Annotated in this window: 433 protein-coding genes, 3 tRNA genes, 1 other RNA gene, 8 pseudogenes, 2 riboswitches and 1 other annotated feature (1 of these 448 cut by a window edge); of the genes and pseudogenes, 235 read left to right on the forward strand and 210 right to left on the reverse strand. The window is 59.0% G+C overall.

Features of this window, described 5'->3' with window-relative positions; all coding sequences use genetic code 11:
- Window positions 1-104 precede the first annotated feature (104 nt).
- Window positions 105-1,388, forward strand: coding sequence for an SLC5/6 family protein (locus tag ATE40_RS07300; protein WP_025159921.1), 1,284 nt, complete (start codon window positions 105-107; stop codon window positions 1,386-1,388).
- A 148-nt stretch (window positions 1,389-1,536) separates the two neighbouring features.
- A complete protein-coding gene (locus ATE40_RS07305; RefSeq protein ID WP_025159920.1) occupies window positions 1,537-2,670 on the forward strand; it encodes an ABC transporter substrate-binding protein in 1,134 nt (377 codons plus the stop codon).
- Window positions 2,671-2,704: 34 nt separating this feature from the next.
- On the opposite strand, the gene ATE40_RS07310 is transcribed toward ATE40_RS07305, so the two are convergent.
- Both ATE40_RS07310 and ATE40_RS24595 read right to left on the reverse strand, forming a co-directional pair.
- Window positions 2,705-3,394, reverse strand: a complete 690-nt coding sequence (locus ATE40_RS07310; RefSeq protein WP_019454910.1) for a MarC family NAAT transporter — start codon at window positions 3,392-3,394, stop codon at window positions 2,705-2,707.
- Window positions 3,395-3,500: 106 nt separating this feature from the next.
- On the reverse strand, window positions 3,501-3,698 hold the full coding sequence (locus ATE40_RS24595; RefSeq protein WP_156785411.1) for a hypothetical protein: 198 nt from the start codon (window positions 3,696-3,698) through the stop codon (window positions 3,501-3,503).
- Window positions 3,699-3,945: 247 nt separating this feature from the next.
- Between ATE40_RS24595 and ATE40_RS07320 the strand changes: the two genes are divergently transcribed.
- Together ATE40_RS07320 and ATE40_RS07325 are read left to right on the forward strand one after the other, a co-directional pair.
- The gene (locus tag ATE40_RS07320) at window positions 3,946-4,569 is read left to right on the forward strand and encodes a hypothetical protein (RefSeq protein WP_063919306.1); all 624 of its coding nucleotides are present in this window, start codon (window positions 3,946-3,948) and stop codon (window positions 4,567-4,569) included.
- 349 nt (window positions 4,570-4,918) lie between these two features.
- Window positions 4,919-6,121, forward strand: coding sequence for a tyrosine-type recombinase/integrase (locus tag ATE40_RS07325; RefSeq protein ID WP_084799130.1), 1,203 nt, complete (start codon window positions 4,919-4,921; stop codon window positions 6,119-6,121).
- On the opposite strand, the gene ATE40_RS24075 is transcribed toward ATE40_RS07325, so the two are convergent.
- Window positions 6,085-6,333: a hypothetical protein gene (locus tag ATE40_RS24075; protein ID WP_071891971.1), complete on the reverse strand. Its 249-nt coding sequence runs from the start codon at window positions 6,331-6,333 to the stop codon at window positions 6,085-6,087. The two genes, ATE40_RS07325 and ATE40_RS24075, sit on opposite strands and share 37 nt — an antisense overlap.
- A 182-nt stretch (window positions 6,334-6,515) precedes the next feature.
- Window positions 6,516-6,815, reverse strand: a pseudogene (locus ATE40_RS24080) (MT-A70 family methyltransferase); the annotation flags it as partial.
- A gap of 191 nt (window positions 6,816-7,006) precedes the next feature.
- Between ATE40_RS24080 and ATE40_RS24600 the strand changes: the two are divergent.
- Window positions 7,007-7,759, forward strand: a complete 753-nt coding sequence (locus ATE40_RS24600; RefSeq protein ID WP_156785412.1) for a hypothetical protein — start codon at window positions 7,007-7,009, stop codon at window positions 7,757-7,759.
- Here ATE40_RS24600 and ATE40_RS07335 read toward each other — a convergent pair.
- The 11 genes from ATE40_RS07335 to ATE40_RS24085 all read right to left on the reverse strand — a co-directional run bounded on the left by ATE40_RS07335 (window position 7,737) and on the right by ATE40_RS24085 (window position 14,048).
- Window positions 7,737-7,973: a hypothetical protein gene (locus ATE40_RS07335; protein WP_063919308.1), complete on the reverse strand. Its 237-nt coding sequence runs from the start codon at window positions 7,971-7,973 to the stop codon at window positions 7,737-7,739. The two genes, ATE40_RS24600 and ATE40_RS07335, sit on opposite strands and share 23 nt — an antisense overlap.
- The gene (locus ATE40_RS07340) at window positions 7,973-8,197 is read right to left on the reverse strand and encodes a DUF7446 family protein (protein WP_063919309.1); all 225 of its coding nucleotides are present in this window, start codon (window positions 8,195-8,197) and stop codon (window positions 7,973-7,975) included. The genes ATE40_RS07335 and ATE40_RS07340 overlap by 1 nt, the downstream gene beginning before the upstream one ends.
- Window positions 8,194-8,622 carry an HNH endonuclease gene (locus tag ATE40_RS07345; RefSeq protein ID WP_063919310.1) on the reverse strand — a complete coding sequence of 143 codons (429 nt, stop codon included), beginning with the start codon at window positions 8,620-8,622 and terminating at the stop codon, window positions 8,194-8,196. Before ATE40_RS07345 ends, ATE40_RS07340 begins: the two co-directional genes overlap by 4 nt.
- Window positions 8,606-9,337 (reverse strand): ASCH domain-containing protein, encoded by a 732-nt coding sequence (locus ATE40_RS07350; RefSeq protein WP_063919311.1) that lies wholly within the window; start codon window positions 9,335-9,337, stop codon window positions 8,606-8,608. The genes ATE40_RS07345 and ATE40_RS07350 overlap by 17 nt, the downstream gene beginning before the upstream one ends.
- Window positions 9,338-9,745: 408 nt before the next feature.
- A complete protein-coding gene (locus ATE40_RS07355; RefSeq protein ID WP_063919312.1) occupies window positions 9,746-10,318 on the reverse strand; it encodes a hypothetical protein in 573 nt (190 codons plus the stop codon).
- Window positions 10,302-11,141 carry a ParB/RepB/Spo0J family partition protein gene (locus ATE40_RS07360; protein ID WP_063919313.1) on the reverse strand — a complete coding sequence of 280 codons (840 nt, stop codon included), beginning with the start codon at window positions 11,139-11,141 and terminating at the stop codon, window positions 10,302-10,304. The genes ATE40_RS07355 and ATE40_RS07360 overlap by 17 nt, the downstream gene beginning before the upstream one ends.
- 3 nt (window positions 11,142-11,144) lie before the next feature.
- Window positions 11,145-11,288, reverse strand: coding sequence for a hypothetical protein (locus ATE40_RS24605; RefSeq protein ID WP_154582428.1), 144 nt, complete (start codon window positions 11,286-11,288; stop codon window positions 11,145-11,147).
- A 625-nt stretch (window positions 11,289-11,913) separates the two neighbouring features.
- Window positions 11,914-12,459, reverse strand: a complete 546-nt coding sequence (locus ATE40_RS24610) for a hypothetical protein (protein ID WP_063919314.1) — start codon at window positions 12,457-12,459, stop codon at window positions 11,914-11,916.
- Between the two features lie 17 nt (window positions 12,460-12,476).
- Window positions 12,477-12,635, reverse strand: a complete 159-nt coding sequence (locus ATE40_RS07370) for a DUF1391 family protein (protein WP_064505240.1) — start codon at window positions 12,633-12,635, stop codon at window positions 12,477-12,479.
- Between the two features lie 40 nt (window positions 12,636-12,675).
- Window positions 12,676-12,876: a hypothetical protein gene (locus ATE40_RS07375; RefSeq protein ID WP_046687497.1), complete on the reverse strand. Its 201-nt coding sequence runs from the start codon at window positions 12,874-12,876 to the stop codon at window positions 12,676-12,678.
- 509 nt (window positions 12,877-13,385) lie between these two features.
- Window positions 13,386-14,048: a helix-turn-helix domain-containing protein gene (locus ATE40_RS24085; RefSeq protein WP_080377027.1), complete on the reverse strand. Its 663-nt coding sequence runs from the start codon at window positions 14,046-14,048 to the stop codon at window positions 13,386-13,388.
- A gap of 41 nt (window positions 14,049-14,089) precedes the next feature.
- Between ATE40_RS24085 and ATE40_RS07380 the strand changes: the two genes are divergently transcribed.
- The 11 genes from ATE40_RS07380 (at window position 14,090) to ATE40_RS07430 (ending at window position 20,081) form a co-directional block, all read left to right on the forward strand.
- A complete protein-coding gene (locus tag ATE40_RS07380; RefSeq protein ID WP_041033757.1) occupies window positions 14,090-14,302 on the forward strand; it encodes a transcriptional regulator in 213 nt (70 codons plus the stop codon).
- Window positions 14,303-14,327: 25 nt separating this feature from the next.
- Window positions 14,328-14,618, forward strand: a complete 291-nt coding sequence (locus ATE40_RS07385; RefSeq protein ID WP_041033759.1) for a CII family transcriptional regulator — start codon at window positions 14,328-14,330, stop codon at window positions 14,616-14,618.
- A 133-nt stretch (window positions 14,619-14,751) separates the two neighbouring features.
- A complete protein-coding gene (locus ATE40_RS07390) occupies window positions 14,752-14,934 on the forward strand; it encodes a DUF4222 domain-containing protein (protein WP_060452900.1) in 183 nt (60 codons plus the stop codon).
- The gene (locus tag ATE40_RS07395) at window positions 14,931-15,845 is read left to right on the forward strand and encodes a helix-turn-helix domain-containing protein (RefSeq protein ID WP_063919315.1); all 915 of its coding nucleotides are present in this window, start codon (window positions 14,931-14,933) and stop codon (window positions 15,843-15,845) included. The genes ATE40_RS07390 and ATE40_RS07395 overlap by 4 nt, the downstream gene beginning before the upstream one ends.
- Window positions 15,842-16,561 (forward strand): replication protein P, encoded by a 720-nt coding sequence (locus ATE40_RS07400; RefSeq protein ID WP_063919316.1) that lies wholly within the window; start codon window positions 15,842-15,844, stop codon window positions 16,559-16,561. The genes ATE40_RS07395 and ATE40_RS07400 overlap by 4 nt, the downstream gene beginning before the upstream one ends.
- Entirely contained in the window at window positions 16,558-17,532 is a 975-nt protein-coding gene (locus tag ATE40_RS07405) for a DUF968 domain-containing protein (RefSeq protein ID WP_063919317.1), read from the forward strand. The genes ATE40_RS07400 and ATE40_RS07405 overlap by 4 nt, the downstream gene beginning before the upstream one ends.
- Window positions 17,529-17,723 carry a hypothetical protein gene (locus ATE40_RS07410; protein WP_060431732.1) on the forward strand — a complete coding sequence of 65 codons (195 nt, stop codon included), beginning with the start codon at window positions 17,529-17,531 and terminating at the stop codon, window positions 17,721-17,723. Before ATE40_RS07405 ends, ATE40_RS07410 begins: the two co-directional genes overlap by 4 nt.
- A complete protein-coding gene (locus ATE40_RS07415) occupies window positions 17,720-18,544 on the forward strand; it encodes an antitermination protein Q (RefSeq protein ID WP_063919318.1) in 825 nt (274 codons plus the stop codon). The genes ATE40_RS07410 and ATE40_RS07415 overlap by 4 nt, the downstream gene beginning before the upstream one ends.
- Window positions 18,545-18,808: 264 nt before the next feature.
- Window positions 18,809-19,114: a phage holin family protein gene (locus ATE40_RS07420; protein ID WP_063919319.1), complete on the forward strand. Its 306-nt coding sequence runs from the start codon at window positions 18,809-18,811 to the stop codon at window positions 19,112-19,114.
- Window positions 19,111-19,551 (forward strand): lysozyme, encoded by a 441-nt coding sequence (locus tag ATE40_RS07425; RefSeq protein ID WP_063919320.1) that lies wholly within the window; start codon window positions 19,111-19,113, stop codon window positions 19,549-19,551. Before ATE40_RS07420 ends, ATE40_RS07425 begins: the two co-directional genes overlap by 4 nt.
- Window positions 19,548-20,081: a DUF2570 domain-containing protein gene (locus ATE40_RS07430; RefSeq protein ID WP_063919321.1), complete on the forward strand. Its 534-nt coding sequence runs from the start codon at window positions 19,548-19,550 to the stop codon at window positions 20,079-20,081. Before ATE40_RS07425 ends, ATE40_RS07430 begins: the two co-directional genes overlap by 4 nt.
- A 48-nt stretch (window positions 20,082-20,129) precedes the next feature.
- Here the strand turns inward: ATE40_RS07430 and ATE40_RS07435 are convergent, their stop codons facing one another.
- Window positions 20,130-20,537: a hypothetical protein gene (locus tag ATE40_RS07435; RefSeq protein WP_156785413.1), complete on the reverse strand. Its 408-nt coding sequence runs from the start codon at window positions 20,535-20,537 to the stop codon at window positions 20,130-20,132.
- Between the two features lie 142 nt (window positions 20,538-20,679).
- On the opposite strand from ATE40_RS07435, the gene ATE40_RS07440 reads away from it, so the two are divergent.
- The 29 genes from ATE40_RS07440 (at window position 20,680) to umuC (ending at window position 45,483) form a co-directional block, all read left to right on the forward strand.
- On the forward strand, window positions 20,680-21,330 hold the full coding sequence (locus tag ATE40_RS07440) for a putative metallopeptidase (protein WP_063919323.1): 651 nt from the start codon (window positions 20,680-20,682) through the stop codon (window positions 21,328-21,330).
- A 31-nt stretch (window positions 21,331-21,361) separates the two neighbouring features.
- Window positions 21,362-21,817, forward strand: a complete 456-nt coding sequence (locus ATE40_RS07445; protein ID WP_063919324.1) for a DUF2280 domain-containing protein — start codon at window positions 21,362-21,364, stop codon at window positions 21,815-21,817.
- Window positions 21,814-23,061, forward strand: a complete 1,248-nt coding sequence (locus ATE40_RS07450) for a PBSX family phage terminase large subunit (RefSeq protein ID WP_063919325.1) — start codon at window positions 21,814-21,816, stop codon at window positions 23,059-23,061. Before ATE40_RS07445 ends, ATE40_RS07450 begins: the two co-directional genes overlap by 4 nt.
- 21 nt (window positions 23,062-23,082) lie before the next feature.
- Window positions 23,083-24,411, forward strand: a complete 1,329-nt coding sequence (locus ATE40_RS07455) for an anti-CBASS protein Acb1 family protein (RefSeq protein ID WP_063919326.1) — start codon at window positions 23,083-23,085, stop codon at window positions 24,409-24,411.
- Window positions 24,395-25,321: a phage minor head protein gene (locus ATE40_RS07460; RefSeq protein ID WP_063919327.1), complete on the forward strand. Its 927-nt coding sequence runs from the start codon at window positions 24,395-24,397 to the stop codon at window positions 25,319-25,321. The genes ATE40_RS07455 and ATE40_RS07460 overlap by 17 nt, the downstream gene beginning before the upstream one ends.
- Window positions 25,322-25,324: 3 nt before the next feature.
- Complete coding sequence (locus tag ATE40_RS07465) at window positions 25,325-26,590, forward strand: hypothetical protein (RefSeq protein ID WP_063919328.1); 1,266 nt, start codon at window positions 25,325-25,327, stop codon at window positions 26,588-26,590.
- 11 nt (window positions 26,591-26,601) lie between these two features.
- Window positions 26,602-27,048 carry a gp53 minor capsid family protein gene (locus tag ATE40_RS07470; protein ID WP_063919329.1) on the forward strand — a complete coding sequence of 149 codons (447 nt, stop codon included), beginning with the start codon at window positions 26,602-26,604 and terminating at the stop codon, window positions 27,046-27,048.
- 17 nt (window positions 27,049-27,065) lie between these two features.
- A complete protein-coding gene (locus ATE40_RS07475; RefSeq protein ID WP_063919330.1) occupies window positions 27,066-28,142 on the forward strand; it encodes a major capsid protein in 1,077 nt (358 codons plus the stop codon).
- Between the two features lie 9 nt (window positions 28,143-28,151).
- Window positions 28,152-28,445 carry a hypothetical protein gene (locus ATE40_RS07480; protein WP_060429454.1) on the forward strand — a complete coding sequence of 98 codons (294 nt, stop codon included), beginning with the start codon at window positions 28,152-28,154 and terminating at the stop codon, window positions 28,443-28,445.
- A gap of 66 nt (window positions 28,446-28,511) precedes the next feature.
- Window positions 28,512-28,910, forward strand: a complete 399-nt coding sequence (locus ATE40_RS07485) for a DUF7370 family protein (protein WP_063919331.1) — start codon at window positions 28,512-28,514, stop codon at window positions 28,908-28,910.
- Between the two features lie 171 nt (window positions 28,911-29,081).
- Window positions 29,082-29,429: a hypothetical protein gene (locus ATE40_RS07490; protein ID WP_063919332.1), complete on the forward strand. Its 348-nt coding sequence runs from the start codon at window positions 29,082-29,084 to the stop codon at window positions 29,427-29,429.
- A 2-nt stretch (window positions 29,430-29,431) separates the two neighbouring features.
- Window positions 29,432-29,830, forward strand: a complete 399-nt coding sequence (locus ATE40_RS07495; protein ID WP_060660826.1) for an HK97 gp10 family phage protein — start codon at window positions 29,432-29,434, stop codon at window positions 29,828-29,830.
- Window positions 29,827-30,210 (forward strand): phage tail termination protein, encoded by a 384-nt coding sequence (locus ATE40_RS07500; protein ID WP_063919333.1) that lies wholly within the window; start codon window positions 29,827-29,829, stop codon window positions 30,208-30,210. Before ATE40_RS07495 ends, ATE40_RS07500 begins: the two co-directional genes overlap by 4 nt.
- Window positions 30,211-30,270: 60 nt before the next feature.
- Window positions 30,271-31,020: an Ig-like domain-containing protein gene (locus ATE40_RS07505; RefSeq protein WP_063919334.1), complete on the forward strand. Its 750-nt coding sequence runs from the start codon at window positions 30,271-30,273 to the stop codon at window positions 31,018-31,020.
- Window positions 31,021-31,071: 51 nt separating this feature from the next.
- Window positions 31,072-31,746 carry a DUF6246 family protein gene (locus ATE40_RS07510; protein ID WP_063919335.1) on the forward strand — a complete coding sequence of 225 codons (675 nt, stop codon included), beginning with the start codon at window positions 31,072-31,074 and terminating at the stop codon, window positions 31,744-31,746.
- An 87-nt stretch (window positions 31,747-31,833) separates the two neighbouring features.
- The gene (locus ATE40_RS24095; protein ID WP_071891976.1) at window positions 31,834-32,193 is read left to right on the forward strand and encodes a hypothetical protein; all 360 of its coding nucleotides are present in this window, start codon (window positions 31,834-31,836) and stop codon (window positions 32,191-32,193) included.
- Window positions 32,183-32,578 (forward strand): hypothetical protein, encoded by a 396-nt coding sequence (locus ATE40_RS07515; protein ID WP_244889068.1) that lies wholly within the window; start codon window positions 32,183-32,185, stop codon window positions 32,576-32,578. Before ATE40_RS24095 ends, ATE40_RS07515 begins: the two co-directional genes overlap by 11 nt.
- 96 nt (window positions 32,579-32,674) lie before the next feature.
- Window positions 32,675-32,869 (forward strand): DUF551 domain-containing protein, encoded by a 195-nt coding sequence (locus ATE40_RS25055; protein ID WP_177342837.1) that lies wholly within the window; start codon window positions 32,675-32,677, stop codon window positions 32,867-32,869.
- Window positions 32,870-32,981: 112 nt separating this feature from the next.
- Window positions 32,982-33,182, forward strand: coding sequence for a lipoprotein (locus ATE40_RS24615; RefSeq protein WP_156785414.1), 201 nt, complete (start codon window positions 32,982-32,984; stop codon window positions 33,180-33,182).
- A 113-nt stretch (window positions 33,183-33,295) separates the two neighbouring features.
- Entirely contained in the window at window positions 33,296-33,835 is a 540-nt protein-coding gene (locus ATE40_RS07520; protein ID WP_156785415.1) for a tetratricopeptide repeat protein, read from the forward strand.
- Between the two features lie 40 nt (window positions 33,836-33,875).
- Window positions 33,876-37,109, forward strand: coding sequence for a tape measure protein (locus tag ATE40_RS07525; RefSeq protein ID WP_244889069.1), 3,234 nt, complete (start codon window positions 33,876-33,878; stop codon window positions 37,107-37,109).
- Window positions 37,110-37,166: 57 nt separating this feature from the next.
- Window positions 37,167-37,634 (forward strand): hypothetical protein, encoded by a 468-nt coding sequence (locus ATE40_RS07530; RefSeq protein WP_063919339.1) that lies wholly within the window; start codon window positions 37,167-37,169, stop codon window positions 37,632-37,634.
- Window positions 37,635-38,105, forward strand: a complete 471-nt coding sequence (locus ATE40_RS07535; protein ID WP_060452314.1) for a DUF1833 family protein — start codon at window positions 37,635-37,637, stop codon at window positions 38,103-38,105.
- Window positions 38,098-38,517 (forward strand): NlpC/P60 family protein, encoded by a 420-nt coding sequence (locus tag ATE40_RS07540; RefSeq protein WP_244889070.1) that lies wholly within the window; start codon window positions 38,098-38,100, stop codon window positions 38,515-38,517. The genes ATE40_RS07535 and ATE40_RS07540 overlap by 8 nt, the downstream gene beginning before the upstream one ends.
- The gene (locus ATE40_RS07545) at window positions 38,477-40,969 is read left to right on the forward strand and encodes a host specificity factor TipJ family phage tail protein (RefSeq protein ID WP_063919340.1); all 2,493 of its coding nucleotides are present in this window, start codon (window positions 38,477-38,479) and stop codon (window positions 40,967-40,969) included. Before ATE40_RS07540 ends, ATE40_RS07545 begins: the two co-directional genes overlap by 41 nt.
- Window positions 40,970-42,853 (forward strand): hypothetical protein, encoded by a 1,884-nt coding sequence (locus ATE40_RS24620; protein ID WP_156785416.1) that lies wholly within the window; start codon window positions 40,970-40,972, stop codon window positions 42,851-42,853.
- 2 nt (window positions 42,854-42,855) lie between these two features.
- Window positions 42,856-43,647, forward strand: a complete 792-nt coding sequence (locus ATE40_RS24625; RefSeq protein ID WP_156785417.1) for a hypothetical protein — start codon at window positions 42,856-42,858, stop codon at window positions 43,645-43,647.
- Between the two features lie 145 nt (window positions 43,648-43,792).
- Complete coding sequence (gene umuD, locus ATE40_RS07550; protein ID WP_033637997.1) at window positions 43,793-44,215, forward strand: translesion error-prone DNA polymerase V autoproteolytic subunit; 423 nt, start codon at window positions 43,793-43,795, stop codon at window positions 44,213-44,215.
- Window positions 44,215-45,483: a translesion error-prone DNA polymerase V subunit UmuC gene (umuC, locus tag ATE40_RS07555; RefSeq protein WP_063919341.1), complete on the forward strand. Its 1,269-nt coding sequence runs from the start codon at window positions 44,215-44,217 to the stop codon at window positions 45,481-45,483. Before umuD ends, umuC begins: the two co-directional genes overlap by 1 nt.
- Here umuC and ATE40_RS07560 read toward each other — a convergent pair.
- Window positions 45,480-46,187: an SOS response-associated peptidase family protein gene (locus ATE40_RS07560; protein ID WP_063919342.1), complete on the reverse strand. Its 708-nt coding sequence runs from the start codon at window positions 46,185-46,187 to the stop codon at window positions 45,480-45,482. The two genes, umuC and ATE40_RS07560, sit on opposite strands and share 4 nt — an antisense overlap.
- A gap of 267 nt (window positions 46,188-46,454) precedes the next feature.
- Here ATE40_RS07560 and thrS point away from each other — a divergent pair, with 267 nt between their 5' ends.
- The 23 genes from thrS to ATE40_RS07670 all read left to right on the forward strand — a co-directional run bounded on the left by thrS (window position 46,455) and on the right by ATE40_RS07670 (window position 69,705).
- Window positions 46,455-48,383, forward strand: a complete 1,929-nt coding sequence (thrS, locus tag ATE40_RS07565) for a threonine--tRNA ligase (RefSeq protein ID WP_025159696.1) — start codon at window positions 46,455-46,457, stop codon at window positions 48,381-48,383.
- Between the two features lie 3 nt (window positions 48,384-48,386).
- On the forward strand, window positions 48,387-48,938 hold the full coding sequence (gene infC, locus ATE40_RS24105; RefSeq protein ID WP_048233542.1) for a translation initiation factor IF-3: 552 nt from the start codon (window positions 48,387-48,389) through the stop codon (window positions 48,936-48,938).
- Between the two features lie 98 nt (window positions 48,939-49,036).
- Window positions 49,037-49,234, forward strand: a complete 198-nt coding sequence (rpmI, locus tag ATE40_RS07575; RefSeq protein WP_004931418.1) for a 50S ribosomal protein L35 — start codon at window positions 49,037-49,039, stop codon at window positions 49,232-49,234.
- Between the two features lie 44 nt (window positions 49,235-49,278).
- On the forward strand, window positions 49,279-49,635 hold the full coding sequence (gene rplT / locus ATE40_RS07580; protein ID WP_004931417.1) for a 50S ribosomal protein L20: 357 nt from the start codon (window positions 49,279-49,281) through the stop codon (window positions 49,633-49,635).
- Window positions 49,636-49,748: 113 nt separating this feature from the next.
- Window positions 49,749-49,871: a sequence feature (Phe leader region), on the forward strand.
- Complete coding sequence (pheM, locus tag ATE40_RS24910; protein ID WP_139074214.1) at window positions 49,753-49,797, forward strand: pheST operon leader peptide PheM; 45 nt, start codon at window positions 49,753-49,755, stop codon at window positions 49,795-49,797. It overlaps the preceding feature by 45 nt.
- Window positions 49,872-50,057: 186 nt before the next feature.
- Window positions 50,058-51,041 (forward strand): phenylalanine--tRNA ligase subunit alpha, encoded by a 984-nt coding sequence (gene pheS / locus ATE40_RS07585; protein ID WP_025159697.1) that lies wholly within the window; start codon window positions 50,058-50,060, stop codon window positions 51,039-51,041.
- Between the two features lie 14 nt (window positions 51,042-51,055).
- Complete coding sequence (pheT, locus tag ATE40_RS07590) at window positions 51,056-53,443, forward strand: phenylalanine--tRNA ligase subunit beta (protein WP_019456029.1); 2,388 nt, start codon at window positions 51,056-51,058, stop codon at window positions 53,441-53,443.
- A gap of 4 nt (window positions 53,444-53,447) precedes the next feature.
- Window positions 53,448-53,744: an integration host factor subunit alpha gene (ihfA, locus tag ATE40_RS07595; protein ID WP_004931414.1), complete on the forward strand. Its 297-nt coding sequence runs from the start codon at window positions 53,448-53,450 to the stop codon at window positions 53,742-53,744.
- Between the two features lie 553 nt (window positions 53,745-54,297).
- The gene (locus ATE40_RS07600; protein ID WP_063919343.1) at window positions 54,298-54,714 is read left to right on the forward strand and encodes a DUF2502 domain-containing protein; all 417 of its coding nucleotides are present in this window, start codon (window positions 54,298-54,300) and stop codon (window positions 54,712-54,714) included.
- 179 nt (window positions 54,715-54,893) lie between these two features.
- Window positions 54,894-55,901 carry a vitamin B12 ABC transporter permease BtuC gene (btuC, locus tag ATE40_RS07605; RefSeq protein ID WP_063919344.1) on the forward strand — a complete coding sequence of 336 codons (1,008 nt, stop codon included), beginning with the start codon at window positions 54,894-54,896 and terminating at the stop codon, window positions 55,899-55,901.
- A gap of 43 nt (window positions 55,902-55,944) precedes the next feature.
- Window positions 55,945-56,496, forward strand: coding sequence for a glutathione peroxidase (locus ATE40_RS07610; RefSeq protein ID WP_063919345.1), 552 nt, complete (start codon window positions 55,945-55,947; stop codon window positions 56,494-56,496).
- Between the two features lie 5 nt (window positions 56,497-56,501).
- Window positions 56,502-57,257, forward strand: coding sequence for a vitamin B12 ABC transporter ATP-binding protein BtuD (gene btuD, locus ATE40_RS07615; RefSeq protein WP_019456025.1), 756 nt, complete (start codon window positions 56,502-56,504; stop codon window positions 57,255-57,257).
- A gap of 401 nt (window positions 57,258-57,658) precedes the next feature.
- Entirely contained in the window at window positions 57,659-58,813 is a 1,155-nt protein-coding gene (gene arnB / locus ATE40_RS07620; protein WP_063919346.1) for a UDP-4-amino-4-deoxy-L-arabinose aminotransferase, read from the forward strand.
- The gene (gene arnC, locus ATE40_RS07625) at window positions 58,800-59,780 is read left to right on the forward strand and encodes an undecaprenyl-phosphate 4-deoxy-4-formamido-L-arabinose transferase (protein ID WP_019456023.1); all 981 of its coding nucleotides are present in this window, start codon (window positions 58,800-58,802) and stop codon (window positions 59,778-59,780) included. Before arnB ends, arnC begins: the two co-directional genes overlap by 14 nt.
- Window positions 59,780-61,762 (forward strand): bifunctional UDP-4-amino-4-deoxy-L-arabinose formyltransferase/UDP-glucuronic acid oxidase ArnA, encoded by a 1,983-nt coding sequence (gene arnA / locus ATE40_RS07630; protein WP_063919614.1) that lies wholly within the window; start codon window positions 59,780-59,782, stop codon window positions 61,760-61,762. The genes arnC and arnA overlap by 1 nt, the downstream gene beginning before the upstream one ends.
- On the forward strand, window positions 61,759-62,664 hold the full coding sequence (gene arnD, locus ATE40_RS07635) for a 4-deoxy-4-formamido-L-arabinose-phosphoundecaprenol deformylase (protein ID WP_019456021.1): 906 nt from the start codon (window positions 61,759-61,761) through the stop codon (window positions 62,662-62,664). Before arnA ends, arnD begins: the two co-directional genes overlap by 4 nt.
- Window positions 62,661-64,325 carry a lipid IV(A) 4-amino-4-deoxy-L-arabinosyltransferase gene (arnT, locus tag ATE40_RS07640; protein WP_063919347.1) on the forward strand — a complete coding sequence of 555 codons (1,665 nt, stop codon included), beginning with the start codon at window positions 62,661-62,663 and terminating at the stop codon, window positions 64,323-64,325. The genes arnD and arnT overlap by 4 nt, the downstream gene beginning before the upstream one ends.
- Window positions 64,322-64,666 (forward strand): 4-amino-4-deoxy-L-arabinose-phosphoundecaprenol flippase subunit ArnE, encoded by a 345-nt coding sequence (gene arnE / locus ATE40_RS07645; RefSeq protein ID WP_025159699.1) that lies wholly within the window; start codon window positions 64,322-64,324, stop codon window positions 64,664-64,666. The genes arnT and arnE overlap by 4 nt, the downstream gene beginning before the upstream one ends.
- Window positions 64,663-65,055, forward strand: coding sequence for a 4-amino-4-deoxy-L-arabinose-phosphoundecaprenol flippase subunit ArnF (gene arnF / locus ATE40_RS07650; RefSeq protein WP_019456018.1), 393 nt, complete (start codon window positions 64,663-64,665; stop codon window positions 65,053-65,055). Before arnE ends, arnF begins: the two co-directional genes overlap by 4 nt.
- Window positions 65,056-65,228: 173 nt before the next feature.
- Window positions 65,229-65,693, forward strand: a complete 465-nt coding sequence (locus tag ATE40_RS07655) for an NlpC/P60 family protein (protein WP_016927954.1) — start codon at window positions 65,229-65,231, stop codon at window positions 65,691-65,693.
- A gap of 59 nt (window positions 65,694-65,752) precedes the next feature.
- On the forward strand, window positions 65,753-66,766 hold the full coding sequence (locus ATE40_RS07660) for a lipoate--protein ligase (RefSeq protein ID WP_063919348.1): 1,014 nt from the start codon (window positions 65,753-65,755) through the stop codon (window positions 66,764-66,766).
- A 514-nt stretch (window positions 66,767-67,280) separates the two neighbouring features.
- Window positions 67,281-68,012 carry an EAL domain-containing protein gene (locus ATE40_RS07665; RefSeq protein WP_063919349.1) on the forward strand — a complete coding sequence of 244 codons (732 nt, stop codon included), beginning with the start codon at window positions 67,281-67,283 and terminating at the stop codon, window positions 68,010-68,012.
- Window positions 68,013-68,262: 250 nt separating this feature from the next.
- Window positions 68,263-69,705 (forward strand): protein adenylyltransferase SelO, encoded by a 1,443-nt coding sequence (locus ATE40_RS07670; RefSeq protein ID WP_063919350.1) that lies wholly within the window; start codon window positions 68,263-68,265, stop codon window positions 69,703-69,705.
- 35 nt (window positions 69,706-69,740) lie between these two features.
- Here ATE40_RS07670 and ATE40_RS07675 read toward each other — a convergent pair whose 3' ends face one another.
- The 9 genes from ATE40_RS07675 to ppsR form a co-directional block, all read right to left on the reverse strand.
- Window positions 69,741-70,526 carry a heme ABC transporter ATP-binding protein gene (locus ATE40_RS07675; protein WP_019456014.1) on the reverse strand — a complete coding sequence of 262 codons (786 nt, stop codon included), beginning with the start codon at window positions 70,524-70,526 and terminating at the stop codon, window positions 69,741-69,743.
- Complete coding sequence (locus ATE40_RS07680; RefSeq protein WP_016927948.1) at window positions 70,519-71,523, reverse strand: FecCD family ABC transporter permease; 1,005 nt, start codon at window positions 71,521-71,523, stop codon at window positions 70,519-70,521. The genes ATE40_RS07675 and ATE40_RS07680 overlap by 8 nt, the downstream gene beginning before the upstream one ends.
- Window positions 71,523-72,353 carry a heme/hemin ABC transporter substrate-binding protein gene (locus ATE40_RS07685; RefSeq protein WP_063919351.1) on the reverse strand — a complete coding sequence of 277 codons (831 nt, stop codon included), beginning with the start codon at window positions 72,351-72,353 and terminating at the stop codon, window positions 71,523-71,525. The genes ATE40_RS07680 and ATE40_RS07685 overlap by 1 nt, the downstream gene beginning before the upstream one ends.
- Window positions 72,350-73,387: a hemin-degrading factor gene (locus ATE40_RS07690; protein ID WP_063919352.1), complete on the reverse strand. Its 1,038-nt coding sequence runs from the start codon at window positions 73,385-73,387 to the stop codon at window positions 72,350-72,352. The genes ATE40_RS07685 and ATE40_RS07690 overlap by 4 nt, the downstream gene beginning before the upstream one ends.
- 65 nt (window positions 73,388-73,452) lie before the next feature.
- Window positions 73,453-75,495, reverse strand: coding sequence for a TonB-dependent hemoglobin/transferrin/lactoferrin family receptor (locus ATE40_RS07695; RefSeq protein WP_063919353.1), 2,043 nt, complete (start codon window positions 75,493-75,495; stop codon window positions 73,453-73,455).
- Between the two features lie 94 nt (window positions 75,496-75,589).
- Window positions 75,590-75,772 (reverse strand): hemin uptake protein HemP, encoded by a 183-nt coding sequence (gene hemP / locus ATE40_RS07700; RefSeq protein WP_063919354.1) that lies wholly within the window; start codon window positions 75,770-75,772, stop codon window positions 75,590-75,592.
- A 171-nt stretch (window positions 75,773-75,943) separates the two neighbouring features.
- On the reverse strand, window positions 75,944-76,429 hold the full coding sequence (locus ATE40_RS07705; RefSeq protein WP_019456010.1) for a glutathione peroxidase: 486 nt from the start codon (window positions 76,427-76,429) through the stop codon (window positions 75,944-75,946).
- Between the two features lie 105 nt (window positions 76,430-76,534).
- Window positions 76,535-77,581: a 3-deoxy-7-phosphoheptulonate synthase gene (locus ATE40_RS07710; RefSeq protein WP_004931381.1), complete on the reverse strand. Its 1,047-nt coding sequence runs from the start codon at window positions 77,579-77,581 to the stop codon at window positions 76,535-76,537.
- 196 nt (window positions 77,582-77,777) lie between these two features.
- Entirely contained in the window at window positions 77,778-78,638 is an 861-nt protein-coding gene (ppsR, locus tag ATE40_RS07715) for a posphoenolpyruvate synthetase regulatory kinase/phosphorylase PpsR (RefSeq protein WP_049239973.1), read from the reverse strand.
- A gap of 458 nt (window positions 78,639-79,096) precedes the next feature.
- Here ppsR and ppsA point away from each other — a divergent pair, with 458 nt between their 5' ends.
- On the forward strand, window positions 79,097-81,475 hold the full coding sequence (gene ppsA / locus ATE40_RS07725) for a phosphoenolpyruvate synthase (RefSeq protein WP_063919355.1): 2,379 nt from the start codon (window positions 79,097-79,099) through the stop codon (window positions 81,473-81,475).
- Between the two features lie 109 nt (window positions 81,476-81,584).
- On the opposite strand, the gene rprA is transcribed toward ppsA, so the two are convergent.
- Window positions 81,585-81,694: antisense sRNA RprA (gene rprA, locus ATE40_RS07730), an RNA gene on the reverse strand.
- Window positions 81,695-81,951: 257 nt separating this feature from the next.
- Window positions 81,952-83,052, reverse strand: coding sequence for an AI-2E family transporter YdiK (gene ydiK / locus ATE40_RS07735; RefSeq protein ID WP_019456007.1), 1,101 nt, complete (start codon window positions 83,050-83,052; stop codon window positions 81,952-81,954).
- Between the two features lie 245 nt (window positions 83,053-83,297).
- Between ydiK and ydiJ the strand changes: the two genes are divergently transcribed.
- Window positions 83,298-86,354 (forward strand): D-2-hydroxyglutarate dehydrogenase YdiJ, encoded by a 3,057-nt coding sequence (gene ydiJ, locus ATE40_RS07740; RefSeq protein ID WP_063919356.1) that lies wholly within the window; start codon window positions 83,298-83,300, stop codon window positions 86,352-86,354.
- Complete coding sequence (gene menI / locus ATE40_RS07745; RefSeq protein WP_019456005.1) at window positions 86,351-86,767, forward strand: 1,4-dihydroxy-2-naphthoyl-CoA hydrolase; 417 nt, start codon at window positions 86,351-86,353, stop codon at window positions 86,765-86,767. Before ydiJ ends, menI begins: the two co-directional genes overlap by 4 nt.
- Before the next feature lie 45 nt (window positions 86,768-86,812).
- Here menI and ATE40_RS07750 read toward each other — a convergent pair whose 3' ends face one another.
- Window positions 86,813-87,217: a hypothetical protein gene (locus ATE40_RS07750; RefSeq protein WP_019456004.1), complete on the reverse strand. Its 405-nt coding sequence runs from the start codon at window positions 87,215-87,217 to the stop codon at window positions 86,813-86,815.
- A 527-nt stretch (window positions 87,218-87,744) separates the two neighbouring features.
- Here ATE40_RS07750 and sufA point away from each other — a divergent pair.
- The 7 genes from sufA to ATE40_RS07785 all read left to right on the forward strand — a co-directional run bounded on the left by sufA (window position 87,745) and on the right by ATE40_RS07785 (window position 94,666).
- Window positions 87,745-88,116 carry a Fe-S cluster assembly scaffold SufA gene (sufA, locus tag ATE40_RS07755; protein WP_019456003.1) on the forward strand — a complete coding sequence of 124 codons (372 nt, stop codon included), beginning with the start codon at window positions 87,745-87,747 and terminating at the stop codon, window positions 88,114-88,116.
- Window positions 88,117-88,130: 14 nt separating this feature from the next.
- A complete protein-coding gene (gene sufB, locus ATE40_RS07760) occupies window positions 88,131-89,627 on the forward strand; it encodes a Fe-S cluster assembly protein SufB (protein WP_025159702.1) in 1,497 nt (498 codons plus the stop codon).
- Between the two features lie 43 nt (window positions 89,628-89,670).
- Window positions 89,671-90,417 (forward strand): Fe-S cluster assembly ATPase SufC, encoded by a 747-nt coding sequence (gene sufC, locus ATE40_RS07765; protein WP_004931365.1) that lies wholly within the window; start codon window positions 89,671-89,673, stop codon window positions 90,415-90,417.
- A complete protein-coding gene (gene sufD, locus ATE40_RS07770; RefSeq protein ID WP_019456001.1) occupies window positions 90,392-91,678 on the forward strand; it encodes a Fe-S cluster assembly protein SufD in 1,287 nt (428 codons plus the stop codon). The genes sufC and sufD overlap by 26 nt, the downstream gene beginning before the upstream one ends.
- Window positions 91,675-92,901 (forward strand): cysteine desulfurase SufS, encoded by a 1,227-nt coding sequence (gene sufS, locus ATE40_RS07775; protein WP_063919357.1) that lies wholly within the window; start codon window positions 91,675-91,677, stop codon window positions 92,899-92,901. Before sufD ends, sufS begins: the two co-directional genes overlap by 4 nt.
- A gap of 36 nt (window positions 92,902-92,937) precedes the next feature.
- Window positions 92,938-93,354 (forward strand): cysteine desulfuration protein SufE, encoded by a 417-nt coding sequence (sufE, locus tag ATE40_RS07780; protein WP_019455999.1) that lies wholly within the window; start codon window positions 92,938-92,940, stop codon window positions 93,352-93,354.
- A gap of 298 nt (window positions 93,355-93,652) precedes the next feature.
- Entirely contained in the window at window positions 93,653-94,666 is a 1,014-nt protein-coding gene (locus ATE40_RS07785) for a L,D-transpeptidase family protein (protein WP_063919358.1), read from the forward strand.
- Window positions 94,667-94,807: 141 nt separating this feature from the next.
- Here the strand turns inward: ATE40_RS07785 and ATE40_RS07790 are convergent, their stop codons facing one another.
- The 7 genes from ATE40_RS07790 to ATE40_RS07820 form a co-directional block, all read right to left on the reverse strand.
- Window positions 94,808-95,044, reverse strand: a complete 237-nt coding sequence (locus ATE40_RS07790) for a major outer membrane lipoprotein (protein WP_004931354.1) — start codon at window positions 95,042-95,044, stop codon at window positions 94,808-94,810.
- A gap of 308 nt (window positions 95,045-95,352) precedes the next feature.
- Window positions 95,353-96,765: a pyruvate kinase PykF gene (pykF, locus tag ATE40_RS07795; RefSeq protein WP_063919359.1), complete on the reverse strand. Its 1,413-nt coding sequence runs from the start codon at window positions 96,763-96,765 to the stop codon at window positions 95,353-95,355.
- 393 nt (window positions 96,766-97,158) lie between these two features.
- Window positions 97,159-97,464, reverse strand: coding sequence for a cupin domain-containing protein (locus ATE40_RS07800; protein WP_019455996.1), 306 nt, complete (start codon window positions 97,462-97,464; stop codon window positions 97,159-97,161).
- 122 nt (window positions 97,465-97,586) lie between these two features.
- A tRNA-Val gene (locus ATE40_RS07805) sits at window positions 97,587-97,663 on the reverse strand.
- A gap of 20 nt (window positions 97,664-97,683) precedes the next feature.
- Window positions 97,684-97,760, reverse strand: a tRNA-Val gene (locus ATE40_RS07810).
- A gap of 20 nt (window positions 97,761-97,780) precedes the next feature.
- Window positions 97,781-97,857, reverse strand: a tRNA-Val gene (locus tag ATE40_RS07815).
- 182 nt (window positions 97,858-98,039) lie between these two features.
- Complete coding sequence (locus ATE40_RS07820) at window positions 98,040-99,416, reverse strand: MATE family efflux transporter (RefSeq protein ID WP_063919360.1); 1,377 nt, start codon at window positions 99,414-99,416, stop codon at window positions 98,040-98,042.
- 238 nt (window positions 99,417-99,654) lie between these two features.
- Here ATE40_RS07820 and ATE40_RS07825 point away from each other — a divergent pair, with 238 nt between their 5' ends.
- Both ATE40_RS07825 and ATE40_RS07830 read left to right on the forward strand, forming a co-directional pair.
- Window positions 99,655-100,305 (forward strand): riboflavin synthase, encoded by a 651-nt coding sequence (locus tag ATE40_RS07825; protein WP_016927930.1) that lies wholly within the window; start codon window positions 99,655-99,657, stop codon window positions 100,303-100,305.
- 54 nt (window positions 100,306-100,359) lie between these two features.
- The gene (locus tag ATE40_RS07830; protein ID WP_063919361.1) at window positions 100,360-100,653 is read left to right on the forward strand and encodes an I78 family peptidase inhibitor; all 294 of its coding nucleotides are present in this window, start codon (window positions 100,360-100,362) and stop codon (window positions 100,651-100,653) included.
- A 73-nt stretch (window positions 100,654-100,726) separates the two neighbouring features.
- Here ATE40_RS07830 and cfa read toward each other — a convergent pair whose 3' ends face one another.
- Together cfa and punC are read right to left on the reverse strand one after the other, a co-directional pair.
- The gene (cfa, locus tag ATE40_RS07835) at window positions 100,727-101,878 is read right to left on the reverse strand and encodes a cyclopropane fatty acyl phospholipid synthase (RefSeq protein WP_019455993.1); all 1,152 of its coding nucleotides are present in this window, start codon (window positions 101,876-101,878) and stop codon (window positions 100,727-100,729) included.
- A gap of 342 nt (window positions 101,879-102,220) precedes the next feature.
- Window positions 102,221-103,432, reverse strand: coding sequence for a purine nucleoside transporter PunC (gene punC / locus ATE40_RS07840; protein WP_063919362.1), 1,212 nt, complete (start codon window positions 103,430-103,432; stop codon window positions 102,221-102,223).
- A gap of 123 nt (window positions 103,433-103,555) precedes the next feature.
- On the opposite strand from punC, the gene punR reads away from it, so the two are divergent.
- On the forward strand, window positions 103,556-104,500 hold the full coding sequence (punR, locus tag ATE40_RS07845; RefSeq protein WP_019455991.1) for a DNA-binding transcriptional activator PunR: 945 nt from the start codon (window positions 103,556-103,558) through the stop codon (window positions 104,498-104,500).
- On the opposite strand, the gene purR is transcribed toward punR, so the two are convergent.
- The gene (gene purR / locus ATE40_RS07850) at window positions 104,497-105,522 is read right to left on the reverse strand and encodes an HTH-type transcriptional repressor PurR (RefSeq protein ID WP_063919363.1); all 1,026 of its coding nucleotides are present in this window, start codon (window positions 105,520-105,522) and stop codon (window positions 104,497-104,499) included. The genes punR and purR overlap by 4 nt on opposite strands.
- A gap of 324 nt (window positions 105,523-105,846) precedes the next feature.
- Between purR and cydH the strand changes: the two genes are divergently transcribed.
- Window positions 105,847-105,936, forward strand: coding sequence for a cytochrome bd-I oxidase subunit CydH (gene cydH, locus ATE40_RS24635; RefSeq protein WP_019455989.1), 90 nt, complete (start codon window positions 105,847-105,849; stop codon window positions 105,934-105,936).
- Window positions 105,937-105,998: 62 nt separating this feature from the next.
- Here the strand turns inward: cydH and sodB are convergent, their stop codons facing one another.
- Window positions 105,999-106,577: a superoxide dismutase [Fe] gene (gene sodB / locus ATE40_RS07855; protein WP_063919364.1), complete on the reverse strand. Its 579-nt coding sequence runs from the start codon at window positions 106,575-106,577 to the stop codon at window positions 105,999-106,001.
- Window positions 106,578-106,776: 199 nt separating this feature from the next.
- Window positions 106,777-107,595 (reverse strand): C40 family peptidase, encoded by an 819-nt coding sequence (locus tag ATE40_RS07860; protein WP_019455988.1) that lies wholly within the window; start codon window positions 107,593-107,595, stop codon window positions 106,777-106,779.
- 416 nt (window positions 107,596-108,011) lie between these two features.
- Here ATE40_RS07860 and ATE40_RS07865 point away from each other — a divergent pair, with 416 nt between their 5' ends.
- Entirely contained in the window at window positions 108,012-108,359 is a 348-nt protein-coding gene (locus ATE40_RS07865; protein WP_019455987.1) for a Grx4 family monothiol glutaredoxin, read from the forward strand.
- 68 nt (window positions 108,360-108,427) lie between these two features.
- Here ATE40_RS07865 and rnt read toward each other — a convergent pair whose 3' ends face one another.
- The 6 genes from rnt to ATE40_RS07895 form a co-directional block, all read right to left on the reverse strand.
- Window positions 108,428-109,111 carry a ribonuclease T gene (gene rnt / locus ATE40_RS07870; RefSeq protein ID WP_019455986.1) on the reverse strand — a complete coding sequence of 228 codons (684 nt, stop codon included), beginning with the start codon at window positions 109,109-109,111 and terminating at the stop codon, window positions 108,428-108,430.
- A gap of 78 nt (window positions 109,112-109,189) precedes the next feature.
- Window positions 109,190-109,597: a lactoylglutathione lyase gene (gene gloA, locus ATE40_RS07875; RefSeq protein WP_004931325.1), complete on the reverse strand. Its 408-nt coding sequence runs from the start codon at window positions 109,595-109,597 to the stop codon at window positions 109,190-109,192.
- A 337-nt stretch (window positions 109,598-109,934) separates the two neighbouring features.
- Window positions 109,935-111,038 carry an alkene reductase gene (nemA, locus tag ATE40_RS07880; RefSeq protein ID WP_019455985.1) on the reverse strand — a complete coding sequence of 368 codons (1,104 nt, stop codon included), beginning with the start codon at window positions 111,036-111,038 and terminating at the stop codon, window positions 109,935-109,937.
- Between the two features lie 91 nt (window positions 111,039-111,129).
- Window positions 111,130-111,750, reverse strand: coding sequence for a TetR/AcrR family transcriptional regulator (locus ATE40_RS07885; protein ID WP_019455984.1), 621 nt, complete (start codon window positions 111,748-111,750; stop codon window positions 111,130-111,132).
- 103 nt (window positions 111,751-111,853) lie between these two features.
- A complete protein-coding gene (gene eptA / locus ATE40_RS07890) occupies window positions 111,854-113,491 on the reverse strand; it encodes a phosphoethanolamine transferase EptA (protein ID WP_063919365.1) in 1,638 nt (545 codons plus the stop codon).
- A 138-nt stretch (window positions 113,492-113,629) separates the two neighbouring features.
- Window positions 113,630-114,271, reverse strand: a complete 642-nt coding sequence (locus tag ATE40_RS07895; protein WP_063919366.1) for an NAD(P)-dependent oxidoreductase — start codon at window positions 114,269-114,271, stop codon at window positions 113,630-113,632.
- 138 nt (window positions 114,272-114,409) lie between these two features.
- Here ATE40_RS07895 and ATE40_RS07900 point away from each other — a divergent pair, with 138 nt between their 5' ends.
- The 3 genes from ATE40_RS07900 (at window position 114,410) to ATE40_RS07910 (ending at window position 116,596) form a co-directional block, all read left to right on the forward strand.
- Window positions 114,410-115,339, forward strand: coding sequence for a LysR substrate-binding domain-containing protein (locus ATE40_RS07900; RefSeq protein WP_025159706.1), 930 nt, complete (start codon window positions 114,410-114,412; stop codon window positions 115,337-115,339).
- 21 nt (window positions 115,340-115,360) lie between these two features.
- Window positions 115,361-115,600: a DUF1289 domain-containing protein gene (locus tag ATE40_RS07905; protein ID WP_019455980.1), complete on the forward strand. Its 240-nt coding sequence runs from the start codon at window positions 115,361-115,363 to the stop codon at window positions 115,598-115,600.
- A 99-nt stretch (window positions 115,601-115,699) separates the two neighbouring features.
- Window positions 115,700-116,596, forward strand: coding sequence for an aldo/keto reductase (locus ATE40_RS07910; protein ID WP_063919367.1), 897 nt, complete (start codon window positions 115,700-115,702; stop codon window positions 116,594-116,596).
- 60 nt (window positions 116,597-116,656) lie between these two features.
- Here the strand turns inward: ATE40_RS07910 and ATE40_RS07915 are convergent, their stop codons facing one another.
- Entirely contained in the window at window positions 116,657-118,501 is a 1,845-nt protein-coding gene (locus tag ATE40_RS07915; protein WP_063919368.1) for a polyurethane esterase, read from the reverse strand.
- A 241-nt stretch (window positions 118,502-118,742) separates the two neighbouring features.
- Here ATE40_RS07915 and sodC point away from each other — a divergent pair, with 241 nt between their 5' ends.
- On the forward strand, window positions 118,743-119,264 hold the full coding sequence (gene sodC / locus ATE40_RS07920; RefSeq protein ID WP_019455977.1) for a superoxide dismutase family protein: 522 nt from the start codon (window positions 118,743-118,745) through the stop codon (window positions 119,262-119,264).
- Here the strand turns inward: sodC and ATE40_RS07925 are convergent, their stop codons facing one another.
- The 3 genes from ATE40_RS07925 to ATE40_RS07935 are packed head-to-tail and all read right to left on the reverse strand — an operon-like array spanning window position 119,265 to window position 122,402.
- Window positions 119,265-121,295, reverse strand: coding sequence for an FUSC family protein (locus tag ATE40_RS07925; RefSeq protein ID WP_019455976.1), 2,031 nt, complete (start codon window positions 121,293-121,295; stop codon window positions 119,265-119,267).
- Window positions 121,296-121,298: 3 nt separating this feature from the next.
- A complete protein-coding gene (locus ATE40_RS07930) occupies window positions 121,299-122,162 on the reverse strand; it encodes an efflux RND transporter periplasmic adaptor subunit (RefSeq protein ID WP_025159707.1) in 864 nt (287 codons plus the stop codon).
- A 3-nt stretch (window positions 122,163-122,165) separates the two neighbouring features.
- Window positions 122,166-122,402: a DUF1656 domain-containing protein gene (locus ATE40_RS07935; protein ID WP_025159708.1), complete on the reverse strand. Its 237-nt coding sequence runs from the start codon at window positions 122,400-122,402 to the stop codon at window positions 122,166-122,168.
- A 180-nt stretch (window positions 122,403-122,582) separates the two neighbouring features.
- On the opposite strand from ATE40_RS07935, the gene slyA reads away from it, so the two are divergent.
- On the forward strand, window positions 122,583-123,014 hold the full coding sequence (gene slyA / locus ATE40_RS07940) for a transcriptional regulator SlyA (protein ID WP_025159709.1): 432 nt from the start codon (window positions 122,583-122,585) through the stop codon (window positions 123,012-123,014).
- 94 nt (window positions 123,015-123,108) lie between these two features.
- Here slyA and ATE40_RS07945 read toward each other — a convergent pair whose 3' ends face one another.
- Window positions 123,109-123,573, reverse strand: a complete 465-nt coding sequence (locus ATE40_RS07945; RefSeq protein WP_025159710.1) for an outer membrane lipoprotein — start codon at window positions 123,571-123,573, stop codon at window positions 123,109-123,111.
- A gap of 351 nt (window positions 123,574-123,924) precedes the next feature.
- On the opposite strand from ATE40_RS07945, the gene anmK reads away from it, so the two are divergent.
- From anmK to tyrS, 4 genes are all read left to right on the forward strand, one after another.
- Complete coding sequence (gene anmK, locus ATE40_RS07950) at window positions 123,925-125,046, forward strand: anhydro-N-acetylmuramic acid kinase (protein ID WP_063919369.1); 1,122 nt, start codon at window positions 123,925-123,927, stop codon at window positions 125,044-125,046.
- Window positions 125,047-125,091: 45 nt separating this feature from the next.
- Entirely contained in the window at window positions 125,092-125,394 is a 303-nt protein-coding gene (locus tag ATE40_RS07955) for an MliC family protein (RefSeq protein WP_019455971.1), read from the forward strand.
- A gap of 89 nt (window positions 125,395-125,483) precedes the next feature.
- Window positions 125,484-126,137 carry a pyridoxamine 5'-phosphate oxidase gene (gene pdxH, locus ATE40_RS07960; RefSeq protein ID WP_063919370.1) on the forward strand — a complete coding sequence of 218 codons (654 nt, stop codon included), beginning with the start codon at window positions 125,484-125,486 and terminating at the stop codon, window positions 126,135-126,137.
- A 138-nt stretch (window positions 126,138-126,275) separates the two neighbouring features.
- Window positions 126,276-127,550: a tyrosine--tRNA ligase gene (tyrS, locus tag ATE40_RS07965; RefSeq protein WP_063919371.1), complete on the forward strand. Its 1,275-nt coding sequence runs from the start codon at window positions 126,276-126,278 to the stop codon at window positions 127,548-127,550.
- Window positions 127,551-127,598: 48 nt separating this feature from the next.
- Here the strand turns inward: tyrS and ATE40_RS07970 are convergent, their stop codons facing one another.
- Complete coding sequence (locus ATE40_RS07970; RefSeq protein ID WP_063919372.1) at window positions 127,599-130,652, reverse strand: hypothetical protein; 3,054 nt, start codon at window positions 130,650-130,652, stop codon at window positions 127,599-127,601.
- A 283-nt stretch (window positions 130,653-130,935) separates the two neighbouring features.
- Here ATE40_RS07970 and pdxY (ATE40_RS07975) point away from each other — a divergent pair, with 283 nt between their 5' ends.
- Window positions 130,936-131,796 carry a pyridoxal kinase PdxY gene (gene pdxY, locus ATE40_RS07975; protein WP_063919373.1) on the forward strand — a complete coding sequence of 287 codons (861 nt, stop codon included), beginning with the start codon at window positions 130,936-130,938 and terminating at the stop codon, window positions 131,794-131,796.
- Between the two features lie 39 nt (window positions 131,797-131,835).
- Here pdxY (ATE40_RS07975) and gstA read toward each other — a convergent pair whose 3' ends face one another.
- The 4 genes from gstA to ATE40_RS07995 all read right to left on the reverse strand — a co-directional run bounded on the left by gstA (window position 131,836) and on the right by ATE40_RS07995 (window position 134,830).
- A complete protein-coding gene (gene gstA, locus ATE40_RS07980; protein ID WP_004938367.1) occupies window positions 131,836-132,441 on the reverse strand; it encodes a glutathione transferase GstA in 606 nt (201 codons plus the stop codon).
- A 92-nt stretch (window positions 132,442-132,533) separates the two neighbouring features.
- Entirely contained in the window at window positions 132,534-133,418 is an 885-nt protein-coding gene (gene dapA / locus ATE40_RS07985; protein WP_004938372.1) for a 4-hydroxy-tetrahydrodipicolinate synthase, read from the reverse strand.
- Between the two features lie 357 nt (window positions 133,419-133,775).
- Complete coding sequence (locus tag ATE40_RS07990; RefSeq protein ID WP_019455965.1) at window positions 133,776-134,039, reverse strand: YjbD family protein; 264 nt, start codon at window positions 134,037-134,039, stop codon at window positions 133,776-133,778.
- Window positions 134,040-134,134: 95 nt separating this feature from the next.
- Window positions 134,135-134,830: an HD domain-containing protein gene (locus tag ATE40_RS07995; protein WP_084799133.1), complete on the reverse strand. Its 696-nt coding sequence runs from the start codon at window positions 134,828-134,830 to the stop codon at window positions 134,135-134,137.
- Window positions 134,831-135,031: 201 nt separating this feature from the next.
- Between ATE40_RS07995 and ATE40_RS08000 the strand changes: the two genes are divergently transcribed.
- Window positions 135,032-135,424, forward strand: coding sequence for a nuclear transport factor 2 family protein (locus ATE40_RS08000; RefSeq protein ID WP_063919374.1), 393 nt, complete (start codon window positions 135,032-135,034; stop codon window positions 135,422-135,424).
- On the opposite strand, the gene ATE40_RS08005 is transcribed toward ATE40_RS08000, so the two are convergent.
- Complete coding sequence (locus ATE40_RS08005) at window positions 135,421-135,690, reverse strand: hypothetical protein (protein ID WP_019455962.1); 270 nt, start codon at window positions 135,688-135,690, stop codon at window positions 135,421-135,423. The two genes, ATE40_RS08000 and ATE40_RS08005, sit on opposite strands and share 4 nt — an antisense overlap.
- A 275-nt stretch (window positions 135,691-135,965) precedes the next feature.
- On the opposite strand from ATE40_RS08005, the gene ATE40_RS08010 reads away from it, so the two are divergent.
- Window positions 135,966-136,346, forward strand: a complete 381-nt coding sequence (locus tag ATE40_RS08010; RefSeq protein WP_019455961.1) for a nuclear transport factor 2 family protein — start codon at window positions 135,966-135,968, stop codon at window positions 136,344-136,346.
- Between the two features lie 7 nt (window positions 136,347-136,353).
- Here the strand turns inward: ATE40_RS08010 and ATE40_RS08015 are convergent, their stop codons facing one another.
- Complete coding sequence (locus ATE40_RS08015; protein ID WP_063919375.1) at window positions 136,354-136,734, reverse strand: RidA family protein; 381 nt, start codon at window positions 136,732-136,734, stop codon at window positions 136,354-136,356.
- Between the two features lie 182 nt (window positions 136,735-136,916).
- Here ATE40_RS08015 and ATE40_RS08020 point away from each other — a divergent pair, with 182 nt between their 5' ends.
- Window positions 136,917-137,771, forward strand: coding sequence for an aminoglycoside phosphotransferase family protein (locus ATE40_RS08020; protein WP_019455959.1), 855 nt, complete (start codon window positions 136,917-136,919; stop codon window positions 137,769-137,771).
- Here the strand turns inward: ATE40_RS08020 and ATE40_RS08025 are convergent.
- The 3 genes from ATE40_RS08025 to ATE40_RS08035 all read right to left on the reverse strand — a co-directional run bounded on the left by ATE40_RS08025 (window position 137,736) and on the right by ATE40_RS08035 (window position 140,203).
- A complete protein-coding gene (locus tag ATE40_RS08025) occupies window positions 137,736-138,239 on the reverse strand; it encodes a cupin domain-containing protein (RefSeq protein WP_063919376.1) in 504 nt (167 codons plus the stop codon). The two genes, ATE40_RS08020 and ATE40_RS08025, sit on opposite strands and share 36 nt — an antisense overlap.
- Before the next feature lie 24 nt (window positions 138,240-138,263).
- Complete coding sequence (locus ATE40_RS08030; RefSeq protein WP_063919616.1) at window positions 138,264-138,929, reverse strand: O-methyltransferase; 666 nt, start codon at window positions 138,927-138,929, stop codon at window positions 138,264-138,266.
- Between the two features lie 86 nt (window positions 138,930-139,015).
- The gene (locus tag ATE40_RS08035) at window positions 139,016-140,203 is read right to left on the reverse strand and encodes a benzoate/H(+) symporter BenE family transporter (RefSeq protein ID WP_063919377.1); all 1,188 of its coding nucleotides are present in this window, start codon (window positions 140,201-140,203) and stop codon (window positions 139,016-139,018) included.
- Window positions 140,204-140,318: 115 nt separating this feature from the next.
- Between ATE40_RS08035 and ATE40_RS08040 the strand changes: the two genes are divergently transcribed.
- The gene (locus ATE40_RS08040; protein ID WP_019455955.1) at window positions 140,319-140,882 is read left to right on the forward strand and encodes a helix-turn-helix domain-containing protein; all 564 of its coding nucleotides are present in this window, start codon (window positions 140,319-140,321) and stop codon (window positions 140,880-140,882) included.
- Window positions 140,883-141,076: 194 nt separating this feature from the next.
- Complete coding sequence (locus ATE40_RS08045; protein ID WP_019455954.1) at window positions 141,077-143,170, forward strand: prolyl oligopeptidase family serine peptidase; 2,094 nt, start codon at window positions 141,077-141,079, stop codon at window positions 143,168-143,170.
- Between the two features lie 77 nt (window positions 143,171-143,247).
- Here the strand turns inward: ATE40_RS08045 and dtpA are convergent, their stop codons facing one another.
- From dtpA to rsxD, 5 genes are all read right to left on the reverse strand, one after another.
- Window positions 143,248-144,762 (reverse strand): dipeptide/tripeptide permease DtpA, encoded by a 1,515-nt coding sequence (dtpA, locus tag ATE40_RS08050; protein ID WP_063919378.1) that lies wholly within the window; start codon window positions 144,760-144,762, stop codon window positions 143,248-143,250.
- Between the two features lie 604 nt (window positions 144,763-145,366).
- The gene (gene nth / locus ATE40_RS08055; RefSeq protein WP_019455952.1) at window positions 145,367-146,008 is read right to left on the reverse strand and encodes an endonuclease III; all 642 of its coding nucleotides are present in this window, start codon (window positions 146,006-146,008) and stop codon (window positions 145,367-145,369) included.
- The gene (locus ATE40_RS08060) at window positions 146,008-146,706 is read right to left on the reverse strand and encodes an electron transport complex subunit E (RefSeq protein WP_019455951.1); all 699 of its coding nucleotides are present in this window, start codon (window positions 146,704-146,706) and stop codon (window positions 146,008-146,010) included. Before ATE40_RS08060 ends, nth begins: the two co-directional genes overlap by 1 nt.
- Window positions 146,703-147,332, reverse strand: a complete 630-nt coding sequence (rsxG, locus tag ATE40_RS08065) for an electron transport complex subunit RsxG (RefSeq protein ID WP_019455950.1) — start codon at window positions 147,330-147,332, stop codon at window positions 146,703-146,705. Before rsxG ends, ATE40_RS08060 begins: the two co-directional genes overlap by 4 nt.
- A 9-nt stretch (window positions 147,333-147,341) precedes the next feature.
- Window positions 147,342-148,427: an electron transport complex subunit RsxD gene (rsxD, locus tag ATE40_RS08070; protein ID WP_063919379.1), complete on the reverse strand. Its 1,086-nt coding sequence runs from the start codon at window positions 148,425-148,427 to the stop codon at window positions 147,342-147,344.
- A gap of 365 nt (window positions 148,428-148,792) precedes the next feature.
- Here rsxD and ATE40_RS08075 point away from each other — a divergent pair, with 365 nt between their 5' ends.
- Entirely contained in the window at window positions 148,793-149,686 is an 894-nt protein-coding gene (locus ATE40_RS08075) for a helix-turn-helix domain-containing protein (RefSeq protein ID WP_019455948.1), read from the forward strand.
- A 33-nt stretch (window positions 149,687-149,719) separates the two neighbouring features.
- Here the strand turns inward: ATE40_RS08075 and rsxC are convergent, their stop codons facing one another.
- The 4 genes from rsxC to ATE40_RS08095 form a co-directional block, all read right to left on the reverse strand.
- Window positions 149,720-152,149: an electron transport complex subunit RsxC gene (rsxC, locus tag ATE40_RS08080; protein WP_063919380.1), complete on the reverse strand. Its 2,430-nt coding sequence runs from the start codon at window positions 152,147-152,149 to the stop codon at window positions 149,720-149,722.
- Entirely contained in the window at window positions 152,142-152,714 is a 573-nt protein-coding gene (gene rsxB / locus ATE40_RS08085) for an electron transport complex subunit RsxB (RefSeq protein WP_004938428.1), read from the reverse strand. The genes rsxC and rsxB overlap by 8 nt, the downstream gene beginning before the upstream one ends.
- Window positions 152,714-153,295 (reverse strand): electron transport complex subunit RsxA, encoded by a 582-nt coding sequence (rsxA, locus tag ATE40_RS08090; RefSeq protein ID WP_004938443.1) that lies wholly within the window; start codon window positions 153,293-153,295, stop codon window positions 152,714-152,716. The genes rsxB and rsxA overlap by 1 nt, the downstream gene beginning before the upstream one ends.
- A gap of 135 nt (window positions 153,296-153,430) precedes the next feature.
- Window positions 153,431-153,871, reverse strand: coding sequence for a DUF2569 domain-containing protein (locus ATE40_RS08095; RefSeq protein WP_019455945.1), 441 nt, complete (start codon window positions 153,869-153,871; stop codon window positions 153,431-153,433).
- Between the two features lie 235 nt (window positions 153,872-154,106).
- Here ATE40_RS08095 and ATE40_RS08100 point away from each other — a divergent pair, with 235 nt between their 5' ends.
- The gene (locus ATE40_RS08100; RefSeq protein ID WP_019455944.1) at window positions 154,107-155,147 is read left to right on the forward strand and encodes an oxidoreductase; all 1,041 of its coding nucleotides are present in this window, start codon (window positions 154,107-154,109) and stop codon (window positions 155,145-155,147) included.
- A gap of 75 nt (window positions 155,148-155,222) precedes the next feature.
- A complete protein-coding gene (locus ATE40_RS08105; RefSeq protein WP_019455943.1) occupies window positions 155,223-156,227 on the forward strand; it encodes a bile acid:sodium symporter family protein in 1,005 nt (334 codons plus the stop codon).
- Between the two features lie 11 nt (window positions 156,228-156,238).
- On the opposite strand, the gene ATE40_RS08110 is transcribed toward ATE40_RS08105, so the two are convergent.
- The 3 genes from ATE40_RS08110 to ATE40_RS08120 all read right to left on the reverse strand — a co-directional run bounded on the left by ATE40_RS08110 (window position 156,239) and on the right by ATE40_RS08120 (window position 158,784).
- Entirely contained in the window at window positions 156,239-156,784 is a 546-nt protein-coding gene (locus ATE40_RS08110; protein WP_019455942.1) for an AAA family ATPase, read from the reverse strand.
- A gap of 110 nt (window positions 156,785-156,894) precedes the next feature.
- The gene (gene add / locus ATE40_RS08115) at window positions 156,895-157,893 is read right to left on the reverse strand and encodes an adenosine deaminase (RefSeq protein WP_063919381.1); all 999 of its coding nucleotides are present in this window, start codon (window positions 157,891-157,893) and stop codon (window positions 156,895-156,897) included.
- Window positions 157,894-158,028: 135 nt separating this feature from the next.
- Window positions 158,029-158,784, reverse strand: a complete 756-nt coding sequence (locus tag ATE40_RS08120) for a DeoR/GlpR family DNA-binding transcription regulator (protein WP_025159715.1) — start codon at window positions 158,782-158,784, stop codon at window positions 158,029-158,031.
- A gap of 97 nt (window positions 158,785-158,881) precedes the next feature.
- Here ATE40_RS08120 and ATE40_RS08125 point away from each other — a divergent pair, with 97 nt between their 5' ends.
- A complete protein-coding gene (locus tag ATE40_RS08125; protein ID WP_063919382.1) occupies window positions 158,882-159,478 on the forward strand; it encodes an NUDIX hydrolase in 597 nt (198 codons plus the stop codon).
- The gene (locus ATE40_RS08130) at window positions 159,475-159,843 is read left to right on the forward strand and encodes a hypothetical protein (protein ID WP_019455938.1); all 369 of its coding nucleotides are present in this window, start codon (window positions 159,475-159,477) and stop codon (window positions 159,841-159,843) included. The genes ATE40_RS08125 and ATE40_RS08130 overlap by 4 nt, the downstream gene beginning before the upstream one ends.
- 32 nt (window positions 159,844-159,875) lie before the next feature.
- On the opposite strand, the gene ATE40_RS08135 is transcribed toward ATE40_RS08130, so the two are convergent.
- The gene (locus ATE40_RS08135; RefSeq protein WP_063919383.1) at window positions 159,876-161,057 is read right to left on the reverse strand and encodes a MalY/PatB family protein; all 1,182 of its coding nucleotides are present in this window, start codon (window positions 161,055-161,057) and stop codon (window positions 159,876-159,878) included.
- A complete protein-coding gene (gene malX, locus ATE40_RS08140; protein WP_063919384.1) occupies window positions 161,050-162,669 on the reverse strand; it encodes a maltose/glucose-specific PTS transporter subunit IIBC in 1,620 nt (539 codons plus the stop codon). Before malX ends, ATE40_RS08135 begins: the two co-directional genes overlap by 8 nt.
- A gap of 223 nt (window positions 162,670-162,892) precedes the next feature.
- Between malX and ATE40_RS08145 the strand changes: the two genes are divergently transcribed.
- Window positions 162,893-163,924, forward strand: coding sequence for a Mal regulon transcriptional regulator MalI (locus ATE40_RS08145; RefSeq protein WP_063919385.1), 1,032 nt, complete (start codon window positions 162,893-162,895; stop codon window positions 163,922-163,924).
- On the opposite strand, the gene ATE40_RS08150 is transcribed toward ATE40_RS08145, so the two are convergent.
- Complete coding sequence (locus ATE40_RS08150) at window positions 163,921-164,802, reverse strand: LysR family transcriptional regulator (protein ID WP_025159716.1); 882 nt, start codon at window positions 164,800-164,802, stop codon at window positions 163,921-163,923. The two genes, ATE40_RS08145 and ATE40_RS08150, sit on opposite strands and share 4 nt — an antisense overlap.
- A gap of 205 nt (window positions 164,803-165,007) precedes the next feature.
- Between ATE40_RS08150 and blaSRT the strand changes: the two genes are divergently transcribed.
- Window positions 165,008-166,144 (forward strand): SRT/SST family class C beta-lactamase, encoded by a 1,137-nt coding sequence (gene blaSRT, locus ATE40_RS08155; RefSeq protein WP_063919386.1) that lies wholly within the window; start codon window positions 165,008-165,010, stop codon window positions 166,142-166,144.
- A gap of 29 nt (window positions 166,145-166,173) precedes the next feature.
- On the opposite strand, the gene ATE40_RS08160 is transcribed toward blaSRT, so the two are convergent.
- Window positions 166,174-167,079, reverse strand: coding sequence for a LysR family transcriptional regulator (locus tag ATE40_RS08160; protein ID WP_063919387.1), 906 nt, complete (start codon window positions 167,077-167,079; stop codon window positions 166,174-166,176).
- A gap of 101 nt (window positions 167,080-167,180) precedes the next feature.
- Between ATE40_RS08160 and ATE40_RS08165 the strand changes: the two genes are divergently transcribed.
- On the forward strand, window positions 167,181-168,332 hold the full coding sequence (locus tag ATE40_RS08165; protein WP_063919388.1) for a serine hydrolase domain-containing protein: 1,152 nt from the start codon (window positions 167,181-167,183) through the stop codon (window positions 168,330-168,332).
- A 45-nt stretch (window positions 168,333-168,377) separates the two neighbouring features.
- Here ATE40_RS08165 and ATE40_RS08170 read toward each other — a convergent pair whose 3' ends face one another.
- The 3 genes from ATE40_RS08170 to ATE40_RS24640 all read right to left on the reverse strand — a co-directional run bounded on the left by ATE40_RS08170 (window position 168,378) and on the right by ATE40_RS24640 (window position 171,533).
- Window positions 168,378-169,916 carry a YdgA family protein gene (locus ATE40_RS08170; protein ID WP_063919389.1) on the reverse strand — a complete coding sequence of 513 codons (1,539 nt, stop codon included), beginning with the start codon at window positions 169,914-169,916 and terminating at the stop codon, window positions 168,378-168,380.
- Window positions 169,917-170,057: 141 nt separating this feature from the next.
- The gene (manA, locus tag ATE40_RS08175) at window positions 170,058-171,236 is read right to left on the reverse strand and encodes a mannose-6-phosphate isomerase (protein ID WP_025159721.1); all 1,179 of its coding nucleotides are present in this window, start codon (window positions 171,234-171,236) and stop codon (window positions 170,058-170,060) included.
- A gap of 69 nt (window positions 171,237-171,305) precedes the next feature.
- A complete protein-coding gene (locus ATE40_RS24640; protein ID WP_154746156.1) occupies window positions 171,306-171,533 on the reverse strand; it encodes a hypothetical protein in 228 nt (75 codons plus the stop codon).
- A gap of 180 nt (window positions 171,534-171,713) precedes the next feature.
- On the opposite strand from ATE40_RS24640, the gene ATE40_RS08180 reads away from it, so the two are divergent.
- Window positions 171,714-172,046 carry a hypothetical protein gene (locus ATE40_RS08180; protein WP_019455931.1) on the forward strand — a complete coding sequence of 111 codons (333 nt, stop codon included), beginning with the start codon at window positions 171,714-171,716 and terminating at the stop codon, window positions 172,044-172,046.
- 229 nt (window positions 172,047-172,275) lie between these two features.
- Entirely contained in the window at window positions 172,276-173,673 is a 1,398-nt protein-coding gene (gene fumC / locus ATE40_RS08185; RefSeq protein ID WP_063919390.1) for a class II fumarate hydratase, read from the forward strand.
- A 48-nt stretch (window positions 173,674-173,721) separates the two neighbouring features.
- Here the strand turns inward: fumC and ATE40_RS08190 are convergent, their stop codons facing one another.
- Window positions 173,722-174,387, reverse strand: coding sequence for a peroxiredoxin-like family protein (locus ATE40_RS08190; protein WP_063919391.1), 666 nt, complete (start codon window positions 174,385-174,387; stop codon window positions 173,722-173,724).
- Between the two features lie 102 nt (window positions 174,388-174,489).
- Here ATE40_RS08190 and ATE40_RS08195 point away from each other — a divergent pair, with 102 nt between their 5' ends.
- The 3 genes from ATE40_RS08195 (at window position 174,490) to ATE40_RS08205 (ending at window position 176,530) form a co-directional block, all read left to right on the forward strand.
- Window positions 174,490-175,380 carry a LysR family transcriptional regulator gene (locus ATE40_RS08195; protein ID WP_063919392.1) on the forward strand — a complete coding sequence of 297 codons (891 nt, stop codon included), beginning with the start codon at window positions 174,490-174,492 and terminating at the stop codon, window positions 175,378-175,380.
- A 1-nt stretch (window position 175,381) separates the two neighbouring features.
- Window positions 175,382-176,071, forward strand: a complete 690-nt coding sequence (locus tag ATE40_RS08200; protein WP_063919393.1) for a helix-turn-helix transcriptional regulator — start codon at window positions 175,382-175,384, stop codon at window positions 176,069-176,071.
- Between the two features lie 90 nt (window positions 176,072-176,161).
- Entirely contained in the window at window positions 176,162-176,530 is a 369-nt protein-coding gene (locus ATE40_RS08205) for a VOC family protein (RefSeq protein ID WP_025159723.1), read from the forward strand.
- On the opposite strand, the gene tus is transcribed toward ATE40_RS08205, so the two are convergent.
- The gene (tus, locus tag ATE40_RS08210) at window positions 176,520-177,458 is read right to left on the reverse strand and encodes a DNA replication terminus site-binding protein (RefSeq protein WP_063919394.1); all 939 of its coding nucleotides are present in this window, start codon (window positions 177,456-177,458) and stop codon (window positions 176,520-176,522) included. The two genes, ATE40_RS08205 and tus, sit on opposite strands and share 11 nt — an antisense overlap.
- Before the next feature lie 331 nt (window positions 177,459-177,789).
- On the opposite strand from tus, the gene ATE40_RS08215 reads away from it, so the two are divergent.
- Together ATE40_RS08215 and ATE40_RS08220 are read left to right on the forward strand one after the other, a co-directional pair.
- Window positions 177,790-179,586 carry a glycoside hydrolase family 3 protein gene (locus ATE40_RS08215; RefSeq protein WP_063919395.1) on the forward strand — a complete coding sequence of 599 codons (1,797 nt, stop codon included), beginning with the start codon at window positions 177,790-177,792 and terminating at the stop codon, window positions 179,584-179,586.
- Between the two features lie 127 nt (window positions 179,587-179,713).
- Window positions 179,714-181,000 carry a glycoside hydrolase family 10-like protein gene (locus ATE40_RS08220; RefSeq protein ID WP_063919396.1) on the forward strand — a complete coding sequence of 429 codons (1,287 nt, stop codon included), beginning with the start codon at window positions 179,714-179,716 and terminating at the stop codon, window positions 180,998-181,000.
- A 50-nt stretch (window positions 181,001-181,050) separates the two neighbouring features.
- Here the strand turns inward: ATE40_RS08220 and ATE40_RS08225 are convergent, their stop codons facing one another.
- On the reverse strand, window positions 181,051-182,319 hold the full coding sequence (locus ATE40_RS08225) for an MFS transporter (RefSeq protein WP_029988790.1): 1,269 nt from the start codon (window positions 182,317-182,319) through the stop codon (window positions 181,051-181,053).
- Window positions 182,320-182,465: 146 nt separating this feature from the next.
- Here ATE40_RS08225 and ATE40_RS08230 point away from each other — a divergent pair, with 146 nt between their 5' ends.
- The 3 genes from ATE40_RS08230 (at window position 182,466) to bioD (ending at window position 185,545) form a co-directional block, all read left to right on the forward strand.
- Window positions 182,466-183,356 (forward strand): LysR family transcriptional regulator, encoded by an 891-nt coding sequence (locus tag ATE40_RS08230; RefSeq protein ID WP_063919397.1) that lies wholly within the window; start codon window positions 182,466-182,468, stop codon window positions 183,354-183,356.
- Between the two features lie 159 nt (window positions 183,357-183,515).
- A complete protein-coding gene (mlc, locus tag ATE40_RS08235) occupies window positions 183,516-184,733 on the forward strand; it encodes a sugar metabolism global transcriptional regulator Mlc (RefSeq protein ID WP_004938526.1) in 1,218 nt (405 codons plus the stop codon).
- Window positions 184,734-184,876: 143 nt separating this feature from the next.
- Window positions 184,877-185,545: a dethiobiotin synthase gene (gene bioD / locus ATE40_RS08240; protein WP_019455919.1), complete on the forward strand. Its 669-nt coding sequence runs from the start codon at window positions 184,877-184,879 to the stop codon at window positions 185,543-185,545.
- A 5-nt stretch (window positions 185,546-185,550) separates the two neighbouring features.
- On the opposite strand, the gene ATE40_RS08245 is transcribed toward bioD, so the two are convergent.
- Window positions 185,551-186,045 (reverse strand): DUF2938 domain-containing protein, encoded by a 495-nt coding sequence (locus tag ATE40_RS08245; RefSeq protein ID WP_063919398.1) that lies wholly within the window; start codon window positions 186,043-186,045, stop codon window positions 185,551-185,553.
- Between the two features lie 70 nt (window positions 186,046-186,115).
- Here ATE40_RS08245 and ATE40_RS08250 point away from each other — a divergent pair, with 70 nt between their 5' ends.
- Window positions 186,116-186,508: a helix-turn-helix domain-containing protein gene (locus ATE40_RS08250; RefSeq protein WP_049241177.1), complete on the forward strand. Its 393-nt coding sequence runs from the start codon at window positions 186,116-186,118 to the stop codon at window positions 186,506-186,508.
- Here ATE40_RS08250 and clcB read toward each other — a convergent pair.
- The 5 genes from clcB to ATE40_RS08275 form a co-directional block, all read right to left on the reverse strand.
- Complete coding sequence (gene clcB, locus ATE40_RS08255) at window positions 186,505-187,806, reverse strand: voltage-gated ClC-type chloride channel ClcB (RefSeq protein ID WP_063919399.1); 1,302 nt, start codon at window positions 187,804-187,806, stop codon at window positions 186,505-186,507. The genes ATE40_RS08250 and clcB overlap by 4 nt on opposite strands.
- A gap of 125 nt (window positions 187,807-187,931) precedes the next feature.
- Window positions 187,932-189,071, reverse strand: coding sequence for an osmoprotectant ABC transporter ATP-binding protein OsmV (osmV, locus tag ATE40_RS08260; RefSeq protein ID WP_019455915.1), 1,140 nt, complete (start codon window positions 189,069-189,071; stop codon window positions 187,932-187,934).
- Window positions 189,068-189,718, reverse strand: a complete 651-nt coding sequence (gene osmW, locus ATE40_RS08265) for an osmoprotectant ABC transporter permease OsmW (protein ID WP_063919400.1) — start codon at window positions 189,716-189,718, stop codon at window positions 189,068-189,070. Before osmW ends, osmV begins: the two co-directional genes overlap by 4 nt.
- Window positions 189,719-189,727: 9 nt before the next feature.
- Window positions 189,728-190,585 (reverse strand): glycine betaine ABC transporter substrate-binding protein, encoded by an 858-nt coding sequence (locus tag ATE40_RS08270; protein ID WP_230328935.1) that lies wholly within the window; start codon window positions 190,583-190,585, stop codon window positions 189,728-189,730.
- A 64-nt stretch (window positions 190,586-190,649) separates the two neighbouring features.
- Window positions 190,650-191,366 (reverse strand): ABC transporter permease, encoded by a 717-nt coding sequence (locus tag ATE40_RS08275; RefSeq protein WP_019455913.1) that lies wholly within the window; start codon window positions 191,364-191,366, stop codon window positions 190,650-190,652.
- Between the two features lie 504 nt (window positions 191,367-191,870).
- Here ATE40_RS08275 and ATE40_RS08280 point away from each other — a divergent pair.
- Complete coding sequence (locus ATE40_RS08280) at window positions 191,871-193,358, forward strand: MDR family MFS transporter (RefSeq protein ID WP_063919401.1); 1,488 nt, start codon at window positions 191,871-191,873, stop codon at window positions 193,356-193,358.
- A gap of 49 nt (window positions 193,359-193,407) precedes the next feature.
- Here ATE40_RS08280 and ATE40_RS08285 read toward each other — a convergent pair whose 3' ends face one another.
- Complete coding sequence (locus tag ATE40_RS08285; RefSeq protein WP_019455911.1) at window positions 193,408-193,707, reverse strand: DUF1161 domain-containing protein; 300 nt, start codon at window positions 193,705-193,707, stop codon at window positions 193,408-193,410.
- An 89-nt stretch (window positions 193,708-193,796) separates the two neighbouring features.
- On the reverse strand, window positions 193,797-194,165 hold the full coding sequence (locus ATE40_RS08290; protein WP_019455910.1) for a DUF1283 family protein: 369 nt from the start codon (window positions 194,163-194,165) through the stop codon (window positions 193,797-193,799).
- A gap of 148 nt (window positions 194,166-194,313) precedes the next feature.
- Between ATE40_RS08290 and ATE40_RS08295 the strand changes: the two genes are divergently transcribed.
- Window positions 194,314-194,640, forward strand: a complete 327-nt coding sequence (locus tag ATE40_RS08295; RefSeq protein WP_004938563.1) for a YnfA family protein — start codon at window positions 194,314-194,316, stop codon at window positions 194,638-194,640.
- Window positions 194,641-194,676: 36 nt separating this feature from the next.
- On the opposite strand, the gene ydfG is transcribed toward ATE40_RS08295, so the two are convergent.
- The 5 genes from ydfG to fecI form a co-directional block, all read right to left on the reverse strand.
- Complete coding sequence (gene ydfG / locus ATE40_RS08300) at window positions 194,677-195,426, reverse strand: bifunctional NADP-dependent 3-hydroxy acid dehydrogenase/3-hydroxypropionate dehydrogenase YdfG (protein WP_025159728.1); 750 nt, start codon at window positions 195,424-195,426, stop codon at window positions 194,677-194,679.
- A 109-nt stretch (window positions 195,427-195,535) separates the two neighbouring features.
- Window positions 195,536-196,057 carry a GNAT family N-acetyltransferase gene (locus ATE40_RS08305; RefSeq protein WP_019456504.1) on the reverse strand — a complete coding sequence of 174 codons (522 nt, stop codon included), beginning with the start codon at window positions 196,055-196,057 and terminating at the stop codon, window positions 195,536-195,538.
- Between the two features lie 199 nt (window positions 196,058-196,256).
- Window positions 196,257-198,608 carry a TonB-dependent Fe(3+) dicitrate receptor FecA gene (fecA, locus tag ATE40_RS08310; RefSeq protein WP_019456365.1) on the reverse strand — a complete coding sequence of 784 codons (2,352 nt, stop codon included), beginning with the start codon at window positions 198,606-198,608 and terminating at the stop codon, window positions 196,257-196,259.
- A 113-nt stretch (window positions 198,609-198,721) separates the two neighbouring features.
- Window positions 198,722-199,678, reverse strand: coding sequence for a ferric citrate uptake sigma factor regulator FecR (gene fecR / locus ATE40_RS08315; protein WP_063919402.1), 957 nt, complete (start codon window positions 199,676-199,678; stop codon window positions 198,722-198,724).
- Entirely contained in the window at window positions 199,675-200,199 is a 525-nt protein-coding gene (gene fecI / locus ATE40_RS08320; RefSeq protein ID WP_025159729.1) for a ferric citrate uptake sigma factor FecI, read from the reverse strand. Before fecI ends, fecR begins: the two co-directional genes overlap by 4 nt.
- A gap of 428 nt (window positions 200,200-200,627) precedes the next feature.
- Here fecI and guaD point away from each other — a divergent pair, with 428 nt between their 5' ends.
- Window positions 200,628-201,944, forward strand: coding sequence for a guanine deaminase (guaD, locus tag ATE40_RS08325; RefSeq protein WP_063919403.1), 1,317 nt, complete (start codon window positions 200,628-200,630; stop codon window positions 201,942-201,944).
- Here guaD and ATE40_RS08330 read toward each other — a convergent pair.
- Entirely contained in the window at window positions 201,929-203,092 is a 1,164-nt protein-coding gene (locus ATE40_RS08330) for an MFS transporter (protein ID WP_063919404.1), read from the reverse strand. The genes guaD and ATE40_RS08330 overlap by 16 nt on opposite strands.
- Window positions 203,093-203,195: 103 nt before the next feature.
- On the opposite strand from ATE40_RS08330, the gene ATE40_RS08335 reads away from it, so the two are divergent.
- Window positions 203,196-204,110, forward strand: coding sequence for a LysR family transcriptional regulator (locus ATE40_RS08335; RefSeq protein ID WP_063919617.1), 915 nt, complete (start codon window positions 203,196-203,198; stop codon window positions 204,108-204,110).
- Between the two features lie 106 nt (window positions 204,111-204,216).
- A complete protein-coding gene (gene dcp / locus ATE40_RS08340) occupies window positions 204,217-206,418 on the forward strand; it encodes a peptidyl-dipeptidase Dcp (RefSeq protein ID WP_025159730.1) in 2,202 nt (733 codons plus the stop codon).
- Window positions 206,419-206,506: 88 nt separating this feature from the next.
- On the opposite strand, the gene ATE40_RS08345 is transcribed toward dcp, so the two are convergent.
- Window positions 206,507-207,421, reverse strand: a complete 915-nt coding sequence (locus ATE40_RS08345) for a LysR substrate-binding domain-containing protein (RefSeq protein WP_063919405.1) — start codon at window positions 207,419-207,421, stop codon at window positions 206,507-206,509.
- 106 nt (window positions 207,422-207,527) lie between these two features.
- Between ATE40_RS08345 and ATE40_RS08350 the strand changes: the two genes are divergently transcribed.
- From ATE40_RS08350 to ATE40_RS08360, 3 genes are all read left to right on the forward strand, one after another.
- Window positions 207,528-208,274: a sulfite exporter TauE/SafE family protein gene (locus ATE40_RS08350; protein WP_063919406.1), complete on the forward strand. Its 747-nt coding sequence runs from the start codon at window positions 207,528-207,530 to the stop codon at window positions 208,272-208,274.
- Window positions 208,275-208,372: 98 nt separating this feature from the next.
- Window positions 208,373-209,431, forward strand: coding sequence for a P1 family peptidase (locus tag ATE40_RS08355; protein WP_063919407.1), 1,059 nt, complete (start codon window positions 208,373-208,375; stop codon window positions 209,429-209,431).
- A 16-nt stretch (window positions 209,432-209,447) separates the two neighbouring features.
- A complete protein-coding gene (locus ATE40_RS08360; protein ID WP_025159731.1) occupies window positions 209,448-210,272 on the forward strand; it encodes a M55 family metallopeptidase in 825 nt (274 codons plus the stop codon).
- Between the two features lie 12 nt (window positions 210,273-210,284).
- Here ATE40_RS08360 and ATE40_RS08365 read toward each other — a convergent pair whose 3' ends face one another.
- The gene (locus tag ATE40_RS08365; protein ID WP_019456353.1) at window positions 210,285-210,776 is read right to left on the reverse strand and encodes a DUF1003 domain-containing protein; all 492 of its coding nucleotides are present in this window, start codon (window positions 210,774-210,776) and stop codon (window positions 210,285-210,287) included.
- A 271-nt stretch (window positions 210,777-211,047) separates the two neighbouring features.
- Here ATE40_RS08365 and ATE40_RS08370 point away from each other — a divergent pair, with 271 nt between their 5' ends.
- From ATE40_RS08370 to ATE40_RS08380, 3 genes are read left to right on the forward strand one after another with little or no spacing between them, the layout of a single operon-like run.
- On the forward strand, window positions 211,048-213,270 hold the full coding sequence (locus tag ATE40_RS08370) for a xanthine dehydrogenase family protein molybdopterin-binding subunit (protein ID WP_063919408.1): 2,223 nt from the start codon (window positions 211,048-211,050) through the stop codon (window positions 213,268-213,270).
- Complete coding sequence (locus tag ATE40_RS08375) at window positions 213,270-213,728, forward strand: (2Fe-2S)-binding protein (RefSeq protein WP_063919409.1); 459 nt, start codon at window positions 213,270-213,272, stop codon at window positions 213,726-213,728. Before ATE40_RS08370 ends, ATE40_RS08375 begins: the two co-directional genes overlap by 1 nt.
- 11 nt (window positions 213,729-213,739) lie before the next feature.
- A complete protein-coding gene (locus tag ATE40_RS08380) occupies window positions 213,740-215,044 on the forward strand; it encodes a c-type cytochrome (protein WP_063919410.1) in 1,305 nt (434 codons plus the stop codon).
- Between the two features lie 98 nt (window positions 215,045-215,142).
- On the opposite strand, the gene ATE40_RS08385 is transcribed toward ATE40_RS08380, so the two are convergent.
- On the reverse strand, window positions 215,143-216,033 hold the full coding sequence (locus ATE40_RS08385; RefSeq protein ID WP_025159732.1) for a LysR family transcriptional regulator: 891 nt from the start codon (window positions 216,031-216,033) through the stop codon (window positions 215,143-215,145).
- 110 nt (window positions 216,034-216,143) lie between these two features.
- Here ATE40_RS08385 and ATE40_RS08390 point away from each other — a divergent pair, with 110 nt between their 5' ends.
- The 6 genes from ATE40_RS08390 (at window position 216,144) to ATE40_RS08415 (ending at window position 221,941) form a co-directional block, all read left to right on the forward strand.
- A complete protein-coding gene (locus ATE40_RS08390; protein WP_063919411.1) occupies window positions 216,144-216,887 on the forward strand; it encodes an SDR family oxidoreductase in 744 nt (247 codons plus the stop codon).
- 59 nt (window positions 216,888-216,946) lie between these two features.
- A complete protein-coding gene (locus ATE40_RS08395; RefSeq protein ID WP_063919412.1) occupies window positions 216,947-217,897 on the forward strand; it encodes an MBL fold metallo-hydrolase in 951 nt (316 codons plus the stop codon).
- 166 nt (window positions 217,898-218,063) lie between these two features.
- Entirely contained in the window at window positions 218,064-218,879 is an 816-nt protein-coding gene (locus ATE40_RS08400; protein ID WP_063919413.1) for an AraC family transcriptional regulator, read from the forward strand.
- A 67-nt stretch (window positions 218,880-218,946) separates the two neighbouring features.
- Window positions 218,947-219,579, forward strand: a complete 633-nt coding sequence (locus ATE40_RS08405) for a LysE family translocator (RefSeq protein WP_063919414.1) — start codon at window positions 218,947-218,949, stop codon at window positions 219,577-219,579.
- Between the two features lie 126 nt (window positions 219,580-219,705).
- Window positions 219,706-220,455: an SDR family NAD(P)-dependent oxidoreductase gene (locus tag ATE40_RS08410; RefSeq protein WP_063919415.1), complete on the forward strand. Its 750-nt coding sequence runs from the start codon at window positions 219,706-219,708 to the stop codon at window positions 220,453-220,455.
- 22 nt (window positions 220,456-220,477) lie between these two features.
- On the forward strand, window positions 220,478-221,941 hold the full coding sequence (locus ATE40_RS08415) for an aldehyde dehydrogenase family protein (protein WP_063919416.1): 1,464 nt from the start codon (window positions 220,478-220,480) through the stop codon (window positions 221,939-221,941).
- A gap of 39 nt (window positions 221,942-221,980) precedes the next feature.
- Here the strand turns inward: ATE40_RS08415 and ATE40_RS08420 are convergent, their stop codons facing one another.
- Entirely contained in the window at window positions 221,981-222,895 is a 915-nt protein-coding gene (locus tag ATE40_RS08420) for an AraC family transcriptional regulator (RefSeq protein ID WP_063919417.1), read from the reverse strand.
- An 85-nt stretch (window positions 222,896-222,980) separates the two neighbouring features.
- On the opposite strand from ATE40_RS08420, the gene ATE40_RS08425 reads away from it, so the two are divergent.
- From ATE40_RS08425 to ATE40_RS08435, 3 genes are all read left to right on the forward strand, one after another.
- Window positions 222,981-224,324, forward strand: coding sequence for an MFS transporter (locus ATE40_RS08425; RefSeq protein WP_154746170.1), 1,344 nt, complete (start codon window positions 222,981-222,983; stop codon window positions 224,322-224,324).
- Between the two features lie 487 nt (window positions 224,325-224,811).
- Window positions 224,812-225,867: an adenosine deaminase gene (gene add, locus ATE40_RS08430; RefSeq protein WP_063919419.1), complete on the forward strand. Its 1,056-nt coding sequence runs from the start codon at window positions 224,812-224,814 to the stop codon at window positions 225,865-225,867.
- Window positions 225,864-226,847 (forward strand): nucleoside hydrolase, encoded by a 984-nt coding sequence (locus ATE40_RS08435; protein ID WP_071891984.1) that lies wholly within the window; start codon window positions 225,864-225,866, stop codon window positions 226,845-226,847. The genes add (ATE40_RS08430) and ATE40_RS08435 overlap by 4 nt, the downstream gene beginning before the upstream one ends.
- A 23-nt stretch (window positions 226,848-226,870) precedes the next feature.
- Here the strand turns inward: ATE40_RS08435 and ATE40_RS08440 are convergent, their stop codons facing one another.
- Complete coding sequence (locus tag ATE40_RS08440) at window positions 226,871-227,782, reverse strand: LysR family transcriptional regulator (protein WP_004940760.1); 912 nt, start codon at window positions 227,780-227,782, stop codon at window positions 226,871-226,873.
- A gap of 150 nt (window positions 227,783-227,932) precedes the next feature.
- Here ATE40_RS08440 and ATE40_RS08445 point away from each other — a divergent pair, with 150 nt between their 5' ends.
- Complete coding sequence (locus ATE40_RS08445; protein WP_004940758.1) at window positions 227,933-228,853, forward strand: alpha/beta hydrolase; 921 nt, start codon at window positions 227,933-227,935, stop codon at window positions 228,851-228,853.
- Window positions 228,854-228,897: 44 nt separating this feature from the next.
- Here ATE40_RS08445 and ATE40_RS08450 read toward each other — a convergent pair whose 3' ends face one another.
- Window positions 228,898-230,067, reverse strand: coding sequence for a cupin domain-containing protein (locus ATE40_RS08450; protein ID WP_063919420.1), 1,170 nt, complete (start codon window positions 230,065-230,067; stop codon window positions 228,898-228,900).
- A gap of 292 nt (window positions 230,068-230,359) precedes the next feature.
- Window positions 230,360-231,271: a LysR family transcriptional regulator gene (locus ATE40_RS08455; RefSeq protein ID WP_063919421.1), complete on the reverse strand. Its 912-nt coding sequence runs from the start codon at window positions 231,269-231,271 to the stop codon at window positions 230,360-230,362.
- Between the two features lie 103 nt (window positions 231,272-231,374).
- Between ATE40_RS08455 and ATE40_RS08460 the strand changes: the two genes are divergently transcribed.
- A complete protein-coding gene (locus tag ATE40_RS08460) occupies window positions 231,375-231,941 on the forward strand; it encodes a chromate transporter (RefSeq protein WP_025159734.1) in 567 nt (188 codons plus the stop codon).
- Window positions 231,938-232,459, forward strand: coding sequence for a chromate transporter (locus tag ATE40_RS08465; RefSeq protein ID WP_019456334.1), 522 nt, complete (start codon window positions 231,938-231,940; stop codon window positions 232,457-232,459). Before ATE40_RS08460 ends, ATE40_RS08465 begins: the two co-directional genes overlap by 4 nt.
- Window positions 232,460-232,463: 4 nt before the next feature.
- Here ATE40_RS08465 and ATE40_RS08470 read toward each other — a convergent pair whose 3' ends face one another.
- Window positions 232,464-232,817, reverse strand: a complete 354-nt coding sequence (locus tag ATE40_RS08470) for a protease inhibitor Inh/omp19 family protein (RefSeq protein ID WP_063919422.1) — start codon at window positions 232,815-232,817, stop codon at window positions 232,464-232,466.
- Window positions 232,818-233,228: 411 nt separating this feature from the next.
- Between ATE40_RS08470 and ATE40_RS08475 the strand changes: the two genes are divergently transcribed.
- A complete protein-coding gene (locus ATE40_RS08475) occupies window positions 233,229-234,845 on the forward strand; it encodes a serralysin family metalloprotease (protein ID WP_063919423.1) in 1,617 nt (538 codons plus the stop codon).
- Window positions 234,846-234,888: 43 nt separating this feature from the next.
- Here ATE40_RS08475 and ATE40_RS08480 read toward each other — a convergent pair whose 3' ends face one another.
- Complete coding sequence (locus ATE40_RS08480) at window positions 234,889-235,536, reverse strand: dihydrofolate reductase family protein (protein ID WP_063919424.1); 648 nt, start codon at window positions 235,534-235,536, stop codon at window positions 234,889-234,891.
- A gap of 69 nt (window positions 235,537-235,605) precedes the next feature.
- Window positions 235,606-236,607, reverse strand: coding sequence for an alpha/beta fold hydrolase (locus ATE40_RS08485; protein ID WP_063919425.1), 1,002 nt, complete (start codon window positions 236,605-236,607; stop codon window positions 235,606-235,608).
- 232 nt (window positions 236,608-236,839) lie between these two features.
- On the opposite strand from ATE40_RS08485, the gene ATE40_RS08490 reads away from it, so the two are divergent.
- From ATE40_RS08490 to ATE40_RS25085, 5 genes and pseudogenes are all read left to right on the forward strand, one after another.
- Window positions 236,840-237,271, forward strand: a complete 432-nt coding sequence (locus ATE40_RS08490; protein WP_063919426.1) for a DcrB-related protein — start codon at window positions 236,840-236,842, stop codon at window positions 237,269-237,271.
- 31 nt (window positions 237,272-237,302) lie between these two features.
- Complete coding sequence (locus ATE40_RS08495; protein WP_244889071.1) at window positions 237,303-241,520, forward strand: TreTu family toxin; 4,218 nt, start codon at window positions 237,303-237,305, stop codon at window positions 241,518-241,520.
- Entirely contained in the window at window positions 241,505-241,771 is a 267-nt protein-coding gene (locus tag ATE40_RS24110; protein WP_071891985.1) for an immunity protein TriTu family protein, read from the forward strand. The genes ATE40_RS08495 and ATE40_RS24110 overlap by 16 nt, the downstream gene beginning before the upstream one ends.
- A gap of 86 nt (window positions 241,772-241,857) precedes the next feature.
- Window positions 241,858-242,166 (forward strand): annotated as a pseudogene (locus ATE40_RS08500) (RHS repeat-associated core domain-containing protein); the annotation flags it as partial.
- A gap of 139 nt (window positions 242,167-242,305) precedes the next feature.
- A pseudogene (locus ATE40_RS25085) lies at window positions 242,306-242,431 on the forward strand (replication initiation protein); the annotation flags it as partial.
- 329 nt (window positions 242,432-242,760) lie between these two features.
- Here the strand turns inward: ATE40_RS25085 and ATE40_RS25060 are convergent.
- Both ATE40_RS25060 and ATE40_RS24920 read right to left on the reverse strand, forming a co-directional pair.
- Window positions 242,761-242,865, reverse strand: a pseudogene (locus ATE40_RS25060) (transposase); the annotation flags it as partial.
- A 182-nt stretch (window positions 242,866-243,047) separates the two neighbouring features.
- Window positions 243,048-243,308 (reverse strand): annotated as a pseudogene (locus tag ATE40_RS24920) (RHS repeat-associated core domain-containing protein); the annotation flags it as partial.
- Between ATE40_RS24920 and ATE40_RS08515 the strand changes: the two are divergent.
- From ATE40_RS08515 to ATE40_RS08535, 6 genes are all read left to right on the forward strand, one after another.
- A protein-coding gene (locus tag ATE40_RS08515; RefSeq protein ID WP_156785452.1) for an IS3 family transposase occupies window positions 243,298-244,412 on the forward strand; the annotation gives its coding sequence in 2 pieces (ribosomal slippage) (window positions 243,298-243,562 and window positions 243,562-244,412; 1,116 coding nt in all). The pseudogene ATE40_RS24920 and the gene ATE40_RS08515 sit on opposite strands and share 11 nt — an antisense overlap.
- Before the next feature lie 329 nt (window positions 244,413-244,741).
- Entirely contained in the window at window positions 244,742-245,128 is a 387-nt protein-coding gene (locus ATE40_RS08520; protein ID WP_232094285.1) for a hypothetical protein, read from the forward strand.
- 203 nt (window positions 245,129-245,331) lie between these two features.
- The gene (locus ATE40_RS08525) at window positions 245,332-245,751 is read left to right on the forward strand and encodes a hypothetical protein (protein WP_063919619.1); all 420 of its coding nucleotides are present in this window, start codon (window positions 245,332-245,334) and stop codon (window positions 245,749-245,751) included.
- Window positions 245,752-245,763: 12 nt separating this feature from the next.
- Entirely contained in the window at window positions 245,764-246,165 is a 402-nt protein-coding gene (locus ATE40_RS08530) for a hypothetical protein (RefSeq protein ID WP_244889073.1), read from the forward strand.
- Between the two features lie 154 nt (window positions 246,166-246,319).
- Complete coding sequence (locus tag ATE40_RS24480; RefSeq protein ID WP_084799140.1) at window positions 246,320-247,075, forward strand: macro domain-containing protein; 756 nt, start codon at window positions 246,320-246,322, stop codon at window positions 247,073-247,075.
- A gap of 11 nt (window positions 247,076-247,086) precedes the next feature.
- Entirely contained in the window at window positions 247,087-247,617 is a 531-nt protein-coding gene (locus ATE40_RS08535; protein ID WP_063919431.1) for an imm11 family protein, read from the forward strand.
- 49 nt (window positions 247,618-247,666) lie between these two features.
- Here the strand turns inward: ATE40_RS08535 and ATE40_RS08540 are convergent, their stop codons facing one another.
- Together ATE40_RS08540 and ATE40_RS08545 are read right to left on the reverse strand one after the other, a co-directional pair.
- Complete coding sequence (locus tag ATE40_RS08540) at window positions 247,667-248,563, reverse strand: PhzF family phenazine biosynthesis protein (RefSeq protein ID WP_063919432.1); 897 nt, start codon at window positions 248,561-248,563, stop codon at window positions 247,667-247,669.
- A 54-nt stretch (window positions 248,564-248,617) separates the two neighbouring features.
- Window positions 248,618-249,535 carry a DMT family transporter gene (locus ATE40_RS08545; RefSeq protein WP_063919433.1) on the reverse strand — a complete coding sequence of 306 codons (918 nt, stop codon included), beginning with the start codon at window positions 249,533-249,535 and terminating at the stop codon, window positions 248,618-248,620.
- Between the two features lie 179 nt (window positions 249,536-249,714).
- On the opposite strand from ATE40_RS08545, the gene ATE40_RS08550 reads away from it, so the two are divergent.
- From ATE40_RS08550 to ATE40_RS08565, 4 genes are all read left to right on the forward strand, one after another.
- Window positions 249,715-250,584: a helix-turn-helix domain-containing protein gene (locus tag ATE40_RS08550; RefSeq protein WP_019456321.1), complete on the forward strand. Its 870-nt coding sequence runs from the start codon at window positions 249,715-249,717 to the stop codon at window positions 250,582-250,584.
- A 17-nt stretch (window positions 250,585-250,601) separates the two neighbouring features.
- Window positions 250,602-251,036, forward strand: coding sequence for a VOC family protein (locus tag ATE40_RS08555; RefSeq protein ID WP_063919434.1), 435 nt, complete (start codon window positions 250,602-250,604; stop codon window positions 251,034-251,036).
- 310 nt (window positions 251,037-251,346) lie between these two features.
- Complete coding sequence (locus ATE40_RS08560) at window positions 251,347-251,799, forward strand: MoaF-related domain-containing protein (protein ID WP_244889074.1); 453 nt, start codon at window positions 251,347-251,349, stop codon at window positions 251,797-251,799.
- A gap of 9 nt (window positions 251,800-251,808) precedes the next feature.
- Window positions 251,809-252,300, forward strand: coding sequence for a nuclear transport factor 2 family protein (locus ATE40_RS08565; protein ID WP_019456318.1), 492 nt, complete (start codon window positions 251,809-251,811; stop codon window positions 252,298-252,300).
- Between the two features lie 171 nt (window positions 252,301-252,471).
- Here ATE40_RS08565 and ATE40_RS08570 read toward each other — a convergent pair whose 3' ends face one another.
- Window positions 252,472-253,671 (reverse strand): multidrug efflux MFS transporter, encoded by a 1,200-nt coding sequence (locus ATE40_RS08570; RefSeq protein WP_004940721.1) that lies wholly within the window; start codon window positions 253,669-253,671, stop codon window positions 252,472-252,474.
- Window positions 253,672-253,926: 255 nt separating this feature from the next.
- Here ATE40_RS08570 and ATE40_RS08575 point away from each other — a divergent pair, with 255 nt between their 5' ends.
- From ATE40_RS08575 to ATE40_RS08585, 3 genes are all read left to right on the forward strand, one after another.
- The gene (locus ATE40_RS08575) at window positions 253,927-254,499 is read left to right on the forward strand and encodes a cysteine hydrolase family protein (protein WP_063919436.1); all 573 of its coding nucleotides are present in this window, start codon (window positions 253,927-253,929) and stop codon (window positions 254,497-254,499) included.
- Window positions 254,496-255,512 carry an FUSC family protein gene (locus tag ATE40_RS08580; protein ID WP_063919437.1) on the forward strand — a complete coding sequence of 339 codons (1,017 nt, stop codon included), beginning with the start codon at window positions 254,496-254,498 and terminating at the stop codon, window positions 255,510-255,512. Before ATE40_RS08575 ends, ATE40_RS08580 begins: the two co-directional genes overlap by 4 nt.
- 92 nt (window positions 255,513-255,604) lie before the next feature.
- A complete protein-coding gene (locus ATE40_RS08585) occupies window positions 255,605-256,054 on the forward strand; it encodes a MarR family winged helix-turn-helix transcriptional regulator (protein WP_019456317.1) in 450 nt (149 codons plus the stop codon).
- Between the two features lie 25 nt (window positions 256,055-256,079).
- Here the strand turns inward: ATE40_RS08585 and ATE40_RS08590 are convergent, their stop codons facing one another.
- Window positions 256,080-256,361, reverse strand: a complete 282-nt coding sequence (locus ATE40_RS08590) for a YjcB family protein (protein ID WP_063919438.1) — start codon at window positions 256,359-256,361, stop codon at window positions 256,080-256,082.
- Between the two features lie 295 nt (window positions 256,362-256,656).
- Between ATE40_RS08590 and mrdA the strand changes: the two genes are divergently transcribed.
- Window positions 256,657-258,582: a penicillin-binding protein 2 gene (gene mrdA / locus ATE40_RS08595; protein ID WP_063919439.1), complete on the forward strand. Its 1,926-nt coding sequence runs from the start codon at window positions 256,657-256,659 to the stop codon at window positions 258,580-258,582.
- A 107-nt stretch (window positions 258,583-258,689) separates the two neighbouring features.
- Window positions 258,690-260,408: a penicillin-binding transpeptidase domain-containing protein gene (locus tag ATE40_RS08600; protein WP_025159737.1), complete on the forward strand. Its 1,719-nt coding sequence runs from the start codon at window positions 258,690-258,692 to the stop codon at window positions 260,406-260,408.
- 8 nt (window positions 260,409-260,416) lie between these two features.
- Here ATE40_RS08600 and ATE40_RS08605 read toward each other — a convergent pair whose 3' ends face one another.
- Both ATE40_RS08605 and ATE40_RS08610 read right to left on the reverse strand, forming a co-directional pair.
- Complete coding sequence (locus tag ATE40_RS08605; protein ID WP_019456313.1) at window positions 260,417-260,812, reverse strand: SRPBCC family protein; 396 nt, start codon at window positions 260,810-260,812, stop codon at window positions 260,417-260,419.
- Between the two features lie 49 nt (window positions 260,813-260,861).
- Window positions 260,862-262,100, reverse strand: a complete 1,239-nt coding sequence (locus tag ATE40_RS08610) for a hypothetical protein (RefSeq protein ID WP_063919440.1) — start codon at window positions 262,098-262,100, stop codon at window positions 260,862-260,864.
- 337 nt (window positions 262,101-262,437) lie between these two features.
- On the opposite strand from ATE40_RS08610, the gene ATE40_RS08615 reads away from it, so the two are divergent.
- Window positions 262,438-264,060: a methyl-accepting chemotaxis protein gene (locus ATE40_RS08615; RefSeq protein ID WP_063919441.1), complete on the forward strand. Its 1,623-nt coding sequence runs from the start codon at window positions 262,438-262,440 to the stop codon at window positions 264,058-264,060.
- Between the two features lie 152 nt (window positions 264,061-264,212).
- Here the strand turns inward: ATE40_RS08615 and osmB are convergent, their stop codons facing one another.
- Window positions 264,213-264,425 (reverse strand): osmotically-inducible lipoprotein OsmB, encoded by a 213-nt coding sequence (osmB, locus tag ATE40_RS08620; protein WP_004940700.1) that lies wholly within the window; start codon window positions 264,423-264,425, stop codon window positions 264,213-264,215.
- A 231-nt stretch (window positions 264,426-264,656) separates the two neighbouring features.
- On the opposite strand from osmB, the gene ATE40_RS08625 reads away from it, so the two are divergent.
- The 3 genes from ATE40_RS08625 (at window position 264,657) to ATE40_RS08635 (ending at window position 265,983) form a co-directional block, all read left to right on the forward strand.
- Window positions 264,657-265,052, forward strand: a complete 396-nt coding sequence (locus ATE40_RS08625) for a DUF427 domain-containing protein (RefSeq protein WP_063919442.1) — start codon at window positions 264,657-264,659, stop codon at window positions 265,050-265,052.
- 131 nt (window positions 265,053-265,183) lie between these two features.
- On the forward strand, window positions 265,184-265,654 hold the full coding sequence (locus tag ATE40_RS08630) for an Rrf2 family transcriptional regulator (RefSeq protein ID WP_019456309.1): 471 nt from the start codon (window positions 265,184-265,186) through the stop codon (window positions 265,652-265,654).
- Between the two features lie 194 nt (window positions 265,655-265,848).
- Window positions 265,849-265,983 carry an AcrZ family multidrug efflux pump-associated protein gene (locus tag ATE40_RS08635; protein WP_019456308.1) on the forward strand — a complete coding sequence of 45 codons (135 nt, stop codon included), beginning with the start codon at window positions 265,849-265,851 and terminating at the stop codon, window positions 265,981-265,983.
- Window positions 265,984-266,240: 257 nt separating this feature from the next.
- Here the strand turns inward: ATE40_RS08635 and ATE40_RS24930 are convergent.
- Window positions 266,241-266,387: pseudogene (locus tag ATE40_RS24930) on the reverse strand (helix-turn-helix domain-containing protein); the annotation flags it as partial.
- 121 nt (window positions 266,388-266,508) lie between these two features.
- Here ATE40_RS24930 and ATE40_RS08640 point away from each other — a divergent pair.
- Window positions 266,509-267,666: a serine hydrolase domain-containing protein gene (locus ATE40_RS08640; RefSeq protein WP_063919443.1), complete on the forward strand. Its 1,158-nt coding sequence runs from the start codon at window positions 266,509-266,511 to the stop codon at window positions 267,664-267,666.
- Window positions 267,666-268,883 (forward strand): MFS transporter, encoded by a 1,218-nt coding sequence (locus ATE40_RS08645; protein WP_019456305.1) that lies wholly within the window; start codon window positions 267,666-267,668, stop codon window positions 268,881-268,883. The genes ATE40_RS08640 and ATE40_RS08645 overlap by 1 nt, the downstream gene beginning before the upstream one ends.
- Here the strand turns inward: ATE40_RS08645 and ATE40_RS08650 are convergent.
- Window positions 268,810-269,685: an alpha/beta hydrolase gene (locus ATE40_RS08650; protein ID WP_019456304.1), complete on the reverse strand. Its 876-nt coding sequence runs from the start codon at window positions 269,683-269,685 to the stop codon at window positions 268,810-268,812. The two genes, ATE40_RS08645 and ATE40_RS08650, sit on opposite strands and share 74 nt — an antisense overlap.
- A 147-nt stretch (window positions 269,686-269,832) precedes the next feature.
- On the opposite strand from ATE40_RS08650, the gene ATE40_RS08655 reads away from it, so the two are divergent.
- From ATE40_RS08655 to ATE40_RS08665, 3 genes are all read left to right on the forward strand, one after another.
- A complete protein-coding gene (locus ATE40_RS08655; RefSeq protein ID WP_019456303.1) occupies window positions 269,833-270,582 on the forward strand; it encodes a DeoR/GlpR family DNA-binding transcription regulator in 750 nt (249 codons plus the stop codon).
- 12 nt (window positions 270,583-270,594) lie between these two features.
- On the forward strand, window positions 270,595-271,662 hold the full coding sequence (locus ATE40_RS08660) for an oxidoreductase (RefSeq protein ID WP_063919444.1): 1,068 nt from the start codon (window positions 270,595-270,597) through the stop codon (window positions 271,660-271,662).
- Between the two features lie 114 nt (window positions 271,663-271,776).
- Window positions 271,777-273,171, forward strand: a complete 1,395-nt coding sequence (locus tag ATE40_RS08665; protein ID WP_063919445.1) for an MFS transporter — start codon at window positions 271,777-271,779, stop codon at window positions 273,169-273,171.
- Here the strand turns inward: ATE40_RS08665 and ATE40_RS08670 are convergent.
- The 6 genes from ATE40_RS08670 to ATE40_RS08695 form a co-directional block, all read right to left on the reverse strand.
- On the reverse strand, window positions 273,156-273,695 hold the full coding sequence (locus ATE40_RS08670) for a dihydrofolate reductase family protein (protein WP_019456300.1): 540 nt from the start codon (window positions 273,693-273,695) through the stop codon (window positions 273,156-273,158). The genes ATE40_RS08665 and ATE40_RS08670 overlap by 16 nt on opposite strands.
- Window positions 273,695-274,096 (reverse strand): VOC family protein, encoded by a 402-nt coding sequence (locus ATE40_RS08675; RefSeq protein WP_025159742.1) that lies wholly within the window; start codon window positions 274,094-274,096, stop codon window positions 273,695-273,697. The genes ATE40_RS08670 and ATE40_RS08675 overlap by 1 nt, the downstream gene beginning before the upstream one ends.
- A 142-nt stretch (window positions 274,097-274,238) precedes the next feature.
- Window positions 274,239-274,433: a ribbon-helix-helix protein, CopG family gene (locus ATE40_RS08680; RefSeq protein WP_019455315.1), complete on the reverse strand. Its 195-nt coding sequence runs from the start codon at window positions 274,431-274,433 to the stop codon at window positions 274,239-274,241.
- Window positions 274,434-274,513: 80 nt separating this feature from the next.
- Window positions 274,514-275,302 carry a spermidine synthase gene (locus ATE40_RS08685; RefSeq protein WP_063919446.1) on the reverse strand — a complete coding sequence of 263 codons (789 nt, stop codon included), beginning with the start codon at window positions 275,300-275,302 and terminating at the stop codon, window positions 274,514-274,516.
- A 30-nt stretch (window positions 275,303-275,332) separates the two neighbouring features.
- Window positions 275,333-275,788: a 3-hydroxyacyl-ACP dehydratase FabZ gene (fabZ, locus tag ATE40_RS08690; RefSeq protein ID WP_019455317.1), complete on the reverse strand. Its 456-nt coding sequence runs from the start codon at window positions 275,786-275,788 to the stop codon at window positions 275,333-275,335.
- 184 nt (window positions 275,789-275,972) lie between these two features.
- On the reverse strand, window positions 275,973-276,467 hold the full coding sequence (locus ATE40_RS08695; RefSeq protein ID WP_019455318.1) for a TIGR00645 family protein: 495 nt from the start codon (window positions 276,465-276,467) through the stop codon (window positions 275,973-275,975).
- Window positions 276,468-276,674: 207 nt separating this feature from the next.
- Here ATE40_RS08695 and ATE40_RS08700 point away from each other — a divergent pair, with 207 nt between their 5' ends.
- A complete protein-coding gene (locus ATE40_RS08700) occupies window positions 276,675-277,337 on the forward strand; it encodes a CPBP family intramembrane glutamic endopeptidase (RefSeq protein ID WP_019455319.1) in 663 nt (220 codons plus the stop codon).
- Between the two features lie 31 nt (window positions 277,338-277,368).
- Here ATE40_RS08700 and ATE40_RS08705 read toward each other — a convergent pair whose 3' ends face one another.
- Window positions 277,369-277,662 carry an Rdx family protein gene (locus tag ATE40_RS08705; protein ID WP_025159743.1) on the reverse strand — a complete coding sequence of 98 codons (294 nt, stop codon included), beginning with the start codon at window positions 277,660-277,662 and terminating at the stop codon, window positions 277,369-277,371.
- A gap of 141 nt (window positions 277,663-277,803) precedes the next feature.
- Entirely contained in the window at window positions 277,804-279,039 is a 1,236-nt protein-coding gene (locus tag ATE40_RS08710) for an NAD(P)/FAD-dependent oxidoreductase (protein ID WP_063919447.1), read from the reverse strand.
- A gap of 80 nt (window positions 279,040-279,119) precedes the next feature.
- Between ATE40_RS08710 and ATE40_RS08715 the strand changes: the two genes are divergently transcribed.
- The 3 genes from ATE40_RS08715 to adhP all read left to right on the forward strand — a co-directional run bounded on the left by ATE40_RS08715 (window position 279,120) and on the right by adhP (window position 282,535).
- The gene (locus ATE40_RS08715; protein ID WP_230328901.1) at window positions 279,120-280,016 is read left to right on the forward strand and encodes a sulfite exporter TauE/SafE family protein; all 897 of its coding nucleotides are present in this window, start codon (window positions 279,120-279,122) and stop codon (window positions 280,014-280,016) included.
- Entirely contained in the window at window positions 279,964-281,322 is a 1,359-nt protein-coding gene (blh, locus tag ATE40_RS08720; protein ID WP_244889091.1) for a bifunctional sulfur transferase/dioxygenase Blh, read from the forward strand. The genes ATE40_RS08715 and blh overlap by 53 nt, the downstream gene beginning before the upstream one ends.
- A 196-nt stretch (window positions 281,323-281,518) precedes the next feature.
- The gene (gene adhP / locus ATE40_RS08725; protein ID WP_004928541.1) at window positions 281,519-282,535 is read left to right on the forward strand and encodes an alcohol dehydrogenase AdhP; all 1,017 of its coding nucleotides are present in this window, start codon (window positions 281,519-281,521) and stop codon (window positions 282,533-282,535) included.
- A gap of 64 nt (window positions 282,536-282,599) precedes the next feature.
- On the opposite strand, the gene exaC is transcribed toward adhP, so the two are convergent.
- Complete coding sequence (gene exaC, locus ATE40_RS08730) at window positions 282,600-284,120, reverse strand: acetaldehyde dehydrogenase ExaC (protein WP_025159746.1); 1,521 nt, start codon at window positions 284,118-284,120, stop codon at window positions 282,600-282,602.
- A gap of 275 nt (window positions 284,121-284,395) precedes the next feature.
- Between exaC and ATE40_RS08735 the strand changes: the two genes are divergently transcribed.
- Window positions 284,396-286,180 (forward strand): sigma-54-dependent Fis family transcriptional regulator, encoded by a 1,785-nt coding sequence (locus tag ATE40_RS08735; protein ID WP_025159747.1) that lies wholly within the window; start codon window positions 284,396-284,398, stop codon window positions 286,178-286,180.
- 43 nt (window positions 286,181-286,223) lie between these two features.
- Here ATE40_RS08735 and ATE40_RS08740 read toward each other — a convergent pair whose 3' ends face one another.
- Together ATE40_RS08740 and ATE40_RS08745 are read right to left on the reverse strand one after the other, a co-directional pair.
- A complete protein-coding gene (locus ATE40_RS08740) occupies window positions 286,224-287,141 on the reverse strand; it encodes an ABC transporter substrate-binding protein (protein ID WP_156785419.1) in 918 nt (305 codons plus the stop codon).
- A 166-nt stretch (window positions 287,142-287,307) separates the two neighbouring features.
- Window positions 287,308-289,401 carry a putative bifunctional diguanylate cyclase/phosphodiesterase gene (locus ATE40_RS08745; protein WP_063919450.1) on the reverse strand — a complete coding sequence of 698 codons (2,094 nt, stop codon included), beginning with the start codon at window positions 289,399-289,401 and terminating at the stop codon, window positions 287,308-287,310.
- A gap of 908 nt (window positions 289,402-290,309) precedes the next feature.
- Between ATE40_RS08745 and ATE40_RS08755 the strand changes: the two genes are divergently transcribed.
- Entirely contained in the window at window positions 290,310-293,345 is a 3,036-nt protein-coding gene (locus tag ATE40_RS08755; protein WP_071891991.1) for an autotransporter domain-containing protein, read from the forward strand.
- Window positions 293,346-293,494: 149 nt separating this feature from the next.
- Here ATE40_RS08755 and pqqF read toward each other — a convergent pair whose 3' ends face one another.
- From pqqF to ATE40_RS08785, 7 genes are all read right to left on the reverse strand, one after another.
- Entirely contained in the window at window positions 293,495-295,813 is a 2,319-nt protein-coding gene (gene pqqF / locus ATE40_RS08760; RefSeq protein ID WP_063919452.1) for a pyrroloquinoline quinone biosynthesis protein PqqF, read from the reverse strand.
- A gap of 2 nt (window positions 295,814-295,815) precedes the next feature.
- Window positions 295,816-296,952 (reverse strand): pyrroloquinoline quinone biosynthesis protein PqqE, encoded by a 1,137-nt coding sequence (gene pqqE, locus ATE40_RS08765; protein WP_019455333.1) that lies wholly within the window; start codon window positions 296,950-296,952, stop codon window positions 295,816-295,818.
- Entirely contained in the window at window positions 296,945-297,223 is a 279-nt protein-coding gene (pqqD, locus tag ATE40_RS08770; RefSeq protein WP_019455334.1) for a pyrroloquinoline quinone biosynthesis peptide chaperone PqqD, read from the reverse strand. Before pqqD ends, pqqE begins: the two co-directional genes overlap by 8 nt.
- Window positions 297,223-297,978: a pyrroloquinoline-quinone synthase PqqC gene (pqqC, locus tag ATE40_RS08775; RefSeq protein ID WP_063919453.1), complete on the reverse strand. Its 756-nt coding sequence runs from the start codon at window positions 297,976-297,978 to the stop codon at window positions 297,223-297,225. Before pqqC ends, pqqD begins: the two co-directional genes overlap by 1 nt.
- 9 nt (window positions 297,979-297,987) lie before the next feature.
- Window positions 297,988-298,899 (reverse strand): pyrroloquinoline quinone biosynthesis protein PqqB, encoded by a 912-nt coding sequence (gene pqqB, locus ATE40_RS08780; protein ID WP_063919454.1) that lies wholly within the window; start codon window positions 298,897-298,899, stop codon window positions 297,988-297,990.
- A gap of 58 nt (window positions 298,900-298,957) precedes the next feature.
- Entirely contained in the window at window positions 298,958-299,035 is a 78-nt protein-coding gene (gene pqqA, locus ATE40_RS24140) for a pyrroloquinoline quinone precursor peptide PqqA (protein ID WP_004937827.1), read from the reverse strand.
- A 117-nt stretch (window positions 299,036-299,152) separates the two neighbouring features.
- Window positions 299,153-300,202, reverse strand: coding sequence for a dipeptidase (locus tag ATE40_RS08785; RefSeq protein WP_019455337.1), 1,050 nt, complete (start codon window positions 300,200-300,202; stop codon window positions 299,153-299,155).
- 263 nt (window positions 300,203-300,465) lie between these two features.
- Between ATE40_RS08785 and ATE40_RS24650 the strand changes: the two genes are divergently transcribed.
- A complete protein-coding gene (locus tag ATE40_RS24650; RefSeq protein ID WP_139285523.1) occupies window positions 300,466-300,933 on the forward strand; it encodes an SLATT domain-containing protein in 468 nt (155 codons plus the stop codon).
- A 27-nt stretch (window positions 300,934-300,960) separates the two neighbouring features.
- Here the strand turns inward: ATE40_RS24650 and ATE40_RS08790 are convergent, their stop codons facing one another.
- From ATE40_RS08790 to ATE40_RS08805, 4 genes are all read right to left on the reverse strand, one after another.
- Window positions 300,961-301,872 carry a LysR family transcriptional regulator gene (locus ATE40_RS08790; RefSeq protein ID WP_063919455.1) on the reverse strand — a complete coding sequence of 304 codons (912 nt, stop codon included), beginning with the start codon at window positions 301,870-301,872 and terminating at the stop codon, window positions 300,961-300,963.
- A 146-nt stretch (window positions 301,873-302,018) separates the two neighbouring features.
- Window positions 302,019-303,488, reverse strand: coding sequence for a pyridoxal phosphate-dependent decarboxylase family protein (locus ATE40_RS08795; RefSeq protein WP_063919621.1), 1,470 nt, complete (start codon window positions 303,486-303,488; stop codon window positions 302,019-302,021).
- Between the two features lie 18 nt (window positions 303,489-303,506).
- Window positions 303,507-304,889: a diaminobutyrate--2-oxoglutarate transaminase gene (locus tag ATE40_RS08800; protein ID WP_071891993.1), complete on the reverse strand. Its 1,383-nt coding sequence runs from the start codon at window positions 304,887-304,889 to the stop codon at window positions 303,507-303,509.
- Between the two features lie 505 nt (window positions 304,890-305,394).
- Window positions 305,395-306,615, reverse strand: a complete 1,221-nt coding sequence (locus ATE40_RS08805; protein ID WP_063919457.1) for an NADH:flavin oxidoreductase/NADH oxidase family protein — start codon at window positions 306,613-306,615, stop codon at window positions 305,395-305,397.
- Window positions 306,616-306,687: 72 nt separating this feature from the next.
- Between ATE40_RS08805 and ATE40_RS08810 the strand changes: the two genes are divergently transcribed.
- Window positions 306,688-307,095, forward strand: a complete 408-nt coding sequence (locus ATE40_RS08810; protein ID WP_063919458.1) for a MerR family transcriptional regulator — start codon at window positions 306,688-306,690, stop codon at window positions 307,093-307,095.
- On the opposite strand, the gene eno is transcribed toward ATE40_RS08810, so the two are convergent.
- The 3 genes from eno to ATE40_RS08825 are packed head-to-tail and all read right to left on the reverse strand — an operon-like array spanning window position 307,092 to window position 309,790.
- Window positions 307,092-308,375 carry a phosphopyruvate hydratase gene (gene eno / locus ATE40_RS08815; RefSeq protein ID WP_063919459.1) on the reverse strand — a complete coding sequence of 428 codons (1,284 nt, stop codon included), beginning with the start codon at window positions 308,373-308,375 and terminating at the stop codon, window positions 307,092-307,094. The two genes, ATE40_RS08810 and eno, sit on opposite strands and share 4 nt — an antisense overlap.
- Window positions 308,376-308,392: 17 nt before the next feature.
- Window positions 308,393-308,821, reverse strand: a complete 429-nt coding sequence (locus tag ATE40_RS08820) for an adenine nucleotide alpha hydrolase family protein (RefSeq protein WP_063919460.1) — start codon at window positions 308,819-308,821, stop codon at window positions 308,393-308,395.
- Between the two features lie 3 nt (window positions 308,822-308,824).
- Complete coding sequence (locus tag ATE40_RS08825) at window positions 308,825-309,790, reverse strand: DHHA2 domain-containing protein (protein ID WP_084799142.1); 966 nt, start codon at window positions 309,788-309,790, stop codon at window positions 308,825-308,827.
- A gap of 40 nt (window positions 309,791-309,830) precedes the next feature.
- Window positions 309,831-309,905: riboswitch (Fluoride riboswitch) on the reverse strand.
- A gap of 181 nt (window positions 309,906-310,086) precedes the next feature.
- On the opposite strand from ATE40_RS08825, the gene ATE40_RS08830 reads away from it, so the two are divergent.
- The 4 genes from ATE40_RS08830 (at window position 310,087) to ATE40_RS08845 (ending at window position 314,281) form a co-directional block, all read left to right on the forward strand.
- Window positions 310,087-311,967 carry a PAS domain S-box protein gene (locus tag ATE40_RS08830; RefSeq protein WP_063919623.1) on the forward strand — a complete coding sequence of 627 codons (1,881 nt, stop codon included), beginning with the start codon at window positions 310,087-310,089 and terminating at the stop codon, window positions 311,965-311,967.
- Window positions 311,968-312,038: 71 nt separating this feature from the next.
- Entirely contained in the window at window positions 312,039-312,887 is an 849-nt protein-coding gene (locus ATE40_RS08835; RefSeq protein ID WP_063919461.1) for an AraC family transcriptional regulator, read from the forward strand.
- A gap of 53 nt (window positions 312,888-312,940) precedes the next feature.
- Window positions 312,941-313,348, forward strand: coding sequence for a DUF2000 domain-containing protein (locus ATE40_RS08840; RefSeq protein ID WP_019455349.1), 408 nt, complete (start codon window positions 312,941-312,943; stop codon window positions 313,346-313,348).
- Window positions 313,349-313,576: 228 nt separating this feature from the next.
- The gene (locus ATE40_RS08845) at window positions 313,577-314,281 is read left to right on the forward strand and encodes a hypothetical protein (RefSeq protein WP_063919462.1); all 705 of its coding nucleotides are present in this window, start codon (window positions 313,577-313,579) and stop codon (window positions 314,279-314,281) included.
- Here the strand turns inward: ATE40_RS08845 and ATE40_RS08850 are convergent.
- Window positions 314,278-315,147, reverse strand: a complete 870-nt coding sequence (locus ATE40_RS08850) for a LysR substrate-binding domain-containing protein (RefSeq protein ID WP_063919463.1) — start codon at window positions 315,145-315,147, stop codon at window positions 314,278-314,280. The genes ATE40_RS08845 and ATE40_RS08850 overlap by 4 nt on opposite strands.
- A 180-nt stretch (window positions 315,148-315,327) precedes the next feature.
- On the opposite strand from ATE40_RS08850, the gene ATE40_RS08855 reads away from it, so the two are divergent.
- The 4 genes from ATE40_RS08855 (at window position 315,328) to ATE40_RS08870 (ending at window position 319,883) form a co-directional block, all read left to right on the forward strand.
- A complete protein-coding gene (locus ATE40_RS08855; protein ID WP_244889076.1) occupies window positions 315,328-316,512 on the forward strand; it encodes an MFS transporter in 1,185 nt (394 codons plus the stop codon).
- A 283-nt stretch (window positions 316,513-316,795) separates the two neighbouring features.
- Complete coding sequence (locus ATE40_RS08860; RefSeq protein WP_019455354.1) at window positions 316,796-317,113, forward strand: cupin domain-containing protein; 318 nt, start codon at window positions 316,796-316,798, stop codon at window positions 317,111-317,113.
- A gap of 357 nt (window positions 317,114-317,470) precedes the next feature.
- The gene (locus tag ATE40_RS08865; RefSeq protein WP_019455355.1) at window positions 317,471-318,262 is read left to right on the forward strand and encodes an AraC family transcriptional regulator; all 792 of its coding nucleotides are present in this window, start codon (window positions 317,471-317,473) and stop codon (window positions 318,260-318,262) included.
- Between the two features lie 157 nt (window positions 318,263-318,419).
- Entirely contained in the window at window positions 318,420-319,883 is a 1,464-nt protein-coding gene (locus ATE40_RS08870; RefSeq protein WP_230328904.1) for a phospholipase D family protein, read from the forward strand.
- Window positions 319,884-319,943: 60 nt separating this feature from the next.
- Here ATE40_RS08870 and ATE40_RS24150 read toward each other — a convergent pair whose 3' ends face one another.
- Complete coding sequence (locus ATE40_RS24150; protein WP_071532856.1) at window positions 319,944-320,357, reverse strand: energy transducer TonB; 414 nt, start codon at window positions 320,355-320,357, stop codon at window positions 319,944-319,946.
- Between the two features lie 316 nt (window positions 320,358-320,673).
- On the opposite strand from ATE40_RS24150, the gene ATE40_RS08875 reads away from it, so the two are divergent.
- Entirely contained in the window at window positions 320,674-321,759 is a 1,086-nt protein-coding gene (locus tag ATE40_RS08875) for an NAD(P)-dependent alcohol dehydrogenase (protein ID WP_063919465.1), read from the forward strand.
- 53 nt (window positions 321,760-321,812) lie between these two features.
- Here the strand turns inward: ATE40_RS08875 and ATE40_RS08880 are convergent, their stop codons facing one another.
- From ATE40_RS08880 to ATE40_RS08890, 3 genes are all read right to left on the reverse strand, one after another.
- Window positions 321,813-322,754, reverse strand: coding sequence for a sugar phosphate isomerase/epimerase family protein (locus ATE40_RS08880; protein ID WP_063919466.1), 942 nt, complete (start codon window positions 322,752-322,754; stop codon window positions 321,813-321,815).
- A gap of 10 nt (window positions 322,755-322,764) precedes the next feature.
- Complete coding sequence (locus ATE40_RS08885; RefSeq protein ID WP_063919467.1) at window positions 322,765-323,940, reverse strand: Gfo/Idh/MocA family protein; 1,176 nt, start codon at window positions 323,938-323,940, stop codon at window positions 322,765-322,767.
- A 67-nt stretch (window positions 323,941-324,007) separates the two neighbouring features.
- Window positions 324,008-324,931, reverse strand: coding sequence for a substrate-binding domain-containing protein (locus ATE40_RS08890; RefSeq protein WP_063919468.1), 924 nt, complete (start codon window positions 324,929-324,931; stop codon window positions 324,008-324,010).
- A gap of 317 nt (window positions 324,932-325,248) precedes the next feature.
- On the opposite strand from ATE40_RS08890, the gene ATE40_RS08895 reads away from it, so the two are divergent.
- Complete coding sequence (locus ATE40_RS08895) at window positions 325,249-326,253, forward strand: LacI family DNA-binding transcriptional regulator (protein ID WP_063919469.1); 1,005 nt, start codon at window positions 325,249-325,251, stop codon at window positions 326,251-326,253.
- Between the two features lie 27 nt (window positions 326,254-326,280).
- Here ATE40_RS08895 and ATE40_RS08900 read toward each other — a convergent pair whose 3' ends face one another.
- From ATE40_RS08900 to ATE40_RS08915, 4 genes are read right to left on the reverse strand one after another with little or no spacing between them, the layout of a single operon-like run.
- Window positions 326,281-327,144, reverse strand: coding sequence for a helix-turn-helix domain-containing protein (locus ATE40_RS08900; RefSeq protein WP_063919470.1), 864 nt, complete (start codon window positions 327,142-327,144; stop codon window positions 326,281-326,283).
- A 9-nt stretch (window positions 327,145-327,153) separates the two neighbouring features.
- Entirely contained in the window at window positions 327,154-328,173 is a 1,020-nt protein-coding gene (locus ATE40_RS08905) for an AraC family transcriptional regulator ligand-binding domain-containing protein (protein ID WP_211129810.1), read from the reverse strand.
- A gap of 34 nt (window positions 328,174-328,207) precedes the next feature.
- Window positions 328,208-328,891, reverse strand: coding sequence for a DsbA family oxidoreductase (locus ATE40_RS08910; protein ID WP_063919471.1), 684 nt, complete (start codon window positions 328,889-328,891; stop codon window positions 328,208-328,210).
- Window positions 328,892-328,940: 49 nt separating this feature from the next.
- Window positions 328,941-329,924: a zinc-binding dehydrogenase gene (locus ATE40_RS08915; RefSeq protein WP_063919472.1), complete on the reverse strand. Its 984-nt coding sequence runs from the start codon at window positions 329,922-329,924 to the stop codon at window positions 328,941-328,943.
- Between the two features lie 261 nt (window positions 329,925-330,185).
- Here ATE40_RS08915 and ATE40_RS08920 point away from each other — a divergent pair, with 261 nt between their 5' ends.
- Entirely contained in the window at window positions 330,186-330,566 is a 381-nt protein-coding gene (locus ATE40_RS08920; protein WP_063919473.1) for a nuclear transport factor 2 family protein, read from the forward strand.
- A gap of 38 nt (window positions 330,567-330,604) precedes the next feature.
- Here the strand turns inward: ATE40_RS08920 and ATE40_RS24655 are convergent, their stop codons facing one another.
- The gene (locus ATE40_RS24655; RefSeq protein WP_156785420.1) at window positions 330,605-330,766 is read right to left on the reverse strand and encodes a hypothetical protein; all 162 of its coding nucleotides are present in this window, start codon (window positions 330,764-330,766) and stop codon (window positions 330,605-330,607) included.
- Window positions 330,767-330,879: 113 nt separating this feature from the next.
- A pseudogene (locus ATE40_RS24155) lies at window positions 330,880-331,047 on the reverse strand (GrpB family protein); the annotation flags it as partial.
- Between the two features lie 353 nt (window positions 331,048-331,400).
- Between ATE40_RS24155 and ATE40_RS08925 the strand changes: the two are divergent.
- Complete coding sequence (locus tag ATE40_RS08925) at window positions 331,401-331,778, forward strand: VOC family protein (RefSeq protein ID WP_063919474.1); 378 nt, start codon at window positions 331,401-331,403, stop codon at window positions 331,776-331,778.
- Window positions 331,779-331,863: 85 nt separating this feature from the next.
- On the opposite strand, the gene ATE40_RS08930 is transcribed toward ATE40_RS08925, so the two are convergent.
- Window positions 331,864-332,322, reverse strand: coding sequence for a YbaK/EbsC family protein (locus ATE40_RS08930; RefSeq protein WP_063919475.1), 459 nt, complete (start codon window positions 332,320-332,322; stop codon window positions 331,864-331,866).
- Window positions 332,323-332,490: 168 nt separating this feature from the next.
- Here ATE40_RS08930 and ATE40_RS08935 point away from each other — a divergent pair, with 168 nt between their 5' ends.
- Both ATE40_RS08935 and ATE40_RS08940 read left to right on the forward strand, forming a co-directional pair.
- Complete coding sequence (locus tag ATE40_RS08935) at window positions 332,491-332,916, forward strand: DUF2231 domain-containing protein (protein ID WP_063919476.1); 426 nt, start codon at window positions 332,491-332,493, stop codon at window positions 332,914-332,916.
- Window positions 332,917-332,926: 10 nt separating this feature from the next.
- A complete protein-coding gene (locus ATE40_RS08940) occupies window positions 332,927-334,228 on the forward strand; it encodes a PQQ-dependent sugar dehydrogenase (protein WP_063919477.1) in 1,302 nt (433 codons plus the stop codon).
- 40 nt (window positions 334,229-334,268) lie between these two features.
- Here ATE40_RS08940 and ATE40_RS08945 read toward each other — a convergent pair whose 3' ends face one another.
- The gene (locus ATE40_RS08945; protein WP_019455368.1) at window positions 334,269-334,877 is read right to left on the reverse strand and encodes a class I SAM-dependent DNA methyltransferase; all 609 of its coding nucleotides are present in this window, start codon (window positions 334,875-334,877) and stop codon (window positions 334,269-334,271) included.
- A 229-nt stretch (window positions 334,878-335,106) separates the two neighbouring features.
- Between ATE40_RS08945 and ATE40_RS08950 the strand changes: the two genes are divergently transcribed.
- The 4 genes from ATE40_RS08950 to ATE40_RS08960 all read left to right on the forward strand — a co-directional run bounded on the left by ATE40_RS08950 (window position 335,107) and on the right by ATE40_RS08960 (window position 338,710).
- Complete coding sequence (locus tag ATE40_RS08950) at window positions 335,107-335,514, forward strand: DUF2946 domain-containing protein (protein ID WP_071532857.1); 408 nt, start codon at window positions 335,107-335,109, stop codon at window positions 335,512-335,514.
- Window positions 335,515-335,734: 220 nt separating this feature from the next.
- Window positions 335,735-337,801, forward strand: coding sequence for a TonB-dependent copper receptor (locus ATE40_RS08955; protein ID WP_063919478.1), 2,067 nt, complete (start codon window positions 335,735-335,737; stop codon window positions 337,799-337,801).
- 141 nt (window positions 337,802-337,942) lie between these two features.
- A complete protein-coding gene (locus ATE40_RS24875; RefSeq protein ID WP_019455371.1) occupies window positions 337,943-338,104 on the forward strand; it encodes a hypothetical protein in 162 nt (53 codons plus the stop codon).
- 126 nt (window positions 338,105-338,230) lie between these two features.
- Window positions 338,231-338,710 carry a GNAT family N-acetyltransferase gene (locus tag ATE40_RS08960; RefSeq protein WP_063919479.1) on the forward strand — a complete coding sequence of 160 codons (480 nt, stop codon included), beginning with the start codon at window positions 338,231-338,233 and terminating at the stop codon, window positions 338,708-338,710.
- 13 nt (window positions 338,711-338,723) lie between these two features.
- Here ATE40_RS08960 and ATE40_RS08965 read toward each other — a convergent pair whose 3' ends face one another.
- Window positions 338,724-339,617 (reverse strand): LysR family transcriptional regulator, encoded by an 894-nt coding sequence (locus ATE40_RS08965; protein WP_063919480.1) that lies wholly within the window; start codon window positions 339,615-339,617, stop codon window positions 338,724-338,726.
- An 84-nt stretch (window positions 339,618-339,701) separates the two neighbouring features.
- Here ATE40_RS08965 and ATE40_RS08970 point away from each other — a divergent pair, with 84 nt between their 5' ends.
- Window positions 339,702-340,478, forward strand: coding sequence for an NAD(P)H-dependent oxidoreductase (locus ATE40_RS08970; RefSeq protein ID WP_019455374.1), 777 nt, complete (start codon window positions 339,702-339,704; stop codon window positions 340,476-340,478).
- A 14-nt stretch (window positions 340,479-340,492) separates the two neighbouring features.
- Here the strand turns inward: ATE40_RS08970 and ATE40_RS08975 are convergent, their stop codons facing one another.
- Entirely contained in the window at window positions 340,493-341,143 is a 651-nt protein-coding gene (locus ATE40_RS08975) for a LysE family translocator (RefSeq protein WP_019455375.1), read from the reverse strand.
- A gap of 91 nt (window positions 341,144-341,234) precedes the next feature.
- Window positions 341,235-341,789, reverse strand: a complete 555-nt coding sequence (locus ATE40_RS08980) for an NAD(P)H-dependent oxidoreductase (RefSeq protein WP_019455376.1) — start codon at window positions 341,787-341,789, stop codon at window positions 341,235-341,237.
- 102 nt (window positions 341,790-341,891) lie between these two features.
- Between ATE40_RS08980 and ATE40_RS08985 the strand changes: the two genes are divergently transcribed.
- Window positions 341,892-342,251: a winged helix-turn-helix transcriptional regulator gene (locus ATE40_RS08985; RefSeq protein WP_019455377.1), complete on the forward strand. Its 360-nt coding sequence runs from the start codon at window positions 341,892-341,894 to the stop codon at window positions 342,249-342,251.
- Window positions 342,252-342,255: 4 nt separating this feature from the next.
- On the opposite strand, the gene entS is transcribed toward ATE40_RS08985, so the two are convergent.
- The 4 genes from entS to fes are packed head-to-tail and all read right to left on the reverse strand — an operon-like array spanning window position 342,256 to window position 353,735.
- Entirely contained in the window at window positions 342,256-343,539 is a 1,284-nt protein-coding gene (entS, locus tag ATE40_RS08990) for an enterobactin transporter EntS (protein WP_063919481.1), read from the reverse strand.
- A gap of 59 nt (window positions 343,540-343,598) precedes the next feature.
- Window positions 343,599-352,121 carry a non-ribosomal peptide synthetase gene (locus tag ATE40_RS08995; RefSeq protein ID WP_063919482.1) on the reverse strand — a complete coding sequence of 2,841 codons (8,523 nt, stop codon included), beginning with the start codon at window positions 352,119-352,121 and terminating at the stop codon, window positions 343,599-343,601.
- 51 nt (window positions 352,122-352,172) lie between these two features.
- Window positions 352,173-352,397 (reverse strand): MbtH family protein, encoded by a 225-nt coding sequence (locus ATE40_RS09000; RefSeq protein ID WP_019455380.1) that lies wholly within the window; start codon window positions 352,395-352,397, stop codon window positions 352,173-352,175.
- A gap of 30 nt (window positions 352,398-352,427) precedes the next feature.
- Window positions 352,428-353,735: an enterochelin esterase gene (gene fes, locus ATE40_RS09005; RefSeq protein ID WP_244889077.1), complete on the reverse strand. Its 1,308-nt coding sequence runs from the start codon at window positions 353,733-353,735 to the stop codon at window positions 352,428-352,430.
- Between the two features lie 202 nt (window positions 353,736-353,937).
- Here fes and ATE40_RS09010 point away from each other — a divergent pair, with 202 nt between their 5' ends.
- Entirely contained in the window at window positions 353,938-356,127 is a 2,190-nt protein-coding gene (locus tag ATE40_RS09010; RefSeq protein WP_019455382.1) for a TonB-dependent siderophore receptor, read from the forward strand.
- A 47-nt stretch (window positions 356,128-356,174) separates the two neighbouring features.
- Here ATE40_RS09010 and ATE40_RS09015 read toward each other — a convergent pair whose 3' ends face one another.
- Both ATE40_RS09015 and ATE40_RS09020 read right to left on the reverse strand, forming a co-directional pair.
- Window positions 356,175-356,795: a helix-turn-helix transcriptional regulator gene (locus ATE40_RS09015; protein WP_063919484.1), complete on the reverse strand. Its 621-nt coding sequence runs from the start codon at window positions 356,793-356,795 to the stop codon at window positions 356,175-356,177.
- 110 nt (window positions 356,796-356,905) lie between these two features.
- Window positions 356,906-358,363 (reverse strand): amino acid permease, encoded by a 1,458-nt coding sequence (locus ATE40_RS09020; protein WP_019455384.1) that lies wholly within the window; start codon window positions 358,361-358,363, stop codon window positions 356,906-356,908.
- Window positions 358,364-358,981: 618 nt separating this feature from the next.
- Here ATE40_RS09020 and ATE40_RS09025 point away from each other — a divergent pair.
- Complete coding sequence (locus ATE40_RS09025; RefSeq protein ID WP_019455385.1) at window positions 358,982-360,256, forward strand: Glu/Leu/Phe/Val family dehydrogenase; 1,275 nt, start codon at window positions 358,982-358,984, stop codon at window positions 360,254-360,256.
- Between the two features lie 39 nt (window positions 360,257-360,295).
- On the opposite strand, the gene ATE40_RS09030 is transcribed toward ATE40_RS09025, so the two are convergent.
- The gene (locus tag ATE40_RS09030; protein ID WP_063919485.1) at window positions 360,296-361,834 is read right to left on the reverse strand and encodes a long-chain-fatty-acid--CoA ligase; all 1,539 of its coding nucleotides are present in this window, start codon (window positions 361,832-361,834) and stop codon (window positions 360,296-360,298) included.
- Between the two features lie 137 nt (window positions 361,835-361,971).
- Between ATE40_RS09030 and ATE40_RS09035 the strand changes: the two genes are divergently transcribed.
- Window positions 361,972-362,541, forward strand: coding sequence for a DJ-1/PfpI family protein (locus ATE40_RS09035; protein ID WP_063919486.1), 570 nt, complete (start codon window positions 361,972-361,974; stop codon window positions 362,539-362,541).
- A 7-nt stretch (window positions 362,542-362,548) separates the two neighbouring features.
- On the opposite strand, the gene ATE40_RS09040 is transcribed toward ATE40_RS09035, so the two are convergent.
- The 5 genes from ATE40_RS09040 to ATE40_RS09060 all read right to left on the reverse strand — a co-directional run bounded on the left by ATE40_RS09040 (window position 362,549) and on the right by ATE40_RS09060 (window position 370,003).
- Window positions 362,549-362,902, reverse strand: a complete 354-nt coding sequence (locus ATE40_RS09040) for a DUF1493 family protein (RefSeq protein ID WP_019455388.1) — start codon at window positions 362,900-362,902, stop codon at window positions 362,549-362,551.
- Window positions 362,903-363,034: 132 nt separating this feature from the next.
- Window positions 363,035-364,477 carry an efflux transporter outer membrane subunit gene (locus ATE40_RS09045; RefSeq protein WP_063919487.1) on the reverse strand — a complete coding sequence of 481 codons (1,443 nt, stop codon included), beginning with the start codon at window positions 364,475-364,477 and terminating at the stop codon, window positions 363,035-363,037.
- Window position 364,478: 1 nt separating this feature from the next.
- Window positions 364,479-367,616 carry an efflux RND transporter permease subunit gene (locus ATE40_RS09050; RefSeq protein ID WP_019455390.1) on the reverse strand — a complete coding sequence of 1,046 codons (3,138 nt, stop codon included), beginning with the start codon at window positions 367,614-367,616 and terminating at the stop codon, window positions 364,479-364,481.
- A gap of 1 nt (window position 367,617) precedes the next feature.
- The gene (locus ATE40_RS09055) at window positions 367,618-368,760 is read right to left on the reverse strand and encodes an efflux RND transporter periplasmic adaptor subunit (RefSeq protein ID WP_063919488.1); all 1,143 of its coding nucleotides are present in this window, start codon (window positions 368,758-368,760) and stop codon (window positions 367,618-367,620) included.
- Window positions 368,761-368,884: 124 nt separating this feature from the next.
- A complete protein-coding gene (locus tag ATE40_RS09060) occupies window positions 368,885-370,003 on the reverse strand; it encodes an MFS transporter (RefSeq protein WP_084799147.1) in 1,119 nt (372 codons plus the stop codon).
- A 372-nt stretch (window positions 370,004-370,375) separates the two neighbouring features.
- On the opposite strand from ATE40_RS09060, the gene ATE40_RS09065 reads away from it, so the two are divergent.
- Window positions 370,376-371,425, forward strand: coding sequence for a DAPG hydrolase family protein (locus ATE40_RS09065; protein WP_019455393.1), 1,050 nt, complete (start codon window positions 370,376-370,378; stop codon window positions 371,423-371,425).
- An 88-nt stretch (window positions 371,426-371,513) separates the two neighbouring features.
- On the opposite strand, the gene ATE40_RS09070 is transcribed toward ATE40_RS09065, so the two are convergent.
- Both ATE40_RS09070 and ATE40_RS09075 read right to left on the reverse strand, forming a co-directional pair.
- Window positions 371,514-372,260, reverse strand: a complete 747-nt coding sequence (locus ATE40_RS09070; protein ID WP_063919490.1) for an IclR family transcriptional regulator — start codon at window positions 372,258-372,260, stop codon at window positions 371,514-371,516.
- Between the two features lie 121 nt (window positions 372,261-372,381).
- Window positions 372,382-373,512 carry an agmatine deiminase family protein gene (locus ATE40_RS09075; protein WP_063919491.1) on the reverse strand — a complete coding sequence of 377 codons (1,131 nt, stop codon included), beginning with the start codon at window positions 373,510-373,512 and terminating at the stop codon, window positions 372,382-372,384.
- Between the two features lie 143 nt (window positions 373,513-373,655).
- Here ATE40_RS09075 and ATE40_RS09080 point away from each other — a divergent pair, with 143 nt between their 5' ends.
- The 3 genes from ATE40_RS09080 (at window position 373,656) to ATE40_RS09090 (ending at window position 378,856) form a co-directional block, all read left to right on the forward strand.
- Complete coding sequence (locus tag ATE40_RS09080) at window positions 373,656-374,519, forward strand: LysR substrate-binding domain-containing protein (RefSeq protein WP_063919492.1); 864 nt, start codon at window positions 373,656-373,658, stop codon at window positions 374,517-374,519.
- 162 nt (window positions 374,520-374,681) lie between these two features.
- The gene (ggt, locus tag ATE40_RS09085; RefSeq protein ID WP_063919493.1) at window positions 374,682-376,355 is read left to right on the forward strand and encodes a gamma-glutamyltransferase; all 1,674 of its coding nucleotides are present in this window, start codon (window positions 374,682-374,684) and stop codon (window positions 376,353-376,355) included.
- A 206-nt stretch (window positions 376,356-376,561) separates the two neighbouring features.
- Complete coding sequence (locus tag ATE40_RS09090) at window positions 376,562-378,856, forward strand: FdhF/YdeP family oxidoreductase (RefSeq protein ID WP_063919494.1); 2,295 nt, start codon at window positions 376,562-376,564, stop codon at window positions 378,854-378,856.
- A gap of 69 nt (window positions 378,857-378,925) precedes the next feature.
- Here ATE40_RS09090 and ATE40_RS09095 read toward each other — a convergent pair whose 3' ends face one another.
- Window positions 378,926-380,851, reverse strand: a complete 1,926-nt coding sequence (locus ATE40_RS09095; RefSeq protein WP_063919495.1) for a DUF3857 domain-containing protein — start codon at window positions 380,849-380,851, stop codon at window positions 378,926-378,928.
- 123 nt (window positions 380,852-380,974) lie between these two features.
- On the reverse strand, window positions 380,975-381,529 hold the full coding sequence (locus ATE40_RS09100) for a helix-turn-helix domain-containing protein (protein ID WP_071891995.1): 555 nt from the start codon (window positions 381,527-381,529) through the stop codon (window positions 380,975-380,977).
- A 144-nt stretch (window positions 381,530-381,673) separates the two neighbouring features.
- On the opposite strand from ATE40_RS09100, the gene ATE40_RS09105 reads away from it, so the two are divergent.
- Together ATE40_RS09105 and ATE40_RS09110 are read left to right on the forward strand one after the other, a co-directional pair.
- Window positions 381,674-382,603 carry a DMT family transporter gene (locus ATE40_RS09105; RefSeq protein WP_063919497.1) on the forward strand — a complete coding sequence of 310 codons (930 nt, stop codon included), beginning with the start codon at window positions 381,674-381,676 and terminating at the stop codon, window positions 382,601-382,603.
- 133 nt (window positions 382,604-382,736) lie between these two features.
- A complete protein-coding gene (locus tag ATE40_RS09110; RefSeq protein ID WP_025159761.1) occupies window positions 382,737-383,309 on the forward strand; it encodes a hypothetical protein in 573 nt (190 codons plus the stop codon).
- 208 nt (window positions 383,310-383,517) lie between these two features.
- On the opposite strand, the gene ATE40_RS09115 is transcribed toward ATE40_RS09110, so the two are convergent.
- The 5 genes from ATE40_RS09115 to tetR all read right to left on the reverse strand — a co-directional run bounded on the left by ATE40_RS09115 (window position 383,518) and on the right by tetR (window position 389,067).
- Complete coding sequence (locus ATE40_RS09115; protein ID WP_063919498.1) at window positions 383,518-384,123, reverse strand: nitroreductase family protein; 606 nt, start codon at window positions 384,121-384,123, stop codon at window positions 383,518-383,520.
- 72 nt (window positions 384,124-384,195) lie between these two features.
- Entirely contained in the window at window positions 384,196-385,494 is a 1,299-nt protein-coding gene (locus ATE40_RS09120; RefSeq protein WP_063919499.1) for a c-type cytochrome, read from the reverse strand.
- 27 nt (window positions 385,495-385,521) lie between these two features.
- On the reverse strand, window positions 385,522-387,780 hold the full coding sequence (locus ATE40_RS09125) for a xanthine dehydrogenase family protein molybdopterin-binding subunit (RefSeq protein WP_063919500.1): 2,259 nt from the start codon (window positions 387,778-387,780) through the stop codon (window positions 385,522-385,524).
- Window positions 387,777-388,250: a (2Fe-2S)-binding protein gene (locus ATE40_RS09130; RefSeq protein WP_019455406.1), complete on the reverse strand. Its 474-nt coding sequence runs from the start codon at window positions 388,248-388,250 to the stop codon at window positions 387,777-387,779. The genes ATE40_RS09125 and ATE40_RS09130 overlap by 4 nt, the downstream gene beginning before the upstream one ends.
- 175 nt (window positions 388,251-388,425) lie before the next feature.
- Complete coding sequence (gene tetR, locus ATE40_RS09135; RefSeq protein ID WP_019455407.1) at window positions 388,426-389,067, reverse strand: tetracycline resistance transcriptional repressor TetR; 642 nt, start codon at window positions 389,065-389,067, stop codon at window positions 388,426-388,428.
- A 64-nt stretch (window positions 389,068-389,131) separates the two neighbouring features.
- Between tetR and tet(41) the strand changes: the two genes are divergently transcribed.
- The 3 genes from tet(41) (at window position 389,132) to ATE40_RS09150 (ending at window position 392,872) form a co-directional block, all read left to right on the forward strand.
- Window positions 389,132-390,313: a tetracycline efflux MFS transporter Tet(41) gene (gene tet(41), locus ATE40_RS09140; protein ID WP_063919501.1), complete on the forward strand. Its 1,182-nt coding sequence runs from the start codon at window positions 389,132-389,134 to the stop codon at window positions 390,311-390,313.
- A gap of 257 nt (window positions 390,314-390,570) precedes the next feature.
- Window positions 390,571-391,305, forward strand: coding sequence for a MurR/RpiR family transcriptional regulator (locus ATE40_RS09145; RefSeq protein WP_063919502.1), 735 nt, complete (start codon window positions 390,571-390,573; stop codon window positions 391,303-391,305).
- 130 nt (window positions 391,306-391,435) lie between these two features.
- A complete protein-coding gene (locus tag ATE40_RS09150) occupies window positions 391,436-392,872 on the forward strand; it encodes a 6-phospho-beta-glucosidase (RefSeq protein ID WP_025159763.1) in 1,437 nt (478 codons plus the stop codon).
- Between the two features lie 49 nt (window positions 392,873-392,921).
- Here ATE40_RS09150 and ATE40_RS09155 read toward each other — a convergent pair whose 3' ends face one another.
- From ATE40_RS09155 to ATE40_RS09175, 5 genes are all read right to left on the reverse strand, one after another.
- A complete protein-coding gene (locus ATE40_RS09155; protein WP_019455411.1) occupies window positions 392,922-394,259 on the reverse strand; it encodes a D-serine ammonia-lyase in 1,338 nt (445 codons plus the stop codon).
- Window positions 394,260-394,367: 108 nt separating this feature from the next.
- Entirely contained in the window at window positions 394,368-395,057 is a 690-nt protein-coding gene (locus ATE40_RS09160) for a VIT1/CCC1 transporter family protein (RefSeq protein ID WP_063919503.1), read from the reverse strand.
- 26 nt (window positions 395,058-395,083) lie between these two features.
- Window positions 395,084-395,557 carry a VOC family protein gene (locus ATE40_RS09165; RefSeq protein WP_019455413.1) on the reverse strand — a complete coding sequence of 158 codons (474 nt, stop codon included), beginning with the start codon at window positions 395,555-395,557 and terminating at the stop codon, window positions 395,084-395,086.
- 11 nt (window positions 395,558-395,568) lie between these two features.
- Window positions 395,569-395,919, reverse strand: a complete 351-nt coding sequence (locus ATE40_RS09170; protein ID WP_063919504.1) for a DUF1428 domain-containing protein — start codon at window positions 395,917-395,919, stop codon at window positions 395,569-395,571.
- A 103-nt stretch (window positions 395,920-396,022) separates the two neighbouring features.
- Window positions 396,023-397,465, reverse strand: a complete 1,443-nt coding sequence (locus ATE40_RS09175; protein WP_019455415.1) for a GGDEF domain-containing protein — start codon at window positions 397,463-397,465, stop codon at window positions 396,023-396,025.
- A gap of 385 nt (window positions 397,466-397,850) precedes the next feature.
- Between ATE40_RS09175 and ATE40_RS09180 the strand changes: the two genes are divergently transcribed.
- On the forward strand, window positions 397,851-399,989 hold the full coding sequence (locus ATE40_RS09180; protein WP_230328907.1) for a TonB-dependent siderophore receptor: 2,139 nt from the start codon (window positions 397,851-397,853) through the stop codon (window positions 399,987-399,989).
- Window positions 399,990-400,039: 50 nt separating this feature from the next.
- On the opposite strand, the gene ATE40_RS09185 is transcribed toward ATE40_RS09180, so the two are convergent.
- The 4 genes from ATE40_RS09185 to ATE40_RS09205 form a co-directional block, all read right to left on the reverse strand.
- Window positions 400,040-400,501 carry a GNAT family N-acetyltransferase gene (locus ATE40_RS09185; protein ID WP_063919627.1) on the reverse strand — a complete coding sequence of 154 codons (462 nt, stop codon included), beginning with the start codon at window positions 400,499-400,501 and terminating at the stop codon, window positions 400,040-400,042.
- 300 nt (window positions 400,502-400,801) lie between these two features.
- Window positions 400,802-402,073 (reverse strand): TcdA/TcdB catalytic glycosyltransferase domain-containing protein, encoded by a 1,272-nt coding sequence (locus ATE40_RS09190; protein WP_063919505.1) that lies wholly within the window; start codon window positions 402,071-402,073, stop codon window positions 400,802-400,804.
- Window positions 402,074-402,445: 372 nt separating this feature from the next.
- On the reverse strand, window positions 402,446-402,736 hold the full coding sequence (locus ATE40_RS09200) for a hypothetical protein (protein ID WP_154746232.1): 291 nt from the start codon (window positions 402,734-402,736) through the stop codon (window positions 402,446-402,448).
- 368 nt (window positions 402,737-403,104) lie between these two features.
- A complete protein-coding gene (locus ATE40_RS09205; protein ID WP_063919507.1) occupies window positions 403,105-403,926 on the reverse strand; it encodes an alpha/beta fold hydrolase in 822 nt (273 codons plus the stop codon).
- A gap of 128 nt (window positions 403,927-404,054) precedes the next feature.
- Here ATE40_RS09205 and ATE40_RS09210 point away from each other — a divergent pair, with 128 nt between their 5' ends.
- Window positions 404,055-404,222: a hypothetical protein gene (locus ATE40_RS09210; protein WP_230328910.1), complete on the forward strand. Its 168-nt coding sequence runs from the start codon at window positions 404,055-404,057 to the stop codon at window positions 404,220-404,222.
- A gap of 48 nt (window positions 404,223-404,270) precedes the next feature.
- On the opposite strand, the gene ATE40_RS09215 is transcribed toward ATE40_RS09210, so the two are convergent.
- A complete protein-coding gene (locus ATE40_RS09215; protein ID WP_025159764.1) occupies window positions 404,271-406,700 on the reverse strand; it encodes a DUF3772 domain-containing protein in 2,430 nt (809 codons plus the stop codon).
- Window positions 406,701-407,150: 450 nt separating this feature from the next.
- Between ATE40_RS09215 and ATE40_RS09220 the strand changes: the two genes are divergently transcribed.
- From ATE40_RS09220 to ATE40_RS09230, 3 genes are all read left to right on the forward strand, one after another.
- Complete coding sequence (locus ATE40_RS09220) at window positions 407,151-408,881, forward strand: ABC-F family ATP-binding cassette domain-containing protein (RefSeq protein WP_063919508.1); 1,731 nt, start codon at window positions 407,151-407,153, stop codon at window positions 408,879-408,881.
- A 45-nt stretch (window positions 408,882-408,926) separates the two neighbouring features.
- Window positions 408,927-409,367, forward strand: coding sequence for a GNAT family N-acetyltransferase (locus ATE40_RS09225; protein ID WP_063919509.1), 441 nt, complete (start codon window positions 408,927-408,929; stop codon window positions 409,365-409,367).
- A gap of 66 nt (window positions 409,368-409,433) precedes the next feature.
- Window positions 409,434-410,279, forward strand: a complete 846-nt coding sequence (locus ATE40_RS09230; protein ID WP_019455423.1) for an inositol monophosphatase family protein — start codon at window positions 409,434-409,436, stop codon at window positions 410,277-410,279.
- Here ATE40_RS09230 and ATE40_RS09235 read toward each other — a convergent pair.
- The 5 genes from ATE40_RS09235 to ATE40_RS09250 all read right to left on the reverse strand — a co-directional run bounded on the left by ATE40_RS09235 (window position 410,222) and on the right by ATE40_RS09250 (window position 415,168).
- Entirely contained in the window at window positions 410,222-411,598 is a 1,377-nt protein-coding gene (locus ATE40_RS09235) for a cation diffusion facilitator family transporter (protein WP_063919510.1), read from the reverse strand. The genes ATE40_RS09230 and ATE40_RS09235 overlap by 58 nt on opposite strands.
- Window positions 411,599-411,624: 26 nt before the next feature.
- Window positions 411,625-411,804, reverse strand: coding sequence for a hypothetical protein (locus tag ATE40_RS09240; protein WP_019455425.1), 180 nt, complete (start codon window positions 411,802-411,804; stop codon window positions 411,625-411,627).
- 107 nt (window positions 411,805-411,911) lie between these two features.
- Window positions 411,912-412,004 (reverse strand): protein MgtS, encoded by a 93-nt coding sequence (gene mgtS, locus ATE40_RS24660; protein WP_004938109.1) that lies wholly within the window; start codon window positions 412,002-412,004, stop codon window positions 411,912-411,914.
- A gap of 131 nt (window positions 412,005-412,135) precedes the next feature.
- Window positions 412,136-413,158 (reverse strand): magnesium transporter, encoded by a 1,023-nt coding sequence (locus ATE40_RS09245; RefSeq protein WP_019455426.1) that lies wholly within the window; start codon window positions 413,156-413,158, stop codon window positions 412,136-412,138.
- 75 nt (window positions 413,159-413,233) lie between these two features.
- A riboswitch (M-box (ykoK) riboswitch) is annotated at window positions 413,234-413,407 on the reverse strand.
- A 141-nt stretch (window positions 413,408-413,548) separates the two neighbouring features.
- Window positions 413,549-415,168 carry an ABC transporter substrate-binding protein gene (locus tag ATE40_RS09250; RefSeq protein WP_063919629.1) on the reverse strand — a complete coding sequence of 540 codons (1,620 nt, stop codon included), beginning with the start codon at window positions 415,166-415,168 and terminating at the stop codon, window positions 413,549-413,551.
- Between the two features lie 412 nt (window positions 415,169-415,580).
- Here ATE40_RS09250 and ATE40_RS09255 point away from each other — a divergent pair, with 412 nt between their 5' ends.
- The 4 genes and pseudogenes from ATE40_RS09255 (at window position 415,581) to ATE40_RS09270 (ending at window position 420,009) form a co-directional block, all read left to right on the forward strand.
- A complete protein-coding gene (locus tag ATE40_RS09255; RefSeq protein ID WP_063919511.1) occupies window positions 415,581-416,597 on the forward strand; it encodes an iron ABC transporter substrate-binding protein in 1,017 nt (338 codons plus the stop codon).
- 33 nt (window positions 416,598-416,630) lie between these two features.
- A complete protein-coding gene (locus ATE40_RS09260; protein WP_063919630.1) occupies window positions 416,631-418,214 on the forward strand; it encodes an ABC transporter permease in 1,584 nt (527 codons plus the stop codon).
- Window positions 418,211-419,248, forward strand: coding sequence for an ABC transporter ATP-binding protein (locus ATE40_RS09265; RefSeq protein ID WP_063919512.1), 1,038 nt, complete (start codon window positions 418,211-418,213; stop codon window positions 419,246-419,248). The genes ATE40_RS09260 and ATE40_RS09265 overlap by 4 nt, the downstream gene beginning before the upstream one ends.
- Window positions 419,249-419,463: 215 nt before the next feature.
- Window positions 419,464-420,009, forward strand: a pseudogene (locus ATE40_RS09270) (cysteine hydrolase family protein).
- 35 nt (window positions 420,010-420,044) lie between these two features.
- Here the strand turns inward: ATE40_RS09270 and ATE40_RS09275 are convergent.
- On the reverse strand, window positions 420,045-421,541 hold the full coding sequence (locus tag ATE40_RS09275) for an alpha/beta hydrolase (RefSeq protein WP_019455432.1): 1,497 nt from the start codon (window positions 421,539-421,541) through the stop codon (window positions 420,045-420,047).
- A 222-nt stretch (window positions 421,542-421,763) separates the two neighbouring features.
- Between ATE40_RS09275 and ATE40_RS09280 the strand changes: the two genes are divergently transcribed.
- On the forward strand, window positions 421,764-422,012 hold the full coding sequence (locus ATE40_RS09280) for a glycine zipper domain-containing protein (RefSeq protein ID WP_019455433.1): 249 nt from the start codon (window positions 421,764-421,766) through the stop codon (window positions 422,010-422,012).
- Between the two features lie 237 nt (window positions 422,013-422,249).
- Window positions 422,250-424,355: an elongation factor G gene (gene fusA / locus ATE40_RS09285; RefSeq protein ID WP_019455434.1), complete on the forward strand. Its 2,106-nt coding sequence runs from the start codon at window positions 422,250-422,252 to the stop codon at window positions 424,353-424,355.
- Window positions 424,356-424,382: 27 nt separating this feature from the next.
- Here fusA and ATE40_RS09290 read toward each other — a convergent pair whose 3' ends face one another.
- Both ATE40_RS09290 and ATE40_RS09295 read right to left on the reverse strand, forming a co-directional pair.
- The gene (locus ATE40_RS09290) at window positions 424,383-425,351 is read right to left on the reverse strand and encodes a DMT family transporter (protein WP_063919513.1); all 969 of its coding nucleotides are present in this window, start codon (window positions 425,349-425,351) and stop codon (window positions 424,383-424,385) included.
- Between the two features lie 98 nt (window positions 425,352-425,449).
- On the reverse strand, window positions 425,450-426,277 hold the full coding sequence (locus ATE40_RS09295; RefSeq protein WP_063919514.1) for an AraC family transcriptional regulator: 828 nt from the start codon (window positions 426,275-426,277) through the stop codon (window positions 425,450-425,452).
- Window positions 426,278-426,474: 197 nt separating this feature from the next.
- Here ATE40_RS09295 and ATE40_RS09300 point away from each other — a divergent pair, with 197 nt between their 5' ends.
- The gene (locus ATE40_RS09300) at window positions 426,475-427,908 is read left to right on the forward strand and encodes an NAD-dependent succinate-semialdehyde dehydrogenase (RefSeq protein WP_063919515.1); all 1,434 of its coding nucleotides are present in this window, start codon (window positions 426,475-426,477) and stop codon (window positions 427,906-427,908) included.
- 48 nt (window positions 427,909-427,956) lie between these two features.
- On the opposite strand, the gene ATE40_RS09305 is transcribed toward ATE40_RS09300, so the two are convergent.
- Genes ATE40_RS09305 through ATE40_RS09315 form a run of 3 tightly spaced genes read right to left on the reverse strand, consistent with a single transcriptional unit; the run spans window position 427,957 to window position 430,823 of the window.
- Window positions 427,957-428,859: an alpha/beta hydrolase gene (locus ATE40_RS09305; RefSeq protein ID WP_063919516.1), complete on the reverse strand. Its 903-nt coding sequence runs from the start codon at window positions 428,857-428,859 to the stop codon at window positions 427,957-427,959.
- On the reverse strand, window positions 428,849-429,742 hold the full coding sequence (locus tag ATE40_RS09310; RefSeq protein ID WP_019455439.1) for an alpha/beta fold hydrolase: 894 nt from the start codon (window positions 429,740-429,742) through the stop codon (window positions 428,849-428,851). Before ATE40_RS09310 ends, ATE40_RS09305 begins: the two co-directional genes overlap by 11 nt.
- Window positions 429,743-429,767: 25 nt before the next feature.
- Window positions 429,768-430,823, reverse strand: a complete 1,056-nt coding sequence (locus ATE40_RS09315) for a sugar phosphate isomerase/epimerase family protein (protein ID WP_063919517.1) — start codon at window positions 430,821-430,823, stop codon at window positions 429,768-429,770.
- 140 nt (window positions 430,824-430,963) lie between these two features.
- On the opposite strand from ATE40_RS09315, the gene ATE40_RS09320 reads away from it, so the two are divergent.
- The gene (locus tag ATE40_RS09320; protein ID WP_063919518.1) at window positions 430,964-431,557 is read left to right on the forward strand and encodes a TetR/AcrR family transcriptional regulator; all 594 of its coding nucleotides are present in this window, start codon (window positions 430,964-430,966) and stop codon (window positions 431,555-431,557) included.
- Between the two features lie 19 nt (window positions 431,558-431,576).
- Here the strand turns inward: ATE40_RS09320 and ATE40_RS09325 are convergent, their stop codons facing one another.
- The gene (locus ATE40_RS09325) at window positions 431,577-432,482 is read right to left on the reverse strand and encodes a LysR family transcriptional regulator (protein WP_063919519.1); all 906 of its coding nucleotides are present in this window, start codon (window positions 432,480-432,482) and stop codon (window positions 431,577-431,579) included.
- A 151-nt stretch (window positions 432,483-432,633) separates the two neighbouring features.
- On the opposite strand from ATE40_RS09325, the gene ATE40_RS09330 reads away from it, so the two are divergent.
- Complete coding sequence (locus ATE40_RS09330) at window positions 432,634-433,716, forward strand: alpha/beta fold hydrolase (RefSeq protein ID WP_156785421.1); 1,083 nt, start codon at window positions 432,634-432,636, stop codon at window positions 433,714-433,716.
- On the opposite strand, the gene ATE40_RS09335 is transcribed toward ATE40_RS09330, so the two are convergent.
- The 3 genes from ATE40_RS09335 to ATE40_RS09345 all read right to left on the reverse strand — a co-directional run bounded on the left by ATE40_RS09335 (window position 433,713) and on the right by ATE40_RS09345 (window position 436,920).
- Complete coding sequence (locus tag ATE40_RS09335; RefSeq protein ID WP_019455442.1) at window positions 433,713-434,015, reverse strand: cupin domain-containing protein; 303 nt, start codon at window positions 434,013-434,015, stop codon at window positions 433,713-433,715. The genes ATE40_RS09330 and ATE40_RS09335 overlap by 4 nt on opposite strands.
- 118 nt (window positions 434,016-434,133) lie before the next feature.
- Window positions 434,134-434,853 (reverse strand): glucosamine-6-phosphate deaminase, encoded by a 720-nt coding sequence (locus ATE40_RS09340; protein ID WP_063919521.1) that lies wholly within the window; start codon window positions 434,851-434,853, stop codon window positions 434,134-434,136.
- A gap of 186 nt (window positions 434,854-435,039) precedes the next feature.
- Window positions 435,040-436,920 (reverse strand): potassium transporter Kup, encoded by a 1,881-nt coding sequence (locus tag ATE40_RS09345; protein WP_019455444.1) that lies wholly within the window; start codon window positions 436,918-436,920, stop codon window positions 435,040-435,042.
- Between the two features lie 239 nt (window positions 436,921-437,159).
- On the opposite strand from ATE40_RS09345, the gene ATE40_RS09350 reads away from it, so the two are divergent.
- The 4 genes from ATE40_RS09350 to ATE40_RS09365 all read left to right on the forward strand — a co-directional run bounded on the left by ATE40_RS09350 (window position 437,160) and on the right by ATE40_RS09365 (window position 441,212).
- Window positions 437,160-438,899 (forward strand): ABC transporter permease, encoded by a 1,740-nt coding sequence (locus ATE40_RS09350; protein ID WP_063919522.1) that lies wholly within the window; start codon window positions 437,160-437,162, stop codon window positions 438,897-438,899.
- A gap of 12 nt (window positions 438,900-438,911) precedes the next feature.
- Complete coding sequence (locus tag ATE40_RS09355; protein WP_063919523.1) at window positions 438,912-440,231, forward strand: ABC transporter ATP-binding protein; 1,320 nt, start codon at window positions 438,912-438,914, stop codon at window positions 440,229-440,231.
- Between the two features lie 96 nt (window positions 440,232-440,327).
- Entirely contained in the window at window positions 440,328-440,675 is a 348-nt protein-coding gene (locus ATE40_RS09360; RefSeq protein ID WP_019455447.1) for an ArsR/SmtB family transcription factor, read from the forward strand.
- Between the two features lie 3 nt (window positions 440,676-440,678).
- Window positions 440,679-441,212 carry an SRPBCC family protein gene (locus ATE40_RS09365; protein ID WP_016927616.1) on the forward strand — a complete coding sequence of 178 codons (534 nt, stop codon included), beginning with the start codon at window positions 440,679-440,681 and terminating at the stop codon, window positions 441,210-441,212.
- Here the strand turns inward: ATE40_RS09365 and ATE40_RS09370 are convergent, their stop codons facing one another.
- Window positions 441,213-442,241: a transporter gene (locus ATE40_RS09370; protein ID WP_025159767.1), complete on the reverse strand. Its 1,029-nt coding sequence runs from the start codon at window positions 442,239-442,241 to the stop codon at window positions 441,213-441,215.
- 258 nt (window positions 442,242-442,499) lie between these two features.
- Between ATE40_RS09370 and ATE40_RS09375 the strand changes: the two genes are divergently transcribed.
- Window positions 442,500-443,252 (forward strand): hypothetical protein, encoded by a 753-nt coding sequence (locus ATE40_RS09375; protein WP_063919524.1) that lies wholly within the window; start codon window positions 442,500-442,502, stop codon window positions 443,250-443,252.
- Window positions 443,253-443,318: 66 nt separating this feature from the next.
- On the opposite strand, the gene ATE40_RS09380 is transcribed toward ATE40_RS09375, so the two are convergent.
- Together ATE40_RS09380 and ATE40_RS09385 are read right to left on the reverse strand one after the other, a co-directional pair.
- Window positions 443,319-444,749, reverse strand: a complete 1,431-nt coding sequence (locus ATE40_RS09380; RefSeq protein ID WP_063919525.1) for an SH3 domain-containing C40 family peptidase — start codon at window positions 444,747-444,749, stop codon at window positions 443,319-443,321.
- A gap of 151 nt (window positions 444,750-444,900) precedes the next feature.
- Window positions 444,901-445,488 carry a hypothetical protein gene (locus ATE40_RS09385; RefSeq protein ID WP_019455452.1) on the reverse strand — a complete coding sequence of 196 codons (588 nt, stop codon included), beginning with the start codon at window positions 445,486-445,488 and terminating at the stop codon, window positions 444,901-444,903.
- A gap of 170 nt (window positions 445,489-445,658) precedes the next feature.
- Here ATE40_RS09385 and nudI point away from each other — a divergent pair, with 170 nt between their 5' ends.
- From nudI to ATE40_RS09400, 3 genes are all read left to right on the forward strand, one after another.
- Window positions 445,659-446,084: a nucleoside triphosphatase NudI gene (gene nudI / locus ATE40_RS09390; RefSeq protein WP_063919526.1), complete on the forward strand. Its 426-nt coding sequence runs from the start codon at window positions 445,659-445,661 to the stop codon at window positions 446,082-446,084.
- Between the two features lie 103 nt (window positions 446,085-446,187).
- Window positions 446,188-447,018, forward strand: a complete 831-nt coding sequence (gene pbpG, locus ATE40_RS09395) for a D-alanyl-D-alanine endopeptidase (protein ID WP_063919527.1) — start codon at window positions 446,188-446,190, stop codon at window positions 447,016-447,018.
- 138 nt (window positions 447,019-447,156) lie between these two features.
- On the forward strand, window positions 447,157-448,143 hold the full coding sequence (locus ATE40_RS09400; protein WP_063919528.1) for an MsnO8 family LLM class oxidoreductase: 987 nt from the start codon (window positions 447,157-447,159) through the stop codon (window positions 448,141-448,143).
- Here ATE40_RS09400 and ATE40_RS09405 read toward each other — a convergent pair.
- Window positions 448,140-449,444: an aminotransferase class I/II-fold pyridoxal phosphate-dependent enzyme gene (locus ATE40_RS09405; protein ID WP_063919529.1), complete on the reverse strand. Its 1,305-nt coding sequence runs from the start codon at window positions 449,442-449,444 to the stop codon at window positions 448,140-448,142. The genes ATE40_RS09400 and ATE40_RS09405 overlap by 4 nt on opposite strands.
- Window positions 449,445-449,510: 66 nt before the next feature.
- Between ATE40_RS09405 and ATE40_RS09410 the strand changes: the two genes are divergently transcribed.
- The 3 genes in view from ATE40_RS09410 to pdxY (ATE40_RS09420) are tightly spaced (at most 3 nt apart) and all read left to right on the forward strand, a layout consistent with a single transcriptional unit that may run on beyond the window.
- On the forward strand, window positions 449,511-449,765 hold the full coding sequence (locus ATE40_RS09410) for a hypothetical protein (protein WP_063919530.1): 255 nt from the start codon (window positions 449,511-449,513) through the stop codon (window positions 449,763-449,765).
- A complete protein-coding gene (locus ATE40_RS09415; RefSeq protein WP_063919531.1) occupies window positions 449,762-450,472 on the forward strand; it encodes a glutamine amidotransferase in 711 nt (236 codons plus the stop codon). Before ATE40_RS09410 ends, ATE40_RS09415 begins: the two co-directional genes overlap by 4 nt.
- Window positions 450,473-450,475: 3 nt before the next feature.
- Window positions 450,476-451,119, forward strand: partial view of a pyridoxal kinase gene (pdxY, locus tag ATE40_RS09420; RefSeq protein ID WP_063919532.1) — the 5' portion only. It continues 196 nt past the right edge of the window; the window shows 644 of its 840 coding nt (coding positions 1-644); the start codon lies at window positions 450,476-450,478; its stop codon lies off the right edge, out of view.

Raw genomic sequence — 451,119 nt, forward strand, 5'->3', positions numbered from 1 at the left:
TATGAAATATCGCTTTAATTCACTGATTACTATTAAAAAATTCGCGGAGAAGGATATCCCGTTAGGCGCAATCGTTGGCGCCGCAGATTAAGGTAGACTGTCTCATGAGTACGATTTCTCCCGATTCAGGCACGCTGACGGCCGCTCAGCCTGCCAAATGGAACAAAACCGACACCGTCTGGATGTTCGGTCTCTATGCCACCGCGGTGGGTGCCGGCACGCTGTTCTTGCCGATCAACGCCGGCTTGAACGGCCCGCTGGTGTTGCTGTTGATGGCGTTGTTCGCTTTCCCGCTGACCTATTTGCCGCACCGCGCGCTCAGTCGCTTCGTGCTTTCCGGCTCCAGCCGCGACGGCAACATTCACGATGTGGTGGTGGAACACTTCGGCGTGCTGGCCGGCAAAATCATCATGGTGCTGTATCTGATGGCGTTCTTCCCGATCGTGCTGGTGTACAGCATTTCGATCACCAACGCGCTGGACAGCTTCCTGATCCACCAGTTCCACGTGGCGCCGCTGCCGCGCATCTGGCTCAGCCTGGCGGTGGTGGTGGTGCTCAATCTGGTGTTGCTGCGCGGCAAAGACAGCATCGTGGCGGCGATGGGCATGCTGGTGTTTCCGCTGCTGGTGTTCCTGATGGGCATTTCGCTCTATCTGATGCCGAGCTGGAATACCGCCAACTTCGTTCACGGCCTGGCCGCCACCCGCTTTGACACGCCGGGGCTGTGGCATTCGCTGTGGCTGGCGGTGCCAGTGATGGTGTTCTCCTTCAGCCATGCGCCGATCATCTCTTCCTTCGCCTCGACCCAGAAGAGCCTGTACGGCGACAAGGCGGAACGCCGCTGCGCACGCATCATGCGTTACAGCTATGTGCTGATCTGCGTCACCGTGCTGTTCTTCGTGTTCAGCTGCGTGCTGAGCCTGTCTCACGAAGACATGCTGCAGGCGAAGGAGCAGAACATCACCGTGCTGACTACGCTGGCCAACAAGTTCTCCAATCCGCTGATCGCCTATCTTGGCCCGGTGATGGCGATGTTGGCGATGGCCAAGTCCTATCTCGGCACTTCGCTGGGGGTGACGGAAGGGGCGACCAGCCTGATCGACGGCGTCACGCGCGCGGTCGGCAAGCCGCTCAGTTCGCGCCTGACGCACCGCATCTCCGCGGTATCGCTGTTCCTGCTCACCTGGGCGGCGACGGTGTGGAACCCCAGCGCGCTGCACATTATCGAAACCATCAGCGGCCCGCTGATTGCGGCGATCCTGTTCATCCTGCCGATGTACGCCGTGCGTGCGGTGCCGGCGATGCGCCAATACCGCGCGGCGAGCAACGTCTTCGTGCTGGTGATGGGCCTGATCGCGCTGTCGGCGCTGATCTACGGCCTGGTGTGATCCCTGGGCGCGCCACTTCCGGCGCGCCTCTTAACGACCCTCTACACATCCCTTTGCAATTAATCGCCGATTTGCCGGGCGTTATCTTTGATAATGCAAGCCATTCTCATTAGTATTTCCCGATTGCGTTCTTGACTAAGGAGTTTTCGTGCACCGTCGAATCACCTTGCCGGCGCTGGTTTGCGCCGCCTTGCTCGCCTCTCCGGCGATGGCCACCACTTATCCGCTGACGCTGACCGACACTTCCGGCCAGACGATCACCCTCCCGCAAGAGCCGAAACGCATCGTAGTGCAGGACGGGCGCGACATTCTCACGTTGGCGCTGCTCGATCGCGCCAACCCGTTCGGCCGGCTGGTGGCCTGGAATAACCTGCTGAAGAAAAGCGATGCGGCGACCTGGGATATCTTGCAGAGCAAATGGCCGGCGGCGAAAAACATCATCGATATGGGATTCAGCGATAAGGGCGAAGTGAACCTGGAGAGCGTGATCGCCAAGCGGCCCGATCTGATGATCGCCCAGCTGCGCTCCAAGCCTTCGCTGAGCCAGACCGGCGTGCTGGATCGGCTGAAGGCGCTGAACGTGCCGGTGCTGTTCATCGACACCATGCTCAAGCCGGTGGAAAACACGCCGAAAAGCGTGACGCTGCTGGGGGAAACCCTCAACCGCGAAAGCGAGGCCCGGCAATATACCGATTATTATCAGCAGCATTATCAGGCGATTCTGGCCAAGACGCAGGCGGTGGAACCCAAACCACAGGTGTTCTTCGAAGCCAAGGCCGGCCTGAACGGGCTGGAATCCTGCTGCTTCACCCATGCGCACGTCGGCTGGGGGGCGCTGGTTGAGGCGGTCGGCGCGCGCAACATCGGCTCCGCGCTGTTGCCGGGCGCGACCGGCGATGTCGCGCTGGAAAAAGTGATTGCCATGAAGCCGGACGCCTACATCGTTTCCGGCTCGCAGTGGGCCAGCAAGACCAACGCCGCGGTGCCGTTCGGCTACGGCGTGACGCAGCAGCAGGTGGATGAGGCTTTCAACCGCATGAAACAGCGCCCGGGCTTCTCTCAGGTGTCGGCGGTGAAGGCGGGGCGGTTCTACGGCATCTACCATAACTTCTACAACCACCCGTACAATATTGTCGGGCTGGAGTATCTGGCGAAGTTTATCTATCCGGCGCAGTTCCCGGATCTGGACCCGGCCAAGACCTACAGCGAGATCCTCAGTCGTTTTACCGAAGTGCCGGAAGGCAAGGGCATTTTGGGCGCGCAGGCGCCGGCGGGGAAATAACGGCAACGGGCGCGATCGCGCCCGTTTTTGATCCTTAGGCGGCGGCCGGCGTATAGGTGGAGATGATCTCCAACACGCCGTTGATGATGAACTGCACGCCCATACACACCAGCAGGAAGCCCATCAGGCGCGAGATCGCCTCGATGCCGCTTTTCCCCACCAACCGCATGATGGCGCCGGAGCTGAGCAGACAGGCCCACAGGATCACCGCGACCGTCAGGAAGATGGCGACCGGCGCCACGGCCAGCACCCAGGGTTCAAAACCCAGCGTGTTATCTTTGACGCTCGACGCCGAGCTGATGATCATCGCGATGGTGCCCGGCCCGGCGGTGCTCGGCATGGCCAACGGCACGAAGGCGATGTTGGCCGAGGTCTTATGGCGCAGCTCGTGCGACTTGCTCTCCACCTCCGGCGCCTCATCGGCGCTTTGTTGCGGGAACAACATGCGGAAACCGATGAAGGCGACGATCAGGCCGCCGGCGATGCGCAGGCCGGGGATCGAAATACCGAAGGTGTTCATCACCACCTGGCCGGCGTAAAACGCCACCGTCATGATGCAGAACACATAAACCGAGGCCATCAGCGACTGCTGATTGCGCTCCTCACGCGTCATATTGCCGGATAACCCGAGCAGCAACGCCACCGTGGTCAGTGGGTTGGCCAGCGGCAACAGCAGCACCAAACCCAGTCCGATGGCCTGGAATAACTGCAAAATACCCGTCATAAAATAACTCCCTGTGCAACGTTCAAGCCGCCAGGCGGCGGCCCATGAGCTCCACAGCCTAGCCTGCCGTACGGCCGGCGGCAATGGGGATAGCTCGTAACGTTAATTAACCGTCGGCGGGCGCTTCATCTTCACCGCTGCACTCGGCGGTGAGTTCTGGTTCATCCTCACACCCCAGCGGCGCTTCGTTGACCGCGATCGCCCGCGGCACCGAACGCGCGCCAAAATGCACCAGCCCATACAAGGTCGCCAATACCGCGCACACTACGCCGAGGACTGCGAGTAACCGGTTCATCTTCTGCATAAGTCTCGATTGGAACAGACTGGTTTCAGAATAGCGGCTGGCGGCGAAGATCGCCACGCGAAGCCGGTATGCCGCCAAACGCCGGCGACAAAGCGAGCGGTGCCTGGAAAATGCGCACATTTTTTGTGTTTTATGGCCTTTTTCGCCGCAGTTGGCCGGTAAAGGCCGACGTTTCGCATCAATTGCTACACCCTGCAGGCTCAGCTGCCTACCATAGGCGCGCTTTAAAACAAGAATGAGACTGACTATGCAAGACGAACTGAAACTTTTACTGGGGAAAATTGGCGCCTTCGCGCTTTCCGGCGCTTTTTTGGCGGCCTTGGTCGGCCTGGTGTTTATCGACGTGCACTGGCTGCATAATTTCGTGCATGAAACCTCGCTGACCGAAGTGGCGCAGGAGCTGTTGCTGCTCGCCATCGCCGGCGGTTTTTTCGCCGCGGGCAGACGGCAGGCTGAACGCCGCTCCGCCTGGATGCTGGTCGGCGGCTTCTTTCTCTGCATGCTGATCCGCGAGATGGATTTCGCCTTCGACGCGCTGTGGCACGGCGCCTGGGTGTGGTTTGCGCTGGCGGTCGCCTTGGCCTGTCTGTGGCATGCCGCAAGGCACGTCGCGGCGACGGTGCGTGGGCTGGCCTATTTCGCGACGCATCCCGGCTACGGCATGATGTGTGCCGGTCTGCTGTGCATTCTGGTGTTTTCACGCCTGTTCGGCATGGGTGCGCTGTGGCAAACGCTGATGCTGGACGGTTACAACCGGGTGGTGAAAAACATGGTGGAAGAAGGCTGCGAACTGTTGGGTTACGGCCTGTGCCTGTTGGCCACCTTCAGCTACCTGAAAAGCGTTTTTGTGTCGAATAAAGCGAAAATGTGAGGGCGGCGGCACTTTATTTATCCGGAACAATTTTAGTGATACTATTCGCTTAGCCGAATGCGGCTGAGAAGGTATGCGTTCCATTCTGTATACCCAGTGAGGTTTCAATCTGGCAATTGTGGGCGAGATCTGAAACCTGGCTGACCAAACCCAAAACCCAATTTTCGTACTGCATGTGATCTGTCGTGTAAGCAATGCTCGGCAGTTCACGTGATTCCATTCTGTTTCAAATCCTCCCATCAACTCACTGTGGCGCTTGAAAAAGCCCTTGGCTAGTGATTCAATCTGTTTCATGTGATTTCAATCCAAGCCACTAAAATTGTGTACATACCTGTGTACATAATTGGAGATGTACACAGTGCTCACCGATGCCAAACTCCGCAAGCTTAATGGAAAACCCATCCCAAAACTGATCGAGATGCCTGACGGCGGCGGCCTGTCTATCCGCATAACACCACTTGGGTTGATTGTCTTCCAGTACCGTTACCGGTACGCAGGTAAGGCGCGTCGCATGACACTTGGAAGTTACGACGAGATTTCGCTCAAAGAAGCGCGCGATATGGTTCAAGAAGCCAAACGCGTCCTGGCAGAAGGGAAAGACCCCATCACAGTGAAATCCATGACGCTAGCGGAAATTGCTGGCGCCCCCACAGTAAAAGACTGCCTGTCCCATTGGGTTGCCAGCGCACAGGCTCAGCGCCTTGTTAAACTGCAGTACTGGGAGAGAGCTTTCGCCAGGCACATCACGCCTTTTGTTGGCAGCATGATCGTTGATGAGATGCAGATATCTCACTGGCAGCCAGTTTTCAAAAGGATGCGGGATAGTGGCGCTGAAACGTTCGCAGGAATCATGCTTTCTAAGATAAAGCAGGTCTTCTCGTATTGCCTACGGACGGAAAAGATTCGCATAAACCCTTTGGCAGCACTACGCATTAGCGACGTAGGAAAACCGGTAGGGACTGGGAAGCGCTATTTTAGTGATGCTGAGATCGGTAGGTTCTGGCTAACCCTAGAGTCATCCAGGATTTACCATCAGAATAAAATATTCATCAAATTACTTCTTCTAACTGGGTGTCGTGGTGTTGAGTTGCGGAAAGCAAGGAAGGGGGAGTTTGACTTAAAAAATAGAACGTGGCGTGTTCCTGCAGAACATTCAAAAACACGCCAGCCGTTTGTGAGAGGGCTTTCTGAGGACGCTGTAAAGCTCATTGAGGAGGCAATGGAATTATTCCCTAACATCAACCAACTTTTCCCGCCAGCTATCGTGCAAGGCGATCGGCCAATGTCTGCCGGCGTCCTTTTAAACATGGCGGAGCAACTGCGAAATGAGATGGGGGTTTATGACTGGGCTATGCATGACTTGCGGCGCACGGCAAAAACGAAAATGAGCGAGTTAGGAATAGAGCCCCATGTATCAGAAAAAGTTCTGGGGCATAAACTTGGTGGTGAGATGGCCGTATACGACCAGCATTCATATCTGAAAGAGCAGCAAAATGCTCTGGATATCTGGGCTGATCATGTGGCGTCTTGCGTTTCATCAATGAGGCCTTGAGCGCGGAAAAAGCGTATCACGTCGCAATATCTATACTGCTCGCCGCCATGGATGGGATTGGTGCCAGGGGCGGGATTAGGGAACGGTGTGCCAGCCTTTTCCCACTGTTTTTTCCTGCGCCAAAAGGTGGTTCTTGATATACCGCCCAACTGCTGCTGTATACCTTCGCGGGTGATCAATACTGGCTGAATTGGCAGGTTGCTCTTAGTCATGGCTTATCTCTCTGTAAAGCGCCCATTAAGCATGCCGATCGTGTAGTTGAATCGCGGCAAAGAAATGCCGAGCAGTTCGACCTGAGCGAAATGCTTCATGATGATTGGACGGGATAGGGTGTCGAAAGGGGCTTTGGGGTTTTGCTTAATCGCGGCGTGGAGTTCGTCGTTACAGCGTTTCGTTACTGATCTGAGTGCGTTTTGCTGAACGCTGCCGGCAGCAATTGCAAGCTGTTTACTGGGCATTGATTCCCCCAATGATCCCAGCCTGGCGCATCACCACGGCTGAATAGTTCGATTCGTGACACGTCGCCGTATAGCAGCTCAAGGCGACGGCGGACTTCCCAGGGTTTCGCGCTGTGTTTGCCGAGACAGCTGAACACAACCTGTTTTACTGATGCGCTGGCGGGCTCAACGCCTTGGCCGCGAACGGCGAGCATTACGTCTTGGGGGTTGGCGCGAGTGTAGTTGCCGCCATTCAATATCCATTGATTAACTGCATTTTCTAAGTATGCTTTAGGATGAGTACGAATTGGTTTGGGAAAACCATGTTTGTTTTGATAATTGTACATTGTTTGTCTGGATGTGATGCCTAGCTTTCTCATGACATCTATTTCCGCTAATAATTTTATTTCCATAGACTTTACCACCTCTAACTTTTTGGATGTTAATTATGAATGTTGATATAAAAAGGGAGTTATCTTTAGTCACTATTGGCACCGCAGTTGCGTATCTTTCGGCTTATTTTTATCAGCTAGGGTTTTTCGCATACTTTAGCGTCCCGCCTGGTTTTGTGTCAGTGGATATTAATACATTGCTTTTTTCTGCAGTGTTAGTTGTATTTATTCTATACGTGATCCTTGGGCCGTCATTAATTTATTGTGATATTTTTGATGAAGAAGGAATTACAGAAAAACAAAGGGTGTGTAATTTAATTGCATTTTATCTGCTTTTTTCTGTGATTTACAGTGTTGCATTTTATGCGTTGCAAAGATTGAACTCTAATGCTAAAGAGTTTGGTGGTGCGATGATGATAATTAAATCCATAACGGCTTCGCTTATTTGGAACGCATTTTCATTAGTGTGTACATATTATATTGCAAAGGTTGTTTCTCTTGTGCTAATGCATCCCATGAGAAAATCACAATGCTTTTTCGCTATGAATATAAGTCCAGTCCTCCTTTTTATTGCTTATTTCGTTGGGGTTAATTATGCTAAGATTGATGTTGCTAAATATAGCTTTGGGAATGATGGTTACTTTGTTGTGACAGAAAATTCAAAAGGAATATTGGTGGCTAAGTGTGATGCTAATAATGGGGTGTCTTTTAAAAGACTAGAGTCATCTTTTTCTGATATAAAGACTAATACTAATTCCAAAGAGAAGGGTGAAGTTGTTAACTGTCTTAAAATTTGGAGAGATAAGTAGCTTCATTTGATTGTCCAACCCAATATTGAGCTACCTTTTCCAGGGCGGAGACGTACTCTTGCGAGTAGAGCATCTGTTGGCGGCGTGGATCGTGATATGGATTTGCAGCGTCGATAATGAACATGTACGCACAACGATGCTTGCTTAGGTCGCGCAGCTCTTCGGCGTCAGTCCACGCCACCGGCTTGCTTAGTTCGCTCAGCTTATTGTCCATCAATCAGCCTCCCGAATTTCAACGCTCAGCACCAGAAGTCGGCCATCTTTCAGCTCGTAGGTATGGCTGTCACCGGTATGGTAAAGATGCTCAGCAACAGACCGGCGAGCCATTTCAGTTACGTCCGATTTATTACCAACCCAGCGGCCCTTGTCGGTGTCCAGCGTGCCGTAAAAAATTGCGCCACTCAGCGGGCTGGCGCCCATCGTTTTCACCTTGCTCATAATGCTTTCTCCTGGGCCTCGGCCCGCTCAAACCAAAAAACAACCGGAACATCTTTCACTTCAACTAGGCCGAAGCGCTCAGCTGTGCGGAAGTTGACGCTATACGCTCGAGCTCTCTCCGCCTGGGCTGCTATCTGTTCGCGGAACGTCTCGAGGCTGTATGTCGTTTTGAACAGGTTGCACGGTGCGCAAGCCGGGTTTAGGTTCTCTATGCAGTCGCGGCTTTCATGACAGACCTTACCGGTTGCCTTCAGCTTGAATAATCCTTTAGCCGCTGCCGCCATGTCCTGCTCCGATTCACGCATCACTGGTTCGACGTGGTCGGCGTGCCAGCCTTTCTCTGGCAGTACGCAACCGCAGTAAGCGCACCGGCCACCGAACTTCTCCCTCAATTCTGCGCGCTGTGCCTTAGTCAGCTTTGCCACGCTCCACCTCCCTAGCGCTGTCACCCACACGACGAAACTCGATAACCCACACCCATGGATTGGCGCTCCAGCTTTCTGCGCCGTAGATGGATTGCCATAACTCACTGAATGCCACCTGGTGCATCATGTGTTCGTGACCAGGGGAAACACCGGCTTTCACACCCTCAGCCCTAGCATCCTCTTCGCTGATATCGTTCAGGCGCTCAACGCGCACGCCGGTAATTTCCAGCGTGATTCTGCTGGCCCAGCGCGGCATGTGGATTGATGGACGCCATGCGCCTTCGTATTGGGTGTCTCGATCAGGTATCGACCACAGTCCGTAGTTTCCCGGCTCTTGCCAGCACGAAGCCTTATAAATCCGCGCTGCTTGCTTCTCGTCCCCCTTAATCAGGTTCCCATCCCAATCGATAGGACATCCGTCTTCGTTGCCGAGAACGGCGAACGTCTCGCGCACCCACAGCCGATCGCCTACCTGTCCGAATGGGCAGCAATGCTCTTGAAAGAAAAGGTGGCAATCGGCAATAGGTGAATTGCCAGGCGTGAAGTCAGAAACATGAACCATGCTTTCTAACTTTTTCGCCGAAAACCAAAAGTCTCCAGGCCGTGTTTCTGATGGCTTCGGTTGAACCTTCATAACCCGCCGCGTCTGGGTCTTGCGGCCGTCGAGAATGGCGCGAACCATCTCGCCGTTGAAAATCACTGGGCGCTCTTTCATTTGGCCTCCCGCACTGACTTGTTACATTTCTTTCCGATGATTACGCCAAATGCTTTCCCCGCATAAGGCATCCTGATTTGCAGCAGCTCGCAGACATTCCAGATAGCAGCAAGAACCCAGCCATGCGGAGTGAACGTCCAGAACTTGCTGATAGGCCATATCCATTTATTCATGGTTTTTTCGGGCCTCCATGACATGGACAAGCAAGCCCTGGCACATAACCGTCATAACCAGGGGTCAGGTAGCGACGCTGGCCAGTGAATCGGTTTTCTACATATTCACGAGGCAATGGCAGGCCATAAGCTGGCTCATCGCAGAAGCCTGCTGGGCCTCCGCCGCTCCACATTGGGACAGAGCACTTGCCTACGCCTTCAGCATTCAATTCTTTGTGGTGCTTGCTTAATGCGCTCATTTGGCCTCCCGCAGCCCATTGGCGTATGCGATTGCGGCTTCAGCTGCAAACATCAGCTTCTTCTCAATGTTGGAACCAGGTGCTGTTTTTGAGTGCATTTCAGCGATGCGCTCTGCGAGTTCATTAACGCCTTCGATCTTTGCTTCGAGGCGGATAGCTGCAAGTGCTGCGTCAGTGGCTGGGGTTGCGCCTTCGTCTTCAATAATCTCCGCTACAACGTCATCGTGATAGGTATCAATGTCACTGCGATGGACATCAACGAAATGCCCCTCAACGGTAGATTCATGGCCGTGCAAATAGCCAAGATTGAACAGTTTTATGCTGCGTGACTTCAACGCCGCATTCTCCACTGCCAGCGCATTAACTCGATCAGTCTGCTCTTTGATGGTTTCAGCCATTGTCAGCTTTACCAGCAGCGTTTGGGCGTTGATCTGCCGGCTGCTGGCGAGTTCTGACAATAAGGCTTCATAATCGGAGAATTTAACGAATTCACCGTGCTCAGATTCGCGGGCAAACGGCGCAAAGCGCGCCGCGTGCATGACGTAATCAGGGTTATATCTCTGAACCATCTGGATTCTCCTTGCCGCTGGTGGAACGGTATTCATCGAGAATGGCGAGCACATCAAGCTGAGTGCCGGCGGGAAGGATGTAGGCGGTCTGGCCGTCGATTTCACGGACTTCGGCTTGTGCTAAGAGCGTGACGAGCTTGCGGGACTTTGGTGCGCTGAATTTTGGAGCGATAAAGGATTTTGTGACCTTTTTCTTGCCCGCGGCTTTGGCCTTTTCTACGTCGCCAGCCAGTACCTTGCCAGCTTGCTCGCCATGCTCTTTTACGCGCTCAACAGCGGCATCGACGGCAACAGCGCCATCTTTGACAAGCGTCTGAACATCGTGATTTGCCTGGGTGAGGGCAAGCAGCTTATCGACCGTGGCACGGCTTTTGCCGACTAGCGCGGCGATCTCATCTGGTGACAGGTTGAAGCCAGCGAGCTCTTTTACCACCCGCGATTGCTCGTAAGGGGTAAGTGCCAGTTGACTATTGCTGTTCATGATGCGCGCTATGCGCTCCACGTCGCTGCCAGTAAACGGCATGATTGCTACCCACTCAGCGGGCTTGCCAGCGTCACGACAACGCAGATAGGCGCGGTGCCGGCGGTGGCCCTCAACAATCCATACCCCGCCATCATCGCGTGGGCGCACTTCCAGAGGCGGGACGGGCTTGCCTTGAAACAGATGGTTAAACAGATCATCGTCGGCGGCCTGCGTGCGCTCATCGTCTACGCGTTTGTTGAATCCTTCTTGGACGTGAATGTCTTTCAGTCTGATTAATAGGCCGTTTTTCCCGCGTTTAATAATCTTATCGTCGATAAGCTTGTTGATTGAGTTAGACATTCATTAACTCCAGACCGCGCCGGCAGTCAGCAGGCACAGGGTAAAAATGAGAAGGTAGAAGAGGTGTTTGCCGTGGTGGCGCTTAGGGGCGAAATCGCCCCCGGTCAGGTCATACTTGTGCTGTATGCGGGCGTTGAGGCTTACCATGTTGGCCTCCGCTGCTGGGTGTGCAGGCGTCGCTGCAGTGTTCTGATGTTCTGGCGGACGACGTACACCGGCGCGCAGGTATCGGAGCAGACGAGGATTCGGACGGCCTTGTATCTGCCGTCTTCATAGCGCTGAATGCTCACGGCCTGTTTTGCTACGTCGCGCGTCTGGCCGCAGTGTTCACAGCGTTGTGTAGTGGTTTGCATAACATGTCCTCTCAATGAAATTCACATGGGTAAAGGCGCTGCCTGAGTTGATGCACGCGCTCGGTTTCCCTACGGTTCCAGCACACTGGAGCAGCGGGCAGCGCCTTTACTGATGTGAAAAAAAGAGCCCCGGCGAGCGGGGCAAAGGATGTGACAAGGGAAGTGGTACTGAGCAGGCTTGTGATTTCTCACGCACCTGGTGGCGCATCGAACCGGGGCTTTATACTGTGTAGGTTAAAAGAGGAACCGGAACGATACGCCACCAGATAAGTGAGACGCCGGCATTAACCGGCGACGTATACGCAGCCTGCTATGGTCACGGCCCACAGGAAAAGGCCAATAGCGACGCTGTATGTCAGCGCTTTCCATCCGTTTAAGCTCATGATTGCCTCAGTGCGCCCCGTAGGGCGCGGTGGGTGTTATTTGACTTTGCGGGTCGGCCATTGGTTGAACATGTTGCCCAGCTTCGACACGTTCACGATCATTTGCGTTTTCCAGCGCTCGCAGCCGTTCGGGCCGTCTACCGTCAGAATCGAATGCCCCCACACATGGGAACCGGTCAGCGTGGCTTCGGTTACATCGCCAACCTTTTCCGTTAGTTTGGCGATGAATGCCGTGTATTGCGCATTAGCATTTTCAGTCGCGGAACTGATAAACCGGGCCATACCGCCAAGGGAAAGAACTCGCGGCTCAGGCGCATTAGGGCGATAACTTCGATAGCCATCACTTGGCGCTTCCTCTGTCAGCAAGCGAACCAGTGTGTAACGGGCTTTCGCTTGCTTGAACCCAAGGCGGCTCTGGCGGCTGTCCGGGTAAGGGGCAGCCCGTTGCGCGTCCCAGTCCGCAGCCTCCATCCAACCGCAAACCCTTTCGATAACTGCGCGTGCCTCGCTCGCTGCGCGCTCCAAGGAGGCGGCGCGAAGTGGTTCAACCGCTGCGGATACTGGGTGCATTTCACTATCCATCGTGTAACCCTCTGCTGTTAGTCGGCCATCTGACGAGCAAACCAGCGTTGCGCGCCTGCTGCGGTTTTAAAATCCCGGCTCTTGGTGAACGTCATCGCGGTAAACGTGCCGTCGCCGTTTGGGAAAACACCGGTCTTCACTGTTTCGTTGTTGCCCATATCGTGAGTAGTGTTCATCGCTAATCCTCGGATTTACCCCGGCGAACCGGGGTTGCTGTTAGATACTGATCACGCCGGCATCAAATAGGCGCTTTAGCGAGTTGCTGATATCAGCTTTAAAACATTCAATTGCTTTCCGGCGCTCTTCGTTTTTGGAAGGACGAGAACGAGGGTTTGCTATTTGCTTTTCAAGCTGTGCGATTTCAGTTTTACGGTGAGCAATGACGTTTTTTGCGAACAAAATCTGCTGCTGGTTCATCGATTCAATCCTCAGTGGTTTTATGCCTGCCGCCCCACACTGGCAGCGGCAGGGTAAATCCACTCTTTCCCTAAAGAACGTCTCCGGTCGATCCCTCTCGGGGCCGGGGAGTGATTGCATCGCTCACCCCTGGGCGTCTTACCTGTGTGGCTTCCTGCCGGTGACGTTGTTGCTGTCGATGGAATTGATAATAGCCATGAGTATTGTCAATAGCAATACGTATTAAGATTGATTCAATAGCAATTGCTATAATCATCTGTTTTGAAAGTAAATTTAGTTGGTAAAAATTTGTGCTAAGAGGGGTGGATAAGGTCTGTTGTGTGATTTCTGGTAGGGATTAACGCTTTGCAAATTCTTGAGAAAGGATTAAAGTTTGAAAATAACTGTATATATAAACAGTATTTTTGAGTGTCATTTTTACACCCGGGGTTTCATATGATCGAGATGTTAGTGCGTCGTGCGGCGGGAGTGTACGAAAAAGAAACCCTGCCAGAGCAGGGTTTGGGGGATTACATTCTGAAGTCGCGTAGCAGTAGAACTACAACACCGATCAATGAATCCGGCGCTAGTTCAATCAATGGAACCCTAGCATCGTCAACGGATAAGTATCCATGTGACCCGCCATCAACAAAGCGATAAGCAGAAACCGAGTTATTCACTTTTGCCACTACTAAATCCCCGGATCCTGGCGTTGATGCCGAGTCAGCAATAACAATGGAACCGGCGGGAGCCTCAGCGCATCCGCTATTTCTTTTGAGAATGAAGGCTTTCCATGATGGTTCGGCTTTTCCTTTCGGCGAAATCACAAAGTCATCAGTAGCCCCGCTTTCATCCCATACAGGGATCTGGCTGTATTTTTCAATGCGAGTTGTCATAGGAGGTGATTCACCCTCCATTTCACCAACGCCATTAGCCAGCCAGTCAACATTCACACCAAGGGCATTAGCAATATCGACGAGCCGTCCCGAAGTTTTTGCTTTTCCTTTAGTTAATCGCCAGATGGTCGGCTGAGCAACGCCTGATGCCTCAGCAAGAGCTGCTTGAGTCATGTTGTTGCGTTTGGCCATCGCCATGTTAAGGCGTTCTGCAAGTGTCGTTTTCATGCCAGCAAATTTATAGCCACGCGTATTAAGCGTCAAATTCGCATTGCTATTGCAAGTGGTAATACGCATTGCTATTATCACCCTTTAATAATACGTTTAAGGATTAAGAGATGAACAAAGCTATTCAAAAAGCTGTAAGCATCGTCGGTAGCCAGCAGAAGCTCGCCTCATTGTGTGGTGTCGCCCAACCGACAGTTTGGCGCTGGCTGCATGGCGGCGGCATTGACGCCCTTTACGTTAAGCGCATCGAAAACGCTACTGGCGGAAAGGTTAAGGCCGTAGAGATTCGTCCAGACCTGTCGGATCTGATTACAACAAACTGATTTTTAACAAGGAAGATTATTACAGATGCAAACCGCAACAACACGCAACGAAGCCCAAGCGATTCAGAGCGACATCATGAGCCGCATTGCAGCTATCGGAGTGACAAGCCTGGCCGGTGCGATCGGCGTTGATAAATCGCAGGTGAGCCGCTGGCAGAGCAAAGGGGGGCTGGTGGAGAAAGCGAGCCTGCTGCTGGCCGCTACGGGCTTTAAGCGTTCGGAAACCATGCTGACGTTCAGGGGCGAGGAAACCGCAGAGCTGGCGCGCGGGTTAATGGCGATGCTGGAGCACATCCGGGAACCAAAGACGGAATAGGGGGCTTTATGGCCTGGGGCAAGAAGAAAGCCGAGCAGTTGCAGCTGGTCGGCAATCACTTTTCTAACTGGGAGTTCTGCAATGAACAGCCTGATTGTTATCGATATGTCGGTATCTCGTCAAGGGTTGAAAAATGTCCGGCTCGCAAAGCACTGAGCTCGATCGGTATTACACGGACTGGCGGGGCGTGCAGGTTCACGTCATCCGCTGGGATCGGGTTGAGCGCCAGGTCATTTTCACGCGAGAGGGTTATCCGCATGAGTGCATGCAGCCCCTTGAGAGGTTCAAAGAAAAATTTAAGCGGGTGGATGTATGAGCATGATCCTGATGGCAACGGCCATGAAAATTAAGGTGGGTAACCCGCTGCGTAAGCTAGTGCTCATCAAAATGGCTGACAACGCCAACGATGACGGCGAATGCTGGCCGTCATACCAACACATTGCCGATCATTGCGAGTGCAGTAAGAGCGCGGTAAAGGCACATATCACGGCATTGATAACTATGGGGTTGCTATCCAAAGAGAACCGCCTTGGGAGCAATAACGGGAAGGGCAACACATCAAATATTTACCAGTTGACCTTGGGTAACCCTGTGTCGTCAGAAAACACAGCCCCTATGGCAGGAAAAAGCATAGCCCCTGTGCCGTCAAAAAACACAGGTGTGTCAGGAGAAAGCACAGGTGTGGTGTCAGAAAGCACAGCCCCTGTGTCACCTGCTGGCCCCCCCTGTGGCAGCACGTGGCACCAGAACCTATCACTAGAACCTAAAGACAATAAATCTTCTTGTCAGGTCGCTCCGCAACCCGACGAATCAGACGAGGAGAAGTTTTTATCTCGGCATCCAGAAGCTGCCGTGTTCAGTGCCAAGAAAAAAATCTGGGGTAGCGCTGAAGACCTGAAGTGCGCGGAGTGGATCCGATCTCGCATCGTGAAGCTGTACGAGCAAGCCGCAGAAAGCGATGGGGAGGTTGCCAGACCGAAGGAGCCTAACTGGACTGACTGGGCAAACGAAATCCGCCTGATGTGCTCTCAGGACGGCCGCACGCACAAGCAGATCTGCGAGTTGTTCGCGAAGGCAAACCGGGATCCGTTCTGGTGTAAGAACATCCTGAGTCCGTCAAAGCTGCGTGAGAAGTGGGACGACCTGACATTGAAGCTTAGCGCCAACCCTACCGGATCTAATGGTGGACACTGGAACACGGCCGAAGCCTGGGGTAACACGCTATGAACAAATTCATGAGTGCTATTCAAAATCGCGATGGTGGAGCTCTGGCGCGGATGATGCCGGCGGAGCCACAGGCTCGGGTAGTCAATGGGAATGCGGAAAAATTGGTTGATCTGTTGTTCACCAACCTCATGCAAGTCTTTCCTGCGGCAAAGCAGACAGCGTTGAGCACCCCAGCAGAGGTTGCGGCGGCAAAGCGTCAATGGATCCTGGCATTCGCTGAGAACGGGATCACCTCGGTCGAACAACTGCAAGCTGGCATGCGCATGGCTCGTCAGCAAGAGAGCGACTTCTGGCCGAGTTGCGGGAAGTTCATTGGCTGGTGCAAGACGGGCGCGGCTTTGAATGCCGGCTTGCCATCGGTTGATGATGTTGAGGCGGAGTTCAAGCGCTACAGCGCTAATCGCGGTCACGTCCGCCCAGAAGATTTCAACTGGTCGGCTCCGGTCATGTACTGGATTGTGATCGACGTTCGTCACCAGATGCTCCAGCACAACCACACCGAAAGTGAGATCCGCAAATCAATTCAACAGCACCTCAACCGCTGGGCTAAACGACTGGCTAAAGGCGAGCGCGTCCCAACCCCCGCGCCACAAATCGCCTACAAGCAGCATATCCCAGCACCATCAGAGCTAATAGACAAAGACGGCAAATTTCAGCGCAAAGGTGAAGAGCTGCTGGCTCGCATTCGCGCCAAAAGACAGGGACAACCAACATGAGAGCAATAGTCAAAGCAGCGATACAGCGTGATCTGGGTATTGCCTTGATCCCGGTGGACGAAAAGCTGGCGTTACACATGACAGGCCGCGTGATGGTTTCCACGCTGCCCGACGAGTTCAAATCATCTCCTGAAGGCATACTGCCGGCGGTTGAGCATGAAATCGCCAATGACCCACGCCTGCAGGATTTCTTCAAACATGAGCGCGTGACGAATGCCTGTGGCGGCGTTAACTCGATTGAAGCCTGGGCGACGCAGTTCACGAAATGCCAGTACAGCAAGCACGATCGTCCGGCGACTATTTTGGACACTGAGCGCGTAGGGCATTCAGCCGTTCGTATCTGCCCGCAGTGCTACAAACAAAGCCTGGGTGTATCACCGAAGATTGAAAAAATCGCTGCACGCAACACGGCGCGCTGGGTGGTAGCAACGGCCAAACATCGCCTGAAGTCTGAGGGACAGCTGACAATCCCTGAGCTGATGCTGTGGGCCATGCTGTCCGGTTTATTCGATCTGATCCCCGATGACGTCGCGCGCACCGTCACCGACTTACCGGAGCCAAAGGTGATCAGTGGCATCCGCAAAGAATCCGACATGGATTGCCAGCCGGCGGTAAAAGAACTCATCGCTAAGCAGGCCCAGAAGTGTTTCAAAGTCGATCCTGAAGTCCCTGGCGCCTTTGTACTGCGTCCGAAGAAAACCCGTGCCGAAGACAGCAAATATACCCGCTGGGTTAAGACTCGGCCCTGCTGCGGTTGCGGAGGGCGCTCAGACGACCCTCACCACATCATCGGTCACGGGCAGGGCGGCATGGGAACCAAGGCCCACGACTTCTTCACTATCCCGCTGTGCCGTAAATGCCACGACGCATTGCACGAGGATGTAGCGGCCTGGGAAGCGGAACATGGAAGCCAGGTTGAACTGCTGTTTGAGTTCCTGGATTTCTCCTTCGGCATCGGGGCAATCGCATGAAAGAGGTGACAATAACACGCCAGCAGTACCGGAACGTCTGCGATGCGCTGCTGAACACAGCCAATCTGAACGAGCAGCTTTTGCTGCTCTCAACCGCCGACAAGCGTTCGGAAAGAGTTCACCGCCAAGCCAGCAAGCTATTACAAAAAATTCGCCAGCAACTTCAGGAAGCCGTGGGAGAAAAACAATGAGATTAGAGTCGATTCCGAAATACTTTGCACCGAAATCACCGACCTTTAGCGACTCACCGCGCGCGACGGCTTCGGACTCTTTGACCGGTACTGATGTGATGGCGGCGTTCGGGATGTGCCAGGCGCAGGCAGAGTTCGGTCTGGATTTGTTTTTGGCAAAACAGGGCATCAGCTCACCTGAGCGCGCGCTGGAGCGGTTGAAGGAATACGCGAAAAAAACCGCCGGCGCACACAAGGCCCTCCGTAAGCACAGTGAAGAGATTCAGCACAGAGCGATCGGCGTCATGGTGGCGTTCGCATTCCAGGATTACTCGCGCAGCGCGGCCAGCGTCAGAACATGCGAATGCTGCAAGGGGGAGGGGTTTATTGAGGCTGAGGTCTTTTCTAACAAGACGCATACCCCGTTTGCAGCTAAAGAGTTCGTAAGGGCATCAATCAAAATGGGAGTAGAGGGATTTAAACCATCTGAATATGACGTAAGGCGTGAGTTGAGAGAGCAGGTAAAATTAATTTGCCCAACCTGCAAGGGAAAGAAGGTGATCAGCAACGCCTGCAGATGCCACGGACGCGGTAAGGTGCTGGACATGAAACTGAGCGACAAGACAGGGATCCCGGTGATGAAGGACTGCGACAAGTGCAGCGGAAGAGGGTATGCGCGCCTGCCGGCTGAGCAGGTTAGAAAAGCACTCTCTCTTGAAGGACTGGAGATAGCAGAAACCACCTGGCGCCGGGATTACAAGCCATTCTATGAGCAGCTTGTCACGCAGTGTCACAAAGAGGAAAGCATTGCGGATGCTATGCTGGCGGCGGTCACGGTTTAACAGAATCAAGAAAAATAGCGTCACGTTAAAAGCAAAGTGTTGACAGTTTGGCGAAAATGGACTAGCTTTATCTCCATGATGTGATATTTCCGCTTGTCACATGACCAATCAATTAAGGCCCGCATCTGTGCGGGCTTTTTGCATTTCAGCCCCAGCCAACGGACGACACACACGGCACACCCTCTTACCGCCAAGCGTTTACGGCTGGTGGCTGATCCCTGTCCATAACCCGAAACCGGGAAAGAACCCCGGAAGGGGGAGGTTATGAAAATGCCCTGGAAGAACGAGCCCAACATCCTATCGATGCTGATTGCGTTTGGTATGACCCTGCTGGGCGCTATTGCCAGCTACTCATTCAAGGTTCTGAACGGAGAAGCGTTCAGCTGGCGCACTTTATTACTGCAGCTTTTCGTCTCTATCTTTGCTGGTTCGACAATGGTGCTGATTGCCCTGCATTACGGTTGGCCATCTGAGGTTATGGGTGGCGTAGCCGGTATGGCTGGTTGGTCTGGCGCGTCATTGATTAAGGCGCTGGAGCGTCGATTCCTGAATAAAGCGAGCGAGCAATGAATATCAGTAAAAGCGGCATTGAGCTGATCAAGAGCTTCGAAGGTCTGCGATTGAAAGCCTATCAGGATTCGGTGGGCGTCTGGACGATCGGTTACGGATGGACACAGCCAGTAGACGGTAAGAAAGTCGGCCCCGGAATGCAGATTGATCAGGCCACTGCCGATCGGTTGCTGAAATGCGGTGTTGTGCAGTATGAGCAGGGTGTTAATCAGCTCGTGAATGTGCGCATCACTCAGGGGCAGTTCGACGCGCTGGTGAGCTTTGCATACAACCTCGGCCTCCGCTCGCTGAGCACATCTACACTTCTGCAAAAACTGAACGATGGCGATAAGCAAGGTGCTGCAGATCAATTCGGGCGGTGGGTAAATGCTGGTGGTAAACGGCTAGATGGTCTGGTAGCACGCCGTGCAGCAGAGCGCGAGATGTTTCTGTCATGAACACTTCATTCAGCTTCCGCACGATGGCGATCGGTCTATTGGTGGTGGCGCTGATTGTTGCTGGCAGGCTGGCGTTTTACTTCCACAGCAACGCAGTAAAGGCCGGTGAGAAGGTTAAGCAGCTTCAGAGCGATAACAGCCTGCAGGCGAATACAATCGCGACACAGGCGTTTCAGTTCCAGCGTGCCAACGAAATCAGCAGCGCGGCGAATCAGTACGGCATCAACACCGACGCGTCCACACAGGGGAAAGAAATTGAATACCGGACGATCCTCAAGAAACAGCCGACGTGTGATCTGGCTGTGCCTGCCGCTATTGCTGATGGGCTGCTCGACTACACGCACCGTCTACGTTCCCGCGCAATGTCAGCCGATACCATCGTCGCTGACGCAACCGGTGCTGGCGCCATTGCCTCCGGCACCCTGACTTATTGCCAAGCTGTGCTGTGGATTGATCCGTTGTTGGCAGCGCTCGACAAAGCGAACAACCAGCTTCTGGAGATACGCCAGCTTGGCGAAGAAAAAAAATAACGCCAAGCCTCGTATCATATTACTTTGTATTTCTATTTGTTATTGATGCTAATTTTTCAAGGATAAAAAAATCTTCATCATGATTATGTCAATAATAATACTTGGTAGCTTTTCTTGATCATAATCAAACGCATGGCCCCCAATGTTTATTTTTCCTGAGGTGTCTAGCTCTAAATGAGCGACATTATTCCCAGAGTTGTCATGAAAGTTAATTAAAATAACAGGCATCTTGTCTTCATTGAAGGAAAAACGACTTGAACTGGTTATTTTTTCACCAAAATAAGGCATATCAATCTCGATGATGTCGTTATTTAACGAGGAGGTCATTAGATTGGGTAAGCTCTTATTTTCTTTTACGTAGCCAATAAATAACTCATAGAATTTATTTTCGATGTTTAACATACTGCTAACATGGGTGTTAAGATTTAAAGCAAGTTGATGATGTAAGCTTTGCACTGTGTTCGCCTCTTAAAATAAGTTGATTTATATGAACTCTAATTAATTGACTTGTGAACCATTCAACTATTAGAACGAGTACTCTAAGCGGTTCATGATATTAAGTAATCTTAACAGAGGCAACACTAATAGGATTTTATATATGACAAAAAATCCACAGAAAGTCTCTCATAGAAGGCGGCCCTATCCGCCGTTACGTTTTATCGAAGACCATCAGCTAACGCCATACATCGGCCTGGTTCCTGCGAACGAGGTGCAGGGGTGGATGAAGCGTCAAATCATCGACGATGCCGGCAGCCTGTTTAACCCAGACCACGGACACCTTGCAGACGCTGACTTGCGTTTCATGTGGGCATCGTCCGCGTTTGAGAAGAAAGGGCGCCATGTGCTCGGCCAGGCTGAAGAGGTAGCGATGCGCGCCGGCGGCTGGCAGAAGGCCAGAATGGAACATCAGATGTGTGAGTGGTTCGGTGAAGTGCCGAAATTCATCATCACGCTGGCTGCCGACTACTGCTCACAGTGCTCTGATGCTGAGTTCTGCGCCCTGGTCGAGCATGAGCTGTACCACATCGCACAGGCGACAGACGATTTCGGCGCACCAAAATTCAACAAGGAAGGCCAGCCGGTGCTGAAGCTGCGCGGCCACGACGTTGAAGAGTTTGTTGGCGTAGTTCGTCGGTATGGCGCCAGCGTGGAAGTTCAGGAACTGGTTGATGCGGCCAACAGGCCTGCGGAGGTGGCACAACTAAACATTGCCAGGGCGTGCGGTAACTGCATGTTGAGGCTGGCGTAAAGCTGTATTCAGATTGTCATGGAGGGGACCAATGGCAGCATTATCGACAGAGGTTAAAGCCTTCATTGTTCAATCACTTGCATGTTTCGAGTCGCCAACAAAAGTCATTGAGCTTGTAAAGGCTGAATATGGCATCAATGTCTCACGGCAGCAGGTGTCACAATACACGCCCGGCAACGCAATGGCGTCCAAGTTGAGCCAGAAGTGGATCGACCTGTTCAATGCCACTCGTAAACGATTCCAGAATGAGATCGCCGACATCCCGATCGCAAACAAAGCATACCGGTTGCGCGTTCTTGACCGAATGGCGACCAATGCTGAAAAGATGAAGAACTTCGGTATGACCTCGCAACTTATCGAGCAGGCAGCCAAAGAAATGGGTGACGCCTATACCAATCGCCAGAAAGTAGAGCACACAAGTCCTGATGGCAGCATGACCCCGAAGCCTACCATCATCCAGTTACTGCCCGTTGAGCCGAAAGCATGAGTGAAGCCGTTCAACTACCGATCCCAGCAAAGCTAGCTCCGCTGTTCACCGTAATGGATAAGCGCTATCGCTGCTCACACGGTGGCCGCGGTAGTGCTAAGACACGCACTTTTGCCATGATGACGGCAGTTAAAGCCTATCAGGCGATGATGAATGGCGAAGCTGGAGTGATCTTGTGTGCTCGTGAGTTCATGAACTCACTGGAAGAGTCGAGCATGCAGGAGGTTAAGCAGGCGATCCTATCTGTGCCATGGTTAGCAGCCAACTTCGATATTGGTGAGAAGTACATCCGAACCATCGATAAGAGCGTGAATTATGTGTTCTGTGGTCTGCGGCATAACCTCGATAGCATCAAGTCGAAGGCGCGGATTTTGCTTTGCTGGGTTGATGAGGCTGAATCAGTCAGCGAAATTGCCTGGCAGAAGCTGAGCCCTACCGTTCGTGAGGAAGGCTCAGAGATTTGGGTGACGTGGAACCCAGAGCGCGATGGTAGCGCCACTGATAAGCGTTTTCGCAAAGAGGCTGGCGATGACTGCATTACCGTTGAGATGAACTACACGGATAATCCCTGGTTCCCCGATGTGCTGGAAGGTGAACGGCTGAACGATGAGCGCCGTCTTGACCCGGCAACATACGCATGGGTATGGGAAGGGGCTTACCTCGAAAACTCGGATAAGCAGGTACTGGCCGGCAAATATCGGATTGCTGAATTTTCCGACAATCTCTGGAAAGAGGCGGAACGCCTGTTCTTCGGTGCCGACTTCGGTTTCGCTAAAGACCCGAATACGTTGGTGCGTTCATTCATTCTGCATAACCGCCTTTACATCGAATATGAGGCATATGGTCAGCATACCGAACTTGACCACATGCCTGAGCTGTACGACACCATCCCCGGTGTGCGTGACTGGCCCATTAAGGCCGACTCAGCGCGGCCGGAGACAATCAGTTATCTCAAGAGACAGGGATTCAATATTTCAGCTGCTGAAAAGTGGCAGGGAAGCGTTGAGGACGGGATCGCCCATCTCCGTGGCTTTGACGAAATAATCATTCATCCTCGCTGCAAGAACGTGGCGCGCGAGGCACGGCTCTGGTCTTACAAAACTGACCGTATCACCGGTGAAGTGTTACCAAAACTGGCAGATGGCAATGAGCACTGTTGGGATGGGATACGCTACAGCTTGGATGGACATATCAAACGCAAATCTCAGGCCGTCGGGATGCTGATCCCTAAGCGACTTCGGTAAACCCTTCCAAACGGAAACCACATGAACAAAAATCTCCAGCTGGCCGTCAACCACGCGTTGAACGACGCCAGGATTGAGCGTGCTCGTATGGCGATGCTTGGGCCATCTATGGGCCTGGATAATAAACGCGGCTCCGCCTGGTGCGAATACGGCTTTCCTGAGCAGATCACTTACGACAACCTTTATTCACTGTATCGCCGCGGTGGTATTGCGCATGGCGCCGTGGAAAAGCTGGTGGGCAAATGCTGGCAGACCAACCCGGAGATCATCGAGGGTGATAAGGCCGACGAGAAGCGCGCGGAAACTGCCTGGGAGAAAAAACTCAAACAGGTATTCACGAACCGGTTATGGCGCGCTTTTGCAGAGGCTGACCGTCGGCGGCTTGTCGGGCGTTACTCCGGCATTTTGTTGCACATCCGCGATAACAAACCATGGAATACCGAAGCAGCCAGAGGGCGAGGCCTCGAGAAAGTCACAGTAGCCTGGGCTGGTTCACTAAACGTGAGCGAGTGGGATACCGGTCTTAACTCGCAAACATACGGCCAGCCGAAGATGTGGCAATACACGGAACGGCTTTCAAATGGTGCCACGCGCCGTGTCGAAATCCATCCAGACCGGATCTTCATCCTTGGTGACTACACCGACGACGCTATCGGATTCCTTGAGCCAGCATATAACGCATTTGTCAGCCTGGAGAAAGTAGAGGGCGGTTCTGGTGAGTCATTCCTGAAGAACGCAGCGCGGCAGTTGGCGCTTAGCTTCGACAAAGAGATCGACTTCGGCAGTCTGGCGTCTATGTATGGCGTCAGCGTTGACGAATTGCAGGACAAGTTCAACGAAGCCGCGCGCGAGATGAACCGCGGCAACGATGTGCTGATGAGCCTACAGGGTGCAGATGTTACCTCCCTTGTTTCCCCTGTGTCTGATCCAAGCCCAACCTATAGCGTGAACCTGCAAACGGCTTCTGCCGGCGTTGATATTCCATCACGAATACTGGTAGGCAACCAACAGGCTGAACGCTCAAGCACCGAAGACCAGAAGTACATGAACGGGCGCTGCCAGAGTCGCCGCGGTAATCTATCGTTCGAAATTGAGGACTTCTGCGACAAGCTGATCGACCTGAGAATTATCGATTCTGTCGGCCAGAAAACGGTTATCTGGGACGATCTCAATCAACAGACTCGCGCTGAGCGCTTGGCGGACTCTAAGACCATGGCAGAGGTGAACAAGGCTATGGTTGAAAGCGGTGATACGGCGCCGTTCAGCGGTGAGGAAATTCGCACTGCTGCAGGATTTGAAACTGAAGGCGGCGACCCGCTTGGAGAGACAGGGGATGACGACGAAACCTAAGCCTCCAATCCTGCCGAGCAACATCAAAGATCCCACAGGAGTTGATAAGTTAGAGCGTGGCGCCATGCGTGAGTTTGCAAAGCGCATGAAGCTGATAACGAAAGGCTACATCGACATCCTCAACCGCATCCCCTCCGAACCCGTCGTAAATGAGCGCTACACCTTCCGTCTTGATCAGGGTCTTCTGTCAATGCTGTTGCAGAACGGTGAAGCGCTGGTGGACGAAATTCTGCTGGAGGGCGGGGAATTCAATCTGTGGTTCTTTGGCCGCTATGTGTCCGTGGCTTACCAGCGGGGAACGGCGCAGGAGTATTACAACCTCTCCCAGCAATCCTCCGCTTACGCTGCCGGCCAGCAGGATGTTCCCAACATCTTGTTGAGTGAGCCCTATCAGCTGCGTTTGATTCTGGTCAGAGCGCGCGAGTTCGAAGAGATGAAAGGGCTCAGCGCTCAGGTTAAGAGCGATATGGCGAGAATTCTGACTGATGGCATTGCCAGGGGGCTAAACCCGCGGGACGTAGCCAAAAACCTCAACGAGCAAACCGGCATTGAAACCCGACGCGCGAATCGCATTGCCAGGACTGAGATCACTACCGCACTGCGGCGCGCGCGGTGGGATGAAGCTCAGGATGCGCAAGACCGCTACGGCATCAAAACAAAGCTGCTTCACATCTCTGCGTTAAGCCCTACCACCCGAGCAACGCACGCCGCCAGGCATGCTCATCTGTACACGCAGGATGAAGTTAGGGAGTGGTACACGAAGAATGGCAACGCCATCAACTGCAAATGCTCGCAGCTTTCCGTGCTGGTGGATGACAAGGGGAACCCTCTCACTCCTTCGATCATCGACAAGGCCAAGCAGACGTTCAACGACATTAAGGAGAGAGGCTACAAATGGGCAGAGGGTTAATCCATGAAAGTTCAAGTTAACGTCACTACGAAGGTCAACAGCCAGGCAATTCGCCGGGAGTCATACAACGGCCGCGAGCATCTTGTTTTGCCGAGCTACACACTGCCGGCAAACGTGGTCATGAATGATGGGCTGTATACGGCCAGCGAAATCGATGCTCACTATCAAGGGCTTGAAGGCACGCTGGCGCCGCTGGGGCATCCACAGCTAAATGGCGCATTCATCTCTGCCTTTTCTCCTGAAGGTATCAACCAGGGCCATATCGGCGCCTGGAATCGCAATGTGAAAAAATCTGGCAACCGTATCTACCTGGAGAAGTGGGTGGATACCCAGATCGCTAACCAGAGCGAGGGAGGTAGGGAGCTTATCTCCCGCGTAGAGGCCATTGAGCGCGGCGAAGATGTTCCACCTATTCACACCAGCGTTGCGGTGTTTCTCGACCAGCTTGAGCCCAATGAGCAACAGAAGGCCACAGGTGCCAAGTGGGTGGCGAAGATTCACGGCATGGATCATGACGCAATCTTGCTGCATGAAGTGGGCGCAGCGACGCCTGAGCAGGGTGTTGGGCTGATGGTTAACGCTGACCTTGCTACGCCGTTAAAGGCCAACTCTGGCGCGCTGATTGGCGAATCCTACCGGGATCGTGAGCAACGCCTAGACCGCGCTGCAAAAGATAAATTTGCTCCCGGCGAAAATGAATATGCCTGGGTGGCTGACTTCACCGACTCACAGGTGGTGATCATCCGCAACGGCGGCGCAGCCCAGGTTTATGGCTACACATCGGAGGGCGGAAAAATCACCTTTGATGAAACCGGCACGCCGGTTGCGCGTCAGGAATCCTGGGTGACGGTCGTCGCCAACAAAGTTAAATCCCTTTTCAATCCGCAGGAACAACCTGCAACCAACCACCAAACGGAGGGCGACATGCCTTTAACCACTGAAGAGAAACAAGAGCTGATCACCGAAATCGGCAACGGCCTGGCCGCCAACTTCGCCGAGGCGCTCAAGCCTATCACCGATAAAGTTGATGCGCTGCAGGCCAATCATAACCAACTGGCCGGAACCCTTACTGCTAACTCCCGCGCAGAAGAGAAAACCAAGCGTGAAGCAGTGGCGAAAGTTCACGGCGAAATCGTGGCAAACGCGCTGCAAGGCGAAGCGCTGGAGGCGATGTTTAAAACGCTGGGTGAGTCGGCGCCGCTGGCAGGTAACTCAGGCCAGCATCAGCAAGAATCCGGCGCACCCGCCGCAGATGCATATTTCAAATAAGGGGGCTATCAATGCCACGTTATCGTCGCGTAAACATCGACGGAAAGTCGCTGTATAAGACCGAAACCCGCACCACTGCCGCGGCACTTCTGCCAGGCACTGCTGCAGTCATCAACGCCAGCGATGAATTCGCTCAGGCCACCGCGCTAAAGGGCCGGATCTACATCATCGACGTTGCCTACCATCAAGGGCTGAAAATCACCGATGCGGTTCCTGCTGGCGACTCTGCTGTAGGCAACTACGTGGAAGAAGGCCGTGAATTGGCGCTGCTCTGCGTACCTGGCGCGTACAAGAAAGACAGCCCGATCAAGCTTGGCGCTAACGGCCAATTCACCCTGGCAACTGCTGACACTGATTCAGTGATCGGCTACAGCCAGGACGAAGCCACTATCGCCGCCGGCGCTACCGATTTCATCCGCGTGCGTATGCGCGTTGGCACTGTCGCCGCTGGCGCTTAAAAGAAGGATAAACGCACATGTATTTCTCCAAAGAGACATTGGCGGCTAATAGCCGTCTCGGCGGTCACTGGAATGAGCTGTGGGCGAACCGCAATATGTGGAACGCCAATCATAACGCCATGATCGCTGCCAACCGCGCCCACATGACACAGGAGTGGTTGGCAGTAAACGCTGCTGGTGGCTTTACTCGTGATTTCTGGGCTGAAATTGATCGCCAGGTACTGCAACTGCGCGATCAGGAAGTTGGCATGGAAATCATCAACGATCTGATCGGCGTGCAAACGGTTCTGTCCGTCGGCAAAACTGCCAAGCTGTATAGCGTGGTCGGTGATATTGCTGATGACGTGTCGGTAAGCATTGACGGCCAGGCGCCGTTCTCCTTTGACCACACCGAATACGCCAGCGATGGCGACCCAATTCCGGTATTCACAGCTGGCTACGGTGTGAACTGGCGCCATGCTGCCGGGCTGAACACCGTGGGCATCGATCTGGTGTTGGACTCGCAGATGGCGAAAATGCGCAAATTCAATAAAGAGCGCGTCAACTACTACCTGAACGGCAACCCGAACATTCAGGTGCAGTCATACCAGGCCCAAGGCATCAAAAACCACCGCAACACCAAAAAGCTGAATCTCGGCGCTGGCGCGGGTGGCGCTAACATCGACCTGACTGCAGCAACGATGACCCAGCTGTTTGATTTCTTCGGCAAAGGTGCATTCGGTACGCTGGCCCGTACCAATAAAGTTGCTCAATACGATGTGATGTGGGTATCCCCAGAAATCTGGGCTAACCTGGCACAGCCATACGTGGTCAACGGTGTGGTGAGCGGCAATGTATTGCAGGCGGTATTACCTTTCGCGCCGGTTAAAGAAGTCCGCATGACATTTGCGTTAAAGGGTAATGAGTTCGTCGCTTACGTTCGTCGAAGCGATGTGATTTCTCCACTGGTCGGCATGGCTGTGGGCGTTATTCCTTTGCCACGCCCACTACCGAACGTTAACTACAACTTCCAGATCATGTCTGCTGAAGGTCTGCAAATCACTGCAGACGATCAGGGGCTTTCCGGTGTTGTCTACGGCGCCAATCTGGCATAAGGGGAAAACATGGCTAAATACGAAGTTATTCGCCCCTGGAATGGCGTAGAGATCGGGGATGTGTTGGAACTGGAAAAGCTTCACCCAGCGCTGAAATCTAACGTTCGGTTGATGCGTGGCGCGGCCGGCGGTGAACTGACCCCGGCTACCCCGGATGCCGGCAACGAAACAAAGTCGCGCAAGGATGCTATCAAGGCGCGGCTCACTGATCTGGGGATTGAGTTCAAAGGCAACCTCGGCGAAGAAAAGCTCGCTGAACTGTTGCCGGAAGGCGAGCTCGAAAATCTGTTCCCTGCTGAATAACAGCCGCCGCCAAGGCGGTTTTTTTATGCCCCGTTTCGGCGGGGCTTCTTCTTACAGGAATCAGCCATGGTGACTAAAGAAAAGGCCAAGGAATATCTGGAGTCACAGGGTATCACCTTGCCTGATTTCATCCTGGATGCGCTGGTGGAGCAGGTGAACAGCATTCAGGAATGTCTGGATGCGAATTACCCAGCATCAACAGCGTTACTCATCCAACTTTATCTTCTCGGGCTCATGGGATTAGGCCAGGGCGATAAATACATCAGCTCTCAAACGGCGCCAAGCGGAGCATCGCGTTCGTTCCGCTATCAGTCATTTAGCGATCGCTGGAAGGGGGCGCTGAACCTGCTGCGCGGGTTAGACAAAAAAGGGTGCGCTATAGGACTGATTCCACCTGACCCAACAAACAAGGCTTTTGCCGGTGTCTGGATCGGCAAGGGCGGCTGCATGTGCGGTGGTGGTTGATGGCATGGATACCTGTCGTCGAACGGTTACCAAAGCCTTTTGAACGCGTCTGGGTGAAGACTGACACGGCCAGGCAAACTACGGGATTCGTTAACGACCGCGGTGAGTGGAAATTTAATTGCCCGAAAATCGCGGCAGAACGGCCTGCGGTGATTAGCTGGAGAGAGTGACATGTCATCATTAGCCAACTGGTCATACACGGCTGAGGCCACCATCTGGCGCAATCTTGGCAATAGCGAAGCGGGCGATCCTCTTGGCTGGGCTCCGCCTGAAATTATCATGTGCGATTACCAGGGCGGACTCTCGGCGAAGCTGAACAATATCGGTTCGGAAATCACTGTAAAAAACACTGTGTGGACTGAATTCACCGAAGCAAAGAAAGGCGACTATCTGCTTATCGGCGTGTCTACCATGGTAGACCCGATCGCCGCGGGTGCCGATGAGGTGGTACACGTGATCCGCTATGCCGACACGTTTGAGCGCCTGGCAGAGGATATAGCCATTCTGACGGGAGCGTAGCGATGGGCGTAAAGATAAAGGGTATCAAAGAGGCCCAGCGGCGCCTTGATGCCGTGGTTGAGGATGTCAGGACGAGAAAGGCAGTCAGGGCTATCAAATCGGCCGTGATGATAATCGCTAATGAAGCAGCGCTGATGACCCCGGTTGACACCAGTACCCTGATAAATTCGCAGTACCAGGAGACAATGATCAACGGTACTCGGATTACTGGCCGTATCGGTTACTCAGCGAATTATGCGGTCTATGTCCATAACGCCAGTGGCATCATGAAGGGGTTGCCGCGGCCAAACAACCGTGGAAATTACTGGGATCCTGCTGGTGAACCTAAATTCCTAACCAAGGCCGCAGAGAAAACCCGCCGGCAGGTGGGCGAGATAATCAGGAAGGAGATGATGCTGTGACACCTCCAATGTATCTCCGCCTGCGAAATCTTTTCGAGAGTGCAGGCCTAACCGCAGGGCTCACCATCCAAACGCTGATGTGGAACGACACCGGCAAGTTATCCGACGCTTTCATCGTGTTCCGGCCAGGTGGAGGTTCAGATATTCAATACGACCACGGCGGAGATTTTTTCGTAATGGTCGATGTAGTCGGAGCCAAAGGGAAGAACGCAGAAGCAGATGCCGCGGCGAACAAAATCGCCGACTACATCAGCCGCCAGCAGGGCGCTGATAGCTGTGTAGGTGCCATGCGGCTGCTCGGAGGCTATCCAACGCCAATCCCATCAGCAGAGGGGCGATTAATCTACCGACTTTTAGTCTGCTGCACCTACGGCGAATAACGCACATATCTATCCATCAGGCTGCCTATGGGCGGCCTTTTTTATTTGAAGAGGTAACACATGCAAGGTTGTGCAAATGATACCGGCAAGCTGATCGGTAAAGTCGCGGTGCTGCGTATGGCTTTCGGCTGTGCTGACACGCTGCCGGCACTGAGTGACTGGAAGCGCCTCGGCGCGCTGACCACCAAGGGCTTCGACTTCTCGCCAAACTCCGTGACGTCTGAAGCGGACGACGCGAAAGGGCTGGTGGAGAACCTGGTAACTACCATGGATTTCACCATTTCCGGTGAAGGTGAATTCCGCCGCAAAGACAAAACCACTGAGATCGGCGCCCTCAACATCTCCAAGTACATTTTCGATGAAGTGCAGGCTGGCCGGCAGCCGTCGATTTGGGTTCGATTCGATTTCGTTGGCGAAGATTCCGGCACCTACATCATGGGCTACTTCAACACCACATCGTGGTCTGGTGATTTTGGCACGAGCGACATCTCCACTTTCTCCGGCGAGTGGAAAGTTGCTGATGCCGATACTGTCGTATTTGAAGTCGCCGCGGATGTACCGGTTAACGGTGTGACAGTGGCGCCAGCAACAGCAAGCATTGCTGTAGGGGCTACTCAACAGCTTACCGCCACAGTGGCGCCGGCTGATGCAAGCGACAAAACCGGCACCTGGTCATCCTCGGCAACCGGTAAGGCCACCGTCAATCAGTCAGGTCTCGTTACTGGCGTTTCTGCCGGCGCGGCCACAATCACATTTACCACCAATGATGGCGCCAAAACATCAACCAGCGCGATCACCGTTACCGCGTGACTATCACAAAGGGCGTACTGCGCCCTTGATGATAATTATTCGAGGCATCTCATGACACCAATCACTGAATTAGGCGAGATGGTCATCACCGATGCCGATCGCGATTACTTCCTTCGACCTTCGTTCGCAAACATGACCCGCATAGGCTCGCCAGCGGAGATTGTAGAGCGATTTGCTGAACTCCATACCAGTGAGTCGCCACGGTTACTTGAAGCCGCTGTAGAGGCATACGGTGAGGTTCCTGGGTGGTTGCTGGCATACATCAACGCGCCGTCATTCAGTAGCTCAGCAATATTCGCCGGAATGATCGTTATGCAGGCATGCTGTGATGATGACCTTAGCGCGCTGGTGGGAGAGTTGCGGCCAAGCAAACGAGGAAAGAGAGCTTTCGTGTTTCGCCGCGGCAAGATGCCGGCGAGCGATATCATCGTAATCGGCCAGTCGCTGATCACTCACGGCATCATCGGCAAGGCAAAGATACGCAAGCTGCAGCGACATGAGTCGAAAAGCTACGTGAACGAGTTCAACGCCTTCGAGTACATCAGCGCAGCACGGAATCACTTCAACATGCCTCGTGCCGAAGCAGAGCGCCTTTCGATGACCGAGTTTCAGTTGCTGCTGGCGGCAAAATATCCAGAGCAGAAAGGCTTCACGCGCGAAGAGTACGATCAGGTCATGGACGAAGATGAGAAGCGCTGGCAGGCGATGATGGAGAAGAAAAGATAGCTCTCTGCTTCTGGTGATCAAAAGATCAGTAACATAGCCGAATGTCTACATGGTAAATTTACAATAAAGTGATAAAGAGTAACTACCATGAACAATGAAGCTGACCACCATAGACAAAATCGGCTTTTACTTGAGAGTAGACTTGAAAAAGTTACCCCTAAACATCTATCTGAGTTTCTTTACAAGCGTGGCGTGCCTGTTTTTCAGTGCCTTCTTTGTGGTAGCGAAGACATAGGAATACCAGAAGTTGGACTTACAACTGTCGGGCCTGATGGAGGTGAGTCCATAACATACGTTAGCTATGTAAAACTTGATGCCCCTGGCCCACCGTTTTCGATAATGGACTATCAGTATCGTGTGATTTGCAGAAACTGCGGCTTTACACACCATATAGCTGTATGGCCAGTTTTAAAATGGGTTGAAGAGGGATGTGGAAATGGCCAATGATGCGAAGGAGTACGGAGTAACATCGTTGGCTGATTATCCTAAATATACCTGGCATGGAGGCGGTGGTGATGGAGGTGATGGTATGATCGAAGCCAGAGTTGCTAAGCTTGAGGCTGACGTTGAGCATATCAAAGCGGACGTGTCTGAACTCAAGCTGACCATGCTGAAGGTGGAAGGGACAGTGGGATCCATTGATAAAAGTCTAGCCGTTTTGGTTGAGAAGTTCTCCGGACTCAAGGAGTCGGTTGATAAAAAACCGTCTTCCGATTCGATGGATAAGAAGATTTCAGATGCAAAACTATCCATTCTTTTGGGGGTTCCGGCCATTATTGCCATTGGCACGGCTGCATATAAGGTTGCTGCACACTATTTATTTGCTAGCTAACAAAATATATGTGTGATTACTAACCCACCCAAGAGGTGGGTTTTTGCTTTCTACGGGTGCTATAGTGCTCAATCATCCTTAACAATGGTGATTACTATGAAATGGATATCTGTAGACGAAAAGCTGCCAGAGGCAAGCCTATATCGCGTAATCATTGCCACAGATAAGGGCGTTGGATCTGCTAATTTCAACCCTATCAACGGTTTTCAGGCGGTTTTGCTTAATAGCAGCACTCAGCATACAAATCTAACAGTGACCCACTGGATGCCGTTCCCTGATGCGCCTCAATAGCGATGAAGATAAGCCCACTTGAGTGGGCTTTTTGCATTCTAAGGCTTACTTTACCTCGCAAGTGAGATTCGTTATCATTTGATGGGTTGTTTGTTCCTATAAGGATGTAGATATGCGTAAGTCACTATTGGTTGCCCTGGGTGTTCTGGTTCTATCAGGATGCGCAGGCCAGAACGATGATTATCAATTGAATAGCAAACAATCGTCTGCTCAGAAAGACAGCAAAGAGTGGAAAGAGTTTGTCGCTCCTCTGTCTACCAAAACTCAATCGCCACAAGACAGACTGATGAAGCGTGCTGAGAGAAACTACTGACTGATATAAGCCCACCTGAGTGGGCTTTTTGCTTTCTGGCCCCTCGTTTTCGTTGCCACCGCCGACGCCTCTGCTACCATGTAACGACTTGTTACTTATTATGGAAAAATGAAGTGCGTAAAAATCTGTGGCTATTGGTTTTTTGTATTTTCCTATCTTCATGTGACTCATCACCATCACAAGAGGATATTGAGAATAAAGCGAATGCCGGTGATTCTGCCGCGCAGATAGAGCTTTACAAAATGTATAGCTCAGGCAGAGCTAGCGGTGGAAAAAATGATAGTGAAGCAATTAAATGGCTTAAGATGGCTGCTGAAAGCGGTAACCCTGATGCCCAGTATACACTCGGAACTGCGTACTCTAATGGTTGGGAAGGATTAACTAAAAATAGCAAGCTGTCTGCTCAATGGCTTGAGTTGGCAGTTAAAGGTGGAAATAAAAGCGCGTTGTTTCTTACCGCAATGAATTATATGTATGGCTGGGGAGTTGAGGAAGACCACGTAAAAGCTTATGCCTATCTGTTGGTGGCTCAGTCGTTTAGAAATAAAGCAGCAATTTCTGAAGAAACTAAATTCAGGTATTCTTTAAATAAAGTGCAAAGAGTGGAAGCGGAAGAGTTAGCCTCTGATTTCAAAGAACGCTACTTCAAGTAAAAGTGAGTATAAAAACACCCCGCTTCGGCGGGGTTTTTTTATGCCCGGAGAAAATAAAATGGCAGAGCAAGACGGCGGAAGCCTCGTTTATCAGGTTGATATCGACACTGCAAAGATGATTACAGGTAGTCGCAGGGCATCTGTTGTTCTCGAGGAGATGGGGAAACAGTCAGGAAAGGCAGATGCCAGCTTATCAAAACTTGAGCGCCAGGCGGGTTCTACAGGCTTAACTCTTGGCACGCTGTCGCGTGTCGCTAAAGCCGTTACGGCAGCTATATCTTTTCGTGAAGTATTGTCATATGCGGACGCATGGACAACGCTTAACAACAAGCTGGCTAATGCTGTAAGAGCCAACGAGACCCTGGCGGACGTAACTGAGCGAGTCTTTCAGATCACTCAAGATACACGCTCCAGCTTAAACGGTACTGCGACGCTTTATGCTCGCCTTGAGCGCGCCACTCGAAGCTATAACACCTCTGCAGACGATCTCGCTAAGCTAACGACAATTATCAACCAGGGCTTTGTCGTGTCTGGGGCTACAGCTCAAGAGGCTGAAGGGGCCATTGTTCAACTATCTCAGGGCTTGGCTTCGGGTGTGCTGAGAGGGCAGGAATATAACTCTGTTGCAGAGCAGGGAAGTCGCTTATCTATCGCTCTTGCTGATTCTCTTGGAGTAAGTATTGGCCAACTTCGTGCTATGGCTGCACAAGGCAAGTTGACTACTGATGTGGTAGTGAAAGGGTTGCTATCTCAAGGCGATGCGATCGGTAGAGAGTTTGCCAAAACCACGATGACTATCGGCCAGGCAAGCCAGATTGCCAGCAACAACATCACCAAATTTATCGGCACCTCAACAACAGTAAGAACTGGCGTGATGGTTTTCAATGATACCATTATATCCCTCAGCGAAAACCTCACTGCCGTCTCAAACGTTATTTTGGCTATTACTGCAGTGATTGGTTCGCGGTATGTATCTGCATTAACGGCTGCAACAGCAGCAACGATAGCAAATACCGCAGCATCGATTAGGGCTGCTATTGCACAGGGATCTTTACGTGCAGCTCTTATTGCTGCTTTAACCCCGCTGGGCGGTTTAGTCGGGGCGGCAACACTCGCATCTGCAGCGATATTCTACTTCTATCAACGCGCACAGCAGGCTAAGCAAGAAGCGATAGATTTCGCAGACAAACTCGATGGCGTGATAGCAAAAATGCGCCAAATGAATGATGTACAGCTAACCGGAACTATTGCCGATCTGAACACGTCACTGAGGGCTCAGGTTGAGCAATTAGACGAATTACAAACTGCCCACCAAGAAAACATTAACCGTTTATATAATGCCCAGCAGGCGTTAAATAATGCTGCTGAGGGGTCTTGGGCATATAACTCAGCGTCAGCGGCAGTAACTGAGGCTCAAGATCAGGTGGCTCAGTCTGCCCGTGATGTGGATTCAGCAGAGACAAAACTTAGTCGAACCAAAAGCACTTTAGGATTAGTCCAGGCTCAGCTAAGCGGAAAACTTGAACAGGGCGTTGATCTTCTGCGCCGAGATGGCGAAGAGGCTGGGGTAGCAGCTGGCATGATGAATCATCTGGGCAACGCTATTAATTTCGCCAGTAGGGCCAAGGATAAATTCAACTCGCAAAGCCTCATTGTTGAACGGCCTAAAAGTGTTCAGGACTATCTGGACAAGCTGAATGATCAGGTTGAGATTCAGAGCGAACTTAACGACAGGAAGCGCGCTCAGTTAAAGGCAGAGAAGGACATCAGAACTCTCGGTGGTAGCGAGCAAGACGTCATGCTGGCACGCGATAGGGCTGGTGCAGAGTTCGATGCAACCAAGGCGATTCAGGAGCAAAAGCAGGCAACCAAGGAAGGAATAGCGGAGGGCAAGAAGTCAGCCAATCAAGCTGAAAGCGTTGCTCAGAAGCTGGCAAACCTGAAACAGCAGTCTGAACTTGCGGCGGGCTCAACAAGTGAGCTTAGCCGAGAGCAGGCGATCCTGACCGCACAGCAATCACTCGGTAAAGGCGCGACGCAAGCACAGGTAGCCCTGGCCGGGGAATATGCCGCAAAAGCTTGGGATGCTGCCGCAGCAGCCAAAGGCGTCACTGAGGCGATCAAGGCTATGCCTGAGAAGGCGGAGAATAAATCCTACGCCGAGTCCATGCAGAACCTGAAAGCTGCGCTGGATGCCGGGAAGATTGACCTTCAGGAGTACAACATCGCCACCGAGAAAATGGCGCTGGAGCATCAGAACAACTTAGCGAAGATTAACGCTCAGGCTGTAGTTAACCCTGTTGCATCTGCACGAGCTGAAGTTGATCCGGTTCAGCAGTTGGCGAATGAGAATGCTCAGAAGCTGGCGCTGATGCAGCAGTATCAACAGCAGGAGCAGGCGATACTGCTGCAGAGTTACCAGCAGGGAAAAATCAGCTATGACCAATTCATCTTGGCTAAACAGGCCACGGATGATCAGTACCTGGCTTTGCGCACTGCCCAGGAGAAGCAACACCAGGAGCAGCAGACGGCGGCGCAATGGCAGCTGTTGAGCCAGCAAAGCCTTGGTTACAACATGTTGACGAGCGCTGTTGATGCTTTCTCGGGTAATGCCTCAAACGCTATTACAGGGCTGCTTACCGGCACCATGTCAGCACAAGAGGCGATGCGGTCACTTGGCAACACCATCCTGAACAGCGTGATAAACAGCATCGTACAGGTGGGTGTGGAGGCGTTGAAAAACTACATCCTCGGCCAGACGCTTGGCGCCGCCTCCGTGGCGTCATCTGTGGGTATGGCTGCAACAACGGCTTCAGCCTGGGCGCCGGCGGCCGCAATGGCATCCCTGGCAACTCTTGGCGCTAACGCAGCTCCAGCGGCTGCAGGGATAACCTCAACCGTTGGATTAGCTGGTGGGCTGGCTTTGGCCGGTGCGCGTTATAACGGCGGCCCTGTGAGCGCTGGCGCGATGTACCAGGTAGGTGAGCGCGGCAAGCCAGAGATTTACCAGGCGAGCACTGGTAAGCAGTACATGATACCTGGTGACAATGGCAAGGTGATCAGCAATAAGCAGATGACCAGCGGCGGCGGTGCGGCGCCAACCATCATCATCGAAAACTACTCATCTGGTGCTGGTGTAATGGATACCCAGGCTAGCAAAGGGGCTGATGGTGCCGATGTGGTGCGCATCGTGCTGGCGGATCTGCAGCAAGGTGGGCAAATCAGCCAGGGTATATCCCAGTATCACCAGGCTCCTCGCAAAGCCACTGAATAGCAGCATTCAAACCTCCATAACCCGCTTCGGCGGGTTTTTTATTACCGGGAGAAAACCGTGGCAATACCTTATCCCGACTGGTTATCCCTTCCCCAGAAGGCCAACAAGAGCCGCACGATTGATGCCGGATTCCGCACCGATCAGCCGGCAGTGGGCGCGCCTATCTTTCAGCGTCTGACAGATGACCTCAAAACCTCCTGGTCGCTGACGTGGATTTTCACGCTGCAAGAGGATCGGGCATTCGAACAGTGGTATCGCAGCCCTCGTTACCTGGATAACGGCAATCAGTGGTTCACGATGCTTTGCAATCTGGGTGGCTCTGGCCTGCAACTGCAGGAACTGCATTTTGTGGCGCCGCCGGTGCAAACGAGCATCAACGGCAACACGACGACGTGGACGGCGAGCGTAATCACCCGGAAGGTCTACAACCCGGATGACGAGTTCTCAGACGTCATTGTTGAGCTGCCGCCGTATCAGTGGGGGATCATTGATGAAGTGGTCAACCGCGACATGCCGGAGTATTGAATGCCTACATTACGAGAATTTCAGTCACAGCGGCCTAACAGGATCATCTACGACACGATGACGTTTAGCCATCCGTCATTTGGTGTTCTCCGGCTGGTGGCAAACCAGATATACCCAAAGACGTTCGCCGGCCAGGTGTTTTCACCGTGTCGAATGGAGGTCGCAGAGAGCCAGCAGAGCAGTACGCCGGTGATCAACTCAACGGTGAAATTCGGGCGCCTGGCACAGGACTTTAAGCAGCAGCTGAAGCTGTGGCGCGCGCACTCACGCATAACGCCTATCTCTGCCACGTACCAGCGTTTCGATGCGGCGGACATGAACACGCCGCTGAAGTCTTGGACGCTGTATGTGAAAGATGCCTCTCTCGATGAGGCTGACGTAACGTGCTCGCTCACGCTGCAGAACCCGCTAAACAACAACATCGGCTTTCTCTACAACACCACTGAATTCCCAGGACTCGCCAATGCATAAACCTGACTTCATTCACGCCATGGAGGGTAAGCCGTGGCGCGATCGGGCGTGCTCGTTCGACGCAACTGATTGCTGGGGACTGGTTGTGCTGTATTACCGGCATGTTCTCGGCATAGAGATACACCAAACGCCGGACTACGAAGCCGGTAGCGACTTCCTGACGTGTTTTTCCGGTGATGTTGTGTTCTGGCATCAGGCCGAGAAAGCGGCCGACGATAGCATTTTTATCGCGTATTACGGCGGTCAGCCAGCCCACGTTGGTTTGGTCATTGATGGGCAAGCATTCCATAGCCGCGGCGAAGCGGGGCATGTGCGCTTTGACAAGCTACGGACGCTGGAGCGAGTTTTCACCAAATTGGAGTTTTACGACTATGCCGTTGATCGAAGTTCAGCGCGTGCCGGGGTTGCCTAAAGAACGTCATAACCTTCCCGCCGGCAGCATGTTCTATCCCTGGCTGAAATCGGCCAATCTTCACTGTGATGTTGAAATTCTGCGTAATGGCGTAAAGCTGCAGCCTGATGATGAACTGAATTTCCTACTCAACGATGGCGACGTGATCAGCGTCTTCGACCAGCCGAAAAGCGGCACCATTGGCAAAGTGCTAAGTCCGATTTTCGCTCCGATAAAGTTTGTTCAAAAGATCCTGACGTCATTGCTTGGCCAGCCAAGTGCTGGCGTGGCGACAAGCAGCAACGCAAAGACCTCCCCTAATAACAGCCTGAAAGGGCAAACCAACATTGCGCGAAATGGCGAGGCAAAGCCTGACAATTACGGCCAGGTGCGCGCGTACCCAGACCTGATTCAGGAGTCGTTGTTTGAGTACGACAAGAACATCAAGAAGGTGACCGAGTGGATGAACTTCGGGCTGGGCCGGTATGACGTCACGTCAGTCAGGTACTCAGAATCGAACCTAGGCGCGCTGGCTGGCGCCTCATACCGTATCTACCAGCCAGGCGAGAACATCCCGCTGATCAATGAGGGGTTCGCTTTCGACGACATCGACGGCCAGGAGCTTCCTGGGCCGAACGAGAGCGGTGATTTCCCAGCAGAAACGGCGACGACGACCACCGACATGGTTTCTGGCGAGTTCATCGCCGGACAGGCAAAGGTAAAAATCAAGCAGAACAGCGACTTTGATTACTTCTATGACCTGTCTAAGCCTCATTCTGTGTCGTTTGTGGTCAATGTCACCTACAACACAGTATCAGGCCCAGTAACACGCGATATCACTGTATTTGCCGATCTCTTCAGTGCGACGACAACCGACGATGGCGCCCCAGTTAATCCGCAGTATTTCTACGAATTCACCTTCATAAACCTGGGGGGCAATGATATTGGGCAGATCCCCGATGATGCGGTGATCAACACGTCGATATTCACGCTAAACGACAATGAACCGTTGGTAATCGGCCCGTCATTTTCACCAGTAGAGGGGACTCAGCTATGGATTCATCTGCAGGCGCAACTGGGGCATGGTGACTATGCACGAACAACGGTCACATGGTGGAAGATTGACGATGACAACAACCAGATCCCAGGGACTACAGAGTTTCTAAACATCGGACTTAACAATGATGACGAGAATGCAGATACCAAGTACGGGACAACCAAAATCACGCCGGCAGCCGGTTATGGTCGTTATGCGCTTCAGTTTGTCAGAACCAACAACAGTAACGATCACTCGATCCTGAAGGTTGAAGCTGTACACATCGTCAGGACGCGCACCAACGTTGTTTACCCGAATGACACGCTCGTAACCGTCACTGTCACTGCGACAGAACGCGCGACCAGTGCAAGGGAGCGAAAATATAACGCTCTAATCACCCGCCACGTCATCAGCTACAACCTAGCCACACAGACAGTCGATTACACAGAAAGACCGTCACGCTCGTTTGCAGACGCGGTATTGCACACCTGGCTAAAGATGGGGGGTCAGCCAGAGTCGAGTATCGACATCTACGAGCTTTACTCTATCGCGGCATCGTTGCCGGATCAGCGCCTGGGCTATTTCGATTACACCTTCGATGACGAAGATATCTCGCTGGGTTCTCGGATTCAGACGATCTGTGATGCGGCGACTGTAACCGCGTTTTGGGATGGTGGGGTGCTGTCCTTCACACGCGATGAGCGGAAGCCAAACGCAACGACGGTATTCAACCGCGCCAACATGAAAGCGGAGGATTACAGCCTTTCCTACGACATGACACTACCCGGTGGTTTTGATGGGGTAGAGGTCAAGTATCGAAACCCGGTCACGAATAAGCAGGCATTCATTCGCTACCGGATCGTCGGCAACTCGATTGAAGAGGGGGAACCGGTAAAGGCGAAGAAGTTCGACATGCTGTTTATCCGCAATTCTTTCCAGGCACGGGATCGGGCATTGAAAGAAGTTCGCCGGCTGCTGTATTCGCGCCAAACGATGGCTATCCGCGCGCTTGCCGATGGTGAATGGGTGAACGTCGGGCAGATGGTGCAGGTAGCCGATATCTACGACGCGAACCAGCAGGATGGCTATATCGTTGCACGTAACGGCAACAACTTCGATACCAGCGAACGGCTCGAGTGGTCTGGGGATATGTTTGTGGTCGTAACTGATGCAATCGGTGCGCCTACAGCGCGCGTCCAGGCATTTCCTCGCCCAGATACCATATTTGGCTTCACTGCAGCAGTACCAGCAATAACCCTCAACCTCTATGACGGGTACAACACCCAGTCGCCGTCTCGCTACGTCATCGCTTCTCAGGTGGAGATGGACGCAACGAAATGGACGATCACCGAAAAGAAACCGAATGGCGACGGGACTACCTCGTTAACCATGTCTGAATACAACGATGAAATGTATAATTACGAGGTAACTGAATAAATGGCTACCACACCAACAAACAATCCCATTCCAAGCGAAGCGGTACAGGATTTAAAGTTTAACGCTGGGAAAATAGATCAAATCGTAAACTCAAACTCTAAAACTTATATCGATAGATTTGGAGTTGAACGATATACGTGGGCTGGTGCGCTGGCCAATGTAGCGCCACTTGGTCATCCATGGACGGAAGAGGAGGCGAACGACGCAATTGCTTCTGGTGAGATTCCAAACGGCGCATATTACTTTGTGTGGTCTTCTGATAAAAATAACATTGCTGATGTCTGGCATAACGTTAATGGGGTTGCGACTAAAACAGACAAAAGCTACCCATCAAGTGAATTTGTAAGCGAGCTTGGTGACAAGGTTAATTATCTTTCAAACCAGCTAAGAAACGTACAGAACATCAAAGGCGTGAAGGATGAGGTGGGCAGGGAAATCATTGCCGGAATCGCATCAGTAAACGGTAAAATTCCACTTTATGTTAATAGCAATGGGGATTCCTTCTTGTCTGGATTGCGTGTAGTTAATCTTGGTGGCGAGCCTGGAATTATCTTTACAGATAAATACTTTAGATCATATGCATGTTCGCCAGGGTATTCTAATCCTGAAGGAATGCCAGTAATAGGCGTTGTTCCAGAAAGGAAGGTTAATGTAATAAAGTTCTCTGGTGTTATGAGTGTGCAGGCTCAGGGGCAATCGTTATCGTGTGGAGTTACCGATCAGGAGCACATGAGGGTTTTATCTACTACCCAACCTTATATGAATATTACATTCAGCGGCACGATATTCAGCGATACAACAGCTACTGACACAACAATGCCATTGGTGGAGTCAACTAAAAACGAAGGTGCTGAATTTCCGCAATCAGAAAGTTATGTAAGCGGATTTACAAACGGATTAACCAAAAGGCTTATTGATGATAGGTCTTCTTCAGCCTCTGGGTTAGGTACCATCTTCTTTGGTTCTTCTGCCGGAACACCAGGACTGAAACTATCAGAAATCAGCAAGGGCACGGCTGCATATGCAAAAACCATAGATCACACAACAAATGCAAAGAGGTTAGCAAACGCTGAGGGTAAGACGTTCTCGACATTAGCTGTGATGTTCGACCAGGGGCAATCAGATTACAGGGATAACACTTCGTTTAATCAGTGGTATACAGGTATGAAGGCATACATGAATGATCAATGGAACGATGACAAAAACATAACTGGTCAGGAACATAATAAAATTTATATTGCAGATCAAATATCAACTCATAAAGCATATGCGAGAAGAGAACCGACAATTGCCCTGGCTATCAGGAAGTTATCACATGAAGGATTGATGCAGATAGGATTCCCAGGCTATGTCGCTTTGTATGTTGATGGTGTCCATATGTCACCACAAGAGTATTTATACTGCAGCAAGCTGGCTGAACGGTCATTGTTTAGAGCGCTGAAGAATAACGAGGAAGGACGCGAAAACGGTATTACTTGGCTAGCTATCACTTCAGAGTTTGTTCAGGGTAATGTGCATGAGTTGACTTGTAGTGCTCCTACGTTACCGATTCGGATTAAAACTGATTGGGTCGCTGAAGCGGATAACTATGGATTTGATATAATCAACAAAAATACGCGAAATGTTGTTGATATTATCGATTCTGTCGCTGTTTCAGCATCTGACAGGATTTCAGTGATTTTATCTAGGCCATTAAACTCCGACGAAACCCTAACATATGGATGGGGGCGACCAGAGGGGGCGCAAACAAATGGAAGACTGAGCGGGCCTAGAGGAAACATTTGTGACAGCTCCGGCGACCTGCCTGGAGAGTCATATACGGATTCTGACGGTGTTTTTCGCCCGATGGATGACTATTTGGAAATCTGGATGTCGGAGTTATAATTATGCCTATTTTATTAGCAGATGATTCTGTTATCGAAAATCCAGCGTTTGGCATTAAATACGTGCCATTCTCAGTAGTAGATGGATGTATGGCTGCATGGCGCGGTGATTTCAGTTCAGACTTAACAGGAAACGGCAATACACTGACGAAAATTGGCAATCCAAATCAGGCTACCTTTGGTGTTTCGTGTAGTAAAGTTAATGGCTACCTTACCAGCGTTCCTGATGGAGTTAATAGAACTCTAATCTGTATTCATCGGCAACCAGCTGTAGTTGACTCGGGTTCATCCTACAACTACCCATTCGGAAACCTTAGCCAGAACAATACAGTAACTGGTGTAGGTATTGGTATCATTCAGAGTGCGAGTAAAACTGCTGATATTAATTCAATGAGTGGTGTTGTAGGTGCCGGCCAGAAAACAGACCCATATTTTTCGTTGGCAAAACCCGCGACTACACCGGCAGTCAAGGCGCTATCGTGGCAATGGACGGCACTAGTTGTTGATGGCAGTGGCAACTTCTGTGCTCTGTATGTTCCATCACAATCAGGTGCCCTCGTCATGGGTAATAACACGCCAGGTGTCAACCTTGCTAATCGAGTGATCCTTGAAGGTGGCGTGCCATCTCGTTACAGAATTGGCGCCTGGCGAGATCCATCAACACCAGTCGTCAATTCATCTAACATCGAAGTTGCCTCATGCTCCGTTTTCGACAAGGCACTTTTACTGTCAGATCTGAACATGATGTATCTGTATGACAAATTCTTCATGGCACAGCATGGAGAGGTCATCTAAAAGAGTGCCGGGAGGGAACCCGGCCATTCATCAAAACTATCTTTCTTTACCGATCAATATCCTATCGTTCTAACAAAATTCCGAACTTTCCCCCGTCAAAATCTTGCGCATATACTGTATAAAAACACAGTAACAAGGCAACATTATGACTTTCTTTTATCCAACACCAAACCCAACCAAGCTCAAAATCCCGCTGTTCGCCGACAAGGTGCCGGCGGGGTTTCCCAGTCCTGCGGCGGATTACGTTAGTTCGCGTATCGATCTGAACGAGTACTGTATCAGCCATCCCAATGCGACCTATTTTCTCTATGCGACCGGCGACTCGATGTTGGAGGCTGGCATCACGGAGGGCTCTATGCTCGTTGTCGATCGCAGTATCAGCCCTGCCCATGGCGATATTGTGATTGCCAGCATAGCCGGCGAGTTCACCGTGAAGCGTCTCTGTTTGCATCCTCGCGCGCAATTGGAACCTATGAACCCGAAGTATGAGCCGATCCTACTCCATGATGGCGGCGACGATCTGGAGGTGATGGGCGTTGTTGTATCTTCGATAACGAGGCTCAAATAATGTACGCGCTTGCTGATGTGAACAGCTTTTACGCGAGCTGCGAAACGCTATGGCGCCCAGATCTGCGAGGGCGTCCTGTCGTCGTTTTGTCGAATAACGACGGATGTGTCGTAGCCAGGAGCAAAGAAGCGAAGGCGTTAGGGTTAAAGATGGGAGAACCCTATTTCAAAATTAAGCGGGAATTTGAGCGAGCAGGGGGCATCGCGTTCAGCAGCAACTATGAGTTATACGCAGACATGTCTCAGCGCGTGATGGCTGTTTTAGAAGAGATGGCGCCACGCGTAGAAGTATATTCAATTGACGAAAGTTTCCTCGATCTGACCGGCGTTAGTAACTGTATCGATCTGGATACTTTCGGCCGCCAGGTGAGAGCAAAAGTGCTGCGCAATACAGGGCTAACTGTGGGCGTTGGCATTGCCCAAACCAAGACGTTAGCCAAGCTGGCAAACTTCGCGGCGAAGAAGTGGGACAAGACCGGTGGAGTAGTGGATCTATCTAATGAAGGGCGCCAGCGCAAATTGATGGGCCTTGTGCCTGTTAATGAGGTCTGGGGTATCGGACGCCGGATATCGAAAAAGCTCAATATGATGGGTATTGAAACGGCACTACAGCTGGCCGATGCAAGCACTGCGATGATCCGCAAGCATTTCAGCGTTGTCATTGAGCGAACTGTGCGTGAGCTACGTGGTCAGCCTTGTCTCGAGCTGGAGGAGTTTGCGCCGACAAAACAGCAAATCATCTGCAGCCGCAGCTTCGGTGACCGGATCACCGAGTATGACCAGATGCATCAGGCTATTTGCATGTACGCGACGCGTGCAGCGGAGAAGCTGAGGGAGGAGCATCAGTATTGCCGGCATGTCAGCGCGTGGCTCAAAACCAGCCCATTTGCCATCAATGAGGAGTACTACGGCAACACCGCAAGCATAAAACTGAGCGTACCCACACAGGATACTCGCGACATTATCGCCGCGGCTATGCGTTGCCTTGATGCGATTTGGCAACCCGGTCATCGGTATCAGAAAGGCGGGGTGATGCTGCAGGATTTTTACAGCCAAGGCGTGGCTCAGTTAGGGCTGTTCGATGAGTACAAACCACGGCATAACAGTGAACAGCTCATGGGCGTGCTTGATCGGATAAACAATTCGGGTAGGGCGAAATTGTGGTTCGCTGGTCAAGGAGCGCATCAGGTGTGGTCAATGAAGCGTGAGCTACTGTCACCGGCATACACTACACGGCTTAGTGATCTGCCACGCGCTCGGGTTTATTAAACCAGTGGATTGGCGATAGGCTTAATCAGCTCAGCGCTGTCATTGCGGATATTGCCGACTGATTTTCCTACAGGATGCCAGGCGAAATCATCGGGAGGTGCGGCCGCTTCGTTCGCGAGTTCTTCAGCTCTCGCTGATGTGATGTCCGGGCTCATCCATTCCCGTGCCGCTGCTGGTGGTAGAACGACAGGCCGCCGGTCATGAATATCGAGCAGACCCGAATCGCTGGCGCTGGTCACAATGACAAAACCGTCATCATCAGGAGGCTCTTTAGCATCGGGGTGATGGCGGCTTATTGCGGCGAAAAATATAGGTGCTTTCGATTCGTGATAGATGAAATAGGGCTGCTTTACTTTGGCGTCGTGCTTGTCTTTCTTCCACTCGTACCAGCCATCTGCCATCACCAGCGCGCGACCGTGATTCCATAGCGGCTTGAACATTCTGCTGGTGGCGGCTGTTTCAACGCGAGCATTGATAACCGGCTGACGCTTCATTTCACGCCACCAATCAGGGCCATACCCCCAGTCAACAGGATCAAGGTGTAGCTTGTCGTCACGCTGATTCAATATCAGTACGCGAGTGCCTGGCGCCACGTTGTAACGTGCAATCGGCACGTTATCCAATGCGCCGGCAAATTCTAGCTCGGATGCCAGAACATCTAGATAATCTGCACGAGTTTGAATTTGAGCAAAACGGCCACACATACTGATATCCCTTTAGAGGACGATAGTGGAAGTATAGACGAGGGGAGGGTTTGTAAATCCTCTTGTAGATGATGGCCTTTCTCTAGTGATAGACTACTCATCCCGTTATGGCGTAACAACATAGTACATTTCAAATTGTGTACATATGAGTGTACATATCTGGCAGGGTAAAGCTGGATAGCGTCGATAACATCATGTAGTTAAACAATATTGTATTTCTTCATGTGATCTGTCGTGTGGGTCACCACTGTAGATAAGGAATTATTAATGCCTGTTATTACTCTTCCTGACGGTAGTCAGCGTCATTTCGACCACCCCGTTTCCCCGATGGATGTCGCGCGCGATATCGGCCCTGGCCTGGCGAAAGCCTGTATCGCCGGCCGCGTCAACGGCGAGCTGGTTGACGCCGGCGATCTGATCGAATCGGATGCGCAGCTGGCCATCATCACCATCAAAGATGAAGACGGTCTGGAAATCATGCGCCACTCCTGCGCGCACCTGCTGGGTCATGCGATCAAGCAGCTGTGGCCGGATACCAAAATGGCGATCGGTCCGGTGATCGACAACGGTTTCTATTATGACGTGGATATCGACCGCACCCTGACGCAGGAAGACCTGGATCTGCTGGAAAAGCGGATGCACGAGTTGGCCGATAAGGATTACGACGTCATCAAGAAGAAGGTCAGCTGGCAAGAAGCCCGCGACACCTTCGCTGAGCGCGGCGAAATCTACAAAGTGGCGATCCTGGATGAGAACATCAGCCATGACGATCGTCCGGGCCTGTATCACCACGAAGAATACGTCGACATGTGCCGCGGCCCGCACGTGCCGAACATGCGTTTCTGCCACCACTTCAAACTGCAGAAAACCTCCGGCGCTTACTGGCGCGGCGACAGCAAAAACAAAATGCTGCAGCGTATCTACGGTACCGCTTGGGCAGACAAGAAGCAGCTGAACGCCTATCTGCAGCGCCTGGAAGAAGCGGCCAAGCGCGATCACCGCAAGATCGGCAAACAGCTCGACCTGTATCACATGCAGGAAGAAGCGCCGGGCATGGTGTTCTGGCACAACGACGGTTGGACGATTTTCCGCGAGCTGGAAGCCTTCGTGCGCATGAAGCTCAAAGAGTACCAGTACCAGGAAGTGAAAGGTCCGTTCATGATGGACCGCGTGCTGTGGGAAAAAACCGGCCACTGGGAAAACTACAAAGACGCCATGTTCACCACCGCGTCGGAGAACCGCGAATACTGCATCAAGCCGATGAACTGCCCGGGTCACGTGCAGATCTTCAACCAGGGCCTGAAGTCGTACCGCGATCTGCCGCTGCGCATGGGCGAATTCGGCAGCTGCCACCGCAACGAGCCTTCGGGTTCCCTGCACGGTCTGATGCGCGTGCGCGGCTTCACGCAGGATGACGCCCACATCTTCTGTACCGAAGAGCAGGTGCGCGCCGAAGTGAACGAATGCATTCGCATGGTTTATGACGTGTACGGCACCTTCGGCTTCGACAAGATCGCCGTCAAGCTGTCCACGCGTCCGGAAAAACGCATCGGTACCGACGACATGTGGACCCGTGCGGAAGAAGACCTGGCCGCCGCGCTGACCGAGAACGGCATTCCGTTCGAGTACCAGCCGGGTGAGGGCGCCTTCTACGGACCGAAAATTGAATTTACCCTGCATGATTGTTTGGATCGCGCATGGCAATGTGGTACCGTGCAGCTCGATTTCTTCTTGCCGGGCCGTTTGGGCGCCTCGTACGTTGGCGAAAACAACGATCGCGTCGTGCCGGTAATGATTCACCGCGCCATTTTGGGCTCCATGGAACGCTTCATCGGTATCCTTACCGAAGAATACGCCGGGTTCTACCCGACCTGGATCGCTCCGGTGCAGGTGGTGGTGATGAATATCACCGACAGCCAGTCTGATTACGTCCAGCAATTGACCAAAAAACTGCAGGATGCAGGTATTCGCGTGAAAGCGGACTTGAGAAATGAGAAGATTGGCTTTAAAATTCGCGAACATACTTTACGTCGGGTCCCTTACATGTTGGTGTGCGGCGACAAAGAGGTCGAAGCAGGCAAAGTTGCCGTTCGTACCCGCCGTGGCAAAGACCTGGGAAGCCTGGACGTAAACGAAGTCGTAGACAAGCTGCTGAAAGAGATTCGCAGCCGTAGTCTTCATCAACTGGAGGAATAAAGTATTAAAGGCGGAAAACGAGTTCAACCGGCGCGTCCTAATCGCATTAACAGAGAAATTCGCGCGCAAGAAGTTCGCCTAACCGGCGTCGATGGCGAGCAGATTGGTATCGTCAGTCTGAATGAAGCTCTTGAAAAAGCTGAGGAAGCGGGCGTTGATTTAGTAGAAATCAGCCCAAATGCCGAACCGCCAGTTTGCCGAATCATGGATTACGGCAAATTCCTCTACGAGAAGAGCAAGTCGACGAAAGAACAGAAGAAGAAGCAAAAAGTTATTCAGGTCAAGGAAATCAAATTCCGTCCTGGCACCGATGATGGCGACTATCAGGTCAAACTACGCAACCTGATTCGCTTTCTGGAAGATGGCGATAAAGCCAAAATCACCCTGCGTTTCCGTGGGCGTGAGATGGCGCACCAGCAGATCGGTATGGAAGTGCTTAACCGCGTCCGTAAAGACCTGTGTGAAGATATGGATCTGGCAGTGGTCGAATCCTTCCCTACGAAGATCGAAGGCCGCCAGATGATTATGGTGCTCGCTCCTAAGAAGAAACAGTAAGGCTTACAAGTAATGGAACCCGCGCGGCGCTTGCGCTGTGTGGGTTTTATTCGCCCAACTGATTCGTTGTTTAACAATGCGAAGTGGATTTAATTAAAATGCCAAAGATTAAAACTGTACGTGGTGCAGCCAAGCGCTTCAAAAAGACCGGCAGCGGTGGTTTTAAGCGTAAACATGCCAACCTGCGTCATATTCTGACCAAAAAAGCAACCAAGCGTAAACGTCACCTGCGTCCGAAAGGCATGGTGTCTAAAAACGATCTGGTCCTGGTTACCGCGTGCCTGCCGTACGCATAAGCCATTTTTTTTTGAATTTAGAATAAGACTTTAGGAGAGAGCATATGGCTCGCGTAAAACGTGGTGTAATTGCACGCGCACGTCACAAGAAAATCATGAAGCAGGCGAAAGGCTACTACGGTGCCCGTTCGCGCGTATATCGTGTTGCCTTCCAGGCAGTAATCAAAGCAGGTCAGTATGCTTACCGTGACCGTCGTCAACGTAAGCGTCAGTTCCGTCAGCTGTGGATTGCACGTATCAACGCAGCTGCTCGTCAGAACGGTCTGTCTTACAGCAAGTTCATCAACGGCTTGAAAAAAGCTTCGATCGAAATTGACCGTAAGATCCTGGCTGACATCGCAGTCTTCGACAAAGTGGCCTTCGGCGCACTGGTTGAGAAAGCGAAAGCAGCTCTGGCGTAAGTCAGTAGAAGAGGGAGCTTGCTCCCTCTTTTAATCTTTGTTTTCAGCGACAAATATTGACTTTCATTGGCCGCCGCTATATCACTGGTGGACAATCATCGACAAGGTACCGCAATCATGCACGCAGCTCTTTTTCGTTTCTTTTTTTACTTTAGCGCCTGATTTCAGGAGGCTTTGCGCGTAAGAAAAGAAACGAAAAGTAGCGCCTAAGCCTCCCTCGTGGAGGCTTTTTTGTTTTTGGCCATCGTCCCGCCTTGCCAGGCGTTGCGGTGAGGGCGGCAGACGCAACGCGGGCCATGCGGCGCGCAGGCGAGCCGACCGGTCGGCAACGTATTGAAAAGTCTTTGAATAATGGTCAAAGGCGTGTTCGAATATAGATAACAATTACTTAGGGCCATCCCGGCCAGAGGAAGAGGAAAGCAATGCCACATCTCGCAGAGCTGGTTGCCAATGCCAAGGCAGCCGTAGAAGATGCCCAGGATGTTGCCGCGTTAGATTTGGTGCGCGTCGAATATTTTGGCAAGAAAGGTCATTTCACCTTGCAGATGCAGTCTCTGCGCGACGTACCGGCGGAAGACCGTCCGGCGGCCGGCGCGGTGATCAACCAGGCCAAGCAAGAGGTGCAGGACGCGCTGAACGCACGTAAGAACACGCTGGAAAGCGCCGCGCTGAACGCGCGCCTGGCGGCTGAAACCATCGACGTTTCCCTGCCGGGCCGCCGTATGGAAAACGGCGGTCTGCATCCGGTGACCCGCACCATCGACCGTATCGAAACCTTCTTCGGCGAGCTTGGCTTCTCCGTGGCCACCGGCCCGGAGATTGAAGACGATTATCATAACTTCGACGCGCTGAACATCCCGGGGCACCACCCGGCGCGCGCCGATCACGATACCTTCTGGTTCGACGCCACGCGCCTGCTGCGCACCCAGACCTCCGGCGTGCAGATCCGCACCATGAAGAACCAACAGCCGCCGATCCGCATCATTGCGCCGGGCCGCGTTTATCGTAACGACTACGATCAGACTCACACCCCGATGTTCCACCAGATGGAAGGACTGATCGTCGATAAAGACATCAGCTTCACCAACCTGAAGGGTACGCTGCACGACTTCCTGAACAACTTCTTTGAAGAAGACCTGCAGGTTCGTTTCCGTCCGTCCTATTTCCCGTTCACCGAGCCGTCCGCTGAAGTGGACGTGATGGGCAAGAATGGCAAGTGGCTGGAAGTGCTGGGCTGCGGCATGGTGCATCCGAACGTGCTGCGCAACGTCGGCATCGATCCGGAAGTCTACTCCGGCTTCGCCTTCGGCATGGGCATGGAGCGCCTGACGATGCTGCGTTACGGCGTCACCGATCTGCGCGCATTCTTCGAAAACGATCTGCGTTTCCTCAAACAGTTTAAGTAAGGCGGGAATATCACATGAAATTCAGTGAACTCTGGTTGCGCGAGTGGGTAAACCCGGCCATCAGCAGCGAAGCATTATCCGATCAAATCACCATGGCCGGCCTGGAAGTGGACGGTGTGGATCCGGTCGCCGGCGCGTTTAACGGCGTTGTGGTGGGTGAAGTGGTCGAGTGCGGCCAGCACCCGAACGCCGACAAACTGCGCGTCACTAAGGTCAACGTCGGCGGCGATCGCCTGTTGGACATCGTCTGCGGCGCGCCGAACTGCCGTACCGGCCTGAAAGTGGCGGTCGCCACCGTGGGCGCGGTGCTGCCGGGCGACTTCAAAATCAAGGCCGCCAAGCTGCGCGGCGAACCTTCGGAAGGCATGCTGTGCTCGTTCTCCGAGCTGGGCATTTCCGACGATCATGACGGCATTATCGAGCTGCCGCTGGATGCGCCAATCGGCACCGACATCCGTGACTATCTGCAGCTGAACGACAACACCATCGAAATCAGCGTCACGCCGAACCGCGCCGACTGTCTGGGCATCATCGGCGTCGCGCGCGATGTGGGCGTACTGAACCAGGTTGCGCTGACCGAGCCGGATATGAGCCCGGTGGCTGCCACCATCGACGCCACGCTGCCGATCCGCGTTGACGCGCCGCAGGCGTGCCCGCGCTATCTGGGCCGCGTGGTGAAAGGTATCGACGTCACCGCGCCAACCCCGCTGTGGATGCGTGAAAAACTGCGTCGCTGCGGCATCCGCTCTATCGATGCGGTGGTTGACGTCACCAACTATGTGCTGCTGGAGCTTGGCCAGCCGATGCACGCTTTCGATCTGAGCCGCATCGACGGCGGCATCGTGGTGCGCATGGCGGAAGAAGGGGAAACGCTGACGCTACTGGACGGCAGTGAAGCCAAACTGAACGCCGACACCTTAGTGATCGCCGATCATCAAAAAGCGTTGGCGATGGGTGGTATCTTCGGCGGCGAGCATTCCGGCGTTAACGGGGAAACTCAGGACGTGCTGCTGGAATGCGCCTTCTTCAGCCCGCTGTCGATCACCGGCCGCGCGCGCCGTCACGGCCTGCACACCGACGCTTCTCACCGCTATGAGCGCGGTGTCGATCCGGCGCTGCAGTACAAAGCGATGGAGCGTGCCACGCGCCTGCTGCTCGATATTTGCGGCGGCCAGGCCGGCCCGATTATCGACGTGACCCACGAGAACGCACTGCCGAAGCGCGCCACCATCACGCTGCGCCGCGAGAAACTGGATCGCCTGATCGGCCACGTGGTGCCGAGCGAGCAGGTCAGCGACATTCTGCGCCGCCTGGGTTGCCAGGTGACCGAGCAGGGCGACAGCTGGCAAGCGGTCGCGCCGAGCTGGCGTTTCGATATGGAGATCGAAGAAGATCTGGTGGAAGAAGTGGCGCGCGTTTACGGTTACGACAACATCCCGGATGTGCCGGTCCGCGCCGATCTGGTGATGACCCAGCATCGCGAAGCCGATCTGACGCTGAAGCGCGTGAAGACCATGCTGGTCGATCACGGTTATCAGGAAGCGATCACCTACAGCTTCGTCGATCCGAAGGTGCAGGCGCTGTTGCACCCGAATGAAGAAGCGCTGATCCTGCCAAGCCCGATTTCGGTAGAAATGTCGGCGATGCGTCTGTCGCTGTGGACCGGCCTGCTGTCTGCGGTGGTGTATAACCAGAACCGCCAGCAGACGCGTCTGCGTCTGTTCGAAAGCGGCCTGCGCTTTGTGCCTGATAGTGCGGCAGATCTGGGTATCCGCCAGGACGTCATGCTGGCGGGGGTGATCGCCGGCCATACGCACGATGAACATTGGGATCTGGCGCGCAAGCCCGTCGACTTCTATGATTTAAAAGGGGATCTGGAGTCTGTCCTCGAACTGACCGGTAAATTATCCGAAATTCAGTTCCGGGCGGAAGCCAATCCGGCCCTGCATCCAGGGCAAAGTGCGGCGATTTATTTGCACGGCGAACGCGTAGGTTTCATCGGTGTGGTTCACCCGGAACTTGAACGTAAACTGGATCTTAACGGCCGCACCGTGGTGTTTGAACTGGAGTGGAACAAGCTTGCGAGCCGCGCTGTGCCTCAGGCGCGGGAGATTTCGCGCTTCCCGGCAAACCGCCGTGATATCGCCATTGTGGTGGCTGAAAACGTCCCCGCAGAAGATATTTTGGCCGAGTGTAAGAAAGTTGGCGCAAATCAGGTAGTTGGCGTAAACTTGTTTGACGTGTACCGTGGCAAGGGCGTGGCAGAAGGTGACAAGAGCCTGGCTATCAGTCTGGTATTGCAGGATACCGCTCGTACACTGGAAGAAGAGGAGATAGCCGCTACCGTTGCAAAATGCGTAGAGGCTCTAAAACAGCGATTCCAAGCATCCTTGAGGGATTGAACCTATGGCGCTTACTAAAGCTGAAATGTCAGAACACCTGTTTGAGAAGCTTGGGCTTAGCAAACGGGACGCCAAAGACCTGGTGGAACTGTTCTTCGAAGAGGTCCGTCGGGCCCTTGAGAACGGTGAACAGGTAAAACTGTCGGGTTTTGGCAACTTTGATCTGCGTGACAAGAACCAACGTCCGGGGCGCAACCCGAAGACCGGCGAAGACATTCCGATTACGGCGCGCCGCGTGGTGACTTTCCGTCCGGGTCAGAAGCTGAAAAGCCGGGTAGAAAACGCCAGCCCGAAAGGGTGAGTGACGTGACATCAAAAAAGGCCGCTTGCGCGGCCTTTTTCTTTTTTGGGGCAAAATTCAGTTTATTCCTAATCGAGCAGGTAGAGATTAAATATATTTATTAAATCACTACGGCGAAAATTTATTTAATCTTAATTGCGGAATATTCTTATATCTTATTTTTCTTGGGTGGTAATTTTATTTCTCTCTTCAATAACGACCATAATAATGGCCAGGGCCATCGCCGCGGTGACCACCGCCCCAGTGTGGACCCCAGCAGCAGGCACTGAGGGTTGAGGCCAGGGCCACCACGGCCAGCAGCATACCTATACGTTTAATCATCCTATTATCCTCCGGTGGGAATCCACTTAATTATAATTGTCGCGCGGCTTAAGCGGCGTCAGTTATTTGTTAAGCCTTGTCAGCGACTATGATAATTAAAGGCGGTGGCAAACAGTGTAGGGATTGTGTAAGGCCGTCGAAAACGATCTGAAAATAGGCATCGGTGAGATAGTCGCTAAATAAACGCACTGATATAACCACTGCAGCAAGAAAAATAGAGTGAGAAGGCAAAATGAAAAAGATCCTGTTGCTGGTGTGTTTCCCTCTGTTGCTGCCTTTGGCGGCGCAGGCCGATGTGTCCGTCGATATCAACGTACCGGGCGTTTCCCTGCATCTGGGGGATCAGGACCGCCGCGGTTACTACTGGGATGGCTACGACTGGCGTCCACCGCAATGGTGGCATGCGCATCAGGGGCGTGGCCTCGGCGAGCGCAATGCGCGTGGCTTGTACTGGGACGGCGGGCGTTGGCAACCTTCGCCACCGCGCGGGTATGAGCATCGCGAGCCGGCGCGCAGCGGCAATCCGTTCCACGGCGATCGCGATAATCGCGACCATGACCGGCGTCATGACGATCGCGGCGATCATAGTCGTGGCGATGACGGCCGCGGCCAGCCTTATCCGCAAGGCAACCCTGGCCCGCATCGTTAACCCCTGAGTTTATCGGCGGCTGGTTTTGCCATCATCGTTGCGATGACGGGCAGGGCCAGCCGCTGCTTTCCTGCGCCATCGCCAACGCAAGGCTTCCCCTTGCGGCGTTAACCCCCTAATATTCGATTCAGACGTCAATTATCCGGCCACCATAGCGGCCGGCAGGGAACCGCCGCGCCATGCCAACCAGCCGTACCTTCACCTTACTGTTGCAACACCAACGTTACCGCGACAAACGCCAGGTCATGCTGTTGGCGTTGGGCGTGGCGGTGGCGTTGTTGTTCAGCCTGTGCGCCGGGGATCAATGGATATGGCCGTCGGCGTGGTTCAGCGATCGGGCGCAGCTGTTTGTCTGGCAACTGCGTTTGCCGCGCGCGCTGGCGGTGATGCTGGTTGGCGCCGCCCTGGCGGTAGCGGGTGCGGTGATGCAGGCGCTGTTTGAAAACCCACTGGCGGAACCAGGCCTGCTGGGCGTGGCGAACGGCGCCGGCGTAGCGCTGGTGCTGACGGTATTGTTGGGCCACGGTCTGCTGCCGGTGGCGCTGATGAGCGCCGCCGCGATAGCCGGCGCGCTGGTGATGACTTTCTTGCTGCTGTGGTTTGCTCGCCGGCGGCGCCTGACCAATGCGCGGCTGTTGCTGGTTGGCGTAGCGCTGGGCATCGTGTGCAGCGCGCTGATGACCTGGGCGGTCTATTTCAGCACCAGCCTCGATCTGCGGCAGCTGATGTACTGGATGATGGGCGGTTTCGGCGGTGTCGACTGGCGTCAAAAGTGGCTGGTGCTGGCGTTGTTGCCGGTGCTGCTGTGGCTGTGCGGCCAGGGCCGAGCGCTCAATCTGATGGCGCTGGGCGAAGTGCAGGCGCGGCAGCTCGGGCTGTCGCTGCATGTGTGGCGCAATCTGCTGGTGCTGGCGATCGGCTGGCTGGTCGGTGTCAGCGTGGCGCTTGCCGGCGTGATCGGCTTCGTCGGGCTGGTGATCCCGCATATTCTGCGGCTCACCGGCCTGACCGACCAACGCTATCTGCTGCCGGCCTGTGCGCTGGCGGGAGCCGGCGTATTGCTGGTGGCCGATGTGATCGCCCGCGTTGCGCTACTGGCGGCCGAATTGCCGATCGGCGTGGTGACCGCCACGCTGGGGGCGCCGCTATTTATCTGGTTACTGACCCGGGCAAAAGGCGTAAGGTAGTTTTCTTCATTCACCTGCGATTAAAACTAAAGGATGACAACCGATGAGCAAGCCAATCTACAACCTGCCGTTACAAACCATCGAAAATCAGGCCACCACGTTGGGCGCCTATCAGGGCAAGGTGCTGCTGGTGGTCAATGTGGCCTCGGAGTGCGGCCTGACCAAGCAGTACGAAGGGCTGGAAGCGCTGTACGAAACCTATCGCGATCGGGGCCTGGAAGTGCTGGGGTTCCCGTCCAATGAATTCCTGGGCCAGGAGCCGGGCAGCAACGAAGAGATCCTGGCGTTTTGCCGTGGCACCTTCGGCGTGCAATTCCCGATGTTTGCCAAGATTGAGGTGAACGGCGACCAGCGCCATCCGCTGTATCAGGCGCTGATTGCCGCGCAGCCGGAGGCCACCGCCCCAGAGGGCAGCGAATTCCTGGCGCGGATGACCAGCAAAGGCCGCGCGCCGAAGCAAGCCGGCGATATTCTGTGGAACTTCGAGAAATTCCTCGTCGCGCGCGACGGTACGGTGATCCAGCGCTTCTCGCCTGACACTACGCCGGAAGATCCGGCGCTGGTGGCGGCGGTGAAACAAGCGCTGGCGGGATAAGACGGATGCTGCAGCTCGTTGAGGTTGGCGTGGCGGGGCGCCTGGCGCCTTTTTCGGCACAGATTGACGGCGGGTTGCAGGTCCATCTGATCGGCCCGAACGGCGCGGGGAAGAGCACCCTGTTGGCGCGGGTGGCGGGCATGTTGCCGGGGCTGGGCGAGGTCCGCCTGAACGAACGCGCGCTGTCCGATTATTCGGGGAGCGAACTGGCATGCCGGCGCGGTTACCTCAGCCAGCAACAGCCGCCGGTGTCGCTGATGCCGGTATTTCAGTATTTGGCGTTGCATCGGCCCGCGGCAGCGCCGCAAACTGATGTGGAGCACGCCATCCTCTATCTGTGCCAGCGCCTGAAGCTGGCGGATAAGCTGTCGCGCATGCTGACGCAGCTTTCTGGCGGCGAATGGCAGCGGGTGCGGCTGGCGGCGGTGCTGTTGCAGGTGTGGCCCAGCGTCAATCCGCACAGTCGGCTGTTGCTGTTGGATGAACCGACCAACAGCCTGGACGTGGCGCAGAAAGTTGCGCTGGATCGCCTGCTGCGGGAGTTTTGCCAGAGCGGGCGCAGCGCTCTGGTGTGCGCGCACGATCTGAATCATACCTTGCAGCAAGCCGATCGGGTTTGGTTGCTGCACGCCGGGCGGCTGGTGGCGCAGGGCGTGACGCGTGAGGTGATGGCGCCCGCACTGCTGTCGCAGATCTACGAAGTGGATTTCCACCTGCAATGGGTGGGAGAACAGCGTTGGATCATGACCAAAACGGCTTAGATTTCTCCGCCAGCGTTCCACAACATAAACGAAAACTAAACATAGTGAATATAAATAGCGGGGTAAGCATTGACCAATATTGTGCTGCCTCTCATTTTCTCGTCGATTTTCTTGAAAAACGTCGATGACGTGCTACGCTTGATTCGGCAAAAATAAAATAAGTAAATAATTATTTAAAAACATAATAAATTGATTTTAATAATGATTTTAAATTGATGATGGCGACACCCACCAATCAGTTAACCCACTGATGACAAGTCTCGTCTTAAGGTTTAGTTAAGCTTGCGGCCTTACATTGGCAGTTAATCCACGGAAACGATTCTTCTCTGGCGTTTAATATTCGTTAAACGAAAGGGATTTACAGTGTCATCAAAAGCAGTTCGATACGTTTGGGGTTAACTATGGATCAATTTTTGCCTTTCTCTCGCCCGGCCATTGGCGATGAAGAAATCGCCGCGGTAGAGAAAGTGTTGCGTTCAGGTTGGATCACCACCGGGCCGCAAAACCAGCAATTGGAAAGCGACTTCTGTTCCACCTTCGGTTGTAAGCACGCCATCGCCGTCAGTTCCGCCACCGCGGGCATGCACATCACGCTGATGGCGCTGGGCATCGGTCCCGGCGACGAAGTCATCACCCCCTCGCAAACCTGGGTTTCCACCCTCAACATGATCGAGCTGCTGGGCGCCACGCCGGTGATGATCGACGTTGACCGTGATACGCTGATGGTCAGCGCCGCCGATGTCGAGGCCGCCATCACCCCGAAAACCAAAGCGATCGTTCCGGTGCATTACGCCGGGGCTCCCCTGCAGATGGACGCGCTGCGCGCCGTGGCCGAACGCCACCGTCTGCCGTTGATCGAAGACGCCGCTCACGCGGTCGGTACGCGTTACAACGGCGAATGGGTCGGCGCACGCGGCACGGCGATTTTCTCGTTCCACGCGATTAAAAACGTGACCTGCGCCGAAGGCGGCCTGATCGCCACCGACGACGATGCGCTGGCGGATCGCCTGCGTTGCCTGAAATTCCACGGTCTGGCCGTCGATGCCTTCGACCGCCAACAGCTCGGCCGCAAACCGCAGGCCGAAGTGGTGGAGCCGGGTTACAAATACAACCTGTCCGACATTCACGCGGCGATCGCCGTGGTGCAACTGTCGCGCTTCGCTGAGCTGAACGCGCGACGTAAAGCGCTGGCGCAGCGCTACCTGAAGGCGCTGGAAGGTTCGCCGTTCCAACCGTTGGGCGTGCCGGATTACCCGCATGAACACGCCTGGCACCTGTTTATGGTCCGCGTCGATCCAGAACGCTGCGGCATCGATCGCGACCAGCTGATGGAGCGCCTGAAGGAGGTTGGCGTCGGCACCGGGCTGCATTTCCGCGCCGCCCATACCCAGAAATTCTACCGTGAGCGTTATCCGCAGCTTTCTTTGCCGAACACCGAATGGAACTCGGCGCGGCTGTGCACCTTACCGCTATTCCCTGATATGACCGACGCCGATGTCGATCGCGTGGTCAATGCCTTGTCTTCTGTTGTGGAGTCTTTACGTGTCTCGCGTTGAACCGATTAAAAAAGTGTCGATAGTCATCCCGGTATACAACGAGCAGGAAAGTTTGCCGGCGTTGCTGGAGCGTACTACCGCCGCCTGTAAGCAGTTGTCTCAGCCTTATGAAATCATCCTCGTCGACGATGGCAGCAGCGACAACTCCGCTGACATGCTGACCGCAGCGGCGGAAAAGCCGGACAGCCACGTGATCGCCGTCCTGCTGAACCGCAACTATGGCCAGCACTCGGCCATTATGGCCGGTTTCAACCAGGTGACCGGCGATCTGGTGATTACGCTGGACGCCGATCTGCAGAACCCGCCGGAAGAGATCCCGCGCTTGGTCAGCGTGGCGGAAGAGGGCTATGACGTAGTGGGCACCGTGCGCGCCAACCGTCAGGACTCCTGGTTCCGCAAAAGCGCCTCGCGGGTGATCAACATGATGATTCAACGCGCCACCGGCAAGTCGATGGGGGACTACGGCTGCATGCTGCGCGCCTATCGTCGTCATATCGTGGAGGCGATGCTGCACTGTCATGAACGCAGCACCTTCATCCCTATTCTGGCGAACACCTTCGCCCGTCGCACCACCGAAATCGAAGTGCGCCACGCCGAGCGCGAGTTTGGCGATTCCAAATACAGCCTGATGAAGCTGATCAACCTGATGTACGACCTGATCACCTGCCTGACCACCACGCCGCTGCGTTTGCTCAGCGTGGTCGGCAGCATCGTGGCGCTGTCCGGTTTCGTGCTGGCGCTGGTGCTGATTGCGCTGCGTCTGCTGCTGGGTCCTGAATGGGCCGCCGGCGGCGTGTTCACCCTCTTCGCCGTCCTGTTCACCTTTATCGGCGCCCAGTTTGTTGGCATGGGGCTACTGGGTGAATACATCGGCCGCATCTATACCGACGTGCGCGCACGTCCTCGCTATTTTGTTCAGAAAGTGGTCGGCGTACAGCAAGACCACAATACTCAGGAAGAAGAATGATGAAAGCTATTGTATTTGCTTACCATGATATTGGCTGCGCAGGTCTGAAAGCGCTGACTGAGGCGGGTTATGACGTGCAGGCCGTATTCACGCACACTGATGACCCTGGTGAGAACAACTTCTTCTCCTCCGTGGCCCGTTTGGGCGCCGAATTGGATCTGCCGGTCTACGCGCCGGAAGATGTGAACCACCCGCTGTGGGTTGATCGCATTCGCGAACTGCAGCCGGACGTGATCTTCTCGTTCTATTACCGTCACATGCTGAGCGACGAGATCCTGTCGCTGGCGCCGCTGGGCGGTTTCAACCTGCACGGTTCGCTGCTGCCGCGCTACCGTGGCCGCGCGCCGGTGAACTGGGCGTTGGTGAATGGCGAAACCGAAACCGGCGCCACGCTGCACAAGATGGTGAAGCGCCCGGATGCCGGCGACATCGTTGGTCAGCAGAAAGTGACCATCGCCGACAACGACACCGCGTTGACGCTGCACAAAAAAGTGCTGGAAGCCGCGCAGGCCGTATTGAAAGAGCAGCTGCCGAAGCTGAAGAACGGCACCGCCAGCTTCACCAAGCAGGATGAGTCCCAGGCCAGCTACTTCGGTCGCCGCACCGCGGCGGACGGCGAGATCCTGTGGCACAAATCCGCCAAAGAGATCAACAACCTGGTGCGCGCCGTCACCGAACCGTACCCGGGGGCCTTCAGCTACCTCGGCCAGCGCAAGCTGATCGTCTGGCGCTCTCGCGTGCTGGATACCCAACACGATAAGCAACCGGGCACCGTGCTGAGCACCGCGCCGCTGGTCATCGCTTGTGGCGAAGGCGCGCTGGAGATCGTCGCCGGTCAGAACGAAAGCGGCCTGTATGTACAGGGCAGCCGCCTGGCGCAGGAAATGGGCATCGTCACCGACGTGCGTCTGGCCGCCAAGCCGAATGCCGTGATGAAGCGCCGCACCCGCGTGCTGATCCTCGGGGTCAACGGTTTCATCGGTAACCACCTGACCGAGCGCCTGCTGCGCGACGATCGTTATGACATCTACGGTCTGGACATCGGCTCTGATGCCATCAGCCGCTTCCTCGACAACCCGCGTTTCCACTTCGTGGAAGGCGACATCAGCATCCATTCCGAGTGGATCGAGTATCACATCAAGAAATGCGACGTGGTGCTGCCGCTGGTGGCGATCGCGACGCCGATCGAATACACCCGCAACCCGCTGCGCGTGTTCGAGCTGGACTTCGAAGAGAACCTGAAGATCGTTCGCGACTGTGTGAAATACAACAAGCGCATCATCTTCCCGTCCACTTCCGAAGTGTACGGCATGTGCGACGACAAAGAGTTCGATGAAGATCATTCGCGTCTGATCGTCGGGCCGATCAACAAACAGCGCTGGATCTACTCGGTTTCCAAACAGCTGCTGGATCGGGTGATCTGGGCCTACGGCGCCAAAGAAGGCCTGAAGTTCACGCTGTTCCGTCCGTTCAACTGGATGGGGCCGCGTCTGGATAACCTGGACGCCGCGCGTATCGGTTCTTCCCGCGCCATTACCCAACTGATCCTCAACCTGGTGGAAGGTTCGCCGATCAAACTGATGGACGGTGGCGCGCAGAAACGTTGCTTCACCGACATCAACGACGGCATCGAAGCGCTGTTCCGCATCATCGAGAACCGCGACGGCCTGTGCGACGGCCAGATCGTCAACATCGGCAACCCGACCAACGAAGCGAGCATTCGCGAGCTGGCGGAAATGCTGTTGGAAAGCTTCAACAACCACCCGCTGCGCGACCGCTTCCCGCCGTTTGCCGGCTTCAAGGATGTGGAGAGCAGCAGCTACTACGGTAAAGGTTACCAGGACGTCGAGCATCGCACGCCGAGCATCAAGAACGCGCGCCGCCTGCTGGACTGGCAGCCGACCATCGAGATGAAGCAAACCGTCGCCGATACGCTGGACTACTTCCTGCGCACTACCGTTCAGGAAGGGAACGGTGCATGAAGAAAGTCGGTCTGCGGGTTGATGTAGATACCTTCAGCGGCACCCGTGAAGGGGTGCCGCAGTTGCTGGACCTGTTCGAAAAGTACGACATTCAGGCCAGCTTCTTCTTCAGCGTGGGACCGGACAACATGGGGCGCCATCTTTGGCGCCTTTTGCGTCCGAAATTTCTGTGGAAAATGCTGCGTTCGAATGCCGCCTCGCTGTACGGCCTGGACATTCTGCTGGCCGGCACCGCCTGGCCGGGGCGCAATATTTCGCGCGCGTTGGGGCCGCTGATGAAGCGCACCGCCGAAGCCGGTCATGAAGTCGGGCTGCACGCCTGGGATCACCAGGGCTGGCAGGCCAAGGTCGGCAAGTGGAGCGAGGCGCAGTTGACCGAACAGGTGCAATTGGGCGTCGACGCTCTGAGCGCCTGCACCGGTCGGCCGGTGAAATGCTCCGCCGTGGCGGGCTGGCGTGCCGATACGCGCGTGCTGGAGGTCAAGCAGCGCTTCGGCTTCCATTACAACAGCGATTGCCGCGGCACCCATCCGTTCCGCCCGGTGCTGAGCGACGGGCGTCACGGTACGGTGCAGATCCCGGTGACGTTGCCGACTTTCGACGAGGTGATCGGCAGCGAAGTGAGCATGGCCGACTTCAACGACTACATTCTGCGCGCCATCGAGAACGATAGCGGCGTACCGGTGTACACCATTCACACCGAAGTGGAAGGCATGTCGCAAGCGGCGATGTTCGAACAGTTATTGCAACGCGCACGGCAGCAGGGCATCGAATTCTGCCCGCTGAGCGCGCTGTTGCCGCAAGATTTGGCGTCACTGCCGTTGGGCCGCATCAAGCGCGCTCCTTTCCCCGGCCGCGAAGGTTGGCTGGGCTGTCAAACCGATGTGAAGGACGTTACATGAAGGCGCTAAAAGGATCCTGGGCCATTGTGCTGGCCGTTTTTTTTGCTCTGGTTTACCTGATCCCGCTGAACGGTCGCCTGCTGTGGCAGCCGGACGAGACGCGTTATGCCGAGATCAGCCGTGAGATGCTGCAGCGCGGCGATTGGGTGGTGCCGCATCTGCTGGGGCTGCGTTATTTCGAAAAGCCGGTAGCGGGTTACTGGTTCAATAACATCAGCCAATGGCTGTTCGGCGAAAACAACTTTGCGGTGCGCTTCGGCTCGGTGTTCAGCACCGGCATGACCGCATTGCTGGTGTTCGCGCTGGCGATGCTGATGTGGCGCAATGCGCGCCGCGCCAGCCTGGCGACGCTGATGTTCCTGTCGATGGTGCTGGTATTCAGCATCGGCACCTACAGCGTGCTCGATCCGATGATTTCGCTGTGGTTGGCGGCGGCGATGGTCAGCTACTATCTGACGCTGAAAGCCACCTCGGTCAAAGGCAAACTGGGCGCTTACGCGCTGCTGGGGCTGGCCTGCGGCATGGGCTTTATGACCAAGGGCTTCCTGGCGCTGGCGGTGCCGGTGATCGCGGTGATCCCGATCGTCATTCAGCAACGACGCATCAAGGATCTGCTGTTCTACGGCCCGGTGGCGATCGTAACCGCCACGCTGCTCAGCCTGCCGTGGGCGCTGGCGATCGCGCAGCGTGAACCCGATTTCTGGAATTACTTCTTCTGGGTCGAGCACATTCAGCGTTTCGCCGAAGATAACGCTCAGCACAAGGCGCCGTTCTGGTATTACCTGCCGATCCTGCTGGCGGCGGTGCTGCCGTGGCTGGCGCTGCTGCCCGGTGCGCTGCTCAAAGGCTGGCGTGAGCGCGTGCAGCGCCCGGAGCTGTTCTTCCTGCTGAGCTGGGCGATGATGCCGTTGATCTTCTTCAGCATCGCCAAAGGCAAGCTGCCGACCTACATTCTGCCGTGCATGGCGCCGCTGGCGCTGCTGATGACCGCCTATGCGGAAGACTACGCCGCTACGCTGCGCACCAAGTTGTTTAAGGCCAACGCCTGGCTGAACGGCCTGTTCGGGCTGATCGGCATCGTGGCGCTGGTGGTGTTGATCTCCGGTTTGCTGCCGAAAGCGCATCTATTTACCCCGCAGGAGTGGCCAAAAGTGGTTCTCGGCCTGGTCGCCTTCGGCGGCTGGCTGCTGTTCGCGCTGGTCTCCGTACGCGATAACGGCCGTCAATGGCGTTGGGCGGCGGCTTGCCCGGTGCTGTTGTGTCTGGTGATCGGTTACGCGATTCCGCAGCAGGTGACCGACTCCAAACTGCCGCAGAACTTCGCGCGCGCCACGATGGCCGAGCTGGGCAACAGCCGTTATGTGCTGACCGACAGCGTCGGGGTGGCGGCCGGCCTGGCCTGGGAGCTGAAGCGCAGCGACGTGCTGATGTACAGCCAGAAAGGCGAGGTGGCCTATGGTCTGGAGTATCCGGACGCCAAGGGGCACCTGATCAGCGACGCCGACTTCCCGCAGTGGCTGGCGCAGGCGCGTAAGCAGGGGAACGTGTCGCTGGTGCTGCAGCTGTCCCGCGGCGAAGCGTTGCCGCAGGAACTGCCTGCCGCAGACAAGGTGGATCGCATGAATCGTCTGGTGCTGATGTGGTATAAACAGCAACCATGATGGGTTTTCTGTTGGTGATAGTGGTCAGTCTGCTCACCTGTGGTGGGCAGCTGTGCCAGAAGCAGGCGGCGCACTGTTGGGAACAGGCCGGCGAGGCGCGGCTGAAGCAGACGCTGCGCTGGCTGGCGCTGGCGGTGTTGTTGCTGGGGCTGGGCATGGCGGTGTGGCTCAATGTGCTGCAACGCCTGCCGCTCAGCCTGGCTTACCCGATGCTGAGCCTGAATTTCGTGATGGTGACACTGGCGGCGCGTTGGCTGTTTCATGAGCCAACGACCCCGCGCCATTGGTGCGGCGTGGCGTCGATTATGTTGGGGATCCTGCTGATGAGCGTGCATTCATGAGGGGCTATGCCTGGGGCGCTGCCAGCGTGCTGCTGGTGACGCTGGCGCAGTTGCTGATGAAGTGGGGCATGGTGCAAATCCCGCTGATGTCGTTCGCCGACGTCTCGTTGGCGTTGATCGGCGACTACTGGCTGCCGTTGCTGGCAGTGGGCGGCGGCATCTTCGGTTATGCGTTGTCGATGCTGTGTTGGTTCTTTGCGCTGCGCCACCTGCCGTTAAACCGCGCTTATCCTCTGCTGAGCGTCAGCTACGCGCTGGTCTATCTGGCGGCGGTGATCCTGCCGTGGTTTAACGAATCCGCTACGCTGCTGAAAACGTTGGGCACGCTGTTTATTCTGTTCGGCGTCTGGCTGATTAACAGCAAATCCGAGACGAAATCGCCGGAATAGGGTCAAAACCGGCGATCCTGCTATTATCTCCCTCATGGCGCTTGCCTTTTTCCCCGTGCGGGAGATAAATTACGCCAAATAGCGCTCTCCTTACATGATGCCGGCTTTGCCTCGCAGGCGGTGGTGGTGTGCCGATTGGCATAATGCGGCAGCGTGTTCAATGAAGGGATATTATGCGGATGCGTGTGTGGTTTTTATTAGCCAGTTTGATTCTCGCCGGTTGCAGCAGCCATGCGCCGCCGCCCAGCGGCCGCCTGGCGGATTCGATCGTGGTGGTGGCCCAGCTCAATGAGCAGCTGCGCCAGTGGTACGGCACACCTTACCGCTATGGCGGTCTGGATCGCGGCGGCGTGGATTGTTCCGGCTTCGTTTACCGCACGTTCCGCGATCGTTTCGACATGCAGCTGCCCCGTTCGACCGAAGAGCAAACCTCGCTGGGCACCAAAGTCTCGCGCGATGAGCTGATGCCGGGCGATCTGGTGTTTTTCAAGACCGGCGGTGGCGAGAACGGCCTGCACGTCGGCATCTACGATACCAACGACCAATTTATCCACGCTTCGACCAGCCGCGGGGTGATCCGTTCCTCGCTCGATAACGTCTACTGGAAGCGGGTGTACTGGCAGGCGCGACGCATTTAGCCTTAACCCGTTGATTTGGTGTATCATGGCGGCATCACGTGTTTTGAACGGTGCCTGCCATGAACAGCCTGCGTTTACTGATCTCCGACTCCTACGATCCCTGGTTCAACCTGGCGGTGGAAGAGTGCATCTTCCGCGAAATGACCACGCAAAAAATCCTCTTCCTGTGGCGTAACGCCGAAACGGTGGTGATTGGCCAGTCGCAGAACCCCTGGAAAGAGTGCAACACCCGACGCATGGAGCAGGACGGCATTCGGCTGGCGCGGCGCAGCAGCGGCGGCGGGGCGGTATTTCATGACCTGGGCAACACCTGCTTTACCTTTATGGCCGGCAAGCCGGGTTACGACAAAAGCGTCTCGACCAACATCATTCTGCAAGCGTTGCGGCAGTTGGGGGTTACCGCCGACGCCTCGGGCCGCAACGACCTGGTAATGGAAACCGCCGACGGGCCGCGTAAAATCTCCGGTTCGGCCTATCGCGAAACGCAGGATCGCGGTTTCCATCACGGCACGCTGCTGCTGAACGCCGATCTGGAGCGGCTGGCGGACTATCTGAATCCGGATCCCAAAAAACTGCAGGCCAAGGGCATCGCCTCGGTGCGTTCGCGCGTCGCCAATCTGGCGGAGTTTTTGCCGGGCATCAACCATGAGCAGGTGTGCGAGGCGATCGCGCAGGCCTTCTTCGCCCACTATGGCGAAACGGCCGAACCGGAGATCATTTCGCCGGATGCGCTGCCCGATCTGCCCGATTTTGCCGCGCAGTTCGCCAAACAGAGCAGCTGGGAATGGAATTTTGGCAAAGCGCCGGCATTCAGTCACCTGCTGAACGAACGCTTCGTCTGGGGCGGCGTGGACCTGTTCTTCGATGTGGAGAAGGGGGTCATTGTCCGCGCGCAGCTGTTCACCGACAGCTTGAATCCTGCTCCGCTGCAGCGGCTGGCGGAGGCGCTGGTGGGCTGCTCATACCGCAGCGAGCCGGTTTCCGCGTGCTGTGATCGTCTGATGGCGGACTATCCGCAACAGGCGGCCGAATTGAGCGAGCTGCGGCAATGGCTGAGCGAAACAATCCGCTGACCGGCAGGCTGGCGAGGATGAAGGGATGAGCGTGCTCATCCCTTTTTTTATCCCTGAATCCGGCGATGTGCCAGGGCGTAGCGTAGATTTTCTAAAAATCAAGGTGGGCACTTTTTTACGTTTTCAATGCGACGAATAACAGGTGGAATTGATGTGTTATTAAATTTAATCAGTCATCGTTAACGGCAGGAAAAATCGGCGTTACGGGTGAAAGATTATTTTACTTTATTTAAGATTTTTCTTAATTAAAACAAAGGAGATAAGTCAAATTCCTGCCACTATCCATTCTACTTAAGCCAAATATCTTTTCGTTCAACGCGCGGGCCGAGAAAACAGGCATAAGTCAGGCTGCTTTTCTTTGCGCCATTGACGATTGTCGTATAGCTTTAATCTATCAATTAAATGATATTTCATGGGCATTTGCATTGATATTTCCGATTAATCCCAGAAGGATTGATCGATAAAATATATTGATATACGATGATACGCTAGCCATTCATCCTGTGGCATAAAAATGAACATCCAACTCGAAGCTGACTTTATTAGTAGCTATGTTTTTCAACCTGTTTACTCAATGGAGGGTAGCCTGTTGGCGGTGGAAATGTTGAGCCGTTTCAACAGTCTAGACGGTGATTTAGCCATGCCGGCCGAAATTGGGATTAATTTATTGGCCCCTGAACAAAGGATTGAGTTATTTAATGAACAATTGAAACTGGCGGAACGGCATGCTGCCTGGTTTACCGGTAACAGCGTGCAATTGACCATCAATATCGAAGAAACCATCGTCGAGCTTATTCTTTCCGATCCGGCGCTGTGCCAATGGATCAGGCAATACCCTTTTATTGCATTTGAAATGAGTGAGAGTTTTCCGAATCTTTCAGCCGGGAAGAACAACCCGAGCGTGCAGCGATTAAGCGAAATGTTTACGCTGTGGCTCGACGATTTTGGTTCCGGCAAAGCAACGTTGACCGCGTTGTACGATGGCTTGTTTGACTACGTTAAGATTGATAAGCGTTTTTATTGGCAACTGTTTACCCATCAGGGGTATGACGTCGTCATCGACTCGTTGTTAAAGAATATCAATCTGTTGTGTAAAGGCGTGATCGTCGGAGGAATAGAGAAAAAAGAGTACTTTAATAAACTCAGATACGCCGGTGTTTTAGGCCTGCAAGGTTTTTTATGGCCCAGCGTTGGTGTGGATAATCTGCAATCTTTGCTGGCGATGCCCAGCGAATTCAATAATTAAGAAGTGATATAAAAAACTACACACAATGGGTAAATAATGGCGGGATGTTTATCCTGACTCCGTCGTCGTTATTCACCATCGTTTTTTGCTGATAACCGCGTTTGTCAGCCGGCGTTAAACCGCGCTTCCTTCGTTGGGGGAAGCGCACCCCCTCGCATCCGTCCTGGCGACAGGCGGATGCGTTCTCCCTGCATTCCTTCGGTGTTAATCCGCCCGTTCAGGCTCTACACTACGCTGAAACGGAGGGCCTATGCCGCAGTTCGATAACGCTTATTACCAACAGTTACCCGGTTTTTACACCGCCCTGAACCCGACGCCGCTCAAGGATGCGCGCCTGCTGTACCATAGCGAGCCGCTGGCGCGCGAGCTGGGGCTGGATGAAAGCTGGTTTACTCAGGATAAAACCCCGATTTGGGCGGGAGAAACGCTGCTGCCGGGCATGCAGCCGCTGGCGCAGGTGTACAGCGGCCACCAGTTCGGCGTCTGGGCCGGGCAACTGGGCGATGGTCGCGGCATTTTGCTTGGCGAACAGCGCCTGGCGGACGGCAGCCATCGCGACTGGCACCTGAAGGGGGCCGGGCTGACGCCGTATTCGCGCATGGGGGATGGGCGCGCGGTGCTGCGCTCGGTTATCCGCGAGTTTCTGGCCTCCGAGGCGCTGCATCATCTGGGGATCCCCACCACCCGGGCGTTGACGATCGTCACCAGCGGCCAACCGGTGTTCCGCGAGCAGCCGGAACGCGGCGCGATGCTGATGCGGGTGGCGGAAAGCCATGTGCGCTTCGGCCACTTCGAACACTTTTACTACCGCAAACAGCCGGAGCAGGTGCGGCAGCTGGCGGATTTCGTCATCGCTCGTCACTGGCCGCAGCTGCAGGATCAGGCCGATCGCTATCTGTTGTGGTTTACCGACGTGGTCGAACGCACGGCGCGCCTGATCGCCCATTGGCAAACCGTCGGCTTCGCTCATGGCGTGATGAACACCGACAACATGTCGATTCTTGGTATCACCATCGATTACGGCCCCTACGGCTTCCTCGATGACTACCAGCCCGGCTATATCTGTAACCATTCTGACCATCAGGGGCGCTACGCTTTCGACAATCAACCGGCGGTGGCGCTGTGGAACCTGCATCGCCTGGCGCAAACCCTGTCGGGGTTGATGAGCACCGAACAGCTGCAGCAGGCGCTGGCGGCGTATGAACCGGCGCTGATGCGCGCCTATGGCGAACAGATGCGCGCCAAACTCGGCTTCTTCACGCCGACGGCGCAGGATAACGACGTGCTTACCGGCCTGTTGAGCCTGATGGCGCAGGAAGGACGAGACTATACCCGCACGTTCCGCCTGTTGAGCGACACCGAGCAGCAGCAGGCGCAGTCGCCGCTGCGCGACGAGTTTATCGACCGTGCGGCGTTCGACGCCTGGTATCAGCAGTATCGCCAGCGCCTGCAGCAGGAGCAGGTGAGCGATGCGGAGCGGCAACGGGCGATGAAGGCGGTGAACCCGCGTTTGATTCTGCGCAACTATCTGGCGCAACAGGCGATTGAGGATGCCGAGAAAGACGACGCGGGCCGTTTGCAGCGCTTGCATCAGGCCTTGCTGCGGCCGTTCGACGAGGCGCCGGAGTATGACGATCTCGCTGCGCTGCCGCCGGATTGGGGCAAGCATCTGGAGATTTCCTGCTCCAGCTGAGATGAAAAAGGGCGCCTAATGGCGCCCTTGAATTTTTATTGCCGCAGATAGACCTGCGGCAGCGGCGCTTCGGGATGATGCACCACGCCGAGATCGGCCTGATACCAGCGGGTGAGAATGTCTGCCTGCAGCACCTCCTGCGGCGTGCCGCTTGCCACCAGGCGGCCCTGATGCAACAGCAGAATGCGATCGGCGTACAGCGCGGCCAGATTGAGATCGTGCAGCACGCAGCAGACGCCCAGCGGCTGTTGGCGCGTCAGCGAGCGCAGCAAGCGTAGGGTGTGCTGCTGGTGGTACAGATCCAGCGCCGAGGTTGGCTCGTCGAGAAACAGCCAGGCGGGTGACGGCTGCGGTTGCCACAGCTGCGCCAACACCCGCGCCAGCTGTACCCGCTGCTGTTCGCCGCCGGAAAGCTGACGGTAGTCGCGCTGCGCCAGCGCCAGGCAGTCGGTTTGTTCCATCACCTGTTGGATCGCCTGATGCTGGTCGCGTTTACCGTGCGGCGCCCGCCCCATGCTGACCACTTCTTCCACGCTGAAGGGAAACGCCAGATCGCTGTACTGGCGCATCACGGCCCGGACTTTGGCCAATTGCTGCGGCGCCCAGTGTTCCAGTGGGCGGTCAAGCAGCCGGCATTCGCCGCAGTCCGGCGTCAGATAGCCGGTCAGCAAGCGCAGCAGCGTCGATTTGCCGGCGCCGTTAGGGCCGATAATCGCCACCATCTCACCGCTGGCGAGGCTCAGCGAAACGTCGTTGATCAAGCGGCGCACGCCGAGGCTGTAGCGCAGCTCCCGGGCCGTCAGGCAGGCGGCGTTATCCACCGGTTCGCTCCCGCTGGCGCATCACCAGCCACAAGAAGTAAGGACCGCCGATCAGGCTGGTCATCAGCCCCACCGGCATTTCGGCCGGCGCCACCAGCGTGCGCGCCAGCGTGTCGCTGACCAACAGCAGGCAGGCGCCGCCCAGTGCGGAGCAGGGCAGCAGCCAGCGGTGATCGCCGCCGAGGCGCATGCGCACCAGATGCGGCACCACCAGACCGACGAAGCCGATCACGCCGCTCATCGCCACCGCCGCGCCGATCAGCAGCGCGCTCAACAGCAGCAGCTGCAGCTTGGCGCGCTGGACGTTCACCCCAAGGTAGTGGGCCTCTTCGTCTCCCAACTGCAGCAGGTTCAACCGACGCGCCTGCAGCAGCGTCAGCAGCGCCGTGGGCAGGATCAGCGAGGCGGAAACGGCCAGCGTCGGCCATTGCGACTGGCTGAGGCTGCCCATCATCCACAGCGAGAATTGGCGCAGCTGTTGATCGCTGCTGACGTAAGAAAGCACGCCGATGGCTGCCATGCACAGGGCGTTGATGGCGATGCCCGCCAGCAGCAGGCGCGACAGATTGCCGTGCCCGCTGCGGCTGATGCCGTAGATCAACAACGACACCAGCAGGCTGCCGAGGAACGCCGCCAGCATGTGGCCGTACAGCGCGATCGTCACCGGCAACGCCAGCGGCATCACGATGAACAGCGCGACAAACAGCGCGCCGCCGCTGCTGATGCCCAGCAGGCTCGGATCCGCCAGCGGGTTGCGGAACAGCCCCTGCATCACCGCGCCGGACACCGCCAACGCGCAGCCTATCACCACCGCCAGCAACACGCGCGGCAGGCGGATATTCAGCCAGATGTGCCAGGCGGCATCGCTGAACGGTTCGCGCCACAGAGTGCGAAACGACAGCGTCAGCGCGCCGAGATTGGCGGCGACCAGCGCCAGCAGCGTCAACAGCACCAGCAGGCCGATAATGGCCAGCTGCGGCGAGGTGCGACAGCGCATTACTTTTGCTCCGCCGCGTGACGCAGTTTGGCCAACGCCGCCGGCGTTTCCAGGCCGAAGCCCAGCAGCGCCATGTCATCGACGATCAACACGCGCCGCTGTTTGCCCGCCGGCGTCAGCGCCAGGCCCGGCAGCGTCCACAGCTGCTGCTCACCGCCGAGGGTGCGCACGCCGTCGGTAGTGACCAGCAGCAGGTCCGGCGCGCTGGCGATCACGCCTTCCTGCGACAGCGGGCGGTAGCGGTCAAAGCCCTGCATGGCGTTTTTCAGGCCGGCGGCGGCGATCACCGCGTCGGCGGCGGTGTGTTGCCCGGCGGCCATCGGCGTAATGCCGCCGTGGCTCATCACAAACAGCACCTTGACTGGCAGCGGAGTGGTATCGACCGCCGCCAGCTGCTGTTGATAGCGCTCGCTCAACTGCTTGCCTTGCTCAATGCGTTGCAACGCGGCGGCGATCGCGGCGATTTTCTGCGGCACCGCCTGCAGAGTGGTGTCGCCCGGCACGCTGACCACGTTGACGCCGCTGTCCGCCAGCTGTTTGAGCACCAGCGCCGGCTGCGCCAGCTCGGTCGTCAACACCAGCGTCGGCTTCAGCGCCAGAATGCCTTCGGCGTTCAGCTGGCGCATATAGCCGACGTCAGGCAGCTTTTTCACCGCTTCCGGATTCAGGCTGGTGCTGTCGCGGGCGATCACTTCGTCGCCGGCGCCGAGCGCGAAGGCGATTTCCGTCACGTCGCCGCCGATCGAGACGATGCGCTGCGCCGCTGCCGCAGTGAGCGGCAGCGTCAGCGCCATCATCAGCGCCAGGCGGCGGATCAAGGATGATTTCATGCGGCGATGTCCTTGGGAGCAAGCGCGGCGACCTGCTCGCGCCACTGGGTTTGTTCCGGCTGGCCTTCGGTGCGTTGGCCGTACAGCTGCGCAATCTGCGTGCCGTCTGCGGCGAACAGCTCCAGGCTAGTGACGATGCCGTCCTTGGTGGGTTTGCGAGTGATCCAGCTTTCAGCGATGGCGTCTTCGAGCAGGTGCAACGTGAAGCGGCGGTTGAACACGTTGATCCAACCTTCCTGCGGCATCAGACGTTCGATCTGGCCGGTGAAGATCTGTACGCAGCCGCGGTTGCCGACGAAGATCATGATCTCATTTTGCAGTTGCTGCGCCGCTTCCAGCAGCTGCGACAGCGCGCTGTTGTCCACCTGATAGGCCAGATCGTCGCCGACGGCGCGGAATGCCTGCTGGCGCGTCAGCTTGTTGCGGCTGAGCAGCTGGAAAAACTGGTGAACGTCGGTCATTGCGCGCCATTCACCGTCGATTTTGGCATGATCCTGCGTCGTTTCATCTGCGGTGCTCGCCTCGGCGGGCTGCAGCGCCAGCGCCGGGTTTTCATCGCTCAGGTGGCGTTCCACCAGCGCCATCCAGGCCGGCAGATCGGTTTCCTCGGTGGTGTAGACCTTGTGTAGCGCATCGCCCTGTTGATCGAAGAACTGGATGCTGTGGCGCACGCCGCGCTTGTTGGTTTCGCTCATGGCGAAGACGCTGGTCCAGTGGTTGAGGAACAGACGCAGATCCAGCTCGCGCGGGTTGAGGATCAGCCCGGCGTGGCCGTTGAGGTGCTGATTGCGGTAGCGGCCCATCTGCTCATGCACCGCATAGCTGTTGCGAGTGATGGACTTGGTGACGCCCACCTGCTCGAGTTCGGTGAGCAGGGTGCGAGCGTCGGCCTGCAGGCGGCGGGCGTCGTGGCCGACGCGAGCGTGCGTCAGCTCCGCTTCGCTGACGCCGAGCAGCGCCGCCAGATCGCGAGCGTATTTGCCGGGATGGTCGATTTTAGCCTGTTGGTAGCGTTCGTACAGGGTGTTGCTCATGCGGGATTCTCCTGCGCTGTGATGCGAACGGCGGACACGTCGGTGTCCGCCAGATAGTCAAATGATCACCACTGGTAGCTGACCAGCAGTTTGGCGTTGCGGCCATCCTGCGGGACGCCCTGCGGCGAGTAATATTCTTTGTCGAAGGCGTTGCCCAGCACCACGGTGGTGGTGACGCCCTGCAGGCGGTCGCGGCCCTTGTAGCTCAGATAGAAGTCGTTGACGCCGTAACCGCCTTGTTCTGGAGACCCGGCTTGTACGCGGGTGGCGCGTTCGGCGAAGGTGGCGACCCAACCGGCGGACAGGCCGGTTTCGCCCAACGGCACGTCCAGCGAGCTGGTGACGGTGTCCGGGCTGATGTCGGCCAGCCAATCGCCGCTTTTCGCGTTCAGCTCGCCATTGCGTGACTTGTCCTTACCGCGCGTACGGTTGTAGGCCAGATCCCAGTTAAACCACTGGGTCTGGTAGTTAAGCGAGGTGTCCCAACCCCAGATCTTGGCGCGGGAGATATTGGTTGAAGCGGTTTGCGTGCGGGTGACGTACAGGCTGATGTAGTCCTTGGCGTCGGTGTCGAAATAGCTGGCCTTGAATTGCAGGCTGTCATCCGCCATCAGCAGATCGTCGAAGCGCAGGCCGAAACCGGCTTCGGTGGTGCTGGTGGTTTCCGGCCGCAGATTCGGGTTAGGCACCCAATAGTTGCCGGGGAAGTGGCGCGAATCGTTGTACATCTCGCCCATGGTTGGGGCGCGGAAGGCCTGGGAATAGGAGCCGAACAGCATTAGCCAGTCAGTCGGCGAGTAGCTCAGCGCGCCACGGGAAGACCATTTGTCGGCCTTGACGTCATCATGGCCCTGGCTGCTGCCCTTATAATCGTCATAGCGAGTGCCGGCCAGCACGGTGACCGGAATGTCGCGCAGCGTAATTTCATCCTGCAGCCAACCGGAGGCGAAGTTGATCTTGGCCTGCGGGAAGCTGGTGGTAGCGCCGCCCGGCTGCTGTTTCTGTTGATAAACCTCGGAGCCGTAGGTCAACAGGTGCGACGCGAAACTGTCGGCGAACAGGCGCGTGCGGTTTTCCAGCTTGCCGCCGTTGGTGGTTTGCTTGCGGAATTCGTCGGTCACGCCGGCGTTGTGCGCGTTGATTTTGACTTCCGAGGTGTACAGTCTGGCGGTGGCGTCCAGCCAATCCTGGCCGACCGGCTTGAGCTTATAGCTCAGAGCGGCGTCGCGCTGGATGGTGGAACGGTTAGTCATCGGGTTGTCGCTAGAGTTGCCCGGCGTTTGCGGGTTTTTCGGCTCTTGGGCGTCGTTGTTGTAATAACGCAGATCGCCGCTCAGCGACTGGTTGTCGTCGATCTTCCAGGTGCCTTTGGCCAGCACGTTGCTGATGGTTTCATCGTTAGGGGCGTCGAAACCGTTGCCCTGGCGCAGATTGCCGACGTCGCGGGTGCCGAACGACAGCAGGCCGTCGAGGTTATCGGTCTTGCCGTAGGCGCTGGCGCCCATGCCCAGACTGTGATCGCCGGTGCCGGCGGTGCCGTAGACGCGGAACCCGGTATCGTGGCCCGGCAGCAGCAGATCGGCGGCATCGACGGTCTCGTAAGCGATAACGCCGCCCAGTGCGCCGCTGCCGTACAGCAACGCAGAGGGGCCGCGCACGATTTCAATGCGCTTCACCAGCGCCGGATCGAGGAAGGTGCCGCCGATGTGGCCGGTATCGGTCCCCTGGCGAATGCCGTCGACCAGCGTCAGCACGCCGTTCTTGCCATAGCCGCGCATCGTCACATCCTGGCCGTTGCTGCGCCCGGTGCCGTTGACGGTGATGCCCGGCACGCGCCGCAGCATATCGGCGGCGGAGGTGGCGGTCTGGCTTTCCGGCGAATTGCCTTCGATCACCGTGACCATCATCGGCGCTTCAAAACTGCTGCGTTGGTTACCGGTGGCGACCACGGTCATGGTCTCATCGGCGGCTTTGGCTTTTTTCGCCTGCGCCGCGTTGGAAGAAGATGTTGTGCTGGTGTTTTGTGCCAAGGCCACCGTAGGCAGAGCGCAGGCAATCGCCAGACTCAAAGCGGAAAAACGCAGCCGGGTGGAAAATGTCAGAGGCATGGTGCAACTCTCCGTATGTAATAAAACATATCAATAGATTTGCTGGCTGCCTGGATCAAAAGATCGGGGTGGCTGGCGTTTGAGGATTCTGTGGTTATTTGGTCAGGATCAATTTCCCGGCTTTAGTCTGCCGCAGTTGATAGCGCTGGCCCTGATGGGTAATGAACGCGATGCCGTCGGCGCCGAGCAGCTGTGTGCTGTCGTAGCTGGGCGGCGCGTTTGCGCTGTGCTCGTTCGGGGCCGCGGCGGCGGGGGTAGGCGTGTTGGCTGTATCCATCATCATTGTGCTTATAAAACAGACCATTAAATGGTAATTAATATCAAACTGAGAATCATTATCATGTGAAGGAAAGGTTACATCAAGGAAAATTTTCTTACCGATGGAACCTTTTTGCCGTATGGGCATCTGGCGGCGGGCCGAGCGCGTTCGGCCCGCAAAAAAAGAGGATTATTTCAGCAGGGTTTCGATACGGTCGAACAGACGCTCGGGTTTGGTGATAGGCGCAAAACGCGTGACGCGCTGGCCGTCGGCGGTCAGCAGGAATTTGGTGAAGTTCCACTTGATGCGGCGACTGCCGAGAATGCCGGGCGCCAGGCGTTTCAGCTCATTGAACAGCGGGTGCGCGCCGGGGCCGTTGACCTCTATTTTGCTGAACAGCGGAAAGCTGACGCCGTAGTTGAGGCTGCAAAAGTTGGCGATCTCCAGCGGGCTGCCGGGTTCCTGAGAACCAAACTGGTTGCAGGGGAAGCCGAGCACCATCAACCCGCGTTCGCGATAGTATTGCCACAGATTTTCCAGCCCGCGGTATTGCGGGGTGAAGCCGCACTTGCTGGCGGTGTTGACCACCAGGTAAGCGCGCGCCGGGAAATCGCCCAGCGTTTTTTGCTCGCCCTGCAGCGTGACGCAGGGAATGGATAACAGAGAGTGAATCATGCCGGGGCTCCCAGTGCATTTCGGCGGGTGCTAAAGCGTTGCAATCAGTATAGATGAGCAGGTCGGGATGAATAAAGCCGGGGCAAGGCCCCGGCCTGTACGGCGTTAGAAACGGCTATCGACCGCATCCGCCAGCATCGCCAACAGCTGTTCGCTGTCGGACCAGCTCAGGCAAGGATCGGTGATCGACTGGCCATAGGTCAACGGCTGGCCGGCGACGATTTTCTGCGTGCCTTCCACCAGGAAGCTTTCGGCCATCACGCCGGTGATGGCGGCGGAGCCGGCGCGGATCTGCTGGCAGACGTTGTCGGCCACTTCCAACTGGCGGCGATGCATTTTCTGACAGTTGCCGTGGCTGAAGTCGATCACCAGGTGTTCCGGCAGATCGAACTCGCGCAGGCTGTCGCAGGCGGCGGCGATATCGCTGGCGTGGTAGTTCGGCGTCTTGCCGCCGCGCATGATGATATGGCCGTACGGGTTGCCGCTGGTCTGGTAGATGGTCATCTGACCATGTTTGTCCGGCGACAGGAACATGTGCCCGGCGCGCGCCGCGCGAATGGCGTCGATGGCGATGCGGGTGTTGCCGTCGGTGCCGTTTTTGAAGCCGACCGGGCAGGAGAGCGCCGAGGCCATTTCACGGTGGATCTGGCTTTCGGTGGTGCGCGCGCCGATGGCGCCCCAGCTGATCAGGTCGGCGATATATTGGCCGACCACCATGTCCAGGAATTCGGTGGCGGTCGGCAGGCCGAGCTGGTTCACTTCCAGCAGCAGGCGGCGCGCCATTTCGATGCCGCGGTTCACCTGGAAAGTGCCGTCCAGCGCCGGATCGGAGATCAGGCCTTTCCAGCCAACGACGGTGCGCGGTTTTTCGAAATAGGTGCGCATCACGATCTCCAGGCGGTCCTGGTAACGTTCGCGCAGGGCGTTCAGCCGGCCGGCGTAATCGACGGCGGCGTCGAGATCGTGAATGGAGCAGGGGCCGATCACCACCAGCAGGCGGCGATCTTCGCCGGTGAGGATTTTTTCAATGCGTTTGCGTGACGCTGTCACGTTATCGGCGACGGCAGCCGAGATCGGCAGCTTGTCTGCCAACGCTTGCGGCGTGACGAGGCTGTCGATGCGCGCGGTCCGCAGTTCATCTGTTTTGTGCATGTTGTTCCCTGGAAACTGTTCTTCTCTGCGGCAGGAGTGCCGGGAAGTGATGGCGATCACAATAACGCAAAAAGCGCTGAATTCAACCGTAGAGATTGCGTTCTGTTGATCAAAGCCGCGAAAAAAAGCACAAAAAATCAGCTGCTGCTGAAATAAACGGCAGGTGGCGGGGCGCGACGGCCCCGCGAGGGAAAGATCAGAACATGCGGCGGCTCATGCCGAGGATATCGAGGATTTTGGTGGAGATCTCTTCGACCGAATAGTTGGTGGTATTGAGGTAGCGGATTTGGTTTTTGCGGAACAGCGCCTCGACCTCGGCGATCTCCATGCGGCACTGGCGCAGTGAAGCGTAGCGGCTGTTTTCACGCCGTTCTTCGCGGATCGCCGCCAGGCGCTCTGGATCGATGGTCAGGCCGAATAATTTATGCTGAAACGGTTTCAGCGAGGCCGGCAGGTGCAAATTGTCCATATCGTCGGCGATAAACGGATAGTTGGCGGCGCGGATGCCGAACTGCATCGCCAGATAGAGGCTGGTGGGGGTTTTGCCGCAGCGCGACACACCGAGCAGGATCACCTGCGCCTGATCGAGGTTGCGCAGCGAAATGCCGTCGTCATGTGCCAGGGTATAGTCGATGGCGGCAATGCGCGCGTCGTACTTGCCGAGGTTGCTGGCGGTCAGGCCGTGGGTGCGGTTCGGCACCGGCGTCGGCTCCACCTCCAGCTCACCCTGCAGCGGGCCGACCAGCGCCTGCACGATATCCTGGCAGAAGCCCTGGCTCTGAACGATCACGTCGCGCACTTCCGGCGAGATGATGGAGTAAAACACCAGCGGGCGCACGCCAGTTTCATTATAGATATCATCGATTTGCTGGCGAACTGCGCGAGCGCGCGCCTCGGTTTCGACAAACGGCAGGGTGTACGTGGTCGCCGTGACCGGAAACTGCGACAGCACCGCGTGTCCCAGCACTTCGGCGGTGATCGCCGTACCATCAGAAATATAAAAAACGCTTCTTTCCACCCGAGGCTCCTTACCTGAAAACGGTGTTCCTGCTGTCATCACTGCCAATATCATGGGCCGCAGAGGATCCGTCGGTAAAGGGGCGAGGGAAAAAATTGTGACGGCAGGGCGGTAAACCGCCTTTCGGCGGCAGGTGAAAAAAAGCGCGCCCTGGCGGCGGTAAAAATCGCGGTGCAACGACGCTTTGCATCTGAAACGCAAATTTGCCGCTATTTTCAACAAAAACGGTAGCGTTTGCGCGGTCATTAAAACAGAAGTTTAAAAAGAGCGTAATTTGTTGAGAACTAAGCTTTTCGTGCGATTGGGAACGGTTCCCAGCCAAATCAGCCGGTTAGGACATTCTCTTAAAAACCACTTTCTTCAGTGGGTTGATCGATTCACCTTTCCATTTTCCCCAGATCAGTGTGCTAGTCTGATTCGGCTCCGTGTTAGCGGCGCCGTAAAGCAAGCGAATTAAATCCGTCTTTACCCTACTGATAGCAATAAGGATTGTCTCGATGTCCAACAATGGCCCAGACTTGCGTAATGTGCTTTGGTACAACCAGCTTGGCATGCACGACGTTGACCGTGTCGGCGGCAAAAACGCCTCCCTCGGTGAAATGATCACCAATCTTTCCGATTTGGGCGTGGCCGTGCCAAACGGTTTTGCCACCACCGCGCAGGCGTTTAACGATTTTCTCGAACAAAGCGGTGTTAACCAGCGCATCTATCAGTTACTGGATCAGACTGACGTTGACGACGTTGCACAGCTGGCCAAGGCCGGCGCCCAGATCCGCCAATGGGTGATCGACACGCCGTTCCACGCCGAGTTCGAGCGTGAAATTCATCAGGCTTACCAACAGCTCGCCGACGGCGAGCCTGAAGCCTCTTTTGCCGTGCGCTCCTCCGCCACGGCGGAAGATATGCCGGACGCGTCCTTTGCCGGCCAGCAGGAAACCTTCCTCAACGTGCAGGGCATCGACGCCGTGATGGTGGCGATCAAGCACGTGTTCGCGTCGCTGTTCAACGACCGCGCCATCTCTTATCGCGTACACCAGGGCTATGACCACCGCGGCGTGGCGCTGTCGGCAGGTGTGCAGCGCATGGTGCGTTCCGATCTGGCCTCCTCGGGCGTGATGTTCACCATCGACACCGAGTCCGGCTTTGATCAGGTGGTGTTCATCACCTCCGCTTTCGGTCTCGGTGAGATGGTGGTGCAGGGCGCGGTGAACCCGGATGAGTTCTACGTGCACAAACCGACGCTGCAGAACGGCAAGCCGGCGATCGTGCGCCGCAATCTGGGCTCGAAAAAGATCCGCATGGTGTACGCGCCGTCGCAGGATCACGGTAAGCAGGTGCGCATCGAAGACGTGCCGGAAGCGCAGCGCAGCCGTTTCTCGCTGACGGATGACGAGGTGCAGGCGCTGGCGCAGCAGGCGATCCTGATCGAAAAACATTACGGCCGCCCGATGGATATCGAGTGGGCGAAAGACGGCCATACCGGCAAGCTGCTGATCGTGCAGGCGCGCCCGGAAACCGTACGCTCCAACGAGCAGACCATGGAACGTTACCAGCTGAACGGCTCCAGCCCGGTGCTGGTGGAAGGCCGCGCCATCGGCCACCGTATCGGCGCCGGCCCGGTGAAAGTGATCCACGACATCAGCGAAATGGATCGTATCCAGCCGGGCGATGTGCTGGTGACCGACATGACCGACCCGGATTGGGAACCGATCATGAAGAAGGCCGCCGCGATCGTCACCAACCGCGGCGGGCGCACCTGTCACGCGGCTATCATCGCGCGCGAGCTGGGCATTCCGGCGGTGGTGGGCTGCGGCCACGCCACCGACGTGCTGAAAGACGGCCAGAAAGTTACCGTTTCCTGCGCGGAAGGCGACACCGGCTTCGTTTACAGCGATATGCTGGACTTCAGCGTGCAGAGCTCCGAAGTGACCGAACTGCCTGAGCTGCCGCTGAAGATCATGATGAACGTCGGCAACCCGGATCGCGCCTTCGACTTCGCGCGCCTGCCGAACGAAGGCGTGGGCCTGGCGCGGCTGGAATTTATCATCAACCGCATGATCGGCGTGCACCCGCGCGCGCTGCTGGAGTTCGATCAGCAAACGCCGGCGCTGCAAAACGAGATCCGCGCGTTGATGCAGGGTTACGATCATCCGGTCGAGTTCTACGTCGGCCGTCTGACTGAAGGCATCGCGACGCTGGGCGCCGCTTTCTGGCCGAAGCGCGTGATCGTGCGCCTGTCCGACTTTAAATCCAACGAGTACGCCAACCTGGTGGGCGGCGACAAGTATGAACCGCACGAAGAGAACCCGATGCTGGGCTTCCGCGGCGCCGGCCGCTACGTGGCCGACAGCTTCCGCGATTGTTTCGCGCTGGAGTGCGAGGCGGTGAAACGCGTGCGTAACGAAATGGGGCTGACCAACGTCGAAATCATGGTGCCGTTCGTGCGTACCGTGGCGCAGGCGGAAGCGGTGGTGGCCGAACTGGCGCGTCAGGGGCTGAAGCGCGGCGAAAACGGGCTGAAAGTGATCATGATGTGCGAGATCCCGTCCAATGCGCTGTTGGCGGATCAGTTCCTGGAGCACTTCGACGGCTTCTCCATCGGTTCCAACGACATGACACAGCTGGCGCTGGGGCTGGATCGCGACTCGGGCGTGGTGTCGGAGCTGTTCGACGAACGCAACGAGGCGGTGAAAGCGCTGCTGTCGATGGCGATTCAGGCGGCCAAGCGCCACGGCAAATACGTCGGCATCTGCGGCCAGGGGCCTTCCGACCACGAAGACTTCGCCGAGTGGCTGATGGAGCAGGGCATCGACAGCCTGTCGCTCAATCCGGACACCGTGGTGCAGACCTGGATCAATTTGTCGAAGAAGAAATAATGCCTCGGCACCGCTAAGGCATAAACGCCAGGCCGCAGTTTACGCTGCGGCCTTTTTATTTCTGAATGTAAATAACGGCGCGTAAAATAATCAACTTGGCGAAAAAAGAATAAAAAAAAGCCCACCGTAGGAGATGGGCAAAGACTACACACAGCAATTCACATGTATGGCATTACATTGTTCAGAAAGGTTGCTTTAAAATCAGTGATTTGAAGCAATAGATGGCCATAATACTAAATTTTTGAACGCCACTAGTCATTAAGAATCATCCTAATCAATAGCGGCATCATATTTTATTTGCGGGCGTTCTCTCTTTTTTCGGCGTGCAACAAAACAGGGATTTACATTGCACCTTTTATTCGTTGCGTCTTAATCAATATATAACGGCTTTATATTCGACAGGGATATTACCCGAATGAGGTAGGAATAATGCGTGGGCGAAAAATTCCGCCCGACGATGCGGGCGGAAGGGGGAATTAGCGTTTTTCCAGCTCTTCGATCACTTGCTCCGGCGCGGTGGTCGGCTCCGGCGCTTCATCCATCCAGGCGGTCAGCAGGCGATAAGACACCGCCAGGACCACCGGGCCGATGAACAGGCCAATCATGCCGAAGGCCAGCAAGCCGCCGATAACGCCTGACAGGATCAGCAGCAGCGGCAGATCGGCACCCATGCGGATCAACACCGGGCGCAGCACGTTATCCAGCGTGGCCACTACGCAGCTCCAGACCAACAGCACGGTGCCCCAGGTGGTGTCGCCGTGCCAGTACAGCCAAATGATGGCCGGCACCAGCACTAACAGCGGCCCCAATTGCGCCACGCAGCAGATGAAGATCAGCATCGTCAGCAGGGTGGCGGCCGGAATGCCGCTCACTGCCAGACCGATGCCGCCCAGCACCGACTGCACCAGCGCCGTCACCACTACGCCCAGCGCCACCGCACGGATCGCCTGGCCGCCCAGCAGCACCGCCGCATCGCCGCGCTCAGAACCAAGGCGCACCGCAAAGTGGCGGATGCCCAACGCCACCTGCTCGCCGCGCGCATAAAGCAAGGCGCTGAACAGCAGCATCAGCGCGCAGTGCAGCAGCAGACGGCCGATATGCGCCGCCTGCGCCACGAACCAGGTGGCGGTCTGGCCGAAGTAAGGTTGTACCTTCGCCAGCAGCGCGGCGCCGCCGGCGTTAACCAGCGTGTGGTAGCTGGTATAAAGCTTGTCGCCGATCATCGGTACGGATTGCAGCCAGGCGAGATCGGGAATATGCAGTTTGCCCGGCGAACTGGCCCAGGCGATCAGCGGCGCACTGTTATCCACCACGCTGCTGATCAGCAGGGAGATGGGCAGAATGAACAGCAAGATCAGCAGCAGGGTCATGACCAGCACCGCCAGCGAGCGGCGGCCCCACAGCAGCTTTTGCAGTTTGAGCAGCAGCGGCCAGGTGGCGATCACCACCATGCCCGCCCAGGCGAAGCCGAGAATAAACGGTTGGATCACCCAGAAACAGGCGACGATCATGATGGCGATAAACAGCACGCCGAAAATAATTCGCGGTAAGTCGTAACGCGATTGCGGGAGTGGCATCAGTGGCTTCTCATCCTGGTCAATTGAATCCCTGGCACCGGCGAATCGGGGTGCCTGTCGGTCGGTTTCTCACCGCCGGGCGGCCGCCTGTGGCGGCGCTCGCAGGGCGGTAATAATGTGAATGCCTTCACTAAACGAGTATGTTAGTTTTTAGTGTCACTAAAAAATAGGGTGGGTCTGAATTAAAGGCCCGATTCAGCGTACATCAGCGCATAAAAAATAGACGGACAGGGTCAAAAAAGCGAATGATCCCACAGATTTCTCAGGCGCCCGGCCTCGTTCAACGGGTGCTCGACTTTTTGGAAGCACTGAAGCAAAACGGATTCAACGGCGATACCGCCACCAGCTACGCCGACCGGCTGACGATGGCCACCGACAACAGCATCTATCAGCTGTTGCCCGATGCGGTGGTGTTTCCCCGTTCCACCGCCGATGTGGCGCTGATCGCCCGCCTGGCGGGTGAAGAACGCTTCAAAACGCTGACCTTCAGCCCGCGCGGCGGCGGCACCGGCACCAACGGCCAGTCGCTCAATACCGGCATCGTGGTCGATATGTCGCGCCATATGAACCGCATTCTGGAGATCAACGTCGAACAGGGGTGGGTAAAAGTCGAAGCCGGGGTGATCAAGGACCAGTTGAATCAATATCTGCGGCCGTTCGGCTACTTCTTCTCGCCGGAACTCTCCACCAGCAACCGCGCTACCCTGGGCGGCATGATCAATACCGACGCCTCCGGCCAGGGCTCGCTGGTGTACGGCAAAACCTCCGATCACGTATTGGGCCTGCGGGCGGTACTGCTGGGCGGCGAGATGATCGATACCCGTGCCATGCCGACGACGCTGGCGGAAACGATTGCTCTGGAAGAGACTGCCGAAGGGCGCATCTATCGCACGGTGCTGAACCGCTGCCGCGAGCAGCGCGCGCTGATCCTGGAAAAATTCCCCAAGCTCAACCGTTTCCTCACCGGCTACGACCTGCGCCATGTGCTGAGCGACGATCTGCAAACCTTCGATCTGACGCGCATTCTGACCGGTGCCGAAGGCACGCTGGCCTTTATCACCGAAGCGCGGCTGGACATCACGCCGCTGCCGCAGGTGCGTCGCCTGGTCAACGTAAAGTACGACTCCTTCGACTCGGCGCTGCGCAATGCGCCCTTTATGGTCGAAGCCAAGGCGCTGTCGGTGGAAACCATCGACTCCAAGGTGCTGAACCTGGCGCGTGAAGATATCGTTTGGCACTCGGTGAACGAGCTGATCGCCGACGTGCCGGACAAAGAGATGCTCGGGCTGAACATCGTCGAGTTCGCCGGTGACGATCGGGCGCTGATCGACGGCCAGATGGAGGCCCTGTGCCAACGGCTGGACGAATTGATCGCACAGCGGCAGGGCGGCGTGATCGGATACCAGATCTGCGGCGATTTGGCGGGCATCGAGCGCATTTACAACATGCGCAAGAAAGCGGTCGGGTTGCTGGGCAACGCCAAAGGGCGCGCCAAGCCGATTCCGTTCGCCGAGGACACCTGCGTGCCGCCGCAGCACCTGGCTGACTATATCGTCGAGTTCCGTCAACTGCTCGACGAGCACAACCTGAGCTATGGCATGTTCGGCCACGTCGACGCCGGGGTGCTGCACGTGCGCCCGGCGCTCGACATGTGCGACCCGCAGCAGGAAGTGCTGATGAAACAGATCTCCGATCGGGTGGTGGCGCTGACCGCCAAATACGGCGGCCTGCTGTGGGGCGAGCACGGCAAAGGCTTCCGTGCGGAATACAGCCCTGAATTCTTCGGGGAAACGCTGTTTGAGGAGCTGCGCCGCATCAAGGCGGCGTTCGATCCGGATAACCGCCTGAACCCGGGCAAGATCTGTGCGCCGCTGGCGGTGGATGCGCCGATGATGCAGGTGGATGCGGTCAAACGCGGCACTTTCGATCGCCAGATCCCGGTCGAGGTGCGCACCTCGTTCCGCGGCGCGCTGGAGTGTAACGGCAACGGCCTGTGTTTCAACTTCGACGTGCGCAGCCCGATGTGCCCGTCGATGAAGATCAGCGGCAACCGCATTCATTCGCCGAAAGGGCGGGCGACGCTGGTGCGCGAGTGGTTGCGTCTGTTGGCCGAGCAGGGCGTGGATCCGCTGGCGCTGGAGAAACAGCTGCCGCAGCAGCGCCTCAGCTTGCGCGGCGTGATCGAAAAGACCCGCAACAGCTGGCACGCCGGCAAAGGCGAGTATGACTTCTCGCAAGAAGTGAAAGAAGCGATGTCCGGCTGCCTGGCCTGCAAGGCCTGCTCCACCCAGTGCCCGATCAAGATTGACGTGCCGGGGTTCCGTTCGCGCTTCCTGCAGCTCTACCACACCCGCTATCTGCGCCCGGTGAGCGACTACATGGTCGCCGGCGTGGAGAGCTACACCCCGCTGATGGCCCGCGCGCCGAAGGTGTTCAACTTCTTCTTCCGCCAGCCGTGGCTGCGGGAGATGAGCCGCCACGCCATCGGCATGGTCGATCTGCCGCTGTTGTCCAGCCCGACGCTGCGTCAGCAGCTGTCCGGCCACCGCGCGACCACGTTGACGCTGGAGCAGTTGGAAGGGTTGAGCGCCGAGCAACGCGCAGAGCACGTGCTGATCGTTCAGGATCCGTTCACCAGCTATTACGACGCCAAAGTGGTGGCGGATTTCGTGCGGCTGGTGGAGAAGCTCGGCTATAAACCGGTGCTGCTGCCGTTCTCGCCGAACGGCAAGGCGCAGCATGTGAAAGGTTTCCTGACGCGTTTTGCCCGCACCGCACGCAAAACCGCCGATTTCCTCAACCGCGTGGCGCAGCTCGGCATGCCTATGGTGGGCGTCGATCCTGCGCTGGTGCTGTGCTACCGCGACGAATACCGCGAGATCCTCGGCGCCGAGCGCGGCGATTTCCAGGTGCAGCTGGTGCATGAATGGTTGCAACAGCGGATCGCGGATCGCGCCGAACAGCCGGCGACCGGCGAGCCCTGGTATCTGTTCGGCCACTGCACCGAAACTACCGCGCTGCCGGCCAGCGGCCAACAGTGGGCGGCGATCTTCGCCCGCTTCGGCGCCAAACTGGAGAACGTCAGCGTCGGCTGCTGCGGCATGGCGGGCACTTACGGCCACGAAGCCAAGAACCTGCAAAACTCGCTCGGCATTTATGAGCTATCATGGCATCCGACGCTGCAGCGTTTGCCGCGGCAGCGCTGCCTGGCGACCGGCTATTCGTGCCGCAGCCAGGTGAAACGCATCGAGGGCAATGGCGTGCGCCACCCATTACAGGCACTTCTGGAGATGATTGAGTGAAATTGTGGAAACGTGAAACATCGCTGGAGCAGCTGAACCGCGCCGGTGACGGCTGCATGGTCAGCCATGTGGGCATCGAGTTTACCCAGATGGGCGAGGATTTCCTCGAGGCCACCATGCCGGTCGATGGCCGTACCCGGCAGCCGTTCGGGCTGTTGCACGGCGGAGCGTCGGTGGTGCTGGCGGAATCGATGGGATCGATGGCCGGCTACCTGTGCAGCGAAGGCGAGCAGAAAGTGGTGGGGCTGGAGATCAACGCCAACCACCTGCGCGCGGTGTTCGATGGGCAGGTGCGCGGGGTGTGCCGTGCGTTGCACGTGGGCCGCCGCCATCAGGTGTGGCAGATAGAGATCTTCGACGCGCGCGACCGGCTGTGCTGCACCTCGCGTCTGACCACGGCGGTCATCGACTGATCCCCGTCGGCTTCCGCAGGCCAGCGGCCTGCGGAACGCATCGCTTTACAGTTGAAACGGCACGCGTTTGACGAAGTCCTTCTGAAACGCGTTCGCCTTCTCCCAGGTGCCTTCCATCGCATATTTTTGGCAGATCAGCGTCAGCGTGTGGCGTGCGAAGTGGTAGCTTTGCACCCGAAACAGCTGGCAGCGCTGCGGATTGTTGATCTCGACGATCAGCCGGTTGTGCAGCTTGCTGAGCGCGTGCAGGTAGCTGTCGTCGTCGCCGTTCTCCAGGCACAGATTGGCCATGGTCAGGCTGACGCTGTTGTATCGCTTCAGATGATCAATATTGCATTCCGGGCGTCGCAGCGCCGCTTCGGCCATATAAAAGTCCACCGTGGCGTCGCGCACGCTGAATTTGTATTCGTCAATCTTGCCCAGCAACCATGCGTTGATCGTAAGAGTCATTGGCTTCGCGCTCAAATTCAAATTGAATGATAATCATTATCATATAAACTGCCGCGTTGCCGATCAATCCCCGATACGGCGTTTTTTTGTTGTGCAGGGTGGCAATTGGCCCTCGGCGGCCCAACTTGATCCAGAGCGACTAAACTTTAATCAGCAGCCTCTCAGTCCGCACAGGGCGAGAAATGCCGATAAACGCACATTTACGACAGACAGAATGCAGAAATAGGTATTTTCTATGAATGTTTAGAACGGCAACGCACCGTGGCGCTGTAACGCTGACGGGCCACCGGGGAGTGCGGTACGGTGATGCAGGATAGATAACAAATTCATAGGGATAGCATGCACACCTTGCCGCCTGACGCCGCAAGCCGCCACGGATGTCCCGTTGGCTTGCCGCGCGCCGCAGCGAAAAACCGCGCTCGCGGCGGATACCCCCGCAAAACAAACGGTTGAAGTGATAATCGTTATCACTAACATATAAGCAACCCAGATTGGCTGTGGCTAAACACGAGTGTGAGGTAGACCCTATGCAAACGGAAAATGTCGGCACTTTTTCTCTGGATGAAAATGTCTGGCAAGGCATTTCGCTCAGCGACAGCGCCGTAAGACAAATAACGAAACTGATGCAGCAGGATCCGCAGGTGAAAGGGCTGCAGCTAGGGGTGAAACAATCCGGCTGCGCCGGCTTTGCCTATGTGCTGGATCTGACCCGCGACCCCGCCGATGACGATCTGCTGTTTGAGCGCGACGGCGCCAAACTGTATGTGCCGCTGAAGGCGATGCCGTTTATCGATGGCACCACGGTCGATTATGTCCGTGAAGGGCTGAACCAGATCTTCAAATTCAACAACCCTAAAGCTCAGCATGCCTGCGGGTGCGGCGAGAGTTTTGGCGTTTGAGCGATGCAATCAACATGACACGAAGCAATGTAGAAATGCCTAATGAAGTGCAGGCTTGGGTCAGCGAAGGTCGCTACAAAGAAGGCTTCTTCACCCAGCTGGCAACCGATGAGTTGGCCAAGGGCATCAACGAAGAGGTAGTGCGCGCCATCTCGGCCAAGCGCAACGAACCCGAGTGGATGCTGGAATTCCGCCTCGAGGCCTATCGCGCCTGGCTGCAGATGGAAGAACCGCACTGGCTGAAGGCCAATTACGATCGCCTGAACTACCAGGACTACAGTTACTATTCGGCGCCGTCCTGCGGCAGCTGCGACGACGCCTGCGGTTCGCAACCCGGCGCCGAGCAGCAAACGGGCGCGGCGACGGAAAAAGATTACCTGACCAGCGAAGTGGAGCTGGCGTTCAACCAGCTCGGCGTGCCGGTACGCGAGGGCAGCGAGGTGGCGGTGGACGCCATCTTCGACTCGGTCTCGGTCGCCACCACCTACCGTGAAAAACTGGCGGAGAGCGGGGTGATCTTCTGCTCGTTCGGCGAAGCGATCCAGGAGTACCCGGATCTGGTGCGCCAATACCTGGGGCGGGTGGTGCCGTCCAACGATAACTTCTTCGCCGCGCTGAACGCCGCGGTGGCTTCCGACGGCACCTTCGTCTACGTGCCGAAGGGCGTGCGTTGCCCGATGGAGCTGTCGACCTATTTCCGTATCAACGCCGCCAAAACCGGCCAGTTCGAGCGCACCATTCTGATCGCCGACGAAGGCAGTTACGTCAGCTACATCGAGGGCTGTTCTGCCCCGGTGCGCGATAGCTACCAGCTGCACGCGGCGGTGGTGGAAGTGATCTTGCATAAAGACGCCGAAGTGAAATACTCGACGGTGCAGAACTGGTTCTCCGGCGGCGAGAGCAAGGGCGGCATCCTCAACTTCGTCACCAAGCGCGCGCTGTGTGAAGGCGCCGGTTCGAAAATGTCCTGGACCCAGTCGGAAACCGGCTCGGCCATCACCTGGAAATACCCGAGCGTGATCCTGCAGGGCGACAACTCGATCGGCGAATTCTTCTCGGTGGCGCTGACCAGCGGCCATCAGCAGGCGGATACCGGCACCAAGATGATCCACATCGGCAAAAACACCAAGTCGACCATCATCGCCAAAGGCATCTCCGCCGGCCACAGCGAGAACACCTATCGCGGCCTGGTGAAAATCCTGCCGGGGGCGGAAAACGCCCGTAACTTTACCCAGTGCGACTCGATGCTGATCGGGCCGGACAGCGGTGCCCACACGTTCCCGTACGTCGAAGCGCGCAACAACAGCGCTCAGCTGGAGCACGAAGCCACCACCTCGAAGATCGGCGACGACCAGCTGTTCTACTGCCTGCAGCGCGGCATCAGCGAGGACGACGCCATTTCGATGATCGTCAACGGTTTCTGCAAGGACGTTTTCTCCGAGCTGCCGCTGGAGTTCGCCGTCGAGGCGCAGAAACTTTTGGCCATCAGCCTGGAACACAGCGTGGGCTAATCGCCGCATTTTTAGCGCCGTCGGCGCTATCTGAGGACACAGCATGTTAAGCATCAAGAATTTGAAAGTCAGCGTGGAAGGCAACGAGATCCTCAAGGGATTGGATCTGGAGATCAAACCGGGCGAAGTGCACGCCATCATGGGCCCGAACGGCTCGGGCAAGAGTACGCTGTCCGCCACGCTGGCCGGGCGTGAAGAGTACGAAGTGACTGAAGGGGAAGTCACCTTCAAGGGCAAGGACCTGCTGGAGCTGGATCCGGAAGATCGCGCCGGCGAAGGCGTGTTTCTGGCCTTCCAGTACCCGGTGGAGATCCCCGGCGTCAGCAACCACTTTTTCCTGCAAACGTCGGTCAACGCGGTGCGCAAATACCGCGAACAGGAGCCTCTGGATCGCTTTGACTTCGCCGATTTCATCGAAGAGAAGATCGCGCTGCTGGATATGCCGGCCGATCTGCTGACCCGTTCGGTCAACGTCGGTTTCTCGGGCGGCGAGAAAAAGCGCAACGATATTCTGCAGATGGCGGCGCTGGAGCCGGATCTGTGCATTCTCGATGAAACCGACTCCGGTCTGGACATCGACGCGCTGAAGATCGTCGCCAACGGCGTCAATTCGCTGCGTGACGGCAAGCGCGCCTTTATCATCGTCACCCACTACCAGCGTATTCTGGACTACATCAAACCGGATTACGTGCACGTGCTGTCGCAGGGGCGCATCGTCAAATCCGGCGATTTCTCGCTGGTGAAACAGTTGGAGGAGCAGGGCTATGGCTGGCTTACCGACCAACAGTAATTCAAACGCGCTGCAGCAGCTGTATCGCCTGTTCGAAGGGCGCGGCGGCGAGCGTTCACCGCATGCGCTGGCGCACTGGCAGCAGGCGCTGCGGCTCGGCTGGCCGACGCGCAAGCATGAGAACTGGAAATACACGCCGCTGGAAGGCCTGCTGGAGCAGCAATTCCTCGAGCCGCAGCCCGCGCCGGTAACCGCCGAGCAGGCCGATGCGTTGGCGCTTGGCATCGACGCCTGTCGGCTGGTGTTCATCGACGGCCGCTACAGTGCCGCGCTCAGCGATGGCGACCTGGGCGACTACCAGTTTGAGCTGACCGCCTACGGCACGCCGCAGGCGCTGCCGGAGCCGATCCAACCGGAGGTCTTCCTGCACCTGACCGAAAGCCTGGCGCAGGAAACCAGCCTGATCCGCCTGCCCGCCGGCAAAGCCCCCGCGCGGCCGCTGTACCTGCTGCATATCAGCAGCGGACGCGGCGGTGCCGGGGAAGTGAACACCGTGCATCATCGCCATCATCTGGAGATCGGGCGCGGGGCCGAGGCGGAAGTGATCGAACACTATGTCAGCCTGGGCGAAGCCGCGCACTTTACCGGCGCGCGCCTGACCGCCAACGTGGCGGACAACGCCGGGCTGTTGCACTGCAAGCTGGCGTTTGAGAGCCAGCCAAGCTACCACTTCGCCCATAACGATCTGGTCATCGGCCGCGACGCGCGAGTGAAAAGCGACAGCTTCCTGCTGGGCGCCGGCCTGACGCGCCACAACACCAGCGCGCAGCTGAACGGCGAGGGCGCCAATCTGGTGATCAATAGCCTGGTGCTGCCGGTGGGCAAAGAGATCTGCGATACCCGCACCTATCTGGAACACAACAAGGGCTATTGCGAAAGCCGTCAGCTGCATAAAACCGTGGTCAGCGATCGCGGCAAGGCGGTGTTCAACGGCATGATCAAAGTGGCCAAGCACGCGATCAAAACCGACGGCCAGATGACCAACCATAACCTGCTGCTGGGTAAGGTGGCGGAAGTGGATACCAAACCGCAGTTGGAGATCTACGCCGACGACGTCAAGTGCAGTCACGGTGCCACCGTGGGGCGCATCGATGAAGAGCAGCTGTTCTATCTGCAGTCGCGCGGCATCGACAAGCATGCGGCGCAGCAGATGATCATCTTCGCCTTCGCCGCCGAGCTGACCGAAGGTATTGCCAACGACATCATCCGGGAACGTGTGCTGGCGCGCATCGCCCAGCGCCTGCCGGGGGAGGCCGCATGAGTTATCCGATTGAACGCGTGCGCGGCGATTTCCCGCTGCTGGCGCGTGAGGTGAACGGCCAACCGCTGGCCTATCTCGACAGTGCCGCCAGCGCGCAGAAACCGCAGGCGGTGATCGACCGCGAGCTGGATTTCTATCGCCACGGCTATGCGGCGGTGCATCGCGGCATCCATACTCTGAGCGCCGAGGCGACTCAGCAGATGGAAGCGGTGCGGGAACAGGCGGCGCGCTTTATCAACGCCGCGTCGGCGGAAGAGATGGTGTTCGTTAAAGGCACCACCGAAGGCATCAACCTGGTGGCCAACAGCTTCGGCCGCCACCTGCTGCAGACGGGCGACGCTATCCTCATCACCGAGATGGAGCACCACGCCAACATCGTGCCGTGGCAGATGCTGGCGCAGGAACGCGGGCTGCAGCTGCGGGTTTGGCCGCTGCAGCCGGACGGCACGCTGGATCTGGCGCGGCTGCCGGAGCTGGTCGATGCATCCTGTAAACTGCTGGCGCTGACCGAGGTGTCCAACGTGCTGGGCACCGTCAACCCGGTGCGCGAGATCATCGCTCGCGCCAGAGCCCTGGCGCCGGATCTGACGGTATTGGTGGACGGCGCGCAGGCGGTGATGCACCAACGCGTCGATGTTCAGGCGCTGGACTGCGATTTCTACGTGTTTTCCGGCCACAAGCTGTATGGCCCTTCCGGCATCGGCATGCTGTATGGGCGCCAGGCGTTGTTGCAGCAGATGCCGCCGTGGGAAGGGGGCGGTTCGATGATCCGTCAGGTCAGCCTGACGGCAGGCACCACCTTCGCCGATCCGCCGTGGCGCTTCGAGGCCGGTTCGCCGAACACCGCCGGCATCATGGGACTGGGGGCGGCGTTCGATTACGTCGAGGCCTTGGGGCTGAATGCGATCCACGATTATGAACAGTCGCTGATGCACTACGCGCTTGAGGCGCTCAAGCAGGTGCCGACGCTGAAAATCTATGGCCCGGCTCATCGCGCCGGGGTGATCGCCTTCAATCTGGGAGAGCATCACGCCTATGATGTCGGCAGCTTCCTCGACCAGTACGGCATCGCCATCCGCACCGGCCACCATTGCGCCATGCCGCTGATGGCGTTTTATCAGGTGCCGAGCATGTGCCGCGCTTCGCTGGCGTTATATAATACCCGGGAAGAGGTGGACCGGCTGGTGGCCGGGCTGCAACGCATTCATCAGCTATTAGGCTAGGCCGGGGCGTGTCCCCGGCGGTACAAAAGGATCCCCATGGCGAATTTGCCGGACAAAGATAAATTGGTGCGTAATTTCTCCCGCTGCTTGAATTGGGAGGAGAAATACCTGTACGTGATTGAACTCGGCGCCAAATTGCCGCCGCTGGACGAGGCCGAGCGTCAGGCCGGCAACCTGATCTCCGGCTGTCAAAGTCAGGTATGGATCGTGATGCGCCGCGATGAGCAGGGGCAGGTCGAGTTTCATGGCGACAGCGACGCTGCGATCGTCAAAGGGCTGCTGGCGGTGGTGTTTATTCTCTATCGTCAATTGACGCCACAGCAGATAGTCTCTCTCGATGTGCGGCCGTTTTTCGCCGAGCTGGCGCTCAGCCAACATCTGACGCCTTCGCGCTCCCAGGGATTGGAAGCGATGATTCGTGCCATTCGCAGTAAAGCCGCGCAGCTGGCCTGAGCCTCAACCCCCCTCGACCTGGCAGACTCATTGATACCTTCGCTTTGTCAATGAGTCTTTACAATCCGCCGTTTCCCCCCAGACAGCACTCCCAATTCAGTGATATTTCAGCAGCTTATCCGTTGACGTTTCGTTGACAATCAGCGGTGGCGATTACGTTATAACGTGTTGATTTTTAGAGAACTTATTGCCTTTGATGCCAGCGTTGCTAGTATTAATCAGGTATTGTCTGATTTACCCGCCGCCGGGCGCTCGTTAGCCTTGGGGACGAACCGTCATAAAAAATATAGGGATGATAATGAAACGTGCGTTGAGTTTAATGGGCATGGTCTTCGCCACCGTACTGGCCGGCACGCAGGCCGCCAGTGCGACCGAGTACCCGCTGCCGCCGCCGGACAGCCGTCTGATCGGCGAAAACACCACTTATACCGTGCCAAACGACGGCCGTCCGCTGGAGGCGATCGCCGCCGACTACAAGATTGGCCTGCTGGGCATGCTGGAAGCCAACCCCGGCACCGACCCGTTCCTGCCTAAGCCAGGCACGGTGCTGACCATTCCGACCCAAATGCTGCTGCCCGACACCAAGCGTGAAGGGATCATCGTCAACCTGGCCGAGCTGCGTCTTTACTACTTCCCGAAAGGCGAGAATAAAGTAATCGTCTATCCGATCGGCATCGGCCAGACCGGGATGCATACGCCGCTGGAGGTGACCTCCATCAGCCAGAAGATCCCTAACCCGACCTGGACGCCAACCGCCAACATCCGCAAGCGCTATCAGTCCCAGGGCGTGACGCTGCCGGCGGTGGTGCCGGCCGGCCCTGAGAACCCGATGGGGCTGTTCGCCCTGCGTCTGGCGATGGGCCGCGGTGAATACCTGATCCACGGCACCAACGCCAACTTCGGCATCGGCATGCGCGTCAGCTCCGGCTGTATTCGTCTGCGCCCGACCGATATCGAGGCGCTGTTCAATATGGTGCCGCGCGGCACGCGGGTGCAGGTGATCAACGATCCGGTGAAGGTTTCGGTCGAACCGGACGGCAAACGCTATGTTGAAGTGCACCAGCCGCTGTCGCGGGTAGAAAGCGACGATCCGCAGACCATGCCGATCACGCTGTCGAAAGCCGAGAAAGCCTTCGTTGCGGATGGGCAAACCGATCGCGCCATGTTCGATAGCGCGGTTGTACGCCGCTCTGGCATGCCGGTGTTGGTTAACGTGGGGGAGAACCCGTCTGAGGTGAGTTTAACGCCTGCAGCGGCTCCTGCGACGAATAAGAGCCCATTCAAGGGTGCGCCTATCAGTTCGGTGAACTAAGTTTGCGGGATTGAGCGGTCGAAGAGGGGTTCAGCGTGCTGAACCTCTTTTTTTTGCCTGCGGCGGGGGAAGGTTCAGGCCTGCGAGCAGGCAAAAAAAAACGGCGCACAATGTGCGCCGTTTTCAATAACCAAAGCTATCTTACTTTTTGTAAGCGTGAGCTTGGTTGTCCAGACGCTGGTTAGCGCGTGCTGCGTCGTCTTTAGCAGCTTGAACGTCAGAACGCATTGCGTTCACGTCGTTGCTCAGCTGATCAACTTTAGCGTTCAGAGTCTGAACGTCAGAAGACAGTTGATCGATTTTAGCGTTGCTAGAGCAGCCAGCCAGCAGAGTGGAACCCAGGATTACCGCGCCCAGTACCAGTTTAGTACGATTCATTATAACACCCTCTAGATTGAGTTAATCTCCATGTAGCGTTACAAGTATTACACAAACTTTTTTCGAAAGAGAATAATTTTTTAGTCTTGAGGTGCTTTATTTTGATCGTTCGCTCAAACTTGCATCTGGTTTTACAAATTAGTTAAAAAAACGAGGGAAAACAGCCGGCTTCCATGGGACAACTCCGATTTGTTATTAGCTAAATAATGAGCGATTCGCAGTTGCGTTTTGAGAAAAATAGGTTACTGCCGATAAAAAAAACGCCGCAAAGCGGCGTTTTGATCAAGGCAATTATGTCACGTTTTATATTACAGCACGTGCACCGAGGCGGTGTTGGTGGTGCCGCTCGGCACCAGCGCGCCGGAAACCATCACCACGACGTCGCCTTTCTGCGCCAGGCCGCTGGCCAGCGCGGCTTCTTTACCGATGCGGTAGAAGTCGTCGGTGGAGGCGATTTCCTTGACCATCTGCGGGATGACGCCCTTGCTCAGCACCAGCTGATGCGCGGTGGTCTGGTTGGTGGTCAGCGCCAGGATCACTGCGTTAGGGAAGTATTTACGCACGGATTTCGCTGATTTGCCGCCGCTGGTGGCGACGACGATCAGTGGCGCGTCCAGTTTCTCGGCGGTTTCAACCGCGCCGCGGCACACCGCTTCGGTGATGCGCAGCTTGCGGCGATCGTTCAGGGTGTCGATGCGGCTTGGCATCACGCGATCGGTGCGCTCGCAGATGGTCGCCATGATGTTGACCGCTTCCAGCGGGTATTTGCCCTTGGCGCTCTCGCCGGACAGCATGACGGCGTCGGTGCCGTCCAGGATGGCGTTGGCGACGTCGCCGGCTTCCGCACGGGTAGGGCGCGGGTTCTTGATCATGGAATCGAGCATCTGGGTGGCGGTGATCACCACTTTACGCGCACGGTTGCATTTTTCGATCATCATCTTCTGGGCGAAGATCACTTCTTCTACCGGGATCTCCACGCCCAGATCGCCACGGGCAACCATGATGCCGTCTGACGCTTCGAGGATTTCGTCGAAGTTGTTCAGGCCTTCCTGGTTTTCGATCTTGGAGATGATCTGGATCTGCTCGCCGCCGTGGGCTTTCAGGTGCTCGCGGATCTCCAGCACGTCAGAGCGTTTACGGATGAAGGACGCCGCCACGAAGTCGACGCCTTGCTCGCAGCCGAAGATCAGGTCGCGTTTGTCTTTCTCGGCCAGCGCAGGCAGCTGGATGGACACGCCCGGCAGGTTAACGCCTTTGTTCTCGCCCAGATCGCCGTTGTTCAGCACCTTACAGATGACTTCGTTCTCGGTCACGTTGGTGACTTCCATACCGATCAGGCCGTCGTCAACCAGCACGGTGTTGCCGATCTTCAGGTCGGCGGCGAAGCCGGCGTAGGTGACCGCCACGCGCTCGCTGTTGCCGATCACGCTCTGGTCAGTGGTGAAGGTGAAGGTTTGGCCGGCGACCAGTGAGGCGTCTTTGCCGCCTTCCAGCTTCATGGTGCGAATTTCCGGGCCTTTGGTATCCAGCAGGATGCCGGCGTTGATACCGGTTTTCGCCATCACGGCGCGCATGTTTTTGATGCGGTTGCCGTGCTCTTCATAGTCGCCGTGAGAGAAGTTGAGACGCATCACGTTCATGCCCGCATTGAGCAGGTTGGTCAGCATTTCTTCCGATTCGGTTTTTGGACCGATGGTACAAACAATTTTGGTCTTTTTCATGGCGGAGTTTTCTACAAGTTGTGATGGATAAAAAAACGAATTTGACCGGCGCGGTTGACGCCGGTAGGGAATTTGGGCCGTGCCTGGTGGTGAAAAACATAGTTAAGGATAGGTGACGACAGTTGAAGTGGGGCGGAAAAATTCAGCCCGCGCGGGGGCGCGAGGAGGCTGCGCAACGGGGTAAGATCAAATCGTGTTGTTATTGCGTTTTCGCAGATCAAGGGCTGAAACCATTCAACTGATAGACGTTGCGCATTATAAAGGCTAAGCGGCGGGAAACAAAATAAAAAACCGCGGCGGCGCGGCGGATATGTCAAAACGCGGGCAAATGTGGCGCAAATGCAACAGGTTGCGGGCCGCTTGTTGCGCAAATAACCTTGCTGTAAATACGGCTTAGCGCGTTTGCGGGATTTCCAGCAGCACGCCGGCGCTCAGGCAGAAGCAGCCGCTGGCGACGTTGGCCGGCAGGGTCAGGCTCTCGCCGGCCCGCACCACTCGCGTGTCGCCGCCGAGCGTGAACTCGAATTCACCGGACATCACTCGGGTTTGCAGCGCGTGCGGGGGCTTTTGCAGTTGGCCAAAGGCGCCGGCCTCGAACCGCACTTCCGCCGCCGGCGCACCGTCGCTCATCACGCCTTCCCGGCGGGCAAGGCCATTTTCGAGCGGTAAAAAGGCAGTTTTGGCGGTGAAAGTGGTCATGTGGCGTTCCTGATAGCTGATGGCGGTGGCGCGACGCGAACGACATGAAAGACTCGGGCGGTCGGGCAGAGACGAAACAATGAGAAGTATAACGCGACAGGGGGAGAGATGAATCAGCAATATGGTGCGTCCGAGTGGACTCGAACCACCGACCCCCACCATGTCAAGGTGGTGCTCTAACCAACTGAGCTACGGACGCACTGCACTGCTTCTGAAATTTGGTGCGTCCGAGTGGACTCGAACCACCGACCCCCACCATGTCAAGGTGGTGCTCTAACCAACTGAGCTACGGACGCACTGTACTGCTTCAGGAATTTGGTGCGTCCGAGTGGACTCGAACCACCGACCCCCACCATGTCAAGGTGGTGCTCTAACCAACTGAGCTACGGACGCATCTTTTCCTGTCTGTCATGGCTGACAGCGGGGACGAATATTAACGAGCTACCCGCGCGCTGGCAAGGGGAAAAGCGCAATTTTATTCGGTATTTCACGCGATTGCTGAGGTTGTGCGCAGTCCGGCGTTTTTTTCCGCAAACCGCAGCCCGACCGGGGAGGAAACCGGCCGGGCTGTGGGTTCAGCGTGTGGATCGCTGCAGGATGACGGTGGTCGGCTGTTTCTGCAGCCAGCGCATGCGCAGCGCCATCATGATGGCGGCGAAGGTCAGACCGATGATAAAGCCGATCCAGAAGCCGCTCGGCCCCATCGCCGGCACCACCACATCGGTCAGCGCCAGCAGATAGCCGCTCGGCAGGCCCAATACCCAATAAGCGATGAAGGTGATGAAAAAGATCGCGCGGGTATCTTTATAGCCGCGCAGCACGCCGCTGCCGATCACCTGAACAGAATCCGAGATTTGGTACAGCGCCGCCAGCAGCATCAGCTGCGAAGCCATCGCCACCACCGCCGGGCTGTCGTTGTACAGCAGGGCGATAGGCTCGCGGAAGGTGGCGGTAAACAGCGCGGTGCAGACGGCCATGGTGATGCCGACGCCGATGGCGGAGTAAGCGGCGACGCGCGCGCCTTCGACCGAACCTTCCCCCAGACGGTAACCGACGCGAATGGTGGCGCCGACGCCCAGCGACAGCGGCAGCACGAACATCAGCGCGCTGAAGTTAAGCGCGATCTGGTGGCCGGCGACCGCGACGATACCCAGCGGCGAAACCAGCAGCGCCACCACGGCGAACAGCGTGACTTCGAAGAACAGCGCCAGCGCCACCGGCATGCCGATGCCGATCAGGCGCTTCAGCGCCGCCCAGTCCGGGCCGCCGAGATCGCCGGCCTGGCGTTTGATGTCGCGCTGCGACGGCGCACGCTTCACGTACCAGCGCATCATCAGGAACATGATCCAGTAGACGCTGCCGGTGGCGACGCCGCAGCCGACGCCGCCCAACTCCGGCATGCCGAACTTGCCGTAGATGAAAATGTAGTTGATCGGGATATTCACCAACAGGCCGAGGAAGCCGATCACCATGCCGGGCTTGGTTTTGGACAGCCCTTCGCACTGGTTGCGCATCACCTGGAAGAACAGGTAGCCCGGCGCACCCCACATGATGGCGTGCAGGTAGCCGACGGCCTTGTCCGCCAGCTGCGGATCGATGTTGTGCATCATGTCGATGACGAACTTGCAGTTATACAGCACGACGATCAACAGCAGCGAGACGCCGGAGGCCAGCCAGAAGCCCTGACGCACCTGGTGGGCGATGCGATCGCGCCGCCCGGCGCCGTTGAGCTGGGCGATAACCGGGGTCAGCGCCAGCAGCAGGCCGTGGCCGAACAGAATGGCCGGCAGCCAGATCGAGGTGCCGACCGCGACAGCCGCCATGTCGGTGGCGCTGTAAGCGCCGGCCATGATGGTATCGACCACGCCCATGGCGGTTTGCGATATTTGCGCGATGATGACCGGGATAGCGAGAGCCAATAAACTACGCGCTTCAATTAAGTACTTCTGCACGCATACACCTTTCTATTTATATATGTGGGAGGGAGGGCTGCCGCGAGAGGACAACAATTAAAATAGCGGAATTTTGTCAAAAAGATTGTACCTGCTCGGCGTCGTTAAGCAAACGCCGCAGATAAATAGTTATTAAATGCGCAGGCAGCCGATTTTTGCCGCTGCGGATTTGGTTTTCCGCGCCAACTGGGGCAAACTGCCGGAAGCGTTTTAACCTATTTAGCAAGAAGAGGCACATATGTTCACCGGTATCGTACAAGGCACCGCGCCGCTGGTCGCCATTGATGAGAAACCCAATTTCCGCACCCATGTGATCGAGATGCCTGCAGAACTGCTGCCGGGGCTGGAGCTGGGCGCGTCGGTGGCCCATAACGGCTGCTGTCTGACCGTGACCGCGGTGGAAGGCAACCGCGTCAGCTTCGATTTGATCAAGGAAACGCTGCGCCTGACCAACCTTGGCGATTTGGCGCTGGGCGACATCGTTAATATTGAGCGCGCGGCGAAATTCAATGATGAAATTGGCGGGCATTTGATGTCCGGCCATATTATCTGCACGGCGGAAGTGGCCAAAATTTATACGTCGGAAAATAATCGCCAGGTATGGCTGCGCATGCCGAACGCGGAATTGATGAAATATGTGCTGCACAAAGGCTTCATCGGCATCGACGGCATTAGCCTGACCATCGGCGAAGTGGTGAATAACCGTTTCTGCGTGCACCTGATCCCGGAAACGCTGGATCGCACCACGCTGGGTAAAAAACGCCTGGGCGACAAGGTGAACATCGAGATCGATCCGCAAACCCAGGCGGTGGTGGACACCGTCGAGCGCGTGTTGGCCAATCGCGAAGCGACGCTGGCAGCGGCGATGGCGCCGGCGCACAAAGACTGACCGCGATTCTGGCGTTGCCGCCCGAATCGAATCATAAGCAGAGAGGAGAAACGCGTGAAGTTTTATGGGAAAACGTTGTTGTTAACCGCGTTGTTGGCGCTGAGCGCCTGCAGCAGTTCACCTGAGCAGGGCGCCGGCGCGCAAATGGCCGATGCGGACGATACCTGCGGCGCTTCGCAGTATCAAAACTACGTCGGCAAGCCGATGACTTCGCTGGAAGGCGTACGGATCGAATCCAAAGTGCGAGCCATTCCGTATAACTCCGCCGTTACCATGGATTTCAACCTGCGCCGTCTGAACTTCCTTGGCGATAGCAACGATAAAATTATTCGCGTTTACTGCGGTTAACCCGCAGGGTCCGAAAGCGCAAAAAAAAGCCCCGGCGATGTTGTTGCCGGGGCTTTTTTTATCGGGAAAGCGTTCAGCGGGAGACGCGAATCCCGCCTTCAACGCCTTTCGGGCTGAACACCACCTGCCAGAGCTGCAGATCGCGCGCCCGGAACGCACCGGCGCAGGCGTTCAGGTAATAACTGAACATCCGCTCGAAGCGCTCGGAATAGCGCTCGGCGAGCTGTGGCCACGCCTGTTTGAAACGCTCGAACCAGGCCATCAGCGTGCGGTCGTAATCGGCGCCGATGTTGTGCCAATCTTCCATCACGAAGTGGCCTTCGCTGGCCTCGGCGATATGGCTCACCGACGGCAGACAGCCGTTCGGGAAGATATATTTGTTGATCCACGGATCGACGTTCATGTCGGTCTTGTTGGAGCCGATGGTGTGCAGCAGGAACAGCCCGTGCGGCACCAGATTGCGCTCTACCACGTTGAAATAGGTGCGGTAGTTTTTCGGCCCGACGTGCTCGAACATGCCGACCGAGACGATGCGATCGAACTGCTGATGCAGGTCGCGGTAATCCTGCAGCAGGATCTGCACATCGAGTCCGGCGCAGCGCGCCTGAGCCAGCTTCTGCTGTTCGGCGGAAATGGTCACGCCAACCACCGACACGCCGTAGTTTTTCGCCGCGTAGGCGGAGAGGCCGCCCCAACCGCAGCCGATGTCCAGCAAGCGCATGCCCGGCTGCAGCTGCAGTTTCTCGCAGATCATCCGCAGTTTCGCTTCCTGCGCCTCTTCCAGCGTGGTGGCGTCTTTCCAGTAGCCGCAGGAATATTGCATGTAAGGATCGAGCATCAGGGTAAACAGATCGTTGCCGAGATCGTAATGCTCTTTGCCGACGATCCAGGCGCGCTTTTTCGATTGCAGATTGGTCAGGCGCGCGGCGGCGATACGCAGGGTATCTTTCAGGTGGTGGGGGAGTTTTTTCTCCAGCCCGGCGCTGACCACGCGCTGGAAGAACATATCCAGCCGCTCACACTCCCACCAGCCGTCCATATAGCTTTCGCCCAGGCCCAACGAGCCTTGCTGCAACACGCGTTTAAAGAATTCGGGGTTTTTAACCTGAATATCGAAGGGGCGCGAACCGTTGATTTCAATGCCGGCCAGGCCGAGCATTTCATGCGCGATACGGTACCACTGATTGTCCTGGATACTCAGATCTTCTATACACGATGAACTCATAGCTTCTCCATCACCTTCTTCTGACTGATGACCCGTTAGGAAACAGCTTAGACAATTTCTGCGGGTGCATACGTTTACCGGCGGAAAATAGGCCCGCGGCGTCTGATATCCGACTATGAACAGAGGAAATTTTAAGAAGCTACCCGGCACAAATGGCGCGAGATGAACGCATCCTTAAAAAGAGTGTGACGCAAGACGCGTACACAAGCGCTAATTGAGATATAAAGATTATAAGGTGTTACTTTAAAAGGTTGTTTTTGAGTATAGGCGTGCCGAGGCGTCGACTCAACTGTAAATCGCACTCGGCACGCATATTCTTTAAGTGATTATTAAGTTTGGCAATTATGACGCTGAGTTAGCATGTTCCCGCTGCGCCTTTTGCTGCGCATCGGCCGTTTTCCCCCGCTGCAGGAAATACCCCAGCGCGGCCAGAATCACCGTAGACACCATTACCGTCACCGTCGCCAACAGCGGCTGGGCAATAAACGCCGATACCAGCATGCTCGCCACAAAACACAGCCCCAGCTGCAGCGTATTTTGCAGCGCGGCGGCTTTGCCGCTGCTTTCCGGGAACGGCATCAACGCATTCGCCACCATGATCGGGTAGCCAGCGCCATTGACCAGCGCCATCACGCAGAATGGAATCAGCAGCGTGGTGAGCGTCGGAGAGGTCAGCGTCGCCACCAGATACAGCGCCACCATGCTGACACCATAAGCTACCAGCAGCCACGGCAGCAGAGTTTTGCCATTGATGCGCTTGAGCGCGGCGCGGCAGCCGTAGCCGCCCAGCAGGAAGGCCAGCGTTTGCGGCACATAGCTCAGACCGATGTCGCTCGGGCTATAGCCCATATCGCCGAGGATGAACGGCGAACCGGTCAGCCAGGCGAAGAAACCGGCCGAGCAGGCGGCGTACATCGCGACGTTGCCGCTGAACACCGGAGATTTCAACAGTTGCCAGAAGCTGACGCCGTTTTTCGGCGCGTCGGCGGCGGGTTGCGTTTTGGCGCGCTCTTTGAGCATCAACGTCGGCAGCAGCAGCAGCGCGGTGATCACCAACAGCGCGGCGAAGATCGCCCGCCAGCTGGCGTGGTTCAGCAGCCAGGCGCCAAGCAGCGGGGCCAACGCCGGTGACAGCGCCACCAGCGGCATTATGGTGGCGAACACGCGATTGGCCTGACCTTCACGATAACGGTCGACCACCAGCGCTTGCCAGATGGCGGTGGCGGAACAGACGCCGACCGCCTGAATAAAGCGCAGGATCCACAGCTGCAGGGCGTTTTCCACCCACAGCATGCCGAGGCAGCCGAGGGCGAACAGCGTCAGGCCAATCAATAATACCGGTTTACGCCCCAGGCGATCGGAGAGCGGCCCCCACAGCAGCTGCGCGAAGGCGAAGCCGGCCAGGAAGATGCTCAGGCTGGCGCTCACGGCGCCGGCGGAGATTTGCAGTTCTTCGCGCATGGCGCCGAAGGCAGGCAGATACATATCGGTCGCCAGATAACCCAACATGCTCAGGCCGGCGAGGTAGAACATAAAGCCAAAAGAATTTCGCATGGTATTTCTCGTTAATATTTTAGTATCGCAGGTTTTTAGCGCCGGCCAGTGTATCCGGCTGGATCTCTGCTTGTGAAACGGTAATATTTGCAAAGTGCTGTTAAAAAAATTGAAGGCAAAGCGATGTGGTCTGAATATTCACTTGAAGTCGTCGACGCGGTAGCGCGCACCGGCAGTTTCAGCGCGGCGGCGCAGGAGCTGCACCGGGTGCCGTCGGCGGTGAGTTATACCGTGCGGCAGCTGGAGCAATGGCTGGCGGTGCCGCTGTTTGAGCGGCGTCACCGCGATGTGGAGCTGACGCCGGCCGGTGCGTTGTTTATCAAGGATGCGCGAGCTGTTATCAAAAAAATGCTCGACACCCGCCGGCACTGTCAGCAGGTGGCCAACGGTTGGCGCGGTCAGCTGAATATCGCGGTGGATATCATCGTCAAACCGCAGCGCAGCCGCCAGCTGGTGCTGGATTTCTACCGCCATTTCCCCGACGTCGAGTTGATGCTGCAACCCGAGGTGTTCAACGGCGTCTGGGATGCGCTGGCGGACGGCAGGGCGGACATGGCGATCGGCGCCACGCGTGCGGTGCCGGTCGGCGGCGGTTTTGCCTTCCGCGACATGGGCTATATGAACTGGCTGTGCGTAGTCAGCCCGCAACACCCGCTGGCGCAGCTGGCGGGGCCGCTGCATGACGATCAGTTGCGGCCGTACCCTTCGCTTTGTCTGGAGGACACCTCGCGCAATTTGCCCAAGCGCGTCACCTGGACGCTGGATAACCAGCGGCGGCTGGTGGTGCCGGACTGGACGTCGGCGCTCGACTGTTTGTGCGCCGGGCTGTGCGTCGGCATGATGCCGGCACATCGGGCGCTGCCGCTGGTGCAGCGCGGTGAGCTGAAGGCGTTGCAGCTGCAGCAGCCGTTTCCCGCCAGCCCTTGCTGCCTGACCTGGCAGCAGGATAAACCGTCACCGGCGATGAGTTGGCTACTGGCGTATCTGGGCGATGGGGAGACGCTGAATCAGGAGTGGCTGAGCGAGGCGGCGCCGGAAGCCGTGCAGGCTTCCGGCTCAGGGGATTAGCGGCGGTAGTCGATGAACGGGCCATCGGCGACCGAGCGGCGTTCGATCAGCTTCGGATGCACTTCGATCACCTGCGACTCTTCGCGCTTGCTGATGATGCGATCCAGCAGCATGGTGAAGGCCATTTCGCCCAGGCGTTCTTTCGGCTGATGAATGGTGGTCAGCGCCGGGGTGAAGTAGCGGGCGTTGCGCACGTTGTCGTAGCCGATTACGGAAATATCCTGCGGCACCCGCAGCCCCAGCTCGTCGGCGGCGCAGATGGCGCCCATCGCCATGATGTCACCGCCGCAGAATACTGCGGTCGGCCGCTGTTTTTGCGACAGGATCTGGTGCATCGCCTTGTAACCGGATTCCGGCTCGAAGTCGCCCTGTACGATCCACTCTTCGCGAATGTCGATCTGCGCTTCCTGCAGCGCTTTCATAAAGCCCTGATGGCGGCCGCCGCCGGTGTTGCGCGACAGCTGGCCCGGGATGGCGCCGATATCGCGGTGGCCGCGTTCGATCAGATAACGGCCGGCGAGATAGCCGCCTTCGAAGGCGTTATCGATGATGGTGTCGGTGAAGTCGCCGCGCGCCGCACCCCAGTCCATCACCACCATCGGGATGTTACGGTAGTCTTCCAGCATGCCCAGCAGCTGATCCGGGTATTCGGAACACATCACCAGCAGGCCGTCGACGCGCTTTTGCGCCAGCATCGCCAGGTAGGCGCGCTGTTTGTCCAGGTTGTTGTGCGAGTTGCACAGGATCAGGGTGTAGCCTTTGCTGTAGCAACTGTTTTCCACCGCTTCGATCACTTCGGCGAAGTAGGGGGCTTCACTCGAGGTGGCCAGCAGGCCGATCGACTTGGTGTGATTGACTTTCAGGCTGCGCGCCACGGCGCTCGGCGAGTAGTGCAGTTCTTTGATGGCGGCCCACACGGCCGCTTTGGTCTCTTCGGCGACGAAACGAGTCTTATTGATGACGTGCGAAACGGTGGTGGTGGAAACGCCCGCGCGTTTGGCCACATCTTTAATCGTTGCCATGTAAGGAATGACTCCTGAACTCACATGTTTACAGCATGTAAGTGTGATGTTAATCGTTTGCCTACGTAGATCCTTCTCCAGAGAAGCGAAAACTGAGTTTTTAGTGTGTTGAAGTCTTCAGCGCTTAATCAGGAGGGGCATGGATGCCGGTACGCAGTTGTGAACTGCGAATTTTGTCGCATATTGAGCAAAAGTGGAAGAGGTAATCGATATTATAAACCGGGAAATGATAACAAGATTTTATCGGCGAACTGTGGGAAAATGATTTGACGTACTAATTGTACGCCTTTTATCCTTAGGAAAGCCCATTTTAAAGGAGTTGTCATGGATACCGAATTGAAGATGTCGCTGTTCACCACCGTTTGCGCGCTGGCGGTCATTATCGCTTTCAGCTTCGTTGCCGCGTTGAACTGATTTCCCCCCGGCGCTAAAAAAGGCGCAGCCTGGCTGCGCCTCGTCACATCAGAAACCTGTGCTTACGCCAGGTTTTCCGCTGCGAAGGTCCAGTTGACCAACGCCCAGAAGTTTTCCAGGTATTTTGGACGCGCATTGCGGTAATCGATGTAATACGCGTGTTCCCACACGTCAACGGTCAGCAGCGGTTTGTCTTCACCGGTCAGCGGGGTTGCCGCGTTAGAGGTGTTGACGATCGCCAGCGCGCCGTCCGGTTTTTTCACCAGCCAGGTCCAGCCGGCGCCGAAGTTTTTCACGGCGGCATCGGTGAACTGCTCTTTGAACGCAGCGAAAGAGCCGAAGGACTTGACGATCGCCGCCGCCAGTTCGCCCTGCGGTTCACCGCCGCCCTGTGGCGACAGGCAGTGCCAGTAGAAGGTGTGGTTCCACACCTGCGCGGCGTTGTTGAACACGCCGCCGTTAGAGGTCTTGATGATCTCTTCGAGCGATTTGCCCTCGAACTCGCTGCCTTTCACCAGGTTGTTCAGGTTAACCACGTAGGTGTTGTGGTGTTTGCCGTAGTGGTATTCCAGGGTTTCGGCGGAGATGTGCGGCTCGAGCGCGTTTTTCTCATACGGTAATACAGGTAATTCAAACGACATTGCTTCCTCCTTTACAGCGCCATGTGCTTCCCGCCGGGGCGGGAACCGGATGGGCCGTTTTTTATTGTGGTCATTCAATCTTAACAATTTTCACCATAAAAAACAGGAGGAAAAGCGAGAAATGCGCGTGGGGAAGTGCGATGGGCGATAGCTTGAGCAGGCGGTTGCGACCGGGGCCGCAACCGCGCAGAGCGGGAAATTAACGAATGGTTTTCGGCGTCACTACGCGGCGTGCGCCGATGTAGTGGTTCTGCCAATAGTCGTTGTCGAGCTGGCTGATGCGGATCTCTTCGCCGGTGCGTGGCGACTGGATGAATTTGCCGTTGCCGAGGTAGACGCCGACGTGGTCCGCCACGCCGCGGTTGTTGATGCGGAAGAACACCAGATCGCCGCTTTCCAGCTCGCTTTTCTTGATCGGCGCCGCGTCACGCAGGTGATACATCTCGTTGGCGGTGCGCGGCATCTTGATTTTCACCACGTCTTTATAGGCGTAATAGATGAGGCCGCTGCAGTCGAAGCCGGTGCGCGGCGAGCTGCCGCCCCAGCGGTAAGGTTTGCCCATCTGGCCCATCAGCTTGGCCATCGCGGTCTGTTTGGCGTGCTGGTAGCGTTTCTTGTGCGCCGGGCTGAGTTTCAACGGCTTTTCTTCACGCGCCAGCTTGGCGGTGGCCATGCCGGCTTCGCGGTGGCGGCCATAGCCTTTTTTGTAGCCCTTTTTCGGCGGGGTGACTTTAATCTTGGCGGTTTTCTGCGCTTTGGCCTTGGGTTTGGCGCTGACGATCTTTTTCGCGCTTTTCTCGCTTTTGGCCTTGGCGGTCTTGGTTTTTTTCTCGGGAGCCGTCACTTTGGCTTTCTTGGCGGCTTTATCCGCTTTCTTTTTTCTGCGGTCATCGGGCCGCGCTTCATTGGCATGGCTTTTACGCTGCTCGGCGGCAATACGCGCCTGTGGCGCAGCGTGCGCCAAATTGAAGAAGAGCTGCGTAAACAGCAGCGCAAAGAGCGTAAGAATTAAACGCATGTCGACGTCACCAACCTTGGCCCCGAAACGGATATCGAAAGAGTTACAGTATTCCCGAATTTCGCCATATAAAACAGCGAAGAACTCAGAAATAATAATCCATATTGTGAGAAAACGTTAATGACATTTTTTTTGGTTTAAAATCAGCCTGTTGGTGTATGAAAAAACGTCAACCCATGGCGGATGGGATAATTAATCCGCGCCGTCGTCGCGGCGCAATATATTAGTGAAATGGTCGGATTAAAAATGTTATTCTCAACGTATGTTTTGACCGGAATGACGTGGCCGGTGAAACGCGATCGGCGGCGGGTGAATATCCTTGCAAAAGATGGCGTTTTCTTGCGACTGTTCCAGCCGCTACAATAGAGCGCGTGATGCATGTTGTAGCCATGAAATGTGGCTTGAGGAAGCAATAAATGACGACGACAATTGAAAAAATTCAGCACCAGATCGCTGAAAACCCGATTCTGCTGTACATGAAAGGCTCGCCAAAGCTGCCGAGCTGCGGCTTCTCCGCACAGGCTGTGCAAGCGCTGTCCGCCTGCGGCGAGCGTTTCGCCTACGTGGATATTCTGCAGAACCCGGACATCCGCGCCGAGCTGCCAAAATACGCCAACTGGCCGACTTTCCCGCAGCTGTGGGTTGACGGTGAGCTGGTCGGCGGTTGCGATATCATCATCGAAATGTATCAGCGCGGCGAGCTCCAGCAGCTGATCAAAGAGACGGCTGAAAAGTATAAAGCGCAGGAAGACCAGCAGTCTTAATCGACAGGCTTGCGGTTATCGCGTAACGGGCGGCGCCAGTGCAAACTGGGCCGCCTTTTTCATTGGTTTTATTCGGCGAGATCGGCGGCGGGCAGCGGCCAGCCGCCGAGGCGTTTCCAGCGGTTAACCAGCTCACAAAACAGCAGGGCGGTTTGCTCGGTGTCGTACAGCGCGGAGTGCGCCTGGCTGCTGTCGAACGGCATGCCGGCGGCGATGCAGGCTTTGGCCAGCACCGTTTGGCCCAGCACCAGGCCGCTCAGCGCCGCGGTGTCGAAGGTGGCGAACGGATGGAACGGGTTGCGCTTCAGCCCGGCGCGTTCTGCCGCGGCCATCAGGAAGCTGTGATCGAAGTTGGCGTTGTGCGCGACGATAATGGCCCGGTTACAACCGCGATCCTTGAGCCCTTTGCGCACCGCTTTGAAAATGGCGTGCAACGCGTCATATTCGCTGACTGCGCCGCGTAGCGGGTTGTGCGGATCGATGCCGTTAAACGCCAGCGCCTCCGGCTGCAGGTTGGCGCCCTCGAAAGGCTCCACGTGGAAGTGCAGGGTTTCGTCCTGCTGCAGCCAGCCGTCTTCATCCATTTTCAGCGTCACGGCGGCGATTTCCAGCAACGCATCGGTATTGGCGTTGAACCCGGCGGTTTCAACATCTATTACTACGGGATAAAACCCACGAAAACGACCACTCAGGGCGTTAAGATCACTTTTCTCGGCCATCAGTTTCTTATCTTCATCGAATGCAGCGCGCATTATGGCAAATTTTGCGCCCGGTTGCAGGCGCTATCGCGCGGAGAATCAGCAGGGCGCGGGGCGCCCTGAAGGGGAGGCTTAGTGGCCGAGGCCCTGACCGGCGTGTTTGTTTTCGATCAGCTCGATTTTGTAACCGTCCGGATCTTCGACGAAGGCGATCACCGTGGTGCCGCCCTTCACCGGACCGGCCTCGCGGGTGACCTTGCCGCCGGCGCGACGGATGCTGTCGCAGGTGGCGGCGACGTCGTCCACGCCCAGCGCCAGGTGGCCGAAGGCGGTGCCCATGTCGTAGCTGTCGGTGCCCCAGTTATAGGTCAGTTCGATAACCGCGCCTTCGCTCTCTTCCGTATAGCCGACGAAAGCCAGCGAGTATTTGTACTCCGGGTTCTCACTGGTGCGCAGCAGGCGCATGCCTAATACCTTGGTGTAGAAGTCGATGGCGCGTTGCAGGTCACCGACGCGGATCATGGTATGGAGTAAGCGCATAATTCCTCTGAATTAACTGTGCCGTGGCAGACGGCGGGTGGATTGAAGCACAAGCGAGTATAGCCTTGTCCCGCAAGGAAATTCAATGTAACGACTGAGTGACAATGTCACATGTTGTCGTCATGCCGGTGATGCCTAATTATTGATCGAGCGTGCCGATCGATACGAAGTAATTGATCTGCACAATCAATTATCAATCCTGCGTGCAACCGTGTAAAAATTAAACGGCAGTATAAACAACACCAGGGAACAGCGGCCCGCCTTGTGCGGGCCTTTTTGCAAGCGGCGCATAAAAAAACGGCCATGCGCTTGCGTGGCCGTTGGGCGTCAGGACGGGTTACTTCGCCAGAAACGGATAGTCGGTATAGCCTTCGGCACCGCCGCCGTAGAAGCTTTCCGGCTTAGGTTCGTTCAGTGGTGCGTGCTGACGGAAACGCTCGACCAGATCCGGGTTGGCGATATAGCTGCGGCCGAAGGCTACCGCGTCGATGAAACCTTTTTCGATCAGCGCTTCGGCTTTTTCGGCGGTGTAGGCGCCGGCGCCGACGATCACCCCTTTAAAGTGGGCGCGCACCGAGTCGCGGAAGGCGTCGGAATACGGTTTGCCGCCTGCCCAGTCCGGTTCGGAGATGTGCAGGTAGGCGATGTTGCGCTTGTTCAGCTCTTCCACCAGGTACAGCGCCGCTTCCTCCTGATCTTCCCCATTGTCCAGACCGTTGAACGGCCCCAGCGGCGAGATGCGGATGCCAATATGTTCGGAACCCCATTCGGCGACCGCCGCGTCGACCACTTCCAGCGTCAGGCGGGTGCGATTCTCGATGCTGCCGCCGTATTGATCGGTACGTTGGTTGGAGGCAGGGGACATGAACTGGTGCAGCAGATAGCCGTGGGCCGCATGCAGTTCGATGAAGTCGAAGCCGGCCTCGCGCGCGTTGGCGGTTGCCTGACGAAAATCGTTGACGATACCCGGGATCTCGCGGGTTTCCAGCGCACGCGGCGTGGAGGTTGGTACGCGCACCCAGGCGCCGGTTTCATCGCGTACGGTGGTGCGCGATTCGGCGTTGATCGCCGAAGGGGCGACCGGCGCTTGTCCGCCCGGCTGCAGGCTGTCGTGGGAGATGCGCCCTACGTGCCACAGCTGCACGGCGATGTGGCCGTTTTTGTCATGCACCGCCTGCGTGATGTTTTTCCATGCGGCGATCTGTTCCGGAGTGTGCAGGCCCGGCGCACCGGCGTAGCCTTTCGCCTGGAAAGAAACCTGCGTCGCTTCGGTCACGATCAGGCCGGCGCTGGCGCGCTGCGCATAGTATTCCGCCATCAGCGGCGTAGGAATGTCGCCCGGTTCGATGCTGCGCAGACGCGTCAGCGGAGCCATAAACACGCGGTTGGGCAGGGTGACGGCGCCAACTTTCAGCGGAGAGAGCAATTTTTCAGTCTTCATAGTGCATCCTGTATTTAATAGACCGGTCGTCTAGTAATGGGCGATAAAAAAAACACGAACTGCATTTTTCAATAAAAAGAGATTGTTACCGTTACGGCTGCGGCGAGCGCAGCAGCAACTCGATGCTTTCCAGCGCGCTGGTCAACGGCGCCAACGAGCGACGGATCTTGGCGCGCAGCGAGGCGCCTAGCCACAGTGAATACAACGTCTCCGCAGTCGCCGCCGGGCTCATGGCTACCGACAGCGAGCCCTCGGCAATACCGCGCTCAATAGCCGCCTGCAGGTGGCCAATCACGCGAGCGGTCCCGATTTCCAGGGCATGACGCATCGGTTCCGACAGATCGCTCACCTCGGCGGAAAGCTTCACCGCCAGGCAGGCGTTGTGGCACTCGCTGCGGCAATGGTAGCTGATGGCCTGGGCGTAATAGCCGAGCAGCTGGTGGCGGGCATCGCCGCGTTCGTCGGCGAACAGCGCCTGCATTTGCGCGTCATAGTGCGTGAAATAGCGTTGTAGCATCGCTTCGCCGAAGGCTTCCTTCGAGCGAAAATAGTGGTAGAACGAGCCTTTCGGCACGCCCGCGGTGGCCAGCAGCTCGCTCAGCCCCATGCCGGTAAAGCCAAGGCGCAGGCTGAGAGTTTCGCCGGTGGCGAGCAGATGTTCACGTGTGTCCACGTTGCAATGCGTTGATTTGGTCATCATGGTGCCGAGCATAATAGACCGATTGGTCTAGGTCAATGGGAATAAAAAAACCGGCGCACAAAACGCCGGTTGTCTGTAAACCATTGTGCCTCAGCGGCACGAGGAAGTTAAGCGCTTACGCCGCGCTGCGGCAACGCTGCAGGATATCCAACCGGGACTGATATTCGCGGGTTTGTACGTTCAGCATGCCCAGCAGGGTGTGGAACAGGTTATCCTGCGAAACCTCGTCTTGTTCCGCCAGCGCGTTCAGGCACTGGCGATCGATGCCGAAGTTGCGTTGATAATCTGCGGACATCCACATCAGGAAAGGCACGTGAGTTTGCTGACTCGGCGCGAAGACATAAGGCGTGCCGTGCAGATACATGCCGTTTTCACCCAGCGATTCGCCGTGATCGGACAAGTAAACCAGTGCGGTATTGAACCTATCGTCATACTGCTGCAGCAGCTTGACGGTGGCATCGAGCATCGCGTCGGTATACAGAATCGAGTTGTCGTAGGTGTTCACCAGCTGTTCATGGCTGCAATCCTGAATCTGATTGCTGTTGCAGGTCGGCGTAAACGTCTGGAACTCTGGCGTGCTGCGACGGTAATAAGCGGGTCCGTGGCTGCCCATCTGATGCAGCACGATCACGCCGTCGTCTTTCAGGCTACTGATGTAGTCGTTCAGCTTGTACAGCAGCGCGTTGTCCATGCACACCTCGCCGTCACAGTCCTGCGGCAGTTTCAGCTTGGTCATGTCGATGTGCGGCACCCGGTCGCAAGCGCCTTTGCAGCCGCCGTCGTTATCGCGCCACAGCACGTTGACGCCGGCGTGCGCCAGCACGTCGAGCATGCCTTCCTGGTGCGCCGCCAGAGTCGCGTCGTACTCTCTGCGCGGCATGTTGGAGAACATGCAGGGCACGGAGATCGCCGTCTCGGTACCGCATGAGCTGGCGTTCTTGAAGTAGACCACGTCGTCCTGCTTCAGGCGCGGGTTGGTTTCGCGCGCGTAGCCGCCGAGGGAGAAGTTTTCGGCGCGGGCGGTTTCGCCTACCACCAGGATCACCAGCGTTTTCTTGGCCTGCCCGGCGATCAGCGGCCCTTTGCGCGCGTCTTCTCCGATTTTGACCAACGGCAGATTGCGGGTGAAGTAACGCTGTTCGGTGAACTTGATAGAGCCGGCGACGAAGTTGGAAGGCGTCAACATTTTCACCACGCTTTTATTGTTGCGGATCAGCGAAGCGTAGTCTTTGTAGAACAGGGCGGCGACGATCAGGATCACCACCAACGACAGCATGACGTTGGCGGCGCGCAGCCCGACCATATACCACCAGGGGCGAGTCTGGCGAATATGGGTGAAGCAGACCGCCAGCGCCGGCAGAATGCCGAGCAGCGCCAGCCACACCCCCATGCGCGGCGTCAGCAGCGCCGTCGCTTCCTGGGTATTGGTTTCGAAGGCGTTTTGCATCATGTTGCCGTCGATCACTACGCCATAGCTGTACATGAAATAGTTGGCTGCGGCGCTGCCGAGCAAGAAAAAGACGATCAGCGGCTTGCGCAGATAGGGCACGGTCAACACGCTGAAGATGATATTCAGCGCACAAAAGATCACCACCGGCATGCTGGCGGCGAAAATCACGCTGTGGACGCTATCGAAGGCGATATACGACCAGGCGCGATGCAGGAATAACGCGTTTTGAAACAGAGTGAAGAACAGGGCGGTGGCGAGGATAAAACCGAGGCTGTTGCACTGTAAGCGTTGACGTAACCACATTGCCAAATCTGGATCCTGAGAGTAGATAATGCCTTGAAATCTACCGGATGAAACTTAAGAAAACCTTAGAAATTCAGAATACTGGCGGCGGTGAACGCGGGGAAAACGCCAGGCCGGGCGGCCTGGCGGCGAGACGGTTTAGTAGGCGGCGGTGAACTGCGCGCGAATAAACTGAGGTTTTTCAATCTCATCAACGATAGCGACCGCCAAATCTTCCACCGAAATGCTGGCCGGTGCTTCGCCGTTCATCAGCAACTGCGTGGTGCCGAGGCGGAACTGACCGGTGCGTTTGCCCGGTTCCAGCAGGGCGGCCGGCGAGAGATAGGTCCAGTCGAGCGCCGATTCGTTGCGCAGTTTGTTGCGCAGATCGCGTACCGCCTGAGCGCCAGGGCGAATTTCTTCCGGGAACTGCGGCGTATCCACCAGTTCAACCCCCGGCGCCACTTCCAGGCTGCCGGCGCCGCCGACCACCAGCAGGCGCTTGGCGCCGGCCTGTTCGACCGCGGTGAGGATCTGCTGGGCGCCGCGGACGGTTTTCTCATACAGGTGGTCTTCGCCCCAGCCGGGGTTGTAGGCGCTGATCACCGCATCCTGACCGCGCAACTGTCCCGCCAGCCAGGCGGTATCGGCGACGTCGCCCAGCGCGACGGTCAGATGGGCGTGCTCCGGCAAATCTTTGTTCTGGCGGGCGATCGCCGTCACCTGAATGCCGCGAGCCAGCGCTTCATCCACCACGCGGCGGCCAACAAAACCGGTTGCTCCAATAATGGCTACTTTCATCTGCATGCTCCTTCGGGGATGGGTCAATATCGTGAGGCAGGCCAGTGTGCCTGCTGCGTGGGTTCTACTCTAGCCCTTAACAATAGCCGTGATTAGTGCCATATTCATGCTTTCTTGATTAAGTAAAACTTCCTAATCGTGGATAAACTCAATCGAATGGCAGTATTCGCCACCGTAGTGGCGGAGGGATCGCTGGCCGGCGCCGCGCGGCGGCTGGGCATGACGCCGTCGGCGGTCAGCCAGCACATGCGCTCGCTGGAGAAGGCGCTTGGGGTGCCGCTGCTGCACCGTTCCACCCGTCGTCTGGCGCTGACCGAGGCGGGGGCGGCGTTTTACCCCGGCTGCGAGGCGATGTTGCAACAGGCGCAGCAGGCGGAGCAGCGGTTGGCCGAGCTGCGGGATACGCTGGTGGGCGAGCTGCGCATCGCTACCCCGGTAGGCATCGGCGGCCGCTCGCTGGCGGAGGCGTTGTCGCCGCTGTTGCAGGCGCATCCCAAGCTGACGCTACGGGTGCTGGCGGACGATCGCATCGTCGATATGATAGAACAGCGGGTCGACATTGCGCTGCGAGCCAATCGTCAACTGGCGGACGCCAATATGATCGCCCACCCGCTGACAGAATGGCCGATGGTGCTGTGCGCCGCGCCCCGTTATCTCAGCCAGCATGGGGTGCCGGAAAGGCCGCAGGATTTGGTGCAGCACCGCTGGATCTCCAGCGGCTACAGCGGGGCGCACCTGGACTTGCTGCATCAGTCCGGGCAGCAGGTCAAGCTGCGGCTGGCAGAAGGGCAGATCGTCAGCGAGAGCATGAACGTGATGCGCGCCTTTACCCGCGCCGGGCTAGGGATTTCCGTTCAGCCGCTGTATGAAATCGGCGACGAGTTGCAGCGCGGCGAGCTGCTGTTGCTGCTGCCGGAATGGCGGCCTGCGCCGCTCCGCTTGCACGCGCTGACCCTCGAACGCACCATGCCGGAGAAAAGTCGCCAGGCGCTGCGCTATTTGCGCGACTATTTTCGCCGCAATGGCGAAAAGGGACTTGCCAGCGGCGGCGATGGCGTCTTCAATTAGCAAGAGAATGCAGGAGGCCCCGTGGCGCAGCAGCTTGAATTTTTCGACATCCCCAGCCCGTGTCGCGGCATTTGCCAGGCCGACGATCGCGGTTTCTGCCGTGGCTGCCTGCGCAGCCGCGAGGAGCGCTTCGGCTGGATGAGTATGAGCGACGCGCAAAAGCGCGAGGTGCTGCGCCTGTGCCGTCAACGCTTCCTGCGCCTGCAGCGCGCCAATAAAGCCCCCGATGAGCCGTTGCCGGAACAGCCTTCGTTGTTTTAACCTTTCCTGATCTGCCGCACGTTCGCGCGGCTTAGCGCTTCCCTGGGCCTCACCGGCTTGTGTATGCTGGCTGACAACTAATGTCATGAGGTTTTCGCAATGGTAGAACGTATTCGTCTCGCGCCGCAGGGGCCTGAGTTTTCCCGCATGATTTGCGGTTACTGGCGGTTGATGGAGTGGGGCATGTCGCCGCAGCAGCTGCTGACGTATATCGAACAGCATGTCGAGTTGGGCGTCACCACCGCCGATCACGCGGATATCTATGGCGGTTATGCCTGCGAACAGGCGTTCGGCGACGCGTTGCGCCTGAAGCCGGCGCTGCGCCAGTCGCTGGAGCTGGTGACCAAGTGCGGCATCGCCACGACCGCCAGGCCCGGCAACCCGATCGGCCACTACATCACCGACCGCGATCATATCGTACAGAGCGCGGAACAGTCGCTGCGCCATCTGCATACCGACTACCTCGATCTGCTGCTGATCCACCGCCCGGACCCGTTGATGGATGCCGACGACGTGGCCGAAGCCTTTGTCGCGCTGCACAAAAGCGGCAAGGTGCGCCATTTCGGCGTCTCCAATTTTACCCCCGCGCAGTTCCAACTGCTGCAGTCGCGCCTGCCGTTCACGCTGGCCACTAATCAGGTGGAAATTTCGCCGATTCATCAACCGGCCATTCTCGACGGCACGCTCGACCAGTGCCAACAGCTGCGCATCAAACCGATGGCCTGGTCTTGTCTGGGCGGCGGGCGCTTGTTCAACGACGCCGAGTTCCAGCCGCTGCGCGATGAGCTGCAGCGGGTGGCGCAAGAGATTGGCGCCGAGACCATCGAGCAGGTGGTGTACGCCTGGGTGATGCGCCTGCCGTCGTCACCGTTGCCGATTATCGGCTCCGGCAAGATTGAGCGGGTGCGTTCGGCGCTGAAGGCGCAGAAATTGGTGTTGAACCGCCAGCAGTGGTTCCGCATTCGCAAGGCGGCGCTGGGGTATGACGTGCCTTAAGGCGGAGCGGCAAGAGCAAAGCCGGGCGGCGCAAGCGCCCGGCTTTTTTTACGTTGGTCCTTAGGCCAACACCACCTGATCGGTGTTGAAGTGATCGAGCGAGACGCCGATCAGCGTTACCTGGCTGTTGCCGAAGGCCAGCACCAGATCGTCGTTTTGCTGCGTGGCGTAGTCGCGGATATTGCCGCTGGCGCCTTCGGTGCCGATAAACACCAGTTTATCGGTGGCGTTGAAGCCATACAGCTGGTCGTGGCCGAAATCGCCGCTGAACAGGAAGGTATTGCCGTTGCCGACGCCCTTCAGGATGTCATCGCCGCTGCCGCCGACGAAGGTCAGGTTGCCGCCGGCGTGGCCGATAAGCGTGTCGTTGCCGGCGTTGCCGAACAGCCAGGCGTCGTGGCTGCGAGCCTGCAGGACGTCATCGCCGTCGCCGCCGGTGGTGGCGGCCGCATAGGCTTTGAGGCCCGAATCCGATTTCAATCCGGCGGCGGTCACCTGATGATCCACCTCTTTGCTGAAAATCAGCCAGGAGGTTTCTTTACTGCGCAAGGTGCTGATGTCGTCCGCCAATGTAATGCCGCCCTTGGCGTCGCGCAGGTAAAGCGTATTGCCGTCGTAGGCGACTTCGGTGTTTTTCAACGCCTGCTGGGTATCGAAGATATTGTGACCTTTGCCGCCGGCGATCAGATTATAGCCACCGGCGTCGCGGAAGATATCGTCGCCGTCGCGGCCCTCGAGATAGTCGTTGCCTTTGCCGCCCTTGATCAGGTCATTGCCGTCGCTGCCGATGATAAACGTCGGCCCGCTGTGGGTTTCCGCGTTGCGGTTCAGATCTTCCACCCAGGTATTGCCGCGCGTGACGTTCGACAGGTTGGAGACGATGATGGTCGAGTCTTTGTCGGTCAGCGAATAAAACTCGGAGTTCAGCACCCGCATCAGACCATCCTGATAGAAAAACGGCAGGTGGGACAGCCAGGTCGGAATGTTGAGGATGGAGAACGGCAGCAGGTTCCAGGCGTCCGACGCGTAGTGGTCGTTGAAGTTGACGATATTGTTGGTGGCGGAGGTATGCGGCGCATCGTGGACGCCCAGTGACGGCAGGGTCAGCGAAGTGCCGTCGAGCGCACGGAACACCGGATCGTTCTCATAGCCGATATTGATCACCTTGCCGCCGGCTTCGTACTGGGTCGGCGAGGCGAAGGCGACATAGTTGGACTGCGCGTAGAAACCACCCCAGTTGGCGTCGCTCTGCGCCGCCATGCTGTTGACCGCCAGTCCGCCGAGGCTATGGCCGCTAACCACCACGTCCTCGCCGCTCAGCCCGTGCGCCTGCGCGAATTTTGCCACGTCGCCCAGCAGTTGGCCGAAGGCCTTCAGCGTGTAGCCGTCGGCGTAGCCTTTCGGCCCGAACCCGGCCAACAGATCGTTAATCACATCGCCGATGGTATCGCCGATCAGCGTCTCGCGCGGGCCGCTGGTACCGCGAAATGAGATGCCAATGGCGGTGAGATTGCCTTCGCTGTCATATTTTCCCAGCACCTCGGCCTGCGCGGTGGTGTAACCGGCGGTTTCGCCGTAGTAGGTGCCGCGCGCATCGGTTTTACCGGCGTAGCCCAGCTGCGCGGCGCTGATGACCGACCAGCCGGCATTGTTCACCGCCTCCTGCGCGGCCTGTTCGGAGTCGGGGTTCCAGGGAAGGCCGGGCAGACCGCCCTGTGATTGGGTGCTGCCGATGAGCGCGGTGATCAGCGTCAGCGGCAGGCCCAACCCGAAACCGGTTTGGTGGTAGCCTTCATCGAAGCCGTTATCGATATTGTGGTAAGCGTAGGTAGAGATGGCCAAGGCGTCGGAGAACAGCGCCTTCGACGCGTTTTCGTCAAGATCCTTATAGCTAAAGATGCCCATATCAGTTCCTTATGAAGTATGCCGCCTGGCCTGGATGTGAACTCTCATGCGCTGACGGTAGAAACAGGGAAACAACGTTAGCCGAACGACAGCTGGTCAGAGGACCAACATCGGTAAAATGATTATTAGCGCTAAATATTAGGCCTGCGAATCAAATTGGCGAGATTGTGCGTTGGTTAACAGTGCCGGCACTGGCTCTCCTATACTGATAACTCGATATAGTCATTAAGGAGACTGATTGATGAAACGTTATTGGTATGCGGCGTTTGGCCTGATGGCCTGTGGGGCCGCTCAGGCGGCAACGGTCGACGTTGAGATGAATTTGGTGACCGGGCAGGGCATCGGTCAGGATATCGGCAAAGTGGTCATCAGCGAAACGCCGTACGGCTTGCTGTTCACGCCGGATTTGAAAGCGTTGCCGGCCGGGGTGCACGGTTTCCACGTGCATGAGAAAGGTAGCTGCGAACCGGGCATGAAGGACGGCAAGGCGGTGGCGGCGCTGGCGGCCGGCGGCCATTTCGATCCGCAAAAGACCGGCAAACATCTCGGGCCGTATGCCGACGGGCATCTGGGTGACCTGCCGGCCATCTATGTGACCGCCGACGGCATGGCTACCTATCCGGTGTTGGCGCCGCGGCTGAAGAAAATCAGCGAAATTGAAGGCAAAGCGCTGATGGTGCACGCCGGCGGCGATAATCATTCGGATCATCCACTGCCGCTCGGCGGCGGCGGTGAACGTTTCGCCTGCGGCGTGATTAAGTGATCATCCGCCGCTAACGGCCGGGGCAGCGGCGGGCTGGCCGGTAGCCAGCTGCAGCTGCTGCAGCGAACAGTAGAGCCGCCAAATCAGGCCGGCCAGATCGCGCGCCGCCTGTTCCGGGTGGTGCGCCAGCGCGTTGCTGATGCGCTGCAGCTCCTGCAGCGTGGCGTCGAGCGAGCTGTGCTGCACGCCTTTCTCCGTCATGATGCCGCGCAGGTGGTGAATGCAGACGTTGCGCACCGCCGACAGCGGATCGGAACGGGTTTGCCAGTCGCGCAGTTGCCAGACGATATGGCTGCAGTTGAGCAGCACCACGCCCCAGCGCAACAGCCAGGTGCGCGCCTCTTGATCCTGACTTTGGTTAAGCTGGCTGATGCGGTGGTAGATCAGCGATTCGAACTGACTTTCGCTCTGCTGCGGCCGTTTGCTCAACTGATCGATAAAATCGCGCCGCAGCGCGCGGATAATGCGGCGGCTTTTGCGTTTGTCCGAACTGGGGCGCAGGATTTGAAACGCCAGCCCGGCCAGCAGCACGCCGACGACTTTAGCGATATTGTCATTGATAAAGGACTGGTAGTCATAACTCGGCGGATTGCTGACGGTCAGGAACGAGCCCATAAAGACGATCAGCTGCCCCCAGAGCGCGGCATAAGGCGGATGCTGCAGCTTGAGCATCTGCATGGTCACCAGGATCGGGAACAGGAAGGCGCAGAACACCCAAAAATCGTCGATCTGGATCATCAAACCGAATTTCACCACGAAACAGGCGACCGAGAGCAGCAACACCGCCTTGAGCAAGGTGCTGATGCTGTTGATCGGTGAAGGCGTCGAAGAGTAAAGCACGCAGCTGATGGCGGTGAGCGTCAGCGCCGCGCTGCCGGCGTCCCACTGCGTGTTGATCCAGTAGGCACAGCCGATCACGATGCATAAAAAGGTGCGCAGGCCGTTGTAAGCGGCCTCATAACTGTCGGTGTGGCGCGCCAGCGAGGTGACGCGCGGCGGCTGGAGTTCGCTGACCGCCGTGGCGTTCTCCAGCCGCTGCAGCCAACGGTTGCAGCGCAGGTAAAGCCAGCAGAAATGTCGCAGACGCAGCCAGAAGGCGCGATGGCGATAGTCCGTCGGATCTTGCGGGGCGATTTGCTGGAGCAGGCGCGCCAAACGGTATTTGTCGGTGGCGGGATCGCGCAGTTCGTCCAGCAGCTGCGTCAGCACCGGCATCAGGTTGGCGGGGCGATCCGGCCAGTTCAGCAGCATGCGGCGCAGGCTGGAAATAACGCTGGTAATGCGCAGCTGCTGGTGCAACAGATAATTGAGCAGATTGTTTTGCCGCCGCAGCCGGTAGTGGCTCCAAAACGCCTGAATACGCAGCAGGTTCATGGTCAGGATTTGGCCGATGACCCCTTCGTGCGAGGTACGCATCTGCGCGGTGACCTCCGGCTGCCACAGCATGGCGGCGTGTTCCAGCAGGCGCAGCTGCATGCGCCGCAGCGAGGTCAGCAAGGCTTCGCCGTCGGAGGTGCTGGGCAGGATCATCATCATCAACCCGCCGCACAGAATGCCGGTGATCACTTCACAAACCCGTGCCTGGGCAATATCGAAGATCTGCTGGGTATCGGTGACGTTGACCGTACCGAAGGCGATGATGGCGGCGGTATACCCCGCCAGCGCGAAGGCATACGAGACGTTGTTCTGGTAATGGTTGGAGATATAGGTGCACAGCCCGATCCAGGCGGCGATGAACAGCGTGAACAGCCAGGGATCGTTCAGACAGTGGCCGGCGATCGCCACCGACGCGGCGGCGCCCAGCAGGCTGCCGAAGATGCGGCCGATGCTTTTGCTGATCACGCCGCCGATGGTGGGGAAGCTGACCACCGCGGCAGAGGTCAGCGCCCAATAGGGTTCGTCGAGCTCGAGCACGAACGCTACCCACAGCGCCAGACACATCGCCAGCGAATTGCGCAGCGCGTAGCGCCATTGGCCGCCGGTCGCCTTACCCCAGGGGGTGCGGCTCCACTCCAGAAAAGACAGGTTCACACTTTAGTTCCGCTGATGAATCGAAATGGTGCAGGTGGTGCCGGCGACCAGCGTCAAATCGGCGGGCACGTTGAGCAATTTTATCCGTACCGGCACGCGCTGGGCCAAACGTACCCAGGGAACATTAGGCTTAACGTCCATTAATAGATCGTTGCTGCTGTCAACGCTCTGATCGTAAATGGCGCGGCCGATGCTCTCTACTTCCCCCTGCAGCGGCGTGTTGCCGTTATATAAAACGATGTCCGCTTTATTGCCTTCTTTTATATGCTTCAGCTTGGTTTCTTCGAAATAACCGAGTACATAAAACGAGTGCACATCCACCAGCGCCACCAAGGGCGTGCCGGCGTTGGCGTAGTTTCCGACTCGCGCCTGCAGGTTGGTGATATAACCGTCCGTCGGGGCGTAAATTTTGGTTTTGCTCAAATTCCATTTGGCCTGCTCCAGGTTGGCCTGAGCGGCTTTATAGGCGGCCTTCATTGCCTGAGCAGCTAAATTGGACTCGTCCAAATCTTCAGCGGAAATAACGTTGCGCGGCAAACCGCGGCGGCGGGCGGCCTCGTGGTCCGCCTTGGCCAGATCGGATTGCGCTTTTGCCACAGCGGCCTCGGCATTGTCCAGCGCGATCTGGTAGGGCACCGGGTCGAGGGTAAAAATCAGACTTCCCGCAGGTACGAACTGATTGTCATTCGCGCTTATTTTCTCTAATCTTCCAGAGACTTCAGGGGTGATATTGACGAGTTCGGCGCGCACTTTTCCATCACGGGTCCATGGCGATTGCATATAATAATTCCAGAGCCACCAACCGGCACAGACGGCAATGGCGCAGACGATCACCGTAGAAAAGTATTTTAATGTTTTATGCTGCATGGGTTACCAACTCGCTAAAATCCATAAGGAACCGCTGACGGTCAGAACGAAAATGGACAGATCCATCAACATGGGATGCCAGATTTCGCCGGAATACATCCAGTCTCGCAGCAGCTGATGAATCAGCAGCCATAAGACCAGCCCTAGCAAAAAAGCTTTAAATATAGGCGGAAAATAAAGCGATGCCCCCAGCACCAAATCGGGCAAGGGGGAAGAGGCGTGTAACCATGATGTATTCACATTAACAATCCCTAAGGGTGAATATGTTGAATATTTGCATAACGATTAAACAATAGCGGCTAAAAACAGTGGCTATTTCCACAATATACATTATATACATTTGTGTTTTTAATGTGAGTTACCCAAAATAGTCTAAACTCTGGGAGGTAATGTTAGCATGCTAATTATAAGGAGGGGGAAGTGGAGTCAACATTAGGTTCAGATTTAGCACGATTGGTTCGTGTTTGGCGCGCGCTCATCGATCATCGGCTCAAGCCGTTGGAGCTGACCCAAACACACTGGGTCACTTTGCACAATATCAATCGTTTGCCGCCGGAGCAGTCGCAGATTCAGCTGGCGAAGGCGATCGGTATCGAGCAACCGTCACTGGTTCGTACGCTGGACCAATTGGAGGAGAAGGGGCTGATTACGCGCCACACCTGTGCCAACGATCGCCGCGCGAAGCGCATCAAGCTGACCGAAGCGGCCGATCCGATCATCAGGGAAGTGGACAGCGTGATCACGTCTACGCGCAGTGAGATTTTAAGCGGCATTACCGCCGACGAAGTGCATCTGTTGGTTGGGCTGATTGGCAAGTTAGAACAAAATATCACCGAACTGCAAAGCAAATAATAATATTCTTATTTTTTCTACGATTACAGTTTCACAGCATCAGAAATAAAACCGGAGGCGATTGCCTCCGGTTTGCCGTGTGTCGCCTGCTGACTTACAGCGGAGAGACGGTGATGGTGTCGCCCATGCGCGCCATGCGTACGCGCTGGCCCGGGCTGAACTTGGTGTCGCCCGCTTTCTGTACCACCACGATGTTCTCTTTCTGGTCGGTTTTGATTTCCAGCTCGTAGCCTGAGGTACGGCCGGCCACTTCACCGATGCTGTTGCCTGCCGCGCCGCCGGCGATAGCGCCCGCCGCGGTAGCCAGCGTACGGCCGGTGCCGCCGCCAACGGTGTTACCCAACAGGCCGCCAATCACCGCGCCGCCGATCATCCCCAAGGCGTTGGAGCCCTCGCCGCCCTGAATTTTAACCGGACGCACGGAAACCAGCGTCCCGTAGGTGACGTTCTGCACCTGTTTGGCCTGCGAGGACGAGTAGACATCGCCGGACATGGATTCATTGGCGCACCCAGCCAGCGTAACGGCGGCGACGGCAACGACGAGAAGACGCTTGATCATATAAAACTCCTGATGGTAGTAGTCCATAACCTGGCAATGCTCTCCAGGCAAGATTCAGTGAAAATGATAGACAAAGTATGGCGGAAAGTTGGCATATCACCATGCTTCATCGCTGCACGCAGCTTAACTTTCCTCTGTTCAACCAATAATAAACCGCGGTTTACCTTTATGACAGCCTCGGCGACATTCCGTTGCCGGTTAAGGCACGGTTTAACACATAAAGTGTGCCACAGCGGCGCATCTGGCTCACGCCCCGCAAAAAAAGCATCATAATTCATGGCGTTAATTCGTCAATTCTGGTTTATTTGTCAGGATGAAATTTGCTTACCGCGCAGGTTAGAGGATGTTGCTATGAAGTCAGGCCGCTATATAGGCGTCATGTCCGGCACCAGTCTGGACGGGATCGATGTGGTATTGGCCGCGATCGACGATCGCATGGTGGCGCAGCAGGCCAGCTATAGCCATCCGATGCCGATCGCGCTGAAAAAAGAGATTCTTGGCATGTGCCAGGGGCAGCAGACCACCCTGGCCGCCGTCGGCCGGTTGGACGCTCAGTTGGGCACGCTGTTCGGCGAAGCGGTGCTCGGCCTGCTGAAGCAAACCGGCATCGACGCGGAGCAGATCACCGCCATCGGTTGTCACGGCCAGACGGTGTGGCACGAACCGGAGGGCGACGCGCGTTTCTCAATGCAGCTCGGCGACAACAACCGCATCGCGGCGTTGACCGATATCACCACCGTCGGCGATTTCCGCAGGCGCGATATGGCCTACGGCGGGCAGGGCGCGCCGCTGGTGCCGGCGTTTCATCAGGCGCTGCTGGGGCATCCGCTCGAACGGCGCATGGTGCTGAACGTTGGCGGCATCGCCAACCTGTCTTTGCTGCTGCCCGGTACGCCGGTGCGCGGTTTCGACACCGGGCCGGGCAACATGCTGATGGATGCCTGGGTGTGGCGCCACCGCACGCAGCCTTACGATCAGGACGGCGGCTGGGCTATGCAGGGGCGAGTCTGCTTGCCGCTGCTGCAGCAGATGCTGGCGGATCCTTACTTCGCGCTGCCGGCACCGAAAAGCACTGGGCGCGAGTATTTCAATATCGCCTGGCTGGAGCGCCAGCTGGCCGGATTGCCGGCGATTGCGCCGGTCGACGTGCAGGCCACGCTCACGGAGTTGACCGCGGTCAGCATCAGTGAGCAGGTGCAGCTGGCCGGCGGGTGTGAAAGGCTGCTGGTATGCGGCGGCGGGGCGCGCAACACGCTGCTGATGGCGCGCCTGTCGGCGTTGCTGCCGGGGACGGAAGTCGGGTTGACCGACGACTGCGGGGTCAGCGGCGACGACATGGAGGCGCTGGCTTTCGCCTGGCTGGCGTTTCGCACGCTGTCCGGCCAGGCCGGTAACCTGCCGTCGGTGACCGGCGCCAGCCGTGAAACGGTGCTGGGTGGGATTTATCCGGTTTTGCCATTGGGGGGCCGTTAGCTCTGTTAGGATAGCCTGTGAAGGATTTTTCTAAGGAGCAACAGCATGAAAAAAGTCATTTTCGTCGCCGGCGCGCTGGCGCTGTCCGGCTGCAGCTACATCCTGCCGCAGAGCAGCCAGACGATGCACTATCAGTGCGGCACCACGCCGCTGACGGTGGCGCTGGACGGCAAGGCGAGCGAAGTCAGCCTGCTGATGGATGGCGAACAGCTGCATCTCAAGCAGGTGCTGGCGTTGACCGGCGCCAAATACAGCGACGGTAAATACACGTTTTGGTCGAAAGACCGCAACGCCTATCTTGAACGCAACGGCAAAGTTGTGATGAGCGACTGCGTGCTGACGGACTAAAGGCCGGTGGCGGCGTCGGAGCGATTGAGTTCCTGACGCCGCAGGCGCAGAATGTAACGACGGATTTTTTCAGTTGGTCGATAACCCAGATGATTGAAAAGAATGAGTTTGATGTTGCGGACCTGCGCCGTGAATACACCCGAGGCGGCCTGCGCCGCAACGATCTGACCGCCAGCCCGCTCGAGCTGTTCGAGCGTTGGTTGAAACAGGCCTGCGACGCGCGCCTGGCCGATCCCACCGCCATGTGCGTCGCGACCGTCGACGAGCACGGCCAGCCTTATCAACGCATCGTGCTGCTGAAGCACTTCGATGAGCAGGGGCTGGTGTTCTACACCAATCTCGGCAGTCGCAAGGCGCAGCAGCTGGCGCACAACCCGCATATCAGCCTGCTGTTCCCCTGGCACATGCTCGATCGCCAGGTGATTTTCCTCGGCCAGGTGGAGCGCCTGTCGACTTTCGAAGTGCTGAAGTATTTCAACAGCCGGCCGAAAGACAGCCAGATCGGCGCCTGGGTTTCGCAGCAGTCGTCGCGCATTTCCGCGCGCGGCGTGCTGGAAAGCAAATTCCTCGAGCTGAAGCAGAAGTTCCAGCAGGGCGAGGTGCCGCTGCCGAGTTTCTGGGGCGGATTCCGCGTGAAATTCGACTCCGTCGAGTTCTGGCAGGGCGGCGCCCATCGCCTGCATGACCGTTTCCTGTATCAGCGGGACGGGAATGACTGGAAAATTGACCGACTGGCACCCTGAAGACGGAAAATCCCCTCTAAGCGCTGGTGCTGACGCCGCCGGCGCTTTATTCTATGCGCTACCCTGAATTTTTATTTCGCCACTGGGCGAAAGGCCGTGTACCGGCAAAGGTGCATTCGTTTATACATGGAGTCATTGATGGCAAGCAGCAACTTGATTAAACAACTGCAAGAGCGGGGCCTCGTTGCCCAGGTTACGGATGAGGAAGCGTTAGCGGAGCGACTGGCGCAAGGGCCAATTGCACTGTATTGCGGTTTCGATCCGACCGCTGACAGCTTGCATTTGGGCCATCTGGTTCCTCTGTTGTGCCTGAAGCGCTTCCAACTGGCCGGCCACAAGCCGGTAGCGTTGGTGGGCGGCGCCACTGGCCTCATCGGCGATCCGAGCTTCAAAGCGGCGGAGCGCAAGCTGAACACCACCGATACGGTGAACGAGTGGGTCGAGAAGATCCGCAAGCAGGTTTCCCCGTTCCTCGATTTCGACTGCGGCAGCAACAGCGCTATCGCCGCCAACAACTACGACTGGTTCGGCGGCATGAACGTGCTGACCTTCCTGCGCGACATCGGCAAGCACTTCTCCGTCAACCAGATGATCAACAAGGAAGCGGTCAAGCAGCGCCTGAATCGCGACGACTCCGGCATCTCCTTCACCGAGTTCTCTTATAACCTGCTGCAGGGCTACGATTTCTCCGAGCTGTATAACCGCCACCAGGTGGAGCTGCAGATCGGCGGTTCCGATCAGTGGGGCAACATCACCTCGGGTATCGATTTGACGCGTCGTCAGCACCAGAAACAGGTGTTCGGCCTGACCGTGCCGTTGATCACCAAGGCAGACGGCACCAAGTTCGGTAAAACCGAAGGCGGCGCGGTCTGGCTGGCGCCGGAAAAAACCAGCCCATACAAGTTCTACCAGTTCTGGATCAACACCGCCGACGCCGACGTCTACCGCTTCCTGAAGTTCTTCACCTTCATGAGCCTGGAAGACATCAACGCGCTGGAAGAAGAAGACAAGAACAGCGGTAAGGCGCCGCGCGCCCAATACGTGCTGGCGGAAGAAGTGACCGGCATGGTGCACGGTGCGGAAGGTTTGGCGGCCGCCAAGCGCATCACCCAGAGCCTGTTCTCCGGCGCGTTGCATGACATGACCGAAGCGGACTTCGCCCAGCTGGCGCAGGACGGCATGCCGACCATCAAACTGGACCGCGACGCCGATCTGCAGCAGGCGCTGGTGAATGCCGAGCTGGTGCCGTCACGCGGCCAGGCGCGCACCATGATCGGCTCCAATGCGGTGACCATCAACGGCGAGAAACAATCCGATGCCGAATACCGCTTCAGCGACGTGGACCGTCTGTTCGGCCGCTACACGCTGCTGCGCCGCGGTAAAAAACACTACTGCCTGGTGGATTGGCAGTAAATAAAATAGTCCCATATGAATGGCCCGAAATATTTCCGGGCCATTTTTTTAAGCAAAATAGTCCGGCGCAAAACCGTTAAGATCAATTGTAGGAGCTTGATAATGAAGAGTATTTGCTAATGAATAGATATTTTCATTTGCGATAGAAAAAACAGTATCATTTTCGTCGAATTTCTGATTGTGGTTTTTGTCGATAATAACATAGATGTTGTCACCCATTCCCACTGCGCCCACCTCAGCTAAACTATTTTCACTGGCACCTTTGGTGATTTTTGACATTGCCTTGGCTAAAACATCAAACGCACGATCAGTGTTATTTATTGCCAATGAATTAAATAACGTATTAATTTGATTAGGTTGACTAATGTTACCATAAATTTCAATGTTACCTTTTTCATTCGGCCCAAAATTCCACTTTCTATCAGTTGACCCAGCATGTATTTGATCGTAACTGTATCTATTTAAGGTGACTAAATCATCTATTTTACTATTTTCGAAGGATACGTTTCGCACGCCAGTTGTTGAGTTTCCAATGATTGTATTGCCATGTACCGTAAAGTTACCGCCGTTGAAGGTTTCTATATCCAATAAGTTACCAAAAAGACTGCTAATGACATGCTCGTAAGGGGATGTGTTGTTTAGAGAAGACAGAAGTGAATAGAAAGCGCCACCACCACTACCACCTTTCTCGAGGAAAAGATCAATGACGGCATTGTGGCGTGGATCATTTTCAGGTAATTCTATGGATTGCAGCGTATCACTAAAATCCTCTTTAATGGTTAGGTATAGTCGTGTACTGGCGGTAACTGTGATATTTGATATATTGTTATCGCTTCCCCCGAGTGAAATTGTATTTATTGTGTTTCCACTTGACTCTAATTTCAGGCTTTCTTGAGTCGTTTTATCTTGACTAATTATATTTATTTCCCCTGCATTAATCCATCCGCCATTATTAGCGCCTATGTTGATTTTGAAAGCATCATCGACGAGGTGTTTTGCCATTTCAAGCGTCAATTTACTGCTAGCAGAGGCATCCCCATTTATCGTAAGCATACTGGACCAACTGGTATTAATTACCTTTACATCATCAGCCATACCGGACAATATTAATCCCGAAGAGCCAGTGGCTTTACCTCCATCGGTAGGTGTTTTCGGTAGTTCACCTTGAGCCAGAATCTTTATTGGTTGAGGATAAGTGCCATAGACCTTGGCAGTTTGGTTTAATAGACCGAAATCAAAAATATTTTTTCCCTCGGTTGAGATTAAATCACCGTTAAGATAGATGTTTCCTGTACCACGATAACCACCAAGTTCTATACCGCCAAAATACAAAAACTGATTTATATTGCTTATAATTTCGGCGTCATATCCATTGCCGCCGTTAGATGTCAAGTATACGTTTTTGCTGATAAAATTAGCAGAAATACTGCTCTGCGAAGAAGAAGACTTGGCTAAAAACGTTGCCAGAAACTCTTTATCGATAGCGTTTGCTCCCCCTGCAATACTGTTGCCATTCCATAGCAATCGAGTGAGTTCGTTTCCACTGAGACTCATATTTATTTTCGAGTCGGCAATATTGAGTTGATCGGCTATCAATCGGCTACTGGCAAGTTCGGTGAGCTCAATGATATTGTCTGCATTTAACAGATTGTTTTTGTTGAGGTAAAGAGTTATCGATCTTCCACTCAATGAGTTAATAACAATGGCATTGGCGGCGTAATCGCCTTGTAATGTTAAGTTTTTTAATGATTTTGCAAATCTAAGATCGATTGCGCTGGCATAATTAACATCCAGAGAAGCAGAGTTAAGGACGCCAATTTCGGCATGTGATAGTCTATGAATGCTCCCTGAGTTAATATCGCCAATCATTGCGCCGTCTCGATCCAGTATGATTTTTCCATTCTCCTGGTAACCTAATTTTTCGCCTATCTGTTGTTCAAGCGTGGCAATGTCTTTGGTTAGCGGGAGAGGGCCATCATTCAATGGTGATTTCCCATTGCGATATGCCTCTATAATATTTAATGTCGCCTGTAAGGCGTTGTTCTCCGCTTGTTGCAATATAACGTTTTTTTGCTCATTAGTTAAAGCTTGGCCATATAGTTTGATATAAAGTGAACTAAAGTCTGAGGCGGAACTAAAATGTGAGGTAGACTGCGTAAGAAGTGTCAATAATGCTAGTTCAGATTTTCCACTGTCTAACATTCTACTAAAACTGTCAAGTCCTCTGGCATCTAATCCGGTAGTTGTCGTCAGTAGCTGGAATAATACCGCTACATTTTCTTGCATCTTTAATGGCGTAAATTCTCCAGAGCCATAGACGTGCGTGGCTTTTAGAAAGTTTTGTTTGGCAATACTGTTATCTACATCATTGCGAACGTCGGTCATTAAACGGATGATGACGTCGCCTCGTGTTTCGCTATTGTTATTTAGACCTGAGCTGTATTTAGCTACGGTTGTAGTATCGGGGTTTAAGTCGTAAATGCATTTGTATATTCTCTTGACGAATTCGTCATTATTCAATGAAAGCAACCATGCTCGTGATTCTACAAAGTTATTAGCGACATAATTGACACTAACCCGTCCATCCGCAATAGCCTTGCTCCAATAATTGACGCCATCAGCATTAAATAGACTGCCAATAGTATAATAAATCCCTTGTACGTCAGCTGCAGCACTAGTAGCCGAGGTCGCTGGTGTTGGATATAGCGTAGCGTTAATAGTCTCGAACATGTGTTTTTGCTGAGCGGTTGTAGTGGGGTCGTTGCCGATGTAATGACGAGTGTCGTTGATTAAGTTACTGACTAACTGACCTAAAGAGAGTCCCGCGTTGACTTGATTGACTAACAAGTCCAACTTGGTAGGTGAAGGAGATTGGCCGGTCGCATTATGATAGATATATTCTACTTTTTGCACAGTAGTTAAGCCGTTATAGCGAAGATGGCCACTGGGAGAGTCAATAAGCTGGTTAGCCAAATATACATTGTCGTATAACGCTTTCTCGATTTGCCTTGTAAAGTATGTCAATTCTTGGTTATCTGCATATCGGCCCATGATTGCATAGAAAATAATGGCTGTATCTTGTTGTAATGAAATGAAATTCATTTTTTCTCCCCAAATGCAAGACTCAGTGAACTTTAAGTACAGCCAAGAATGACAAAAAAGCAAATCGGTTGTTTTGAGTGCACATACGCCGTTGGTACGGTTACCTGTAGGATATGCGCTTTTTTTGCCGATGTGTTTTCGCTACAATATACCGCCGTCGAAAGCATAAAAATTCCTCTTATTTCTTGTTTTTAACAGCGCCGGCATGACGTTTTCGCGTTGTGCACCCATTATCATTTCGCCGCGGGCTGATGCACACGGCATGGCGAGGTCAGTTGTTCCGATGAAAAACATTCTTTCTATCCAGTCGCACGTGGTGTTTGGTCACGCCGGCAACAGTGCGGCTGAATTTCCGATGCGCCGCATGGGCGTCAACGTCTGGCCGCTGAACACGGTACAGTTCTCCAACCATACGCAATACGGCCAGTGGACCGGCTGCGTCATGCCGGCCAATCACCTGACCGAGATCGCGCAGGGCATCGCCAATATCGATCAACTGAAGCGCTGTGATGCGGTGTTGAGTGGCTATATCGGTTCGCCGGAGCAGGGTGACCATATTCTGGCGATCGTGCGCCAGGTTAAGCAGGCGAACCCGAATGCCTGGTATTTCTGCGATCCGGTGATGGGGCATCCGGAAAAAGGCTGCATCGTGGCGCCGGGCGTGGCCGAGTTTCACTGCCGCCAGGCGTTGTCGTGCAGTGACATGATGGCGCCGAACCTGCTGGAGTTGGAGATGCTCAGTCAGATGGCCGTCACCAACGTGGCCGATGCGGTGCAGGCCGCCCGCGCGCTGATCGCCAAAGGGCCGCGGCTGGTGCTGGTCAAGCATCTGGCCCGGGCCGGCTATCACGCCGACTGTTTTGAAATGCTGCTGGTGACGGCGGAGGAGGCCTGGCACATCAGCCGGCCGCTGGTGGACTTCGGCGCGCGTCAACCGGTCGGCGTCGGCGATTTGACCAGCGGTCTGCTGCTGGTGGATCTGCTGAAGGGCGAGGCGCTGGATAAAGCGCTGGAGCACGTGACCGCCGCCGTGTATGAGGTGATGCTGACCACGCAGGCGATGGGCGAGTACGAACTGCAGGTAGTGGCGGCGCAGGATCGGATCGTGCAACCGCGCAGCGAGTTCAAAGCGGTAAAACTGTAAGTGCAACGGGCCCCGGCGATAGCCACCGGGGCCGAATGTTTACTTCAATCCTTCGGCGTTCAGCGCCGCATCCACCGCCGGGCGCGCCGCAACGCGATCGAACCAGGCCGCCAGATGGGCGTGTTTGCGCACGTCGAACTGCAGGGCGAACGCCCAACGCAACACGGTGAACAGATAGGCGTCGGCCACGCTGAAACGGTTTCCCAACAGGAAGTGCTGCTTCGCCAGCACCGAATCCAGATAGCTGAACTGTTGCTCCAGCCTGGCGCGCGCGATGGTTTTGTATTCCTCGGGCGTTTTCGGGTTGAACAGCGGGCTGAATCCTTTGTGCAGCTCGGTGGCGATGTAGTTCAGCCATTCGATCGCGTGGTAGCGCGACAGAGTGCCCGCCGCCGGGATTAGGTTGCGATCCGGCACACGGTCCGCCAGGTATTGCACGATCGCCACGCCTTCGGTCAGCAGGCTGCCGTCATCCAGCAGCAGCGCTGGGACCTGTCCCTTGGGGTTGATGGCGAGGTAATCGGCGCCGCTCTCGGTTTTCTTCTGCGCCAGATCGACCTTCTCCGCCGTAAAATCCAGCCCTGCCTCACGCAGCACGATATGCGGGGACAGCGAACAGGCGCCGGCTTTATAGAACAGTTTCATCGGAAGCTCCTTGTTGATGACGAATGACGGGCATGCTTAACCTCTCATCGTAGTCCCATAGCACCAAAATTACAGCGGCTTAGCTAACAAATTTAACCGACGATCGCCTCGGCGGGCTGCAGCTGCGCCAGCGTCGCGGCGATCTGCTGCTGCAGCGCCGGCGGCGCCACCTGCATCGGCGAACGCAACTCGTTGGCGATCAGCCCCTGCTGGGCCAGCACCGTCTTGACCGGCGCCGGATTCGGGAAGCTGAACATCTGGTGGATCATCGGCAGCAGCTCATAGAAGTTGCTGCGCGCCGCAGCCAGATCGCCGGCGGCGACCTGCTGCACCAACTGGACGAAACGTTCCGGGTGAACATGCGCGGCGGCGGAGATGGCGCCGGTGCCACCGAGGCACAGCGTGGTGAGGATCAGATTGTCTTCCCCGGTCATCACATCGATTTCGCCATCGGCGATCAGCGCCATGGTGGTGTCAGGGTTGCCGCCGCAGTCCTTGATGGCGGTGATGCGCGGATGGCGTGCGAGCCGGCGCAGCGTAGCCAGCTCCATGGCGATGCCGGTGCGCTGCGGAATGTTGTACAGGATCACCGGCACGGTGGAGGCGTCGGCCAACTGGGTAAAATAGTCGATCAGGCCACATTGCGAAGGGCGGATGTAGTAAGGCGCCGGGATCAGCACGCCGGCGATGTCGCGCAGCTGAATGGCCTGCTGCATCTGCAGCGTGGCGGCCATGTTATTGCCGGAAAGGCCCATCACCACCTGGCGTGCAGGCGCCACTTCCAATACGGCGTCGAGCACCGCCAGCTGTTCTTCTTTGCTCAGCGCGGCGGCTTCACCGGTGGAGCCGCAGACCACCAGACCATCGATGCCGGCGTCGAGCAGGTGCCGCGCCAGGCGTTGCACCGCCGGCAGGTCGACGGCGTCGTGATTGAAAGGGGTAACCATCGCCACCCAAATACCCGAAAATGAGGCCATAAAATATTCCTTCTGTGTGACCGACAGAGAAGCCAGATGAGAAAATTGAAGGCGGGGCGTTGCGTGCCATCCAGTCAGCTCATCTGACGGGACAGCGCGCCCCGGTCAAATGAGCGTCTGTTTCTTCGATGTAACCGCCGCCAAACCGCCAAGGGGCAACGCAGGCGTCATCAGAATATCAGCGTTGCGTGGGTAGGCCATGGCAGTCTCGCGAAAAGGGGGAAGTGGGGTGATAATGAATATTCTTCATCAGGCTGTCAATTTACAACAGATTGATAACATTGTTATTCATGATTCGCCGGTGAGGATGAGTTTGGCTAATAAATAAAAATCCCCGCCGCGGCGGGGAGGGTTGGCTCAGCGCGGCGGGCGGGAGCCGATGGTGGCAGACCAACTGAAAGTGTCGCCACTTGGCCGGTAGCGGTTGGCTTTGCGTTCTGCACGCTCCGCCTTGGCGAGCTTCGCTCTGGCGGCCATGATGCGCGCCACCGCCTCATCCTTGACCTTGTGCTGTTCGGCGTTGGTCAGCGGCCTGCCATGGCTTTTACGCGCCTTGTCCAATTCGGTTTTCACTTCCCGCTGTTCGCTTTCCGTCATCTCTTTCAACGTCAACTTTTTCATCTGTGCCGCCCGTTCGGTGAAGTTGACTTACAGTTTAGCGGCGTTATATGACCGAAAATGTTATGGGCATAACGAAAATGCCCCGTAGGCCGGCATTACACCTCCTCCAGCAGCTCGTCGACAAAGCACCGCATGCGTTCGGTGCGCTGTTCGGCCATCTGCCGCCCGGCGGCGGTCTGGAAGCCGTCTTGCAGCTTGAACAGTTTGGTTTCGAAGTGGTCTAGGCAGAAACGCTTGTCGTCGTATTGACGATGTTCGGCCCGCGGATCGGCGGCGTCATACAGCGCGCTGCGCATGCGGCCGCCGATATAGAAGCAGCGCGCCACGCCGATAAGGCCGATAGCGTCGAGGCGATCGGCATCCTGCAGGATCTTCGCCTCCAGCGTTTGCGGCGGGATGCCGGCGGAAAAACTGTGCGCTTCAATGGCGTGAGCCACCGCCGCGATGTCCGCCGGCGCCCATTCCAGCCGGGCCAGCGTCAGCGTGGCTTGCTCCGCCGCCATGCGCGAGGCCAGATGGCGCTGCGGCGAATTCTTTTCCACCGCCACCGCGTCATGCAGCAGCACCGCCGCACAGAGAATGCGCCGATCGCCGCCTTCCAGCTTGCTGATCCGGCGGCAGTTCTTCCAGACTCGGTGCAGGTGCGCCACATCGTGCGAGCCGTCGTCAGACTCGAGGGTGAGCGGCAGCAGCGCTTGCGCCAACGCCTGATAGGGGGAAAACGGTTGTAACAGCTCTTGCGTCAGCGAGGGTAAAGACACGTTCAGCTCCTGTTGGGGGAAATCGATCAATCAGCATAGCCGCGTCGGATGCCGGGAAAATGACGGCGAAGCGGCTATTGTTTACTAAAGTGCAACTGACTATTGTCATAACTGCGGTTTTTGCAGCGAAACAAGCAACCTAAAATAGCCACGTTCCGCCGTCTCCGCTTGGTGAGAGCCTGTGTCCGCGGAGATGGCCGGAATATCCTCATCAGCCATGGGAGAAGAGACATGCCAACCCCTCTTGAAATAGTGCGCGCGACCTATGAAGGCAGCTCCGAAGAAAACGGCCGTAATCTGCTGGCGGCGCTGGCCCCCGATGCCGAGTGGACCGAAGCCGCCGGTTTCCCTTACGCCGGCACCTATATCGGTCCGGAGAACATCATCAAGAACGTGCATCAGCGTTTAGGCAGCGAATGGCAAGGTTACCGCGCCGACGTCGATCATTTTTACGACGCCGGCGACAATGTGATCGCTCAGGGTTTTTACCACGGCACCTACCGGTCCACCGGCAAATCCTTCAGCGCCTCTTTCGCGCATATTTATACGGTGCGCGCCGGTAAAATCGTGAAGTTCGTGCAGATCGTCGACAGTGCTAAGGTGCTGGAAGCGATGCAGCCTTAATCGCCGCTGCGCTTGCCGAATTTGCGATCGAACTCGCGCCGGTAGCCGCGAGCCTTGTTGCGATCGCGGATCCACAGATAACCGCACACCAGCGCGACCGCTCCCGAGAAGGTGACGTTGCGCATATCCCGGTCATACCAAAACACCAACAACGCATCCAGCGCCGCTACCAGGGCGATCCATTTATACATATGGGATTGGCGCCGCGTGGCGGCGTTGAGTCGCTTTAACTGTCTGGCTTCGTCCAACACCGGTTTTTGCTGCATAGCGTTTCGTTATCATCTGGCTGTTCACGCTAAATTAGCAGAATCCTCCCGGCCGCCGCAAAGATTAACGCGTGCCGTCCTGCGGTTTTCATCGCTCCTGGCGCGATGCTGAAAATTTCTGCGCAGACGCTTGAATTGTCCATTGGGCATGATAGGTTATTTATTCGCTATTTCTGTGTTTTTATTCACTTGCCGCGTGTCATCAAGCTGCCGCATTGAGCGGTTATGGTGAGGGGTTCGACGCATGCGGCGGTTAACTTCGGCAGGAGGATGTGATGAACGATAAAACGGTACGCCCGCAAGATGTGGTTCAACGCCAGCTCGACGCTTATAACGCCCGTGACATCGAGGCCTTTATGGCCTGCTGGGCGGACGATGCGCAGTATTACGAGCACCCCGACACGCTGTTGGCCAGCGGCAAGGCGGCGATCCGCGAACGGCACCTGGCGCGTTTTCGCGAGCCGAGCCTGTATGGTGAACGGATAAAACGCATGGCGGTGGGGAATATGGTGGTCGATCAGGAAGTGGTGACGCGCAACTTCCCGCAGGGGCGCGGCAAAATGGATGTTATCGCCATTTACGAAGTGGAGCAGGGGCGGATCGCCAAAGCCTGGTTCAAAATCGGCCCCTGCGTACCGGACGAAGGCGCGCTCTAACGCTGCGCTATTGCAACGCCATCACCGCCTCTATCTCCACGCACACTGCAGGTGAGAACAACGCGCTGATCGCCATCAATGAGCAGGCCGGCAGCGCGCCGTCGAAGTAGTCAAACAGCACCGGGCGCACGCCCGCCAGATCGGCGATGTCGGTCAGGAACACGCTGATTTTAATCAATGCCTTGAGATTCACGCCTTCGCTGGCGGCGATGGTCGCCAGCTGTTCGAGGATTTCCTGCGTTTGCTCTGACGCGCTCAACCCCTGAGCGTCGGTGGCGAAGGCGGTCAAGCCCGACACGTACAGGCGATCGCCGTGACGCACGGCGTGCACGTAAGGGCCGCCCGGCGTAGGCAATTGCGGATAATTAATGCGTTTTAATGATGTCATGGTCGAACCCCGCGCAAGACCGGTTAATAAAATCGACAAACTTGGTTAGGATACTGATGAAACGGCGGTCAGACGCCGCGCACCGATGATATTTGAGAGTATCATCTCTCTTTATTTTATACGTCGTCTCTCACCTGAATGTGACAGTGCGGCGCAGCTCGGCCACAAGGACGCATGAGACGATGAACCCGCTTTTTACTCCCTACCTGCAACGCTGGCAACTGGAGCAGGACGGCAAAGCCTTCGAAACCCACAGCAGCTTGCTGATGCCGGTGCGTTACCGCGGCGAGGCGGCCATGCTGAAGATCGCCCGCGAGCAGGAAGAGCGCTTCGGCGGTCAACTGATGTGCTGGTGGCGCGGGGAAGGTGCCGCGCAGGTGCTGGCATGGCATGACGACGGCATTCTGCTGGAGCGCGCGCAGGGCGAAGGTTCGTTGGCACAGTTGGTGCGCGACGGCGACGATGAGCAGGCCACGCGGATCCTGTGTCGGGCGATCGCCGCCCTGCATGCGCCGCGTGCCGCGCCGTTGCCCGAGCTGATCCCGCTGCAGGAGTGGTTCAGCTCGCTGTGGCCGGCGGCGCAGGCGCACGGCGGCATGCTGCGCCTCAGCGCCACGGCGGCGGCGGAGCTGCTGAGCAGCCCGCGAGAAGAAAGCGTGCTGCACGGCGATATCCACCATGACAACGTGCTGGACTTCGGCGAACGCGGCTGGCTGGCGATCGATCCCAAGCGCTTGTTCGGCGAACGTGGCTTCGATTACGCCAATATCTTCTGTAATCCCAACTACGGCATCGCGACCGATCCGGCCATTTTCCAGCGGCGCGTGGAACAGGTGTGCCGCCTGGCCGGGCTGGAGCGCCGGCGCTTGCTGCAATGGGTCCTGGCCTGGTCGGGGCTGTCCGCCGCCTGGTTTATGGAAGACGGCCAGGCGGCGGATATCGACTTCCGCGTGGCCGAGCTGGCGGCGCGCGCATTGGATCTCCCGCTGCCGGACGGCGATTCAGGGTTCATCCTGCCAGTAATCGAGCGAGGTTGAAGGGCGTTGCAGGTAGCGTACCTGCTCGCCATCATTGCCGCGCGCCATCGCCTGGTATTTGCCGGAGTCCGGGTACATCACCAGCTCCGGCTGCTCGCGCGTGCTGACGGACAGGTACTTCAGCGGCGCATCGGAGGTGTTGATGATCTGGTGCGGGTATTCCGGGCCGGGCGGAATGAAGATGACATCCCCGCTGACGATCGGCAGCATTTCTCCGGCCACCCGCAGCGTACCGCTGCCTTCCAGAATGATGAACATTTCCTCCTGAGCGTAGTGAAAATGGTATGGGCAGGAACGCATGCCCGGCGCCACGCAATCGAAAGAGGCACCCAGCTTGTCGGCGGCGGTGCCGGTGCCGAGGCGCGCGCCGACGCTGTCATACAGCGGCGGCCGCCGATCGTGCTGCTTATCTACCCGTTCGACATTGCGTATCAGGCGCTGAGCCAACAGCGCCGCTTTCTCAGTCATAAGCTTCCTTGGTGACATTGTCACTTAAAAGTTGACGATAGCCAGAGAGAATCCGTCCCAGCCCTTGCTGCCCACGGTTTGCAATGCGGTGGCGCTCAGGCGGGGTTCCGCAGCCATCATCGTGAAGAATTCGCGTACGCCTTGTACACGGGCGTCGGTACTGGCAGCATCGGTGACTGCGCCATCGCGCACCACGTTGTCACCGATAATCACCGTGCCCGGGCGCGCGAGTTTAAGCGCCCAACGCAGGTAATCCGGATTGCTCGGTTTGTCGGCGTCGATGAAGATCAGATCAAAGGGAGCCAAGACTTGCAGCGCGGGCAGGTGAGCGAGAGCGGGGCCGACGCGCAGTTCGACCTGGCCGGCGAGCCCGGCGCGAGCAATATTCTGGCGGGCGATGGCGGCGTGGTTTTCATCCGCTTCCAGGGTGACCAACGTGCCATCCGCCGGCAGCGCGCGCGCCAGCCAGATGGTGCTGTAGCCGCCCAACGTACCGATTTCCAAAATGCGTTTGGCGTTAATCATGCGGGCGAACAGCTGCAGCAACTTGCCCTGATTCGGTGCCACGTCATGGGCCGGCAGCCCGGCGGCGGCGTTGGCCGCCAGCGCCTGCAACAGGGCATCGTCTTGTTCTACCAGGCTGTCTGCGATATAGCGATCGACCTGGGACCATTGTTCCTTTTCTTTCATGCGGGCCTCGTGCGGGAAACGCAGTGTGCCCATCCAGTGAAGGTGCCGCCGCGCTGCTTGTCAATGCACCGCGTGCGTTTGGCATTTTATGTTGCTGTTCCTCGCCGCGGCAGCGATAGCAGCAGATGGGCGATGGCGCCGCCGACAATGCCCCAGAAGGCCGAACCGATGCCCAGTAATGTGACGCCGGAAGCGGTGATGAGGAAGGCGATCAGCGCCGCGTCGCGCTGTTTCTCATCATGCAGCGCGCGTTGCAGGCTGCCGCCGATGGTGCCGAGCAGCGCCAGCCCGGCGATGGTGTGGATCAGGGCGGCTGGCAACGCGCTGAACAGCAGGCCGATGGCGCCGCCGAACAGCCCGGCCAGCAGGTAGAAACCGCCGGCGGCCACCGCGCCCATATAGCGCCGCTGCGGATCGGGATGCACGTCCGGCCCCATGCAGATGGCGGCGGTGATCGCGGCGATGCACACCGAGAAGCCGCCGAATGGCGCCAGCAGCAGCGCGGTCAGCGCCGTCCAGGCGATCAGCGGCGAGGTGGGAACACGGTAGCCCGCCGCCTGCAGCGTAGCGATGCCGGGCGCGTTCTGCGAAGCCATGGTCACCACGAAGAACGGCACGCCGATGCCGAGCAGCGTCGGCCAGCTGAAGTGCGGTGCGATAAATTCCGGCATGGCGAACGCCGGCGCCTGCTGCGCCAGATGGATATTGCCCTGCAGTGCGGCGATCGCCAGCCCGGCTGCCAGCGTCAGCACGATGGCGTAGCGCGGCAGATAACGGCGGCTGAGCAGATAGGCCAGCCCCATACCGGCGCTGAGAAGGAAATTGAGCTGCAGCGAAGCGAAGGCGTCCAGCCCGAAACGCAGCAGGATCCCCGCCAACATCGCGGCAGAAATCGCCTGCGGAATATAATCCATCAGGCGAGCGAACAGTCCGGTGACGCCGCACAGCAGGATCAGACCCGAGGCGAAGATAAACACGCCGATCGCGTCGTTGATCGGCGTGCCGGGCAGGCTGGTGACCAGCAGCGCCGCGCCGGGCGTCGACCAGGCGGTGAGGATCGGGGTGCGGTAGTAAAGCGAGAGCCCCAGCGAAGTGACGCCCATCGCGATCCCCAGCACGCTCAGCCAACCGCCGATCTGCGCCGGTGTCGCACCCGCGGCGGCGGCGGCCTGGAAAATGATCGCGGCAGAGCTGGTGTAACCGACCAGAACGGCGACGAAGCCGGCCATCACGGCAGGCAGGGTTAGGTGATGCAGGGTGACGGCGGGACGCATGAGCAGCTCCAATCGCGATTTGTGCGTTATAACGCACGGTAAGAAATCAGCATAGCACCGTGCGCTATAGCGCACAAGCGGGTATAATCGGGCGCGATACGCAGAGGAGAACAGGATGCAGGAACTTGCCGGCCATTTGGCGCACACCCTTCGCACGTTGCGCGCGCAGCGCGGCTGGAGTTTGACGCAGGCAGCGGAATTCACCGGCGTCAGCAAAGCGATGCTCGGGCAGATCGAACGCGGCGAATCCAGCCCGACGGTAGCGACGCTATGGAAGATCGCCACCGGTTTCAACGTGGCGTTCTCCGCCTTTCTTGAGGCGTCGCCCGCGCAGCAGCAGGCGACGCTGCACCGTTACGGCGAGCTGCCGGTGTACGATCAGGACAACGCCGATATGCGCGTGGTGCCGCTGTTTCCCTACGATCGCCAACTGGGTTTCGATATGTTCGTCATCGATCTGGCGCCGGGCGCGCTCAGCGAATCGTCGCCCCATGAGCCGGGGGTAATAGAGCATGTGATCGTGATCAGCGGGCGGTTGGAGTTGGCGATAGACGGCGAATGGCACAGCCTGGCGGCCGGCGAGGCGATGCGCTTTCAGGCCGATCGGCCGCACGCCTACCGCAACGCCGGTTCGCAAACGGTGCGCATCCACGATCTGATCCACTATCCTCAATCCTGACTCAACGCGGCGGCCGTGGGCTTTGACTCCGCGCCGCCAAACGCCTACCTTGTTGAAAATGACTCTTATTTCACAGGCTGTCGCCCACGACGGGGCGGCGTTGCAGCCGACTCAAAAGGAGCTTGATTTTGCCGGTCACCAATCGACGTCAGTTCATTAAACTCAGTGCGCAAACCGCAGGAGCCGTATTCGCGATGACTTCATTACCCAACAGTATCCGCCTGGCGATGGCGGCGGAGGGCGGCGCGGCCGCCGGCGATGAATTCCTGTGGCTGGAAGAGCTGCAGGGTAAAAAAGCGCTGCACTGGGTGCAGCAGGAAAATCAACGCACCACTGCGCGCTTCGCCCAGGGCGAAGACTTTCAGCGCATTGAGCGCGAGGTCCTGGATATCCTCAATAAAGACACCCAGATCCCGTGGGTGAGCAAACGCGGGGAGTTCTATTACAACTTCTGGCAGGATAAAGCCAACCCGCGTGGCCTGCTGCGGCGCACCACGCTGGACGAGTATCGCAAGGCCAAACCGGCCTGGGAGACGGTGCTGGATATCGATGCGTTGGGCAAAGCCGAGGGCAAGGATTGGGTCTATCAGGGCTCGCAGCCGTTGGCGCCGGAATACCGCTATTGCCTGATGCAGCTGTCGCCGGACGGCGGTGACGCCACCGAAATCCGCGAATTCGATCTGGTGGCCAAACGCTTCGTCAAAGACGGCTTCAACGTGCCGGTGGCGAAAAGCCGGGTCTCCTGGGTCGATCGGGACACGCTGTTCATCGCCACCGACTTCGGCCCCGGCTCGATGACCCAGTCCGGCTACGCGCGCATCGCCAAACGCTGGCGGCGCGGTACGCCGCTGAGCGCGGCCGAAACGCTGTACGAAGCGCAGCCCGAGGACATGGCGGTCTTTGCCTATCACGACCGCACGCCGGGCTTTGAACGCGATTTCGTCGGCCGCAGTCTGGACTTCTATCGCCGCGACTATTTCTTGCTGGCTCAGGACGGCCGGCAGAAAAAAATCGATATCCCGGCCGACGCCGAGCTGGATACGCATCGGGAATGGCTGCTGATCAAACCGAGCAGCGATTGGGAAGTGGGGGGCAAACGCTATCCGTCCGGCGCACTGCTGGCGGCCAACTTCGATGACTATCTGGCGGGCAAGCGCGAGCTGCAGCTGCTGTTTACCCCGACCGCCGAGCAGGCGCTGAGCGGCTACAGCGGCACCCGCGATCATCTGATCCTCAGCATCATGGATAACGTGGTCAACCGGCTGGAGGTGCTGACGCCGCAGGGCGGCAGCTGGCAACGTCGCCCGCTGGGCAACCCCGGCGCCATCAGCACCATTTCCGCCGGCGGCATCGACGAAGAGAGCAACGCCTATTTCCTGACCGTCAGTGGGTTCCTGCAGCCGACCTCGCTGTACATGGGCAATCTCGACGGCGGTGAGGCGACGCTGCTGAAACAGGCGCCGCAGGACTTTGACGCCGCCGGCTATCAGGTCAGCCAGCATTTCGCGCGCTCCAAAGATGGCACCCGCGTGCCGTATTTCCAGATCGCCGCCAAAGATCTCAAGCTGGACGGCAGCACGCCGACGCTGCTGTATGGCTACGGCGGGTTTGAGGTGCCGCTGTTGCCGGGCTATCTCGGCGGCAAGGCGCCGGCCTGGCTGGAACGCGGCGGGGTATACGTGGTGGCCAACATCCGCGGCGGCGGCGAGTATGGTCCGGCGTGGCATCAGGCGGCGCTCAAGCAGAATCGTCATCGCGCCTATGAGGATTTCGCCGCCGTGGCCGAAGATCTCATCGCACGCAAGGTGACCTCGGCGCCGCATCTCGGCGCACGCGGCGGCAGCAACGGCGGCCTGCTGGTGGGCAATATGCTGACGCTGTATCCGCAGCTGTTCGGCTGCATCGTCTGCGAAGTGCCGCTGTTGGACATGCAGCGCTATACCCAGCTCTCCGCCGGCGCGTCGTGGATCGCGGAATACGGCGATCCGAGCAAGCCAGAGCAGTGGGCCTATCTCAAAACCTTCTCGCCGTACCACAATATTCAGGCGCAGACGGCCTACCCACCGGTGCTGTTCTATACCGCCACCAGCGACGATCGGGTCAACCCGGCCCACGCCCGCAAAATGGCGGCGCGCATGCAGGCGATGGGGTATCAACAGGCTTATTTCTATGAGAATACCGAAGGCGGGCACAGCGCCGCCGCCGACAAGCAGCAGGCAGCGTTCCACAGTGCGCTGGTGAGCGAATTCATGTGGGCTAATCTGAGCGGCAAGCCCAAGTCAGCGTAAGCTCTTTTCTCGCGGGCATAAAAAAACACCGGGGCGTTAACCCCGGTGTTTTTATTTACGCGCTATTCGCCCGGCGATCAGTGAGTCGCAGTGGCTTCCTGCGCTTTCTGATTGGCGTCTTCGCTGGTGTCCAGCGTCATGCGGTACAGTTTCGGCGCGGTCAGCATCATCAGGATAGCGATGACGGCGGTGGCGATACCGATCTGCATAAACACATGGCTGTAGATGGCCAGTGAAGCGTGCGCGTCGTTAATGTCGCTCGGGACGGCGGTCAGACCGGCGACTTTACCGGCGATCAGCGCCGCGGCGGCGGTGGTCAGGAACCAGGAGCCCATGATGAAGCCCATCAGACGCTGCGGCACCAACTGCGCCACCATCGCCAGGCCCAGACCGGAAATCATCAGCTCGCCGATGCTCTGCAGCGCGTAGCTGAGGATCAGCCAGTTGACCGATACGATGCCCTGTTCGTTGGCGAAGCTGGCGCCCCATGGCAGCACCAGGAAGGCGCAGGAGCACAGGATCATGCCGAAAGCGAACTTGTGCGGCATCGGCAGGCGATCGCCCATTTTGTTATACAGCGCGGCCAGAATCGGGCTGGCGAGCATGATCCAGAACGGGTTCAGCGCCTGGTACTGCTCCGGCTCGAAGGCGACGCCGAGGATGCTGTGTTCCACGTTGTGGATGGCGAAGAAGTTCAGCGAGGTTGGCATCTGGCTGTACAGCACAAAGAACACCACCGCTTCCAGCATCAGCAGGAAGGCGACGATCATCTTGCGGCGTGCGGCGCCGTGCAGGGCGAAGGTTTCCTTGGCGAACACCAGAACGATGCCGGCGGAGATGAGGGCCAGCGCCCAGCGTGCAATCACCTGGTTGTGCAGCAGCCAGCTGGAAACGGCGACCAGCGCCACGATGCCGACCAGCACCATCAGCAGTTTCGGCAGATGCAGCGGCTTGAAGTCAGGTTTGGAGCCGTTTTTCTTCACCCATTTGTGGCACAGCATAAAGTTGACCAGGGTGATCAGCATGCCGACCACGCTCAGGGAGAACGCCACGCTCCAGCCGTATTTCGCCGCCAGCCAAGGGGTCGCCAGCATGGAGAAGAAGGAACCGATGTTCACCGACATATAGTACATGGTGAAGGCGCCATCGAGACGCGGGTCGTCTTTCTCATAGCAGGTGGACAGCAGGGAGGACGGGTTGGCCTTGAACAGGCCGCTGCCCACGGCGATGGTCGCCATGCCCAGATAGACCCAGAAGATGTCGTGACCGGAGTAGGCCACCATGGCGTAACCGGCGGCCAGCACCAACGCGCCGAGCACGATCACGCGCTTGGAGCCCAGCACTTTGTCGCCCAGCCAGCCGCCGATGGCGACGAAGCCGTACACCAGGGCGCTGAAGGAAGAGAACAGGGTGATGGAGTCGGCTTCGCTCAGGCCGAGCATCTTGACCAGATAAACCGCCATGATGCCCTGCAGGCCGTAGTAGCCGAAACGCTCCCACAGTTCGATCGAGAAGATCAGATAGAACGCTTTCGGTTGTTTGAACGCGTTAAGGCTCACGCTCTCCGGATGTTGGTTGTTTGCTGTTGACACTGGTACCTCTGTTTTTTCGCAGCCCGTCTTTTGAGGACGGGAAAGTACAAAAGTTGATGCGGAACGGCATCCTTTTGCGTTGTTATAGGATGGGGACGGCGGTTAATGTTCACTATCTTTGTCAACGTGGCAAGCAGTTTGTCATATTCGGTTACATTTAACGCCGGCAGGATTATGCCGCGATGTTGCAAATGTTATGCAGTATTAACTTTCGGGTTTTAATGGTTTGCCGATTTTTTGTTTTGATTAAAAGCTATACCAATTTTAAACAGGGATATATTCTGCTGAATTGCTATTTTTTAGCGCATCAGTGTATGTGTGGTTATTAATCCGTTGGAATGTTGTGTATATGGCGTGTTTTGTAAAATTAAAGAAATTTAGGAAAATGGGGCTGGCATTTGTGAACGCCTTGTGATCCTCAAAGCGTGACGGTCACCGCAATTTTCGACTAATTTTTCGCTTGAAAATAACGCTGCGATGGTTTTTGCACTGAAAACCGCGATAACGCCGGGGTTACTGCTGCGCGATATCACATTTCCGATAAAAAAGAGGCGCTGGCGGGGGGAGAGGAAGCGGCGGGTGCGGTTTGCCGCACCCAACTGACTCAGGATTCCGGATAAACCTTCTCTTTATATTCACACAGGTCTTCGATAATGCAGGAGCCGCAGCGCGGTTTGCGCGCGATGCAGGTGTAGCGGCCGTGCAGGATCAGCCAGTGATGGCAATCGACCTTGAATTCGGCGGGCACCACCTTCAACAGCTTCTCTTCCACCTGATCGACGTTCTTGCCCGGCGCAAAGTGGGTGCGGTTGCACACCCGGAAGATATGGGTGTCCACGGCGATGGTCGCCCAGCCGAAGGCGGTGTTGAGCACCACGTTGGCGGTCTTGCGGCCGACGCCCGGCAGCGCTTCCAGCGCAGCGCGATCCTCCGGCACTTCGCCACCGTGCAGCTCCAGCAGCATGCGGCAGGTTTTGATCACGTTTTCGGCCTTGCTGTTGAACAGGCCGATGGTCTTGATGTATTCCTTGACGCCATCAACCCCCAGCGCCAGCATGGCGGCGGGGGTATTGGCGACCGGATAAAGTTTGGCGGTCGCCTTGTTGACGCTCACGTCGGTGGCCTGCGCGGACAGCAGCACGGCGATCAGCAGCTCAAACGGCGTGGTGTACACCAGTTCGGTGGTCGGGTGCGGATTGTTGTCGCGCAGCCGGGTCAGAATTTCCAGTCGCTTCTGTTTATTCATCAGGCCTTCTCAGCGTGTCCTTGCTCCAGCAGCGGCTCCACCGCCACGGCGCGGGCTTTGCGCGCCTTCATTTTTTCGTCGATCAGATATTTGACCGCCAGCAGCAACCCCAGGCCGATAAAGGCGCCCGGCGGCAGCATGGCCAGCAGGAACGGGCTGTCGAAATGCACCACTTCGATGCGCAGCGATTTGGCCCAGCCGCCCAACAGCTGATCGGCGCCGTCGAACAGCGTACCGTTGCCCAACAGTTCACGCATCGAGCCCAGCGTCACCATCACGCCGGTGGCGCCAAGGCCGATGGCCATACCGTCCAGCGCCGAGAGGCCGACCGGTTTCTTGGCGGCCACCGCTTCGGCGCGGCCCACCACGATGCAGTTAGTCACGATCAGCGGAATAAAAATACCGAGCGATTGATATAGGCCGAAGGCATAGGCGTTGATCAGCATCTGCACGATGCTTACCACCGCAGCGATGATCATCACGTAGATCGGAATACGCACTTCGCTCGGCACCCAGCGGCGCACCGCGGAGATGGAGGCGTTGGTCAGCGTCAACACCAACGTGGTGGCCAGCCCCAGCCCCAGCGCGTTAGTGACGGTGGAGGTCACCGCCAGCAGCGGACACATGCCCAGCAGCTGCACCAGGGCGGAGTTGTTCTTCCACAGCCCCTGGACGATCAATTCTTTGGCTTCACTCATTCGGCGGCTCCACACACAGGTAAGCTTTCAAGTTTAGGCGGCAACGTTTCCATATACAACGCGGTGCGGCGCACCGCATTGACCACCGCTCGCGGGGTGATGGTGGCGCCGGTGAATTGGTCGAACATGCCGCCGTCTTTCTTCACCGCCCAGCGTTTGTCTGCCGGGCCTTCGATTTTCTTGCCGCTGAAGAAGGAAATCCAGTCGGAAATGCGCAGTTCAATTTTGTCACCCAGCCCCGGCGTTTCGTGGTGTTCAATCACCCGGGTGCCGAGCACCGTGCCGCTGAAATCGGCGCCGACCAGCAGCTTGATGGCGCCGGAATAGCCGTCCGGCGCGGTGGTTTCCAGCGCGGCGGCGGTCGGTTGCCCGTTTTTGCGCGCCAGATACAAACGGTGCGGCGCGCTGTCGCCCAGCGCCGGATCGCTGACCAGGAAGCATTCGTTCTGCATGACGTTGTCGTAGTTTTCCGGCGGCACCACCTGATCGAGCAGCGCTTTTTGCTGCAGCGCGGCCTGATGGGCGATGGTGGTTTTCGTCAGGGCGTAGACCACGGCGGTCAGGCCGGTGGTGACCGCCGCAAACACCGCCAGCGTGGTGCCGTGCTTTCTCATGGAATTCAGCATGACGGCTCCTTAGCGATGGCCATACACGCGCGGCTGCGTGTAGTGGTCGATTAATGGGACGGTGATGTTGGCCAACAGCACGGCGAAGGCCACGCCGTCGGGGTAGCCGCCATAAACGCGGATCAGCCAGACCAGCACGCCGATCAGCGCGCCGTAGATCAGGCGGCCCTTCGGCGTCGTGGAGGCGCTGACCGGATCGGTGGCGATAAAGAACGCGCCCAGCATGCTGGCGCCAGAAAACAGGTGGATCAGCGGCGAAGCCTGATGCGCCGGATCGAGCCACCAGGCCAGACCCGAACAGAAGGCGATGGCGGCCAACATGCTGAAGGGGATCTGCCAATGGATCAGACGACGCGCCAGCATAAACAGACCGCCGGCCAGGAAGCCGAGGTTGACCCACTGCCAGCCGATGCCGGCCAGCGCGCCGCCGAACAGCGGCTGCTGCAGCACCTGTTCGACGCTGTGGCCGCTGCGCAGGCCGGTCTTGAAACCGTCGAGCGGGGTCGCCTGGCTGATGCCGTCAACGCCCATTTGCAGTTCGTGCAGCGTCGCGCCCTGTGCGGTATGGCCGCTGAAAATGGTCAGCAGCACGTCGTGGAACGACAGCGCGGCGGCGCGCAGTTCATCCGGCGGCAACCAGCTGGTCATTTGCACCGGGAAGGAGATCAGCAGCACCACGTAACCGACCATCGCCGGGTTGAACGGATTTTGCCCAAGGCCGCCATACAGCTGTTTGGCGATGACGATGGCGAAGAAGGTGCCGATGACGATCATCCACCACGGGGCCAGCGGCGGCAGGCTGATGCCGAGCAGCAGCGCGGTCAGCAGGGCGGAGTTATCCGCGAGCCGGCTGCGCACCGGCAGCTTGCGCAGCCTGAGGATCGCGCCTTCTGCAACCAGCGCGACGATCGCCGCCAGCGCCACCTGAATCAGCACGCCGTAACCGAAGAACCAAATCTGCGCTGCGATGCCGGGAATGCAGGCCAACATGACCCACAGCATAATGCGGCTGGTGCTTTGCTGGTTGTGGGTGAAAGGCGAGCTGGCGATGTGTAAGCCTTTGGCGGCTGTGGGTGATACCGGCCTGAACTTCATAGAGTAACGATACCTTCTGCGCCGCGCCTGCGGCAGTTTCGATGCGCCGTTTTGCGGGCGCGGCAAAAATGATAGCCGAGCATTCTACCTGATTCGATGCGAGGGTAATACGCCTTAATGATAGGGGTATTCGGCTTTTCGCACCTGCGGCGATCGGGGTGGCGCGATTTGATTTTTTTTTGGCCGTAAAATCGGCTAACGTGAGGAAATGTCAGTGGAACTTACGCCGCCAGTGGCTACGGAAAACGGGGTAACCGTATGAATGAGATATCATTTTTCTCCAGATTTCCGCACAAAATAACAACTTTCACATAATCCGTGTAGGTTACTATCGCGAACATTATTGAGTTAGTGAATCCATAATAATGACAAATGAAGATATTTTTTTTATTGAAGAGCTAATTGAGTGGGTGGAAATACACCTGGAGAAACGGCCAAACCTGGATGAAGTCGCGCGTATTTCGGGCTATTCCAAGTGGCATCTGCAGCGTAAATTCAAGCGTATTACCGGCATTCAACTCGCCACCTATATCCGTTCGCGCATCCTGACGCGCGCCGCGGTGGCGCTGCGCATTACCCGCCGTTCCATCATCGACATCTCCGACGAGCTGGGCTTTGACTCGCAGCAGACCTTTACCCGCATGTTCAAGCAGCGCTTCGGCACCACGCCCAACCGCTATCGCTCGATGGAGCACTGGGACGTGAAAAACCTGATGCCGCGCTTTAACTTCGAAGCCAGCTATGGCGCCGGCTATTATCCAGAGGTGAAGCGGCTGACGCTGCCCGAGATGCAACTGGTCGGCTTCTCGCGCCGGCTGGATTTCGCCTCGGAACAGGAACTGGAGTACTCCTCCTGCATGGCGATGAAGGATGAAATTTTCAACGATTTCTTCAAGGGGCTGCATGTCGACTGCCGGCGGATTTATAGCATCTATTCCCCGCAAGCCGGGGAAGGCGACGAGCTGTCATCCACCCTGGTCATGGCGGTCGACCCTGAGCACAGAAAGGATATTCTTTCCAACCATCAGATAGACACCATCCATTTGCCAAGCCGCGAGTTTATCTCCATCAACCACAAGGGTACGGCGAAAGAGTGCCTGCAGTTCTTCGGTTACCTGATGTCGCATGTGATGCCGGGGCTGAAGGATAAGGTGCGCGGCAGTTTAGAAATGGAGATCATTCAAACCAAAGAGTGGAACCCAGAGTCTAAGCTGCGTCAGATTGAAGTGGATTACACCTACCTGATCTCTATCGATTAAACGGCGCCCGGGTTCGGCCAGGCGCCGCTGTCATCATTTGTCTTCCGTTTCCGCCGCCAGCGATTCTCTGGCGGCTTTTTTGGCTTTGGCGCGGGCGATGGCCGCCGCAACCGCCGCCTTGCGCGGGTCTTCCTCGGCGGCAGCCGGGGCCGGTTCTGCCGATGCCGGGGCGTCCGCCTGCTGCGCGGCTTTCTTGGCTTTGGCACGGGCGATGGCCGCCGCAACCGCCGCCTTGCGTGGATCTTCCTCGGCGGCAGCCGGGGCCGGTTCTGCCGATGCCGGGGCGTCCGCCTGCTGCGCGGCTTTCTTGGCTTTGGCGCGGGCGATGGCCGCCGCAACCGCCGCCTTGCGCGGATCTTCCTCGGCGGTAGCCGGGGCCGGTTCTGCCGATGCCGGGGCGTCCGCCTGCTGCGCGGCTTTCTTGGCTTTGGCGCGGGCGATGGCCGCCGCAACCGCAGCCTTGCGCGGATCTTCCTCGGTGGCCGCCGGGGCCGGTTCCGCCGCCGCCGGGGCGTCCGCCTGCTGCGCGGCTTTTTTGGCTTTTACACGTGCCAACGCCGCCGCGACCGCCGCCTTGCGCGGATCTTCTTCGGTGGCAGCCGGGGCAGGTTCCGCCTCAGCTGGCGTGCCAGCCTGCTGCTCCGCTTTTTTGGCTTTCACGCGGGCCAGGGCGGCCGCAACGGCTGCTTTACGCGGATCGTCCTCTGTGGCGGCAGGGGCGGAGCCGTCTGCGGCCGGCGCTTCTTTGCGGGCTTTCACGCGGGCCAGCGCCGCGGCCACGGCGGCTTTACGCGCGTCGTCGCCGGCGGCCGCCGGTGGCGTTTCTGTTTCCGCTTCGGTTGCCAACTGGGCGCGACGCTCGCGCGCCTGCGCTTTACGCGCCTCGCGGGCGGCGATCATCTCGCTGTTATCCGGCTGTTGGCCGTCGACCGGCATGACTGTCGCTTCGGCATTCTTGCTGCGCACCCGCGCCAGCGCGGCCTGCACCGCACCCTGATCGTCATCGGTCAGTTTGACGGCGGCCTTTTTATGTCGCTCTTCACGCGCCAGTTTTTCACGCTCCAGGCGCGCCAGTTTGGCTTCGTAACGCGCCTTGGCCTCGGCGGTGCGCGCCGCTTCCAGATCGATGGCCTTGATCTCGGCCTTTTCCTGGCGGTAGTACTGCACCAACGGAATGTTGCTGGGGCAGACGAACGCACAGGCGCCGCATTCGATGCAGTCGAACAGGTTATGGTTGCGCGCCTTGTCGTGCTCCTGCCCGCGGCTGAACCAGTAAAGCTGCTGCGGCAGCAGCCCGGCGGGGCAAGCGTCTACGCACAGGCCGCAGCGAATGCAGGATTGCTCCGGCTCCTGCGGCGTCATTTCATCGACCGTCGGCGCCAGAATGCAGTTGCTGATCTTGACGATCGGCACGTTCAGCGCGGGCAGGGTGAAGCCCATCAGCGGGCCGCCCATCACCACCATTTGCTGTGCCTGCGGGCGGAAACCGACGAAGTCGAGCAGGTGCTGCACCGGCGTGCCGATGCGGGCCCACAGGTTGCCCGGGCGCTCGATTGCTTCGCCGGTCAGGGTTACCACGCGCTCAATCAGCGGTTCGCCGTCGACGATCGCTCGCTTGATGGCGAAGGCGGTGCCGACGTTTTGCATCAGTACGCCGATAGCCGAGGAGTGCTTGCCGTGCGGCACTTCCTTGCCGGTCAAAATTTTGGTCAGCTGCTTGGCGCCGCCGGACGGGTATTTGGTGGGGATGACGCGCAGCGCAATGCCGGACTGGCCGCGCAGCGCCTGTTTCAGCGCCGCGATCGCCGCCGGCTTGTTGTCTTCGATACCGATCAGCGTGACCTTGGGCTGCAGAATGTGTTGCAGGATCTGCGTACCTTCAACGATCTGGTCGGCGTGCTCCTGCATCAGGCGATCGTCGGCGGTGATGTAAGGCTCGCACTCGGCGGCGTTGAGGATCAGCGTTTCCACGCCGCTCATGCCGCCATGCAGTTTGCTGGCGGTCGGGAAACCGGCGCCGCCCAGACCGGCGATGCCGGCCTGATGGATACGCTCAATCAACTCGGCTGCGGGCGATTGGCGATAGTCCGCCACCGGATCGCGATCGCACCAGCGATCTTCTCCGTCCGCCTCGATGATCACGCACAGCTCCGTCAGTCCGGAAGGATGGGCGGTGATGTGCGGCGCGATGGCGCTAACGGTGCCCGAGGTGGGCGCGTGCACCGGCACGGTGCGGCCGCGGCCGACGGTCAACGGTTGGCCTTTCAGCACCCGATCGCCGGGGTTGACGCACAGTTCGCCTTCCGGCCCCAGATGCTGCTGCAGCGGGATGATAAAGGTGTTGGGCAGAGGAGCGACACGCAGCGGCGCACCGCTGGACTGAGTCTTCATTTCCTGCGGATGGATCCCGCCGTCGAAATCCCAGATCCGGTCTTTTTTAAAGGCGGCGAACAGATTAAGCATGTTGCTCCACGTGGATCACTTGCACCGGGATCGTCTTCATGTCCCACTTCCAGTTGGCGGTGGTGGTGGCGACCGGTCTCATTTCAATACAGTCGGTAGGGCAAGGGGCGACGCACAGATCGCAGCCGGTACAGAGGTCGGTGATGACGGTGTGCATGGCGCGAGTGGCGCCGACGATGGCGTCCACCGGGCAGGCCTGAATGCATTTGGTACAGCCGATGCAGTTGGCCTCGTCGATATAGGCCACCTTACGCTCCGGCTCGGCGGCGGCTTCGCTGCCCAGCGGCTGCGGTTCGACGTTGAGCAGCTCCGCCAGTTTCAGCATCACCTGTTCACCGCCCGGCGCGCATTTGTTGATCATCTCGCCGTTGGCCACCGCCTCGGCGTAAGGGCGGCAACCGGGGTAGCCGCACTGCCCGCACTGGCTCTGCGGCAGGATCGCGTCGACCTGCTCGGCGACCGGATCCTCTTCCACCTCAAAACGGCGCGCGGCGTAGCCCAGCACCAGTCCGAACAGCAGCCCGAGCGCGCTTAAAGCCGCGATAGCTATCCACAACGCAGTCATTAGAATTTCACCAGCCCGGTAAAGCCCATAAAGGCCAGCGACATCAGCCCGGCGGTGATCAGCGCGATCGAGGAGCCGCGGAACGGCGCCGGCACGTCGGCGACCGCCAGACGTTCGCGGATGGCGGCGAACAGCACCATCACCAGCGAGAAACCGGCGGCTGCGCTGAAGCCGTAAACGGCGGACTGCAGGAAGTTATAGCCGAGGTTAACGTTAAGCAACGCCACGCCAAGCACCGCGCAGTTGGTGGTGATCAGCGGCAGGAAGATGCCCAGCAGGCGGTAGAGCGCCGGGCTGGTCTTGCGCACCACCATCTCGGTGAACTGCACCACGACGGCGATCACCAGAATGAAGGAGAGCGTGCGCAGATACACCAGATCCAGCGGAACCAGAATAAAGGTGTTGATCACCCAGGCGCTGACGGAGGCCAGCGTCATGACGAAGGTGGTGGCCATTCCCATGCCGATGGCGCTTTCCAGCTTCTTGGAAACGCCGAGGAACGGGCACAGGCCAAGAAACTTCACCAGAACGAAGTTGTTCACCAGTACGGTGCCGACAAACAGGAGCAGGTATTCGGTCATTGCGATGCCTAAAAAAATAAAAGCCGCCTATTATCGGGAATCGGCGGCCGGACGACAACATATGAATCGCAGGGGTATTGCCTTTTTTGGTGAAAATTTACACAAATCACCCAATAAAACGTGCTGCAAGCGCCATTAACGCTCGGTAAAGGTACCTTTAACCCGCTGCGAACGCTTGATGTAAGGCACCAGCAGCGCCGCCATCAGCAACGGCCAGCCGAGGCTGCGCACCGCCACTTCGTCCGGCACCGGCGCGAAGGCGAAGGCTTTCACCGCCAGGAGCACGGTTATCAGCAGCCACAGCAGGAACAGTTTGGGGAAGCGCTGCGAGCGTTGGCAAAACAGCCACAGCAGCCACAGGGTGAAGCACCACATCAAGAGCGTGGTCAGCACCGAAAAATACCACTGCAGGGTAAACGCCTGGGCGTTGGTCAGCAGATAGTCGCGCGATTCGGGCATGAAGATCGCCATGGCGTACAGGAGCAGCATCAGGCTGGCGCTGAGCAGGGTGACGATCAGATAGGCCATCGGGGCCAACAACCAACCGCCGATACGAGAGTATTCAGCTTGAGACATAAACGGCTTCCTGATTGAAACGGGGATCACAGGCGGCATAGCTTAGCGGGTAATAGCGGCTTCGTCATCCCTATCAACCAGATAGCCCGGCATTGCGGCGCCGGGCCGCACGTTTGGCCACTCCGGCGCCGGGGCGTCCCCCGTGTCGAATTAACATCTCATTTACTTCTTGTTCCATCCGGCCGCATGGTGTCAAATCGAAAGGGTCTGTCGTGAGCCTGCAAGAGGAAATTCCATGGCTGAGAAAATTCGTGTCGGGCTGGTCGGTTACGGCTACGCCGGCAAAACCTTTCATGCGCCGCTGATCGCCGGCACGCCGGGGCTGGAGCTGGCGGCCGTCTCCAGCAGCGATGCCGGCAAAGTGCACGCCGACTGGCCGTCGATGACGGTGGTGGGCGATGCGCAGGCGCTGTTCGCCGATCCGACCCTCGATTTGATCGTGATTCCCACCCCTAATGACACCCATTTCCCGCTGGCGCAACAGGCGCTGGCCGCCGGCAAGCATGTGGTGGTGGATAAACCCTTCACCGTGACGCTGTCACAAGCTCAGGCGCTGCAACAGCAGGCGCAGCAGAGCGGTTTACTGCTGTCGGTGTTCCACAACCGTCGCTGGGACAGCGATTTCCTGACCCTTAAAGCGTTGCTGAACGACGGTTCGCTGGGCGAGGTGGTGTACTTCGAATCGCACTTCGATCGCTACCGGCCGCAGGTGCGTCAGCGCTGGCGCGAACAGGGCGGCGTCGGCAGCGGCATCTGGTTCGATTTGGGGCCGCATCTGCTCGATCAGGCGCTGCAATTATTCGGCAAGCCCGACCGGCTGTTTGTCGATCTGGGTGAGCTGCGGCCGGGGGCGCAGGCGGTGGACTATTTCCACGCGCTGCTGAACTATGGCGATCGGCGCGTGGTGCTGCACGCCAGCATGCTGGCGGCGGCGGAGAGCCCGCGTTATGTGGTGCACGGCACCCGCGGCAGCTATGTCAAATATGGCCTGGATCCGCAGGAAGACCGACTGAAGGCCGGCGAGCGCCTGCCGCAGGCCGACTGGGGCTATGACATGCGCGATGGTGTAGTGACGCTGTCACGTGGTGATCTGCTGGCGGAACAGCCGCTGCTCAATATTCCCGGCAATTACCCGGCTTATTACGCCGCGGTGCGCGACGCCATCGCCGGCATCGCTGAAAATCCGGTGCCGGCCGCCGATGCTATCGCGGTGATGGCGTTGATCGAACTGGGGTTGGAATCGGCCCGGCTGCAGCAGGCGCTGCCGGTGGCCTGATCCCGTCCGTTTCTCAGCGGCTCGGTGCACAACGCCGGGCCTTTTCATGATGTTAGGTGCAAGGAAATCCGTTTCATGTCCTGGTTGCAGCGTTTGCGCATTGATAAATTTTTACTGGTTCTGATTTTGGTGGTGATCGTCGCCTCGCTGTTCCCCTGCGAAGGCATCTGGAAAACCTTCTTCGAACACCTGACCACCGCCGCCATCGCGCTGCTGTTCTTTATGCACGGCGCCAAGCTGTCGCGCGAGGCGATCGTTGCCGGCATGAGCCACTGGAAGCTGCATCTGCTGGTGTTCCTCAGCACCTTTGCGCTGTTCCCGCTGCTCGGGCTGGCGATGAACCTGCTGGTGCCGGGCGTCATGACGCCGACGGTCTATCTCGGCTTCCTCTATCTGTGCGCGTTGCCGGCTACGGTGCAGTCTGCCATCGCCTTTACTTCGGCGGCGGGCGGCAACGTGGCGGCGGCGATTTGCAGCGCCTCGGCGTCGAGCATTCTTGGCGTGTTTCTGTCGCCGCTGCTGGTGGGGGCGTTGATGCATACCCAGGGCGGCAATACCGACGTACTGCACGCCATCGGTTCGATCATTCTGCAATTGATGGTGCCGTTTGTGGTCGGCCACCTGGCGCGGCCGCTGATCGGCAAGTGGGTCGATCGCCATCGCAAGCTCATCAATCTGACCGACCGCTCGTCGATCCTGCTGGTCGTCTACACCGCGTTCAGCGCGGCGGTGGTGGAAGGCATTTGGCATCGCATCGACGGCTGGTCGCTGTTGACCATTCTGGTGATGTCGCTGGTGCTGTTGACGGTGGTGTTGGTGATCAATACCTACGCGGCGCGCTGGCTGGGCTTCAACACCGCCGACGAGATCACCATCGTGTTCTGCGGCTCGAAAAAGAGTCTGGCGAACGGCATTCCGATGGCCAATGTGCTGTTCCCGGCTGCGGCGGTGGGCGCCATGGTGCTGCCTCTGATGATTTTCCACCAGGTTCAACTGATGGTGTGTGCGGTGTTGGCGCAGCGCTATGCGCGCAAAACCGCCAAACAGCGGGAGCAGGCCGAGGCGCTGGCGACCAAATAGACCGTAGGCCGCTAGCGGCAGCACAGCGCGTCGAGCAGAAAGTCGGCGCGCTCGTCGGGTGAGGCACGCGGCAGTTCCTGCAGTCGATAACCCGATCGGCGGTAGACGGCCACCATCGCTTGGTAGGTCTGCTCGGCTTCGGCGAAAGATTGTTTTCTCTCGCTGTCCTGCGCGTAGATCGCTCGCCATGGTGGGGCGATGAACACCGTATCGGCATAGCGAAAATCGGCGACCGCCGCCGTTAAGGGAGCGGGGATCGATAATCCGCACAGCGTCAGGTAACCGGCGATATCCGGCAGGCCGCGATCGAAGAACCAGCATGTTGCGCCCGTCGCTTCCCGCCATGAACGCAGTTCCCAATCCAGCATCCGCTCGGCGAAAGCCTGGCGATCGCCCCATGGCAGCGCATTGCCGCCAATACTCACCTGATCCTGAATAATCGCCCGACCCGCCTCCTGCGAATGCGGGTAACCGCGGCGATGGAGAACGTCGATGAGCGTGCTTTTGCCCGAACCCGGGCCGCCGGTCAGCACGATGCGGCGTAGTTTGTCAGACATACGGAATTCCTCTATTGCGTCAGAGTTATGGATGAAAACAGCGAGAAAGACGGGCAGGCGGAAGAAAACGGGAGGTGAGAAGAAGGCGCCGTTTGGCGCCTTGGGGGGATTTAACCCTGAACTTTGGCGCGCAGCGCCTGTTTTTCCTGCTCGCTGAGGAACGCCAGCTTGAGGCCGTTTTCCTGCGCGGTGCGGATTTCTTCCGGCGTCAGCCCGGCCTGCGGCGCGGCGACGCGGTATTCGTGCTCGATCTCGATGCCCTGAACCGCCGGATCGTCGGTGTTGATCGACGCCAGCACGCCGTGGCGCAGGAAGGTGGCCAGCGGATGCTGCGCCAGTGATGGCACGGTGCTGGTCTGGATGTTGGAGGTCAGGCAGGACTCGATGCCGATGCCATGTTCCGCCAGGAAGTCCATCAGCGCCGGATCTTCGACCGCTTTCACCCCGTGGCCGATACGCTCGGCGCCCAGCTCGCGGATCGCCTGCCAGATGCTTTCCGGGCCGGCGGCTTCGCCCGCGTGTACGGTGATGCGCAGACCGGCGTCGCGCGCGCGGTTGAAGTGGTTGAGGAACAGGCTGCCGGGGAAGCCCAGCTCATCGCCCGCCAAATCCAACGCGGTAATGCCGTCGCGGTGCGCCAGCAGTCCTTCCAGCTCCTGCAGACAGGCAGCCTCGCCAAAGGTGCGGCTCATGATGCCGATCAGGCGAATGTCGATGTCGCGATCGCGGCAGCCCGAACGGATCCCGTCGATCACCGCTTCCACCACGCCGGCGACCGGCAGCTGGTGCTTCATCGCCATGTAGTAAGGGGAAAAGCGCAGCTCGGCGTAGTGCAGGCCGGCATTGGCGGCATCCTCGACGTTTTCATAAGCCACCCGGCGGCAGGCGTCCAGATCGCCCAGCACCGCCACACCCCAGTCCAGTTTCTGCAGGAAGCTGACCAGATCCGGTTCAGCGTGGGTGATCTGCACGTGCGGGCACAGGCTCTCCAAATCGTTGGCCGGCAGGGCGAGATTGAACTGGCGACCGAGGTCGAGAATCGTCTGCGCGCGGATGTTGCCGTCGAGATGGCGGTGAATATCGGTAAGCGGAAGGCGGGGATCGATCATGCTGGGCACTCGCTGATTATCGTAGGTAAAGTGCAGAACAGTATAAAAACAAATGGATGAAACTTGCCATTGCGTTGCATAAAAAAGTGACTTACATCACAAATAATCCCAGGGATAGCGCATTATCACCCTCATTCAGGCCTTCAACACGCTGATGCCCGCCTGCTGCAACGGCGCGATCAATGCGTCGTCGGTGGCGCGTTCAACGATGACGGTGTGCGCCAACGTAATATCGCCGATCGCATATTGTGAGGCGGCATTGAGTTTGGCGGCAGAGGCCAGCACGACGGTTTCCGCCGCACGGGCCGCCAGCGCGCGCTTGATGTAGGCTTCTTCCAGATCGCCGGTGCTCAGCCCCGCAGTGGGGTGTACGCCGGTTACGCCCATAAAATAGATATCGGCGCGGATATGCGACATCGCTTCCACCGCGGCGGCGCCGACGCTAACGATCGAATGCTTATACAGCCGGCCGCCGATCAGGATCACCTCCACCGTGGGGTGATCGGCCAAACCTACGGCGACGCTGGGGCTGTGGGTGACGACGGTGGCGTTGAGGTTGGCCGGCAGTTGCCTGACCAACTCGGCGGAAGTGGTGCCACCATCAATGATCACCACCTGGCCGGGGGCGATCAGCGCCGCCGCCGCTTTGGCGATCGCGCGTTTGGCGCCGGATTCCAAGTGATTGCGTTCGGCGAAGCTGGCGATGGCGGAAGAAACCGGCAGGGCGCCGCCGTGTACCCGCTGCAATAACCCCTCTGCGTCCAGTTCGCGCAGATCGCGCCGGACAGTGTCTTCCGACAGCCCGAACAGCTCGCTGAGTTGCTTGGCCAACACCTGGCCGTCCTGAGCCAGTTTTTCCAGGATGATTTTCTTGCGCTGGCTGGTCAACATGGCCATTTTCCCCTCAAATTTGCTTTGCACGAAATATCTTGATCATACACGAAGCTGCACGATAGTATCAATTTCCTTCCTATGGCGGAGAAAAACCATGATTGCCACCAAAGACCGAGTCCGCATTGTCGAAACCCGGGTGTTGTCCGATGACTGGTATCTGCTGAAAAAAACCACCTTTGATTTTCTGCGGCGCGACGGCGTCTGGCAGCGGCAGAGCCGCGAGACTTACGATCGCGGTGATGGCGCCACCATTTTGCTGTTCAACCGGCAGGCGAAGACGGTGATCCTGACGCGCCAGTTTCGCTTTCCGGTCTTCGTCAACGGCCATGACGGCATGTTGATTGAAGCTGCCGCCGGGTTATTGGACGACGCGTCTCCTGAGGCGCGCATTCGCGCAGAAGCCGAAGAGGAAACCGGCTATTTCGTGCAGAACGTGGAGAAAGTGTTCGAGGCGTACATGAGCCCCGGCTCGGTCACCGAGAAGCTGCACTTTTTCGTCGGCGAATATCAGGCGGCCGACCGCATCAACGAGGGCGGCGGGGTGGCGGCGGAGGGCGAAGATCTGGAGGTGATCGAGCTGCCGCTGACGCAGGCCCTGCAGGCGATTCGTCAAGGCGCGATCGTTGACGCCAAAACCATCATGCTGCTGCAGTTTGTCGCCTTGAATCGGATGCTGGAGGAAGAACCATGAAGGCCCAACAAATTTTGATCGCCGGCCCCTATCGCAGCGGCACCGAGGGCGATCCGGCGCGCATCGCCGCCAATCTGGCGCGCCTGGAACAGGCGGCGCTGGCGGTCTATCTGCGGGGACATGTACCGGTGATCGGCGAATGGTTGGCGCTGCCTCTGGCGGCTGCGGCGGGTTCCACCCAACTTGGCGATGCGGTGAGCGAGGCGTTTCTCTACCCGGTGGCTCACCGGTTGATTGCGCAGTGTCAGGCGGTGTATCGCATCGAAGGAACGTCTGCGGGGGCCGATAACGACGTGCGGTTGGCCAAGGAGTGGGGATTGACGGTCTATCGTCATCTGGAGGAGATCCCGGCCGTACAGGCATAACGCAGGGGCGGGCGCAGGCTCGCCCCCTCGCGTTATTTTTCGTTCAGGACAAACCTCAACCCGGCGATCAGCTTATCCATGCCGGCCTCCAGCTTGCCGCGCGGGCAGCCGGCGTTGAGGCGCAGGAACCCGCGGCCTTCCTCGCCGTAGGTGAAGCCCGGCATGATCGCCACCTTTTCACGCTCGATCAGCGCCTGCTGCAGCGCGCGATCGTCAATGGCCAGCGGCCGCAGATCGATCCAGGCCAGGTAGGTGGCCTGCGGCGGGCGCCAGCCCAGCGCGGGAAAAGCCTCCGCCAGCCGTTCGGCGACGTAGGTCAGATTATCCTGCAGATAGTCGCGCAGCGCATCCAGCCAGGGTTCGCCGTGACGATAGGCGGCCACGTGCGCCACCACCGCCAGCACCGCCGGCGAGGAGAGGCCGTCGCGGGATTTGAGCTGCTGGAAGTAGGCTTCGCGGCTGGCGTCGTCGCTGATAAAACCGTAGGCGCCGGTCAGCGCCGGAATATTGAAACTCTTGGAGCCGGAGGTCAGCAATGCCCAGGCGCCGGTCGCCACCTGGCTCCACGGCGTATGGTGGTGTTCGCCCCATACCATGTCCATGTGGATCTCATCGCTGATCACCCTCACGTCGTGGCGTTCGCACAGTTCGGCCATCTGCTGCAGCTCTTCGCGGCGCCATACCTTGCCGGTGGGGTTGTGCGGGCTGCACAGCAGCAGGATCTTGGTTTGCGGCCGCGCCAGCAACGCCTCAAGGTGCGCCATGTCGCAGCGCCAGTCGTCGCCGGCTTTTTGCAGCGGGCAGGCCAGCAGCTGGCGCTGGTTGGCGAGGATCACCTTGTAGAAGGCGTCGTAGGCCGGGGTATGGGTCACCACGTAGTCGCCCGGCACGGACCATTGGCGGATCAGCTGCGCCGCCATGTAGATAACGGAAGGGCCGTACACCGCCGTTGCGGTGTCGACAGCGGTGTTGAAACGTTGCTGATACCAGTGGCGCAGCGCGCCGAGAAAATCCTCGTGCTGCCAGCGGCTGTAGCCCAGCACGCCGTGCTGCAGGCGCTGCTGCAGCGCCTCGAGAATGCACGGCGCGGTGGCGAAGTCCATATCGGAGATGGTGAACGGCAGCAGATCGGCGCTGCCGAAACGATCGGCGATGTAGTCCCACTGGGTGCACCAGGTGCCGTGGCGGTCGATCGGGGTGGAGAAATCAAACATGGGTGGCTCCCTGCAGCGCCGCGGCAGGTTGCGCCGTGGCTATCAGTGAGTCTAATTCATCCTTCACCGATTGCACCTGCGGGCCGATCACCACCTGCAGATTATGTTCGTTGAGATGCACCACGCCGATGGCGCGGTTGGCCTTCAGCGCGGCATCGTCCACGCGGCTCATGTCGTTGACCGACAGGCGCAGGCGGGTGATGCAGTTGTCCAGCGTGATGATGTTATCCGGGCCGCCGAGCGCCGCCAAAATCGCCGGCGCATTGTAGCCGGATTTGCCCACTGCGCCGCTCGGCGCGCTCTGGCTGGCGGCGCTGTCGCTCTCGCGGCCCGGCGTTTTGATGTTAAAGCGCTGGATGGCGAAGCGGAAAATGGCGTAATAGCCGACGAACCAGACGGCGGCCACCACCGGCACCAGATACCACTTGGTGGCGGTGCCGTGCAGAATGCCGAACACCACGAAATCGATGATGTTGCCGTCGGTGTTGCCGATGGTCACACCCAGCAGCGCCATCACGGTAAAGCCCAACCCGGTGAGCAGCGCGTGGATCAGATAGAGGAACGGCGCGACGAACAGGAACAGGAACTCGATCGGTTCGGTAGTGCCGCCGACCACGCAGGCTACCACGCCGGAGATCAACAGCCCTTTGATTTTATGGCGGTTCTCCGGTTTGGCGCAGTGGTACATCGCCAGCGCTGCGCCCGGCAGGCCACCGAGGAACGCCGGCATTTTGCCCTGCGACAGGAAGCGGGTGGCGCTTTCGGCAAAGCCGGTGGTGGTCGGGCAGGAGAGCTGAGCCTGGAAGATGGTCAGGGCACCGCTGGCGCTATGGCCGCAAACGTCCAGCGTGCCGCCTGCTTCGGTAAAGCGGATCAGCGCCACCAGAATGTGATGCAGGCCGAACGGCAGCAGCAGGCGTTCGCCGGTGCCGAAAATCATCGGCCCGAAGATGCCGGCGCCGTTGATGACGCGGCCCAGGCCGTTAATGCCGGCGGCGAACCACGGCCAGATCAGCGGGATCACCAGGCCGCACAGGCCCAGCACCACGGTGGTCACGATCGGCACGAAGCGGGTGCCGCCGAAGAACGCCAGCGCGTCCGGCAGGCGGATGGTGTGGAAACGCTCATGCAGCAGATACACGATGATACCGACGATCACCGCGCCAAGGATGCCGGTGTCGATCGACTGAATGCCGAGAATGTTCTGGATGTTGTTGGCCTTCAGCACCAACGGATCGCTGCTGGGCAGCACGCCGGCGGCGGTCAGATAGAAGTTGGTGGCCAGATTCAGCACGGCGAAGCCGACAAAGCCGGAGAACGCGGCCACGCCCTTGTTCTCGCGCGCCATGCCCAGCGGAATGGCGATGGCGAACATCACCGGCAGGAAGCTGAAGGCGAAGGAGCCCATCTTGCTCATCCAGGTAAAGATCAGCTGGAAGATCGGATGGCCGATAAACGGCATCAGGGTGATCACATCGCGGCTGCTCAGCGAGCTGCCGATCCCCAGCATGATGCCGCAGAAAGAGAGCAAGGCGACGGGCAACATGAACGTTTTGCCCAGGCTCTGGAAGAACTCCCAGAGGGTGATTTTTGGTTTGTTGGCTGCTGACATAACCGACTTCTCCTGGCGAAAAGACGAGCAAAAAGGGGACTGCTGATTAGGTAAAAAGAAGATAAAACGTTTTACCTAGCAAAAATGCGCCGTTAATCACAAATTTGCCGCCCGCTTTTTGGCGACAATGCGGCGGTCAGTAAAACGTTTTACTGAGTTAACGGATTCGGTATACCCTTGATCATCACGGCGCGGGTTGCCCAGGAACGGGTTCGCAGAGACTATGAGCATTAAAAAGATCACCATTACCGATGTGGCGCAACAGGCGGGCGTTTCGGTCACCACGGTTTCCCTGGTGTTGAGCGGCAAGGGGCGGATTTCGCCCACCACTGTCGAGAAGGTCAATCAGTCGATAGCGCAGCTGGGCTATGTGCGCAACCGCCAGGCGGCGACGCTGCGCGGCGGCGAGTCCGGGGTGATCGGCCTGATTCTGCGCGACATCTGCGAACCCTTCTATGCCGAAATGACTGCCGGGCTGAGCGAAACGCTGGAGGCGCACGACAAACTGCTGTTTTTGACGCAGAGCGGGCGGGAAGGTCAGGGGCTGCAGCGGGCGTTTGATGCGCTGCTGGCGCAGGGCGTCGACGGCATCGTGCTGGCGGGCGGTATTCGCGCGGCGGCGGGGCTGAAGGAAAAGGCGGCCGAGCAGGGCGTGCCGCTGGTCTGCGTAGCGCGCTCCAGCGGTCTCGAGGGGGTGGACGTGGTACGGCCGGACAATATGCAGGCCGCCAAGCTGGCCACCGAGTTTTTGATCGCCCGCGGTCACAGCCAAATCGCTTACCTCGGCGGCCAGAGCGACTCGTTGACGCGCGCCGAACGGCTGGGCGGATTCTGTGCCACGCTGTTGCAGTATGGCCTGCCGTTTCGCAGCGAATGGATCGTCGAGTGCGATTGCCGACAGAGCCAGGCGGCGGAGGCGGCGGAGCAGCTGCTGCGCCACTACCCGAATATCACCGCTATCGTCTGCCACAAGGCGTCGGTGGCGCTGGGCGCCTACTTTGGCCTGACGCGCAGCGGCCGCAGCATCGGTTCGGACGGGGTCGACGCCTACTACGGGCGACAGGTGGCGCTGATCGGCTTTGGCGACGTGCCGGAGGCCGAACTGACCGAACCACCGCTAACCTTTGTTTCCAGCTCGGCGCGGGAAGTGGGGCGCAGCGCCGCTGCGCGCCTGTTGCAGCGCATCCATGACGCCGATCTGCCGACGCAGAACGTCATCCTGCCGCCGGCGCTGATCCGGCGCGGCTCCGCTTAGTCGCGCCGCTGCTCCTCTTCCGCCTCCCGGCCGATCCAGCCGATAAAGGCTTTCATCGCCGGTGTCAAATCCCGCGATTTCAAATGGGTCAGCCAATAGGCGCCGAGCGCGGCCTCGGCGGCGAACGGCCGCTGCAGCGCGCCGGTGGCCAGTTCGCGGCGGAACATGCTGACCGGCGCCAGCGCCACGCCGTCGCACTGGATCGCGCCTTCCACCATCAGCCTTGAGGAATCGAACACCGGGCCGTTGATCCGCCACGGCGTCACCTGCGCCGCGCTGAACCAGCGCTCCCATTCATCCTTGCGGTAAGTGCGCATCAGCTGCTCGTGCTGCAGGTCCTGCGGCGCGTGCAGGCGCGCGGCAACCGCCGGCGGGCAGAGCACCGTCAGCGGTGCGTCGAACAGCTTGATATTACGGGTGGCGGGCCACAGGCCTTCGCCGAAGCGGATGGCGAAATCCATGCCGTCCGCCGACAGATTGACCAGGTTGTTGTGGGTCAACACCCGCAGATCGATAAACGGATGCGCGGTGCGGAACGCCGCCAGCCGTGGCATCAGCCAGCCGACGGCGAAGGTGCCGACCACCGCCACCGTCAGCACCTCGTGGAAATGCCCGCCTTCGAACTGCTGCAGCACCGCCTCGATACGGTCGAAGGCGTCGTTCAACACCGGCAGCAGCGCCTGGCCTTCTTCCGTCAGATCCAGCCCGCGCGGCAGGCGGCGGAACAGCTGAATGCCCAGCTGTTCTTCCAGCATGCGCACCTGCTGGCTGACGGCGGCCTGGGTCACCCTCAGCTCCAGGCCGGCGCGGGTGAAGTTCAGGTGGCGAGCGGAAGATTCGAACGCCCGCAGGGCGTTGAGGGGAAGTCGATTGCGCATGATTGATAGCCATAAGTTTTTCTTTATGCTGGCTGAAATTATTATCGCTTGTCAACCCGGCGGCAAAATCCGATATTTGGCGCCACTGCTGCGAAAGTGGCGGAGTCCGTAAAGGAATGACATCATCAATCAGGGAAAACGCCGTGTTCAACGCCAATAAAAACTTTTGGCCGCGCCGATGCCCTGCAACCGAAGAGTTTCTATCATGACGAAAATGAATCGCCTGGCGGCCGCGCTGATCGCCGCATTGATCCTGCCGACCGCGCATGCCGCGCAGCAGCAGGATATCGACGCCGTAATTCAGCCGCTGATGAAAAAGTACGGCGTGCCGGGCATGGCGATCGCCGTGTCGGTCGACGGCAAACAGCAGATCTACCCGTATGGCGTGGCCTCGAAGCAGACCGGCAAACCGATCACCGAGCAGACGCTGTTCGAAGTGGGCTCGCTGAGCAAAACCTTCACTGCGACGCTGGCGGTCTATGCGCAGCAGCAGGGCAAGCTGTCGTTTAGCGATCCGGCCAGCCGCTATCTGCCTGAACTGCGCGGCAGCGCCTTCGATGGCGTCAGCCTGCTGAATCTGGCGACCCACACCTCCGGTCTGCCGCTGTTCGTACCGGACGACGTCACCGACAATGCCCAACTGATGGCCTACTACCGGGCCTGGCAGCCGAAACACCCGGTCGGCAGCTACCGCGTCTACTCCAACCTCGGCATCGGCATGCTGGGCATGATCGCCGCCAAGAGCCTCGACCAGCCGTTTATCCAGGCGATGGAACAGGGGATGTTGCCGGCGCTGGGCATGAGCCACACCTATATTCAGGTGCCGGCGGCGCAGATGGCCAACTATGCGCAAGGATATAACAAGGACGACAAACCGGTGCGGGTCAATCCCGGCCCGCTGGACGCCGAGTCTTACGGCATCAAATCCAACGCCCGCGATCTGATTCGTTACCTGGACGCCAACCTGCAGCAGGTGAAGGTCGCACAGCCGTGGCGCGAAGCGCTGGCCGGCACGCACGTCGGTTATTACAAGGCGGGCGCGTTCACGCAGGATCTGATGTGGGAGAACTACCCGTATCAGGTAAAACTGCCGCGCTTGATTGAAGGCAACAACGCCGGGATGATCATGAACGGCACGCCGGCCACCGCCCTCACGCCGCCGCAGCCGGAACTGCGCGCCGGCTGGTATAACAAAACCGGCTCCACCGGCGGTTTCTCTACCTACGCGGTGTTTATCCCGGCGAAAAATATCGCCGTGGTGATGCTGGCCAACAAGTGGTTCCCGAACGACGATCGTGTCGAGGCGGCTTACCACATCATCCAGGTGCTGGATAAGCGCTGACGGACAGGGGCGCCGACGGGGCGCCCCTATTATCGATGCTGCCGTTCACGCCGCTCGCGCATGAAATCGATAAAGGCGCGTAGCTTGAGCGGCAGATGCCGGCCGGCGGGAAAGTAGATGAAAAAACCCGACGCTTCGCTGGCGTAACCCGGCAGCACTTCCACCAGTTGCCCCTGCGCCAGTTCCTGCAACACCGTGCCCTGAAAACGCTGTGCGATACCCAGGCCCGCCAATGCCGCATCCTTGATCAGCCGATCTTCGTTAAAAATCAAACTGCCGCTGACGTCCAGCGCGCGTTCATCGTCGCCCAGGCTAAAATACCAGGGTTCCAGTTTGCCGCTGCCGGGAAAACGGTAGCGCAGGCAATGGTGCGTGAGCAGCTCATCCGGCGTGGCCGGTGCGCCGCAGCGCGCCAGATAGTCGGGTGAGGCGACCAGCACCCGGCGTTGCCCGTTGTCGATCGGCACGGCGACCATGTCCTTTTGCAGCATGGCGTGCATGCGAATGCCAGCATCGAAACTGCCCAGCACCAGATCGGAAAAGCGGTCTTCGGTAAACAGTTCCAGCTGCACCTCGGGATAGCGGCGCTGAAACGCCGCCAGGTGCGGCATTACCAGCAGCGAAGCGGCCAACTGCGGCAGCGTAATGCGCAGCAGGCCCGCCGGCTGTGCGCCCAGGGTACGCACGTCGTCCGCCGCCGCGTCGATCTGGTTCATCGCCGGCGACACTTTCTGATAGAACAACCGGCCCTCGTCGCTCAGCCGCACCGAGCGGCTGGTGCGGTGGAAGAGTCGCACCCCCAGCTGATTTTCCAGCGCCTGTATATTTTGCGACACCGCCGGCGGCGTGACGCCCAGCTGGTTAGCCGCGCGGGTAAAGTTGCCCAGGCGCGCGACGGCTTCGAAATAGGGCAACAGTTGCAAAAGTGAACTCATAGATTGCTAACCTGTGCTTAATGATCCATTAAATTATGCCGTATTTTAATTTATGAATAACGTTCTAGACTGAATGTACTTTTTATCAAAGAGCAAAAAACATGTCGGCGAAACAACAGACGTTAACAGAACGGCTCGCGGCTATCGATCGGCAGGCGATCGCCGAAGGCCGCATCGTGGGCAGCGTGGTGCTGGTGGCGCGGCAGGGCGAGATTTGCTACGCCGGGGCGGCCGGCTATGCCGATCGCGAGGCGCGGCGGCCGATGCGGCGGGAAACGCAGTTTCGGCTGTCGTCGGTGTCCAAACCCTATACCGCGCTGGCGGCGCTGCGTTTGATCGAACAGGGTAAGCTGGCGCTGGACGATGCGGTCAGCGATTGGCTGCCGTGGTTTACCCCGGCGCTGGCCGACGGCCGTCGCCCGGCGATCAAAATTCGTCATTTGCTGAGCCATACCGCCGGGCTGGATTATCGGCTGAATCAGCCGCCGACAGGCTTATATCACCAGATGGGGATCCAGGACGGCGTGGAGCGCTCGACGCTGACGCTGGAGCAAAACCTGCGGCGGCTGGCGCAGGCGCCTTTGCTGTCGGAACCGGGAGAGCGCTTCAACTATTCGCTGGCGATCGACGTGCTGGGGGCGGTGCTTGAACGGGTGACGAGCATGTCGCTGCCGCAGCTGTTTGTCGAATGGGTCGCGCGGCCGCTGGCGCTCGGCAATACCGCGTTCCATGCCACCGACGCCGCGAACCTGGCGACACCGTATTACAATACGCCGCAGGGGCCGCAGCGCATGTCGGAAGGCGTGCGGGTGGCGCTGCCGGAGGACATGGGCGCCGATGTCGAATTCTCGCCGGCGCGCGCGTTTGACGCCGAAGCGTTTCCTTCCGGCGGCGCCGGCATGGTTGGCGATGCCGACGACGTGCTGCGGCTGGTGGAGGCGCTGCGCAGCGGCGGGCAGGGCATTCTGCGGCCGGAGACGGTGGCTTTGCTGCGCAGCCCGCACGTCGGCGCCGAGGCGCAAACGCAAGGGCCAGGTTGGGGGTGGGGATTCTGCGGGGCGCTGCTGGTGGATGCCGAGGCGGCAAATACGCCGCAGCATGCGGGCACCCAGGCCTGGGGTGGGGTTTATGGCCACAGCTGGTTCTTTGATCCCGAGGCGCAGCTGAGCGTGGTTGTCTTGACCAATACCGCGTTCGAAGGCATGTGCGGCCGCTATCCGCAGCAGATCCGCGATGCGGTTTATGCGGGGTAAATAAAAAGGGCCCCGCAGGGGGCCCTCGATCAGGCTTTCAGGCGATTACTGCGCCGGTGCCGGAACAGGCTGCGCATCCTGCGCCGGTTCGTCGTCTTCCGCCGGGGCGCCGCCGCCCAGCAGGGCGAACTGGCCGATGAACTCCTGCAGCGACATCTTGTTGCCGTTCAGGTCAACCTGATTGTCAGCATAGTGGAACTTGCTCGCGATCACGCCGTCTTTCTGGGTAGTCAGCTTGAACATCTGGCCCATCGCCGCCAGACCCTGCACTTGCTGCTGCGCCAGCTTCTGCGCGTCTTCCTCGTTGTAACCCTGCAACAGCGCGGTCTTCGTGGTCACTTCGGTGGCCATCGCTTCCGGAATGGTCAGGCTGAGATCCAGTTTTTTCACCACGCGCGCGACCATCTGGTCCGGCGATTCGGCCGGAGAGCCGGCCTGGCTTGGATCGGTCAGCGCCAGATCCAGCGTGAAGGTGCTTTCACCCTTGCCGTTTTTCCAGCTCAGCGGGGCGATGCTGAGGCTTGGGTTGCCTTTCAGCAGCAGCGGCAGGTTCTTTTGCAGCATCTCGGTGGTCTGCTGTTCGTAGACCTCCGGATCCAGATTTTCACCCTGCTGCAGCAGCGCCATGGTCTGGCGGTTGTAGCTATCGGAGAAATCTTTCAGCGCTTTGCCGTCGACGTTATCGATTTTCAGCGTCAGTTTACCGGCGCCGAAGTCGTTGCCCTGCACCTTGAGCGCGTCCATGGTGTAGTCGATCTGGCCGCCGATATTGCTGCTGCCTTGCTCGCCGAACTTGCTCACCAGGTTGAAGCCGTCCAGGGTCACGGCGTCTTTACTGTCAATCGCCAACTTGAACTGCTTCAGCGTCATCGTCTGATCGCCGAGTTTAACGCCGAACTTGCTCTCGTCGCTGTTGCCTTTCAGCTTGAAGCCCTGGAAGGTGATCTGCTCGGTTTGGCCGAAAGCGTTCGGGCTGCTCACGGTGATGTTGTCGCTGTTGGCGTCGAGCGCGAGGTTCTTCAGATCGCTGGACACGTCGGCGTTGAGGGTGGCGCCGCTGAATTTCAGCGAGGATTTATCCTTCTGGTATTCCAGCGGGATGATGTCGATGGCGGACGCGGTGTCACCGTTGTACGAGATGCGCGAATCGGCGGTAAACAGCGATTTGCCTTTGGTGACCTCAAACAGGCCTTTCACCGCTGGGGTATTTTCCAGCTCGGTATGCACCGACGCCATGCTCGGCAGCAGGTTGAATTTTTTCAGCTGGGCGAAGGGGAACGGACCGTGATCGATGGTTTCCAGGAACGCCACTTCTTCACCGGTTTTCAGCGCCGCGTTCTCACTGGTATCCGTGCCGTCGGAACGCAGCACATAACGCACTTTGCTGCTGAACAGGCCGCGCTGGTAATTTTCATAGCTCAGCTTGACGCCGGCTTTCGGCAGGTAAGCTTTCAACTGGCCGTTGGCGTTGTCGACGACTTCGCCCATGTGTTGCTCGATCAGTTTCCCGGTGTACCAGGATGCCCCGGTCCATGCTGCGCCAAGAACCACAATGACGCTGACAGCGACTAACGATTTTTTCATAGCTCTGTTTCATCCTTTTTTCTTATAACCCTCCGTTGCGAGGGAGGGGGCAAATACGGGCCGACAATAAACGCCCGCAGGCGTTTAATTGTGGGGGCAGCTCTCGCTTTCAGCAAGCAATTTGCTGAAATTTATCAACGGTTAGGCCAGCTGGTTATAAACCCGGGCGATGCGGCCGCTGCCGCTGACGTTGACCGGGGATTCGAAGGCGCCGATAAAGCAGGATTCGCCCGGTTGGAGCGCCAGGCGCTGCCCCGATTTTTCCAGCGTCGCTTCACCGCTGACGCAGAACACGATGGCCGCGCTCTGCTGCGTCAGCGTCTGTGGAGCGGCGGTCAAATCGTGCAGCGAGAAGGCGAAATCCTCCACCGGGATCGGGAAGAACAGCTCATTGCCGCGTTGTTCCGGTTGGGTCAGCAGGCCGGACGCCGGCTGCGGGCGGAACTGCAGGTTGGCCAGCAGCTCAGGCACGTCGATAAATTTCGGCGTCAGGCCGGCGCGCAGCACGTTATCCGAGTTGGCCATCACCTCCAGCGCCACGCCTTTCAGGTAGGCGTGCGGCGTTTCGGCATACAGGAACATCGCCTCGCCCGGTGCGAGCTGCACCACGTTCAGCAGCAGCGGCGAGAACAGGCCGCTGTCGTCCGGGTAAAAGCCGGCGATAAAGCGCACGGTATTCCAGGGTTCACCCTGCTGGTTGTTGAGCGCGGCTTTCAGCACGCCGAGCGCCAGCGATTTTTGCTCGCCGCTCATCGTCAACAGACTGGCGAACAGGGTCGACAGGTGCGCGGTGTCCGGCTGTTGCAGGAAGGCGGCGATGTCGTGGTGCGCGCCGGCGATCGGCTGCAGCAGGGAAACGATATCGGCCAGCTCGCGAAAGCCGTTCATCGCCAGGAACGGCGTCAGGGCGAAGACCAGCTCGGGCTTGTGATTAGGATCTTTGTAGTTGCGTTCGGCGGCGCTCAGCGGGATGCCGGCTGCGTTCTCTTTCGCGAAGCCGATCTCGGCCGCCGCTTTGCTCGGATGGACCTGGATCGACAGCGGTTGATCGGCGCACAGCACTTTAAACAGGAACGGCAACTCGCCAAAGCGGCTGGCGACGTCGGCACCCAGCTGCTTTGGCTGGTCTTCATCGATAAGAAAGCGCAGCGACCGCAGCTCGCCGTCGGCGCCCGGCACGCGGGAAGGGCTCTTGGGATGCGCGCCCATCCACAGTTCGGCCATCGGCTGGTTATCGGGATTGGCGATGCCGTAAAGGCGAGTCAGCGCATCGTGGCTGCCCCAGGCGTAATTCTGTACCGCGTTGGTCATTTTTTGCATGTCGATAAACGTCCTTTGCGTCATTGCCGTACTGACGGCCAATAACTTACTGATTTTTGTATGATTATCTCAATCTTTGCCGACGACCATCATACGCCCGCGTCGACGGTAAAAATCATGGGCGCGATCAAAATAACGCCGGATAACGTCGCGCCCGGCAATGCGGCCAAAGTATAGCGTGATAACGATCGGCGTCTCAAATGGCGCGCCGGCCTCAAGGCGGCCCGGTAAACCCGTTAATCGATTATTTTTGGGGAAGGCGGGGTTATTGCCGACGGCTCGGACAACCTGCCGCATTATTTAATTTTCAGCATGTCAAAATATGTCGACCGAATTTATTTTTTACCGTCTGAGCCATTCCCTTATTATTATTTTCGCGCTGCGCCAGGCGATCACACGCCGAGCTTAAACCTGAATGACAGACCTCGTTACCGTAACCGTTAACGAGTCAATTTAATGAAACAAGAGGTCTGTCGCATGAAAAAACTGTTGTTGCTATTGGGGCTTTGCACCGGCGCAGCCCAGGCCGCGGTGATCGTCACCTATCCCTACGCCGCCCCGCGCGCCGTGGTGATAACGCCGGCGCCGATCGTCGTTGCGCCCGCACCGGCAGCGGTTCCCGTCGCGATCGCGCCCGCCCCGCATCCGTTGGCGCTCACCGCCGGCGCGGTGGCGGCCGGGGCGTATCGCCATAATGAGCGGCAAGACGCCTACGATGAGATCAATCATCTGCAGCAGCAGCGTATCGATGAGCTCAACCATTTGCAGGCGCAGCGCATCAATAACGTTAATTCACGGCATCCGCGTTAGTTCTTATCTGCGTGTCTATTATCCAGGCGCATTCTTCAACGTTATTTTTACACGGGTTAACCGATGGCAAATAACCGTGTCATCAATGGGTCAAAGAGATGAATCGTGCTGTGAGATAACTCTCTTAATGCGAATAGTTATTATGTCACTATACTGGGAGTGCATGCCGACGGGGGGTAGCGCGTCGGCCTGACCCTACAATTTTAGGAATTATGCTAAGGAGACAATGATGGCAGGCGTTCGTATCGAAAAAGACTCCATGGGCCCCATCGAAGTACCGGCCGACAAGCTGTGGGGCGCGCAGACCCAGCGCTCGTTGGCGCATTTCCGCATTTCCACCGAAAAGATGCCGACCGCGCTGATCCATGCGCTGGCGTTGACCAAGCGTGCCGCTGCGCAGGTGAACGTGGATCTCGGGCTGCTGCCGGCCGAGCGGGGCGCCGCCATCATCAAAGCCGCCGACGAAGTGCTGGCGGGCAGCCATGCCGACCAGTTCCCGCTCTCGATCTGGCAAACCGGCTCCGGCACCCAGACCAACATGAACATGAACGAAGTGTTGGCCAACCGCGCCAGCGAGCTGCTGGGCGGCGTGCGCGGTGAAGAGCGCAAGGTGCACCCGAACGACGACGTCAATAAAAGCCAAAGCTCCAACGACGTGTTTCCCACCGCGATGCACGTGGCGGCGGTGATTGCGCTGCGCGAGCACCTGATCCCCGAGCTGAAAGTGTTGCACAAGACGCTGAGCGACAAGGCCGAAGCCTACCGCGACATCGTCAAAATCGGCCGCACCCATCTGCAGGACGCCACGCCGCTGACCCTGGGCCAGGAGATCTCCGGCTGGGCGGCGATGCTGGCGCACAGCCTGAAACACATCGAAGACAGTATCCCGCACCTCGCCGAGCTGGCGCTGGGCGGCACGGCGGTCGGCACCGGTCTGAATACCCATCCGGAGTACGCGGTGCGCGTCGCTAAAGCGCTGGCGGCATTGACCCATCAGCCGTTCGTCACCGCCCCGAACAAGTTCGAAGCGCTGGCGACCTGCGATGCGCTGGTGCAGGGCCATGGCGCGCTGAAAGGGTTGGCGGCCTCGCTGATGAAGATCGCTAACGATGTGCGCTGGCTGGCGTCCGGCCCGCGCTGCGGCATCGGCGAGATCGCGATCCCGGAGAACGAACCGGGCAGTTCGATCATGCCGGGCAAGGTCAATCCGACCCAGTGCGAAGCGATGACCATGCTGTGTGCCCAGGTGCTGGGCAACGATGTGGCGGTGAACATCGGCGGCGCTTCCGGCAACTTCGAGCTGAACGTATTCCGCCCGATGGTGATCCACAACTATCTGCAGTCGATCCGTCTGCTGGCCGACGGCATGCAGGGCTTCAACGAGCACTGCGCGGTAGGCATCGAACCGAATCGCGATCGCATCACCCAGTTGCTGAATGAATCGCTGATGTTGGTGACCGCGCTCAACACCCATATCGGCTATGACAAGGCGGCGGAAATCGCCAAGAAAGCGCACAAGGAAGGGCTGACGCTGAAAGCCGCGGCGCTGAAGCTCGGCTATCTGACCGAAGCGCAGTTCGACGAGTGGGTGCGGCCGGAGGCGATGGTCGGCAGCATGCAGAAGTAATCGCGTTCGCCGTCATCTCTTAACGGGGCGCGTTTGCGCCCCGTCTTTTCAAGCCAATCTCTCCAGCACTGATAACAGCGCCTGCGGCTCCGGCCGCCGGGTGTAGTCGGCGTGCGCTTCGGCATAGGCGATACGGCCATCGCGGGCGATGACGAATCGCGCCGGCAGCGGCAGCGTCCAGTCGTCATTCTGATTGAACTGCGCCAGATCGAGGCCGAGCCGTTGTTGATACAGGGTAATCAAGGCCTCCGGCAGGCGGTAACGCAGGCCGAATTGCGCCGCCAGACGGTTGCCGGCATCGCTGAGCAGCGGAAAGGTCAGATCGTGATCGCGCGCGGCCTGGCGGTTATGCATCGCGCTTTGCGGCGAAACGGCCAACAGCTGCGCGCCGCGTTGCTCTATGGCGGGCAATGCGGCCTGCAGCGCCTGTAGATCGAGCGTGCAGTAGGGGCACCAGATCCCGCGATAAAAACTGACGACCAGCGGCCCGTTCGCCAACAGCGCTGCGGAAGCGCATGGCCGGTTTTCGCTGTCCGGCAGGGTAAAGCCGGGCGCGACGTCGCCGACGCTCAGTGCGCGTTCGGCGATGCCTGACGCGATCTGCGCCTGGGTCGCCTCACGCATCAGCGCATGATCTTGCGCAGCGAGTTTGAGCGGCAGTTGGCCGGCTTCGAATGCCGCTTTGAAGGCATCGAGTTTGTCTTGCAGTGTCATGCGTTCTCCTGACGGGAATGAGGGGTTGCGCTCATCTTGCCCATTCCGGAATGGCGCGTGTAGACTGCCAGAGGTGTTAACCGTTATTCCATGAGGGAATGCATGGGCAAATTTGCCGATTACGAAACCTATGCCTGCGTTTACGAGAGCGGTTCCTTTACCGCGGCGGCGCGGCGGCTGCACGTAGGACAACCGGCGGTCTCGAAGGCGGTGGCGCGCCTGGAACAGCAGCTCGGCACACGCCTGATGCTGCGTTCGACCCACGGCCTGCAGCCGACGGATGCGGGGCAGCAGCTGTATCAACGCACTCGGCGCATTCTGAACGAGCTGGCGGAGACCGAAGCACTGGTGCAAAACGCCGGCGAGACGTTGAGCGGGCGGCTGCGGGTCGCTTCGGCGGCGGTGTTCGCCCGCATCGTGCCCTTGCCCGACCTAACGGCGTTTATGCGCGCCAATCCGCGTTTGAGCGTCGATCTGTTGCTGGATGACGGCAACCTGTCGCTGATTGAAGAGGGCATCGATATTGCTCTTTGCGTCGGCGAGCTGGAGGATTCCGGCTTTACCGCGCGCAAGTTGGGTGAGGTAAAGCAATGCGTGATCGGCACGCCCGATTATTTTGCCGCCGCCGGCATGCCGCAGCGGCCGGAGGATCTGTTGCGGCACGAGATGGTGATTTACCATCGCCAGGGCGGCGGCGAGCAGTGGCGTTTCAGCCGTGAAGGGGAACAGCGCATGCTGCGGTTGCCGGGGCGCATGCGGGTCAACGCGGCGGAGTGCGTGCGCGAGCTGGTGCTGGCGGGCTTCGGCGCTACCGTCGCCAGCGAAGGCCTGTTTCGCAGCGAGCTGCAAAGCGGGGCGGCGATCGCGGCATTAGCGGATTGGCAACTGCCGCCGCTGGCGCTGTGGGCGGTGTTCCCCAGCGGCCATTTCGTCTCGGCCAAGGCGCGGGCCTTTGCCGATTTTGTCCAAACCTCGCTATGCAGGGAGCCGTGATATGTCGCGCGCGCAACGTTTACTCGATCTGATGCAGCTGCTGCGCAGCCACCGTTATCCGGTGGCGGGCCATGCGTTGGCGCAGGCGCTGGGCATCAGCATGCGCACGCTGTATCGCGATATCGCTACGCTGCAGCAACAGGGGGCGGAGATCGTCGGCGAGGCCGGCGTCGGCTATGTGCTGCGCCCCGGCTTTATGCTACCGCCGCTGATGTTTTCGCAGGCGGAGATAGAAGCGCTGGTGTTGGGCATGCGCTGGGTCAGGCGCCGCGGTGACAGCCAGCTGGCGGACGCCGCGGGCCAGGCGCTGGCCAAGATCGCCGATGTGCTGCCTTCGGCGCTGCGGGAAGAGTTGGAGGCCAACACGCTATTGATCGCGCCGGTTCAGGCGCCGCCGGTGGCGGATGAGATGCGGGTGCTGATCCGCGACACCATTCGCCGTGAGAGCAAGCTGCAGATCGACTATCTCGATCTGGCGGGGCAGCGCAGCGAACGCCTGCTGTGGCCCTTTGCACTGGGTTTTTTCGACCAGTTCCAGATGCTGGTCGCCTGGTGCGAGCTGCGTCAGGCCTTTCGCCATTTTCGCCTCGATCGCATTCAGGCCGCCACGCCGCTGGAACAGCGCTATCCGCGCGGCCGGCGGCGGTTGCTGAAAGAGTGGCGTCTCAGCGAGGGCATTGCGGAACAATAGCGGCACACTGCTGCCATAAACTGTCAGTCGCACGCCTTAGTCTGTGCCTATCGGGAACCGACCGGTTCCCATCACTCAGAGGACAGACCGATGACCCTTCCCAGCATGACGATGCTTTACGTCGATAACCCACTCAACAGCGCCGCTTTTTATCAACGCCTGCTGGGGCAGGCGCCACAGGAGCTTTCCCCCGGCTTCGCCCTGTTCGTGCTCAACAACGGCTTCAAACTCGGAATGTGGGCCAGGCAAAAAGTGGAACCTGCCGCCACGTTGACCGGCGGCGGCGGTGAGCTGGGCTTTCTGTGCCAGGATGCGCAAGAGGTGGAGGCGCGCTATAACCAGTGGCGCGAACTTGGGTTGACTATCGAGCAAACGCCAACCGAGATGGAGTTCGGCTACACCTTTGTCGCGCGGGATCCGGACGGCCATCGCCTGCGGGTGTATACCCTCAGCGAGTAGCGTCATCGGTATACAGGTGCAGGCGCGGCACCAGCAGCCGCAGCGGCCTGGCGTCGGGTTTGTAACGGTGTTTCACCGCCTCGGCGTCGTAGTTGAGCAGCTCGCCGATCTTCGGCACGGCGGCGCCGCTTTCAACCTGACACAGGGCGATCAGCGGCAGCGGGCAGGGGTGCTGCACCTGTTTCTGCTGCTGCTGATACCACACCCGGGCGATCGGCTGCACTTTTACCGGCCGCTTGATTTTCAGCGTAGCCTGCTGCGGCAGCCGGCTGACGTCGTCTATCTCACGGCTGACCAGGGCGGCCCACTGTTCGCGGCTGTGCGGCGGCACCGCGCGGCCGGCTTTCAGGCTTTTCTCCAGCTGCGTCAGAATGTCGTCCCGTTTGACGTTTTTGATGATGTGCTTGTTGGCCCAGCCGAAGCGCACGGAATCGGGATTGGTCAGGGCGGTGAGGGTGCGATAGGCGCTGAGGGTGATCAGCCCGTGCAAATGGGTGTGCACGAATTCGAAACGCTGCTCCGGCGCCAGGCCGGAATCGACGGTGATAATCTGCTCCAGCTCGCCCTTCAGGCGGTTGATCAGCGCCAGCTGCGTTTGCAGCGCCTGATATTCCGGTTGCTCCACCGCCAGACAGATAACGCCGGGCAGGCGCACGGCGGCCTTGCTGCTGACATTCTCCCGGTTGTGGTGAATGAACAGCCGCTGATAATGCTCCAGCGCCAGATCGCGCGCCGCTTGCCCCACATGCTGCTCGACCGCGATATGCGAAATAGCCTGATGCTCCTGGCCTTTTTCTACCTCCGGCAGGCTGAACACCCGCGCCGCCAGCAACCGCAGCGGGGCTATCTGCTGTTGCAACGCGCCGAGCGCCTGCTCCAGTTCGGCAAAGCAGGTGTTCATTCGGCCAATCACATCGTATCTGCTCATCGCGCGCTCCTATTTTAGTTACAACATACTATAGAAGAGTGGCGGACTGGGGGCAACATCGGCAAACGAGGAGGGAGCGGCTTCACTGGCCACCCGGCTTGCCAGCGAAAAATGCGCCAGAGAGGCCTTCTACAGCAGGGCGCGAAATAGACATTGCATTGGTAGGGGTTTGATTCATTGATGGATTTTTTCTGTTGGTTGATATTTTGTTTGATCCATTTTCCGTTTGCCGTTGTCCAACCGCTGAAACAAACAGAATGGCAGGACGCTGTGAGCCCTTCGGGTTATCTTTTTTTCTGTCATTAACGGGTGCTTTAAACGGAGGTTTACTGTGGATATTAAACAGAAAGTCAAAAACATGACGCTGGAAGAGAAAATCGGGCAAAAAATCATGCTGGATTTTCGCTACTGGGATCAGAACGGTAGCAGCAATCAGGATATGACCGTTCCCGACGAAGCCATTGGCAAACTGATCGCCGATAACCACATCGGTGGGGTGATCCTGTTTGCCAATAATCTAAAAGACAAACAGCAGATTAAAACGTTGACGGCCTGGTATGCCGCGATGAAAACCCACGCGGGCGTTGGTTTGTTTATTGGCACGGACAACGAAGGCGGCAACGTTTTCCGGCTGCCACGCGGCGACTACGCCTCATTCCCCGGCAATATGGCGCTGGCCGCCGCGATTGAAGGGGGCGCGGATAAACAGCTCGCCGTTGAACAGGGCAAACTGATGGCCCAGGATATGCGTGCGTTGCATATCAATACCAACTTTGCCCCGGTCGTGGACGTTAACACCAACCCGTTCAACCCGGTGATTAACGTTCGCGCCTTCAGCGATGATAAAAACGCCGTTGCCCGCCTGGCGGAAAACATGGTGGCGGGGATGAAACAGCAGGGGCTGATCACCGCGTACAAACATTTCCCCGGCCATGGCAGCACCTCCACCGATTCGCACACCGGTTTGCCCCGCGTCGATCGCACGAGGGAAGAGGCTTTTGCCATCGATATCGCCCCTTACAAACAGGCTATCGATCGCTGCGCTGCGCCGGATATGGTGATGACTGCGCATATTCAGTACCCCGCACTGGATAACAGCCAGATCGACACCCGCAACGGTGAAAAAATCACGGTGCCGGCCACCATGTCGCGCGAAATCCAGACCCAGATCCTGCGCAATGAGCTGGGTTATGCCGGCGTAACGATTTCAGACGCGCTGGATATGGGCGCGATTGCCGAGCATTTCAGCCAGCAAGGGGCGGCTGAAAACGTCTTTGTCGCCGGGGTGGACATCGCTCTGATGCCTGTCAGCATCGCCTCGCCGGCGCAGGCGAACCTGCTGCCCGAGCTTATCCGCTACATTGCGCAGCGGGTGAAAAGCGGGCATCTCAGCGAGGCCGATATCGATGCCTCTGTCGAGCGCATTTTGCGCCTCAAATTACGTCATAACCTGATGGGCCATAGCGATAAATCGTGTTCAAACGGCGTTTCGTCTTCCGCGCATCAGCTGGAGAAACGCATCGCCGATCGTTCCATTACCGTCGTTATCAACCGTCAACGTCTGCTGCCGTTAAAGGACAAGGCGCTGCGCTACTTTATTCTGACGCCATGGGGCGAGCAGGCCAAAGGCATTGCGAACGTGATGGCGCAGGAGGGATATCAGAACATCGTGGCCGCGAAGGAAACGGAACTGAGCGATGCCCAGATCAGGGAACATATTGCCGGCTGCGACGTGTTCCTGCTCGGCACGCTCTCAACCCGCTTTACGCCTGCCGAGCAGGATGGCGTGGTTACCTCCGCAACCGGGGCGGCTAATGATACCAGTCCTTATCCGGGATGGCTGAAATACGCCGCCGAACAGGGGAAAAAGCGCGTTCATCTTTCACTGCGCGCACCTTACGATATCGTGAACTATGCCGCAGAGGTGGAGGCGGCTGTCGCTACCTATTCCTATTACGGCTATGACAGTGGCGTGTGGTGCGGCCACTCGATGGTATCGCTGGCGCAGGTGCTGACGGGGAAAATCAAACCGCACGGCAAACTGCCGGTTAATACCTGGCATGACTACGATGAGCAAACCAATACCGGCAAGGTGGCGTTCCCTCGCGGGACTGGGCTGAGCTGGTGATGGGATAAGGAGAGGCGTCGTCTGAGAAGGGCGGCGCCGGTCGCTAAACCGCGTTGCGAAAGCGGGCGGTTTCTTGCTCCGCACGCCGCGACATGGGATAACCGTCACTCACGGAAGGAGAACACTGATGCCGACAGGCGCAACAAAATTAGGCGGATGGCTGTTGATGGCCGCCATGCTGGGCGTGGGCGGATGCGCTAAGCCCCCCGAGCCGGAGAAGCCCACGCAGCCCATACCGCCGGCAACGCCGATGCGGGGCATCTGGCTGGCCACGGTTATTGGCCTGGACTGGCCGCCGGCGGCCTCCCTGAAAGCGGCCACCGCGCAAGAGCGGGTTCGCCAGCAGAAGCAGGGGCTGACGGACGCGCTGGACGAGATGGCAAGAGCCGGGATTAACACGGTGTATTTTCAGGTTAAGCCGGACGGCACGGCCCTGTGGCGCTCGAACATCTTGCCCTGGTCTGGGGTATTGACTGGCACGGTGGGCCAGGACCCGGGCTACGATCCGCTGGCCTTTATGCTGCAGGAAGCGCGTCGGCGCGGCATCAAAGTGCATGCCTGGCTGAATCCTTATCGGGTTTCCATGAACACCGGGCAGCAAACGATCGATGCGCTTAACCATACGCTGCAGTCCCCGCCGGCCAGCGTCTATGCGTTGCATCCCGACTGGGTACGCACCGCCAGCGATCGCTTCGTGCTCGATCCCGGCCTGCCCGACGTGCGCAACTGGATCACCAGCGTCGTGGCGGAAATTGTCAGAAACTATGATGTCGACGGCATCCAGTTTGACGATTATTTCTATTACGAAACGCCGCAATCGCCACTGGATGATGAAAAGACCTATCGCCAATACGGCAAAGGGTTTGCAGACAAGGCCAGCTGGCGAAGAGACAACACGCTGCAATTGATAAAGCAGGTTTCTGCCACCGTGAGAGCGTTAAAGCCCGCTGTCGCGTTTGGCGTCAGCCCGGCGGGGGTATGGCGAAACAAGGCGGACGATCCTGCCGGTTCAGCGACTCAGGCCGGCGCGCCATCGTACGATACGGCCTATGCCGATACGCGCCAGTGGGTAAAACTGGGGCTGCTCGACTATATCGCACCGCAGCTGTACTGGCCTTTTGACCGTGAAATTGTCCGCTACGACGTGCTGGCCAACTGGTGGGCCGAGGTGGTGAAAGGCACGCCGGTCCGGCTCTATGCCGGGGTGGCGCTGTATAAAGTGGGTACGCCTTCCGCCAGCGAACCGGCCTGGACCTTCGACGGCGGCGTCCCTGAGCTGAAAAGGCAGTTGGATCTCAACGAAAGCCTGCCGGGGATGGGAGGAACGATACTGTTCCGGCAGCGTTATCTGACTGAGCCGCAAACGCATCAGGCGGTGGAATACCTGCAAACTCGCTGGAAACCCGGTCAATAATCACAGCGTTGGCATCACGAGCCGCGGCTAACCACCGCGGCTTTTTCCATTCACAGGCGCGCCGCTTCCGGCAGCCGTTTCAGGTAATGCACCACCAGCAGCGCCAGCAACAGCATCAGGCTGATGAACGCCGCCACGCCATTCCAGCCGAAACTGTGCCAGAACACGCCGCCGAGGGTACCGGCCACGCTGGAGCCGACGTAATAACAGAACAGATACAGCGACGACGCCTGTCCTTTGGCGCGGCGCGCGCGGCGGCCGATCCAGCTGCTGGCCACCGAGTGGGCGGCGAAAAAACCGGCGGTGAACAGCATCATGCCGATAAAGATCGCCGGCACCTGCGGCAGCGCGGTAATCAGAATCCCGATCAGCATAATTGCGATCGACGCCAGCAGCACCGGGCCACGCCCGAAGCGTGAGGTGAGCGCACCGGCCTTGGGCGAACTGTAGGAGCCGGTGAGGTACACCACCGACAGCAGGCCGACGATCGCCTGGCTCAGGTGATAAGGGTCCGCCAGCAGGCGATAGCCAATGTAGTTGAACAGGGTGACGAAACTGCCCATCAGCAGGAAACCTTCCGCGAACAGCAGCGGCAACCCTTTATCGTGCCAATGCAGTTTAAAATTGATCAGCAGGGTGCGCGGGCGCAGCGAACTGGCGCGAAAATGCCGCGAGGCGGGCAGGATGCGCCAGAACATGCAGGCGGCGGCGAGGGCGAACAGCCCGATGACGCCCAGCGATACGCGCCAGGAAAAGAAATCGGTCAATACCCCGGTGACCAGGCGGCCGCTCATGCCGCCGATCGAGTTGCCGCTGATATACAGCCCCATCGAGAAGGCGACGAAGCTCGGATGGATCTCTTCACTGAGGTAGGTCATGCCGACCGCCGCCACGCCGCTCAGCGACAGGCCGATCAGCGCGCGCATCAGTAAAATGCCGTGCCAGCTGGTCATAAAGGCGCAAATCAGCGTGCAAACCGCCGCCAGCAGCAGCGCCACCACCATGACCGACTTGCGGCCGATGGCGTCGGACAGCGGCCCGGTGAACATCAGGCCGATCGCCAGCAGGCCGGTGGAGACCGAGAGCGACAGGCTGCTTTCCGCCGGCGATACGCCGAAGTCTTGCGACAGCACCGGCAGAATCGGCTGCACGCAGTAGAGCAGCGCGAAGGTCGCCAGCCCGGCGGAAAACAGCGCCAGCGTTACGCGCATAAACTGCGGCGTGCCGCGTTCGATATAGGGGAGTTTATTGTTGAGGGTGGAGCGTTTTACTTTTGGCGCAGCGGCCGCGTCATCGTTGGCGGCCAGCGTCGACGGCATCACGGCCGCAGAACGCACAGGGGTTGTCACAGCGTTTCCTTACCGAACTTCGGGGAGATAACAGACACTTTACAGATGACAAAATGATAGGGAGCGGCTAGTTTTTTGTCTAATATATTAATAATTCAAATTAAGACGTTTTACATATGAATATCGAATTGAGACACCTGCGTTACTTTATCGCCGTGGCCGAGGAGCTGCATTTTGGCCGCGCCGCTGAACGGCTGCGTATCTCTCAGCCGCCGCTCAGCCAGCAAATTCAGGCGCTGGAAGAGATGGTCGGCGCGCGGCTGCTGGCGCGCAACAACCGCAACGTCAGTTTGACGCAGGCCGGGGAGATGTTTCTTAAAGAAGCCTATCAGGTGCTCGATCAGGTCGGGCGCGCGGCGGAAAAGGCGGCGCGCCTGGATCGCGGCGAACTGGGGGAAATGACCATCGGGTTTACCTCCTCCGCGCCCTTTATCAGCGTGGTGTCGCGCAGCCTGCGCGCCTTTCGCCAGCAGTCTCCGCAGGTACATATCAAGATGCGCGAAATCAACACCAAGCAGCAGATCGAACCGCTGCTGAACGGTGAACTGGATCTGGGGGTGATGCGCAACACGCGGCTGCCGGAAGCGCTGCACTATCAGCTGCTGCTGCGCGAACCGCTGGTGGCGGTAGTGCCGGAAGGGCATCCGCTGGCGGAAACGCCCGGCGGCGCGCTGCGTTTTCAACATCTGGCGCAGGAGCCGTTCGTATTTTTCTCGCGTGAAGTGGGCACCGCGCTGTACGACGAAATTCTGCTGCTGCTGAGCAAGGCCGGTATCACCCCGTATATCACCCAGGAAGTGGGAGAAGCGATGACCATCATCGGTCTGGTCTCCGCCGGGTTGGGGGTATCGATTCTGCCGGCTTCTTTCGCCCGGGTGCGGGTGGACGGCGTGCGCTATTTGCCGCTGGCGGAGCCGGACGCCACCACCGAAGTGTGGCTGGTTCATCATCGCCGGCGGCCGCTGACCGCGGCGGCGCAGTCGCTGATGGCGTTGATGCTGAAATGACGTTGAGATTGGGCAAATAAAATTCAATTCACGCTGAAATTGCGAGGAATTTGTGCAGCAAATCACATAACGAATCAAATAGTTGACGCTGTATGACAAAAGCCCCACCATAACCCCTAGTCTTTATTTAGAAGCGCGAAAAATAGTAGGAGCAGGTTTGTGATTGCGGTTGGGCAGCCTGGGCATATTGATCAAATCAAACAGACCAATGCGGGGGCGGTTTATCGGCTAATCGATCAGCTGGGCCCGATTTCGCGCATCGAACTGTCAAAACGCGCGCAGCTGGCGCCCGCCAGCATCACCAAGATTGTGCGCGAGCTGCTGGAAGCCCATCTGGTCAAGGAAACCGAGTACCAGGAGATCGGCAGCCGGGGGCGGCCGGCGGTGGGGTTGGTGCTGGACACCGAAGCCTGGCACTACCTTTCCGCCCGTATCAGCCGTGGCAGCATCACGCTGGCGCTGCGCGATCTCAGCAGCAAACTGGTGGTGGAGGAACAGCTGCCGCTCGCTGCCGAACACCCCGAACCGCTGCTGAAACGCATCCTGACCGAAGTCGATCAGTTCTTTATCCGCCACCAAAGCAAACTGGAACGGCTGACGGCGATCGCCATCACGCTGCCGGGCATGATCGACGTGCAGTCCGGCGTGGTACACCGCATGCCGTTTTACGACGTGCTGGAGATGCCGCTCGGCCCGGCGCTGGAAACCCGCACCGGCCTGCCGGTTTACCTGCAGCACGACATCAGCGCCTGGACCATGGCCGAGGCGCTGTACGGCGCTTCGCGCGGCAGCCAGAACGTGATTCAGGTGGTGATCGACCACAACGTCGGCGCCGGGGTGATCACCGGCGGCCATGTGCTGCACGCTGGCAGCCACAGCGTGGTGGAGATTGGTCACACCCAGGTCGATCCTTACGGCAAGCGCTGTTACTGCGGCAACCACGGTTGTCTCGAGACCGTGGCCAGCATCGAGAACATGCTGGAGATCGCCCAGCAGCGGCTGAGCGGCTCGATGAGTTCCAGCCTGCACGGCGCGCCGTTGACCGTCGAATCGCTGTGCGACGCGGCGCTGGCGGGCGATCAGCTGGCGCGGGACATCATCCTCGGCGTCGGCCACAGCGTGGGGCGCATTCTGGCGATCATGGTCAACCTGTTCAATCCGGAGAAGATCCTGGTAGGATCGCCGCTCAACCGCGCGGCGGAAATCCTGCATCCGGCCATCGCCTCCTGCATTCGGCAGCAGGCGCTGCCGGCCTACAGCGAGCAGGTCAAGGTCGAATCCACGCAGTTCTTCAATCAGGGCACCATGCCCGGCGCGGCGCTGGTGAAAGAGGCGCTGTATAACGGTTCATTGCTGGTGCAGTTGCTGCAAGGCTAACTTCAGAACATCTTATTAATCCGCAAAAGATTGAGCTACCTCAAGCCCCTACGCGGCAGCATCCCCTAGAATTTTTCCGATAGACTTCCTCGCCGCCGATGCGGCGACACATTGTTAACGGGGCATTCCGGGGCATTTTATTCATGTTGAAGCGTTTATTTGTTACAGGCACGGATACCGACGTCGGTAAAACCGTGGTTTCACGCGGGTTGATGCAGGCGCTGGCCGCCAACGGCCGTTCGGTGGCCGGCTATAAGCCGATCGCCGCACGTTGCCAGGAAACCAGCGAGGGCATCCGCAATAAAGACGCTTTGGTATTGCAGGCATCCTCCAGCCTGCCGCTGTCTTACGAGGAGATCAATCCCATCACCTGTCTGGATGAGGTGTTTCACGCCCATGCGAGCGAGGACATCAACTACGGCGTGATGAGCAGCGGCCTGCGGGATCTGTCGGCCAAAGCCGATACGGTAGTGGTGGAGGGCAGCGGCGGCTGGCGGGTGCTGATGAACGATCTGCGGCCTTACGCCGAGTGGGTGGTGCAGGAGCAACTGCCGGTGGTGCTGGTAGTGGGCATCAAACTGGGCTGCGTCAGCCATGCGTTGTTGACCGCTCAGTCGATCATCAACGACGGCCTGCCGTTGTTGGGCTGGGTGGCCAACCGCATCAATCCGGGGCTGGCGCACTATGCCGAAACCATCGCGGCGCTGCAGCAGCGCATACCTGCGCCGCTGCTGGGTGAGATCCCGTATCTGCCGCGCGCGGAGCAGCGCGAACTGGCGCACTATCTCGACATCTCCACGCTGCTGCGCTAGCGCGGTCAGGCCAGCAAAGGGGCCAACAGACGGGCGGAGACAAACAGCCCCAGGCCGTAAATCGTATGCACCAGCAGGCTGATGATGCGGCTACGCGTCGGGTTGGGGGTATTCGCCGCCGCCACGCCAAAGCCCAGCGCCGGCTGCATCACGAAGAAAGGCGCCGCCAGGCTCAGCCAGCCGCTCAACAGTGCGACCAGCGGCGCCGGTGCGGCGTACCAACCGATGCCCGCCAAACCGAGCGGGATAAAGGCGAAGGCTACGCCGATCGCATAGTGCAGCAACCATCCTGTCGCTTTTTCTCCTCGCCGCACCGGCGACGCCATGATCGGCGCGTGATAAAACCGGCCGTCGAACAGGCCGATAAACCAGCGGCCAACCAGCGCGTAGTTAAGGGGCGGGATGCCCAGCACGCGCTTTTGCACGATGGCCCACAGGTCGGTGCACAGCGTGGCGCCCACTCCGGTCAGCACAATCATCAGTAAAATTTCTGTCGTCATTTTCGTGTCCTTAAAGTCACTCATGGTGTAATGTGCGCACAGTGTGCAACTTAAAGTCGACTTCAAGTCAATGGAAAAAGAACTGGATATTGGCGAGGTGGCGCGTTTGAGCGGCATCGCGCCCTCGGCACTGCGGCATTACGAGAAAAAGGGGCTGATCGCGTCGATAGGCCGCAACGGTTTACGCCGCCAATATGCCGCCGGCGTGCTGGATCAACTGAAACTGATCGCTCTCGGGCGGTTGGCGGGATTTACGCTGGATGAGATCGCCTCGCTGTTTGACGAGCGCGGGCGCATCGCCCTCGATCGCCGGCTGCTGGCGGCGCGGATTGAAGAACTGGATCGCACCCTGCGGCGTTTGGGGCAGGTGCGCGCCGGTTTGCAGCACATGGTCGATTGCCCTGAACCGGAGCACCTGCAGTGCCCGCAGTTCAGGAAGTTGCTGCAGCAGGGCGAGTTTTAAGCCTCGCGTTTGGGCGGCGGCGCGGTGTGGTAGACCGATACCGGCCGCAGACCGCGCGACACGGTGGTGGCGATCACGCAGGCCAGCAAAATGCCGGGCAGCAGCGCGTATTCGCCGGTCATTTCAAACACCATCAGCGCCGCCATGATCGGCGCATGGGTGGTGGCGGCCAGCAGGGTGGCCATGCCGGTCAGCGCCAGCAGCAGCGGCACCGCCGCATCCATGCCCGGCCACAGGCCGAACAGCTGGCCGATCATCGAACCGAGCGCGGCGCCGACGAACAGCGTCGGGGTGAAGACCCCGCCGGGCGCGCCTGAACCGCTGCTGGCGAGGATCGCCAGCAATTTGCACACCAGGATCGCGCCCAGCAGCAACACCCCCGGCGGCGCGATCAACAGCGCCTGCACCACGCTATAGCCATTGCCCCACACCTGCGGGAACAGCAGCGAAAGCAGCCCGACGATCAGGCCACCCAGCGCCAGCTGCAACGGCGGTTTCAGGCGCAGCGATCGGAAGGCGCGGCCGGTGGCGGTCATCAGCCATAAAAACAGCGGCCCGCCGGCGCCGGCCACCACGCCGACCAGCGCCATCAGCAGGTATTGCGTCGGCAAGGGGGCGGCGAGCGGCGTCACCAGATAGAGCGGCGCCTGGCCGCCGTTGAGCAGGTTGGTCATCAGCAGCGCGCTCACCGCGGCGATCACCACTGGCCCGAGCGAGGCCAGCATCAGGGTGCCGAACAGGATCTCGGCGATAAACAGGCTGCCCGCCAGCGGCGCATGGTAGGCGCTGGCCATCCCGGCGGCGGCGGCGCAGGCCACCCACAGTTTCCACTCTTTCTCGTGTGTAAAGCGCTGGGCGAACAGCGAGCCCACCAGCGCCGCCAGCAGGATCATCGCGCCTTCGCGGCCGATGGCGCTGCCGCTCGACACCACCAGCAGCGACGCCAGGCATTTCACCAGGCTGGCGCCGGTGTCCAGCTTGCCGTTGCCGGTCTCTATCGCTTCCATATAGTCGGTGGGCGCCGCCGGGCGCTGGTGACGGTAGCGCTGGTGGATATATAGCAGCAGGCCCGCCGCCAGCCCGCCCAGCGCCGGGGTCAGCGCGCGCCGCCAGCCCGGCAGCGCAGCGGCGGCGGCCACCAGGCTGCCGTCGGCATTGCCGAGCAACAGCCACTCGAGGCCAATCATCGAACGGTGAAACAGCCACACCGCCAGGGCGGCGGCGACGCCGATAAACACGGCGATAAACAGGCTGCGCAGCAGGGCGCGATAGTGGTGCAAGTGGACCAATCTTTTCATGCGTGGGCGGCGTCGTGAGAAAAATCAAAGGGTCATCAGCGCATTGTGCTTGGCGCTCCGGCCGATGACCAGTGAATCTTTATCAAACTGCGGCATGGGCGGGGCGGCGGGCGCCCCGGCGCGGGTTACTGCGGGGTCAGCACCCGGCGCGTACGGCCGGAGCTGAGGTAGTCGGCGATGTAATCCTGCGAGATTTCGCCGCTGTAGCGGCCGTCTTCATCGACGATCGGCATCCAGGAGGTGTTGTGCTCGTACAGCTTCGACAGCACCACGCGCAGGTTTTCCTCCGCTCTGGCGGTGACGCGAAAACGGTGCAGGCTGTCGGCGCAGACGCCCGGCGCGCCGCGCGCCTCGCGGCGTTTGACATAGCCCAACGGTTTGCCGTCGGCGTCGACCACCGTCACCGAGCGGGCGTCGATATCGTCCATCAGCCCGAATGCCTCCGCCAGCGGCGTTTCCCGGCGCACCGTCACCGTTTCCTGTTGATCGGCCACGTCGCCGGCCTGTACCAGCAGCAGGCGCTTCAGCGTACGATCCTGGCCGACAAAGGAGGCGACGAATTCGTTCGCCGGCCGCGCCAACAGCTCATCGGCGCTGGCGTTCTGCACGATCTTGCCCTGGCGGAACACCGCGATGCGATCGCCAAGTTTCAGCGCCTCATCGATGTCGTGGCTCACCAGCATCACGGTCTTTTTCAGCTGGCGCTGCATGTCGAGAAACTCGTTCTGGATGGTTTCGCGGTTGATCGGATCCACCGCGCCGAAGGGTTCATCCATCAGCAGCACCGGCGGATCGGCTGCCAGCGCGCGGATCACGCCGATGCGCTGCTGCTGCCCGCCCGACATCTCTTTCGGGTAGCGGTGCAAAAAGCGCTTCGGATCCAGCGCCACCATGCTCATCAGCTCCTCGGCGCGATCGTGGCAGCGTTTCTTGTCCCAGCCCAGCATGCGCGGCACCACGGTGATGTTTTCCTCGATGGTCATGTTGGGAAACAAACCGATCTGCTGGATGACGTAGCCGATTTTGCGGCGCAGGCTGACGGTATCCAGCGTGCTGGTGTCTTCGCCATTGACCAGAATGGCGCCGGCGGTAGGTTCGATCAGGCGGTTGATCATCTTCAGCGTGGTGGTTTTGCCGCAGCCGGAAGGGCCGAGCAGCACGCAGATTTCGCCTTCCGGCACGTCCAGATTGATGTTGTCGACGGCGTTGAACGGCGTGCCGTTCTTTTGCATGAACTGTTTGGTCAGATTTTCCAATTTAATCATGAGCGGATCCCCTTGGGCGTGAGCGCAATTTGCAAACGGTGCAATAACCAATCGAGGACGATCGCCAACAGGCTGATCATCACGGCGCCGGTAATCAACTGGCGGATGTCACTGCTGCTGATGCCGTTGAGCAGCAGCAGGCCGAGGCCGCCGGCACCGATCACCGCGGCGATCGCCATCACGCCGATGTTCATCACCACGGCGGTGCGGATGCCGCCGAAAATCACCGGCAGCGCCACCGGGATCTCCACCCAGCGCAGGCGTTGCCAGAACGTCATGCCGATGCCGCGGCCGGCCTCGCGCAGCCCGCCGGGCAGGTTGTCGAGCGCGGTGTGGGTATTGCGCACGATCGGCAGCAGCGAGTAGAGAAATACGGCGGTGATCGCTGGCACATAGCCAATGCCGTGACCGATTAAGGAAAACAGCGGGATCATCAGCCCGAACAGGGCGATGGAGGGCACGGTCAGCACCAGCGTGGCCAGGCTCAGCACCGGCGTCGCCAGCCACTTGTGGCGGACGATCAGCACGCCGAGCGGCACGCCGATCAGGATCGCCAGGCCGACGGCGACGCCGACCAGCAGCAGGTGTTCCAGCGTCAATCCGGCGACATAGGCCCAGTTTTGCCAGGCGTAAAGTAAAGTATTCATCATGCCTCCCTAAATCAGGCCGCGCTGCTTGAGGAACGCGTCGGCGACCTGTTGCGGCGTCTGGTAGTCGATATCCACCCTGGCGTTAAGCTCGGTGATCACCTGGTTATTGAACTGTTTCGACAGCGTGTTCAACGCCTCTTCCAGCCCCGGCGTGTTTTGCAACACCTCGGCGCGCACCACCGGCGTGACCGCATAGCTCGGGAAGTAGCCTTTGTCGTCTTCGAGCACCTGCAGATCGAAGCCTTTCACCCGGCCGTCAGTGGTGTACACCAGCCCGGCGTCGACGAAGCCGTCGCGGATGGCGTTGTACACCAGGCCCGGATCCATCTGGCGGATTTGCGGGCGATCCAGTGGCATGTCGTACAGCGCCTGCATCGGCTTCAGGCCGTCGGAGCGGCCGGCAAACTCCAGGTCCAGTCCCAGTAGCCAGTTGTGTTTCGGGTCGTTTTTGCGCACCTGTTCCACTTTGGCCACCAGCTGCGACATCGTGCGGATCTGCTCTTTTTCCGCGCGCTGGCGCTGCATGGCGAAGGCGTAGGTGTTGTTCATGTCCGCCGGCTGCAGCCACACCAGACCGAGTTTGGCGTCGAGTTTTTTCACCGTGTCGTAGGTTTCCTGCGGCGACATGCGCTTATTGATGTGGTTAAAGATGATCAGCGAGGTGCCGGTGTATTCCCAGGTCATGTCGATCTGCTTGTTGATCATGGCGTTGCGGGTGATCACCGTGGCCAGGTTGGTCTTGGGTATGACCTGAAATCCCTTGGCCCGCAGGTATTGCACGGTGATCGCCGACAGAATGCGCTGTTCGGTGAAGTTCTTGCTCGCCAGCGTCAAGGGGGCGGCCCAGGCGGCCGCGCCGCTCATCAGCAAGGAGAACAGCAGCGCGTGGCAAGTGCGTTGTAACCATCGAGTCATCGCGTCTCTCCCTTCAGGATGCGGTGTGCGGGCTGAGTCGGCGGCCGAGCCCGGCCAGCGCCAGATCGAGTAGCAGGGCGATCAGCGCGGTGGCGGCGGCGCCGAGGATCAGCGTCGGGAAGTCGTTCAGGTAGATGCCGGGGAAGATCAGCTCACCATAGCTGCTGGCGCCGATCAAAAACGCCAGCGGCGCGGTGCCGACGTTGATCGCCATCGCGATGCGCACCCCGGCGAAGATCACCGGCAGGGCGTGGGGCAGTTCGACCTGGCGCAACCGCTGCCCGGCGGTCATGCCAATACCGTTGGCGGCCTCTGTCAGCGCCGGCGGCACCGAACGCAGACCGGCATAGGTATTGCGCACGATGGGCAGCAGCGAAGCGAGGAACAGCGCCACTACCGCCGGCCGATCGCCGATGCCGATGATCACCATCGCCAGCGCTAGCACCGCCAGCGGCGGCAGGGTGTTGCCGACGTTGAAGATCTGCATCACGTGTTCCGCCCAGCGGCGGGCGAAGGGGCGGCTCAGCAAAATGCCGCTGGGAATGCCGACCAGCAGCGACAGCAGCATGGAACACACCACCAGGAACATGTGCTGTTGGCCGAGGTAGATCAAATCTTCCCGGCGCGACATGAGGGTTTTCCAACCGATGCCGTAAATCAGCAGCGCGATGACGGCGATAAACAGCAGGCTCCCGAAGAGCAGGCGCCGGTATGGCGCGGACTTATGCATGATGTTGCGTCCTCCGTTGCGCGGAGCGGCCGGCGGCGCACTCCACTCTGATTGTTACCCACTGCCCGGCGGGCGTGGCGGTACAAAACGGGCGTTTCGCATGAGGTTAGCGACATTGAGCGAAGGGTGTGTTCGGCATAGCGTGCTGAACGGTGGCTCAATACGTGAGTTAATCAGCATAAGATACTGATATTTAAACTAGAGAAAGCACGAAGCCCAATGACCCCGGCTAGGGAAGGTATAGCACCCTGTCGTTGGCCATGCCAAGTTTTATGAACAAAATCAGTTGATTGAGCTTAGGCGGATCTGCGCCTCAGCCCGCGTCAGCGCTGGGATGCGCGGAAAGTAAAAAAAATCCGCCGCAAAGCGTTACGCCGTAACAATTAGTCCAAATGGTGCGATTCGCCGGCGGCAGCGGCAGGATGTGAGGGCGGATAAACCTGCCGCAGGCGCTTGCTGATATACTCAGGGAAAATAAAAACGCCAGGAAGCCTGCATAACGCCATGACAAATAACGTTTCACCCGCACCTATCGCCCACCGCCCGCTGATCCTGATCGCCTGTATGCTGGCGATGTTCATGTCGGCGATCGAAGCCACCATCGTCGCCACCGCCATGCCGACCATCATCGGCGATCTCGGCGGCTTCTCGTTGCTGGGCTGGGTGTTCGCGGTCTATTTGCTGTCGCAGGCGATCACCATCCCCATCTACGGGCGGTTGGCGGATCTCTACGGCCGCAAGCGGGTGTTCTTCTTCGGCGCCACGCTGTTCCTGCTGGGGTCGGTGCTGTGCGGTTTCGCCCCGGACATGTATTGGCTGATCGGTTTCCGTTTATTGCAGGGGCTGGGGGCCGGCGCCATCATGCCGATCGCTTCCACCATCATCGGCGACATCTACAGCGCCACCGAGCGGCCGAAAGTGATGGGATATCTGTCGAGCGTATGGGGCGTGTCGGCGATCATCGGCCCGCTGTTGGGGGCGTTTATCGTGCAGCACCTGCCGTGGGCGCTGGTGTTCTGGGTCAACCTGCCGATCGGCCTGTTGGCGATGTTCTTCCTTTGGCGCTATCTGCCGGCGCATCAGCAATTGCGCCGGCACGCGCTGGATCTGGCCGGCACCGCCTGGCTGACGCTGTTCGTTTCCGCGTTGCTGCTGGCGCTGTTGCAGATGGAAAGCCTGGGATGGTGGGTGGTGCCGCTGCTGGCGCTGGCGGCGGTGTCGCTGGCGCTGCTGATCCGTCAGGAGCGGCGCGCGGTCGAACCGCTGTTCCCGCTGGCGCTGTGGCAAAGCCGGGTGATCGTCGCCGGCAACATCGGCGGGCTGGTGATCGGCGCGGCGATGATGGGCATCAGCGCCTTTCTGCCCACCTTCATTCAGGGCGTGATGGGCGGCTCACCGCTGGAAGCGGGCACCACGCTGGCCTTGATGTCGATCGGCTGGCCGCTGGCCAGCACGCTGAGCGGCCGTTTGATGCTGATGACTTCGTATCGCGCCACGGCGCTGTTAGGCGCGCTGCTGCTGGTGGCGGGCGGCCTGATCCTGCTGATGCTGCAGCCGGACGGCGGCCTGCTGTGGGGCCGGGTGGCGGCGTTTATGGTCGGCGCCGGCATGGGGCTGTGCAATACCACGTTTCTGGTTTCGGTGCAGAACGCGGCCCATTACAGCATTCGTGGCATCGCCACCGCCTGTACGGTGTTTACCCGCATGGTGGGATCGGCCATCGGCACCGCCATTCTGGGTGCGACGCTGAACCTCAACCTGCAGTGGCGTTTGCCGCAGATCGACGATCCGGTGCAGCGGCTGATGGAGCCGGCGGTGCGGCACAGCATGGGGGGCGAGGCGCTGGCGCAGTTGACCCAGCAAGTGGCGGCTTCGCTGCATTGGGTGTTCCTGGTGTCGGCGTTGGTGTCGTTGCTGGCGCTGGCGGCGGCGATGCTGATCCCGGCCCGTTGTCGGCCGCAGGGCGAAGAAGAAGAGGCGGAGCAGGCGTAAGGGATGAGAAAGGGCGCTGCTGCAGCGCGCCCTGGGTAGCCGGTGCGGCTTACTGCGTGTTGGAGGTATCCTGGCTGGTGCCGGTCTGCGCCGCGTCACCGCGATCGTCGCCGTTGTTCAGGCGGGTATAAACGATCTTCTGGGTGTCGTTTTCGCAGTGCCCAACCACCTGGCCGCCCGCTTGATCGGCCTGATCGTTTGGCACGATCTCCAGTTTGAAGCCGGACTCCGGAACGCCGTTATTGACGATTTTTTGCGAAATGTCGGCTTTCACGCTTTCGCAGGAGGCCAGGGCCGCCAATGGCGCGCCGGCCAGCAGCACAGCGGTTAATATCAGCGTTTTTTTCATCACGTCATCCTTTTAGACAATGGACTTCCTGTAACAGGATAGCAGCAACGGCGGCCGGGTTTCACGCTCGCCCGCCCGCCGCAGGGGGATTAAGGATTAATCCGACGCCCGGTCTGGCGATCCAGACATTTACGGGTATCCGGCTCCCAGTAGGCGTTAACGTTGTTGCTGTCGTTGCAGCGATCTTCGTCATCCGCCGCGCGGTCGGCCTTGTCGAACTCTTTCTCGACGCGGGTATTAACCTTGTGGCGCAGGGTTTTGGTATCATTCCACTGCTCTTTGCTCTGGCGCGCTTCTTCGGTGCTCATCGCGCCGCTGCCTTTGCCATCGACGGTGACGCAGGTGCTGCCCTGAGTGCAGGTGGCGGCCAGCGCCGGCGCCTGCCAGGCGCCCATTACGGCCAGCATGGCGACCGGCAGCATCCCGCGCAGCAGTCGTTGGGTCGAAAATGTTTTCATCGTTTCATCCTTATGAGTGAGTGCGCCTGATGATGGCGACACTGGCGTTACCTCGCCCGCAGGCGTGGTGACAAATATACCACCGCGCTCCTGGAATTCACCAGCCAAGCGCCGATTCGTTTAATTTACCGAGAGAAAACTGCGACCGATGTTAAAAACTACGCTGTTGTTTTTTGCGACCGCCCTGGCTGAAATTATCGGCTGTTTCCTGCCTTATCTGTGGCTGAAGAAGCAGGGTAGCGCCTGGCTGCTGCTGCCGGCGGCATTGAGCCTGATGCTGTTCGTCTGGCTGTTGACGCTGCATCCGGCGGCCAGCGGGCGGGTCTATGCGGCCTACGGCGGCGTGTATGTGGCGACGGCGCTGCTGTGGCTGCGGGTGGTGGATGGCGTGAAGCTGTCTGCGCTGGATTGGGTCGGCGCCGGCGTGGCGCTAGCGGGCATGCTGATTATCGTTTCCGGCTGGCGCGCGGCCTGAGGAAACGCGGCGGGAGTCGCCTCCCGCCGTCGCGGCTCAGGCGCCGCGGTGGATGTTCAGCCCGGCGAAGGACTGGCTGACCGGCATCATTTCCAGCGTGTTGATGTTGACGCGCGCCGGCAATGTCGCGACCCAGAACACCGACTCGGCGATGTCTTCCGGCGTCAGCGCATCGGCGCCTTCGTAGGTTTTGTTGACCTTGCCGTCATCACCCTTGAAGCGCACGTTGGAGAACTCGGTACCGCCCACCAGGCCGGGCTCGATATCGGTCACGCGGATGCGCGTGCCGTGCAGATCGGCGCGCAGGCCCAGGCTGAACTGCTTGACGAACGCCTTGGTGGCGCCGTACACGTTGCCGCCGGCGTAAGGCCAGTTGGCGGCGGTGGAGCCGATGTTGATCACATGGCCGACGTTGCGCTCGACCATGGCGGGCAGCAGCGCGCGGGTCATGTTCACCAGCCCTTTGGCGTTGGTGTCGATCATGGTTTCCCAGTCATCGGCGTTGGCCTTGTGCGCCGGCTCCAGCCCCAGCGCCAGCCCGGCGTTGTTCACCAGCACGTCAATCTGGCGCAGTTCGACCGGCAGCGCTTCGATCGCCTGCTGAATGGCGGCGCGGTTGCGCACGTCGAGCCGCACGATGTGCAGCGCTTCGCCCAGTTCTTCCTGCAGCTCTTCGAGACGCTCAAGGCGGCGCCCGGCGGCGATCACCCGATGGCCTTCACGGATAAAACGGCGTGCGATCGCCTCGCCGAAACCGGAGGTGGCGCCGGTAACAAAAATAATCATGTTGCTGTTCCTCAACTGTTTTTACCCTACATGCCTCTATCATTAGCACAAAGCCGCAGGCAGTGGCAGCGGTTATCGTGGCGGAAAGAAAAAAAGCAAACCGGGCCGATCAGCGTTGAGGCGGCAGGTGGTACACCACCGCGTCATACTTGATGCGTTCGCAGCGGCCGGCCAGCACGCCGCCCAACGACTCGACGAGGCGGCGGCTGGCGGTATTCTGCTCGGCCACCGGGTAGAGAAAGTGCGGCGGCTGAAAGCGCTCGCTGGCCCAGCGCGCGATACCCTGCACGATTTCACGGCCGTAGCCCTGGCCATGCAGGCCCTCTTTCACCCAGATACCCAGCTCCGGGGTGTGGCTGCGCAGGTTGTGCGCGCCGCCGACGCCGACGAACTGCCGGTCTTCGCGCCGGCGGGCGACGAAGATCACTTCTTCGCCTTCGCGCATCAGCGGCAGCCAGCTTTGCCAGACGTTGGCGAAGTCTTCCGGCGACGCTTCCGGTTCAAAGGTCATAAAGCGCGTCAGAGTGGGGGTGATCGCCTGGTAAACATCGTCGGCGTCTGCTGCGGTAAAGGGGGCAATCAACAAACGGTCGGTGTCCACGCGGCACTGAGAAAGGTCATTGTGATTCATGTTATTTTCCCTCGCTTTTCAGGCCAGAACGGCAAAAAATCCGCGCCCATAAATCGGGGCGGATCGTCGATATTACGCGTATTGGCGTCAGAAGCGACTTATTTTTCACCGCTGCGGCGGTGCGCAAGCGCGGCATTTCGTGACGTCGTCACGTTGGTGGGGAAAGCGGCGGGCAGGGTTGGCCGCCCGCCGCTGAGGGTCAGAACTTCACCGAACCTTGCAGATAGATCGTGCGTGGTTGGCCGACGTACAGACCTTTGTTGTTGTCGTCATAGGCGCGGGTGAAATACTCGTGGTTGAACAGGTTTTTCACGCCGACGCCCAGATTCAGGCCGGCCATTTCCGGGCCGAAATCATAGGCGGCGCGCACGCCCCACAGCATATAGCCGGGGATGCGGCCGGTGCTGCCGTCGGCGCTTTCCGCCACGGTGTTGGCGTTGTCGGCGAACTGGCTGGATTGGAATTCGCCGTTAAGGTTAAACGCCCAGCTGCCTGGCGTGTAGTCCAGCCCCAGCGTGCCTTTATGCTTCGGCGAGAACGGCACCTGGTTGCCCTTGTAACCGCCGTCTTCACGAATGGTGGCGTTGACGTAGGCGTAGCTGGCGTAGGCGGTCAGGTCGTCCAGTTTCGGCGTCAGCTGCGACAGATCGTAACGCAGGCTGCCTTCCAGCCCGGCGTGGCGGGTTTTGCCGCGCGCGGTCACGCTGTCGGTCACCTGGTTGGAGTCGTACTGGTTGTTGAAGTTGATCAGGAACAGCCCGATTTCGCCGGTCAGCGCATCTCCGGCGTAGCGGGTGCCCAGCTCCCAGGTGCGCGCCTTCTCCGGTTCGATCTTGCCGCTGTCCACCGCTTTGCCCATCTGGCTATATTGCACGGTGCCGAAGGAGCCTTCGGTGTTGGCGTACAGGTTCCAGTATTCGTTCAGGTGATACATCACGTTCAACGCCGGCAGCGGCGCGTTATAGCTGACGTCGAGGCGGTTGTTCTTGATGTAGTTGTTCTGATACGACTTGATGTATTCGTAGCGCATGCCCGGCGTGATGGTCCAGTCGCCGATGTCGATGCGATCGTCGATATAAAACGCGTGCGCCTCGGTGCCGGACTGGGTGTCGCGATCGTACGGGCTGGCGGTGGACGGCAGCTTGCCGGTGCTGGCTTTAGTGTAGTAGCGCAGCTCGTGGGTGGATTCGCTGACGTAGCGATAACCGACGCCGACCTCGTGCGCCGAATCGCCCCAGCGGAAACTCTGGCTGTAGCGCGGTTCCACGCCGCGCACCCAGTATTCGCGTGGCGACAGCGTCAGGTTTTTACCCTGATCCAGATAGCCGCTGCGCAGGGTGTAGGTGTAGAAGCTCTGCACGTCGAACTTGTGCTGCTGATCCGGCTGATACTGGTAGCCGAAGTTGGCCAACTGGCGGCGGCCCCAGAACTTGTCGTACGGGCGCGTCGACTGGAACGGGTTGGCGTTGTAGTCCGCCCGGCTCAGGCCGCCCGGCATCTCCGCTTCGCCTTCGTAGTATTGCAGCAGGCTGTTGAAGGTGTGCACCTCGTTCGGCGCGTAACGGCTTTTCAGCATCACGTCGTCGATTTTGGTCGCGCTGTGCTCGCGCCAGTCGCTGCCGCGGGTGCCGGAGTAGAGCAGCGCCGCGCCGAGGCCGTTGTCGGCGGTGCCGCCGATCATCAGGTTACCGGTGCCTTTCGGGTGATCCTGGCGCGAGGTCGGGCTGAGCTGCCCCTGCATGCCGGCCTCCATGCCGAAGGTTTTCGGGATGGCACGGGTGACGAAGTTGACGACGCCGCCGACGCTCTGCGGCCCGTAGCGCACCGCGCCGCCGCCGCGCACCACGTCAATCGCATCCATATTGCCGAGCGAGACCGGCGCCAGCGACAGCTGCGGCTGGCCGTAAGGGGCGAAGGGCACCGGGATGCCGTCCATCAGCACGGTGGAGCGGCTGGCGAGGCGCGGGTTGAGGCCGCGAATGCCGAAGTTCAGCGCCATATCGTGGCTGCCGGTGCCGTTGTTCTCCGGCGCCACCACGCCCGGTACGCGGTTTAACGCTTCGCGCACGGTGGTGGTGCCGGTTTTGGCGAACTCTTCGCGGCGCACCACGTCGCGCGCGCCGGGATGTTCGAATACATCGATCTGGCGGCCTTCCGCCAGCCAGTCGCCGACCACGGTGATGTCTTCTTCTTTCTGCGGCTGCGGCAGTTTGGCCAGCGTGTAGCCGTTGTTGCCGAGCGCTCGGGCCTGCAGGCCGCTGCCCGCCAGCAGGGCATTCAGGCCGTCGTCGACGCCGTAGCTGCCGTTCAGGCCAGGCGAACGTTTACCGGCGGTTAACGCGCCGTCTACCGAAAGCGCGATGCCGGCGCGAGCGGCGAAAGCGTTCAGCGCGCCGTCCAGCTCACCGGCTGGAATGTGATAGGTGGCCGCGGCGCTGGCGGCGCTCGCCATCAGCGGTGCGGCGAATGCCAGGCCAATGGCCACGGCCAGCGGTTTGGCCCGTTTTCCCCAAAGCGAAGCCGGAGCGACCTTTCCCCAAGCGTTGTTCATACCTTCTCCTGAATCATTTTTATTTATTGCTGCAGTGTTTTCCTGGGAGTCGGATGAGCAAGGCAAAAGGGACAATCAAAAATGCGATTTTTTATCATTTTCATTTAAAAAGTTCAGGCGGGGACGATCTGCAGCCAATAGCGGGTAAAGCTCTGCAGACGTATCGGCAGCGTCTGGCTGAGCAGGGCGAGAGCGCGATCGGTATCGTTGAGTGGGAAACTGCCGCTGACGCGCAGGCCGGCAACGGCCGGATCGCAGCTCAGATGGCCGCGCCGGTAGCGCGCCAGTTCGGCGATCACCCGCTCCAGCCGCCACTGGCTGACGCTCAGCACGCCGCGCAGCCAGCCGTCCTCTTGCGCGGCGGGGTGTTTGTCGCCGAAGGCCGTGGCGCTGAAGCTGATCTGTTCGCCGGCATCCACCCGGCGCGTTTGCCGCGCGTCCTGCGCCAACTGCGCTTCAACCGCATGCTCCAGCACCGTCAGACGCGTCTCGCCGCCGCTCTCGCGCACCAAAAAGCGGGTGCCGAGCGCGCGCATCGCCCCCTGCGGGCTTTGCACCCACAGCGGCCGGGCGTCGCGTCCGGTGATCAGGCTGATTTCCCCGGCGTGCAGGCGGATCAACCGTTGGCGATCGTCGTAATGCACATCGACCGCGCTGGCGGTATTCAGCACCAGCTGGGTGCCGTCGCTTAATACAATGGGTTTGATTTCGCCGGTGGCGGTGCGGTAGTCGGCACGCAGCTCCCGGCCGAGCGGGGACTGATAAAAGAAGCCGCCACCGCCCACGCCGAGCAACAGCAGCAGGCTTTTCAGCAGCGTGCGGCGGTCGATCGCCGATTGGCGGCCGGCGCGATCGAGCGCGCGGTAGCTGAACTTGCCCGGCACGCCCTGCAGCTGGCTCTGCAACGCTTCGACGCGCCGCCATGCCCAGCGGTGATCGTCATGCTGCTGGTGCCAGGCTTGCCACTGTTGGCGCTGGCGTTCGGTGACGTGCTCATCGCACAGCAGGGCGTACCAGTGTGCGGCCATTTTCAGCGCCTGGCGCTGCTCCGGGGTGATGGCGTTGCTCATGAGAAAACGTCGTTTTCCAGGCTGAACAACAGGCAGTGTTCGGTGGCCTTGGCCATGTATTTTTTAACCGAGCTGACCGACACGCCGAGGCGCGCGGCGATGTCCGCATAGCCCAGGCCTTCGAGTTGCGACAACAGAAAGGCCTGCTTCACCTTGGGCCCGAGGCCGTCGAGCATGGCGTCGATCTGCTGCAGGCTTTCCAGCAGGCTCTGGCGCTGCTCCGGCGACGGGGCGTAGCCTTCCGGGATCAGCGCCAGCATCTCCAGATAAGCGCGCTCCAGCGTTCTGCGGCGGAACAGATCGACCATCACCCGCTTGGCGACGGTAACCAGAAAGTCTTTCGGTTCGCGCAGGGTCGCCGCGGCGTCGCTTTTCAGCAGGCGCATGAAGGTATCTTGCGCCACGTCGTCCGCATCGAACGCGCAGCCCAGCCGTCGGCGCAGCCATCCCTGCAACCAGGCGTGATGGGTGGCGTAGAGGCGCGATAGCGCGGTGTGCGGGGCAGAAGCGGTGGCGGACATGATTTTCGCATTGCTGGTCAAAAAGATGCGCGGATGATAATTGAGAATGGTTATCGTTTCAAGTTTGGCCGTTGTCCTCAGGCCGAGATTCAACCCCCAGGCGCGGCGTTGAAATAAGCCGTGCGCCGTGAAGATATTCGCTTGCCCATTCATGGTGCAGCGGCGCGGTGTTATTTTGGCAGGCAAACGGTTGCTATTGATCTGCCGGAGAGGATCGATGGTTTGCTTTATTCTTTTTTGCCGGTCAATTCCCCTTGATTAATTAATATCATTTTGTTTTTTAACAATAATGTATTTTGGCGCCGTCAACTGGCATACGGCTTGCTATGCTTAAGCCGGTCTTAGCGTTTGGGTAACAAAAGGCATTGTTTCATCTGCGTGGGTTATTACGCGGGTGAGGCGCGCCGGTCGCGACAAGGAAGAAAATAATGGCACTGCAATTCACCACGGCTATTCGTGGCAATTTTTTTGATATCTCCGCCTGTGTGGAGGAGCCGCAACAGCTCGACGAACGCCTGCGGCATGTTCCCGACGGTTTGCTGCTGCTGAACGACGACGTCATCGTCTGGTTCGGCAGCTGGCAGCAGGGCGAGGCGCTGCTGCCGCCGGGCTTCGCGGTCACGGAATATCGCGACAAACTGATCGTGCCGGGATTTATCGATACCCACATCCACTACCCGCAAACCGAAATGATCGGTGCCTATGGCGACCAGCTGTTGGGCTGGTTAAACAATTACACCTTCCCGACCGAAAGCCGTTACGACTGCCAACGGCACGCCGACGAGATGTCGGCCTTCTTTCTGCAGCAGTTGCTGAGTAACGGCACCACCACCGCGTTGGTGTTCGGCACGGTGCATCCACAGTCGGTCGACGCCTTGTTCGGCCAGGCGCAAACGCTGAACATGCGCCTGATCGCCGGTAAGGTGATGATGGATCGCCATGCGCCGGAGGCGCTGCTGGAAACGCCGGAGCAGAGTTACCGCCAGACGCGTGAGCTGATTGAACGTTGGCACGGCAAAGGCCGCCTCGGTTACGCCATTACGCCGCGCTTTGCGCCCACCAGTACGCCGGCGCTGCTGGCGCAGGTTCAGCGGCTGCGCGAAGAGTATCCCGACGTCTGGCTGCAAACGCACCTGAGCGAGAACCCGCAGGAAGTGGCCTGGGTTAAAGCGCTGTTCCCGCAGCACCGGAGCTATCTGGATGTTTACCATCGTTATGGCATGACTGGCGATAAAAGCGTGTTCGCCCACTGCCTGCATCTGGAGGAACAGGAGTGGGACTGCCTGTGCAATACCCGCTCGGCGATCGCCTTTTGCCCCACCTCCAACCTGTTCCTCGGCAGCGGGCTGTTCGACCTGCAGCAGGCCTGGCGCAAGCGGGTGAAGCTCGGCATCGGCACCGACGTGGGGGCAGGCACCACCTTTAACATGCTGCGCACGCTGGGCGAGGCGTACAAGGTCGGCCAGCTGCAGCATTACCGGCTCTCTGCTTTAGAGGCGTTCTACCATGCCACCCTGGGCGGCGCCCGCGCGCTGTCGCTGGACGACAAAATCGGCAACTTCAACGTCGGCAAAGAGGCGGATTTCGTGGTGCTCGATCCGGCGGTGACGCCGCTGCAGCAGTTGCGCTGCGCCAACAGCGCCACGTCGGCGGAACAAGGGTTCGTGCTGATGACGCTGGGGGACGATCGCAACATTTATCGCACCTATGTGGACGGTAAGGTGGTTTATCAGGCGGCGCGCTGACGCAGCCGCGCCTGCAGCCAAACGCTGAGCGGCGCGGCGACGACGGCGCTCAGCGCGCACAGCCATAACAGACGTTGCAAACCGAGCGGGGTGAAGCCGCTGCCGAGCAACGCGGGGGAGAGCAAAAAGGCCGCCGTGGCGCTCAGGTGTATCAGGGCGGTTTGCAGCACGCCGAAGGCCGCGCGTTGCTGATGGTCCGGCCAGCGCATGCTCAGGGAAGAGATCGCCACCAGTCGCGCGTAGGCCGCCGCGAGAAACGCAATCATGAACAGTTCGCCGCGATCGCCACCGCACGCCGCCAACCACAGGCTACCCAACAGCAACAGCGTGGCACCCAGCGTCAGCGTCACGGCGCCAAAACGTTGCAGCCAGCGTCCCGCCAGCACGGTCGCCAGATAGCCGGCCACGCCGCCGATGAGAAACAGCCAGGCCAAATGCGCGTCGGCCACCTGTAGCCGCTGGGTAAGCAGCGGCGCCAGTACCGGAATCAGCAGCATCGGGCTGAACTGTGTCAGGCCGGCGGCGGAGGCGAACAGCAACAAACGGCGATCGAGCGTGGCGGGGGCGGCGGCCTGCGGCTGCGGCGCATCCCTGGGAACGAACAGCGCCACCAACACCGCCGCCAGCAGACACAGCCCACCGATCGCCACCAGCGCAACGCGCCAGCTCGCCACCTCGCACAGGTACAGCATGCCCGGCATGCCGACAATGCTCACCAGCGAAAAGGACGAAATCACCGTCGCCAGCATCCGGCCGTGCAGCGCAGCCGGCGCGGCGTTGAGCAGCAAGCCGATCCCGACGCCCATCGTGGTGCCGCCCAACAGACCGGCCAACAGCCGCAGCGCCAGCAGCCAATAGAACTGCTGAGTGGCGGCGATCACTAAGGTCGTCACGCCCAGCAGCGCGACGTTGAACAGCAGAAAACGCTGCTTCTCAACGCCGCCGATCCAGAAAAACGCGCCGATGCCGGAAATTACCGCGGCCAGCGTATAGGCCGCGCTGACATAGCCGGCGAAGCTGACGGGCACCGAAAAATCGGCGGCCATATAGAGGAATATCGGGTTGAAAACCATGTATTCCAGGGCGTTGGTGAACTGAATAAAGGTGATAACCAGCGCGATCGCCGTAAGCTTTCTTGTCGGGGACATAAGCATCCATCGGTTGCAGAATCAGGCCGGCAGTGTAGCGTTTGGCGTTTACCAGGATTAGGTGGTAGAAATGGCAAGGTTTATTATCAAAATCGGGATAATCATGCGCGCCAAATTGGATTTAAACCTGTTACGCATTTTTGTGGCGGTGGTGGAACAAGGCAGTTTCGTCGGGGCCGCTCGGGCGCTGGCCATGCCGACCTCTAACGTCAGCCGCGCTATCTCGCAGCTGGAGCGCCAGCTCGACCAGCGATTAATCGAACGCAGCACCCGCTCAATGCGGTTGACGCCGAACGGCCAGCTATTGCATGAGCGGACACAGCCGCTGCTGGCGTCGCTCGATCATACCGCGCAAACGCTCAGCGAACGGCAGCAACAGCTGCGTGGGCCGCTGCGTCTGTGCGTGCCCAATGAAGTGGGGCCCTACCTGTTGGGCGATCCGTTAGCGGCCTTCGCCGTGCAGCATCCGCAGATCGAAATCAGCTGCGTCACCAATCTGGCGGGGATGGCGTCGCTGCTGGACGATGTCGATCTGGCGGTCATGATCAGCCGTGGCATGCTGGACGACAGCGACTATGTCGCGCAGCCGCTGGCGACCTTTCCCTGCATCGTGGTAGCCGCTCCGGCGCTGTTGGCGCAGTGGCCGCCGACGTCGAAGATTGAACAATTCACGCAATTGCCCTGTATCAGCACGGTGGATGCGCTGAAGGGGAGGCCGTGGCAGTTCGTTCACCCGGACGGAACCTTCGTTACCGTACCGGTCAATGCGCGTTATCGCGTCAATAGCGGGGAGATGGCGCTGAAGGCCGCCCTGGCCGGCGTGGGCTTCGCCATGCTCTCCGAGCTCGGCTGCCGGCCGTTTCTGGCCGACGGACGTTTGGTTGAGATACCGCTGGCGTTGCCGCCGGCGCCGCTGCAGCTGTATGCCGTTTACCCCGGCCGCCGCTATCTGCCGGCCAAAACGCGTGCGCTGCTGACGTTCCTGATACAGCAGGTTGGCGAGGCGACTAACTTCTAATCACTTGTTTTTGCTCAAACTGCCAACTGCGCCTAAGCTAGGTGGTGACTCAGAGGGAGCCATTCCCCGAGACCTTATTCCGTGAACATGGAGGAGTTTCGATTTGATGCGTTTATCCACATTGGTGCTGGCGATCGGCATGGCGCTGGGCTCGCAGGCACAGGCAGCAGAAACCCAACCACACGCCGACCATAGCGCGCTGCCCAGCGGCCAGGCGAAGGAGGCTACCGTGACCGGTGAAGCCAATCATCACGACCAGCAAAAGACTCAAAATCCGTTCTTCTATCAAAGCCGTCTGCCGTTCCAGGCACCGCCGTTCAACCTGATCAAGGAAAGCGACTACGCGCCGGCGATCGCAGCGGGCATCAAGCAAAAGCGGGAAGAGGTGGAGAAGATCGCCAACAACCCGGCTAAGCCCAACTTCAAGAACACCTTCGTGGCGCTGGAGCAGGCCGGTTCGCTGCTGACGCGGGTAATGAACGTGTTCGGCGCCATGACCTCGGCCAACACCAGCGATGCGCTGCAGAAGCTGGATGAAGAGACTTCGCCGAAGCTGGCGGCGCTGAACGACGACATCATGCTCAACGGCAAGCTGTTCGCGCGCATCAAGGCCATTTATCAGGATCGCGATGCGCTGAAGCTGGATCCGGAGTCGCGTCGGCTGGTGGAAGTGACCTACAAAAACTTCGAGCTGGCGGGCGCCAACCTGTCGGACGCCGACAAGGCCAAGCTGAAAGCGCTGAACCAGGAAGCGGCGACGCTGAGCACCCAGTTCACCAACAAACTGCTGGCGGCGAGCAAAAACGGCGCGCTGGCGATAACCGACCCGGCGAAGCTGGACGGCCTGTCGGAAGGCGAGCTGGCCGCAGCCGCGCAGGCGGCCGCCGAGCGCAAGCTGGAGAAACAGTGGCTGTTGGTGCTGCAGAACACCACGCAGCAGCCGCTGCTGCAGAGCCTGAAAGATCGCGACACCCGTAAAGCGCTGTTCGACGCCTCCTGGACGCGTGCGGAAAAAGGCGACGGCAACGATACCCGCCAGACCATTTCCCGTCTGGCCAAGGTGCGCGCCGAGCAGGCCAAACTGCTGGGCTACCCGAACTACGCCGCCTGGAAGCTGCAAAACCAGATGGCCAAGACGCCGGATGCCGCGCTGAGCTTTATGCGCAACATCGTGCCGGCGGCCACCGCGCGCGCCGAGCGTGAAGCCAAAGACATTCAGGCGGTGATCGATCAGCAGAAGGGCGACTTCAAGGTGCAGGCCTGGGACTGGCAGTTCTACGCCGAACAGGTGCGCAAGGCCAAGTACGATCTGGACGAGTCGCAGATCAAACCTTACTTCGAGCTGAACAACGTGCTGAACAACGGCGTGTTCTACGCCGCCAACCTGCTGTACGGCATCAGCTTCAAAGAACGCAAGGACATCCCGGTCTACCAGCCGGACGTCAAGGTGTATGAAGTGTTCGACAAGGACGGCAAATCGCTGGCGCTGTTCTACACCGATTACTTCAAGCGCGACAACAAGGGCGGCGGCGCCTGGATGAGCAACTTCGTCGATCAGTCGAAACTCAACGGCACCAAGCCGGTGATCTATAACGTGGCCAACTTCACCAAACCGGCGCCGGGCCAGCCGGCGCTGCTGTCGTATGACGACGTGATCACCATGTTCCACGAGTTCGGCCACGCGCTGCACGGCATGTTCGCCGATCAGGAATACCCGAGCCTGTCGGGGACCAACACCGCGCGCGACTTCGTCGAGTTCCCGTCGCAGTTCAACGAACACTGGGTCAGCGATCCGAAAGTGTTCAGCCACTTCGCCAAACATTACCAGACCGGCGAGGCGATGCCGCAGGAACTGGTCGACAAGATCAAGAAGGCCGACAAGTTCAACAAGGGCTACAGCATGACCGAGCTGCTGTCCGCCGCGCTGCTGGATATGCACTGGCACATGCTGACCGCCGATCAGCCGCAGCAGGACGTGGACAAGTTCGAGGCCGAGTCGCTGCAAAAAGACAAGGTGGATCTCAGCTATGTGCCGCCGCGCTACCGCTCCAGCTACTTCCAGCACATCTGGGGTAACGGCTACGCCGCGGGCTACTATGCCTATCTGTGGACGGAAATGCTGGCGGACGACGCCTTCCAGTGGTTCACCGAACACGGCGGACTGACCGCCGAAAACGGCCAGCGCTTCCGCGACATGATCCTGTCGCGCGGCAACAGCCAGGATCTGGAGAAGCTGTACATCGACTGGCGCGGCAAAGAGCCGAGCATCGAGCCGATGCTGCTCAACCGCGGGCTGAAGGACGAGTAAGTTCGTCCATTCCCGGTAAGTCAACAAAAGGGCGCGTGATGCGCCCTTCGTCTTTTTTGGCGTCGAGGCGTTAGAGAAAGGTTGAGGGTTAATCCGTTGCCGTGCGGTCGGCAAGATCCTCCTCTCCCTGGCGCAGGAACGCCACCAACCGCTGCGCCGGCAGCGGCAGCTGCGCCAGTTCACGCACCGCAATAGACAGACGCCGGGTCGCCCAATCGTCCGTCAGCGCGAGGGCGCTGCGTTGAATTTCTGCATGGCGCCGGGCACTCTCTTCCGGCACTACCGCCAGCCCGGCGCCGCGCAGCACCATGCGGCAGATGGCGTCGAAATGGCCGGCGCGCGCCCGCAGCCGCATTGGGCCGCCGCTGCGTATCGCCAGCTGCTCCAGATGCTGTTGCAGCGCGCTCTCTTGCGGCAGGCCGATAAAATCAAAAGGCAGGGCGTCCGCAAAGCCGATCTGGCGGCGGCCGCTGAGCGCATGCCCCGGCGGCAGCGCCAGCACCAGACGATCCTGGCGAAAAGGATAGCTGACTAGCCCGCGCAGGTCGGCGTGATCCGCCACGATGCCGATATCCGCCGCCCGTTCGGCGATCGCCTGCGCGATAGCCGGGCTGGGCAGCTCCTCCAGCGCGATGTCGGTGTGCGGGTGCAGCGCCAGAAAATCCGCCAGCAGCTCCGGCAAAAAGGCGTCGGCGGCGACGGTATTGGCGACGATGCGCAGTTGGCTGCGCTGGCCCGGCGCAAACTCGGCCATTTCGCCGCGCAGCCGGTCGCGCTGTTGCAACAGCAAACGAGCGTGTTGCAATAAGCGTTCACCGGCGGCCGTCACCTGGACGCCGCGCGGATTGCGCGTCAGCAGCGCCACACCTGCCTGCTGCTCCAGCCCGCGCATGCGGGCGCTGGCGGCGGCCAGCGACAGCCCGACGCGCTCGGCGCCGGCGGTGATGCTGCCGGTCTCGATCACCGCCACCAGCAGCCGCAGATCGATAAAGTCAAAATGCATGCGTTCTCCCTCTGTCTTTGCCGCAGGCAGGCTCTGCCATTGCCGCATTGTGCCGCGCCGCGCCGCTGGTCACAATCGAGCCGTTGATTGCCATAAGGATAGACGCATGTCGCTGACGCTACTGGATATTATCGCACTGACGGGCATTTTTACGCTGGCCGGCACGGTCAAAGGGGCGATCGGTCTGGGATTGCCGACGGTGTCGATGGGGCTGCTTAGCCTGATGATGCCGCCGGGGCAGGCCGCCGCGCTGCTGCTGTTGCCCTCACTGATCACCAACCTGTGGCAGTTGCTGTGTGGGCCGATGCTGGGGGCGCTGTGCCGTCGGCTGTGGCCGATGATGCTGTGCGTTACGCTGGGCACGTTGCTGAGCGCCGGCGCGCTCACCGCCAGCGACGGCCGCCTGGCGCCGCTGGCGTTGGGCGTTTGCCTGATCGGTTATGCGCTGTTGGGTTTTACCCGTTTCAATGGGCGCATTTCCGCCACGGCGGAGCCTTGGCTGGGGCCGCTGTGCGGCTTGGTGACCGGTGCACTGACCGGCGCCACCGGGGTGTTCGTCATACCGGCGGTGCCCTATCTGAACGCATTGGGCCTGGCGCGTGACGATCTGGTGCAGGCGCTGGGGCTGTCGTTCACCGTCTCGACGCTGGCGCTGGCCGCCGGTTTGGCCTGGCATCAGGCGCTGCCCGGCGCGCTGCTCGGCGGTTCATTGTTGGCGCTGTTGCCGGCGTTGGGCGGCATGTGGCTGGGCGGGATCGTGCGCCGTCACTGCAGCCCGCTGATTTTTCGTCGTTGCTTTTTTAGCGGATTATTGGTCCTGGGGGCAGAGATTGTGTGGCGGGGGATGCATTAGGCGGTAAATTTTACTTGCGCCTTCCGCTTTCAATTTACGGCGCGGCGCATTGCGCGATATTCTGGTTTCCTGATGGGCTAACGGCGGACGAGGGAACCATGACGGACAGCCAGGTGTTTGAACAACAAAGCCTCGACAATCTGCTGAGCTATTGGCGGCGTCATCGCCGCCTGCCGGGCGCGCGTTACCCGGCCGGCCCGACCGACAGCCTGTGCGACGTACCGGGCGTCAGCGTTGGGCATCACACGCTGGCCGACGGCGAATGCCAGACCGGCGTCACCGCCATCGTGCCGCCGGGCGATCTGTTCAACCAACCGCTGCCGTGCGGCAGTGCGGTGCTCAACGGTTTCGCCAAGCCGCTGGGATTGGTGCAATTGAATGAGCTGGGGGAGTTGCAGACGCCTATTCTGCTGAGCAATACCTTCGCCGTCGGCACGCTGTTTAACGCCATGGTGCGGCGCAGCTGTCTGCGCTATCCGCAGATCGGCCGCGGCAGCGCCACCATTAATCCGCTGGTGCTGGAGTGCAACGACGGCTACCTCAACGATATTCAGGCGATGGCGGTGCGTGAGGAACACGTCTTCAGCGCGCTGGATAATCACTCCACCCGCTTTGCGCGCGGCAGCGTCGGCGCCGGGCGCGGCATGAGCAGCTTCGGCCTGAAGGGCGGCATCGGCACCGCCTCGCGCTATTGCCCGGGGTTAGGCACCATGCTTGGCGTGCTGGTGCTGGCCAACTTCGGCACCCTCGACTCGCTGACGCTGAGCGGCGTGCGCGTAGGTCCGGCGCTGGGCAAACTGTTGGCGGATCCGCCGCCGCAGGTAGACGCCGGTTCGGTCATCATCATCATCGCCTGCGATCGGGCGCTGGACAGCCGTCAACTGAACCGTATCGCCCGCCGAGCGGGCGCCGGTTTGGGGCGGGTAGGCAGCCATTGGGGGCACGGCTCCGGCGACATCGCGCTGGCGTTCTCCACTCGGCTGTTGGGGGCGACGTTGCCGGACGAACGGCTGGAGCCGCTGTTTGCGGCGGCGGCGGACGCTACCGAATACGCGGTGCTGGATGCCTTGCTGAGCGCGGAAGGCGTCAGCGGTTTCCAGCAACATGCGCGCGTGGCGCTGGGCCCGCTGCTCGATCGGCTGGCGGCGGCAAATTAACTTACGGGAGCCCGATGTGAAGGTCTTTATCTCTGCAGATATCGAGGGGATAGCCGGCGTAATGCGGCCGGAGCAATGTAACCCGGCCCATGCCGACTATGCGGCGGCGCGCGAGCTGATGGAGCAGGAAGTCAACGCCGCCATCGACGGCGCTTTCGCCGGCGGCGCCACCGAGGTGACGGTGGCCGACAGCCACGCCATGATGCAGAACCTGCGCGCCGATCGCATCGATGCGCGGGCACGGCTGGTGCAGGGCAAGCCGCGTGGGCTGTCGATGGTGGAAGGGCTGCAGCATCAGCGTTACGACGGCCTGATGTTTATCGGTTATCACAGCGCCGCCGGCGAGCGCGGCGTGCTGGCGCACACCATCAACGGCCGGGCCTTTTATCGCGTCAGCCTGAACGGCGACGTGGTGGGCGAAAGCGATCTGTATGCGGCGGCGGCGGCCGAGTTGAACGTGCCGCTGTGGCTGGTGAGCGGCGACGACGAGCTGCAAGGCTGGATCGCCGAACGCTATCCGCAAGCCGGCTATGTCTGCGTGAAGCGCGCCATCTCGCAAACCGCCGCTGAATCGCTCAGCCCGCAACGGGCGCGCGCCGAGATCCGCGAACGCGCGATGCAGCAGGTGCGACAGGGCGCCAGGCTGCCCGTGGAACGCCGCTTCATGCCGCCTTATCGGCTGACGCTGATGGCGGCCAAACCAGTGCTGGCGGATCTGTTCAGTCTAGTGCCCGGCGTGCAACGCCAGGACGCGCTCACCGTGGTCTTCGACAGCGACAACATGGCGGCGCAAATCAGCCTGCTCAGCGTATTTTCCTATCTGGCGACGACGCAGAGCTGAGCATCCCGGTCATTACTGCCGGTCGCGTTGGGTTAACTGGATAGTGAGGTGCTCAATGCGTTCGGCCATCTGCTTGGTCAGGGCGGTGAGCTCGGTGTTTTGTTTCAACAGCTCGAGCAGCTGTTCGGATTGCCGTTCGACCAGGGTTTGCCGCTGCGCCATCGCCTCATCCAAATCCTCCCGGTGCTGGGCATCGGCCAGGGCGTGCGCCTGATCGCGCTCGGCCTGACGGGTTTGCGCCAGCAGGATCAGCGGCGCGGCGTAGGCGGCCTGCAGGCTGAACGCCAGGTTCAGCAAAATAAACGGATAAGGGTCAAATTTGGTGAAGCCCGCCAGGTTGAGATAGATCCATACGCCGACCACCACCGTTTGCCCCACCAAAAACGTCGGGGTGCCAAAGAAACGGGCGAACGCCTCGGCTTTCAGGGCAAACCACTGATCGCCAAAGGTGTGAGTCAGGCCTTTCAGCGGGCGATACAAGCGAAATTTTTTGTGTTCCGACATAGCGGTAAGACTCGTTGCGGTTGGAAGTGCCTCATTTATAGCACAAATGAATGCAAAATTTTGTCCGCGCGACGGTCGGGCGTTGCCGGCCCGCACCGCACGATTCTCCAATAGAAAATCCCTTTTCAACATTAAGCCTACTAAATAATAGGCTACGCTAATTATTGCTCTGCTGCGCTATATCACCTGACCGGCGCGGCAAGCCATTCCCATAACAAGATTTGTTTCGCCGAAGGCAGTGACGCCTTCGGTTTTTTTGGAGTCATGAGCAATGAGCATATCCCAAGTTCCGCTTTCGCGGCGGCGGTTCATCGTCGGCGCCGGGGCGTTGGTGATCGGCGCTTATCTGCCGTCCACCGGCGCGCTGGCGCGCTCGAACGCCCCGGCCGCCTCCGGCGCGGCGGCGTTTGACGCCAACGCCTTCGTCCAGATCGGCGCCGACGGCATCGTCACCGTGATCAGTAAACACACCGAAGTGGGCCAGGGGGTCTATACCGGCATGGCGACGCTGGTCGCCGAAGAGCTCGATGCCGACTGGGCGCAGGTGCGGGTCGTGGCCGCGCCGGTGGACACCTCCGTCTACAAGAACCTGGCGTTTGGATTCCAGGGCACCGGTGGATCCAGCTCGGTCGCCAATGCCTATGAGCAGATGCGGCGCATGGGCGCCATGGCGCGTGCGCTGTTGGTGCAGGCCGCCGCGCAGAGTTGGAAAACCTCGGCGCAGGAAATCACCGTGCAGGCGGGCAAGATTCGCCACGCCGCCAGCGGGCGAGAAGCGGGTTTTGGCGAGTTCGCCGCGTTGGCCGCCACGCTGCCGCCGCCCGATCCCGCCAGCCTGACGCTTAAGGATCCGGCCCATTTCACCCTGATTGGCAAAACGCGCGGCCTGCACCGCGTCGATTCGCTGGCGAAAACCAACGGCAGCGCGCAGTTCTCGCAGGATATCCACGAGCCGGACATGCTGACCGTCACCATCAAGAAGCCGCCGCGTTTCGGCGGCAAGGTGGCGACCTTCGACGCCGAGCGCGCGCTGGCGGTGCCGGGAGTGGTGGCGGTGAAGCAGATCGCCACCGGCGTGGCGGTTTACGCCAAAAATACCTGGGCGGCGATCCAGGGACGGGAGCGGCTGCGGGTAACCTGGGACGACGCGCAGGCCGAACGGCGCAACACCGAAGAGATTTACGCCGAATTCCGTCAGGTGGCGCAGAAAACCGGCGTGGTGGCGAAGAGTCTCGGTAAGCCGGACGAGGTGTTCGACAAGGCCGACAAGGTGATTGAGGCCGAATACACCTTCCCGTACGTCGCCCACGCCCCGATGGAGCCGCTGGACGGTTACCTGTTCTGGGATGGCGAAAGCGTCAAGGCGCGCTATGGCTGCCAAATCCAAACGCTCGATCACAAGCAGCTGTGCGATCTGTTCGAACTGCCGCCGGACAAGGTGCAGATTGACACTATTCTGGCGGGCGGCAGCTTTGGGCGGCGCATCGATCTGGGTAACCCGACGCTGGGGCCGGACCTGGCGGCCGACATGGCGGCTGCCGCCAAAGGCATCGGCCCCGGCCACGGTGTGAAGGTGGTGTGGACGCGCGAGGATGACATCCGCAATGGTTGGTATCGCCCGATGATCCTGCACCGCCTGCGCGGCGCCATCCGTGGTGGCAAGGTGGTGGGGTGGACCGATACCGTGGTCGGCCATTCCTGGACGCGCCACAGCGCGATGGATGCGCTGGTGGTCAACGGCCTCGATCAGATGATGGTCGAGGGTGCCAGCGAGGTGCCTTATACCTTCGAAGCCTTCCGCTGCGATGCGCACATCGTGCCCGGCAAGGTGCCGACCACCTCACTGCGATCGGTCGCCAGCACCCACACCGGCCACGCGGTGGAGAGCTTTATCGATCAATTGCTGCAGGAGACCGGGCAGGATCCGGTTGAAGGGCGGCTGGCGTTGATGGGCGAGGCGCCGCGTGCGGCGGGTGTGCTGCGGGCGGTGGCCAAAGCCGCCGGCTGGCAGGGCGCCAAAGTGGTGGACGGACGCGCGCGCGGCGTGGGCGTCGCCAAGGCGTTCGATACCTATGTGGCGCAGGTGGCCGAGGTGTCGATCGGCGAGGGCGGCATTCCGAAAGTGCACAAGGTGTGGTGCGCGGTGGACTGCGGCGTGGCGGTGAATCCCGACGTGATCCGCGCGCAGATCGAAGGCGGCATCGGCTACGGCCTCAGCATGGCGCTATACGGCAACATTACGCTGAAAGACGGCGTGGTTGAACAGTCCAACTTTAATAATTACCGCCCGCTGCGCATCGATGAGATGCCGGAGATCGAGGTGATCATCGTGCCCTCGAGCGAGAAACCGACCGGCATAGGCGAACTGGGGGTGCCGACCATCGCTCCGGCGGTCGGCAACGCGCTGGCGCTGCTCGGGCGGCCGCGTAGCTCGCTGAACCTGCCGCTGCATAATCCCACCGCGAATCCGGCGTCTGACAAGGAGAGAACCTGATGATGCAATTAACCGTAAACGAGCAGCCGCTGACCTTTGAGGGTGACCCGCACATGCCGCTGCTGTGGTTCTTGCGTGACGAAGCCGGCCTGACCGGCACCAAGTTCGGCTGCGGCATCGCCATGTGCGGTGCCTGCACCGTGCATCTGGACGGCGTGCCGGTGCGATCGTGCATGACGCCGGTCTCCGCCGCCGTCGGCAAGAAAATCACCACCATCGAAGCCGTGGGCGCCACGCCGGAGGGCAAAGCGGTGCAGGAAGCCTGGCTCGACCTGGACGTGGTGCAGTGCGGCTACTGCCAGTCCGGCCAGATCATGAGCGCCAGCGCGCTGTTGGCGCAAAGTAAAAATCCAAGTGATGCGGACATCGATGCGGCGATGGGCGGCAACGTCTGCCGCTGCGCCACCTATGTGCGCATTCGCGCCGCCATCCACCAGGCCGCCAAGGCATTGGGTTAGGGAGAGATGCGATGAGCAACGCCTTGAAAGGGCTGTTATGGCTGATTATCGCCGTGGCGGTACTGGCGGGAGGGTACGCGCTGTACACGCAGCTGCGGCCAACCGGCGCGGAACCCGCGGCGCCGATCGCCGGGGCGCCGGCCGGCATCACCGATAAGCTGGCGCGCGGCGAGTACCTGGCGCGCGCCGCCGACTGCGTGGCGTGCCATACCGCGCCGGGCGGCGCGCCTTATGCGGGCGGCTTCGCCTTTAAACTGCCGTTCGGCACCATTTACGGCACCAACATCACCGCCGACAAGGAGACCGGCATCGGCAACTGGAGCGACGATCAGTTCGTACGCGCGGTACGTGAGGGCATCGGTCCGCAGGGCAACCTGTATCCGGCGATGCCGTACACCTCGTACACCGGGCTGAGCCGCGACGACGTGCTGGCGATCAAGGATTATCTGTTCAGTCTGCCGCCGGTGAAACAGGCCAACCCGCAAAACGATCTGTCGTTCCCGTTCAACCAGCGTTGGGGCATGAAATTCTGGAACCTGGCGTTCTTTAGCGAGCAGCGTTTTACGCCGGATCTCAACAAGGACGAACAGTGGAATCGCGGCGCCTATCTGGCGACGGCGCTGGGCCACTGCGGCGAGTGCCACACGCCGCGCAATCTGGGGTTTGGTCTTAACCAGAGTAAGCACCTGAGCGGTGAAGTGGTGCAGGGCTGGTTCGCTGCCAACATCACGCCGGACAAACAGACCGGCATCGGCGGTTGGAGCGACCAGCAGCTGTCGCAATATCTGGCTACCGGCCATGCGCCGGGGCGCAGCAGCGCCGCAGGCCCGATGGCGGAAGCGGTGGAAAACAGCCTGCAGTTCCTGACGCAAGAAGACAATCTGGCGTTGGTGAAATACCTGCGCGACATCGAGCCGATCGCCGGCGACGCTGCCGCCGCGGTGAACCTGCAGCCGAAGGGCGCGGCGGCTTCCACCCCGATCCTGCCGGGCGGGCAAGACAGTTCGCTCGGGCGCCGGCTGTTCGCCAACGACTGCAGCGGCTGCCACCAGTGGAACGGGCCGGGCCGCCAGAGCGAGTATGCGTCGCTGGTGGGCAGCACGGCGGTGAACGATCCGCAGGGGCGCAGCGCGGTGCAGGCCATCCTGAAGGGGACGAGCATCAGCATCGGCGATCGGCATGAGATGATGCCGGCGTTCGGCAGCGCCTATTCCGACGAGGAAGTGGCGGCGGTCGCCAACTTCGTGGTCGGCCACTTCGGCGATAAGCAGGGCAAAGTCACCGCCAAGCAGGTAGCGGAGCAGCGCAAGCAGTAACGCATCGCGGCGGCGTGTATGTTGAGGGCGGCGATATCGGTGATATCGCCGCTTTTTTATGGCCGTTGCGCCGGCGGCAGTGCGGTGAAAAAGTAGGACTAGCTCTGGCTTAATTGATTGAAAAGATAGTCAAAGACTAAACGCACGCGCGTAGGGCAGGCGTGTTGATGCGTATGATAGAGGTTGACCGGCCAGGGTGGCGGGGCGTCGCCCGGCAGAACGGCTACCAGCTCACCCGCGGCGAGGTGTTTTTCAACCAAATATCCGGCCAGTTGGCCAAAGCCTAAACCGGCGAGCACCGCTTTACGTTCTATATCGGGCGTGTCGGTGACGAAGGCGGCGGACTTCGGGTAGAGATAACGTTTTTGGCTAAATTCCCAGGGCCAGTAGCGCCCTGTTTTGCGGTTCACCAGCGCGACAATAGGCAGATGGGCGAGTTGGTCTATCTGCTCCGGCGGCGGCAGGCGAACGAGCAGCGTCGGCGAGGCAACCAGATGGAAAGGCATGGTTCGGGGCTGGCGAACGATACAGGTTTGGTCATGCAGAAAGCCGATGCGAATGCCGATATCAATTCTTTCATCGACCAGATCGCTGTGGATGTTCGACAGGTGGAATTCGAGCGTAATCGCAGGATATAAACGTGCGAACTCCGCCAGTATCGGCATGACGACCTCGCTGCCATAGGTGTGCGGTGCCGTGATGCGCACCACGCCGGTGAGATCTTCCGCCTCTTTCCCTTTCGCCTGAAACAGCTTGTTAAACTGATCTATCGCCGCTTTGGCTTGCTCAGCAAAGCCGAGGCCGAAATCCGTGATTTTTACGTTTCTGGTGTTGCGGTGGAACAGCTGTTCACCGAGCAACGACTCCAATTCTTTGATAGCTCGGGTGACTTTCTGCGGGGAAATGCCGAGTCTGGTCGCTGCGCGTTTAAAGTTCATCTCCTCAGCGGCGCAGCAGAAAATGCGCAAGGCTTCTTGTCTGTTTTGCACTCTCGCCTCTTTGTTCCAAAAAATGGAATTCTAAAAGCATAACACTTCCATTTACTGATGGTAAACGGCGGATAAAGTATTCGTACTGACCAACAGAAAAGGAACGAGAGATGAACCGTATTTCAGGCAAAGTGGTGGTGATTACCGGCGCCAGCAGCGGGCTGGGCGAAGCGACCGCAAAACATTTGGCGGCGCAGGGGGCGACGGTGGTGGTGGCGGCGCGCAGGAAAGATCGTCTTGATACGCTGGTTCGGCAAATCGTTGGCGACGGCGGCACCGCGTTGGCGCTGCAGGTGGATGTGACGAAGCGCCAGGAGGTCGAAGCGATGATCGCCCAGGCCGTCAGACAGTTTGGCAAAATTGATGTCTTGGTCAACAACGCGGGGCTGATGGCGATCGCACCGCTGAGCGCCGTAAAGGTCGATGAATGGGAACGGATGATCGATATCAATGTGAAAGGCGTGCTGTACGGCATCGCGGCCACCTTGCCGCTGTTCGAAAAGCAGCAATTCGGTCATTACATCACCATTTCCTCCATTGCCGGCAAGAAGGTGTTCAGCCCCGGCGGCACGGTCTATAGCGGCACCAAATTCGCGGTCAGCGCGATCGCCGAAGGTTTGCGCCACGAAGTCGGCGGCAAGATCAGAACCACGACGATCGCCCCCGGCCTGATCGACACCGAACTGAAACAGGGCAGTTCGCACGCGGAAAGTTTGCAGGCCGTCGGCGAACTCTACCAGAGCCAGGCAATTTCCGCCGATGCCATCGCACGCGCTATCGCCTATGCGATCGAGCAGCCTTCGGACGTGGATGTGAGTGAGATTGTCATCAGGCCGACCGTGCAGGAATTTTAAATCGCCAGAGGCACCTCCTGGGCTTTTAGCCGTATTTTCTTATCGTTACGAGGTATTCTATGCGTCGCAATCTGCTTATTGGCGCCTTTTTCGCCGCTTTTTCTGCCACTGCAATGGCCGCGGCGCCTTTTTCTAAAACAGACAATCCCGGGTTCTACCGGATCATGCTGGGTAATCTGGAAGTGACGGCCCTGTCTGACGGCATCAGCCCCATGCCCGCCGATAAAATCTTGATCAACACCCGGCCGCAGCAGCTTGAAGCGGCAATGGCGGCCAACAACCTGTCGCTGCCGTTGCCGACCTCGGTGAACGCCTACCTGATCAACACCGGAAGCAAGCTGGTTCTGGTCGATGCCGGCACCGGCGCGCTGCATGGCGACACGCTGGGCAACATGATGAAAAACCTGAACGCTTCCGGCTATCAGGCGGAGCAGGTGGATGAGATTTATTTAACGCACCTGCATCCCGACCATGTGGGAGGCTTGATGGCGGACAAGCGTCTTGCCTTCCCGAATGCCACCGTTTGGGTGGAAAAAGACGAAGTCGCTTTTTGGCTGAGCGAAGAGAAAAAACGGCAGGCGGAAGAGAAAGATAAACGTTTCTTCGATGCCGCCATCGCCTCATTACAGCCTTATGTCACGGCGGGAAAACTGAAAACCTTTGAAGGCAATCAGGTACTCACCCCGGGCATTTCGGCTATCGATACGCGTGGGCACACGCCAGGGCACAGCGTGTTCGCCGTCGAAAGCAAAGGGAAAAAGATGATGATTTTGGGGGATATGATCCACGTTGCCTCGGTACAGTTTCCCGATCCGAATGTCGCCATCGCCTATGATATCGATGTCCCTGCCGCCGTAGCGCAGCGCAAGCGGCTGTTCGATGACCTCGCGCAGCAAAGGGCGCTGGTCGCAGGGGCGCATCTGTCCTTCCCGGGCCTCGGCTACATCAATAAAAAGGGGGCGGGTTATGACTGGCAGCCGCTGAACTATGGCGCACTTAATCAACATTAATCGGCATAAGCGTGAGGCAATAAGGCAGGAGAACAATGTGAGGGGGCCAGACGGCCCCTTTTCTTGATGTTCAGAAAGCCGCTTCCCTGCAGGGCGAAGGACTTTCACGCGGTACGTAGTATGTTATTTTGGCCGGCGTGGATAATCAGGAATCGGGTACAAGGTGATGGGAAATTCGGCATTTATGCATCGTTTTGCTGCATTGGGCGGGCTTGAACTGCTCGTCGCGGACTTTTCAGACCATCGATTTGGCGTGCATTGGCATGATACCTGGTCGATTGGCGTTGTCCTGCGCGGCGCTAATAACAACAGCGCCAAAGGCGATGCCGACGGTATCGTCAGCCGTGGGCAAGTCAGCCTCATCGCGCCGGGGCAGATGCATGCCGGGACAGTGCTGGGTGATGAGGGATGCCATTATTTCATGTTTTATCCCAGCCACGAGATGCTGCTGGACGCGGCGGAAAACATGGAGATGCCTCTGCCGCCGGCGGTGCAGGGGAAGCATATCGACCATGCGCCTTTCGCCAACCGATTGTGTGAGGCCGCCGCGGTGCTGACCGCAGCGCAATCCAGCCATTTTGACCGCGAGGTGGCATGGAGCCACTGCGTGGCGGATCTGCTTCAGGTGTGTTCACCGCGGCGAGCGCCATTGGCAGGCGCCGGCCTCACGCCGGGTTTGCGCAGAGCGAAAGAGTATCTGCACGATAACCAGGCGCGGGAAGTGCGTCTGGAGACGCTGGCGCAGGCCGTCGGCATGTCTAAGTTCCACCTTTGCCGTCAGTTTTCGGCGCAATTCGGTTTATCGCCGAACCGTTATCAGCGGCAACTCAAATTACAACAGGCCAAGAGCTTGCTATCCCGAGGCGGCGACATCGCGGAAATCGCCAGCGCCTGCGGATTTGCCGATCAATCGCACATGGGAAGGGTGTTTAAGTCGACTTACGGCGTCACACCGCGCAGCTATCGCGACCGATGCAGTTGAGCAATATCATTCTATCTCGCCGACGCAAAGGGACTGACAATGCGCCTTTTTGACGACGAGAGAAACCATGTTCATCGATATTTCCACGCTGGGTTTATTTGCTCTTTCAGCCGCCGCGTTAACGCTTATCCCTGGCGCCGACATGCTTTGCGCACTGTCTAATGCCATAAGCCAGGGAACGAAAGCGGGGCTGGTTACCGTATTGGGCGCGGTCACCGGGGTGACGTGCCACATCGGCCTTGCCATTGCCGGCGTTACGGCGCTAATTGCCTCTTCGCCCGTGCTGTACGAGTGCTTTGTCGTTGGCGGCGCGCTTTATATCCTGTGGGTTGGCTTTGGCATTTTTAACAGCAAAAACGCTGTCAGCCTGCAAAACAACCGTGAACGAAAAAGTCTTAATAAACTTTATTCGCAGGGGCTACTGACCAATTTGCTGAATCCTAAAGCCATCATCTTTACTCTGGCGTTTATCCCGCAGTTTATTCGAGTGGACGCCGGCATGCCGGGCATGCAGATGCTGATATTAGGCATTGAGCTCATTGTTATTATGTTCCTTATTGAGATACCTCTGGTCTTTCTGGCGGGTAAAATTGCACTGAGCATTCAACTGCGTCCGACTGTCGGCATCTATGTGAATAAATTTTTTGGCGGCGTCATTCTGTTATTGGCCATTGCCATTCTGGCCGCGCGTTTATTCTAAAAGTTCAAATTCGCTTTTGACAAAGTTGTTCGATCGATAAGGTTTTATGTTCGCCCCGCTATGCTGCACGGCGAGCCATTACCGTAATATTCTCCCGAGTTTCACTGACACTGAGGAGAATGACTAATGAAACGCTTTGAAAATAAAGTTGCCCTGGTGACGGGCAGTTCAAAGGGAATTGGCGCAGCTATTGCTAAACGCCTGGCGGCGGAAGGCGCCGTGGTTTTCATTAACTATTCCCGCGGGCGTGAAGATGCCAACCGGTTGGTTAAAGAAATCAATGAGCAGGGCGGCGTCGCTTTTCCGCTGCAGGCCAATGTCGGCATTGAGGCCGAGGTCAACGGCCTGATTCAAAGCATTGTCGAGCAGTATGGTCGCCTGGACGTACTGGTCAATAACGCCGGGGTGTATGCCACCAATAGCCTGGAGGCATTCAGCGACGCGGAATATGAAAGACACTTCAATTTAAATGTCAAAGGGCTGATTTATTGCTGCAAGGCGGCGGTCGCCGCCATGCCTGAATCGGGCGGCAGCATCGTCAATATCAGCTCCAGCGTGACGTCGTTTACGCCGGCCAATTCGCTGGTTTATACCGCTTCAAAGGCCGCGGTGGATTCTATCACCAAGACGCTGGCCAACGAGCTGGGCGGGCGCAAGATCCGGGTCAATGCGGTCAACCCTGGCTTGGTCATCACGGAAGGCGTGCATGACAGCGGCTTTTTCGACGCCGATTTTAAAACGCACATTGAATCCATCACCCCGCTGGGGCGCATCGGCACACCGGCGGATATCGCACCGGCCGTGGCCTATCTCGCCTCGGACGAGGCGGGTTGGGTGACCGGCGAAAGCCTGATCGTCGGCGGCGGTTTACATTAATTTTGCTATGAATGGAACAGAGATGACATTAGATAAAGCCTACGGGCCACTGATTAACGGCGTGTTCGAGCTGGATGGCGCGGACATTCATCCCGTCATTTCCCCCTCGACCGGGGAGCGCCTGGCGGATTTACACTACTGTAACGAACGGGACGTCGAGCGCGCCGTGTTGGCGGCGGAAGCGGCTTTCCCCGCCTGGAAAGCATTAGGGCAGCAGGCCCGCGCCCGCCTGGTGGCGCAGCTGGCGGATGTGCTGGAAAGCGATCTGGAAAGAATGGCGCAAATCGACGCGCAGGATGTGGGCCGCTGTATCAGCGAAGTGCGCCGCGATTATCAAACGGCGGTCAGACACTATCGCTATTTCGCTGCGGTGGTCATGGGGCACGAAGACAGCGGCAGAAGCATTGCGGATGGCTACAGCCTGGCGAAACGCGAGCCGCTTGGTGTCTGCGGGCAGATTATCCCCTGGAATGCGCCGGCGATCATGGCGGCGTTCAAGCTGGCGCCGGCGCTGGTGACTGGCAACACGGTGGTGCTGAAGGCCGATGAAAACGCCTCGCTCTCCACGCTGGAGCTGGGAAAGATGATCGCTAACATTTTCCCCGCCGGCGTCGTCAACATCATTACCGGGCTGGGAAGCGTGGCGGGGGCGGCGCTGACCGGCAACCGCAAGGTGCGCAAGCTCTCGTTCACCGGCAGCACGGAGGTGGGCAAACTGGTGGCCAAGGCCGCCGCGGAGCGGCTGGTGCCCGTTACGCTGGAGCTGGGCGGGAAGAGCCCCAATATTGTGTTCCCGGACATCGAAGAGATGGATGCGGTGGTAGACAACGTGACCTTTGCCGCTATCCACAATAACGGCCAGTCCTGCCTGGCGGGGACCCGGCTGTTCGTTCACGCGGACATTTATGACCGTTTCAGCGCCAAGCTGGTGGCGGCTTTCGAACGGGTGCGCGTCGGTTCACCGCTGGCCGAACACTCCCGGGTCAGCTGCCTGGTTTCCGAGAAACAGGGCGAGCGAGTGCTGGCTTATATTCAGACCGGTCTCGATGAGGGTGCCACCCTGCTGACCGGCGGCAAACGCCGCGCCGTCGCCGGCTGTGAGCACGGCTATTTCATTGAGCCGACGATTTTTGCTGCGGAAAATGGCATGCGCATTTGCCAGGAAGAAATTTTCGGGCCGGTGCTGACGCTGATAAAATGGTCAGACTACGACGAGATGATCGCCCAGGCTAACGACAGCGAATATGGGCTGGCGTCGGGGATCTATACCCGCAGTCTGAAAAATGCCCTGGCGACCGCAGACCGGCTGGAAGCCGGCTCCGTTTGGATCAACCGCTATTCGAATATTACCGATGGCACCGCGTTCGGTGGTTACAAGAACAGTGGGATCGGCCGCGAGTTCTGCAAGGAAACGCTCAATGCCTACACGCAAATAAAAACCATCACGCTGCAGACGGATCTGCCCGCCGCCTGGTTTGCCGAATAAGGATAAGACCGGCACAGGGACGTGCCCCCGTTGGCTGCTTCATGCGGTATGGCTGCCAATGTAACTCCTTGGCGACGCGCCCATGCTTTTCTTGAACGCGGTGCTGAAGGCGCTTTCCGATTCATATCCCAGGTCAAAGGCGATCTGGGATATTTTTTCTTTATTGGCGACCATTCGCTCGATGGCCAGGCTAAAACGCCAGATGCGAATGTATTCGTTGACGCTGTAGCCGGCCAGCTTTCTGAACCGGGTGGTAAAGGCGGTGCGCGACATGCCGGCCACGCCGGCGAGCTCGTCCAGACGCCATTTCTTGCCCGGCTGGTCGTGTATGCTGGTCAGCGCCAGACCGATATTTTTGTCCGCCATGGCGTAAAACCAGCCCTCGCCGCGCCCAAGCGCGCCGGAAGAAAGCAGCACGCGCAGCGCCTGCGTCAAAATGATCTGCAGGAGATGCTCGGTGATGAGCTCGCTGCCCGGGCCAGGTTTTTCTATTTCCGATGAGAGGCGACTCAAGTAATCCTTAATGCCGGCGTTCTCTTCCCGCTGCGTTTTGATCACGATGGGTTCGGGCAGGCTGGTGATAAAACGGAAGGTATCGTTGATCTGAAACACGAACCGGCAACCGACAAAGGAAAAATCGTTCCCGCCGTTGCTGAAGCAGGAGGAGCGGTCTTTCATCACGTGAATTTTTCTTATATCGATGGCCGGCGCGTTAGGCGCATCAAAAATGCTGAATTCGCGACCGCTGGATAAGATCAGCACATCGCCTTGTTCAATCGGGTAACTGTTTGCATCGCCCGCCATGTTAATGAAAAAAGATCCGCGTTTGGCGATATAAATTTTCATCCCGGAATAGCCGGGAAACAGCGCTTTGGTATTGGCGCTCAGGTCAAACGTCACAATTTTCTGGCTGCTGATTTTTAGCCGGGAAACAATATCGGATAACGGATCCATCATTACCTGCTTGTCTGATGCGTTTACTGTAGAGAATAGCCGCTATTTGGCTATCGCAGTATATTTGGCCTCGCCGAGCGGCGAGGTGAAAGCATTATGGGTGAGGCGAAAGCCGGTGTACAGGCTATCCCGCTGTCCTGTCCGAACGATAAGAAAAAAAGTGCGAACGCGAAAGTTCAGCATCCGGCCGGGTGTTACGATCGTTTTTTTTCATGATGGTGACATAATGACTTCTTACCGCACAAACCGCAGCCAGGTGAGCCTATTGGCTGCGTTGACGATCGCGTTATTTTTTATCTTGTTGAACAGCGGCTCTCCCACGCCGTTATATCCCTTATATCAACAAACCTTTGCCCTGAGTAATATCGACCTGACCTTCATTTTCTCTTCCTACGGGTTTGGCGTATTGCTGGCCTTGTTTTTATCACGCAGGCTCACCATCACCGATAACAATGCCCGGTTGCTGGTGGTGGTTTCGCTATTGTTGGTGGTGGTGCCAACGCTGTGCTTTTCCATGGCTCGCTCTTTGCAGGCGCTGTGTCTTTTCAGGTTTATTTCCGGCTTGGGAGCCGGCACGGCCACGGCCATCATCAATATCTTGTTGATCAAGTTCAGCCGTGGCGACAGCGCCAAACGCGCCGCGCTGCTGGGCAGTATGGCGTTGGTGACCGGCCTGGCGCTCGGGCCGGTGATCGGCAGCGTTTACGCTCAGCTGGCGTTTTACCCGCTCACCGCGCCGGCAATGACCGTTGCCGCGTTGGTTTTACTCTCCGCGATCGCCATCGTTCTGCTTTGGCCGAAGAAAGGATTGCCTGCCCTCGGCGTTGCGGACACGAAAACGGCAGAAAAGGGCGCCGGTTTTAGCCAACCGCTGTTCTATCTGTTGGCGCTGTGCGTGTTTATCTCCTGGTCATACGCTGCGCTGATCCTGTCGCTGGGGCCGACGGCCGCGATCCATGTCTTCGGGCTTAAATCAGCCGCTGATTTTGGCTATATCGCCACCGGGTATTTACTGGTGGCCGGCGTGGTGCAGTTCACGATCCCGCGTTTTCTTCAGCCTGAATTTTCTTTAGTGTTGGGGCTGATTGCGCAGGTTTTCTCCATGGTCATGATGACCATGGCGCTCGAGAGCGGTTCTGTGGCCGGTGCGGCGGTGAGCCTGGCGCTGTCCGGCTTCTCGTATGGCGCGGTTTTTGTGGGCGGCGCTATTCTGGTCAACAAGCTCTCACTCGCGGCGCCGGGATGGAACGCGGTATCGAAGTTTTACTTTATCGTCTATTTGTTCAATATCACGCCGCCGGCCGCAGGCTGGCTGGCGGATAACATAGGGGTATTGAGCGCCTTGCTGGCCGCTATTGCCCTTTTTATGGCGATATATATCGCCTTTGCCGCGCTGGCGCTGTGGGCGCTGTTGTTGAGAAAGGCGTGATGGGGGAATGGCTTTACAAAGCCCCCTGGCTTTCCATAAACTTGGCGGCGTGTTTAGACGATGAGCGTTGGCAATTGCCGCATAATAACGGCGGCCCGGCGAGCAATCTGGTTCTGACACGCACATGTTCTACATATGTTCAGGTAAGAGAACGGCCCCATCGGTTTTTGCCGGCGCCCCGGATACCGGCGTCGCAGTGAGGATGGGGTGATGCTGTGCCGGCACCAGTGAAGAGAGCAATATCCGCCTTCACCGGCAGCCTCACGCATAGGTTACTGACCTGTTGATGAATTCTTAGATGGCCCGCCGTCTAACTCATTACAGGATTAACATATTGCGATGCTTACCCTAAATCATTCCCCCGTTTCACCGCGTTTTTTACCGCATTCACTCCCCCTTCAACGGAGCCTTGGCACCGATTTCGCCACTAAGGGTTCGCGAAAGCTTGGCTCGTTGGCCCGCATAAATAACCATTGAGAATCATTTTATGGAATGGAATGTAAACCAAACCAGGCTCTGCCGAGCGCAGATGGTTTCTCTGCCGAAGGCGGAAGTGCATGTGCATCTGGAGGGCTGTTTTGATCCGGAACAGCTCGCGGTCTGGGCGTTATCCTCAGGGATACCGATGCCCAGAAAGCAGGACGAACTACTGAATTTTAACGGGCTTGCCGATTTTCTCGCGTTCCTCGACTGGTCCTGTGGCCTGGTGAGCAGCCGCGAACGCCTGGCGCAGTTAAGCTACTCCTATGCGCAACGGCTGTCGCAGAATGGCGGACTGTACGCCGATCTTATTTTCAACCCGACCCATTGGAAAACGTGGCGCGGCAGGCTCGGTGAGATGATCGACGCGATTGACGCCGGTTTGCGCGCGGCCGAAGAAGATGGATTGGCGTCCGTTGGGCTGTGCGTCAGTTTGCTACGCCAGCAAACGGCTGCCGAGGCCAGTGAGCTGGTGGATTTTTTAACCGCACTGCGGCACCCCAGAGTGGTCGCGCTGTCCATCGATGGCAATGAGGCCGCCACCAAAGGCAGCGGTACGCGTTTCGCGCAGGCTTTCGCCCGGGCGGGCAGGGCCGGGTTGAAGCGAACCGTGCATGCCGGAGAGTCGAGCGGTGCAGAGGGCGTGCGCGATGCCATCCTGCTGTTGGGGGCCGATCGCATCGATCACGGCGTGCGGGCGATAGATGACCCGGCTGTCGTGGCGCTGTTGGCTGAACGACGGATCCCTATCGGCGTATGCCTGACCTCGAATATCAAACTTGGCGTCTATCCCCGCTACGCAGAACATCCGCTGCGCTGGCTGCGTGACGCCGGGGTCATCACGACCATCAATACCGACGACCCGGTACTATTACAAACCACGCTGGTGGATGAATACCTCATCTGTCAGGACGAATTTGAATTTTCCCCCCATGACATCGTCGATGTGGCCCTCAATTCTTTGGCTGCCAGTTTCGCCAGTGACGAGGCAAAAATGACGTATCGGAAGAAAATGGATTCTTGGGTTGCTTCTCTTAATACAGAAAATGGAGACAAGCGGTGAACGAGAAGAAAATAAAATTATATTTTGATTGCGATACCGGCATTGATGATGCGATGGCTCTGGGCTATTTGCTCGCAGAAAGTGACAAAGTGGATATTCTGGCGATCGGCACGGTTTGCGGCAACGTCGCCGCCGATGCCGGGGCCAGAAATACGCTGGAGCTCGCCCGCCTGGCCGGTTTTCCCGCGATCCCCGTCGCCGTGGGGGAACGAGATTACCTGCGCCATGCATATCTTTGCGATGTGCAGCATATACACGGTGACAACGGCATTGGCGATATCGCGCTGGAAGCTTCAGACGCCAAACTGGCGCCGCTGACGGCACCCGAACTGTTGGTTCAGTTGGCCAAGGCGCACCCAGGGGAGCTGGATATCTTGGCGACCGGCCCGCTGACCAACATCGCCAAAGCGTTGCAGCTTGAGCCCGCATTGGCGGAGCTGATCGGCACGCTGACAATTATGGGCGGCGCGGCGTTGGCGCCCGGCAACCGAACGCCCGTTGCGGAGGCGAATATTGCCTGCGATCCGGAGGCAGCGGCCATCGTCTTTAAAGCGATGAAGAATATCGTGATGGTGCCACTGGATGTCACCATGTCGCATACCTTTGAAGAGGCCGATCGGCTCAAACTGCTGTCGGCTGAGAGCCGGTTTGCGCAGGCGATAGGGCAAATGCTGGAACGGTATATCCAGTTTTATATCAATACCTACGGCCGCAAAGCCTGCGCATTGCACGATCCGGTGGCGGCGGTGTTGGCGGTGCAGGGTATCGGCGCCTGCTTTGCGCCTAACGTGAAGGTGACGATCGATGATTCTGACGGGCCAGGCCGCGGGCAAACCCTGTGTGACATGCGGGGACGATATATGAACTATCCGCCGCAGCGCGATGCCAACTGCCATGTGGTGTTAAGCACCGAGCTTAATATGTCGGAATTGCTGCTCGCGAAGCTGTTATCGCTGCCAGCGGAGCCGCATAAACAGTAAAGCGAAAAGGCGCGCGGGCCGGATTAGCCTGCGCGCTTCTCGACCAGAAAGTCCAGCAGCGCCCTGACCTTGGAAGACATGTGCTCACGGGAGGGAATGTACAGATAGAAGCCGGGGAAGGGCTGCGACCAGGCCTGCAGTATCCGCACTAACTCACCGCGTTCCACCATCGCTTTCACGGCGAAATCAAAGTGCTGAATAATGCCGACGTGCTGTAATGCGGCGCGGATCATGCCGTCGTCGTCGTTGGTGATCACGCTGCCTTTCGGTTCGACGGAAAAGGTATGGCGCGCGTGCCGCTCGACGGTGGAAAACTCCCATTGATAAATGGCGCCGCTGGTTGCGTGGCGAAAAGCGATACAGTTGTGGTTGACCAGATCCGCCGGCGTGGCGGGCGTGCCGTAACGGCTGAGGTACTGCGGCGTGGCCACCGCCGCCAGCGCCACCTGTGGCGTGATGGGGATCGCCACCATATGCTCGGCAAGGCTTTCACCCAGCCGAATGCCGGCGTCGTAACCTTCGGAAATGATGCTGGCCATGCCGTCGTCCATCACCAGTTCAAGCTTCAGCCTGGGGTAGCGCATCAGGAATTCGCCGATATGCGGTTCGATAAAGTGCTTGGCGGCCGTGCGCGAAGTGTTTATCCGCAGCAGCCCCGCCGGTTCATGGCGGCTCTCTTCCAACGTGCCGACGGCGTGCTCGATCGTGCTGAGGGCGGGCGTCAGGGCTTCCAGCAGGCGTTGCCCTTCCTCGGTGAGCGACATATCGCGGGTGGTGCGGTAGAGCAGCTTGACGTTCAGCTGTTTTTCCAACGCCTTCAGGTTTTGCGACAGCGCGGCGCGGGAAACGCCCATTTGGGCCGCCGCTTTGGTAAAGCTGCGGTGCTGCGCGATATGCGCGAACCACGCCAGTGAAGGAAGCAGGGAAGGATCCATCGAGATGCCCGCATTGTAAATTACAGCTTAACACTGTAGTCCATTCTCTGGGCTTATCAAAGAACAATACGGCGTATAAAGTGAGCGTTATCCCAGCGGAAGCGATGCCGAGCGCGTTTCCCGAGCCAGCAACCCTGTGAGGAACTCATGATGAAAACGGTCAAAATCAAACGTCAGTATTGGGACATCGCGGCGGATATCCACTTCCCGCCGGATTTCGACGAGCGGAAAAAGTACCCGGCGATCATCAGCGCCCATCCAATTGGCAGCTGTAAAGAGCAGACCTCGGGCACTGTCTATGGGGCGGCGCTGGCGAAAGCCGGCTTTGTGGTCATCGCGTTTGACGCCAGCTTCCAGGGCGAGAGCGGCGGCGAACCGCGCTTTATCGAAGATCCCGCCCAGCGCGTGGAAGATTTTCGCGTCGTGACCGATTATCTGGTGACGTTGGACTACGTTGACGACCAGCGTATCGGCGTGCTCGGCATCTGCGGCGGCGGCGGTTACGCCATCAATGCTTCGATGACCGAGCGGCGCATCAAAGCGGTGGCGACCATTACCGGCGCTAACTATGGCCGGGTGATGCGCGAGGGCGTGTTGGCCAATGGCGATCCTGTGGCTTTCCTGGAGGATATTGCTCGGCAGCGCACCGCAGAGGCGCGCGGCGCGGCGTTGCGTGTGGATGTGGGCCTGTACCCGAGCGTTGAGGCGGCGCAACAAGACGGCGCCGATATCGATCTGCGCGAGGCGACGGAATACTACCGTACGGCGCGCGGTGAGAAGCCGAACGGCGTAAACAAGACGCTGTATTCCCATAACGCGGTAGCCGTGGGCTGGGACGCGTTCCACCTGGCGGAAGTGCTGCTGACCCAGCCGCTGTTGGTAATTGTCGGCAGCAAACCCGGCCTGTTCGGCGCGCTGCGCGACGGCTATGAGATTGTGCGCCGCGCCAAGTCGCAGCACAAAGAGCTGGTGGTGGTAGAAGGCTGGTCACATTACGATCTCTACGACAAACCGGAGCCGGTAGCTCAGGCGCTGGAGAAGCTGGTGCCGTTCTTTAAAGCGACGCTGTAAGCGGCGGGCCGGAGGGCGAGGGAGGTTTCTCCCTCGCCGTGGCGTCAGCGGCTGCGCCGCGACATCACCCGTTTGTCTTTCGGCCGATCCTGCCAGTCTTCAACCTGGTTATTGAAGTTGTCCGCCAGCAGGTAGGCCGGGGTTTTCGCCAGCCAGTCGGACAACGAAATGTCCTGGTAGATACCGTTGTCCATCACGATCAAGACCTTCAAATCCTCATCGCCGATGTTCTCGATGTAATGGCCGAAGCCCTGCGGCACGTAGCCGACGTCTGAAGGCGCGTACTCTTCCGTCTGCGCGTGGCCGTGCGAGCTGAACACCGTCATGCGCCCTTTACCGGAAATATAGTATTGCCATTCGTTGGCATTGGGGTGCCAGTGCAATTCCCGGATCGCGCCGGGTTTCACGATCTCGATGATGCCGGTCATGGTGGTGGAGATGGGGAATTCTTTCGACGACACCAAATGCACGCTGCCGGCGTCATTTTCAAAGAACGGCTTTTGCTTCATTAATTCATAGCGGTGGGTCAGCGGGGCGTTATTTAATCCGCCGTCGTTTTTCGGTAATGGCAAGGCGGGCGGAACGGCGCCGCCGACAATATAAGCCTCGCCCTGTTTGGCCTTGGAAAATACCGCCGCCGGCATATCGACGCTTTTTTCCAATACCTCTTTCGGCATATGCGCCACCCAATCGGTGATGCTGAAGGTGCCGAATTCGGAGAAGTGCCCGTTATCGAACGCCAGAATAAAATGCGCGCCGTCCGCCAACGCCTGAATGGAATGGCCGTAACCTTTCGGGAAATACCAGACGTCGCCGGGGCCGAAATCCGCCACCTCACATTTTCCTTCAGGATCGAGGATAGTGATGCGCGCATGGCCTTCCAGCATGAACGCCCATTCGGCGGCGATGGCATGCCAGTGCAGTTCGCGCACGCCGCCCGGCTCCAGCGTCATGTCGACGCCGGCCACGCCCTCGGAGATCGGAAACTGCTCGACGGTGGCTTCGCGCGCCCAGCCGCTGGGCAGGCTGCGTTTTTTGCTGTCGGTGAATTTGTATTTATAGAGATGCTGGGCATCGGCAGGTGGCTGGTAGCTGCTGGGAGGCACGATATTGCGATGGTCGTCGGCAGCGGCATTTTTGGCGATGCCGCCGATCATGCCGGCGGCGGCCGCACTGACGGCGGAGACTTTCAATATATCACGACGCGATAGCATAGCTTTTTCTCCAATATAAAACCGTGCGCCTGCAGAGGCAGGCGACAGGGAAGGCGCGATCGCCATTGAAATGGTTTTTGTCATCGGCGGGATTTTGCTGTGACCCTTAAATCCTAGCGGCTGGCGTTTATTAGGTAGGCGCTTATTTGTTTGCGTTTGTTACTAAGTGAGTGCGGGTTTAATTAATTCATCGGAAGTTGAATAGTCATTAATAGGAATTAAATTTAATCGCCGATAGGTTTAAATAGATAATAAACGAACGTCATTTTTTATTGGCCGTTCGGGCTATTTGTTATGACTGCCCCACGGTCTCCAGCACCAGCTGACGAAAGCGCTCGACGATTGGCGAAGCCGGGCTGCGGCGCAGCGCCAGGTAAAGCGGGGCGCTGAGCTGTGCTTCTTCGGCGAGGGGGCGGTAGACGATGCCGTCGCCGCCCAGCCGCCGCATCGAGCCGGGCACGATTGACAGCCCCAGCCCGGCGCCGACCAGGCTGAGGGTTGCCGGCAAGCGCGGCGCTTCCTGCACGATGCGCGGGCTGAAGCCGGCGCGGTGGCAGGCGGCCAGGATGGCGTCGTACAGCCCCTGGCCGGCCGGGCGGCGATAGAGAATAAAGGCCTCGTGGGCCAGTTCGGCCAGCGGCAGCGGCTGCTGCGTCTCTTGCGCCAGCCGGTGGCCCAGTGGCAGGGCGACGATCATCGGTTCGCTGAGCACCGGTTCCACGCTCAGGCCGGGAATGCCGCTGGCCGGCGAACGCACGAAGGCGGCGTCGAGGCGTTGTTCGAGCAACGCCTCCATCAGCTCGCCGCTGCCGGCCTCTTCCAGCTGGGTGGTGATGCCCGGCAAGATGTCGCGGTAGCGGCGCAGCAGGTTGGGCACGAACGGGTGCAGCGCGGCGGAGCTGGTGAAACCGATGGCGATGTGGCCCTGTTCGCCACGGGCGGCGCGCTGGACCGCTTCGCGCAGGCGTTCGGCGCGCGCCAGCAGGGCGCGGGCTTCCTCGAACAACACGCCGCCCGCTTCGGTGACGCGCACGCCGCGCGGCAGGCGCTGCAACAATTTTACGCCCAGTTCGTCTTCCAGCCCCTGCAACAGGCGGGTGAGCGGCGGTTGCTGGATAAACAGCCGCTCGGCGGCGCGAGTGATGTTGCCTTCTTCCACCACGGTGACGAACGCCCGCAGGCGACGCAGTTCGATCATAGCCATACCTCAAAGGTATCTTTAGTTGTTCTGGAATGCATTAGACATCATGGCACGGCGGCGCGCATGATACCAGACATCAAAACAAGCGATGTGGAACGGCAATGTCATGTCAGATATCAATACGTTAAAACCGCACCCGGCGGCAGCGCCGGGCAACGCGGAGCTGTTTTTAGGCTTTCTGTGGCTGGGGCTGATCGGCTTCGGCGGCGTGTTGCCGCTGGCGCGCAGCATGTTGGTGGAGCGCCGGCGCTGGCTGAGCGGCGAACAGTTCACCGAGCTGCTCGGGCTGTGCCAGTTTCTGCCCGGCGGCAATGTGATCAACCTGTCGGTGGCGGTGGGGATGGAGTTTCGCGGGCTACGCGGTGCGCTGTGCGCTTTACTGGGCCTGATCAGCGCGCCGACGGCGATCGTGGTGGGGCTGGGCGTGGTCTACGCCCGCTTCCAGAACGATCCCCACGTTCAACATGTGTTCGCCGGTCTGGCCGCCGCCGCCGCCGGGTTACTGCTCTCGACCGGGATTAAGATGCTGTTGCCGCTGCGCGGCAAGTGGGCGGCGCTGGCGATTGTGGCGCTGGCGCTGATCGCTATTGCCTGGCTGCGCCTGCCGCTGCTGCCGACCATGCTGGTGTTGGCGCCGCTGAGCATTTTGCTGATGTGGCGGTGGCCGTCATGAGCGGGGTGTTGATTGCGCTGGCGCTGATCTTCACCGAGCTCTCTCTGCTGGCGTTCGGCGGTGGCATGACCATTCTGCCGGAGATGCAGCGGCAGGTGGTGGAGGTGCATCAGTGGATGAGCGCCCAGGAGTTCAGCGCGCTGTTCGCCATGGCGCAGGCCGCGCCGGGGCCGAACATGATGATCGTGCCGCTGGTCGGCTGGCACGTCGCCGGCTGGGCGGGACTGCTGGTGTCTTCGGTCGCCAAGTTTGGGCCGTCTTCCATCGTCACGCTGCTGGTGATGGGCGCCTGGCGGCGCTTTAAGGATCGCCCGTGGCGCCGTATCGTGCAGGCCGGGCTGGTGCCGCTCACCGTGGGGTTGGTGGCGGCCAGCGGCCTTTTGATCGCCGAGGCTTCCGCGCCCAATTGGCGGTTGGCGGCGATCGTGGCGCTGGCGACGGGATTGAGTATGAGCAAGCGCCTCCATCCGCTGTGGGTGCTGGCGGGCGGCGCGCTGCTCGGCTTGCTGTTCGCCTGAGGGATTAGCGCGGGATCAGCACAAAGCGCGAAGGGCCGTTGCGGTCGATCAGCTCATAGCGCTTCGGCGCGGTCAGGGCCAGAAACGCCACCATGCTCCCTTCGGCGTCGGTCAGCGTCATGCCGTCCGGCGTCGGCCGCCAGGCGACCGGCAGCGCGTGCAGTGCTAACGGCTGCAGGCACTGGGCGGAGGCGGTGAAGCGGAAAGCGTTGGTGTTGGCTACCGCTTCGTCGCTCAGCTGCACCTCGCAGACGGTTTTACCGTCGCCGATGGCGGCGAGCTGCCAGTCGCCCTTCAGCGCGGCGGGTTCCAACAACGGCAGTGAACTGCCCAGGGCACTGCTGCACAATACGCTCATAACGACTCCTGTCAGGCTGGCGCGGCGCAAGGCGCGCATAAGGAAATGGGTTGGCATCGGGTCACTCCTTTCGGCTGTCCGTTCACACCTTAGCACGTTCCCAGCGGGATGATGAGGCAAGGATTAGGTTTTTTAATCCTCGATAATTCTGATCTAACCGGCGATACCATGCCTATAAAGACGAGTCATTAGCCCACTGATACGCTTATCTTTCTCATTAATACCGCGCTAATACAAATCGTTATGATTATTTCCGCCTTAACGCCCGGCGCGATGATGCGCGGCGGCGTGGGCTCGCGCCGTCGGGGGTAATGACTATACTGGTCAATCCTAAGCCATGGCTTAGATTAGAACGACTGATGAATAGTCTTACAAAGCGAGTGGATTCCTACTGTGTAAAAGGAGAATGCAATGAGCAGTCGCCACAACGACATTTTGCAAGATGACGATGAGTTCACCAGCCTGTCCGCCACATCCCCCAACGATCATAACTATCAGTTTTACTATCACCGACCCGGCAGCCTCTATGATGGGTTAGGGTACGGCGCGCTGTTTACGCTGGATAACGCCAACCTGTACAGTAACCAGCGCGGCGGAGCAGCCATCAACAACCTGGGCAAAATCCGCGATAACTTCAGCTTCGATCGCGCTGCCGATCAGCTGACGCGACCGGGCCTGACGCACAACGGCGATCAGGTGTATCACCAGCCGGTGGCGCTGACCTATTCCTTTCTGACGCAGAGCGCGCTGAACCGCATCGGCCAGACCGACGACGGTGACAAGGGGCTGCAGCCGCTGACCCTGGCGGCGCAGGCTCAGGCGCTGAAATCGATGCAGGCCTGGGCCGATGTGGCGAACGTAACCTTTACTGCGGCGGCGTCCACCGACATCAACCACCGCGCGGATATTACCTTCGCTTACTTCACCCAGCGCGCCGACGGCAGCACCGCCGCCGGCAGCGGCCCGAATGCCATCAACGCTTACGCCTATTACCCGCCGAGCTCCAAAGCGGGCAGCGATAACGCCTTCGCCGGCACGGTATGGTTCAACAAGAACTTCGCCACCCATAAGGCACCGGTTAGCGGCGACTTCAGCAGCCAGACCTTCACCCACGAGCTGGGCCATGCCCTGGGGCTGGCGCATCCGGGCTCTTATGACGCGTCGTTGGGCAACCCGAGTTACCAGAACGATGCGGCTTATTATCAGGATTCGCTGCAATACTCGATCATGAGCTATTTCAACGCCGGTTATACCGGCGCCGACACCAAAGGGGTATACGGCTATGGGCCGATGGTGGATGACATCGCCGCGATCCAAAAATTGTACGGCGCCAACATGAACACCCGCACCGGCGACACGGTGTATGGCTTCAACTCCAACACTGGCCGTGATTTCCTGACCGCCACGGCGGACAACGGCAAACCGGTCAACTTCGCGGTGTGGGACGCCGGCGGCAACGACACGCTGGACTTCTCCGGCTACAGCCAGCAGCAGATGATCAACCTGAACGACGGCGCGTTTTCCAGCGTCGGCGGCGGCACGCAGAACGTCGCCATCGCACGCGGGGCGATCATCGAGAACGCCATCGGCGGCAGCGGGCGTGATGTGATCATCGGCAACGATCAGGACAATCTGCTGGCGGGCAACGCCGGTTCCGATATCCTGTACGGTGGGCTGGGGGCGGATCATCTGTGGGGCGGCAAAGACGCCAATAACTTCACTGACTATTTCGTCTATCTCAGCGCCAAAGAGTCCACGGTGGCGGCGTTCGACGTGATTGAAGACTTCGAGCACGGCATCGACAAGATCGACCTCTCCGGCCTGCGTTTCAACAATAGCCTGAGCGAGCTGCGCTTTATCGACAGCGGCAGCGCCTTCAGCGGCCAGAAAGGCGAAATCCAACTCAACTTCGACGCCCTTAACGGCACCACCGATCTGTTGATGAACACCCACAGCAACAGCTACGCCGCCGACTTCAAGATCCACGTGGTCGGGCAGGTGGAACAGAGCGATATTCTGTTTGCCTGAGGGTGATGAAGGGGAAAGAGAAAAGGGCCGAACGGCCCTTTTTTTACGACTGGGCCACTGCGCTTTCCACCGTGAAGTCGCCGGTGGTCACCTCGCCGGCGCGGCGGTAGTGGGCCACGATCACGCCGCCGGGTGAGACCACCGATTGGGTCAGCGTAAAGGCCGCCGGCGCGGCGTTTTCATCGAACAGCCGCTTGCCTGCGCCGAGCAGCACCGGGTAGGTGAGCAGGCGCAGTTCGTCCACCAGGTCGTTGGCCAGCAGCTGTTGCATCAGCGTGCTGCTGCCCTGCACCAGCAGCACCGGCCCCTGACCGCGTTTCAGCTCGCGCAGCCGGGCGATGATGTCCCGCCCCAGCCATTGGCTGTTCTGCCACGCCAGCGTCTCGCCGTGATGAGTGGCGACGTACTTGGTGGCCTGATTGAACGTGCGGGCGATATCGGCCGAAAACGGGTCGGCCTCGTGGGTGATCTGCGGCCAGTAGCCGGCGAAAATATCGTAGGTGCGCCGCCCGAGCAGCAAGTCAAAAGGCGCCGAGAAAAGATCGCCCATCGTTTCCGCGACGGCGTCATCCCAGTAGGGGGCGGTCCAGCCGCCGAAGCGAAAGCCGCCGCTGCGGTCTTCCTCCTGCCCGCCCGGCGCCTGCATCACGCCGTCGAGGCTGACGAAGGCGCTGGCAATAATCTGTCGCATGGCTGTCTCCTGCCGTTGAGTGCCAGCTGAAAGTTTAGCCGCCGCGCGGCGGCTGCGCCAACCGGGCGCTCAGGGTTGCAGCGCCTTGAGCAGCGCCTGATGGAAACGCTCCGGCTCCTCCATCTGCGGCGCATGGCCGAGCCCGGCGAACTCGATCAGCGTGGCGTGCGGGATCAGTTTCGCCGCCTGTTTGCCTAACACGTCATAATGCCCGATCGCGGCCTTGACCGCCGGCGGGGCGATATCGCTGCCGATGGCGGTGGTGTCGGCGGTGCCGATCATCAAGGTGGTGGGCGTTTGCAGATCCTTGAACTCGTAATACACCGGCTGGGTGAAGATCATGTCGTAGATCAGCGCCGAGTTCCACGCCACCAGGCGGTGGCCCGGCCCGTTGTTCAGCCCGGCCAGCATATCCACCCAGCGATCGTACTCCGGCTTCCAGCGGCCGCCGTAGTAGGTACGTTGCTCATAGTTGCGGATGCCCTCGGCGGTGGTGTTCAGCTCGCGCTCGAACCATTGATCGACGCTGCGCCACGGCACGCCTTTCGCCTTCCAGTCCTCCAGCCCGATCGGGTTGACCATCACCAGCCGTTCCACCGCCTGCGGGTACATCAGGCTGTAACGCGTGGCCAGCATGCCGCCGGTAGAGTGGCCGATGACGATGGCCTTGCTGATTTTAAGATTCTGCAGCAGCCCGTGGGTATTTTGCGCCAGCTGCTGAAAGCTGTACTGGTAATGCGCCGGCTTGGTGGAGGAACAAAAGCCGATCTGATCCGGCGCGATGACGCGATAACCGGCCTTGCTCAGCGCCTTGATGGTGTCCTGCCAGGTAGCGGCGCAGAAGTTTTTACCGTGCAGCAGCAGCGCGGTGCGGCCGTTGGCGGCGCCTTCCGGCGGCACGTCCATATAGCCCATCTTTAATGTCTGCCCCTGCGAGGCGAAGCTGAACTGCTGCAACGGATAGGGGTAGTGGAAGCCCTGCAGTTCCGGGCCGAACTTCGGCGTTTCGGCGGCGGCGGTAAACGCGGCCAGCGCGGCGCACAGCAGCGCGCTGCGGGTTAATCTCAACATCCTGATCTCCTGAAAAGGGCGATAGCCGAGTATAGCCACAATCAGGGCGTCGGCGCGCCGGTGGATTCAGATAATTCTGTAATGTGACGACTTGATTCCAGGCAAGGTTCCGGCCAGGGCCTTTTTCACAGTGAACGCGGTCACGCCGCGCAACATTGATGGCCTCTGATGGTTTTATTTCAAGGCTAAGTTATGCGATGCTTAAGCATTATTTATGCAAAAGGATCCTCGCATGTCCGCTTTATCCCGCTGCGCTTTCAGCGAAGGCAGCGTCGCTTTGCCGGAAGGTTATGCCGATCGCACCGTCAACGTGCTGCTGGCCGGCGATGACGTTTCCCCCTCAATCAATATTTCCCGCGATGCGCTGCAGCCGGCGGAGAACCTGGAAAGCTACGTCACCCGCCAGCTCGATGCGCTGGCTCAGGGGCTGAAAGGCTGGGCGTTCAAAAGCCGCGAACCGGCGACGCTGGGCGATGGGCTGGCCGCCGGTGAATGGGTGCGCGCCAGCTACCTGCGCGACGGCAAACGCATCTGGCAAAACCAGGCGGTGTTCGCGCTGGCGGAGGGCCGGGTGCTGGTGTTCACCCTGGCGATGGCGCGCAAGCTGACGCCGCAAGACGACGCGCTGCTGCTGCAGGTGTTGAGCAGCTACCGGGCGGCATAACGATGAACTCTTCACGTAAAAGGACCTTACGATGACCGAAGCGGCTCGCGTCGGCGATATTATCGGGCATTCCCATGCCCTGGCCGGCATGATTGCCGGCACGATTGTCGGCGGCCTGATCGCCGCCGCAGGCGCGGTGGCAGCGGGGGCGCTGTTCGTCGCCGGCCTGGCGGCTTCCTGTATCGGCGTCGGCGTGCTGCTCATCGGCGCCAGCCTGGCGGTGGGGTATCTCACCGGGGAGGCGGCCACCGCGGCGCGCGACGGCATTGCCGATGCCGGTGCCGGTAGCCTGACCCCCAAAGGCAATATCGTCACCGGCTCCCCCAACGTTTTCATCAACGGCAAACCCGCCGCGCTCGCCACCAACAGCCAGGTAGCCTGCAGCGACGACGGCCCGAGCATGCAGATGGCGCAGGGCTCCGACAAGGTCAGCATCAACGGCCAGCCCGCCTCGCGCGTGGGGGACAAAACCAACTGCGACGCGCAGGTGATGGAAGGCTCGCCCAACGTGTTTATCGGCGGCGGCACCGTCACCACCTTGCCGATCAAGCCCGAAGTGCCGGATTGGCTGTATAAGGTCTCTGACCTGACGCTGCTGTTCGCCGGCCTGGTGGGCGGTGTGGGCGGCGCCGCCGGTAAGCTGGGGGCATTGGGCAAACTGCTGGGCAAGCTGCCCGGCATCAACAAACTGGCGCGCATCGCCTGCCGCGCCGGCACGCTGATGACCGCCACCGCTGCCGTGGGCATTATCGCCCGGCCGGTGGATATCGTTAGCGGCCAAAAATTCCTCGACGGCGAAGACGATCTCGATTTCGTGCTGCCTTCGCGGCTGCCGGTTGCCTGGCAGCGCTATTGGCGCAGCGGCAACCCCGGCGACAGCGTACTGGGCCGCGGCTGGAACCTGTTCTGGGAGAGCAGCCTGCAGCCTTATCAGGACGGCCTGGTGTGGCGTGCGCCTTCCGGCGACTTCGTCGCTTTCCCGCAGGTGCCGCGCGGCCATAAAACCTACTGCGAAGCCGAAAAATGCTGGCTGATGCACAACGACGACGGCAGCTGGCAGCTGTTTGACGTCGGCGAACAGATTTTCCACTATCCGCCGCTGGCGGGCGACCAGCCGAGCCGGCTCAGTATGATCACCGACGCCATCGGCAACGCCACCTCGCTGTTCTACGACGACGAGGGGCTGCTGAGCGAACTGGTGGACAGCGCCGGGCAGCGCCTGATGTGCCGCTATACACAGGGCCGCCTGCGCGAAGTGGCGCTGCAAACCGCCGACGGTGAACGAACGCTGGCGCGCTACGGTTACGATGAGCAGGGCCAGTTGACGACGGTGAGCAACCGCGCCGGTGAGGTGACGCGGCGCTTTGGCTGGCGCGACGGCCTGATGATCAGCCACCAGGACGCCGCCGGGCTGCTGAACGAATACCAATGGCAAGAGATCGACGGCGTGCCGCGCGTGACGGCCTACCGCAACAGCGCCGGGGAATCCCTTGAGTTCGGTTACGACTTCGCCGGCGGGCGCCGCAGCGCAGTGCGCGGCGACGGCAAACGGGCGGAGTGGCGGCTGGATGACGACGACAACGTGGCGCAGTACACCGATTTCGACCAGCGCCGCTACGGTTTTATCTACCAACGCGGCGAGCTGTGCAGTGTGCTGCTGCCCGGCGGCGCGCAGCGCCAGAGCGAATGGGATCCTTACGGCCGCCTGCTGTCGGAGACCGATCCGCTTGGCCGCGTGACGCGCTATCAATATTCGCGCAACAGCGGCCGGCTGTTCGCCGTCGCGTACCCGGACGGCAGCAGCGAAGCGCAGCACTGGGACACGCTGGGGCGCCCGACGCGCTATGTCGATGCGCTGGGCAACGCCACGCTGTACCGCTATCCGGATGACGAAGAGAGCCTGCCCGCTAGTGTGATCGACGCGCTGGGCGGGGAAGTGAAGCTGGAGTGGGATGCCCGCGGCCAACTGACGCGCTACACCGACTGTTCCGGCAGCGTCACGGCTTATACCTACGATGCGCTGGGGCAACTGACGACGCAGACCGATGCCGAAGGCCATCAGACCTATTACCGGTGGGATAACGGCGGGCGCCTGCACACCCTGATCCACCCGGACGGTGGCGAAGAGCGCTTTAACTGGAATGCGCACGGCCAGTTAGCCGAGCATCAGGATGCGTTGGGCAGCCTGACCCGCTGGCAGTACAACGCCCTGGGGCTGCCGGTCAGCATCACCGATCGCATCAACCGCACCCGGCGCTATCACTACAGCCCGCAGGGCTGGCTGACGCGGCTGGAGAACGGCAACGGCGGCGAATATCGCTTCAGCTATGACGCAGTCGGCCGCGTGCTGGCCGAAGAGCGCCCGGACGACACCCGCCACTATTATCGCTACGGCGCGGCCGGGCTGCTGGAGGAGCACCGGGAGGTCGGCCAGCCGGGCAGCGCAGGCGAGCTGACGCAGCGCGAACAGCGCTTCCGCTTCGACGAGGCGGGGCAGCTGGTCTGGCGCGGCAACGCCAGCGCGGAATGGCATTACCGCTTCGACGCCATGGGGCGGCTGCAAGAGCTGAACCGCCTGCCGACGGCGAGCGGCGCGGCGCTGGGCATCGAGCCGGACAGCGTGCAGATGCGCTATGACGCCGCCGGGCGACTGCTCGGCGAGCAGGGCGTGAACGGCGAGCTGCAATACCAATGGGATGCGCTGGCCAACCTGCAGGCGCTGACCCTGCCGCAGGGCGATCGCCTGCAGTGGCTGTATTACGGCTCCGGCCACGCCAGCGCCATCAAATTCAACCAGCAGGTGGTGAGCGAATTCACCCGCGATCGCCTGCACCGGGAAACCGGCCGCAGCCAGGGCGCGCTGCAGCAGCAGCGGCGTTACGACGCCATGGGCCGCCGCAGCTGGCAGAGCAGCGCCTTCGGCCACGATAAACTGACCCGGCCGGAAGACGGCGTGCTGTGGCGCGCCTATCGTTACACCGGCCGCGGCGAGCTGGCCGGGGTGAGCGACGCGCTGCGCGGCGAAGTGCATTACGGTTACGACGCCGAAGGCCGCCTGCTGCAACACCGCGAACCCAATCAGGGCAAACCGGGCGCACGGCTGGTGTACGATCTGGCGGATAACCTGCTGGGCGAGCGCAGCCCGCAGAGTGACATCGACGCGCACCTGCCACTGGCGCCGATCGCCAACAACCGCCTGACGCACTGGCAAAAACTGTTTTATCGTTACGACGCCTGGGGCAACCTGATCAGCCGGCGTAACGGCCTGTACGAACAGCACTACCGCTACGACGCCGACAACCGGCTGGTGCAGGCGCACGGCCGCGGCCCGCAGGGCGAGTTCGACGCGCAGTACCATTACGATGCGCTGGGCCGCCGCAGCCGCAAAACGGTGCGCTACAGGGGCAAAACCGAACAGACGACCCGTTTCCTTTGGCAGGGCTACCGGTTGCTGCAGGAGCAGCGCGACGACGGCAGCCGCCGCAGCTGGAGCTATGATCCGGCCAGCCCGTGGAGCCCGCTGGCGGCGCTGGAGCAGGCGGGCGACAGCCGCTCGGCGGATATTTACTGGTATCACACCGATCTGAACAGCGCGCCGCTGGAAGTGACCGACGCGGCGGGCAACCTGTGCTGGTCCGGGCAATACGACACCTTCGGCAAGCTGCAGGGCCAGACGGTAGCCGGCGCGGCGAAGCGGCAGGGCGCGCAATATCAGCAGCCGCTGCGCTACGCCGGGCAATATCAGGACGACGAAAGCGGCCTGCACTACAACCTGTTCCGCTACTACGAACCCGAGGTGGGGCGTTTCACCACGCAGGATCCGATAGGGTTGCGTGGTGGGTTGAACCTTTATCAGTATGCGCCGAACCCGCTGATGTGGGTGGATCCGTTTGGGTTGACTGAGGTTACTGTTGGTCGCTGGATGGGACCGGCAGAATACGAAAAAATGGTTTCCACAGGTAAGGTTGTGCAAAGCACAACGGGAACAACCCATGTAGCATCACCTGCAAATATTGATGCGTTTGGAAAACAAGCTAAACCGGGTACTATGTACGTTGAATTCGAAGTGCCCGAACGATCTTTAATCAAGACCAACGAAGGCTGGGCCAAAATAGTTGGTCCTGACTCGTTGGAGGGGAGATTAGCCAAACGTAAGGGGCTACCAGTACCAGAAATGCCGACTGTGAAAAACATTGAGGTTAAGGCTCATAAAACAGAATCAGGAATTTCAACATGCTCAAAAAAATAAGTGATTGGATCTTATCTAATAGCCATTATGAAGTTAAGTGCAATGCTAATGATTTTACAGATAGTCTGGTTGTTGATATAGATGATGATACGAAGATTGCGCGTTTTACGGTGTGGGATGATGCATCTTGTATGTTGGAGATCATTGATGTTGAAACCGGGAACTATATAATTAATGAACGAAGAGAATTATCAGGCGAGAAAGCTGTAATAGAAGCATTTAAAGAGTTTGTATCGTTGCTTAGAACTTAGTTATAAAGATTATTGATCTGAGTTTGATTTACTAATTTTAAATGCTCGTCTTTATGCACTGATGGCTTTTAAATAGCGACCTGGCGAGCCCGCTGGCGGCGCTGGAGCAGGCGGGCGACAGTCGCCCGGCGAATATATGCGGGTATTACACCTATCTGAACAGCGCGCTGCTGGAGGTGACCGACGCGGCGGGCAACCTGTGCTGGTCCGGGCAATACGACACCTTCGGCAAGCTGCAGGGCCAGACGGTGGCCGGCGCGGCGAAGCGGCAGGGCGCGCAATACCAGCAGCCGCTGCGCTACGCCGGGCAATATCAGGACGACGAAAGCGGCCTGCACTACAACCTGTTCCGCTACTACGAACCCGAGGTGGGGCGTTTCCCCCTGGAAGTCCCTTCGTCGGTTTCCTGTTCGGACCCTGCCGGTTACCGGATACCTGTCCGCCTTTCTCCCTTCGGGAAGCGTGGCGCTTTTTCATAGCTCACGCTGTAGGTATCTCAGTTCGGTGTAGGTCGTTCGCTCCAAGCTGGGCTGTGTGCACGAACCCCCCGTTCAGCCCGACCGCTGCGCCTTATCCGGTAACTATCGTCTTGAGTCCAACCCGGTAAGACACGACTTATCGCCACTGGCAGCAGCCACTGGTAACAGGATTAGCAGAGCGAGGTATGTAGGCGGTGCTACAGAGTTCTTGAAGTGGTGGCCTAACTACGGCTACACTAGAAGAACAGTATTTGGTATCTGCGCTCTGCTGAAGCCAGTTACCTCGGAAAAAGAGTTGGTAGCTCTTGATCCGGCAAACAAACCACCGCTGGTAGCGGTGGTTTTTTTGTTTGCAAGCAGCAGATTACGCGCAGAAAAAAAGGATCTCAAGAAGATCCTTTGATTTTCTACCGAAGAAAGGCCCACCCGTGAAGGTGAGCCAGTGAGTTGATTGTGTAAAACGACGGCCAGTGTCTGAGGCTCGCTGCAGTCCTGAAGCTTGATATCGAATTCGCGTGTCGCCCTTTCACGGCAGACATCCTTAACGGTACGTCCGGCTTCGACAGACTTCAGAACGGCAATGATCTGGTGTTCGGTGAATCGGGCTTTACGCATGGTGATCTCCTCACAGGACATAATCAGTATGTAGGAAGATCTCTAAAAGTGAATGGTTCGGTTTACCGGGATGCTTACACACTACCTCTATATCCAACGGTTGCGTTTGGATCTATCTTCTGTATAGCAGGAAGATGTTCCATTAGAATCTCATCAATTTGTTGCTGAAGGCTATTTAAGCCACTAAGTCCTAGAGGATCTATCCATCCCAAAGGATTTGGAGCATATCTATAAAGGTTCAACCCACCACGCAACCCTATCGGATCCTGCGTGGTGAAACGCCCCACCTCGGGTTCGTAGTAGCGGAACAGGTTGTAGTGCAGGCCGCTTTCGTCGTCCTGATATTGCCCGGCGTAGCGCAGCGGCTGCTGGTATTGCGCGCCCTGCCGCTTCGCCGCGCCGGCCACCGTCTGGCCCTGCAGCTTGCCGAAGGTGTCGTATTGCAAGGGCGACACCGAACACCAGATCATTGCCGTTCTGAAGTCTGTCGAAGCCGGACGTACCGTTAAGGATGTCTGCCGTGAAGCTGGTATCTCTGAAGCCAGCTATTACAACTGGAAAGCGAAGTTTGGCGGTATGGAGGCCTCTGATATCAAAAAGATGAAAGACCTAGAGGACGAAAACCGTCGCCTCAAACAGATGTTTGCTGATCTCAGCCTTGAATGCCGGGCACTGAAAGACGTTATCGAAAAAAAGCTTTAAAACCAGCGATAAAGCGTGAGCTCGTCGGTTACCTGACTGCGCAATTTACCATGAGCATTCGCCAGGCCTGCAGGACGTTATCGCTGAGCAGGACGGTCTATTTTTACCAGCCCGATACCCGGCGCGATGAACCGGTGATCCAGGTGCTGACTGAGCTGGCAGAGCGCTACCCGCGATACGGTTTTAAGAAGCTATTCCAGCTGCTGCGCAGGCAGGGTAACAGCTGGAACCATAAACGCGTTCACCGGATTTACTGCCTGCTGAAACTTAATTTTCGTCGCAAGGGAAAACAGCGTTTACCTGCGCGTAACCCGACGCCACTGGCAACGCCGGAAGCGCTTAACCAGAGCTGGTCCATCGATTTTATGCATGATGCGCTGGTCTGCGGCAGACGCTTTCGGACCTTCAATGTGGTTGATGACTTTAACCGCGAGGCCCTCGCAATAGAAATCGATCTGAATATCCCGGCACAGCGGGTGGTCAGGGTGCTAGACAGAATAGTGGCAAACCGGGGTTATCCACTGAAATTGCGGATGGACAACGGACCCGAACTGGTCTCACTGACGCTGGCACAGTGGGCTGAAGAGCATGGAGTGATGCTGGAATTTATCAAACCGGGAAAACCAACGCAGAATGCCTTTATCGAACGGTTTAACCGGACGTACCGGACAGAAATCCTGGATTTTTATCTGTTCAGAACCCTGAATGAAGCGCGGGAAATCACAGAGCACTGGCTGATGGAATACAACAGCGAGCGACCTCATGAATCCCTGAATAACCTGACACCGGAGGAGTACCGGCTGATGGCCGAAAAACCGGAAATCTCAAAAAGTGCGTGGAACTAAAACGGGTGTGCTTACAGTGCTGCAAGTGGAATAAGTAAGTCCCATGAACCTGCTATTGCTAGACCTATTAACATGAATGATTTCGATGTTGATGGATTTATTAAGTCGGATTACTTAGCGAGTTCGCCTGAGTTTAGGAACAGACGCCGGGACGCATCTAAGCTTGGGGGGATGAAATCAATAGAGGAGTCTATCGATTCGAAGTTAAGGCAGAAATTCCCAGGATTAAGAAATGAACCATTTGGGTTTAGAGTGTTCTACACCCATGAGTTAGATGATCTGGCTAGAAAAGGCGACGTCCAAAGAAGGCTAGGGCGTTCCGGATGTTCATGAAATGGAGAGTGGCTGTGAACGAGAATAGGCAATTAGGTATTTTATTATTGGAAGACATTCCATTTGATAAGCTGCTTATTAAGCTGGAAAGGGCGTTTGGTGTTTCACTTCCTTATGAAGATGATAAGGGGCGCTATGTGGCAAAGGCAGAACTAGATGATTGTAATATAGAGGTTATAGATAGAGTTGATAGATTGGGGGATGTTCTCTGTGATGATAATCATGTGATCGACGTGAAAATAAAATCTAATGATTTTTTTAATCCAGACTTTGAGAGAAAAATAAAAAAAATACTAAGAGATGGAGATGTGAAGTGGAAGGATGGAGTTTGGACTAAGCTTCATAGGGATGAGGATTATAGAGTCGTCTATCCTGACTCTTAGTGTTCACGTTAACAATGTAACCATTTCTAAATCTGCGTTAGAGCCGACAATTCTCAGTCGGTTCTAAATGTCTAGAATGAAAAGTATCGAAACGAGCAGGCTTGGTAATTTTGAAATATCCATCCGTACACATTGATAAATCATTTAATATTACGGTGTCTAACATAATTGATTTTAACGCTAGGATTGTGTCGGGTGTTTCCATGGGGAATGTCGCTCTAAATGAAAATATTTCATTATATATTAATGAGATGCACTCCAGATTTAGCGTTAAGATTAAAAGCCGCTTCCTACCTGACGGGAGTGAGCGAAATTCATATACAGTCGATAATGCCTTGACCGTCGTAACAGATAAGGACGGTGTCATTTTGTCACTTGGATGTAATGCTCATTATCAAGGGGGCTACAATGGAATCATATTCCCCGGAATGAAAGTGATAGATATAATCAAGCTGACGATGTCACAGAAAATATACAATGGTTCAATCATTATTAATGATGACTTTGGTGTTTCGTTTATACTCCCACCTCCATATGATGAGGTCGCCGATGCGATAAGCCATATTCCTTGTGGGCTGATAATAAACGAGATTTTCGTATCTGATTTTTCATTCTGGCGTTAGCTTATGGAGTATATGAGTGAGTTCAGTGAGAATTTAATTAAATTTGGTGTGAGTGATATAGTTGTCACTGACTACATAGATTCGGATACACCACCGATTTTTCACCCGATGTATGACAGGATTTACTTTATATCAGGTGAGGCTGTTTTTGATGTTTACATCGGTAATGATGGGATTGTTAATTCACATTTGGTTGAAAACATCGTTCCGTGGTTTGAGGTGGATGAGGATGATAAGTTTTCCATGATGTCAATTTATTCCCAGTCATTTAAAACTGAGCAGGAGGTTAGGATAGTTAGAGTGAATTATAGTAACGCTCCGTTCTCAGGGGTTTTCTTAAAATATAAGGCAGGTGACAATGAGCGGCTGTTGTCTTTAGAACTAAATAATTTTTTCGGTTTTCTTATTTCATAGTTCAAAGGATTTCGATATTATTGAATGCTAGTGGTTAATTGAAGCTTTGAATTTTTTTATAGTGGCATTGAAAATTAGAGGGTTATTGTAAGTAACATGGTGATTGATTGTCAGAAGTAACTTATTCCATCTGCCGTGGGAGGAGGAAAGAACTGTGGAATCCAATAAGAGTTATTATAAAGGCACATGTGAACTCATTTCAGGTGAAGGGAGGATCTATACTGAGTTTAATGGCGATATTGCAACAAGACAAATAACTATAATAAATGATTTGTATTATTCATCCTCATCCTTGGAAGAGTGGCACGAAGATATAGGTTTTTTACTTTATGATGGTAAGAAAAGTGAGCTTGATCTTTCTGAGTCAAAGTTGATAACTAGTCTTGAATTTGAAAGTGAATGGGATAAGACAATCACTCCTGATGTTTTGAATGATTATGTCAGTTTTAGTTATGGTGATGCATCTATTCCTTTGTCAAAATCTAAAATGATCATTCACATTGTGAATAACAAGGGTAAGTGGGGAAAAGGCTTTGTTGTTTCTCTATCAAAACGCTATCCAGCAGTAAAAGAAGAATATTTAAAGTGGTTCTCTGAAAACAGGGGGTGGGTACTCGGGAGTGTACAATTCATCTGTGTGAACGAAAATGAGCGGATATATGTTGCAAATATGTTGGCTCAGGATGGACTAAAGAAAAGTAAAGATGATAATGCTCAGTATGTTTCATATGAAGCACTTAAAGAATGCCTAAGTCTGGTTTCTGATTATGCATTAAAAGAAAGGCTTAGTATACAATTGCCTATGATTGGTGCAGGATTGGGAGGTGGTGATTGGGATGCTATTTTTTCTCTAATCAAAGAGCGCTTAGCAAGAAAGAAAATAAAATGCAACATCGTTAAATTAGGTTGAATGAGAGTGACATGAGCTTCTATACTTTCAGTAGCTTTACGTTTGGCGATAACTTGATTTGTTTTCCCGATCCAAAATCAAGATTGTCCAGCTTTTTTATTTGGAATGAAGGTGATGGTAAGTTCCTATCCTACTTACTGCCAAAAGGGAAAAGGTCAAGCGCTTTGAGTAGCGATGTTTTTAATTTTCATGACTATTTTCCTGCCAGTCTCGGAATTCCAATCTTTTCAAAAAGAGCGAAGGCTGTATTTGAACGCAAGGTTTCGTCTGAAATGTTGTTCTATAAATGTGCGGTAGAAAACGTAACTGAAACGATGTTTCTGTGTAAAGTGAATAATTATTTTCCAATTATTGATGAGGAAGCCTCGACGTTCAGAGAACTTGAAGATGGAAGCAAGCTCATTGATGTGCCTGCTTATAAGTGTGATAGGGGGTTCTTTATTGCCAGAGATAGCATCTATTGTGAAAGGATAATTGTCTCTCAGCAGTTTGTTGACCTATGCAATGAAGAGCAGCTAAACATAGGCTTTGAGAGTTGCTAATTGACGTTCCCAAAAGATGCTCACCATCCTCTTTTTCCTCCCCCCAAAACTAAATACCCACCGTGCCATTAATCAGGGTGCGGCAGTGCCCGCCGATCCAGGGTTCGCCGTCAATAAAGCGCACGCTCACGCGGCCATCTCGATTAAGTTGTGTGCCCTGGCGCACCTGGTAGCCCTGCGCGGTCCGGCCGCCGTCGGGGAAGCGGCTGGCCTGCAGCAAGCGCGCCAGGCAGGCGTTGGCGCTGCCGGTTACCGGATCTTCAATCAAAACGCCGCATTCCACCATAAACGCGCGCATTTCGTAATCGGCCGGCTCGGTTGCGGAGCTGGCGCCATAAACCACCACGCCATCCACATCGCAAGCCGTTTGCAGCCGTTTAATCGTGGCCTGATCCGGCGCCACCGCCAGGCAGGACTTCGCGTCTGGCAGGCGCACCATCAGCCAGCGAATGCCCATCTCGGCAATCACCGGCGGGGTGCCTGCTGCAATCACTGCAGGCCGTAAAGCGGCCGTTAACCGTTCGGTTTCTTCGGCCGCCATTGGGCGGAACTCTACTTCGGGCGCGGCGAACGCCAATGTGCCTTCCGGCAGGATATTGACCGCCACCAGGCCGACGCCGCATTCCTGCATCACCGTTCCAGGGCGTTTAGGCGTCAATCCGGCTTCCAGCAGGGCGTGGGCGGTGCCCAGCGTCGGGTGGCCGGCGAAGGGCAGCTCTTTTTCGGTGGTGAAAATGCGCACCTTATAATCCGCTGCCGGGTGCGTCGGTTTAAGCACAAAGGTGGTTTCCGAAAGGTTGGTCCAGCGGGCCAGTGCCAGCATCTGTGCGCTGCTCAGCCCCTCGGCCTCCAGCACGACCGCCACGGGGTTGCCCTGCAGCGGCGTGCGGGTAAAAACGTCCACCTGTTGGTAGGCGCGGGGTGTCACATCATCACTTCTGAGCATTTGCCATCATCCGTTATCAACAAAACCTGATGATAACGATATTCGCCAATGGCTTCAAAGGGTTGAGTTTTGCTTTGAGATACCCGCCCGTCGCCATTTCAGCCCCGGCTTGGCGAACATCACCAGGTTACCCAACAGGATCAGGCACAGGCCCAGCACGGCGTTGAAATGCCACTGGTAGCCTTCGTAAATCGTTGAGATGGTCAGCGCCACCAGTGGGAACAGCAGGGTGCTGTAGGCCGCTGCGCCGGCGCCGATGCGGCCGAGCAGGCTGAAGTAGGCGGCGAAGGCGATCACCGAGCCGAAAATCGCCAGATACAGCAGGGAGCCGATGTAGCGGCTGCTGTATTCCATCTGGAACGATGCGCCCTGCGCCAGGGCGATCAATGCCATCAGCATCGCGCCGTAGGTCATGGCGTAGGTGTTGGTGGAAAAGATATCCAGCCCACGGCGCTGATGGCGCGTGCTGATCATGTTGCCCAGCGAGAAGCCGTAGGTGCCGAGCGCGCTCAGGCCGATGCCTTTAAGCAGCTCCGGTGCCATGCGGGTAGCGGCCAGATCTTGCCAGAACAGCGCCACGATGCCGGTCAAACCCAGCAGCGCCGCCGGCAGCAGGTTAGGGCTGGGGCGCTGGCGGAAAAACAGCAGGCTGTTGAGGGCATTGAACAGCACCGCCATCGAAAAGATCACCGATTCCAGCCCGCTGCTGATATAAGCCGCTGCGTGGTAAAAGCAGAAGAAGTTGAAGCCGAACACGCAGCAGCCCTGCAGCACGCAGAACAGATGATCGCGCGGGGCGATACGGCGCAGGCGGCGTGTTAACAACAGCACGGCGAACATCACCGCAGCGGAAATGGCGAAGCGATAAGCGATCGACACGGGAATGGCCACCGGGCCTTCCTGTTGCAGGGTAATCGCTATCCAGGTGGTGCCCCAAATCAGCACCACGGCGAGGTACAACAGCGCATTCATGTTCTTTACTCCGAAAAAACCGATAGCGCAGTATCCGCTTTGGCGCGCGGCGGCGCTTGCAGCGCTTTGCGCCCAGTTGCATATTCTTGCGCTTTTTTTTGGTAAAAGCGCGGGGCGGCGGCTGGCATGCCGAGGCGCCACTCTTTACACTGTCGGCATGTCGAACTACGGGGCCGGCGATGTCCAACTATCAGGCGTTTGAAACACTGCGCGAACACAAGGCGCGGTTGCACGGCAGCGTGCTGCTGGGTACCGGCGTGGAGCTGGCCGCCTGGTCCAACTGCAACGATCGCGTCACGCAGGAAAGCGCCGATCACCATACCCTGAGTCTGTACGTCGCCGACGGCTACGAGTGCTACCAGCAGGTGCCGGGCGGCTGGCGCAACGGCGGCGGGCCGGATCGCTTCTGCATCATGCCGCGCCAGTACGCTTCCACCTGGGATGTGCGCAGCGATCTGTCATTCGTGCATCTGTACTGCACCGATGACCATCTGCGGCAGTTGGCGGAGCAGACCTGGGATCGCAGCCCGGCGGCGATCAACGTGGAGCAGCGCAGCTTCGGCGAAGATCCGCAGATCACGCTGCTGTATCGCCAGTTTTTGCTCAACTGCGACTGGCGTGACAGCGCCAATTTGCTGGCGCTCAGCAGCGCGTCGAACCTGCTGATGTCGCATCTGATCCAGCGCTACAGCCAGCTGCAGTGGAAGCTGCCGCCGGCGCGCGGCGGCCTGGCACCCGCAGTGGCCAAGCGGGTGCGGGAATATATCGCAAGCCACCTCGATCGGCCTTTGTTGCTGGCCGATCTGGCGGCGCAGGCCGGGTTGAGCGAATACCATTTTGCCCGCATGTTCAAACATTCAACCGGCCTGGCGCCACATCAGTTCGTGATGCGCGCGCGGCTGCAACGGGCGGAACAGCTGTTGCGCCACAGCCAACAGCCGATCACCGAGATCGCGCTGGCGTGCGGCTTCAGCTCCGCCAGCCATTTCAGCAACCGCTTCAAGGCGGCCTATGGATTTGCTCCGCTGCAGGTGCGGCAGGGGCGCTAACCGGAAGGGAGAGCAGCATGGATCAACAATTTGCCGGGCTGGGCGTGTTGTTTGTCGCCGGATTCGGGCCGATCGCGCGTGAGAGCGGCGAGAGCAAGGCGTTTTATGTCGAGGCGCTGGGGCTGCCGCTCAAACCGATGCCGGGCAACGAAACTTATCTGCTGTCGGAGCCGGGCGCGCTGGACGGCGTGAAGCATTTCGCCCTGTGGCCGCTGGCGCAGGCGGCGCAGTCCTGCTTTGGCGAAGATTGCTGGCCGGCGGATCTCACGGCGCCGCAGGCATGGATCGAGTTTGACGTGGCCGACATGGCGGCCGCCACCCAGGGGCTGATCGACCGAGGTTATCGGCTGCTGGTCGCCAATCGCGAAGAGCCGTGGGGCCAGAGCGTTACCCGTTTGCTCAGCCCGGAAGGGTTGCTGGTTGGCGTTACCTATACGCCCTGGCTGCGTTAAACGCCACGCCGTTCGCCGCCATTTTCCGGCGGTGGGCGGCTTAAGAACAAATACGCATTAGCTTAAAGCGATCTGCGCTATAGACCCATCAAATCCCCGAGTGGTTTCCCTTCCTGAAAGCAGTAATCCCGTTCATTGCGTAAAAACCAATGGCCAGAATGCGCTATTGCCATGCCATTTTACGGCGATTTTTCGCCCGCTTTTTTTGCCGCCAGGTGCCTGATGGGAATAGAGATTATTCTTATATTTCCGCCAACCGTTAAGAAATAATAATGATTCTCGTTTTCAACCATGGAAAGGAGAAGGAACGATGAAAACAGTGAAGCGAACGGGCATCGCGTTGGCGATAGCCCTGACTTTCCCCCTGGCATTGCCTGCCGCTGCGGCGGCGCAAACCTCCCTGACTAACAGTAAGGCGGCGACGATGACGGAAAAACACGGGCAGTTTATTGCGGTCGGTAAAGTGGTGCAGGTGACCTTCGGCGATTTCGCCTTCAAGCTGGATTTTACCGATGACAAGACCATGACCTTCACCGGTATCGGCGAAGCGTCGCAGGGCATCACCGATACCGTGCAGTACACCGCGGTGGAGATTCGGCCGAAGGTCTATATGGTCTATTGGCATGAACCGCAGTCCGGCGACAACGTGACGCATGTCGAGGACTTTGAGCGTGGCGAGGTGTACACCAACATCGCCGCCAAGGACGGCAGCTTCACCCATCTGAAAGGGCAGCTGAAAATCGTAGGTCACTCAGGAAAATAAGGAGCAGTTATGAAAAAGGCATTGATCACCTGTGCGATCGTCGGCGGTTTGCTGGCGAGTTACCCGGCGCTGTCAACGGATCAGGCGGCGTCTTACAAGTCGGCCGGCAAGGGCGGTTACCATCATGCCCAGCAAAAGCTGAAGGTGGTGGAAGACCTGTACGCGGGCTTCTTCAACCGTCACGACATCAGCGTGGCGCAAAAGCTGATTGTGGAGAACTACAAGCAGCATAACCCGTTTGTCGGCGACGGCATCAAGCCGTTCCTGGATTTCTTCAGCCAGACCTTTAAAGACAATCCGCAGTACAGCGCCAAAATCTACCGCAGCGCGGTCAATGGCGATCTGGTCTATGTTCACGTCAAATACCAAAATAACCCGCAGGATCGCGGCACCGCCAGCGTGGATATTTATCGGGTGAACGATCAGGGTAAAATCACCGAGCATTGGGACGTCAATCAGGATGTGCCGGAAAAATCGGCCAACGACAATACCATGTTCTGATCCGCAAGGGCCGCTGCGGCGGCCCTCTACATGCCCGTAACACTTTATTTACTTACATAAATAGGAAATGACCGCCGCGTCGAGTAGGCTACGGCCGCCTTTGGCAGTGGTGGCACGGTTGATGGGCGTCATTGTCCCACCACTGCTTGAGGCGTTTCCCCGCATTCCCCGTTATCCCGCGCGTTGATTCTCCACTTTTTTGAACTGATGCCGCAGCTGCAGCGCATTGCAAAGCACCAATACCGCCGTGACGGCGAACACCCAACGGAACCCCATCATCGCCGAAATGCCCGATCCCAGCAGCGGGCCGACCACGTTGCCCAGGTACATAAAGGATTGGTTATAGCCGAAGATGCGCCCGGTCACCTGATCGGAGGAATACTTCAGCAGCAGCGCCTGCACCGCCGGCATCAGCGCGCCGTCGGCGAATCCCAGCAGGAAGCGCAGAATGCCCAGCTGCAGCGGGGTATTCACCCAGGCCATCACGGCGAACAGGCCGGTGGTGAACAGCAACGCGGCGATCAGGATGCGCGCGGTGCCGATGCGATCGCCGAGCCGCCCGAGGCGTGGCGCCGAGATCAGCGCCGCAATGCCGGGCACGGCGGCGATCATGCCGCTGACAAAGGCGATATTGCTGACGTCGCCCGACAGCTCGCGGATGAACAGCGTCAGGATCGGGCTGATGGACGAGTTAGCCAGCTGGATCATCAGGGTACAAACGAACAGCGTGACGATCAGCGTCGGATAAGGCAGTGAACGGAATACCGCCTTGCCGCTCAGCTGATCCGCTTTTTTCACCGTGATGCGCCGTTCCTTAATCAGGAACAGCGTCACCAAGAAGCTGACGAACATCAGCCCGGCGGTGACGAAAAACACCACCCGCAGCCCCAGATGATCGGCCATCAGCCCGCCTAACAGCGGCCCGGCGATCACGCCGGAGATCTGCCCGGTAGAGAGCGTGCCCAGCGCCCAACCGCTTTTATCGCGCGGCGCCTGCGAGGCGACCAGCGCCATGGCGTTGGGAATATAGCCGGACGTCAGCCCCATCAGGGCGCGCAGCGCGAACAGCTGCCAGACGTTGGTGGCCAGCCCCTGTAGGGCGATGACGATCGCCATGCCCAGCGAGGCTCGCAGCAGCATCAGCTTGCGGCCTTTGCGGTCGGCGAGGCTGCCCCACAGCGGCGACACCACCGCCGAGACCAAAAAGGTGCCGCTGAACACCAGCCCGGACCACAGGCTGAGGGATTGATGATCGCTGACGCCGAGCTGTTCGACGTACAGCGGCAGAAAAGGGAGGATTTGGCTCATCGCCAGCCCGGTGAAGAAACACCCGAGCCAGACCGAGATCAGATTGACTTTCCACGCTTCCATCGACTTGTCGTACCACTTTGAATTTGGAGGGATTTGTTAAGCAAGATAATAATAACACCGCGAACTGGCCGGCGCGGGGGAAATGCGTGAGAAAACGTAAAGCTCGTCGGCGGCGTTGTTACATTTCGCTATAAATTAATAGCTATATTATCATAGGTATTTATTTTAAGCTACTCCACCAAGCCGCTCAACAATCCGGCGGCGCCACACACTCTCTACCCATTTCGCCGTGTCGGCGGCAAGGAGACGCTTTCTATGAATACCGCACTGATCGCTCTGGACTACATCGTGGATATCTCCCACCCGGAAGGAAAAATTGCGCGCTCGGCGCAGCAGGTCATTGAGCGCGATGCTATCGCGCGGGCAAATAGCGCATTGTCTCTCGCGCAGCGCAAGGATTGGCTGCGCATACTGGTTAAAGTCGGTTTCGCGGCCGGCTATATCGATCAACCCAAATACTCGCGGATGTTTGGGCAGGCGCATCAATTTGGCGCTATCGCACTGGGCCAGCCGGGCACGGATTTTCATCCTGATTTAGCGTCTGATTTGGGGGAGTTAACCATCGTAAAACCGCGCGTCAGCGCGTTTTATGGCACCAATCTGGATGCGACGCTGCGCGCCCGCCGCATTGAACGGTTGGTGATCTGTGGGGTCAGCAGCACCTGGGCGGTACAGGCGACGGCGCGCGACGCGCACGATCGCGATTATCAGGTGCTGATACTGGAAGAGGCTTGCGCGGCGGCCACGGCGGAAGAGCACCGAATCTCGATGGAAACGCTTGCCACTATTGCCGATATCGTCACGCTGGAACAGCTGAGCGCATTGTGAAGCCGTTGCGTGAAGAAATCGCCTGGCGTCAGCTGCGACGGGGAGCATGGGTGTTGGCGCCGTTGCTGGTCCTGAGCCTGGCGACAGGCAATGCCAACTGGCTGAAGGCTTCGGTGGTCACCATATCGCTGTTTGTCGTTTGCGAGCGCCTTGAACTGGCGCCGCTCGGCGTGGCGCTACATGCGGCGGCATTGCTGCTGCTCTTTATGGCGCTGCTGTGCGCCATGCACACGCCGGTAATCTTCATTTTGGCGTGCGTGTTGGCAGCGGCGGCGGCGGTTGGGATCTCCGCGTTCGGCGGCAAGCTGCGATCCCTGGGGAATTTTATTTTTATTCCGGCTCTTTATCTGGCGTGTGAAACCGCTGAAGGTGGCGCCGGCGCGCCATTAGCCCAATGCGGCTGGGCGCTACTCCCTTTTCTGGGGGCCGCCGTCTTGCCGGTGCTGATGCTTGCACTGGCAGAGCATCGACGGCTAGCGTGGCTGTCGACGAGTGACAGCCTGCATCATTATCTCCAGCTGCGTCGCAGCGATGAGCTTGGCGCTCGCGTGGCCTGCGGCGAGGCTTTGCTCGCCGTAAGTTGTGCCGTTGCACTGTCGGCGGCGATCGTTGAGTGGCAACACATCGATTACGGGCAATGGGTGATCTGGTCGGCTGTCAGCGTGATCAGCGGCGATATGGCCGGTACGCGCAACAAACTCCGCCAGCGTGCGTCAGGCGCATTGCTGGGGGTGCCCATCGGTATTTTGCTGGGTAGCCTTATGCCGCATGGCAATGTGGGTTATGAACTGCTGAGCGTGGTGACGATGCTCACCTTGGTGTCTTTTCATCGTTATACCTTGGGGTTTGGCGCCCGTTGCGCCTGCATCGCCTGCGCGTTGGTGATTGCCGGAAGAGCGCCGTCGATCGCCGCAGAAAGGGTGGTCAATGTGTTGCTGGGCGGTGGCGTCGGTCTGCTGTTCGCTTTGGTGGTGCACGCGGTGTTGCCGCTCAACGCCGGCACCCGCCAATAGCGAGCTGGCATATTTCGGCCGCCAATTTCGGTTGACCGTACCCGGTCTCGGTGTGAAAGTACGGACAAATCTATCGTTATCTATTGATGCCAATGAAAAAAGATCATCCTGAAGACGTGACGCTGTTGCGCACGCAGTTAATGTCGCTGGTGCGCCGTTTGCGGCGCGAGTCGCGCAGCGACGAAAAATCCTGGGCCCAGCTGATGCTGCTGGGAGCTATCGATCGCCACGGCGGCGAGGCGACGCCGTCGCTGCTGGCGGAGTCGGAGCGTATGCGTTCCTCTAACCTGGCGGCCGCACTGCGGGAGCTGGAGGCCGACGGGCTGCTGGTGCGCACGCCGGATGCCGAAGACAAACGCCGGGTGCGGGTGCGTTTGACCCCCGCCGGGCTGGGCCTGCTGCAGCAAAGCCGCACCCGGCGCGAGGCGTGGTTGCTGGCGGCGATGGAAAGCTGTTTAACGGAGCAAGAACAGGCGCAGCTGATCGAAGCGGGGGCGTTGATGGCGCGGCTGGCGGCGGCGCCGCCAACGGACGCGGAATAATCGCCGGGCCGCCCGTGCGGCGAGGTTATGGCATCGGCCAATCGACCGGCATGGTGCTGACCACGTCTACGTAGCGATCCCAAGCCGACGACCAGAATTGGGTGAAGGCTTCCAGCGTGAGATGGATGCCCATCAGCCCCATCACGAACCAGCAGGCGGTAAACAGGCCCAGGCTGCTGAACATGAACGCCATGCCATTGCGGCTGGTTTTACGGCAAACGACGTTTAACTGGCTGGCGAAGAACATCATCACGGCGCTCAGCAACTCCCAGCGCATCATGATTAAACCGGTGGTAATGGTACTCATCGAACTCGATCCTATGTAACAAAAGCCGCATCCGGCAGGGCGCCGACAGGGAGATGCGGAGGGGAATAACGGGAATAATGTGATTTGGGTCACATTGTAGCATTGGGGTGAACGGCGGCTCAATGGGGAGCGCGGTGAAAAAATCGCCGCCGGTAACATTCCAATATGCTGAAACAGTTATGCCATTTCATTAGCAACCTTTTCATGGGGCGGCGCGCCCGATAACGCTATGCTTGCCGGCTTTTCAGTTCCCTGATTTTGCGGGGAAATGTGACGCAAAAGGTACCGGCACCGCATGGCCCTGTTAAAAGAAAAAATTCGCGACCACTCTGCGGAAGAGAGGCTGTTCATCCGCCGGGCGGCCGTGGCGCTGGCGCTGGTCGTCGTCTGTTTCGGCGCGCTGATCGTCAACCTCTACCGGCTGCAAATTCGCCAGCACGGCTTTTACCAGACGCGCTCCAATCAAAATGACATCAAGATGCTGCCGATCGCGCCCAGCCGCGGGCTGATCTTCGATCGCAACGGCATTCCGCTGGTGCGAAACGTGACACTGTATCGTATCGAAGTCACGCCCAGCAAAGTCGCCGACATGGCGGCGCTGTTGCGGGCGTTGACGCCGGTCGTCGATCTGACGCCGGAAGACATCAGTGCGTTTCGCGACGATATGCACCACAACAGCCGCTACAAACCGGTCACGCTGAAGGCGGGGCTGAACGACACCGAGGTGGCGCGCTTCGCCGTTAACCAATACCGTTTCGACGGGGTGACTATCGATACCTATCAGCAGCGTGAGTATCCTTATGGCGCCCAGCTGGCGCACGTGCTGGGCTATGTGTCGAAGATCAACGACAGCGATCTCAAACGCCTGGACAAGGCCGGCCTGAGCGAGAACTACGCCGCCGACCGCAATATCGGCAAACAGGGCATCGAGGCCTATTACGAGTCCGAACTGCACGGCACCACCGGTTATCAGGAGGTGGAGGTGGATAACCACGGGCGCGTGATCCGCTTGCTGAAGGAGCAGCCGCCGCAGGCCGGCAAAAACATCTATCTGACGCTGGATCTGCCGCTGCAACAGTACATCGAATCGGTGCTGAAGGGGCAACGCGCCGCCGTGGTGGTGGAAGACCCGCGCGACGGCGGTATCCTGGCGATGGTCTCCAGCCCCAGTTACGATCCCAACCCCTTCGTCAAAGGCATCGGCTACCAGGCCTATAAAGCGCTGCTGCACAACCCGGATTTGCCGCTGATCAACCGCGTCACCCAGGGGTTGTATCCGCCGGCTTCCACGGTGAAGCCCTACATGGCCGTTTCGGCGCTGTTCGCCGGAGTGATCACGCCCACCACCACCTTTTTCGGCGCGCCGACCTGGACGCTGCCCGGCACCGAGCGGCGCTACCGCGACTGGCTGAAAACCGGCCACGGCATGCTCAACGTGACCAAAGCGATCGAGGAATCCGCCGACACCTTCTTTTATCAGGTGGCCTATGAGATGGGCATCGATCGCATTCACCACTGGCTGAGCCAGTTCGGTTACGGCCAGTCGACCGGCATCGATCTGAACGAAGAGTACCGCGGCGTGCTGCCGAGCCGCGACTGGAAGCTGAAGGTGCACAAAAAGGGCTGGTATCAGGGGGATACGGTCTCGGTGGGCATCGGCCAGGGGTATTGGGTGGCGACGCCGATCCAGATGGTGAAAGCGCTGACCACGCTGCTCAACAACGGCCAGGTGAAAACGCCGCATCTGCTGTATTCGCTGCAGCAGGGCAACCGCGTGACGCGCTACCAGCCGCCGGCGCAAGCGGCGCAGATTGGCGATCCCAACTCGCCTTACTGGGGCATCGTGCGCAACGGCATGTACGGCATGGCCAACCTGCCGAACGGCACCGGTTACAAGCTGTTCCATACCGCGCCTTACCAGATCGCCGCCAAATCCGGCACCTCGCAGGTGTTCAGCCTGAAGCAAAACCAAACCTACAACGCCAAAATGATCCCGGTGCGGCTGCGCGATCACATCTTCTATACGTTGTTCGCCCCGTATAAAAACCCGCGGGTGGCAATGGCGCTGATCCTGGAAAACGGCGGCGGCGACGGCGTGGTGGCGGGGCCGACCGCGCGCGCGATCCTCGACCACATTTTCGACCCGGCCAACGCGCCGCAGTCCGGCGACCCGGCGCAAAGTAAACCGCAGTTAAACGACAGTGCGGATGTGCAACGGTGATGCGGTTTGTTTTTACTTTCTTACAAACTGCAATCTCCTGACCATTTCCGGCAATGTAGACTGAAATAACACCATAAACCGAATAAAAACGCAGGGTTAACACAACAGTGGCGCCATCGACCAAAAAGAGCGGTAAAACCTATTCCACAGTTCGTTTCGGCTGGATTTGCGCCGGCATGCTGGTCTGTTTTTTTCTGTTGGCGTTCCGGGTCGGCTATCTGCAGCTGTTGGAACACCAGCAGTTGGCGGACCAGGCTGACCAGCGTTCGATCCGCACCCAGGTGGTGCCGACCAACCGCGCCATGATCACCGATCGCAACGATGAGGCGCTGGCGGTCAGCGTGTCGTCCAAAGACATCGTGCTGGATCCGAAACACATTCTCGATACCCAGACCGACACTAGCAACGAGCGCTGGCAGAGCATGGCCAACGTGCTGAAGATCCCGCTGGCGGACATCCAGCACCTGATCCAGAGCAACGCGCGCAAGCGTTTCGTTTACCTGGCGCGCAAGGTGGAGGATGATAACGCCGCCTACATCAGTAAACTGCACCTGACCGGCGTCAGCACCGAGCAGGATTTCAGCCGCTTTTATCCGATGGGCCAGGACGCCGCCGGGCTGATCGGCATCGTTGGCCAGGACAATCAGGGGCTGGAGGGCATCGAGCTGGGCTTCAACCCGCTGCTGCAGGGTAAAAACGGCCTGCGGGTCTACCAGAAGGACGGCAGCGGCGCGGTGATCGGCGTGCTTAAAAGCGTGGATCCGGTGCCGCCGCCGAATGTGACGCTCAGCATCGACAAATTTATCCAGTACGTGCTCTATGCGCAGATCCGTGACGGCGTGGTGGCTAACCAGGCCGACTCCGGCTGTGCGGTGCTGGTCAAGATCGACACCGGCGAGATCCTCGGCATGGCCAGTTACCCGTCGTTCAACCCGAACAACTATGGCAGCACCCCGGCGAAGGATATTCGCAACGTGTGCAGCAGCGACAGCTTCGAGCCGGGCTCGACGGTGAAACCGGTGGTGGTGATGGTGGGGCTGGAGCATAAGCTGATCCGGCCGGATACCGTGCTGGACACTACGCCGTATCGGGTGAACGGTCACCTGATCAAAGACGTCGGCCACTGGTCGAAGTTGACCATCACCGGCGTGCTGCAAAAATCGAGCGACATCGCGGTATCGCACATTGCGTTGGCGTTGCCCGCCACGGTGCTGCCGGCGGTCTACCGCAGCTTTGGCCTGGGGCGACCGACCGAGCTCGGCATCGGCAACGAGAGCAGCGGCTACCTGCCGCAGCATCGCGAACGCTGGGCGGATATCGAACGCGCCACCTTCTCCTTCGGCTATGGCCTGCGCGTGACGCCGCTGCAGATGGCGCGCGAGTATGCCGCTATCGGCGCCTTCGGCGTTTATCGGCCGCTGTCGATCACCAAGGTGACGCCGCCGGTGATGGGGCAACGTATTCTGCCGGCCGATACGGTGAAAACCGTGGTGCATATGATGGAGAGCGACGCCTTGCCGGGCGGCAGCGGGGTGAACGCCGCGGTGCCGGGTTATCGGCTGGCGATCAAAACCGGCACCGCCGAGAAAATGGGCCCGAGCGGTAAATACGACGGCGGGTATATCAACTATACCGCCGGCGTGGCGCCGGCCAGCGATCCGCAGGTGGCGCTGGTGGTGATGGTCAACAACCCGAAAGCCGGCAAACACTTCGGCGGTTCGGTGGCCGGGCCGGTGTTCGGCAAGATCATGGCCCAGGTGCTGGAGCACATGAATATCCTGCCGGACGCCCAGCCGCTCAACGTGGTGTCGTCGGTCAAGAGCTAACCCGCGGGTTAACGCGATTCCAGCAGGCGCTTCAACGCCTGCAGATCGGCGTTAACCAGCCCGGCGTCGTGGGCGAACTGCGCGTCGTCCATGCCCGGCTGGCGGAACAGGGTGAAGATCACCTCGGCGCCTTGCCGGTTGGCGAGCGCGCGCAGCGGCACGTAGACCACGCCGCCGTCCGGCAGCGTCACCCAATGATCCAGCACGCCGAAGGCGTTCGGCGCGCTGAAGCGAATGCGGATCCGCCCCTGCGGGGTATCCGCCATCCAGTCTTCACCTTCCTGTCGCAAACTGTTGGCTAACCCTTTGGCCCACAATGGGAAGTTTTCCGGCCGGCTGAGAAAGGCGTATACCTCGTCACAGGGGCGGTTGATGGCGACATGCAGCGTCTGCGCGCTCAGCATCGTGATTTCTCCGGTTGACGGCGATACTTCAGTGTAGATCCCGCTGCGCTCAGAAGTAGTAACCGATGTTTACGTTGGTGCGAAAATACCATTTATTGCTGCCGGAGGACTGGGTACCGGTCCAGCCGGTGGCGTTTTCCACGCCGCCCCACGGGTTGGCGTTCTGCGCCCAGGTCAGATCCACCCACAGCATCACCGGCATGGCGAACACCTGCACCCCGAGCGTATTCATTTTGGAGTCGGAGCCGCCGCGCTTATCTTTCCAGAGCACGCTGTAGTCGTTGTAGAACCGCAGTTTTTTCACCGGACCCCAGGGCACCTCGACGTCGCGCGCCAGGTTGATGGCGGCGGTGGTGGCCTGCGAGGGGATCAGATAGGCCGGCGTCAGGCCGTTGCCGCCCATCAGGATCACCGAATTGTTGGCTCCGGCCGGGCCTTTGGCGTCGTAACCGTAGCGGATCAGCTGGCCGGACAGATGCCAGGCATCTCGATTCACCAGCGTGTGCAGGCCGGCCGCCCAGAAGCTGCCGTTATCGCCGGTCGCCTGGTTGTAAAGCCGCGAGGCCGCCAGCGAACCGCCGAGCTCGTTATCCCAGCCGCCCGGGTGGAAAGCGTGCGTCAGCCGCAGGTTCAGCTGATCGCGTTTTTCGTTGCGCTGCAGGTGCTGCGAGGCAAAGTTGGTGTTCTTCAGATCGTCGTAGCTGGCGACGTCGGGAGCGTAACGCACGCCGGCCGGCATCATGCGCGGGTAGTAGGCGGCGTCGAAGGCCCAATCGCCCTGTTGATATTGGTATTTGGCGCCCAGCCCGGTGTTGACGCCGAAGCCGAGGTAAAACGGAATGCCGTACGACCAACCGAACTGCGGGTAGGGCATCAGGCCGAAGGGTTTGAACGGCGCGCCAAGCTGCACGGCGGAACGCTCAGACAGGTGATAGCCGACATAGGCGCGGTCGATGGCGTATTTGCGCCGATCCTGAAACCAGAATCCGCTATCGAAAAATGCGTCGTTTACCTGACCGGCGGCGTCGATGCGAAAGGCGTCAAAGCGTAAATGCGGCGGATGCCGATAATTGCTGCTGTGCCAGTCTTCATAACGATAATTGGCGCGCAGTGCGCCGCCGATATCGATACTCTTTTTATTGTCATCGCTTTGCCAATGAATATGGGGAAATGCCGGACGACTTTTTTTGACCGGCGCCGCGGTGGCGGCCGTGTCGTTGGCTAATGCGGAGGCTGCCGCATAACTCATTGGTGAAACAAGCAAAAAACAAAGGGTGATCTTGCGCATGTCCGGCCCCTGATGAATGTTTGGTCTCTATTAAGGCGAGCGGGCTTTACCTGAAAATAAGGCATTGTCGCTCGTTTGTTTTATATTTGAGACGATTTCATTGCGCGTTTCATATATTAAATTCACTTCCGGTTAATATATGAAACTTTGTTTCTTGTTTAATGGGGGAACTATAAATCCGCGATTAAACAAGTCAAGCAATAAAAATAAACGTTGATGTACCATACCGTCGATTTTGCCATTTTTCTTGGTGAGGGGCGGCGCAGAGCAGACTGAAATATTAGTGTCATCAATGCCCGTTAGACTCGCGGCATCCTGGTATTACTGACTAAAAATCATGAACATAAAACTGACACTTGGCCGCAGGGTAAAACCTGCGACGGCGCTGCCGCGCGCGTTTGGCTTCGGCAAGAGCATGGGATTATTAAGCGGCGTAATTTGCGTTATTGCGCTATTTTCTCTGCTGCAATTGTTTTCCACCGTATTTATTTCCAATATTCTGCGTGACGCCAAGGTTAACCTGGTGACGGGCGACGCGTTGCATCGCCAACAGGCGGCGATGGATCGCGCCAGGCTGTCGCTGTTGACGGCCAGCGACAGCCTGAACCGCGCGGGCATCTATTATCTGCAGGACCAAGCCACCGGCTCCGACGGCAGTTGGCACAGCCTGCTGGATGAGTCGTTGGCGGCGCTGCAGGCTTCCGAGCAGGCCTTCGCCCAGTTCGAACGTTTGAGCGCGGATGCGGCGGCGGCGGCGGCCCTGAAAGACGGCTATCGTCTGTTTTATGACGGCCTGAAAGAGCAGGCGCAAGGGCTGCAAGGCAGCAGCGGCATCGAGGCGTTTTTCGCCGTGCCGATCCAGGCGTTTCAGGCGGATTTCAACGAGAAGTATCTCGCTTATCAGGCGCTGAACGAACGGCGCGGCGATGACGTCAACGTGCGGCAATTGGCGGCGCTGGAGCAGGCCAAGACCTTTGCGCTCGGCGCGCTGGCCGCGTTGGCGCTGATCGCCGTTGGGGTGTGGTTCGCCGTCTCCCGCTGGGTGATCGCGCCGCTGCAGCGGGCGATCGCGCACCTCAACGTGCTGGCCGCCGGCGATCTTTCGCGGCCGCTGCCGCCTGAAAGGGCGGTTAACCGCGAGATGCGTCAACTGCAAACCAGCATCGGCCACATGCAAGGCGGCCTGCAGCGCTTGGTGAGCGAGGTGCGCGACGCGTCGAGCGGGATCCTGAACGGCGTCGGGCGGCTGGCGGACGGCAATCGACAGCTGACGGCACAGTCGGCGAAGCAGGACGGCGAATTGCACTTGGCGACCGAGCACGTGCAGCAGCTGGCGGCGCGGGTGGAAGAAAATGGCCAATACGCGCGGCAGGCCAGTGAACGCACTGAACAGGCCCGCCAGTGCGCCGGCGCCGGTGAGCAGATGATGCAAACCGTCAATGTCTCGATGCAAGGGATCGTCAACCAATCGGCTGAGATGCGCGGCATTGTGGCATTGATCGACAGCGTGGCGTTTCAGACCAATATTCTGGCGCTGAATGCGGCGATCGAGGCCGCGCACGCCGGCGTTCACGGCCGCGGTTTCGCCATCGTGGCTAAGGAAGTAGGCCTGCTGGCGCAGAAAAGCAGCCATTCGACGCGCGATATTCAGCAGTTGATCGGCCGCTCATTGCAGCAAATCGATCGGGGATCGCAGGCGGTGGATCTGTTGACGGGCAACCTGCGGCAGATTATCAGTCTGGTGAACAAGTGCAGTGCGCTGATGGGGGAAATTTCGCTGGCGTCACTCAATCAGGGGGAGAGCATTCAGGACGTGACGGCGCGCATCACCGCGCTGAATCAGGTGGCGCGGCAAACCGGCAGCGTGGTGAACGCGGTGACCGAGGCTTCGCAGTTGCTGCAGGGGGAGTCGGAACGATTGGAAAAAGCGATGGCGCGCTTCAGGCTGCCTGCGCAATAAATACTTCTGGTGCAGGTTAATTAATAATAAAGCTGCGCTTAACGTTATTTGTTATTGTTCCTTCCGAAGGACGTTCATCGGGATAAATAAAGCAGGCCGGCGCGCGTGGATTAACAAAGCGCCGGCCTGCTGAGATATATTTAACGGAATGATTAACGGCTGGTCTGGTGGCCGATAATGCCGCCCAGCGCTGCGCCGCCGAGTGTGCCCAGCGTGCTGCCGTCGGTCAATACCGCGCCGCCGACGGCGCCGACACCCGCGCCGATCGCCGTGTTGCGATCGCGATTGGACATATGCCCACATGCGGTAACGGAAAGCGTTGCCATCACCACCACCAACACACCCGCAGCACGTTTAATATTCATAATGAGTTCCTGGTAAATTGGCGGATTAATGGATTAAAAATAATCCGATTAAACCGCCGGTAGAAGTTGGGATGAATGTATTCCTCCGTAAGAAAATCGAACAGGTAAAAATTCTTAATTTTGCGGCGGCGAAAAGCGTTTGCTCGCCGAATGTGCGGCCGCCGGCGAAACCGCGGGTCTATACTGAGAAGACGCCTCGTGGGGGACGGGGCACACGTTGTGGAGGTTGCCATGTCCGATCTCGTTTCCGCATCCGGCAAGCCGGTGAAAATTCCCGGGCCGGATCATCCGATTACGTTAACTCGCCATCCCATGCGGGTCGTGGTGCACGCCGCCGGCCAAATCCTGGCCGACAGCCGCAACGCGCTCATTTTACGGGAAGCCAACTATCCGCCGGTGTTTTACTTTCCGCGTGAGGATGTGAAGATGGCGCTGCTGCAGAAAAACCATCGCGTTAGCTACTGCCCTTATAAGGGCGACTGCAGTTATTTCGACCTCGCGCTGAACGGCCCGCAGGGGAACAATACGGCCTGGAGTTATGAAATGCCTTACAACGCCGTGGTGGCGATCAAGGAGCATCTGGCATTTTATGCCGATAAAGTGGCGGAGATCCGTACCGAAGCCTGAGCCGCCGTCGCCGCCGGGCGGGGGCTGGTTGACATTCCGCTAATCCCTACTCATTATGTGTATTACCGGAAATTGATACGCTTTCCTTATGTTTTAATCCGACATAAACGAAACTCTGAGCAGGTGCCAAGGTGTCTACCTCTACGCGATTTGCCGTTGCCATCCATATCCTGACCAACATCACGCTGTGTCGCGGCCAGACGGTGCGTTCCGAAGACATCGCCCGCAGCGTCAACACCAATCCGACGGTGGTGCGGCGCATCCTCGGCGCGCTGGCGGAAGCGGGGCTGACCTATTCACAAATGGGGCAAGGCGGCGGGGCGCTGCTGGCGCGGCCGGCGGAAGCGATCTCGCTGCTGGACGTGTATCGCGCGGTGGAGGATCAACCCTATTTCATGCTGCATCGCGCCCGGCCTAACGATGCGTGCTATATCGGCCACGCCATTACCCCGGTGCTGGAGCAAGAGTTCGCGCGCGTGGGGCATGCGCTGGAAGCGAGCCTGGCGCAGACCAGCATCGCCGAAATGGCCGGGCAGGTCGAGCGGCGCGCCGGCTATCCTTTCGCCCCCTGTTCGCCGCAATATCAAGCAGATACGCAATAAAAAATCCACGCCAATCCCTTTGCCGCACAGAGCATTTTTTGCATTGCGTTAATGTAATTGTGTAAGTTACATTAGCTCGCATCAAGTGTGATGTAGCTCACGTTTTAGACTGCCTCCCCACGATAATCAACCGATTAGCCGGAAACCTTTTCTTCCGGCGCAGATTCGCTGTGCTTAAAAACCAGGAGAGAACGATGTTAGAAATGCTTGAAAGCTTGGCCACCGTGGTGGTCCTGGTGCCGGTAATGGTAGCCGTACTGCTCGGCGCGATTTACGGCTTGGGTGAAGTGTTTAACGTCTTTTCCGCTATCGGCCGCAAAAACGGCTGAGCCCGCATGTCAGGGGGCGGTTATCGCCCTCCGTCTCCCTCGCATTTCCTTTACTCGATGATTGACCGGTCGCGTAAATACCCACCTAATCCTGAAAAAGTCGAGCGCTCAGCGTATCGATAAACACGCGGAGTTTCGGCGTCAGATGCTTGCTGGAAGGCCACAGGACTTTGAAGCTGCCGCTGTGGTGACAATGCTCGCGCAATATCTGCTGCAATCGCCGCTGTTCCAGTGCGCGCTTCACGGCAAAATCCGGCAAACAGGCGCACCCCCAGCCTGTTCTCCAAACGGGCGATGCTTTTTCCCACCGCTGATGCCGAGATGCCGAGCATGCGGCCGGCGTCAACGAAACTGAGAGTTTCAGCGGCCTGCACGAAAGCGCTCACGCCGGCTAAGTTATCCATCGGGCATCCTATTGCGGACGTTAGTGTCCGTTATTAAGGGAAATCTAGCCTGTTTTTTCATTAATCACCAGGCTCTATGCTCGGTAACTACCACAGTGATTGGCGACCTGGAGCAATGGAAATGAGTGAATACGGGCAGAGCGTTGGCGTGATAGATCGGGCTGTCGATCGCGCCTTGGCGGAGAAACGGCTGGTTGGCGCAGTGGTCCTGGTAGCGCAGGGCGGTGAGATCATTTATCGCCGCGCGGCGGGCATGGCGGATCGCGAAGCCGGCAAGCCGATGGCGTGCAATACGCTATTTCGTCTGGCTTCGGTGTCCAAACCGATCGTGTCCACGGCGGCGCTGGCGCTGATGGCGCAGGGCGGCATGCAGTTGGACGATCCCATCACCCGCTGGCTGCCGAATTTTTGTCCGCGGCTGGCGGATGGCACTCTACCGCTGATAACGCTACGGCATCTAATGACTCACACCGCCGGATTAAGTTACCGCTTTTTCCAGCCGGAAGGGGGATTCTACGCCCAATTGGGTATCTCCGACGGCATGGATGAGGCGTCTGTCAGCCTGCAGGAAAACGTGCGGCGTATTGCCTGCGCACCTTTGCTGGCCCCGCCCGGCGCGGAGTGGCGTTACTCCATCGCGACCGATGTGCTGGGCGCGGCAATTGAACAGGCGAGCGGCTTGCCGCTGGCGCAGGCGGTCAAAAAATGGGTGACCAGGCCGTTGGCGATGACGGATACCGATTTCCTGGCGGCGGATCCCGCGCGTTTGGCGGCGTCTTACGCCGATCATCCCGGCGAACCGCGCCGCTTGCACCAGCCGGACCATTTACCGTTTTTCGCGGGCAGCGCCGGGTTTCATCTGTCGCCGGCGCGTGCGCTGGATCCGCAGACATACGCTTCGGGCGGCGCCGGCATGGTCGGGTCGGCCGAAGATTTCCTGCGCTTGCTGGAAACGTTGCGCCAAGGCGGCGGGCAGGTGCTGCCGCCCGATTGGGTGACGGCATTCACCAGCAACCAAATCGGCGATCTGCCGATGCCGTTTTGGCCGGGGCGCGGCTTCGGCCTGGGCATTACCGTGCTGAAAGATCCCGTCGCCGCACAAACGCCGGAGTCCGTTGGCACCTGGCGGATGGGGGGAACCTATGGGCATTCGTGGTTTGTCGATCCCACCCGGCAGCTCAGCGTGGTGGCGTTTACCAATACGGCGCTGGAAGGCATGTCCGGCGCCTTTGTCGGCGAGATTTGTCAGGCGGTTTATGCCGCGACGGGGGGGATGTGATGGGCTTGATACCGCCGATTTTCTTCATTGCGCTGGGGCTGTTTGGCGTTTATTGCATCGAGTTCGGCGTGGTGGGCATCTTGCCGCAGATCATCGCGCGGTATGGCATTTCCACGGCGCAGGCCGGCTGGCTGGTTGGGGTCTTCGCCTTGACCATTGCGTTGCTCGGGCCGCTGTTGGTGCTGCTGGCGTCGCGATTCAATCGTAAACGCACGCTGCTGATTACATTAACGGTATTTGCGGCGGCCAGCGCGTTGTCCGCTCAGGCGGACAGCTTTGCCATGCTTATGCTGCTGCGCATTTTGCCGGCGTTATTCCATCCTGTCTATTTTTCGCTGGCCATGGTGGCGGCCGCAGCGCTTTATCCACCGCATCAGGCCACCAAAGCAACCGCCTATGCGTTTATCGGCACCAGCATGGGCATGGTGTTGGGCATACCGCTGACGCAATGGATCGCTGAACAGTTCAGCTATGAAGCATCGTTCCGGTTTTGCGCGTGGGTGAACCTCCTGGCGGCGGCGGGGTTACTGGTGCGTTTGCCGGACGTCGCCGTTCAACGCCTCAGTTATGGCAAACAGCTGATGGTGCTGCGCAGCGGGACGCTGTGGCTAAATATAAGCACCTGCGTGCTGATATTTGCCGCCATGTTTGCGGTCTATGCCTACGCGGCTGAATATCTCAGCCGTGAAATCGGCTTCAGCGGTGGCGCCATCGCCTTTCTTCTGGTGGCATTCGGCGTGGGTGGCGTTGCAGGCAACCTGTTGGCCGGCAAGGGGTTGGGCCGCCGCCGTGCAGTGACGGTGCTGCTGCATCCGGTAGCCTTGATTGCGGCTTATGCGCTGCTGTATCGCTACGGCAGCACGAACCTTGGTTCGATGACGGCACTTTGTCTGTATTGGGGGGCGGCGCACACCAGCGGTTTGATTGTGACCCAGATCTGGCTGACCTCCGAAGCGCCGCAAGCGCCGGCGTTCGTCACCGGGCTGTATATCGCCTTTATCAATCTGGGTGTGGCGCTGGGTTCGCTGGCGGGCGGCTGGTTTATCGCCGCTTGGGGGTTACAGGGCAGCCTGCTGTGTGGAACCGCATTTGCCGCACTGGCGGTGATGACGATCGCCGCCAGGCTGTGGTTGCAGCGCCAAACTACCCTCGCGCGCCGTCGATCATCGCCATCACTTGCCGGAACATCGCGCTTTCCGCATCGGCGAGCTCGTTGACCAACGTAAAGTGATTGCAGTGGCGGTCTGCCAGCAGCTGGACGTCGAGACCATGCGCCAGGCAAGCGTCATAATAGGCCTGTGTCTGGTTTTTAAACCCCTGCGTTTCCCGCTGGCCGACGTCGAGCAGGATCTGCGGCGCATGGCCTTTCGGCGGCAGCAGAAACAGCGGGCTGAGGGTGTGCGCCTGCTCGGGCGTCAGGTGCAGCCAGTCGTTGATATAGATATCGCACAGCGGGCGCAGATCGTATAAGCCGCTCAGCGCCAACGCGCCTTTGATCGCATCGGGCGGCAGACGATAGCGTTGCTGCCAGCCGTCGGCGATCAGCATGCCGCACAGATGCCCGCCGGCCGAACTGCCGCTGACGAAAATGCGCGCCGGATCGATGCCGAATGGTGCCCCGTGATGATAAAGCCAGGCGACGGCGCTGCGTACCTCATGCACGATCTCCGCCAGCGTCGCTTCCGGCGCCAGCGTGTATTCCAACGTAGCGACCGCCACGCCGCGGCGGGCAAACGCGGCGGCCATCGAACAGGCTTCCTCTTTGCGCTGCGAATGCCAGTAACCGCCATGAATAAAGATCAGCAGCGGGGCGGGCTGAATGCTGGCCGGGAACAGATCGAGGCGTTCGGCGGCACCCATGCCGTAGCGCAGGTCATAAATGCCCGGCGTCTGCGCTTTGGCGCGCTGGGCCAGCGCGGCGTATTCCGCCATGCAGGCGTCAAAATCCTCGACCGAAGCGCGGGCGTTGTATTGCACGGCGCGCGCGTTCAGGTTTTCAAACGTCAGATCGATGCTCATCATTTCTCCTGGTTGTTATGCGTTCTGCCTCCATCATTGTCCAGGCGGCGAAAAGATGTTTGATCTCCTGTGCGCGCCAATGCGTCTTCTCTGATGCCGTTTTTTGCTGTATATTGCTGTTTAATGCTTTTTATTGCGGGATAAACCATGCACAAAGCGGCGCGACAACGACATTTACTGGATTTGCTCAGCGAACGCGGGCAGGCGGCGGTAGCGGAATTGGCCAACGCCATCGGCGTTTCCGTCGATACCGTGCGCCGCGATCTGGCCGATCTCGAGCGGCAGGGGTTGGCGCAAAAACATCACGGCGGGGCGATCGCGCTTGAACCGTCCGGCATGCCGCGCCAGGCGCGCGCGGCGCTGTTGCCGCAGATCAAACAGCGGCTCGGCCGCGCGGTGGCCGCACAGATCCCGCCCGGCAGCACTCTGATGCTGGATGCGGGCAGTACGCTGCTGGCGGTGGCGCAAGCGTTGCGCGGCCCGGCCACGGTGATCACCGCCTCGCTGGATATCGCGCAGTGCCTGAGCGACAGGCCGGAGATCCAACTGATCCTGCTGGGCGGTCAGTGGGATGCGCGTCAACGGCTGTTCGCCGGCAGCGCCACGTTGGCGTTGCTGGCGCGCTATCGCGCGGACATCGCCTTGCTGGGCGCCTGCGCGGTGCATGCTCAGCTGGGGCTGAGCGCCGGCGAAGAGGCCGATGCCGAGGTCAAACGCGCCATGCTGGCCAACAGCGGTGAGCGCTGGCTGGTGGCCGACCATATGAAGCTGGATCGCTGCGAACCGCATCACGTTGCGGATCTGGCGCAGATCCAACGCCTGTTTACCGATCGCCCGTGGGACAACCTGGACGAGCAATCAATGATTGAACTTTGTGTCGTCGCCGACGACCGCTAGAGGAGAACACTGATGAACGATAACGCTCAACCGTTGCAGGTGGCGCTGATTGGCTACGGCTTTGTCGGCAAGGCGTTTCACGCGCCGCTGATCAACGCCGTGCCGGGGCTGGAACTCAGCGTGGTGGCTTCGCGCGACGCCGCCAAAGTTCACGCCGACCTGCCGCATGCGCGCGTGATCGCCGATCCGCTCGAGGCGATCCGCCTGCCGGAGGTCGATCTGGTGGTGATTGCTTCGCCGAACGCCACCCATGCGCCGCTGGCGCTGGCCGCGCTGGAAGCGGGAAAGCATGTGGTGGTGGATAAGCCGTTTACGCTGGACCTGGCGGAGGCGCGCACGCTGATTGCGGCGGCGGAGAAGCACGGCCGCCTGCTGTCGGTATTCCAGAACCGCCGCTGGGACAGCGATTTCCTCGGGGTGAAACAGGTGATCGAGCAGGGGCTGATCGGCAAGGTAACGCATTTTGAGTCGCACATCGATCGCTACCGCCCAGAAGTGCGGGTGCGCTGGCGCGAACAGAACCTGCCCGGCAGCGGGCTGTGGTTCGATTTGGGGCCGCACATGGTCGATCAGGCGCTGCAGCTGTTCGGGTTGCCGCACAGCGTGCAGGCCAACATCGCCACGCTGCGCGCCAACGCGCAGGTCAATGACTGGGCCCATGTGGTGTTGAACTACCCGACGCACCGCGTGATCCTGCACGGCAGCATGCTGGTGGCGGGCGGCGTTTCACGCTTTACCGTGCACGGCGATAAGGGCAGCGTGGTCAAGGCGCGCGCCGACGGGCAGGAGAGCCAGCTGCTGGCCGGTGTGACGCCGGGCTCGGCGGACTGGGGCAAAGACGACGACGCGATGAGCCTGTTTATCGGCACGGAGCCGGCGCGCACGCTGCCGACGCCGGATGGCGATCAGCGCCAATATTACTTCCAGGTGCGCGATGCGCTGCGCGGCACCGGCGCCAACCCGGTTACCGCGTCGCAGGCGCTGGCGGTGATGGCGGTGCTCGAGGCGGCCACCCTGGCGGCGGAAACAGGCGTCACTCAAACGCTGCCGCTCACTGCGGCGGAGATCGCCGCCTGGTAAAGGCGTTGCGCCAGATAAGGCGTCAGATGCATTGATACAGTGCATATCATGCGTCTTCCGCCATTCCAGACCCTGACATAGGCTAACCCTCAGTCTATGTCAGGAGTCTTTATCATGTTATCCCATCCTTCGCCGCAGGGCGTCCGCGGCATACTGGCCGCACTTTCTCTGAGCATGCTGCTGTCGTCGCTCGGCATCAGCATCGCCAACGTCGGGCTGCCGGTGCTCGCCGCCGCGTTTCATGCCTCGTTCCAGGCCGTGCAGTGGGTGCTGCTCTGCTATCTGCTGGCCGTCACCACCTGCATCATCGGCATCGGCCGCTTGGGCGACAGCCGCAATCGCCGGCGCCTGCTGCTGGCGGGCATCGCGCTGTTTACCGCCGCTTCGCTGGCTTGCGCGTTGGCTCCGCAGCTTTGGCTGTTGTTGGCGGCGCGCATAGCGCAGGGGCTGGGAGGCGCTGTGATGATGTCAATCGCCATGGCGCTCGCGGGCGAGGCGCTGGGCGCGGAAAAAATCGGCCGCGCGATGGGGCTGCTCGGCACCATGTCGGCGGTGGGCACCGCGTTGGGCCCGTCGTTGGGCGGCGCGCTGATCGCCGGTTTCGGCTGGCGGGCGATGTTCCTGATCAACCTGCCGCTGGGCCTGCTGGCGTTGTGGCTCGTCTGGCGCTGCTTGCCGGATGGGCCACGGACGACTGCGCGCCCGGAACCTTTCGATCGCGCCGGCACGTTGCTGCTGGGCGGCGCATTGCTCTGTTACTCGCTGGCGATGACCCTCGGGCGCGGCAATTTCAGCGCGCTCAATCTGGCGTTGATGTTGGGCGCTTTGCTGGCGGGGGCGCTGTTTATCCGCGTGGAGCGCCGCGCCGCATCGCCGCTGTTGGCGCCGACGATGTTCCGCCATCCGGCCTTGACGGCGGGGCTGGCGGCCAGTGCGTTGGTGATGACGGTGATGACCGCCACGCTGGTGGTCGGACCGTTCTATCTGTCGAGGGCGCTAGGCCTAAGCGCCGCGCAGGTCGGGCTGGTGATGTCGGCGGGGCCGGCGGTGGCCATTCTGACCGGCATTCCGGCCGGCTATCTGGTGGATCGCTTCGGATCGCAACGCATCGCCCAGTTTGGGCTGGCGGCGGTGGCCGCCGGGGCGGCATTGCTCTCGTTGCTGGGCCGTTGGGGCGTGCTTGGCTATGTTGCGCCGATCGCGCTGTTGACCGCCGGCTATGCGCTGTTCCAGGTGGCCAACAACACGGCGCTGATGAAGGATCTGTTTCCTGAACGGCGCGGACTGATCGCCGGCATGGTGAACCTGGCGCGCAACCTCGGCGCGATCACCGGCGCTTCGGCGATGGGGGCGCTGTTTTATCTGGCTTCGCAACGGGTGGCGGGCGCCGCCGCCGCGGCCGCTTACGGTATGCAGGTGACCTATGGTGCGGCGGCGCTGTTGGCGTTGGCGGCGTTGCTCATCGCCCTCGGTGGCCGCCGATTGACGCTGCGTTATGACGCGCGCTGAACGGCATAACGCTCTTGTACGAAACCGTTGTCCGATTGTGTAACGGCGAGCAAGCGTAGACGCTGCTCAGGGGCATCGGCGCCGAACAAAGGAATGCCGCCGCCCAGCAGCAGCGGCACGCGCGTGATGGTCAATTCGTCGATCAATCCGGCCTGCAGAAAGCGCTGCACGGTCTGGCCGCCGTCGATATACAGGTGACGGCAGCCTTGGCTAGCCAACTGCGCGACGATGGCCGCCGGTTCGCCATTCATCCAGCGAACGTGGCCTGCCTCTTGCGGCGCGGGCGGCTGCGTCGACAGCACCACCACCGGCAGTTCGCCATAGGGCCATTCGGGAAAGGCGCGGACTTTTTCATAGGTATGACGTCCCATCACCAGCGCGTCGACGTCGGCGATAAACGCCTCATAGCTCAACCCGTTGAGCAACGACACTGCGTATTCGGGACGCAGCAGCCAGTCGATGTCGCCGTCCGCACCGGCAATGAATCCGTCTACGCTGGTGGCGATGTAAACCGAACATTTCATCAGGCGAGATCTCCCCGGTAAACCAAATGAACCTTGTTGCCGTCGGGATCGCGCAGGTAAGCGCCGAAATAGCCTTTGCCGTAGTGCGCGCGCTCGCCGGGTTCGCCTTCACTGCTGCCGCCCGCCAACAGGCCGGCGGCGTAGGCGCGTTTGACCGCCACTTCATCGGCGGCGAGAAAGGCCAGCATGCTGCCGTTGCCGGCGCTGGCGGGCTGCCGGTCGAAGGGCTGGTAGGCATAGAAACGCGGCAGTGTCTGGCCCGGCATCACCCAGCAGCGAGCGGCGGGGCCGCCGTCCGGCGTCACTTCCCGCCTTTGTAATCCCAGCGGCAACAAAATCGCGTCGTAGAACGCGGCGGCGGCGTCCAGATCGCTGACGCCGACGGTAATATGGCTGAACATGGCGCTTCCTTTCCGAAAAGAGAGTGTGAAGGCATAGAACAGTAGCAGCGATATCGCAGGATGGACAGGCCGCAGCGGAGGATTCGGATTAAGGGCGCGCGCAGGGGCGAACGCGCTTCACGGTTTGCGGCGCCGGCGCCGATCAATTGCTCTCGACGCGGGGATTGGCGTGCGTCGGCTGGCTGGGATAATCCACCTGATGCTTTTGCAGATAATCGCGGATCAGCTGGCGCACCACTTGGGAAGGGGTAACGTCCTGCTGCAGACAGAGTTCTTCCAGGGCTTTCTTTTTGTCCGGGTCAATCAGCACCGTCAGCCGCGCCGTTTTCTTTTCCATCAGGATCCTCCAGAGAATGATAACTGAATGATAATACCATGTGGGCGAAGCGGCCAGCCAGAGCGCGCCGCCGCCCGCATTCAGCGGAAATGCAGCCGCTCTATTTTGCGCGACAGGTAGCCGAGCTCGCAGTTGAACAACTCGCCGCTGCCGGCGGCCAGCGTGCGCAGCGTGCTCAGCGGCAGCGTCACACGGGCCGGCGTAGCGTAAATGATCACGTTGCCGCTGGGGGCGACGCAAAACAGCACGGTGTTGAATACCCGATGCAGGCTGTGATACAGCAGGCTGTTTTCGTCGGGCAGGTCGTGGTAATTCAGCACCAGCCAGCCCCCGTCGTTCAGCCGCGCGGCGCAGTTCTCCAGAAATGTCTGACTGCCTTGCTGCGGATCCATGGCGAACGCCGAATAGAGATCGGAAAAGATCAGATCGTAGCGTGCCTCGGCGGGCGGGCGCACGAAGTCCATGGCGTCGGCGGTGCGCAGGCTGATGGTGTCGGTGGCCGGCAGCGTAAAGTAGCGGCGCGCGACGGCGATCACCGCGGCGCGCAGCTCGACCACGTCCAGACGCATCGCCGGATCGAAGGCATGCAGCGCACGCAGCAGGCTGCCGCCTCCCAGGCCCAGAATCAGCGCCGATGCCGGCGGCTGCCAGGCCACCGCCATCAGCATCGCTTTGATGTAGTTGTGGATCGGTTGTGCGGGGTTGCTGAGGCTCATCTTGCTTTGTTCGCAGATGCCGTCAAACCGCAGCGTGCGGTAGTCCTTGTGATCGGAAACGATGATTTCGCCCCAGGCGTCGGCTTCGCGGGCGATCACCTGACCGCGCGGGGAGAAATCGAGGGTTCTGAGTAAGCTGTCAACCAGAGACATGGTATTCGCAGGGCTCCTTTGGCAAGCGGCCTATTTACGGGCGCACATGAAATCGGCGGTGCAAATGCGCCGGCCATCGATGCTGGCGCGGCCGGTGAAGCGGGCGATCGCCCCGCGCCGGCGCACGAAAGCGACCTCCATCAACACCTGGTCGCCGGGACGGGCGGCGCGATAAAACCGCGCCCGCTGAATGGCGGCGAAGTAGTAATGTTCCCCTTCATTGAGCGCCCCGAGATAGTAATGCGCCAACAGACCGGTGCTTTGCGCCAGCGCTTCCACCAACAGCACGCCGGGAAAACCGGCGAAATGCGCGTGGCCGCTCCAGAACGTCGGCTCATTGGCGGTGATGTTCTTGATGGCGCTCAGCCGCCCTTCGGCGATGCAGGTACCGGCGGGCAGCACGCGATCGACCAACAGACAGGGATAGCGATGAGGCAAAATCGCCTGAATATCGTTGAATTGCAGGGGTTGACCATTCAATGGCATGGGAGTGCGTGATCCTGTCTGCGGCGAAACCGGTGCGATGCCGGCGTTCAGTTCATTATGAGTGTAATGACATTATAATAAAATTATCATCAGATGTGCCAGGTGAAAAAACAGACGGCGGCGCGCAGGGGGAGTTAGGCATGGGAGAGGCACCCGATCCTGACGATCGGGTGTCGCGGCGAGCTTAGTGCTTGGAGCGGGTCACCTTGTCCAGGTAGCCCATCACGAAAGCGGAGAGCACGAAGGTGAGGTGGATGATCACATACCACAACAGCTTGTTGTCAGGTACGTTCTTGGCATCCATAAACACCCGCAGCAAATGGATGGAGGAGATGGCGACGATAGACGCGGCGACTTTGTTTTTCAGCGACGTGGCGTCCATTTTGCCCAGCCAGCTCAGTTTCTCTTTCCCTTCGCTGATATCCAGCTGCGAGACGAAGTTTTCATAGCCGGAGAACATCACCATCACCAACAGGCCGCCGACCAACGCCATGTCGATCAGCGACAGCAAGGTCAGCACCAGATCGGCTTCGGTAACGGCAAAAATATTTGGCAGGACGTGGAGAATTTCCTGAAAAAACTTGATCGACAGAGCGACCAGGGTAAGCGACAGGCCAAAATACACCGGCGCCAGCAGCCAGCGAGAGGCGTACATCGCATTTTCTAACAAGCGTTCCATAACATTATCTGAGTGTGGTCAAAAGGGCGCTCAGTATAGCGCAGGAGACCCGGGCGAAATCAACCGCTTGCCAATGGCTTGGGGATATTTGCGGTTGGGCATTCGCCGTAGCCTTAGGCATGACAATGGCATCATATGGGCATAAACTGCCGCTCTGTCTTGTCTTGCCACCGTGCGTCGATGGCTGCTCAAACTAAGGATGGTTATATGACTGACAACGCGTTTATCGCGAGAACACGAGCCGTCAACGGCTGTTTTTCCATGTTCCTGCTGATGTTCCTGATTACATTTATTCCGTTGTTTATTGAGAACCGCGCCGTATTGATGCAGCAAGGACTATTGCTGCCGTTGCTATATGGGATGGAATTCGTCGCTATATTTTCGCTGTACCTTCTCTTTTTCCGCCGCAGGGAAGGATTAGGCAAAGGCGAGGTTAAACGCAGCGACTTTGCGCTGCTGCTGTTCGCTCTGTTGGTGATTCAGTTCATTTTACCGCGCTTGCTGGGCGTGGAAAAAACGGAAGCTTGGGTGACGGAGCAGGTGGCGCTGCCCGGTGAGATTTTAGCGCTCAATGCCGGCTTGTTGATCTTCGTCGTCCCCATCTATGAAGAGATCGTATTTCGTGGCTGTTTGTTTAACGCGCTGATGTATTGGTTTAACGATAGGGTGCTTTGGACCGCGTTAACGGTGTCTGTCATCTTTGCCGTTTTACATACCCAGTACACCGATTGGCGCACGTTGGTTGCCCTGTTTTTAATCTCGCTGGTGTTGACGGCCGCCAGAGTGAGATCCAAGGGACTCGCTTTATCCATTGGGCTGCATATGACCATGAATGGCGTCGTGATGGCGGCCAGCTACGCGCTAAGTTGAATTCGCCATTACGCCGGCTGGGCTTCGGGTCTCAGTGCCGGGCTTTTTTACCGTCGCTGTGGCCGAGAGAACGCTCGGGGAAACTGTGATCGCGCAGCCGCTGTTTCAGCTGCGCCGCATCGGGGAAACCGCCGTCAATCTTGCGATCCCAAATCATCACGCCATCGACGCTGATTTGATAGACCCCGCCGGTGCCCGGCATCAGGGTGACGGAGGCGAGATCGTCGCCGAAGGTATTGAGCAGCTCTTGCGCCATCCAGCCGGCGCGCAGCAGCCAATTGCATTGTGAACAGTAGTGAATCGTAACGGCGGGGGCGTTTTTCATCATTGATCGACCGGTTAGTGGAAGCGGCTTGCAATCAGCTCGATGGCTCGCAAGCGATGGTGGCTTTGTCGCGCCAAATAGTCAAGCGCCTGCTGAGGCCGCCAGGCGCGGATAACGGCGGCGGCCTCAGACCCTCGGGCGCTATGGCTTGCTTTTGGCGAGCCATTCGACCCCGCGCAGCATGCCCGCCCAATAAAATCGGGGTAAAAACCAGGCTTTCAGCCACCATGCCATGCGGCTGGGTTGGGTGTTGTCGAGCAGGGGAAAGGTGGGGAGCAATTTACTGTCGTAACCAAACTCAGCCAGCACAACCTTGCCTTTTTCTACCGTCAATGGGCACGAGCCATAGCCATCGTAATGCGCCGTGGGCGGAGCGCCGTTAATCAGCGCCGCGATGTTCTCGGCTACCACCACCACCTGTTTGCGAGCCGCAGCCAGGGTTTTGGCGTTGGGCGTGGCGCAACAGTCGCCAACGGCAAAAATCGTCTGCCAGCGCTTATGCTGCAGAGTGAACTTATCCACGTCGCACCAGCCGGATCCGTCAGACAGGCCGCTTTGGGCAATAAACGCCGGTGCGGACTGAGGCGGCACAACGTGGAGCATGTCGAAGGGCAGTGTGACCTCGCGTTTCTCTTCTTCATCACTGTCCAGAGCAAAGATCGCCTGCCGACGCTTCCCTTCGACGCGCACTAAATTATGCCGAAAATTGACCTGTGCGCGGTATTTTTTCAAATAATCGGTCAGCGGAGGAACAAATTGTGGCACACCGAAAACCGCCGTGCCCGCAAGGCAGAAATTGACGTTAATATTATTCAGAGCGCCTTGTCGCCGCCAATGATCGCATGAAAGATATAAGGCTTTTTGCGGCGCGCCGGCGCATTTTATGGGAAGCGTTGGTTGTGAAAATATCGCCTTGCCGCCTTGCATCTCCCGGACAAGTTTCCAGGTGTATTCTGCAAGATCAAAACGATAATTAGAGGTGACGCCGTTAAACCCTAACGTCTCTTCAAGGCCTTCTATTTTATCCCAACGTAAAACAAGGCCGCAGGCAACAATAAGGAAATCATAGCTTACACGTTTCCCCTGACGGGTCTCGATATATTTTTCATCGGGGTCAACCCTGACAACGCTGTCCTGGAGCCATGAGACGCCAGAAGGAATCACATCGCGCATGGCGCGCTGCGTTTTACTTATATCAAAGAGCCCGCCGCCCACCAGGGTCCATGCCGGCTGGTAATAATGACAGTCATTGGGTTCAACGACAGTTATATCCGCATCTTTAACTCGCTTCCTTATGCTTGCGATGACGCCGATGCCAGATGAACCACCACCAATAACAACAACTTTCTTCAGGGTGTTTATTTTTTCTGGTTTCATGCAGGTCTCCTTTCATAAGAAAGTAGGGGGTTGTGGCTCGGATTTAAAGATAATTTATAGAACTTATGGTTATATTAAAAATGACATATTCGATTTTGCTATATGTAATAGCTAAATGTAATAAGTTATTTGACAATCAACGCAAACTGATCGTTAATAAATGCCATAAATATCGAAAGGGAATTAACGCATTGGATTTTTTCCATTTTACTTTTTATACCCTGACGCTGTTGGTGATAACCGGGGGAATAGTCGGATTTCTCCTGGCTCTGACCGGGGGAGGCGGATCCATCGTCTGCGTGCCCTTGCTGCTGTATATGGTGAAAATCCCGGATACCCACTTGGTTATAGGCACCAGCGCCATGTCCGTTGCCATTAGCGCGCTGATCAATCTTTTTGTTCATGCCGCCAAAGGAAACGTCCGGTGGCAGACCGGCGTTACCGTTTCGCTGGTGGCGGTGGTGGGAACGCTGGTGGGCTCTCAGGTGGGAAAAATGACGGACGGGCACCATTTAACCCTGCCTTTCTCTTTGCTGATGCTGGTTGTCGCCGGATTGACGCTGAAAAGAAATCATCGGGCAGGCAACGGATTACCGTCCTCCCATCCGACATTTCATCCCGCCATCGTGTGGCCCAGCGTGCTGGCGCTGGGCGCGGTGGCCGGTTTTTTGGGCATCGGCGGCGGATTTTTGGTGGTGCCGGCGCTGCTCTGGTTCTTCCGCTTTTCGCTGGTTGAAGCGGTGGCGACCTCACTGGTCGTGGTTTCCGCCATGGGATTATCGACAAGCGCAAGCTATGCCATGTCCGGCAAGGTGTCGCTGGCCATTACCTGCTGGCTCATTGTCGGCGGCGTTCTGGGGGGCGTCGTGGGAGTGACGCTCACCGAGCGCCTGAAAAAACGCGAGGACATTATCCGTGTGCTCTATGCCGGCATGTTGCTGGTGCTGGCCCTTTATATGCTTTTTAAAAGCCTATAAAACAAAAGGAAAAAATATGCACATCCGTACTTACCATCATCAGCTCTCCTTTTCGGGGGCGCCCGCAGCGAATGATTTCGCTATCCTGCATCAACAAGGCTATCGGTTTATCGTCAACAATCGACCAGATGAAGAGCCGGGAGAGTACCTTAACCATCAACAAGAGAAAGCGTTGGCTGAGCAATGGGGAATGGGCTACGTCTATCTGCCTTACACGTTCGACACGCTGACCTGGGAGACCGTTTATACCTTCCATTACCTGTTGCGGCGGGGTGAGAAGACCTTGGCGCATTGCAGGAGCGGAGCGCGTTCTGCCTGCCTTTCCCTGCTGTATGCGCTGCGCGAAGGCCAGATAGACGAAGCGCAATTTCGCAGCCAGTGCGCAGAGTATGGCGCCGATGCCGATAAGGCGCTGGGCTGGTATGGTCGGCATCAGGCCGTTCAGCCTCACGCGGAAGTGCACGCGTTTTATGAGCCGGAAAGCGGCAGCCTGCAGTATGTCGTCGCCGATCCCGCAGCGCGCCGCTGTGCGATCATCGATCCGGTGCTGGATTTTGACCGCCGCTCGGGAACGGTATCGCACCAGCAGGCCCGCAAGATCCTGGATTTTATTCAGCAACGGGGGTGGGGCGTCGCCTGGGTATTGGATACCCATCCGCATGCCGACCACTTCTCCGCCGTCACCTGGCTGGCGCAGAAAACCGGCGCCTTCACCGGCATCGGCGAAAAAATTGCCGCCGTTCAGGGGCTGTGGGAAGAGATCTACAATTTAAAAGACCTGCCTGCGGCCAATACCGTCTGGGATGCGCTGTTCGCGGATGGAGACGTCTTTTTTATCGGCAACCTGCGCGCTGAAGTCTTGCTGTCTCCCGGGCACACTCTGGCGTCGATCACTTATTACATTGCGGATGCGGCCTTTATCCACGATACGTTCTTCATGCCGGACAGCGGCACCGCAAGGGCCGATTTCCCCGGCGGCAATGCGGAAGTCTTATGGGATTCATTGCAGCGGATTCTGAGCCTGCCTGCGGATACCCGGCTGTTTACCGGCCATGATTACCGCCCGGCGGGGCGTGAGGTCCGCTGGGAAAGCACGGTGAGAGAGCAGCGCGAGAACAATCCCTGGGTGGTCAATATGGATAAGTCCCGATTTATTGCGCAAAGAAAGCAGCGGGACGCCACGCTGCCGCATCCGGAACTCATGCTGATGGCGCTGCAGGTCAACATCCGCGGCGGCGTGCTGCCCGACTGCGAAGACGATGGACAGCACTACCTCAAAATCCCGGTGAATCGATTTAAGGGCTGAATCAGGCCATGACGGCGCCGCCGAACAGGCAGAACATCTGCCTGGGATCGCGCCGTCTGTTAATTGTTTTTTATGAAATAATCATCCTGATTCATATTTAATTATTTGTTTTTACACAAAACACGCGGTGCTTGCCCTCACCGAATACAGTCACTACATTAACAACTGTACTTCCCACTCTGCTAAGGAAAACACCATGAAAGCTGCCGTAGTGACGAAAAACCATACCGTAGATATTCAGGATAAAGTGCTGCGCCCGCTCAAGCACGGCGAAGCGGCGTTGAAAATGGAGTGTTGCGGGGTGTGCCACACCGATTTGCACGTGAAAAACGGCGATTTCGGCGAGGTGCCGGGCATTACGTTGGGGCATGAAGGCATCGGCGTGGTCTCCGCCGTCGGTGAGGGCGTCACCTCGTTAAAAGTGGGTGACCGCGCCAGCGTCGCCTGGTTTTACCAGGGTTGCGGCCATTGCGAGTATTGCGTCAGCGGCAACGAGACCCTGTGCCGCTCGGTGAAAAACGCCGGCTACAGCGTTGACGGCGGCATGGCGGAAGAGTGCATCGTGGTGGCGGACTACGCGGTGAAAGTGCCGGACGGACTCGATTCTTTCGCCGCCAGCAGCATCACCTGCGCCGGCGTCACCACCTACAAAGCGGTGAAAATTTCCGATATCAAACCGGGGCAGTGGATCGCCATTTATGGCCTGGGCGGGCTGGGCAACCTGGCGCTGCAGTACGCCAAGAACGTGTTTAACGCCAAAGTGATCGCCATCGACGTCAACGACGGCCAGCTGGAGTTCGCCAAACAGATCGGCGCCGATCTGACCATCAACTCCAAAACGCAAAATGCGGAAGAGATCATTCAGCAGCAAACCGGCGGCGCTCATGCGGCGGTAGTGACGGCGGTGGCGAAAGCCGCCTTCAACTCGGCGGTCAATGCGGTGCGCGCCGGCGGTAAAGTGGTGGCGGTGGGGCTGCCGCCGGAGAGCATGGATCTGAGCATTCCGCGCCTGGTGCTGGACGGCATTCAGGTGGTCGGCTCGCTGGTGGGCACGCGCGAAGACCTGAAAGAGGCGTTCCAGTTCGCTGCCGAAGGCAAGGTGACGCCGAAAGTGACCAAGCGGCCGCTGGGCGATATCAACGCCATCTTCGACGAGATGAAAGCCGGCACCATTCGCGGGCGCATGGTGATCGATCTCGGCATGGCGAAATAACCCGCGTCATCCACTGCGTGAAAAAAAGGCCACCTGCGGGTGGCCTTGTTGTTGTTACCGCGAGTCAGAACAAACCCAGCGGTTTGGCGTCGTAGCTGACCAGCAGGTTTTTCACCTGTTGATAGTGCGACAGCGCTGCCTTGTGGGTTTCGCGTCCGATGCCGGAGTTCTTGTAGCCGCCGAAAGCGGCGTGCGCTGGATACAGGTGGTAGCAGTTGGTCCATACGCGGCCGGCCTTGATCGCGCGTCCCATGCGGTAGGCGCGGTTGATGTCGCGGGTCCACAACCCGGCGCCCAGTCCAAACTCGGTATCGTTGGCCAGCGCCAGGGCTTCGGCCTCATCCTTGAAGGTGGTGACGCCAATCACCGGCCCGAAGATTTCCTCGCGGAAGAAACGCATGCTGTTGTTGCCGGTAATCAGCGTTGGCTGCAGATAGAAACCGTTTTGCACTTCGTCGCCACGCTGGGCGGGTTCGCCGCCCACCACGATTTTGCCTCCCTCGTTTTTAGCGATGTCGATATAGGACAGGATCTTGTCGTACTGCTGCTTGGACGCCTGGGCGCCGATCATGGTCTCGGTGTCGAAGGGATCGCCCTGGCGGATGGCGGCGATGCGCGCCAGCACTTTCTCCATAAACTGCGGGTAGATGGATTCCTGAATCAACGCCCGTGAAGGGCAGGTGCAAACCTCACCCTGGTTGAAGAAGCCCAGCACCAGCCCCTCAACCGCCTTGTCGATAAACTCCGGTTCCGCCTGCATGATGTCTTCAAAATAGATATTCGGCGATTTGCCGCCCAGCTCGACGGTACTGGGGATAATGTTCTCCGCCGCACAGGCGAGGATGTGACGGCCGACCGGCGTGGAACCGGTGAAGGCGATTTTTTCGATGCGTTTGCTGCGCGCCAGCGCTTCGCCGGCCTCGGCGCCGAAGCCTTGCACCACGTTGAGTACGCCCGGCGGCAGCAGATCGCCGATCTCTTCCATCAACACGCTGATGCCGAGCGGCGTCTGTTCCGCCGGTTTCAGCACCACACAGTTACCTCCAGCCAGCGCCGGCGCCAGTTTCCAGGCAGCCATCAACAGCGGGAAGTTCCACGGAATAATCTGGCCGACCACGCCCAGCGGTTCATAGATATGGTAGGCCACGGTGTTTTGGTCGATTTCCGCTGCGGTGCCCTCCTGCGCGCGCAGGCAGCCGGCGAAGTAGCGGAAATGATCGACCGCCAGCGGCAGATCGGCGTTCAGGGTTTCGCGGATCGGTTTGCCGTTGTCCCAGGTTTCGGTCAGCGCCAGCATCTCCAACCGCGACTCGATGCGATCGGCGATCGCCAGCAGCACGTTGGAACGTTCCTGCACGCTGGTTTTGCCCCAGGCGTCCGCCGCCGCATGCGCCGCGTCGAGCGCCAGCTCAATGTCTTTGGCGTCGGAACGCGGGAATTCGGCGATCGGCTGGCCGGTCACCGGCGAGGTGTTGGTGAAGTAGTTGCCGGATACCGGTTCGACAAATTTGCCGCCAATGTAGTTGCCATAGCGTTTGCGGAACGAAACCAGCGAGCCAGGCAAACCGGGGTGGACATATTTCATGTGAAGCACCTCTCTGCAGATGATAACCGGCGCTATTGCGCTGCGCCTGTGAGTGCGGCATGTCGCCGCCGCACAGAGAAGCACGCCCCGTGCCAGATTGATGAAGGGCAAGGGTGCTTATTAAAAGTGATTGTTTATTATGGAATTAGAAATTCATGCCGCTTGGCGAATCGCGCGGCGTCGCCGTCGCCGATGATTTTTTGTGTCCCGTGTCGCAACGCCTGATACACATTTATGATACAAGTTTGCAACACTCGCGAACGGGGGAGAAACGCATGTTGCCTGACGACCGCTTGCCCGCAGAGGGCGCCAGCTTGCTGACCCAGCCGTTGGCGGAATCCTGGCAACGCAGCCAGGGTTATGGCTTGACGCGCACCGATCAACATATCCCGTTTATCAAAGCCGGATTGCTTGAAGAGCTGCGCAGCCGCAACGATTGGGTACCGCAGCGGGTGCAGCCGCTGATCGAGCAGCTGGGTGCGAAAATTACGCGCCAACCCGCCATCGTAGTGATCGCCGACGCCGACGGGCTGGTGCTGGAAACCTGCGGTAATACCGACTTTCTACACAAAGCGTCGCGCTTTGCGCTGGCGCCGGGCAACCAGTGGGGAGAAGCGGAGCGGGGCACCAACGCCATCGGTACCGCGCTGGCGCTGGGCGCTTTCTGCGAAGTGCGCGGCGACCAGCATTTTCTCAACCAAAATGCCGGGTTGAACTGCACCGCCGCGCCGATCTATCGGCCGGATGGCCGCATTGCCGGCATACTGGATCTCTCCGCGCCCGCCCAGCGTCCGTATCCTGACGCGCAGCGCCTGATCATGCAGGCGGTGCGGCATATCGAACACCGTTGGGTCAGAAGCGCGATCGCCGATCGCCACTGGACGCTGCGCCTGCACGCCGATGCCGGTCGCCTGGGCAGCGCGCAGGAGCTGTTGCTGGTATTCCACGACGAAGTGCTGGTCGCCGCCAATCGGTTGGCGATGATGGAGTTTCAACTCTCGCCGGCGGCCTTTGGCTCGCTTGAGTTCGCCCAGCTGTTCCCCGAGCTGTTACGGCAGCCCGCCGGCGCGCCGCGTCAGACGCTGGCCGGCAATCAACGGCATTATTATTCGCTGCTCGAGGCGCCGCAGCGCCGCGTCAGCGCCCTGCGTTCGGTGCCGCCGGAGGAAAGAGCCGACGAACAACATCAGAAGGCGTTGCGCATTCTCAACGCCGGCCTCGCCTTGTGCGTGACCGGCGAAACCGGCTGCGGCAAAGAGCACTTCAGCCGCCGCCTGTTCCAGGAGAGCCGCTGGCGCAACGGCAACTTTGTGGCGATCAACTGCGCGGCGCTGCCTGAACCGCTGATCGAGTCCGAGCTGTTTGGCTATGCGCCGGGGGCGTTTACCGGCGCCAACCCTAAAGGTTATATCGGCAAGATCCGCGAGGCGGACGGCGGCGTGCTGTTCCTGGATGAGATCGGCGACATGCCGGCGGGCCTGCAAACGCGCCTGCTGCGGGTACTGCAGGAAAAAACCGTCACGCCGCTAGGCAGCCGCAGCGCTTATCCGGTCGATTTCGCGCTGGTCTGCGCCACCCACCACGATCTGCACCGGCTGGTGCAGGCAGGGGCGTTTCGCGAGGATTTGCTGTATCGCATCCAGGAATACAGCCTGCGCATCCCGCCGCTCAGAGAGCGAGCGCAATTGGAGACCTTCATTCTGCAGCTGTGGCGAGAGCTGGGCGGCGAGCGGCGCGGCATTCGGCTGTTGCCGGAGGCGCTGGCGATGCTGGCGCGCTATCCGTGGCCGGGCAACGTGCGGCAATTGCTGAGTACGCTCAAAGTGCTGCTGGCGCTGGCGGACGATCACGCAGTGCTGAGCCTGGACGATCTGCCGCAGTCCATCGCGGTGTTGGCGCCACAGCGGGTGGACGCCGACGCCGGCCTTGGGGATCTGCAGGCGGCGATCGACAAGGCGAATGGCAACCTCAGCCGGGCGGCGAAAGCGCTCGGCGTTTCGCGCAGCACGTTGTATCGCAAGCTGGGGAGGCAGAAAGCGCTGGGGAATGAAACGGCATGATTGGCCGTCGGTAAGGCCCCGCCGCGCGGGGCCTGTGCTTATCTCAATCCCCCAGTCCCGGCGGGTTAATCTGCGAATGGTCGATTTTCTCGTCGCTCTCCGCCCAGCGATCCAATACCTGCAGATAGCTGCCGTTGGTGATGGCGCCGTTGAGCGAAGCCTGCACCGCGTCCACCAGGCCGTTGCCTTTTTTCAGCGTGACGGCGATGTTGGCGGTCTTCGGCCAGCCGCCGGGCACGATGCCCACCAGCCGGGTTTTGCCGGTCAGCCGCGCCTGGTAAGCGCCGGAGACGTTGGGGCCGAAAGTGGCATCGGCACGTCCGGACTGAATGGCCAGCGTGGAGGCGGCCTTATCGGTGACGTACACCGGCTGCAGCGGCGCGAGCCCCTTGGCGCGGTTCTCCTTGTCCCAGGCTAGCAGCACCGCTTCCTGATTGGTGCCTGAATCGACGATGATCTTTTTGCCGGCGATATCCGGCGCCGTTTTTATCCGGGTGATTTTACTGTCGGATTTGACGTAGAAGCCCAGCGTATCCTGGCGATAGGTGGCGAAATCGAATTTGGTCTTGCGTTCGTTGGTTACGGTGATGTTGTAAACTGCGGCGTCATATTTGCCAGAGGCCACTCCCAGCGGCCAGTCTTCCCATGAGGTAGGCACCAGCTTGAGTTTCAACCCTAATCCGTCGGCCACCAACCGCGCGATATCCGCCTCGCTGCCGATCACCGTTTTATTGTCGCGGGCGTACAGACCGAACGGCGGGCCGCTGCCCAGCAGGGAGATGGCCACCGTCAGCGTGCCGGGCTCCACGAACCGGAAACCGACGGGGATTTTGGCGACGGCTTCGGCGTTTTTCACCGTGTGGATCGGCGTTTCGTTGGCGACGAGATCCACGCCCGGTGCGGCGGCGGCGGAAAAGCTCAGCAGCGCCGCAATCATTATCATTTTTTTGCTATCTATCATTATGTTAATTACCTTCATTATTATCAGTGCCACAAGGTCGTTGCACTATCTCTGAAGGCTGCGGGTCTGTGAACGAACAAAATCAACTAACCAATCTTGGAAAAATCATGATGCGCCGCCGCCGGCGCTGAAGACAGATCGCGCCGCATGACAAACGGCAGGGCGTTTAACGGCCGCCCACGGGCTGCGGCATCCCCTGCAGCAGCGCCGGTACCCGCTGGGAGTCCACCGCGCGGCTGAACAGAAAACCCTGGCCGATATGGAAACCGGCTTCGCACAGCGTCTGGCGCTGCTGTTCGGTTTCCACCCCCTCGGCGATGATATCGATCGACAGCTTTTGACCGAGGATGCCGATGCTTTCCACGATCGCCAGGATCGCCGGTTCGGTGTTCATGCGTTGAACGAAGTCGCAATCCAGCTTAATGCAGTCCAGCGGGTAGTCCATGATATGGCTGAAGGAGGAGTGGCCGGTGCCGAAGTCGTCCAACGCGATGCGGATGCCCATTTCCTTGAGCATTTGCAGCGCGCGCAGCACGTATTTCGACCCGTGTTTGTTGAACGCGTGTTCGGTCACTTCCAGTTCGATCAGGTGGTGGGGAATATGGAATTTCAGCAGGCGCTGCAGGAAGGTTTCGGCATAATTGTCGCGTAAAAATTCGATCGGCGACACGTTCAGCGAAACCGGCCGCACCGCCACGCCGGCTGCGCGCCAACGGGCGATATCGGCGAACACCTTCAGCTGCATGGCTTCGCTGATTTTGGTCGCCAGCTCGTAGTCGTTGAATGCCTCGCTCACCGTCGCCGGCAACTGCACGCCGTTGATCGGGCAATGCCAGCGCAGCAGCGCTTCGAAGCCGACAATGCTGCCGTCGGTCAGGCAGACCTTCGGCTGATAGTTGGGGCGGATGCAGTTGTCGCGCACGATCTGACGTGCGTAGTTGAGTTGGCTGGCGCGCGCGCTGGCTTTGTCCATCATCTTGCGATCGAACATATAAACGCCGCCGCGGCCGCCGTCCTTCAACTCATACAGCGCGGTATCGGCGCATTTCATCAGCTCTGAAGCGTCGCGGGCGTCTTTGGGATAGATAGCGCCGCCGATGCTCATGCCGCAATGCAGCGTTTTGCCGCCGTGGGTGATCGGCGTCTCCAGCTGCAACAGAAATTTGTTGGCGATGCGAAAAATGTCCTGCTCGTTTTCGACGTCGCTTATCACCACGGCGAATTCGTCGCCGCCGAGACGCGAGACGAACGAGTGGGTATTCATGCAGGCGCTGAGCCTTTTACCCAGCACCCGCAGCAGATGGTCACCTGCCGCGTGGCCCAGTGTGTCGTTCACCAGCTTGAAATGGTCAAGGTCCAACAGCATCAGCCCGAGCGACTTGCCGCCGTGCAGGGCGCGTTTCATCTCTTGCTTCAGTTTTTTCTTGAACAGACGCCGGTTGGGCAGGCCGGTCAATTCGTCATACTCGCTGGCGAGCAACAGACGCTGCTCCATCACGCGCTGCGAGGTTACGTCGCGCGAGACGCACAAGATCTCGGCCACCGCGCCGTGTTCGTCGCTGACCGGGGTGAGAATATTGTCCCAGTGCTGTTTTTTGCCCTGCGGCGTCACGCTCAATCCCGTGAAGCGCGCATTTTTACCCGCTCTGACGCTGCGCAGCGCCTTGCGGCCACGGCGGCGGATTTCGGGCGACAGCAACCCCAGCCAGGACATGCCGAACTCTTTTTGCGCCGGGTCAAGACCGAGCGCCAGGCTGCCGGACCGGTTCATGTGGCGCAGCGTCCCGTCGTTATTGATCACTTTGATACAGTCGAGGCTGGCGTCCAGCATGTCTTGCTGGATGGAGAGCGCCTGAACGTTTTGCTGGCGCTGCAGCATTTGCAGATGAATATCGGTGGCGGCGAGGTACCAGCTGGGCTCTAACGCCATGCCATCCTGGCGGGCATTGAACGCCAGCATAAACCAACGGTAGATGCCGTGGCGATCGCACAGGCGAGCTTCGCCGGCGAACGAGGAGAGGGCGACGATCGCCTGGCGCCATTGCGCGGCCATCCGATCGCGATCGTCGGGATGCAGGGCATCGAGCCAGTCGGCGGCGCCGTGCTCGCCGGCGTTTGCGCCGGTATAGTCGCGCCACTGTTTATTAAAGTAGCCGCCAAGGCGGTTGCCGAAGCAAATCAGACCGGGCAAGTCGTCTACGATTTCGCCATAGAGATCAATCGGATTTTTGTTATTGGTCTGCTTGGGCAACAGGGTCATGCGGTATTTCCTCGGAAAATTACCCATATTCTCGCTCTATAGCAGAGCCTCTTTCAATATAGTTTTGCCAATGAAAATGGGAATAGCCAGCGGGCACGGCTAAAAATCAGCCCGCTAGCATGGAATACATCCCGCGCGAACGCATTAGGAATATTCCTGTTATTTATAAGCAGCCCTTATATTGCGACGAAAAATAAGTGATCCGACCACGATCGGATATTGCCATAAAAATTAATCAATCTTGATGTTTCTATTTGATGAAATGTTCAGGCGTTTTTATGCTCTCCCACCGGCTGTTCTGCCGGCTCTATGCGCCTTCACTGACAAAAATCTCACTTATGGCGGCAATAACCGCCATTTTATGCACTCTCCAGCGGTAGTCGCAGCGCCGTTGGTCGGGGTTTAGCAGAAAAGTCATGATACAAATCAAGAAATGTTTTGTTTCATCTGTTGACACTTTGCTTACGTATAAGATAGCCTCGCGAATGAAAAGCATTAGAAAAACTGGATGATAAAACGAAATGCATCTACAGCCTGATCCCCAGGCCCGGTCCCGATGGCCGGGCCATTCCGGCGCAACGGCGCCGGCAAGCGTACATTCGCCTCCTCTTTAGACGTCTGCGCCATAGGCGCCCGGCGCGGCGACATTCCTTTGTCTGCCAGCGCCATCTGCATCACTCAGCATGTCTGTTCATGCGGCCCGCGTCGGGCCTGCATGCGTTATCTGTCGTTTCACGATCGAGGGAGGTCGCAGGGCGGTTAAAACGTAAGTTTTCTTCTGGGTATAAATAAACATGGAGCGTAAAATGATACTTAATAAAAGATTGAAGTTAGCGTATTGCGTTTTTCTGGGTTGTTATGGCTTATCCATTCATTCTTCTCTTGCCGCTTATCAGGATCCCGGTCGGTTGGGTGCGCCTGACAGTTGGAAAACCGCAGAATTTAATCGTCAATGGGGGCTTGCGGCGATTTCCGCCGAATATGCCTATGCCAGAGGCTACACCGGTAAAGGCGTCACTATCGGTATTATCGATAATGCCATTCTTTCCCATTCTGAATTCGCCGGTAAACTGACGCGTCTGGATAACGGCAGTTATAATTTCTCATACGATAAACTAGATAATATGTCTTTCGGCGATCACGGCACGCACGTAGCCGGTATTGCTGCGGCTAAAAGAGATGGCGCTGGTATGCACGGCGTCGCTTTCGACGCGGATATTATCGGCACCAAATTGAATGATTACGGTAATCGCAACGGCCGTGAAGAGCTGATTCAGAGCGCGGCGCGCATCATCAGCAACAGCTGGGGGATTGCGCCGGACATTCGGCGAGACGCCAAGGGTGACATCATCTGGTTACCTAACGGCAGACCGGACTATGTGGCGTTCGTCAAAGGCGATGTGATCGGCGAAATGATGCGCAGCAAGTCCAGCGTGGAATGGGGCAGCCAACAGCCGGTGCCGACCGGCGCGCATAGCTCCATGTCGGCGCTGCTGCGTGCGGCCAGGCACGGTAAGCTGATCGTCTTCTCGGCAGGCAATTACAACAATTACAACATTCCCGAAGCGCAAAAGTCACTGCCTTATGCCTTCCCGGACGTGTTGAACAATTACCTGATCGTGACCAACCTGAGCGACGAAAACAACTTAAGCGTCTCTTCGACCAGCTGCGGTCAAACGGCGAGCTACTGCGTTTCCGCGCCAGGCTCCGATATATACAGCACGGTCGGCCGGTTGGAGTCTAATACTGGCGGCGCCGTTAATCGTGATGCTTACAATAAAGGCGAGCTGTCGGTTAATCAAAATTACGGCTTCAAATCCGGCACCTCAATGGCCGCGCCGCATGTCAGCGGTGTCGCCGCCGTATTGATGCAACGCTTCCCTTATATGAGCGCCGATCAAATATCCGCCGTGATCAAAACTACCGCCACCGATTTAGGCGTGCCCGGTATTGACAATTTGTTCGGCTGGGGGCGCGTCAATTTACGCGATGCGATCAACGGGCCGAAAATGTTTATCACCAAGGAGGATATTCCACAGGAATATTATGTGCCGGGCTCCTATAGCGAAAAACAATTCGTGGTAAATATTCCCGGCCTCGGCAATACCGTTGAATCCGGCACCACGGTTGAGCGCCGCTGCACGTCGCGCGAGTGCGATTTCGATTCGTGGAGCAATGACATCACCGGCCACGGCGGGTTGACCAAAATCGGCGCCGGTACGCTGGAACTGGCGGGGAACAATACCTATCGCGGTGATACCTGGGTGAAACAGGGCGCGCTGGCAATCAACGGCTCGGTGGTATCCAACGTCTATATCGAAAACGGCGGCACGCTGGCCGGCAGCGGCAGCGTGAATGCCTTCCGAGCTGGCCACGGCGGCAGCGTCGCGCCGGGCAACGGCATCGGCACGCTGCACGTGGTGAATGACGCCGTCTTCGATCGCGGTTCGCAGTATAACGTGGAAGTGGCGGACAAAGGCCGCAGCGATAAGATCGCCGCGCGACGCGCTTTCCTCAACGGCGGCAGTGTGAACGTCAGCCTGGAGCGCAGCCAAAACCTGCTGTCGCAGAATGAGGCGCAGAGTCTGCTGGGCAACAAATACACCATCCTGACCACGACGGACGGCGTGACCGGTCGATTTGAAAACGCCAACCCATCGTACCCGTTCGTGAATGTCGCGCTGGATTATCAGGGCAATGACGTCGGCCTTGGCATCACGCGTACCGCCGCTCGTTTTGACAGCTTGGCCAGCACAGAGAACGAGAAAGCGGTAGCTCGTGCGGTGGAGACGCTCAACGCGGCGGAACCGGTCACGACAACGGCCCAACGCGGCGTGACGATCTCTGCGGCTGAAGCGGCCAACCTGCTGCAAAGCGATGGCGGCGAGGCGCAAGCCGTGAGCGAAGAGGCGAGCATCGTGGCCGGCCATCCGGTCTATGAAAGCTTCCTCGGCTTCACCTCAGCCCGAGATCTGCAGCAGGCGACCCGTCAGCTGTCTGGCCAGATCCACGCGGATATGGCTTCCGCCCAGATCAACGAAAGCCGTTACCTGCGCGATACCGCCACCGAGCGCTTGCGCCAGGCGGAAGGCCGCCGCGTCGCTACCGATATTAAAGCGGATGACAACGGCGCCTGGGCGAAACTGCTGGGCAGCTGGGGGCATGCTTCCGGCAACGACAACGCCACCGGTTACCAGACGTCCACTTACGGCGTGCTGCTGGGGCTGGACAGCGAACTGTTCGACGACGGTCGGTTAGGGGTGATGACCGGGTATACCCGCACCTCGTTGGATGGCGGTTATCAGTCAGACGCACACAGCGACAACTATCATCTGGGGCTGTACGGCGACAAACGCTTCGGCGCAGTGGCGCTGCGGGCGGGGGGCACTTATACCTGGCATCGCATCGACACCTCGCGCTCGGTGAACTATGGCGCGCAGTCGGATCGCGAGAAGGCCAAGTATAACGCGCGCACCGGTCAGCTGTTCATCGAAAGTGGTTACGATTGGACGAGCGATGCGGTCAACCTTGAGCCGTTCGCCAACCTGGCGTACACCCATTACCGTAACGAGGGGATCACCGAGCAAGGCGGGGCGGCAGCGCTGCGCGGCGACAAACAAAGTCAGTCCGCCACCGCTTCGACGCTGGGTCTGCGCGCCGACACCCAGTGGCAAGCCGACAGCGTGGCGATCGCTCTGCGCGGCGAGCTGGGCTGGCAGCACCAGTACGGCAAGCTGGAGCGTAAAACGCAGCTGATGTTCAAACGCACTGATGCGGCGTTCGACGTGAACAGCGTGCCTGTGTCTCGCGATGGTGCGGTCCTGAAAGCGGGCGTGGATGTAGCGGTTAACAAAAACGCCGTCCTGTCCCTTGGCTACGGCGGGCAGCTGTCGTCCAACCACCAGGACAACAGCGTCAACGCCGGTCTGACCTGGCGCTTCTGATCGCAGTTAACATGCTTCGCTTTATTCAGCCCTCATCGTGACGATGGGGGCTTTTTTTGCGTCCAGACGGCGTTGAAACCTTCTTTGGCATGAGGCGATGCTTTCTGCGCGGCATATTCCCCCCCGGCCGGTGTTCGCCGCTGGGTAAATCAATCAGAGGAAAGCAAACGCTGCTGCCAATCGCGCAATTGAGCCGGCGTGAGGGACGTAGCGGCGGCGACCACCTCGCGATGTTCCAGGGCGATTTCCCGGGCGCGCTGCAACGGCTCGGCGCTGAGGCATTGCACACTTTGCCGCAGCGCCTGCTGCGCCTGTTCCAGTTCGTCAGCGCCAAGCTGCGCCAGCTCATGACGCATCTGCAGCAAGAATTCGTCAGTTAACTGCTGCAGCTGTTCAACGGTGAATGTCGGGGATTGCAGCGCAAACAGCAGGCCTTCGACATCGGCGCTGCGGTGAAAGGCGCATTGCACCACGTAACCGATGTTGCGCTCCACGCGCAGCCGCTGAAAATAGCGCGGCGCGTAAAGTTGGGCCAACACGCGCAGCGCCCAGCGGCCTTCGGCTGCATCGCTCTGCAGCGGGTAAAACCGTAGCAAGGCGTGTTCGGTGCCGCTTTCCGTCAGCGTGACGGGGCGATGAAGCGAAGGGGGCGGCCTCTGCGGCTCGGCGGTCACGGAATAGGGAAAGTCGTACAGCAAATGCGACAGCCGCCGCCGCAACTCGCTATCGCCGCCGATTAAGGCGGCATGCCATTGCGGCGGCGCCGCTGCCGGCCCGCACAACGCCGCCGGCAATTGGGCCAGCAGGCGGCGAATGGCGACGGCGTTTTGTTGTTCCGACTGGGCGAGGCGCAGGTTTCTTTCTGCTTCATCGAGGATAGCCGGCGGCAAGGCCGCCAGCGCGCGGTTCACGACGTTCAGGCCGTGACCGATCAGCGCCTCGCTGCCCGCCAACTGCAGCAACCACAGGCCCTGATGGCGCGTGAAGCTTAAATGCCCCTCCCGATGCGCGAGCTCCGCCGCCCCGGTGCGCAGCGCCGCCTGTAAACCATAGGCTTGCTGCTCGCTGAATGCGCTGGACTGCGAGGGGCGCAGCAGCAACACCGGTTGCGCCGCCTCGGGGTGCAGATGTCGCAGCGGCGCCTGGCCGACTGGCAAGTTCGGGATCGGCAACGCCGCGGAGGAGGAGAAAAAGCGGAACGGTTCCGTTGCGGGCGTCAGCGCGGCGCAGGCGAAAGGGGTGAGCGCCAGCGGCAGCCCCTGAATTTCGCGCGTTTCGCCGCCGTTTTCGGGCCACACGGCTAGCCGGCGACGCGGCGCGCTCATCAGCGCCGAAATATGCCGTGGCCAATCGTCGTTCGGCTCAGTCGGCGGCAGCCCAAACGCTCTGGCGCGCAGTTGTTCGAGTGGCGCCAAACGCTGAAAGTCGCGATTTGCCAGCTGCCCGAAATGTTCGAGCTGCGCCGGCGTCAGCGAGCGCAGCGCCTGCAGCCACGCCAACAGGGCGCTTTCGATGCGGGCGGCTTCAACGGCTGTCCCCTGATTGACGGTGAAGATAAAACTCAGCAGGGCGCTGTTTTCGCCGCAGCGGGAATAATCCAGCCGCGCGGCGTCGCACCACGCGTGAGCGCGCAGCCGGGCCAACAACCCGCCAGGGGCTTCATCCTGCAGCAGACGCTCCAGTCGCCGCAGCCAGCCGCGTGAGCGGGGGGCCGGCAGGGAAAAGACCAGCCTCAGCTGCGGCACGCCGGGGAGATGCAGAGCGTAATCCGCCACGGCGGTCAGCGGCGGCGATGGTTGGCGCGGGGCGGCAGCGTCCGGCGGCAAACGGCTGGCGCAGCGCTGCGCCAGCGCATGCAACTGTTCCAGCGATTGCGGGCCTTGCAGCCACAGCGTCATGTTTGGCGCTCGGTAGTACTGACGGTGAAACTGGCGCAGCGCCTGTTGCAGTGCGGAAATATCGCTGCCGAAAGCGGCGCGGCTGCCGATGTGAAAGCGGTGCAACGCGTCAAGGCCGCTGAACATTTGCCGCTGCGCCGCTTCGCAGCGGGTTTCAACATCGGCGCGCAGTAAGCGGTATTCGGCGTCGATAATCTCGATCTCCTGAGCGATCGCCTCCGCCGTCAACTGCGGGGCGGCCAGCATATCGCTCAGCCGAGCCCACCCTTCAGCCAGGTGGTCAGCGCCCACCTCAAAGAAGAATGCGGTTTGCGTGGCCAGGGTCGTGGCGTTTAACCGGCCGCCGACCGACGGCGCCCAGCCCATCAGGCCATCCAGCGCGCTGAAATTCACGCTGCCGCGAAACAGCAGGTGCTCCAGCAGATGCGCCAGGCCCGGCCAGGCGGCCGGCGCCTGAAAGCTGCCCGCTTCAATGCGCACCAGCGCGGCGGCGGCCTCGGCGGCAGGGGTGCTTATCGCCTTGACGGCCAAACCGTTGGCGAGCTGCCACGAGGCAGCGGCGAGTGTCATGGTCAGCCCTTGAAGATCAAACGGGAGTTGGTCTGATTACGAAAACGCAGCTGATCGATACCGACCTGCGAGCGATTCGCCGCTTCCCGCGCCGCCAGGATGGTGCCATGGTGCGGCGATTTGCCGCACACCGGATCGGCGTTGTCGGCGTTGCCCGTCAACATGAACGCCTGGCAGCGGCAACCGCCGTAGTCCTTCTCTTTCTCCGAACAGGAGCGGCAGGGCTCCGGCATCCAGTCATAGCCGCGATAGCGGTTAAAGCCGAACGAGTGGTACCAGATATGCTGCAGATCGTGCTCCAGCACCGACGGGAATGCGATCGGCAGCTGACGGGCGCTGTGACAGGGTAACGCCATGCCTTCCGGCGTCACGCTCATGAAGATCGCCCCCCAGCCGCCCATGCAACCTTTGGGACGCTCCTCGTAATAATCCGGCGTGACGAACAGCAGGTTAGCCAGCTTACCGTCGGCGGCCATGCGTTCGCGATAGCGTTTCACCACCGCTTCAGCGTCGGCGATCTGCTCGCGGGTCGGCAACAGGCCCTCGCGATTCAGATGCGCCCAGCCGTAGAACTGGCAGGTCGCCAGCTCGACGTCGTCGGCATCCAGCTGGATCGCCAGTTCGATAATGCGATCGATCTGGCCGATGTTATGGCGATGCAACACGAAGTTGAGCACCATCGGGTAGCCGAGCGCCTTGACCGCCCTGGCCATTGCCAGCTTTTGCTGGAACGCCTTGGCCGAGCCCGCCAGCGCGGCGTTCAGCGTTTCGTCGCTGGCCTGAAAACTGATCTGGATATGGTCCAGACCGGCGTCGGCGAAGGTTTGCAGTTTCTTCTCGGTCAGGCCGATGCCGGAGGTGATCAGGTTGGTGTAGAAGCCGAGATCGCGCGCGGCGGCGATAAGTTCAGGCAGGTCTTTACGCACCAACGGCTCGCCGCCGGAGAAACCGAGTTGTACGCTGCCCATCGCCCGCGCCTGGCGAAACACCGCGATCCATTGTTCGGTCGTCAGCTCTTTTTCCTGTGCGGCAAAATCGAGCGGGTTGGAGCAGTAAGGACACTGCAGCGGGCAGCGATAGGTGAGCTCCGCCAGCAGCCAGAGCGGCGGATTGACCGTCGGCGCGCGTGGCTCAGTCACGGAAGGTCACCCATTTTTGTTCGTAGGCGCGCTGGAAAAACTCCAGCACGTCATCCGCCAACCCCTCGGCGCCGGGGAAGCGGGCGTTCAGCTGCGCGATGATGCCGTTCAGCGTGGTGTGGCCGTCGACCAGCTGTAAAATGGCGGCGGCGCTGTCGTTCAGTTTGGCCATGCCCTCCGGATAGAGGATCACGTGGCTATTTTGCACCTGCTCCCATTGCAGGCGGTAGCCGCGGCGGAAGACCGGGGTGTGTTCAGGATTCGGCGTCATTACACCAGCCTCTGGTTGTGCCATACCCGCGCGGCGGTCACGCTGTGGTAAGGCGGGCGGTTCAGGGTATAGGCCATGCTCATGGCGTCCAGCATGCTCCATAAAATATCCAGCTTGAACTGCAGGATTTCCAACATGCGCTGCTGCTTTTCGACGGTATCGCAATAGTCCAGCGCCAGCGCCAGACCGTGTTCCACATCGCGATTGGCCTGGCCGAGGCGGCTGCGGAAATAGTCGTAGCCGGCGGCGTCGATCCACGGGTAGTGCTGCGGCCAGCTGTCGAGGCGCGACTGGTGGATCTGCGGCGCGAACAGTTCGGTCAGCGAGCTGCAGGCCGCTTCTTGCCAGCAGGCGCGGCGCGCAAAATTGACGTAGGCATCCACCGCAAAGCGCACGCCCGGCAGCACCAGCTGTTCAGAAAGCAGGGCGTCGCGCTGCAGCCCGACGGCCTCGCCCAGACGCAGCCAGGCTTCGATGCCGCCTTCGCTGCCGCCGTAGCCGTCGTGATCCAGGATGCGCTGCACCCATTTACGGCGGGTTTCCGGCTGCGGACAGTTGGCCATGATCGCCGCATCCTTGATCGGAATGCTGGTCTGGTAGTAGAAACGGTTGGCCACCCAGCCCTGGATCTGCTCGCGGGTCGCTTCGCCGTTGTGCATCGCGATGTGGTACGGGTGGTGAATGTGGTAATAAGCGCCTTTGGCGCGCAGCGCCGCTTCAAATTCCTGCGGAGTCAGGGGGAGTGGTTGCGTCATGGCGATACCCTACAGTTCGATGTTCATGCCGTCCCAGCTCACTTCGATGCCGGCGGCGGTCAGACTTTGCCGCTCTGCCGAGTCTTCATTGAGGATCGGGTTGGTATTGTTAATGTGGATCAGGATCTTGCGTTTGGCGGGCAAGGCGCTGAGCAGGGCCGCCAGCCCGTGCTCTTCCGCTAGCGCCAGGTGCCCCATATCCTTGCCGGTGTTGCGCCCCACGCCGGCGTTGGCCAGCTCATTGTCGCGCCACAGCGTGCCGTCGATCAGCAGGCAGTCGGCGCGGCGCAGCCAGGGCATCAGCGCTTCGTCCGGTTCACCGAGGCCCGGCGCATACAGCAGGCCGACCCCGCGCGCGATATCTTCGATGAACAGCGCCACATTGTGGCCCGGCAGCGGGCGATCGCGGTACGGCGAATAGGGCGGCGCGTTGCTGAGCAATGGAATGGCGGTAAAGTGTACGTTCGGGCAGACCGCCGTGTGAAAAGGTTCACCGGGCGTTACCGGGTGGTGAATCAACCCGCCGTTCCAGTGGGAGAGCATGGGAAACACCGGGAAGCCGGTGCTGAGATCGTCATGCACTTCAGGTGTGCACCAGACGTGGTGCGGGCACCCCTCACGCAAATTGAGCAAGCCCGCGCTGTGATCGATCTGGCTATCGGTCAGCACGATCGCGCCGATACCGGTGCCGCGCAGCACGTCGGGATTGTTCAATTCGGGCGAAGCCAGCAGCTGATGGCAAATGTCCGGGGACACGTTGCACAGCACCCAGTTTTTACCGTCATCGCTGACGGCGATGGAGGACTGCGTGCGGCGCGTGGCGGTGATGCTGTGGTCGCGAACGCCGCGGCAGTTGTCGCAGTTGCAATTCCACTGGGGAAAGCCGCCGCCCGCCGCCGAGCCGAGAACTTTTATCTGCATGTCTAAACCAGAAGAAAAGGGAAAGAAATGCCCGCGCGAAAGGCGGGCAGACGGGCGATTAACGGTTGGAAATGTACAGTGTCACTTCCAGCCCCAGACGCAGGTCAACAAACTCAGGTTTAGTCCAGGTAGTCATAGCGGTGCTCCTTTGCATGCATCGTGATAGTTCGAAGCCAATGAGAAAGATTCGCATTAGGCTGGTCCAATGTTGACGAAATGTGACGGAGATCGCAACCTTTAAAGCGTAACCGGGTTATTCACCCCAGGTGGCGGAGAGTACGTTCAGCCAGTTGCGCCAGGTCAGCTTTTCCAGCAGCCGGTTATCGAACCCGGCCTGCGCCAGCGCTTGCGTCAGGCGCGGCAGGCCGCCGACGTCCTCCAACGGCTGCGGTACGTTGACCCCGTCAAAATCAGAACCAAATCCCACGCGATCTTCACCAAGTTTAGCGATCAAATACTCAACGTGTTTAACAATTTCTGTGAAGTCAGTCGTTGCACTGTCACGCTTTCCGTCCGCCCGTAGAAAGGCGGTGCCGAAATTGACGCCGACCATCCCGCCGCTGTGAGCGATGGCGTCCAGCTGCGCGTCGGTCAGGTTGCGCGGCTGCGGGCAGAGGGCATGGGCGTTGGAGTGGGTGGCGACCAGCGGGGCGCGGCTCAACGCGGCGGTTTGCCAGAAGGTTTTCTCATTCATATGCGAGACGTCGATCATGATGCGGCGGCGGTTGCAGGCACGGATCAGCGCCTCGCCGGCCGGCGTCAGGCCGGGGCCGGTATCGGGTGATCCGGGGAACGGCCCGCTGACGCCGGTACCGAAGGCGTTCGGCAGATTCCAGAACGGCCCGATGCTGCGCACGCCCAGCCGGTAGAAGGCTTCCAGCTGCGTCAGCTCCGCATCGATCATACCCGCGCCTTCGATATGCAGCACCACAGCGATTTGCCGGTTGAAACGGCACTGTTCTATTTCGGAGGCGGTGCGGCAGATGCGCAGCCGCCCCTGAGAGGCCTGTTCCAGCTGATACATGATAGCTATCTGCCGTTCGGCAATTGCCAGCGGATCGAAGGCGGCCTGCGCCGCGTCCAGCGTTTGGTTGCGTATCTGGGCGATATAGCTGACCGGGGGAATAAACACCGCGAACAGCCCGCCGCAGAATCCGCCGCGCCGCATGCGGGAAAAATCGAGGTGGCCCGGCGTGACGCGGGAATAAAAGGCGGCGACCGGATCGTCGTCGTGCTGCAACCACAGGTTGAGCAGCAGATCGTTATGGCCGTCGAACACCGGCCAGAGAGGGGGAAGCGTCATGGGCGTTTCACTGAATCAGGCATCATGAACGCTATGTTGTATTATTGCGCAATACCTGGCAAGTTTTCACATTATTCAATTAAGTAAAACACTTATAAAATAACAGATAATGGAGGTGGGCGCTTGACGTCAATTTTACTTTTGGCAAAATAAATTTTAGCCTAAAGCGCTTATTATAAGCGGAAATCTTTGCACGCATTCCATTTTTATTGGAATAATTTATTATTGTTATTTTATCTACCGCAGCTTATTTGGAGTGAATTGTGAGCGATTCTGGGATTGAGAAATATAAGGACATGGATGCTTTGATGGCGGATTGGTACACAAGATTATGCAATGCTCAAACGGGGCACTATGTGTGTTCGGAAAGGTTGTATCGGAGAGCTGATTATACAGGCTATTTATTGATTTTTAGCTCAACGATTGTGACGTCATGTTTTTTTCTGCAGGCCGAAGGTGGGTTAAAACTCACGCTATTTTTCATCAGCGTGCTGTCAGCGGCATTGTCGGGCATCGTGTCGTTCGGCCGCTTTGCTGAGAAAGCCGAGTTGCATCGTTCGGCCGCGAGCTGTTATGGGAAATTAAGACGGCAGCTCGAGAACCTCCGTTCAAAAAAATCAGGGCTGCAAGATGATGACATGATTTCAAAATTGAAAGTATTGCGTATTGAGTGGGAGTATATATCTGAGAACTCACCACTGACACCTAAGTCAGCATTAGTGCGAAACTGATTAAGGTCTTATTGTTCGGCATGCATTTTATTGATCTGTTCTCTGGCGGCAGACGGCCAACACCAACTGCCGCAGCCAGCGGTGATCCGCCTCGGCCTCCAGGCGCGGGTGCCACATTTGCGAGACGGTGATAGGCGGCGTTTTTACCGGCAGTTCGAACATGCGCAGCGGGCCGTCGGCCGGTTGGGCCTGCAAAAAGGAAGCGGGCAGCAGCGCCAGCAGGTTCGAGGCCTGCGCCACCGCCAGCGCGGCCGGAAAGCTCGGCACCACGGCGGCGATATGGCGCGCCAGCCCCAGCTCCGCCAACGCGGCGTCTACCGGCCCGAGGATACGCCCGCTGCGCGAGGCCACCACGTGGCCACAGGCGGCGTAGTCGGCGGCGCCGATCTCCGGCTGTTGCGCCAGCGGGTGTGATGTTCTCATCACGCCGACAAAGCGATCGCGAAACAGCGCCTGCAGGCGGATTTCCGGGCCCATCTCGCCCAGCACGCCAATCTCCAGATCGACCCGGCCTTCGCGCAGGGGGCGGTCACTCTTCTCCGGCTTGGGCGCAAAGCGCAGTCGCACCCGCGGCGCCTGTTCGGCGGCGGCGGCGATCAACGCCGGGCCGAAGGCCTCGACGAAACCGTCGTTGGCGCGCAGCGTGAAGGTGCGATCGAGCATGGCGGGATCCAGTTCACCTGGTGCCGGACGCAGCACCGCGCGGGCTTCGAATGCCGCGTTTCGCGCCCGCTCGCGCAGCGTCTCGGCATAGGGCGTCAACACCATATGGCGGCCGGCGCGCACCAGCAAGGGATCGCCGGTGGCCGTACGCAGCCGGCTGAGGGTGCGGCTCATCGCCGAGGCGCTTAAACCGAGGCGGCGTGCCGCACCGGCCACGCTGCCCGTCGTCAGCAGCGCATCGAGTGCGATCAGCAGGTTGAAGTCAGGGTCGGTCATGCGTGCGTATCCTGTTGTGCTGAACATGGGAGAAGGCGTTTGATGCAGTATATCAGCGTAAGCGCTGCGTCACTTGCTATCTGATGGGCGATAAAAAAGCCGATAACCTGGGCAGTTATCGGCTTTTAATGCGCAGTGGCGGAGGGTTACGCCGGCAGCTGCTGTGCGGTTTTCTCGACCAGCGCCAGCAACAGCTTGATGTCTTCCAGCGTGACGATCGGGTTCAGCAACGTCATCTTCAGGCAAGTCACGCCATCGGACTCGGTCACGCCGACGTTGGCGCGGCCCGATTCCAGCAGGGCGTCACCGATCCGCTGGTTGAACAACGCGACGGCCGCGTCGCCCTTCGCCGCCAGCTGCGCAGGGCGGTAGCGGAACAGCACGCTGGCCAGCTGCGGCTGCATCACCAGTTCCAGCGACTCCTGATCGGCGATGTAACGCGCCACCTGTTGTGCCAGCGTGACGCCATGATCGATGATCTCGGCGTATTGCTTCTGCCCCAGCGCTTCCAGCCCCATCCACAGCTTCAACGCATCGAAGCGGCGGGTGGTTTGCAGCGATTTGGAAACCAGGTTCGGCACACCTTGCGCCTCGTCGAACTCGGAGTTCAGGTAAGCCGCCTGGTAACGCATCAGCTCATAATGGCGCGCGTCTTTCAGCAGGAAGGCGCCGCAGCTGATGGTCTGGAAGAACTGCTTGTGGAAGTCCAGGGTGATGGAATCCACCAGCTCCAGGCCGTCCAGGTAGTGGCGATACTGCTCGGAGAGCAGCAGCGCGCCGCCCCAGGCCGCATCCACGTGTACCCAGATCTGCTGCTCTGCCGCCAGCCGCGCGATTTCGCGCAGCGGGTCGATCGCGCCGGCGTCGGTGGTGCCGGCGGTGGCGACAATCGCCATCACCTGCTCACCGTTGGCTTTAGCTAGCGCCAGTTTTTCCGCCAGATCGTTCACGTCCATGCGGGCGAAGCGATCGGTTTTCACCAGGGTGACTGACTGATAGCCGAGGCCCATCAGCGCCATGTTCTTCTGCACCGAGAAGTGGGCGTTTTCAGAGCAGAACACCTTCAGCTTGCGCAGATCGCCCACCAGGCCGTCCTGCTGCACGGAGTGGCCCTGACGCGCAAAGAACGCGTCGCGCGCCAGCATCAGCCCCATCAGGTTGCTTTGCGTGCCGCCGCTGGTGAACACCCCGGCGTCGCCGGACGAGTAACCGACCTGGTCGCGCAGCCACTCGATCAGCTTCATTTCGATCAGCGTGGCCGACGGGCTCTGATCCCAGGAGTCCATGCTCTGGTTGGTGGCGTTGATCAGCACTTCGGCGGCCTGGCTTATCACCAGGCTCGGGCAGTGCAGGTGCGCCACGCACTGCGGGTGGTGCACCGACAGGCTGTCTTTCAAAAAGTACTCGATGGCGCGCTCGATCGCCGCCTGGTTGCCCAGGCCTTGCGGGGTGAAGTCGAGCTTGATGCGCTCGCGCAGTTCGGCAACGCTTTTGCCCTGATACATCTCGGGTTGCTGCAGCCACTGCACGACGGCTTCACTGCTTTGCGCGATCGCCTGGCGATAAGCCTCGGCGCTGTGCGCCGAGGAAGCCAGAATCGGGTTTAACTTGGACATCGCGGTCATTCGCTCCAATCAGACTGGCTTGACGCCGGCGGCCAACAGCGCCTGCTCAAATTTATCCAGGAAAATACCCAGCTCATCATTGGTGATCAGCAGTGAAGGCAGCAGACGCAGCACGCAGCCGTTACGCCCACCGCGCTCCAGGATCAAACCGGATTCGAAGCATTTTTTCTGCAGCAGCGCAGACAGCTCGCCGTCGGCCGGGTAGCAGCCCATGTGATCCTGCACTTCGTTCGGCTTGACGATCTCGATGCCGATCATCAGGCCAAGACCGCGGACGTGACCGATCACCGGATAACGTTTCTGCAGATCCGCCAGTTTGCCTTTCAGCCATTCGCCCTGAGCGGCCACTTTGTCGGCGACCTTGTGCTCTTTCAGGTATTGCAGGGTGGTCAGGCCGGTGGCCATCGCCAACTGGTTGCCGCGGAAGGTGCCGGTGTGGTGACCCGGTTCCCAGGCGTCGAACTCTTTCTTGATGCCCAGCACCGCGAGCGGCAGGCCGCCGCCGACCGCTTTCGACATCACGATGATGTCCGGCTCGATGCCTGCGTGTTCGAAGGCGAACAGCTTGCCCGTACGGGCGAAACCGGCCTGAACTTCGTCGATGATCAACAGAATGCCGTGTTCACGCGTCACTTTGCGGATGCGCTGCAGCCACTCGGCCGGCGCCGGGTTAACGCCGCCTTCGCCCTGAACGGCTTCCAGGATCACCGCCGCCGGCTTACGCACGCCGCTTTCCACGTCGTTGATCAGGTTGTCGAAGTAGTAGGTCAGCGCCTTGACGCCGGCTTCGCCGCCGATGCCCAGCGGGCAACGGTATTCATGCGGATAAGGCATGAATTGCACTTCCGGCATCATGCCGTTGATCGCCGCTTTCGGCGACAGGTTGCCGGTGACCGACAGCGCGCCGTGGGTCATGCCATGATAGCCGCCGGAGAAGCTGATCACGCCGGAGCGGCCGGTGTGCTTTTTCGCCAGCTTCAGCGCGGCTTCAACCGCATCGGCGCCGGACGGGCCGCAGAACTGCAGGCAATACTCTTTGCCTTCGCCCGGCAACAGAGAAAGCAGGTAATCGGAGAAACGATCTTTTAACGGGGTCGTGAGATCGAGAGTATGTAACGGCAAGCCGCTGGTAATGACATTTTGGATGCTTTGCAGGACGTCGGGGTGATTATGTCCAAGAGCCAACGTTCCCGCCCCGGCCAGGCAATCAAGATATTGATTATTCTCAACATCAGTGATCCAAACGCCCTGGGCTTTCGCAATTGCCAACGGCAATTTGCGCGGATAACTCCTAACATTCGACTCAAATTCGGCTTGGCGCGCCAAATAGGTTTCATTGTTTCCGTTTAATGAGTTTGCAACTAAAGTATCAATACGGACTTTATCCGTCATCATATCTCTCCTACAACCGAAGGTCTCAACACGCTACGATTGAATTAATGAATTAGAAAAGTAACTGCCTTGTGAAAAGCGCGACCAATATATGGCTTTTTCGCCTGGGACTCAATAGCCGATTTTGTTTTGAATTGTTTAGTTTTTTCTTAGGCTCATCAATATGTTGTTGATTTATTGACCGTTGGTTTTGCCGGCAAAAAACAACATATTGTTAACATGGCGTGAAAAACCGTTCCGCCGCCAACCTGACCGTTTCTTTAATGCATTTATAATTAAGGTAAATTTCCGGCTAATAACATAAATAGAAAATAGCGGCTTATTTTTATCTATTCACCACCTTAAGTCCTATAGCGTTTATATACACAAAAATTGTGATGAATATAAATGGCCAACCGTTAAAAGCGCAGCATCCAGATCGGTGATTTCTCTCAGATTTCACGTAGCGCGATCAAAAAAGCGCGATTTTTACGCAGCGCCGGCCAATTTGCCGGCGCCGTTGTTGTTAACGTTGCCGTAACCAGGCGTGGTAGCGCAGCAGGATACGGCGGGTGCGCCACCGATCGACGAGCAGCGTGAACAGCGGGGAGTAGCGCACGCTGCGTGGCCGATTGTCACTCAGCGCCCGCATGCGGCGTTTGACCAACGCCATGCGGGCGAGCGCCGCCATCGTTTTATTTCGCCAGGTAACCGGCGCGGGCAACGCATGAGGGGCGGCGCCGGTTTGCCAGCGCCGCGGCAGATCGGGCACTTCCGCCATGGCGGTGGCGATGCCGGCCACCGCGACGCCGCTGTCCAGCACCTGTTGCGCCACCGACGGGCGGGCGATGCCACCGGTGGTCATCACCGGCATGCGGGCCACGGCAGCGAGATCGCGGGCGAAGGTCAGAAAATAGGCTTCGCGCGCCAGGGTGCGGCCGTCCGCCGTTTCGCCTTGCATCGCCGGGCTTTCATAGCTACCGCCGGACAGTTCGATCAAATCGACCGGCAGATCGTTCAACATCAACACGACCTGCCGGGCATCGTCTGCGGAAAACCCGCCGCGCTGAAAATCGGCGGAGTTCAGTTTGACCGCTACGCAAAAGCCCGGTGAAACCCGCGTGCGCACCGCGCGCACCACCTCCAGCAACAGGCGGGCGCGGTTTGCCAGTTCGCCGCCCCAGCGGTCGCTGCGCTGGTTGGTCAGCGGCGACAGAAATTGAGAAATCAGGTAGCCGTGCGCCGCGTGGATCTCAACGCCGGTAAAGCCGGCCTGTTCGGCGGCGTGTGCGCTGGCGGCGAAGCGCGCGATGACCTCGGCGATCTGCGCTTCATTCATGGCCTGCGGCTGGGCGAACAGTTTGCTGTGCTTGCCCATCGCCAGCGGGATAGCGGAGGGTGCCCACGCGTTGCCGCCCATGTTCGCCATCACCTGACGCCCCGGGTGGTTGAGCTGCATCCACACCTGCGCGCCGCCCTGGCGCGCGGCCTTGGCCCAGGTTTCGAACGGCGCAAGCGGCGTATCCTGTTCCAGCACCACGCCGCCGGGGCCGGTCATGGCGCGGCCGTCGATCATCACGTTGCCGGTGATGATCAAACCGGCGCCGCCCTCGGCCCAATAGCGATATAAACGCCACAGCGCGGGGCCGGGCAGTTGGTTCCGGTCGGCCAGATTCTCTTCCATCGCCGCTTTAGCCAGACGGTTGGTCAAGCGGCTGCCGTTGGGCAAAGTCAGTGGGGTAAACATCGGGTTTGCGCTCCTGTCGCAAGGGGAATGGCGCTATACTAGGTTTAAAGTTAACTTTAAGGTCAATAGGGCATGAAGATCGGAGAATTGGCGGAGCGCGTCGGGATGGCCGCCTCGGCGATACGTTACTACGAGCAGCAGGGGCTGCTGCCGAAAGCGGTGCGCGGCGTCAACGGCTACAGGGTGTATAGCGAAAGCGCGCTGGAGCGGCTGCACCTGATCCAAATCGGCCAGAATCTGGGGTTTTCGCTGCAGGCGATTCGCGGAGTATTGGCGCTGCAGGGCAGCGCTTATGAGGAGGGGCTGATACAGGGCGTCGATGCCCGTTTGACGGAAATCGAACGGATGATGGCGACGCTGAATGAGCAGCGAGAAGCGTTGCTGGCGACCCGGCTGACCTTGTTGCAGTCCGGCGTGGCCGGGCTGTGCCGCGCAAAGGATGAAAAGCGGGCCGGCGCGTTGCCGGCCTGCAAATCTTAACGCCGTTTGAAGGCCGATCGGCCGGCATACTCGGCGGCGGCACCAAGCTGATCTTCGATGCGCATCAGCTGATTGTATTTTTCGATGCGTTCGCCGCGGCTCGGCGCGCCGGTTTTCAGATGGCCGGCTCGCATCGCGACCGTCATATCGGCGATAAAGCTGTCGACGGTTTCGCCGCTGCGGTGCGAGATAAAGGTGCCCCAGCCGTTCGCCTGGCAAAGCTGCACGGCGGCGAAGGTTTCGCTCAGTGTGCCAATCTGGTTCAGCTTGATCAGCGCCGCGTTGGCCAGGCGTTCATCAATCCCGCGCTGGATGTATTTGACATTGGTGACGAACAGATCGTCGCCGACCAGCTCCACTTGATCGCCCAGGGCGTCGCTGAGCAGACGCCAGCCGGCCCAATCGTCCTCGGCCAAGCCGTCTTCAATCAGCACGATGGGGAAGTCCTGCACCAGCCGTTGGTAATAGGCCGTCATTTGGGCGGCGTCCAGCTCAAGGTTCTCGCTGCGCAGACGGTATTTGCCGTTGGCGTAGAATTCACTCGAGGCCGGATCCATGCAAATGGCGATATCTTCTCCCGGCCGGTAACCGGCTTTTTCTATCGCCTGCACGATCAGCTCTAACGGTTGCCGGTTAGAGGCGACCGCCGGCGCGAAACCGCCTTCGTCACCGACGCCGACCGACAGGCCTTTGTCCAATAGAATTTGACGCAGTGTCTGATAGACTTCGCTGCCCCAGCGCACGGCCTCGCGCAGCGACGGCGCGCCCAAGGGGGCAATCATAAACTCCTGAAAATCCGCCCCTTGCCAGCGGGCATGCACGCCGCCGTTGATGATATTCATGCAGGGCACCGGCAGCAGGTTGGCGCCGATGCCGCCCAGATAACGATACAGCGGCAGCTGCGACAACTGCGCCGCCAGGCGGGCGGCGGCCAGAGAAACGCCGAGCAGGGCGTTGGCGCCCAGGCGGCTTTTGTTCTCGCTGCCGTCCAGCGCGATCAGCCGGCGGTCTATCTCCTGTTGTTGGCGCACATCCACCCCGCGCAGCGCCTCATTGATCGCCGTTTTGACGCTTTGTACCGCTTCCAGCACGCCTTTGCCGCCGAAACGGCGCGGATCGCCGTCGCGATGTTCCACCGCCTCGCGCGAACCGGTGCTGGCCCCGGAAGGCACAGAAGCTCGTGCCACGGCGCCTGCCGCGCTCATTTCGACTTCGACAGTCGGGTTGCCGCGCGAATCCAGGATCTCTCTGGCGGTTACGCTTTCAATCTCATAGCTCATGGGGAGTCACCTCGTTTCTAGGGAGTGGGAACGTGTTTTATCAGCACGTCGATGGACAAGTGGTTAATAAACTCGAAGCCGAAGGAGGCATAGACGCCAAACGGACGGTTCTGGTGGCCGAGCAGCAGCAGATCGACGCCTTCACGAGCAATCAGAGCCTCGACGTCTTTGAAGCGATGGATGCTGACGATCGACCGCACCTCCAGCGGGACTGCGCTGTCCTCCACCAGACGGCTGAGCATGGCTTTGGCGGCGATCACCTCGCTGGACTGACGATCTTTGGTCAGCGAATCGCTGAGGTAATCCAGTTCGGCGTAGTCGGCGCTGATGTGCGCCACGGTAATGCGCGTATTCATCTGTTGATTAAGGCGTTCGGCATGGCGCAACAACAGCCGGCCGTCGCGTTCGTCCTGCACCAGCAGTAAAGCGTGTTGGTAGAGTGGCATGACTTATCTCCCTGCGTTAGCAATCTGGCGGGTTAACCACGGTAAAACCTCTTTTTTCCGGCTCGTCATGCCGGGCAGCGATACCTGACGGGCGTCGAGCACCCGGTTCGACGAAAAGTAAAGGGTGGAGCGGCCAAGCGTGATGTCGGTAACCAGCAGCGCGGCCATCTCCAGCCCGGCCTCCTGCTTCGCGTGTTCAAGCGCCTGTTGCAGCGCGGGCAGCAGCGGCTCGATGTCGCTCATTGTCCTCACTTCGATCTGCGACAGCAGCAGCGAGACGCTCTGGATGCGGTAATGCTTGGCGTCACGGTGCAGCAACTGCGGCGCGGATTGCCCCGAAAGGTCGGTCTTGGCGGCGATCAGGCCGGCGGTGAAGGCGTCATAGTCGACGTTAGCAATTGCGCTTAACCGTTCGGCGGCCAACCGATCCAGCTCGGTGGTGGTCGGGGCGCTGAGCGCGACGGTATCGCTCAGGATGGCGCCCAGCAGCAGCGTGGCCTGGGCGGCGGAAAGCGGCATCGGCCTTTCCACCGTCAGGATTTGCAGAATGGCGGTGGCGCAGCAGCCGACGGCGCGGATCCAGACATCGGGCGGGTTGCGGGTGATCAACGTGCCCAGCCGGTGATGATCGATAACGCCGACCACGTCGCTGTGCGGCAATGAGGCCGGGCCTTGCTCGGCGTCGGTAAAATCGACCAGCCAGACTTGACGATCGCGGAGATCGTCTTGCAGCAGCGGGGGGGCTTGCACGCCGGCGGCGGCCAGGATGTAGCGAGTTTCCGGCGTCAGCTCGCCGAGGCGGAAAGCCACGGCCGGCTTGCCGAGATGATTGAGCCAGTCGGCGACCACCAGCGCGCTGCAGATGCTGTCGCTGTCGGGATTTTTATGGCCGAAAACGTACAGGGGCCTCTCGCGCTCGACGGCATCGGACTGGGAGGAAAGACGGGTAAAACATGACATTTGATCCATAGCGACTCCTGACATACCTGCCTAAAAAATAAAGCGAAGTTGTATATCAGGCGTCATCATCCGGTTCGAGCGAACCGGCGGTTGGGAAAGGTGGAACACCATCACCTTGCGAATGACTGTAGCGCAGCGCGGCGGCAAACGCAACGCCCGGCAAAGCTGGCGAGAATGCGCAATCGGATTGATACTGAGTGAGTCCATGATGGACAAGGATATTTACCGCTTAACCGGCGGATACGCTGAACTGACTCACGCCGGCCGGATGCGCTGGATCTGTCTGAAACCCAATGGGAGACAACATGCTCGAACCCTGCTTCCCCGAAAACGAAGCCGAACGCCTGTCGGTATTGAATTCGCTGAACGTGCTGGATTCGAACTCGGTGGAAAAACTGGATCGTATTACACGGCTGGCGGCGAAATATTTCGGCGTCACCATTGCGCTGGTGTCACTGATCGACCGGGATCGCCAATGGTTTCTATCGCGCTACGGTCTGGATGCCCGGGAAACGCCGCGCAATATCTCGTTTTGCGGCCATGCCATCTTGCAACGTGAAGCGCTGGTGGTGCCCGACACCGCTAACGATCCGCGATTTTTCGATAACCCGCTGGTTATCGGCGGGCCGCGAATCGGCTTTTACGTTGGGCAGCCGCTGTTGTCGCTCGACGGTTTGCCGCTCGGTACCCTGTGCATTATCGACAGCCAGCCGCAGCCGTTTTCCCAGGAACAGGTGGCCGACCTGCACGATTTCGCTGCCGTGGTCGAGGAGTACCTGCAGAGCATTGAACGCCACGTCTATACCGAAAACCTGAAGTCCAACCTGCAGCGCTCGGAAGCCTTGTTCGAACAGACCTTTGCCCAGGCGGCGGTGGGGATGGCGCTGGTCTCGCTGCAGGGATACTGGCTGCGGGTCAATCCGCGCATCTGTGAAATGCTGCACTATTCCGAGCGCGAACTGATGGATCGCACCTTTCAGGACATTACCTATCCGCTCGATCTCAATACCGACCTGGAAAAACTGCAGCAGCTGCTGAGAAACGAGATCAGTACCTATTCACTGGAGAAACGCTATTTTCGCGCCGATGGTTCGATCGTATGGGTGCAGCTGACGGTGGCGTTAAACCGGCTGCCGAACGGTAAACCGGATCATTTCATCTCGGTTATCGTCGATATCAGCGAGCGCAAGGCGGCAGAGGCCGATCTGTTTGCGCTACAGCACGAGCTGGAACAACGCGTTGAAATTCGCACGCGCGAGCTTAACGTCGTGGTCAAGAAGCTCAACGAGGAGATTGAGACTCGGGTGCTTGCCGAATACCAGCTCAGCACGGAGAAGGAGCGCCTGCGCGCTATCACTGACAACATGCCGGCCTTAATCAGCCAAATCGACGCTAATGAACGCTACCTGTTTGCCAACAGCGCCTATAAAACCTGGTTTGGCCTGGAAGAGAGCCGCCTCAGGGGGATGACGGTGCGCGATTTTATGGGGGAGAACGTTTATCAGATAGCGAAACCGATGATAGACAGAGCGTTGGCGGGGGAAATGGTGAGCTTCGAAAATGAGCTCCAGACCCAACGGGGCCTGTTGATGATCCACACCACGCTGGTGCCGTGTGACGCTCAGGGGTTTTACATTCTTTCCATGGACATTACCGAGTTGAAACGCCTGCAGCAAAGGCTGGAGTACGATGCCACACATGACATGCTGACCGGGTTGACCAATCGCCGCGCCTTTCTGCGTCGGTTGTCCGGCGCATTGCAGGCCTGTTGCGAACAGCGGCAGATGGCGCTGATATTCATCGATCTCGATGGTTTTAAAGCCCTCAATGACAGCCATGGCCATGACTTCGGCGATCTGATCCTGAAGACGTTCGCCAGGTTGCTCAGCGCCTGCGCCGGCGAACGCCATAGCGTTTCGCGCCTGGCCGGCGACGAGTTCACGGTGATCCTGTGGCCGTTGGCGGATCCGCGGCGCGAGGTCAGCGAGTTTTGCGAAAACGTGTTGGCGCGCCTGGCCGATATTTCGCAGATCGGGCCGCAGACCGTGAGCCTGTCCGCCAGCCTGGGTGCGGCGATTTCCTCGCACAATGACGTGACGGAGGAGATGCTGTTGGCCCGTGCCGACGGCGCGATGTATCAGGCGAAATTGGCCGGAAAGGGTACTTACGCCATCTGCGAGTTGTGAACGTGAAATGATGACCGTCTCGAGGTAAGCTGTTTGTTCTTTTCCTGTGGCCAGTACTCCGGATTTATTGCATGGCGTCAAATCATCAACATGAAGACTGGTTGGAACTGCGGCGTGATGACGAGACCGGCATTGAGAGCGTTAACGCCCACTTTCAGGGGCATGCCTACGATCCTCACGATCATGATGAAATGCTGGTGGGCGTTACGCAGCAGGGCTTGCAGCGTTTCAATTGCCACCGCTCGCTGCATACCAGCCGGCCGGGGCGCGCCATACTGATCGAGCCGGGTGCGGTGCACGATGGTCATGCGCCGCAGGCCGAAGGGTTTACCTATGCGATGCTCTATTTGCCCCAGCATTGGGTATCCGCGGCGATGAACCGCCGCGGATTGGGCGACGCCTCGGTATTGGAAGGCGCGTTCCACAGCACGCTAACGGAGGATCCGATTCTGGCGTCCGCGATTCAGCAGGCCTTTTTTGCCCTTCATCATGGTGAAGGGCGGCTGGCGCGCGATCAGAGCCTGGACCATCTACTGACGCTTTTGGCGCGGCATATTCGCGTCATGTCGAGTCCCCAATGCGATGACGCTATGATTGAGATGAATCGTCTACGGGACTATCTGCACGCGCATATGGCGGATAATCCCAGTCTGGATGACCTGGCGCTTCAGTGTGGTCTGGACCGTTTCCGTCTGACTCGTCAATTTACTCGGGCTTTCGGCCAGTCGCCGCATGCTTATTTGGTTCGGTTGAGGCTGCGAGCCGCGCGGTTGTTGCTGGCGCAGGGGGAAGAACCGGCGCAGGTCGCCATGCAGGTGGGATTTGCCGATCAGAGCCATTTGGGCCGCTGGTTCCAGCGTGCCTATCGTTTATCGCCGGCGGCTTATCAGCGCCAGTGCACAAACGTTCTATACCGCTGACTCGCCGATCTTCGATGATGTGCTTTTAAGAGCACAACGGAGTAGAGCGAAATATGTTTGATACCAAGATAGCGTTTATCGTGCGTGACGATCTGCAGACCTGGCAGCGGTTGAATGTGGTGGCCTTTCTGGCGACGGGCATCGCCGCCGCCGCTCCGGAAATCATCGGCGAGTGCTACGTGGATGCGCAAGGCAGACGCTACGGTGGCATTTCTGGGCAGCCGATGCTGATTTTTGCCGCAGATCTGCCGGGTTTGCAAAATGTGCATCGCAAAGGGCTGGAGCGGGAATTGACGCTGATCCCCTATGTGCACGCCATGTTTTCGACCGGACACGATGAAGCCAACCGACAGGTTTTTCTCGCTGAGGACGCGGATAATCTGGATTTGGTTGGGTTGGCGCTACGCGGGCCAAAAAAAGCAGTGGACAAAGCGATCAAAGGGTTAGCGCTTCACGGGTGAAATGCCACTATGGCGGCATTCTCGGCACGCTAATATAAATAAAATTATTGAGCGCCGGGTTAAATAATCAAACAGGCGATTATTTAACCCGGCAAGTAATATGCTATTTATCCTATTAGGCGAGTAAAAACAACTATACTGAAACAGTTTCCCGCCTCGTAGTTATTCCTTTAAAGCTGAAACTTGATGATAAACCGATTTAATCACTGTTAAATCAATGAGGTTTATATGAAAACAGTTTTGCAGCATATCGAGATAAATAAAGAGAGCTACGCCCAACTTCCGCTATTTGAGTTTCTGCGCGATGAACGGCGCACGCCGCAGGAGCGGTTGGCATTTCTGCCGCACATCGCGTTTTTTATTATGGCTTTTTCCGATCTGAATAAGTTCGTGCTGCGTGACGAAACGCCATCTATCGATAGTTATCAACGTAAAGTCAATGCGCACACCTATGAAGATGACCATCACTGGCCGTGGTACCTCGAGGATCTGCACAAACTCGGATACAACCGCTCCGCTACGCTGGCCGCACATTTGGAAGGGCTATGGAGCGACGGCACTCGGGAGAATCGGCTATTGACCTATCGGCTGTGCGCGCTGATAAGCAGCCTCAGCGGGCTGGAGCGGATCGTGGTGATTGAGGCCATCGAAGCAACCGGCAACGTGCTGTTTGGGTTGACGACACCGCTGGCCAACCGAATTCAGCAGGCAACCGGCGTTGAACTGCGTTATTGCGGCGAATTTCATTTAGCGCTGGAGACCGGCCATGCCCAGCATCAGGGGCAGGATGATCTGGCCGAGACGACATTGACCGATGCCGTCAGGCAACGTTGCATTGCGCATGTCGATCGCGTTTTTGCCTGGTTCGGCGATTTTACGCATGAGATGCTTGCGAACATCAAGGCGTCTGAAAGATTGGCAAACCCGTACTAGGTCTGAAAACTCTGCAGCCAGACGGCGAATTTCCTCACCACCTCATCGTCCCGATCGCGCAGCAGCAGGGAATAGATGCCGGTTCTGATGGTCAGCGTCGGGAACGGCGAGACCAGCCGGCCGGCCGCCAGGTGCTTGGCGCAGAACAGGTAAGGCACGACGGCCAGCCCCAGGCCGTCCTCGGCTGCCTGAATGGCGGCGAAGGTATGATCGAGCGTGAGCGGCGGCGGTGAGGCGTCCAGCGCTGTCGGGTAAGCATTCAGCCAACTGCGCCATAAATCCTCACGGGCGCGGATGCGAATGGCGGTATGGCCGGCGAGATTGCCCGGCGCAATGACCGGCATGGCCTGCAAATAGCTCTGACTGCAGACCAGCAGGCTGTCTTCCTGCAGGAAAGGGAGCGCTTTCAACCCAGAGAAGTGCGCGGGATCGCGCCGGATCGCCACGTCAAACGGCGTATTGCGATCGATGGCGCCGATGCCGGTGGTGATATCAATGGCGACTCCCGGATGAATGTCATTGAACGCCGCCAGCTTCGGCATCAGCCAGTGCATGGTGAACGTCGGCAGGCTGTGCACCACTAGCCGCGGCAGGCCGGCACTCTCTTTCAGCGCGCTTTCCGCGGCAAACAATTCGCTTATCACCCGGGAGGCGGAACGGGAAAAGTTCTCGCCGGCCTGCGTCAGCCGCACGGACTTATGCCCGCGATAAAACAGCTTGATTCCCAGCTGTTCTTCCAGGCTGCGAATATGACGGCTAATTGCGCCCGTGGTGAGAAACAGCTCATCCGCAGCGGCGCTGAAGCTGCCAAGACGGGCGGCGGCTTCGAATGCGGACAGGTGCGGCAGGGAGTGGACTTTTTTCATAGGTTGAGTTTAGCTCAACCAAATGAGGGACGAAAGATCGTTTGTCAGCCGTTGATTTTGCTCACTATTATGGCGCATCCTTCCCGCGTTGCCGAGCGTGCCATGTTAAGCGTTGTCCCGTCTGTTATCCGTGTTAGTCGAGTCATCCTCACCTATCGATGGGCTGAGGGGCGGCACTGAATGCGGGCTTTCTATCTGCTTTGTGTGAGCCGGGCGGGCCTCTGTCTGGGCACCATGATGTTCGCCGGCGCGTTGCCGACCGTCCGAAACGAGTGGCAGCTCGACGCCGCCTCCGCCGGCACGGTGCAGACGGTGTTCAGCCTCACTAACGCCCTGGCGTTGCTGGTGGCTTCCTGGTGGTGCGATTCGTTGGGCGCGCGCCGGGTTTATCTGCTGTTCTCTTGGCTGGGCGCCGTGGCGTTGGCGTTGTTTGCCGCCTTTGCTCATTCGTATGTCGGCGCGTTGATATTGATGGCTTTCGTCGGCCTGACGCAGGGCGGGGCCTATACGCCGGCGCTGCTGTTGGCGATGGGAATGAACGGCCCGGCGCGACGCGGGTATGCCATCGGCCTGGTCCTGGCGGCCAGTTCGTTGGGATATTTCCTGTCGGTTTTCATCGCCGGCTGGAGCGCCATGCGCTGGGGATCCGGCGTGGCCTTCTCCCTGTGTGCCGCCGGCGCATTGCTGGGGGCGCTAGCCGGTTCGTTGGCCTTGTCCAGCTATCAGGAGCCGCGCCCGCACACCATGGGAAGGAAGGCGAAGCGTGAGCGCTATGGCATCACCTATGTGACCCTGCTGTTGCTGATCGGGTATATCGCCCATAGTTGGGAGCTGCTCGGCAACTGGGCCTGGGCGCCAAGCCTGGTCAGTGAAGCATTGAGCGGTTTCCCTCTGGATCCGCTGAGCGCCGGCTTGATCGTTGCGGCGGCGATCCACCTGGCGGGCATGCTCGCCACGTTGATTGTCGGCACCGTTTCCGACTATTTCAATCGCGCGTCGGTGCTGATGTTTATGGGCGCCGCCGGTGCGCTGGGATCGCTGCTGATGGGGTGGTCGGCGAGCTGGGGACCGGGCTGGACGCTGCTGGTGGTCAGCCTGGGCAGTTTCTTTATCCTCGGCGACTCTGGCGTGCTGTCGGCCGCCATGGCGGACAATGTGCCGCCGCAGCAGCTCGGCAGCGTGATGGGTTGGCGATCGCTGTTGGGATTCGGCATCGGTTCCTTCGCCCCCTTATCCTTTGGCGTCGTGATGGATGCCACCCAGAGCTGGAGCACGTCTTATGCCGTGTTGGCCGGCGGCGGTGGGGTAGCCTGTCTGGCGGCCTGGCTGCTGTGGCGTGAGGCGCGAGCATCATCAGATGAATGAGACAAAATCACGCATTGTTATCGCACTCTCCCATTACGGATTAGCGTTGTAACGCGCTCAACGTCGCTGCAGTTTTTTGCGCGGTCGGCGAGGCTCTTATATATTTAGTAGCATGCCTGAGGCAGGTTAGGCATGACGCGACGGCCGCTGGCCGCTGCAAGTACGACAGTTAATCCGTTCGCCAAGAGGCTGCGAGCCGGTGCTTTCGGTAGGGACAGCCGCCAATCGTTTTTACGGCGACCGAAGGCGGAGCAGCTACTCACAGGTCACGAGGACACTTACCATGCATAAGAGAACACTGGCGTCACTGCATTACGAAAACATGCCTTACGATGGGGTGCACTTTCATATTTTGAAACGGGAGACGCCTGGCCATACGGCGTTGCTGAAGCTGGATGCGGGCAGCCGACAACCGGCGCGCTTTCATCCGGGGTGGGTGAAGCTGATGGTGTTGAGCGGTGAGATGAAGGTTGACGATCAGACGCTGCAACCTCATGAAATGTTAATTATTCCCGCCAATACCGCCTATACGGTGCAGGCTATTACGGAAGTGATTTGTCTGGCGATTTCCGAACTGGACGGCGCCGAACTGGCCCGTTGATGGGATAACGGCAATGGATAGAGGAGAGCCTAGGCGCTCTCCATATCCATTCAGCGTTGAGCCGCCCCCCAGGCTGAGCTGTCTGCTGATTGATGCGTACACCTCCTGACTTATGCCACCGCGCTTTCCCTTTCCATCACTTTCGGCCACGTCGCCCCCGCAACGTGCCGCCATTGCGCAGCGCCTGCGCAACGTCATCGCCTCCGTTTTACGCAGAACGATGAAATGTTGGTGTAAATAGTGTGTTTCTTCGCATAAGGCCCCTGGTGTGGCTTGCGAGAGCGTCACTATATGGAGGATCATGCGACCTCTCTATCAAATAAAAGACATTCGCGTTATCAAAAGGGACAAACGACCATGGGATTCGACGTCGACAACGCCGAAATAAAACGCATCGACCTCAGCGGCCACGAAAACTCCGCGTTCGAGGTGACGGGGCTGGTGAAACACTATCCGGCGGGCTTTGTCATTCCTTATCACTCGCATAAACGCTGCCATTTGCTCTATTCGCAACAGGGCGTGATGGCGGTCGAGGCGAGCTGCGGGCGTTGGATCGTGCCGCCTACCACCGCAGTCTGGCTGCGGCCGGGGGTAGAACATCAACTGGTCATGCAGAGTAACATTTGCGTTTACGGGATTTTTGTCGATGAATTTACCGCTGAGCGGTTGCCGTTGCGCGATGGCGTCTTGCAGGTGTCACCGCTGCTGCGCGAGCTGATCGCCCAGCTGGCGACGTTGGCGCCAGAGGGCGAGGAGACTAAACGCCACGCGCTGCTCAGAGCCTTGTTCCTGGAGGAGCTGAGCCTGCAGCCGCAGCTGGCGCTGCATCTTCCCTGGCCGATGGAGGCGAGAATGGCCGAGATTTGCCGGCAGTTGGTCATCACGCCGGCCGACGATCGCGGCATTGAGATCTGGGCGGATTCATTGTCGATCAGTGCGAAAACCTTTCAGCGTCACTTCACTCAACAAACCGGCATCACCTTCGGCCAGTGGAAACAGCGCTTGCGGCTGCTGTCGTCGATTCCGCTGTTGCTGGCGGGCAACTCGATCATCCATGCCGCTTTCGAAAGCGGCTACGAGAGCCACAGCGCCTATTCAGTGGCGTTCAAAAAACTGTTTGGCGTTTCGCCTTCGCGCTTTACGCTATAGCCGTTCGCATCGCGCGCTTCTCCTATGGATTGAAGCAACCTAATGACGTATAAAGCAAAGCAGTCAACCGCCGAGGCCGCTTCCCGTGATAAAAGTTGTCCTGTATCTGATTCTTGCCGTGACGATCGCCATTATTGCGGCAAGAGCCATCTTTCGTTTGCCTGATATTTCCCAGCGTCCGCCACAGGCGGCATTGCCGGCGGATCCCGCTGCCCAACTGCCGGCTCGGGCCGCCGAACTGATGGCGGCACATCCGGGCCTGAGCGGCGTGGTGCCGCTGGTCAGCGGGCACGATGCGTTCGCCAGCCGCCTGGCGCTGGCGCGGATGGCGGAAAGGTCGATCGACGCTCAGTACTATATCTGGCATAACGACACCTCCGGGCAGATCCTGCTGAAAACCTTGTATGACGCGGCTCAACGCGGCGTGCGCGTGCGTCTGCTGTTGGACGATAACGGCGTCGCCATGGACGAGACTCTGGCGGCGTTGAACGCCCAGGAAAACGTCGAGATCCGCCTGTTCAACCCGTCAACGGTGCGCACGCCGAAGCTGGCCGGCTACGCCTTTGACTTTATGCGCATGAACCGGCGCATGCATAACAAGTCTTTCATCGTCGACGGCGCCGTGGCGATCATCGGCGGCCGCAACATCGGCGACGAATATTTTCAGGTCGGCGACGAAAACTATTTCCTCGATCTCGACGTGTTGAGCGCGGGCAGCGTGGTGGCGGAAACCGCCGAGGTCTTCGACCGCTACTGGAACAGCGCCTCGGTGTTTGGCGTTGAGCAGATTATCAAGGGCAAAGGCAACCTCTCGGCATTCCTGACGCAGGCCGCCGCGACCGAAAGCAGCGAACGCGCCCGCAAGCTGGCGGTGCAGTTGGAAACCAGCGCGGTGCGCTTCCGCGATGGCGCCGTACAGCCTGAATTCACGACGGTGCAGCTGGTGGCCGACGATCCGGCGAAAGGTCTGGGCAAGGCCGCGCACGATCGTTTGATGGTGACGCAGCTCGGTAAGATCATCGGTGGCGTCAACCAGCAGTTGGAGCTGGTTTCCGCCTATTTCGTACCGGGGCGGGAAGGGGCGGCCTTCTTTGAATCGCTTGCCAGGCAGGGGAAATCCATACGCGTGCTGACCAACGCGATGAACACCACCGACGTGCTGGTGGTCCATGCCGGCTACGCCAAATACCGCCGCGATCTGCTGCAGGCGGGCGTGGAACTGTTCGAGCTGAAGCTGCGCGCCGGCCAACCGACGGGGCGCAAGGAGCTCAAACCGCTGGGGCTGTCCGGCGCGGCGCTGCACGCGAAAACCTTCGCCATCGACGATAAACGGGTGTTTATCGGCTCGTTCAATTTTGACCCGCGCTCGGCGCACCTGAACTGCGAAATGGGCTTTTTGATCGACAGCCCGACGTTGGCGGCCGACACCCGCCAACTGTTTGATGGCCCGCTCGAGTACGCCGCCTATCGGCCAGCATTGACACCCGAGGGCAAAATGGTGTGGAACGAAGCCTTCGAAGACGGCCACACCGAGGTACACCAGCAAGAGCCCGGCGCCGGCTGGGTAAAACGCATCGTTCTCACCGTGGCCGGCTGGCTGCCGATCGAGTGGATGCTGTAACGGCGGTGAATGCCGCCGCCGCCCGTTGAGTCAACCGTTGCAAGGGAACCAATCCTGCGCTTATCGGTTGGCTTCAGCATCACCAGAGAGTTTAAAAGTAAACAACACTGTTTCATTAACGCTGCCTGGTACCCAGCAGCTGCGTGCGATAGCGCTTTTGGTGTCGCGATAGAATTCCGGTGTGCCCGTTAGCACGATATTTCTGGCTTTACCCTTATCATCAACATCAAATGTTGCGCTCACTTCGCCTTCACGTTTTTCAGCCTTCGCAGAGGCGGAATAGTATGGCCGCTCATAAAAGACTTGTCCGTCGCATCCCAGGTTAGGCGGTTGCTTTGCCATTGGAACATTGCTGCCTGCACGCCAGGCATAGACGCAATCGTTCACCGCACTGGCTTTTTCACAGCCATCAGGTTGCAATGGCGCGCAACCGGCAAGTGCCAGGCTCAGCGAGATGAGGGTGAATCGTGACATGGCGTTTCCTGCATGTTCTATCAATCAGATAACGCATATTTTCGCTTAGCACAGGGTATTTAGAAAGAGAAATCATGCAGCTTTCGCTAGGGTATTAATCATTCTTTTCTTAAGCTAATACTCTATTCGAAAATATGAGGGTAAATAGTTGTTCGGGGTGGGGTTAATTCTTTGGTTAATTATATCTATTATTTTACTTTACCATTGAAATTATTGGAGATAACAATTGTTTCACAGGGCATTAAAATAGAAAAAATAACCAATTAGATTATTATTTCTTGTAATTTCCTCGACAAAAAACAAAGGATCTTCCACCATGCGCATGATGAAAGCCGCCGCCTTTATCGAAAGGGGGAGAATAGAACTCATTGAAAAACCGATTCCTTCTCCTGGCCCCAACGATGCTTTGCTCAAAATAACCACGACGACAATCTGCGGTACCGATATTCATATTCTTAAGGGTGAATATGCCGTGCCTCACGGACTGACCGTGGGACATGAGCCGGTTGGGATTATAGAAAAGCTCGGGAGCAATGTTAAAGGCTTTAAAGAAGGACAGCGGGCGTTGGCCGGTGCCATTTGCCCCTCTTTTACGTCCTATGCCTGCCAGGATGGATTTCCCGCCCAGGATGGCGCCTACTTGCCGGAATGTCCTTGCCATGGATATAAAGCCACGGCGGGTTGGCGCTTCGGCAATGTTATCGACGGTACCCAGGCTGAATATGTACTGGTGCCTGATGCTGAAGCCAATTTGGCGCTCATACCGGACGGTCTGACGGATGAACAGGTGCTGATGTGCCCGGATGTGATGTCTACCGGTTTTAAAGGCGCGGAAAATGCCAACATTAAAATTGGTGATACGGTGGCCATCTTCGCCCAGGGGCCGATCGGTTTATGCGCCACTGCGGGCGCTCGCCTGCAGGGCGCCAGCCTGATTATTGCCATCAGCAGCTCTCCCGAAAAGCTGATGATGGCGGGAAAGATGGGGGCAAACGTCATGCTGAATTACAAGGAAACCGATGTGATTGATGAAATATTCAAGATTACGGCGGGGCGTGGTGTGGACGCCAGCATCGAGTGTTTGGGGACGCAAGCCACCTTTAATCAAGCGCTGCGTGTCTTAAAACCTGGCGGGACACTGTCCAGCCTCGGCGTCTATAGCGACGATATTCAATTGCCTGTCGAGGCGTTCGCCTATGGGCTGGGCGATCATACGATTCGTACGGCTCTGTGCCCTGGCGGTAAGGAGCGGATGCGCAGAATGATGAACGTTATCCAGCATGGCGGTTTGGATCTCACACCGTTCGTGACGCATCGTTTTCAGCTGGAGAATATTGCCGAGGCTTACCACCTGTTCTCTGAAAAGCGCGATGGCGTGATTAAGTTGGCGATAACCCCGTAACGGTGCAACACAGGATGAATCTGGCGCAGCGGCCGCAACCGCTGCGCCTGGGGTTACCTGCTGATCGTCTGTTGCAGCGCCTGAACGGAGGAGGCGATCCCGGCATCGACCGACATGGTCAGGTCTTCCATCTCCAGCGACACCCAGTCGTTATAGCCCGTCATGCGCACCACCGAGAAGAACTCCTTCCACCACTGCAGATCCCGCCCGCAGCCGACGGCGACGTAATTCCAGGCCCGACCGGCCACGTCGTCGATTGGTTTGGTCTCCAGCAGCCCGTTAACCTCGACGATGCCGCGCTCAAGGCGCACGTCTTTGCCGTGCACATGGTGAATGGCGGGGCCGAGGGCGCGGGCTACCGCGATGGGATCTGCCCCCATCCAGATCAGGTGGCTGGGATCGAGGTTCAGGCCTACCATCGGGCCGACCGCGTCGCGCAGCCGGAACAGCGTCTGCGGGTTCCACACCAGCATGGCGCTGAAGTTCTCCAGCGCGAACCGTTCGACGCCACACTCCCTGGCTTTGTCGACCAGTGTGCGCCAATAGGGGATCGCCACCTCATTCCATTGATAGTCCAGACAGTTTTTTACCGTGGGCGGCCAACTGACGGTATAGGTGATCCAGTTGGGGATGGTGTCATGCGGGCTGGCCGGCGGCAGCCCGCTCATCATGACGATCTTTTTTACCCCCAACAGGCCTGCCAGCTCCAGCGTATTGTCGGTTTGTCGCAGATGGAGCCGCCCCAGCTCGCCCGGATCCAGCGGGTTGCCGGAGACATTGAGTGCGGCGATTTCCATGCCGCGGCTGGCCAGCGCCTGCTGCAGCTGCCGGCGTTTGGCCGGGTTAGCCAGCAGATCGTCGGCATCCAGATGGGGGGCCGGAGACCAGCCGCCGGTGGTCATTTCCACGCCGAGCACCCCCAGTTCCAGCAACCGGTCCAGCATGGGCTCGAAGGGCAAATGGCCCAGGCTGTCGGTACAGAATGAAAGTTTCATGGTGTTTTCCTTATAGGTAATTGACCCAGGTGGCGCCGTTGTCGGCGGAGCGAACGCAGTTTTCAATCCAGCGCACGCCTTCCAATCCGGCGTCGATATCCGGGTAGATCAGCGTGGCCAGCGCTTGCCGATCGCCGCGCTGGCTGGCGCTGATGGCGATGGCGAACTTGAGGTAGATATTGGCCCAGGATTCGGCCAGGCCTTCGGTATGCAGCGCGCCGAGCCGCTCTTCGGCCAGCGCGCTGTCGTCCAGATAGGGCATACCGTGGTGCAGCGTTTGGTTGGGCCGCCCCTGGATCTCATAGCGCAATTCGCCGGGCGTGGAATCGCTCCACTGCAAGCTGGCGCGTGAGCCCACCACGCGGATGCTTTGGCTGTCCATTGCGCCCGCATTGACGGCGGAGGCCCACATGCGGCCGACGGCGCCGTTTTCGTAGTGCATGAGCACCATGGCGTTGTCTTCCAGCGGGGCGCGGGAAGGAATAAAGCTCTGGCGATCGCACAGCAGGGAAGCAATCTTCATGTCGGGCATCACCAGCTGCGAGATGTAGAAGGTGTGGGTAGAGATGTCGCCCAGCACAAAAGAGGGACCGGCGATTTTCGGATCGACACGCCACTTTTGCGCTTCGAACGTGTCCGCGCTTTCGTTGGCATTGAAGCCGTGGGTGTACTGCAATTCGACCATGCGTATTTCGCCGATGTCGCCGTTCGCGATCATGGCGCGCATCTGCATCAGCAGCGGATGGCCGGAGAAGCCGTAGGTTACGCCGACGATCAGCCCTTTCTCCGCCGCCAGCGCCTTGATTTCTCTCGCCTCCGCCGTGGTGAAGAACAGCGGCTTTTCGCAGATGACATGCAGGCCGGCATTCAGCGCGGCGCGCGTGATTTCATAGTGGGTGCCGTTGGGGGTGGCGATGGTCACCACCTCAACGCCATCTTCGCGGTTAGCTTCTTGCTCCAGCAACTGTTGATAGCCGTCATAGCAGCGTTCGGCGGGCACGCCGAGATTGACGCCAAACTCACGTCCGCGCGCCGCGTCGATATCAAAGGCGCCGGCAACCAGCCGATAGGCGGTGTTGTCGCGCAGTGCGCCGGAACGGTGCTTGTAGCCCACCTGGCTGAGGCGGCCGCCGCCGATCATCGCCCAACGCAGCGGGCGAGGGATGCTTCTTTCACCATTTAACATGCTGACTCCTGATACTGTGGCTTTGCACTCGGGTGCAAAATGGGTTGAAAAAGAGAGTGGCAACGGCTTATTTCTGGTTCATCTGCGCGAATTGCGGGTAGTTTTCTCGCGTCACGGTGGCGTAGGGTATCCAGTTATAGGGCTCGGTTTTGGCGTGATCCAACATCGCTCGGGTCACCTGCACCGCGCCGATCGCCTGGGCTTTGGCATCCTGGAAAATGGTCACCGCCAGGTCGCCGTTTTTGATAAATTGCAGGCCGTCGGGCGTGCCATCGATACCGGCAACCAGCACGCCATTCTTTTTGGCCTGCTTCAGCGCCATGATCGCGCCGATGGCCATCTCATCGTTGTTGGCGGCGATCGCATCGATCGGCGTGCCGTTCAGCAACCAGCCGGAAACCACGTCGACCGCTTCGTTGCGCTGCCATTTGGCGGTCTGTTTCTCTACCACTTTCAGGTCTTTGTGTTTGGCGATCACCGCTTCTACCGCACGGGTACGTTCGCGGGTTTCTTCGTTGGATAGGGCACCCATCAGGATCGCCACGTTGCCGCGGTAATTCATTTTTTTCGCCAGGGCCTCCATCTGCAGGCGGCCGCTGAGCGCCGAATCGGAGCCGACGTAGGCCGTCGCGCCGCTAAGCGGCACTTCGGGCTTGCGGTTGACGAAGATAAGGGGGATCGCGGCGCGTTGGGCGGCCGTTATCATCGGCTGGACGCCTTGCGTATCGACCGGGTTGAGGATAATGGCATCCACGCCCTGATTAATCAGATCGTCTACCTGCTGCACCTGCAGGGCAACATCGCCCTTGGCATCGACGAACTGGCCTTGCAGCTGCTGCGCAGCCAGTTCTCGTGCCATTTGGCTGCGCAGGATGGAGACGAAGTTGAGATCGAAGTTGGCCAGCGCCACGCCGACCTGGTAGGTCTTGGCCTGGGCGGTCACGACAAACAGCGAGCAGGCTAACATCAACAGCAGTCTGGTTTTTTTCATTACGGTATCCTGTTGAGAAAAGAGGCGTTGTAGGCAAACAGCGAATTTGCAACCGGGTGCAAAGCAGAAGGCAAAACGGCCGTGAGTCTCTGAATGCCACCGTGAATGTCGGCCATGGATAAAATTTGGTCAACTGGGGAAAGGTGAAAACAGCGTAGACGATCACAAACTGTTTACATTTTGCACCCGGTTGCACAACGAATTGCAATCGGGTGCAAAAACAGCACATAATTGCAGCAGGCATGTCGACGGGCGCTTAGGGGATCTGAGCGAACAGGATATAGTTTGACTTCACCGAAGCAGGGATCGACACAATCATGATGAAACACCACAAAGCCACCGCCAGCGACGTCGCCGAAAAGGCCGGCGTTTCCAAATGGACGGTATCACGCGCCTTTACGCCCGGCGCGTCGATCTCGGACAGCGCGCGTGAAAGCGTGCTGGCGGCGGCGGCCGAGCTGGGTTATCGGCCGAACCTGCTGGCACGTAGCCTGTCGCAAAAACGCACGCACATCATCGGCGTGGCCATCGACGAGATGAAGAATCCACATTCGATGATGATGCTTGATATGGTGACCAGACAGTTGCAAACCCGCGGCTACATGGCGCTGCTGCTGAACATCACCGCCGGAGAAAATTACCGGGCGGTGATGGCGATGGCCGATCAGCTGCAGGTCGATGGCATTCTGTTCCTGGCGACCGTGTTAACCAAAGAGTGGGTGGCAATCGCGCAAGATCTGCATCAGATCCCGCTGGTGCAGGTGTGTCGCAATACGGAAAGTGAACACATTGATGTGGTCAATATCGACGGCTACCGCGCCGGCGAAGAGATCGCCGCGCTGCTGATTGAGCAAGGCCACCGGCGCTTTGGCTACATGAAGGGGCCGGACACGCAAAGCAGCCATTTACTGCGTATGGAAGGCTACCGCGACAAGCTGCTCGCTGCCGGTTTTCAGCTGGATAGGGTACTCACTGCCGGCCACTACGATCGCCAGCGCGGTTTTCAGTTGATGAGCGAATACCTGCAGGCCACGCCGGAAAGCGAGCGGGTTGCGGCGCTGTTCTGCGAGAACGACGTGCTGGCCTTGGGGGCGCTCGAAGCCATCAGGCAAACGGCGCCATCGTCAGCCATAGCCGTGGTAGGTTTCGACGATATCGACGAAGCCGGCTCTGCCAATTGGGCGCTGACCAGCTATAGCCAACGCATCGACCGGCTGGTCGAAGAGGCCTTGAATCGCCTGATCGACAATCGCGCCACGGCAGACGGGGCCTGGCGGCATGGGGAATTGCGAGTTCGGCGGTCGCATGTGAAAAATAGCTGAGGGGAAGACGGGCGTGAGAGCCTCTGCCTATATTGGAATGCAGTATTCAATCTCAATGTTTTTCATGTCATAGGCGCTGGTTGGTGACTCATCGATTGAATATTTGATGACATCATACCCATTTAAACGATTGAGTCCCTTCAACGGCAGCCATGTATCGTAAATATGGCAAATGAATTCATTAAGCTTCTCGGCCACACCCTTATAATAGAAGCAAGCGTACATGCCGCCAGGAATGTTAATGGCATGGAGATCGGGATATTCATCGCCTTGTTCGTCACCCTTTACGCAGGTGACGTAACTAAAGTCAACGGAGTCTATTTTTTTCTCGCCTGCGTGATAGTTTAGCAATCCGACGAGGTTTTTAGGCCGGCTGGTCAGCGCTGAAATAAAATTAACCCAGTATTTCATCCATAGCTGCAACTGCCCATCATCAATACGACACCTGGGGTAAGAGTAATAGTTAAATCGCCCCAGAAGCCGTATCTCTTGCTGTAGCACGATATTCATCGGCGGTACATTAATTAACTCGAGACGTATTGGTGGGCACATCCCATTATAGGGCCAGGAGGGGGTTTTCCTGTAAACGGCAGGGGTCACCTGGAATTGACGCTTAAACGAGCGGGTGAATGCTTGCACCGAATCAAACCCGTGATCCCACGCAATGTCAGTGATTGATTTTTTTGACAGCCTTAATTCAAATGCTGTATGAGTGAGACGTCGCTCACGAAGATATTGCCCGAGAATCTTCCCGGTCTCCTCTCTAAATATCCGCTGAAAATGCCATTTTGAGTACCCGGATCGGCAAGTAACTTCATCTAACGTGAGCCTGCCAGAGATATTTTCCTCAATCCAGGCCAACATTACCCTGACCACTTCGGCTCTATGCATATTATATCCTTATCCATTGGTCGCTGAATTCATCGCCCTGACTTTGGAGGGCGGCATACCAAACCAGCGTCTGGATGAAACCGTAAGGACCGATTGATCGGCAAAACCGAGCAAAGGTGCCAACTGTGACAGCGGCATACGGGTTTGCGTGAGAAAACGAAATGCGATTTCCTGGCGGACTTCATCACGGATCAGGTCAAAAGTCGCGTTTTCTTCGGCCAATTTTCGTTGCATTGTCCGTGGGTGTAAAAACAGCAACTCCGCAATTGAAGACTTGCTTCCACCGGATGTTCCTATCGTGCAATGCAGGGCTCGACGGACACGACTCACCATCGATAATTCCGGGTTGCCGTAGTGCATCTGTAGATATTCCAGGGCAATGCGTTTCAATGCCGGGTTAATATTATCGATTTTGCTGCTCAAGGTTTTCGGCGATACGTGTAGCCCAATGTATTCGTGCTCAGGATAAATGACCGCTCGGCCAAAAAAACGCTGATAGGCGCCGTAATCCGGTTTCCCTTCATAAGGGAAGGTTATCGCCAGTAACTGATAATTTTCTTTGGCAAAAGACTTGAGCATATGGTGCATTCTGCCCAGACATTGGTCGATAGTTTGCCGAAACATAGGTGCATTAGGCACGCCGATCTCAATACGCACTTCAACAGAATCGGGAATGAGTGGGCTTGGTTCAACCAGGCCAAGATGAATCGCGGTGCTATGCACATACATATATTGTGAAGACGTATACATTGCTTCATATACATTTGCTGAATGGCGTATAGCCAGAGCAAGAGGACCAACAATATCAATATCTTGCTGTGCGGCGAGCCTCAGGCCAAGATCAAAATGCTGTGAGGCAGATGCGCTATCTTCCATGAGTTGCATCACGGGAATCAACGGCACCAGCGCGTCATCGACTTCGCCTAAATCCTCGGGTAAACCATGTTTGTAAAGCAGTGGCAATGGGTCGACGCCAAGGTCTTTCATGAGGCTGGAATAACCTTTCATGCCGGTAGAACGTACCATCATCTTTGCACCTCAGCGTACGGTAAGAGTGACGTCATTATTTCTTGATTTCACAAAATCCGCCATTGCATATTCCTGTCTCCGCTTGTGAGGCCAGCAGAGCCACTTGGTCACGCAGCACATTGATAAACTCATTAACTTCACGGGCGCCAGACACCGTAGCGCTATCGTTGATAACAAAGTAGGGCACGCCACGGATGCCACGATTACGGGCATCCCACTCATCAAAGCGCACTTCATCAGCAAAAAGATTATTCTCCAGTACGTCATCGATCTTATCTGCAGGCAAACCGATCTCGAGCGCTAGCGCCCGAAGGACCTGTTGATCGCCGATGTCTTGTCCCTCTGTGAAATAAGCCTTCAAAAATCTTTCTTTGGCTTTGTCTCCTAATTCATAAAACTTTGCCAAATGGATCAAGCGATGGACATCAAATGTATTGCCTGGCTTGGCAATCTCCCACTGGAAGTCCAGCCCCATACGGCTGGCTTCCTGCTCCTCGTGTTTCAAGATCGCCAAAGCCCGTTCCCGGCTGATCCCATACATCTGGCTCATCGTTTCCGGCAGAGAGACCCCGTGATAGCGAGGAGAATCTGGGCTTAGTTCAAAACTGTGCCATTCGATCTCTGCCTGGATACCTGTTTGCTCTAAAGCGGCTTCCAATTTCCGCTTACCGATATAACAAAATGGACAGATGACATCAGACCAAATATCTATTTTCATTGTTTATCTCCAGATAGGGCGGTCGCATCACTCGATCGACCGCATCAGATTAGCGCTCAATATCGCTGCCGCGCAGTAACACTTTACCTGGCGCATGCTTGGTGCCGATGGCTTTTGCAATATCGCCAAGGTCATAGACAGCGGCTACTGGCAGATTCAACCCATCTTTTTGGGCCAACGTTATAATCTCTGAGATCATTCGTGATCGGTATTCGTCGCTCAACGCAGCGAATTTCCGCAACCCCCAGAAACCGCGAATGATGGCTTGTTTGAAAATGACATCCTGATAGTCAATATATAGCGGTTGATTGCTCATGGCGCCAAACACGACCAGCGTGGCATTATCATTCATGATGCTCAACATTTCCCCGGTGAGCTTTCCCGCCACAGAGTCCAGCCCAAAGAGCAGTGGCTCCCCGTTTAACGCCGCCTTTATGCGCGATTGCCAACCCTCTATTTCCGTATTTTCAACCACGTCAACGCCGAGTTCTTTTAGCTCTTGCACCTGATGCTCTTGATTGACCAGACCAATAACCCGGATCTGGCGAGAGGCCGCCAATAGCGCAAGGTTCTTGCCTACGGCTCCCGCGGCGGCACTCAAGATCATCCATTGACCGCTTTTAACGCCCAGGTCATCTAACACAACGGTTGCGCTTGATGGCATAACGAGTAATTGGGCCGCCAGTTCATCACTGATATCATCCGGAACCGGCAAGAGTGTGGCGGCGGGTGCGACAAAAGCGTCGGCCCAAGTGCCGATGGCCCCCGATACGGCTACGCGCTGGCCAACTTTCAAGTGCTTCACATCTGCGCCAACCTCGATAACACGGCCGAGAGCTTCGGTTCCTGCTCGGGCAGGTAACTCCGGTTTGATGCCGTAGGTACCAGAAATTTGCATCAGGTCATGGTTGTGAATCGGTGAGAGAACCATCTGCAACAACACTTCGCCGGCTTTTGGCTTCGGGCGAGAGGTTTGTTCGATACGAATAACTTGCTCTGGCTGGCCAAGAGAGTCATGTATAGCAATGCGCATTATTTATGCTCCTTATTGTTTAATAGGTTAAAAGTATACTTATCAGCGGCCCCGTGTTCTTGATGTCACGAGTCGTATTTTTGTGTTTACGAGACACAAGGGGTGAAGTGCAGTCAATCAATAGGGTTGAAACAGGTATTTTTCTGTCGGGGCTGTCAGCTGAACGTTAAATAAAGGCGGACCCGCATGCATTTTTCTGCGTTACCATGGGTCGCAATTTTTCTCAGATTTCACGTAGCGCGATCAAAAAAGGAGGGTATTTTGACCCATTCTGCAGTGTTGCTGAGTCTATTCCAGACGCTTGAAGTTGAACTGCACCAGTCAACGGTGCGCCGCGATCCGCAGCGTGTTGCGGCATTGTTGCATGAAGACTTTGAAGAGATTGGTCGTTCAGGCCTACGTTATGACAAATGCCAAACCGTTGCGGCGCTGGAGATGGAAACGGATTATCCGCCGATTTTCGCCGCAGGCTTTAAGCTGGCGAAAATCAGTGAAGGCGCCGTGTTGCTGACGTATAAAAGTTTTCAGCGTGACGCGCAGGGCCGCGTCGTTCGTTGCACCGAACGCTCATCGATTTGGCTCCTGACGGAAAAGGCGGGTTGGCAGATGCGCTTTCATCAAGGTACGCCGACTAAGGGCTAAACTGAGATGATGAAACTGAGATGTGTCGATAGATGGGCTTAAACATAAAAAAGGATATCAGTCTGATAAGCCTTGAAGGTGAGGTGAGAAAGGACGGGCAGGATAACCCCGGTGCGTACCCAGTAATTCCATTTAACATAATATACATTATGCGCACCAGGGTAAGGATACAGGGATTCTGGCGTCCAGGCCTGATTCATGGGGTTTCTCCTGCGGCCAACCAAGTCCGCACCAGCTGCTCATGCCTTTGAACAAATTCGTTTTTCAGCCGGCCATAGGCCTCTGGTTTTTATCTACAGGCTTCCGCAGTCTCCGCGTATTGCTGAGCAACACCATGATGCTTGCGCAGATAATCTCTGAACGCCAAATGTCTGATCGCCTGTTCACTTCCCGCAGTAAATACATGCACGTGATGCGTGCGATTGTCGTTTCCCTTGATGTCGTAACGCCTGCCGGCAATCCCGTTCTCGCCACGCGACGTTGCCGTTCTCGCCAGCCACTATCTCGCCATCTTTATAACGTTCCACCCATAAGCTTTGGCCGTGCTGATGCGCGCTGCCATTGTCCACTTCATTAATGATGACCGGACATGATTTTCAATGGCGTATACCTGCCGGTATTGGTCAGGAACCCCCTGCTTTTTTGATCGCGCTACGTGAAATCTGAGAGAATTCGGCAGCTACGATACTGCAGATTTCTCCCAAACGCGTCTCTTAAACGGGCACTATTTGCATGCTAAATGCACATGGCGTGTGTTTGCATCGCTTCCGACACCAATCACGGTATTGGCTATACTGAATGGGACATTTTTCTGCATCCTTCAGGAGTATTTCCATGTTTGATCATGTGAAATTTGGCGTTAGCGACTTCGCCCTCAGCAAAGCGTTTTTCCTCACTGCGCTGGCGCCGCTGGGCGTAAAGGTCGTGGCCGAAGGTGAACCCGCATACGGCGTTGAAATGTGTCCCGATCGAGGTAACGTTTCCTTATGTCTGTTTCAGACCGATGAAAAACCTGCGCATCTGCACCTGGCATTTGCCGCCAGCAGCCGTGAACAGGTCGATGCGTTCTACCATGCCGCGTTAAACGCCGGCGGCAAAGACAACGGCGCGCCCGGTTTGCGGCCCCAATACCATGCTCACTACTATGCGGCATTTGTGATCGCCCCGGATGGCCATAATATCGAGGCGGTTTGCCATATCTCGCTGGATTAGTGATTTTTTCAGTTAAAACAGCACATTAACTAAGTAGCTACCATCTCTATTTAACATAACACAAATGTGACGTCTTCACTTAGCGTTACCCTGTCACGTCAATCCACTCTGCTCCGGTGATGCTGGCGAGCCGTTGTGGCGCAATTCTCACGCCTGAATTATCGCTACCGCCTGCCGGAAGCACTTCATCGTAATCACGCAGGCTGCGATCGCAGTAAATTCTGACCGATTCCAGCGCGGCAAAGGGGCAAACGCCGCCGGGCGGATAGCCGGTCAGCGCCTCCACCTCCTCTGCCGGCAGCATGCGCGCCTTTACGCCGAAGTATTGCTTGTACTTTTTGTTGTCGATCCGGGCGGTTCCCGCCATCACCAACAGCACTACGCCGTCGTTCACGCGAAACGACAGCGTCTTGGCGATCTGCCCACTCTCAACGCCAAAGGCTTCCGCCGCCAGCGCCACCGTCGCGGTGTTCTTTGCCAACACCGTTACCGCCGCTTCCGGTGCGTGCTCGGTCAGAAATCGCTGAACGCGTTCTATGCTCATGCCCTTCCTCCTGGTATTGCTAACCCATTGATAATGCCGAAGTGATGGTTTCGGTTTTAACATCGCATGCTAAAAATGAGAATCAAAATTGTTCAAATCGCTGAATCTGAACAAAGCTTTAAGAGGTCAATGCCCTTTTTACTCATCATTTTTCATGGAGATACCTGAATGACCACGCAAACGACAGCAAGGCCTTCAGCGGCTGCGGTGGCCGTCTATGAATGGCTCAACCCGATACCCTACGGATTTTTCACTGCGGCGCTGATTTTCGACATTATCTATGCCTGCACGGCGAATATTCAGTGGGTCAATGGTGCCGGTTGGCTGATCGCCATCGGCCTGGTTTTTGCCATTATTCCCCGGCTGATTAACCTGGTGCAAGTGTGGTTCGGCAGCAGCCGCCGGCTGGGAGCATCGGTCAAACTCCACTTCTGGTTGAATCTGATCGCCATCGTTCTCGCCATCGTCAACGCTTTCGTGCATAGCCGTGATGCGTATGCCGTGGTGCCGCAAGGTGTGGTGCTGTCTGCCATCGTGGTCGCGCTGCTGAGCCTGGCTAATATTCTGCTGGCCCTTGCTGCCCGTGCAAAATAAGGAGGTTTTCATGAAGCTATCATCCCTGGCGCTCTCTCTGGCTGCCGTTTTGGCACTGGCAGGTTGTGATAACAGCGCCGTCATTTCGCCAGAGCAACAAATGGGCCCGGATCCGACGTTGCCGGCGGCGCAAAACTTCCTGATCCCGCCGATGCAGGTGCCTAAGGGCGTGGGCTGGCAACAGAACCAGATGCCGAAAGTGGCCGAAGGCTTGAAAATCGAAAAGGTGGCGGACGGTTTACTGCATCCGCGCCAGTTGCTTACCCTGCCCAACGGCGATGTGTTGGTAGTGGAAGCCAACGGGCCGGGCACCGAAGCGGTAAGCACGACCAAGCAACTGATCGCCGGCCTGGTGAAAGGCCAATCCGGTAAAGGCGGCAAAGGCGGCAACCGCATCACCCTGCTACGCCCCACTGCCGACGGCAGTTGGGAAAAGCATGTTTTCCTCGAGGGGCTCGATTCCCCATTTGGCGTCCAGCTGATTGGCAACACGCTGTACGTGGCCAACACCGGCAACATCATGCAGTACGCCTATCAGCCGGGTGAGACGCGCATCAGCGATGCGGGTAAAGAGCTGGCCGACCTGCCGGACACAATCAATCACCACTGGACCAAGGCGCTGTTGGCCAGCCCAGACGGGAAGAAGCTGTATGTCGGGGTGGGTTCCAACAGCAACATCACCGAGAACGGCCTGGCCGTAGAGTACCGGCGCGCCGCCGTGCTGGAAGTCGACACCGCCTCCGGCGCCAGCCGCATTTTTGCCAGCGGCCTGCGCAACCCGACCGGGCTGCAGTGGGAGCCGCACAGCGGCAAGCTGTGGGCTATCGTCAACGAGCGTGACGAGATCGGCGCCGATCTGGTGCCGGACTACCTGACCTCGGTGCAGGACGGCGGGTTCTACGGCTGGCCTTACAGCTACTTTGGTCAGCATGTCGATCGGCGGGTGCAGCCGGCGCGGCCGGATCTTGTGGCGAAAGCCATCAAGCCGGACTACGCGCTCAGCTCGCACGTCGCGCCGCTGGGGCTGCTGTTCTACACCGCGAGCGCTTTGCCGGCCGACTATCACGGCGGCGCCTTTATCAGCGAACACGGCAGTTGGGATCGATCGCCGCTGAACGGCTACCGGGTCAGCTATGTGGCGTTTGAACAAGGCAAGCCGGTTGGCAAGCTCAAAGCGGTGGTCACCGGCTTTGTCTCCGACGACGAGAAGGAACTCTATGGCGCCCCGGTGGGGTTGGCTGTCGATAAGACCGGCGCTTTGCTGGTTGCGGATGACGTCGGCAATACCGTTTGGCGCGTCAGCGCCAAATAAGGTTAACGGTCGGGTTCAGGAGAACCCGACCGTGACATTGTCACTCATCAACCTGCGCCAGCCACACCGTTCTCCCCCCGCAGGCGGGATCTTCCACGATATGGTCGACCACGCGGAAGCCGTTCTCCTGCAATAAGCGCCTATACTCTTCCGGCGCCAGGCTGGCGTGAAACAACGGCTGGCCTTCGAAGCTGCCGATCGCCACGCCGTCTGCAGGGCCGCTGGTGAACATCAGTGCGGCATGCGGATTGGCATGCCGTCTGAACAGCGGAAACATGCGGCGCTGATCGTCGCGCGCCAGATGAAAGAAACTGTCCCAGGCCAGCAGGCCGTCGAACCTGACCGCCAAATCCAGCTGGCGCATATCCGTCTGCCGCCATTCTTGCTGCGGAAAACGTTGCCGGCAGCGCGCAATCATCGCCTGGGAGCTGTCGATGCCGGTCACCCGATACCCTTGATCGATAAAATAGGCGGCGATCGGCGTACCATTGCCGCAGCCGAGATCCAGCAGCCGCGCATTGGCCGGAGCCAGCTGCAAAAAGCGGTCGAGCCACGGCCGTTCAAACAGCGTGGTGGACCTGAGGCGTTCCCAGGCGGCAGCATGTTCGTCATAAAGCGGGATAATGGTGCTCGCCAGTTTTTCCGTCATTAATATTTTCCCCGTCACGTTATTGGCGCAAAAAAATAGCCGCTGGTCAGAATTAAAGCGCTCATTCGATAATATATTCATCAACAGACCGTTGACCAGAAATAAAAGGTTTTAACATTTCGACATAAACCAGTACAATTCCCTACCCTGTGTTAACCCTTTTTTTAGGTTGATTGTGTCGTTAATTCAGCCCACTGCATCGCGAAATCGGGCCGCTGCCTGGTTAGGGATGTTTGCCATTCTGATGCTGTTCATTGCGCCGGTGGTCTCGCGATCCCTGGAGCATGTGCGCGCCGGAAGTGCTGGAACGACCGTCATGGCGGACTGCGGCATGGAGATGCCGATGCATCACGGGATGCACTCGCCGCCGCCTGAACCTGAAAAAGCCGCGCCGCCGCAGATGCAGCACGGCGGCGGCCACCACAACATGGCGATGATGATGGACGACAGCGCCTGCGGTTACTGCGTGCTGTTGCTGCACGCGCCGCTGCTGGACGTGAGCCACGCCCCGCTGTTCTGGTCCCAATCGCTGGCCTCGCGGCCGCCGCCGATCCACTATCTCGTTCCCCTGTTTGCCCACGTTGTTCACACCGAATTACAGCCGCGCGCGCCCCCCGTCTCTTTCCTCAGATTTTAAAATAAGCCTATTGCCGTTCTCCGTATTAGCCGTTGATCGCTTCAACGCGGCGGAATTAATTCGCCCAATGGTTATGCATCGAGACGACATTATTAGCCCGGTTATTTCCATGTTGATGGAATTAACCCCCGTATTTCCCGATGGCGATTTTCGCCAGGCCGCCCCACGCCTGAATAATCCCTCGGCCAAGCACGGAAAAGAGTTAGCTTAAGGAAAGATGATGTTTAAACCGACGTATAAAAAGAATGCCGTTACCCGCGCTATCACTACCGCCATGCCGCTGTTTCTGCTGGCCGGCCACGCGGCGCAGGCGCACCAACACCCTGCCGAGGTCCAGACTAATGATGCCGATGTGATCACCGTCAGCGCGCCGCTCTACTCACCGCTGACCATCGTCACCTCGCCGAAAACACCGCGCCAGCCGGTGCCGGCCAGCGACGGCTCGGATTACCTGAAAACCATCCCCGGCTTTTCGCAGATCCGCAACGGTGGGACCAACGGCGATCCGGTGTTCCGCGGCATGTTCGGTTCGCGGCTGAAGATCCTCACCGACGGTTCGGAAATGTTGGGCGCCTGCCCGTCGCGGATGGATGCGCCCACCTCTTATATCTCGCCGGAAAGTTTCGATCTGTTGACCATCACCAAAGGGCCGCAGACGGTGCTGTGGGGGCCGGGATCGTCGGCAGGCACGGTGCGTTTCGAGCGTGAACGCCCGCGCTTCGACAAGCCGGGCATCAAGGGCAACGCCAGCGTGCTGACCGGTTCCAACGGCCGCTGGGATGAGAATATCGACGCCAGCCTCGGCGCCGAACAAGGTTATCTGCGGGTGATGGCCAACAAATCCCGTTCCAACGACTATCAGGACGGCACCAATACGCGCGTGCCGTCGCGCTGGGACAAGTGGAACGGCGATCTGGCGCTCGGCTGGACGCCGGACAACGATACGCTGCTGGAAGTGACCATGGGCCGCGGCAACGGCGAAGCGCGCTATGCCGGCCGCAGCATGGACGGTTCGCAGTTCAAGCGCGAAAGCCTGGGCATGCGGGTGGAAAAATCCAACATCGGCGAGGTGCTGGATAAGCTTGAAGCGCAGGTCTACTACAACTACGCCAACCACGTGATGGACAACGTGACTCTGCGCTCGCCGGGCAGCGGCGGCATGGGCGGCCACGGGGGGCATGGCGGCATGAGCATGGGCGGCCACGGCGGGCATATGATGTCTTCCGGCATGACGATGCAGCTCGATCGCCGCACCGTCGGCGGCCGCGTGATGGGTACCTGGCAGTGGCAGGACGTGAAGCTTGAAAGCGGTATGGACACCCAGACCAACACCCATCGCAGCATGAGCCGCGGCAGCTGGGAAAAAGACGCCCAGTTCAACAGCTACGGCGCCTTCAGCGAACTGACCTGGTCCACCAGCGAGCAGGATAAGCTGATCGGCGGCGCGCGCCTCGACCGCACCCTGGTGGAGAACTTCCGCAATGGCAACGATGTGGAGCGTTCAGATACGCTGCCGAGCGGCTTTATGCGCCTGGAGCATACGCTGGCCGATCTGCCACTGATGCTGTACGCCGGCGTCGGTTATACCGAACGTTTCCCGGATTACTGGGAGCTGTTCTCGCCGAAGCTGGGTCCCAACGGCAGCAAAGATCCGTTCGCCAGCGTCAAGAGCGAGAAAACCACGCAACTCGATATCGGCGCGCAGTACAACGGCAAGCGCTTCAACGGTTGGGTCTCCGCTTACCTGGGCCGGGTCGATGATTTCATCCTGTTCAAATACGATCCGCACAACGCGCGCCTCAGCCAGGCCGATAACGTCAACGCCAACATTATGGGCGGCGAAATGGGCATGGGCTACCAGCTTAGCGAACACTGGAAAACCGACGCCAGCCTGGCCTACTCCTGGGGTAAAAACACCAGCGACGGCCGCCCGCTGCCGCAGATCCCGCCGCTGGAAGCGCGCCTGGGCCTGACCTACGAGTACGGCGACTGGAGCGGCACCGGCCTGTGGCGTCTGGTCAGCAGCCAGCACCGCGTGGCGATCAACGAAGGCAACGTGGTGGGCAAAGACTTTGCCGATAGCGCCGGCTTCGGCGTGCTGTCCGCCAACGCCGCCTACAAGCTGAATAAGAACGTCAAGCTGAGCGCCGGTCTGGATAACATCCTGAACAAGACCTACAGCGAGCACCTCAACCTGGCGGGCAACAGCGCCTTCGGCTATTCGGCCAACAGCGCGGTGAATGAACCGGGCCGCACCCTGTGGGCCAAGGTTAACGTCACCTTCTAAGCCGTTCACCGGGCGATGGGCAACCGTCGCCCGGTCAAGCGATATGCGATCCGGTTCTTAGGATATGAGTTTTAAGTTTTTCCCATCCGGTTTAGCGGCGATTACTATCACGCTTAGCCTAATCACCGATCCGGAGGGAATATGCAAAAGCTCACTCGTTTTCTGGCCCTGCTCGGCGAGCTGATGATTGAAAAAGCCGAAGATGTCGCGCCACAGGCTGCCCAGCCTGACGATCGCGACGACGCGCTGCCACCACGCCTCGAGCGCGGCGTTCCGTTGGCCGACCGCTTCCTGTTCATGTAATTTCCCGCGCTGTTTTTTGTCCCGCACGTTCCGGTATTTCATTGCCGGACGCCTGCGTCTATCTTCTTTCGATGGTTCCAGCAGATTCATTACGCCTGAAACCCCTGTGGAGGAGAGAGCAACGCAATGAAGATCAGAACGATAACCCCGCAAGACGCTGAAGCGCTGACGCAGTTATTGAATGAGGTGATCAGCGCCGGTGGCACGACCGCGATAGAAACGCCCCTCACCCCAGCCGAATTCAGCGAATGGTTCATCAGCGGCATCAATGCGCTGAGTTGCCAGGTCGCGGAGGTGGATGGACTGTTGGTGGGCTTCCAGTCGCTGAGCGTTGACGATGCCCTGCCGTCCGATACCGCAGATATTGCCACCTTCTCTCGCCTGTCGCCGAAGGTGCGTGGCGTCGGCAGCGCGCTGTTTCCCGCAACGTTAGCGGCGGCGAAGTCGCACGGTTTCAAGCACATCAACGCCACCATTCGGGCGGATAACGTCGGCGGCCTCGCCTATTATCAAAAAATGGGCTTTCGCGATTACGATCGTTTGCTGCAGGTGCCGCTCAGCGATGGCACGCCGGTCGACAGAATTAAAAAGCGCTTTTCCGTTTAATCTGTCAAGCCGCTCACACGGAACGCAGGATATGATCCCGCAGCCACCGGTGAGCGGGATCTCTATGCGATCGTTCGTGCCACAGCATGGTCATTTCAAAGCCCGGCACCGCCAGCGGCGGCGTGATCTGCTGCAATAGAGGCTGGTTGCGCACCAGCCGCTCCGGCAACATCGCCACCAAATCGGATTGCGTCAGTACGGAGATAACGAACAGAAAATGCGGCACCGAAAGCACCACGCGCCGGCTCAGCCCCACGTCTGCCAGCGCCCGATCGGTCATGCCGTAGAAGCCGCCGCCGTCTGGCGAGACCATCACCTGCTCCAGTTCGCAAAATTGCGCCAGCGTCAGGTTTTCATGCAGCTTGGGGTGGCCGACTCTGCCCACCAGCACATAGCGTTCACTGAACAGCGTGCGCTGACGCAGACCGGGCGGCGCGCCTTCGCGGGTGTGAAACGCCAGATCGATCTCTCCCTGTTCCGCCAGTTTGGCGAGACGTGCCGGCGCGATTTCCAGCACCGCCAGTCGGGTGCCGGGCGCCGCGGTTCGCAAACCCTGTAGCGCCGGCAGCACGATGGTGGATTCGCCATAGTCGAAGGCGGCAACGCGCCAGGTATCGGTCGCCACGGCAGGATCGAAAGGCGTGGCCGGCGTTACCGCCAACTCGAGCGCCGCCAATGCCTGGCGTAACGGTTCCCGCAGCTGCTCCGCTCTGGCGGTCGGACGCATGCCGCGCGGGCCAGGCAGCAGCAGCGGATCGTCAAAGATCGCCCGCAGTTTGGCGAGATGCACGCTGACCGCCGGTTGGGAGAAATTGAGCCGCTGCGCCGCGCGCGTCACGTTGTGCTCCGCCAGCAACGCGTCGAGCGTCACCAGCAGGTTGAGATCCAGTCGCCTTAAATTATTCATAGTTATACCTGGGATAACGGTAATTCATTTCTAATATACCTACTAACGCCCTAACCTGCAGCTCTCACACCAAGGAGAGCTGTTATGAATGTGTTGATTGTTTACGCCCACCCGGAGCCGCAGTCGCTGACTGGCTCACTGAAAAACTTCGCCGTTGAACGCCTGACGCAGGCCGGCCATCAGGTGCAGGTTTCCGATCTGTACGCCATGCGCTGGAAAGCGGCGATCGACGCCGAGGACAGCCAGGAAGGTGCTTCAGGGCCCCGTTTCGATCCTTCGCTGGATTCGAAGCGTGCGTACGCCAGCGGCGTGCAGAGCGCCGACATCGAACGGGAGCAACAAAAGCTGCGCTGGGCGGACGCGGTGCTGCTGCAGTTTCCGCTGTGGTGGTTCTCGATGCCGGCGATCCTGAAAGGTTGGGTCGATCGCGTCTATGCCTATGGTTTTGCCTACGGCGTTGGTGAGCATTCCGATACGCATTGGGGCGACCGTTACGGCGAAGGGATGTTGGCGGGCAAACGAGCCATGCTGATCGTCAGCGCCGGCGGGTGGGAATCCCATTACGCCCCGCGCGGCATCAACGGGCCGATCGACGATATCCTGTTTCCGATCCAGCACGGCATGCTGCATTACCCGGGCTTCGAGGTGTTGCCGCCGTTCGTCACCTACCGCGCCGGAAAGACCGACGAGACGCGCTTCGCCGATCTGTGCGAGCGGCTCGGGCAGCGGCTGGATAATCTGTGGAACGCCGATCCAATCCCATTTCGGCGACAGAATGCCGGGGACTATCTGATCCCGCAGCTGACGTTAAAGGACCCCCTTGCACCGGGGCAACGCGGCTTTAGCATTCACCTGAAATAGCGCGAGCCGCGCCATTATCGCGGCGCTGACGCGGCACCGCCCCCAAGCAGGAGTTTGGCGCCCAATCCCATCATCACCACGCCCGTAAATCTCTGCTGCCACACCAACCAACGGGGATTACGGGCGAGCCATTGCCCCACGGTGCCGGCGGCCATGGCGACAGAGCCCAGCGAAAGGATCCCGGCCAGTTTCTGAATGGAGCCCAAAACGAGCAATTGCACCCAAACCGGCCCGATTTCAGGGTTAACAAACTGCGGCAGGAAAGCAAACATGAACAGCAGCGATTTAGGGTTGGTCAGGCTGTTAATCGCCCCTTCTTTCACCGCCTGCCGCCCGGTCATCGTCCGGGGTTTCAATACCGCATCGACAGGCTGACGGCTTACCTTCAGCATTTTTATCCCCAGCCAAACCAAATAGGCCGCTCCCACCCAACGCAACACGTCCAACGCCAGCGGATAAGTATGCAGCAGCGTGGCGAGACCGAGCACCAGCATGGAAACCTGCACCATGCCAGCGACAAAAACCATGCCGAAAACATTGAGCAGCGCGATGCGGCGGCCTTGGCCGATGCCTCTGGCCAGGGTGAGCATCATGTCCGGTCCGGGTGACAGTTCCAGGAGGGTAAGCGCAATCAGAAAAGCAATGAACGTTTCGGCCGAAGGCATGGGGTTATCACCGGCGAGTCAAAGGATCCGCTAATCATAATCCTCCCCGGACATTCGCAACAGCACTATCAGGCGCATCCGGGGAGTATCGTTAATTCAGGGCGGCGAGAAATGCCTGGTAGCCCTGTGCGCTGCTGTCCAGCTCATGCTGCTGAACCTGTTCTGTCGCCCCGTCCGAAGCCGTCTCTTTGCCGTAAAAGGCGAAGAACGAGGCATAGTCGGCCCGCACGTAACCAGCGGTCACTTCAAACGGCCGAAAGATTTCCTCCAGCGAGTAGCGATAGCGCCCTGCGCGCGCATAATCTTCTGCGCGCACGCCCGCCGTGACCGCCAGCGCCAGCTTCTTGTTTTGCATCTTGTAACCGCTGCGGGAACCGTAGGCCCAGCCGTAGGTGAGCACGTCGTCCAGCCATTTTTTCAGCAGCGGCGGGCTGCTGAACCAGTAAATCGGAAACTGCAGCACGATGTTGTCATGCGCTTCAATCAGCTGCTGTTCCCTGGCGACGTCGATCCGCCAGTCCGGATAGGCCTGATGCAGTTCGTGCACGGTATAGCGCGCCGGATAGCGCCGCAGTTCCTCCAGCCAACGCTTGTTCACCACCGAATTCGCCATATCGGGATGTGTCACTACCACTAACGTTTTCATACTGATCTCTCCAGACAGGTGTTTCGACGCATCTTAGGGTATGCTGGCAGAATGTAAAATACGCACACTCACGACACATACTTACCCCGGAGAAAGTATAAAATGACCGCCGAATCCCGCTGCAGCCCAACGGGCATCAGCCTTGAAGACACCGGCTATGGCTACACCCTGTCGGTGATCAACGGCAAATACAAAATGATTATTCTTTATTGGCTGGCGCTGTATAAGCCGGTATTGCGCTTCAACGAACTGCAGCGCTGCATCGGCACCATTTCGTACAAAACGCTGAGTTCGACGTTGAAAGAGCTGGAAAAAGACCGCCTGGTGGTGAGAAAGGAGTATCCGCAGATCCCGCCCAAGGTGGAGTACAGCCTGTCCGAGCGCGGGCGTTCGCTGATCCCGGTGATCGACATGATGTGCCAGTGGGGAGAACGGCACCGGCCGGAACAGCCGGCGCCGTGAGGGGTTAGTTGTCCGCCGCCGCTGAGGTTGCCGCAACGGGCTTATCGTGCTCGACCAACGCGTCCGGCGGCCGGCACTGGCGCAGCGTACGCACGCTGAAGGCCACCAGCACGCCGAGCACAGCGGCGAACGCGCCAAACGACAGCACGCTCATCAACGGGGTGAACACTCTGCCCAGTACGCCGAGCCCTAAGGCGCCGATCGAATCGCCGGTCACGTCCTGGGCGGTGCCGAGGCTGTTGACCCTGCCCAACAGATGATCCGGCGTGTTGCTCTGGATCAGCATGAACTGCAGGAGCGAAGCGATGGCATTGGCGTAGCCGTAACACACCAGCGCCAGCAGCGCCGGCGCCAGGTGGCTGAACAGCCCCAGCGAAGCGATAGCGGTAAACGCGACGATGGCGGCGACCAGAATCAGTACGCCGGGACGAGCGTATCGCCCCACCCAACCGCTGGTCAGCGCGCCCAGCATCGCCCCCAGCGGCACCGCAGAGTACATCAGGCCGATAGAGGACGCGCCGACATGGTAAGCGTCCTGCGCCAGCGCCGGAAACAGCACCCTGACGGCGCCGACGATGCTCATCAGCATCCCCAGCAACACCACCGAACCGACCACCTTATTGCGCCAGACAAACTGGAAACCGCTGGCGAGCGCGCGCAGCGGGTGTTCCGGTTCCTGATGCTGCGGCAACAGCGTCGGCAAGCGCACCAGCGGAACCAGGGTGCCCAGCGTCCCGGCCGCCGCCACGGCGAACGCCAGCCCCACGCCGCCGAACACGATGATAATCCCGCCCAGCGCCGGCGCCAGAATAGCGCCGATGCGCACCGTCACCATGCTCAAGGCCCCCGCCGCCGCCAGGTTCTCGCGCCCGACCAGCAGCGGGATCACCGCCATCAGCGCCGTCATGCCGAGCGCGCCGAAGAATCCATCCCAGGCCGCCAGCAGATAGAGCGCCCACAGCGACGGCGCCGGGGCGAAGGCGTTCAGACTCAGAGCGACAAAGCCCAGCCCGCAGGTGCCGCGTGCAAACAGGATCAGCTTGCGGCGATCGTAGCGATCGGCAAGCACGCCGCCCAGCATCAGGCCGATAAACATGCCCACGCCGTCCAGCGCCACCGCAACCCCCACCTGCAACGTGGAGCCGGTCATGGCCTGGATCTGAATCGGCACCCCCACCGCCAACATGCCGAGGGAAAACACCGACAGCATGCGGGCGCAGAAAATCGCGCGAAAATGCGCATTGCTTCTCAGCAAACTGAAATCAAGAAAAAAAGAAGGTCTGGCCATAATGTCCTGCATTTGATGTTTTAGTACGGGCCGGTACGCACGCGTCCGGCCCGGTTGCGTTATACCAACCCGTAGCGCCGCGTCAGTAACTCATGCAATAGCGGCCCGAGCGTCTCCAGCGAGGCCGGCGACAGGATGTCGGCGTGCTCGCAGCCTTGGTGATGGCAGATCAGACCATCCAGATACGGCGCCCACACGGCGTTGATATCCATCTCTGGCGGCAGCGTCCGGTCGGCGACAAACAGCGTCGCCGTACCGTGGAAACGCCGACTGCGCGCCTGAGACAGAATGCGCACCGCATCGCGGTAGTTGGCGACAATGCTGTCGAACATCGCCGCCTTTTCCGCCATCAGCGCCGGATCGCCATGATCTTCCGCCATAAACTCTGCCTGCTCCTGCGCCACCTCTTTCTGCGCCTCCTCTTCGCTGGGGCCGGTCCAATCCTGACCTTCCGGCGGATAGGTATCCAGCATGCCGAGGAACGCCACCTCTTCGCCCTGCTGCTGCAGACGCGCGGCCATCGAATGCGCCAGCGTGCCGCCAAGCGAATAGCCCAGCAGGTAATACGGCCCCTGCGGCTGCATGCGGCGCAGAGTGGCGAGATGACGATCGACCATCTGCTCGATATCCTCGCAGGTGGCGATGGCACCATCCGGCCTTGGCGACTGCAGGCCGATAATCGGATAGTTCCCCGGCAGATAACGGCTCAGCCCCGAATACTGCCAGGCGAAACCGGAAGCCGGATGCAGACAGAACAGCGCCGGGCCTTGGCCGGTCCGCAGCTGCAGACACTCGCCGACGCCGCGGCTTTCGGCCGAGTTGGCCGCCTGTGCGTCATCGAGCAGGTGCGCCATCTTCTCCAGGCTGCGGGCGAACATGATCTGCCCGATGCTCAGCGGTCGGGTGACGCGCCGCCGCAGCTCAGCCGCCAGGCGCATCGCCAGCAACGAATGGCCGCCCAGTGCGAAGAAGTCGTCGTCGGCATACACCGTCTCGCGCCCCAGCAGTTCCCCGAACAGCGCCGCCAGCAGGCGCTCGCTGTCGCTGTGCGGCGCGCGGCCGCTCTGCGGGGTCAGCTGCGGCCGCGGCAACGCCTTGCGATCCAGCTTGCCGCTGGCGCTGAGCGGGAAACTGTCGGTCATGACATAGCTGACCGGCATCATATGCGCCGGCAAACGCGCCTCCAGCGCCTGATGCAGCACGCCGGTATCCAGCGTCACGCCCGGTTGGGCGATCAGCCAGGCGACCAACTGCCGCATATCGGCGCCGCCGAGCCCCGTCGCGCCCTCGCCCAGTTCGATGGCGTGTACCGCCGCCTGCGCGACACCCGGCTGTGCCAGCAGCGCCTGCTCGATTTCACCCAGCTCGATGCGCTGGCCGCGGATCTTCAGCTGATCGTCGCTGCGGCCCAAATACTCGACGCTGCCGTCTTCCAGCCAGCGGGCGATATCGCCGGTGCGATACATGCGGGCGCCATTGCCGGCGGGATCGGCGACAAACCGCTGCGCCGTCAGCCCCGGCCGATGCAGATAGCCATCGGCCAGCTGAATGCCGCGCAGGTAGAGATCGCCGGCGCAGCCGACGGGCACCGGCCGCAGCATGGCGTCGAGAATGCTCAGTTGAGTGTTCCAGACCGGTTTGCCGATCGGCACGCCGGCGCCGCTCACCGCCGCCAGGGCCGCACCGGACGCCGGTTGGTAGGTGACATCGACCGCCGCCTCCGTCGGACCGTACAGGTTATGCAGCGGCGCGGCGACTAACGCCTGATAGCGGGAAGCCAGTTCACACGACAGCGCCTCGCCGCTGCAGAACACGCGTTTCAGGCTGGCGGCGGCGCGTTGCGGTGCACGTTCATTCAGCGCCTCCACCCAGATAGCCAACATGGACGGAACGAAATGCAGCGTGGTCACGCCATAGTCGTCGATCAACGTCGTCAGCGCCTGCGGATCGCGGTGCGCCTCCGGCGGCGCCATCACCAGGCGCGCGCCGACCATCAGCGGCCAGAAGAACTCCCAGACGGAAACATCAAAGCTGCACGGCGTTTTCTGCAATACCACATCCTGCGCATCGAGCGAATACTCATGCTGCATCCAAAACAGACGGTTGACGATCGCCCGGTGGTTCACCACCACGCCTTTCGGCCGCCCGGTAGAGCCGGAGGTATACAGCACGTAAGCGGGATAATCGCCGTTCCCCGCCGGTGGGCGCGGCGCCGGTTCGCGGCCGCTGTCGTCCAGCGCATCGAACAGCAACGTCGGCGCCAGTGCGGCAAAGCGGGCGTCCAACGCGCTTTCGGTGATAATCAGCCGCGGTTTGGCGTCTTCCACCATGTAGGCCAGCCGCTCGTCCGGGTAGCCGGTATCCAGCGGCAGCCAGGCGGCGCCGGTCTGCACAATCGCCGTCAGCGCCAGGCTGAGGCGCACCGATCGCGGCAACGCCACCGCGACGATATCGCCCGGCTGAATGCCGGCCGCCGTCAACCGTTCGGCCAACAGTGCGGCCTGGCGCTGCATGTCACGGTAGCTGAGGCTGTGCCCGGCATCCTGCAGCGCGATGCGTTCCGGCGTGCGCCGCGCCTGATCGGCGATCGCCCGATGCAAGGTGGTGTCCGCCACCGCCTGACCGGTGCGGTTGACCGCGGCAATCAGCGCCTGTTCCTGCGGCGTTTGCAGTTGCCAACGCGGCAGCGGCAGATCCGGCTGCGCTATCCACTGTTGCAGCAGCGCCATCAGCCGCGCGGCGAAGCGTTCAGGCTGCGGCACCGAAGAGCGGCATTCCAGCAGCAGGCGCAAACGCTCGCCCGGCAGTACCAGCAGCGTCAGCGGATAGTGGGTGTAGCCTTTGTTGCGGATGGCGTCGCAGCGCAGCGCACCTGCGCCGCCCAGCAGTTCGTCGTTGTCCGGGTAGTTTTCCACCACCAACAGCGTATCGAACAGCGTACCCGCCCCGGCCAGGTGCTGGATCTCCCCCAGCCCCAAATCGTCGTGCTCCAGCAGTTCAATCTGCCGGTGTTGCAGCTCGATCAGTTGTTCCGTCAACGAACGATCGTGCTGCAGACACACCCGCACCGGCAGCGTATTGCTGAACAGACCGACGTGCTCTTCCACTCCATCGATCTGGCCAAAGCGGCCGGAAACCGGCGAGCCGAACACCACGTCCTGATGGCCGCAAGCGCTGGCCAGCTGCAACGCCCAGATGCCCTGCATCAGGGTATTGAGCGTCAACCCGCGTTCGCGGCAGAGGGTCAGCAAACGCCTTTCCTCCGCCGGCGGCAGCGTCATTTCCAGCTCGTGCACGCGATCGTCCTGCGCTTCACCGAACAACAATGTCGGCCGCACATCATGCAGCGTTTCGCGCCAGATGCGGCGCGAGGCGTCGGCATCCCGTGCGGTAAGGCGGCGAACGATATCGGCATAGTTCGAGCGCAGCGGCGGCAGCGCCGATTCCCCCTCGCGCAATGCGAGCATCAGATCGTTGAGCACCACCGGCGTCGACCAGCCGTCGACGATCAGGTGATGCGCATTAAGGAACAGCGTGTAGCGTTCACTGTCGCCGTGTTTGACCAGCCGCGCGTGCAGCATTGCGCCCGGCTGATTAAACAGATCGCGCCGCAGTTCTTCCTGCTCCAGTTCATGCAGCGCCTGCGCCTCTTGTTCGTCGGACAGCGGCGGCAGTGCGTGACTGTATAGCGGCCAATGGGTTGCCCGTTGACTGAGCTGTGGAATCAGCTGCAACGGCTCGCCCTCGCGGTTGAATCGGGCGGCCAGCTGCGGATGGCGGCGAATCACCGCATCCAGCGCCTGCTGAAGGTGATGAGCGTCCAGTTCGCCGCTGAGGCTCAGGCGCGTCAGCGAGTTATAGCTGCCGCCCTGCTGCGCCGTCTGCGCATGGAACAGCAGGCCGTGTTGCAACGGCAACAGCGGCAGCGCGGCGGTCAACGGTCCATATTCGCGCTCCCAGGCGCGCAGCGCCTCGTCGTCGACGTTCGGCTGTGCGATCTCGGCCGCCACCAACGTCGCCGCAGCCCGTTCGGGATGGCGCTCGGCAAATTCGCACAGTGCGCGCACCGCTTGCTCGATGCCGTTATGCAATTCCGCAATGTCGCTCTCGCTGAAAATCCCCTCCAGCCAGCTCCAGTTGATCGCCAGGCAGGCGCCGTCGCGTCGCTCTTCGACAAAGATATTCACTTCCAGGCCATGCGACAGCACCTGCTGCGCATCCTGCGCCACGGCGAAGGCGTCGCGGAAGCGAGTCTGGCTGCGTTGCGGCGTCCAGTGCCCTTCATCCTGGCTGAAGCGCCCGAGGTAGTTGAACAGAATCTCCGGCGCGTTGCGCTGCGCCAGCGCCGCCAGTTCGTCACGCTGCGGATGCAGATAGCGCAGCTGGCCGTAACCGACGCCGCGATCGGCCACCGCTCGCGTCACCCGCTTTACCGCACGCACGGCCTCGTGGTGCTCGGCGTCATGCAGCTCGATGCACAGCGGATACTCCGCTGTCAGCCAGCCGACGGTGCGCGCCAGATCGAGGCCGTCGTCCAGTTCGGCGCGGCCGTGCGACTCCAAAGAGAAGCGCAGCGAAGCGGCCTGAAAACGACGACGGCAGGCCAGCGCCAGCGCGCACAGCATGATCTCTTCGACCTGAGCGCGGTACCCCTGCGGCAATGCGCCGAGCAGCGCGGCGGTCAACCGGCTGTCGAGCAGCGTGCGTTTTTCCGACACGTCGCCGGTGCGATCGGTCTGCGGATCCAGCGCGCGGCGCCCCAAACGCGGTGTGCCGTCCGCCAGCATCCGTCGCCAGAACGGCAGCTCGGTTTCCCGGCGTTCAGCGTCGGACCGTAAACGCGTGGACCATTCATAGAGCGAAGTCTCTTCCGGCGGCAGCATAATCGGCTGCCCCTGCATGACGCCGTCGGCCACCTGCCTCAGCTCGTCGAGCAGGATGCGCCAGGAAACGCCGTCGACCACCAGGTGGTGAATCGCCAGCACCAGCCCGAGGCTCTCGCCATTCCGTTGCAACAACCTCGCCTGCATCATGGCGCCGGCCGCCGGATCGAGATGGTCAAGCGCGGCATCAAACGCCTGCTCCGCCGCTAGCTCCAGCTCACCGGATACGGTATCAACCTGCATCAGCTCACCGGCGGCGGCGGTTTCAACCACCAACTGGCCATCGCGGATCCGCGCGCCCAGCGCCGGGTGCGCCGCGCGCAGCTGTTCCAACGCATAGCGCAGCTGTTCCGGTTGCAGCTCGGCAGGCACGTGCAGGAAAACGCCGTGCGCGAAGCGACGATGGAGCTCGCCCGTCTCGGCAAACCAGTGCAGGATCGGCAGCCCGTCGATCGGGCCTTGCTGCACGCTGCGAGGGGCCTGAGAGTCAGCGGCCAGCGGCTGCAGCGCCTGCGCCATGCGTGCCGGGGTGTGCAGCGCGAAGATTTCGCGCGGGCGCAGCAGATAGCCTTTGCGCCGCAGGGCGGTGCCGAGCCCCATCGCCGAAATGCTGTCACCGCCGAGCGCGAAGAAATCGTCGTCGGCGCCGACGCGATCCATGCCCAGCAGCTGCGCCATGGCGTGGCAAATCAGCCTTTCCTGCTCGGTGGCCGGCTCGCGGATGCTTTGCGTCAGCGTCTCCTGCGGTTTGGGCAGCGCCTGACGGTCAATCTTGCCGTTGACGTTGAGCGGCAGCTCCGGCATCACCACCAGGATCGCCGGCACCATATAATCCGGCAGCCGTTGCGCCAACTGCCCCAGCAGTTCGCTTTGCAGCGCCGGCGAGGCGCGGCGGGCGTCATCCTGCACCGAACAGTAGCCGATCAGGCGATAGGTGGCGCCGATCGGCTCGGCGATCACCACCGCCCGCCCCACGTCCGGCAAGGCGGCCAGCGCGCTTTCCACCTCACCCAGCTCGACGCGGAAACCGCGCACCTTGATTTGGTGATCGGTACGGCCAATGAACACCAGCTGCCCCTCCGCGCTCCAGCGCATCAGATCGCCGCTGCGGTACATCACCTCGCCGTCGACGAACGGGTTGGCGACAAAGCGCGCCGCCGTCAGATCCGGGCGCCGCAGGTAACCGCGCGCGATGCCCTTGCCGGAAATGTACAGCTCGCCCGCCGCGCCGATCGGCACCGGCTGCAGGCGGCTGTCGAGCAGCCAGACGGAGGTATTGGCGAGGGGGCGACCGATCACCGGCTGATCGGCGGCCGTGACCGGCGCGCCGAGGGTATCGACGGTGTATTCGGACGGGCCGTAATAGTTGTGGATCTCCACCTCCGGATGCTGTTGCATCAGGTTCCACAGCGTCGGCGTCGCCGCCTCACCGCCGATCATCACGAACGACGGCAGCGGGAACTGTCCCTTCAGCAGACCGCAGTCCACCAACTGCGAGAAGAACGACGGCGTGATGTCCAGCAGATCGATCGGCGTCTTTTGGGTTTGTTCGAGCAGCGCCCAGGGATCGCGGCGCAGCTCCTCATCGAAGATGACCAGTTCGCTGCCCATCATCATGCAGAACAGCGGTTCCCAGGAGGAGTCGAAAGAGAACGAGGCGGTATGGCCGGCGCGCAGACGCCGCGCGTGGCGGATCTCGAATTTTTCAATCGCCGGGCCAAACAGCGAGGCCTGATGCGACAAGAACAGGTTCAGCAGCCCGCGGTGGGTGGACATCACGCCCTTGGGTTTGCCGGTCGAACCGGAGGTGTAAATCATGTAGGCGAGATGCGCTTCATTCAGCGGCGCACGCCGCTCTTCGTCCGTTATCGGCGTGGCTTCGGCGGCCGCGCAGCGCGCCAGGCATGATGCGTCGTCCAGGCACAGCACCTGCGGCAGATCCGGCATGTTTACCTGCGTGGCGCGGTGGGTCAGCAACATCACCGGCCGCGCGTCGTCGCACATCAGCGTCAGGCGTTCACGCGGATAGTCCAGATCGAGCGGCATATAGGCCGCGCCGCTGGCCAGCACGCCGAACAGCGCAACCAGCGTGTCCACCGAACGCGGAATGCCGATGGCCACCACGTCTTCGGCGCCGATGCCGCTTTCGAGCAGCACACGCCCCAGTTGCATCACCCGTTCGCAGAGCTGACGGTAGCTGAGTCGCACATCGCCGCAGACCACCGCCAACGCCTCGGGCTGCCGCTCAACCTGACGCTGGAAAGCGTCCATGATTGAGATCATGCCCGCCGGCGGCGTCAGTTCAGCGCCGCGCCCCCAGGCCGCGAGTTGACGCCGTTCCCCTTCGCTGATTAACGCCAGCTGTCCGATCGGTTGCTGCGGTTGCCGCGCCAGCTGCTGCAGCCAATGGCCGATGCGCTCTGCGTGACAGTGTAATGTACGCGGCGAGTATTTGGCCGGGTTGGCCACCAACGACAGCGTCAGCACGCCGTTGCGAAAACCGATCTCAAACTCCAGATCATCGACCGGCCCCATCGCCAGCGTATGGGTAACGGCCGCCTGACCGTCGAAGGACAAGGCGCTGTGGTAAACCTTGACGTTAATCACCGGGCCGTACAGCTCTTGATGGCCGCCGACCAGGCCGAGGTCGCGTTTGATCTGCTCCGCTTCATAGCGTTGATGGCGGCGCGCCTGTTTGATTTCCGTTGCGGTCGCCTGGCAGACCTCCGCCAGCGACATCTCCGGCGTCACGTTCAGCAGCAGCGGCAGCACGTTAACCACTGGGCCGGCCGCCGCCAGCGCTTGTGAACCCATGCGGCGCATGAAAGGAAAACCGACTGAAAAGCGGGTTTCACCGCTCATGCGCGCCAGGTATATCGCCAATGCGGCCGTGACGATATCGGCCGGTTGCAGCGACTGCAGCGCGTCGATGCGCAATGCGGCGTCAAACAGCGACTCAGGCAGCACCAACGCCTGTTTAAGCGGCCGGGTGCCCGGTTCAACCTCGCGGCTTTCCGTCGATAATGACAGCGGCGACGGCAGATCGCGCAGATGCTGTCGCCAGAATTCGGCCGCCCGCTGGCGCGCCGGCGAGGTTTGCCATTGCTGAAACTCTTCCACCACCTGGCCGAACGGCGTAAATGGCGAGGCCGCCGGCGACAGCCCGTGGCGCAGCGCGCGATAGATGTCGGCGATCCGGCGCGTGATGGCCTCGAAGCTGAAACCGTCCAGGGTCAGGTGATGAAAACGCTGGTACCAGAACCAGCGATCGGCGCTGATACGGATCAGCGCATGGCGATAGAGCGGTCGCTCGCCGTCCGCGGGCAATTCCTGAGCCAGATCGTCGTGCATCAGCGACAGCGCCGCCTGTTCGGCGTCCGGCCGCGCGCTGAAATCGAACCACTCCGGCGCCTGCACGCGCGCGGGATCCGCACTGAGCGGTAAGCGTTGTGCCGGCTGGCCGTCCTGCGCCTCAAAGAACCGCGCCTGAACCGTATCCGCTTCCGCCAGCCCCTGACGGATCGCGCGTTCCAGCGCCGGACGATCGATATCGCCATGCAGTTCGGTGTAATGCGCCACGGCGAAGCTGTTGCGACGCAGCGCGATTTGATCGGCGATCCAGATCCCCGGTTGTGCCGCAACCAGCGGATAATCCCGGTACTCGACCTGAGTATCCGGCAATGAAAGCGTTTCTGACATGGTGTCTGTCCTTTTCCTCAAACGGAATGTAGCGATGTGGTTGCTGCGCGATTAACGCTGCGCATCCGTCGCTTTCAACGACGCCGGCCGCATGTCCTGCCAGTGCGTTTCGATGTAGTCGATGCATTCACCGCGCGCCGCCGGCCCCATCAGCACGCGCCACCCCGGCGGCGTATCGGCAAACTGCGGCCACAGCGAATACTGCTGCTGCGCATTGATCAATACGGAGAAACGGAGACTTTCGTCATCGAACGGGTTTTGTTGTTCCTGAGTCATTTGCCTTACCTGTCTGTCAACATGTGTGGGTTATTTCATCGCGCAAAGCAGTTGGCGCACGCCGTCCACCAGGCCGCCGCGCCAGCACAGCGCATCGTGGCCGCCGGAAAACACGCGATAATCGGCGCGGTGCCCCGCCGCCGTCAGCGCCTCGTGCATCTGGCGATTGACGAATTCGATGTCCGCCTCGCGATCGCCGGCTTGCTGGATCACGGTGAGCGTGGGCGCCGCCGCGCGGCGTTGCCGAACCTGGCGTATCAGCCAGCCTTCCTCCAGCTGGTGGCGCTTTTCGAACTGGGTAACGAACTGCACCGTGGGCCACCAGAAAGAGCCGGACTGGCTCAGCACGTGGCCGAAGCGTTCTGGCCAGTGCAGGCCGGCGTACAGCGCTGCCAGCCCGCCGTAGCTCTGGCCGGCGACCACCGTGCGCGCGCCCGCCTCGCTGAAGGGTTCGCGCCGCTGCGCCTGCGGCAACAGTTCGTCGATCACCGCCTGCCAGAAAGCGGCGTTGCAAGGCAGCTCGTTTTCCCGGTGTTCGCCATCGATCGCATCGATCAGCAGCCAACATGCCGGCGGCAGCTGCCCTTTTGCGGTCTCGCTCTCGATCACCGGCAACAGCGCGTGCCTCTCGATCCAGTTTTGGCCATCGAGCAGCAGCACCAGTGGACGCTCCGCTTTCACCTCGGCGTCGCCGCTGGCATACAGCCAGACGCGCCGTTGGGTGCCCAGCCGTTCGCTGCGCCACTGCAAAAGCTGCAGCCGCGTCTGTTCCAGCGGCCGATCGGCGGCCTGCCAGGCGCTTTGGTCGTCGGCATCCGGCCCCTGGGCCAGGGAAACCGGGCGCGGGCGATGCGAAGGCCCCAGCGAGAGGCGATTCAGCGGATCGGCGATCGCCAGCGGGAACAAAGAGACCCACCAGGCGCGCTGCTGGCGATCGCGCAGCGTTTCTTCGTCGCTGAATACCGGGGGAAGCTCCCGGTCGGTGATGGGGATCAGGCTGTAGCCGCCGCGCCAGCGGCGATCGATAACGGCCGCGCCGTACCAAACGTCGGTGCCGGGGAGCCGGGTCAGGCTGCTGGGAGACGTGCTGTGGTGATCGGTAATGCCGTTGATATCGGCATAGACGCGACGTATCGGCGAGCGCTGCTCATCGCCGGCAGGGTCGCGCCATAGCCAGGTCATTTTGACGTGGCTGTCGTCGTGCGGCTCAACGATGGGCGTGCCGTGAGCGGCAACCTTCTGCCACCACTCGGGTTGCCCCACCGCCTCTTCACGCAGCCATTGCGTCGCCAATCCCTCATGACCGTTGTCTGGCCTCTTTTCCGGCAAAAACTCCATAGCGCCCCTTACATAACATGAGTGATTTTTACAAAACCTGACAATCGTATTGATACTCATTATCATTTTCAATACTATTTGTCGGATTTTTACCGTCGTGCAAACACGACGCTTCCGCGTTGATGAGGCAAAGCACGCTCGTCGGCATTTCGGGGTTTATCAGGGTGGCATGACACACAAAAGCAGGTATTCAGGAGAGATAATGAAGATTAAAAACAAAGGGATGGACAACAAAAATGCCGAGGCGATGTCCGCCAGGCGTTTGTTGCTGGGATCGGCGCTGGCTTTACTGCCCTTCGCGCAAAGCGCGTCGGCCGCGGCGGACGAGACGATTTTGGTGACCGCCGACGCGCAAAACAGCGTGACCGCGCCGGTCAAAGGGATCGTCGCCAAAGAGAGCGCCGCCGGCACCAAAACCGCCGTCCCGCTGCGCAAGACGCCGCAGTCCATCTCCGTGGTCACGCGCGAACAAATGAACGACCAGGAACCGGCGTCGGTCGCCGACGCGCTGAACTACACCAGCGGGGTAATCACCACCTACCGCGGCAACTCCAACCGCAATGACGAAGTGATCAGCCGTGGCTTCCGCTATGCGCCCAAGCTGCTCGACGGCCTGCACTTTGGCCTCTCGAGCCAAAACGGCGGCGCCGGGCAGATCGATCCCTGGCTGCTGGAGCGCGTGGAGATGGTGCACGGCCCGGCCGGCGTGCTGTACGGTCAGGTCAGCCCCGGCGGCGTGGTAGTGATGACCAGCAAGCGCCCTACCGCCCAGAGCATTCACGAAGTTAAATTCAGCACCGGCAACCGCCATCTGGCAGAGACGGCGTTCGATTTCGGCGGCAAGCTCAACGACGACAACACCCTGTTCTACCGCCTGAACGGCATCGCCAGAACCGAACATGAGTTCGTCAAAGACAGCAAGCAGCAACGGGTGGCCATCGCCCCGGCCTTCACCTGGCTGCCGAACGAAGACACCAGCTTTACGCTGCTGACCAGCTACCAGAACGACCCGAAAGCCGGGTCGCGCAACTTCCTGCCGCGCGCCGGCACGCTGTTCCCGACCAGCGCGGGCTACGTGCCTTACGATTTCAACGTCAGCGAGCCCAGCTTCAACAAGTCGCGGCGCGAGCAGGCGTCGATCGGTTACAGCCTCGAACATAACTTCAACGATGCGCTGTCGTTTACCCAGAACCTGCGCTTCACCCACCGTGATGAAGACTATAAATATCTGGTTTATAACGTAAACTCGAAGGTCAACGACCACACCGTCACCCGCATGGCGCAGCATGAAACGCAGATGACCAACGAGTTTGGCGTGGATAACCAGCTGAAGGGCCTGTTCGATACCGGCGAAGTGAAACACACCGTGCTGGGCGGACTGGATTATCGTTACAGCCATATCGATTCGAAGATGTATCGCGATCGCGGCAACGACTACCCGATCGACTGGGCTAACCCGACGCATAGCAGCATTGACGGCAGCGCGCTGACGCTGGCTTCCAGCGACTTGAAAACGCTGAATCAGGTCGGGGTGTATCTGCAGGACCAGCTGGAGTGGAATGACTGGAACCTGCTGCTGTCCGGCCGCCAGGACTGGTCGCAGGTCAACACCCGCGATCGCACCGTCGGCGGTAAAGAGCAGACCTACAACGATGCGCAATTTACCGGCCGCGCGGGATTGCTTTACGCCTTCGATAACGGCATTTCGCCGTACGTCAGCTATAGCACCTCGTTCGATCCTAACCTGTATCCGAGCGCGCCGGGCGCCGACCCGCTCAAGCCGACCACCGGCAAGCAAACCGAGGTGGGCGTGAAGTACCAGATCCCGGGCGGCAACACGCTGTTGACCCTTTCCTGGTTCGATATTACCCAACGCAACGTGGCGTCCTATAACCGTCTCACCTCCGCCTACGAGCAGATTGGCGAAGTGAAATCCAAGGGGATCGAGGCGGAAGTGCACGCTCAGCCGACGCCGGAGATCAAGCTGACCGCCGCCTATACCTACACCGACGTGGTGACCAAAGACTCCAATTCGGCGGATGAAATCGGCCACAGCCCGGCGGGCATCCCGCGCCATGCGGCATCCGCCTGGGGCAGCTACAGCTTCCTGAGCGGTGCGCTGAACGGCCTGACCGTCGGCAGCGGCGTGCGCTACATCGGCGATGCGCCGGCCGACGCCACCGGCCAGTACGACGTGCCGCACTACACGCTGTACGACGCCATGGTGAAGTATGACCTCGGTCAGGCTTCGTCGGCGCTGCGCGGCGCGGCGCTCCAGCTCAACGTGCAGAACCTGACGGACAAGAAATACGTTTCATCGTGCAGCGGCGAGTACGCCTGCTTCTACGGCAGCGGCCGCAGCATTATCGCTTCGGTCAACTACCGCTGGTAACGACAAGGGGCGGCCATCGCCGCCCCTTTCCCGCTTTCTCGCCGCCTTTACTCCTGCTTCAATTCCCGCAGATGTTTGTACACCGTGGCGCGCCCCATCGACAGCACGTTGGCGATGTAATCCGCCGCGCTTTTAGCCTTGAACGCCCCCTGATGATAGAGATCGCTAACCAGGCGACGCTTCTGCTCGCGGCTCAGCGCGCCGAGCGCAGCGTTCTCACGCCGCAGCCAGTCATGCAGGAAGGTGTTGATCTTCTCCTGCCAGTCGTCTTTGAACAGCTGTTGCGGCTGCGGCTGCAATCGCGTGACCGATAAAAACATATCCAGCGCGTTGCGGGCATCCTCGAACATCGCGGTGCTCAGGTTGATGCACAGCAGATAGCTGGGGTTGCCCTGCTCGTCGCGCGCGGCGATGCTCACCGAACGCATCTTTTTGCCGTCCCAGTTCAGCTTTTCATAGGGGCCGGTCACGCTGACGTCGTCGTCGAGCGTGAAGTCCTCCAGCCCGGCGTCATCGCCCGGCTTGCGTTTCGACAGGTTGTTCGCCAGATAGGCTATCTTGTTGGTGGTCAAATCGTGGATCACCACTTCCACATTCGGGAAAAACAGCGCCGCGATGCCGTCGGCGACCGACCGCAAAAGTTCGAGTTGAGAAGAAGTGTTCGGCACGCTGGGGTGTCTCCGTATAGCCCGGTTTGGTTTGCTGTTCAGCCGCTTAGCATACCGCAGTTGCCGCCGCTTGCCGAGTGGGCCGGCGGCGGCCGCGCCTGCTTCGCCGGTTATTCCGCCTCGGCGCCGTGCTGATAAAACACGTAGCTCTCGCGCGCCAGACTGTCGCGCACCCGATAACGCCAGACCAGGCCAAGCGCGGTAAACCAGAGTGGCATGCTGCACAGCGCGATCAGCGTATCGCGATCGAACACCATCAGCACCAGCGTAAAGGCGAAGAACGCCAGCGTCAGCCAGGCCATCACGACCCCGCCCGGCATTTTGAAGTGGGAAGCGGCATGCAGTTCCGGTCGTTTCTGGCGATACACCAGATAAGCGACCAAAATCATGCCCCAGCTGTAAACCACCAGGATCGCCGCCACGGTGGAGACGATGGTGAACAGCGTCATCACGTTCGGCACCAGCACCAGCAGCAAGGTGCCGGCCACCATGCAGAAGCAGGAAAACAGCAGGCTGCGGATCGGAATGGCGGTGGTGCGCGACAGAATGCGGAACTGGCCGTGGGCGTGTTTTTCCATCGACAGGCTGTACAGCATGCGGGTGCTGGAATAGACCCCGCTGTTGGCCGAGGACATCGCCGAGGTCAGCACCACAAAGTTGATTATCGCAGCGGCGGCCGGCAGCCCCGCCTGATCGAACAGCATCACGAACGGGCTGCTGTCCGGTGAGATATGGCTCCACGAGGTAACGGCGATAATGGTCAGCATCGAGCACACGTAGAAGACGATGATGCGCGCCGGGATGGCGTTGATCGCCTTCGGCAGCACCTTCTCGGGGTTTTTGGTCTCCGCCGACATCGTGCCCAGCAGTTCGATGCCGGTGCAGGAGAAAATGGCGATCTGGAAACCGGCGAAGAAACCGAAGATGCCGTGCGGCATGAAAATGGCGGGATCGGTGACGTTATGCAGCGATGCGGTCACGCCGTCCGGCGAGGTCCAGCCGCTGAACACCATCCAGGCGCCGGTGGCGATCAGCGCGACGATCGCCACCACCTTGATCATGGCGAACCAGAATTCGGCCTCGCCGAACATCTTGACCGACAGCATGTTGAACAGACACAGGAACCCCAGCGTCAACAGCGCCGGCAGCCAGGGCGAAACGTTCGGCAGCCAATATTGCACATAGCCGCCGCACACCACCACGTCGGCGATGCAGGTCACCACCCAGCTCAGCCAGTAGGACCAACCGAGAAAAAAGCTGGCGCGCGGCCCCAGGTATTCCGAGACGAAATCGGCGAACGAGCGGTAATCGAGCCGGGTGAGCAGCAGTTCCCCCATCGCTCTCATCACCATAAACATGAAAAAGCCGACGATGGCGTAAGTCAGCACGATGGAGGTGCCCGACAGCGCGATGGTCTTACCGGAGCCCATAAACAGCCCGGTGCCGATGGCGCCGCCGATCGAAATCAGTTGAATGTGGCGCGCACTTAGTCCGCGCTGCAGGGTTTGGGCACAGTGAGGCCCCTCGGCTGAACCTGGGCTCAGCCGATCGCAGTGGTTTTTTGTCATGGTGTTACCTGTCCGTCGTTAAGGCGATTAAGCAACCGATGTGCGGTTGCAGCAGGAATGAAACGCCCGAGGGCGCTCTAACCGGCAAAAAAATTCAGACCAAACGCTGCCCGCCCCGTTGTGACAGGGAGGTAATAATAATGGATGCCTGGAAAATGCTCGCGTGAGCCGTCGTATCGCCCACGTTTGGCGTACAAAGCCCGAGCGTGGTGGGTAAACTCTAAAATATCAAATGGTTATGCTTTCCCTTGTGCAACAAAAAAACGACGCCGGAGCCGTTTTAACATTAATTTAACTCTGGCGAGGGGAAATGCCATTGTCAACATGGCAGTTAAATAAAATGAAACTTTTTGATCACATTCAAGCTTCTGAAAAATAGATAAAAAGGCTTTTTATGCGTTTTATATGCATAAAGTATGCATGTTCACGCTCACCGCCGAATAAAAGTAATTAACTATTCATTTACGCTCGGCGGGCGGCGAAAAACCGTCCGCTGGCCCGATGAGCGAGGGGCTAACAACCGGCATAATTAGTGGTAAATTAAGCGTCGCAAAGTGTTATGCGCTTGCTAATCCACGGTTAAACGAAATAAATACCTCTAATATATAAAGGTTGGTTATGGAAAAGCTATCCTACGCTTCAGACAGCAGCACCACCGCTTGGGCTACATATCTGCAACAAATCGATCGCGTCGCCCCTTACCTCGGCGAGCTGTCACGCTGGGTTGATACGCTGCGTCACCCTAAGCGCGCTTTGATTGTCGATATCCCGCTGCAGATGGACGATGGCACCATCCGCCACTTCGAAGGCTTCCGCGTACAGCACAACCTGTCGCGCGGGCCGGGTAAAGGCGGTATCCGCTTCCACCCTGACGTCGATCTGAACGAAGTGATGGCCCTGTCCGCCTGGATGACCATCAAGTGTGCCGCAGTCAACCTGCCGTACGGCGGCGCCAAGGGCGGCATCCGCGTCGACCCGTTCAAACTGTCTGAAGGTGAACTGGAGCGACTGACCCGCCGCTACACCAGCGAAATCGGCTTCATCATTGGGCCACAGAAAGACATTCCTGCGCCGGACGTCGGCACCAACGCCAAAGTGATGGCCTGGATGATGGACACCTACTCCATGAACCACGGCACCACCATCACCGGCGTGGTCACCGGCAAGCCAATCCACCTCGGCGGCTCTCTGGGCCGTGAGAAAGCGACCGGCCGCGGCGTGTTCGTCACCGGCAGCGAAGTGGCCAAGCGTCTGGGCGTGCAGATCGAAGGCGCCAAAGTGGCGGTGCAAGGCTTCGGTAACGTGGGCAGCGAAGCGGCGCGCCTGTTCGTCGGCGTCGGCGCTCGCGTCGTCACTATCCAGGACCACTCCGCTACCCTGTTCAACGCCAACGGCATCGACCTGACCGCGCTGACCGAATACCAGGCCAAGCACAAGCAGATCGCCGGTTTCCCTGGCGCCAGCGAGATCGAAAGCGAAGCGTTCTGGTCGGTTGACATGGACATCCTGATCCCGGCCGCGTTGGAAGGCCAAATCACCCGCCAGCGCGCCGAAATCCTCAGCGCCAAGCTGGTGCTGGAAGGTGCTAACGGCCCGACCTTCCCGGATGCGGACGACATTCTGCGCTCCCGCAACATCACCGTGGTGCCTGACGTTATCTGTAACGCCGGCGGCGTAACGGTCAGTTACTTCGAGTGGGTGCAGGACATGGCGAGCTACTTCTGGAGCGAGTCCGAAATCAACGAGCGCATGGACAAGATCATGACCGACGCGATGGTTCATGTCTGGAACAAGGCTGAAGAGAAAGAGTGCAGCCTGCGCACCGCCGCTTACATCGTGGCTTGTGAGCGCATCCTGACCGCACGTAAAGAGCGCGGCATCTACCCTGGTTGATGCCCGTTTCCCGGCCTGCTTCGGCAGGCCGGATTTTCCTCAACGCAAACAGCGCTTCAATACCTTACCGGTGCTGGTCATCGGCAAACGTTCGACGAATTCAATGATGCGCGGATATTTGTACGCCGCCAGCCTCTCCTTGCTCCAGGCGATAAGCGTCTCCTCCTCGACCAGCTCCTCGCTCTCCTTCAGCACCACCACCGCTTTGATCTCTTCGCCCAGCGACGGATGCTCTACGCCGATCACCGCCACCAACGACACCGCCGGATGGCGAATCAACGCCTCTTCAATCTCGCGTGGATAGACGTTGAAGCCGCCGCGAATGATCATGTCCTTGGCCCGATCGACGATAAAATAGAAGCCGTCGGCGTCGCGGCGCGCCAGATCGCCGGTGCGGAACCAGCCGTTCTCCAGCACTTCCGCCGTCGCCTCCGGCCGATTCAGATACCCCTTCATGATGTTATGGCCACGCACGGCAATCTCCCCCACCTGGTCGACACCGTCGATCGGCCGCCCGACGGCGTCCAGCAAACGCACCTCCACGCCCCAGATCGGCTGGCCGATGGAACCGGGCTTGGTCACCCGATGCGGATGGTTGAAGGTGGCGACCGGGCTGGTTTCCGATAGCCCGTAGCCTTCGTGAATATCGATGCCGAAACGGCGCGAAAAATCCTCCAGAATTTGCACCGGCAGACTGGCGCCGCCGGACACCGCCATGCGCAGCGTGCTGCGCAGGCGTTCGATATCCGTATGCTCGTCAAGCGCATTCAGCAGCGCCCAGTACATGGTCGGCACGCCGGCGAAGAACGTAATCCCGTGCCGCTGCATCAGCGCGATGGCCTGCGCGGCGTCGAAACGCTCGACCAGCACCAGCGTGGCCGCGGAGGCGAAACCGGCGTTCATCTGCACCGACGAACCGAAGGTATGAAACAGCGGCAACGTGACCAGATGGCGATCGGGGCGCGTTTCCGAACCGTCAAACAGCCGCACCGATCCCAGCGCATTGAACACCAGGTTGGCGTGGGTCAGCTCCGCCCCTTTGGCGCGACCGGTGGTGCCGCTGGTGTACAGCACCACCGCCGTGTCGTTTTCCGCCGTCGCCGCCGAAGCGAACTCGCTGGCCTGCGGGGCTATCGCCGCACTGAAACGTTCCCCCTCGAGCGGCAGTCGATCGCCGATGATAAACACCTCGCGGCAGGCCTTCGCCTGCGCCGCGGCATGCAGCGCCTCTTCCCCCAGCGGCAGTCCGCTGTGGCCCTCAAAGCAAAACAGCGCCACGGCGGCGGAATCCGCCAGGTAATAATCGAATTCGGCGCTTTTGAGCAAAATATTGAGCGGCACCACTACCGCGCCGCTTTTGAGAATGCCGTAATAGATCGCCGCAAACTCCGGGCGGTTACTGCAGGCCAACGCCACCCGTTCACCGGGCTGCACGCCGCGCGCGACCAGCAGATTCGCCACGCGGTTAGCCATCTCGTTCAGCGCCCGATAGCTGAGCGGGATATCGTCCTGAATCACCGCCGGCCGTTCCGGCCAGGTGCGCGCACTCTCTTCAAGCAAGGTTGCCAAATTCAGCATCGGGGTTCCTCCCTGGGGTAATGGCGGCGGTTAAAAATGCCGCAGTATCACGAGTATAGATAGGCGTTTCGCGGTTCGCATTCCCAGGGGCGCTGGGCTATACCTTAGGCAATCCCCATCCTGCAGGAGTTGTGATCATGAGCAAGAAAAAGATCCTGATGCTGGTCGGCGACTACGCCGAAGATTATGAAACCATGGTGCCGTTTCAGGCGCTGCAGATGATCGGCCATCAGGTGGATGCCGTGTGTCCCGGCAAAGCCGTCGGTGACTACATCCAGACGGCGATCCACGACTTCGACGGCGCGCAAACCTACAGCGAAAAACCCGGCCATCGCTTTACCCTCAATGCCGACTTTGCCGCCGCTAAAGAAGAACGCTACGACGCACTGCTGATCCCCGGCGGCCGGGCGCCGGAGTACCTGCGTTTGAATCCCGAGGTGATCGCGTTGGTGCAGGCGTTTGACGCCGCGAAAAAACCGATCGCCGCCGTTTGCCATGGCCCGCAGCTGCTGGCGGCGGCCGGCGTGTTGAAAGGCCGCACCTGCAGCGCCTATCCGGCCTGCGCGCCGGAGGTGCGGCTTGGCGGCGGCCATTATGCCGAGATCGGTATCGATCAGGCGCACGTCGACGGCAACCTGGTCACCGCCCCGGCCTGGCCGGCGCATCCGCAGTGGTTGGCGAAGTTTGCCGAGCTGCTGCAACAGTGACGCAGCGCTAGCGGAGCTGCTCGATAAGGAAATGGATATCGTACAGCCAGCGTTTGGCGCGCGCGGAGCGCACCAGCATAGACACGCACAGCGGCCGGGTGTGTTCTTTGCAGGCGGAGGGCGAGAACCAGCGCCCGGTATTGCTCGGCGGCTGGAAATAAAGCTCGTGGTTATAGTTGCTGCTGTCGACGCCGAAGGTGTCGAAGTAGCGGCGCATCAGCGTGTTGGAATCGCTGAACGACAGGTGGAGCGCGGTGTTGATCTCGGTTTCCGGGGTGATTGTCACGCCCTTCTTCAGCCGCCCTGGCGCGTTGAATGCGGCGATTAGCGTGATGACCTGTTGCTGAATGTCTTCTGTCATGACGACCTCGAGCCGGTGTTAATAGGGGTAAATGCGTTCTTCTGTCTGACTCTGCCCGCCGCGGCGAGTTCGGGACGCCGGGCGGGTTTTCTGTTTCTTTACGTTTTCCGGCAGTAAAACGCACGCCGAGGGCTAGCGGCTGAGCGTGGTCTTGTCGGCGATGATGCCGTCCCCCTGCCGTTCGGCGGCGATGCCGCCGCCCAGCACTTTATACAGGGTGGCCTGATTGTCGTACGCAGTCTGCTGTGCGGCGATCAGCGACTGCTGCGCGGTATACAGCGTGCGCTGCGCGTCCAGCAAGGTCAGATAGCTGTCCACGCCCTGACGGTAGCGCAGTTCGGCGAGACGATAATATTGCTGCGCCGCCGTGACATAGCCGTTTTGCGCCGCCAGCTGTTCCTGCAGCGTTGCCTTGCGCGCCAACGCATCGGCGGTTTCCTGAAACGCCGTCTGCACCGCCTTCTCATAGGTGGCGACATACAGATCTCTCTGCGCTTTGCTGTAGTTCAGCTGCGAAGTGTTGTAGCCGCCGCTGAAGATCGGCAGGCTGATGCTCGGCGCAAACGACCAGACGCCCGCCCCGTGGCTGAACAGCGACGAGAGCTCACCGCTGCCCACGCCGCCGCTGGCGGTCAGGCTGATCGAGGGGAAGAACGCCGCGCGGGCCGAACCGATATTGGCGTTGGCGGACTTCAGGTTGTGCTCGGCCTGCAGTACGTCCGGCCGCTGCAGCAATACCTGCGAAGAGATGCCGGACGGCAGATCGCGCATGATCCCGCCCAGCGCGTCGATGCTGCCCGGCAGCAGGTTTTCCGGCACGCTTTGCCCCACCGCCAGATCCAGGGCGTTTTTCGCCTGTGCGGCGCTGGTGGCGTAACTGGCAGCGTCAGCGCGCGCCTGTTGATAGACGGTCTCCGCCGACGCCACGTCGACCAGCGACGAGATGCCGTGTTGTTGGTTCTTGCGCGTCACCTCCAGCGATCGTTTGGCGCTTTCCATCGTCTGCTGCGCCACCGCCAGATTGCTGCGCTCGGCCGCCACCGCCACCCAGTCGGTGACGATATCGGCGATCAGCGTCAGGCGGGTGCTTTTCGCCGCTTCGGAGTTAGCCAGATAGGTTTCGAACGCCGCCCGCGACAGGCTGGCGTTTTTGCCGAACAGATCCAGTTCAAAGGCGCTGACGCCGGCCTGCGCTTCGTAACTCTGGCTGATGGCCGTGGCATTGCCGTTGCCGGTCAGCGAACGCCCGCGGCTGCCGTCGGCGGTGGCGTTGATCGTCGGCAACAGCGCCGCCCGCTGCTCGCCGTACAGCGCACGCGCCGACGCGATATTGGCGATCGCCTCGCGCAGATCGCGGCTGCTGTTCAGCCCCATCGCCACCACCTGCCGCAGCCTGGCGTCCTGCACATAGTCGCGCCAGGCGACGTCCGGGTAGCTCAGCGCCTGCTTGCCGGCGGCCTCGCCCTGCGGCAGCGTGGCCGCTATCGGCGCCGTCGGCCGCTGATAGTCAGGATCCAGCGAAATACAGCCTGCCAACAGCAGCGGTAAAGTTAACATCATGACTCGTTGCAACACGTTATTCTCCTGCCTGTGGCGGCCTGCTGGCGGCGCGGCGGCTAAACACGCGGCGCACCAGCACATAAAACAGCGGGACGAAAAAGATGGCCAATAGGGTCGCGGTAATGGTGCCGCCGATAATGCCGGTACCGATGGCGATGCGGCTGTTGGCCCCGGCGCCGCTGGATACCGCCAGCGGCAGCACCCCGGCGGTAAACGCCAGCGAGGTCATCAGGATCGGCCGCAGACGCATGCGCGCCGCGTGGATCGCCGCGCCAATCAGCGTTTCACCGCGCTGGTGCATCTCTTCGGCGAACTCGACGATCAAAATGGCGTTTTTCGCCGACAAACCGACGATGGTGAGCAGCGCCACCTGGAAGTAGATATCGTTTTCCAGCCCGCGCAGCGTGATCGCCAGCAGAGAACCGACGATGCCCATCGGCACCACCAACATCACCGCAAACGGAATCGACCAACTCTCATACAGCGCCGCCAGGCACAGGAACACCACGATGAGCGAAATGGCGTACAGCGACGATGCCTGGCCGCTGGTCAGCCGCTCCTGATAGGAGAGCCCGCTCCAGGAATAGCTGCTGCCGGCGGAGAATTTCGCCGCCAGTTTTTCCATCTCGCTCATCGCCGTGCCGGAGCTGACGCCGGCGGCACCCTGTCCGGTGATCTCGAACGACGACAGCCCGTTATAGCGCGACAGGTTTTCCGGGCCGTAGATCCAGTGTGAGGAAGCAAAAGCGGAGAACGGCGTCATGCTGCTGTCGCCCGCCGCGTTAGTGCCGCGCACAAACCATTTGTCGAGATCTTCCGGCTTGGCGCGATACGCTACGTCGCCCTGCATATAGACCTTTTTCACCCGGTTGCGATCGATAAAGTCGTTGACGTAGGTGCTGCCGAACGCGCTGCTAAGCGTGCTGTTGACGTCGCCGGCGCTCAGGCCGAGCGCCTGCAGTTTGCCGCTGTCGATCTCCACCTGCAGCTGCGGCGTGTCCGGCAAGGTGTTGGCGCGCACCGCCAACAGCGACGGATTGCCGGCGGCGGCGGCGACGATCTGATCGCGCATCGCCTGCAGTTCGGCGCGGGTGGTAGCCCCTTTGGCCTGCAGCTCGAAGGTAAAGCCGTCGGACTGGCCGAAGCCGTCGATCGCCGGTGGGCTCATGGAGAACACCTGGGCGTCGCGCAGCGAGGCGAAATGCGCCATGGCGCGTTTGGCGATGGCGTCGGCGGTGTTTTCGCTGCCGCCGCGTTGGCTCCAGTCTTTGAGGCTGACGAACGCCATGCCGGCGTTTTGCCCGCTGCCGCTGAAACCGAAGCCGTTGATGGTGAAAATGGTGCTGACGTTGGCCTTTTCCTGTTCGAGGAAATAGGCGGTGACCGCCTCGCTCACCGCTGAGGTGCGGGCGTTGGTCGCGCCGGCCGGCAAGGTGTACTGCACCATGACCGAACCCTGATCCTCATTGGGCAGAAAGCCGGTCGGCAGGCGCAGGTACATCACGGCGGCGGCGATCAGCAGCAGGCCGTACAGCAGCAGGTAGCGCGTCGGCCGGTGGATCACCCTGCCGACCTTGTCGGCGTACTTCTCCTGCAGCCGGTTATAGCCGCGGTTGAATTTACCCAGCAGCCCTTTGTCGGTCTGTTCTTCATGCGACGCTTTCAGCAACGTGGCGCACAGCGCCGGCGCCAGCGTCAACGCCAGCACGACCGACAGCACCATCGAGGAGACGACGGTGATCGAGAACTGACGATAGATCACCCCGGTTGAACCGCCGAAGAACGCCATCGGCAGGAACACCGCCGACAGCACCAGCGCGATGCCGACCAGCGCGCCGGTGATCTCGCGCATCGATTTCTCCGTCGCCTCGCGCGGCGGCAGCTTATCTTCGCGCATCACGCGTTCGACGTTTTCCACCACCACGATGGCGTCGTCCACCAACAGCCCGATCGCCAACACCATGCCGAACAGCGTCAGGGTATTGATCGAGTAGCCGAACGCCGCCAGCACGCCGAAGGTGCCCAGCAACACCACCGGCACGGTGATGGTTGGGATCAGCGTGGTGCGCAGGTTTTGCAGGAACACGAACATCACCACCACCACCAGGACCACCGCCTCGAACAGCGTTTTCACCACCTCCTCGATCGAGATGTTGATGAAGTCGGTGCTGTCTTTCGGGTAGGCCACCTTATAACCGTGCGGCATCGCGCTTTGGTATTCCGCCACTTTGGCCTTCACCAGTTTGGCGGTATTGAGCGCGTTGGCGCCCGCTGCCAGCTTGACCGCGATCCCCGCCGCCGGGTGACCGTTGAGGTGCGCGCTGGCGGAATAGTCTTCATTGCCGAGCTCAACCCGCGCCACGTCGCCCAAGCGCACCAGCGCGCCGCTGCTGTCGCTTTTCAGGATGATATTGCGGAACTGTTCCGGCGTTTGCAGCCGCGACTGCGCCTTCACCGTGGCGGTCAGCTGCTGATCGGCGGCGGCCGGCAGATCGCCGATTTTACCGGCGGATACCTGGGTGTTTTGCGCCTCGATCGCCGTCTGCACGTCGGACGGCATTAGCGCATAGGCCGCCAGCCTGGTCGGATCCAGCCAGATGCGCATCGCATATTCCGAGCCGAACACCTGCACGTCCCCTACGCCCTCGATGCGCGACAGCGGATCCTGCAGGTTGCTGACCAGGTAGTCGGAAATGTCGGCCATCGTCGCCTTGTCGCTCTCGTCATACAGCCCGACGATCAGCAGGAAGCTGCTCTGGGATTTCTTGACCGTCACGCCCTGGGCAGTGACCGCGCTCGGCAGGCGGCTCTCCGCCTGCTGCACCTTGTTTTGCACCTGCACCTGCGCGATATCCGGATCAGTACCCTGATCAAAGGTGACGTTGATGCTGACCGAGCCGCTGGAACTGCTGGTCGATGAAAAATACAGCAGACCGTCCAGGCCGGTGAGCTGCTGCTCTATCACCTGGGTGACACTGTTTTCCAGCGTTTCCGCGTCCGCCCCCGGATAGGTGGCGGAGATGGAGATCTGCGGCGGTGACACGTCCGGGTACTGCGAGATGGGCAACGAATTGATCGACATCAGGCCGCACAGCATGATGATGATGGCGATCACCCAGGCGAACACCGGGCGGCGGATAAAGAACTGCGCCATATTACTGCTCTCCGCTTTGGGCTTTGTCGACCGAGACGGCGACCGGTTTCACCGCCGCGCCGATCGTCACCTTGCTGGTGCCTTCGACGATCAGGCGATCGCCCTCGTTCAGCCCGCTGCCAATCAGCCAGTTGCTGCCCACCACCCGCTCGGCGACAACGGTGCGCTGCGCCACTTTGTTTTGCTCGTCCACCACCAACGCGGTGGCTTCGCCCTTGGCGTTACGGGTGATGCCCTGCTGCGGCGCCAGAATGGCTTTGGGGTCGACGCCGTTGTCCACCGTGGCGTGCACATACATGCCCGGCAGCAGCTCATGCTCGGGGTTGGGGAACACGGCGCGCAGCGTGACCGAGCCGGTGGCCTCATCCACCGCCACCTCGGTCAGCTCCAGTTTGCCGGCATGGGCATAAGGCGAGCCGTCTTCCAGTTTGATAGCGACCGGCGTCACCGCCCCGCGCTGCAGAGCGGCCTGCTGGCGACGCAGTTTGAGCAACTGGGCGCTGGACTGGGTAAGGTCGACATAGATCGGATCCAGCGCGCGGAGGGTGGTCAACGCATCGCTTTGGCCGGCGGTCACCAACGCGCCCGGCGTCACCGACGAAATGCCGATGCGCCCGGTGATGGGCGCACGCACCTGGGTATAGCCGAGATTGATGCGCGCCGTTTCCAGCGCCGCCTGATACTGCGCCACCGACGCCACGGCCTGCAGATACGCGGCTTTGGCGTCGTCCGCGTCCTGTTTGGAAACGCCGTTTTCTTTCACCAGCGCCGCATAGCGCTGCGATTTGAGCCGGGTGGATTGCACCGTCGCCTGGGCGTTTTTCAGCTGGGCTGAGGCCTGATCGTAGCTGGCCTGATAGCTGGCGGGGTCAATTTGATACAACACTTGCCCGGCCTTCACCTCCGCCCCCTCGGTGAACAACCGCTGTTTGATGATGCCGTCAACCTGCGGCCGCACGTCGGAGGTCATGGTGGCGTTGACTCGGCCGGTCAGCTCGCTGCTCAGGGTCACTGGCTGGCCGCGCAGCGTGACGACGCCGACCTCCTGCTCACCGCCCGCTCCCGCCGGTGCGCCGGCGTTTTGTCCGTCGCAGGCGGCCAGCAGCAGCGACAGCCCGAGCACCAAAAGCATTTTCCTCTGCATGGCAATACGATCCTATTGAGAATGATTATTCTCAATATATCGAATGCCGGAATTCGCTTCTGAAAGGGTTGCGTAAGGATAGCGTAAAATCTTTTCGGGCTGTAAAACGCGCAGCGTGGTTGATTTACCCTAATTTGCGCGCCAGCGTCAGCGCCAAAACCGTGGTGATGCTGATGCCTGCCGCCCCCAGGAAAACGGCGGATGAGCTACCGGGAATGAACGCCATAAAGGATGACAAGAACTGGCCGGAGAATATCGCCATCGATAAATAGGCCAGATTTCGCCCCCGGGTGCGGGGGTGACTTCGTTCTACGGTCATATGATTAACCAACGGCACCGAGAAGCCGAACCCGCATCCCATCAGAATACCGCCGGCAACAAATGCCGCAGTCCCGTGCGCAGAGGCGAAGATCAGATGCGCTGCGGCATAGCAGAAAAACGCCGCGCCAAGCGCGCCGTTTTCTCTGATTAAAGCCACCAACCTGGGCATCAGCGCGGCGGCGAAAACGGCGATAAGCGAGATAAACGACAGGAAGTATCCCGTTTGCGCTGCCCCGATATTCATGTGGTGGAAATGCTGTGGGATGACAATGATCCCGGTGAAGAAGCAGATCATGGAAAGCACTGCGGAAAAATAGACCGTTGTTAAGCTGCCGGCGCCGGTGGAACTGGCATCACCGCGCTGAACGCTGTCTGATTCGCCCACATCAGGCTGGGGTTTGGGCACATACAGCCACTGCATCGCCAGCAACACCCAGGCGACAAGATACAACAGGAAGGGCCAGCGCCAGCCGAGCGTCGCCAACAGCCCGCCGATAAACAGAAAGATGACGCCGCCCAGCTCGATCGACATGCCTTGCGAAGCGATCATTTTCAAACGCGCCTGCCCGCTGTAAAAAGCAGAAATCAGACCGGTGCCGGCTGACATCACGATCGCCGTTGCGCCGCCAAGCAGCAGGCGGTCGAGCATCACCGGCCAAAAGCCGCGAAGCAACAGCCCCCCCGCCCCAAGCAGGCCATACAACAACAGTCCCCAGCTGAGCGCCGCGTAAACGCCCGCCTTGTCAATAAAACGCCCGGCGAAGGGGCCAAATATCACCACGCCCAACGACGGCACGGTGACCAACCAACTGGCCGCTGAAGGCGTGCCCAACTGATTCGCGATTTCCGTCAAACCAGGAACGATCACGCAACCGACCATGATCGTCAGACAGGCCACGGCCAAGAGCGTAAACGCCGCCATTTTTCTTAATTCACGCATAAAGCGCCTCACTGTAATATCCATTAGATGGATGATTCATCCAATATACGGACGATATTCTTGAGGCTTCCGTTCAACATGTCAACGCGCAAACTGTAAACCGAATGTCAATCACGCCCTGGCAACGTTCGGCGAACCCCTGCGGTTGCGGTTAGATCGCTGCAATGATTGGCAGGCGCTTTTTGGCAATCCATGCGCTTTGCCATTCAATGAGCGTTGACATCGCCCACATCCGGCAACACAATAATGACCATTATTCGGATATAAAGTCCATTATTCGGATATTCAAAAATCGATATCAACCACACTCCATCCCGCCGTTTCTAAGTCGGCGACAATCTAAGTGAGACGCTCATGAGTAAAGAAATTTCACGTCGTAATATCATCAAGCGCATTCCGCTGTTGGCTGGCGGCGCCTTGCTTTCTCAATCCCTGTTGTCTTCCGCTATTGCGGCACCATCATCCGCCCTACCGGCGGCGGCGCGGAAAGGCGCGTTTACTGATGCGGGCGCTTCGCTCGATAAATCATTGATTTCCTATTATCAGGTGCCGATGCAGAAACGTCTGAAAATCAATGAGAAAGGCATTCAGGGCAAGCCCTACGCCGAGTTCTTCGACAGCAATCTGGATGCGCCCGTAGAGATGATCCGCGCGCTGGAACAGGGGCCGTTGGCAAAAGAACACATTCTTCAACCCACGAAAGCGGGCCTGAAAACCCTATTGGAACGTTTTGACGAGTTTCCGGTATCGGGTTACGCCGTCGTTGAGGAGGGTGGCCCCTGCGCCTATGCGCAAAGCCGCCATATTTTTCCGGGCGTGACCACGGAGATGTTCAAGTGGTGGTTCTGCTGGCACCCGATCGAGAGCGAACGCTACTATCTGTGGTTCCCTCATGCTCATATCCACAACTCGGTTGTCGATCCCAAGCGTCTGGCGGATACCCGTCTGTCCTACGCTGAGCGGCTGTACGGCAACCCTAACCACATTACCGAGTACATTGGCGATAACTATCTGGACGGCGTTATCCATTTCAATGCGCCGGAAAGCTTCGGCGTCGAGAGCGAGTTGCTCAAAAAGCATCGCTTTACCTTTAACGCCAGCGGCATCATCACGCCTTATGATGCGCAATCAACGCCGCTGGTGCTGATGATTCATCTGGGACGCGACACGCCGCAAGGGATGGAAATGGTCAACCGTTACTGGATCGGCACGCATGAATCCTGGGATAGATTCGACAAGTTCCCTGACGGCGGAAAACGCTCGCGCGAATACATCGCAAAAGCGGGGATGACGAAAGCGTCGCTGGAAGGCTTTGCCTATGAAATGGCCGTCCACGATATGACGGAGTTCTCTTCGCTCGGCCGTTTTCTGCCTGAGATTTATGCCCGGTTCGGCAACAGCTGACCGCCGCCTTCCCTCGCCAACGCAGCGCCGGGAGCGAGGCATGCTGGCCCCGGCGTTCAGCACCTGCCAGGCCAAACGCCCCGGCTTGTTATGCCAGCATCGCTTCGATTTCCGCTTTGCACTGCATCAGCGAACCGAGCAGATGGTCAAACTTTTCCTCGAAACGCATGGCTGGAACCGCAATGGATATGGCGTAAAGCTCGTTGACGCCGATATTGAGGTAAACGCCGACGCCGCAGACGCCGCGAGCGTGCTCTTCGCGATCGATGGCGTAACGACGGATCCTGGTCTCCCGAATGTCCTCCAGTATGGATGAGACGGTTCTGAGGGTGTTATCCGTTCTGACATCCGGCTGGCCGCCGAGCAGATCCGCAATTTTTTCGTCAGGCAGCTCGGCCAGAATGGCTTTGCCATGCGCCGTGCAGTGGCACGGAAAGGCGGTGCCAACGGCTGATACGACGCGAAGTTCCTGATCGGAAACAAACTGGCCCACCGATACCGCGTGGCTGCCGCGGTAGACACACAAATCGACGGTTTCACGGGTGCGACGGCCCAGCGTTTCCATCGCCGGTCTTGCCAGGGTGATCACATCCGTATGCGCGGAGGCCGCCAGACGGGCGAGCGCCGGCCCTAATTGAACGCCGCCGCTGCCGGTGATGAGCAGCTGTTGCGATTCAAGCGAGGTGACCAAACGGTGTACGGTGGTGCGCGGCAACCCCGTTTCCCGGGATAATTGAGAGATGGTCATGCCCTTCGGTTGAATTTCCAGCGCCCGTAACAGGGTGGCGGCCCGGGCAATTACCTGTGAGCCGCTGTTATCCGCGTCATTACTCATCGCAATGTTCCGAATTGAATGGAGTCAGGCCGAGAGAATACCACAGGATGTCCGCATGTTGGATAGGTTGAACGGGACGCCGGGGCACTCCCTCTCGGCGACCGTGTCAATCAACGCCCTATCACGCGTCGTGTTTCGGCAACTGGCTGGTCACACAGTGAATGCCGCCCCCGCCGGCGGCGATGGCGTCGATCTCCAGCTGCACCACTTTGCGCTGCGGATAGAGCGCCGTCAGCAGCTCAAACGCCGCTTTATCCGCCTGCGGATCGCCAAACTCAGGGGCGATCACCGCGCCGTTGATGACGAAGTAATTGATGTAGCCCGCCGCAAAATCGGGATTGTTGCGGCTGAAACGACTGTCGCGCGGCGCCAGCGGCGGCGAAAGCGTATGCACCTGCAGCTTGCGGCCGTCGGCGTCGGTCGCCTGCTTGAGGATCGCCAGATGCGCCTGGGTGACCGCATGATCATAAGAATCCGGATCGGTATCCAGGTTGGCCACCACCACGCCCGGCCGCACGAAGCGAGCGTAAAAATCGACGTGGGCGTCGGTAATGTCCCGGCCTTTGATCCCCGGCAACCAGATAATTTTACGCAGGCCGAGCATCGCCTTCAGCTCCTGCTCCACCCGATCGCGGTTCCAGCCTGGATTACGGTTTGCATTCACCCAACTGCTCTCGGTCATGATGCCGGTGCCGCGCCCATCCACCTCAATACCGCCGCCTTCGCCCACCAGTGCGCTGCGGCGCGGTTGAGCGACGCCGTATTTTTTGGCGGCGAACGCCGCCAGACGCGCATCCTTGGCATGCCGCTGTTTATTGCCCCAACCGTTGAAGTTGAAATCCACCGCGCCCAGCGCACCGGCGTCGTTAACGACGAAATTGGCGCCAATGTCACGCATCCAGATGTCATCCAGCTCGGTGACGACATAGCTGACGTTCTGGCTGCCGCAGGTGGCCTCCGCCAGCTGCCGTTCGTGCGCGCGGCAAAATACCGTCAGCGGCTGAAACTCGGCGATGGCACGGGCGATGCGCCCCTGCGCCGCCTGTACATCCGCCGTGAATCCGCCCCAGATGGCCTTCTGGGCGCCGAAGGCGAGAAACGCCCGCAGCTGAGGTTCCCCTTCGTCGGGCATCCGCCTGGCCGGATTAAGCGCAGCTTGTGCGTGACCGCGTAATGGAAAGCCCAACGATGCCGTCAAGCCGACGCCGGCCACTGCCGAAAGCTGCTTGATGAAGGTGCGACGCGATGACATAAAAAACCTCTTTTAATTAATTTAAATTCAAATAGTTAACCGGGAATCTCACTCTCCGGCAATTGAATCTCATGCTAGTCTTCCCAGGCTGCCGCAACAAACGATATATTTAGTGGATATCTGATTAGACAGGCTTATCGATAATGTTAAAACACTGGCCCCCTCTGAACGCCCTGCGCGGTTTTGAAGCGGCGGCGCGTCTGGGCAGTTTTCATCAGGCCGCCGAAGAGCTGCACCTTACCCAGTCGGCGATCAGCCAGCAAATCCGCAGCCTTGAGGCATTTTTGGAACAGCCTCTGTTCTTTCGCACCGGCCGCAGCGTAACGCTGACCGACGCCGGCCAGGATCTGTTCAGCACCGCGCAGGTGATGCTGCAACAGCTGGCCGTCGGCATTCGCCGTCTGGATCAGTACCGCAAACCCAATCAGCTGATCGTCAACACTACGCCGGCCTTTGCCCGTCACTGGCTGACGCCGCGGCTGGGCGAGTTCAATCAGCGGCATCCGCAGGTCGATCTGTGGCTGTTCACCAGCTTCGAACCGCCGGATATGGCGACGGACAGCGTCGATCTGGCGATCCGCGACGATCTCAGCGCGCAGGCGGACTGCTCCTTTAAGGTTCTCTGCTCCGACCGGCTTTATCCCGCCTGCCATCCCAGCCTATTGACGCTGACGGCGGAGCAGCGCGTCACCCTGCACGGCGAACGCGAGATGGACTGGAGCCACTGGACGGTGGCGGGCGGCGCGCACGTCGGTCAGCGCGATAGCGGGCTGAACTTCTCCGATCCCGGCCTGCTGCTGGACGCCGCTTGCCAGGGATTGGGCATCGCATTGGTCAGCCAGCTGCTGGCGCAGCACGCGCGCGACGCCGGGCTGCTGCAACCGTTAACCCAACAGCGGGTGCGCGGCGCCAACTGGGCGTGGCTGCTGCACCGCGACAGCGAACACAACCCGCTCGCCCGACAGTTCTGCCAGTGGCTGTTGTCGGCCCTGCCTGCCGGCGCATAACGCGCCACGTCACGATTCGCTATTCCGGTCAGGCGCCGCCGCCTGACCGCTGCTACCTTCAATAAAGCGCCGCAACAGTCTAAAGAATACGCGCTAACCTGCTGTTTCAGAAATAATTAGCTGAATTCACCTGATAACTGAACATCGCTAAAAGGATTGCCTATGTCTGCCGGTTTATTGAAAACGATAGCTCTGAGCGTGACCCTTGTTTGCTCCCTTCCCGCCGCCTTTGCCGCCGATCTGACCGCCGGCGCGGTCGCCGCTCCGGATCAGTATGGCGCAAAAGTCGCCGCGCAAATTCTGCAGGCCGGCGGCAACGCGGTCGATGCGGCGGTCGCCACCGCCTTTACCCTCGCGGTGACCTACCCTGAAGCCGGCAATATCGGCGGCGGCGGCTTTATGACGCTGTACGTCGACGGCAAGCCCTATTTTCTCGACTACCGCGAAGTGGCGCCCAAGGCCGCCAGCAAGACCATGTATCTGAACGAGAAAGGAGAAGTGATCGAAAATCTCAGCCTGGTGGGCAGCCGCGCCGCCGGCGTGCCGGGCACCGTGCTGGGGTTGTGGGAAGCCCATAAACGCTTCGGCAAACTGCCCTGGGCCGAGCTGCTGACGCCGGCGATCGGTTACGCCAGGCAAGGTTTTCAGGTGGCGGATCAGCAGTATCAGTACCGTGAAGACGCCAACAAGCTGTTCGCCGGTAAAACCAACTTCGGCGACTATTTCGGCGCCATGAAACCCGGCACGGTGTTCAAACAGCCGGAGCTGGCTGCCACTCTCGAGCGCATCGCCAAATCGGGCGCCGACGATTTTTATCGCGGCGAAACTGCCCGCCTGCTGGTGGCGCAAATGCAGCGCGACAACGGGCTGATCGGCGCGGCGGATCTGGCCGATTATCGAGTGAAATGGCGTGAACCGATGCGCATCAGCTGGCGCGGCAACACCGTGTATACCGCCCCGCTGCCCAGCTCCGGCGGCATTGCGCTGGCGCAACTGCTGGGGATAAAAGAAGATCGCGCCGCTGACTTCAAGGGCGTGCCGCTGAACTCGGCGCGCTATATCCACCTGCTGGCGGAGATCGAAAAACGCGTGTTCGCCGATCGCGCTGACTACCTCGGCGATCCGGATTTCACTAAAGTGCCGGAAGCGCAGCTGATCGCCCCCGACTACCTGCAAAAACGCGCCGCCGAGATCAACCCGACGGCGATCTCGCCGACCGAGCAGGTGCGGCCGGGGCTGGAAACCCACCAAACCACCCATTTCTCGATCGTCGATGCCGCCGGCAACGCCGTCAGCAACACCTATACGCTCAACTGGGACTTCGGCAGCGGCGTGGTGGTCAAAGGCGCCGGCTTCCTGCTCAACGACGAGATGGATGACTTCAGCGCCAAACCGGGCGTCGCCAATGCCTTTGGCGTGGTGGGCAGCGACGCCAACGCCATCGAGCCGGGCAAACGCATGCTCTCCTCAATGAGCCCGACCATCATCACGCGCGACGGCGACGTCAGCCTGGTGATCGGCACCCCGGGCGGTTCGCGCATCTTCACTTCGATCTTCCAGGTGATCAATAACCTCTACGATTACCACCTGCCGCTGGCACAGGCGGTCGCCGCCCAGCGCGTGCACCATCAGCTGCTGCCGAAGGACACCCTGTACTACGACAGTTTCGCGCCGCTGACCGGCAAACCGGCAGACGAACTGAAAGCCATGGGCTACACCCTGGAAGATCAGGGCTGGAACATGGGCGATATTCAGGTCATCCGCATCGATGGCCGCACGCCGGAAACCGCCTCAGATCCGCGCGGCCGCGGCGTGGGCCTGGTGGTGAAAAAGTAACGCGTCCGGCGGCCCGCCTCAGGCACAACGGGCCGCCACTCCCCCGCACAGACTGCCGCTGCGCCCTTTTTCACTCATCTATACTGAAGCGACAGGCCCGCGTTTAAACACGCCGGCGCCTGCGTTCCGTCTTGGACGATAAGAATAATACTTATAGTAAATCAATCACCTGCATTTATCGTAAGCGGTATCGGAGGCAATCGACAATGGCGAAAAGACGAGCAGTACCCGGTGTTCATCCCTACGATGGGCCCGCCGGCGGTTGGGGCGCGCTGAAAGCGACGGCCATCGCCGTGCGCACGCAGATGGATACCTTCGAGGCGCCGGTGACGCTGATGCGCACCAATCAACCCGACGGGTTTGATTGCCCGGGATGCGCATGGCCGGATAAAGAACATCGCTCCACCTTCCAGTTTTGCGAGAACGGCGCCAAAGCCGTGACCTGGGAAGCGACCAGCAAACGGGTGACGCCCGAGTTTCTGGCGCAAAATACCGTGGCGTCACTGCTGCAGAAAACCGATTACCAGTTGGAAGACTATGGCCGGCTGACCACGCCCCTGTTTTATGACGCCGGCACGGACACCCTGCGCCCGCTGGCCTGGGACGAGGCGTTCCAACGCATCGCCGCCGTTTTGCAGACGCTGCCGCCGGAACAGGTGGAATTTTATACCTCCGGCCGGGCGTCCAATGAGGCGGCCTACCTGTTCCAGCTGTTTGCGCGCGAATTTGGCAGCAATAACTTTCCCGACTGCTCCAACATGTGCCATGAACCGACCAGCGTTGGCCTGCCGCAGTCGATCGGCATCGGCAAAGGCACCGTCTCGCTGGACGACTTTGACAGCGCGGAGCTGGTTATCTCCATCGGCCACAATCCGGGCACCAATCACCCGCGCATGATGGGCACGCTGCATGAGCTGGCGCGTAAAAAGGTGCCGATCATCGTGTTTAATCCGCTGCGCGAGCGGGCGCTCGAGCGCTTCACCGATCCACAAAACGTCATCGAAATGGCGACCTACAGTTCGACGCCTATCGCGTCAACCTACTATCAGGTTAAAGCCGGCGGCGACGCCGCGGCGCTCAAAGGCATCGCCAAAGCGCTACTGCAGCTGGATGAAACACAAGGCAATGCCGTGGATCACGCTTTCATCGCCCAGCACACGGAAGGGTTTGCGGCTTTCGCCGCCGATCTGGCGGCCACCCGCTGGGAAGCCATCGAGGCGGAGAGCGGCCTGGCGCGCCAGGATCTGGAACAGGTGGCCGCCGCCTACGCAAAATCCAACGCCACCATTGTCACCTACGGCATGGGCATTACGCAGCACAATAAAGGGACGGCCAACGTGCGCCTGATCGCCGACCTGCTGCTGCTGCGCGGCAACATCGGCAAACCGGGCGCCGGTATTTGCCCGCTGCGCGGCCACTCTAACGTGCAGGGCAACCGCACCGTCGGCATCACCGAAAAACCCTCGGCCGAATTTTTGGCGAAGCTGGAAACGGTGTTTGGCTTCACGCCGCCCAAAGCCCACGGTCACGACGCCGTGAAGTGCATGCAGGCGATGATCGACGGCGCTTCGAAGGCATTAATCTGCCTGGGCGGCAACTTCGCCGTGGCGCTGCCGGACCCCGAACAGAGCTTCCCGGCGATGAAGGCGCTGGAGTTAAGCGTGCATATCGGCACCAAACTCAATCGCAGCCATCTGTTGGTGGCGAAAGAAACCCTCATTCTGCCCTGCCTGGGCCGTACCGAGCTGGACCTGCAGGCCGGCGGACGGCAATCGGTGACGGTGGAGGATTCGATGTCGATGGTGCACGCGTCGTCCGGCAAATTAAAACCGGCGTCGGAATGGCTGCGTTCGGAACCCGCCATTGTGGCCGGCATGGCCAAAGCGGTGATGCCCGCCAGCAAAGTGCCCTGGGATGAGCTGATCGAAGATTACGACGTGATACGCGATCTGATCGAAAAAACCATACCGGGTTTCGACGATTACAACGCGCGCATTCGCCAACCGGGCGGTTTCCGCATGCCGTTGCCGCCGACCGAGCGCCAGTGGCCGACGGCGACGGGCAAAGCGATGTTTTCGGTGTTCAGCGGGCTGCACGAAGACCAGATTGCGGCGGAACAAGATACACTGCGGCTGATCACCCTGCGCAGCCACGATCAGTACAACACCACCATCTATGCTCTGGACGATCGCTACCGCGGGGTTTTCGGCCGGCGCGACGTGCTGTTCATGAATGACAGCGATCTGCAACGTTTGGGGTTGGAACATGGCGACGTGGTCGACCTGGAAACGGCGTTGCCCGGTTGCACTCAACGCCTGGAAGGCATCACGGTGATCGCCTACAACATCTCGGCCGGATCGGTCGGCGCCTATTATCCGGAGGCCAACGTGCTGGTGCCGTTGCATTACATCGATGAGGAAAGCGGCACGCCTTCGTACAAATCGGTGCCAATCCGGGTGAAATTGAGATCCAAAGAGGTGCGCGCGGTCGATATCGCCTAGAGGGAGCGCTACGGCCCCCAAACTCTTGTCTGTCTGGGGGCCTTTTTTTATCCAGCTACGGACATCGGCTTATTTGCCGTTGGCCAACTCGCCGTAAACCACCTGGCCACGGAAACCGCGCCGCACCTGCTGGAACAGCTCGCGGAACGCCGGGTAATCCTGCGCCTGGCACAGCGCTTCCTTGCCGCGAATGGCGTTTACCTGCAGGCGGTGATTGACGATCACCTGCTGCCCGTCGCGGCGCCACTCGACGCGATAGTCGCCCGCCGCATTGCGGAACTGCCTGTCTTGCGGAATGGCGATGATCGGCACGTTGGCCGGCAGCTGCAGGCGGTAGGTTTCGTCGTAGCGCTGCGCGCTGCAGTAGAACGGGGTTTCGTTGCCCGGCGCCGCCGTGGTGGTATACAGCGTGCGGAACGATTTGCCGCCGGGCGGATTGGGCAAGGTCATGCCGCCCACCACGCCGAAATCGACGTAGTCGTCCGCCTTGAAGCGGAAGCGGTAACCGAACTGTTTCTTGAGATCCAACGGATCGCTGTTCATCGCCACCTCGCCGCTGCCGTCGATGCCGGATGCGGACATGATTGACGCTTCGGCCTGCGCCCGGTTCTGCCGGTTGATCTGCGAAAAGTAGCCCCGAAGGTCAATCTCTTCCACTTCGCTTAGCCGACACTCGGTCTCCCCCTGCAGGTTGCCAGCCTTGTCGAACACGAAATCGACGCTCAACGCGCTCTTGACCGGTTGCTCGTCGCTGCCCGGCGTGCGCGCCAGTTTGGCGTCGCGCGTCAGCAGCACCGGCGCGCCCAGGTCGCCTTCCGGCAGCTGGCCGAACCGCGCCCAAGGGTTGGTGGAGTCCAGGTACAGTTTGAACTCGGGCACGTAGGTGATGGCGTGATTAAAGCGGCTGAGCAGCGGCACTTTAGGCAGTATCGGGCCTTCGTCCATGCCGATCAGCACCGGCGAGCTTTCGATGCCCTTGGCGGCGAGCAACGCTTCCAGGATCACCACGTGATCCTTACAGTCGCCGTAGTGGTTATCGAGAATGCTCTGCGCCGAATTCGGCTCCAGCCCACCGTTGCCCAGATACACCGCCACATAGCGAATGTTTTGCGCCACCCAGCGATAGAGCGCCTCCGCCTGCTGGCGCCGATCGCTGATGCCGGCGGTGATGTTGTCCGCCAGCGCCTGAATGCCCGGCGTCACCTTCGCCGCCGCGCCGGCCTTCAGCTGGTAGGCCTTGGCCAACTGCGGCCAATCGCGGTAGGTGCTGGCCATGATGGTCGGGCTGAAGGTCCAGCTGTCCGCCGCCCAGTTTTGCGCCTTCATCGGCGCGCTGCGCGAATAATGCCAGCGCCAGTGCGCCTGTCCGCCGCGGATCTGCGGCTGGTCGCCACCCGCCACGCCGCGGGTGAAAATATGCATCGGCAGCTTGGCCGGCGCCTGCAGGGTCACTTCGGCGTCGTCGAACTGATCGAAGACGCTGAACGTTTCCCACAGGCCGAAATAGTCGGGAAAATACGGCGTGTTTTGCGTGCGGCGCAGCTCATACACCACGCGCGAGCCCGGCGCCAGGTTGGAAAACACGATGACGCGCACCTTGCGATCGGCGTACAGCGGCGCCGTGGCGCTGGAGTAGCTCTCCTGGGTATAGATGCGGTCGGGCGCCACATCGTGGCGTTGGCCGTCGGCGGTCAGCGTATAGGCGGCGACCACCTCGAGCGTTTCCATTTTTTCGCTGTAGCTCAGGCGAATCTGGCTGAATTTCTCGATCGCCGCCTTGGTCTTTAGCAGCACCTCGTAGCTTTCCGTTTTCACGTTGGTGGCGTTGGCGTTGACGCGGTAATCCGCGCGATAGCGCACGAAGCTGAAATCATTGTTGGCCGTGTCGTTCTGGCCTTGCTCTGCCGCCGCAGGCGCGGCAACCGCCAACACGGTGGCCGGGTGCGTCGCCGTCAAACCGGCGAGTAACAGTATGGAAGGAATAGCGATTTTCATCTTCGGTCCTTGAAGGGCAATAAACGGCGACGCCGGGCTACCCGCTCGTCCCGGCGTCAAAACAGGCGGGCACACTAATATAATTGAGAATCATTTTCAATAAACGGACCTTCAACGCCCGGGTTAGCCCTGTTCGATCAGCATCACGGCGGTGGTCTCCGGCTCCAGCGCTTCGAATACATGTTCGCGATCGGCCGAGTAGCTGATGTAATCGCCGGCGCTCAGCTCCAGCGGCTGATCCGCCGGCCCCAGGCGCGCGCGCCCGCTGCTGATGATCACATGCTCAACGGTGCCGGGGGGATGCGGCCGGGAGAGTTTCACTTCGCCGGGCTGCACCCGCAGCCGATAAATATCGCGTTGCGCCCCCGGTGGGCAAGTCGCCAACAGCGTGGCGGCGTAGTTGCCCTGCTCCGACAGCGCCGGCGTTCCCTCATGGGCGCGGATCACTTGCACCTGCCTGCTCGGCTGCGAAATCAACCGGCTGACCGGCACGTCCAGCGCCATCGCCAGCGCCCACAGCGTTTCCAGGCTGGGGTTGCCGCTGCCGGCTTCGAGCTGCGACAGCGTGGACTTGGCGATGCCCGCGCGTTTTGCCAGTTCGGTCACCGACAGATTTAACCGCTCCCGCTCGCGGCGGATCGCCGCCGACAGCAGGCCGATAGGCGTAATTTTCTGCATCTGATTGTCACTCACTGTTCGCTATATAAAACGTTTGTTCAACTTGACGAACAAGTGCATCTGTGTTCATCATAATGTTCGATTGTTCATTTTAATGATTAACCCGTTTCACCGCAAGCGCGGTCAGGCGACGAGGGAAACCCCATGAAAGCGAAAACGCGCGGCGCGGCACAAATGATCCTCGCCATGATGATTTCTGGCACCGTCGGTTGGCCGGTGCTGGTGTTAGGGCAGCCGCCCGCCACGGTGGTATTTTGGCGCTGCGCGTTTGGCTCGATGGCGATGCTGGCCACCTGCGCCGCGCTCGGCCAGTTAAAACAGGGTGCGATCAACCGGCGACAGCTGGCCTTCGCCATCCTGGGCGGCATCGCGCTGGTGCTCAATTGGACGCTGCTGTTTGCCGCCTATGCGCATGCTTCGATCGCCGTCGCCACCGTCACCTACCATGTGCAACCGTTCATGTTGGTGGCGCTGGGGGCGTTGCTGTTCGGCGAAAAGCTGACGATCAATCAGTTGGGCTGGCTTGTGCTGGCGTTTGCGGGGATGGTGCTGATGGTCACCGGCCGGCAAAGCGGCGGCGACAGCGGTGATTACCTGCTCGGCGTGGCGCTGGCGCTGGGCGCGGCCCTGATGTACGCCATTGCGGCGGCGATTGTCAAACAGCTGGCCGCGCTGCCGCCGCAGCTGATCGTGTTGATTCAGTTGACCGTCGGCGCCTTGGCGATGGCGCCGTTCGCCGGTCTGGCCCACCTTCCCGCAGAACCGACCGATTGGCTGCTGCTGGCGACCATCGGACTGGTGCATACCGGGGTTATGTCCACGTTGCTCTACGGCGCTATCCAGAAAATCCCCACCTCTCTGGTCGGCACCCTGTCGTTTATCTACCCGGCGGTGGCGATCGTGGTGGACTGGGCGGTGTTCGGCCATCGCCTCAGCCTGCTGCAGCTGCTGGGTACGCTGGCCATTCTCGGCGCGGCGGCGGGCATGATGTTCAATAAACGTCCATTCACCCACAGACCTGGCCCCCTCATTAACGGCAGCCGAACCCGTCATCGTGACGCAGAAAATAAGTGAACATAAACGAATGCCAAGGGCGATTTTTGTCTAACCTTATTATCGACGCCGTCATTCAGTATATTTAATCCATGCTAATTATTAATCTTGCCAATAATTAGATTATTTATCTTGCGTGTGGAGAAATATCAATATGAGCAATACCGGTGAAACATTAATTAATGCCATTGTCAGCAATCGTTTTCTGATGGCAATAAACAATTGCCCGGGCGTTCCCGCCCAAATGAGCCGGGCCGTTTATGGTAAAACGCAAGACGACAGCGGAGCCGGAACCACGATCGAAAATAACCGTGATATGCAAAAGAATATCAATATCGCGCTGGGCTTTGCTGGGGCGAACTCGGAAACCGCCGTTTGGCATTTTATGATTGGCCCTCCCGTACACCATTTTGTGGTGATCCCCTGGTACCAGCATACGGCGCCGCACGGACGGGTCTACACCGTATTTATGGCCTACGAGAACCGGTATTCGGTTGGCGACTATGTTCAGCATACGCCGCCGGCACCTTCTGCGGTGAAAGGCTACCGTACCCTGTGGAGCGTCACCGACCTGGGGCAGATGTTTACCGATTTGTTGACCAGCGGCACGGCGTGGCAAGCCTATTTCGGTGCGGTGGGCGCAGCGCAGGCCAATAAAATAACCTATTGGAAATATAAGGTAACGTCGTTAGATTCCGCCGTGGCCAACGTCAACAAATATCGCTAATCCCGCTCGCCGGGCAAGCTATGCACAATAAGGCATTCGCCTTGTGCCAGGCGCGGTGTTATTTATTTACACCGTGTAGGGTAGAAGGAGTGTTCTATGTGGCATCACCGCCTGCAACGGCGCATTCGTTTCAGCTATTGGAACGAACTGTGCGTCACAAAAAATAAGGGAAGGCTTGCGCCTTCCCTTTTGCCATTTAGCGCTCAGATCAGAAGCGGTCGGTTTTCACCACCTCGTCGAACGGCAGCTTGCCGATGCGCGGATAAGGTTGCCCCGCCGCCTTGCCGATGGCGACCATCAGTGCGATCTGATAATGCGCCGGTTTATTGATAATCTCACCCACGGCGTCGAAATCAAAACCGTCCATCGGGCAAGAGTCGTAGCCTTGAGCCTTGGCCGCCAGCATCAGCGTCTGGGCGAAAATGCCGCTGCTGCGCATGACTTCGTCGCGCTGCACCTGCGGCTTGCCGCGATAGTACTGATCGACGGCCGGGATCATAAACTGTTGTACCGGCTCCGCCGCTTCGGCCCAGACGTTTTTTACCTGTGATTCCCAGCTCGACAGATCGCCGCACAGCACGACCAGCATCGACGCGTCGGTCACCTGCGCCTGCCCCCACGCCGCCTCGCGAATTTTCTCGCGCTGCGCGCGATCTTCGATCAGCAGCGGGCGCCAATGCTGCAGGTTGAAAGCGCTGGGCGCCCCCTGCAGCGCGATGGTCAGCAACGCTTTTTTCTCTTCGAACGTCATCGCGTGCTGCGTATCGAACTGCTTGGTGGCGCGGCGCTGGCGGATCGCATCTAACGTATTCATTTTATTACTGCCTCTATCCATGTGAAAACGCCTATTGTCGCCAACCCGGCGCGGCTGTCCAGCCCCCGGCGGCTATTTCTGCGCGGTTTCGGCGCGCAAACGGCCGACCTCCGCCTTCAAGTCAGGCCACGGCGACTGACCGGCGTAGTGCTGCCGCAGGTAGTTGAGCAGTATGGCGATCTGCGCGTCATCCAGGTTATAGCGGAAGCCCGGCATATAGCCCAGTTCGGCGTTGGCCGGCCGCTGTATGCCATCCAGCACCACGCGAATGGCGTTGTCCGGCGTGGCGGCGAACAGGTTGGTATTCAGCGCCAGAGACGGCCGCACCCCCGCCATCTGCGCGCCTTTCTCCTGCGCATGGCAAGCCATGCAGGCGCCGGAAAACAGCCGTGCCCCTTGCGAATTCAAGGGCTCAACCTGGCGCTCCGCCTGGGCGTTCAAGGCTGCCGCCGTCGCGCCCGACGCCGTTTCAGGATGATAGCTGCGCAGATAGACGGCGATCGCCTGCAGATCGGCCTGCGGCAAGCGTGACATCCCTTCTTCGATCACCGGCGCCATCGGGCCGGCGGCGACGCCGTGGTTGGCCGAGTAGCCGGTGCGCATGAAATCGACCAGATCCTGCTGCGTCCAGACGAGCGGCGCAGGCGAGCGAGCGGTCAACGCCGGCGCTGTCCAGCCTTCCGCCACTCCGCCCGCCAGGTGATCGGCGCCGGTTTTCTCACCGAACAGCACGTTGCGCGGCGAATGGCAGGCGCTGCAGTGCCCCAGCCCTTCGACCAGGTAAGCGCCGCGGTTCCAGTCGGCGCTCTGAGCAGGATCTTCCTTCATCGCGCCCGGCGTCAGGAACAGCCAGTTCCAGGCGAAGATGCCCTGACGAATATTGAACGGGAAGTGCAAATCGGTGGCCGGCGGCCGAGATTTCACCGCTGGCTGCGACATCAGGTAGGCGTACAGCGCCTGCAGATCGGCGTCGCTGGTGCGGGTAAAGGCGGTATAGGGAAACGCCGGATAGAGATAGCGCCCCTGCCGATCGACGCCGTGCCGCATGGCGCGCTCAAACGCCGCGTAGCTCCAGCTGCCGATGCCGGTTTCCACGTCCGGCGTGATGTTGGTGGTGTAAATGGTGCCGAACGGGATCTCCATCGCCAGCCCGCCGGTATTGCGCTCGCCGCCCGAGCGGGTATGGCACACCGCGCAGTCGCCGAGATCGGCCAGCGTTTTGCCGCGCGCGATCTGCGCCTGGCTGAAGCTGTGCGTCGCATTGGCGGCAAGCGGCGCGATTTCCGGCTGCCAGCTGGCGACAACGCCGGCCACCACAACGGCGAGCACCGTTACGCCGCCCCATCCGGCGATCTTTTTCATCTTGTTCATGATTGCTGTCCTTGTTCGTGACGGGGTTTAGTGACCGGCCTGAGCACGCAGCGCGGCCAGTACGCGTGCCGGCGTGAACGGCACCTCGCGCAGGCGCACGCCGAGCGCGTCAAACAGTGCGTTGCCAATCGCCGCCGCACTCGGCACCGAGGCAGACTCTCCGGCGCCCATCGGCGCTTCGTCCGGACGGTCGATCAGTTGGATATCGATCTGCGGCAGTTCGTCAAAGCGCAGGATGGGATACCCTCCCCAGTCCAATGACGTCACGCCCGTCTCGTTGAAGGTCACGAACTCTTTCAGCACCCGGCTGGCGGACTGGATGATGTTGCCATGCACCTGATGGCGCACCCCGGCCGGGTTGATCATGCGACCGCAGTCGTGCGCCACGAAGACTTTATCGAGCGTGATCTGCCCGGAAAGGCGATTGACGCGAAGATCGCACACCCAGGCCGCCCAGGCGGCGCCAAAGCCAGGGAATTTGCTGTGGAAATAGCGCGCATAGGCGAAGCCGCGGCCGCTCACCACTTCGGCGCCGGCGGCGCGCGACCGGTGCGCCGGGCCGTCTTGCCAGTTCGCCTGCCGCTTCAGGGCCTCGATCAGGGCCACCGCGCGCGGATCGTTCAGATAACGCAGGCGGAAGGCGATCGGATCCTCGCCGGCACGCCAGGCCAGCTCGTCGATCCAGGATTCGTGAGCGAACACGTTGGGCAAGGCCGATACGCCTCGCATCCACGACGCCCGTACGATCGGCGCAGCGTCCTGACAAATCACCCGCATGTGCGGGTAGTCGTATTGCGGAATGGCGGTGCGATCGCCCATTTGCTGCACATCGGCCCGGTTGGCCACTTTGCCGGTTAACACCAACGGCAGGGTCACGGCGTTGTTGGAGGGATAGCTGGTTTTCAGCTCGTAGGCCGCCACCCGGTTTTGCGCGTCCAGACCGCCGCGCACCCGGATCAGCTGGCCGGTGCCCTTCGGCTCCCAGCCGGACTCCTGTTCGCGCATCAGCTGTACCCGCACCGGGCGACCGGTCGCCCGCGCCAGCAGGGCCGCGTCCGCCGAAACGTCATCGGCGCAGTTGCGGCCATAGCAACCGGAGGCCTCCATGCGGGTGATGTGCACCTGCTCGGACGGCAGCTCGAGCAGCCTGGCGATGTCTTTGCGCAGATCGTGCGGATTTTGCGTGCCAGACCACACCTGCGCCCGCCCGTCTTTAACGTCGGCGACCGCGCAGGAAGGGCCGATCGAGGCGTGCTGATGGTAGGGCCAGACATAGTCTGCCCGCACTTCGGTATGCAGTGCCGCCAGCGCGGCGTCCGTGCCCGCATCGTCGCGCAACACGCGGTCGTTTTTCGGATTGGCCTCCAGCGCGGCGGGCAGCGCTTCAGGCGACAGATCCGGCAACCCGGCCCAGGATTTCCATTCGGTTTTCAGCTGGCGCATGGCGGCGATCGCCTGCTCTTCGCGCTCGGCCACGATGCCGATGAAATCGTTGATCACCACCATTCTCACGATGCCCGGCAGGTGCGAGATCGACCCTTCATCCACTGACAACAGGCCGCCGCCCAGCGGCGCGCTGCTGTCTGCGCCCACATAAGGTGGGCGCACCACCCGGCCATGCAACATGCCGGGCAGGCGCAGATCGTGCACATAGGTCAGCGCGCCGCTCACTTTGGCCGGAATATCGACCCGGGCGACGGCGCGGCCGACATAACGGTTCTGTTGTTCGCTGTTCAGCTGAACATTTTTATCCAACGCGACGTGCAGATTCTGCCCGCTCGCCAGTTGCGCATAGCTCAACGATCGCCCCGGCTGTTGCGTCACAAACACGTGGCCGGCCGCCGTCGTCAACTGTTCGGCCGGCAGTTCGAAAGCCTTGGCCGCCAGCGCCGTCAGCATGTGGCGCACCTGCGCCGCCGCCTGCCGCAGCGGCACCGACGTCACCTGAATGGTGGCGCTGGCGATGGTCGGCCCCTGATCCGGCGTGCGTTGCGTATCGCCAAGGATCATCGTCACTTGCTCGAACGGCACGCAGATTTCATCGGCGACGATCTGCGCCAGCGCGGTGCGAATGCCGGTGCCCAGATCGACGTGGCCGTTGAATGCCGTCACCCGCCCGTCGGCGGTGAGGCTGATAAAGCTGTCCACCCTGTCCAGCGGCAGATCGGCGGGCGTTGAGGCGGGTTCGGCGGCGAAGGCGTTAAACGATGCGGGCAGCAGGCTGCTGACCATCACCACACCGCCGGCCTGCAGCAGCTGTCGGCGGGTCAGTTCGAGACGGCTCATGCTTGCCTCCGCGCTGCCAGCAGTTCGCGAGCGCGTTCGGCGGCGCGCAAAATCTCAAGATGGGTGCCGCAGCGGCACAGGTTATAGGCCAGCTCTTTCTTGACTGCCTGTTCGTCCGCCTCGGGTTCACGTTCGAACAGCGCGACCAGCGTCATGATCATGCCGTTGGCGCAGTAGCCGCATTGCGCCGCCTGCTCATCGATAAATCCCTGCTGCACCGGATGCAGCGCTTCCGATGTTCCCAGGCCCTCCAGCGTGGTGACCGATTGGTTGCCTACCGCGGACAGCGGCATTGAGCAAGAACGTGCGGCGACGCCGTTGAGCAGCACCGTGCAGGCGCCGCACTCCCCCAGGCCGCAGCCGTATTTGGGGCCGTTCAATTGCAGATCGTTGCGTAACACGTACAGCAGCGGCGTATCGGGCGAGACGTCGCCGAGTGGAACCACTCGGCCGTTAACATTGATTTCCATGGTGAAACTATCCCTCAAATTAACGGATTTAATCCGTAGCATCGTTGCCATGAGCAGCCAGGCAAGATATTTATCATTATCGTCAAAAGACCTGATAATGTTAAGGGAATGTAGCCGTGACGGCTTTAACGAAAAGTGGGTATTTTCTATAAATTTCCTATAGATAAGCCCGGTTTTATGGTTGCCCGCCGTGATTATTGTCGTTCGTCAATCCGGCTTCGGCACCGTCGACCAGCAGCCTGACGCCCGCCTCGAACAGCCTGTCTGCGCCCTTCTCCTGCAATCCTTCCCAGCCTTCGCACAGCAGCGGGTAACGCCGACGGTCGGCCTCGTTCAGCGCGTCGTCAGGCTGCATTTGCTGTTCTTCCAGCACCCAGCCCACCACGAAGCGGCCAACGGCGAACAGCAGGTTAACCGCGCGTTCCGGCGTAAATCCCGCCCGGCACAACAGTGCCACCTTGGCCTCGATGATCGCGAACTGCGGTTCCTGCGGACGGGTGCCGGCATGCAGGCGCGCACCGTCGCGGTAAGCCAGCAACGCGCGGCGAAAGTTGACCGCGTTGGCGGTGACCCAGGCTCGCCAGGGCATGTCAGCGGGCATCTCTTCACGGTGATCCAGCATGATGGTTTCCGCCATCGCCTTCAGCAGCTCGGCCTTGTTCTTGAAATGCCAATAAAGCGTGGGCGATTGTACGCCCAGATGTTGCGCCAGACGGCGGGTGCTCAGGGCGTCGATGCCGATGTCATTCAGCAGCTCCAGCGCCCCGCGCAGCACGGTTTCGCGCGTTAAACGCGCCGCGGTATTTTTTTCGCTCATCTCTCTATCACTGATAGGGTAACTGTGGAATACTCATTACTCTATCACTGTTAGAGTCACGATTTTGAAAAAACCTATGCTGGTTATTTTGTTGACGGTGCTGCTGGATGCGGTGGGCATCGGTCTGATCATGCCTATCCTGCCGGCGCTGTTGCGCTCGCTGGGCGGTCTCGATGCCGGCAGCGTGCATTACGGCGCTCTGTTGGCGGCCTATGCGTTGATGCAATTCCTGTTTTCACCAATCCTCGGCGCGCTGAGCGATCGTTTCGGCCGGCGCCCGGTGCTGTTGATTTCGCTCGCTGGCGCGGCGGCCGACTACCTGCTGATGGCGTTCGCGCCGACGCTGGCCTGGCTCTATCTGGGCCGGTTGCTGGCGGGCATCACCGGCGCCAACATGGCGGTCGCCACCGCCTATGTCACCGATATTACCCCTGCCGGCCAACGCGCGCGGCGTTTCGGCCTGGTGGGTGCCGTATTCGGCGTCGGCTTTATCGTCGGCCCGCTGCTCGGCGGCTCACTGGGCGAATGGCATCTGCATGCCCCCTTCCTGGCGGCGGCGGTGATGAACGCCATCAACCTGGCGTTGGCGTTTTTCCTGTTGCCCGAATCGCGTAAACCCAGCTCCCGCACCGCCGAGAAAATCCGGCTTAATCCCTTTTCTTCATTGCGGCGATTGCACGGCAAGCCGGGCCTGCTGCCGCTGGCCGGCATTTACCTGATCATGGCGCTGGCCTCTCAGGCGCCGGCTACGCTGTGGATTTTATACGGTCAGGATCGCTTCGGCTGGAGCATGATGTTGGCGGGCCTGTCGCTGGCCGGTTACGGCGCCTGCCACGCGCTGTCGCAGGCCTTTGCCGTCGGCCCGCTGGTCGCACGGCTCGGCGAGCGCAAGGCGCTGCTGATCGGCCTGGCCGCCGACGCGCTGGGCATGCTGCTGCTGTCGATCGCCACGCGCGGCTGGGCGCCGTTCGTCCTGCTGCCGTTGTTTGCGGCGGGCGGCATGGCGTTGCCCGCGCTGCAGGCGCTGATGGCGCACAAGGTGGACGACGACCATCAGGGCGAGCTGCAGGGGACACTGTCCAGCATGGGCAGCCTGATCGGCGTCGCCGGGCCGCTGGTAGCGACGGCGCTGTACGCCGCCACGCGCGATGTCTGGCCCGGCCTGGTCTGGGCGCTGGCCGCCGCCCTGTATCTGCTGGCCCCGCCGCTGCTGGCACGTTCGCGCGCCAGGGATATGGCGCCGTAACTTTGCCAATCTTTAGCTTTGGAAAGCAAAAACCGGCATTTTGCCGCCGGAATAAGCTGACCTATGCTGACACTGTGTGATGAAACGCGTTTTCATGGCATGTCTTCCGGAACGTTTTGCTTTAATTTGTTCGTCGTGAACTCTGGGCCGCCCCTGACTGGTGCGGCTTTTCTTTTGCTTCGGCAGTGCCAGCGGCGGTGAATTTTGCTATGTTAACCTGCAGATAAGCTTCCCGTTTCCAGCCGCCGGACCGACTCATGTTCACCCATAAAGCAATCGCCGAGCTCAACGCCCTGGAGCTGATGGTTTATAACTACGTCAGCAAACACAAAAATCAGGTGATGTACATGACCATCCGCGAGCTGGCGGAGGCCGCCGGCGTGTCCACCACCACCGTGCTGCGGTTTTGCAAAAAAATGGGCTGTGACGGCTATTCGGAATTTCGCATCCGTTTCAAACTGTACCTCGAGCAAAGCGACGCGCCGCCGATCGATTCCGGCATCGGCGAAATCCTCAGCTTTTTTAAAAGCGTCAGCAACGAAGAGTTTAATCAGCTGATCGATCAGGCGGTGCAGCATATCGCCGCCGCCGAGCGAATTATTTTCGTCGGCATCAGTACGTCAGGCGCATTGGGGAAATATGGCGCGCGTTTCTTCTCCAACGTCGGGAAATTCAGCACCCATATCGACGATCCTTATTATCCGGTCAACAGCGATATGTATAAAAACGCGGTGGCGATCATGCTGTCGGTCTCCGGCGAGACCGAAGAGATCCTGCGGTTGGCGAGCCAGTTCAGCCTGCACCACTGCAAAATCATCAGCATCACCAACAACGAAACCTCTTCACTGGCGCGGCTGGCGGACTTTAACCTCTCTTACCACGTTCCGCAGCATTTGATCGGCGGCCATCATAATATTACCACGCAGATCCCCGTGCTTTACATTATTGAAACCATCGGTAAACGGCTCGGGCATATTAATTCGGCAAAATAAAACAGGCTGTTTTTTTATTGTGACAAATCACTTTTCACGGTGATTTGTTATATCGTGACATTTCTTTCGGTATTGGTACTCTATTCTCAACGCAGCGTGATTACCCTTCATTAAATAAACCGATGAGACATTGACGATGAAACAGTTGCCGAAGGATTTTCTGTGGGGGGGCGCGGTCGCCGCGCACCAGGTTGAAGGCGGTTGGGATCGGGGCGGCAAAGGCCCAAGCATCGCCGACGTGCTGTCCGGCGGTTCGCACGGCGTCGATCGCGTGATGACCGACGGGGTGCTCGATGGCTACCGTTACCCCAACCATGAAGCGGTGGACTTCTACGGCCGCTACAAACAAGACGTGGCGCTGTTCGCCGAGATGGGGTTCAAATGCTTCCGCACCTCGATCGCCTGGACGCGCATCTTCCCGAACGGCGACGAAACGGCGCCGAACGAAGCCGGCCTGCAGTTTTACGACGATCTGTTCGATGAGCTGCTGAAATACGGCATCCAGCCGGTGATCACCCTGTCCCACTTCGAAATGCCTTACCATTTGGTGAAAACCTACGGCGGCTGGAAAAACCGCCGGGTGGTGGAGTTTTTCGTGCGCTTTAGCGAAGTGGTGATGCGCCGCTACCGCGAGAAGGTGAAGTACTGGATGACCTTCAACGAGATCAACAACCAGAGCAACTACCGCTACCCGCTGTTCGGCTACTGCTGTTCCGGCGTGGATTACACCCAGGAAGACAATCCGGAGCAGGCGCTGTATCAGGTGTTGCACCACCAGTTCGTCGCCAGCGCGCAGGTGGTCAAACTCGGCCATCAGATCAACCCGGAGTTCAAGATCGGCTGCATGCTGGCCTGCGTGCCGTTCTATCCTTATTCCTGCAAGCCGGACGACGTGATGTACGCCGTGGAGGCGATGCACCAGCGCTATCTGTACACCGACGTGCAGATGCGCGGCTACTACCCAAGCTATCTGCTGCGCGACTGGGAACGCAAAGGGCTGAAGATCGAGATGCAGCCGCAGGACGCCCAGATCCTGCGCGAGGGCTGCACCGACTACATCGGCTTCAGCTATTACATGAGCAACGCGCTGCAGGCCAACGCGGTGGAAGGCAGCGACGGCATGTTCGGTTTCCCGGGCAATGTGCCGAACCCGCACGTCAAGGCCTCCGACTGGGGTTGGCAGATCGATCCGGTCGGGCTGCGCTACTCGCTGAACGTATTGTATGAACGCTACCAGAAGCCGCTGTTTATCGTGGAAAACGGCTTCGGCGCCTTCGACAAGGTGGAAGCGGACGGCCAGATCAATGATGACTATCGCATCGACTATCTGCGCGCCCACATCGAAGAGATGAAAAAAGCGGTGATTGAAGACGGCGTGGATCTGATCGGCTACACCCCTTGGGGCTGCATCGACTGCGTGTCGTTCACCACCGGTGAGTACAGCAAACGCTACGGCTTTATCTACGTCGATAAACACGACGACGGCACCGGTACGCTTGAGCGCTCGCGCAAGAAGAGCTTCGACTGGTACCGCCGGGTCATCGCCAGCAACGGCGAACAGCTGTAACGGCGCGGCAGACGATCAGGGGCGATGTTCGCCCCTTTTTTATTGCGCCTTATTCCGCCGTCTGCCCGGCGGTGAGGTACTTCGCCATTTCCACCGGCGGCACCATGCCGCCGCCGGTCGCCCACACCAGATGCGTCGCCTGCGCCAGACTCTCCGCGCTCACGCCTTGCCCGCTCAGTGGTTGCGCATTGGCCGCCATGCGCCACGGCCCGGCCATGCCGGCCAGCGCGGACGGCTCCAACTGGATATGTTCGTGCCGATCCAACAACCCGAGCAACGCGAACATCTCCTCGTCGCTCAGGGTGTAAAACGCGCTCAGCAGGCGTTCCATCGCCCGGCCGACAAAGCCGGAGGCGCGCCCCACCGCCAATCCGTCCGCCGCTGTGCGGTTGTCGATGCCGAGATCTTGCACCGCAATCCCGTCATGCAGCCCGCTGTAAACCCCGAGCAGCATGCAGGGCGAATGGGTCGGCTCGGCGAAAACGCAGTGAACGTGATCGCCGAACGCCAGCTTGAGGCCAAACGCCACGCCGCCCGGCCCGCCGCCGACGCCGCACGGCAGATAAACGAACAGCGGATGCTGCGCGTCCACCACGATGCCCTGTTCGGCGAACTGCCGCTTCAGGCGGCCGCCGGCCACCGCATAACCGAGGAACAGGGTTTGCGAGTTTTCATCGTCGATAAAGAAACAACGCGGATCGTTCGCCGCCTGTTTGCGGCCCTGCTCCACCGCCACGCCGTAATCTTCGGCGTATTCCACCACCGTCACGCCGTTGTCGCGCAGCTTCTGCTTCTTCCACGCCCGCGCATCCGCCGACATGTGCACGCTGACGTCAAATCCCAGGCGGGCGCTGATGATGCCGATGGATAATCCCAGATTGCCCGTCGATCCGACGGCGATACGGTATTGGCTGAAGAACTGACGGAACTCGTCGGAAAACAACCGGGCGTAGTCATCACCGGTCTGCAGCAGCCCCGCCTCCAGCGCCAGCTTCTCCGCGTGCGTCAGCACTTCATAGATGCCGCCGCGCGCCTTGATTGAACCGGAGATCGGCAGATGACTGTCCTTTTTCAACAGCAGTTTCCCACCCAGAGTTTGCCCGTAGCGGCGATCCAGCGCCTGCTGCATGGCGGGGATCGCCACCAGTTCGGATTCGATGATCCCGCCAGTGGGCTGGGTTTCCGGGAAGGCCGCGGCGAGATATGGCGCAAAGCGCGCCAGGCGCTGCTCGGCTTCGACCACGTCGGCGGCGCTCAGCCCGACATGAGGCAGCCCTGCGGCCAGCGTGGTCGCACGCGGATTGAACCAGGTGATCGGCTCAAGAGCAACCATGCGTTGCAGCAGCGGATGCTGCGCGATCCACGGTTGAATCTGTGATTGGTGCATAAGTGTCCCTGACTGAGTTGGCATTGCCGTCACCATGCCGCGAACGCCGGCGGCTGACAAATGATAAATTCTGCTCTTGAGATGCAACAGATTGATGCAAACCCGGCGCTACCCGGCGGCGACGCCAAACAACATGCCGACGCCGGAGGAGACCGCCATCGCCAGGGCGCTCCAGATGAGGATGCGCGCGACGCCCGGCAAGATCGGCGCCCCGCCGGTTTTTGCGGCGATGCCGCCGAGCACGCCGAGGGAAATCAGCGCCGAGACCACCAGCGCCGGCCGCGTCCAGTCGAGCGGCGCCCACAGCGCCACCAGTAGCGGCAACAGCGCGCCGAGGGAGAAACTCAGCGCCGACGCTAACGCTGCCTGCAGCGGCCGGGCGCGCGTGGCGGAGGAAATGCCCAGCTCGTCGCGCGCATGCGCCTCCAGCGCATCGTGCGCCATCAGCTTTTCCGCTACCTGCCGGGCCAGCGCCGGATCCAGGCCGCGATGCACGTAGATTGACGTCAGTTCACGAAACTCCCCCGGGTAGTCTTCAAGCAGCTCCGCCTGCTCCTCAGCCAGGGCAGCCTTTTCGGTATCCGCCTGCGACGATACCGACACATACTCGCCGGTGGCCATCGACATCGCGCCCGCCACCCACCCGGCGACGCCGGCGATCATCAACGCGGAATGCGAGGCGCTGGCCGCCGCCACGCCCAGCAGCAGGCTGGCCGTTGAGACAATGCCGTCGTTGGCGCCGAGCACCGCCGCCCGCAGCCAGCCGATGCGCTCAATACTGTGCCGCTCTCGGTGCATCCGTTCTCTCCTTCTCGATCTTGCCGCTAGTCTCGCGCCGCCGCTTCCAGGCCGGCGATGTCGATTTTGCCCATCAATAGCATCGCTTCCGTCACCCGCCGCACGCGGGCGGCGTCAGGGTCGTTCATCAACTCCGTCAGACGCCGCGGCACAATCTGCCAGCACAGCCCCCAACGATCGCGCAGCCAACCGCACTGCTCCGCCTCGCCGCCTTCGCTCAGCGTATCCCACAGCCGGTCGACCTCCGCCTGATCGTCGCACTCCACCATCACGGAGAAACTGTGGTTGAACGGATCCAGCGGCCCGGCTTCGATCGCCGCGTAGCGCTGGTCGCCCAGGGTGAAGGAGGCCAGCTTCACGCTGCCGGCCGGGCCGCTCGGCGTATCCGCCGGCAGATCGGAAAACCAGTTCACGGACGAACCGGGAATCAGCGCGACATAGCAGTTCAGCGCCGCCTCCATGTCTTTTTCAAACCACAGATGTTGCGTAATTCTGGCCATCTGCGCCTCCTTCACTCATCAAGGATTGGCGCGAACCCGCCAAAGATCATGCGCTTGCCGTCAAACGGCATCTCGCCCAGCGCCTTCATGCGCGGATCGCTCATCATTTTCTCGTTGGCGGCGTCGCGCACCGCCTTGGAGGGATACTCGATCCAGCTGAACACCACCACTTCGCCTTCCTGCGCCTTCACCGCGCCGCGAAAGTCGGTCAGTTTGCCGTCGGGCACATCATCACCCCAACACTCCACGATGCGCGTGGCGCCAAACTCTTTGAACAATGGCACCGTTGCAGCCGCCAACCGGTGATACGCCTCCTTGTTGGCGGCCGGCACCGCCACCACAAACCCGTCGATGTATTTCATCCTGGCATCCTCTTGTCTGTTTAAGGACAGTCGGTTTAACGCAGGCGGAGTTGCCTGCACCCCCTACCAGTTTAGACGGCGGGGGCGCTGCGCGGATCGCAAGTTAGCGGCCGGGGGCCGGCGGCGGGTAAGACTCAGGCGTGGCGACCCGGTTGCGGCCGGCATTTTTTGCTTTGTATACCGCCAGATCCGCCAGTTTCAGCAGATCCGCCAGGCTATGGCCGGAACCGCCCGTACAGGTCACCATGCCGATGCTGACGGTGATCTGCAGCGGATGGCCGGCCGGCATGGTGATCGACTCCGCTTCGATGCGTTGCCGCAGCCGTTCGGCCAGCTGCAATCCCTGCTGAGGCTGGCCGAGCGTCGAGACGATGGCAAACTCTTCGCCACCCATGCGGCCAAATAGATCATTGACGCTCAGATCGGCGGCGATCGCGCGGGTAAAAGCCATCAGCGCCTGATCGCCGCCGGCGTGGCCGAAACGGTCATTAATCGATTTGAAATAGTCGATATCGAGCATCATGACGCAAACCAGCTCGCCTTTTTGGTCAATCACCCGTTCGCCGCGCTGCATAAACGCATTGCGCGTCAACACATGCGTCAACGCGTCGTGATTCGCCACATGCTCCAGGGTGCGCAACAGCGCATTGCGCGCATAGTTCATGCTGGCGACGGCGATCGGCCCCAGCGCCAACAGCGCAATGCCCAAACGCATCGACACCGCGTTCTGCAACACCTTCATATCGAGCGTCGTGCTCAACAGCCCGAAATCGATCGCCAGATGGCACCACAGCACATAAACCAGCACCGCGATCATGGTGCTGAACAGTGAAAAGGACATCGCCAGCCACAGCAGCACCGGCATTGGAAAGATCACCGCGCCGGGCCCGCCGATCAGCACGCTGCAAACCGCCGCCAGCGCCAGCAGCGCCAACACCGCAAGTTTTTGCCCCGCCTGCGGCCATTGGCTGCGCTGCATCAGCATGGCGCAAGCCGCGCGCAGGCGATGTCGCCAATCGATGGGAAACACCAGAATGAACGGCATCAGCGTGACGTAATTGGTGAATTCGGACGAGAACCACAGCGCCAGGGAGGTCAAATAGGGTCTGCCGAACAGCCACTGAGAGGCGACGGCGCCCGCCACGCCGGTGACGGCAGCGGCGGCCAGGCAGATGCCGAACAGATACATGCTGGAGGCGCCGCGCTGCAACATGCGCGCCGGTGGCGACAGCCGCATGAACAGCCAATACCCTGCCACCACGCCGGAAAGATTGGCGGCATTCAACAGCAGCGCCTTTTCCAGCGAACTGCCGGTCAACAGGTCCGCCGCCAGATAGCCCAGCACCGCCATGCCCCAGCCGGCGCAGGTGGCCCACTGCGGGCGGCGCACCAAAACGGCCAGCAGCACGGCGTTTACCGGCCAGAATATCGCCAGAAAGCTGCCGGGACGGCTCACGATACCCAGCAGGCACAGCGCAAACACCAGCAAAAAGATGAGGGTCGCGGGCCAGATTTTACGGGTATCGGACAACGGGATGGTTTGCATCTTGGATCCAGAGACTTTCGCTAGCGTAAAGTGACAGTCTTTTCGCGTCACAACCGTCGAACAAGGAGAACACACACGGCCGACCCGGCTATATTGCCAGTTTTGCCAGCGCGGGCATCTGTTTATTCATCAAGGGAAAATATATTTGTGTATCAATATATTGACGGCAACCAGCTACCAGACGCAGAAACTGCCGAAACGCTGCCGTCACCTCGATCTTTGTGGCCAATCCGGCGAATTTATACCGGCAAAACCGCCATGCTTTTCACTGATGGCAAAATAAAATCTTGCAATGCGCGAAGGGCGCCAACTTCCTCTATCTAATTTCATCAAATGATAATTATAATGATAATCGTTACTATTTATTATTTTACCATGGAATGATATGCGCCAGTCAGTTCTTCGCCACCCCTACAAAAGCAAAAAAAATCCCATTCTGCGTACGCTGCCCCTGTTTGCCGGCCTGTTTCCCGCCCTGACGATCGCCGCCGTGACCGACGCTAAATCGGAGGAGTCCATCACAGTAACCGCCGCCCCGCTGCCTGCCGGCAGCTATAGCGCCGATACCGCTTCGACCGGCAGCAAAACCGCAGCGCCGATCGCCGAGGTGCCGCAATCGATCAGCGTTGTCACCTCTCAGGTGATTGACGACTTCCAGGTCAAAAGCGTCAATGACGCGATGAAGTTCGTCAGCGGCGTCACCCAGGGCAACACACTCGGCGGCACCGAGGACGGCTTTGTCAAACGCGGTTTTGGGGTCAACTCCGACGGTTCGGTGTTCATCGACGGCGTACGCAGCAACCAGGGGTTGAGCATGGACGCCACCACCGAACGCGTCGAGGTGCTGAAAGGCTCCGCTTCACTGCTTTACGGTATCCTCAGCCCTGGCGGCATCATCAATCTGATCGGTAAAAAACCGCAGTATGACTGGAACACCCGCATCAGCGGCGCCACCAACAGCTTTGGCGGCGGCAGCGGCAGTGTCGATGTCACCGGCCCGCTGGGCGGCGGCTTCGCCTTTCGCCTGATCGCCGAACGTCAGCACGCGGATTACTGGCGCAACTTCGGCAGCGACGAACACACGCTGCTCGCCCCCTCGCTCAGTTGGTTCGGCGACAAAGCCTCCTTTAACATCGCCTACAGCGAATATAAATACGACATTCCTTACGATCGCGGCACCGCATTTATCGACGGTAAACCGGTCGATGTGCCCTACAACCGCCGGCTTGATGATTACGCCAACCGCGCCTGGGGCAAAAACAAACGCCTGAGCGCCCATTATGAATACGCGCTGGACCCGATCTGGACCACCCGCGTCAACTACGCGTGGCTGCAGCGCCGTTACGACAGTAACGAAGTGCGCGCCACCGCCGTCGATACCACGACCGGCATCGTTTCGCGCCGCGCCGACGCCAACCGAGGCTTTAATCACCAGACCCACTACTACTCGTGGGATCTGACCGGCTCGCCGGAGGTATTCGGCATGCAGCATGACCTGCTGCTGGGCGTGGACTACGAGAAAAACCAGACCTATAAGGCGTATTCCTATCGCGGCAAGGTGTCGAAGACCTTCAACATGTACGATCCGACGTATGGCGAAACGCCTGTCACTGACAGTACGACCTACAGCGACGCGGCGAGCAATCTGCGCGCCACGCTGTTCAGCCGCTCTCTGTACGCCAAGGACAGCATTCATCTCACCGAGCGATGGATCGCGGTGCTGGGCGCGCGCTATCAGTCGTATTATCAGAACAACAGCAACGGTTTCCGGCAGCCGAAAAATACGCTCAATGACAAAGATGACCAGTTCTTGCCGCAGGCGGGACTGGTGTATAAGTTGACGCCGAGCCTGTCGCTGTACGGCAACTACAGCCGTTCCTTCACGCCATCCACCGCCATCGACGACAATGGCAACGTCGCCACGCCGGAAACCGGCACCACTTATGAAGTGGGCGGCAAATGGCAAGTCACCCCGGCGTTTGACGCCACGCTGGCGCTCTATCGCATCGATGAAAGCAATATGTCGATCTTTATCAACGGCGTGACCCGCAGCATTCCCAAAGCGCGCTCCACCGGCGTCGAACTGGAGTTGAACGGCGAAGTGGCGCGCAACTGGGATCTCACCGCCAACTACAGCTACGACAAGACCGAAATCGTTGAAGACAATCTCAACCCGGCCAACGTCGGCAATCGGCTGGTCAACGCCCCGACCAACATGGGCGGCCTGTACCTCAGCCACCGCATGACGTTGCCGGTGGTGCCCGGCGAGGTGCGCGTTGGCGGCGGCGCACGCTACGTCGGCCGCCGCGCCGGCGATCCGGAGAACAGCTTCACCATGCCGGCCTATACCGTGGCGGATGCGTTTGTCGCCTGGGACAGCAAACTGTTGGGGAAACATACTCAGCTGAAGCTGAATGTGAAAAACCTGTTCAACCGCGAATATTATGCCTCCAGCGCCGGCAATTTACGCGTGATTGAGGGGGAACCGCGCAGCCTGAGCCTGCAGGCGACGGTCGATTTTTAACCTGCCGATTGTCGGGCGCCGTTTGGCGCCCGTATTCATTTCACCGGGTGTCAAAGCGCCTTGCGATACATCACAAATCCGGGACGATCCGCCACCTTGTCATACAGCAGCATCGCCGTCTGGTTGGTTTCATGGGTATTCCAATAGACGCGCGGCAACCCCAGCTGCTGCGCACGCTCGTAAACCGCCGCGATCAGCGCCCTCGCCACCCCTTTACCGCGCACCGCCTCTGCGGTGAACAGATCCTGTAGATAGCAGTTGGGCTGCAGCTGAATGGTGCTGCGGTGCAGAAGATAGTGCGTTAATCCAACCACCTGCCCCTGATGCTCGGCGACTAGCGCGTACATCGGCTCGTAGGCGTCGAAAAAACGCCGCCAGGTGGTTTGCGTCACCTCGTCCGGTAACGCCGTTGCCCCCTCCCGGCCGTAAAAGGCGTTATACCCCTGCCACAGCGCCAGCCAGGCGGCGTAATCCCGTTGTTCCTGCGATCTGACCACGATGCTTTCGCTCATGATGTCCTCTGCGATGATGTAAAAATGCCCGCCTCCAGCATAGAACAGCAAACGTCAACGCGCAGGCCACGGCGCCACATTGAGGTCTGCGGCCGGAGCCGTACATACTCGCAATCGGTGCATCCGCGGCAATGGGCACCACCCATTCAGAAAATATGTAGCGTCAAATGCCGAACAACAGCAATGCCCAGCCACGCTATTTCATTTTCTGACTGTCGAACGTTTCTTGACAAAACATCATCAGTATCCGTCATTTGAAAATAACATGCAAAACACAACGTACTTTACCATGCAATTTTATTATTTCCGCCATGCGGAATAAATTCCATCAGGAGTATCTATATTGTGTTGAAGTAATGCAATTCCATGAGCAGGGTTCTGCATATATTCCGCGATGTAGGAAGGTTCTACTGAACTTTCAATTTTGAATATATCATAAGCCAGCCCCAATAAAACCTCTACAATCAATCCTGGCCCAGTCAAAGCCGAAGTTACACAATAATTTTTTGTTATTAATTCAGTTCTCCACGTTAGAAGCCTGCTCAGATAAAGCTCTGCTTCACCACCGGTATAACAACTGAATATACAGTCATTACTTTCTAAGAATCGATATCTTTTCTTCATGACCATAAGGATTATTTTTATCGCCTTTGATCTTTTATGAGATGACATGAAGTTATTAAAATAGACGCCATTTAATCTCTTGAGTGTGCCCAGAGCGAGCAGATTCTTATAAACATACATATTCCCTAATGATGGGATCATATCTAAAGAAAAATTAGAAATATCTTGTCTGATGAGTCTATTTATTGTTTCAAATCTGTCAGCATCCACACTCAACTCTTGTGCATCGAAATCAACCGCATCTTTAGTCAAAATACCATCTAAGCCAATCTTGTTTAAAATTAATTTTGTTTTAAACAGAAGAAATGAATCACTCTCTATGATTCTTTCTTTTTCTATATATTTATTAAGGCTGCAATATATATCATTAGTACATGGGAGTGTATCAATGTCTATATACACTCCTCCATATTGATAGATAATTAAAAGCCTAACAATGTCGCTTGCACTAGCAAGATTACATCTCAATATGATTTCGTAATAATAATATTTCATAAAATCATCAAGGTCAGCACAGAAAATATCCGCTATGTTCTTTTTTATAACGCCTCGTTTTTCGAACCATGAACATTTGATTTTTTTCTCCATCCTCTGATAGGGAATTTTATTCTTGTCTAAGAATTCAATAACCAGGTCATCAAATGTAAACCCTTCTTTTATCTTTGGGTATATATAATTAAAAGCAGAATTTTTTATTTCCAATTCAAGCTCTAACTTATCTTTAACTCTTTTTGTGTTGACGAAGTCAATTATGGCAGTATTGAGAAGTTTGCACAGTGAAGAATCGCTGTCGCACCAAAAAAACACATCCTTATCTTTGTTTGTTTTTTGCCATATTTCAATGTAATGCGCTTTTACTTCATTTAAATCACCAATCCATAAAAAATGCAGGACATTTGGAACTAATGATTTATCTATCGTTGACAACTTCATTTTCAACGCTATCATTTAGGCCTCCATGCAAAGTTAGTTATAATACCATTTGATTATCTTATTAGTTAACTGAAAAGATAGACTATGGCCATAATAATAATGCAAACAGAGCAAAATAATAGATTGCCTGAAAAATCCCTCAGTGAATCCAAGTAATCATTACTGCTTTTATTTAGTTTGATAATCGCATCGCTTTCGTTTTCAGCATCTACTTCAACATGATGCCTTCTGAATCCCTGTTGCTTCATATCCTTAATAACTTTTTGTGTGACCATTTCCTTTGTCATAACTATTGTCTTGTCACTTTTTATAAAGACAATATACCTATTCATCATGCCACCTATAAAGCACAGAATTTTACTTCTGTGCCAAGATTATATCTATTAATTAGCGCTTAGTACCTGACTCTCTGCTCTCTCTCGGCCCAGTACCATTTCCGCCGTAACCATTTCCTGCAGCCATTGAATTACCATTTCCCCAGAAGCCGTTAGCACCAGAACCACTTCCATACGGGCTATTTTGTGACAAGAATGATTGAAGCCCACGATCACCTCCGTTATTGTTGCCACTATTTGTAGAACCATAGCCACCGTTATCAGAAGATCTTTTCCCACTACCGTCACGGTCCTGCCACCCACCAGATACGGCATCGAGTTGGCTACTTAAAATTTTTTTCATGAACTCTCTCCTTGAATTGTTCAGGTTTGCAACCATCAAAAATGGTTGAATTTCATACTATCCCTGTACGACCAGCAAAAAAAATTAAATGTCATTAAATTATGATGCTTGTCACATGGATTTTCACACCGCTATAGGAAATTAATCCAACGTTCATTTTCAGGAGTAAATAATCATCGACACCAAGAATAGTTCCCCCTAGCACTCATTGAATGCTTTAATATTCCACTAATTGATTCGTTGAATATTTTATTAATTTTTATCACATTTAACCACAGTTACAAACGCCGCAGAATCAATCGAAAAAATATCATTAAAATGGAAATCAGCGATTGGCTAGAATGGTTTATTTCCTATGCGATCGCTCTTCACTTGCCACTATTACCGAAAACACAGGCACCAGCGAGAAAATCCAGCAGCGCGCGGTTGAACAGCGCCGGCCGCTGCAGGGGCGCGAAGTGGCTGACGCCCGGCAGCGTCACCAGGCGAGCGCCGGGGATGCTGTGGCTCAGGTAGACGGCATGTTCGGCGCGGATAAACTCATCGTGTTCGCTGTGCACCACCGTCACCGGCACGCGAATAGCCGCCAGATCCTGCGCGGTATAGTTCGGCTGGCTGCTCATCATCAGGCTTACGGCGGCGACGAAGGGAGCGAAATCTTCCGGCGTCGGTGACAAGGCGGCATAGTCTTGCGCATGGCGCGCAAAGCAACGTTCGACGATCGGGCTGGACGACGGCGGTTTAACCCCGCTGGCGTCCATATTGCAGCCGAAGAAAAAAACGCCGGGCACCCGCTCGGGTGCCCGGTGGGCAGCGATAAGCGCGACGCAGGCACCGTCGCTCCAGCCCACCAACGCGGCACGCGGGATGCGCAGCGCCGTCATCACCGCCAACAGGTCATCGGCCATCCGATCGTAACGATACGGCCGTGCGTCGCGCGTGCTGCGCCCGTGGCCGCGGCTGTCGATGACCAGCACGTTATAGCCGGCAGCCAACAGCGCCGGCAGTTGATAGCCCCAGTTGCCGCTGTGGCCCAGGCCGCCGTGCAACAGGATCACCGTCGGTTCGGTGCCATAGGCGGCATACCAGATACGCGCGCCGTCATGCTCGATATCCCCCTGTCGGGCACCGGGCGGCAATGCCGGCGCGCCTTGCGCGGCAAAACGCGTTAAATCGTCGTCGGTTGGCATTTTTCCCCCTCATTCGTCGACGTGGTGCGGCGAAACGGCATCAGAGGAGTATAGATCGCACCGTAAAGCGGTGCCGTTCGCTTTCCCGACATATACTTAAATCAGGAATCGCAATGGAGGACGGTGAGATGAAAAAGATAACGCTGGTGTTCTTGATGCTGATGTTGAGCGGTTGTATCGGCGGCGGCGGCGGCCCGTCGAATGCGCCGCCGGCGTCGCCGAATGAACCCTACACCTGCAGTAACTCCGGCGCCAACAGCGACTGCTCGCAATCGGTTGAGCCGTCAATGTATTAACCGCGTTCGGCGGGCCGTCGCTGAACGGCCCGCCGCCTTAACGTTGAACTACGAAGAGTGCTCCTCTTCGTTCGCCTGATATCGCGTCGCCTGCTGCTTCATGAATACCACCTCCTGCGGGCTGGACAGGCTCACTTCCTGGGCGCGCAGCAGCTTGAGGATGTTGAACAGCAGTTCGCTCTTGGTGGCGCCGACCATGCGCGGGCTCGGCACGTAGCCGGTCACGCTCAGGATAATGCCGTCCGGCCCCAACTGACTGAAGCGCACATAAGGCGCCGGCGTCTCCAGAATGGTTTCGTACTCGTTATAGGCACTGAGCAAGATATTGCGCACCTGTTCCGGATCGATAGAGGTCGGGAACGTCAGCGCGATGGTCACCACCCCTTGCGCATTGCCCATGGTGGCGTTGCGCACGTTCTGCGAAATCAGCTGCGAGTTGGGCACGATCATGGTGGAGCGGTCGCTGAGCTGAATCTCGGTGGCGCGCACGTTGATGCGACGCACGTCGCCCTCCACGCCGCCGATGCCGATCATATCCCCCACCTTCACCGGGCGTTCGGTCAGCAGGATCAGGCCGGAAATAAAGTTCTTCACGATCTCCTGCAAGCCGAAACCGATACCGACCGACAGGGCGCTGACGATCCACGCCAGGTTGCTCCACTGAATGCCCAGCGCCGCCAGGGTGATCAGAATCACCAGCACATAGCCGATATTGCTGAACAGCGTCACCAGCGAGGCGCGAATGCCGACGTCCGAGATGGTCTTCGGCAGCAGTTCAGAACCCAACCAGCGCCGTACCGCGCGCAGAATGTAGATGCCGATCGCCAGGCAGATCACCGCGTTGAGCAGGTTGCCGGGCACGATGTTGAAACGCTGCAACCCTTCGCCGGTCAGGATGGAGACGATTTTCTCCATCAGCGTACCCGGCGTGGTGCTGCCGAACGAGCCGTTGAACAACGCGACGATCATCAACAGCAGCAGTGAACATTTGGCCAGCGCGGTGGTGATGATCGACATCTGCTCCAGGTGGCGATCCTTGAAGCTGAGCGTTTTCTTCAGCATCTTGCCGCTGACGGTCTGCGGCGAAAACAGCGCGGCGCAAAAGTCGGTGGCGAACAACACCATGAAGTAGAACGCCATCAGCACCAACACTACCCAAATCAGCTGGTAGGTCAGGAAGCGAGCGAAGGCGATGTAGCCGATCAGCAGTGAAAACAGGATCACCACCGAGCACACCAGGGTGACGATATGCACCAGCCCGCCGACCAGCGTGCGTTTTTCCAGGTGCGCGCCCTGCTGTTCCAGACGGCGGCGAATGCGCTGGCCGCGCAGCGGCGCCGCCAGCAGCACCATGCCGATCAGCCCCGCCACCAGACCGTTGCCAAAGATGGTGGTGGCCAATGAGGCGCTGACGACGTTGTTGATCAGCTCTACGGTGCCGAACGCCAGCGCCAGGCCGGCCAGCAGCGGCGAGAAGTAGCGCAGCCCGGCGGCCACTTCGTTATCCATGGAAGCCAGACGCCACGACGGACGATTCAGCGACAGCGCCGCGCGCCCCAGCCCGGCGATCATCGCGCAGAAGATCCCCAAACGGTTAAAGCCTTCGGCGAAATCTTCAAGCATCACCGGCAGCGGTTGTACGCGAACGAAGACGTAATACAGCAGGTTTAACGCGATCGAGGTGGTGAACACCGTCACCGCCACGGTGACGATAGCCATGAAGCTGCGGCGCAGGCGTCCGTCAGGCAAGAAGCGAATGCTGACCCAGGCAAGGAAACGCTCGGAGAAATAACGTCCCCAGGACCAGACAATCACCGCCAGCGCCAGCAGCGCCAGCGTGCCGTAACGCCACTCCTCCTGCCAGCTGGCGTCCCAGGCCGCTTTCATCTCGGTGTTGAACTGATCCAGCCGCTGCACGTCATCCGCTGACGGCTGCACCACCGGCGCCCAGAACTTGATGCCCAGAATACTGCCGGTATTCAGCGCCAGTTGGGTTTTAAACGCTACCCGGCGCAGATCGCTGATCTGTTGCCCCAGGTCGAATGCGCTGGTCTTGATGGCCTGCGCGCGCTTTACCGCATCGTCGAGCTGTTTCTTGCTGTTGTTCAGCGCATTGCGCTGCTGGGCGACCGCCGGGGTTTCCGGCAGCGCGCCGGCGACCGGTGCCGGCCCCAGAACGTCCAGCTGCGCCTGCAGCTTTTCCTGCAGCGGCTGCAGATCGGTAGACAGTTTGTCCATGCCGGCGACCAGATCGTCGGTCGCCAACCGCAGCTTGCTGAGCTGGGTGTCGGTGGTGGCTTTGGAAACCAGCTGCTTCATGCTGTCGAGCTGCTTTTGCGCGGCTTTCAGCTGCGTGGCGGGATCGGGCGCGCTTTCGGCGGCGGGATCATCCTGGGTGGCGGCGACGGCGCCGAGCGGCGTGAGCTGCAAACCCAGCAGCAATAACAACAACAGCAGGAACGGGCGAGGCTTTAACATAAATTCAGTGCTCAGCATCATTATCTGATAGACAGACCAACAGGCGGCGGATGAACCGTCGCTTAACCATAAACGCTAATTATAATAGCTGCTTCATGTCGGCCGAAATACAGTAATTATTCCCATTGTGTGCCATGCGCCCCGGAGGTCTTTAGCCTGCTGATTATTCAGGCGCTTTTACACTGGCGGCGCGGCGCAAAGCGCTCTATACTCCAGCCACCGATTAACCTGCAACCAATAAAAGGAGACTTACTATGCTGACGTGTGAATTGGTTTTTCACTCACACTTCTTTGGTAATCGTCGCCGCTCAAGCATTACCGGTATCGTGCTGCGATAACCCAGCTTGAGCGAAGCTTACTAAAATCCAGGATCTTCCCTCCGGCTTACCGGGTTGTCGTCAGCGATGTTTGACGATAGGCATTGTCATGCCTGTAACTCTTGAGTAAGCAATGAGCACATTACTGTCTGCACAATCTGTCGGTTACGACAACGCGTTCGGCGCCCTGCTGAGCGAGATTTCCTTCAGCCTGAAAAAAGGCGATCGCATCGGTTTGATCGGCGATAACGGCTGCGGCAAAAGTACCCTGCTGCAAATCCTCAGCGGTGCCCTGCCCGCACACAGCGGAACGGTGACATTGTCACACCAATGCTTGATGGCGCGCATCGAGCAGCACCTGCCGCCTGAGCTGCACGCCAGCACTCTGCTGGACGCGGTTCTGGCCCAGTTGCCTGCGAGCCAGCACCTCAGCGAACGCTGGCGCTGCGAAGCGCTGCTGGCCGAGATGGGGTTTGAACCAACGAGCTGGACGTTGAACGCCGGTACCCTCAGCGGCGGCCAGCATACCCGGCTGCTGTTGGCCCGCGCGCTGATCCGCCAGCCCGATCTGCTGCTGCTCGACGAACCCAGCAACCACCTGGACCTGCCCACGCTGCTGTGGCTGGAACAGTTCTTGCGTAACTGGAACGGCAGTTTCGTGCTGGTGTCGCACGACCGCTATCTGCTCGACCAGGTGACCAACTGCACCTGGATCCTGCGCGACAAAACGCTGCAGTTCTTCCGCTTCCCCTGCTCCGCTGCGCGCGCTGCGTTGGCGGAACAGGATGCCGCAGACGAGCACCGTCGCCAGGCCGAGCAAAAGGAGATCGAACGGGTAGAGAAAAGCGCCAAACGGCTGGCGGTCTGGGGCAAGGTCTACGACAACGAAGATCTGGCGCGCAAGGCTAAGCAAATGGAGAAGCGCGTCGATCGGTTGAAGGAAGAACAGACTACCCTGACCGCCGGCAGCCCGTGGCGGCTGCGCCTGCAGGGAGAGGCGCTGGACGCCGATCGCCTGCTGGCGCTGCCACACTGGGCGGTGCGTCCGGCGCCGGATGCGCCGGTGCTGTTCAGCCTGGAACACCTGCGGGTGAAAAGCGGCGATCGCATCGCCATCGTCGGGCGCAACGGCTGCGGCAAATCGTCGCTGCTGCGTCTGCTGTGGCGCGAGTATCAGCAACAAACGCAGCGCCCGGCGCTGTTCCACCCGCGGGTGCGCATCGGTTATTACGATCAAAGCCTGCAGCAGTTGCGCGATGAGGACACGTTGAGCGACGCGCTGGCGCAGTTTGCGCCGTTGACCGAGGAGCAGCGAAAAATGGCGCTGATCGGCGCCGGTTTCCCTTACCTGCGCCACTCTCAGCAGATCCGTTCGCTGAGCGGCGGCGAGCGTTCGCGGTTGCTGTTCGTCGGCCTGACGTTGGCCAACCATTCGCTGCTGTTGCTGGATGAGCCCACCAACCATCTGGATATGGCGGGCAAAGAGGAGCTGGCGGAAACGCTGCGCCAGTTCCCCGGCGCCGTCATGCTGGTCACCCACGACCGGATGCTGATTGAACAGAGCTGCAACCGTTTTTGGCTGATCGACCAGCAAAAACTGACGGAGTGGCACGATCTGGCGCCGGTGTACCAGCGCCTGGCGGGCGAAACGCCGGCGCTGCCGACGGCGGACGAGGCCAACGCAAACGCGCCTGCGCCAGACGCGCGGCTGGAAGGCGAAGAAGCGCTGTTGACCGCCCTGTTTGCCCTCGAAAGCAAGCTGGAGGCTGACCTGGCGCGTAAACCGAAGCACCAGAAACCGGAGCTTCAGGCACGCTGGCGCCGCGAGATTGCCGACCTCACCGCCCGGCTGCAGCTGGGCTGACCCTGACAGGCCGCCCCGGCGGCCTGTTTTTTTAAGGAGAGCAACATGTCATTTGCACTTGAAGCGGCCTCGTGCGCGCAGCAGCCGCTGTTGGCGGCCATGCTGCTTGACTGCCTGCGCGAGCTGGGCGCCGACGAGGCTTACCCCTACCTGCCGCTCTACTGGCGTGAAGCAGGCCGCTACCCTTATTTGATCTTGAGCGATCGGCAAACGGCCGGTTTTGCGCTGGTCAGGCGCCTGGATAGCGCCAACGTCGAAATGGCCGAGTTTTACATCCGGCCCGCCTGGCGGCGCACCGGAATTGGGCAACAGGCCGCCCGCGCCTTGTTCGTGCAGCATCCGGGTGGCTGGTCGCTGTCGGTCGGCCAAGATAACCCCCGCGGGCTGGCGTTTTGGCGAGCGGTGATACCAACCGGGACCACAACGGTGCCGCTTTCCTCTGCCGACGCCATGACACAGCTGGGTTTTTATTACCCGCCGGGCTGAGCGACACATTAACTTCATTCTTTTATGACAGGGTAAGTCGATTCGTTCTTTGCTATCGAGCCTGCCATGACTGCACTTTCCCCACAGGATATCGAAGCGCGCTATCGCTTCGCGCGTGAAATCGCCCGCGCCGCCGCCGATCTCGCCTTCAGCTTTTATCAGCGCCGGCAAAGCCTGGCAATTGACTTTAAACAGGGTCTGCAGGATGTGGTCAGCGAAGCCGACCGCCGCGTCGAGGCGCTGATTCGCCGCATGATCAACCGCCGGTTTCCCCTCGATGGGTTTCTCGGTGAAGAGAGCGGCGGCAGCGGTGATAACGCCGCCTGTATTTGGGTAGTCGATCCGATTGACGGCACCGCCTGCTTCCTGAACGGGTTACATACCTGGTGCATCTCGATAGGCGTGGTAATCGACGGTGAGCCGACGATCGGTGTGATCTACGATCCCAACCACCGCGAAATGTTTCGCGCTTGTCTCGGCGGCGGCGCTTTCCTCAACGGAGAACCGATCGGCGTGCATGCCGGGCGCAGCGTCGCGGACGGCGTGTTGGGCGTTGGGATTTCAGCGCGCGCCTCGGCAGCGGAATTCAGCGGTTTTATCTGTCGTTTGCTGCAGGCGGGTGGCATGTTTGTGCGCAGCGGTTCCGGCGCGTTGATGACCGCACAGGTGGCCGCCGGCCGGCTGCTGGGCTATTACGAACCGCACATGAACGCCTGGGACAGCCTGCCTGGGCTGGTGCTGACGCGCGAAGCCGGCGGCGTGGCGAACAACTTCATGAACAACAACGGGCTGCGGCGCGGCAACCCGTTGCTGTTGGCCAATCCGGTGCTTTATCCGCAGCTGGCCGAGCTGATTCAAACGCCGGGTTTGATCGGTTCGACGTGCCCTATCGCGCGCGTGATGGCCGGATAAAGCGCGCGCAGCCGCCGTTCGATCAGATCGACCGCATCGTGCGCGGCGGCGATGGTCACCGCCGGCGATACCCGGCAGTGGAAGTTGACGATGATGCCGCCGTCGGTCTTGCGCGCGCGGATGTTATGAACGTCTTGCACCATCTCCCCCTGCTCCAGCGCCGACTGCAGGATCCGCCGGATATCGGCCAGCTCAGCCGCATCGACATCCTCACTGGTCAGCCAGTGCGGCGTCTGCGGTTCCAAATGGGTCTCTATCTCGGTGTCTTCGCCGATCGCCTGACGCAGGATCCCTTCTATCTCCGTGGCGATGTCATGCGCCTGCGCCACGCTGGCGTTGGCCGGCACCGCCAAATCCATGCCGATCGCCATGCGCGTCGGCAGCTGCTGCAACGCCACATTCTGCACCTGCGCGCCGTGGTTGGCGGCGATCGCCCGGATGCGCGTAGCCATATCTTCATCGCTACGGGTCTGGGGCACCGCGATGACGGTGAATTCCGCCTTGGCGTACTGCTCCTGCAACCGTTCGACAATCGCCTGCTTCAGCGCATTGATGCGCTCCAGCGGCAAGGTGCGGCACACCGCCACCGTGATCTCGACGAACAGCACCGCGCCGGCGTTGCGAATGCGTACGCTGTCGCAGGCCAACACTGCCGGGAAGCTGTCCAGCGTAGCGCGGATGTCCTCGGTAGTGCCGGCTGGCGCGGCGTCCATCAGCGAGTCGAAAGAACGCTTACCCAATTTAATCGCTGCTATGAAGATAAAACCGGCGACGATCAGCGCGGCGATGGCGTCTGCACGGCCAAACCCCAGCAGAACAAAGATTATCCCCAGCAGCACCACGCCGGAAGAGAGCATGTCGGAAAAGAAATGCAGCGCATCCGCTTCCAGCGCCGCACTGTCGGTGGCTTTGGCGACGCGGTTGAGCGCCCGCACCCGGAAGAAATCGACGCAGATGGAAATCAGCAGCACGGTGATCACCACCGGCGCAGCGACGATCTCATGCGGCTGCCCAAGCAGACTGCTGCCCGCCTCATAGACGATCCAACCGGCGGCAGCCAACAACAGCAACACCTCGAACAGCGCCGCCAGGTTTTCCACCTTGCCGTGGCCGAAGTGGTGATCGTCATCGGCGGGTTTATCGCTGATGCGCACCGCCAGCCAGGTAATGCTGGTGGCGATAAAATCGGTAAAAGAGTGGATCCCTTCGGATATCAGGCCAATACTGCCGGTAAAAATACCGGCGACGAATTTGCCCGTAGCCAGCAACCCGCTGGCGATCATCGAGTTTCTGGCTACGGCCTGCTTTTCATTTTGCATTATGCTGCTCACATTCGGACGGTGATTTATTTTTTTACTTTAGAAGATAATTGCCAGACAAAGGCGATCAGCAGCATACTGCCAGAAAATGTCAGCATGAGGCTAGTGAGGAATTCGGATTTTCCGGTGGAATAAAAATAAATCTCATTAACGCCCACCGAAACCATTAAAATGGCGTAGAGCAATCCCAGAATAAGAATCGTCATTATTATCAACTCCTGTATCAGGCTGCGCGTTCAGCGCGCCGCTAAATCCTCCCCATAATAAATAGCGGTTACGGGGAGGATGCATCTAGGCGGATCTTTAGCGTTCATCAATCATCCCATTTGGTGCTCATATAGGCCGCCAACAGGCCCAGCGAGCTGATCATTGCCAGGAATCCCATAAAAATAGTCATGTTTCCCATTTTGTTGTCCTCAGGTTAAATGTTGTCGATAAAATCCCCTTGCGTTAAATATCGGGGTTGGTCGGTGTCCATGGTTGTTTAACGTCCTCCTCAGGTTTGTCACATTCCCGCCCTTTACGGGCGGGCACGGTTTAAATACCCAAAACGTGCTGGGCGATTTTGAAATAAATAATCAGGCCGGTGCCGTCGATAAAGGTGGCGATAAACGGCGCCGATACCACCGCCGGATCGATGCCGAGGCGTTTCAGCAACATCGGAATGATCGACGAAACAATGGCGCTCCACACGGTGATCGCCACCAGGGACAGGCTGACAACCAGCGTCACCTCCATGCCGACGCCCATGATCCAGGCACGCACCCAGGCCGCCAGGCCGATGGTGACGGCGATCAGCAGCGAGGTCGTGACCTCTTTGCGGATCACCGCGCCCAGATTGCGCAGGCTGACCTCGCCCAGCGCCATGGCGCGCACCAGCGTCGAAGTGATCTGGGTGCCGCTGTTGCCGCCGGTGCCGATCAGCAGCGGGATGAAGAACGCCAGCGCAATCGCCGCTTCGAGCTGATCTTCAAACGCCTTCAGCACGTTGCCGGTGTAGGCCTCGGCAACAAACAGCATCAGCAACCACACCGAACGTTTGCGCCACAGCGCCCACGGGCTGGTCTCCAGGTAAGGCTTGTCCAGCGGCAGGCTCGCGCCCTGGCGCTGCGCATCCTCGGTATTCTCATCTTCGACCAGCCGGGCGATCTCACGCTCTCCCAGCACGCCGACCAGCGTGTTGTTGACCACCACCGGCACTACGTCCAGCCCCCCTTTGCCCAACAGGTGCGCAACGTCGTTGCGGTCATCGTCGGGCGAAACCTGGAAATAGCTGTGATCCATCATCACGCCGACCGCTTTATCCTGTTCTTCACACTGCAGCAGTTTTTTCACCGACAGCGTGCCGCGCAGATGATAATCGTCCGCGGTAATAAATACCCGGGTGGGAATTTCGTCCGTTTTAAGCTGTGAAAGTAAATATTCCCGGGCATGAGTGACCGTCATCGTCGCGGGAACAGTAATAAAATCGGCGTTCATATAACCGGCGACCGAAGTCTCGTCGAGAGTTTCAGTCGCGCTCAGCGCCGGAGAAGAATAGTGTTGATGTGACTTAATCATTTTGTCAGTCCCTATTTCTGTTTTGAACTTCAACAGCGAATCGCATAGGGGCGTAACCACAGAGGGAGTGCAGACTGCCTATCTCCGCGTCCAGGTTTTAGCACTATACAACGTATCCGAGTTGTTGCTCGGAAGTTACTTTGGGCTGAACCTTAATCCGATAAAGCCTGTCTTAACCTTGGGCATCTCTCGATGTCGTCAGATCAGTAACCTGTGTTTGTATAGGAGCCTCGCCAAACGAGATACTGCATATAAACTACCGGCGCAGTATAGGCGGTGTTTTATCCGGCGGGAAGAAAAGATCGCCCGTTGTTTATGGAGTATTTAGGATAATGTTATTAAACGGCCATTTATAAAAACGGCTGATATAAATCAGCCGTTTTTTATTTTTCAGTGTTCGAGAATGTAGACGTTTTTATCGTATAAAGCGCCCTGGCGGGTAAAGTCTATCCCCTTCACGTAAGGTTTGATGAGCGTGGCGTTAGCCTCATAGTACACCGGCGCCACCGGCGCATCGGCGGCCAGCACCGCTTCGGCCTGCTGGAAGTTGTGCTGCACCTGCTGCGGCGTCTGCGCCGCCGTCGCCTGATGCAGAATGCGATCGTAGTCCGGATTGCGGTATTTGGGGCTGTTCTCGCTGCTGTCGGAGCGGAACACGTTCAGGAAGGTGGAAGGATCGTTATAATCCGCCAGCCAACGAGTAAAGGCCACGCTGTACTGCCCACGGTTGATATTGTCCAGCGTCACTTTACGCTCCTGGCTTTGCAAGGTGGCCTCCACGCCGAGGTTCTTTTTCCACATAGCGGCGGCGGCGATGACGATCTTCTTGATGGTGGCGTCATTGCTGTACAACACGGTAAAGCGCAGCGGATTCTCGGCGTTGAAACCGGCCTCCGTCAGCAATTGCTTCGCCTGGGCGTGCCGTTGCTCGGGCGTCCAGCCGGCGGCGCTGCCGGCCTGCAGGCTATAGCCGCCCGCCCCGGTAGGGGTAAAAGTCCAGGCCGGCTCTTGGCCGTATCCCAACACTTTACCGGCGATGATCTCTTTATCCAGCCCCAGGTTCAACGCCTGGCGCACTCGCACATCGTTAAACGGCGCCTGCTGATTATTGAAAGCGAAATAACTGGTGGAAAGCAGCGGATAAGTCACCAACTGCTGCTCGCCGAGCGTTTTTTTCAGCTGCTGATACAACTCCGGTGGCGTGGTATATCCCAACTCAACCTCACCGGCGCGAAAACGCGCCACTTCCGGGAAGCCCTGGATCGGCAAAAAGGTCACCTTGTTGAGTACGGTATTGGCGTTATCCCAATACTGCGGGTTACGTTCCACCACCACCTTTTCGTTCACTACCCACTGACTGAGGCGAAACGCCCCGTTACCGACAAAGTGCGCCGGCTGCGTCCAGTTTTTGCCGTACTGCTCCACCACCTTGCGGTTAACCGGCAAAACCGGGAAATGCACCAGTTGCTTGAGCAGATAGGAATTGGGCTCCGACAGCGTGACCTGCAGAGTGTACGCATCCAGCGCTTTGACGCCCAGCTCGCTCGGCGGTTTGCTGCCGGCGTTGATCGCTGCGGCATTCAGCACGTAGGCCGAAGCCAGATAGCTGCCGTACGGCGAGGCGGTTTTCGGATCGGTGAGGCGCCGCCAGCTGTAGACGAAATCGTCGGCGGTCACCGGATCGCCGTTCGACCATTTGGCCTGCGGCCGCAGATGGAAGGTCCAGACGTTGCCCTGGTGCTCCCAGTTCTGTGCCAGCGCCGGGATCGCTTCGCCGTCTTTCCCGACGCGCAGCAAACCTTCGAACAGATCGTTGAAGATATAGAACTCCACGTTGCTCTCGGCCAGGTTCGGATCCAGCGTCGCCGGTTCATACCCGTTGGCGCGCACCAGTTCCTGTACCGGCGCCAGTTTAGCGCCTGCCGGCACCTCGGCGGCCTGAGCGAACGTCGCGTTAAAAGCCAGGAAGATTAAACCAGCCAATTTATTGCTATTGAATGAATATTTCACGTCGATATCCCTGATGAGTGTTTTATCGCGTTCAATATGCAATGAGGTAGTGGAATAAATTAAATCATTAATCGCTATGAGTCATAACCAAAAGCGGTGTTGAATTTCTTTCATTATCAAAGGGGTATTAACCAGAGAGCGGCGATAAACCGGAGAAACAGCACGAGGACGGGCATTGTCGAACAGACATAGAGAGAATCGGCAGAAAAATAATGCGGGCAATCAATCCAGATTATTCCAGCCGAAACTTAACTTATCCTTAGGGCAATTCATTTTGTGAGCGATCGTCAAAAATAATTTAATACGAATCGTTTTCACTATCATTATTGATGTTCTTGGCTAAAATCGGGCTGCTTGCGCTTGCCAGGCGATATTCGTTTTCCTCATTCGAACGCTAAAAAAGGATAACTGCATGAAGCTGCGTATTTCATCTCTCGGCCCTGTCGCCCTGCTCGCCTCCTCGATGATGCTGGCCTTCGGCGCTCAGGCTGCCTCCGCCGACCAGGGCATCGTTATTTACAACGCCCAGCATGAAAATCTGGTGAAATCCTGGGTCGACGGTTTTACCAAAGACACCGGCATCAAGGTGACGCTGCGCAACGGCGGCGACAGCGAATTGGGCAATCAACTGGTGCAGGAAGGCAGCGCTTCGCCTGCCGACGTCTTCCTGACGGAAAACTCCCCGGCGATGGTGTTGGTGGACAACGCCAAGCTGTTCGCCCCGTTGGACGCCGCGACGCTGGCCCAGGTGGAACCGCAATATCGCCCAAGCCACGGCCGCTGGATCGGCATCGCCGCCCGCTCTACCGTATTTGTCTACAACCCGGCCAAGCTGACCGACGCACAGCTGCCTAAGTCGCTGCTGGATCTGGCCAAGCCGGAATGGAAAGGCCGCTGGGCCGCTTCGCCGTCGGGCGCCGATTTTCAGGCGATCGTCAGCGCGCTGCTGGCGTTGAAAGGCGAGAAAGCGACGCTGGAGTGGCTGAAAGCGATGAAAACCAACTTCACCGCCTATAAGGGCAACAGCACCGTGATGAAAGCGGTCAATGCCGGCCAGGTCGACAGCGGCGTGATCTATCACTACTACCCGTTCGTGGACGGCGCCAAAACTGGCGAAAACAGCAACAACATCAAGCTGTACTACTTCAAACACCAGGATCCGGGCGCGTTCGTCAGCATCTCCGGCGGCGGCGTGCTGGCTTCCAGCAAGCATCAGCAGCAGGCTCAGGCGTTTATCAAGTGGATCACCGGCAAACAGGGCCAGGAGATCCTGCGCACCAATAACGCCTTCGAATACGCCGTGGGCGTCGGCGCGGCCTCCAATCCGAAACTGGTGCCGCTGAAAGAGCTGGACGCGCCGAAGGTCGACGCCGCGCAGCTGAACAGCAAGAAAGTTGTCGAACTGATGACCGAAGCCGGCCTGCTGTAAGGCCCGCCGGCAAACCGAGAGTTGTTGATCGTTATGTCAAACCTGAGTACCCACGCCGCGCAGACCGCGCGGCGTTATTCTTCTGTCCCTCGTCACCAGCGGCCAGGGCCGATCGTGGTCGCCAGCGCCGTGTTGCTGTCACTGCTGGCGCTGTTGCCGCTGGGATTCGTTATCGGCGTGGCGTTTGAAACCGGCTGGCAAACGGTCAAAGCTCTGGTTTTCCGCCCGCGCGTGGCGGAACTGCTGTTGAACACCCTGCTGTTGGTGGTGTTGACGCTGCCGATTTGCGCCGTGCTCGGCGTGGCACTGGCCTGGTTGACCGAGCGCACCTCGCTGCCGGGCCGCCGTCTGTGGGCGATATTGGCCACCGCGCCGCTGGCGGTGCCGGCCTTTGTGCAAAGCTATGCCTGGATCAGCCTGGTGCCGTCGATGCATGGCCTGGGTGCCGGGGTGTTCATCTCGGTGCTCGCCTATTTCCCGTTTATCTATCTGCCTGCCGCCGCGGTGCTGCGTCGCCTGGATCCCGGCATCGAAGACGTCGCCACTTCGCTCGGATCACGGCCGCTGGCGGTGTTTTTCCGCGTGGTGCTGCCTCAGCTGAAGCTGGCGGTCTGGGGCGGTTCCCTGCTGATCGCGCTGCACCTGCTGGCGGAGTATGGCCTGTATGCCATGATCCGTTTCGATACCTTCACCACCGCGATCTTCGATCAATTCCAGTCGACCTTCAACGGCCCAGCGGCCAACATGCTGGCCGGCGTATTGGTGCTGTGCTGTTTGGGCCTGCTGTTGCTTGAGGCGCTCAGCCGCGGCCGCGCACGCTATGCCCGCGTCGGTTCCGGCAGCGCCCGCAGCCAAACGCCGCGCCGCCTTTCGCCGCCATTCGCCGCGCTGGCGCTGCTGCTGCCTTTCTCACTGACTGCGCTGGCGCTGGGCGTGCCTTTCATCACCCTGGCCCGCTGGCTGTGGCTGGGCGGATTCGAGGTGTGGCGCAACGCCGATCTGTGGCCCGCGCTGTGGCAAACGCTGTCGCTTTCCGCCGCCGGCGCGCTGCTGATTACGCTGTGCGCCATTCCGATGGCCTGGCTGTCGGTGCGCTATCCGGCCCGGCTGTACCGGGTGCTGGAAGGCTGCAACTACGTGACCAGTTCGCTGCCCGGCATCGTGGTGGCGCTGGCGCTGGTGACCATCACCATTCACAGCTTCCGGCCGATTTACCAAACCGAAATCACCCTGCTGCTGGCGTATCTGCTGATGTTTATGCCGCGGGCGCTGATCAATCTGCGCGCCGGCATCGCACAGGCGCCGGTGGAATTGGAAAACGTGGCGCGCAGCCTGGGCAAATCGCCGGCGCAGGCGCTGTGGAGTACCACGCTGCGGCTGGCGGCGCCGGGAGCCGCTGCGGGCGCGGCGCTGGTGTTCCTGGCGATCGCCAATGAACTGACCGCCACGCTGCTGCTGGCGCCGAACGGCACCCGCACGCTGGCCACCGGCTTTTGGGCGCTGACCAGCGAGATCGACTACGTCGCCGCCGCGCCTTATGCGCTGATTATGGTGGCGCTGTCATTGCCGCTCACCTGGCTTCTTTATTCTCAATCTAAACGCACGGCGGGACTATGAGCACGCTCGGACTGCACGGTATCGAAAAATCTTACAACGCCATCAGGGTACTGGAACACATCGATCTGCAGGTTGCCGCCGGCAGCCGCACGGCGATCGTCGGCCCATCCGGCTCCGGCAAAACCACCCTGCTGCGCATTATCGCCGGCTTTGAAATCCCGGACGGCGGCCAAATCCTGCTGCAGGGGCAAGCCATGGGCAACGGCGGCGGCTGGGTGCCGGCGCATCTGCGCGGCATCGGCTTCGTCCCGCAGGATGGCGCGCTGTTCCCGCACTTTACCGTCGCCGGCAACATCGGTTTTGGCCTCAAGGGCAGCAAACGCGAGAAACAGCATCGCATCGAGGCGTTAATGGACATGGTGGCGCTGGATCGCCGTCTGGCGGCCCTGTGGCCGCATGAACTGTCCGGCGGGCAGCAGCAGCGAGTTGCGCTGGCGCGCGCCCTGTCGCAGCAACCTCGGTTGATGCTGCTGGACGAGCCGTTTTCAGCGCTGGATACCGGCCTGCGCGCCGCCACCCGCAAGGCGGTGGCCGAGCTGCTGACAGAAGCCGGCGTAGCGTCGATTCTGGTCACGCACGATCAGAGCGAAGCGCTGTCGTTCGCCGATCAGGTGGCGGTGATGCGCAACGGCCGGCTGGCGCAGGTGGGCGCGCCGCAGGATCTCTATCTGCGCCCGGTCGATGAACCGACCGCCAGCTTCCTCGGCGAAACGCTGGTGCTGACCGCCGAACTGGCGCACGGCTGGGCCGACTGCGCATTGGGCCGCATCGCCGTCGACGATCGCCAGCGCAGCGGCCCGGCGCGCATCATGCTGCGCCCGGAGCAGATTCAAATCGGTTTGTCCGATCCGGCGCAGCGCGGCCAGGCGGTGATCACCGGCATCGATTTTGCCGGCTTCGTCTCCACCCTCAACCTGCAAATGGCCGCCGGCGGCGCACAGCTCGAGATCAAAACCGTCAGCCGCGAAGGCCTGCAGCCCGGTTCTCAGGTCAATCTCAACGTGATGGGCCAGGCGCATATTTTTGCCGGTTGACACCGAGGGGGAAGCCTCTTGACGCTCCCCTCGCCGCCGCGCATTATCAACGCTATGAACCGCATTGCGCACGTCCTCACCACCACCGCAACCGCCACGCCATGGCGGGCTGCACGGGTGCGCATCAGCTAACGACGTATCCCTAAGCCCCGCCAGCCATGGACGGGGTTTTCGCTTCTCCGTGCATGCCGGCAATATCATGACGGAGAAGACAAATGCCAACTATCCCTGCACTACGCAGCGCTCTGCTGGTTATCGATATGCAAGTCGGTCTGTTCGCCTCGCCGAACGATCTGCCGTTTGCCGCCGAAAGCCTGCTGGAAAAGACCAATGCGTTGATACGCGCCGCGCGAGCGGCGAACGCGCCCGTGGTGTTTATTCGTCACACGGGGCCGGCGGGATCGCCCATCGCCGTAAACAGCCCGCTGTGGCAGGTTCACCCCGCTCTGCAAACCGATGTGCAGGCCGACTGGTTTATCGATAAAACCCGCCCCAGCAGCTTTCACCAGACTGGCCTGGCGGAACGGCTCAAGCAAGCCGGCATCGGTCGGTTGGTGATTTCGGGCATGTAAACGCAATACTGCGTAGACACCGCCTGCCGGCACGGCGCGGAGTTGGGATTTGACATGGTCCTGGCCGCCGACGCCCATAGCTGTTCGGACACGGCGACGCTTGGCGCCGCAGCCATTATCCGGCATCACAACCAGACCCTGTCGGGGCCGTTCGTGACGTTGGCGCTGGCGGAAGAGATACGGTTTTAAACGACGCGCCAAGGCCGGGCTAACGCCCGGCCCGCTCAGCGGCAAATCTTGTCGCGGCGCGGCTTTTTCGGCGCCAGCAGATAATCCACCACGCTTTCATCGACGCAGCTGTCGACGCCGTTCAGCGCCAGCGTATGGCCGTCGCGCTCGCGGGTGATTAACGGGCTTTTGAAGGCCGCGGCCATCGCCTGGGCGTTGCGGTACGGGGTGGTCGGATCGTAACGCTGGGCGACAAACAGCAGCGGCGGCAGCGCGGCGGACGCCACCGGCGTGTGCGGCCGATCTTTGCCGCGATACGGCCACAGATCGCACATTTCCAGCGGATATTCGTGCAGCGGCAGATAGTGGGCATACAGGGCGGCGGTATTGATCTCTTGCCGCTGTCGGCGCAACAACTGCGGATCGGCCGTCGGGTTGGCGACGTCGGCGCAGGTAATGACGTTCAGGGCGTCATCGGCGTCCGGCGAGTAACTTTCGTCGATCAGATCGGAAACCTGCTGCCCGGCAATGCCGGCATCGAGCTGACGCAGCACGGTCGCCAGCTCATGCCAGCGCTCCGGCCACAACAGCAACGAACGCGTGACCGTCAGCACATCGTCGGCGGAGATTTCATAGCCCGCAGCGGTGACGAACGGTTGATCGTGCAGCTTGCGCAGCAGGGCGTGATAGCGCTGCAGCGCCTGATTCGCGCCGCCGCCAAGCTGGCAGCTGTCGGTTTTACCACAGTAGGCGGCGAAGCGCAGGAAACTTTGCTGGAAGCCTCGCTCCTGGTTCATACGCTGGGTGAAGTCGTCTTCCGCCAGGTCCACTACGCCGTCCAGCACCAGCGCGCGCGTTTTCTTCGGGAAACGTTCGGCATACAACGCCGCCACCTTGGTGCCGTAAGAGTACGCCACCGCCGTCAGCCCCGGCTCGCCCAGCGCGTGGCGAATCACGTTCAGATCGTTGACCGCCTCGTCGGTGCCGATATGTTGCAGCACGTCCGCGCCGGTCTGTTTGATACAGGCGGCGATCAGGGTGCGCGTCTGATGCTCCGCGCCGGCCACGTCGTTGTCGTCCGGCGTCGGGGTTTCGTCGCCTTCGGCCACCTGACAAGATATTTTCGGCGTCGACTGACCGACACCGCGCGGATCGTAACCGATGATATCGTAGGATTTGCGCAGTCTGGCGATCTGGGCGTCGTTGCCCAAATCAGGATTGATGCCCGGTAGACCCGGCCCGCCGCTGATCACCACCAGGCTGCCCTTTTTCGGCCCGGTTGCCGGCAGCAGAGTTAACGCCAGACGCACGGTCGCTTCCCCCGGCTGCGCCGCATGAGCGGGCGGCGTGGCGTACGCCAGCGGCGCCTCGAGGTAGCCACAGCGCAGCCCCGGCGTCGGCGGCTCATCGAACCAACGCTGAAAACCGCTGTTGAGACAAGATTGCCAACGGATGCCGTTTTCGGCCGCCGCGCCGTGAGCCGCAGGCTTGGCCTGGGCGGGCAACGTGGCGGTGGCCGCGGCGAGCAGCGCCAGAATACGCAGTACTGACATGGGGAGTCCTTTCAACTCAACGAATCGGTCAAAGGTTAACGATACCCGGTTAAACCGCTAGCCAATAGAACACAAAAAGCCGCGCGGGTGAAGCCGTCGCCGTATGGCCGGCAAGATATTCCCCTGCTCGGATTGCTCTTATAACGCACAGCATGCTGCAAAAAACGCCGTTCACCTGCTAGGCTTAAGGTTCGTTGTACTCACAAGGAACAGGAGAATAGCATGTTTGGAAAAGCGGAAGACAAAGCCAATCAAGCCGCAGGCGCGGTAGAAGAGGCGTTCGGCAAAGCCGTCGATTCACCGGAGCATCAGGTGCGCGGCGCGGCGCGCAAATACGCCTCCCAGGCCAGCTATGCCGCCCGAGACGCAGCGGATAGCGTAAGAACCCAGGTGGAAGCTAACCCGCTGGCCGGCGTGGCCGTGGCGGCAGCGGTCGGCATCGTTTTCGGCTTCTTGCTGGGGCGCAAATAAGCGGCGAATGCGCCGTTCGACAACGGGCCCGCTACGGGCCTTTTTTTCGCCCTTTCTTCACCTGTGCGCAAACTTTCATCTATCACAGCCATCGCTTAAAAAAACCAACGCCTTCAACTACGATTAGTTTGTGACCAGAGCAAGGCTCTGCGATCCGGCAGATAACCCTATGAGGATTATCACCATTATCCATGCTGTTTAAGCCGCTCTCCTTCACGCGGCTAAGAAAGGTTGATTATGGCTCGCACCACCCCTATCGAACGTTACCGCAATATCGGCATCTCCGCGCACATCGATGCCGGCAAGACCACCACCACCGAGCGGATTCTGTTTTACACCGGGGTCAGCCACAAGCTGGGTGAAGTGCATGACGGCGCGGCGACCATGGACTGGATGGCGCAGGAACAAGAACGCGGCATCACCATCACCTCGGCGGCCACGACCTGCTTCTGGAACGGCATGCAGCATAATTATCCGCAGCACCGCATCAATATCATCGACACCCCCGGGCACGTCGATTTCACCATTGAAGTGGAGCGCTCGATGCGCGTGCTGGACGGCGCCGTGATGGTTTACGACTCGGTGGGCGGCGTGCAGCCGCAGTCGGAAACCGTCTGGCGCCAGGCCAATAAATACAAAGTGCCGCGGCTGGCGTTCGTTAACAAGATGGACCGCATCGGCGCGGACTTTTTCCGCGTGCGCAAAATGATGATCGAGCGCCTGAAAGCCAACCCGGTGCCGATCGTTATCCCGATTGGCGCCGAAGATCACTTCAGCGGCGTGGTGGATTTGGTGCGGATGAAGGCCATTCTGTGGGACGAGGCCTCGCAGGGCATGAACTTCAGCTTCGAAGAGATCCCGGCCGACCTTCGCGACTCGGCGCAGGAATGGCGTGAAAACATGATTGAGGCCGCCGCCGAAGCTTCGGAAGAATTGATGGAGAAATACCTCAATCAGGTGCCGCTGAGTGAAGAGGAGATCGTTCACGGGCTGCGGGTGCGCACCGTCGCCGGTGAAATCCAGCCGATGCTGTGCGGCTCGGCGTTCCGCAACAAAGGGGTCCAGCGCATGCTGGACGCGGTGATCGAACTGATGCCCTCGCCGCTCGACGTGCCGCCGATGGAAGGCCACGGCGAACACGATGAAATCATCACCCGCAAAGCCGACGACAACGAGAAATTCTCGGCGCTGGCGTTCAAACTGATGACCGATCCGTTCGTCGGCCAGCTGACCTTCGTGCGCGTCTACTCTGGGGTGCTGGCCAAAGGCAGCAGCGTTTACAACCCAATCAAGGGCAAAAAGGAGCGTATCGGTCGCATCGTGCAGATGCACGCCAACGATCGTAAGGACATCGACGAACTGCACGCCGGCGACATCGCCGCCTGCGTCGGCCTGAAGGACGTCACCACCGGCGATACGCTGTGCGATCCCGGCGCCATCATCACGCTGGAGCGCATGACCTTCCCTGAACCGGTGATCGCCCAGGCGATCGAGCCGAAGACCAAGGGCGACCAGGAGAAAATGGGCATCGCGCTGCAACGCCTCTCTTCAGAGGATCCGTCGTTCCGTGTGCGCACCGATGAAGAGTCCGGCCAGACCATCATCTACGGCATGGGCGAGCTGCACCTGGAGATTATCGTCGATCGCATGCGCCGCGAATTCGGGGTGGAGACCACCACCGGCAAGCCGCAGGTGTCGTACCGCGAAACCATCCGCAAACGGGTGGCCGACGTGGAAGGCAAGTTCGTGCGCCAATCCGGCGGCAAGGGGCAATACGGCCACGTGGTGCTGACCGTCGAGCCGAACGAACCCGGCAAGGGCTTCGAGTTCTTCGATGAGATCAAGGGCGGCGTCATTCCGGGCGAGTTTATCCCGGCGGTGAAAAAAGGCGTGCTCGAGGCGCTGAACAACGGCGTGCTGGCCGGTTACCAGGTAGTGGACGTCAAGGTGCACCTGACCTTCGGTTCTTACCATGACGTCGACTCGTCGGAACAGGCGTTTCGCATGGCGGCGATCTTCGGTTTCAAGGAAGCCTGCCGCCTGGCAGATCCGGTGATCCTGGAACCCATCATGTCGGTGGAGGTGGAAACGCCGGAGGATTACGCCGGCAACGTGATGGGCGACCTCTCCTCACGCCGTGGGCTGGTGCAGGGCATGGAAGAGATCCCGGGCGGCGGCGGCAAGGAGATCCGCGCCAAGGTGCCGCTTTCCGAGATGTTCGGTTACTCGACCACCCTGCGTTCGATGTCGCAGGGCCGTGCCACCTACACCATGGAATTCAGCCACTACGCCGAAGCGCCGCGCAACGTGGCCGAAGAGATCATTCACCACAGCAAGCGTTAATCCTCACGCCCGCCTTCATGGCGGGCGTCACCCCTGCTTTTCCTCCAGCGCCACCACCATCGGCTGCGGTTTGATGCGCATGGCGTACACCACGCCGGCGATCAGGCAGACAATGCCGGCCAGCGTCAGCAGCGGCGGCCAGGTCTGGCGCAGCAGAAAGGTATAGGCCAACCCCGCCAAAATTTCGAACACGATGAGCGGCCCCACCAACACCGTCGGCAGCCGCTGGCTGGCTTCGTTCCAGCACAGCGCCCCCAGCCAGGAGCAGAACACGCCGATGATCAGCATCAGCGGAATAAACACCTCGGGGCGCGGGCCGAACGGCAAGGCGAACGCCGGTTCGCTCAGCGCCAGCTGGCCGCAGACCGCCAGATAGCCCAGCAGCGCCAGCGGCAACGTCGCCAGCCCCTGCGCCGTGGCCCAGGTGGCCGGCCGCTGCGCCGGATTCTCCCGCAGCCAGCGTGAATTCCGCAGCGGGAACCAGGTCCAGCACGCTACTGCCAGCAACGCCAGCCCGAGGCCGCTGAGATAACGCCAGCCGTCGATCGTTTGCGCGTTGCTGCTCAACTCGGCGACGTTCACGCACGCCAACCCGCAGACGATCAGCAGCAGCGCCGGCGCCAGCTTGCCCCAGGCCAGCCGCCCGTCATGCCGGCCGTAAAACAGGTTGGCGCAGATGGCGATCACCACCGGCAAAGTGCCGATGATCATGGTCGAGACCGGTGCGCCGGTGCGCTGAATGGCGCTGGCCAAACACAGGTAGTACAGCAGATTGCCGATGGCCGTCAGCTTGAGCGCCTCCAGCCAATCCTGGCGCCGCAGCTTGCGCAGGCGACGGCGATCGAACCAGGCCAGCGGCAAGGTGATCAACCCAAAGGCCAGATAGCGCCCGGTAGACTGCAACGCGGCGGGATAATCCGGCACCAGCAGCGGGCCGACGAAAATCAGGCCCCACATCAGCCCGGCGGCCAGGGCAAATACAACGCCAATGAACATAATGACTCCGACAAACGGCCGGTGCGGCCAACCCGCCCGACAAGACAGCGGCAGAGTAGCGAGAACGCGGGGAGGAATGATTGTAGCAGGTTGCTGTTTTAGCCCAATTTCACCTGTTTCTGGAAGCGCACCGGCGTGACGCCGTAACGGTTGGCGAACGCGCGCGTCAGATGTGCCTGATCGGTCAACCCCGCCGCCGCCGCCACCTGAGCGGCGGGCATGCCGCGCTCCAGCATGCGTTTGGCCTGCGACAGCCGGATCGCCATCAGCATCTGCTGCGGCGAGACGTGATATTCGGCCTTGAACTTGCGCTGGAAATGGTAGGGGCTGAGCGAGACCAGATCGGCCAGTTGGTGGAGGGTTACGGCCTCGGCGTAATTATCGTGCAGGTAGCTTTTCACCACGTCGAAACGGTGCGACGCCTCGGCTTTGTGTCGTTGCCCGGTGCGGATATGCGGTTGCAGCAACTCGACCACCTCCAGCAGCAGGCCGTCGAGCGTAAGCGGATCCTCGGTTTGCCACAGCGCGGCGAGAATGACCGACAGACGCTGCGCCGCCCGCGGATCGTGGCGCACCGCATCGGTAAACCACTGGCTCCGATCGCCGGACAGCTGCTCCAGCGCCTCGGGCGCCAGATAGAGCATGCGGTAACACCAACCGCCCGGCGTTTCGGCTTCGCCGGTGTGCAGCTCGTCCGGGTTCATCAGCACCAACGCCCCAGGCGCCGCCAAATGCTGCGCGCCGCGATAGCGGAAACGCTCGGCTCCGGTATCCACGGTGCCGATGGCGAAGGCGTCATGGGTATGCGGCTCGAAGGCATAGCGCTCAATGTGCGCCTGATAGAGTTCGACGCCGGGCAGATGCGACAAATGCCGAAACTGCGCGCAATCCTTCTCGAACGGAAACTGTTGTGGAACCCCTTGCACCCGACCTCCTCGTCCGTGCTGACAATCTGCTCAGCATAGCCAAAACATCGCCGATTGAGTAGCTGCCCTGGTCCTTTCGTGCCCCTTGCCTGGACGATCGCCGCCATTCGGCGTAGGGTTAAAGGTCCCTGTCCCATTCAGGCGTGCCGCATCGCGAAGCTCATCGGCCCCTGACACTCCGCAAACAAGAGGCAACAATGTATCCGGATACTCAACTGTATATCGACGGACAATGGCGCAACGCGCTGGCCGGGAAAACCTTGCCGGTCACCAACCCCGCCAACGACGAGGTCATCGGTCAAGTGGCGCACGCCGCCACAGCGGATCTCGATCTGGCGCTGGCCGCCACCGAGCGCGGATTTAACCTCTGGCGCGACACCGCCGCGCACCAGCGCGCCAACCTGATGCGCAAAGCCGCTGCGTTGCTGCGCGAACGTGCCAACGCCATCGCCGCCATCATGACGCAGGAACAGGGCAAACCAGTGGCGCAGGCCAAGATTGAAATTCTCAACGCCGCCGATGTCATCGACTGGTTCGCCGGCGAAGCCACCCGCACCTACGGGCAGATCATTCCGTCCCGCGCCCGCGACGTGCAGCAGCAAACCCTCAAGCTGCCGGTCGGCCCGGTGGCCGCCTTCACGCCGTGGAACTTCCCGATCAACCAGATCGTGCGCAAGCTGTCCGCCGCGCTGGCGGCGGGTTGTTCCATCATCGTCAAAGGCCCGGAAGAAACCCCGGCCTCCCCGGCTGAGCTGATTAAAGCCTTCGCCGACGCCGGTATTCCTGCCGGGGTGATCGCGCTGGTGTACGGCACCCCGGCGGAAATCTCGGAATACCTGATCCCGCATCCGACCATTCGCAAGATCTCCTTCACCGGCTCCACCCGCGTGGGCAAACATCTGGCGGCGTTGGCCGGCCAGCATATGAAAAAGGCCACCATGGAACTGGGCGGTCATGCGCCGGTGCTGGTCTTCGACGACGCCGATCTCGACGCGGCGGCCAAAGAGCTGGCGCAGTCGAAGCTCCGCAACGCCGGCCAGGTCTGCATCGCCCCGACCCGTTTCCTGATCCAGCAAGGCGTTTATGAGGCCTTCGTGGAGAAATTCACCGCCGCGGTGCGTGAACTCAAACTCGGCAACGGGCTGGAAGACGGCGTGACGATGGGGCCGATGGTGCTGGGCCGCAGCGTCGACAATATCGAAGCGCTGGTGCAGGACGCCATCGCCCACGGAGCGAAAGCTTGCACCGGCGGCAAGCGCGTGGCGGGCAAAGGCAACTTCTTCGAGCCGACGGTGCTGCGCGACGTGCCGCTGAGCGCACGCGCCATGTCGGAAGAGCCGTTTGGCCCGGTCGCCCTGCTGCGTCCGTTCGCCACCTATGAAGAGGCGATCGCCGAAGCCAACCGCCTGCCGTACGGGCTGGCCGCCTACGCTTACAGCCGCAACATCGCCACCGTCAATGCGCTGGGGCGCGACGTGGAGAGCGGCATGCTGAGCATCAACCACATCGGTTTCGGCCTGCCGGAAACGCCGTTTGGCGGCGTGAAAGACTCCGGCCACGGCACTGAAGGCGGCAGCGAAGCGATCGAGTCCTACCTGGAAACCCGCTTCGTCACCGTCTCCGGCCGTTAATCGCGTGTCTGATGAATAGCCAAAAGCCCCGCAATGCGGGGCTTTTTTTTACTCGCAAGCCAGCTCGAACAGCCGTCGTGCCGCCGGGGTCAGCCCCAGCATGTGAATGCAGGCATGCACCAGGCCCGGCAATCGTTCGCAGCGTACCGGCACGCCTGCCTCGCGCAGCCGCTGCGCATACTGCTCGGCCTCATCGCGCAGCGGATCATATTCGCAGCTCAGGATGGTGGCCGGCGGCAACCCGCGCAGCGTGGCGGCATGCAGCGGTTCGCCGTAGGGTTCGCGTCGCTGGGCCAGATACTGCTGCCAACAAAATACCATCGCGGCGCGCGTCAGAAAGTGCCCCTCGGCGAACTCACGATAGCTGGTCGTCGCCATCTCGCGGCTGAGCGCCGGATACAGCAGCAGCTGACGTTCAATGTGCGGGCCGCCACGATCCCGCGCCAGCTGCGCAACCGCTGCCGCCAGATTGCCCCCGGCGCTGTCGCCGCCCACCGCCAGGCGCTCAGCGTCAATCCCTAACTGCGGCGCCTGTTGCGCAGCCCAACAGAGCGCCTGATAGACATCTTCCAGCGGCTGCGGAAAAGGAAACTCCGGCGCCAGCCGATAATCGACCGACAGGATCACCCGGCCGGTGGCGTTAGCCAGCGCCTGGCAGGGCCGATCGTACAGCGCCAGCGAACCGAGGCACCAGCCGCCGCCGTGGGCGAACAGCATCGCCGGCTGCGCAGCGGCGTGCCTTTCCCCGGCAGGAAAATAAGCGCGCAGCGCAATCCGATGTCCGTCGGTGGCAACCAGCGTAAAATCCCTGACCCCGCCACTCGGTTCCGCCTCGCCCTGTAGCTGACGCAAACCGGTTTCCGTGGCCGCGCGCATTTCCGCCAGCGAAGCGGGTGGCGGTGCGTCTGCCGATGCCGTCAGAAAGGCGGCGATGCGTTCATCAAGCGGCATGCTGTTCTCCCGCCAGGAACGGCGTAATCAGTGCGATAAACGCCTCATGACACTCCTCGGTGATGAAATGGCCGCAGCCGGCGACCGTTTCACCCCGCAGATCGCACGCATTGCCCTGCAACGTCGTCAACGGCGCGTCACCGGTGGCGTGCTCCGCCCCCACGGTCAGCACCGGCATCGCCAAGGGCGTGGCGGCGCGCAGTCGGTTCTGGCGAACGGTCTCCGGGATCGCGCGATAATAATCGAATCCGGCGCGCAATCCGCCCGGCGCCGAATAGGCGGCGATATACACCTCCGCCGCCACCCGATCGCGCCGGTAGGACCAGCGGTTGAAGATATAACCGAGATACTCCCGTTCACGCCCCTGGGTCAGGGTCTCCGGCAAATCCGCCAGCTGGTTGAACATGAAATGCCACAGGAAGATGTTCTCCTCCGGCGCAACGAAAATCGGCGGCGGCGGCGCCAGGCCAGGGATTACCGCCTCCGTCAGCACCAGGCGCTCCACCGCCTGCGGGAAATCGCTCGCCATGGCATAACCGACCCACATGCCGATGTCGTGGCCGACCAGTTGGTAGCGTTCATGGCCCAGTTGCGCCATCATCGCGTGCAACGCCGCGCCGACGCTGCCGGTGTCATAGCCGCCGACGGGCCTGTCCGAATCGCCGATGCCCGGCGGATCGACGGCGATCGCCTGAAAACCGGCCGCTGCCAGGGCACGCATCACATGGCGCCAGGTGTACCAGGTTTGCGGCCAGCCGGGGATCAGCAGCACCGGCCGCCCTTCACCGGCTATCACGCAGTGGATACGTTGGCCATTGACCTGGGTATAGACGTGTTCCGCCCCGAGATCCTGCAACAGGATCTCGTTTTCTTGTTGTTTCATGGGGTGACTCCCTGAAGAGTTAGGCTCAGCGAATGCCGAGCAAGGCATTGATCTGCTGTGGGTTGACCGGCGCACCGGCGAAGTCATCGAACACTTTGTCGGTGACATGGATGATGCGATCGCGAATGAAGGCCGCGCCTTCGCGCGCGCCGTCCTGCGGGTTTTTCAGGCAGCACTCCCACTCCAGTGTCGCCCACCCCTGATAGCCGTACTGCGTCAGCCGGGAAAATATGCCGTTGAAATCGACCTGGCCGTCGCCCAGCGAGCGGAAGCGGCCGGCGCGATCGGTCCAGGATTGATAGCCGCCGTAAATGCCCTGCCGACCGGTCGGATTGAACTCGGCGTCCTTGACGTGGAACATGCCGATAACGTCCTTATAAATATCGATAAACTCCAGATAGTTCAGCTGTTGCAACACCATGTGGCTCGGATCGAACAGCACCCGGCAACGTGGGTGGTGGCCGACGCGTTCCAGAAACATCTCGTAGGTCACGCCGTCATGCAGATCTTCACTCGGGTGAATTTCGTAGCACAGGTTGATGCCCTGCTCGTCGCAGGCGTTGAGCACCGGCAGCCAGCGTTTGGCCAGCTCGCCGAACGCGGTGTCGATCAGCCCGGCCGGGCGCTGCGGGAACGGGAACAGATAGGGCCAGGCCAGCGAACCGGAAAAAGTGCCCAGTTCAGTGAGCCCGAGCCGCGCCGAGGCTTTTACCGCCAACAGCATTTGCTGCCGCGCCCACTCGCTGCGCGCGTTGGCATCGCCGTGCAACGCCGGCGGCGCGAAGCTGTCGCACAGCGCATCGTAAGCCGGGTGCACCGCCATCAGTTGACCGAAAATATGGCTGGTCAGTTCGCTGACCACCAACCCATGCTCCGCCAACATGCCGGTCAGATCGTCGCAGTAGGTCTGGCTTTGCGCAGCGGTGGCCACGTCGAATAAACGCCGATCCCAGGCCGGGATCTGCAACGCGCTAAAACCGGTCTGCGCCGCCCACTCGGCAATGGCGGGCAGGCTGTTGAACGGCGCCGCGTCATCGCTGAATTGCGCGAGATGCAGGCTTGGACCTTTGAGGGTTTTCATCGTAAACTCCTATTAGTTGTCGATTGACAAACAATAGAAGCAAAGCTTGGCGACCGCAAGCGAAATTTATAAAGGCATTGGTATTCCCGCCGATTTAAGCGATCCTATGTCGCTGAATGGCAGGTAAATTGGAGCAGCGAATGGCAGGCAGACCGCGCGAGTTCGATCGCGAACAGGCACTCTTGAAGGCGCGAAACTTATTCTGGCGGCAGGGTTACGAAGGCACCTCGATGTCGGATCTGGTGGCGGAGCTGGGCATTGCTTCCGCCCGCATCTACAAAGCGTTTGGTTCCAAAGAGCAGCTGTTCCGCGAGGCGATCGCCAGTTACGAAACCGCAGAAGGCGGCTTTGCCGATCGCGCCTTCGCGCAGGAAAGCGGCATTCGGCCGGCGATCAAACGCCTGCTGGAAGATGCCGTGCGGCTCTATAGCCGGCCGGATCTGCCGCAGGGCTGCATGGTGGTCTCCTCCGCCGCCAGCGTCAGCGCAGAAAACGACGGGCTCAAAGTCTGGCTGGCAGAGCACCGGCTGCAGCGCACGCAGCAAATCGTCGAACGGCTGCGCCAGGCGGTGCAAACCGGCGAACTGCCGGCCGACACCGACGCCGACAGCCTGGGGGACTATTTCGCCGTCTTCCTTCACGGCTTGTCGATTCAAGCCCGTGACGGCGTCACGCAAGCGCGGTTGTTGGCCGCGGTCACGGTGGCGCTCACGGCTTTAGATAGCCGTGTTTGATCGATCCTCAGGCGCGCCTTTATGTGGGCACGAATGGCGGTGAAGGAACCGCGTTTGTGACAAAATCTGCGACGTGAGGATTAGTATTTTCCGGCTTATGAATCAAAGCAACCTGATACGGGATCTGCCCTTCACTGAGCCGGCAAAAAGAAACGTTTACCCAACCGCTTTTTTGCATGAATTCAGGGACCAGGCTAACTCCTAATCCCGAAGCAACCAAACCGACGAGGGTCTCCATCTGCACGGCTCGCTGAACAACATCAGGAACAAATCCTGCCTCTTCACAGGCCTTCATAATAGAGCGATAAAGACCTGGCCCTTCCTGCTCCGGAAACAATACCCATGGCTCCCCGGCCAGAGCAGAAAGCGACAGAGTGCCGCGGGTTCCGGCAGGATGTTTACTCGGCAAAACGGCAATTAACGGGCAGCTAAAAAATTGATGGCAGGACAGTTTTTGTATGGCGTATTCAGGAACAGGTAAAACCGCAATGCCAACGTCAAGCGTGTCTTCCAATAGGTTCACGACCTGCCGCGCGGTGGTCATTTCTTTCAGTTCAAGGACAACCTCCGGACAGGAAAAGTGAAAACGGGCGATCATTTCGGGAAGCAAATGTCTGACGGCGGAGGCTACAAAACCGATGCGCAAAGCCCCCGTCATTCCCTGACCGGCGCGTCGTGTCAGCAACATCGACCTTTCCATCTGCATCAGCGTCGCAACCGCTTCTTTCTGTAACACTTTGCCTGCCGGGGTCAGCGCCGTTATACGATTGGTTCGTTCAAAAAGCCGGGTGCCCAACGCCTCTTCCATATGACGGATCGCAGCGGTAAGGGGCGGCTGAGCCATATGCAGGCGCTCTGCCGCTTTCCTGATATTCATGGTCTCCGCAACAGCAAGAAACTGGCGAAGCTGACGCAGGGTGAGCATATCGCGATACCTTAAACGTATTAAGAAAGCCTCACGATAGTATTAGACACACTAGCAAGGCCGCCTGAAGATGCTTTCTGTATATATTCGCGGAGCAGAAATAACAATGAGCATACTCAGATCGTTGTCACTGACTTACCGAAGCCTAAATATGTTGCTGACCCTCCTTGTGATGTCGGCATCACCCACACTGGCTGTATCGAAAGAAAATGAAATCTCCGCGCCGATAAAGCGAACAGACAGGTACATTGTGCTTGCGGACGGAGGGCAACTCCATGTCAGGGAAGTCCGCCTGAAATCTGAAGGCAAGATACCGCAACCGCCTGTGCTGCTGATTCATGGCGCGCGGGTTCCCGGCCTCGCCTCTTTTGATTTGCCTGTCAAAGGCGGCTCTCTGGCGGCAGATCTGGCATTAGCAGGCTTTCGTGTGTACATCCTCGATCTGCGGGGGTATGGACTATCCAGCCGCCCGGCCGCGATGAATAGCCCTCCAGACCAATCGGCGCCGTTAATCCGCACTGCGGATGCCGTGACCGATATCGCTCACGCCGTGCAGGCTATTCAGGCGTGGAGCGGCGCCCCTCGCGTTAACCTCCTGGGATGGGCGACGGGAGGACACTGGGCGGGCGCTTATGCGGCCCAATACCCACAGAATGTGGAACGACTGGTGCTCTATAACACGCTTTATGGCGGAACCACCCACCATCCGCGGCTGGGCCAGGGATCGCCGCTGGATGATCCTCAAAACCCGGGACATTTCAACGCAGCCAAATTTGGTGGCTGGAACCTGAGCACGCGGGACAGTCTGTTTGTCGCCTGGGATAGCAGCATACCCGTGGCGGATAAAACACAGTGGCGTGATGAAACAGTGAAACGCGCTTACGGCGATGCCGCACTGGCATCGGATAACACCTCGCAGCGCAGAACGCCACACAGTTTCAGGGCGCCGACAGGCGCCATGGCAGACAGCTTTGAGCTGGCGATGGGCAAAAAACAGTGGTCGGCAACCGCCTTAACCACCGTTCCCGTGTTGGTTATTCGCTCAGAACGTGATTTTTGGAGCCGGCCTGAAGATATGGACGCCATCATGAAAGATGCCCCTTTAGCCGAAAAGCTGGTCATTCCTGAGGCGACACATTTTGTCCATCTCGATAGAGATAACGCCGGCAGACAACGTTTTCTTCAGAGCGTCGTCAGATTTCTGGCGCAACCCCAGTCCAAACACGGCGCTTAATCCTCCGGCAGGTCGACAATCACCAGCGTGCCTGCGCTGCCCGGCAACACGCGGTGCGGCACGCCGGCCGCGGCCTGATACAGCTGGCCGGCCCGCACTACCACCTCTTCCCCCGCCACCTGCAGCCGCAGGTGGCCGCTGATCACCAGCAATCCTTCGCTGTAATCATGCACTTCATCCTCAATGCTGCGCGCGTCCATACGCAGCACTTTGATATTGGCCGCACCGACGCGGCCCAACACGCTTGAGCGCCAGGCCTCGGGCAGTTCGGCGGCCTGCAGATTTAAATCGAACAGCATCGGAATCCTCCGGGTGCATGAAAAAACGCACTCTAGCCCGATCCCGCCCCGCAGGGAAAGACGCTTTGGTTGCAGGTTATGACCGTTGGTTCTGAGGCGAAACGCGCCAGACGGACGCTTACGGCAGCAGCGTCGCCGCTTCACGATCGGCGATAATCAGCAGGTCCGGATGCAACATCAAAACGCTGGCAGGCACCTCGGCCTCCACCGGCCCGCAGATAATGCGCCGCAAGATGTCCGCTTTATGTGAACCGTTGACGAGCAGCACCAGCTTTTTCGCGGCCATCACGCTCGCCGGCCCCAGGGTCACGTAATGATCGGGCAACCATTCAGCGCGGCCGCCGACTTCTTTCAGCAAGATTTCGGCCAGGTCCGGCCTGGCGGAAACCGGCACCCGGCAGGCGCCATCTTCAAAGGCGGTGGTGCCCGGCAAATTGCCGCAGTAGTGGCCGTCTGCGCCAACGCCCATCACGATCGCGTCCAGCCCGCCATCCTCGGCGATACGTCGATCGTGCTGGAGGTAGTTGTCCGAATTCAAGACGTGCAGTTGCCGCTCGGGGATCGCCGCCGGGCCGAAGAACAGGCGATGGAGATTCTCCATGGTGACGCCGTAGCCCGACCGACCGGCGTAAGGAATTTCATCGAAATTATAGTAATGCGCATTGGCGAACTCCGCGTGGCCCTTGACGCGCGGGGCCAACAGCTCATACATCCGTTTGGGCGTCGAACCGGCGGTGATAGCCAGATTGACGCGCTGCGGACGCATCATATAACTCAACAGCAGGCCGGCGGCCAGCTCACTCATTTCCTGATAATCATTAGCGACGACAAGTTTCATTCCCTGCTCCTTTTTCCAAAAAAAAACCTAACCGCCCTCCCGTTCTATTCGATGCCGGGGAGCCGTTAGGTTTTGCCTGATCGCGTCAGTAACAATCCGTTTGTTGTCAGGTTATGGCGGCCAGAAATGAAATGCAATCCGCGTTGTGTGATGCACGCCGCAATTGCGGCGACGTCTTTTCGCGCCCTACACCGGCACCCGGCGGCTGATCTCCACCACCTGATCGCTGGGCAGGTAGTAATAGTCCGTGACGTGCATGCCGTTGCGCACCATCAGCGCGAACAGATTGCGCTGCCAGGACGGTAGCCGGTCATCCGCCTCGCGGCGCACCACGGTTTCATGGCCGAGATAGTAGGTCGCTTCGTCGAAGTTCAGGCCGCATTTCTGCGCCTCGACGTGCTGCAAGAGTTGCGGAATGTTCGGCCGCTCCATAAAGCCATAGCTGGCCACGCCGCACCAAAAGCCCGGTGCCAGCTCACGCATCACCAGGCGTTCGGCATTCGCTACCCGCGGCTCGTTGACGATGGCGATGGTCAGCGCCAGCACGTTGGCGTGCAGCGAACCGTTGCGCTTGACCTGCCATTTCATTACCGGCGGCGTGCCCTGCAGGCTGCGGGTCAGGAATACCGCTGTACCCGGCACGCGCGGTACGGATTCACGGCGGATTTTCGCCAGGAAATCCTCTATCGGTACCATCGTTTCGCCCAGAGTGCGCGCGGCCGCCAACACCCCGCGATGCCAGATCAGCATCACGGTATAGACCGCGGCCGCCAACAGCAGTGGGATATAACCGCCCTGCAGCACCTTGGTCAGGTTGGCCGTCAGGAAACTCAGATCGACCACGAAGAAACACCCCGCGACCAACAGGCTGGAGAGCAGCCCCCAGCGCCACACCTCGCGCATGGCGACGAACAGCAAGCCGGTGGTCATGATCATGGTCAGCGAGACGGCGATGCCGTAGGCGGCGGCCAGATTGTCCGACGATTTGAAGAACACCGTCAGGAACAGCGTCACCACCATCAGCAGCCAGTTGATGGCGCCGATGTAGATTTGCCCGTAGCTCTCCTCGGTAGTTTGCTTAACCCGCAGCCGCGGCAACCAACCCAGTTGGATCGCCTGTCGGGTCATGGAAAATGCGCCGCTGATGATCGCCTGGCTGGCGATGATCGTCGCCAGGGTGGCCAGGATCACCAGCGGGATCAGCAGCGCCGGCGGGCATAAACGGAAGAAGATGTTTTGCGTGACGTCGGCGCCGCTCAGGATCAGCGCGGCCTGCCCGGCGTAGTTGAGCAACAGACTGGGAAAAACGATGCCGAACCAGGCCAGCCAAATCGGCCGTTTGCCGAAATGCCCCATGTCGGCGTACAACGCCTCGGCACCGGTGACGCACAGAAACACGCCGCCCAGCACCAGGAAACTGGTCAGCCCGTTGGAGAACAAAAAATGAATGCCGTACAGCGGATTCAGCGCCAACAGTACCGCCGGGTGTTGAACAATGCCCCACACGCCCAGCGCCGCGATCGACAGGAACCACAGCGCCATGATCGGCCCGAACACGCGGCCGATGCGCGCGGTGCCCAGCGGCTGAATGGCGAACAGGCTGAGTAAAATCACCACCGCCGCTGGCAGAATATAGGGCTGCGACGCCGGCAGCACGATGTTCAGCCCCTCGAGGGCGGAGAGCACCGAGATGGCCGGCGTGATGGCGCCGTCGCCGTAAATCAGCGCCGCGCCGAACAGGCCGGCGAACAACACCAGCGGCCGGGACTTCTGCTTGCTGACCAGCAGCGACATCAGCGCCATGATGCCGCCCTCGCCGCGGTTGCCAATGCGCATGGCGAACATGGCGTATTTGAGCGAGGTGACGATCACCAGAGTCCAGAAAATCAGCGACAGCAGGCCGAGGATCACCGGCGCCGAAGGCGCATCGCCGGAGAGAAACAGCACGGTTTTCAAGGTGTACAGCGGGCTGGTGCCGATATCGCCGAACACCACGCCCAATGCGCCCAACGCCAATGGCGCCATCCCGCTCTTGTTCGCCCCTTCCGTATCATTGCCGACAGACATCTGCTCGCTCCTTAGCGTTGCGCCGAGAGTTAAAATTATTGTCACTTTATTACCGTCGTGCCACTCGCTCAGCAGGATAAGCATAACCTAACCGTCATCTTCACGGGTTACAGTATCGCGCGTTTGCGGCGCAGAAACCGCCGCCGGTGAGCAACGGTTGAGAAACGCCGCCGCAGGATGGTCTATAGTGCTTATGCGATTGTCACTTTCTTGTTTGCGCGCGCCGTGGGAGAAGTGAAATGAACGTCCGGCTCAACACTCATGTTTCCGCCCGGCGCCTGCTGCCCAACGGCTGGGACGTCATCGCCTTTCCGCTGATCATCGGCCTGATCGCCATGATGGCTATCGGCCTGCACCAAACCCTGCAACCGCTCGCGACGCTGAAAACGCAGGCGGTATCGCTCGATCCCGCCAACCTGCCGGAATACGCCCTGCGCACCACGCTGCGCATGCTGGTGGCGATGGTGGCTGCGTTGGCGTTCTCGCTGGTCTACGGCACCCTGGCGGCCAAGAGCCGGCGTGCCGAGAAAGTACTGGTGCCGATCCTCGATATTCTGCAGTCGGTGCCGGTGCTCGGCTACATCTCCTTCACCGTGACCTTCTTCATCGCCCTGTTCCCTGGCCGGGTGCTGGGGGTCGAGTTGGCGGCAATGTTCGCCATCTTCACCAGCCAGGCGTGGAACATGACCTTCAGCTTCTATCAGTCGCTGCGGACCGTGCCGCGCGATTTGCAAGAAGTGGCGCGCGGTTTCCATCTCAGCCCGTGGCAACGCTTCTGGAAGCTGGACGCGCCGTTCGCCATGCCGGGCCTTATCTGGAACATGATGATGTCGATGTCCGGCGGCTGGTTCTTTATCGTGGCGTCGGAAGCGATCACCGTCGGTAACAACACCTTTACGTTGCCGGGTATCGGCGCCTATCTCGCGCAGGCGATCCTCAGCAAGGATCTGCACGCCATCGGCTGGGTGTTGTTCACCATGACGGGGGTGATCCTGGCCTACGACCAGCTGCTGTTCCGGCCATTGGTGGCATGGGCGGATAAATTCCGCATGGAAACGACCCGCTCGGCGAGCGCCCCGACCTCCTGGCTGTTGAATCTGATGCGCCGCACGCGCCTGATCCATCTGCTGCTGACGCCCCTGGGCGCGTTGCTGGCTAAAACCGCGCGCCTGAAACTGAGCCTGCCCGCCCGCTCGCCGCGCCGCACCGACCCCGTCAAACGCCAACGGCGCTCGCGCGTTATCGACCGCTGCTGGAGCGCCATCGTGATCCTGGCGACGCTTGCTGTGGCCTGGCGCGTCATTCTGTATGTGCAGACCGGCGTGACGCTCAATGACGTGGGCCAGGTGATGGTGCTGGGGTTTATCACGCTGCTGCGCGTGACCGTGCTGATCGCCCTGTCATCGCTGATCTGGGTGCCGCTCGGCGTGCTGATCGGCCTGCGCCCGGCGTTGGCCGGGAAAATCCAGCCGATAGCCCAGTTTCTGGCTGCGTTTCCGGCCAACCTGCTGTTCCCGGTATTTGTCATCACCATCGTACATTTCCAACTGAATCCCGATATCTGGCTGTCGCCGCTGATCGTGCTCGGCACCCAGTGGTACATCCTGTTCAACGTGGTGGCGGGCGCCAGCGCACTGCCCAACGACTATCGCGAAGCCGCCGCCAACTTCCATATCCGCGGTTGGCAATGGTGGCGCCAGGTGATGCTGCCAGGCATTTTCCCCTATTACGTCACCGGCGCCATCACCGCCTCGGGCGGCGCCTGGAACGCCAGCATCGTGGCCGAGCTCGTGCAATGGGGCAGCACCCAGGTGAAAGCACACGGGCTGGGCGCTTACATCGCCGAAACCACCACCGCCGGCGATTTCCCCAAGATTATTTTAGGCATCGCCGTGATGTCGTTGTTCGTCACGCTGTTCAACCGCTTGCTGTGGCGCCCGCTTTACGCCTATGCAGAATCCCGCTTCCGCATCGATTAAGGAGCCGTTCAGATGTCAGAACTCCACCCAACGCAGACGGCCCGCACGCCCGGCGAGGAAATTTTAGCGGTCAACGCGGTCAGCCATGGTTATGACAAGGCGCACGGCGAGCTGCTGATCCTCGACGGCGTCAATTTGTCGCTGCGGGCGGGCGAGATCGTCGGGCTGCTGGGCCGATCCGGTTCAGGCAAATCGACGCTGCTGCGCATCATCGCTGGCCTGGTTACCCCCACCGCCGGTGCGGTGAGCTATTTGGGGCGGCCGTTGAACGGCCCCGCCCAAGGCATCGCCATGGTATTTCAAACCTTTGCGCTGTTCCCCTGGCTTACGGTGCTGCAAAACGTCGAGGCCGGGCTGGAGGCGCTGGGCGTCGCCCCTGCCGAACGGCGCGCGCGGGCGCTGGCGGCCATCGACCTGATCGGCCTGGACGGCTTCGAAAACGCCTACCCGCGCGAACTCTCCGGCGGCATGCGGCAACGCGTGGGCTTTGCGCGCGCGTTGGTGGTGGACCCGACGCTGCTGCTGATGGATGAGCCGTTCTCGGCGCTGGACGTATTGACCGCCGAAACGCTGCGTACCGACCTGCTGGACCTGTGGACCGAGGGACGGATGCCGATCAAATCGGTGCTGATCGTCACGCACAATATCGAGGAGGCGGTTTTCATGTGCGATCGCATCCTGTTGCTCTCGTCCAACCCCGGCCGGGTGATCGCCGAAATCAAGGTGCCGTTCAGTCACCCGCGCAACCGGTTGGATCCGCAATTCCGCCGTCTGGTGGACGATGTGTACGCCAAGATGACCGCCCGCCCACATGACGGCAACGTCAAAAAAGGGCTGAAGCTCGGCACATGGCTGCCGCACGTCTCCACCAACCTGATCGCCGGCCTGATCGAAACGCTGGCCGCCGCGCCCTATTTCGGCCGCGCCGACATGCCAGAGATCGCCCTTTCGCTGCATCTGGAGGTGGATGAACTGTTCCCCATCGCCGAAGTGCTGCAGTCGCTGGGCTTCGCCGACGTGCGTGAGGGCGACATCTTCCTGACGCCGCCGGCGCGCGCTTTCGCCGATGGCGACGTCCAGGCGCGCAAAGTGCTGTTCGCGGAGCATCTGCTGCGCTATGTACCGCTGGCCGCGCTGATCAAAAACGTGCTGGACGAACGGCCGGGCCATCGCGCGCCGCGCGTGCGCTTCGAGCAGGAACTGGAGGACTCGCTGTCGGACAGCGCCGCCAAAGAGACGCTGGATACGGTCATCAACTGGGGCCGCTACGGCGAGATCTTCTCCTACAACGATCAAACGGCGTTCTTCAGCCTGGAGGACGTCGAGTTTTAACCCGCTGAGCCCGCCCCGGCGGGCACTCATGCCCTGGAGCAAAAAATATTCAACAAAACGGTTGAATATTAGCCTTCCTGTTCTATATTCAACCATATGGTTGAATTATCTTCCTCTCAGCTGGACGCCATTTTTCATGCGCTGGCCGATCCGACCCGCCGCTCGATGTTGCGCGCGCTGGCCGGCGGCGAGCGCAGCATCGGCGAACTGGCCGCGCCGTTGCAGATGTCGTTCGCCGGCGCCTCCAAGCACGTGAAAGCACTGGAACATGCGGGCCTGGTGCAACGCACCGTGCAGGGAAGAAACCATATCTGCCGGCTCGAACCCGAGCCTATGGCGCAGGCCATGCAATGGCTGCAAACCTATGAACATTTCTGGACTGAACGGCTGGATGCGCTCGAACAAGCGCTGCAGCAGCCCGAACAGCTTCCTCCCAAGGAGTGAACCATGAATGATTACGGCATGATTATCGAACCCGGCACGCTGCGCATCCAGCGGCTGCTGCCCGGCCCCATCGAACGGGTGTGGGCCTACCTGACCGAATCCGACAAGCGCGCCACCTGGCTGGCGGCCGGTGCCATGAAGTTGGAAAACGGCGCGCCGCTGGAGCTGGAGTTTCGCAACTCCGATCTCGCGGGCGAGCACGAACAACCGCCGGCCAAGTACAAACAGCACGGCGGCTGCGTCAGCAACCGCGGCCACATCACCTGCCTGTTCCCGCCGCGCCTGTTAAGCTTTACCTGGGCGGAACAGGATCAAGGGCGTCCTTCCGAAGTGACCTTTGAACTGACGGAGCAAGGAAACGCAGTGCTGCTGACGGTGACCCACCGGCGGTTGGCTAACCGCGACGAAATGCTCAGCGTCGCCGGCGGCTGGCATACCCATCTGGATATCCTGCTGGATCGCCTGCACGATCGCGCGCCGCAACCGTTCTGGAGCACCCATGCCCGGCTGGAAGAAGAGTACCGCGCCCGCCTGTAATTAGCTCTCGTCCCTGCGCCTGAACGCCAGATAGCCGGCGATCAGCGTGAAACTGCCGACCAGCAACACCAGCAGGATAAACCCGTGGTGATTGCTGGCCAGCGGGATCCCCCCGACGTTCATGCCGAAGAAACCGGCGACAATATTGATCGGCAGCGCCAGCACGGTGATCACCGTCAGGGTATAGAGCGTGCGGTTATTCTGCTCCATCAGCTTGGCGCCCAGCTCTTCCTGCAGCAGCCGGATGCGTTCGGTCAAACTGGCGAGATCGTTCAACACCACGGTGAACTCTTCGGTGAACTGCCGCAGATCCTGCACCACCTCACGGCTCAGCCAAGTCGGTGGCCGGTTCAAGAGGCGAAACAACGCAGCCGGCTCCGGCGCCAACAGGCGCTGAAAGCGCAACAGCATGCGGCGCATGCGCCCCAGCTCGGTGCGGTTGCGCTTGACGCGGTGAGTCAGCAAACGATCCTCGATGGTATCGACATACTGGTTGGCCTGCCGCACCACCTGCTCCAACACCTCCTCCTGCTCTTCCAGCAGATGCGCCAGCAGTTCGGTTGACGACGCCAGCTGCAGCGTCGTCAGGCGGCCAAGCAGCCTTTCGATCAGCCGCACCGGTTTGTGACGCACGGTCACCACCAGCCCGCGGCAGCAATACAGCCACAGCGTCGCCGTTTCCGGGTTGCTGTCCTCGGGGTGAAAGATCACGTCGTTGAGCACGGCGAACAGATCGTCCCCCTGGCGTTCAATGCGTGTGGTGTGGGATCCGTGGCGAATTTCGTGAAAGAAAAAATCGGAAATGGCGAAATGGTTTTTCAGCCACTTCTCCGCCGCCGCGTGATTGAGATTCAGGTGCAGCCAAACAAAACCGTCGCCGGGCGGCAATGTCTGATAGGCCTGACAAACCTGCTGCGAGTTAAGACGCGCCGGCGGTTTGCCGGAGCGAAATAGGTGGCCGTAGATCAACCCGGTCACTTCATCATCGAAATCCAGCTTGTGCATCTTTTCCGTTAACCTTTGCGCCATCACGCCCTTTCCTGCCTATTGCCGTTAACCCAAAACGTCACCCGCTGTTATAGCAATCTTTATCTGCCAACGTTAATGATTTTCAGTGTTCCTGATGATTAATATTTTCGTCATAAAAACGTCATTTACATTCAAAATAGTTTTCACTTCTGGCCCGTTCAGCGCCGGCACAATGGCGAAATGAATATAGCGACTGATACCCTCCATCATGCAAGACACATTCATTTAAGGAACACGAACAATAAGGAGATAGCGACAATGAACAAGTTTATTATCGGAGGATGGAGCCAGTCTCTGACTGGCCAGCCCCGCGAAGCGTTCGATGTCATGATGTATGGCATGGTGACCAACCTTGATGGATTGACCACAGGCACAGCCGCTCATCCAGGCTGGAGCCCGGAAAAGCAAAATAAACCCGATACTCTTCCCGGTTTTAAAGGAAAGACGCTCTGGGTTTATGGCGGCGGCGGATGCTCCCCGCAGCAAAAGCCGGCAAATGAGGATGACGTGTTGCGGATCGTCGCGGCCACGGTATACCGGGGCTGGGATGGCGTCGATTTTGATGACGAATGCAATATGAACACCGAGCGGGTCATCGAAGCCATGAAACGGCTAAAAGAGGCTCGAAAAGAGGCCAGCTTCGGTTTTATTGCCGGTTATTCTTACAACCACCCCAATACGGAAAGCGGCAAAAAGCTCAACGAGAAAGTCAAAAAAATCATTCGGTCAGACCAATGCGATCGCTTTATCCATTACTGTTATGCCGCGGCGATGTGGAGCAATGACGATATTCTCGCGAATGTAATCCCGGCATTAAGGCAATCATTGGCAAACGGCGCCGAGAATAAAAAGTGCATTCTGGCCCTGACGACCAAAGGATTGACCGACTGGAATTTAAATTATTTCATCGATCAGATACTGGACTTTAACCTTGGCGGATTATTTATTTGGAATTACGCTAACCTGACGGATGAACATTATAAAATCATCACGGACAGATTAGGTCATTAGCAAACCCGACCCGTCATCGCCTGAAAAGCGGCCGCATTCGCGGTCGCTTTTCAGATAAAGCATGCGCTATTCAATAAACCCCAGCTTGAACTGCGCCTTACCCGCCAGCGAGGTCAATTCAGGCGCCTCCGGGTAGCGAGTCAGAAGCGGGAAAAATACGGCGCCGCCGATAATGCTGCGGCTTTTTGAATCCGCCGGGCGCAAGCCCCAGATATTCTGGTATGTCATCGGCACAAGCTGGCCGTCAACCAGCGCATTGCCAATATACAGCATGATATGGCCAGGGATGTACACCAGCGTGATGAATGGCTTACCGTGCTCTTTGAGATAGCGCAACCGGTCACGGGTGTTCGCTTGAGCAAGATCAACCACCCGGTTTGCCGCCTGTATCTGCGCGGCGGAATTTCTGGGAAGAAATATCCCAAAAGGCATCAACAGGCTGCGCAGTTCGGCGGAGCAGTCATTATTGAAGTTAGAGTTCCCCCAACCATAGGGCCTGCCGTTCATCGACTGCATCAGGGTGGCAAGATGCTCAGGCGTCATTTCCCACGGCATGGCGGCAAACTCCCCTGCCGGCAAAACGACCCGGCGCATCTGTGCGTGGCCATCCGCTCGGCGAACCGGCACGGCGACGACAAAATGTCCCTGACGATGCCGGTAAAATGGCAACATCGTGCCGTGGCGCGCCGTAAAATAAAATTGGCCGCCGGCTTGCACCGAGACCGGCTGTTTAATGAATGCCCCCAGATTTTTCTCCGCCAGCGCCAGCCATTCGGTGACAAACTGCCGATCCACCGCCGCGATGTCTTCGCTATGCACCCATCCGATCACCGTAGGCGACGCGACGTAGTTCCAGCGTTTATCGCGGCTTTGCGTAATAACGTATACCGGCGTACCGGGACGGATAGATGAATCCTGCAAATTATCAAACGGATAACCCTGTCCAGCCAGGCGAGGATCGTCATAAGCCGGATCGGCCGTCGGCAGGATCCTGACCAGCGTTTCCCGGACTGCAATGCCCCTGCCCGCAGGATGGAACTCCTTATCCATGTCGGCCGACGTGTTATCTCTGACTTGCTGTTTCCAGCGGTCAGTGTGAGTCCTGAAGTTTTCCCCCCAGGAGACACTTTCACTTCCCAGGTATTTATCCATTGCGGCATCACGGCGGCTTTGCGCTTCACGGTTCAGGACGGAAGCGATGTAATGCGGATTCCAGGGGGATTGATCATTCGGCCCCATACCAAAATAGTGGGATTTGAGGGCGGAGAAATGGCGCTGCTGCGCGGCGGCATCCATCACGGGCACCTGCCGTTGCGGGCCATAGGGGATCCATTTATCGACAGATTGCGAGTATTTACCCAGCGGGAATAGCGATTTGGTCGGATCGATAGGGGTTGTCGCTACGGCGTCTTGAGGTGGCTCTCTGACCGGCGCACTATGGCAGGCCGACAACAACAGAAGCATCATCAATACAAAGGGTTTTATTCCATTAGGCATTTTTTATCATCTCCGTGACAGGTGAAAATTTCTTCTTCATCCTGACCAGAAGTGATTGCAAATGATACTCAATAACACTATCGATTGACGCCCGGTTGAGGAACAAAACGCAAAAGCAAGCCCGCCCGCTTGCTCCTGCGCCCTCACATTCTCACCACGCCAACAGACGTTCCAGCGCCGCCGCCGGCCCTTTACGGCCGATAAGCGCCGCCCGATGCCAGATAGAGCCGCTGTCGCTCACCCACTGCTCACTTACCCACTGGCGCCGGGCCAGGCTGCGCAGCGCCTGGATGCTGTCGACGGTGTTATACACCAGCCAGGCGCCGAACAATACGCCGGCCAAGGCGATCCACAGATTAACCGTTGCCGCCAGCTGCGTGATCAACAACAGCAACAGCGCCATCTGCAGTAAGGTTTTAGCGGTGAAAGCGCACAGAAAGAAGGTCCGCATCCGGTTTTCCAGCGCAAAACAGGGGTTGGTTAACACCTGGCGGGTTTCCTGTACCGGAATGCCTTGCACATAGACCATCCATTGCGAAGCCCGCCGGGGATTCATCGCCACGCCCTTTTCCGCCAGCTGGTGTAACCGCATCGAAACGGCCACCGGCCAGACGAGCGCGAGCAGCAGGCAATAGAAGAACGCCGCACTGACGCCGCACACGCCCAATCCGATCGCGGCCAGCACCGCCAGCAGAGCCTTGCCGGAGTAAAACCAAAACGGCACCACTTGGTAATTCATAAAGTTCCCTTTTAAGTCCATTCACCAGTCCGATAGATTACTCCCTTATCAAGGCGTTAAACGCGAGGGAACAAAAAATTTTTGCTGTTACGCAGAACGCGATCGGCCCCTCTATCCTGCGCCGCCAAACCTGCTACCCTGCGCCTTTTGATTTTTGACAGGAGTCTTCCATGCGCCAACGCATCATTGTCTGCCCGCTGATTGAAAACGATAACGCCTTCCTGCTGTGTAAAATGGCCGCCCACAAAGGCGTATTTCCCGGCCAATGGGCGCTGTCCGGCGGCGGCGTCGAACCAGGTGAGCAGATAGAACAGGCGCTGCGGCGCGAAGTGAGCGAAGAGCTGGGCACCGCGCTGATCCTCGAGCGCATCACGCCCTGGACCTTCCGCGACGACGTGCGCATCAAAACCTACGCCGACGGCAGCCAGGAACAGATCTATATGATTTATCTGATCTTCGACTGCCAGGCCGCCAACCGCGACGTGACGATTAACGATGAGTTCGACGACTACGCCTGGGTGCCGCGCGAACGCCTGGGGGAGTACGATCTGAATGAGGCCACCCGTTTTACCCTGCAGCAACGCGGGCTGTTATAGTTTTCGTTGACGGTTTGTATAAGTACCGCCCTATTTTCTTCACATTTGCCGGTCAGACTCTTGTGATATTTTTTAATCACTTAGGGTCATTATTGCCGCCGTTATGCTCTTATTTAACCTTTCTCTCCGCTTTCCCGCCCGGCGCTTCGGCGCCGCTGTCCTGTTCAGCCTGCTGTCCGTTCTGACCACCGCGCACGCCGCGCCGCTGGCGCTGCATGCCAAATCGGTGCTGGTCGTCAATCAGCGCACCGGGAAAACGCTGTATCAGAAACGGCCTAACCGCGTCCTCCCCATTGCTTCGCTCACTAAACTGATGACCGCGATGGTCACCCTGGACAGCAAGCGCCCGCTGGGCAACAGGATGAGAGTCACCCCTGCCGATCGCGATCTGCTGAAAAAAACCCATTCGCGGTTGACCATCGGCTCGGTGCTCAGCCGCCGCGACATGCTGCACATCGCCCTGATGTCTTCGGAAAACCGCGCCGCTGCGGCGCTGAGCCGCAACTATCCCGGCGGTCGCAGAGCCTTTGTGGCGAAAATGAACCAGAAAGCGCGCGCCATCGGCATGAAGCGCGCCCGCTTCTACGACCCGACCGGGCTGACGCCGCGCAATGTCGCGACCGCCCGCGATCTGCTGCAGATGGTCAACCACGCCTATCGCTATCAGACCATCCGCCGTTTCAGCACCGACAGGCAGCGCGTCGTCTTTCCCGGCCGCGGCCAACTGGTCTATCGCAGTTCCAACGGTCTGATCAACAACGCCGCCTGGAATATTCAGCTGCAGAAAACCGGGTTTACCAACGAGGCGGGCCACTGTCTGGTGATGCGCACCACCATCAAGGGGCAGCCGATTGTGATGATCTTGCTCGGCGCACGCTCGCCTTACGGCCATTACAGCGACGCCATTCGCCTGAAGGCCTGGCTGGAGGGATAATACCAGGGTGCTTTACCGCTTTGCGCATATCCAAATTCGTTTTGGATCAATGGAATATCCTATCGCCAATCAGTATTAAGCCTCGCGTCGTCCGCATGGTATTTGTCAGGCATATCTGATGAGGAAAGGAGCGGGAAAATGGCTTATGCCTTGAGCATATTGGAAAAGAGTCCGATCGCCGACGGGGAAAGCGCCGCGCAGGCGCTGGCGCGCACGCTGCATCTGGCGCAGCAGGCGGAACGCTGGGGATATCGCCGCTTCTGGCTGGCGGAGCACCACAACACGCCGCAGCTCGCCTGCCCGTCGCCGGAAGTGCTGATCGGCTACCTGCTCGGCCAGACGTCGCGCATCCGCATCGGTTCCGGCGGCGTGATGCTGCAGCACTACAGCGCTTACAAGGTGGCCGAAAATTTCAATCTGCTGGCGGCGCTGGCGCCGGGGCGCGTCGATCTCGGGGTGGGCAAAGCGCCCGGCGGGCTGCCGCTCGCCACTCAGGCGCTGCAGGCCGCCCATGACCGGCAAAACAAACCGGCCTTCCCACAGCAGCTGTCGCAGCTGACCGCCTACCTGAACGACGACGCGGAACCGGGGCTGAGCGCCACGCCGTTGCCGCCGCATGCCGCCCAGCGCTTTCTGCTCGGCGCCAGCAAAGAGAGCGCAACGCTGGCGGCTGAAGCCGGCTGGGCTTTCGTGTTCGCCGCGCATCTAAACGGCAATCCGCAGGACATCCGCGAAGCGCTGGCGCACTACACCGCCCTGAGCGGCGGCCGCAAGGCGTTGCTCGCCGTAGCGGCGATCGTGGCGCACAGTGCGGAACAGGCCGCGGCGCTGGCGGCGGATATTCAGCAATACCGCGTCCACGTTGCCGGTGAGCAGAGCGTGACCGTCGGCAGCCTGGCGCAGGCGGAGAGTTTCGTGCAGCAGGCCGGCGCCGCCGACTACCGCATCGAGCCGCGAGAAAGCCATATCCTGCTCGGCACGGCGCAGCAGGTCCATCAGCAACTGGCCCAGCTGCAGCAGCGCTACGGCGTGGAGGAGTTCATCATCGACACGCCGATCGGCGAGCCGGCCGCCCGATTAGCCTCCCTGCAGCTGTTGGCGGAAGAGAGCCTGACGCCGGCCTAGTTGATCGCCGCCCCCGCCCGCATGGCTTCGGACAGATCCTGCGCCAGCGGCGCCAGCTGCGCCGGCGTGACATTGGCCAGACTGACGCGGAGCGCAGGATCGCTCTTCAGGCGGAAAGGTTCCCCACCCTGCACCAGCCACCCCCGCTGCGCCATCAGCTGCGCGGCGGCGGTTTCCGACCGCACCGGCAACCACAGATGCAGCCCTTCGCCCACCGCCAGCGCCGTGTGATTTAACGCGTTGAGCCGCCGGACCAGTTCATCCCGCCTGGCCTGATATGCCTGCTGCGCCCGCCGCAATTGCCCTTCCTGCAGCGCCTGTCCCCACAGTCTGGCTGCAATCTGCTGCAAGATATGGCTAACCCAGCGTTCGCTGATGTACTGATCGGCGCGCATTGCCTGCAGCAACGTCGGGTTGCCGCAGGCCAACGCCATGCGCAGATCCGGGCTGAGAAACTTGCTGAGCGACAGCACGTACAGACCGCGATCGTCGTCGAACGGCAGATGCAGCGGCTGGTGCGACAGCGGCCCCCAGAAATCGTCGACGATCGCCAAACACTGCGGGTTGTCGCTCAGAAAACGCCGCCACTGCTGGGCGCGCTGCGCCGAGAGCGAAGCGCCGGTCGGATTGTGGGCGCGCGGCGTCAGGATCACCGCGCCCGCGGTGCCGCTTTCCGGCAGCCGACAGCCCTGATCGTCCACCGCCAACGGCAGCGGCCGCAGGCGCAGGTGACGCAGCAGCGTCAATAGCGGCGGCCAGCAGGGATCTTCTACCCACACCGCCGCTCCCGGTTGGACATGACAGCGCAGCGCCTTTTCCATCGCGTCCAGCGCGCCGGAAAATACCGCCGGCTCCCCCAGCTCGACGCCCTGACGGCTCAGCCATTCGCGCCCCAGACCGGTCAATACCGGCAGATCACCGCTGATGTCATAGCCGCTTTGCTGCGGGAACACCTCCGTCGCGCCCAGCGCCAGCGCCGGCAACAGCGCGGCGTCCAGGTTGCCGCTGGCCAGATCGCACATGCCCGCCGGCACCTGACGTGGCGCATAGGCCGAACTCACCGCCGCCAGCGGCGGCTCCAGCACCAGCGTCCCCGCCCGGCCGCGCGTCGCCACCAGACCGGCGTCGCGCAATCTGGCGTAGGCGCTGGCGACGGTATTCGGATTGACCTCCAGCTCCGCCGCCAGCTGGCGAACCGGCGGCAACAGCTCGCCCGGCCGCAAGACGCCGTCTTTGATGCGTGCGGCGATCTGCTCGGCAATCTGGACAGCGCCGCCGCCTTTTGCATACAATGAAGTCATACATAAATCCTTTTGTACTAGTTCAAACAAGATTAGCAGCTTCTGCGGACAAAAGTAAGGGGTTCCATGGATAAACATTACGTGCTCGACATTCAGTATGCAGGAAAAGCCTTCGCCCGCCTGCAGATGTTCACCCCCTGGGCAGCCGATCAGCTGGAGCAGGCCTGCGCGCTGTTCCCGGCCGCGCAGGGTTATCAGGTGCGGCTCAGCCAGGTCAGCGAGCGCCGCATCGTCTACCAGAGCGGCGCGCAGGGCATCACTGTGCTGGGCGAGTCGCTGGCGCTGACCCCGTTCACTCAGGCTAGCGAGGTTAAACAATGAAAAAAGCCGTTGCCATTCGGCACGTCAATTTTGAAAACCTGGGCATCCTCGGCTCTCTGCTGTCGCTGCGCGGCTATCAGATCGACTATTACGATGCCGGCCGCGATGATATTCGTGCTATCAATAATGAAGAAACCGATCTGTTGGTGGTGCTGGGCGGGCCGATCAGCGCCGCCCAGCACTTTTCCGGCGCCCTGCGCTATGACTTTCTCGATCATGAGTTAACGCTGGTCAAACAGCGTCTGGCGCAGCGGCGACCGACCCTCGGAGTGTGTCTCGGCGCGCAGGTGATCGCCCAGGCGCTGGGCGCTGAGGTGATCTCGCTCGGCGTAAAAGAGATCGGCTTCGCCCCGCTGACCGCGGCGACGGAGGATTCGGTACTGGCGCCGCTGGCCGATACGCCGGTGCTGCACTGGCACGGCGATATGTTCATGATCCCGGACGGCGCCCGCTGCCTGGCCGGCACGGCGCTTTGCCCGCATCAGGCCTTCGACTATCAGGGCTTCGCGCTCGGTCTGCAGTTTCACCTGGAAGCCGATCATCGCGATCTCGAACGCTGGCTGATTGGCCATGCCTGCGAACTGGAACTGGCCGGCATCGCGCCCCAGAGCCTGCGTGAACAGGCGGCGCGCCACGGCGCACAGCTGGAACAGCGCGCACGGCAGGTGTTCGCGCGCTGGCTGGATAATAACGAACTCAGGATGTAACCCATGCAACAGATTTCACCCTTGCGGTCACCGTCCATCGACGCGATCAGCATACAATCTCAGGTGGTTTACGGCAGCGTCGGCAACGGTATCGCCTACCGCACTCTGCTGAAAAAGGGGCTGGAGGCGCTGCAGGTGCCCAGCGTATTGTTCGGCTGCCCGCCCTATTACGGCAAACCGCACGGCGGCGTCATCTCCGGCGAATGGTTTGGCGGCTTCCTCGACGATCTGATTGCCCGCGGCGTGATGCAGCGCTGCCGGGCGGTGATCGTCGGCTACCTGGGCGACGTCATGCAGTGCCATATTCTGGCCAACTGGCTGCAGCGGGTGCGCGCCCTCAATCCGCAGATAAAAATCTATATCGATCCGGTGATGGGCGACTACGGTGAAGGGATCTACGTGGATGAACGCATCGTCAACAGCTATCGCTCGCCGTTTCTGCGGCTGGCCGACGGCCTGACGCCGAACGGTTTCGAACTGGAGCAACTGTGCGGCCGGCGACTGAACAGCCGGGAGCAGACGCAACACGCCGCGCAGGCATTGTTGAACGACACCACCGAATGGGTGCTGGTCACCAGCGCACCGGGCGTAGCGCAGCACGAAGACGAAGTGGGATTGATGCTGGTCACCCGGAATGAAACGCAGTG

Origin of the sequence: Serratia surfactantfaciens (assembly GCF_001642805.2) — a bacterium.
GTDB classification, from domain to species: domain Bacteria; phylum Pseudomonadota; class Gammaproteobacteria; order Enterobacterales; family Enterobacteriaceae; genus Serratia; species Serratia surfactantfaciens.

What these genes read in the sequence shown, in the direction of transcription:
- ATE40_RS07300 (WP_025159921.1), top strand. Translation starts at nt 105, where the DNA reads ATGAGTACGATTTCTCCCGATTCAGGCACGCTGACGGCCGCTCAGCCT.
- ATE40_RS07310 (WP_019454910.1), bottom strand. Translation starts at nt 3,394, where the DNA reads ATGACGGGTATTTTGCAGTTATTCCAGGCCATCGGACTGGGTTTGGTG.
- ATE40_RS24595 (WP_156785411.1), bottom strand. Translation starts at nt 3,698, where the DNA reads ATGCAGAAGATGAACCGGTTACTCGCAGTCCTCGGCGTAGTGTGCGCG.
- ATE40_RS07320 (WP_063919306.1), top strand. Translation starts at nt 3,946, where the DNA reads ATGCAAGACGAACTGAAACTTTTACTGGGGAAAATTGGCGCCTTCGCG.
- ATE40_RS07325 (WP_084799130.1), top strand. Translation starts at nt 4,919, where the DNA reads ATGTACACAGTGCTCACCGATGCCAAACTCCGCAAGCTTAATGGAAAA.
- ATE40_RS24075 (WP_071891971.1), bottom strand. Translation starts at nt 6,333, where the DNA reads ATGACTAAGAGCAACCTGCCAATTCAGCCAGTATTGATCACCCGCGAA.
- ATE40_RS24600 (WP_156785412.1), top strand. Translation starts at nt 7,007, where the DNA reads ATGAATGTTGATATAAAAAGGGAGTTATCTTTAGTCACTATTGGCACC.
- ATE40_RS07335 (WP_063919308.1), bottom strand. Translation starts at nt 7,973, where the DNA reads ATGGACAATAAGCTGAGCGAACTAAGCAAGCCGGTGGCGTGGACTGAC.
- ATE40_RS07340 (WP_063919309.1), bottom strand. Translation starts at nt 8,197, where the DNA reads ATGAGCAAGGTGAAAACGATGGGCGCCAGCCCGCTGAGTGGCGCAATT.
- ATE40_RS07350 (WP_063919311.1), bottom strand. Translation starts at nt 9,337, where the DNA reads ATGAAAGAGCGCCCAGTGATTTTCAACGGCGAGATGGTTCGCGCCATT.
- ATE40_RS07355 (WP_063919312.1), bottom strand. Translation starts at nt 10,318, where the DNA reads ATGGTTCAGAGATATAACCCTGATTACGTCATGCACGCGGCGCGCTTT.
- ATE40_RS07360 (WP_063919313.1), bottom strand. Translation starts at nt 11,141, where the DNA reads ATGTCTAACTCAATCAACAAGCTTATCGACGATAAGATTATTAAACGC.
- ATE40_RS24605 (WP_154582428.1), bottom strand. Translation starts at nt 11,288, where the DNA reads ATGGTAAGCCTCAACGCCCGCATACAGCACAAGTATGACCTGACCGGG.
- ATE40_RS24610 (WP_063919314.1), bottom strand. Translation starts at nt 12,459, where the DNA reads ATGGATAGTGAAATGCACCCAGTATCCGCAGCGGTTGAACCACTTCGC.
- ATE40_RS07370 (WP_064505240.1), bottom strand. Translation starts at nt 12,635, where the DNA reads ATGAACACTACTCACGATATGGGCAACAACGAAACAGTGAAGACCGGT.
- ATE40_RS07375 (WP_046687497.1), bottom strand. Translation starts at nt 12,876, where the DNA reads ATGAACCAGCAGCAGATTTTGTTCGCAAAAAACGTCATTGCTCACCGT.
- ATE40_RS24085 (WP_080377027.1), bottom strand. Translation starts at nt 14,048, where the DNA reads ATGCGTATTACCACTTGCAATAGCAATGCGAATTTGACGCTTAATACG.
- ATE40_RS07380 (WP_041033757.1), top strand. Translation starts at nt 14,090, where the DNA reads ATGAACAAAGCTATTCAAAAAGCTGTAAGCATCGTCGGTAGCCAGCAG.
- ATE40_RS07385 (WP_041033759.1), top strand. Translation starts at nt 14,328, where the DNA reads ATGCAAACCGCAACAACACGCAACGAAGCCCAAGCGATTCAGAGCGAC.
- ATE40_RS07390 (WP_060452900.1), top strand. Translation starts at nt 14,752, where the DNA reads ATGTCCGGCTCGCAAAGCACTGAGCTCGATCGGTATTACACGGACTGG.
- ATE40_RS07395 (WP_063919315.1), top strand. Translation starts at nt 14,931, where the DNA reads ATGAGCATGATCCTGATGGCAACGGCCATGAAAATTAAGGTGGGTAAC.
- ATE40_RS07400 (WP_063919316.1), top strand. Translation starts at nt 15,842, where the DNA reads ATGAACAAATTCATGAGTGCTATTCAAAATCGCGATGGTGGAGCTCTG.
- ATE40_RS07405 (WP_063919317.1), top strand. Translation starts at nt 16,558, where the DNA reads ATGAGAGCAATAGTCAAAGCAGCGATACAGCGTGATCTGGGTATTGCC.
- ATE40_RS07410 (WP_060431732.1), top strand. Translation starts at nt 17,529, where the DNA reads ATGAAAGAGGTGACAATAACACGCCAGCAGTACCGGAACGTCTGCGAT.
- ATE40_RS07415 (WP_063919318.1), top strand. Translation starts at nt 17,720, where the DNA reads ATGAGATTAGAGTCGATTCCGAAATACTTTGCACCGAAATCACCGACC.
- ATE40_RS07420 (WP_063919319.1), top strand. Translation starts at nt 18,809, where the DNA reads ATGAAAATGCCCTGGAAGAACGAGCCCAACATCCTATCGATGCTGATT.
- ATE40_RS07425 (WP_063919320.1), top strand. Translation starts at nt 19,111, where the DNA reads ATGAATATCAGTAAAAGCGGCATTGAGCTGATCAAGAGCTTCGAAGGT.
- ATE40_RS07430 (WP_063919321.1), top strand. Translation starts at nt 19,548, where the DNA reads ATGAACACTTCATTCAGCTTCCGCACGATGGCGATCGGTCTATTGGTG.
- ATE40_RS07440 (WP_063919323.1), top strand. Translation starts at nt 20,680, where the DNA reads ATGACAAAAAATCCACAGAAAGTCTCTCATAGAAGGCGGCCCTATCCG.
- ATE40_RS07445 (WP_063919324.1), top strand. Translation starts at nt 21,362, where the DNA reads ATGGCAGCATTATCGACAGAGGTTAAAGCCTTCATTGTTCAATCACTT.
- ATE40_RS07450 (WP_063919325.1), top strand. Translation starts at nt 21,814, where the DNA reads ATGAGTGAAGCCGTTCAACTACCGATCCCAGCAAAGCTAGCTCCGCTG.
- ATE40_RS07455 (WP_063919326.1), top strand. Translation starts at nt 23,083, where the DNA reads ATGAACAAAAATCTCCAGCTGGCCGTCAACCACGCGTTGAACGACGCC.
- ATE40_RS07460 (WP_063919327.1), top strand. Translation starts at nt 24,395, where the DNA reads ATGACGACGAAACCTAAGCCTCCAATCCTGCCGAGCAACATCAAAGAT.
- ATE40_RS07465 (WP_063919328.1), top strand. Translation starts at nt 25,325, where the DNA reads ATGAAAGTTCAAGTTAACGTCACTACGAAGGTCAACAGCCAGGCAATT.
- ATE40_RS07470 (WP_063919329.1), top strand. Translation starts at nt 26,602, where the DNA reads ATGCCACGTTATCGTCGCGTAAACATCGACGGAAAGTCGCTGTATAAG.
- ATE40_RS07475 (WP_063919330.1), top strand. Translation starts at nt 27,066, where the DNA reads ATGTATTTCTCCAAAGAGACATTGGCGGCTAATAGCCGTCTCGGCGGT.
- ATE40_RS07480 (WP_060429454.1), top strand. Translation starts at nt 28,152, where the DNA reads ATGGCTAAATACGAAGTTATTCGCCCCTGGAATGGCGTAGAGATCGGG.
- ATE40_RS07485 (WP_063919331.1), top strand. Translation starts at nt 28,512, where the DNA reads ATGGTGACTAAAGAAAAGGCCAAGGAATATCTGGAGTCACAGGGTATC.
- ATE40_RS07490 (WP_063919332.1), top strand. Translation starts at nt 29,082, where the DNA reads ATGTCATCATTAGCCAACTGGTCATACACGGCTGAGGCCACCATCTGG.
- ATE40_RS07495 (WP_060660826.1), top strand. Translation starts at nt 29,432, where the DNA reads ATGGGCGTAAAGATAAAGGGTATCAAAGAGGCCCAGCGGCGCCTTGAT.
- ATE40_RS07505 (WP_063919334.1), top strand. Translation starts at nt 30,271, where the DNA reads ATGCAAGGTTGTGCAAATGATACCGGCAAGCTGATCGGTAAAGTCGCG.
- ATE40_RS07510 (WP_063919335.1), top strand. Translation starts at nt 31,072, where the DNA reads ATGACACCAATCACTGAATTAGGCGAGATGGTCATCACCGATGCCGAT.
- ATE40_RS24095 (WP_071891976.1), top strand. Translation starts at nt 31,834, where the DNA reads ATGAACAATGAAGCTGACCACCATAGACAAAATCGGCTTTTACTTGAG.
- ATE40_RS07515 (WP_244889068.1), top strand. Translation starts at nt 32,183, where the DNA reads ATGGCCAATGATGCGAAGGAGTACGGAGTAACATCGTTGGCTGATTAT.
- ATE40_RS25055 (WP_177342837.1), top strand. Translation starts at nt 32,675, where the DNA reads ATGAAATGGATATCTGTAGACGAAAAGCTGCCAGAGGCAAGCCTATAT.
- ATE40_RS24615 (WP_156785414.1), top strand. Translation starts at nt 32,982, where the DNA reads ATGCGTAAGTCACTATTGGTTGCCCTGGGTGTTCTGGTTCTATCAGGA.
- ATE40_RS07525 (WP_244889069.1), top strand. Translation starts at nt 33,876, where the DNA reads ATGCCCGGAGAAAATAAAATGGCAGAGCAAGACGGCGGAAGCCTCGTT.
- ATE40_RS07535 (WP_060452314.1), top strand. Translation starts at nt 37,635, where the DNA reads ATGCCTACATTACGAGAATTTCAGTCACAGCGGCCTAACAGGATCATC.
- ATE40_RS07540 (WP_244889070.1), top strand. Translation starts at nt 38,098, where the DNA reads ATGCATAAACCTGACTTCATTCACGCCATGGAGGGTAAGCCGTGGCGC.
- ATE40_RS07545 (WP_063919340.1), top strand. Translation starts at nt 38,477, where the DNA reads ATGCCGTTGATCGAAGTTCAGCGCGTGCCGGGGTTGCCTAAAGAACGT.
- ATE40_RS24620 (WP_156785416.1), top strand. Translation starts at nt 40,970, where the DNA reads ATGGCTACCACACCAACAAACAATCCCATTCCAAGCGAAGCGGTACAG.
- ATE40_RS24625 (WP_156785417.1), top strand. Translation starts at nt 42,856, where the DNA reads ATGCCTATTTTATTAGCAGATGATTCTGTTATCGAAAATCCAGCGTTT.
- umuD (WP_033637997.1), top strand. Translation starts at nt 43,793, where the DNA reads ATGACTTTCTTTTATCCAACACCAAACCCAACCAAGCTCAAAATCCCG.
- umuC (WP_063919341.1), top strand. Translation starts at nt 44,215, where the DNA reads ATGTACGCGCTTGCTGATGTGAACAGCTTTTACGCGAGCTGCGAAACG.
- ATE40_RS07560 (WP_063919342.1), bottom strand. Translation starts at nt 46,187, where the DNA reads ATGTGTGGCCGTTTTGCTCAAATTCAAACTCGTGCAGATTATCTAGAT.
- thrS (WP_025159696.1), top strand. Translation starts at nt 46,455, where the DNA reads ATGCCTGTTATTACTCTTCCTGACGGTAGTCAGCGTCATTTCGACCAC.
- rpmI (WP_004931418.1), top strand. Translation starts at nt 49,037, where the DNA reads ATGCCAAAGATTAAAACTGTACGTGGTGCAGCCAAGCGCTTCAAAAAG.
- rplT (WP_004931417.1), top strand. Translation starts at nt 49,279, where the DNA reads ATGGCTCGCGTAAAACGTGGTGTAATTGCACGCGCACGTCACAAGAAA.
- pheS (WP_025159697.1), top strand. Translation starts at nt 50,058, where the DNA reads ATGCCACATCTCGCAGAGCTGGTTGCCAATGCCAAGGCAGCCGTAGAA.
- pheT (WP_019456029.1), top strand. Translation starts at nt 51,056, where the DNA reads ATGAAATTCAGTGAACTCTGGTTGCGCGAGTGGGTAAACCCGGCCATC.
- ihfA (WP_004931414.1), top strand. Translation starts at nt 53,448, where the DNA reads ATGGCGCTTACTAAAGCTGAAATGTCAGAACACCTGTTTGAGAAGCTT.
- ATE40_RS07600 (WP_063919343.1), top strand. Translation starts at nt 54,298, where the DNA reads ATGAAAAAGATCCTGTTGCTGGTGTGTTTCCCTCTGTTGCTGCCTTTG.
- btuC (WP_063919344.1), top strand. Translation starts at nt 54,894, where the DNA reads ATGCCAACCAGCCGTACCTTCACCTTACTGTTGCAACACCAACGTTAC.
- ATE40_RS07610 (WP_063919345.1), top strand. Translation starts at nt 55,945, where the DNA reads ATGAGCAAGCCAATCTACAACCTGCCGTTACAAACCATCGAAAATCAG.
- btuD (WP_019456025.1), top strand. Translation starts at nt 56,502, where the DNA reads ATGCTGCAGCTCGTTGAGGTTGGCGTGGCGGGGCGCCTGGCGCCTTTT.
- arnB (WP_063919346.1), top strand. Translation starts at nt 57,659, where the DNA reads ATGGATCAATTTTTGCCTTTCTCTCGCCCGGCCATTGGCGATGAAGAA.
- arnA (WP_063919614.1), top strand. Translation starts at nt 59,780, where the DNA reads ATGAAAGCTATTGTATTTGCTTACCATGATATTGGCTGCGCAGGTCTG.
- arnD (WP_019456021.1), top strand. Translation starts at nt 61,759, where the DNA reads ATGAAGAAAGTCGGTCTGCGGGTTGATGTAGATACCTTCAGCGGCACC.
- arnT (WP_063919347.1), top strand. Translation starts at nt 62,661, where the DNA reads ATGAAGGCGCTAAAAGGATCCTGGGCCATTGTGCTGGCCGTTTTTTTT.
- arnE (WP_025159699.1), top strand. Translation starts at nt 64,322, where the DNA reads ATGATGGGTTTTCTGTTGGTGATAGTGGTCAGTCTGCTCACCTGTGGT.
- arnF (WP_019456018.1), top strand. Translation starts at nt 64,663, where the DNA reads ATGAGGGGCTATGCCTGGGGCGCTGCCAGCGTGCTGCTGGTGACGCTG.
- ATE40_RS07655 (WP_016927954.1), top strand. Translation starts at nt 65,229, where the DNA reads ATGCGGATGCGTGTGTGGTTTTTATTAGCCAGTTTGATTCTCGCCGGT.
- ATE40_RS07660 (WP_063919348.1), top strand. Translation starts at nt 65,753, where the DNA reads ATGAACAGCCTGCGTTTACTGATCTCCGACTCCTACGATCCCTGGTTC.
- ATE40_RS07665 (WP_063919349.1), top strand. Translation starts at nt 67,281, where the DNA reads ATGAACATCCAACTCGAAGCTGACTTTATTAGTAGCTATGTTTTTCAA.
- ATE40_RS07670 (WP_063919350.1), top strand. Translation starts at nt 68,263, where the DNA reads ATGCCGCAGTTCGATAACGCTTATTACCAACAGTTACCCGGTTTTTAC.
- ATE40_RS07680 (WP_016927948.1), bottom strand. Translation starts at nt 71,523, where the DNA reads ATGCGCTGTCGCACCTCGCCGCAGCTGGCCATTATCGGCCTGCTGGTG.
- ATE40_RS07685 (WP_063919351.1), bottom strand. Translation starts at nt 72,353, where the DNA reads ATGAAATCATCCTTGATCCGCCGCCTGGCGCTGATGATGGCGCTGACG.
- ATE40_RS07690 (WP_063919352.1), bottom strand. Translation starts at nt 73,387, where the DNA reads ATGAGCAACACCCTGTACGAACGCTACCAACAGGCTAAAATCGACCAT.
- ATE40_RS07695 (WP_063919353.1), bottom strand. Translation starts at nt 75,495, where the DNA reads ATGCCTCTGACATTTTCCACCCGGCTGCGTTTTTCCGCTTTGAGTCTG.
- hemP (WP_063919354.1), bottom strand. Translation starts at nt 75,772, where the DNA reads ATGGATACAGCCAACACGCCTACCCCCGCCGCCGCGGCCCCGAACGAG.
- ATE40_RS07705 (WP_019456010.1), bottom strand. Translation starts at nt 76,429, where the DNA reads ATGATTCACTCTCTGTTATCCATTCCCTGCGTCACGCTGCAGGGCGAG.
- ATE40_RS07710 (WP_004931381.1), bottom strand. Translation starts at nt 77,581, where the DNA reads ATGCACAAAACAGATGAACTGCGGACCGCGCGCATCGACAGCCTCGTC.
- ppsR (WP_049239973.1), bottom strand. Translation starts at nt 78,638, where the DNA reads ATGACAGCAGGAACACCGTTTTCAGGTAAGGAGCCTCGGGTGGAAAGA.
- ppsA (WP_063919355.1), top strand. Translation starts at nt 79,097, where the DNA reads ATGTCCAACAATGGCCCAGACTTGCGTAATGTGCTTTGGTACAACCAG.
- ydiK (WP_019456007.1), bottom strand. Translation starts at nt 83,052, where the DNA reads ATGCCACTCCCGCAATCGCGTTACGACTTACCGCGAATTATTTTCGGC.
- ydiJ (WP_063919356.1), top strand. Translation starts at nt 83,298, where the DNA reads ATGATCCCACAGATTTCTCAGGCGCCCGGCCTCGTTCAACGGGTGCTC.
- ATE40_RS07750 (WP_019456004.1), bottom strand. Translation starts at nt 87,217, where the DNA reads ATGACTCTTACGATCAACGCATGGTTGCTGGGCAAGATTGACGAATAC.
- sufA (WP_019456003.1), top strand. Translation starts at nt 87,745, where the DNA reads ATGCAAACGGAAAATGTCGGCACTTTTTCTCTGGATGAAAATGTCTGG.
- sufB (WP_025159702.1), top strand. Translation starts at nt 88,131, where the DNA reads ATGACACGAAGCAATGTAGAAATGCCTAATGAAGTGCAGGCTTGGGTC.
- sufC (WP_004931365.1), top strand. Translation starts at nt 89,671, where the DNA reads ATGTTAAGCATCAAGAATTTGAAAGTCAGCGTGGAAGGCAACGAGATC.
- sufD (WP_019456001.1), top strand. Translation starts at nt 90,392, where the DNA reads ATGGCTGGCTTACCGACCAACAGTAATTCAAACGCGCTGCAGCAGCTG.
- sufS (WP_063919357.1), top strand. Translation starts at nt 91,675, where the DNA reads ATGAGTTATCCGATTGAACGCGTGCGCGGCGATTTCCCGCTGCTGGCG.
- sufE (WP_019455999.1), top strand. Translation starts at nt 92,938, where the DNA reads ATGGCGAATTTGCCGGACAAAGATAAATTGGTGCGTAATTTCTCCCGC.
- ATE40_RS07785 (WP_063919358.1), top strand. Translation starts at nt 93,653, where the DNA reads ATGAAACGTGCGTTGAGTTTAATGGGCATGGTCTTCGCCACCGTACTG.
- ATE40_RS07790 (WP_004931354.1), bottom strand. Translation starts at nt 95,044, where the DNA reads ATGAATCGTACTAAACTGGTACTGGGCGCGGTAATCCTGGGTTCCACT.
- pykF (WP_063919359.1), bottom strand. Translation starts at nt 96,765, where the DNA reads ATGAAAAAGACCAAAATTGTTTGTACCATCGGTCCAAAAACCGAATCG.
- ATE40_RS07800 (WP_019455996.1), bottom strand. Translation starts at nt 97,464, where the DNA reads ATGACCACTTTCACCGCCAAAACTGCCTTTTTACCGCTCGAAAATGGC.
- ATE40_RS07825 (WP_016927930.1), top strand. Translation starts at nt 99,655, where the DNA reads ATGTTCACCGGTATCGTACAAGGCACCGCGCCGCTGGTCGCCATTGAT.
- cfa (WP_019455993.1), bottom strand. Translation starts at nt 101,878, where the DNA reads ATGAGTTCATCGTGTATAGAAGATCTGAGTATCCAGGACAATCAGTGG.
- punC (WP_063919362.1), bottom strand. Translation starts at nt 103,432, where the DNA reads ATGCGAAATTCTTTTGGCTTTATGTTCTACCTCGCCGGCCTGAGCATG.
- punR (WP_019455991.1), top strand. Translation starts at nt 103,556, where the DNA reads ATGTGGTCTGAATATTCACTTGAAGTCGTCGACGCGGTAGCGCGCACC.
- purR (WP_063919363.1), bottom strand. Translation starts at nt 105,522, where the DNA reads ATGGCAACGATTAAAGATGTGGCCAAACGCGCGGGCGTTTCCACCACC.
- cydH (WP_019455989.1), top strand. Translation starts at nt 105,847, where the DNA reads ATGGATACCGAATTGAAGATGTCGCTGTTCACCACCGTTTGCGCGCTG.
- sodB (WP_063919364.1), bottom strand. Translation starts at nt 106,577, where the DNA reads ATGTCGTTTGAATTACCTGTATTACCGTATGAGAAAAACGCGCTCGAG.
- ATE40_RS07860 (WP_019455988.1), bottom strand. Translation starts at nt 107,595, where the DNA reads ATGCGTTTAATTCTTACGCTCTTTGCGCTGCTGTTTACGCAGCTCTTC.
- ATE40_RS07865 (WP_019455987.1), top strand. Translation starts at nt 108,012, where the DNA reads ATGACGACGACAATTGAAAAAATTCAGCACCAGATCGCTGAAAACCCG.
- rnt (WP_019455986.1), bottom strand. Translation starts at nt 109,111, where the DNA reads ATGCGCGCTGCATTCGATGAAGATAAGAAACTGATGGCCGAGAAAAGT.
- gloA (WP_004931325.1), bottom strand. Translation starts at nt 109,597, where the DNA reads ATGCGCTTACTCCATACCATGATCCGCGTCGGTGACCTGCAACGCGCC.
- nemA (WP_019455985.1), bottom strand. Translation starts at nt 111,038, where the DNA reads ATGAAGACTGAAAAATTGCTCTCTCCGCTGAAAGTTGGCGCCGTCACC.
- ATE40_RS07885 (WP_019455984.1), bottom strand. Translation starts at nt 111,750, where the DNA reads ATGCTCGGCACCATGATGACCAAATCAACGCATTGCAACGTGGACACA.
- eptA (WP_063919365.1), bottom strand. Translation starts at nt 113,491, where the DNA reads ATGTGGTTACGTCAACGCTTACAGTGCAACAGCCTCGGTTTTATCCTC.
- ATE40_RS07895 (WP_063919366.1), bottom strand. Translation starts at nt 114,271, where the DNA reads ATGAAAGTAGCCATTATTGGAGCAACCGGTTTTGTTGGCCGCCGCGTG.
- ATE40_RS07910 (WP_063919367.1), top strand. Translation starts at nt 115,700, where the DNA reads ATGGTAGAACGTATTCGTCTCGCGCCGCAGGGGCCTGAGTTTTCCCGC.
- ATE40_RS07915 (WP_063919368.1), bottom strand. Translation starts at nt 118,501, where the DNA reads ATGGGCATCTTTAGCTATAAGGATCTTGACGAAAACGCGTCGAAGGCG.
- sodC (WP_019455977.1), top strand. Translation starts at nt 118,743, where the DNA reads ATGAAACGTTATTGGTATGCGGCGTTTGGCCTGATGGCCTGTGGGGCC.
- ATE40_RS07930 (WP_025159707.1), bottom strand. Translation starts at nt 122,162, where the DNA reads ATGCAGCATAAAACATTAAAATACTTTTCTACGGTGATCGTCTGCGCC.
- ATE40_RS07945 (WP_025159710.1), bottom strand. Translation starts at nt 123,573, where the DNA reads ATGATCAAGCGTCTTCTCGTCGTTGCCGTCGCCGCCGTTACGCTGGCT.
- anmK (WP_063919369.1), top strand. Translation starts at nt 123,925, where the DNA reads ATGAAGTCAGGCCGCTATATAGGCGTCATGTCCGGCACCAGTCTGGAC.
- ATE40_RS07955 (WP_019455971.1), top strand. Translation starts at nt 125,092, where the DNA reads ATGAAAAAAGTCATTTTCGTCGCCGGCGCGCTGGCGCTGTCCGGCTGC.
- pdxH (WP_063919370.1), top strand. Translation starts at nt 125,484, where the DNA reads ATGATTGAAAAGAATGAGTTTGATGTTGCGGACCTGCGCCGTGAATAC.
- tyrS (WP_063919371.1), top strand. Translation starts at nt 126,276, where the DNA reads ATGGCAAGCAGCAACTTGATTAAACAACTGCAAGAGCGGGGCCTCGTT.
- ATE40_RS07970 (WP_063919372.1), bottom strand. Translation starts at nt 130,652, where the DNA reads ATGAATTTCATTTCATTACAACAAGATACAGCCATTATTTTCTATGCA.
- pdxY (WP_063919373.1), top strand. Translation starts at nt 130,936, where the DNA reads ATGAAAAACATTCTTTCTATCCAGTCGCACGTGGTGTTTGGTCACGCC.
- gstA (WP_004938367.1), bottom strand. Translation starts at nt 132,441, where the DNA reads ATGAAACTGTTCTATAAAGCCGGCGCCTGTTCGCTGTCCCCGCATATC.
- dapA (WP_004938372.1), bottom strand. Translation starts at nt 133,418, where the DNA reads ATGGCCTCATTTTCGGGTATTTGGGTGGCGATGGTTACCCCTTTCAAT.
- ATE40_RS07990 (WP_019455965.1), bottom strand. Translation starts at nt 134,039, where the DNA reads ATGAAAAAGTTGACGTTGAAAGAGATGACGGAAAGCGAACAGCGGGAA.
- ATE40_RS08000 (WP_063919374.1), top strand. Translation starts at nt 135,032, where the DNA reads ATGCCAACCCCTCTTGAAATAGTGCGCGCGACCTATGAAGGCAGCTCC.
- ATE40_RS08005 (WP_019455962.1), bottom strand. Translation starts at nt 135,690, where the DNA reads ATGCAGCAAAAACCGGTGTTGGACGAAGCCAGACAGTTAAAGCGACTC.
- ATE40_RS08010 (WP_019455961.1), top strand. Translation starts at nt 135,966, where the DNA reads ATGAACGATAAAACGGTACGCCCGCAAGATGTGGTTCAACGCCAGCTC.
- ATE40_RS08015 (WP_063919375.1), bottom strand. Translation starts at nt 136,734, where the DNA reads ATGACATCATTAAAACGCATTAATTATCCGCAATTGCCTACGCCGGGC.
- ATE40_RS08020 (WP_019455959.1), top strand. Translation starts at nt 136,917, where the DNA reads ATGAACCCGCTTTTTACTCCCTACCTGCAACGCTGGCAACTGGAGCAG.
- ATE40_RS08025 (WP_063919376.1), bottom strand. Translation starts at nt 138,239, where the DNA reads ATGACTGAGAAAGCGGCGCTGTTGGCTCAGCGCCTGATACGCAATGTC.
- ATE40_RS08030 (WP_063919616.1), bottom strand. Translation starts at nt 138,929, where the DNA reads ATGAAAGAAAAGGAACAATGGTCCCAGGTCGATCGCTATATCGCAGAC.
- ATE40_RS08035 (WP_063919377.1), bottom strand. Translation starts at nt 140,203, where the DNA reads ATGCGTCCCGCCGTCACCCTGCATCACCTAACCCTGCCTGCCGTGATG.
- ATE40_RS08040 (WP_019455955.1), top strand. Translation starts at nt 140,319, where the DNA reads ATGCAGGAACTTGCCGGCCATTTGGCGCACACCCTTCGCACGTTGCGC.
- ATE40_RS08045 (WP_019455954.1), top strand. Translation starts at nt 141,077, where the DNA reads ATGACTTCATTACCCAACAGTATCCGCCTGGCGATGGCGGCGGAGGGC.
- nth (WP_019455952.1), bottom strand. Translation starts at nt 146,008, where the DNA reads ATGAATAAACAGAAGCGACTGGAAATTCTGACCCGGCTGCGCGACAAC.
- ATE40_RS08060 (WP_019455951.1), bottom strand. Translation starts at nt 146,706, where the DNA reads ATGAGTGAAGCCAAAGAATTGATCGTCCAGGGGCTGTGGAAGAACAAC.
- rsxG (WP_019455950.1), bottom strand. Translation starts at nt 147,332, where the DNA reads ATGCTGAATTCCATGAGAAAGCACGGCACCACGCTGGCGGTGTTTGCG.
- rsxD (WP_063919379.1), bottom strand. Translation starts at nt 148,427, where the DNA reads ATGAAGTTCAGGCCGGTATCACCCACAGCCGCCAAAGGCTTACACATC.
- ATE40_RS08075 (WP_019455948.1), top strand. Translation starts at nt 148,793, where the DNA reads ATGACAAATGAAGATATTTTTTTTATTGAAGAGCTAATTGAGTGGGTG.
- rsxC (WP_063919380.1), bottom strand. Translation starts at nt 152,149, where the DNA reads ATGCTTAATCTGTTCGCCGCCTTTAAAAAAGACCGGATCTGGGATTTC.
- rsxB (WP_004938428.1), bottom strand. Translation starts at nt 152,714, where the DNA reads ATGACTGCGTTGTGGATAGCTATCGCGGCTTTAAGCGCGCTCGGGCTG.
- rsxA (WP_004938443.1), bottom strand. Translation starts at nt 153,295, where the DNA reads ATGACCGAATACCTGCTCCTGTTTGTCGGCACCGTACTGGTGAACAAC.
- ATE40_RS08095 (WP_019455945.1), bottom strand. Translation starts at nt 153,871, where the DNA reads ATGTCTCAAGCTGAATACTCTCGTATCGGCGGTTGGTTGTTGGCCCCG.
- ATE40_RS08100 (WP_019455944.1), top strand. Translation starts at nt 154,107, where the DNA reads ATGGCTGAGAAAATTCGTGTCGGGCTGGTCGGTTACGGCTACGCCGGC.
- ATE40_RS08105 (WP_019455943.1), top strand. Translation starts at nt 155,223, where the DNA reads ATGTCCTGGTTGCAGCGTTTGCGCATTGATAAATTTTTACTGGTTCTG.
- ATE40_RS08110 (WP_019455942.1), bottom strand. Translation starts at nt 156,784, where the DNA reads ATGTCTGACAAACTACGCCGCATCGTGCTGACCGGCGGCCCGGGTTCG.
- add (WP_063919381.1), bottom strand. Translation starts at nt 157,893, where the DNA reads ATGATCGATCCCCGCCTTCCGCTTACCGATATTCACCGCCATCTCGAC.
- ATE40_RS08120 (WP_025159715.1), bottom strand. Translation starts at nt 158,784, where the DNA reads ATGTTGACCAGCCAGCGCAAGAAAATCATCCTGGAAAAACTGGCTCAG.
- ATE40_RS08125 (WP_063919382.1), top strand. Translation starts at nt 158,882, where the DNA reads ATGATTGCCACCAAAGACCGAGTCCGCATTGTCGAAACCCGGGTGTTG.
- ATE40_RS08130 (WP_019455938.1), top strand. Translation starts at nt 159,475, where the DNA reads ATGAAGGCCCAACAAATTTTGATCGCCGGCCCCTATCGCAGCGGCACC.
- ATE40_RS08135 (WP_063919383.1), bottom strand. Translation starts at nt 161,057, where the DNA reads ATGTTTGATTTCTCCACCCCGATCGACCGCCACGGCACCTGGTGCACC.
- malX (WP_063919384.1), bottom strand. Translation starts at nt 162,669, where the DNA reads ATGTCAGCAGCCAACAAACCAAAAATCACCCTCTGGGAGTTCTTCCAG.
- ATE40_RS08145 (WP_063919385.1), top strand. Translation starts at nt 162,893, where the DNA reads ATGAGCATTAAAAAGATCACCATTACCGATGTGGCGCAACAGGCGGGC.
- ATE40_RS08150 (WP_025159716.1), bottom strand. Translation starts at nt 164,802, where the DNA reads ATGCGCAATCGACTTCCCCTCAACGCCCTGCGGGCGTTCGAATCTTCC.
- blaSRT (WP_063919386.1), top strand. Translation starts at nt 165,008, where the DNA reads ATGACGAAAATGAATCGCCTGGCGGCCGCGCTGATCGCCGCATTGATC.
- ATE40_RS08160 (WP_063919387.1), bottom strand. Translation starts at nt 167,079, where the DNA reads ATGAGTTCACTTTTGCAACTGTTGCCCTATTTCGAAGCCGTCGCGCGC.
- ATE40_RS08165 (WP_063919388.1), top strand. Translation starts at nt 167,181, where the DNA reads ATGTCGGCGAAACAACAGACGTTAACAGAACGGCTCGCGGCTATCGAT.
- ATE40_RS08170 (WP_063919389.1), bottom strand. Translation starts at nt 169,916, where the DNA reads ATGAAAAAATCGTTAGTCGCTGTCAGCGTCATTGTGGTTCTTGGCGCA.
- manA (WP_025159721.1), bottom strand. Translation starts at nt 171,236, where the DNA reads ATGCAAAAAATGACCAACGCGGTACAGAATTACGCCTGGGGCAGCCAC.
- ATE40_RS24640 (WP_154746156.1), bottom strand. Translation starts at nt 171,533, where the DNA reads ATGCGGCAGGTTGTCCGAGCCGTCGGCAATAACCCCGCCTTCCCCAAA.
- ATE40_RS08180 (WP_019455931.1), top strand. Translation starts at nt 171,714, where the DNA reads ATGAAAAAACTGTTGTTGCTATTGGGGCTTTGCACCGGCGCAGCCCAG.
- fumC (WP_063919390.1), top strand. Translation starts at nt 172,276, where the DNA reads ATGGCAGGCGTTCGTATCGAAAAAGACTCCATGGGCCCCATCGAAGTA.
- ATE40_RS08190 (WP_063919391.1), bottom strand. Translation starts at nt 174,387, where the DNA reads ATGACACTGCAAGACAAACTCGATGCCTTCAAAGCGGCATTCGAAGCC.
- ATE40_RS08195 (WP_063919392.1), top strand. Translation starts at nt 174,490, where the DNA reads ATGGGCAAATTTGCCGATTACGAAACCTATGCCTGCGTTTACGAGAGC.
- ATE40_RS08200 (WP_063919393.1), top strand. Translation starts at nt 175,382, where the DNA reads ATGTCGCGCGCGCAACGTTTACTCGATCTGATGCAGCTGCTGCGCAGC.
- ATE40_RS08205 (WP_025159723.1), top strand. Translation starts at nt 176,162, where the DNA reads ATGACCCTTCCCAGCATGACGATGCTTTACGTCGATAACCCACTCAAC.
- tus (WP_063919394.1), bottom strand. Translation starts at nt 177,458, where the DNA reads ATGAGCAGATACGATGTGATTGGCCGAATGAACACCTGCTTTGCCGAA.
- ATE40_RS08220 (WP_063919396.1), top strand. Translation starts at nt 179,714, where the DNA reads ATGCCGACAGGCGCAACAAAATTAGGCGGATGGCTGTTGATGGCCGCC.
- ATE40_RS08225 (WP_029988790.1), bottom strand. Translation starts at nt 182,319, where the DNA reads ATGCCGTCGACGCTGGCCGCCAACGATGACGCGGCCGCTGCGCCAAAA.
- ATE40_RS08230 (WP_063919397.1), top strand. Translation starts at nt 182,466, where the DNA reads ATGAATATCGAATTGAGACACCTGCGTTACTTTATCGCCGTGGCCGAG.
- bioD (WP_019455919.1), top strand. Translation starts at nt 184,877, where the DNA reads ATGTTGAAGCGTTTATTTGTTACAGGCACGGATACCGACGTCGGTAAA.
- ATE40_RS08245 (WP_063919398.1), bottom strand. Translation starts at nt 186,045, where the DNA reads ATGACGACAGAAATTTTACTGATGATTGTGCTGACCGGAGTGGGCGCC.
- ATE40_RS08250 (WP_049241177.1), top strand. Translation starts at nt 186,116, where the DNA reads ATGGAAAAAGAACTGGATATTGGCGAGGTGGCGCGTTTGAGCGGCATC.
- clcB (WP_063919399.1), bottom strand. Translation starts at nt 187,806, where the DNA reads ATGAAAAGATTGGTCCACTTGCACCACTATCGCGCCCTGCTGCGCAGC.
- osmV (WP_019455915.1), bottom strand. Translation starts at nt 189,071, where the DNA reads ATGATTAAATTGGAAAATCTGACCAAACAGTTCATGCAAAAGAACGGC.
- osmW (WP_063919400.1), bottom strand. Translation starts at nt 189,718, where the DNA reads ATGAATACTTTACTTTACGCCTGGCAAAACTGGGCCTATGTCGCCGGA.
- ATE40_RS08270 (WP_230328935.1), bottom strand. Translation starts at nt 190,585, where the DNA reads ATGAGCGGCGCGGCCGCCTGGGCCGCCCCCTTGACGCTGGCGAGCAAG.
- ATE40_RS08275 (WP_019455913.1), bottom strand. Translation starts at nt 191,366, where the DNA reads ATGCATAAGTCCGCGCCATACCGGCGCCTGCTCTTCGGGAGCCTGCTG.
- ATE40_RS08280 (WP_063919401.1), top strand. Translation starts at nt 191,871, where the DNA reads ATGACAAATAACGTTTCACCCGCACCTATCGCCCACCGCCCGCTGATC.
- ATE40_RS08285 (WP_019455911.1), bottom strand. Translation starts at nt 193,707, where the DNA reads ATGAAAAAAACGCTGATATTAACCGCTGTGCTGCTGGCCGGCGCGCCA.
- ATE40_RS08290 (WP_019455910.1), bottom strand. Translation starts at nt 194,165, where the DNA reads ATGAAAACATTTTCGACCCAACGACTGCTGCGCGGGATGCTGCCGGTC.
- ATE40_RS08295 (WP_004938563.1), top strand. Translation starts at nt 194,314, where the DNA reads ATGTTAAAAACTACGCTGTTGTTTTTTGCGACCGCCCTGGCTGAAATT.
- ydfG (WP_025159728.1), bottom strand. Translation starts at nt 195,426, where the DNA reads ATGATTATTTTTGTTACCGGCGCCACCTCCGGTTTCGGCGAGGCGATC.
- ATE40_RS08305 (WP_019456504.1), bottom strand. Translation starts at nt 196,057, where the DNA reads ATGAATCACAATGACCTTTCTCAGTGCCGCGTGGACACCGACCGTTTG.
- fecA (WP_019456365.1), bottom strand. Translation starts at nt 198,608, where the DNA reads ATGAACAACGCTTGGGGAAAGGTCGCTCCGGCTTCGCTTTGGGGAAAA.
- fecR (WP_063919402.1), bottom strand. Translation starts at nt 199,678, where the DNA reads ATGAGCAACGCCATCACCCCGGAGCAGCGCCAGGCGCTGAAAATGGCC.
- fecI (WP_025159729.1), bottom strand. Translation starts at nt 200,199, where the DNA reads ATGTCCGCCACCGCTTCTGCCCCGCACACCGCGCTATCGCGCCTCTAC.
- guaD (WP_063919403.1), top strand. Translation starts at nt 200,628, where the DNA reads ATGGCACTGCAATTCACCACGGCTATTCGTGGCAATTTTTTTGATATC.
- ATE40_RS08330 (WP_063919404.1), bottom strand. Translation starts at nt 203,092, where the DNA reads ATGTCCCCGACAAGAAAGCTTACGGCGATCGCGCTGGTTATCACCTTT.
- ATE40_RS08335 (WP_063919617.1), top strand. Translation starts at nt 203,196, where the DNA reads ATGCGCGCCAAATTGGATTTAAACCTGTTACGCATTTTTGTGGCGGTG.
- dcp (WP_025159730.1), top strand. Translation starts at nt 204,217, where the DNA reads ATGCGTTTATCCACATTGGTGCTGGCGATCGGCATGGCGCTGGGCTCG.
- ATE40_RS08345 (WP_063919405.1), bottom strand. Translation starts at nt 207,421, where the DNA reads ATGCATTTTGACTTTATCGATCTGCGGCTGCTGGTGGCGGTGATCGAG.
- ATE40_RS08350 (WP_063919406.1), top strand. Translation starts at nt 207,528, where the DNA reads ATGTCGCTGACGCTACTGGATATTATCGCACTGACGGGCATTTTTACG.
- ATE40_RS08355 (WP_063919407.1), top strand. Translation starts at nt 208,373, where the DNA reads ATGACGGACAGCCAGGTGTTTGAACAACAAAGCCTCGACAATCTGCTG.
- ATE40_RS08365 (WP_019456353.1), bottom strand. Translation starts at nt 210,776, where the DNA reads ATGTCGGAACACAAAAAATTTCGCTTGTATCGCCCGCTGAAAGGCCTG.
- ATE40_RS08370 (WP_063919408.1), top strand. Translation starts at nt 211,048, where the DNA reads ATGAGCATATCCCAAGTTCCGCTTTCGCGGCGGCGGTTCATCGTCGGC.
- ATE40_RS08375 (WP_063919409.1), top strand. Translation starts at nt 213,270, where the DNA reads ATGATGCAATTAACCGTAAACGAGCAGCCGCTGACCTTTGAGGGTGAC.
- ATE40_RS08380 (WP_063919410.1), top strand. Translation starts at nt 213,740, where the DNA reads ATGAGCAACGCCTTGAAAGGGCTGTTATGGCTGATTATCGCCGTGGCG.
- ATE40_RS08390 (WP_063919411.1), top strand. Translation starts at nt 216,144, where the DNA reads ATGAACCGTATTTCAGGCAAAGTGGTGGTGATTACCGGCGCCAGCAGC.
- ATE40_RS08395 (WP_063919412.1), top strand. Translation starts at nt 216,947, where the DNA reads ATGCGTCGCAATCTGCTTATTGGCGCCTTTTTCGCCGCTTTTTCTGCC.
- ATE40_RS08400 (WP_063919413.1), top strand. Translation starts at nt 218,064, where the DNA reads ATGGGAAATTCGGCATTTATGCATCGTTTTGCTGCATTGGGCGGGCTT.
- ATE40_RS08405 (WP_063919414.1), top strand. Translation starts at nt 218,947, where the DNA reads ATGTTCATCGATATTTCCACGCTGGGTTTATTTGCTCTTTCAGCCGCC.
- ATE40_RS08410 (WP_063919415.1), top strand. Translation starts at nt 219,706, where the DNA reads ATGAAACGCTTTGAAAATAAAGTTGCCCTGGTGACGGGCAGTTCAAAG.
- ATE40_RS08415 (WP_063919416.1), top strand. Translation starts at nt 220,478, where the DNA reads ATGACATTAGATAAAGCCTACGGGCCACTGATTAACGGCGTGTTCGAG.
- ATE40_RS08420 (WP_063919417.1), bottom strand. Translation starts at nt 222,895, where the DNA reads ATGGATCCGTTATCCGATATTGTTTCCCGGCTAAAAATCAGCAGCCAG.
- add (WP_063919419.1), top strand. Translation starts at nt 224,812, where the DNA reads ATGGAATGGAATGTAAACCAAACCAGGCTCTGCCGAGCGCAGATGGTT.
- ATE40_RS08440 (WP_004940760.1), bottom strand. Translation starts at nt 227,782, where the DNA reads ATGGATCCTTCCCTGCTTCCTTCACTGGCGTGGTTCGCGCATATCGCG.
- ATE40_RS08445 (WP_004940758.1), top strand. Translation starts at nt 227,933, where the DNA reads ATGAAAACGGTCAAAATCAAACGTCAGTATTGGGACATCGCGGCGGAT.
- ATE40_RS08450 (WP_063919420.1), bottom strand. Translation starts at nt 230,067, where the DNA reads ATGCTATCGCGTCGTGATATATTGAAAGTCTCCGCCGTCAGTGCGGCC.
- ATE40_RS08455 (WP_063919421.1), bottom strand. Translation starts at nt 231,271, where the DNA reads ATGGCTATGATCGAACTGCGTCGCCTGCGGGCGTTCGTCACCGTGGTG.
- ATE40_RS08460 (WP_025159734.1), top strand. Translation starts at nt 231,375, where the DNA reads ATGTCAGATATCAATACGTTAAAACCGCACCCGGCGGCAGCGCCGGGC.
- ATE40_RS08465 (WP_019456334.1), top strand. Translation starts at nt 231,938, where the DNA reads ATGAGCGGGGTGTTGATTGCGCTGGCGCTGATCTTCACCGAGCTCTCT.
- ATE40_RS08470 (WP_063919422.1), bottom strand. Translation starts at nt 232,817, where the DNA reads ATGAGCGTATTGTGCAGCAGTGCCCTGGGCAGTTCACTGCCGTTGTTG.
- ATE40_RS08475 (WP_063919423.1), top strand. Translation starts at nt 233,229, where the DNA reads ATGAGCAGTCGCCACAACGACATTTTGCAAGATGACGATGAGTTCACC.
- ATE40_RS08480 (WP_063919424.1), bottom strand. Translation starts at nt 235,536, where the DNA reads ATGCGACAGATTATTGCCAGCGCCTTCGTCAGCCTCGACGGCGTGATG.
- ATE40_RS08485 (WP_063919425.1), bottom strand. Translation starts at nt 236,607, where the DNA reads ATGTTGAGATTAACCCGCAGCGCGCTGCTGTGCGCCGCGCTGGCCGCG.
- ATE40_RS08490 (WP_063919426.1), top strand. Translation starts at nt 236,840, where the DNA reads ATGTCCGCTTTATCCCGCTGCGCTTTCAGCGAAGGCAGCGTCGCTTTG.
- ATE40_RS08495 (WP_244889071.1), top strand. Translation starts at nt 237,303, where the DNA reads ATGACCGAAGCGGCTCGCGTCGGCGATATTATCGGGCATTCCCATGCC.
- ATE40_RS24110 (WP_071891985.1), top strand. Translation starts at nt 241,505, where the DNA reads ATGCTCAAAAAAATAAGTGATTGGATCTTATCTAATAGCCATTATGAA.
- ATE40_RS08520 (WP_232094285.1), top strand. Translation starts at nt 244,742, where the DNA reads ATGAAATGGAGAGTGGCTGTGAACGAGAATAGGCAATTAGGTATTTTA.
- ATE40_RS08525 (WP_063919619.1), top strand. Translation starts at nt 245,332, where the DNA reads ATGGGGAATGTCGCTCTAAATGAAAATATTTCATTATATATTAATGAG.
- ATE40_RS08530 (WP_244889073.1), top strand. Translation starts at nt 245,764, where the DNA reads ATGAGTGAGTTCAGTGAGAATTTAATTAAATTTGGTGTGAGTGATATA.
- ATE40_RS08535 (WP_063919431.1), top strand. Translation starts at nt 247,087, where the DNA reads ATGAGCTTCTATACTTTCAGTAGCTTTACGTTTGGCGATAACTTGATT.
- ATE40_RS08540 (WP_063919432.1), bottom strand. Translation starts at nt 248,563, where the DNA reads ATGCTCAGAAGTGATGATGTGACACCCCGCGCCTACCAACAGGTGGAC.
- ATE40_RS08545 (WP_063919433.1), bottom strand. Translation starts at nt 249,535, where the DNA reads ATGAATGCGCTGTTGTACCTCGCCGTGGTGCTGATTTGGGGCACCACC.
- ATE40_RS08550 (WP_019456321.1), top strand. Translation starts at nt 249,715, where the DNA reads ATGTCCAACTATCAGGCGTTTGAAACACTGCGCGAACACAAGGCGCGG.
- ATE40_RS08555 (WP_063919434.1), top strand. Translation starts at nt 250,602, where the DNA reads ATGGATCAACAATTTGCCGGGCTGGGCGTGTTGTTTGTCGCCGGATTC.
- ATE40_RS08560 (WP_244889074.1), top strand. Translation starts at nt 251,347, where the DNA reads ATGAAAACAGTGAAGCGAACGGGCATCGCGTTGGCGATAGCCCTGACT.
- ATE40_RS08565 (WP_019456318.1), top strand. Translation starts at nt 251,809, where the DNA reads ATGAAAAAGGCATTGATCACCTGTGCGATCGTCGGCGGTTTGCTGGCG.
- ATE40_RS08570 (WP_004940721.1), bottom strand. Translation starts at nt 253,671, where the DNA reads ATGGAAGCGTGGAAAGTCAATCTGATCTCGGTCTGGCTCGGGTGTTTC.
- ATE40_RS08575 (WP_063919436.1), top strand. Translation starts at nt 253,927, where the DNA reads ATGAATACCGCACTGATCGCTCTGGACTACATCGTGGATATCTCCCAC.
- ATE40_RS08585 (WP_019456317.1), top strand. Translation starts at nt 255,605, where the DNA reads ATGAAAAAAGATCATCCTGAAGACGTGACGCTGTTGCGCACGCAGTTA.
- ATE40_RS08590 (WP_063919438.1), bottom strand. Translation starts at nt 256,361, where the DNA reads ATGAGTACCATTACCACCGGTTTAATCATGATGCGCTGGGAGTTGCTG.
- mrdA (WP_063919439.1), top strand. Translation starts at nt 256,657, where the DNA reads ATGGCCCTGTTAAAAGAAAAAATTCGCGACCACTCTGCGGAAGAGAGG.
- ATE40_RS08605 (WP_019456313.1), bottom strand. Translation starts at nt 260,812, where the DNA reads ATGCTGAGCGCGCAGACGCTGCATGTCGCCATCAACCGCCCCTGTGAC.
- ATE40_RS08610 (WP_063919440.1), bottom strand. Translation starts at nt 262,100, where the DNA reads ATGCGCAAGATCACCCTTTGTTTTTTGCTTGTTTCACCAATGAGTTAT.
- ATE40_RS08615 (WP_063919441.1), top strand. Translation starts at nt 262,438, where the DNA reads ATGAACATAAAACTGACACTTGGCCGCAGGGTAAAACCTGCGACGGCG.
- osmB (WP_004940700.1), bottom strand. Translation starts at nt 264,425, where the DNA reads ATGAATATTAAACGTGCTGCGGGTGTGTTGGTGGTGGTGATGGCAACG.
- ATE40_RS08625 (WP_063919442.1), top strand. Translation starts at nt 264,657, where the DNA reads ATGTCCGATCTCGTTTCCGCATCCGGCAAGCCGGTGAAAATTCCCGGG.
- ATE40_RS08635 (WP_019456308.1), top strand. Translation starts at nt 265,849, where the DNA reads ATGTTAGAAATGCTTGAAAGCTTGGCCACCGTGGTGGTCCTGGTGCCG.
- ATE40_RS08640 (WP_063919443.1), top strand. Translation starts at nt 266,509, where the DNA reads ATGAGTGAATACGGGCAGAGCGTTGGCGTGATAGATCGGGCTGTCGAT.
- ATE40_RS08645 (WP_019456305.1), top strand. Translation starts at nt 267,666, where the DNA reads ATGGGCTTGATACCGCCGATTTTCTTCATTGCGCTGGGGCTGTTTGGC.
- ATE40_RS08650 (WP_019456304.1), bottom strand. Translation starts at nt 269,685, where the DNA reads ATGAGCATCGATCTGACGTTTGAAAACCTGAACGCGCGCGCCGTGCAA.
- ATE40_RS08655 (WP_019456303.1), top strand. Translation starts at nt 269,833, where the DNA reads ATGCACAAAGCGGCGCGACAACGACATTTACTGGATTTGCTCAGCGAA.
- ATE40_RS08660 (WP_063919444.1), top strand. Translation starts at nt 270,595, where the DNA reads ATGAACGATAACGCTCAACCGTTGCAGGTGGCGCTGATTGGCTACGGC.
- ATE40_RS08665 (WP_063919445.1), top strand. Translation starts at nt 271,777, where the DNA reads ATGTTATCCCATCCTTCGCCGCAGGGCGTCCGCGGCATACTGGCCGCA.
- ATE40_RS08670 (WP_019456300.1), bottom strand. Translation starts at nt 273,695, where the DNA reads ATGAAATGTTCGGTTTACATCGCCACCAGCGTAGACGGATTCATTGCC.
- ATE40_RS08675 (WP_025159742.1), bottom strand. Translation starts at nt 274,096, where the DNA reads ATGTTCAGCCATATTACCGTCGGCGTCAGCGATCTGGACGCCGCCGCC.
- ATE40_RS08680 (WP_019455315.1), bottom strand. Translation starts at nt 274,433, where the DNA reads ATGGAAAAGAAAACGGCGCGGCTGACGGTGCTGATTGACCCGGACAAA.
- ATE40_RS08685 (WP_063919446.1), bottom strand. Translation starts at nt 275,302, where the DNA reads ATGTCTCTGGTTGACAGCTTACTCAGAACCCTCGATTTCTCCCCGCGC.
- fabZ (WP_019455317.1), bottom strand. Translation starts at nt 275,788, where the DNA reads ATGCCATTGAATGGTCAACCCCTGCAATTCAACGATATTCAGGCGATT.
- ATE40_RS08695 (WP_019455318.1), bottom strand. Translation starts at nt 276,467, where the DNA reads ATGGAACGCTTGTTAGAAAATGCGATGTACGCCTCTCGCTGGCTGCTG.
- ATE40_RS08700 (WP_019455319.1), top strand. Translation starts at nt 276,675, where the DNA reads ATGACTGACAACGCGTTTATCGCGAGAACACGAGCCGTCAACGGCTGT.
- ATE40_RS08705 (WP_025159743.1), bottom strand. Translation starts at nt 277,662, where the DNA reads ATGAAAAACGCCCCCGCCGTTACGATTCACTACTGTTCACAATGCAAT.
- ATE40_RS08710 (WP_063919447.1), bottom strand. Translation starts at nt 279,039, where the DNA reads ATGAAACCAGAAAAAATAAACACCCTGAAGAAAGTTGTTGTTATTGGT.
- ATE40_RS08715 (WP_230328901.1), top strand. Translation starts at nt 279,120, where the DNA reads ATGACATATTCGATTTTGCTATATGTAATAGCTAAATGTAATAAGTTA.
- blh (WP_244889091.1), top strand. Translation starts at nt 279,964, where the DNA reads ATGCCGGCATGTTGCTGGTGCTGGCCCTTTATATGCTTTTTAAAAGCC.
- adhP (WP_004928541.1), top strand. Translation starts at nt 281,519, where the DNA reads ATGAAAGCTGCCGTAGTGACGAAAAACCATACCGTAGATATTCAGGAT.
- exaC (WP_025159746.1), bottom strand. Translation starts at nt 284,120, where the DNA reads ATGAAATATGTCCACCCCGGTTTGCCTGGCTCGCTGGTTTCGTTCCGC.
- ATE40_RS08735 (WP_025159747.1), top strand. Translation starts at nt 284,396, where the DNA reads ATGTTGCCTGACGACCGCTTGCCCGCAGAGGGCGCCAGCTTGCTGACC.
- ATE40_RS08740 (WP_156785419.1), bottom strand. Translation starts at nt 287,141, where the DNA reads ATGATAGATAGCAAAAAAATGATAATGATTGCGGCGCTGCTGAGCTTT.
- ATE40_RS08745 (WP_063919450.1), bottom strand. Translation starts at nt 289,401, where the DNA reads ATGACCCTGTTGCCCAAGCAGACCAATAACAAAAATCCGATTGATCTC.
- pqqF (WP_063919452.1), bottom strand. Translation starts at nt 295,813, where the DNA reads ATGACACTCGCCGCTGCCTCGTGGCAGCTCGCCAACGGTTTGGCCGTC.
- pqqD (WP_019455334.1), bottom strand. Translation starts at nt 297,223, where the DNA reads ATGACGCCGAATCCTGAACACACCCCGGTCTTCCGCCGCGGCTACCGC.
- pqqC (WP_063919453.1), bottom strand. Translation starts at nt 297,978, where the DNA reads ATGACGCAACCACTCCCCCTGACTCCGCAGGAATTTGAAGCGGCGCTG.
- pqqB (WP_063919454.1), bottom strand. Translation starts at nt 298,899, where the DNA reads ATGCAGATAAAAGTTCTCGGCTCGGCGGCGGGCGGCGGCTTTCCCCAG.
- pqqA (WP_004937827.1), bottom strand. Translation starts at nt 299,035, where the DNA reads ATGACTACCTGGACTAAACCTGAGTTTGTTGACCTGCGTCTGGGGCTG.
- ATE40_RS08785 (WP_019455337.1), bottom strand. Translation starts at nt 300,202, where the DNA reads ATGACGCTTCCCCCTCTCTGGCCGGTGTTCGACGGCCATAACGATCTG.
- ATE40_RS08790 (WP_063919455.1), bottom strand. Translation starts at nt 301,872, where the DNA reads ATGACCGACCCTGACTTCAACCTGCTGATCGCACTCGATGCGCTGCTG.
- ATE40_RS08795 (WP_063919621.1), bottom strand. Translation starts at nt 303,488, where the DNA reads ATGTCCAAGTTAAACCCGATTCTGGCTTCCTCGGCGCACAGCGCCGAG.
- ATE40_RS08800 (WP_071891993.1), bottom strand. Translation starts at nt 304,889, where the DNA reads ATGACGGATAAAGTCCGTATTGATACTTTAGTTGCAAACTCATTAAAC.
- ATE40_RS08805 (WP_063919457.1), bottom strand. Translation starts at nt 306,615, where the DNA reads ATGTTTACCCCACTGACTTTGCCCAACGGCAGCCGCTTGACCAACCGT.
- ATE40_RS08810 (WP_063919458.1), top strand. Translation starts at nt 306,688, where the DNA reads ATGAAGATCGGAGAATTGGCGGAGCGCGTCGGGATGGCCGCCTCGGCG.
- eno (WP_063919459.1), bottom strand. Translation starts at nt 308,375, where the DNA reads ATGAGCTATGAGATTGAAAGCGTAACCGCCAGAGAGATCCTGGATTCG.
- ATE40_RS08820 (WP_063919460.1), bottom strand. Translation starts at nt 308,821, where the DNA reads ATGCCACTCTACCAACACGCTTTACTGCTGGTGCAGGACGAACGCGAC.
- ATE40_RS08825 (WP_084799142.1), bottom strand. Translation starts at nt 309,790, where the DNA reads ATGGATCAAATGTCATGTTTTACCCGTCTTTCCTCCCAGTCCGATGCC.
- ATE40_RS08830 (WP_063919623.1), top strand. Translation starts at nt 310,087, where the DNA reads ATGCTCGAACCCTGCTTCCCCGAAAACGAAGCCGAACGCCTGTCGGTA.
- ATE40_RS08835 (WP_063919461.1), top strand. Translation starts at nt 312,039, where the DNA reads ATGGCGTCAAATCATCAACATGAAGACTGGTTGGAACTGCGGCGTGAT.
- ATE40_RS08840 (WP_019455349.1), top strand. Translation starts at nt 312,941, where the DNA reads ATGTTTGATACCAAGATAGCGTTTATCGTGCGTGACGATCTGCAGACC.
- ATE40_RS08845 (WP_063919462.1), top strand. Translation starts at nt 313,577, where the DNA reads ATGAAAACAGTTTTGCAGCATATCGAGATAAATAAAGAGAGCTACGCC.
- ATE40_RS08850 (WP_063919463.1), bottom strand. Translation starts at nt 315,147, where the DNA reads ATGAAAAAAGTCCACTCCCTGCCGCACCTGTCCGCATTCGAAGCCGCC.
- ATE40_RS08855 (WP_244889076.1), top strand. Translation starts at nt 315,328, where the DNA reads ATGCGGGCTTTCTATCTGCTTTGTGTGAGCCGGGCGGGCCTCTGTCTG.
- ATE40_RS08860 (WP_019455354.1), top strand. Translation starts at nt 316,796, where the DNA reads ATGCATAAGAGAACACTGGCGTCACTGCATTACGAAAACATGCCTTAC.
- ATE40_RS08865 (WP_019455355.1), top strand. Translation starts at nt 317,471, where the DNA reads ATGGGATTCGACGTCGACAACGCCGAAATAAAACGCATCGACCTCAGC.
- ATE40_RS24150 (WP_071532856.1), bottom strand. Translation starts at nt 320,357, where the DNA reads ATGTCACGATTCACCCTCATCTCGCTGAGCCTGGCACTTGCCGGTTGC.
- ATE40_RS08875 (WP_063919465.1), top strand. Translation starts at nt 320,674, where the DNA reads ATGCGCATGATGAAAGCCGCCGCCTTTATCGAAAGGGGGAGAATAGAA.
- ATE40_RS08880 (WP_063919466.1), bottom strand. Translation starts at nt 322,754, where the DNA reads ATGAAACTTTCATTCTGTACCGACAGCCTGGGCCATTTGCCCTTCGAG.
- ATE40_RS08885 (WP_063919467.1), bottom strand. Translation starts at nt 323,940, where the DNA reads ATGTTAAATGGTGAAAGAAGCATCCCTCGCCCGCTGCGTTGGGCGATG.
- ATE40_RS08890 (WP_063919468.1), bottom strand. Translation starts at nt 324,931, where the DNA reads ATGAAAAAAACCAGACTGCTGTTGATGTTAGCCTGCTCGCTGTTTGTC.
- ATE40_RS08895 (WP_063919469.1), top strand. Translation starts at nt 325,249, where the DNA reads ATGATGAAACACCACAAAGCCACCGCCAGCGACGTCGCCGAAAAGGCC.
- ATE40_RS08900 (WP_063919470.1), bottom strand. Translation starts at nt 327,144, where the DNA reads ATGCATAGAGCCGAAGTGGTCAGGGTAATGTTGGCCTGGATTGAGGAA.
- ATE40_RS08905 (WP_211129810.1), bottom strand. Translation starts at nt 328,173, where the DNA reads ATGATGGTACGTTCTACCGGCATGAAAGGTTATTCCAGCCTCATGAAA.
- ATE40_RS08910 (WP_063919471.1), bottom strand. Translation starts at nt 328,891, where the DNA reads ATGAAAATAGATATTTGGTCTGATGTCATCTGTCCATTTTGTTATATC.
- ATE40_RS08915 (WP_063919472.1), bottom strand. Translation starts at nt 329,924, where the DNA reads ATGCGCATTGCTATACATGACTCTCTTGGCCAGCCAGAGCAAGTTATT.
- ATE40_RS24655 (WP_156785420.1), bottom strand. Translation starts at nt 330,766, where the DNA reads ATGAATCAGGCCTGGACGCCAGAATCCCTGTATCCTTACCCTGGTGCG.
- ATE40_RS08925 (WP_063919474.1), top strand. Translation starts at nt 331,401, where the DNA reads ATGTTTGATCATGTGAAATTTGGCGTTAGCGACTTCGCCCTCAGCAAA.
- ATE40_RS08930 (WP_063919475.1), bottom strand. Translation starts at nt 332,322, where the DNA reads ATGAGCATAGAACGCGTTCAGCGATTTCTGACCGAGCACGCACCGGAA.
- ATE40_RS08935 (WP_063919476.1), top strand. Translation starts at nt 332,491, where the DNA reads ATGACCACGCAAACGACAGCAAGGCCTTCAGCGGCTGCGGTGGCCGTC.
- ATE40_RS08940 (WP_063919477.1), top strand. Translation starts at nt 332,927, where the DNA reads ATGAAGCTATCATCCCTGGCGCTCTCTCTGGCTGCCGTTTTGGCACTG.
- ATE40_RS08945 (WP_019455368.1), bottom strand. Translation starts at nt 334,877, where the DNA reads ATGACGGAAAAACTGGCGAGCACCATTATCCCGCTTTATGACGAACAT.
- ATE40_RS08950 (WP_071532857.1), top strand. Translation starts at nt 335,107, where the DNA reads ATGTTTGCCATTCTGATGCTGTTCATTGCGCCGGTGGTCTCGCGATCC.
- ATE40_RS08955 (WP_063919478.1), top strand. Translation starts at nt 335,735, where the DNA reads ATGTTTAAACCGACGTATAAAAAGAATGCCGTTACCCGCGCTATCACT.
- ATE40_RS24875 (WP_019455371.1), top strand. Translation starts at nt 337,943, where the DNA reads ATGCAAAAGCTCACTCGTTTTCTGGCCCTGCTCGGCGAGCTGATGATT.
- ATE40_RS08960 (WP_063919479.1), top strand. Translation starts at nt 338,231, where the DNA reads ATGAAGATCAGAACGATAACCCCGCAAGACGCTGAAGCGCTGACGCAG.
- ATE40_RS08965 (WP_063919480.1), bottom strand. Translation starts at nt 339,617, where the DNA reads ATGAATAATTTAAGGCGACTGGATCTCAACCTGCTGGTGACGCTCGAC.
- ATE40_RS08970 (WP_019455374.1), top strand. Translation starts at nt 339,702, where the DNA reads ATGAATGTGTTGATTGTTTACGCCCACCCGGAGCCGCAGTCGCTGACT.
- ATE40_RS08975 (WP_019455375.1), bottom strand. Translation starts at nt 341,143, where the DNA reads ATGCCTTCGGCCGAAACGTTCATTGCTTTTCTGATTGCGCTTACCCTC.
- ATE40_RS08980 (WP_019455376.1), bottom strand. Translation starts at nt 341,789, where the DNA reads ATGAAAACGTTAGTGGTAGTGACACATCCCGATATGGCGAATTCGGTG.
- ATE40_RS08985 (WP_019455377.1), top strand. Translation starts at nt 341,892, where the DNA reads ATGACCGCCGAATCCCGCTGCAGCCCAACGGGCATCAGCCTTGAAGAC.
- entS (WP_063919481.1), bottom strand. Translation starts at nt 343,539, where the DNA reads ATGGCCAGACCTTCTTTTTTTCTTGATTTCAGTTTGCTGAGAAGCAAT.
- ATE40_RS08995 (WP_063919482.1), bottom strand. Translation starts at nt 352,121, where the DNA reads ATGTCAGAAACGCTTTCATTGCCGGATACTCAGGTCGAGTACCGGGAT.
- ATE40_RS09000 (WP_019455380.1), bottom strand. Translation starts at nt 352,397, where the DNA reads ATGACTCAGGAACAACAAAACCCGTTCGATGACGAAAGTCTCCGTTTC.
- fes (WP_244889077.1), bottom strand. Translation starts at nt 353,735, where the DNA reads ATGGAGTTTTTGCCGGAAAAGAGGCCAGACAACGGTCATGAGGGATTG.
- ATE40_RS09010 (WP_019455382.1), top strand. Translation starts at nt 353,938, where the DNA reads ATGAAGATTAAAAACAAAGGGATGGACAACAAAAATGCCGAGGCGATG.
- ATE40_RS09020 (WP_019455384.1), bottom strand. Translation starts at nt 358,363, where the DNA reads ATGACAAAAAACCACTGCGATCGGCTGAGCCCAGGTTCAGCCGAGGGG.
- ATE40_RS09025 (WP_019455385.1), top strand. Translation starts at nt 358,982, where the DNA reads ATGGAAAAGCTATCCTACGCTTCAGACAGCAGCACCACCGCTTGGGCT.
- ATE40_RS09030 (WP_063919485.1), bottom strand. Translation starts at nt 361,834, where the DNA reads ATGCTGAATTTGGCAACCTTGCTTGAAGAGAGTGCGCGCACCTGGCCG.
- ATE40_RS09035 (WP_063919486.1), top strand. Translation starts at nt 361,972, where the DNA reads ATGAGCAAGAAAAAGATCCTGATGCTGGTCGGCGACTACGCCGAAGAT.
- ATE40_RS09040 (WP_019455388.1), bottom strand. Translation starts at nt 362,902, where the DNA reads ATGACAGAAGACATTCAGCAACAGGTCATCACGCTAATCGCCGCATTC.
- ATE40_RS09050 (WP_019455390.1), bottom strand. Translation starts at nt 367,616, where the DNA reads ATGGCGCAGTTCTTTATCCGCCGCCCGGTGTTCGCCTGGGTGATCGCC.
- ATE40_RS09055 (WP_063919488.1), bottom strand. Translation starts at nt 368,760, where the DNA reads ATGCAGAGGAAAATGCTTTTGGTGCTCGGGCTGTCGCTGCTGCTGGCC.
- ATE40_RS09060 (WP_084799147.1), bottom strand. Translation starts at nt 370,003, where the DNA reads ATGGCGGCGTTTACGCTCTTGGCCGTGGCCTGTCTGACGATCATGGTC.
- ATE40_RS09065 (WP_019455393.1), top strand. Translation starts at nt 370,376, where the DNA reads ATGAGTAAAGAAATTTCACGTCGTAATATCATCAAGCGCATTCCGCTG.
- ATE40_RS09070 (WP_063919490.1), bottom strand. Translation starts at nt 372,260, where the DNA reads ATGAGTAATGACGCGGATAACAGCGGCTCACAGGTAATTGCCCGGGCC.
- ATE40_RS09075 (WP_063919491.1), bottom strand. Translation starts at nt 373,512, where the DNA reads ATGTCATCGCGTCGCACCTTCATCAAGCAGCTTTCGGCAGTGGCCGGC.
- ATE40_RS09080 (WP_063919492.1), top strand. Translation starts at nt 373,656, where the DNA reads ATGTTAAAACACTGGCCCCCTCTGAACGCCCTGCGCGGTTTTGAAGCG.
- ggt (WP_063919493.1), top strand. Translation starts at nt 374,682, where the DNA reads ATGTCTGCCGGTTTATTGAAAACGATAGCTCTGAGCGTGACCCTTGTT.
- ATE40_RS09090 (WP_063919494.1), top strand. Translation starts at nt 376,562, where the DNA reads ATGGCGAAAAGACGAGCAGTACCCGGTGTTCATCCCTACGATGGGCCC.
- ATE40_RS09095 (WP_063919495.1), bottom strand. Translation starts at nt 380,851, where the DNA reads ATGAAAATCGCTATTCCTTCCATACTGTTACTCGCCGGTTTGACGGCG.
- ATE40_RS09100 (WP_071891995.1), bottom strand. Translation starts at nt 381,529, where the DNA reads ATGCAGAAAATTACGCCTATCGGCCTGCTGTCGGCGGCGATCCGCCGC.
- ATE40_RS09105 (WP_063919497.1), top strand. Translation starts at nt 381,674, where the DNA reads ATGAAAGCGAAAACGCGCGGCGCGGCACAAATGATCCTCGCCATGATG.
- ATE40_RS09110 (WP_025159761.1), top strand. Translation starts at nt 382,737, where the DNA reads ATGAGCAATACCGGTGAAACATTAATTAATGCCATTGTCAGCAATCGT.
- ATE40_RS09115 (WP_063919498.1), bottom strand. Translation starts at nt 384,123, where the DNA reads ATGAATACGTTAGATGCGATCCGCCAGCGCCGCGCCACCAAGCAGTTC.
- ATE40_RS09120 (WP_063919499.1), bottom strand. Translation starts at nt 385,494, where the DNA reads ATGAACAAGATGAAAAAGATCGCCGGATGGGGCGGCGTAACGGTGCTC.
- ATE40_RS09125 (WP_063919500.1), bottom strand. Translation starts at nt 387,780, where the DNA reads ATGAGCCGTCTCGAACTGACCCGCCGACAGCTGCTGCAGGCCGGCGGT.
- ATE40_RS09130 (WP_019455406.1), bottom strand. Translation starts at nt 388,250, where the DNA reads ATGGAAATCAATGTTAACGGCCGAGTGGTTCCACTCGGCGACGTCTCG.
- tetR (WP_019455407.1), bottom strand. Translation starts at nt 389,067, where the DNA reads ATGAGCGAAAAAAATACCGCGGCGCGTTTAACGCGCGAAACCGTGCTG.
- ATE40_RS09145 (WP_063919502.1), top strand. Translation starts at nt 390,571, where the DNA reads ATGTTCACCCATAAAGCAATCGCCGAGCTCAACGCCCTGGAGCTGATG.
- ATE40_RS09155 (WP_019455411.1), bottom strand. Translation starts at nt 394,259, where the DNA reads ATGCACCAATCACAGATTCAACCGTGGATCGCGCAGCATCCGCTGCTG.
- ATE40_RS09160 (WP_063919503.1), bottom strand. Translation starts at nt 395,057, where the DNA reads ATGCACCGAGAGCGGCACAGTATTGAGCGCATCGGCTGGCTGCGGGCG.
- ATE40_RS09165 (WP_019455413.1), bottom strand. Translation starts at nt 395,557, where the DNA reads ATGGCCAGAATTACGCAACATCTGTGGTTTGAAAAAGACATGGAGGCG.
- ATE40_RS09170 (WP_063919504.1), bottom strand. Translation starts at nt 395,919, where the DNA reads ATGAAATACATCGACGGGTTTGTGGTGGCGGTGCCGGCCGCCAACAAG.
- ATE40_RS09175 (WP_019455415.1), bottom strand. Translation starts at nt 397,465, where the DNA reads ATGCAAACCATCCCGTTGTCCGATACCCGTAAAATCTGGCCCGCGACC.
- ATE40_RS09180 (WP_230328907.1), top strand. Translation starts at nt 397,851, where the DNA reads ATGCGCCAGTCAGTTCTTCGCCACCCCTACAAAAGCAAAAAAAATCCC.
- ATE40_RS09185 (WP_063919627.1), bottom strand. Translation starts at nt 400,501, where the DNA reads ATGAGCGAAAGCATCGTGGTCAGATCGCAGGAACAACGGGATTACGCC.
- ATE40_RS09190 (WP_063919505.1), bottom strand. Translation starts at nt 402,073, where the DNA reads ATGATAGCGTTGAAAATGAAGTTGTCAACGATAGATAAATCATTAGTT.
- ATE40_RS09200 (WP_154746232.1), bottom strand. Translation starts at nt 402,736, where the DNA reads ATGAAAAAAATTTTAAGTAGCCAACTCGATGCCGTATCTGGTGGGTGG.
- ATE40_RS09205 (WP_063919507.1), bottom strand. Translation starts at nt 403,926, where the DNA reads ATGCCAACCGACGACGATTTAACGCGTTTTGCCGCGCAAGGCGCGCCG.
- ATE40_RS09210 (WP_230328910.1), top strand. Translation starts at nt 404,055, where the DNA reads ATGAAAAAGATAACGCTGGTGTTCTTGATGCTGATGTTGAGCGGTTGT.
- ATE40_RS09215 (WP_025159764.1), bottom strand. Translation starts at nt 406,700, where the DNA reads ATGTTAAAGCCTCGCCCGTTCCTGCTGTTGTTGTTATTGCTGCTGGGT.
- ATE40_RS09220 (WP_063919508.1), top strand. Translation starts at nt 407,151, where the DNA reads ATGAGCACATTACTGTCTGCACAATCTGTCGGTTACGACAACGCGTTC.
- ATE40_RS09225 (WP_063919509.1), top strand. Translation starts at nt 408,927, where the DNA reads ATGTCATTTGCACTTGAAGCGGCCTCGTGCGCGCAGCAGCCGCTGTTG.
- ATE40_RS09230 (WP_019455423.1), top strand. Translation starts at nt 409,434, where the DNA reads ATGACTGCACTTTCCCCACAGGATATCGAAGCGCGCTATCGCTTCGCG.
- ATE40_RS09235 (WP_063919510.1), bottom strand. Translation starts at nt 411,598, where the DNA reads ATGCAAAATGAAAAGCAGGCCGTAGCCAGAAACTCGATGATCGCCAGC.
- ATE40_RS09240 (WP_019455425.1), bottom strand. Translation starts at nt 411,804, where the DNA reads ATGACGATTCTTATTCTGGGATTGCTCTACGCCATTTTAATGGTTTCG.
- mgtS (WP_004938109.1), bottom strand. Translation starts at nt 412,004, where the DNA reads ATGGGAAACATGACTATTTTTATGGGATTCCTGGCAATGATCAGCTCG.
- ATE40_RS09245 (WP_019455426.1), bottom strand. Translation starts at nt 413,158, where the DNA reads ATGATTAAGTCACATCAACACTATTCTTCTCCGGCGCTGAGCGCGACT.
- ATE40_RS09255 (WP_063919511.1), top strand. Translation starts at nt 415,581, where the DNA reads ATGAAGCTGCGTATTTCATCTCTCGGCCCTGTCGCCCTGCTCGCCTCC.
- ATE40_RS09260 (WP_063919630.1), top strand. Translation starts at nt 416,631, where the DNA reads ATGTCAAACCTGAGTACCCACGCCGCGCAGACCGCGCGGCGTTATTCT.
- ATE40_RS09265 (WP_063919512.1), top strand. Translation starts at nt 418,211, where the DNA reads ATGAGCACGCTCGGACTGCACGGTATCGAAAAATCTTACAACGCCATC.
- ATE40_RS09275 (WP_019455432.1), bottom strand. Translation starts at nt 421,541, where the DNA reads ATGTCAGTACTGCGTATTCTGGCGCTGCTCGCCGCGGCCACCGCCACG.
- ATE40_RS09280 (WP_019455433.1), top strand. Translation starts at nt 421,764, where the DNA reads ATGTTTGGAAAAGCGGAAGACAAAGCCAATCAAGCCGCAGGCGCGGTA.
- fusA (WP_019455434.1), top strand. Translation starts at nt 422,250, where the DNA reads ATGGCTCGCACCACCCCTATCGAACGTTACCGCAATATCGGCATCTCC.
- ATE40_RS09290 (WP_063919513.1), bottom strand. Translation starts at nt 425,351, where the DNA reads ATGTTCATTGGCGTTGTATTTGCCCTGGCCGCCGGGCTGATGTGGGGC.
- ATE40_RS09300 (WP_063919515.1), top strand. Translation starts at nt 426,475, where the DNA reads ATGTATCCGGATACTCAACTGTATATCGACGGACAATGGCGCAACGCG.
- ATE40_RS09305 (WP_063919516.1), bottom strand. Translation starts at nt 428,859, where the DNA reads ATGCCGCTTGATGAACGCATCGCCGCCTTTCTGACGGCATCGGCAGAC.
- ATE40_RS09310 (WP_019455439.1), bottom strand. Translation starts at nt 429,742, where the DNA reads ATGAAACAACAAGAAAACGAGATCCTGTTGCAGGATCTCGGGGCGGAA.
- ATE40_RS09315 (WP_063919517.1), bottom strand. Translation starts at nt 430,823, where the DNA reads ATGAAAACCCTCAAAGGTCCAAGCCTGCATCTCGCGCAATTCAGCGAT.
- ATE40_RS09320 (WP_063919518.1), top strand. Translation starts at nt 430,964, where the DNA reads ATGGCAGGCAGACCGCGCGAGTTCGATCGCGAACAGGCACTCTTGAAG.
- ATE40_RS09325 (WP_063919519.1), bottom strand. Translation starts at nt 432,482, where the DNA reads ATGCTCACCCTGCGTCAGCTTCGCCAGTTTCTTGCTGTTGCGGAGACC.
- ATE40_RS09330 (WP_156785421.1), top strand. Translation starts at nt 432,634, where the DNA reads ATGTTGCTGACCCTCCTTGTGATGTCGGCATCACCCACACTGGCTGTA.
- ATE40_RS09335 (WP_019455442.1), bottom strand. Translation starts at nt 434,015, where the DNA reads ATGCTGTTCGATTTAAATCTGCAGGCCGCCGAACTGCCCGAGGCCTGG.
- ATE40_RS09340 (WP_063919521.1), bottom strand. Translation starts at nt 434,853, where the DNA reads ATGAAACTTGTCGTCGCTAATGATTATCAGGAAATGAGTGAGCTGGCC.
- ATE40_RS09345 (WP_019455444.1), bottom strand. Translation starts at nt 436,920, where the DNA reads ATGTCTGTCGGCAATGATACGGAAGGGGCGAACAAGAGCGGGATGGCG.
- ATE40_RS09350 (WP_063919522.1), top strand. Translation starts at nt 437,160, where the DNA reads ATGAACGTCCGGCTCAACACTCATGTTTCCGCCCGGCGCCTGCTGCCC.
- ATE40_RS09355 (WP_063919523.1), top strand. Translation starts at nt 438,912, where the DNA reads ATGTCAGAACTCCACCCAACGCAGACGGCCCGCACGCCCGGCGAGGAA.
- ATE40_RS09360 (WP_019455447.1), top strand. Translation starts at nt 440,328, where the DNA reads ATGGTTGAATTATCTTCCTCTCAGCTGGACGCCATTTTTCATGCGCTG.
- ATE40_RS09365 (WP_016927616.1), top strand. Translation starts at nt 440,679, where the DNA reads ATGAATGATTACGGCATGATTATCGAACCCGGCACGCTGCGCATCCAG.
- ATE40_RS09370 (WP_025159767.1), bottom strand. Translation starts at nt 442,241, where the DNA reads ATGGCGCAAAGGTTAACGGAAAAGATGCACAAGCTGGATTTCGATGAT.
- ATE40_RS09375 (WP_063919524.1), top strand. Translation starts at nt 442,500, where the DNA reads ATGAACAAGTTTATTATCGGAGGATGGAGCCAGTCTCTGACTGGCCAG.
- ATE40_RS09380 (WP_063919525.1), bottom strand. Translation starts at nt 444,749, where the DNA reads ATGCCTAATGGAATAAAACCCTTTGTATTGATGATGCTTCTGTTGTTG.
- ATE40_RS09385 (WP_019455452.1), bottom strand. Translation starts at nt 445,488, where the DNA reads ATGAATTACCAAGTGGTGCCGTTTTGGTTTTACTCCGGCAAGGCTCTG.
- nudI (WP_063919526.1), top strand. Translation starts at nt 445,659, where the DNA reads ATGCGCCAACGCATCATTGTCTGCCCGCTGATTGAAAACGATAACGCC.
- pbpG (WP_063919527.1), top strand. Translation starts at nt 446,188, where the DNA reads ATGCTCTTATTTAACCTTTCTCTCCGCTTTCCCGCCCGGCGCTTCGGC.
- ATE40_RS09400 (WP_063919528.1), top strand. Translation starts at nt 447,157, where the DNA reads ATGGCTTATGCCTTGAGCATATTGGAAAAGAGTCCGATCGCCGACGGG.
- ATE40_RS09405 (WP_063919529.1), bottom strand. Translation starts at nt 449,444, where the DNA reads ATGACTTCATTGTATGCAAAAGGCGGCGGCGCTGTCCAGATTGCCGAG.
- ATE40_RS09410 (WP_063919530.1), top strand. Translation starts at nt 449,511, where the DNA reads ATGGATAAACATTACGTGCTCGACATTCAGTATGCAGGAAAAGCCTTC.
- ATE40_RS09415 (WP_063919531.1), top strand. Translation starts at nt 449,762, where the DNA reads ATGAAAAAAGCCGTTGCCATTCGGCACGTCAATTTTGAAAACCTGGGC.